The 461,373-nt window shown below is 54.2% G+C and carries 393 protein-coding genes, 14 tRNA genes, 6 rRNA genes, 1 pseudogene and 2 riboswitches (2 of these 416 only partly in view); of the genes and pseudogenes, 157 read left to right on the top strand and 257 right to left on the bottom strand.

Annotated features, from left to right (window positions below):
• Positions 1-326: the 3' portion of a YecA/YgfB family protein gene (locus AC6I8K_RS02850; RefSeq protein ID WP_483816747.1), read on the top strand. The gene continues 352 nt to the left of window position 1, outside the view; the window shows 326 of its 678 coding nt (coding positions 353-678); its start codon lies beyond the left edge, outside the window; it ends in the stop codon at positions 324-326.
• A gap of 91 nt (positions 327-417) precedes the next feature.
• Here the strand turns inward: AC6I8K_RS02850 and AC6I8K_RS02845 are convergent, their stop codons facing one another.
• The gene (locus tag AC6I8K_RS02845) at positions 418-1,467 is read right to left on the bottom strand and encodes a DUF1176 domain-containing protein (RefSeq protein WP_497826203.1); all 1,050 of its coding nucleotides are present in this window, start codon (positions 1,465-1,467) and stop codon (positions 418-420) included.
• Between the two features lie 212 nt (positions 1,468-1,679).
• Between AC6I8K_RS02845 and AC6I8K_RS02840 the strand changes: the two genes are divergently transcribed.
• Positions 1,680-4,922, top strand: coding sequence for a DEAD/DEAH box helicase (locus AC6I8K_RS02840; RefSeq protein WP_497826202.1), 3,243 nt, complete (start codon positions 1,680-1,682; stop codon positions 4,920-4,922).
• On the opposite strand, the gene AC6I8K_RS02835 is transcribed toward AC6I8K_RS02840, so the two are convergent.
• Positions 4,919-5,818 carry a LysR family transcriptional regulator gene (locus tag AC6I8K_RS02835; RefSeq protein WP_497826201.1) on the bottom strand — a complete coding sequence of 300 codons (900 nt, stop codon included), beginning with the start codon at positions 5,816-5,818 and terminating at the stop codon, positions 4,919-4,921. The two genes, AC6I8K_RS02840 and AC6I8K_RS02835, sit on opposite strands and share 4 nt — an antisense overlap.
• Positions 5,819-5,909: 91 nt before the next feature.
• Between AC6I8K_RS02835 and AC6I8K_RS02830 the strand changes: the two genes are divergently transcribed.
• Positions 5,910-6,689: an NAD(P)H-dependent oxidoreductase gene (locus tag AC6I8K_RS02830; protein ID WP_497826200.1), complete on the top strand. Its 780-nt coding sequence runs from the start codon at positions 5,910-5,912 to the stop codon at positions 6,687-6,689.
• 30 nt (positions 6,690-6,719) lie between these two features.
• Here the strand turns inward: AC6I8K_RS02830 and AC6I8K_RS02825 are convergent, their stop codons facing one another.
• Positions 6,720-7,049, bottom strand: a complete 330-nt coding sequence (locus AC6I8K_RS02825) for a DUF1493 family protein (protein ID WP_064737687.1) — start codon at positions 7,047-7,049, stop codon at positions 6,720-6,722.
• Positions 7,050-7,627: 578 nt separating this feature from the next.
• Between AC6I8K_RS02825 and AC6I8K_RS02820 the strand changes: the two genes are divergently transcribed.
• Genes AC6I8K_RS02820 through AC6I8K_RS02810 form a run of 3 tightly spaced genes read left to right on the top strand, consistent with a single transcriptional unit; the run spans position 7,628 to position 10,264 of the window.
• A complete protein-coding gene (locus AC6I8K_RS02820; RefSeq protein WP_497826199.1) occupies positions 7,628-8,305 on the top strand; it encodes a hypothetical protein in 678 nt (225 codons plus the stop codon).
• Between the two features lies 1 nt (position 8,306).
• The gene (locus tag AC6I8K_RS02815) at positions 8,307-9,158 is read left to right on the top strand and encodes an ImmA/IrrE family metallo-endopeptidase (RefSeq protein ID WP_497826198.1); all 852 of its coding nucleotides are present in this window, start codon (positions 8,307-8,309) and stop codon (positions 9,156-9,158) included.
• On the top strand, positions 9,158-10,264 hold the full coding sequence (locus AC6I8K_RS02810) for a beta family protein (protein WP_497826197.1): 1,107 nt from the start codon (positions 9,158-9,160) through the stop codon (positions 10,262-10,264). Before AC6I8K_RS02815 ends, AC6I8K_RS02810 begins: the two co-directional genes overlap by 1 nt.
• On the opposite strand, the gene AC6I8K_RS02805 is transcribed toward AC6I8K_RS02810, so the two are convergent.
• From AC6I8K_RS02805 to sid, 3 genes are all read right to left on the bottom strand, one after another.
• Complete coding sequence (locus AC6I8K_RS02805) at positions 10,241-10,813, bottom strand: sce7726 family protein (RefSeq protein WP_497826196.1); 573 nt, start codon at positions 10,811-10,813, stop codon at positions 10,241-10,243. The two genes, AC6I8K_RS02810 and AC6I8K_RS02805, sit on opposite strands and share 24 nt — an antisense overlap.
• Before the next feature lie 380 nt (positions 10,814-11,193).
• Entirely contained in the window at positions 11,194-11,445 is a 252-nt protein-coding gene (locus AC6I8K_RS02800; protein WP_058781709.1) for an ogr/Delta-like zinc finger family protein, read from the bottom strand.
• Positions 11,442-12,158: a capsid size-determining scaffold Sid gene (sid, locus tag AC6I8K_RS02795; RefSeq protein WP_497826195.1), complete on the bottom strand. Its 717-nt coding sequence runs from the start codon at positions 12,156-12,158 to the stop codon at positions 11,442-11,444. Before sid ends, AC6I8K_RS02800 begins: the two co-directional genes overlap by 4 nt.
• A gap of 520 nt (positions 12,159-12,678) precedes the next feature.
• Here sid and AC6I8K_RS02790 point away from each other — a divergent pair.
• The 6 genes from AC6I8K_RS02790 to AC6I8K_RS02765 are packed head-to-tail and all read left to right on the top strand — an operon-like array spanning position 12,679 to position 16,641.
• Positions 12,679-12,936, top strand: coding sequence for a helix-turn-helix transcriptional regulator (locus AC6I8K_RS02790; protein ID WP_115757892.1), 258 nt, complete (start codon positions 12,679-12,681; stop codon positions 12,934-12,936).
• The gene (locus AC6I8K_RS02785; RefSeq protein WP_497826194.1) at positions 12,933-13,181 is read left to right on the top strand and encodes a hypothetical protein; all 249 of its coding nucleotides are present in this window, start codon (positions 12,933-12,935) and stop codon (positions 13,179-13,181) included. Before AC6I8K_RS02790 ends, AC6I8K_RS02785 begins: the two co-directional genes overlap by 4 nt.
• Positions 13,182-13,194: 13 nt before the next feature.
• Positions 13,195-13,722, top strand: a complete 528-nt coding sequence (locus AC6I8K_RS02780; protein WP_497826193.1) for a host cell division inhibitor Icd-like protein — start codon at positions 13,195-13,197, stop codon at positions 13,720-13,722.
• The gene (locus AC6I8K_RS02775; protein WP_497826192.1) at positions 13,719-13,985 is read left to right on the top strand and encodes a hypothetical protein; all 267 of its coding nucleotides are present in this window, start codon (positions 13,719-13,721) and stop codon (positions 13,983-13,985) included. The genes AC6I8K_RS02780 and AC6I8K_RS02775 overlap by 4 nt, the downstream gene beginning before the upstream one ends.
• On the top strand, positions 13,972-14,313 hold the full coding sequence (locus tag AC6I8K_RS02770) for a DUF5375 family protein (RefSeq protein ID WP_497826191.1): 342 nt from the start codon (positions 13,972-13,974) through the stop codon (positions 14,311-14,313). The genes AC6I8K_RS02775 and AC6I8K_RS02770 overlap by 14 nt, the downstream gene beginning before the upstream one ends.
• A 12-nt stretch (positions 14,314-14,325) precedes the next feature.
• The gene (locus tag AC6I8K_RS02765; protein ID WP_497826190.1) at positions 14,326-16,641 is read left to right on the top strand and encodes a primase-like DNA-binding domain-containing protein; all 2,316 of its coding nucleotides are present in this window, start codon (positions 14,326-14,328) and stop codon (positions 16,639-16,641) included.
• Between the two features lie 173 nt (positions 16,642-16,814).
• On the opposite strand, the gene AC6I8K_RS02760 is transcribed toward AC6I8K_RS02765, so the two are convergent.
• Together AC6I8K_RS02760 and AC6I8K_RS02755 are read right to left on the bottom strand one after the other, a co-directional pair.
• The gene (locus AC6I8K_RS02760) at positions 16,815-18,074 is read right to left on the bottom strand and encodes a tyrosine-type recombinase/integrase (protein WP_425017444.1); all 1,260 of its coding nucleotides are present in this window, start codon (positions 18,072-18,074) and stop codon (positions 16,815-16,817) included.
• Positions 18,075-18,239: 165 nt separating this feature from the next.
• Positions 18,240-18,324, bottom strand: a tRNA-Leu gene (locus AC6I8K_RS02755).
• Between the two features lie 273 nt (positions 18,325-18,597).
• On the opposite strand from AC6I8K_RS02755, the gene AC6I8K_RS02750 reads away from it, so the two are divergent.
• Positions 18,598-19,107, top strand: a complete 510-nt coding sequence (locus tag AC6I8K_RS02750; protein WP_483816742.1) for a YjjA family protein — start codon at positions 18,598-18,600, stop codon at positions 19,105-19,107.
• Positions 19,108-19,152: 45 nt separating this feature from the next.
• Here AC6I8K_RS02750 and pdxR read toward each other — a convergent pair whose 3' ends face one another.
• On the bottom strand, positions 19,153-20,529 hold the full coding sequence (pdxR, locus tag AC6I8K_RS02745; protein WP_497826189.1) for a MocR-like pyridoxine biosynthesis transcription factor PdxR: 1,377 nt from the start codon (positions 20,527-20,529) through the stop codon (positions 19,153-19,155).
• A gap of 112 nt (positions 20,530-20,641) precedes the next feature.
• On the opposite strand from pdxR, the gene AC6I8K_RS02740 reads away from it, so the two are divergent.
• From AC6I8K_RS02740 to AC6I8K_RS02725, 4 genes are all read left to right on the top strand, one after another.
• Positions 20,642-21,250, top strand: a complete 609-nt coding sequence (locus AC6I8K_RS02740; protein WP_483816740.1) for an FMN-dependent NADH-azoreductase — start codon at positions 20,642-20,644, stop codon at positions 21,248-21,250.
• Between the two features lie 13 nt (positions 21,251-21,263).
• A complete protein-coding gene (locus AC6I8K_RS02735; protein WP_064737691.1) occupies positions 21,264-21,743 on the top strand; it encodes a carboxymuconolactone decarboxylase family protein in 480 nt (159 codons plus the stop codon).
• Positions 21,744-21,838: 95 nt separating this feature from the next.
• On the top strand, positions 21,839-22,474 hold the full coding sequence (locus AC6I8K_RS02730; RefSeq protein WP_483816739.1) for a hypothetical protein: 636 nt from the start codon (positions 21,839-21,841) through the stop codon (positions 22,472-22,474).
• 184 nt (positions 22,475-22,658) lie between these two features.
• Positions 22,659-23,336, top strand: coding sequence for a MarC family NAAT transporter (locus AC6I8K_RS02725; protein ID WP_497826188.1), 678 nt, complete (start codon positions 22,659-22,661; stop codon positions 23,334-23,336).
• A gap of 82 nt (positions 23,337-23,418) precedes the next feature.
• Here the strand turns inward: AC6I8K_RS02725 and AC6I8K_RS02720 are convergent, their stop codons facing one another.
• Genes AC6I8K_RS02720 through AC6I8K_RS02710 form a run of 3 tightly spaced genes read right to left on the bottom strand, consistent with a single transcriptional unit; the run spans position 23,419 to position 27,212 of the window.
• Complete coding sequence (locus AC6I8K_RS02720) at positions 23,419-24,669, bottom strand: c-type cytochrome (protein WP_064737694.1); 1,251 nt, start codon at positions 24,667-24,669, stop codon at positions 23,419-23,421.
• Positions 24,670-24,673: 4 nt separating this feature from the next.
• Positions 24,674-26,443: a GMC family oxidoreductase gene (locus tag AC6I8K_RS02715; RefSeq protein ID WP_483816737.1), complete on the bottom strand. Its 1,770-nt coding sequence runs from the start codon at positions 26,441-26,443 to the stop codon at positions 24,674-24,676.
• A 37-nt stretch (positions 26,444-26,480) separates the two neighbouring features.
• Positions 26,481-27,212, bottom strand: coding sequence for a gluconate 2-dehydrogenase subunit 3 family protein (locus tag AC6I8K_RS02710; protein WP_483816736.1), 732 nt, complete (start codon positions 27,210-27,212; stop codon positions 26,481-26,483).
• A gap of 532 nt (positions 27,213-27,744) precedes the next feature.
• On the opposite strand from AC6I8K_RS02710, the gene AC6I8K_RS02705 reads away from it, so the two are divergent.
• The 3 genes from AC6I8K_RS02705 to AC6I8K_RS02695 all read left to right on the top strand — a co-directional run bounded on the left by AC6I8K_RS02705 (position 27,745) and on the right by AC6I8K_RS02695 (position 32,267).
• Positions 27,745-29,313 carry an ABC transporter substrate-binding protein gene (locus tag AC6I8K_RS02705; protein WP_497826187.1) on the top strand — a complete coding sequence of 523 codons (1,569 nt, stop codon included), beginning with the start codon at positions 27,745-27,747 and terminating at the stop codon, positions 29,311-29,313.
• 163 nt (positions 29,314-29,476) lie between these two features.
• On the top strand, positions 29,477-30,979 hold the full coding sequence (locus tag AC6I8K_RS02700; protein ID WP_497826186.1) for a helicase HerA-like C-terminal domain-containing protein: 1,503 nt from the start codon (positions 29,477-29,479) through the stop codon (positions 30,977-30,979).
• 10 nt (positions 30,980-30,989) lie between these two features.
• Positions 30,990-32,267, top strand: a complete 1,278-nt coding sequence (locus AC6I8K_RS02695; RefSeq protein WP_497826185.1) for a DUF445 domain-containing protein — start codon at positions 30,990-30,992, stop codon at positions 32,265-32,267.
• Positions 32,268-32,299: 32 nt separating this feature from the next.
• Here AC6I8K_RS02695 and lptG read toward each other — a convergent pair whose 3' ends face one another.
• Together lptG and lptF are read right to left on the bottom strand one after the other, a co-directional pair.
• Entirely contained in the window at positions 32,300-33,376 is a 1,077-nt protein-coding gene (gene lptG / locus AC6I8K_RS02690; RefSeq protein WP_064737700.1) for an LPS export ABC transporter permease LptG, read from the bottom strand.
• Entirely contained in the window at positions 33,376-34,476 is a 1,101-nt protein-coding gene (gene lptF / locus AC6I8K_RS02685) for an LPS export ABC transporter permease LptF (protein WP_064737701.1), read from the bottom strand. The genes lptG and lptF overlap by 1 nt, the downstream gene beginning before the upstream one ends.
• Before the next feature lie 269 nt (positions 34,477-34,745).
• Here lptF and pepA point away from each other — a divergent pair, with 269 nt between their 5' ends.
• The 4 genes from pepA to AC6I8K_RS02665 all read left to right on the top strand — a co-directional run bounded on the left by pepA (position 34,746) and on the right by AC6I8K_RS02665 (position 40,293).
• Complete coding sequence (gene pepA, locus AC6I8K_RS02680; RefSeq protein ID WP_008104244.1) at positions 34,746-36,257, top strand: leucyl aminopeptidase; 1,512 nt, start codon at positions 34,746-34,748, stop codon at positions 36,255-36,257.
• A gap of 146 nt (positions 36,258-36,403) precedes the next feature.
• Positions 36,404-36,865 carry a DNA polymerase III subunit chi gene (locus AC6I8K_RS02675; RefSeq protein WP_008104246.1) on the top strand — a complete coding sequence of 154 codons (462 nt, stop codon included), beginning with the start codon at positions 36,404-36,406 and terminating at the stop codon, positions 36,863-36,865.
• A 2-nt stretch (positions 36,866-36,867) separates the two neighbouring features.
• Positions 36,868-39,723, top strand: coding sequence for a valine--tRNA ligase (locus tag AC6I8K_RS02670; protein ID WP_497826184.1), 2,856 nt, complete (start codon positions 36,868-36,870; stop codon positions 39,721-39,723).
• Between the two features lie 66 nt (positions 39,724-39,789).
• Positions 39,790-40,293, top strand: coding sequence for a GNAT family N-acetyltransferase (locus AC6I8K_RS02665; protein WP_497827215.1), 504 nt, complete (start codon positions 39,790-39,792; stop codon positions 40,291-40,293).
• A gap of 88 nt (positions 40,294-40,381) precedes the next feature.
• Here AC6I8K_RS02665 and miaE read toward each other — a convergent pair whose 3' ends face one another.
• Positions 40,382-41,143, bottom strand: a complete 762-nt coding sequence (gene miaE / locus AC6I8K_RS02660; RefSeq protein ID WP_497826183.1) for a tRNA isopentenyl-2-thiomethyl-A-37 hydroxylase MiaE — start codon at positions 41,141-41,143, stop codon at positions 40,382-40,384.
• Positions 41,144-41,203: 60 nt separating this feature from the next.
• Positions 41,204-41,626 (bottom strand): ribonuclease E inhibitor RraB, encoded by a 423-nt coding sequence (gene rraB, locus AC6I8K_RS02655; RefSeq protein ID WP_497826182.1) that lies wholly within the window; start codon positions 41,624-41,626, stop codon positions 41,204-41,206.
• Between the two features lie 162 nt (positions 41,627-41,788).
• Here rraB and argF point away from each other — a divergent pair, with 162 nt between their 5' ends.
• The 4 genes from argF (at position 41,789) to ridA (ending at position 44,916) form a co-directional block, all read left to right on the top strand.
• Positions 41,789-42,796, top strand: a complete 1,008-nt coding sequence (argF, locus tag AC6I8K_RS02650) for an ornithine carbamoyltransferase (RefSeq protein ID WP_497826181.1) — start codon at positions 41,789-41,791, stop codon at positions 42,794-42,796.
• Between the two features lie 243 nt (positions 42,797-43,039).
• Complete coding sequence (pyrB, locus tag AC6I8K_RS02645) at positions 43,040-43,975, top strand: aspartate carbamoyltransferase (protein ID WP_483816729.1); 936 nt, start codon at positions 43,040-43,042, stop codon at positions 43,973-43,975.
• Between the two features lie 11 nt (positions 43,976-43,986).
• Positions 43,987-44,451, top strand: a complete 465-nt coding sequence (gene pyrI / locus AC6I8K_RS02640) for an aspartate carbamoyltransferase regulatory subunit (protein WP_064737707.1) — start codon at positions 43,987-43,989, stop codon at positions 44,449-44,451.
• Between the two features lie 78 nt (positions 44,452-44,529).
• Entirely contained in the window at positions 44,530-44,916 is a 387-nt protein-coding gene (gene ridA / locus AC6I8K_RS02635; protein ID WP_061718232.1) for a 2-iminobutanoate/2-iminopropanoate deaminase, read from the top strand.
• Positions 44,917-45,068: 152 nt separating this feature from the next.
• Here the strand turns inward: ridA and AC6I8K_RS02630 are convergent, their stop codons facing one another.
• Positions 45,069-47,453 (bottom strand): beta-N-acetylhexosaminidase, encoded by a 2,385-nt coding sequence (locus AC6I8K_RS02630; RefSeq protein WP_497826180.1) that lies wholly within the window; start codon positions 47,451-47,453, stop codon positions 45,069-45,071.
• A gap of 268 nt (positions 47,454-47,721) precedes the next feature.
• Here AC6I8K_RS02630 and nrdD point away from each other — a divergent pair, with 268 nt between their 5' ends.
• Positions 47,722-49,860: an anaerobic ribonucleoside-triphosphate reductase gene (gene nrdD / locus AC6I8K_RS02625; RefSeq protein ID WP_497826179.1), complete on the top strand. Its 2,139-nt coding sequence runs from the start codon at positions 47,722-47,724 to the stop codon at positions 49,858-49,860.
• Positions 49,857-50,360 (top strand): anaerobic ribonucleoside-triphosphate reductase-activating protein, encoded by a 504-nt coding sequence (gene nrdG / locus AC6I8K_RS02620; protein ID WP_483816726.1) that lies wholly within the window; start codon positions 49,857-49,859, stop codon positions 50,358-50,360. The genes nrdD and nrdG overlap by 4 nt, the downstream gene beginning before the upstream one ends.
• On the opposite strand, the gene AC6I8K_RS02615 is transcribed toward nrdG, so the two are convergent.
• A complete protein-coding gene (locus AC6I8K_RS02615; RefSeq protein ID WP_483816725.1) occupies positions 50,316-51,350 on the bottom strand; it encodes a permease in 1,035 nt (344 codons plus the stop codon). The two genes, nrdG and AC6I8K_RS02615, sit on opposite strands and share 45 nt — an antisense overlap.
• Positions 51,351-51,586: 236 nt before the next feature.
• Here AC6I8K_RS02615 and AC6I8K_RS02610 point away from each other — a divergent pair, with 236 nt between their 5' ends.
• Entirely contained in the window at positions 51,587-52,108 is a 522-nt protein-coding gene (locus AC6I8K_RS02610) for a type 1 glutamine amidotransferase domain-containing protein (RefSeq protein ID WP_064737712.1), read from the top strand.
• A gap of 38 nt (positions 52,109-52,146) precedes the next feature.
• Here AC6I8K_RS02610 and AC6I8K_RS02605 read toward each other — a convergent pair whose 3' ends face one another.
• Positions 52,147-52,572, bottom strand: coding sequence for a YhbP family protein (locus AC6I8K_RS02605; RefSeq protein ID WP_483816724.1), 426 nt, complete (start codon positions 52,570-52,572; stop codon positions 52,147-52,149).
• 80 nt (positions 52,573-52,652) lie between these two features.
• Between AC6I8K_RS02605 and AC6I8K_RS02600 the strand changes: the two genes are divergently transcribed.
• Positions 52,653-52,940, top strand: coding sequence for a GIY-YIG nuclease family protein (locus AC6I8K_RS02600; RefSeq protein WP_483816723.1), 288 nt, complete (start codon positions 52,653-52,655; stop codon positions 52,938-52,940).
• Here AC6I8K_RS02600 and AC6I8K_RS02595 read toward each other — a convergent pair.
• Positions 52,924-53,430 carry a GNAT family N-acetyltransferase gene (locus AC6I8K_RS02595; RefSeq protein WP_483816722.1) on the bottom strand — a complete coding sequence of 169 codons (507 nt, stop codon included), beginning with the start codon at positions 53,428-53,430 and terminating at the stop codon, positions 52,924-52,926. The genes AC6I8K_RS02600 and AC6I8K_RS02595 overlap by 17 nt on opposite strands.
• On the bottom strand, positions 53,424-53,948 hold the full coding sequence (ubiT, locus tag AC6I8K_RS02590; protein ID WP_064737971.1) for a ubiquinone anaerobic biosynthesis accessory factor UbiT: 525 nt from the start codon (positions 53,946-53,948) through the stop codon (positions 53,424-53,426). The genes AC6I8K_RS02595 and ubiT overlap by 7 nt, the downstream gene beginning before the upstream one ends.
• Positions 53,949-54,151: 203 nt before the next feature.
• Between ubiT and ubiU the strand changes: the two genes are divergently transcribed.
• The 3 genes from ubiU (at position 54,152) to AC6I8K_RS02575 (ending at position 57,169) form a co-directional block, all read left to right on the top strand.
• The gene (gene ubiU, locus AC6I8K_RS02585; RefSeq protein WP_483816721.1) at positions 54,152-55,147 is read left to right on the top strand and encodes a ubiquinone anaerobic biosynthesis protein UbiU; all 996 of its coding nucleotides are present in this window, start codon (positions 54,152-54,154) and stop codon (positions 55,145-55,147) included.
• A 9-nt stretch (positions 55,148-55,156) separates the two neighbouring features.
• Positions 55,157-56,041, top strand: a complete 885-nt coding sequence (locus AC6I8K_RS02580) for a U32 family peptidase (RefSeq protein WP_064737716.1) — start codon at positions 55,157-55,159, stop codon at positions 56,039-56,041.
• A gap of 117 nt (positions 56,042-56,158) precedes the next feature.
• Entirely contained in the window at positions 56,159-57,169 is a 1,011-nt protein-coding gene (locus AC6I8K_RS02575; protein ID WP_064737717.1) for a luciferase-like monooxygenase, read from the top strand.
• 3 nt (positions 57,170-57,172) lie between these two features.
• Here AC6I8K_RS02575 and AC6I8K_RS02570 read toward each other — a convergent pair whose 3' ends face one another.
• Complete coding sequence (locus AC6I8K_RS02570; RefSeq protein WP_064737718.1) at positions 57,173-58,090, bottom strand: AraC family transcriptional regulator; 918 nt, start codon at positions 58,088-58,090, stop codon at positions 57,173-57,175.
• Positions 58,091-58,273: 183 nt separating this feature from the next.
• Between AC6I8K_RS02570 and AC6I8K_RS02565 the strand changes: the two genes are divergently transcribed.
• The gene (locus AC6I8K_RS02565) at positions 58,274-59,020 is read left to right on the top strand and encodes an SDR family NAD(P)-dependent oxidoreductase (protein ID WP_497826178.1); all 747 of its coding nucleotides are present in this window, start codon (positions 58,274-58,276) and stop codon (positions 59,018-59,020) included.
• Between the two features lie 67 nt (positions 59,021-59,087).
• Here AC6I8K_RS02565 and AC6I8K_RS02560 read toward each other — a convergent pair whose 3' ends face one another.
• From AC6I8K_RS02560 to rlmE, 17 genes are all read right to left on the bottom strand, one after another.
• Positions 59,088-61,013: a DEAD/DEAH family ATP-dependent RNA helicase gene (locus tag AC6I8K_RS02560; protein WP_064737720.1), complete on the bottom strand. Its 1,926-nt coding sequence runs from the start codon at positions 61,011-61,013 to the stop codon at positions 59,088-59,090.
• Between the two features lie 16 nt (positions 61,014-61,029).
• Positions 61,030-61,086 carry a protein YrbN gene (gene yrbN / locus AC6I8K_RS02555; RefSeq protein WP_098053093.1) on the bottom strand — a complete coding sequence of 19 codons (57 nt, stop codon included), beginning with the start codon at positions 61,084-61,086 and terminating at the stop codon, positions 61,030-61,032.
• Positions 61,087-61,190: 104 nt separating this feature from the next.
• A complete protein-coding gene (gene nlpI, locus AC6I8K_RS02550) occupies positions 61,191-62,075 on the bottom strand; it encodes a lipoprotein NlpI (protein ID WP_064737721.1) in 885 nt (294 codons plus the stop codon).
• 129 nt (positions 62,076-62,204) lie between these two features.
• Positions 62,205-64,343, bottom strand: coding sequence for a polyribonucleotide nucleotidyltransferase (gene pnp, locus AC6I8K_RS02545; protein WP_483816718.1), 2,139 nt, complete (start codon positions 64,341-64,343; stop codon positions 62,205-62,207).
• A 309-nt stretch (positions 64,344-64,652) separates the two neighbouring features.
• On the bottom strand, positions 64,653-64,922 hold the full coding sequence (gene rpsO / locus AC6I8K_RS02540; protein ID WP_036620269.1) for a 30S ribosomal protein S15: 270 nt from the start codon (positions 64,920-64,922) through the stop codon (positions 64,653-64,655).
• A gap of 132 nt (positions 64,923-65,054) precedes the next feature.
• Positions 65,055-65,999: a tRNA pseudouridine(55) synthase TruB gene (gene truB / locus AC6I8K_RS02535; protein WP_483816717.1), complete on the bottom strand. Its 945-nt coding sequence runs from the start codon at positions 65,997-65,999 to the stop codon at positions 65,055-65,057.
• The gene (rbfA, locus tag AC6I8K_RS02530) at positions 65,999-66,406 is read right to left on the bottom strand and encodes a 30S ribosome-binding factor RbfA (protein ID WP_064737724.1); all 408 of its coding nucleotides are present in this window, start codon (positions 66,404-66,406) and stop codon (positions 65,999-66,001) included. Before rbfA ends, truB begins: the two co-directional genes overlap by 1 nt.
• Before the next feature lie 65 nt (positions 66,407-66,471).
• Positions 66,472-69,162 (bottom strand): translation initiation factor IF-2, encoded by a 2,691-nt coding sequence (gene infB / locus AC6I8K_RS02525; protein WP_483816716.1) that lies wholly within the window; start codon positions 69,160-69,162, stop codon positions 66,472-66,474.
• A 17-nt stretch (positions 69,163-69,179) separates the two neighbouring features.
• A complete protein-coding gene (gene nusA / locus AC6I8K_RS02520; RefSeq protein ID WP_064737726.1) occupies positions 69,180-70,667 on the bottom strand; it encodes a transcription termination factor NusA in 1,488 nt (495 codons plus the stop codon).
• A gap of 24 nt (positions 70,668-70,691) precedes the next feature.
• Positions 70,692-71,144 carry a ribosome maturation factor RimP gene (gene rimP / locus AC6I8K_RS02515; RefSeq protein WP_036620302.1) on the bottom strand — a complete coding sequence of 151 codons (453 nt, stop codon included), beginning with the start codon at positions 71,142-71,144 and terminating at the stop codon, positions 70,692-70,694.
• Between the two features lie 212 nt (positions 71,145-71,356).
• A tRNA-Met gene (locus AC6I8K_RS02510) sits at positions 71,357-71,433 on the bottom strand.
• 59 nt (positions 71,434-71,492) lie between these two features.
• Positions 71,493-71,579: transfer RNA gene (locus AC6I8K_RS02505), tRNA-Leu, on the bottom strand.
• A gap of 49 nt (positions 71,580-71,628) precedes the next feature.
• Complete coding sequence (gene secG / locus AC6I8K_RS02500; RefSeq protein ID WP_064737727.1) at positions 71,629-71,964, bottom strand: preprotein translocase subunit SecG; 336 nt, start codon at positions 71,962-71,964, stop codon at positions 71,629-71,631.
• Positions 71,965-72,181: 217 nt separating this feature from the next.
• Positions 72,182-73,516 carry a phosphoglucosamine mutase gene (gene glmM, locus AC6I8K_RS02495; RefSeq protein ID WP_497826177.1) on the bottom strand — a complete coding sequence of 445 codons (1,335 nt, stop codon included), beginning with the start codon at positions 73,514-73,516 and terminating at the stop codon, positions 72,182-72,184.
• Between the two features lie 5 nt (positions 73,517-73,521).
• On the bottom strand, positions 73,522-74,355 hold the full coding sequence (gene folP, locus AC6I8K_RS02490; RefSeq protein ID WP_483816715.1) for a dihydropteroate synthase: 834 nt from the start codon (positions 74,353-74,355) through the stop codon (positions 73,522-73,524).
• Positions 74,356-74,484: 129 nt separating this feature from the next.
• Complete coding sequence (ftsH, locus tag AC6I8K_RS02485) at positions 74,485-76,392, bottom strand: ATP-dependent zinc metalloprotease FtsH (RefSeq protein ID WP_064737730.1); 1,908 nt, start codon at positions 76,390-76,392, stop codon at positions 74,485-74,487.
• Between the two features lie 175 nt (positions 76,393-76,567).
• The gene (gene rlmE, locus AC6I8K_RS02480) at positions 76,568-77,197 is read right to left on the bottom strand and encodes a 23S rRNA (uridine(2552)-2'-O)-methyltransferase RlmE (protein WP_007886684.1); all 630 of its coding nucleotides are present in this window, start codon (positions 77,195-77,197) and stop codon (positions 76,568-76,570) included.
• Between the two features lie 125 nt (positions 77,198-77,322).
• Between rlmE and yhbY the strand changes: the two genes are divergently transcribed.
• Complete coding sequence (yhbY, locus tag AC6I8K_RS02475) at positions 77,323-77,616, top strand: ribosome assembly RNA-binding protein YhbY (protein WP_007886683.1); 294 nt, start codon at positions 77,323-77,325, stop codon at positions 77,614-77,616.
• 126 nt (positions 77,617-77,742) lie between these two features.
• Here the strand turns inward: yhbY and greA are convergent, their stop codons facing one another.
• On the bottom strand, positions 77,743-78,219 hold the full coding sequence (greA, locus tag AC6I8K_RS02470) for a transcription elongation factor GreA (protein ID WP_008104312.1): 477 nt from the start codon (positions 78,217-78,219) through the stop codon (positions 77,743-77,745).
• 246 nt (positions 78,220-78,465) lie between these two features.
• Between greA and dacB the strand changes: the two genes are divergently transcribed.
• The 3 genes from dacB to pmrB are packed head-to-tail and all read left to right on the top strand — an operon-like array spanning position 78,466 to position 81,619.
• Positions 78,466-79,899: a serine-type D-Ala-D-Ala carboxypeptidase gene (gene dacB / locus AC6I8K_RS02465; RefSeq protein WP_176970222.1), complete on the top strand. Its 1,434-nt coding sequence runs from the start codon at positions 78,466-78,468 to the stop codon at positions 79,897-79,899.
• Positions 79,899-80,561 (top strand): two-component system response regulator PmrA, encoded by a 663-nt coding sequence (gene pmrA / locus AC6I8K_RS02460; RefSeq protein WP_497826176.1) that lies wholly within the window; start codon positions 79,899-79,901, stop codon positions 80,559-80,561. The genes dacB and pmrA overlap by 1 nt, the downstream gene beginning before the upstream one ends.
• The gene (gene pmrB, locus AC6I8K_RS02455; protein WP_497826175.1) at positions 80,558-81,619 is read left to right on the top strand and encodes a two-component system sensor histidine kinase PmrB; all 1,062 of its coding nucleotides are present in this window, start codon (positions 80,558-80,560) and stop codon (positions 81,617-81,619) included. The genes pmrA and pmrB overlap by 4 nt, the downstream gene beginning before the upstream one ends.
• Before the next feature lie 6 nt (positions 81,620-81,625).
• Here the strand turns inward: pmrB and AC6I8K_RS02450 are convergent, their stop codons facing one another.
• Positions 81,626-83,896 carry a TonB-dependent siderophore receptor gene (locus tag AC6I8K_RS02450; protein WP_497826174.1) on the bottom strand — a complete coding sequence of 757 codons (2,271 nt, stop codon included), beginning with the start codon at positions 83,894-83,896 and terminating at the stop codon, positions 81,626-81,628.
• Between the two features lie 259 nt (positions 83,897-84,155).
• Between AC6I8K_RS02450 and fes the strand changes: the two genes are divergently transcribed.
• Complete coding sequence (fes, locus tag AC6I8K_RS02445) at positions 84,156-85,385, top strand: enterochelin esterase (RefSeq protein ID WP_497826173.1); 1,230 nt, start codon at positions 84,156-84,158, stop codon at positions 85,383-85,385.
• Positions 85,370-89,281: an enterobactin synthase subunit F gene (locus tag AC6I8K_RS02440; RefSeq protein ID WP_497826172.1), complete on the top strand. Its 3,912-nt coding sequence runs from the start codon at positions 85,370-85,372 to the stop codon at positions 89,279-89,281. The genes fes and AC6I8K_RS02440 overlap by 16 nt, the downstream gene beginning before the upstream one ends.
• 70 nt (positions 89,282-89,351) lie before the next feature.
• On the opposite strand, the gene AC6I8K_RS02435 is transcribed toward AC6I8K_RS02440, so the two are convergent.
• The 3 genes from AC6I8K_RS02435 to fepD are packed head-to-tail and all read right to left on the bottom strand — an operon-like array spanning position 89,352 to position 92,115.
• Positions 89,352-90,149 (bottom strand): ATP-binding cassette domain-containing protein, encoded by a 798-nt coding sequence (locus tag AC6I8K_RS02435; protein WP_064737736.1) that lies wholly within the window; start codon positions 90,147-90,149, stop codon positions 89,352-89,354.
• The gene (gene fepG, locus AC6I8K_RS02430) at positions 90,146-91,129 is read right to left on the bottom strand and encodes an iron-enterobactin ABC transporter permease (RefSeq protein WP_497826171.1); all 984 of its coding nucleotides are present in this window, start codon (positions 91,127-91,129) and stop codon (positions 90,146-90,148) included. The genes AC6I8K_RS02435 and fepG overlap by 4 nt, the downstream gene beginning before the upstream one ends.
• Positions 91,126-92,115 (bottom strand): Fe(3+)-siderophore ABC transporter permease, encoded by a 990-nt coding sequence (fepD, locus tag AC6I8K_RS02425; RefSeq protein ID WP_483816708.1) that lies wholly within the window; start codon positions 92,113-92,115, stop codon positions 91,126-91,128. Before fepD ends, fepG begins: the two co-directional genes overlap by 4 nt.
• A gap of 141 nt (positions 92,116-92,256) precedes the next feature.
• Between fepD and entS the strand changes: the two genes are divergently transcribed.
• Positions 92,257-93,507: an enterobactin transporter EntS gene (gene entS / locus AC6I8K_RS02420; protein WP_483816707.1), complete on the top strand. Its 1,251-nt coding sequence runs from the start codon at positions 92,257-92,259 to the stop codon at positions 93,505-93,507.
• Here entS and fepB read toward each other — a convergent pair.
• Positions 93,502-94,467, bottom strand: a complete 966-nt coding sequence (gene fepB / locus AC6I8K_RS02415; protein ID WP_497826170.1) for a Fe2+-enterobactin ABC transporter substrate-binding protein — start codon at positions 94,465-94,467, stop codon at positions 93,502-93,504. The genes entS and fepB overlap by 6 nt on opposite strands.
• 176 nt (positions 94,468-94,643) lie before the next feature.
• Here fepB and AC6I8K_RS02410 point away from each other — a divergent pair, with 176 nt between their 5' ends.
• The 5 genes from AC6I8K_RS02410 to AC6I8K_RS02390 are packed head-to-tail and all read left to right on the top strand — an operon-like array spanning position 94,644 to position 99,497.
• The gene (locus tag AC6I8K_RS02410) at positions 94,644-95,825 is read left to right on the top strand and encodes an isochorismate synthase (RefSeq protein ID WP_064737741.1); all 1,182 of its coding nucleotides are present in this window, start codon (positions 94,644-94,646) and stop codon (positions 95,823-95,825) included.
• Positions 95,826-95,835: 10 nt separating this feature from the next.
• Positions 95,836-97,452: a (2,3-dihydroxybenzoyl)adenylate synthase gene (locus tag AC6I8K_RS02405; protein WP_064737742.1), complete on the top strand. Its 1,617-nt coding sequence runs from the start codon at positions 95,836-95,838 to the stop codon at positions 97,450-97,452.
• 18 nt (positions 97,453-97,470) lie between these two features.
• On the top strand, positions 97,471-98,325 hold the full coding sequence (locus AC6I8K_RS02400; protein WP_064737743.1) for an isochorismatase family protein: 855 nt from the start codon (positions 97,471-97,473) through the stop codon (positions 98,323-98,325).
• Positions 98,322-99,077, top strand: a complete 756-nt coding sequence (gene dhbA, locus AC6I8K_RS02395) for a 2,3-dihydro-2,3-dihydroxybenzoate dehydrogenase (protein ID WP_497826169.1) — start codon at positions 98,322-98,324, stop codon at positions 99,075-99,077. Before AC6I8K_RS02400 ends, dhbA begins: the two co-directional genes overlap by 4 nt.
• 3 nt (positions 99,078-99,080) lie before the next feature.
• Positions 99,081-99,497 (top strand): hotdog fold thioesterase, encoded by a 417-nt coding sequence (locus tag AC6I8K_RS02390; RefSeq protein ID WP_483816705.1) that lies wholly within the window; start codon positions 99,081-99,083, stop codon positions 99,495-99,497.
• Between the two features lie 42 nt (positions 99,498-99,539).
• On the opposite strand, the gene cgtA is transcribed toward AC6I8K_RS02390, so the two are convergent.
• From cgtA to rplU, 3 genes are all read right to left on the bottom strand, one after another.
• Entirely contained in the window at positions 99,540-100,715 is a 1,176-nt protein-coding gene (gene cgtA, locus AC6I8K_RS02385) for an Obg family GTPase CgtA (protein WP_064737745.1), read from the bottom strand.
• 249 nt (positions 100,716-100,964) lie between these two features.
• A complete protein-coding gene (rpmA, locus tag AC6I8K_RS02380; RefSeq protein WP_007886647.1) occupies positions 100,965-101,222 on the bottom strand; it encodes a 50S ribosomal protein L27 in 258 nt (85 codons plus the stop codon).
• Positions 101,223-101,237: 15 nt separating this feature from the next.
• The gene (rplU, locus tag AC6I8K_RS02375) at positions 101,238-101,549 is read right to left on the bottom strand and encodes a 50S ribosomal protein L21 (protein ID WP_007886644.1); all 312 of its coding nucleotides are present in this window, start codon (positions 101,547-101,549) and stop codon (positions 101,238-101,240) included.
• 252 nt (positions 101,550-101,801) lie between these two features.
• Here rplU and ispB point away from each other — a divergent pair, with 252 nt between their 5' ends.
• Both ispB and AC6I8K_RS02365 read left to right on the top strand, forming a co-directional pair.
• Complete coding sequence (gene ispB, locus AC6I8K_RS02370) at positions 101,802-102,773, top strand: octaprenyl diphosphate synthase (RefSeq protein WP_064737746.1); 972 nt, start codon at positions 101,802-101,804, stop codon at positions 102,771-102,773.
• A gap of 232 nt (positions 102,774-103,005) precedes the next feature.
• Positions 103,006-103,287, top strand: coding sequence for a helix-turn-helix domain-containing protein (locus AC6I8K_RS02365; protein WP_483816704.1), 282 nt, complete (start codon positions 103,006-103,008; stop codon positions 103,285-103,287).
• Positions 103,288-103,354: 67 nt separating this feature from the next.
• Here AC6I8K_RS02365 and murA read toward each other — a convergent pair whose 3' ends face one another.
• From murA to mlaF, 7 genes are all read right to left on the bottom strand, one after another.
• Entirely contained in the window at positions 103,355-104,614 is a 1,260-nt protein-coding gene (murA, locus tag AC6I8K_RS02360; protein WP_064737748.1) for a UDP-N-acetylglucosamine 1-carboxyvinyltransferase, read from the bottom strand.
• 46 nt (positions 104,615-104,660) lie between these two features.
• On the bottom strand, positions 104,661-104,918 hold the full coding sequence (gene ibaG, locus AC6I8K_RS02355) for a BolA family iron metabolism protein IbaG (protein ID WP_008104351.1): 258 nt from the start codon (positions 104,916-104,918) through the stop codon (positions 104,661-104,663).
• Positions 104,919-105,032: 114 nt separating this feature from the next.
• Positions 105,033-105,338 (bottom strand): lipid asymmetry maintenance protein MlaB, encoded by a 306-nt coding sequence (gene mlaB / locus AC6I8K_RS02350; RefSeq protein WP_064737749.1) that lies wholly within the window; start codon positions 105,336-105,338, stop codon positions 105,033-105,035.
• Positions 105,338-105,970, bottom strand: coding sequence for a phospholipid-binding protein MlaC (gene mlaC, locus AC6I8K_RS02345; protein WP_064737750.1), 633 nt, complete (start codon positions 105,968-105,970; stop codon positions 105,338-105,340). The genes mlaB and mlaC overlap by 1 nt, the downstream gene beginning before the upstream one ends.
• A gap of 18 nt (positions 105,971-105,988) precedes the next feature.
• Positions 105,989-106,525 (bottom strand): outer membrane lipid asymmetry maintenance protein MlaD, encoded by a 537-nt coding sequence (mlaD, locus tag AC6I8K_RS02340; RefSeq protein ID WP_064737975.1) that lies wholly within the window; start codon positions 106,523-106,525, stop codon positions 105,989-105,991.
• A gap of 4 nt (positions 106,526-106,529) precedes the next feature.
• A complete protein-coding gene (gene mlaE / locus AC6I8K_RS02335) occupies positions 106,530-107,312 on the bottom strand; it encodes a lipid asymmetry maintenance ABC transporter permease subunit MlaE (RefSeq protein WP_064737751.1) in 783 nt (260 codons plus the stop codon).
• 4 nt (positions 107,313-107,316) lie between these two features.
• Entirely contained in the window at positions 107,317-108,132 is an 816-nt protein-coding gene (mlaF, locus tag AC6I8K_RS02330; protein ID WP_064737752.1) for a phospholipid ABC transporter ATP-binding protein MlaF, read from the bottom strand.
• Between the two features lie 227 nt (positions 108,133-108,359).
• On the opposite strand from mlaF, the gene AC6I8K_RS02325 reads away from it, so the two are divergent.
• The 11 genes from AC6I8K_RS02325 (at position 108,360) to npr (ending at position 116,361) form a co-directional block, all read left to right on the top strand.
• Positions 108,360-109,343 (top strand): calcium/sodium antiporter, encoded by a 984-nt coding sequence (locus AC6I8K_RS02325; RefSeq protein WP_064737753.1) that lies wholly within the window; start codon positions 108,360-108,362, stop codon positions 109,341-109,343.
• Between the two features lie 13 nt (positions 109,344-109,356).
• Positions 109,357-110,337: an arabinose-5-phosphate isomerase KdsD gene (gene kdsD / locus AC6I8K_RS02320; protein WP_064737754.1), complete on the top strand. Its 981-nt coding sequence runs from the start codon at positions 109,357-109,359 to the stop codon at positions 110,335-110,337.
• Positions 110,338-110,350: 13 nt separating this feature from the next.
• Positions 110,351-110,917: a 3-deoxy-manno-octulosonate-8-phosphatase KdsC gene (gene kdsC, locus AC6I8K_RS02315; protein WP_064737755.1), complete on the top strand. Its 567-nt coding sequence runs from the start codon at positions 110,351-110,353 to the stop codon at positions 110,915-110,917.
• Positions 110,914-111,486, top strand: a complete 573-nt coding sequence (lptC, locus tag AC6I8K_RS02310) for an LPS export ABC transporter periplasmic protein LptC (RefSeq protein WP_064737756.1) — start codon at positions 110,914-110,916, stop codon at positions 111,484-111,486. The genes kdsC and lptC overlap by 4 nt, the downstream gene beginning before the upstream one ends.
• Positions 111,461-112,015, top strand: a complete 555-nt coding sequence (gene lptA / locus AC6I8K_RS02305) for a lipopolysaccharide ABC transporter substrate-binding protein LptA (RefSeq protein WP_064737757.1) — start codon at positions 111,461-111,463, stop codon at positions 112,013-112,015. Before lptC ends, lptA begins: the two co-directional genes overlap by 26 nt.
• Before the next feature lie 5 nt (positions 112,016-112,020).
• Positions 112,021-112,746: an LPS export ABC transporter ATP-binding protein gene (gene lptB / locus AC6I8K_RS02300; protein WP_007886624.1), complete on the top strand. Its 726-nt coding sequence runs from the start codon at positions 112,021-112,023 to the stop codon at positions 112,744-112,746.
• A 48-nt stretch (positions 112,747-112,794) separates the two neighbouring features.
• The gene (gene rpoN / locus AC6I8K_RS02295) at positions 112,795-114,234 is read left to right on the top strand and encodes an RNA polymerase factor sigma-54 (RefSeq protein WP_483816702.1); all 1,440 of its coding nucleotides are present in this window, start codon (positions 112,795-112,797) and stop codon (positions 114,232-114,234) included.
• A gap of 21 nt (positions 114,235-114,255) precedes the next feature.
• Positions 114,256-114,543, top strand: coding sequence for a ribosome hibernation promoting factor (gene hpf / locus AC6I8K_RS02290; protein ID WP_064737759.1), 288 nt, complete (start codon positions 114,256-114,258; stop codon positions 114,541-114,543).
• 160 nt (positions 114,544-114,703) lie between these two features.
• Positions 114,704-115,186, top strand: a complete 483-nt coding sequence (gene ptsN / locus AC6I8K_RS02285; RefSeq protein ID WP_175501705.1) for a PTS IIA-like nitrogen regulatory protein PtsN — start codon at positions 114,704-114,706, stop codon at positions 115,184-115,186.
• A 51-nt stretch (positions 115,187-115,237) separates the two neighbouring features.
• Positions 115,238-116,092, top strand: a complete 855-nt coding sequence (gene rapZ, locus AC6I8K_RS02280) for an RNase adapter RapZ (protein ID WP_064737760.1) — start codon at positions 115,238-115,240, stop codon at positions 116,090-116,092.
• Positions 116,089-116,361, top strand: a complete 273-nt coding sequence (gene npr, locus AC6I8K_RS02275; protein ID WP_008104379.1) for a PTS phosphocarrier protein NPr — start codon at positions 116,089-116,091, stop codon at positions 116,359-116,361. Before rapZ ends, npr begins: the two co-directional genes overlap by 4 nt.
• 5 nt (positions 116,362-116,366) lie before the next feature.
• Here the strand turns inward: npr and mtgA are convergent, their stop codons facing one another.
• Together mtgA and arcB are read right to left on the bottom strand one after the other, a co-directional pair.
• On the bottom strand, positions 116,367-117,089 hold the full coding sequence (gene mtgA / locus AC6I8K_RS02270; RefSeq protein WP_483816701.1) for a monofunctional biosynthetic peptidoglycan transglycosylase: 723 nt from the start codon (positions 117,087-117,089) through the stop codon (positions 116,367-116,369).
• Positions 117,090-117,966: 877 nt separating this feature from the next.
• Positions 117,967-120,321, bottom strand: coding sequence for an aerobic respiration two-component sensor histidine kinase ArcB (gene arcB, locus AC6I8K_RS02265; protein ID WP_483816700.1), 2,355 nt, complete (start codon positions 120,319-120,321; stop codon positions 117,967-117,969).
• A gap of 900 nt (positions 120,322-121,221) precedes the next feature.
• Between arcB and AC6I8K_RS02260 the strand changes: the two genes are divergently transcribed.
• Together AC6I8K_RS02260 and AC6I8K_RS02255 are read left to right on the top strand one after the other, a co-directional pair.
• On the top strand, positions 121,222-126,753 hold the full coding sequence (locus AC6I8K_RS02260) for a glutamate synthase-related protein (protein WP_064737763.1): 5,532 nt from the start codon (positions 121,222-121,224) through the stop codon (positions 126,751-126,753).
• Between the two features lie 69 nt (positions 126,754-126,822).
• Entirely contained in the window at positions 126,823-128,571 is a 1,749-nt protein-coding gene (locus AC6I8K_RS02255) for a sulfite reductase subunit alpha (protein ID WP_064737764.1), read from the top strand.
• Between the two features lie 64 nt (positions 128,572-128,635).
• Here the strand turns inward: AC6I8K_RS02255 and sspB are convergent, their stop codons facing one another.
• The 5 genes from sspB to zapE form a co-directional block, all read right to left on the bottom strand.
• Positions 128,636-129,124 (bottom strand): ClpXP protease specificity-enhancing factor, encoded by a 489-nt coding sequence (sspB, locus tag AC6I8K_RS02250; RefSeq protein WP_064737765.1) that lies wholly within the window; start codon positions 129,122-129,124, stop codon positions 128,636-128,638.
• 3 nt (positions 129,125-129,127) lie between these two features.
• On the bottom strand, positions 129,128-129,769 hold the full coding sequence (sspA, locus tag AC6I8K_RS02245; RefSeq protein WP_008104394.1) for a stringent starvation protein SspA: 642 nt from the start codon (positions 129,767-129,769) through the stop codon (positions 129,128-129,130).
• 329 nt (positions 129,770-130,098) lie between these two features.
• A complete protein-coding gene (rpsI, locus tag AC6I8K_RS02240) occupies positions 130,099-130,491 on the bottom strand; it encodes a 30S ribosomal protein S9 (protein WP_007886600.1) in 393 nt (130 codons plus the stop codon).
• A 15-nt stretch (positions 130,492-130,506) separates the two neighbouring features.
• On the bottom strand, positions 130,507-130,935 hold the full coding sequence (gene rplM, locus AC6I8K_RS02235; RefSeq protein WP_007886599.1) for a 50S ribosomal protein L13: 429 nt from the start codon (positions 130,933-130,935) through the stop codon (positions 130,507-130,509).
• 238 nt (positions 130,936-131,173) lie between these two features.
• Positions 131,174-132,301, bottom strand: a complete 1,128-nt coding sequence (gene zapE, locus AC6I8K_RS02230) for a cell division protein ZapE (protein WP_064737766.1) — start codon at positions 132,299-132,301, stop codon at positions 131,174-131,176.
• Positions 132,302-132,491: 190 nt separating this feature from the next.
• Between zapE and zapG the strand changes: the two genes are divergently transcribed.
• The 3 genes from zapG to degS all read left to right on the top strand — a co-directional run bounded on the left by zapG (position 132,492) and on the right by degS (position 135,539).
• The gene (zapG, locus tag AC6I8K_RS02225; RefSeq protein ID WP_064737767.1) at positions 132,492-132,896 is read left to right on the top strand and encodes a Z-ring associated protein ZapG; all 405 of its coding nucleotides are present in this window, start codon (positions 132,492-132,494) and stop codon (positions 132,894-132,896) included.
• Between the two features lie 106 nt (positions 132,897-133,002).
• The gene (degQ, locus tag AC6I8K_RS02220; RefSeq protein ID WP_497826168.1) at positions 133,003-134,373 is read left to right on the top strand and encodes a serine endoprotease DegQ; all 1,371 of its coding nucleotides are present in this window, start codon (positions 133,003-133,005) and stop codon (positions 134,371-134,373) included.
• A gap of 86 nt (positions 134,374-134,459) precedes the next feature.
• The gene (degS, locus tag AC6I8K_RS02215) at positions 134,460-135,539 is read left to right on the top strand and encodes an outer membrane-stress sensor serine endopeptidase DegS (RefSeq protein WP_497826167.1); all 1,080 of its coding nucleotides are present in this window, start codon (positions 134,460-134,462) and stop codon (positions 135,537-135,539) included.
• A 23-nt stretch (positions 135,540-135,562) separates the two neighbouring features.
• Here the strand turns inward: degS and epmA are convergent, their stop codons facing one another.
• The gene (epmA, locus tag AC6I8K_RS02210; protein WP_483816697.1) at positions 135,563-136,540 is read right to left on the bottom strand and encodes an elongation factor P--(R)-beta-lysine ligase; all 978 of its coding nucleotides are present in this window, start codon (positions 136,538-136,540) and stop codon (positions 135,563-135,565) included.
• 136 nt (positions 136,541-136,676) lie between these two features.
• Here epmA and AC6I8K_RS02205 point away from each other — a divergent pair, with 136 nt between their 5' ends.
• Positions 136,677-137,201 carry a lipocalin family protein gene (locus AC6I8K_RS02205; RefSeq protein ID WP_497826166.1) on the top strand — a complete coding sequence of 175 codons (525 nt, stop codon included), beginning with the start codon at positions 136,677-136,679 and terminating at the stop codon, positions 137,199-137,201.
• 39 nt (positions 137,202-137,240) lie between these two features.
• On the opposite strand, the gene AC6I8K_RS02200 is transcribed toward AC6I8K_RS02205, so the two are convergent.
• Both AC6I8K_RS02200 and efp read right to left on the bottom strand, forming a co-directional pair.
• The gene (locus AC6I8K_RS02200) at positions 137,241-137,375 is read right to left on the bottom strand and encodes an entericidin A/B family lipoprotein (RefSeq protein ID WP_007886592.1); all 135 of its coding nucleotides are present in this window, start codon (positions 137,373-137,375) and stop codon (positions 137,241-137,243) included.
• Positions 137,376-137,518: 143 nt separating this feature from the next.
• Complete coding sequence (gene efp, locus AC6I8K_RS02195) at positions 137,519-138,085, bottom strand: elongation factor P (RefSeq protein WP_084934332.1); 567 nt, start codon at positions 138,083-138,085, stop codon at positions 137,519-137,521.
• Between the two features lie 43 nt (positions 138,086-138,128).
• Here efp and epmB point away from each other — a divergent pair, with 43 nt between their 5' ends.
• Positions 138,129-139,157, top strand: coding sequence for an EF-P beta-lysylation protein EpmB (gene epmB, locus AC6I8K_RS02190; protein ID WP_497826165.1), 1,029 nt, complete (start codon positions 138,129-138,131; stop codon positions 139,155-139,157).
• Positions 139,158-139,195: 38 nt separating this feature from the next.
• Here epmB and AC6I8K_RS02185 read toward each other — a convergent pair whose 3' ends face one another.
• The 4 genes from AC6I8K_RS02185 to AC6I8K_RS02170 all read right to left on the bottom strand — a co-directional run bounded on the left by AC6I8K_RS02185 (position 139,196) and on the right by AC6I8K_RS02170 (position 142,379).
• A complete protein-coding gene (locus AC6I8K_RS02185; RefSeq protein WP_097095130.1) occupies positions 139,196-139,543 on the bottom strand; it encodes a DUF4156 domain-containing protein in 348 nt (115 codons plus the stop codon).
• Between the two features lie 197 nt (positions 139,544-139,740).
• Positions 139,741-141,393, bottom strand: a complete 1,653-nt coding sequence (gene groL, locus AC6I8K_RS02180; RefSeq protein WP_064737773.1) for a chaperonin GroEL — start codon at positions 141,391-141,393, stop codon at positions 139,741-139,743.
• A 46-nt stretch (positions 141,394-141,439) separates the two neighbouring features.
• Positions 141,440-141,733: a co-chaperone GroES gene (locus AC6I8K_RS02175; protein ID WP_064737774.1), complete on the bottom strand. Its 294-nt coding sequence runs from the start codon at positions 141,731-141,733 to the stop codon at positions 141,440-141,442.
• A 193-nt stretch (positions 141,734-141,926) separates the two neighbouring features.
• Positions 141,927-142,379 carry an FxsA family protein gene (locus AC6I8K_RS02170; protein ID WP_064737775.1) on the bottom strand — a complete coding sequence of 151 codons (453 nt, stop codon included), beginning with the start codon at positions 142,377-142,379 and terminating at the stop codon, positions 141,927-141,929.
• 375 nt (positions 142,380-142,754) lie between these two features.
• On the opposite strand from AC6I8K_RS02170, the gene AC6I8K_RS02165 reads away from it, so the two are divergent.
• The 6 genes from AC6I8K_RS02165 (at position 142,755) to AC6I8K_RS02140 (ending at position 149,486) form a co-directional block, all read left to right on the top strand.
• Complete coding sequence (locus tag AC6I8K_RS02165; protein WP_483816694.1) at positions 142,755-143,672, top strand: hypothetical protein; 918 nt, start codon at positions 142,755-142,757, stop codon at positions 143,670-143,672.
• 345 nt (positions 143,673-144,017) lie between these two features.
• Positions 144,018-145,454, top strand: a complete 1,437-nt coding sequence (aspA, locus tag AC6I8K_RS02160; protein WP_064737777.1) for an aspartate ammonia-lyase — start codon at positions 144,018-144,020, stop codon at positions 145,452-145,454.
• Positions 145,455-145,571: 117 nt separating this feature from the next.
• Positions 145,572-146,873, top strand: a complete 1,302-nt coding sequence (locus tag AC6I8K_RS02155) for an anaerobic C4-dicarboxylate transporter (protein WP_064737778.1) — start codon at positions 145,572-145,574, stop codon at positions 146,871-146,873.
• A gap of 83 nt (positions 146,874-146,956) precedes the next feature.
• Positions 146,957-148,657: a protein-disulfide reductase DsbD gene (locus AC6I8K_RS02150; protein ID WP_497826164.1), complete on the top strand. Its 1,701-nt coding sequence runs from the start codon at positions 146,957-146,959 to the stop codon at positions 148,655-148,657.
• Between the two features lie 66 nt (positions 148,658-148,723).
• Positions 148,724-149,302 (top strand): division control transcriptional repressor DicD, encoded by a 579-nt coding sequence (dicD, locus tag AC6I8K_RS02145; protein WP_064737780.1) that lies wholly within the window; start codon positions 148,724-148,726, stop codon positions 149,300-149,302.
• A gap of 108 nt (positions 149,303-149,410) precedes the next feature.
• A tRNA-Phe gene (locus tag AC6I8K_RS02140) sits at positions 149,411-149,486 on the top strand.
• 194 nt (positions 149,487-149,680) lie between these two features.
• Here the strand turns inward: AC6I8K_RS02140 and AC6I8K_RS02135 are convergent.
• The 3 genes from AC6I8K_RS02135 to AC6I8K_RS02125 all read right to left on the bottom strand — a co-directional run bounded on the left by AC6I8K_RS02135 (position 149,681) and on the right by AC6I8K_RS02125 (position 153,029).
• Entirely contained in the window at positions 149,681-150,850 is a 1,170-nt protein-coding gene (locus tag AC6I8K_RS02135; protein WP_497826163.1) for a Gfo/Idh/MocA family protein, read from the bottom strand.
• A 10-nt stretch (positions 150,851-150,860) separates the two neighbouring features.
• Entirely contained in the window at positions 150,861-151,784 is a 924-nt protein-coding gene (locus AC6I8K_RS02130) for a TIM barrel protein (protein ID WP_483816691.1), read from the bottom strand.
• A 216-nt stretch (positions 151,785-152,000) separates the two neighbouring features.
• A complete protein-coding gene (locus tag AC6I8K_RS02125) occupies positions 152,001-153,029 on the bottom strand; it encodes a LacI family DNA-binding transcriptional regulator (RefSeq protein ID WP_483816690.1) in 1,029 nt (342 codons plus the stop codon).
• Positions 153,030-153,398: 369 nt separating this feature from the next.
• Here AC6I8K_RS02125 and AC6I8K_RS02120 point away from each other — a divergent pair, with 369 nt between their 5' ends.
• From AC6I8K_RS02120 to AC6I8K_RS02100, 5 genes and pseudogenes are all read left to right on the top strand, one after another.
• The gene (locus AC6I8K_RS02120; protein ID WP_064737836.1) at positions 153,399-154,280 is read left to right on the top strand and encodes a sugar phosphate isomerase/epimerase family protein; all 882 of its coding nucleotides are present in this window, start codon (positions 153,399-153,401) and stop codon (positions 154,278-154,280) included.
• Positions 154,281-154,539: 259 nt separating this feature from the next.
• Positions 154,540-154,689 (top strand): annotated as a pseudogene (locus AC6I8K_RS02115) (transcriptional regulator); the annotation flags it as partial.
• 101 nt (positions 154,690-154,790) lie between these two features.
• The gene (gene yghU, locus AC6I8K_RS02110; RefSeq protein WP_064737838.1) at positions 154,791-155,672 is read left to right on the top strand and encodes a glutathione-dependent disulfide-bond oxidoreductase; all 882 of its coding nucleotides are present in this window, start codon (positions 154,791-154,793) and stop codon (positions 155,670-155,672) included.
• On the top strand, positions 155,672-155,962 hold the full coding sequence (locus AC6I8K_RS02105) for a DUF1330 domain-containing protein (RefSeq protein WP_483816689.1): 291 nt from the start codon (positions 155,672-155,674) through the stop codon (positions 155,960-155,962). The genes yghU and AC6I8K_RS02105 overlap by 1 nt, the downstream gene beginning before the upstream one ends.
• A gap of 273 nt (positions 155,963-156,235) precedes the next feature.
• The gene (locus AC6I8K_RS02100; protein ID WP_483816688.1) at positions 156,236-157,171 is read left to right on the top strand and encodes a glycosyltransferase family 2 protein; all 936 of its coding nucleotides are present in this window, start codon (positions 156,236-156,238) and stop codon (positions 157,169-157,171) included.
• A gap of 56 nt (positions 157,172-157,227) precedes the next feature.
• Here AC6I8K_RS02100 and AC6I8K_RS02095 read toward each other — a convergent pair whose 3' ends face one another.
• The 3 genes from AC6I8K_RS02095 to AC6I8K_RS02085 form a co-directional block, all read right to left on the bottom strand.
• Positions 157,228-158,475, bottom strand: a complete 1,248-nt coding sequence (locus AC6I8K_RS02095) for an O-antigen ligase family protein (protein WP_497826162.1) — start codon at positions 158,473-158,475, stop codon at positions 157,228-157,230.
• Complete coding sequence (locus AC6I8K_RS02090) at positions 158,476-159,444, bottom strand: glycosyltransferase family 8 protein (protein ID WP_497826161.1); 969 nt, start codon at positions 159,442-159,444, stop codon at positions 158,476-158,478. It lies immediately after the preceding gene.
• 201 nt (positions 159,445-159,645) lie between these two features.
• Positions 159,646-160,551, bottom strand: a complete 906-nt coding sequence (locus tag AC6I8K_RS02085) for a LysR family transcriptional regulator (protein ID WP_483816685.1) — start codon at positions 160,549-160,551, stop codon at positions 159,646-159,648.
• 84 nt (positions 160,552-160,635) lie between these two features.
• On the opposite strand from AC6I8K_RS02085, the gene AC6I8K_RS02080 reads away from it, so the two are divergent.
• Positions 160,636-161,706 (top strand): tartrate dehydrogenase, encoded by a 1,071-nt coding sequence (locus AC6I8K_RS02080; RefSeq protein ID WP_497826160.1) that lies wholly within the window; start codon positions 160,636-160,638, stop codon positions 161,704-161,706.
• Between the two features lie 180 nt (positions 161,707-161,886).
• On the opposite strand, the gene AC6I8K_RS02075 is transcribed toward AC6I8K_RS02080, so the two are convergent.
• From AC6I8K_RS02075 to AC6I8K_RS02060, 4 genes are all read right to left on the bottom strand, one after another.
• Positions 161,887-163,215, bottom strand: a complete 1,329-nt coding sequence (locus AC6I8K_RS02075) for a glycoside hydrolase family 28 protein (protein ID WP_497826159.1) — start codon at positions 163,213-163,215, stop codon at positions 161,887-161,889.
• A gap of 164 nt (positions 163,216-163,379) precedes the next feature.
• Positions 163,380-164,195: a carbohydrate ABC transporter permease gene (locus tag AC6I8K_RS02070; protein WP_483816683.1), complete on the bottom strand. Its 816-nt coding sequence runs from the start codon at positions 164,193-164,195 to the stop codon at positions 163,380-163,382.
• Positions 164,195-165,067 carry a carbohydrate ABC transporter permease gene (locus AC6I8K_RS02065; protein ID WP_064737847.1) on the bottom strand — a complete coding sequence of 291 codons (873 nt, stop codon included), beginning with the start codon at positions 165,065-165,067 and terminating at the stop codon, positions 164,195-164,197. Before AC6I8K_RS02065 ends, AC6I8K_RS02070 begins: the two co-directional genes overlap by 1 nt.
• 59 nt (positions 165,068-165,126) lie before the next feature.
• Positions 165,127-166,467, bottom strand: coding sequence for an ABC transporter substrate-binding protein (locus AC6I8K_RS02060; RefSeq protein ID WP_483817947.1), 1,341 nt, complete (start codon positions 166,465-166,467; stop codon positions 165,127-165,129).
• Positions 166,468-166,997: 530 nt separating this feature from the next.
• On the opposite strand from AC6I8K_RS02060, the gene AC6I8K_RS02055 reads away from it, so the two are divergent.
• The gene (locus AC6I8K_RS02055; RefSeq protein ID WP_064737848.1) at positions 166,998-167,597 is read left to right on the top strand and encodes a GNAT family N-acetyltransferase; all 600 of its coding nucleotides are present in this window, start codon (positions 166,998-167,000) and stop codon (positions 167,595-167,597) included.
• A gap of 13 nt (positions 167,598-167,610) precedes the next feature.
• Entirely contained in the window at positions 167,611-168,702 is a 1,092-nt protein-coding gene (locus AC6I8K_RS02050; RefSeq protein WP_497826158.1) for an ABC transporter ATP-binding protein, read from the top strand.
• A gap of 169 nt (positions 168,703-168,871) precedes the next feature.
• On the opposite strand, the gene AC6I8K_RS02045 is transcribed toward AC6I8K_RS02050, so the two are convergent.
• Entirely contained in the window at positions 168,872-169,993 is a 1,122-nt protein-coding gene (locus AC6I8K_RS02045) for an ROK family transcriptional regulator (protein WP_497826157.1), read from the bottom strand.
• A gap of 18 nt (positions 169,994-170,011) precedes the next feature.
• Complete coding sequence (locus tag AC6I8K_RS02040; RefSeq protein ID WP_483816681.1) at positions 170,012-170,890, bottom strand: glucosamine kinase nucleotide-binding domain-containing protein; 879 nt, start codon at positions 170,888-170,890, stop codon at positions 170,012-170,014.
• A 267-nt stretch (positions 170,891-171,157) separates the two neighbouring features.
• Here AC6I8K_RS02040 and AC6I8K_RS02035 point away from each other — a divergent pair, with 267 nt between their 5' ends.
• The gene (locus tag AC6I8K_RS02035) at positions 171,158-172,318 is read left to right on the top strand and encodes a Gfo/Idh/MocA family protein (protein WP_497826156.1); all 1,161 of its coding nucleotides are present in this window, start codon (positions 171,158-171,160) and stop codon (positions 172,316-172,318) included.
• Positions 172,319-172,389: 71 nt separating this feature from the next.
• On the opposite strand, the gene AC6I8K_RS02030 is transcribed toward AC6I8K_RS02035, so the two are convergent.
• A complete protein-coding gene (locus AC6I8K_RS02030; RefSeq protein WP_497826155.1) occupies positions 172,390-173,628 on the bottom strand; it encodes an MFS transporter in 1,239 nt (412 codons plus the stop codon).
• A 421-nt stretch (positions 173,629-174,049) separates the two neighbouring features.
• Between AC6I8K_RS02030 and AC6I8K_RS02025 the strand changes: the two genes are divergently transcribed.
• Together AC6I8K_RS02025 and AC6I8K_RS02020 are read left to right on the top strand one after the other, a co-directional pair.
• Positions 174,050-174,649, top strand: coding sequence for a hypothetical protein (locus AC6I8K_RS02025; RefSeq protein ID WP_483816678.1), 600 nt, complete (start codon positions 174,050-174,052; stop codon positions 174,647-174,649).
• 285 nt (positions 174,650-174,934) lie between these two features.
• Positions 174,935-177,325, top strand: a complete 2,391-nt coding sequence (locus AC6I8K_RS02020; protein WP_483816677.1) for a glucose/quinate/shikimate family membrane-bound PQQ-dependent dehydrogenase — start codon at positions 174,935-174,937, stop codon at positions 177,323-177,325.
• Between the two features lie 170 nt (positions 177,326-177,495).
• Here AC6I8K_RS02020 and AC6I8K_RS02015 read toward each other — a convergent pair whose 3' ends face one another.
• The 3 genes from AC6I8K_RS02015 to AC6I8K_RS02005 all read right to left on the bottom strand — a co-directional run bounded on the left by AC6I8K_RS02015 (position 177,496) and on the right by AC6I8K_RS02005 (position 180,265).
• Positions 177,496-178,707, bottom strand: coding sequence for an MFS transporter (locus tag AC6I8K_RS02015; protein ID WP_497826154.1), 1,212 nt, complete (start codon positions 178,705-178,707; stop codon positions 177,496-177,498).
• A 111-nt stretch (positions 178,708-178,818) separates the two neighbouring features.
• Positions 178,819-179,709, bottom strand: coding sequence for a LysR family transcriptional regulator (locus AC6I8K_RS02010; protein WP_064737856.1), 891 nt, complete (start codon positions 179,707-179,709; stop codon positions 178,819-178,821).
• A gap of 187 nt (positions 179,710-179,896) precedes the next feature.
• Entirely contained in the window at positions 179,897-180,265 is a 369-nt protein-coding gene (locus tag AC6I8K_RS02005; RefSeq protein ID WP_007888509.1) for a helix-turn-helix domain-containing protein, read from the bottom strand.
• 289 nt (positions 180,266-180,554) lie between these two features.
• Between AC6I8K_RS02005 and AC6I8K_RS02000 the strand changes: the two genes are divergently transcribed.
• The 3 genes from AC6I8K_RS02000 (at position 180,555) to AC6I8K_RS01990 (ending at position 183,821) form a co-directional block, all read left to right on the top strand.
• Positions 180,555-181,214 (top strand): response regulator, encoded by a 660-nt coding sequence (locus tag AC6I8K_RS02000; protein WP_007888511.1) that lies wholly within the window; start codon positions 180,555-180,557, stop codon positions 181,212-181,214.
• Positions 181,211-182,569, top strand: a complete 1,359-nt coding sequence (locus AC6I8K_RS01995; RefSeq protein WP_064737857.1) for a sensor histidine kinase — start codon at positions 181,211-181,213, stop codon at positions 182,567-182,569. The genes AC6I8K_RS02000 and AC6I8K_RS01995 overlap by 4 nt, the downstream gene beginning before the upstream one ends.
• Before the next feature lie 385 nt (positions 182,570-182,954).
• Positions 182,955-183,821 carry a nucleoside-specific channel-forming protein Tsx gene (locus AC6I8K_RS01990; RefSeq protein ID WP_064737858.1) on the top strand — a complete coding sequence of 289 codons (867 nt, stop codon included), beginning with the start codon at positions 182,955-182,957 and terminating at the stop codon, positions 183,819-183,821.
• A gap of 217 nt (positions 183,822-184,038) precedes the next feature.
• Here AC6I8K_RS01990 and yjdN read toward each other — a convergent pair whose 3' ends face one another.
• The gene (gene yjdN / locus AC6I8K_RS01985; protein ID WP_497826153.1) at positions 184,039-184,470 is read right to left on the bottom strand and encodes a VOC family metalloprotein YjdN; all 432 of its coding nucleotides are present in this window, start codon (positions 184,468-184,470) and stop codon (positions 184,039-184,041) included.
• A gap of 78 nt (positions 184,471-184,548) precedes the next feature.
• Positions 184,549-185,451 carry a LysR family transcriptional regulator gene (locus tag AC6I8K_RS01980; RefSeq protein WP_497826152.1) on the bottom strand — a complete coding sequence of 301 codons (903 nt, stop codon included), beginning with the start codon at positions 185,449-185,451 and terminating at the stop codon, positions 184,549-184,551.
• A 113-nt stretch (positions 185,452-185,564) separates the two neighbouring features.
• Between AC6I8K_RS01980 and AC6I8K_RS01975 the strand changes: the two genes are divergently transcribed.
• The 4 genes from AC6I8K_RS01975 (at position 185,565) to AC6I8K_RS01960 (ending at position 191,651) form a co-directional block, all read left to right on the top strand.
• Entirely contained in the window at positions 185,565-186,878 is a 1,314-nt protein-coding gene (locus AC6I8K_RS01975) for an amidohydrolase (protein ID WP_064737861.1), read from the top strand.
• Complete coding sequence (locus AC6I8K_RS01970; protein ID WP_497826151.1) at positions 186,875-188,320, top strand: M20 family metallopeptidase; 1,446 nt, start codon at positions 186,875-186,877, stop codon at positions 188,318-188,320. The genes AC6I8K_RS01975 and AC6I8K_RS01970 overlap by 4 nt, the downstream gene beginning before the upstream one ends.
• 192 nt (positions 188,321-188,512) lie before the next feature.
• Entirely contained in the window at positions 188,513-190,033 is a 1,521-nt protein-coding gene (gene abgT, locus AC6I8K_RS01965; RefSeq protein ID WP_064737863.1) for a p-aminobenzoyl-glutamate transporter, read from the top strand.
• Positions 190,034-190,223: 190 nt separating this feature from the next.
• Positions 190,224-191,651: an MFS transporter gene (locus AC6I8K_RS01960; RefSeq protein ID WP_497826150.1), complete on the top strand. Its 1,428-nt coding sequence runs from the start codon at positions 190,224-190,226 to the stop codon at positions 191,649-191,651.
• Between the two features lie 98 nt (positions 191,652-191,749).
• Here AC6I8K_RS01960 and AC6I8K_RS01955 read toward each other — a convergent pair whose 3' ends face one another.
• Genes AC6I8K_RS01955 through AC6I8K_RS01945 form a run of 3 tightly spaced genes read right to left on the bottom strand, consistent with a single transcriptional unit; the run spans position 191,750 to position 195,602 of the window.
• Entirely contained in the window at positions 191,750-193,069 is a 1,320-nt protein-coding gene (locus AC6I8K_RS01955) for a c-type cytochrome (protein WP_064737865.1), read from the bottom strand.
• Positions 193,070-193,080: 11 nt separating this feature from the next.
• Positions 193,081-194,865 carry a GMC family oxidoreductase gene (locus tag AC6I8K_RS01950; protein ID WP_497826149.1) on the bottom strand — a complete coding sequence of 595 codons (1,785 nt, stop codon included), beginning with the start codon at positions 194,863-194,865 and terminating at the stop codon, positions 193,081-193,083.
• Positions 194,866-194,867: 2 nt separating this feature from the next.
• Entirely contained in the window at positions 194,868-195,602 is a 735-nt protein-coding gene (locus AC6I8K_RS01945) for a gluconate 2-dehydrogenase subunit 3 family protein (protein ID WP_497826148.1), read from the bottom strand.
• Between the two features lie 281 nt (positions 195,603-195,883).
• On the opposite strand from AC6I8K_RS01945, the gene sbmA reads away from it, so the two are divergent.
• Positions 195,884-197,119: a peptide antibiotic transporter SbmA gene (gene sbmA, locus AC6I8K_RS01940; RefSeq protein ID WP_483816671.1), complete on the top strand. Its 1,236-nt coding sequence runs from the start codon at positions 195,884-195,886 to the stop codon at positions 197,117-197,119.
• Between the two features lie 166 nt (positions 197,120-197,285).
• Here the strand turns inward: sbmA and AC6I8K_RS01935 are convergent, their stop codons facing one another.
• The 4 genes from AC6I8K_RS01935 to AC6I8K_RS01920 all read right to left on the bottom strand — a co-directional run bounded on the left by AC6I8K_RS01935 (position 197,286) and on the right by AC6I8K_RS01920 (position 202,017).
• Positions 197,286-198,926 (bottom strand): dihydroxyacetone kinase subunit DhaK, encoded by a 1,641-nt coding sequence (locus tag AC6I8K_RS01935; RefSeq protein ID WP_497826147.1) that lies wholly within the window; start codon positions 198,924-198,926, stop codon positions 197,286-197,288.
• Positions 198,927-199,048: 122 nt separating this feature from the next.
• Complete coding sequence (yncE, locus tag AC6I8K_RS01930) at positions 199,049-200,101, bottom strand: 7-bladed beta-propeller protein YncE (protein WP_497826146.1); 1,053 nt, start codon at positions 200,099-200,101, stop codon at positions 199,049-199,051.
• A gap of 214 nt (positions 200,102-200,315) precedes the next feature.
• Positions 200,316-200,525, bottom strand: coding sequence for a YdgH/BhsA/McbA family protein (locus AC6I8K_RS01925; protein ID WP_007888545.1), 210 nt, complete (start codon positions 200,523-200,525; stop codon positions 200,316-200,318).
• 304 nt (positions 200,526-200,829) lie between these two features.
• A complete protein-coding gene (locus tag AC6I8K_RS01920; RefSeq protein WP_483816668.1) occupies positions 200,830-202,017 on the bottom strand; it encodes an MFS transporter in 1,188 nt (395 codons plus the stop codon).
• Positions 202,018-202,120: 103 nt separating this feature from the next.
• On the opposite strand from AC6I8K_RS01920, the gene AC6I8K_RS01915 reads away from it, so the two are divergent.
• The gene (locus AC6I8K_RS01915; protein WP_064737872.1) at positions 202,121-203,071 is read left to right on the top strand and encodes a cupin domain-containing protein; all 951 of its coding nucleotides are present in this window, start codon (positions 202,121-202,123) and stop codon (positions 203,069-203,071) included.
• Between the two features lie 3 nt (positions 203,072-203,074).
• Here AC6I8K_RS01915 and AC6I8K_RS01910 read toward each other — a convergent pair whose 3' ends face one another.
• The 7 genes from AC6I8K_RS01910 to gltP form a co-directional block, all read right to left on the bottom strand.
• Positions 203,075-204,619 (bottom strand): methyl-accepting chemotaxis protein, encoded by a 1,545-nt coding sequence (locus AC6I8K_RS01910; RefSeq protein ID WP_064737873.1) that lies wholly within the window; start codon positions 204,617-204,619, stop codon positions 203,075-203,077.
• Positions 204,620-205,047: 428 nt separating this feature from the next.
• Positions 205,048-211,125: an autotransporter outer membrane beta-barrel domain-containing protein gene (locus AC6I8K_RS01905; protein WP_497826145.1), complete on the bottom strand. Its 6,078-nt coding sequence runs from the start codon at positions 211,123-211,125 to the stop codon at positions 205,048-205,050.
• Between the two features lie 889 nt (positions 211,126-212,014).
• The gene (gene murP / locus AC6I8K_RS01900) at positions 212,015-213,445 is read right to left on the bottom strand and encodes a PTS N-acetylmuramic acid transporter subunit IIBC (protein ID WP_497827214.1); all 1,431 of its coding nucleotides are present in this window, start codon (positions 213,443-213,445) and stop codon (positions 212,015-212,017) included.
• Positions 213,445-214,356: an N-acetylmuramic acid 6-phosphate etherase gene (murQ, locus tag AC6I8K_RS01895; protein WP_497826144.1), complete on the bottom strand. Its 912-nt coding sequence runs from the start codon at positions 214,354-214,356 to the stop codon at positions 213,445-213,447. The genes murP and murQ overlap by 1 nt, the downstream gene beginning before the upstream one ends.
• A gap of 168 nt (positions 214,357-214,524) precedes the next feature.
• Entirely contained in the window at positions 214,525-214,929 is a 405-nt protein-coding gene (locus AC6I8K_RS01890) for a type II toxin-antitoxin system HicB family antitoxin (RefSeq protein WP_483816665.1), read from the bottom strand.
• Between the two features lie 94 nt (positions 214,930-215,023).
• Complete coding sequence (locus AC6I8K_RS01885; protein WP_497826143.1) at positions 215,024-215,221, bottom strand: type II toxin-antitoxin system HicA family toxin; 198 nt, start codon at positions 215,219-215,221, stop codon at positions 215,024-215,026.
• Positions 215,222-215,400: 179 nt separating this feature from the next.
• Positions 215,401-216,702: a glutamate/aspartate:proton symporter GltP gene (gene gltP / locus AC6I8K_RS01880; RefSeq protein ID WP_483816664.1), complete on the bottom strand. Its 1,302-nt coding sequence runs from the start codon at positions 216,700-216,702 to the stop codon at positions 215,401-215,403.
• A gap of 581 nt (positions 216,703-217,283) precedes the next feature.
• Between gltP and acs the strand changes: the two genes are divergently transcribed.
• From acs to actP, 3 genes are all read left to right on the top strand, one after another.
• The gene (gene acs / locus AC6I8K_RS01875) at positions 217,284-219,239 is read left to right on the top strand and encodes an acetate--CoA ligase (protein WP_497826142.1); all 1,956 of its coding nucleotides are present in this window, start codon (positions 217,284-217,286) and stop codon (positions 219,237-219,239) included.
• 298 nt (positions 219,240-219,537) lie between these two features.
• Complete coding sequence (locus AC6I8K_RS01870) at positions 219,538-219,864, top strand: DUF485 domain-containing protein (protein ID WP_064737881.1); 327 nt, start codon at positions 219,538-219,540, stop codon at positions 219,862-219,864.
• Positions 219,861-221,513, top strand: coding sequence for a cation/acetate symporter ActP (gene actP / locus AC6I8K_RS01865; protein WP_497826141.1), 1,653 nt, complete (start codon positions 219,861-219,863; stop codon positions 221,511-221,513). The genes AC6I8K_RS01870 and actP overlap by 4 nt, the downstream gene beginning before the upstream one ends.
• Positions 221,514-221,591: 78 nt before the next feature.
• On the opposite strand, the gene AC6I8K_RS01860 is transcribed toward actP, so the two are convergent.
• From AC6I8K_RS01860 to AC6I8K_RS01845, 4 genes are all read right to left on the bottom strand, one after another.
• Positions 221,592-222,137: a YfaZ family outer membrane protein gene (locus AC6I8K_RS01860; RefSeq protein WP_008109987.1), complete on the bottom strand. Its 546-nt coding sequence runs from the start codon at positions 222,135-222,137 to the stop codon at positions 221,592-221,594.
• A gap of 138 nt (positions 222,138-222,275) precedes the next feature.
• Positions 222,276-222,818 carry a YfaZ family outer membrane protein gene (locus AC6I8K_RS01855; protein WP_064737883.1) on the bottom strand — a complete coding sequence of 181 codons (543 nt, stop codon included), beginning with the start codon at positions 222,816-222,818 and terminating at the stop codon, positions 222,276-222,278.
• An 85-nt stretch (positions 222,819-222,903) separates the two neighbouring features.
• Entirely contained in the window at positions 222,904-223,599 is a 696-nt protein-coding gene (locus AC6I8K_RS01850) for an LrgB family protein (RefSeq protein ID WP_064737884.1), read from the bottom strand.
• Positions 223,592-224,014: a CidA/LrgA family protein gene (locus AC6I8K_RS01845; RefSeq protein ID WP_064737885.1), complete on the bottom strand. Its 423-nt coding sequence runs from the start codon at positions 224,012-224,014 to the stop codon at positions 223,592-223,594. The genes AC6I8K_RS01850 and AC6I8K_RS01845 overlap by 8 nt, the downstream gene beginning before the upstream one ends.
• Before the next feature lie 104 nt (positions 224,015-224,118).
• Between AC6I8K_RS01845 and AC6I8K_RS01840 the strand changes: the two genes are divergently transcribed.
• Complete coding sequence (locus AC6I8K_RS01840) at positions 224,119-225,021, top strand: LysR family transcriptional regulator (RefSeq protein ID WP_497826140.1); 903 nt, start codon at positions 224,119-224,121, stop codon at positions 225,019-225,021.
• Between the two features lie 93 nt (positions 225,022-225,114).
• Here the strand turns inward: AC6I8K_RS01840 and AC6I8K_RS01835 are convergent, their stop codons facing one another.
• The 4 genes from AC6I8K_RS01835 to soxR all read right to left on the bottom strand — a co-directional run bounded on the left by AC6I8K_RS01835 (position 225,115) and on the right by soxR (position 229,963).
• On the bottom strand, positions 225,115-226,764 hold the full coding sequence (locus tag AC6I8K_RS01835) for a Na+/H+ antiporter (RefSeq protein ID WP_064737887.1): 1,650 nt from the start codon (positions 226,762-226,764) through the stop codon (positions 225,115-225,117).
• Positions 226,765-226,902: 138 nt separating this feature from the next.
• Positions 226,903-228,252, bottom strand: a complete 1,350-nt coding sequence (locus AC6I8K_RS01830; protein ID WP_483816659.1) for an NCS2 family permease — start codon at positions 228,250-228,252, stop codon at positions 226,903-226,905.
• Positions 228,253-228,777: 525 nt separating this feature from the next.
• Positions 228,778-229,443 (bottom strand): glutathione S-transferase family protein, encoded by a 666-nt coding sequence (locus tag AC6I8K_RS01825; RefSeq protein ID WP_064737889.1) that lies wholly within the window; start codon positions 229,441-229,443, stop codon positions 228,778-228,780.
• Between the two features lie 43 nt (positions 229,444-229,486).
• Entirely contained in the window at positions 229,487-229,963 is a 477-nt protein-coding gene (gene soxR, locus AC6I8K_RS01820; protein ID WP_064737890.1) for a redox-sensitive transcriptional activator SoxR, read from the bottom strand.
• 99 nt (positions 229,964-230,062) lie between these two features.
• Here soxR and soxS point away from each other — a divergent pair, with 99 nt between their 5' ends.
• Positions 230,063-230,494 carry a superoxide response transcriptional regulator SoxS gene (soxS, locus tag AC6I8K_RS01815; RefSeq protein ID WP_483816658.1) on the top strand — a complete coding sequence of 144 codons (432 nt, stop codon included), beginning with the start codon at positions 230,063-230,065 and terminating at the stop codon, positions 230,492-230,494.
• Between the two features lie 257 nt (positions 230,495-230,751).
• A complete protein-coding gene (locus AC6I8K_RS01810) occupies positions 230,752-231,033 on the top strand; it encodes a YjcB family protein (protein ID WP_008109973.1) in 282 nt (93 codons plus the stop codon).
• A 56-nt stretch (positions 231,034-231,089) separates the two neighbouring features.
• On the opposite strand, the gene AC6I8K_RS01805 is transcribed toward AC6I8K_RS01810, so the two are convergent.
• Both AC6I8K_RS01805 and AC6I8K_RS01800 read right to left on the bottom strand, forming a co-directional pair.
• Complete coding sequence (locus tag AC6I8K_RS01805) at positions 231,090-232,040, bottom strand: ATP-grasp fold amidoligase family protein (protein ID WP_064737892.1); 951 nt, start codon at positions 232,038-232,040, stop codon at positions 231,090-231,092.
• A gap of 8 nt (positions 232,041-232,048) precedes the next feature.
• Entirely contained in the window at positions 232,049-233,305 is a 1,257-nt protein-coding gene (locus AC6I8K_RS01800; RefSeq protein ID WP_064737893.1) for an oligosaccharide flippase family protein, read from the bottom strand.
• 526 nt (positions 233,306-233,831) lie between these two features.
• Here AC6I8K_RS01800 and AC6I8K_RS01795 point away from each other — a divergent pair.
• The gene (locus tag AC6I8K_RS01795) at positions 233,832-234,227 is read left to right on the top strand and encodes an IS3 family transposase (RefSeq protein ID WP_008109970.1); all 396 of its coding nucleotides are present in this window, start codon (positions 233,832-233,834) and stop codon (positions 234,225-234,227) included.
• Positions 234,228-235,159: 932 nt separating this feature from the next.
• On the opposite strand, the gene AC6I8K_RS01790 is transcribed toward AC6I8K_RS01795, so the two are convergent.
• Both AC6I8K_RS01790 and AC6I8K_RS01785 read right to left on the bottom strand, forming a co-directional pair.
• On the bottom strand, positions 235,160-236,113 hold the full coding sequence (locus tag AC6I8K_RS01790; RefSeq protein ID WP_483816657.1) for a DMT family transporter: 954 nt from the start codon (positions 236,111-236,113) through the stop codon (positions 235,160-235,162).
• Between the two features lie 72 nt (positions 236,114-236,185).
• Positions 236,186-237,016, bottom strand: a complete 831-nt coding sequence (locus tag AC6I8K_RS01785) for an AraC family transcriptional regulator (protein WP_497826139.1) — start codon at positions 237,014-237,016, stop codon at positions 236,186-236,188.
• A gap of 122 nt (positions 237,017-237,138) precedes the next feature.
• On the opposite strand from AC6I8K_RS01785, the gene AC6I8K_RS01780 reads away from it, so the two are divergent.
• On the top strand, positions 237,139-237,666 hold the full coding sequence (locus AC6I8K_RS01780; RefSeq protein WP_497826138.1) for an isochorismatase family protein: 528 nt from the start codon (positions 237,139-237,141) through the stop codon (positions 237,664-237,666).
• Positions 237,667-237,754: 88 nt separating this feature from the next.
• Here AC6I8K_RS01780 and ssb1 read toward each other — a convergent pair whose 3' ends face one another.
• Positions 237,755-238,309: a single-stranded DNA-binding protein SSB1 gene (ssb1, locus tag AC6I8K_RS01775; RefSeq protein WP_061718369.1), complete on the bottom strand. Its 555-nt coding sequence runs from the start codon at positions 238,307-238,309 to the stop codon at positions 237,755-237,757.
• A 223-nt stretch (positions 238,310-238,532) separates the two neighbouring features.
• Here ssb1 and uvrA point away from each other — a divergent pair, with 223 nt between their 5' ends.
• On the top strand, positions 238,533-241,361 hold the full coding sequence (gene uvrA, locus AC6I8K_RS01770) for an excinuclease ABC subunit UvrA (RefSeq protein ID WP_064737897.1): 2,829 nt from the start codon (positions 238,533-238,535) through the stop codon (positions 241,359-241,361).
• Between the two features lie 219 nt (positions 241,362-241,580).
• Entirely contained in the window at positions 241,581-242,645 is a 1,065-nt protein-coding gene (locus AC6I8K_RS01765) for an NAD(P)-dependent alcohol dehydrogenase (RefSeq protein ID WP_064737898.1), read from the top strand.
• Positions 242,646-242,651: 6 nt separating this feature from the next.
• Here the strand turns inward: AC6I8K_RS01765 and AC6I8K_RS01760 are convergent, their stop codons facing one another.
• The 7 genes from AC6I8K_RS01760 to dnaB all read right to left on the bottom strand — a co-directional run bounded on the left by AC6I8K_RS01760 (position 242,652) and on the right by dnaB (position 249,361).
• Complete coding sequence (locus tag AC6I8K_RS01760) at positions 242,652-243,002, bottom strand: MmcQ/YjbR family DNA-binding protein (protein ID WP_064737899.1); 351 nt, start codon at positions 243,000-243,002, stop codon at positions 242,652-242,654.
• 3 nt (positions 243,003-243,005) lie between these two features.
• Positions 243,006-243,422, bottom strand: coding sequence for a secondary thiamine-phosphate synthase enzyme YjbQ (locus tag AC6I8K_RS01755; RefSeq protein ID WP_064737900.1), 417 nt, complete (start codon positions 243,420-243,422; stop codon positions 243,006-243,008).
• Positions 243,423-243,530: 108 nt separating this feature from the next.
• Complete coding sequence (locus AC6I8K_RS01750) at positions 243,531-245,066, bottom strand: catalase (protein ID WP_497826137.1); 1,536 nt, start codon at positions 245,064-245,066, stop codon at positions 243,531-243,533.
• 183 nt (positions 245,067-245,249) lie between these two features.
• A complete protein-coding gene (locus AC6I8K_RS01745; protein ID WP_497826136.1) occupies positions 245,250-246,443 on the bottom strand; it encodes an amino acid aminotransferase in 1,194 nt (397 codons plus the stop codon).
• Positions 246,444-246,491: 48 nt separating this feature from the next.
• Positions 246,492-247,106, bottom strand: coding sequence for a YitT family protein (locus AC6I8K_RS01740; RefSeq protein ID WP_008109953.1), 615 nt, complete (start codon positions 247,104-247,106; stop codon positions 246,492-246,494).
• A gap of 228 nt (positions 247,107-247,334) precedes the next feature.
• Positions 247,335-247,826 carry an Lrp/AsnC family transcriptional regulator gene (locus AC6I8K_RS01735; protein WP_097095220.1) on the bottom strand — a complete coding sequence of 164 codons (492 nt, stop codon included), beginning with the start codon at positions 247,824-247,826 and terminating at the stop codon, positions 247,335-247,337.
• Positions 247,827-247,954: 128 nt separating this feature from the next.
• Positions 247,955-249,361, bottom strand: a complete 1,407-nt coding sequence (gene dnaB, locus AC6I8K_RS01730) for a replicative DNA helicase (RefSeq protein ID WP_064737904.1) — start codon at positions 249,359-249,361, stop codon at positions 247,955-247,957.
• Positions 249,362-249,434: 73 nt separating this feature from the next.
• On the opposite strand from dnaB, the gene AC6I8K_RS01725 reads away from it, so the two are divergent.
• On the top strand, positions 249,435-250,418 hold the full coding sequence (locus AC6I8K_RS01725; RefSeq protein ID WP_497826135.1) for a quinone oxidoreductase: 984 nt from the start codon (positions 249,435-249,437) through the stop codon (positions 250,416-250,418).
• 195 nt (positions 250,419-250,613) lie between these two features.
• Here AC6I8K_RS01725 and pspG read toward each other — a convergent pair whose 3' ends face one another.
• The 3 genes from pspG to AC6I8K_RS01710 form a co-directional block, all read right to left on the bottom strand.
• On the bottom strand, positions 250,614-250,880 hold the full coding sequence (gene pspG / locus AC6I8K_RS01720) for an envelope stress response protein PspG (RefSeq protein WP_497826134.1): 267 nt from the start codon (positions 250,878-250,880) through the stop codon (positions 250,614-250,616).
• A 213-nt stretch (positions 250,881-251,093) separates the two neighbouring features.
• Entirely contained in the window at positions 251,094-252,092 is a 999-nt protein-coding gene (gene dusA / locus AC6I8K_RS01715; RefSeq protein ID WP_483816651.1) for a tRNA dihydrouridine(20/20a) synthase DusA, read from the bottom strand.
• A gap of 97 nt (positions 252,093-252,189) precedes the next feature.
• Positions 252,190-253,440, bottom strand: a complete 1,251-nt coding sequence (locus AC6I8K_RS01710) for a conjugal transfer protein TraF (RefSeq protein WP_483816650.1) — start codon at positions 253,438-253,440, stop codon at positions 252,190-252,192.
• Between the two features lie 451 nt (positions 253,441-253,891).
• On the opposite strand from AC6I8K_RS01710, the gene zur reads away from it, so the two are divergent.
• Positions 253,892-254,413, top strand: a complete 522-nt coding sequence (gene zur, locus AC6I8K_RS01705) for a zinc uptake transcriptional repressor Zur (RefSeq protein ID WP_497827213.1) — start codon at positions 253,892-253,894, stop codon at positions 254,411-254,413.
• Positions 254,414-254,486: 73 nt separating this feature from the next.
• Here zur and AC6I8K_RS01700 read toward each other — a convergent pair whose 3' ends face one another.
• The 4 genes from AC6I8K_RS01700 to AC6I8K_RS01685 form a co-directional block, all read right to left on the bottom strand.
• Positions 254,487-254,699, bottom strand: a complete 213-nt coding sequence (locus AC6I8K_RS01700; protein WP_064737910.1) for a CsbD family protein — start codon at positions 254,697-254,699, stop codon at positions 254,487-254,489.
• Positions 254,700-254,863: 164 nt separating this feature from the next.
• A complete protein-coding gene (gene dinF, locus AC6I8K_RS01695) occupies positions 254,864-256,186 on the bottom strand; it encodes an MATE family efflux transporter DinF (RefSeq protein ID WP_483816648.1) in 1,323 nt (440 codons plus the stop codon).
• Between the two features lie 135 nt (positions 256,187-256,321).
• The gene (gene lexA, locus AC6I8K_RS01690) at positions 256,322-256,936 is read right to left on the bottom strand and encodes a transcriptional repressor LexA (RefSeq protein ID WP_497826133.1); all 615 of its coding nucleotides are present in this window, start codon (positions 256,934-256,936) and stop codon (positions 256,322-256,324) included.
• 105 nt (positions 256,937-257,041) lie between these two features.
• Positions 257,042-257,410 carry a diacylglycerol kinase gene (locus AC6I8K_RS01685; protein WP_064737912.1) on the bottom strand — a complete coding sequence of 123 codons (369 nt, stop codon included), beginning with the start codon at positions 257,408-257,410 and terminating at the stop codon, positions 257,042-257,044.
• Between the two features lie 127 nt (positions 257,411-257,537).
• Here AC6I8K_RS01685 and plsB point away from each other — a divergent pair, with 127 nt between their 5' ends.
• Positions 257,538-259,961: a glycerol-3-phosphate 1-O-acyltransferase PlsB gene (gene plsB, locus AC6I8K_RS01680; protein WP_483816647.1), complete on the top strand. Its 2,424-nt coding sequence runs from the start codon at positions 257,538-257,540 to the stop codon at positions 259,959-259,961.
• A gap of 45 nt (positions 259,962-260,006) precedes the next feature.
• Here the strand turns inward: plsB and ubiA are convergent, their stop codons facing one another.
• The 4 genes from ubiA to AC6I8K_RS01660 form a co-directional block, all read right to left on the bottom strand.
• Positions 260,007-260,891, bottom strand: coding sequence for a 4-hydroxybenzoate octaprenyltransferase (ubiA, locus tag AC6I8K_RS01675; RefSeq protein ID WP_483816646.1), 885 nt, complete (start codon positions 260,889-260,891; stop codon positions 260,007-260,009).
• A gap of 7 nt (positions 260,892-260,898) precedes the next feature.
• Positions 260,899-261,417 carry a chorismate lyase gene (gene ubiC / locus AC6I8K_RS01670; RefSeq protein ID WP_064737915.1) on the bottom strand — a complete coding sequence of 173 codons (519 nt, stop codon included), beginning with the start codon at positions 261,415-261,417 and terminating at the stop codon, positions 260,899-260,901.
• Between the two features lie 92 nt (positions 261,418-261,509).
• A complete protein-coding gene (gene psiE, locus AC6I8K_RS01665) occupies positions 261,510-261,920 on the bottom strand; it encodes a phosphate-starvation-inducible protein PsiE (RefSeq protein WP_008109934.1) in 411 nt (136 codons plus the stop codon).
• A 70-nt stretch (positions 261,921-261,990) separates the two neighbouring features.
• Entirely contained in the window at positions 261,991-262,689 is a 699-nt protein-coding gene (locus tag AC6I8K_RS01660; protein ID WP_064737916.1) for a UTRA domain-containing protein, read from the bottom strand.
• A gap of 225 nt (positions 262,690-262,914) precedes the next feature.
• Here AC6I8K_RS01660 and AC6I8K_RS01655 point away from each other — a divergent pair, with 225 nt between their 5' ends.
• The 6 genes from AC6I8K_RS01655 (at position 262,915) to AC6I8K_RS01630 (ending at position 269,288) form a co-directional block, all read left to right on the top strand.
• Complete coding sequence (locus tag AC6I8K_RS01655) at positions 262,915-263,976, top strand: ABC transporter substrate-binding protein (protein WP_483816644.1); 1,062 nt, start codon at positions 262,915-262,917, stop codon at positions 263,974-263,976.
• 130 nt (positions 263,977-264,106) lie between these two features.
• Positions 264,107-264,916, top strand: a complete 810-nt coding sequence (locus AC6I8K_RS01650) for an alkaline phosphatase family protein (protein WP_483816643.1) — start codon at positions 264,107-264,109, stop codon at positions 264,914-264,916.
• A complete protein-coding gene (locus AC6I8K_RS01645) occupies positions 264,916-265,761 on the top strand; it encodes an ABC transporter permease (RefSeq protein ID WP_483816642.1) in 846 nt (281 codons plus the stop codon). Before AC6I8K_RS01650 ends, AC6I8K_RS01645 begins: the two co-directional genes overlap by 1 nt.
• Before the next feature lie 10 nt (positions 265,762-265,771).
• The gene (locus AC6I8K_RS01640; protein WP_009128570.1) at positions 265,772-266,557 is read left to right on the top strand and encodes an ABC transporter permease; all 786 of its coding nucleotides are present in this window, start codon (positions 265,772-265,774) and stop codon (positions 266,555-266,557) included.
• Positions 266,558-266,559: 2 nt separating this feature from the next.
• Complete coding sequence (locus tag AC6I8K_RS01635) at positions 266,560-267,552, top strand: ABC transporter ATP-binding protein (RefSeq protein WP_497826132.1); 993 nt, start codon at positions 266,560-266,562, stop codon at positions 267,550-267,552.
• A 110-nt stretch (positions 267,553-267,662) separates the two neighbouring features.
• The gene (locus tag AC6I8K_RS01630) at positions 267,663-269,288 is read left to right on the top strand and encodes a Na/Pi cotransporter family protein (protein ID WP_483816640.1); all 1,626 of its coding nucleotides are present in this window, start codon (positions 267,663-267,665) and stop codon (positions 269,286-269,288) included.
• A gap of 84 nt (positions 269,289-269,372) precedes the next feature.
• On the opposite strand, the gene gntU is transcribed toward AC6I8K_RS01630, so the two are convergent.
• The 3 genes from gntU to gntR all read right to left on the bottom strand — a co-directional run bounded on the left by gntU (position 269,373) and on the right by gntR (position 272,390).
• A complete protein-coding gene (gene gntU / locus AC6I8K_RS01625; RefSeq protein ID WP_064737922.1) occupies positions 269,373-270,713 on the bottom strand; it encodes a gluconate transporter in 1,341 nt (446 codons plus the stop codon).
• Positions 270,714-270,715: 2 nt separating this feature from the next.
• Entirely contained in the window at positions 270,716-271,252 is a 537-nt protein-coding gene (gene gntK, locus AC6I8K_RS01620) for a gluconokinase (protein WP_483816638.1), read from the bottom strand.
• Between the two features lie 142 nt (positions 271,253-271,394).
• Complete coding sequence (gene gntR / locus AC6I8K_RS01615; protein ID WP_064737923.1) at positions 271,395-272,390, bottom strand: gluconate operon transcriptional repressor GntR; 996 nt, start codon at positions 272,388-272,390, stop codon at positions 271,395-271,397.
• Positions 272,391-272,910: 520 nt separating this feature from the next.
• Between gntR and AC6I8K_RS01610 the strand changes: the two genes are divergently transcribed.
• Entirely contained in the window at positions 272,911-274,482 is a 1,572-nt protein-coding gene (locus AC6I8K_RS01610) for an AbgT family transporter (protein ID WP_497826131.1), read from the top strand.
• Between the two features lie 228 nt (positions 274,483-274,710).
• On the top strand, positions 274,711-275,202 hold the full coding sequence (locus tag AC6I8K_RS01605) for a GNAT family N-acetyltransferase (protein WP_497826130.1): 492 nt from the start codon (positions 274,711-274,713) through the stop codon (positions 275,200-275,202).
• Positions 275,203-275,282: 80 nt separating this feature from the next.
• Here AC6I8K_RS01605 and ggt read toward each other — a convergent pair whose 3' ends face one another.
• On the bottom strand, positions 275,283-277,034 hold the full coding sequence (ggt, locus tag AC6I8K_RS01600) for a gamma-glutamyltransferase (protein ID WP_497826129.1): 1,752 nt from the start codon (positions 277,032-277,034) through the stop codon (positions 275,283-275,285).
• Positions 277,035-277,236: 202 nt separating this feature from the next.
• On the opposite strand from ggt, the gene AC6I8K_RS01595 reads away from it, so the two are divergent.
• A complete protein-coding gene (locus AC6I8K_RS01595; RefSeq protein ID WP_483816635.1) occupies positions 277,237-277,521 on the top strand; it encodes a DUF2756 domain-containing protein in 285 nt (94 codons plus the stop codon).
• Here AC6I8K_RS01595 and ugpQ read toward each other — a convergent pair.
• From ugpQ to AC6I8K_RS01545, 10 genes are all read right to left on the bottom strand, one after another.
• On the bottom strand, positions 277,518-278,261 hold the full coding sequence (gene ugpQ / locus AC6I8K_RS01590) for a glycerophosphodiester phosphodiesterase (protein WP_483816634.1): 744 nt from the start codon (positions 278,259-278,261) through the stop codon (positions 277,518-277,520). The genes AC6I8K_RS01595 and ugpQ overlap by 4 nt on opposite strands.
• Positions 278,258-279,331, bottom strand: coding sequence for a sn-glycerol-3-phosphate import ATP-binding protein UgpC (locus AC6I8K_RS01585; RefSeq protein ID WP_483816633.1), 1,074 nt, complete (start codon positions 279,329-279,331; stop codon positions 278,258-278,260). The genes ugpQ and AC6I8K_RS01585 overlap by 4 nt, the downstream gene beginning before the upstream one ends.
• Positions 279,332-280,177, bottom strand: a complete 846-nt coding sequence (gene ugpE, locus AC6I8K_RS01580) for a sn-glycerol-3-phosphate ABC transporter permease UgpE (RefSeq protein ID WP_064737930.1) — start codon at positions 280,175-280,177, stop codon at positions 279,332-279,334.
• Positions 280,174-281,061 (bottom strand): sn-glycerol-3-phosphate ABC transporter permease UgpA, encoded by an 888-nt coding sequence (ugpA, locus tag AC6I8K_RS01575; RefSeq protein ID WP_483816632.1) that lies wholly within the window; start codon positions 281,059-281,061, stop codon positions 280,174-280,176. The genes ugpE and ugpA overlap by 4 nt, the downstream gene beginning before the upstream one ends.
• Positions 281,062-281,124: 63 nt before the next feature.
• Positions 281,125-282,441 carry a sn-glycerol-3-phosphate ABC transporter substrate-binding protein UgpB gene (ugpB, locus tag AC6I8K_RS01570; protein WP_483816631.1) on the bottom strand — a complete coding sequence of 439 codons (1,317 nt, stop codon included), beginning with the start codon at positions 282,439-282,441 and terminating at the stop codon, positions 281,125-281,127.
• Between the two features lie 308 nt (positions 282,442-282,749).
• Positions 282,750-283,463 carry a high-affinity branched-chain amino acid ABC transporter ATP-binding protein LivF gene (gene livF, locus AC6I8K_RS01565; RefSeq protein WP_483816630.1) on the bottom strand — a complete coding sequence of 238 codons (714 nt, stop codon included), beginning with the start codon at positions 283,461-283,463 and terminating at the stop codon, positions 282,750-282,752.
• A 1-nt stretch (position 283,464) separates the two neighbouring features.
• The gene (gene livG, locus AC6I8K_RS01560) at positions 283,465-284,232 is read right to left on the bottom strand and encodes a high-affinity branched-chain amino acid ABC transporter ATP-binding protein LivG (RefSeq protein ID WP_455846184.1); all 768 of its coding nucleotides are present in this window, start codon (positions 284,230-284,232) and stop codon (positions 283,465-283,467) included.
• Positions 284,229-285,500 carry a high-affinity branched-chain amino acid ABC transporter permease LivM gene (locus AC6I8K_RS01555; RefSeq protein ID WP_497826128.1) on the bottom strand — a complete coding sequence of 424 codons (1,272 nt, stop codon included), beginning with the start codon at positions 285,498-285,500 and terminating at the stop codon, positions 284,229-284,231. Before AC6I8K_RS01555 ends, livG begins: the two co-directional genes overlap by 4 nt.
• Complete coding sequence (gene livH, locus AC6I8K_RS01550) at positions 285,497-286,423, bottom strand: high-affinity branched-chain amino acid ABC transporter permease LivH (protein ID WP_483816628.1); 927 nt, start codon at positions 286,421-286,423, stop codon at positions 285,497-285,499. The genes AC6I8K_RS01555 and livH overlap by 4 nt, the downstream gene beginning before the upstream one ends.
• Positions 286,424-286,489: 66 nt before the next feature.
• The gene (locus tag AC6I8K_RS01545; protein WP_064737935.1) at positions 286,490-287,617 is read right to left on the bottom strand and encodes a branched-chain amino acid ABC transporter substrate-binding protein; all 1,128 of its coding nucleotides are present in this window, start codon (positions 287,615-287,617) and stop codon (positions 286,490-286,492) included.
• Positions 287,618-288,019: 402 nt separating this feature from the next.
• On the opposite strand from AC6I8K_RS01545, the gene panM reads away from it, so the two are divergent.
• Complete coding sequence (gene panM, locus AC6I8K_RS01540; protein ID WP_497826127.1) at positions 288,020-288,406, top strand: aspartate 1-decarboxylase autocleavage activator PanM; 387 nt, start codon at positions 288,020-288,022, stop codon at positions 288,404-288,406.
• Between the two features lie 156 nt (positions 288,407-288,562).
• Here panM and rpoH read toward each other — a convergent pair whose 3' ends face one another.
• The 4 genes from rpoH to ftsY all read right to left on the bottom strand — a co-directional run bounded on the left by rpoH (position 288,563) and on the right by ftsY (position 292,755).
• Positions 288,563-289,420, bottom strand: coding sequence for an RNA polymerase sigma factor RpoH (gene rpoH, locus AC6I8K_RS01535; protein ID WP_064737937.1), 858 nt, complete (start codon positions 289,418-289,420; stop codon positions 288,563-288,565).
• A gap of 239 nt (positions 289,421-289,659) precedes the next feature.
• Positions 289,660-290,643: a permease-like cell division protein FtsX gene (ftsX, locus tag AC6I8K_RS01530; RefSeq protein WP_497826126.1), complete on the bottom strand. Its 984-nt coding sequence runs from the start codon at positions 290,641-290,643 to the stop codon at positions 289,660-289,662.
• The gene (gene ftsE, locus AC6I8K_RS01525; RefSeq protein ID WP_008109888.1) at positions 290,633-291,301 is read right to left on the bottom strand and encodes a cell division ATP-binding protein FtsE; all 669 of its coding nucleotides are present in this window, start codon (positions 291,299-291,301) and stop codon (positions 290,633-290,635) included. Before ftsE ends, ftsX begins: the two co-directional genes overlap by 11 nt.
• A gap of 5 nt (positions 291,302-291,306) precedes the next feature.
• The gene (gene ftsY, locus AC6I8K_RS01520; RefSeq protein WP_497826125.1) at positions 291,307-292,755 is read right to left on the bottom strand and encodes a signal recognition particle-docking protein FtsY; all 1,449 of its coding nucleotides are present in this window, start codon (positions 292,753-292,755) and stop codon (positions 291,307-291,309) included.
• A gap of 232 nt (positions 292,756-292,987) precedes the next feature.
• Here ftsY and rsmD point away from each other — a divergent pair, with 232 nt between their 5' ends.
• Together rsmD and AC6I8K_RS01510 are read left to right on the top strand one after the other, a co-directional pair.
• Positions 292,988-293,587 (top strand): 16S rRNA (guanine(966)-N(2))-methyltransferase, encoded by a 600-nt coding sequence (gene rsmD, locus AC6I8K_RS01515; RefSeq protein ID WP_497826124.1) that lies wholly within the window; start codon positions 292,988-292,990, stop codon positions 293,585-293,587.
• Complete coding sequence (locus AC6I8K_RS01510; protein ID WP_064737941.1) at positions 293,577-293,846, top strand: DUF1145 family protein; 270 nt, start codon at positions 293,577-293,579, stop codon at positions 293,844-293,846. The genes rsmD and AC6I8K_RS01510 overlap by 11 nt, the downstream gene beginning before the upstream one ends.
• A gap of 39 nt (positions 293,847-293,885) precedes the next feature.
• On the opposite strand, the gene AC6I8K_RS01505 is transcribed toward AC6I8K_RS01510, so the two are convergent.
• Positions 293,886-294,242, bottom strand: coding sequence for a DUF2500 domain-containing protein (locus AC6I8K_RS01505; protein ID WP_064737942.1), 357 nt, complete (start codon positions 294,240-294,242; stop codon positions 293,886-293,888).
• Between the two features lie 164 nt (positions 294,243-294,406).
• On the opposite strand from AC6I8K_RS01505, the gene AC6I8K_RS01500 reads away from it, so the two are divergent.
• The gene (locus AC6I8K_RS01500; RefSeq protein ID WP_064737943.1) at positions 294,407-295,036 is read left to right on the top strand and encodes a lysoplasmalogenase; all 630 of its coding nucleotides are present in this window, start codon (positions 294,407-294,409) and stop codon (positions 295,034-295,036) included.
• A gap of 92 nt (positions 295,037-295,128) precedes the next feature.
• Positions 295,129-297,405: a zinc/cadmium/mercury/lead-transporting ATPase gene (locus AC6I8K_RS01495; protein WP_497826123.1), complete on the top strand. Its 2,277-nt coding sequence runs from the start codon at positions 295,129-295,131 to the stop codon at positions 297,403-297,405.
• On the opposite strand, the gene tusA is transcribed toward AC6I8K_RS01495, so the two are convergent.
• Complete coding sequence (gene tusA / locus AC6I8K_RS01490) at positions 297,402-297,647, bottom strand: sulfurtransferase TusA (RefSeq protein ID WP_483816623.1); 246 nt, start codon at positions 297,645-297,647, stop codon at positions 297,402-297,404. The genes AC6I8K_RS01495 and tusA overlap by 4 nt on opposite strands.
• Positions 297,648-297,840: 193 nt before the next feature.
• Between tusA and AC6I8K_RS01485 the strand changes: the two genes are divergently transcribed.
• On the top strand, positions 297,841-298,506 hold the full coding sequence (locus AC6I8K_RS01485) for a 7-cyano-7-deazaguanine/7-aminomethyl-7-deazaguanine transporter (protein WP_483817944.1): 666 nt from the start codon (positions 297,841-297,843) through the stop codon (positions 298,504-298,506).
• A 273-nt stretch (positions 298,507-298,779) separates the two neighbouring features.
• Positions 298,780-299,337 carry a DcrB family lipoprotein gene (locus AC6I8K_RS01480; protein WP_483816622.1) on the top strand — a complete coding sequence of 186 codons (558 nt, stop codon included), beginning with the start codon at positions 298,780-298,782 and terminating at the stop codon, positions 299,335-299,337.
• A 109-nt stretch (positions 299,338-299,446) separates the two neighbouring features.
• Here AC6I8K_RS01480 and glgP read toward each other — a convergent pair whose 3' ends face one another.
• The 6 genes from glgP to asd all read right to left on the bottom strand — a co-directional run bounded on the left by glgP (position 299,447) and on the right by asd (position 310,347).
• Positions 299,447-301,894 carry a glycogen phosphorylase gene (gene glgP, locus AC6I8K_RS01475; RefSeq protein WP_064737947.1) on the bottom strand — a complete coding sequence of 816 codons (2,448 nt, stop codon included), beginning with the start codon at positions 301,892-301,894 and terminating at the stop codon, positions 299,447-299,449.
• Positions 301,895-301,915: 21 nt separating this feature from the next.
• Entirely contained in the window at positions 301,916-303,349 is a 1,434-nt protein-coding gene (glgA, locus tag AC6I8K_RS01470) for a glycogen synthase GlgA (RefSeq protein WP_064737948.1), read from the bottom strand.
• Positions 303,350-303,408: 59 nt separating this feature from the next.
• Positions 303,409-304,704 carry a glucose-1-phosphate adenylyltransferase gene (gene glgC / locus AC6I8K_RS01465; protein WP_064737949.1) on the bottom strand — a complete coding sequence of 432 codons (1,296 nt, stop codon included), beginning with the start codon at positions 304,702-304,704 and terminating at the stop codon, positions 303,409-303,411.
• Positions 304,705-304,714: 10 nt separating this feature from the next.
• Positions 304,715-306,694, bottom strand: coding sequence for a glycogen debranching protein GlgX (glgX, locus tag AC6I8K_RS01460; RefSeq protein ID WP_497826122.1), 1,980 nt, complete (start codon positions 306,692-306,694; stop codon positions 304,715-304,717).
• On the bottom strand, positions 306,694-308,880 hold the full coding sequence (gene glgB / locus AC6I8K_RS01455; RefSeq protein ID WP_483816620.1) for a 1,4-alpha-glucan branching enzyme: 2,187 nt from the start codon (positions 308,878-308,880) through the stop codon (positions 306,694-306,696). The genes glgX and glgB overlap by 1 nt, the downstream gene beginning before the upstream one ends.
• Before the next feature lie 357 nt (positions 308,881-309,237).
• A complete protein-coding gene (gene asd, locus AC6I8K_RS01450; RefSeq protein ID WP_497826121.1) occupies positions 309,238-310,347 on the bottom strand; it encodes an aspartate-semialdehyde dehydrogenase in 1,110 nt (369 codons plus the stop codon).
• A 221-nt stretch (positions 310,348-310,568) separates the two neighbouring features.
• On the opposite strand from asd, the gene AC6I8K_RS01445 reads away from it, so the two are divergent.
• Positions 310,569-311,162, top strand: a complete 594-nt coding sequence (locus AC6I8K_RS01445; protein WP_064737953.1) for a YhgN family NAAT transporter — start codon at positions 310,569-310,571, stop codon at positions 311,160-311,162.
• A 93-nt stretch (positions 311,163-311,255) separates the two neighbouring features.
• Here the strand turns inward: AC6I8K_RS01445 and panS are convergent, their stop codons facing one another.
• The 4 genes from panS to AC6I8K_RS01425 all read right to left on the bottom strand — a co-directional run bounded on the left by panS (position 311,256) and on the right by AC6I8K_RS01425 (position 315,454).
• Positions 311,256-312,179, bottom strand: coding sequence for a ketopantoate/pantoate/pantothenate transporter PanS (gene panS / locus AC6I8K_RS01440; protein ID WP_064737954.1), 924 nt, complete (start codon positions 312,177-312,179; stop codon positions 311,256-311,258).
• 175 nt (positions 312,180-312,354) lie between these two features.
• Positions 312,355-313,047: an aquaporin Z gene (gene aqpZ, locus AC6I8K_RS01435; protein ID WP_064737955.1), complete on the bottom strand. Its 693-nt coding sequence runs from the start codon at positions 313,045-313,047 to the stop codon at positions 312,355-312,357.
• Positions 313,048-313,311: 264 nt separating this feature from the next.
• Complete coding sequence (gene lysC, locus AC6I8K_RS01430) at positions 313,312-314,667, bottom strand: lysine-sensitive aspartokinase 3 (protein ID WP_064737956.1); 1,356 nt, start codon at positions 314,665-314,667, stop codon at positions 313,312-313,314.
• Between the two features lie 111 nt (positions 314,668-314,778).
• Positions 314,779-314,973: riboswitch (Lysine riboswitch) on the bottom strand.
• A gap of 346 nt (positions 314,974-315,319) precedes the next feature.
• The gene (locus AC6I8K_RS01425) at positions 315,320-315,454 is read right to left on the bottom strand and encodes a hypothetical protein (protein WP_483816617.1); all 135 of its coding nucleotides are present in this window, start codon (positions 315,452-315,454) and stop codon (positions 315,320-315,322) included.
• A gap of 90 nt (positions 315,455-315,544) precedes the next feature.
• Here AC6I8K_RS01425 and pgi point away from each other — a divergent pair, with 90 nt between their 5' ends.
• The 5 genes from pgi to AC6I8K_RS01400 all read left to right on the top strand — a co-directional run bounded on the left by pgi (position 315,545) and on the right by AC6I8K_RS01400 (position 321,508).
• Complete coding sequence (gene pgi, locus AC6I8K_RS01420) at positions 315,545-317,191, top strand: glucose-6-phosphate isomerase (protein ID WP_064737957.1); 1,647 nt, start codon at positions 315,545-315,547, stop codon at positions 317,189-317,191.
• A gap of 523 nt (positions 317,192-317,714) precedes the next feature.
• Entirely contained in the window at positions 317,715-317,963 is a 249-nt protein-coding gene (yjbE, locus tag AC6I8K_RS01415) for an exopolysaccharide production protein YjbE (protein ID WP_007891326.1), read from the top strand.
• 73 nt (positions 317,964-318,036) lie between these two features.
• Positions 318,037-318,684 (top strand): YjbF family lipoprotein, encoded by a 648-nt coding sequence (locus tag AC6I8K_RS01410; RefSeq protein ID WP_483816616.1) that lies wholly within the window; start codon positions 318,037-318,039, stop codon positions 318,682-318,684.
• Positions 318,681-319,418, top strand: coding sequence for a capsule biosynthesis GfcC family protein (locus AC6I8K_RS01405; protein ID WP_064737959.1), 738 nt, complete (start codon positions 318,681-318,683; stop codon positions 319,416-319,418). Before AC6I8K_RS01410 ends, AC6I8K_RS01405 begins: the two co-directional genes overlap by 4 nt.
• Complete coding sequence (locus AC6I8K_RS01400) at positions 319,418-321,508, top strand: YjbH domain-containing protein (RefSeq protein WP_483816615.1); 2,091 nt, start codon at positions 319,418-319,420, stop codon at positions 321,506-321,508. The genes AC6I8K_RS01405 and AC6I8K_RS01400 overlap by 1 nt, the downstream gene beginning before the upstream one ends.
• A 97-nt stretch (positions 321,509-321,605) precedes the next feature.
• Here AC6I8K_RS01400 and metH read toward each other — a convergent pair whose 3' ends face one another.
• Positions 321,606-325,289 carry a methionine synthase gene (gene metH, locus AC6I8K_RS01395; RefSeq protein ID WP_497826120.1) on the bottom strand — a complete coding sequence of 1,228 codons (3,684 nt, stop codon included), beginning with the start codon at positions 325,287-325,289 and terminating at the stop codon, positions 321,606-321,608.
• A gap of 197 nt (positions 325,290-325,486) precedes the next feature.
• Here metH and iclR point away from each other — a divergent pair, with 197 nt between their 5' ends.
• Positions 325,487-326,320, top strand: coding sequence for a glyoxylate bypass operon transcriptional repressor IclR (iclR, locus tag AC6I8K_RS01390; RefSeq protein ID WP_064737962.1), 834 nt, complete (start codon positions 325,487-325,489; stop codon positions 326,318-326,320).
• On the opposite strand, the gene aceK is transcribed toward iclR, so the two are convergent.
• From aceK to AC6I8K_RS01350, 8 genes are all read right to left on the bottom strand, one after another.
• Positions 326,317-328,050: a bifunctional isocitrate dehydrogenase kinase/phosphatase gene (gene aceK / locus AC6I8K_RS01385; RefSeq protein ID WP_497826119.1), complete on the bottom strand. Its 1,734-nt coding sequence runs from the start codon at positions 328,048-328,050 to the stop codon at positions 326,317-326,319. The two genes, iclR and aceK, sit on opposite strands and share 4 nt — an antisense overlap.
• Before the next feature lie 136 nt (positions 328,051-328,186).
• The gene (gene aceA, locus AC6I8K_RS01380; protein WP_497826118.1) at positions 328,187-329,488 is read right to left on the bottom strand and encodes an isocitrate lyase; all 1,302 of its coding nucleotides are present in this window, start codon (positions 329,486-329,488) and stop codon (positions 328,187-328,189) included.
• A 16-nt stretch (positions 329,489-329,504) separates the two neighbouring features.
• Complete coding sequence (aceB, locus tag AC6I8K_RS01375) at positions 329,505-331,103, bottom strand: malate synthase A (protein ID WP_497826117.1); 1,599 nt, start codon at positions 331,101-331,103, stop codon at positions 329,505-329,507.
• A 265-nt stretch (positions 331,104-331,368) separates the two neighbouring features.
• Positions 331,369-332,298, bottom strand: a complete 930-nt coding sequence (gene metA, locus AC6I8K_RS01370; protein ID WP_064737966.1) for a homoserine O-acetyltransferase MetA — start codon at positions 332,296-332,298, stop codon at positions 331,369-331,371.
• A gap of 296 nt (positions 332,299-332,594) precedes the next feature.
• Positions 332,595-332,710: ribosomal RNA gene (gene rrf, locus AC6I8K_RS01365) — 5S ribosomal RNA — on the bottom strand.
• Between the two features lie 100 nt (positions 332,711-332,810).
• Positions 332,811-335,719 (bottom strand): 23S ribosomal RNA (locus AC6I8K_RS01360).
• A gap of 214 nt (positions 335,720-335,933) precedes the next feature.
• Positions 335,934-336,008: transfer RNA gene (locus AC6I8K_RS01355), tRNA-Glu, on the bottom strand.
• An 87-nt stretch (positions 336,009-336,095) separates the two neighbouring features.
• Positions 336,096-337,638 (bottom strand): 16S ribosomal RNA (locus AC6I8K_RS01350).
• The 16S, 23S and 5S rRNA genes sit together here with 1 tRNA gene alongside, the layout of an rRNA operon.
• 629 nt (positions 337,639-338,267) lie before the next feature.
• On the opposite strand from AC6I8K_RS01350, the gene purH reads away from it, so the two are divergent.
• Both purH and purD read left to right on the top strand, forming a co-directional pair.
• Positions 338,268-339,857 (top strand): bifunctional phosphoribosylaminoimidazolecarboxamide formyltransferase/IMP cyclohydrolase, encoded by a 1,590-nt coding sequence (gene purH, locus AC6I8K_RS01345; protein ID WP_497826116.1) that lies wholly within the window; start codon positions 338,268-338,270, stop codon positions 339,855-339,857.
• A gap of 18 nt (positions 339,858-339,875) precedes the next feature.
• Positions 339,876-341,156 (top strand): phosphoribosylamine--glycine ligase, encoded by a 1,281-nt coding sequence (gene purD / locus AC6I8K_RS01340; protein WP_064741604.1) that lies wholly within the window; start codon positions 339,876-339,878, stop codon positions 341,154-341,156.
• A gap of 44 nt (positions 341,157-341,200) precedes the next feature.
• Here the strand turns inward: purD and AC6I8K_RS01335 are convergent, their stop codons facing one another.
• The 6 genes from AC6I8K_RS01335 to nudC form a co-directional block, all read right to left on the bottom strand.
• Positions 341,201-341,866 (bottom strand): DUF1481 domain-containing protein, encoded by a 666-nt coding sequence (locus AC6I8K_RS01335; RefSeq protein ID WP_497826115.1) that lies wholly within the window; start codon positions 341,864-341,866, stop codon positions 341,201-341,203.
• A 68-nt stretch (positions 341,867-341,934) separates the two neighbouring features.
• Positions 341,935-342,207: a nucleoid-associated protein HU-alpha gene (gene hupA / locus AC6I8K_RS01330; protein ID WP_007886275.1), complete on the bottom strand. Its 273-nt coding sequence runs from the start codon at positions 342,205-342,207 to the stop codon at positions 341,935-341,937.
• A gap of 188 nt (positions 342,208-342,395) precedes the next feature.
• On the bottom strand, positions 342,396-342,986 hold the full coding sequence (locus tag AC6I8K_RS01325; RefSeq protein ID WP_008108422.1) for a YjaG family protein: 591 nt from the start codon (positions 342,984-342,986) through the stop codon (positions 342,396-342,398).
• Positions 342,987-343,048: 62 nt separating this feature from the next.
• Complete coding sequence (gene nfi, locus AC6I8K_RS01320; protein ID WP_497826114.1) at positions 343,049-343,717, bottom strand: deoxyribonuclease V; 669 nt, start codon at positions 343,715-343,717, stop codon at positions 343,049-343,051.
• Between the two features lie 2 nt (positions 343,718-343,719).
• On the bottom strand, positions 343,720-344,787 hold the full coding sequence (hemE, locus tag AC6I8K_RS01315; protein ID WP_497826113.1) for a uroporphyrinogen decarboxylase: 1,068 nt from the start codon (positions 344,785-344,787) through the stop codon (positions 343,720-343,722).
• A 39-nt stretch (positions 344,788-344,826) separates the two neighbouring features.
• Positions 344,827-345,600 (bottom strand): NAD(+) diphosphatase, encoded by a 774-nt coding sequence (nudC, locus tag AC6I8K_RS01310; RefSeq protein ID WP_064741600.1) that lies wholly within the window; start codon positions 345,598-345,600, stop codon positions 344,827-344,829.
• Positions 345,601-345,688: 88 nt separating this feature from the next.
• Here nudC and AC6I8K_RS01305 point away from each other — a divergent pair, with 88 nt between their 5' ends.
• The 3 genes from AC6I8K_RS01305 (at position 345,689) to thiE (ending at position 349,191) form a co-directional block, all read left to right on the top strand.
• Positions 345,689-346,195, top strand: a complete 507-nt coding sequence (locus tag AC6I8K_RS01305; protein ID WP_064741599.1) for an Rsd/AlgQ family anti-sigma factor — start codon at positions 345,689-345,691, stop codon at positions 346,193-346,195.
• Between the two features lie 235 nt (positions 346,196-346,430).
• A riboswitch (TPP riboswitch) is annotated at positions 346,431-346,531 on the top strand.
• Between the two features lie 90 nt (positions 346,532-346,621).
• Positions 346,622-348,547, top strand: coding sequence for a phosphomethylpyrimidine synthase ThiC (thiC, locus tag AC6I8K_RS01300; RefSeq protein WP_483816607.1), 1,926 nt, complete (start codon positions 346,622-346,624; stop codon positions 348,545-348,547).
• Positions 348,544-349,191: a thiamine phosphate synthase gene (gene thiE, locus AC6I8K_RS01295; RefSeq protein WP_483816606.1), complete on the top strand. Its 648-nt coding sequence runs from the start codon at positions 348,544-348,546 to the stop codon at positions 349,189-349,191. The genes thiC and thiE overlap by 4 nt, the downstream gene beginning before the upstream one ends.
• Before the next feature lie 153 nt (positions 349,192-349,344).
• Here thiE and AC6I8K_RS01290 read toward each other — a convergent pair whose 3' ends face one another.
• Positions 349,345-350,799 carry an aminotransferase-like domain-containing protein gene (locus AC6I8K_RS01290; RefSeq protein WP_064741596.1) on the bottom strand — a complete coding sequence of 485 codons (1,455 nt, stop codon included), beginning with the start codon at positions 350,797-350,799 and terminating at the stop codon, positions 349,345-349,347.
• Between the two features lie 175 nt (positions 350,800-350,974).
• Between AC6I8K_RS01290 and AC6I8K_RS01285 the strand changes: the two genes are divergently transcribed.
• The gene (locus AC6I8K_RS01285) at positions 350,975-351,163 is read left to right on the top strand and encodes a DUF1127 domain-containing protein (RefSeq protein ID WP_483816605.1); all 189 of its coding nucleotides are present in this window, start codon (positions 350,975-350,977) and stop codon (positions 351,161-351,163) included.
• 64 nt (positions 351,164-351,227) lie between these two features.
• Here the strand turns inward: AC6I8K_RS01285 and rpoC are convergent, their stop codons facing one another.
• From rpoC to AC6I8K_RS01220, 13 genes are all read right to left on the bottom strand, one after another.
• A complete protein-coding gene (gene rpoC / locus AC6I8K_RS01280) occupies positions 351,228-355,451 on the bottom strand; it encodes a DNA-directed RNA polymerase subunit beta' (protein ID WP_483816604.1) in 4,224 nt (1,407 codons plus the stop codon).
• 78 nt (positions 355,452-355,529) lie between these two features.
• Positions 355,530-359,558: a DNA-directed RNA polymerase subunit beta gene (rpoB, locus tag AC6I8K_RS01275; protein WP_064741593.1), complete on the bottom strand. Its 4,029-nt coding sequence runs from the start codon at positions 359,556-359,558 to the stop codon at positions 355,530-355,532.
• A gap of 332 nt (positions 359,559-359,890) precedes the next feature.
• Positions 359,891-360,253 (bottom strand): 50S ribosomal protein L7/L12, encoded by a 363-nt coding sequence (gene rplL / locus AC6I8K_RS01270; protein WP_007886292.1) that lies wholly within the window; start codon positions 360,251-360,253, stop codon positions 359,891-359,893.
• A gap of 66 nt (positions 360,254-360,319) precedes the next feature.
• The gene (rplJ, locus tag AC6I8K_RS01265; RefSeq protein WP_007886294.1) at positions 360,320-360,817 is read right to left on the bottom strand and encodes a 50S ribosomal protein L10; all 498 of its coding nucleotides are present in this window, start codon (positions 360,815-360,817) and stop codon (positions 360,320-360,322) included.
• A gap of 348 nt (positions 360,818-361,165) precedes the next feature.
• The gene (gene rplA, locus AC6I8K_RS01260; RefSeq protein WP_007886296.1) at positions 361,166-361,870 is read right to left on the bottom strand and encodes a 50S ribosomal protein L1; all 705 of its coding nucleotides are present in this window, start codon (positions 361,868-361,870) and stop codon (positions 361,166-361,168) included.
• Positions 361,871-361,873: 3 nt separating this feature from the next.
• Positions 361,874-362,302: a 50S ribosomal protein L11 gene (rplK, locus tag AC6I8K_RS01255; protein ID WP_007886298.1), complete on the bottom strand. Its 429-nt coding sequence runs from the start codon at positions 362,300-362,302 to the stop codon at positions 361,874-361,876.
• A gap of 148 nt (positions 362,303-362,450) precedes the next feature.
• Complete coding sequence (nusG, locus tag AC6I8K_RS01250) at positions 362,451-362,996, bottom strand: transcription termination/antitermination protein NusG (protein WP_007886300.1); 546 nt, start codon at positions 362,994-362,996, stop codon at positions 362,451-362,453.
• Position 362,997: 1 nt separating this feature from the next.
• Positions 362,998-363,381 (bottom strand): preprotein translocase subunit SecE, encoded by a 384-nt coding sequence (secE, locus tag AC6I8K_RS01245; protein WP_064741592.1) that lies wholly within the window; start codon positions 363,379-363,381, stop codon positions 362,998-363,000.
• Between the two features lie 227 nt (positions 363,382-363,608).
• Positions 363,609-364,793, bottom strand: a complete 1,185-nt coding sequence (tuf, locus tag AC6I8K_RS01240; RefSeq protein ID WP_180822597.1) for an elongation factor Tu — start codon at positions 364,791-364,793, stop codon at positions 363,609-363,611.
• Between the two features lie 107 nt (positions 364,794-364,900).
• Positions 364,901-364,976 (bottom strand) — tRNA-Thr (locus AC6I8K_RS01235).
• A gap of 5 nt (positions 364,977-364,981) precedes the next feature.
• Positions 364,982-365,056 (bottom strand) — tRNA-Gly (locus AC6I8K_RS01230).
• A gap of 192 nt (positions 365,057-365,248) precedes the next feature.
• Positions 365,249-365,333 (bottom strand) — tRNA-Tyr (locus AC6I8K_RS01225).
• A 7-nt stretch (positions 365,334-365,340) separates the two neighbouring features.
• Positions 365,341-365,416: transfer RNA gene (locus tag AC6I8K_RS01220), tRNA-Thr, on the bottom strand.
• A 330-nt stretch (positions 365,417-365,746) separates the two neighbouring features.
• Between AC6I8K_RS01220 and AC6I8K_RS01215 the strand changes: the two genes are divergently transcribed.
• Positions 365,747-366,304 (top strand): GNAT family N-acetyltransferase, encoded by a 558-nt coding sequence (locus AC6I8K_RS01215; protein WP_483816603.1) that lies wholly within the window; start codon positions 365,747-365,749, stop codon positions 366,302-366,304.
• Between the two features lie 202 nt (positions 366,305-366,506).
• Complete coding sequence (coaA, locus tag AC6I8K_RS01210; protein WP_064740323.1) at positions 366,507-367,457, top strand: type I pantothenate kinase; 951 nt, start codon at positions 366,507-366,509, stop codon at positions 367,455-367,457.
• 61 nt (positions 367,458-367,518) lie between these two features.
• Here coaA and birA read toward each other — a convergent pair whose 3' ends face one another.
• The 10 genes from birA to pepQ form a co-directional block, all read right to left on the bottom strand.
• Positions 367,519-368,481 (bottom strand): bifunctional biotin--[acetyl-CoA-carboxylase] ligase/biotin operon repressor BirA, encoded by a 963-nt coding sequence (birA, locus tag AC6I8K_RS01205; RefSeq protein ID WP_483816602.1) that lies wholly within the window; start codon positions 368,479-368,481, stop codon positions 367,519-367,521.
• Positions 368,478-369,515 carry a UDP-N-acetylmuramate dehydrogenase gene (murB, locus tag AC6I8K_RS01200; RefSeq protein WP_497826112.1) on the bottom strand — a complete coding sequence of 346 codons (1,038 nt, stop codon included), beginning with the start codon at positions 369,513-369,515 and terminating at the stop codon, positions 368,478-368,480. Before murB ends, birA begins: the two co-directional genes overlap by 4 nt.
• A gap of 149 nt (positions 369,516-369,664) precedes the next feature.
• A 5S ribosomal RNA gene (gene rrf, locus AC6I8K_RS01195) occupies positions 369,665-369,780 on the bottom strand.
• A gap of 100 nt (positions 369,781-369,880) precedes the next feature.
• Positions 369,881-372,789, bottom strand: a 23S ribosomal RNA gene (locus AC6I8K_RS01190).
• Positions 372,790-373,002: 213 nt separating this feature from the next.
• Positions 373,003-373,078 (bottom strand) — tRNA-Glu (locus tag AC6I8K_RS01185).
• Positions 373,079-373,167: 89 nt separating this feature from the next.
• Positions 373,168-374,709 (bottom strand): 16S ribosomal RNA (locus AC6I8K_RS01180).
• 408 nt (positions 374,710-375,117) lie between these two features.
• On the bottom strand, positions 375,118-375,654 hold the full coding sequence (gene hemG / locus AC6I8K_RS01175) for a menaquinone-dependent protoporphyrinogen IX dehydrogenase (protein WP_483816600.1): 537 nt from the start codon (positions 375,652-375,654) through the stop codon (positions 375,118-375,120).
• A 17-nt stretch (positions 375,655-375,671) separates the two neighbouring features.
• Entirely contained in the window at positions 375,672-377,123 is a 1,452-nt protein-coding gene (gene trkH, locus AC6I8K_RS01170) for a Trk system potassium transporter TrkH (RefSeq protein ID WP_064738125.1), read from the bottom strand.
• 27 nt (positions 377,124-377,150) lie between these two features.
• Positions 377,151-377,768, bottom strand: a complete 618-nt coding sequence (locus tag AC6I8K_RS01165) for an IMPACT family protein (RefSeq protein WP_497826111.1) — start codon at positions 377,766-377,768, stop codon at positions 377,151-377,153.
• Positions 377,768-379,099, bottom strand: coding sequence for a Xaa-Pro dipeptidase (gene pepQ, locus AC6I8K_RS01160; protein WP_497826110.1), 1,332 nt, complete (start codon positions 379,097-379,099; stop codon positions 377,768-377,770). The genes AC6I8K_RS01165 and pepQ overlap by 1 nt, the downstream gene beginning before the upstream one ends.
• Before the next feature lie 186 nt (positions 379,100-379,285).
• Here pepQ and fadB point away from each other — a divergent pair, with 186 nt between their 5' ends.
• Together fadB and fadA are read left to right on the top strand one after the other, a co-directional pair.
• Positions 379,286-381,469: a fatty acid oxidation complex subunit alpha FadB gene (gene fadB, locus AC6I8K_RS01155; protein WP_497826109.1), complete on the top strand. Its 2,184-nt coding sequence runs from the start codon at positions 379,286-379,288 to the stop codon at positions 381,467-381,469.
• A 10-nt stretch (positions 381,470-381,479) separates the two neighbouring features.
• Positions 381,480-382,643 carry an acetyl-CoA C-acyltransferase FadA gene (gene fadA / locus AC6I8K_RS01150; RefSeq protein WP_483816596.1) on the top strand — a complete coding sequence of 388 codons (1,164 nt, stop codon included), beginning with the start codon at positions 381,480-381,482 and terminating at the stop codon, positions 382,641-382,643.
• A 127-nt stretch (positions 382,644-382,770) separates the two neighbouring features.
• Here fadA and fre read toward each other — a convergent pair whose 3' ends face one another.
• The 3 genes from fre to pepE all read right to left on the bottom strand — a co-directional run bounded on the left by fre (position 382,771) and on the right by pepE (position 385,801).
• On the bottom strand, positions 382,771-383,472 hold the full coding sequence (gene fre, locus AC6I8K_RS01145) for an NAD(P)H-flavin reductase (protein WP_483816595.1): 702 nt from the start codon (positions 383,470-383,472) through the stop codon (positions 382,771-382,773).
• Between the two features lie 39 nt (positions 383,473-383,511).
• A complete protein-coding gene (ubiD, locus tag AC6I8K_RS01140; protein ID WP_064738131.1) occupies positions 383,512-384,996 on the bottom strand; it encodes a 4-hydroxy-3-polyprenylbenzoate decarboxylase in 1,485 nt (494 codons plus the stop codon).
• Positions 384,997-385,069: 73 nt separating this feature from the next.
• Positions 385,070-385,801, bottom strand: a complete 732-nt coding sequence (gene pepE / locus AC6I8K_RS01135; RefSeq protein WP_497826108.1) for a dipeptidase PepE — start codon at positions 385,799-385,801, stop codon at positions 385,070-385,072.
• 209 nt (positions 385,802-386,010) lie between these two features.
• Here pepE and rfaH point away from each other — a divergent pair, with 209 nt between their 5' ends.
• Positions 386,011-386,499: a transcription/translation regulatory transformer protein RfaH gene (rfaH, locus tag AC6I8K_RS01130; protein WP_008105818.1), complete on the top strand. Its 489-nt coding sequence runs from the start codon at positions 386,011-386,013 to the stop codon at positions 386,497-386,499.
• On the opposite strand, the gene tatD is transcribed toward rfaH, so the two are convergent.
• The 10 genes from tatD to udp form a co-directional block, all read right to left on the bottom strand.
• Positions 386,496-387,278 carry a 3'-5' ssDNA/RNA exonuclease TatD gene (gene tatD, locus AC6I8K_RS01125; RefSeq protein ID WP_064738133.1) on the bottom strand — a complete coding sequence of 261 codons (783 nt, stop codon included), beginning with the start codon at positions 387,276-387,278 and terminating at the stop codon, positions 386,496-386,498. The genes rfaH and tatD overlap by 4 nt on opposite strands.
• Positions 387,279-387,362: 84 nt before the next feature.
• Positions 387,363-388,121: a Sec-independent protein translocase subunit TatC gene (gene tatC / locus AC6I8K_RS01120; protein WP_064738134.1), complete on the bottom strand. Its 759-nt coding sequence runs from the start codon at positions 388,119-388,121 to the stop codon at positions 387,363-387,365.
• Positions 388,122-388,123: 2 nt separating this feature from the next.
• A complete protein-coding gene (gene tatB, locus AC6I8K_RS01115; protein ID WP_064738135.1) occupies positions 388,124-388,651 on the bottom strand; it encodes a Sec-independent protein translocase protein TatB in 528 nt (175 codons plus the stop codon).
• A gap of 2 nt (positions 388,652-388,653) precedes the next feature.
• Positions 388,654-388,908, bottom strand: coding sequence for a Sec-independent protein translocase subunit TatA (gene tatA, locus AC6I8K_RS01110; RefSeq protein WP_008105810.1), 255 nt, complete (start codon positions 388,906-388,908; stop codon positions 388,654-388,656).
• 110 nt (positions 388,909-389,018) lie between these two features.
• Entirely contained in the window at positions 389,019-390,656 is a 1,638-nt protein-coding gene (gene ubiB / locus AC6I8K_RS01105; RefSeq protein ID WP_483816594.1) for a ubiquinone biosynthesis regulatory protein kinase UbiB, read from the bottom strand.
• Entirely contained in the window at positions 390,653-391,258 is a 606-nt protein-coding gene (ubiJ, locus tag AC6I8K_RS01100; protein ID WP_483816593.1) for a ubiquinone biosynthesis protein UbiJ, read from the bottom strand. Before ubiJ ends, ubiB begins: the two co-directional genes overlap by 4 nt.
• Before the next feature lie 6 nt (positions 391,259-391,264).
• The gene (gene ubiE, locus AC6I8K_RS01095) at positions 391,265-392,023 is read right to left on the bottom strand and encodes a bifunctional demethylmenaquinone methyltransferase/2-methoxy-6-polyprenyl-1,4-benzoquinol methylase UbiE (protein ID WP_064738138.1); all 759 of its coding nucleotides are present in this window, start codon (positions 392,021-392,023) and stop codon (positions 391,265-391,267) included.
• A gap of 75 nt (positions 392,024-392,098) precedes the next feature.
• Positions 392,099-393,610 carry a DNA recombination protein RmuC gene (gene rmuC / locus AC6I8K_RS01090; RefSeq protein ID WP_497826107.1) on the bottom strand — a complete coding sequence of 504 codons (1,512 nt, stop codon included), beginning with the start codon at positions 393,608-393,610 and terminating at the stop codon, positions 392,099-392,101.
• A gap of 68 nt (positions 393,611-393,678) precedes the next feature.
• Positions 393,679-394,950 (bottom strand): tetratricopeptide repeat protein, encoded by a 1,272-nt coding sequence (locus tag AC6I8K_RS01085; protein WP_497826106.1) that lies wholly within the window; start codon positions 394,948-394,950, stop codon positions 393,679-393,681.
• A 99-nt stretch (positions 394,951-395,049) separates the two neighbouring features.
• Positions 395,050-395,811 carry a uridine phosphorylase gene (udp, locus tag AC6I8K_RS01080; protein ID WP_497826105.1) on the bottom strand — a complete coding sequence of 254 codons (762 nt, stop codon included), beginning with the start codon at positions 395,809-395,811 and terminating at the stop codon, positions 395,050-395,052.
• A gap of 304 nt (positions 395,812-396,115) precedes the next feature.
• On the opposite strand from udp, the gene AC6I8K_RS01075 reads away from it, so the two are divergent.
• On the top strand, positions 396,116-396,952 hold the full coding sequence (locus AC6I8K_RS01075) for a dienelactone hydrolase family protein (protein ID WP_483816589.1): 837 nt from the start codon (positions 396,116-396,118) through the stop codon (positions 396,950-396,952).
• Between the two features lie 41 nt (positions 396,953-396,993).
• Here the strand turns inward: AC6I8K_RS01075 and metE are convergent, their stop codons facing one another.
• Complete coding sequence (gene metE, locus AC6I8K_RS01070) at positions 396,994-399,264, bottom strand: 5-methyltetrahydropteroyltriglutamate--homocysteine S-methyltransferase (RefSeq protein ID WP_497826104.1); 2,271 nt, start codon at positions 399,262-399,264, stop codon at positions 396,994-396,996.
• A gap of 213 nt (positions 399,265-399,477) precedes the next feature.
• On the opposite strand from metE, the gene metR reads away from it, so the two are divergent.
• Positions 399,478-400,410 carry an HTH-type transcriptional regulator MetR gene (gene metR / locus AC6I8K_RS01065; protein ID WP_064738145.1) on the top strand — a complete coding sequence of 311 codons (933 nt, stop codon included), beginning with the start codon at positions 399,478-399,480 and terminating at the stop codon, positions 400,408-400,410.
• Positions 400,411-400,503: 93 nt separating this feature from the next.
• On the top strand, positions 400,504-400,983 hold the full coding sequence (locus tag AC6I8K_RS01060) for a YehS family protein (RefSeq protein WP_064738146.1): 480 nt from the start codon (positions 400,504-400,506) through the stop codon (positions 400,981-400,983).
• Positions 400,984-401,117: 134 nt separating this feature from the next.
• On the opposite strand, the gene AC6I8K_RS01055 is transcribed toward AC6I8K_RS01060, so the two are convergent.
• Complete coding sequence (locus AC6I8K_RS01055) at positions 401,118-401,981, bottom strand: carboxylate/amino acid/amine transporter (RefSeq protein WP_064738328.1); 864 nt, start codon at positions 401,979-401,981, stop codon at positions 401,118-401,120.
• A 337-nt stretch (positions 401,982-402,318) separates the two neighbouring features.
• Here AC6I8K_RS01055 and glpT point away from each other — a divergent pair, with 337 nt between their 5' ends.
• A complete protein-coding gene (glpT, locus tag AC6I8K_RS01050; protein ID WP_064738147.1) occupies positions 402,319-403,659 on the top strand; it encodes a glycerol-3-phosphate transporter in 1,341 nt (446 codons plus the stop codon).
• A 33-nt stretch (positions 403,660-403,692) separates the two neighbouring features.
• Here glpT and yigL read toward each other — a convergent pair whose 3' ends face one another.
• Both yigL and pldB read right to left on the bottom strand, forming a co-directional pair.
• Positions 403,693-404,493 (bottom strand): sugar/pyridoxal phosphate phosphatase YigL, encoded by an 801-nt coding sequence (gene yigL, locus AC6I8K_RS01045; protein WP_064738148.1) that lies wholly within the window; start codon positions 404,491-404,493, stop codon positions 403,693-403,695.
• 37 nt (positions 404,494-404,530) lie between these two features.
• Positions 404,531-405,523, bottom strand: coding sequence for a lysophospholipase L2 (gene pldB / locus AC6I8K_RS01040; RefSeq protein WP_497826103.1), 993 nt, complete (start codon positions 405,521-405,523; stop codon positions 404,531-404,533).
• Between the two features lie 104 nt (positions 405,524-405,627).
• On the opposite strand from pldB, the gene rhtB reads away from it, so the two are divergent.
• On the top strand, positions 405,628-406,251 hold the full coding sequence (gene rhtB, locus AC6I8K_RS01035) for a homoserine/homoserine lactone efflux protein (protein WP_064738150.1): 624 nt from the start codon (positions 405,628-405,630) through the stop codon (positions 406,249-406,251).
• 62 nt (positions 406,252-406,313) lie between these two features.
• Here rhtB and rhtC read toward each other — a convergent pair whose 3' ends face one another.
• Genes rhtC through pldA form a run of 3 tightly spaced genes read right to left on the bottom strand, consistent with a single transcriptional unit; the run spans position 406,314 to position 409,678 of the window.
• Positions 406,314-406,937, bottom strand: a complete 624-nt coding sequence (rhtC, locus tag AC6I8K_RS01030) for a threonine export protein RhtC (RefSeq protein ID WP_064738151.1) — start codon at positions 406,935-406,937, stop codon at positions 406,314-406,316.
• A gap of 12 nt (positions 406,938-406,949) precedes the next feature.
• Positions 406,950-408,776, bottom strand: coding sequence for an ATP-dependent DNA helicase RecQ (recQ, locus tag AC6I8K_RS01025; RefSeq protein ID WP_064738152.1), 1,827 nt, complete (start codon positions 408,774-408,776; stop codon positions 406,950-406,952).
• Between the two features lie 23 nt (positions 408,777-408,799).
• On the bottom strand, positions 408,800-409,678 hold the full coding sequence (gene pldA, locus AC6I8K_RS01020) for a phospholipase A (RefSeq protein WP_064738153.1): 879 nt from the start codon (positions 409,676-409,678) through the stop codon (positions 408,800-408,802).
• A 164-nt stretch (positions 409,679-409,842) separates the two neighbouring features.
• Here pldA and AC6I8K_RS01015 point away from each other — a divergent pair, with 164 nt between their 5' ends.
• On the top strand, positions 409,843-410,313 hold the full coding sequence (locus AC6I8K_RS01015) for a thioesterase family protein (RefSeq protein ID WP_497826102.1): 471 nt from the start codon (positions 409,843-409,845) through the stop codon (positions 410,311-410,313).
• Between the two features lie 22 nt (positions 410,314-410,335).
• Positions 410,336-411,235, top strand: coding sequence for an EamA family transporter RarD (gene rarD, locus AC6I8K_RS01010; protein WP_497826101.1), 900 nt, complete (start codon positions 410,336-410,338; stop codon positions 411,233-411,235).
• On the opposite strand, the gene AC6I8K_RS01005 is transcribed toward rarD, so the two are convergent.
• The 9 genes from AC6I8K_RS01005 to AC6I8K_RS00965 form a co-directional block, all read right to left on the bottom strand.
• The gene (locus tag AC6I8K_RS01005; protein ID WP_064738156.1) at positions 411,206-412,258 is read right to left on the bottom strand and encodes an AbrB family transcriptional regulator; all 1,053 of its coding nucleotides are present in this window, start codon (positions 412,256-412,258) and stop codon (positions 411,206-411,208) included. The two genes, rarD and AC6I8K_RS01005, sit on opposite strands and share 30 nt — an antisense overlap.
• Before the next feature lie 177 nt (positions 412,259-412,435).
• Positions 412,436-413,389 (bottom strand): magnesium/cobalt transporter CorA, encoded by a 954-nt coding sequence (corA, locus tag AC6I8K_RS01000; RefSeq protein WP_483816585.1) that lies wholly within the window; start codon positions 413,387-413,389, stop codon positions 412,436-412,438.
• A 311-nt stretch (positions 413,390-413,700) separates the two neighbouring features.
• The gene (gene uvrD, locus AC6I8K_RS00995) at positions 413,701-415,863 is read right to left on the bottom strand and encodes a DNA helicase II (protein WP_483816584.1); all 2,163 of its coding nucleotides are present in this window, start codon (positions 415,861-415,863) and stop codon (positions 413,701-413,703) included.
• Between the two features lie 178 nt (positions 415,864-416,041).
• Positions 416,042-416,758, bottom strand: coding sequence for a 5-amino-6-(5-phospho-D-ribitylamino)uracil phosphatase YigB (yigB, locus tag AC6I8K_RS00990; protein WP_497826100.1), 717 nt, complete (start codon positions 416,756-416,758; stop codon positions 416,042-416,044).
• Positions 416,758-417,666: a tyrosine recombinase XerC gene (gene xerC / locus AC6I8K_RS00985; RefSeq protein WP_483816582.1), complete on the bottom strand. Its 909-nt coding sequence runs from the start codon at positions 417,664-417,666 to the stop codon at positions 416,758-416,760. Before xerC ends, yigB begins: the two co-directional genes overlap by 1 nt.
• Positions 417,663-418,367, bottom strand: a complete 705-nt coding sequence (locus tag AC6I8K_RS00980; protein WP_064738160.1) for a DUF484 domain-containing protein — start codon at positions 418,365-418,367, stop codon at positions 417,663-417,665. Before AC6I8K_RS00980 ends, xerC begins: the two co-directional genes overlap by 4 nt.
• Positions 418,364-419,188, bottom strand: coding sequence for a diaminopimelate epimerase (gene dapF / locus AC6I8K_RS00975; protein WP_483816581.1), 825 nt, complete (start codon positions 419,186-419,188; stop codon positions 418,364-418,366). Before dapF ends, AC6I8K_RS00980 begins: the two co-directional genes overlap by 4 nt.
• A gap of 29 nt (positions 419,189-419,217) precedes the next feature.
• Positions 419,218-419,421, bottom strand: coding sequence for an LPS translocon maturation chaperone LptM (gene lptM, locus AC6I8K_RS00970; protein ID WP_497826099.1), 204 nt, complete (start codon positions 419,419-419,421; stop codon positions 419,218-419,220).
• Positions 419,422-419,554: 133 nt separating this feature from the next.
• Positions 419,555-422,116: a class I adenylate cyclase gene (locus AC6I8K_RS00965; protein WP_497826098.1), complete on the bottom strand. Its 2,562-nt coding sequence runs from the start codon at positions 422,114-422,116 to the stop codon at positions 419,555-419,557.
• 316 nt (positions 422,117-422,432) lie between these two features.
• Between AC6I8K_RS00965 and hemC the strand changes: the two genes are divergently transcribed.
• The 4 genes from hemC to hemY are packed head-to-tail and all read left to right on the top strand — an operon-like array spanning position 422,433 to position 426,464.
• Positions 422,433-423,374 carry a hydroxymethylbilane synthase gene (gene hemC / locus AC6I8K_RS00960; protein WP_064738331.1) on the top strand — a complete coding sequence of 314 codons (942 nt, stop codon included), beginning with the start codon at positions 422,433-422,435 and terminating at the stop codon, positions 423,372-423,374.
• On the top strand, positions 423,371-424,111 hold the full coding sequence (gene hemD, locus AC6I8K_RS00955; protein ID WP_483816580.1) for a uroporphyrinogen-III synthase: 741 nt from the start codon (positions 423,371-423,373) through the stop codon (positions 424,109-424,111). Before hemC ends, hemD begins: the two co-directional genes overlap by 4 nt.
• A 23-nt stretch (positions 424,112-424,134) precedes the next feature.
• Entirely contained in the window at positions 424,135-425,265 is a 1,131-nt protein-coding gene (hemX, locus tag AC6I8K_RS00950; RefSeq protein ID WP_064738164.1) for a uroporphyrinogen-III C-methyltransferase, read from the top strand.
• A gap of 2 nt (positions 425,266-425,267) precedes the next feature.
• Positions 425,268-426,464 carry a protoheme IX biogenesis protein HemY gene (hemY, locus tag AC6I8K_RS00945; RefSeq protein WP_483816578.1) on the top strand — a complete coding sequence of 399 codons (1,197 nt, stop codon included), beginning with the start codon at positions 425,268-425,270 and terminating at the stop codon, positions 426,462-426,464.
• A gap of 585 nt (positions 426,465-427,049) precedes the next feature.
• Here hemY and AC6I8K_RS00940 read toward each other — a convergent pair.
• From AC6I8K_RS00940 to trxA, 18 genes are all read right to left on the bottom strand, one after another.
• Positions 427,050-427,126: transfer RNA gene (locus tag AC6I8K_RS00940), tRNA-Pro, on the bottom strand.
• A gap of 36 nt (positions 427,127-427,162) precedes the next feature.
• Positions 427,163-427,249 (bottom strand) — tRNA-Leu (locus AC6I8K_RS00935).
• Positions 427,250-427,265: 16 nt separating this feature from the next.
• Positions 427,266-427,341, bottom strand: a tRNA-His gene (locus AC6I8K_RS00930).
• Between the two features lie 92 nt (positions 427,342-427,433).
• A tRNA-Arg gene (locus tag AC6I8K_RS00925) sits at positions 427,434-427,510 on the bottom strand.
• 159 nt (positions 427,511-427,669) lie between these two features.
• Positions 427,670-428,404, bottom strand: a complete 735-nt coding sequence (gene wecG / locus AC6I8K_RS00920; protein WP_064738166.1) for a lipopolysaccharide N-acetylmannosaminouronosyltransferase — start codon at positions 428,402-428,404, stop codon at positions 427,670-427,672.
• A gap of 29 nt (positions 428,405-428,433) precedes the next feature.
• Positions 428,434-429,777 carry an ECA oligosaccharide polymerase gene (gene wzyE / locus AC6I8K_RS00915; protein WP_497826097.1) on the bottom strand — a complete coding sequence of 448 codons (1,344 nt, stop codon included), beginning with the start codon at positions 429,775-429,777 and terminating at the stop codon, positions 428,434-428,436.
• Positions 429,774-430,844: a TDP-N-acetylfucosamine:lipid II N-acetylfucosaminyltransferase gene (gene wecF / locus AC6I8K_RS00910; RefSeq protein WP_497826096.1), complete on the bottom strand. Its 1,071-nt coding sequence runs from the start codon at positions 430,842-430,844 to the stop codon at positions 429,774-429,776. Before wecF ends, wzyE begins: the two co-directional genes overlap by 4 nt.
• A complete protein-coding gene (gene wzxE, locus AC6I8K_RS00905; protein WP_497826095.1) occupies positions 430,841-432,094 on the bottom strand; it encodes a lipid III flippase WzxE in 1,254 nt (417 codons plus the stop codon). The genes wecF and wzxE overlap by 4 nt, the downstream gene beginning before the upstream one ends.
• Positions 432,094-433,224 (bottom strand): dTDP-4-amino-4,6-dideoxygalactose transaminase, encoded by a 1,131-nt coding sequence (gene rffA / locus AC6I8K_RS00900; protein WP_497826094.1) that lies wholly within the window; start codon positions 433,222-433,224, stop codon positions 432,094-432,096. Before rffA ends, wzxE begins: the two co-directional genes overlap by 1 nt.
• Complete coding sequence (gene rffC / locus AC6I8K_RS00895) at positions 433,221-433,919, bottom strand: dTDP-4-amino-4,6-dideoxy-D-galactose acyltransferase (RefSeq protein WP_064738171.1); 699 nt, start codon at positions 433,917-433,919, stop codon at positions 433,221-433,223. Before rffC ends, rffA begins: the two co-directional genes overlap by 4 nt.
• A complete protein-coding gene (gene rfbA / locus AC6I8K_RS00890) occupies positions 433,897-434,778 on the bottom strand; it encodes a glucose-1-phosphate thymidylyltransferase RfbA (RefSeq protein ID WP_064738172.1) in 882 nt (293 codons plus the stop codon). Before rfbA ends, rffC begins: the two co-directional genes overlap by 23 nt.
• A 22-nt stretch (positions 434,779-434,800) precedes the next feature.
• The gene (gene rfbB, locus AC6I8K_RS00885; protein WP_497826093.1) at positions 434,801-435,877 is read right to left on the bottom strand and encodes a dTDP-glucose 4,6-dehydratase; all 1,077 of its coding nucleotides are present in this window, start codon (positions 435,875-435,877) and stop codon (positions 434,801-434,803) included.
• A complete protein-coding gene (gene wecC, locus AC6I8K_RS00880; RefSeq protein WP_483816572.1) occupies positions 435,874-437,133 on the bottom strand; it encodes a UDP-N-acetyl-D-mannosamine dehydrogenase in 1,260 nt (419 codons plus the stop codon). The genes rfbB and wecC overlap by 4 nt, the downstream gene beginning before the upstream one ends.
• A gap of 2 nt (positions 437,134-437,135) precedes the next feature.
• Entirely contained in the window at positions 437,136-438,260 is a 1,125-nt protein-coding gene (gene wecB, locus AC6I8K_RS00875; RefSeq protein ID WP_064738175.1) for a non-hydrolyzing UDP-N-acetylglucosamine 2-epimerase, read from the bottom strand.
• A gap of 10 nt (positions 438,261-438,270) precedes the next feature.
• Entirely contained in the window at positions 438,271-439,320 is a 1,050-nt protein-coding gene (wzzE, locus tag AC6I8K_RS00870) for an ECA polysaccharide chain length modulation protein (protein WP_064738176.1), read from the bottom strand.
• A 34-nt stretch (positions 439,321-439,354) separates the two neighbouring features.
• Entirely contained in the window at positions 439,355-440,428 is a 1,074-nt protein-coding gene (wecA, locus tag AC6I8K_RS00865) for a UDP-N-acetylglucosamine--undecaprenyl-phosphate N-acetylglucosaminephosphotransferase (protein WP_064738177.1), read from the bottom strand.
• Between the two features lie 278 nt (positions 440,429-440,706).
• Positions 440,707-441,966, bottom strand: coding sequence for a transcription termination factor Rho (rho, locus tag AC6I8K_RS00860; protein WP_008105744.1), 1,260 nt, complete (start codon positions 441,964-441,966; stop codon positions 440,707-440,709).
• A gap of 345 nt (positions 441,967-442,311) precedes the next feature.
• Positions 442,312-442,644, bottom strand: a complete 333-nt coding sequence (gene trxA, locus AC6I8K_RS00855; protein ID WP_008105741.1) for a thioredoxin TrxA — start codon at positions 442,642-442,644, stop codon at positions 442,312-442,314.
• A gap of 117 nt (positions 442,645-442,761) precedes the next feature.
• Between trxA and rhlB the strand changes: the two genes are divergently transcribed.
• Positions 442,762-444,057, top strand: coding sequence for an ATP-dependent RNA helicase RhlB (gene rhlB / locus AC6I8K_RS00850; protein WP_483816571.1), 1,296 nt, complete (start codon positions 442,762-442,764; stop codon positions 444,055-444,057).
• Between the two features lie 7 nt (positions 444,058-444,064).
• Entirely contained in the window at positions 444,065-445,549 is a 1,485-nt protein-coding gene (gene ppx, locus AC6I8K_RS00845; protein WP_483816570.1) for an exopolyphosphatase, read from the top strand.
• Positions 445,550-445,618: 69 nt separating this feature from the next.
• Here the strand turns inward: ppx and rep are convergent, their stop codons facing one another.
• Positions 445,619-447,640: a DNA helicase Rep gene (gene rep, locus AC6I8K_RS00840; RefSeq protein ID WP_497826092.1), complete on the bottom strand. Its 2,022-nt coding sequence runs from the start codon at positions 447,638-447,640 to the stop codon at positions 445,619-445,621.
• Positions 447,641-447,712: 72 nt separating this feature from the next.
• Here rep and ppiC point away from each other — a divergent pair, with 72 nt between their 5' ends.
• Complete coding sequence (gene ppiC, locus AC6I8K_RS00835; protein ID WP_008105734.1) at positions 447,713-447,994, top strand: peptidylprolyl isomerase PpiC; 282 nt, start codon at positions 447,713-447,715, stop codon at positions 447,992-447,994.
• Here ppiC and AC6I8K_RS00830 read toward each other — a convergent pair whose 3' ends face one another.
• Together AC6I8K_RS00830 and pdeH are read right to left on the bottom strand one after the other, a co-directional pair.
• Positions 447,995-450,055 (bottom strand): AsmA family protein, encoded by a 2,061-nt coding sequence (locus tag AC6I8K_RS00830; protein ID WP_064738181.1) that lies wholly within the window; start codon positions 450,053-450,055, stop codon positions 447,995-447,997.
• 61 nt (positions 450,056-450,116) lie between these two features.
• The gene (gene pdeH, locus AC6I8K_RS00825) at positions 450,117-450,890 is read right to left on the bottom strand and encodes a cyclic-guanylate-specific phosphodiesterase (RefSeq protein ID WP_064738182.1); all 774 of its coding nucleotides are present in this window, start codon (positions 450,888-450,890) and stop codon (positions 450,117-450,119) included.
• 282 nt (positions 450,891-451,172) lie between these two features.
• Between pdeH and kdgK the strand changes: the two genes are divergently transcribed.
• Complete coding sequence (gene kdgK / locus AC6I8K_RS00820; protein WP_497826091.1) at positions 451,173-452,105, top strand: 2-dehydro-3-deoxygluconokinase; 933 nt, start codon at positions 451,173-451,175, stop codon at positions 452,103-452,105.
• A gap of 397 nt (positions 452,106-452,502) precedes the next feature.
• Positions 452,503-453,375 carry an alpha/beta hydrolase gene (locus AC6I8K_RS00815; RefSeq protein ID WP_064738184.1) on the top strand — a complete coding sequence of 291 codons (873 nt, stop codon included), beginning with the start codon at positions 452,503-452,505 and terminating at the stop codon, positions 453,373-453,375.
• Between the two features lie 188 nt (positions 453,376-453,563).
• Here the strand turns inward: AC6I8K_RS00815 and AC6I8K_RS00810 are convergent, their stop codons facing one another.
• From AC6I8K_RS00810 to bcsE, 6 genes are all read right to left on the bottom strand, one after another.
• Positions 453,564-455,072: a M16 family metallopeptidase gene (locus AC6I8K_RS00810; RefSeq protein WP_064738185.1), complete on the bottom strand. Its 1,509-nt coding sequence runs from the start codon at positions 455,070-455,072 to the stop codon at positions 453,564-453,566.
• Positions 455,073-455,317: 245 nt separating this feature from the next.
• Positions 455,318-456,598 (bottom strand): dicarboxylate/amino acid:cation symporter, encoded by a 1,281-nt coding sequence (locus AC6I8K_RS00805; RefSeq protein WP_064738186.1) that lies wholly within the window; start codon positions 456,596-456,598, stop codon positions 455,318-455,320.
• Between the two features lie 228 nt (positions 456,599-456,826).
• The gene (hmsP, locus tag AC6I8K_RS00800) at positions 456,827-458,839 is read right to left on the bottom strand and encodes a biofilm formation regulator HmsP (protein ID WP_497827212.1); all 2,013 of its coding nucleotides are present in this window, start codon (positions 458,837-458,839) and stop codon (positions 456,827-456,829) included.
• Positions 458,840-459,069: 230 nt separating this feature from the next.
• Positions 459,070-460,701, bottom strand: a complete 1,632-nt coding sequence (bcsG, locus tag AC6I8K_RS00795) for a cellulose biosynthesis protein BcsG (protein WP_497826090.1) — start codon at positions 460,699-460,701, stop codon at positions 459,070-459,072.
• A complete protein-coding gene (gene bcsF / locus AC6I8K_RS00790; RefSeq protein ID WP_064738189.1) occupies positions 460,694-460,882 on the bottom strand; it encodes a cellulose biosynthesis protein BcsF in 189 nt (62 codons plus the stop codon). The genes bcsG and bcsF overlap by 8 nt, the downstream gene beginning before the upstream one ends.
• Positions 460,879-461,373 carry the end of a cellulose biosynthesis protein BcsE gene (gene bcsE, locus AC6I8K_RS00785; protein WP_483816566.1) on the bottom strand. It continues 1,056 nt past the right edge of the window, so 495 of the gene's 1,551 nt are visible here — the last part of the coding sequence; the start codon falls outside the window, past its right edge; it ends in the stop codon at positions 460,879-460,881. Before bcsE ends, bcsF begins: the two co-directional genes overlap by 4 nt.

The raw sequence follows: 461,373 nt of genomic DNA, 5'->3' as shown, positions 1-461,373 counted from the left end.
GCTACGGCTATCTGCGCGGCGTGGCGCTGGATGCGGATTGGTCGTTGTTGCCGACATCCCTGCAGCCGATGATGGAGGCGATTGCCTTGCACGGCAGCGAAGACCAGTTGGCGAAGCGTGAAGCTTTCTCGCCGGAAGAGTTTGAAGCCAGCATCGATGCGATTCGCCCCGCCGCACTGGAGCTGCATGAATACTGGCAGGAGCAGCGCATGGCGCAGCCCGATCCCGAGCCGCAGTTACCGCATTTTGCTGGCGAGAAAACCGGCCGCAACGATCCGTGCCCGTGCGGCAGCGGTAAGAAATACAAGCAGTGCTGCGGTAAATAAAAGTAGCATCTTCGGTAGCGGCGCAATTTATTGCGCGAGTTTCAACTGCACGCGATAAATCGCGCCGCTACGGTGATGTGCCATCAATGATTTAAGGAGCCGGTTTCACTTCGGTCACCCAGGTTGGCAGCTGCCAGGCACCGCCCGCACGAATCGCGCGACACATGCCGGTGGTGGCATCGCTGCTTTGCACAAAGTCTTTGCCATCCCACACCCACGCCGCTGTACTCCAGCAGTCGCCGATACCTCGCCCTTTCTGTGCTTCTGAGATCACGCCTTCACTGTAATCAGAGCCGGAATCCGTCACCAGCTGCGGTGTACCCTGTAACGCTTTGTCGATCAGCCAATAGCCGTAGCCTTCGTTGTACGCGCCGCGCCAGCACAGTGCGGCGATTAGCACGTGCGCATCATCAACTGGCGTTAACGTCAGCGGCTCCGCGCCCTCTTCCGGCTGATCATCTGACGGTGCCAGATTGTCGCAGCTGTCGTCATCGGTGAGCGAGGCAATCAGCTTCGGCTTCAACAGCGCCAGCTCATCAGCCGTCAAAGGACGCGCATCGGCCTTCGCCACTTTCACCTGCTGAATCACCGGCATCACTACCGCTACCGGCACACTGTTTTCCGGCTTGTTGCCTTTGCGCACCAGCGCGCCCGGTGTACTAAGGCGACCTTGCGCATCATCCATCTTTAGCAGCGTGGCAAACGCACCGTTGCTGGAGAGATCGAAGGGCTGCTCGCCGCCGCGAAACTCCACTTTGCCGCTGCCTTTGATAGCGTTAATCAGCGCCTGGGTTTGTTCATCCGTCAACGTCCACTCGTCATTGTCGGCTTTCGCCACATCGCCCAGCATATGGTCATCAATCCATAGCGTCAGGGCATTAACCTGCTTTGAATCATCATCGCCAGTATCGGCCAGCACCACACGACCGTGCGTCACCGTGTTAGGGCCGCCCGCGCGCACCAGCAATACCGAGCCCCCCGCGCCCTCTTCGGCGCTGTAGCCGGCGGCGCGACAGGTCAGCGTGTTATCGCAGGCCAATTCCCAGTCTTTGTGGCTAAAGGAGACGCCGTCTTGATCGGCCAACAGCGGCGCACTTAGGCTGGCAAGTAACGACATCGCCAGCAGCAATCGGGTAATCATGCCATCTCTCCATTATGGTAAGGGTGGCTAGTGTGATGATTTTTGTGACGCGGGAGAAGTGAATTTTTAAGGTCATATGAGGGCGATGAAACCGATATGTGCATGGCTATTAATCTTTAACAATTGCGCGAATGAGCTAATCATTGAACGCCAGGCGTTCAAAGCAGTAGTATAAGAATCAACAGGTAAACATGCATAGGATGTAAATTTTCATGGACGAGCACATTAAAATTTCGCCGACCCAGCAGGCCATACGCATTCTGGATTATTGGCACAAAATAGAGTTTTTCGAATCAACCGATATTAAAGACCTTGAAGACAATGCGGATGGTGTCATTCAGCTGAACATGGAAGATTTGCAGCACATAACATCACTTCCCTGGATTGAACCTCAGCAAGTCAGACGCGCAGGCAATGACTATTCACCTGATAAAAAATACCGTTACGAGCTTTTTTTTGGCATTTTTGACCGTGATGAAATATTCCAGCAAGCCCAGCCTTTTTTAGGTGAAAACAGTGATATTAATAATGATGCACTCGGTAATGAAGGTCGTACCTGTTCGATAAAATGTAAGCTTGACCATAATGGAATTATTGACAGTGAGAGCTTTGAGTTTTCCACCGTAACCTGGGCATTAGGTCAGTTAGCTAAAGGAGGGTTAGATAAACTTAACTTTGATGCCTATGAAGTCGATACAAAAAAATTACAACAGCGATTTAAAGAAATTATTACGGTCGCTGAAAATTTAAAAAAACAACATCAGCTACCGTCTATTTTAACCACTTTCGAAATCATTGCCTTTTTAAAAGCAATGGCGCAATGGACGAGCTTTACCCCTCACCTTCCTGCGCCTGCGCTGTTCATTAAGTTAAGTGAAACCAAACCTGGAAAACTCAATATTTCAGCGCCACCAAATCCGTCCTTACTCGCAGAGATAACTGACGCGGCTGAACAGGCATTTTCAAACGATTCGCATCCCTCTCCGGATTTAGCGTCTTACTCCTCAAGTGAAATCAGCATATTAAATAGCTTCTACTTACGTGATCTTGAAAGAGCAATTGAGGATATTAAGCAGAATAAATTAGATGTGGACTCGCCGATAGGACGCTATCTCACGGGCAGTCGGAAGAGGAAAGCTGATCTACTTCTTCCTGCAGGCCGAGCGATATTGGTAGAAAAATTACGATTATCCCAACTCCCCGTCGGGCGCTGGCTTTCCGATAGCAAACATAATATGAGTTTAATGCAACAGTTTGCCATTAATACTCTTGAACAAGAACTTACTCATCGCGGGTTATATTCAGTTAATGGTCCGCCGGGTACAGGAAAAACCACCTTACTACGTGATATAATTGCGAATAATATCGTTAAGCGTGCTGCCGTCCTTGCAAATTTTGATCATGTTAAAGATGCCTTTTCTGGCTCGATCACCATCAGTGTTAATGGCGATACGCGAAAAATACCCTGTCTTCGCCCTGAACTATGCGGCTTTGAAATGGTGGTGGTTTCAAGCAATAATGCCGCAGTTGAAAATATATCACGCGAATTACCACAGTTAAAAAGCTTGGGCGATGAGTGGCAACATCACGATTATTTAAAATCGGCAGCACGTAAACTTGCGGCGTTTTCCCGCCCCCTAAAAAAAGATGAAAAACAAGAAGGTAAAACCTATCTTATTGATCCCCTCGCGCCAGAAGATGATTGCTGGGGATTAATTGCTGTCGCTTTAGGTAAGAAAAAGAATCGTGATCGATTTAAAGAAAGAGTTTTTACGCAAAATCACACAAAAGCCGTGACTTCACCGCCAGCCGATGAATACAGACATCTTTTTGAATCGCTAAAAAATAAAAACATTCCGAGCTTTTCAGTAGCTAAACAAAATTTCATTGCGGCGCAAAAAAACTATCAAAGCATTATTCAAGAACTTCAGCAGCTTGAAAATCTGAACGATCTTGTCAATAGCTTGCATCAACAGCAGCTTAAACAACAAAAATCACATTTACGGATATTAATGCTTAATAGCCAAATTGAGCGATGTGCGGAACATTTGCCGAACTGGTGGACGTTAAAATTCGTGAAAATTCTTCGGGTGAAAGCCATTATTACAGGATTACAAAGCAGATTACGTTCTGCAACTGCAGCGCTAACATTGACTGAAGAACATTTGCGGCAAACCCAGCGTAAACTGGACGCTAAACAACAAGAATGCTCAGCGTTACAGATTAAGTATCACGATACTATTTTCGCCTCTGATAATATCAATATTGAAGCAGAAGACGTTCAGCGTACCGCATTCGGCCATGGCGCAATGTTGAATGCAGCCCGAAGTCAGCTCTCAGCATGTGCTTTAGATTTACATCATGCATGGCTGAAAGAGGCTTATAAAGAGTGCAACTTACTTAAAGTTATATTCTCAGTCAGCGACGCCATAAACGGTGGAGTAGCAGAAAGCAAAGCATGCCTCGCCTTATGGCAAATTCTCTTTATGATTGTGCCGGTAGTGTCTTCAACATTTGCGTCCGTCTATCGTCAGTTTATGCATTTAGGCGCCGGTGATATTGGATGGTTATTTATTGATGAAGCTGGGCAGGCAACGCCTCAACAAGCAGCTGGAGCATTATGGCGTGCCAAACGTGCTGTAGTGGTGGGAGATCCTTTACAGATTGAGCCCGTTTTCACTATTCCTCCTGCCTTCGTGGAAGCGTTAGCTCAGCGTGCTTTCGCCGATGAGTGGCGCGAATGGTCTCCAACGGCGCAATCAGTACAAAATCTGGCAGACAGAGTGAATCCCTATGGTTCGGCACAAATTTCAAAGGATAAATGGCTCGGTAGTCCTCTGCGCGTCCATCGGCGCTGCGATGAACCCATGTTTAGTATTGCTAACACTATTGCCTACAACAACAAAATGCTACACGGCCGGGACAAACGTTGGCCTACCGACAATCATCTTTGGGGAGAGAGTTGCTGGTTAGATGTTTGCGGTGAAGTAAGAGGTAAACATTACGTTCCCGCACAGGGACAAAAAGTACTCATGATGATTAATGACTGGCTTGCACATCATGATGCGTTGCCTGACGTCTATATTATTTCTCCCTTCAAGCAGGTCAAAAACCAACTTAAATCACTGTTGAGCCTCGAATTGAAAGGCATTAAAGATATCCGCCGCTGGATTGATGATCGGGTCGGCACCGTTCATACCTTTCAGGGAAAAGAAGAGAAAAATGTCATTATTGTGCTCGGTTTGTCGGCTAATCATTGTGGCGGAGAGAAATGGGCATCCTCAAAACCTAACTTACTCAACGTTGCAGTAACCCGGGCGCAGCAACGGGTTTATATCATTGGAAGCAAGGCAATCTGGGCAGGATGTGATTATTTTACTGTCGCTAACGAAATGCTGAGCAATATGGTGCGCCCTGAAGTGCCCGAGCAAATGACTGTTGTTTCATCTGACTAAGTAAGCGAAAGCACCGCCACAATCTGTTGCCGCAGCCACTGCTGGGCTGGATCGCGGTGCAGACGCTCATGCCACAACAGCAAAATATCAAAGCCCGGCACGTCCAGCGGCAAATCGATAACCGCAAGATGCGTCGCGTGGCGCACCAGTCGCTCAGGCAACACCGCCACCAAGTCGCTGTTCGCCAGCGTTTCCTGCATAAACAAGAAGTGTGGCACCGAGAGCACCACGCGGCGTGAGCGTCCCAGCTTTGCCAGCGCCTCATCGGTGGCTGCGCTAAAGCCACCGCCATCCGGCGATACCATGACAAACTCCAGCTGGCAGAATTGATCCAGCGTCGGCGGACTTTGCAGTTGCGGATGATCGCGCCGTCCCGCCAGCACATAGCGCTCGCTGAACAGTTTACGTTGGTGCAGCGTCGGCAGCGCGTTATCCCCGGTATGAAACACCACATCCAGCTCACCTTTTTCCAACTGCTTCGCTAGCTGCGGCGGATTGAGTGCCAACACCGCCATGCGGCTTTGCGGCGCTGCAGCGCGGATCAGGTTGAGTACGGGCAGCACTAACGCCGACGAAGTGTAATCGGTGGCGGCGATACGCCAGGTGTTTCCGGCATTGAGCGGGTTGAAAGTATCGGGCAGTGCCACTGCTCGTTCGACCGCTGCCAGCGCCAGACGCAGCGGCTCACGCAACGCTTCTGCACGCGCCGTTGGCAGCATACCGCGCGGCCCCGGCAACAACAGCGGATCATTAAAATGCTGGCGCAATCGTGCCAACTGAGCGCTGACGGAAGGCTGTGAGAGATGCAGGCGCTGCGCCGCGCGCGTGACGTTGAGTTCGGTTAACAGCACGTTGAGGGTCTGCAACAAATTCAAATCCAGCGAATTGATATTCACTTTGTCTATACCTGAGATATCAGCAATTGATTTCTACTATAGCCAGCATCGACTTAGTCTGCAGTTGTTTTCACCTATTTGGATTAAGCTCATGAATGTACTGATTGTGTATGCCCATCCGGAACCGCGCTCGCTAAGTGGTTCACTCAAAGATTTCGCCGTGCAGCATTTGCAGAATGCCGGACATCAGGTGCAGGTGTCTGATTTATATGCCATGCAGTGGAAAGCGCAGCTCGACGCTGACGACACGCGCGCCCCGCTCGTGGGCGACTATTACGATGCCACCATAGATTCACGCTTCGCCTATGATCATCAGTTGCAGGCCACCGCTATCGCCGCCGAACAGGAGAAATTGCGCTGGGCCGATACGGTGATTTTCCAGTTTCCACTGTGGTGGTTTTCGATGCCCGCCATTATGAAAGGCTGGTTTGATCGCGTTTACGCCAACGGTTTTGCTTACGGCGTGGGCGAGCATAACGAACAGCATTGGGGTGATCGTTACGGCGAAGGCCATCTCAGCGGCAAACGCGCGATGCTGGTGGTGACGACGGGCGGATGGGAATCGCACTACAGCCCGCGCGGCATTAATGGCCCAATTGCCGATCTGCTGTTCCCGATTCATCACGGCTTGCTATTTTATCCCGGCTTTAGCGTGCTGCCGCCGCTGGTTTTCTACCGCGTACAAAAATCGGCAGCAGAACGTTTTGCTGGCTGGTGTGATGCGCTGGCAACGAGGTTGGATACATTGGCAGAAACGACGCCGATTCCTTATCGTCAGCAAAATGGCGGTGATTATGAAATTCCTGCACTGACGTTAAAAACGGAGTTTGTACCGGAAGAGAGCGGTTTTGGCGTGCATGTGAAGCCGTAAAAGGCAGCAGGCTCTGCGTTGAGCCTGCCGTTATTCGTACAACCAGCGCCCTGCTTTCGCTGATTCAATCAACATTCCCAGCGTGAAATCGGGCACTACAGGTACTTCACGCTTGTTGAAAGGATTGAGAATCTGCGCCAGCGATGGCTCAGCGGGATAGTACGTTTCAATGACAAATCCGCCGCGATCGACGCTGAACTCGCCGAAGAACTCATCCATCAGGGCAGCGGCTTCTTCACGCTCGAAGTTAAGATCGCTATCAATATCAATCTGCGGCGTCAGCGTCTTTTGCTTAAACAGGTACACGCCGTCGTAACGTCGCACCAGCTCGTAGATACGCTGCTCAATTTCAACTGTCATCGCTTCTGTACCTCCACTGATTTCACCGGAGCGCCATTCTGCCATGCAATCTCAACAGTTGAATGAAAAAAAATCTCTGCCAGAGAATTTTGAGACAAAGGGAGATATATCGGAACGGAGGGCGTGTTTTCAGCCAATTACTAAATTGGGCGCCTGGGCAGACGTGACAGTCAGAGCAGAAAAAGAATCGAGGAGTAAATCAGGGTGAACGCTTGGTTTAAAATGAAGTAGGCGATGAGACGAAGAGTTTTAAAGAGAATCTTAGGAGCGATGTGATAACGCAGAACAATCGAAAAAGCCGGATTTTAGATACAAAAAAAGCCGCTCGTAAGCGACTTAATTTTGCATCAATCGATGGTGCGAAGGCCGGACACGACAATTCGATATAACAGCATGTATTTAAATGTTTTTTTTATAAAAAAATAAAAAATTGACCTCTTATTTGACCACCATCTAAATTTCTATGCTTTTGCCAAAAAACTAAAATATTTCTAATGAAATTGGTGAAATCATTGACTTGTCAGTAAAACAAGGTAAATATTCTTAAAAACACTTAAACCATGTTTTAAGGAGACTTTATGGATGAGGAATTACAACAACTTATAAAACTAAAGGTTCTTAGTAAGCCGCCAGAAGTTACTGTATCGACAGGTTTTGTACACAATAAATTAACTGGCTGCGATAATCCTTACAAGATTACATTAGGCTGGGATTTAATATCGGCTTATGAATGCGATAGACAATGGACCAGCTTCAGACTTCAAATAGCTGCTTTGTTAGCAAAAATGTCAGAACCAGATCGTCAGAAAGAGTTGCAAATGATTCCTAATGAGGACGGGCATTGGCAATGGTTGGACAAATCAGCCTTACTGAAAACAGATGAGTATAAATGGTTTTTCTTTAAGACGGACGATAGTATTGAAGCAGTCTGTCTGATATATCACCCAAAAAAATCAATAAGTTCGAAAAAAGATGTTTTTTATATTGAATTTATAGCGGTCGCTCCATGGAATAGATATAACCCGTGCAGTGAAAAAAAGCACAAAAATATAGGATCCATTCTTTTAAAAGAAATAATGAAATATTGCACTATTAAGTTAAATTTCGAAGCTGGTATGTGCTTACACTCCCTTCCTCAAGCTAAAAGTTTTTATGAGGAAAAACTTGGAATGGTTCACTTTTCTGATGAAGATAAGGGGCCTTTATATTACTACGAAATGAATGATCATAAGTTCATAGAGTTTATGAGAGCTTAAAATGAAAGATGATTATGAAGAAATTTTTTTAGGAAAATATAGTTCATCCGACTTCGGTAGCTTTTATCGAGAATATGAATCTTGCATTAGAGAGTTGAACAATGCACCCAATGAATTTAAAAAAATACTAAAAAAAGACATAAAAAACAACGTTAACATAGACGATATTTTTCAGAACCGCGATCAATTGGAAAATCATAGGAAGTTTTTCCGTAAGAATAGTAAAGCTAATGATTACGTTACTGATTACTGGTTATCCAAAGTCAACAAAAAATCTACTATTATCAGCTTGTCTAATAACATAGAGTTTAATGAACTTACTATTGAACAAGCATTTGATATCTTATCTGTCAATTTTACTACAGCGTCATTCCTTGAGATGCCATCTTTATTGCTTAAGCATGGAATTATATTGGTTTATGAAAAGTCAATCCCAGGTCTAAATGTAGATGGTGTCGTTTATAAAAACTCAAATGGAAATCCTGTCATTGCTCTTAGCATTAGACATAACAGGCTAGACAATTTCTGGTTCACACTAGCGCATGAGATTTCTCATATAATTTTGCATTACAACCAACTCGACACAATAATTATTGATGACTTTGATAAGTTAGATGAAGAGCATATTGAATATGAAGCAAACAGATTAGCGGCTGACTTATTAATTCCTCGGGCGACATGGAGAAGTAGTCCGGTGAAGTCATCCTCAAAATCATATGATGTTATAACTTATGCTAAAGAAATTAATGTTCACCCTGCTATAATTGCAGGAAGAATCCGACGAGAAACTAAGAACTATAAAATACTTACTGATATTATATTTAAAACGGATTTAAGAAAGGAGTTATTTTAATGGACAACTATATACCTTTTTTGAAATTTAAAGGAAGTGAAATAAGTGCGATTAAGGCATTGGAAAAAAAACACAAGGGCAACGAGTTTGTTCCGTTTTTTGACTTCCCAAGAAAAAAGCCAAAAAAATCAAGAAGATTGGATGCTCCACTTCCAAGCACAAAAGATGAGCTTTTTGCAAAGGACATTATTAGATTAAAAAGAAAATTTGAACTCAATTTATCTTTCCTAAAGAAATTCTATTTAGATAACTTTGACGTGGAAGACACAATTTCTTATAAAGGGCAATATACCTACAGGAGCATCATTCAAACATTTGGACCACTTGGTATGATACCGGTCATTGGTTTAGATCGCCACAATGATCATTTACCGAGTATTCTTGATGGCATACGTAGTGGAAATTTAAAAGCTGATCAAATAGCAATTAGGCTTACAGTAGACGATTTTGAGTCATATAAATTCTCCCACAAAGAATTGCTAAATTTACTTGATGCCGTCTTTCTTGAATTTGAAAACATTGAAATAATATTTGATTGCAGAATATGCCATTCAAACAGTGGGCACAATCTCGCCACAATGATCACTGATTTCATAAATGAATTACAAAAAGAAATTTATGTAATCTCCAAATTTATTGTCAGTGGCTCATCTATACCAGCATCAATTAAAGATTTGATAGAACCAAGATCTGAGAAAGACATCAGTCGTGAAGAGTTGGTTGTTTTTCAAAAAATGCTTTTAAGTACAACTCAAGATCAAACAAGTAAATTATATTTTGGGGATTATACTTGCGTCAGCCCTGACTATTCAGACGTTGAACTTTTTGACGAAGATATGGATAACGTTACTACTGCAAAAATAATATACCCATATAAAAACAACATCATAGTTATACGTGGGGGCAGATTTAAAAGTGACAGAAAACAAATAAAAGACCTCGCAACTAAATTAGTCAACAAGAGCCATATTTATCGCGGTGACATTTATTCAAACGGAGACAAATATATACATAATCAATCTAATGGAATTGGCAGTGCTGCAACTGCAGCATCCATCGTTCCACACTTGATAAACTTACACTTAACTTACATGCTTAATAAATGAACTTTGCCGTAATATAAGCGCAGAGCTGATTTTCTCACTCAGCTCTTTTTTACCCATCTCCTCTGCCAATATAAAACCAATATTTTCTCTCGTCATATCTCTTTTCTTAATAAAAATTTCCATTTCGGATAAAATCCCAAGCATTTCTTCCTTCCATAAAGTCTGCACAGCAGTTTTTTTATCAAAAAATGGGTTACTAAGCGCTTTCCTTAAGTAATTAAGGATTATTTTACCTGCACTTTCCTTTGCAATTATTATCCCCCAAAAACTTGGGGTATGCTTTAGAGCTTTTTTACCATGTTTTTCTGTTGTAACCAATGTTATCTTTCTAAAAGCAGCATTGTAATACTCCCCCTGAGTTTTTAAACGTTCAATTTTATCTCCCTCACCTTTGATTTCAAAACAATGGCTTTCTCTATATATAGCCACCACGTCTGCAATTGCATTTCCATTACTGACGGACAGCTCATGTATGATACGCTGAGGTCGATTTTTTTTATTTATTAATGATCTTACAAGTGCCTCTCGTATCGCCCTATCATTAAGCATTTTAATTTACCTTTTCCTAAGTAGAACCATTATACAATCTATCTCTATAAATTAATATCAAGCTCCACTTGTTTTACTGATCGAGCACCACATAAGTATTATGGTCGCTATACCATATGTAAAGCTATAAGCCATAGCGCGCAATGCTATCCCCGCCACGCCTGCCCGCTTTATGCAACGTTTTTCATGCAGGTGCATGCCACGGGCCGGGCCGCGCCCGGTATGGCCTGAATGGAGATAAACGATAATTGGTTTTGCATGCAGATCCATGCACGCTATGCATGCACGGCTCTTTACAAAGCGGCTCGCCAGAAAAAAGGCTTCAGAAAGACAAAGTACAGGTATAAAAAAGCCGCTGGTCGGGCAGCGGCTGTGCGGGATTAATGGACCTGGCGGAATGCAGAACCATAACGGCCCAGCGTCTGGCGTTCCCTGACCGGTTCCGGTGGTGCTTCCGGTACGTTTTCCGGCTGTGGCGGTGCGGTGATGACCTTTGTGATGCTCTCATTCGTCTTGAAAGTACAGGAGCAGTCGAGGTTAGTGCACTGGTGATAACGCTCTTTTACCTGCTCTGACATATAGCGGCTCGATTTGGTATGTGCCGCGCTTTTGCAGTAGGGACAGTGCATCATTTCTGGCTGCCCTCATGAAGCTTTGCACGCTGCGCCCGGATTGATTCAGCCAGCTTCTGGCGGCGCATAGGATGGCGGTAAAGCTCCATATCAATACCGGTAAGCGGCGGACGATACAGACCAATATTCTCCAGCAGCGGAGCCTCATTTAGTATGCTTTCTGGCAGAGCAGCAGCCGCCCGCGTCAGCGCTTCACCGACCAGATAAGCCACGTCCTTAATACTATCCCGGTCGTCTCCGGCAAACGTCGGGGAAAGCTCTTCGCGACGGAGACGCAGCTTAATGGCCCACAGCAGCGACGGACTTACGTTACGCAGGGCTGACTGCCAGTGCGCATCCGCGAACCCGGTAAAAGCCTCCCGGTGCGATTCAACATACTCTTTACCACTGCCGCAGCATTTCAGCATCGCCTCCTGCTTATCCAGCGCCAGCTCTTTAAGCAGCCCGCCGAACTCATCGGCCAGTTCACGGCTGGCGATGCGCTGAGAATGTTCGGCGCGCAGCTCGTCGGTGAGATTGCCTCGCAGGTTGCGAAAGCTCGTGCGCCAGTTGCTCTCGGCTTCTTTCCCTGCCTCGATGGCTGCCTGCTGTTCTTTTTCACAGCGGGCGATATCGGCGCAGATGCCGTTATAGGCTTTCATCCTTTCGGTATGTTCAGCGTGGGCTTTCTCGAAGCGTTCCAGTGATGCAGGTTTCTGTTCCGGGGTGGTCATGATTGTCTCTCATCGTCTGTAAAGGATGAGGCCATTCTGTCGTGTACCACAGGACAGCGCATTTCATTGCTTTCCGCCTGTCGATGAACAAACAAGGGCAAAACCGGTACGGGATGGCCCCCTAACTGATGATATTTCTTATATAACTGTTCACTGGTATTCACTGAGATAAAAAAGATAATAAATACAGTACTTAAAGTAGTGAACACTTTAAAATTAAGTCTTCACCGAGTATTCACCTGTGTTCACACAGTCTCAGATAACAGCTTTTTTTGGCGAGCCTTTTTCAGATTTTAATCCTATTAATTAAAGATTTTTAATCGCTGAAAGCTCTTAAAAGGCAAACGCTGGCAAACGTTGGCAAACAAAGGCAAACAGGAGGTAAGAGAAGTGCTATTTGCTCATTTTTCAGCAATAAGGGGGTTGTTTACTTCACCAGAAATATAAACAGAATAGGGAGTTACCTGAAGACACCACCGGAACCGGACAGCACCGGCCGGACTCATAATGAGGTAACACCATGCACGCAGTTTCATCCGTACCGGCTCCTGCCATTACCGCAATCCGTGACGCCGTTTTCCCGCGCGACCGCTTCATGCGCCTGCCGGAAGTCATCAGCACCTGCGGCCTCTCACGCTCAACCATTTACGACTTAATCAGCCGGGAGCAGTTTCCATCGCAGATTTCCCTGGGCGGTAAAAACGTCGCCTGGCTGGCGTCAGAGATTGACGGCTGGATGCAGGCCCGCATCGCACAGCGCGCCGGAGGTACAGCATGATTACGCTGAATGTCGGCACAAAAACCTTTCCGCTCACCCGCGAAGAAGCCGCCTTTGTCGCGGAAAGTCTGAAGGCGGCGGTCAGCGGCAAACCCGCCACGACCCCGGCTTTTACCAGCGGGATGCACGGCCATATTTCCGTGCTGAGTAAAAAAGCGAAGCCTGTCACGCAGGGCGCAAAAAAAGATGACGGGAAATTCCGATCAAATCCGCCGCAATCCGATCACGTCCTGACCGGTTGCTGAGGAAAACGCCCCGATGAGTGAAAAAAGGCTTTTCTCTGGCGAGCGGCCGTTATACAGTTTTTGTGCTGCCGCAAAATCGGCAGCCGGGCGTAGGAACCCGAGTTACTCAATGGCGACACCAGACGCGCCATGCGTCTTTTTTTGTGTCTATGCCTCGGTGCACTCATTATCCGGGCAACGGTTCTTTAGCCGTTGCGCCGTCTGCGTAATGGTGGCCCGGGCGGGGCAGCCTTCGGGCTGGCCGGTATCCATTGAGGCCGGTATTCCTACCCCCGTCCGGGCTGCCACCCATGAGCGTAGGAACTCCGGTGGTAGCAGCAACCGCTACTCAATGGAGATTGTCCTCATGACAACGGCCCTTAATGCCGCTCACCCCAAATTCACCTTTATTTTTGCCGCCGTGCGCCGCACCGATGCCGCCGCCCGTCCCTGCATGCTGCGCACTGTAGCAGGCGATGAGCGCAGCGCCCGCGCCAGCCTCACCCGTGATTACGTCCTGTCCTTTGCCGGTCGTCTGCCGGTTAAGGCGGTGGCGGCATGAATACCCTTTCTCAACACCTGAATAACCATGACACCTACCCTATTCCCCACGCTGACTATCTGCGTCTGCTGCACGCGCACACGGTCGGCGTGACCGTGCTCGATATGTTCGAATCGGTGAACTGCCTGAGTGCGCGCGGATGCGTGCCGGACGGCGCGGCGCTGGCCTCGGTCGTCGCCCTGCTCACCGACCAGCTCGGTAAAATCGTTGAAACCTGTGAATCCCGCATGTTAGCCACGGAGGCCCGCCATGATGACCGTTAATCACTCCTGCCTCCCCGTTGAGGTACGCACCGCCGTTTACCGTCGCGCACTGGCGCAGGGCTACCTGAACACCTGCAAAAGCCTCGGCATCACCGTGTCAGCGACGCTCGATGAGCTTCAGATGACCATTGCCCTTGAGCTGGAAGGCTTCTATGTGCGACGCCACGGCCCGGATGCAGGCATGGAGATGGCCTGCACCATGCTGGGCGATATGGTCGAGCCTGATTTGCTGACCGCGCCGCCGCGCCTGACGCAGCTAGGTATCACCATGATGGATGAACTTTTCCCTAGCCAGCTTGCGGCCGCCAGCCGCATCACGCTGCATTGAGGGAGAATGCAGATGAAACATATCGTCTCTGACACCGTAAAGGCGGCCACCGGATTCTGGCCGCAGCTTCTGCCTGCCCTCGGTATCAGCGTGCTCGCCGGGGGGCGACACGGTGCCTGCCCGGCGTGCGGCGGTAAAGACCGCTTCCGTTTTGACAATCAGGACGGGCGCGGAACGTGGCTCTGTAACCAGTGCGGGGCCGGTGACGGCCTTAACCTGGTGGAAAAGGCGCTCAGTATCAGCGCTAAAGAGGCCGCCATGAAGGTGGCCGGAATGCTCGGCACGCTGCCGGAGTCAGCCCCGTTTATGCATTATGAAGCCGCAGACAAAAGCCGCGCGCAGGCAGACGCAGCCGCACGGGCGCAGGCACTTATAGCCGCTGCCGTCAGCCGCACGGACAACGCCTACCTTTCAGCGAAAGGGCTGCACGGCACGCAGGCGCTCACACTTGGGGAGGCGCTGCGCTGTGGTGGTGTCAGCTTTGCCGCCGGGGATGTGCTTATCCCGCTGACCGGCGAAGACGGTACCGCCATTAACGTGCAGCTCATCAGCGCCGCAGGCGATAAGCGCACCCTGCCCGGCGGACAGGTGAAAGGCACGTACTGGCTGGCAGGCGAGCCGGATGGCAAAACGCTGTGGCTCACCGAGGGATACGCTACCGGCCTGACCGTGCACCGGCTGACCGGCCAGGCGGTTTACGTGGCGCTGAGCGCCAACAACCTGCCCTCACTGGCAAAGCGGCTGCGTGAGTCATACCCCGCCGCGCTTATGCTGATTGCCGCCGACCGCGACGACAACGGCACCGGCCAGTTAAAGGCAGAGGAAGCAGCGAAAGCCTGTGGCGGTAAAGCCACCCTGCCGCCGGTTGCGGGTGACTGGAACGACGTTTGGCAGGCGCAGGGCGATTTCGCCACGCAGGCGCAGCTCACCACTTTCACCCAGCCGCAGCCACTCAGTCCTTTTGAATCCGTCAGCGAAGCCGACCTGAAGGCCATGAGCGCCAGCCAGAAAGCCGAGCTGCTGGTCGCCCATTATGGTGAGGCGCTGGCCGTGCCGCCGGTCGGGGAGGAAATCTGCCGCTATGAGAACGGCGCATGGCAGGTGATGGAAGCGAAGACGCTGCGCAGGGAAATCGCCGCGCTGTTTCAGAAGGTGCGCGCACCGTTCTCCGCTGCCGGTATCGGCAGCGTGCTGGACACGCTCAAGCTGATGGTGCCGCAGATGGGTGAACCGTCCCGCCGCCTGATTGGTTTCCGTAACGGCGTGTATGACACCACAACAGGCACCTTCGGCCCGCATCGCCGCGAAAACTGGCTGCGCACGGTCAACAGCGTGGACTACTCCGCACCTCGTCCCGGCGAAAATCTCGCAGACCACGCACCGCACTTTTACCGCTGGTTAACGCGGGCTGCCGGACACAATCACGACAAGCAGGAGCGTATTCTCGCGGCGTTATTTATGGTGCTGGCAAACCGCTATGACTGGCAGATGTTTCTCGAAGTCACCGGCCCCGGCGGCAGCGGTAAAAGTGTCATGGCCTCGATAGCCACTCTGCTGGCTGGAAAAGACAACACCACGTCCGCAACCATCGACACGCTGGAATCTTCCCGCGAGCGCGCCAGCGTGGTGGGCTTCTCGCTGGTTATCCTGCCAGACCAGGAGAAATGGAGCGGCGACGGCGCGGGCATCAAGGCGATAACCGGCGGCGATGCGGTTGCCATCGATCCGAAATACCGCGATGCCTATTCAACGCACATCCCGGCCGTCATTCTGGCGGTGAACAACAATCCGATGCGCTTCAGAGACCGCAGCGGCGGTGTTTCGCGCCGCCGGGTTATCCTGACGTTCCCGGAAGTGATACCGGCAAAAGAGCGTGACCCGCAATTGCTGGACAAAATCAGCACCGAGCTGGCCGTGATTGTTCGTCATCTGATGCAGCGCTTCGCGTCACCCGATGAAGCGCGCGAGTTGTTGCAGGCGCAGCAATCATCCGGCGAAGCGCTGGAAATAAAGCGACAGGCCGATCCACTGGTCGATTTCTGCGGCTACCTGATGCCGCTGAGCACGCCGAACGGACTGTATATCGGTAACGCCAATATTCGCCCGATTAACCCTAAGCGCTATCTCTATCATGCGTATCTGTCATTTATGGAATCGCGCGGCCATCAACATCCGCTCAGCCTGACGGCTTTCGGCCAGGCAGTGCCGCAGACGCTGAAAGAGTATGAGCGCGTATTGCTTAAGCGCAGGACGAATAACGGTATACAGACCAATCTCACGTTACATGAGGATAGCGAGGCGGATTGGCTTCCTGCATGTAGTAAATAATCCCCGCAGCAAACGAACCGGCTCAGGCCGGTTTTTTTACGACCCAACCCGGAATGATCGCTCCACATGAACACCCGTGTACACGCAGCCTACAACCGATCACCACCTAACTAGCTGATTTTAAAAACCTATAATGCAAGGTGAACAGTGTGAACACTTCTCATTAAAACTTTTTATTTTGTAAAGCGCTTTGCGAACTCATATGGGGTCACATGTGATCCACTGTTGCTATCTAGATAATCTGCCCACCATTGCACCATAAGACGACGCTCTTCAAGGTGCTCAGCTTTATGGATATACGCAGCTCGCACACCATTTCTTTCCTGATGGCTCATTTGCCTTTCAACCGCGTCGCGTGACCAAAGCCCCGACTCAACTAAAGCGCTACACGACATGGCCCGGAAACCATGGCCGCATATTTCCGTTTTAGTGTCGTAACCCATTACTCGCAAAGCATTATTAATGGTGTTTTCGCTCATGGGCTTTGTCGGACGGTGATCACCTGGAAAGATAAGGTCTCTATTGCCGCTCAATTCTTTGATTTCTTCCAATAGCGCCAGAGCTTGCCGCGAAAGCGGAACAAGATGGACGGTACGCATCTTAGAGCCTCGATGAGAGTGTTTAACCCCTTCAATAGCTTCACGCTCGGCAGGAATAGTCCAAAGTGCTTTTTTAAAATCAACTTCTCCCCACCGCGCAAACCGAAGTTCACTGGAGCGGATAAATACATACAGGCTGAGTTTCAGGGCCAACCTGGTAAGTAAGCGCCCCCTGCTGGCTTCAACACGCTGAAGAAATTCAGGCAGGCGTTCCAGTGATAAAGCTGGGCGATGAGTCGCTTTTCTGGTTGCGATTGCTCCAGCAAGGTCTTGAGCTGGATTTCTTTCAATCAGACCGCTTTGAACGGCATAACGCATTATGCCTGTAACACGCTGCTGTAGACGCGAGGCTACATCCAACCGACCGCTTTGCTCTACTTCACGCAAGGGGTGCAGTAGATCACGTGTCGTTAAGTCGGCGATGTTCCGCATTCCGATGGCTGGAAGTATGTTGCGCTCCATATCACGCCATACTCTTGCTGCATGGCCATCCGACCAGCGTTTGTTACTCGCATGCCAGTCACGAGCTACCTTCTCAAAAGTGTTAAGCGCAGCCTGCTCTTGTTGTTTAATTTCTTCTTTTTTGGCATTAGGGCTGATGCCATCAGCAAGTAGAAGGCGAATTTCATCGCGTTTTTCGCGCGCTTTAGCCAGCGTGATCAGAGGATATGCGCCGAGTGCAGCTCTGCTCTCTTTGCCTTCAAAGCGATATTTAAGATACCAGCGTTTAGATCCGCTTGGTTTGATAAGAAGGTATAGCCCATGGCCATCCGTGAGCTTGTATTCTTTTTCGCGAGGCTTTGCGGTACGGGCCGCAACGTCAGTTATAGGCATGATTTGGGGGTCAAAAGTTTATCGAAGCGAAGTGACCCCTATCTTGACCCCCAACTATGTTGGATGTCAACGGATGTGCCCGGATGGATTTGGACCAAAAAAAAAGCCTTTCGGCTTTAATTTCAGGGAATTATGGACTATCCCGGACGTTCTCGTATATCTCAATGGTGCCGAAGGTCGGACTCGAACCGACATGTATCTCTACGGTTGATTTTGAATCAACTGCGTCTACCGATTTCGCCACTTCGGCACTGAAGAGGATGCGGAAAACGTTGGGGATTATACCTTTACACGCAGAGTGCGCAACTGGAATCGTTGGGGATGTGCGCTAAGCGCTGAAAAAAACAGCATTTTGCGGCTAACTGCTTGTTATACCGCCAATCCCATCAGCCGCAGCGAGATTAGCGAAAACCAGAACGGTCCCAATTTTCCCCAATCCGACCTGTTAACTGGAACTTTCCGAATCCAAACCTCTCTTAACCAAAACTGACGCAGTCAGAACATAAAAGACAACGAGGTTGAGATGAAATTACAACGTATGATTTGGGGATGGGGCATTGCGGCAGCGATGGTTGCGGGGAGCGCATCAGCAGCAAGCTGGCAGGATCAGTTGAGTAGTGCAGCATCGCAGCTGTCACAGCAGAACAACAGCACCAGCAATACCAACACCACGCAGAATGGCGGCATGTCACTCTCTTCGCTAACCGGCCTGCTGAACGGCGGCGATAAAGCGGTGAGTTCTAACAGCATGACCAACGCCGCAGGCGTGATGTCCTATTGCGTGCAGCACAACGTAGTGGATAACAATGTGACATCGGTTAAGGATCAGGTGCTGAGCAAGTTGGGTTTAAGCAGCCCTGCCGCGCAAGAACAAAAAACGGATTATCAGCAGGGTTTGCAAGGCTTGCTGAATACCGGCAATGGCCAGCAGTTGAATCTGCAAAGCCTGAGCAACTCGCCGATGGGTGAGAAGCTGAAAACCAAAGCCTGCGACGTGGTACTGAAGCAAGGCAAAAAATATATCGGCATGTAAGGACGCGCCGGTATCAAGGCGCGAGCTGTCCCTCGCGCCTTTTCTTTAATCCAACAATGCTTGCGTCTCCTGCACCGTCCCCTGCAACAGCTCCCGCGCCTGCTCCAGCGATCGAATATTGGTATAGCCAATCACCAGGCCATAGCGTTTCTGCGTCTGCATATACCAGCCGGAAAGTGGCAATACGCGTAGCTGATGACGTTGCCAAATCTCCGCCAGCGCCTTGTCCTGGGTGCCGTGTGGCAGGAAGGCAACAATGTGCATACCGCCATCGGTTAGCTCAAAATCAAAGACATCCGGAAAACACGCCTGCAAGGCATCCAGCATCATGCGGCGTCGCTGCTGATAGAGAATGCGCATCTTTTTGATGTGGCGATAGAAATGCCCTTCGCTCAGGAACTGCGCCAGAATCTTTTGTGGCAGCAACGACATGCCGGTTTCAAGGATTTCCCCCAGTTCGCTGAAGCGCGCGAGCGTCTCTTTTGGCATCACCAGATAACCCACGCGCATGGCTGGCATCATGGTTTTGCTGAAAGTGCCGGTGTAAATCACCCGATCGTCTACATCGAGGCTTTTCAGCGCCGGAATCACTTTGCGCGTGTAATGAAATTCGCCGTCATAATCATCTTCAATAATCCAACTCTGGTTCTGCTGCGCCCACTCCAACAGCTGATGCTTACGCGGCAGCGATAAGGTCACCGCCAGCGGGCTGTGATGAGTTGGTGTGACGATGGCGAAACGCGCATCCGCGTGATAACGCAGCAGATAATCGACATTCATGCCATGACGATCGACCGGCACGTAATGCAGATTCGGCGCGATCCGCTTCAGCAACTGTTGCCCGAAGAAGTAGCCGGGATCTTCAAACATCACCTTGTCGCTTGGCTGCGCCAGCACCGCCAGAATCAGTCGCAGATTGGCGCGATAGCCGCTGGTGATAAAGATCTGTTCCGGCTGGCAGTTGAGCCCACGCGAAATGTTCAGGTAGCTGGCGATGGCTTCCCGCAGCGGCTGATAGCCCATAACCGGCGGCAAAATCATCTCATCCGCACGCAGGCTGCGCGCGGCTTTGCCGGAAATCAGCAGCCACTTCTTGTGCGGAAACGCATCCAGCGCCGGAATGCCAAGCCGCAGCTCGCCTTTACTCTCACGCTGGATCAGCGCGCTGGCTGGCGGCGCAGGCAGCGCTTTTTTTTCTGTCGCCGCCGCCAGAATCAGTTCTGGATTGACCCGCGTACCCTTCGCGCCCTGACTAACGAAATAGCCTTCGCCGATAAGGATTTCATAGGCGGCTTCCACTGTTTTTCGCGCCACCTGCAACTCGCTCGCCAGCGTGCGAATCGCCGGTACGCGATCGCCCGGCTTCAGCTGCCCTGCGAGAATTTGCTGGCGATATCGCGCATAAATCTCTTTGTACCCCACGCTATGTCCTACCTTTTTTTACGTTTTTTGTCTCTTTTAACTCAGACATAGAAGTTTAAGATGCACGCATCAACCACGCAATGCATCGCCATCTCGCTTGAGGAAGAAATGAATGAAACTGCTGCACATCAAAGTCAGCCCCGATTTGGCGGGTTCGGCATCGCGCATCGCCTCGGCGCATTTAGTGGAAAAGCTGCGGGTGCAACATACCGATCTTGATGAGACTGTGCTGGACCTGGCGCAACATCCGCTGCCGCACCTTGATGCCTTTACCATTGGCGCTTTCTTTACCCAGCCAGATCAGCGCGATGCAGCGCAGCGGGCCGCCATCCACACCTCGGAGCGTTTGGTCGATCAGCTGTTTGCCTGCGACACGTTGGTGATCTCTTCGCCGATGTGGAACCTCGGCTTGCCGTCGGTGCTGAAAGCCTGGTTCGACCATATCACCCGCGCCGGACGCACCTTCGCCTTCACCCCGGATGGCAGCAAAGTCGGGCTGGTGAACGGTAAAAAAGTGTACAGCGTCGTCGCCAGCGGCAGCATGTTTGCGCACGGCCCGTTCGCGCAGGATGACCAGTTCACGCCTTACATTCGTGTGGCGCTCGAATACATCGGCATTAGCGATGTGGAATTTATCCGCGTTGACGGCACGCACGATCCCGTCAGCCGCGCTACCGCTTTACCCCATGCACTGCAATCCATTGAACGTTTATTTTGCTAAAGAGGACAACACCATGACGTCACGCGTTAACCATTTCAAAAACATTCCCGCGCTGGTGAAAACCTTAGGCGACGCCACCGCTGCGCTGGGGAAATCGTCACTCGATACCACCATTAAGCATCTGGTTGATCTGCGTGCATCGCAACTCAATCAATGCGCGTTTTGCGTAGACATGCATGTAAAGGAAGCCAGGCTGCACGGCGAGCGCGAGTTGCGTCTGCATCATGTGGCAATCTGGCGTGAATCACCGCTTTTCACCGCCAAAGAGAAAGCTGCGCTGGCGCTGACCGAAGCCTTGACGCGTCTGGGCGATCACGGCATCGATGAAGCGCTGTACAACGAAGTGCGCGCCCATTTCTCCGAAGTCGAAACCAGCGAACTGACATTCTGCATCGCGGTGATCAACACATGGAATCGCCTGATGGTGCTTTCGCAGATGACGCCGGGCGCACTGGATAGCGCGTATGGTTTGGATCGTGCTGATTTACGTTAATTTTTACCGCCAGTAGCTCACGCTGCTGGCCGTACCATGTTCATCTGCGCTGCCTGAGGCTATAGTGAGATTTTGCACCACACAGGACAGCGCACATGAAAGGCATCAACATTGCGATTTACTTCGATCCCGACCAGATTCACATCTGCGTTCACCAGCAGGATGACAGCTATCTCAGCCAAACCTTTATTTACGACGACAGCGTAATTGAAGAGATTTATCAGTGGCTGGAGCAGTTCACGCCTAATCGCACCCACATTTGCCTGATTGAGCACGATACCGCCGATATTCTTGCCGATGAGTTGGTGGATAACGGTTTTCACGTCCATCAGGTGACGCAGCACGATCTTTTGACCTGGTTCGCCAACGAACCGCCCGCCGAGCCCGATGGTTCACCGGTGCGCGCGCTGCTGCGTTATCTGGAGAACGAGCAGCCATCCGAATACCAGTCACGCACACCGCAGATTGAAGCGTTGATGGACCTGCTGGATGAGCTGGACGATCTCGAAGGCGTGGATGAAGTCGAAGATGAAGACCATCTGCCGGATGACGTGCTGCGCCTGATGAAGCAGAAGAAAATTAGCGTGCAAGACGCCGCCCAACGCCTGCTGCCGGATGTGAATGAGCGCATTCGCGAGCATTTGATTAACTATCCCGAACTGATGACGCCCGAACTGCTGCAGGATTTCTTCCCCGAGCTGCTCGAAGCGCTGGATACGCCGAAGCATTGATGTTCGGGTAGGTGCGGTGCCCACCACGGTCGCCATAAATGGCGACCGTGGTGGGCCGTAACTGCGCGGTTCGGTTTTTGTAGGGTCGCCATTCATGGCGACCCTTCGGTGGTGTGCCGTATCTGCGCGGTTCGTTTTTTGTAGGGTCGCCATTCATGGCGACCTGGGAATGTAAGGAAATTTCATGCTGGAGTTGTTTAAAGCCATCGGGCTGGGATTAGTGGTGATTTTGCCGCTCGCCAATCCGCTGACTACCGTGGCGCTGTTTCTCGGCCTGGCGGGAGACATGAATTTTCAGGAACGTAATCGTCAGGCGATGCAGGCCTCGATCTACGTATTCCTGATCATGATGGTGGCGTGGTACGCGGGCAGCGCGGTGCTGCACACGTTTGGTATCTCGATCCCCGGCCTGCGCATGGCGGGCGGACTGATTGTCGCGTTTATCGGTTTTCGCATGCTGTTTCCAGCGAAACCGGTTGGGCATTCGGTTGAAGCTAAGCACAAGCTGGATGAGCTTGATGCCAGCGATAACGATCGCGAAACCGTGAATATCGCCTTTGTGCCGCTGGCGATGCCGAGCACCGCTGGACCGGGAACCATCGCGATGATCATCAGCTCCGCCTCCACGGTAAAATCGGGTGTGGATTTCCCGACGTGGGTGGTTGCCGTCGCGCCGGTGCTGACGTTTTTGGTCGTGTCGGTGATTCTGTGGATTTCGCTGCGCAGTTCTGGCGCCATCATGAAGCTGGTGGGTAAAGGCGGGATCGAGGCGATCTCAAGGCTGATGGGCTTTTTGCTGGTGTGTATGGGCGTGCAGTTCATCATCAACGGCGTGTTGGAAGTGATTCACAATTACCATTGAGTCGTCGCATAAAACCAGGTCGCCATGAATGGCGCCCCTACGTTGTAGGGTGCGCATTAATGCGCACCTGGTTTTAATCTTATTACTTCAACGTCTTACGTACTTCCGCCACCTGATCTTTGGTCACCGCCGGGGCATTGTTGCTCCAGCCCTGACGAATGAAGGTCGCCAGTTTAGCCACTTGATCATCATCCAGACGCTTAGCAAAATCTGGCATCGCCAGCGTTGATGGCGCCTTCTCAGTCGATGGCTGCTGCGCACCGGCCAGAATGGTGTGGATCAAACCGCTTGGATCTTTGGCATTGACGATCGTCGCCTGATCCAACTCTGGGAAGATCCCCGGCGCACCTTTACCGGTGACAAAGTGACAGGCGCCGCAGTTGTCGATATACAGACGCTCACCTTCCGACAAGCCTTTCGCGGCAGTCAGTTTCGCTTCGGTTGCCTGTTGCTTCTGTACGTTGTACGCCTGCAGCGGCGGATTACCCCCCAGGAACTTCAGATAGGCGGCGATCGCTTTCAGGTCGGCATCTGTCATGTGCGAACTGGAGTGCTCAATCACCGACTTCATCTCACCGCCCACCGCCGCCTTGTCGTTACGACCGGTTTGCAGGTAATCGACAATCTCTTGCTCGCTCCAGCGTGGCAGACCACGCAGTGACGGCACATCCCAGTTGTTCAGGCTGCCACCGGCGAGGAACTGATCGTCGCCGCTATCCAGCGCTTTCTCATTCATGCCAAGACCGCGCGGCGTATGGCAGCTGCCGCAGTGGCCCAGGCTCTCCACGATGTAAGCGCCGCGGTTCACTTCTTCAGACGCGCCACCAATTGGCTGGAAAGGTTTGTCTGAGGTGAATGCCCAGTTCCAGAAGCGCATGCCCCAGCGCTGGCTGAATGGGAAGCTCAAATCGGTTTCTGGCGGCTGCTCGCTGCTTGGCTTCACGCCCTTCATGAAATAGACATAAAGCGCGTGCATATCAGCATCGGAGATCTTGGCATAATCCGGATACGGCATCGCCGGATAGAGACGCGAACCGTTCGGCAGCACACCTTTGCGCACCGCGTCCGAGAACTGCTGCTCGCTGTAGTTGCCGATGCCGTGCTCTTTGTCCGGCGTGATGTTGGTGGAGTAAATGGTGCCGAGATTCGACTCAATCGCCAAACCACCGGCGTAATCCCCTTTGCCAGAAACGGTATGGCACGCCATACAGTCGCCGAGGCGCGACAGGTATTCACCCTGCTTGATCAATTGAGCTTCATCTTCCGCGTGAGCCTGCATGGCAAAGCTGCCCAGCAGCACGGCGTTGGCGATTAACAATGATTTTAATTTCATGCGCTTATGCCTGTACCAGTGGACCGGGATTTTTCAAATAATGTTCTTTGATTGCTTGTGCTGCCATCAAGGTGATCGCGCCGATGGTATCGGTCGGGTTCGCCTGGAAGTTTTGCGGGAAGGCATTGCCGCCCGGCACAAACACATTGTGAACATCCCAGCTCTGCAGGTACTTGTTCAGTGCAGAGGTTTTCGGGTTATCGCCCATCACCGCGCCGCCCACGTTGTGGGTCGAAACGTATTTGGTCAGGTCAAAGTCCGCGCCCATCGGCAGGAAGCTCATGCTCATGCTGTCCGGGTTGAGTTCTTTGGCGATGTTGCCGACGATCCCTTTCAAGTGCTGTTGCAGCTTGAGTTCGTTCTCTTTCCAGTTGAACGTCATGCGCAACAACGGCTGACCGCGATGGTCGGTATAGTGCGGATCGAGGTCCAGATAGATATCGCGATACGACTGGCAAGTGGTGGTGATGCTGATCTTCATGGAATGGTTGTACCACTCCTCCAGACCTTCCTTGTAGCCCATGCCCCAGCTCGGTGTACCTTTTGGCAACGCTGCCGCCATTGGCGTACCGGTGGCCTGCGAACTGTGGATCTTGGCGCCGCCCAGGAAACCAAGGCCCGGACCGTCGAAGTTGCCTGGTGAGATGTCGTTGAACATCTGGCCGGTAGCGCCTGCGGTGGCGTAAGAGTTGAAGTTTTTGTCTTTGAAGAACAGCGTTGCGCCGCCGTTCGACAAGAACGCGTAGTTACGCCCTACCACACCTTCTTCGGTGATTGGGTTATACGGTTTGCCGATACCGGACAGCAGCATCAAACGCACGTTGTACAGCTGGAAGCTGGAGAGCACCACGATCTTCGCCGGCTGGAACACTTCGTTGCCGTCGACGTCATAGTAAATCACGCCTTTCGCAGTTTTCTGATCGTCGTGCAGTACCACTTTCACCACTTCTGCGTGTACTTCATAAGAGAAGTTAGGCATACGCTTCAGTGAATCCATCACCGCGGTTTGTGGTGAGGCTTTCGAGTAGTTCAGGCACGGATATTTCGAGCAGTAGCCGCAGTAGTTACACGGCGCGATCTGGTTGCCGTACGGGTTTTTCCACGCACGCGATACGCATGCAGAAGGGTTCGGGAACGGGTGATAACCGAGTTTGGTCGCCGCTTCTTTGAACATCACGTTGTTCAGCGTGTCTTCCAGCGCAGGCAACGGATAAGGTTCAGAGCGCGGACCTTCAAACGGATCGCCGCCCGGCAGAATCTGACCGCGCAGGTTGCCGGTGTTGCCGGATTGGCCGCAGATCAGCTCAAACTTGTAGTAATACGGCTCGATCTCTTCCCAGGTGAACGGGAAGTCCATCACGCGCATATCTTCCTGCAGGATGCCCGGCTTGTAGGCCTCATCCACGTAGGTTTTCAGCTTCAGATCGGTTGGGGTTGGACGAATCAGAACCGCCGTCCAGTGCATGCCCGCGCCACCCACGCCGGTACCCGGCGCAAATGCGCCCCACTTGCGGGTCGGCAATGCAGTCTGGTTGCTGTTGTAACGTACGGTGACCGCCACTTCTTTCGGGGTGGCGAATACTTTGTTACGCACGTTGTAAGCGTATTCATCTGCCGGTTTCGGATAAGCGAAATCCGGGTAGTCACGCTCGCCGCCGCGCTCTAATGCGCGCACTTCTAAACCAGCCAGTGCCAGTTCAATACTCATCAACGAGCCGGCCCAGCCGAGGCCGCAAACGACGACGTCGACTTCTTTCTTTGTAATCTGTGCCATGTTAATCCTGTCTCACATACCAAAAACGGGGGTGTGCTTACGCGCTTTCACCCAAGAGGCTGACCGGTCCCAGCGGGTACGGCACGTTGTGCTGCTTCACCCATTCGGTAAAGCTGGCGCGTGCGCCCGGGAAGCCGATGGCAATCCAGGCTTTCATGCCTTTGTTGCCGCCGTACATCGGGTCAGCGAGGTAGCCGTGTTTGGTATCTGAAAGCAGCTGGCTGAAGAACTGCGAGGCTTTCAGGTTCTCTTCGCCAAGTGCCGCGAAGTCGATACCGTCGTTTTTGTTCACTTTGGTCAGAACCGCATCTTTCTCTTCCAGTGACAGCGCATGGAACGGTTTCTGGAAAGTGTTTTGCGTCCACTGATTCACCAGCTTGATACCGGTTTGGTACATCTGCTGTGGTGTGAACGGAATTTGGTAACCCATGGTCGCAGGCGCATGCACGTCAAAGGGACCTTGCATGTAAATCTCTGCACCGAACTCCGGGCTGTGCAATTGCTGATCGATAAAGATCGGCACGTTGGTTTCCAATGCACCTGGCGCTTTACCTTTGCCGCCAGCAGGAATCAGGCGATCGGCCGCAGCCATGATGAATTGCCACTCATCGGCACTGAAAAAGATCGGTTTATAGTCGGCGAGCTCGGGCGCTGCCATCTCCGCAGCTTGTGCTGCAGTTAATCCCTTAAATACCAAGTCACTTAATGGCAAAGCCAGTAGCGACCCAAGTAAAAACTTACGTCTGGTGGTCGGTTTATTTAGAAGCATGGCGCGACGATTCTCACTTGCTAAGAAAGATAATTATTTTTGTTAATAGCTTTATAAATCGGTAAATAACCTGGCAATATTAGGGATATAGGTATTTCAGAATGTAAAAATTCAATTAACAATGTGTTTTGATGAAATTCAGTCATCATGTTGAATTTAGGTTATGGCTTGGTGAAAGGTTTTCGAGGCGAAAAAAGAGGTTTTAACCGTACATTTGATGGGATATTGGCACTAATAAGTGGGCATTTGACCAGGTATTATCGCGCTGAGCAATAATCGCATAAATGAATCAATGAAAAAAAATCATACTTCCATACCAGAGAATTATTCTCATTTATAACATCTTATTTACTTTATTGCCCAGCAGATGAACAATCTATTTCGCGGAAATGACAAGTCGCGCACAAAATAAACGCAATAATACCCAACCGTAATCAATTGTTATTTTCCGGCACAGCTCAGAACAAACCGGCATTTTGCCTGGAGAGCGACAGAGATAGAGTCATTTCATCTCTAATCCAGGAAAATAATAATGCGCTCACTGATTTTGCTCATCGCCTTATGGGGCAGCAGCTTTGCACTGCACGCCGCCACACCGAAAGATACCCTTGTCGTTGCCGTCCCGCTTGACGGCATTATTAGCTTTGACCCTGCTGAAAGTTTCGAAACCGTCAGTAACAGCGTGCAGCGTAATATGTATCAGACGCTGGTCGAGGCGGATCGCAATTCGCCGCAAAAGCTGGCGCCTCTGCTGGCTACCGGTTGGCAACAAGGCAGCACGCCACACAGCCTGGTGTTTAACATTAAGCCTGACGCACACTTCTCCAGCGGCAATCCGGTGACGGCACAGGATGTGATTTTCTCACTGACGCGCGCGGTGCAACTGAATAAAGCGCCCTCTTTCATCCTTGCCGAATTTGGCTGGACCCAGGAAAACATCGCCAGCCAGTTTAAGGTACTGAATGACCATCAGCTGGAGATTCAGTGGCCGGCGCAGATTGGCCAAAACCTGGCGCTGCGTCTGCTGACGGCACCGGTAGCATCGGTGGTGGATAGCAAAACCGTGCAGCAAAATGCCGTCAATAACGACCTCGGCAACGGCTGGCTGCATACCCACTCCGCCGGTAGCGGCGCATTTATCCTCCAGCAATATGTGCCGCAGCAGGCGCTGGTGCTAAGCGCCAACAAAGCAGCTAATCCGCAGCCGAAGCTGAAACGCATTCTGCTTAAAGGCGTGGCGGATGCTGGTGCGCGTCGTCTGTTGATTCAGCAAGGCGATGTCGATGTGGCCTATCAGCTCGGTCCGGATCAGATTGATGCGCTGAAGAGCGATAAAAATCTGCGCATTGAAGCCTTCCCCTCTAGCCTGGTTTACTACCTCGGTTTCAATACCAAGGACAAAGCGCAACCTGCCCTGGGCAACCCTGCGCTGTGGCAAGCCGCGCGCTGGTTGGTGGATTACCACTCCCTCTCGAAGGATTTGCTGAAAGGTCAGTACCGCATTCATCAGAGCTTCCTGCCGCAGGGTTTTGACGGGGCGCTGGAAGATCAGCCGTTCCATTATGATGTGGCGAAAGCCAAAGCGATTTTAGCCAAAGGCGGCATCAAGCCGGGGACGAAGTTTGCGCTGACGGTAATCAACCAGCCGCCCTACATTGACGTAGCGCAGGCCCTACAAGCCAGCTTCGCCAAAGCGGATGTGCAGATTGAGTTGCAGCCGGTGGCGGAATCGGAGCTGTGGAGCAAAATGCGCGGCCGTGATTTCCAGTCGATCTTTATCTATTGGGGCGCGGACTATATCGATCCCAATACCAACGCCAGCGCCTTCGCATATAACGTGCCGGGCGGCTCCAAAACGTTGGCGTGGCGCGTCGGCTGGGATATTCCCGATCTGAGCGCCAAAACTCGCGCTGCAGCCGGTGAAAGCGATGCCGCCAAGCGCCGCGCGCTGTATACCGATTTGCAAAAAACCGTGCAGCAGAACTCACCGTTCGTGGTGACGTTGCAAGGCGCACAGCAAGTTGCGGTACGCAATAACGTGAATCATGTGCAGCAAGGCATCGGCGTGAGTTTGCTGTTTTTTGATACGGTGCAGAAATAATGTAGATCGTGCTGCCATCCCCCCTTCCGGCCTTCCCCCATTTAGGGGGGAAGGCCGGAAGGGGGGACAGTTGGCACAACCTTTTCGGCACAATCCTCCTCCCTCCTCGCGCGCCGCTTGCTATCCTTTCTGGCATAACCTATTGCCTGAGAGCGCAAAAATCATGACCACTCCGTTACTGATTGCCCAAACGCCTGACGTTCAACTGCATCTTCTCCCCAACATGGCGAACCGCCACGGCTTGATCACCGGCGCCACCGGCACCGGCAAAACCGTGACGCTGCAAAAGCTGGCGGAATCATTCTCTGAAAGGGGTGTGCCGGTGTTTATGGCCGACGTAAAAGGCGATCTCACCGGCATTTCCGCTGCGGGTGAAGGCTCGGAGAAGCTACTGGCACGTCTGGCAAAGATTGGCGTCACCGACTGGCAGGCGCAGAAAAATCCGGTGATGGTGTGGGATATTTTTGGTCAGCAAGGTCATCCGGTGCGCGCGACGGTGTCCGATCTCGGTCCGCTGCTGCTGGCGCGTCTGCTGAATCTCAACGAGGTGCAATCCGGCGTACTGCAAATCATCTTCCGCATCGCCGACGATCAGGGGTTATTGCTGCTGGATTTCAAAGATCTGCGCGCCATGACGCAGTATATCGGCGACAATGCCAAAGCCTTCCAGACGCAATACGGCAATATCAATAGCGCGTCAGTGGGGGCGATTCAGCGTGGTTTACTGGCGCTGGAGCAGCAAGGTGCCGAGCACTTCTTCGGCGAGCCGATGCTGGATATCCGCGACTGGATGCGCTGCGACAGCAATGGCAAGGGCTTCATCAATATTCTCTCGGCGGAAAAGCTCTACCAGATGCCGAAACTCTACGCCACCAGCCTGCTGTGGCTGCTGGCCGAACTGTATGAGCAGCTGCCGGAAGCCGGCGATCTCGATAAGCCCAAAATGGTGTTCTTCTTCGATGAAGCGCACCTGTTGTTTAACGATGCACCGCCGGTGCTACTGGAGAAAGTCGAGCAGGTGATTCGCCTGATTCGATCCAAAGGCGTCGGCGTCTATTTCGTCACGCAAAATCCGGCCGATATTCCTGACAACGTGCTGGGCCAACTCGGCAACCGCGTGCAGCACGCGCTGCGCGCCTTCACGCCGAAAGATCAGAAAGCAGTGAAAAGTGCCGCCGAAACCATGCGCGCCAATCCGGCGTTTGATACCGTTGAGGCGATTCAGGCGCTCGGCACCGGCGAAGCGCTGATCTCCTTCCTCGATGAGAAAGGCAGCCCGTCAATGGTGCAGCGTGCGATGGTGATTGCGCCCGGCTCGCGTATGGGGCCAGTCAGCCAGGATGAACGTAACGGCCTGATCAACAACTCGCCGCTGTACGGCAAATACGACAGCGAAGTCGATCGCGAATCGGCATTCGAAATGCTGCAAAAAGGCGTGCAAGTGGCAACGCAGCAAGCCAATGCACCGGAAGCCAAAGGTAACAGCGTTGATGTCGATAACGGCATTCTCGGCGGCCTGAAGAACATTTTGTTCGGCACCACCGGGCCACGCGGCGGCAAGCGTGACGGCGTGGTGCAGAGCGTGGCGAAAAGTGCCGCGCGCCAGGTCACCAATCAGATCATTCGTGGTGTTTTAGGCAGTTTATTAGGCGGACGACGTCGTTAAAAAAGGGATTATGGATAAATATCAACAACTCAAACGCAGTAAACGGCTGGCGCTGTCACTGCTGCTGATTGCCGCCGCGACTTTTGTTGTGACGCTGTTTCTGCCGCCCAACTTTTGGGTTCTCGGACTCAAAGCGATCGCGGAAGCGGCGATGGTCGGGGCGTTAGCCGACTGGTTCGCCGTGGTGGCGCTGTTCCGCCGCGTGCCGGTGCCCTTTATCTCGCGGCATACGGCGATTATTCCGCGTAATAAAGACCGCATCGGCGAGAATCTTGGCCGTTTCGTCCAGGAGAAATTCCTTGATACCGATTCGCTGCTGGCGCTGATTCGCCGTCACGATCCGTCGCAGATGCTGGCGCAGTGGCTCAACACGCCCGGCAACGCCGATCGCATTGGCCGCCATCTGTTGCAGGTGATGCGCGGCTTTCTTGATCTCACCGACGATCAGCGGATTCAGCGCTTTCTGCGCCGCGCGGTGCATCGCGCGTTGGATAAGGTCGATCTCACCCAATCCAGCGCGCTACTGTTGGATAGCCTGACCAAAAATAATCGTCATCAGGAGCTGCTGGATGCGGCGGTGCAACAGCTGCTGCGCTTGCTGCACAAGCCCGGCACACGTGAGTTTATTGCCGCGCAGATTGTACGTTGGTTGAAGCGCGAACATCCGATAAAAGCCAAAATGCTGCCGACCGAATGGCTGGGCGAGCACAGCGCCGATTTGGTGGCCAATGCGGTGGATTCGATTCTCGATCAGGTCGCGCTCGATCAGGGGCATGAATTGCGTCTGGGCTTCGACCGTGCGGTGCAACGGCTGATTGAGCGACTGAAAACCGATCCTGAAATGGCGGAACGTGCAGAGGGAATCAAAAGCTGGTTGAAGGAAGATGAGTCCTTTAATCGCTACATTGGCGAGCTGTGGCAAGATTTACGTGGCTGGCTGAAAGACGACCTGAATAGCGAGGATTCGCGGGTGCAAGAGCGCGTAAGACTGGCCGCGCTGTGGCTGGGTGAAACGCTGGCGGCCGATGACGCGCTGCGCGCCTCCATGAATCAGCATCTGGAAGACGCCGCCCGCAGCGTGGCGCCGGAGTTTGCTGCCTTCCTGACACGCCACATTAGCGATACGGTAAAAAGCTGGGATGCGCGCGACATGTCGCAGCAGATTGAGTTGAATATTGGCCGCGACCTGCAGTTTATCCGCATTAACGGCACGTTGGTTGGCGGCACAATCGGGCTGATTTTGTATGTGCTGTCGCAGGTGCCGAGCTTCATCCAGCAGTTGCACTAAATCGGTCGCCATAAATGGCGACCCTACAACGATTACCGACGTTTCACGAGCATGAACAAGCTGATCGCGAAGAACGCGCCGCTCGGCAGAATCGCACCCAATATTGGCGGTAAACCATATACCAGGCTCAACGGGCCAAAGATCTGGTCCAGCACGTAGAACAGGAAGCCAAAGCTAATCCCCGTCACCACGCGCACGCCCATCGATACGCTACGCAGCGGACCAAAGATAAATGACAGCGCCATCAGCATCATCACCGCTACAGACAGCGGCTGGAAGATTTTGCTCCACATATTCAGCAAGTAGCGTCCTGAAACCTGGCCGCTCTGCTTGAGGTATTTGCTGTAGTTATACAGGCCGCTGATCGACAACGCGTCCGGATCCAGCGCTACTACGCCGAGCTTATCGGGCGTCAGATTGGTTTTCCATTCGCTGCTCAGGCTTTGCGAGCCGGTAATTTGTTTAGCGTCTTGCAGATCTGATTCATCGACCTGCGACAGCGCCCAGAGCTTCTTATCCGCATTCCAGGTGGCGCTGGCTGCGTAACGCACGCTGAGCAAACGGCGCTGATCGCTGAACTTGTAAATGCTGACGCCATCAATCTCGTTATCACCTTTAATGCGCTCGATGTAGATGAAGTCGTTGCCGTCCTTCGCCCACAGGCCATTTTGCGTCGAGACCAGCGAACCGCCGTACAGCTGCTGTGCACGATAGTTACGCGCCATCTGTTCGCCCTTAGGCGCAACAAACTCGCCCACCGCCATGGTTAACAGCACCAGCGGAATCGCGGTTTTCATTACTGCCAGCGCCACCTGCATACGGGTAAAGCCCGATGCCTGCATCACCACCAGTTCGCTACGCTGCGCCAGCGTGCCCAAACCCAGCAATGCACCCAACAGCGCCGCCATCGGGAAGAAGATTTCGATATCTTTCGGCACGCTGAGCAAGGTGTAGTAACCGGCATCCAGCGCGGTATAAGCGCCTTGCCCGGTTTTACGCAACTGATCAACGAACTTGATAATGCCCGACAGCGACACCAGCATGAACAGCGTTAGCATGATGGTGTTGAAGATGGTTTTGCCGATATAACGGTCAAGAACCTTAAACATCAGACCGATCCTCCACGGCTAAAGCGCGCACGGATGCGACGCATCGGCACGGTATCCCACAGGTTCAGCAGCACCGCCAGCGCCAGATAGGAGACGTTCACCACCCACATCCAGATTGCGGGATCGAACCGGCCCTTCGCCGCGTTGGAACGCAGAGAACTCTGTAGCAGGAAGAAGATCAGGTACAGCAGCATGGCAGGCAACATCGACAGCACGCGGCCCTGACGCGGGTTCACCACGCTGAGCGGCACCACCATCAACGCCATAATTAGTACTGCAAAAATCAGCGTTAAGCGCCAGTGCAACTCCGCCTGGAACTGCGGCGTCTTGTTTTGCATCAGCGTGCTGATACTCGCCTGATCGGCATCGTTTGGATCGAGCGTAGCTTCTTTATAGCCCACCAGCGCCTGATAATTCACGAAGTCCGTGATGCGGAAATCGCGAAGCAAGGCAGTGCCTTCAAAACGTGTGCCTTTATCCAGTGTCACCACTTGTGAGCCATCTTTATGTTGCTCCATGTGGCCGCTGTCAGCCAGCACCACCGATGGACGCGCATTGCCTTTCGGACGCAATTGCGCCAGGAACACGTTACCAAAGGTATTGCCTTTCACATTTTCAACAAACAGCACCGCATTGCCGTCGCTGGAGGTCTGGAACTGCCCCGCCGCCAAGGCCGCCGCGCCTGGATTAGCTTTGGCGTTTTGCGTCACTTCTTGCTGATAACGTGATGACCATGGCCCTAACCATATGACGTTGACCGCCGCCACGATCGAGGTGAACAGCATCAGGATCATCGCGGCTTTAATCAGCACACTTTTCCCCAAGCCGCAGGCATGCATCACCGTGATTTCACTTTCGGTGTACAGCCGCCCAAGGGTCATTAAAATCGCCAGAAACAGGCTTAGGGGCAGGATAAGTTGTGCCATTTCAGGCACGCCAAGTCCTAACAATGTCAGAACTAAGTTTGTTGGGATTTCGCCATCCACCGCAGCTCCCAAAATCCGCACTAACTTCTGACAAAAGAAGATCAGTAGCAGGATGAAGAGGATAGCCAGCTGGCTTTTGAGCGTTTCCCGAACCAGATATCTAATGATGATCACGCTTAGTACGCCTGTGATAACTTGTCTTTTTGCAGGAAAATCGCTAGTTTCAACGCTTATCAGCCATTTTTCTTCATCAATGGCCGTCATCGTAGCTAAAATAGTATGACGAACGCGTTAGCGTGGTGAAAAAACAACTTACTTGTCACCACAACTCATTATGACTACCGGCGTTGAATTGTCATGGCGTCGTAACGAATTAATGAGTTACGAGCGCGCTACATTCTAACGACAGCCAAGGCCGTTGTCTTTAAGATTCAGGAGAGTGCATGGAGTTCAGTGTAAAAAGCGGTAGCCCGGAAAAACAGCGTAGCGCCTGCATTGTTGTTGGCGTTTTCGAACCGCGCCGTTTGTCACCCATTGCTGAGCAGCTGGATAAAATCAGCGATGGCTACATCAGCGCCCTGCTGCGCCGCGGTGAACTGGAAGGAAAAGTGGGCCAAACGCTGCTGCTGCACCATGTGCCGAATATCCTGTCAGAGCGCATTCTGCTGATTGGCTGCGGTAAAGAGCGCGAGCTGGATGAGCGTCAGTACAAGCAGGTCATTCAGAAAACCATTAATACCCTGAATGACACCGGTTCAATGGAAGCGGTGTGCTTCCTGACTGAACTGCACGTAAAAGGCCGTAATACCTACTGGAAAGTACGTCAGGCGGTCGAAACCTCTAAAGAAGCGCTCTACAACTTTGATCAGTTGAAAAGCAACAAAGTCGAGCCGCGCCGTCCGCTGCGCAAACTGGTATTCAACGTGCCGACCCGCCGTGAGCTTACCAGCGGCGAGCGCGCGATTCAGCACGGTTTAGCGGTGGCTGCCGGTGTGAAAGCCGCCAAAGACCTCAGCAATATGCCGCCAAATATTTGTAACGCCGCGTATCTGGCGTCACAGGCGCGTCAGTTGGCGGATGCGTACAGCAAAAATGTAACAACCCGCGTCATCGGCGAGCAGCAAATGAAAGAGCTGGGTATGAACGCCTATCTGGCGGTTGGTGCCGGTTCACATAATGAATCGCTAATGTCGGTGATTGAGTACAAAGGCAATAACGATCCGGAAGCGCGCCCTATTGTGCTGGTCGGCAAAGGATTAACCTTCGATTCCGGCGGTATTTCCATTAAACCGGCCGAAGCGATGGATGAGATGAAATACGACATGTGCGGCGCGGCCTCTGTGTATGGCGTGATGCGTATGGTGGCGGAACTGAATCTGCCGCTGAACGTGGTCGGCGTGCTGGTTGGCTGTGAAAACATGCCGGATGGCAAATCCATGCGTCCGGGCGACGTGTTAACCACCATGTCGGGCCAAACCGTTGAAGTGTTAAATACCGATGCCGAAGGCCGTCTGGTGCTGTGCGATGCGCTGACCTACGTTGAACGCTTCGAGCCAGAAGTGGTGATTGACGTGGCCACGCTGACCGGCGCCTGCGTGATTGCGCTGGGCCACCACGTAAGCGGTTTGATGTCGAACCACAACCCGTTGGCACATGAATTGATCAGTGCATCTGAGCAGTCCGGCGACCGCGCCTGGCGTCTGCCGATGGCGGATGAGTATCAGGAGCAGCTGGAATCCAATTTTGCCGATATGGCGAACATTGGCGGCCGTCCTGGCGGAGCGATTACCGCAGCCTGCTTCCTCGCGCGCTTTGCGCGTAAGTTTAACTGGGCGCATCTGGATATCGCTGGTACCGCATGGCGTTCCGGTAAAGCCAAAGGCGCAACCGGTCGTCCGGTGCCGCTGCTGTCGCAGTTCCTGTTAAATCGCGCGGGATTGAACGGCGACGATTAAGTTGTCGCGGTGCGGTCATTGAAACGGTGCGCATGAATGCGCACCCTACGAAGTAGGGTCGCCATTCATGGCGACCGAAAAGCTAGACGCACGAACCCACGGGGCGCACAATGCGCCCCACTGTCATTTATGGAAATGAGTCCGCCATGAAAAACGCCACTTTCTATGTGATGGAGTCGGAGAGCGCCAGCGACGGCTTAACCGCCATCGAAGCATTGGTGTGCTCTCTTGCCGAAACACGCTGGCGTGACGGCAAACGCATCCTGATAGCCTGTGAGAACGAAGAACAAGCCAATCGGCTGGATGAAGCACTTTGGCAGCTTCCGGCCAACGCCTTTGTGCCGCACAACCTGGCCGGTGAAGGCCCGCGCTACGGCGCACCGGTTGAGCTGGCCTGGCCGCAGCGCCGCGGCAGTTCTCCGCGCGATCTGCTGATAAGCCTTTTGCCACAGTTCGCAGATTTTGCTACTGGTTTCCATGAAGTGATAGACTTCGTACCTTATGAAGAATCCCTAAAACAACTGGCGCGCGATCGCTATAAAGCCTATCGCAGCGTTGGTTTCCAATTGAATACGGCGACGCCACCCTCGCCGCAAACGACAGTGTAGAAATGGAAAAGACATATAACCCGCAAGATATCGAGCAGCCGCTCTACGAGCACTGGGAACAGCAGGGCTACTTTAAACCGAATGGCGACACCAGCCAGGAAAGCTTTTGCATCATGATCCCGCCGCCGAACGTCACCGGCAGCTTGCATATGGGTCACGCTTTCCAGCAGACCATCATGGATACCATGATTCGTTATCAGCGCATGCAGGGTAAAAACACCTTGTGGCAGGCCGGTACCGATCACGCCGGTATCGCCACGCAGATGGTGGTAGAACGCAAAATTGCCGCTGAAGAAGCCAAAACGCGCCAGGATTATGGCCGCGATGCGTTCATCGACAAAATCTGGCAGTGGAAAGCGGAATCCGGCGGCACTATCACCCGCCAGATGCGCCGTCTCGGTAACTCAGTTGACTGGGAGCGCGAGCGCTTCACCATGGACGAAGGTCTGTCCAACGCGGTGCGCGAAGTGTTTGTCCGCCTGTACAAAGAGAATCTGATTTACCGCGGCAAGCGCCTGGTGAACTGGGATCCAAAACTGCGTACTGCCATCTCCGATCTGGAAGTAGAAAACCGCGAGAGCAAAGGCTCAATGTGGCACATCCGCTATCCACTGGCGGACGGCGTGAAAACCGCAGAAGGCAAAGATTATCTGGTGGTGGCGACCACCCGTCCGGAAACCCTGCTGGGCGATACCGGTGTAGCGGTTAATCCTGAAGATCCGCGCTACAAAGATCTGATCGGCAAAGAAGTGATCCTGCCGCTGGTGAACCGTCGCATTCCGATCGTTGGCGATGAACACGCTGACATGGAAAAAGGCACCGGCTGCGTGAAGATCACACCAGCGCATGACTTCAACGATTACGAAGTCGGTCGTCGTCATAAGCTGCCGATGATCAACATTCTGACCTTTGATGGCGACATCCGCGAGCGCGCGGAAGTGTTCGACACCAACGGCGAAGTCAGCGACGAGTGCGCAGACGACATTCCAGCCCAGTTCCAGAAAATGGAGCGTTTCGCAGCGCGAAAAGCGATTGTTGCTGCCGTTGGTGAAATCGGCCTGCTGGAAGAGATCAAACCGCACGACCTGACCGTGCCTTACGGCGATCGCGGTGGCGTGGTGATTGAGCCAATGCTGACCGACCAATGGTATGTGCGCACCGCGCCGCTAGCGAAAGTTGCGGTTGAAGCGGTTGAAAACGGCGACATCCAGTTCGTGCCGAAACAGTACGAAAACATGTACTTCTCATGGATGCGTGACATTCAGGATTGGTGTATTTCACGTCAGCTGTGGTGGGGACACCGCATTCCGGCGTGGTATGACAACGACGGCAACGTCTATGTTGGCCGCACCGAAGACGAAGTACGTCAGGAAAACCATCTGGCCGCCGATGTCGCGCTGCGCCAGGACGACGACGTGCTGGATACCTGGTTCTCGTCCGGTCTGTGGACTTTCTCGACGCTGGGCTGGCCAGAAAACACCGAAGCGCTGCGTACCTTCCACCCAACCAGCGTGTTGGTGAGCGGCTTCGACATCATCTTCTTCTGGATTGCGCGCATGATCATGCTGACCATGCACTTCATCAAAGATGAAAACGGCAAGCCGCAAGTGCCGTTCAAAACCGTCTACATGACCGGTTTGATCCGTGATGAAGAAGGCCAGAAGATGTCTAAATCGAAAGGCAACGTCATCGATCCGCTGGATATGATTGACGGCATTTCGCTGGAAGATCTGCTGGAGAAGCGTACCGGCAACATGATGCAGCCGCAGCTGGCGGAGAAGATCCGCAAGCGTACCGAGAAGCAGTTCCCGGACGGCATCGTACCTTCAGGTACCGATGCGCTGCGCTTCACCCTCGCCGCGCTGGCCTCAACCGGTCGTGACATCAACTGGGATATGAAGCGCCTCGAAGGCTACCGCAACTTCTGTAACAAGTTGTGGAACGCCAGCCGTTTCGTGCTGATGAACACCGAAGAGCAGGATTGCGGCCAAAATGGCGGCGAGATGAAGCTGTCGCTGGCGGATCGCTGGATTCTGAGCGAGTTCAACCGCAGCGTGAAAGCCTATCGTGAAGCGCTGGATAACTATCGCTTTGATATCGCTGCCAATATTTTGTACGACTTCACCTGGAACCAGTTCTGTGACTGGTATCTGGAGCTGACCAAGCCGGTGATGACCAGCGGTAGCGAAGCGGAACTGCGCGGCACGCGTAATACGCTGGTTACCGTGCTGGAAGCGCTGCTGCGTCTGGCGCATCCGATCATTCCTTACATCACTGAAACCATCTGGCAGCGTGTGAAAGGCCTGAAAAACATCGACCACGATACCATCATGCTGCAGCCGTTCCCGCAGTATGACGCGGCAAAAGAAGATGCCGAGGCGCAAGCTGATATTGAGTGGATGAAGCAGGCGATCGTCGCGGTACGTAATATCCGTGCTGAGATGAACATTGCACCAAGCAAGCCGCTCGACGTGTTGCTGCGTGACTGCTCTGCCGCCGCCCAGCGTCGTGTAGAAGAGAACCGCACCTTCCTGTCGCGTCTGGCGCGTCTGGAAAGCCTGACCATTCTGCCTGCGGGCGAGAAAGGCCCGGTTTCGGTCACCAAGATTGTTGAAGGCGCGGAGTTGCTAATCCCGATGGCGGATCTGGTCAACAAAGAAGCCGAGCTTGAGCGTCTGGCGAAAGAGCTGGTGAAACTTGATGTCGAAATCGAGAAGATCCAGACCAAGCTGGCGAATGAGGGCTTTGTCTCACGTGCGCCGGAAGCTGTGGTGGCGAAAGAGCGCGAGCGCGTGGCTGAGCTGGAACAATCTAAAGCAAAACTGTTTGAACAGCAGGGCGTGATTGCGGCATTGTAAGCGCTTCAGTCCAACTGCTTAATCGAAGCCGGGCACTGCCCGGCTTTTTTATACCGGAAGATAATGATGACCACCGACGCCCCCATCAATTTACAGGTGCGCCCCATTACCGCCGCTGATAATCCGTGGATTGCAAAAGTGATCCGCGACGTATCAGCTGAATTTGGTCTGACGGCGGATAAAGGCTACACCGTGTCCGATCCCAATTTGGATCGCCTGTTCGAGCTCTATAACGAAGCCAACAGCGCCTACTGGATAGTTGAGTATGATGGCGTGGTGGTGGGCGGCGGTGGTGTCGCACCGTTGGCCTGTAGCGCGCCGGATATCTGTGAACTGCAGAAAATGTATTTTCTGCCGCAGGTGCGCGGTTTAGGGTTGGCGCGCGATCTGGCGTTGCGCGCAATGGCGTTCGCCCGTCAGCAAGGTTTTCAGCGCTGTTATCTGGAAACTACCGGTAGCCTGACGCGTGCGATTAAATTGTATGAGTCATTGGGGTTTGAGTTGATTGACAGCGCGATGGGCTGCACCGGGCATGTGGATTGCGAAGTGCGCATGCTGAAGGTGTTGTGATGAATGAGGTCGCCATAAATGGCGACCCTACGGTGTAACGTAGGGTGCGCATTCATGCGCACCGCGTAACCGGTAAGAAATCAATGTATTAAATCGCCGGCACACCGCTATGGAACCGCAGTTCGCCATCCGGCTCGCTGATTAGGCGCGCTTCCGTTTCACCAAATACGCATACACGCGGCGCGATATCTTTTGGCGAAATCTGCTGCGCCAGCTTCAGGTAATCCTGATAGTGACGTGCTTCCGATCGCAGCAGTGAAATATAGAACTTCTCCAACTGCTCATCCAGATACGGCGCCAGGCTGGCAAAACGCTCGCAGGATCGCGCTTCGATATACGCCCCGCAAATCAACTTATCCACCAGCGCATCAGGCTCATAGGTGGCGATTTCACGGATCAGCCCTTTGGCATAACGGCTGGCGGTGATTTTACGATACGGCAACCCGCGCGACTGCATGATTTCCCATACCTGATAAAAGTGATGCAGCTCCTCTTTAACCAGCAGCACCATCATCTCCACCAGGTCGTCGGCCCAAGGCAACTCGTTGCGCACGATGATGCTTTTGGTCAGATTCTTGTGGGCATTGATGAAGTTACTGTCCTGCTCATCGCGGTAGATGAAGTCTTCATACGGCTTGAGCCACGCCAGAATGGCATCACCACTCGGCTTATCCGCCACGTATTTACGGATGATAAACACCGCGGTTTGCGCGGCCTTCAATTCGCAAACCATGTGATCGGTGAGCAGCAACGTCAGATTTTCCGGCTTGCGCGCTTCATCAATCCACGCTTGTGGCGTGCGGCAATGCAGGAATTGATAGATCGGTTCTAATAGCGGAGCGTAATTCATGGGCAATCTTTTGTCTTACGGGGAGAAGGTTTCAGGGCGACGAGCGCCGCCCATTAATGCTTAGTGACGCACACCGTTGTCTTCTTCGTCGTCGATGGATTCGCCATCGTCGTCTTCATCTTCGGCATCAGGATCTTCAAAGTAGGTGCCCCAACCGTCGTAATCGACGTTGTAGCTGCCCGCCAGATTCACCAGCTGCTCAACCTGCGCATCAATCAATTCAGGCTTCAACGCGCCTTCGCTCAGGATATCCACACACATTACAGTGGTGCCGTCTTCCAGCTCCAGCTCTTCTGGCTCGCTCACTTCGTAGCCCAGCTTGAAGGCATCAACCGCGACCTTTTCCAGCGAGTCGAAATTGTTGCAGGAGAGATGATGCTCGATAGTGTAAAGCGCATCAGGATCGCTGCCGTCTTCCAGCAACTCTTCAATGATCAGTCGCGTCTCTTCACGCTGTTCTTCCAGCAATGCTTCATATGCCATGGGTGTGTCCTCAAAATATTCGGCTGAATACAATTATTTTCCCACACTGCCTCGCGCGCCACTACACAAAACAACAAGTTTCTTAACGCTGGGGTTGAAAATGCATATTCATACGGTTAGATTGAATTTTAATTCATTTAATGTAGGCATCCGGAGTGCTGTATGAGTCAGCTACATCAAAGACATTTCCTGAGATTGCTGGATTTTACCCCAGCCGAAATCGCTTCTCTGCTGAGTCTGGCAGGTGAATTAAAACACGCCAAGAAAAATGCCAGCGAAACGCAGCATCTGAAAGGCAAAAACATCGCGCTCATCTTCGAAAAAGACTCGACTCGTACCCGATGCTCTTTCGAAGTTGCCGCTTACGATCAGGGCGCTAACGTCACTTATCTCGGCCCAAGCGGCAGCCAAATCGGCCATAAAGAGTCGATGAAAGACACGGCGCGCGTGCTGGGACGCATGTATGACGGTATTCAATATCGCGGCTACGGCCAGCAACTGGTGGAAACCTTAGCGGAATTCTCTGGCGTGCCGGTGTGGAACGGCCTCACCACCGAGTTTCACCCTACGCAGCTGCTGGCCGATCTGTTGACCATGCAGGAACATCTGCCCGGCAAATCGCTGAATCAAATGACGCTGGTGTATGTTGGTGATGCGCGCAACAACATGGGCAACAGCATGCTGGAAGCCGCAGCGCTAGTGGGCCTGGATCTGCGTCTGGTGGCACCGAAAGGCTGCTGGCCGGAAGCTGAATTAGTAGAACAATGCCGCGTGGCCGCGCAGCAAACCGGCGGCAAAATCACGCTGACCGAAGATATCGCTGAAGGCGTGCAAGGTGCCGACTTCATCTACACTGATGTATGGGTGTCGATGGGCGAAGCCAAATCGGTGTGGGAAGATCGCATCGCCCTGCTGCGTCCCTATCAGGTTAACAGCGCGATGCTGGCACTGACCGGCAACCCGCAGGTGAAGTTCCTGCACTGCTTGCCCGCGTTCCATGACGACAAAACCACGCTGGGCCGCCAAATGGCTGAACAGTACGGTTTGCAGGATGGCATGGAAGTGAGCAATGAGGTGTTTGAATCCGCGCACAGTATCGTGTTCGATCAAGCAGAGAACCGCATGCACACCATTAAAGCGGTGATGGTAGCAACGCTCGGCAAGCGATAATTTGCTGTGCCGCAAACGTTTACCTCGCACGCGATATTTGCTTGATGCAAATCAGTGAATGCGTATAATGCGGCCCAATTTGCCGGAGGAAACATGCCACAGTGCAGCGCACAATTTGACGCTCAACGACGCCTGAAAGCGGGCGGCGCATCTGTTTCTTTCCGTCATCAATCGATCGTAAAAAAAGCCCCTTAAGCAGGGGCTTTTTTTTGTCCGCAATCCGGCAGCGCAGAGGAGAACGCTATGGCCAACCCGCTATATCGCAAGCACATTATTTCCATCAACGATCTCAACCGCGACGAGTTGGAGCTGGTGCTGCATACCGCCGCCCAGCTGAAAGCCCATCCTCAGCCGGAGCTGCTAAAGCACAACGTTATTGCCAGCTGCTTCTTTGAGGCTTCCACGCGCACGCGCCTGTCATTTGAAACCGCGATGCATCGTCTCGGCGCGTCGGTGGTCGGCTTTGCCGATGGCAGCAACACTTCCCTCGGCAAGAAAGGCGAAACCCTCGCCGATACCATTTCGGTGATTGGCACCTACGTCGATGCCATCGTGATGCGTCATCCGCAGGAAGGCGCGGCGCGTTTGGCGACCGAGTTCTCCGGCGGCATTCCGATTCTCAACGCCGGTGACGGGGCCAACCAGCATCCCACGCAAACGTTGCTCGATCTCTTCACCATCCGCGAAACACAAAATCGCCTCGATAACCTGAATGTGGCGATGGTAGGCGACCTGAAGTATGGCCGCACCGTGCATTCACTGACACAGGCGCTGGCGAAGTTTGACGGCAACCGCTTCTTCTTTATCGCGCCGGATGCGCTGGCGATGCCGTCGTACATTACCGATATGCTGGATGAGCAGAACATTGCCTGGTCGCGCCACGACACCATCGAAGAAGTGATGCCGGAGCTCGACATTCTCTATATGACGCGCGTGCAGAAAGAGCGTCTCGATCCGTCGGAATACGCCAACGTCAAAGCGCAGTTCATCCTGCGCGCTGCCGATTTAGCCGGAGCGCGCGACCACATGAAAGTGCTGCATCCGCTGCCGCGTATCGACGAGATCACCACCGACGTCGATAGCACGCCGCACGCCTGGTATTTCCAACAGGCGGGTAACGGCATCTTCGCGCGCCAGGCACTGCTGGCGCTGGTACTGAATCGCGATCTGGCACTGTAAGGAGCAAAGCGATGACACACGATAATAAACTGCAGGTTGAAGCGATTAAACGCGGCACGGTGATTGACCATATCCCGGCGCAGGTCGGCTTTAAGCTACTGTCGCTGTTCCGCCTGACCGAAACCGAACAGCGCATTACCATTGGTCTTAACTTGCCGTCAGGCGAAATGGGTCGCAAAGATCTGATCAAGATCGAAAACACCTTCCTGACCGACGATCAGATCAATCAGCTCGCGGTGTATGCGCCGCTCGCCACGGTGAACCGCATTGACGAATACGAAGTGGTGGCGAAGATCGCCCCCACCTTGCCGGATCGTATTGACCGCGTGTTAACCTGCCCGAACAGTAACTGCATTAGCCGTAACGAGCCGGTTTTCACCAGCTTTGCGGTAAAAAAGCGCGAAGATGATGTGCACCTGAAGTGCAAATATTGTGAGAAAGAGTTCGCGCGCCACGTGGTGCTCGGTCACTGGTAATCGCCGGCATCGTCCCTATAATGGGACGATTCATTTCGCGGCAGACATCGGTCGGCCGCGCACTTTCAAGGAGAAACAATGTCTCGCGAAATCAGTACTTCAAACGCACCCGCAGCGATTGGCCCTTACGTGCAGGGCGTGGATCTCGGCAGCATGATCATCACTTCTGGCCAGATCCCGGTTGATCCTGCCACTGGCGCCGTGGCCGACGATGTGTCTGCGCAGGCACGTCAGTCACTGGAAAATGTGAAGGCGATTGTTGAAGCCGCCGGCCTGAAAGTGGGCGATATTGTGAAAACTACCGTGTTTGTGAAGGATCTGAATGACTTCGCCACGGTGAACGCAACCTATGAAGCGTTCTTCACCGAACACAACGCCAGTTTCCCCGCGCGTTCATGTGTGGAAGTGGCGCGTCTGCCGAAAGATGTGAAGATTGAGATCGAGGCGATTGCGGTACGTCGTTGATTTCGTTGGTGCTGGCTGTCCCCCTCCTCGCGCCTTCCCCCATTAATGGGGGAGGAAGATGCGGCCCTATGTGAGCGGTCAAGCTGCATGTAGCAGCGTCTCCTTCCCCCGCAAGCGGGGGAAGGCCGAGATGGGGGACAGCGAGCACAATCCTATTTAAACGATCGCAATAACTTCTCCAGCGGTCGTACCAGCGCCAACACCGTTTCATCCTGCACCTGCGCGGCCGCATCCAGTTGCGCATGCATCTGCGCCACCTCTCCCGCGCCGTAAGCCTGATTACGCTCCAACGCGTTGACCAAATCCAGCCCCATACGACTTAGCTGCGCCACCTGCTGCACCTGCTGCTGCAGCGGTTTGAGTTGATAACTGCCCAGAATCAGTGGCATCACCGCGTCGCTATTATTCTGCCAGCGCTGCAATTGCTGACGGATGGCATGTGCCGCCACGTGATCGGTGCGATTAGCGATCAAGCGATCGATTCGCTTATCCAGCAAGCGCACCGCGTTACTCTCGGCAGGCAACACATCCGCTAACCTATTCAGCGGCTCGAAATAGTCGTAATGCCCTGCCTGGAATTTCAGATGCTGCCGCGTGTAATACTGCGCGGGTTCCAGCACTTCGGCCAGCACGCGCAGCGGTGTGATGTCGCTGCTGTTCGCCAGTCGCATCATCTGCACGTCAGCCTGCTGATGCTGCTGCAAGCCCACCGAAATCGTGCCCCAGCGATCCACGGCGCTAAGACGCCGGTACATGTTGTCGCTGTCGGTGACATCCTGCGCCGACCATAACCGCTCAGCCACCACAAAGGCACGCGGCCACAGGCGTGTGTCAATCACCCGACTGTTGACGTTCTCCGCCCATAACGCCGCTTCCCCGCCAATCAGGTTGTTTTGCAGCTGTTCCGGCGTCGGCAGCGTTGGCGCAATGCCGGTTGGCACTTGCGTTAACTTGCTGCCTTCCGCGGGATAACGCACGTTGCCCACCAACATATAACCCGTCAGCTTGTCTTGTGTCAGCGTCACCATTGGCTGGAACGGCCCCATCCAGGTATCGACGCTGAACGTCAACTGCGTTGGCGAGAGCCAGCGAATATCGCTGACCATGCGACGTGCTTTGCCACTGAAATCGATAAAGCCGCGCCAGCCGTTTTTCCCTTCGATCAGAGTAAAGCTGCCTTTTAGCGCGCTACCTTTCAGTCGTGGCATGGTGAATTGCCAGCTCTGCGTCTGCTCCCCCGCTTGCACCTGATCCGCGCCGTTAAGCCCTTGCGGCCAAGGCTCATTGCGATAGTGATAGGCGGCGGTTTGCGGCTGGTCGAGATAGAAGCCGGTGGAAAGAATGCCGCGGAAGTCATTTTTCGCCACGGTACCCAGCGCGTCCTGACCTTGCCACGATTGAATCAGAATGCTTTTTGGCAGATCCGGATGGTAAACCTCATCCCAGCCGATCATCCGGCGCTGATGCGCTTCAAGGATTTTCTCAACGCGCTGGTTAAACCAGGCTTGCAGCGCATGCGTATCCTTCAGGCCGCGATCGCGCATAAATTGCTGAATGCGAGTGGAATCATTCCACTGTGTTGGATCGACCTCATCACCGCCGATATGAATGTAGGGATCGGGGAAGATCGCCGTCACTTCGCCCATCAAAGTGTCGATAAAGCGGAATACCGCTTCATTGCTGGGATCCAGCAGCGGTTTAAACACGCCCCAGCCGCGCTCCATCTGATACGGTCCCGGCGCACTCATTAGCTCCGGCATGGCAACCGCTATCGCCGACGCATGACCTGGCAGATCGATTTCCGGCACCACACGCACACCACGCTGCGTGGCATAGCGCACCACATCACGCATCTGCTGCTGCGTATAGTACAAGCCGTCGCTGGCCTGCTCCTGCAACTGCGGAAAGTGGCTGGAAGCAAAGCGCCAACCTTGATCGTCGGTTAAGTGCCAGTGAAACACGTTCATGCGCGCAGCGGCGATGCCGTCGATTTGCCGTTTAATCGTTTCAATCGGCAGGAAATGGCGTGCCGAATCAATCAGCACGCCGCGCCACGGAAAGCGCGGTTTGTCGTCAATAGTGACGTAGGGAATTTCGCTGCCATTTTCCGCGTTTTCAATCAGCTGCAGCACGGTTTCTATACCGCGCATCGCGCCAAAGCGCGTGTTGGCTTTTAGCAAGACGCCGTTACTGTTCACCACCAGATGATAACTTTCGTCGCTGTCAGGCTGCGGAATCGGATCAACAGCCTGCGCGATTTGCACCTGAATGTTGGGATTATTACTGGGTGTGCTGGTCGGCAGCAGTGGCCAGCCGGTTTGACGTGCAATGCGCGCCCGCCAGCGCGTTTCAGCACCTTCCAGATGATCGCCGGTAATATGCAACGTGAACTGTGGCGTTAACACATACGCCCCGCCGCTGCTCGGCTGCACAACGCTTTGTGGCCACGGCATCAATGGCAAATCTCCCGCGGGCGCGGCGACGGTGGAAAAAGTCAGCGATAAACAACAGGCAAGCAAGGCTCTTTGCAATGGCATCTGGGCATCCTTGTAAATGAAACAGCGGACCAAAACGGCCAAAAGGCTCATTAAACCTGTTTCGCTTTGCAAAGCAAGTGGCGACAAACTGAAATCAAGGCGGGTTAAAACTTTTGTAGTTTAGCCGGATTCACCATTGCGCGGCTTTCAATCTTCGTTGTGGCTTCCTTGCTGTAGGTCAAACCGAAGGCGATTAATTTCAGCGTAAACACCATATATAGCGATTACACTCCTTAAAATTATCTACATATAGTTTCATGGAGAAGAAATGGCAACGGTGGTGATTAAGCGTGACGGCTGTAGAGTACCGTTTGATGCGCAGCGGATCGAGGCGGCAGTAAGTGCGGCCGCACGTGCGGTACAAGTCGATGATGCGTTATGGTGCGCGCAGGTGGCAATGCAAGTGAGCCAACAGCTGGCTGAACAGGCCGAAGTGGACATTCGCGATATTCAGTGTGCGGTAGAAGAGACGCTGATGAGCGGGCGCTGGCCGCAGCTGGCGCGCGCCTACATCGAGTATCGCCACGACCGCGATTTAGCGCGTGAGCAGCGCGGTAAATTACACCACGCCATCCGGGGTTTGGTTGAACAAACCAATGCGGCGCTGCTGAATGAAAATGCCAATAAAGACAGTAAAGTGATCCCCACTCAGCGCGATCTGCTGGCGGGCATCGTCGCCAAACATTATGCCCAACAGCAACTGCTGCCGCGCGATGTGGTGCTGGCGCATGAGCGTGGCGACATCCACTACCACGATCTCGACTATTCCCCGTTCTTCCCGATGTTTAACTGCATGCTGATTGATCTGCACGGCATGCTGACCAACGGTTTCAAGATGGGCAACGCCGAGATTGAGCCGCCCAAATCAATCGCCACCGCCACCGCGGTAACTGCGCAGATCATCGCGCAGGTCGCCAGCCACATTTACGGCGGCACCACCATCAACCGCATTGATGAAGTACTCGCACCGTTCGTCACGCTCAGCCTGGAAAAACACCGCGCGGTGGCGCGGGAGTGGCAGATTCCGGATGCCGAAGCCTATGCACGTGTACGCACCGAGAAAGAGTGCTACGACGCGTTTCAGTCGCTGGAGTATGAAGTCAATACGCTGCACACCGCTAACGGCCAGACGCCATTTGTCACCTTTGGCTTTGGCCTCGGCACCGATTGGGCCGCGCGCCTGATCCAGCAATCCATTCTACGCAACCGCATTGCCGGGCTCGGCAAAAATCATAAAACTGCGGTGTTCCCAAAACTGGTGTTTGCTATTCGCGAAGGCGTGAATCGCCGCCCGGGTGATTTTAATTATGATATCAAGCAGCTGGCGCTGGAGTGCGCCAGCAAGCGCATGTATCCGGATATCCTCAATTACGAAAAAGTGGTTGAAGTGACGGGGTCATTTAAAACGCCGATGGGTTGCCGTAGCTTCCTCGGCGTCTACGAGGAGAACGGCGAGCAAATTCACGAAGGCCGCAACAATATTGGTGTTATCAGTCTTAATCTGCCGCGCATCGCCCTGCAAGCCCAGGGCGAAGAAGCACAGTTTTGGCGCTTGCTGGATGAACGTTTGGCGCTGGCGAAACGTGCTTTGATGACGCGTATCGCCCGGCTGGAAAAAACCAAAGCGCGCGTGGCGCCGATACTCTATATGGAAGGTGCCTGCGGCGTGCGGCTAAAAGCCGATGACGAAGTGGGATCGATTTTCCGCAACGGTCGCGCCTCCATATCCCTTGGCTATATTGGCCTGCACGAAACGCTGAATGCGCTGAGCGGCAATGCAGGGCATCCGTACGATGCCGAATACCTGCGGGATAAAGGCGTGGCAATTGTTACGCATCTGCGCAATGCGGTGGATGCCTGGAAAGCCGAAACCGGCTACGGCTTTAGCTTGTACAGTACGCCGAGCGAAAATCTATGCGACCGCTTCTGCCGCCTCGATGCTGCCGAATTTGGCGTGTTGGCGGGCGTCACCGACAAAGGTTATTACACCAACAGCTTCCATCTTGATGTGGAGAAGAAGGTTAATCCCTACGACAAAATCGACTTTGAAGCGCCCTATCCAGCTATCGCCAATGGCGGTTTCATCTGCTACGGCGAATACCCCAACATTCAGCACAACCTCAAAGCGCTCGAAGATGTCTGGGATTACAGCTATCACCGCGTGCCCTATTACGGCACCAACACACCGATTGATGAGTGCTACGAATGCGGCTTTAGTGGCGAGTTCAGCTGCACCAGCAAAGGGTTTACTTGCCCAAACTGTGGTAATCACGATCCGGCACGCGTATCGGTGACGCGCCGTGTCTGCGGCTATCTCGGCAGCCCGGACGCGCGTCCGTTTAACGCCGGTAAACAGCAAGAGGTACAGCGCCGCGTCAAACATCTGGAGACAGGAAAACTGGGATGATGCGCATCCACGGCTATTATCCGGTTGATATTGTTAACGGACCCGGCACACGCTGCACGCTGTTTGTCGCGGGCTGCGAACATCAATGTCGTGGCTGCTACAACCAGAGCACGTGGCGGCTGGATTCCGGCGTGCCTTTTACGTTAGAGATGGAAGAGCAGCTGATCGCCGATCTCAGCGATCGGCGCATTGCGCGTCAGGGCTTGTCGCTGAGCGGCGGCGATCCGCTGCATCCGCACAACGTGCCGCATATTCGTCGCCTGGTGAAACGCGTGCGTCGTGAATGCCCGGATAAGGATATCTGGCTGTGGACCGGGTATGAGATGGCGGAACTCAGCGCGGCGCAGCGCGAAGTGGTGGATGAAATTGATGTGCTGATTGACGGACGCTTTATCGAAGCGGAGAAAGATGTGCGGCTGCTGTGGCGCGGCAGCCGCAATCAGAAGATTTGGTGGTTACGCCAGCCACAAGGCGAGCACGCCGAGCAGCATACCGCTTAGAGCCACGCCGATCAGTGCGATCCACAAGGCCCGGGCGGGAAATGCGCGATGCAGCATCAATAACGACGGTACGCTGACGGCGGGCAGCGTGACTAACAATGCCAGCGCGGGCGCAACGCCCATGCCCGCCAGCATCATGGTCTGCACAATCGGGATCTCGGCTGCGGTAGGAATCACAAACAAGCAGCCGGCAATCGCCATCAACATCACCCAAAATAGCGTATTGCCCACCGCGCCATCGGCATGCGGGAATAACCAAACGCGCGCGGCGCCGAGCAACAACACTGCGACGATATACAGCGGAATAGTGTTGCAGAACAGTCGCCACATGACCCGCAACCAGCGCGTCAGAAACGGTTGTTCATCGCGGGCCAGGATCGCGGGTGCGGCTACGGCCTGATCCGGCACGCTGCGCTGCACCAGCCACGCGATGCCCAACACCATCATTAAACCGGCCACCAGCCGAATCGCCGCGAAGTGCCAGCCGAGTACAAAGCCCATAAAGATCAGCGTGGCGGGATTCAGCAGCGGATTCGCCAGCCAGAACGCCATCGCCGCGCCGCTGGAAACCTGCGACTGGCGCAAGCCAACGGTCACCGGTGCCGCGCAACAGCTGCACATCATGCCCGGTAAACCCAAGCCGGTGCCGATCAGCGTGGAACCAAAGCGCGAGCTGCCTATCAATCGCAGCAGCCAACTGCGTGGCAGCAGCACCTGCACCAGCGAACCGAGGATGACGCCAAGCACCGCGGCCTTCCACACGGCAAGGAAATAGACCATGGCGTAATCGAGCGCTGCGCGCCACGGTGAGTCAGCCGCGTTGGCCAGAATGGATTTACCGATGGAGTGGGTTTCAGCAGCAGTAAACGCTTTACCGTAATAAGGCTGCCATTTGACATACCACAGGCCGATGACGACCACGGCGAGGAACAGCAGCGGTTTCCACCAGGCGAAGCGCGTCGCCGATGCTGAAGAGGTGAGTTGAGTCATTACCGATTCCGTATTCAACTGAATAACGATCGCCGCACCCTAAGGCCGACGGAAAGACCGCATTGTTATTCAGGTCAATAAAATCTGCTACGCGCAATCGATGCAAACTTGATCCAGCTCGGAAATTACCTTGCTGGCTGCAGCCGTCTGGCTTGCTTTTTGCGACATGGCTACCAGACTTGTTGGGTGAAAAGTGCAACGAACATCACGTTCGTCATCAACAAGGAGGAAAAGAGATGAGCAAGAAAATAGCGGTATTGATTACCGATGATTTTGAAGACTCAGAGTTTACCTCGCCAGCCGAGGCATATGCCAAAGCGGGCCACGAAGTGGTCACCATTGAGTTTAAGGCCGGTAACATCGTTAAAGGTAAGCAGGGAAAAGCAGAGGTCAAAATCGATAAGGATATTGATGATGTCAGCGCGGCCGAATTCGATGCGCTGCTGCTGCCTGGTGGACATTCGCCCGATGCCCTGCGCGGCGACGATCGTTTCGTCAACTTTACCAAAGAGTTTGTCGCTAGCGGTAAACCGATATTTGCCATTTGCCATGGTCCGCAACTGCTGATCAGCGCGAACGGCGTACGCGGCCGCAAGATGACCTGCGTGAAAGCCATTGCCATCGATCTGCGTAATGCCGGGGCAGATTTCTACGATAAAGAAGTGGTAGTGGATGATGACAAGTTAGTCACCAGCCGCACGCCTGAAGATCTGCCGGCGTTTAATCGCGAATCACTGCGCATTTTGAACGCGGCTTAAACTCTTCTTTCGCATTGGGGTCGCGGTAAATGGCGACCCTACGACCTTGTCCATATGATCTTCTTACCAAATCCCAGCGCATTGTCGGTCATCTTCACTTCGTCGAGCGTGATCTCCCAGAGCGGCGCAGTGACTTTCTTCGCCACCGGGAAACGCTTCTGATAAGCGTGACGCGCCAGCGCTTCCCGCTCATCACTCAATAACTGAATAACGCCTCGATACTGTACCCCTTTAATCAACAGCACGCTTTTCGGCTGGCCGTTAACCGTTCCTGCAACCCGAGGATTTGCCAGCATCAATGCACCATGACGCGTATCAGGCTCAGTCATAATCCAGAACGCCATACTTGCGCTATCAAACACGTAGAAGCAGTTGGCGCACCATAGTTCGTCACCGTAGGTTGCAGACAAAGACAGCACATGCTGTTTTTTCAAATAGCGAATCAGATGAGCATGGTCGGACAAAATCGGACTCCGTGCGGCGAATAGCGATGCGGCCTGAAGCGCGCTACACTGCCTGCCAGCTAATTTTCGAGATGAGTGTAATGGAACAAGGCTGGCAGCTTTATCTGCTACAAACCGCCGCAGGCATGCTTTATACCGGCATAACTACCGATGTTAACCGGCGTCTGCAACAGCATCAGCAGGGACGCGGGGCGCGCTCACTGCGCGGTAAAGGTCCACTTACGCTGGTGTTTCATTGCGATGCGGGCGATCGGGCTGCAGCGTCACGCCTGGAATACCAGGTGAAGCAGCTCAGCCGCGTGCAAAAGCTGCGGCTGGTTGCTCAGCAGCCGCCCTGTTTAGTCACGTGGTTTAGTCAAAACGATTAAACGGCAGCGCAAATTCAATTAGCCCTTCGGCACCGACAAATGCATCGTCTGCCAGTTTGTAGACCTGAAAAGCCGCTTCACTGCCTAACCAACGGCAGTGCAAACCATGGCGTGCCGCTGGCTCAAAGCCGAGTGGATTGTAGAACTCAGGATCGCCCAGCACCACCACGGCGCTGTAGCTGAACTCATTAAGTGAATCCAATCCTTCATACACCAGTTGTTTAGCAATCCCCTGTTTACGCACCGATTCATCCACGGCGAGCGGCGCCAACGCAACCCAGTTGCGATCTTCACCTTGCAGGGTTACCGGACTGAAAGCGGCATAACCCAACACCTGACCTTCATCATCCGTGGCAACCACGCCGAGCGTCAGCAAGCCATCTTCGCGCAGTTGCTGTATCAGTTCCGCTTCGGCGGCGGTAGCAAAACTGCGCTTTAACAGGCTATCGATGCCTGCTGCATCGACGCCAATTTCAGTACGAATTAACATGATATCTCCGCGCGCGCCTCAGCGGCCTTCGCGTCCTGTTTCATTCCTGCCTCAATAAAAGCAGCGAGCTGCTGCAATCCCGTGCGTAATGGCGTGGGCATGGCATCCAGTTCAATGGCATCCATTAGGTTTTTCACCTCAAGTCCCAGCTCCGTGTCACCTTCAATCACCAGACGGCGCTGAAAGAACAACATATCGGGATCCGCTTTGCGTGCTGCCACCAGCAACAGATCGTTGGCTTCACCACGAAACCAGACATCAGCCTCGGTGTCGCGCGAAACGGTCAGGCGCCCTGCTTGTAGGGTGGTGATCCAGCGCAGATTCACATCGGCAACCTCGATCCCCAGATAACGCCCTTCCAGAAAGTCTAACTCACCTTCAGACAAAGCATGACGAAATTGCCAGTTTAGGAGTTGTTGCAGAATAGCTTTTTTTAGCAGGAAAGGGGTAATGGAAACGGGTAAAGCAAGGAATTCTGGGCCTTTTTCAACAATCAGACCGCGTAAGCGCGCAAACATCATCTACATTCCCTTCAGAAAATTTCATCTATTTTGCCACATCTGCCTGGCTTCGCCTCCACTGAGATCAAGAAAATCGCCGCCAGGCTGGACGAAAAACCTTCACTCCCGATCATCAATGGCCCTTTCACTGCCTTAAATCAACATTGCTGCCGGGCCAGTTATTTACACTCTTCCGCTTAAGAATCCGGGGAGGAAAATGTATGGAACTGCTGTGTCCGGCGGGGAACTTGCCTGCGCTGAAATCGGCGGTGGAGCATGGTGCTGACGCGGTGTATGTCGGCCTGAAAGACGATACCAATGCCCGCCACTTTGCTGGCCTCAATTTTACCGATAAGAAACTGGCCGAGGCCGCGCGCTATCTGCACCAGCATCGCCGCAAACTGCATGTGGCAATCAACACCTTTGCCCATCCTGATGGCATGAATCGCTGGCAAACCGCGATTGATGTTGCTGCCCAGAACGGTGCGGATGCACTCATTCTGGCTGATATCGCCACGCTGGAATACGCGGCAAAACGCTATCCGCAAGTCGAGCGTCATCTTTCGGTTCAGGCTTCGGCAACTAATCTGCAAGCCATCCATTTTTATCATCGTCATTTTCAACTCAGCCGCGTGGTGCTGCCGCGCGTGCTGTCGATGCATCAGGTCAAACAGCTGGCGCGTGAAACGCCGGTGCCACTTGAAGTCTTCGCCTTCGGTAGCCTGTGCATTATGGCCGAAGGCCGCTGCTATCTCTCTTCATGGCTGACCGGCGAGTCGCCGAACAGCGCGGGTGCTTGCTCTCCGGCGAAATTTGTCCGCTGGCAACAGACGCCAAAGGGTATGGAATCGCGCCTGAATGAGGTGCTGATTGATCGCTACGCGCCCGACGAAAGCGCTGGCTATCCCACGCTGTGTAAAGGCCGTTATGAAGTTGACAACCAGCTGTATCACGTGCTGGAAGAACCCACCAGTTTGAATACGCTGTCGCTACTGCCTGAGCTGCTGCGCGCCAATATCGCCTCGGTGAAAATCGAGGGTCGTCAGCGCAGCCCGGCGTATGTCGCACAAGTCGCGAAAGTGTGGCGCCAGGCAATCGATCGCTGCATGGCTTCACCTGAGCATTATGCCGTGCAGGAACCGTGGATGCAGGCACTGGGTGAGTTATCGGAAGGCAGCCAAACTACGCTGGGCGCCTATCACCGCGACTGGCAATAAGGAGATCGCATGAAATACGCTATCGGTCCGGTGCTGTGGTACTGGCCAACTGAAACGCTGGAAACTTTTTATCAACGTGCCGCTGAAAGCAGTGCCGATATCATCTATCTCGGTGAAGCGGTCTGCAGTAAACGACGTGCCACTTCATTCAATCAATGGATGGACATCGCCCGCATGCTGGCGTTGCAGGGCAAGCAAGTGGTACTCAGTACGCTGGCATTGCTGCAGTCACCCTCGGAAGTCAAAGAACTGCGCCGCTATGTGGAAAATGGCGAGTTCTTGCTCGAAGCCAACGACATGGGGACAGTGAACATGGCGGCGGAACGTAAATTGCCGTTTGTCGCCGGCCCCACGCTCAACGTGTATAACGCGCAGACCCTGCAACTGTTGCTGAAAGAAGGCATGACGCGCTGGTGCATTCCGGTGGAGATGTCTCGCGACTGGCTGATTCAACTCCTGCAGCAGTGCGACGAAGCGGGTGTACGTGAGCAATTTGAAGTGGAAGTGCTCGGCTATGGCCATCTGCCGCTGGCGCTGTCGGCACGCTGCTTTACCGCGCGCGCCGAGAATCGCGGCAAAGACGACTGCCAAACCTGCTGCATCAATTACCCTACCGGCCGCCGCGTGCTCTCACAGGAAGGTCAGCAGGTGTTTGTACTGAACGGCATTCAGACCATGAGCGGTTATTGCTACAACCTTGGCAATGATCTAACCGGCATGCACAACTGGATCGATATTGTGCGTCTGTCGCCACAAGGCGAAAACACGCTCGCCGAAGTGGATCGCTTCCGCGCCAACGAGGCCGGTCAGGCCCCGTTAATGATGGCCCGTGGCAGTGATTGTAATGGTTATTGGCGTCGACTGGCCGGAATGGCACTGGAAGGCGGCGGATAAAGGCACATTCCGGCTATATTCCTATGGTTATTAGCAGTTTTAATATAGGTAACGATGAGTAATACTCACAGGTGCAGGTCCGATTAAACACCTGCGCCATCCCTATTTGGAGTGCCCATGTCTGAGAAAAAAACTGTTCGCCTATCCGTGTTGGATTTGGCTCCTATTCCGCAAGGTTCCACCGCACGCGACGCGTTCCACAATTCGCTGGCGCTGGCCCGTCAATCTGAAGCACTGGGTTTCCACCGTTATTGGCTGGCTGAACACCATAATATGACGGGCATTGCCAGTGCCGCGACGTCAGTGCTGATCGGCTATTTGGCGGCGAATACCGAAACGCTGCGCCTTGGCTCAGGCGGCATCATGTTGCCAAACCATGCGCCGCTGGTGATCGCTGAACAGTTTGGTACCCTCGAATCACTCTATCCGGGCCGCATCGACTTGGGATTGGGCCGCGCGCCCGGTTCGGACCAACGCACCATGCTGGCGTTGCGTCGTCATCTTTCCAGCGCCCAGGCAGATAGCTTCCCGGAAGATGTTTCCGAATTGATTCGCTGGTTTGACGCCGAAGAAGGCGAACATCCGCCAGTACAGCCGGTTCCAGGTTTAGGATTAAAGATTCCCGTGTGGCTGCTGGGTTCCAGCCTCTATAGCGCGCAATTAGCCGCTCAGCTTGGCTTGCCGTTTGCTTTTGCCTCGCATTTCGCGCCCGACCTGCTGTTCCAGGCACTGCATCTCTATCGTGAGAAATTTAAACCTTCTGCGCGTCTGGCGAAGCCCTATGCGATGGTATGTGTCAATGTGGTCGCAGCCGACAGCGAGCGTGATGCACGCGTCCTGTTCACCTCCATGCAGCAGCAGTTTATCAATCTGCGTCGCGGCAAACCGGGTCCGCTACCGGCCCCCGTGGAGAACATGGATAATCTGTGGTCGCCATCTGAGCAATATGGCGTGCAGCAAGCATTGAGCATGTCGATTGTGGGCGATAGCGATAAAGTCCGCAGCGGTCTCGCCGCGCTAATGCGCGAAACCCAGGCGGATGAAATTATGGTCAACGGCCAGATCTACGATTCGCAGGCGCGTCTGCGTTCCTTCGCACTGGCGATGGAAGCCGCGCGTACGCTGTAAACATCATTGCGGTGGGTTTAACCACTCAGGTCCCACCGCAATCGTTCGCGCATCACGCGCCGGTGACTGACCGTGAAAACGGCTGTATTCGCGACTAAACTGCGATGCACTCTGATAACCCACCCGATAGCCTGCCGTTCCTGCATCCAACTTCTCAATCAACATCAAACGCCGCGCTTCGTTAAGCCGCAGCTGCTTTTGATACTGCATCGGCGTCATCGCCGTCACCGCTTTAAAGTGATGATGCAGCGACGAAATACTCATTCCCACGCTGCTCGCCAGATGATCCATTTTCAACGGCTGATGAAAGTTTTCACGCAGCCAACGTGCGGCGCGCGCCACTTTGTTGCCTGGCCGTTCCGTCAGCGCCATGTTGAGAATGCGCGGCCCCTCTGGCCCGGTCAGCAGACGATAGAAAATCTCCTGCTCAATTAACGGTGCCAGCGCAGCAATGTCCTGCGGGTGATCCAGCAACTCGACTAAACGCATCACCGCATCAACCAACGGTGGCGCGACTTTATGCACGGCGATGCCGCGCTCGCTGATCGCCGTAGTGGCGACGTGATGGTGCGGAAAGTGTTCCAGATAACGCATTAGACGCGTTTCATTGATGGTGATGCCGACACCAAGATTGGGCTTCTCTGGCGTCGCCATGACCACGCAGGATTGCACCGGCATATCCAGCGTCACCAGCAACAAATCGCCCGGCCCGTAATGCATCACATCGTCGCCCATGCGCAGCGCTTTTTGCCCTTGTGCGACCAGGGCAAAGCTGGCCCAGGTCGCCACGTGCGTCAAACTGGTGGGCTGAGAACTGCGGCCGAAAGAGAGAAAATCGATCGGGCAGTAGTGACGACCATCCTGCGGCGCGTGGCGGGCGATGATTGCCACCAACTGCTGCCATTGTTCCTGATGAATCATGCGTTCTGTGCTCCGCGAGATGACATTATTGAGGAGATATTCTCGCGTGTGGTTCGCGTGGTGCCTAGTCCTTGAACAGTAGATTTGCAGGATCGTGCAAAAAGCTTGCAGGATTGCGCTACCACCAAATTGGATGGGCAGCGCATGCTTTACCTTCCCCGAAATCTCAGGTGGAGAGACACGATGAAAACACTTGAAGGCAAAATTGCGCTGGTGACGGGCGCTTCGAAAGGCATTGGTGCCGCCATCGCCATGACTTTCGCGGCGGCCGGTGCTCGGGTGGTGGTGAATTATCTTCAGGACGAAGTGGGTGCGGCGGATGTAGTGACCGACATCCAGGCACTGGGTAGCGACGCCATCGCCGTACAGGCTGATATCTCGCGCGAGAGCGATGTGCAGCGGCTGTTCGCTAGCAGCATTGAGCAGTTTGGCGCGCCCGATATTGTAGTGAATAACGCCGGTATTTTTCACCACGGTGCCTTTACTGACCTCAGCATCAGCGAAATGCAGCAGCAGCTGAATGTGAATCTGTTGGGTACCTTGTTGGTGTGTCAGCAGGCGGCTAAACATTTCCCCGTTCGCGGCGGTTCCATCATCAACCTGAGCGCCCTGAATAGCCAACGAAGTACGCCAGGTTCGGTGCTTTGGGCAGCAACCAAAGGTGCAATTGATACGCTGACGCAAGGCCTTGCTCGGGAGTGGGGACCGCGCAATATTCGCGTTAATGCGTTAGCACCCGGCATTATCTTGACCGAGGGTTTGCTGGCAGCGAAGAAGATGCATCCGGAGTTGAAAGCACAGTTGATTGCGGCAACGCCGCTGGGACGTTTTGGTTTGCCGGAAGATGTAGCACAAGTCGCGCTGTTTCTGGCGTCAGAAGAGTCAGCATACGTGACCGGTGAACGCGTGCTGATTGCCGGTGGCGTGTAAAATTAATTTTCCACAGGCATAAAAAAGGGACGCATGAGCGTCCCTTTTTACTTTCAGCGTTTATCGCTTATGCGTCACGACGACGTGGTGCAGCAGCGCCATCTGGACGCGGACCACGACCACCGTCACGGCTGAAGCGTCCGCCTTCACGGCCACCTTCACGACGTTCGGTGAAACGACGTGGAGCGCCTTCGCCACGTGGTGCACCATCACGCGGAGCACCGCTACCACGACGCTCACCGCCGCCAGCAGGACGACGTTCGCTACGCTCGTGTACCGGCGCATCACCCATCAGCTGCATATTCATCGGCTTGTTCAGAATACGCGTACGCGTGAAGTGCTGCAGCACTTCGCCCGGCATGCCTTTCGGCAGCTCGATGGTTGAGTGGGTACCAAACAGCTTGATGTTACCAATGTAACGGCTGCTGATGTCGCCTTCGTTAGCGATCGCGCCAACAATGTGACGAACTTCAACACCATCATCACGGCCCACTTCAATGCGGTACAGCTGCATTTCGCCAACGTCACGACGTTCACGACGTGGACGATCGCCATCGCGGCTCTCACGACTTTCGCGTGGACCGCGAGAATCACGTGAATCGCGGCGCTCACCACGGTCAGGACGATCGCTGAATTCACGACGCGCTGGACGCGGTGCTTCTGGTGGCAGAATCAGTGGACGTTCGCCCTGAGCCATTTTCAGCAGTGCTGCGGCCAGAGTTTCGATATCCAGATCTTCGCCCGGCTGCATTTTGCTCAGCAGTGCGCGATATTGGTCCAGATCGCTGCTTTCCAGCTGCTGCTGTACTTTCGCTGCGAACTTAGCCAGACGACGCTCACCCAGCAGTTCTGCGTTCGGCAGCTCAACTTCTGGAATGGTCAGCTTCATGGTACGTTCGATGTTGCGCAGCAGACGACGCTCGCGGTTCTCAACGAACAGCAACGCACGACCAGCACGACCAGCACGGCCGGTACGACCGATACGGTGAACGTAAGACTCAGCATCCATTGGGATATCAAAGTTTACCACCAGGCTGATACGCTCAACGTCCAGACCACGTGCTGCAACGTCGGTAGCGATCAGGATGTCAAGACGACCATCTTTTAAACGCTCCAGCGTCTGCTCACGCAGTGCCTGGTTCATGTCGCCGTTCAATGCTGCGCTGTTATAACCGCTGCGCTCCAGCGCTTCGGCCACTTCCAGCGTGGCATTTTTGGTGCGCACGAAGATGATGGCTGCATCGAAATCTTCAGCTTCCAGGAAGCGAACCAGCGCGTCAGTTTTACGGCCGTAAGCGGTCCAGTAAGACTGAGAAATGTCTGGGCGCGTAGTCATGCTTGACTGAATGCGCACTTCCTGTGGATCTTTCATGAAACGCTTGGTAATGCGACGAATCGCTTCTGGCATGGTTGCGGAGAACAGCGCGGTCTGATGACCGTCTGGAATCTGCGCCATAATGGTTTCAACGTCTTCGATGAAGCCCATACGCAGCATTTCATCAGCTTCGTCCAGCACCAGACCACGCAGGTTAGACAGATCTAACGTGCCACGCTTCAGGTGATCCAGTAAACGACCTGGCGTACCTACAACAACTTGTGGTCCCTGACGCAGTGCGCGCAGCTGCACGTCATAACGTTGGCCGCCATACAGGGCTACAACGTTAATGCCACGCATGTGTTTAGAGAATTCAGTGACGGCTTCAGCAACCTGTACCGCCAATTCGCGGGTAGGTGCCAGCACCAAAATTTGCGGTGCTTTAACAGTAGGATCAATGTTGTTAAGCAGCGGCAATGAGAATGCCGCGGTTTTACCACTACCGGTCTGCGCCATACCCAACACATCACGGCCAGCCAGCAGGTGAGGAATACACTCAGCCTGGATTGGAGAAGGCTTTACGTAGCCCATACCGTTCAGTGATTCGAGGATGTCGGCGTTCAGGCCAAGGTCAGCAAAAGTGGTTTGAATTTCAGTAGTGGTTTGGATATCAGTCATGTAGTACACGTGCCTCTTAGATTGCGGCGGCCAGTCTACATAACTCGTCGTGAAAACTTTCAGTCATTTTCATCAAAAAGTGTGAACCGGCTCAAATTAGAAGTTTTGACGAACAGAAAAGCCCTCATCTCTGAAGATGATGACTTTACAGATATTCAGGCAATAAAAGTTCGTCAGCTATTGCTGGTCAGATTCTGATAAATCGTCTTGTGTCTGGCCGAGTTGCGCCAGTTCCAACAATGCGTATCGGTGCTCAACAAAGTTATTTACGTTGTTAGCCACCGCCAGTTTGAACAACGCTTTCGCGTCGTCCTTCTCCCCCAGACTTAGGTAGTACTTACCTAAATAGAAGTTGGTTTCACTGAGATGTTCAGCGAGCGAGGTGTTATCCGTTGCGTCCGCCCTGAGACGTTCCATCAATGTTTTTTCACTGATGTCGCCAAGGTAGAACTCGACAATATTCCATCCCCATTGGTCCCGGACCGCTTTGTCATGACGCTGTCTCAGCGTAACTTTTGCCTTGTCGGCATCCATATCGCTTTCAACGAGATAGAGCCAAAGGCTGCGGAAAGGATCGTTAGGATCGTCTTGATAAAACGCCAGCAGATCATCTTGCGCTAACTTGTATCGACCGCCGTAATAGAGGGCGATACCACGGTTTAAATGCGCATAGTTGTAAGTTGGATCAAGCTCAAGTACAGAATCAAACGCTTCATAGGCAGCATCAAAATTGCCTGCCTGCGTTAAGTATATACCAAGATAGTTAAATACCTCTGGCATATCTGGTCTTATAGACAGCGCTTGCGAAAAATCGTTCCGCGCTAATGCCCTCAGACCCAAACTATCATACAACACTCCGCGCTCATATAATAGCTGTGCGCGTTCATCATCGGTCAGGGCACGACTGGCAAGAATTTGTTCCATTCGCGCCAGGATCACCTCTTGCTGCAGTGTGGGCTGCAAAGGTACTGCCAGAACTTCGTTCTTACGCCAATTGGAGTTGCTGCATCCTGCCAGCGTGATAGCTGTCGCAACAAAACACCAGCGCAAAAAAGGCTTCATTTCCCACTCCCGAATACAAACATTGGGACGACCATCCTGTCATCCTCCTGCTGTGCACAAGGATTCCCGCCCTCGCGATGATCTAAACACCACTCCCCGCCAGGCAGGGAGTGGTTAATCGGTAAACGCTTACTCGGCGTCAGATGCATCAGATACAGCGGTAGCAACTTCTTCCGCTGGTTTCTGCTCTGTCGCTTCTTTGATGCTCAGGCGTACACGGCCCTGACGGTCCACTTCCATAACTTTCACTGGAACTTCCTGGCCCATCTGCAGATAGTCGGTCACTTTCTCTACGCGCTTGTCTGCGATCTGAGAGATGTGAACTAAACCTTCTTTACCGCCGCCGATTGCCACGAAGGCACCGAAATCAACGATACGTGTCACTTTACCCGAGTAAACGCGGCCAACTTCGATCTCAGCAGTGATCTCTTCGATACGACGAATGGCTTCTTTAGCTTTCAGGCTATCAGTTGCAGCGATCTTCACGGTGCCGTCATCTTCGATTTCGATGGTGGTGCCGGTTTCTTCAGTCAGTGCACGGATTACCGAGCCGCCTTTACCGATGACATCTTTGATCTTGTCTGAACTGATTTTAATGGTGTAGATACGCGGCGCGAACTCAGAAATTTCCTGACGCGGCGTGCTGATTGCTTGTTCCATCACGCTCAGGATGTGCAGACGCGCACCTTTCGCTTGATTCAGAGCAACCTGCATGATTTCGCGGGTGATGCCTTCGATTTTGATATCCATCTGCAGCGCAGTGATACCGTCGCGGCTACCAGCTACTTTGAAGTCCATATCGCCGAGGTGATCTTCGTCACCGAGGATGTCAGACAGAACCACAAAGTTGTCAGCTTCTTTAACCAGACCCATCGCAATACCGGCAACGGCTGCTTTGATCGGTACGCCAGCGTCCATCAGTGCCAGAGAAGCACCACATACGGAAGCCATTGAAGAAGAACCGTTAGATTCGGTGATTTCTGAAACCACACGAACGGTGTATGGGAAATCAGCTTGCTTAGGCATCACTGCCAGCACGCCACGCTTCGCCAGACGACCATGGCCAATCTCACGACGCTTTGGTGAGCCAACCATACCGGTTTCGCCTACACAGTACGGAGGGAAGTTGTAGTGGAACAGGAAGCTATCAGTACGCTCGCCCATCAACTCATCCAGATTCTGCGCATCACGTGCGGTACCCAGAGTTGCGGTAACCAGCGCCTGCGTCTCACCACGGGTAAACAGTGAAGAACCGTGCGTGCGTGGCAGTACGCCAGTGCGCACGTCCAGGCCACGAATCATATCTTTCTCACGGCCATCGATACGCGGTTCGCCACGGATAATACGGCTACGAACAACGCTCTTCTCAAGGTCATGAACGATGTCAGCGATATCACCAGCATCCAGCGTCTCATCTTCAGCCTGCAGAGCAGCGATGGTCGCGTCTTTTACAGCACCAACCTGAGTGTAACGCTCTTGCTTATCAGTAATGCGATAGGCATCGCTGATGCCCGCTTCTGCCAATGCAGTAACGCGTGCGATCAACGCATCGTTAGTTGGCAGTGGCTGCCAATCCCAACGTGGTTTACCGGCTTCGGCAACCAGCGCATTGATATTTTCGATAACGATCTGCTGCTGGTCGTGGCCATAAACCACGGCGCCCAGCATCTGCTCTTCAGTCAGGATGTCAGCTTCAGATTCCACCATCAGAACCGCGTTCTGGGTACCGGCAACAACCAGGTTCAGACGGGATTCGTTGATTTCATCGGCAGTTGGGTTCAGCACGTACTGATCGTTGATATAACCCACACGCGCAGCGCCGATTGGGCCATTGAACGGCAGACCAGACAGTGCCAGAGCAGCTGAAGCACCAATCATTGCAACGATATCTGGGTTAACCTGTGGGTTAACAGAAACCACGGTCGCAATCACCTGAACTTCGTTAATGAAGCCTTCCGGGAACAGTGGACGAACTGGACGGTCAATCAGACGTGAGATCAGGGTTTCGCCTTCGCTTGGACGGCCTTCACGACGGAAGAAGCTACCCGGGATACGACCAGCAGCGTAAGTACGCTCCTGATAGTTAACCGTCAGCGGGAAGAAATCCTGACCTGGTTTGGTTTTTTTCTGGCCAACAACGGTAACGAATACAGCAGTGTCATCCATGCTTACCATAACTGCAGCAGTAGCCTGGCGCGCCATCATGCCGGTTTCCAGCGTGACGGTATGCTGACCATATTGGAATTTGCGTACGATCGGGTTCAGCAAAATTTAAGTCCTTAAATTCAGGGGCGCAGCCCATTCTGGCGCGCCGGGGATTACCGATCTTTAGTTGCATCCTCGCGACTAATGACAACCTTAACCGCCCATGCGGTAAAGCCTCTCATTAGCCGCGCGAACCTCTGCAAGCAAAGATCACTCTCTGCAACAATACATGAGTTTGGTCCGGATTGCTGCGGATTGCTCGAAAAAAGGGGCCATAAAGGCCCCCTTTTCGCGAAACTCGCACAAATCTGATCGTCAGATGCGTTTTTTTGCATAGTGCATGCGCTACATCCTTGATCAGATTCTTCAGACTTAGCGACGCAGACCCAGGCTTTCGATCAGACCGGTATAGCGAGCAACGTCTTTACGCTTCAGGTAGTCCAGCAGCTTACGACGCTGAGATACCATACGCAGCAGACCGCGACGGCTGTGGTGATCTTTTTTGTGCTCAGAGAAGTGACCCTGCAGGTGGTTAATCTGAGCAGTCAGCAGAGCAACCTGAACTTCAGTTGAACCGCTGTCATTGGTACCACGACCGTATTTAGCAACGATCTCTGCTTTAGCTTCTACGCTTAGAGACATAATAAACTCCAGTAAAAAATGAATGTATGGGTGCCGATCTCTAATTCAGCAGCCCGCTTTAAAGCCGCGCCATTCTACTCTTCGCCTGATAGCAACGCAAATGCGCCGTTAGGTCAAATTCAAGAAGCTTGATTACGCGGGAAATTCTACCACCAGACGACGCGGCGCCACGCGACCATCGTCGGCAATTTCGGCCATACCAATAAATTTGTGCGCATTACCTTCGGTCACGCGCACCAATCCCTGCTCCGGCGCATCCGCAACCTGAACCGGCATCCCCTGTTTGAAATAAGCCGCCACCGCGGGTAGCAAATTCACAATCGGGAACTCTTCTGCCGGGCTATCCATCGGCAACAATAACGCATCGAGCGCACTATAATCCGGTGTTTCCGCCATGTTGACGGTGGCCGCGACTTCCTGCAGCTGCTCCAGCGTCACCATTCTTTCAATTGGATAACGGGCAACCTGCAGACGACGCAGCATAATGACGTGCGCACCACAGCCCAATCGCTCACCGAGATCGTCAATGATAGTTCGGATGTAAGTGCCTTTAGAGACGTGAATCTCCAGCTCCAGCTCATCACCTTCCCAGCGAATAAACTGCAGCTCGAATACTTTAATCGGGCGTGCTTCACGCGGCACGGTAACGCCTTCACGCGCGTACTCATACAGCTTGCGTCCCTGATATTTCAGCGCGGAGAACATGGTCGGCACCTGCAGGGTATCGCCACGAAAATAGTCCAGCGCCGCATCCAGTGCCGCCTGATCGAAAGTAATCGCACGCGTCTCAACAATATTGCCATCGGCATCTGAAGTATCGGTACGTTCGCCTAAGCGAGCAATGACGCGATAACGTTTGTCAGAATCGAGCAGATACTGTGAAAACTTGGTGGCTTCACCGAGGCATACCGGCAGCATGCCGGTCGCCAGAGGATCGAGGGCGCCGGTGTGGCCCGCTTTGTTCGCATTGAACAGACGTTTTACTTTCTGCAGCACATCATTGGAGGATGCGCCTTGATGCTTATCCAGCAGAAACACGCCGTGGACGTCGCGACCGCGACGACGAGGACGACTCATTAGTCCTCCTTGTCATCTTCCGCCGGGCTCTCGCCACGACGCTCAACATCGCTCTTAATGACGTTGCTGACGAGGTTCGACATACGCATACCTTCAATCAGCGAGTTGTCGTAAAAGAAGGTCAGCTCCGGCACGATACGCAAACGCATCGCTTTGCCTACCAGCGTGCGGATATAACCAGACGCTTCTTTCAGTGCCTTCAGGCCGTTTTGCACCGCTTCTTCATCTTTGTCATTCAAAAAGGTCACAAACACCTTGGCATAGGCGAGATCGCGGGACACTTCTACGCCCGAAACTGTCACCATCATACCCAGACGAGGATCTTTGATTTCGCGCTGCAGGATGATCGCAATCTCTTTCTGCAACTCCTGAGAAACGCGCTGTTGGCGGCCAAATTCTTTTGCCATTATTCTTTCTCCCAAATAATTCGGGAGGCCAGAGGCCTCCCAAATTGCAACACATCAAATGATGATCAATCGATGGTGCGTTTAATTTCAATCACTTCGAACACTTCGATCATATCGCCAACGCGAACGTCGTTGTAGTTCTTCACGCCGATACCACATTCCATGCCGTTACGAACTTCGTTGACGTCATCTTTGAAGCGGCGCAGAGATTCCAGCTCGCCTTCATAGATAACCACGTTGTCACGCAGTACACGGATTGGGTTGTGACGCTTGATGATACCTTCGGTGACCATACAACCCGCGATAGCACCAAACTTCGGTGATTTGAACACGTCACGTACCGCAGCAAGACCGATGATCTGCTGCTTGTACTCTGGTGCCAACATGCCGCTCATCGCTGCTTTCACTTCGTCGATCAGATTATAGATGACGGAGTAGTAACGCAGATCAACACTCTCGGCATCAATCACACGGCGAGCAGAAGCATCGGCACGCACGTTGAAGCCTAAGATGATGGCGTTGGATGCTGCAGCCAGCGTTGCGTCGGTTTCGGTGATACCACCTACACCCGAACCGATAATCCGCACCTTCACTTCGTCGGTGGAGAGTTTCAGCAGGGAATCGGAGATCGCTTCCACAGAACCCTGTACGTCAGATTTCAGCACGATATTCAGCTCGGACACTTCGCCTTCAGTCATGTTGGCGAACATATTCTCCAACTTAGACTTCTGCTGACGCGCCAGCTTAACTTCACGGAATTTGCCCTGACGATACAGTGCAACTTCACGCGCTTTCTTCTCGTCACGTACCACAGTCGCTTCATCACCCGCTGCCGGCACACCGGACAAACCGAGGATTTCCACTGGAATGGATGGACCCGCTTCCAGCACTTCACGACCCAGTTCGTCACGCATCGCACGGACACGGCCGTATTCGAAGCCACACAGCACGATATCGCCTTTGTTCAGCGTACCTTCACGAACCAGCACGGTGGCAACCGGACCACGACCTTTGTCGAGGAACGATTCAATCACCACGCCGCTCGCCATACCTTCACGAATAGCGGACAGTTCCAGGACTTCTGCTTGCAGCAGAATCGCATTCAGCAAGTCGTCGATACCCGTACCGGCTTTCGCAGAGACGTTAACGAACATGTTCTCACCGCCCCACTCTTCCGGAAGAATTCCGTATTGGGTCAGTTCGTTCTTAACACGGTCTGGATCAGCATCTGGCTTATCGATTTTGTTGACCGCAACCACCACTGGCACACCTGCTGCTTTCGCATGCTGGATAGCTTCAACGGTCTGAGGCATCACGCCATCATCAGCTGCAACAACAAGGATAACGATATCCGTTGCCTGCGCACCACGTGCACGCATTGCGGTAAACGCGGCGTGGCCCGGGGTATCGAGGAAGGTGATCATACCGTTGTCAGTTTCAACGTGGTAAGCACCGATATGCTGGGTAATACCGCCCGCTTCGCCTGATGCCACTTTCGTTGAACGAATGTAGTCAAGCAGCGAGGTTTTACCGTGGTCAACGTGACCCATGATAGTCACGACTGGCGCACGGCTTTCCTGCGCGGCGTCGGTATCACGATCGTCCATTACCGCTTCTTCCAGCTCATTCTCGCGGCGCAGGATCACTTTATGACCCATTTCTTCCGCGACCATCTGAGCGGTTTCTTGATCGATAACCTGGTTGATGGTCGCCATGGCGCCCATCTTCATCATGGCTTTAACGACCAGAGAACCTTTGATCGCCATTTTGTTGGCCAGTTCAGCAACGGTGATGGTTTCACCGATGACGACATCGCGGTTAACAGCCTGAGCTGGCTTGTTGAAGCCCTGCTGCAGGGTGCTTGGCTTACGATGCTTACCGCCTTTGCCACCACGAACCTGAGCGCGCGCTTCTTCGCGATCGGTTTTGGCTTCAGAATGCTTGTTGCCTTTCTTCACCGGGCGAGCGGCTTTGGTAGTACGAGCACGTGCGCGGCCGGCTTCAACCTGGCGGTCGTTCTCGTCTTCTGCCTGACGGGCGTGAGTTGAGGTGGTGACGTGATAGTCGCCTTTATCCTCTTCTTCAGGTTTTGCCCATTCAGCACCTTTTTCTTCAGCCAGGCGGCGGGCTTCTTCAGCTACGCGGCGCGCATCTTCTTCCAGCTTACGACGTGCTTCTTCTTCTGCTTTACGTTTCAGTTCGGCAGCTTCTGCTTCACGACGGGCTTTATCAGACTGCGCAGCCTTGGCTACTACGTCGGTAGGTTGATTAGTCAATTTCTCTTTTTCCGCTGCTTCACGTTTGGCCTTGTCAGCGGCTTCGCGCTTGGCTTTATCTTCGGCTTCACGTTGCGCTTTCTGTTCAGCTTCGCGACGGGCTTGTTCTTCCGCCTCGCGACGCGCCTGCTCTTCCGCTTCACGCTGCGCCTCGGCTTCCGCTTCTGCCTGAGCTTGCTCAGACTCTGCGTCGCCTTTCACGTATGTGCGCTTTTTGCGGACTTCAATTTGTACCGACTTACTTTTACCCCCGGTGACGGGAATATTCAAGGTGCTGCGCGTCTTGCGCTGCAAAGTCAGCTTGCTTGAACCGGTCTGACCGTGCTCACGATTCAGGTGAGACAGTAAGGTTTCTTTCTCTTGCTGGGACACCGCATCGTTCTCAGACTTACGGATCCCTGCATCAGCAAATTGCTGTACCAGGCGATCGACCGGGGTCTGAATTTCGGCGGCCAGCGATTTTACGGTTACATCTGTCATGCTGTTCCTTCCTGTTATTACGCGTCATCGCCGAACCAGCAGATATTACGTGCAGCCATAATCAGCGCACCGGCTTTCTCGTCATCCAGCCCTTCAATATCTGTCAGGTCGTCAACACCTTGCTCAGCGAGATCTTCCAGCGTGCAAACGCCTTTCGACGCCAGGCGATACGCCAGCGCACGATCCAAGCCCTCAAGATTCAGAAGATCCTCAGCGGGCTCCTGATTACCAAGGCTCTCTTCTTTCGCTAATGCCAGGGTAGTTAACGCATTTTTTGCTCGTTCACGCAGGGCTTCAATGGTCTCTTCATCGAGGCCGTCGATTTCCAGCAGCTCGTTGATTGGCACATAAGCCAATTCTTCCAGCGAAGAGAAGCCCTCTTCCACCAGAATGGTGGCGAACTCTTCGTCGATGTCGAGATGTTTGGTGAACATATCGATTGCTGCATGGGCTTCAGCTTGGTGCTTAGCCTGCAGATCATCGACGGTCATCACGTTCAGTTCCCAACCGCTCAGCTGGGAAGCCAGACGCACGTTTTGGCCGTTACGGCCGATCGCCTGAGCCAGATTACCGGCTTCAACAGCGATATCCATGGTGTGATTGTCTTCATCCACCACAATTGACGCCACATCGGCTGGCGCCATGGCATTGATAACGAACTGCGCCGGGTTGTCGTCCCACAGCACAATATCGATACGCTCGCCACCCAGCTCGCTTGAAACCGCCTGCACGCGCGCACCGCGCATACCGACGCAAGCGCCTACTGGATCAATACGTTTATCGTTGGTTTTCACCGCGATTTTAGCGCGTGAACCTGGATCGCGCGCTGCCGCTTTGATCTCGATAACTTCTTCGCCAATTTCTGGCACCTCAATGCGGAACAACTCAATCAGCATTTCCGGCTTAGAACGGGTGACGAACAGTTGCGCGCCACGCGCTTCAGGGCGAACGGCATACAGCACACCGCGGATACGGTCACCTGGACGGAAGTTTTCACGCGGCAGCATGTCTTCACGCACAATCACCGCTTCAGCATTGCTGCCGAGATCCAGTGAAATATTGTCGCGGTTCACTTTCTTCACCACGCCGGTGATGATTTCGCCTTCATGTTGACGGAACTGATCAACCACCATCGCGCGCTCAGCTTCACGTACTTTTTGTACGATAACCTGCTTAGCAGTTTGGGTGGTGATACGGTCGAAGGTGACAGATTCAATCTGATCTTCGACAAATTCGCCCAGATTGAACGCTTCGTCTTCATAGCGGGCTGCATCCAGCGTGATCTCGCGAGTCGGCTGCGTGACTTCTTCAACAATCTGCCAGCGACGGAAGGTGTCGAAATCGCCGCTGCGACGGTCAATGCTGACACGCACTTCGATCTCTTGCTCATACTTCTTTTTGGTCGCAGTGGCCAAAGCGCTCTCCAGCGCTTCGAAGATTTTCTCACGCGGCAGTGCTTTTTCGTTAGAAACGGCTTCTACTACAGCTAAGATCTCTTTGTTCATCCTGGTTAGCCTCAATCCGGACTTTTAAAAGTGGGGGACCAGGTTCGCTTTCTGAATGTTGCTCAGCGCGAACACTTCGTCGTTACCCTCAACGGTCACCGTGATCATCTCGCCCTCAACAGACTTGATGATACCCTGCCATTTACGGCGGTTTTGTACGGCCATGCGTAATACCAGGCTCACCTCGTCACCGGCAAAACGTGCATAGTGTTCAGCAGTGAAAAGAGGACGTTCGAGACCCGGCGAGGAAACTTCAAGGTTGTAAGCCACGGTAATAGGATCTTCCACATCCATTACTGCGCTGACCTGGTGGCTAACATCGGCGCAATCATCAACATTGATACCCTCTTCACTATCAATATAGATGCGCAGGGTTGATGTGCGACCACGAATAAATTCAATACCGACTAATTCGTAGCCAAGCGCTTCTACTGGAGCAGAGATCAACTCTGTCAATTTTTGCTCTAATGTGGACAAGCCCACCCCCAAGACATAAAAAAAGGGCCTATAGCCCAGTGTTTCGATTTCCTGATAACAAAAAACCCCGAATATTCGGGGCTTTTTGTGACTGGACCCTGTACGCCGCATAGCGGCTTCGGAGCACAATCCAAAAGAATTTTTTTCAAAAACCACTGAGATTGCGTCCGTCGATGCATACAGTATATTTGAAAAAGAACTCTAAGGGAAAGTGGTTGCGGGGGCCGGATTTGAACCGACGACCTTCGGGTTATGAGCCCGACGAGCTACCAGGCTGCTCCACCCCGCGTCCGAAAACGTGGCGAATAATACGCCGACCTTGCAAAAAATGCAAGTTATACTGAGATTTGGTACCGAGGACGGGACTTGAACCCGTAAGCCCTTTCGAGCACTACCACCTCAAGGTAGCGTGTCTACCAATTTCACCACCTCGGTACATCACTAGACTGCGACGCTCATTTGTCGCATTACAGCGTTGACGATCTTACTGCGGGATATCATTGCCCGGCGTTGCCGGTTTAGCTGGCTGAGTCTGCTGTTCAGACTGCGCCGGCGCACTGAGGTTATCCCACTCGCTACCTTTGGCTGTTTTATTACTGTTCAGGTTACCCAGAACCAAGCTGATGATGAAGAACAGCGTAGCCAGTACCGCGGTCATGCGAGTCATGAAGTTACCAGACCCATTTGAACCGAACAACGTACCAGAAGCGCCTGCACCGAATGAGGCTCCCATATCAGCGCCTTTGCCTTGCTGCAGCATGATCAAACCCACGAGGCCAATCGCTACAATAAGGAAAACAACTAACAGAGCTTCGTACATAATCAACCTGTTTCCTTGCGCGTTATCTGCACAGTTAAAGCTTCAACCAATATCGATGGGGAGTCTCGTCATCACCCATCAGAAGCGGGTGTGAATACTAACCAAAGGCACATACCTCTGCAAGTGCAATTTTCACCATCGCTTTCGATTGCGGAAAAAAGCACCACCCCGGTGATTTTACAGGCGGAAAGGGCAAAAACTCGCCGCCTGAAATGAGTTAAACCGCTTTTACTGCATCGGCGATTTTATGCGCCAATGCGCTGACCTGCGCCTCATCGTCACCTTCAACCATCACACGAATAAGTGGTTCAGTGCCAGATTTGCGCAACAACACGCGACCGCGTCCCGCCAGTGTTTTTTCTACTTCCGCGGTCACGGCCTTTACGCTCTCACTTTCCAGCGGATCGTGATCGCCAGTGAAGCGCACATTGACCAAAATCTGCGGTAGCATTTTCATGCCGCTGCACAGGTCGTGCAACGTCATGTGGTTGCGCACAATTGCAGTGAGTACTTGCAAACTTGCTACGATGCCGTCGCCGGTGGTGGTTTTATCCAGCAGAATGACATGCCCGGAGTTTTCTGCCCCTACACGCCAGCCCTTCTCCTGCATTTTTTCCAATACATAGCGATCGCCCACTTTCGCCCGGGTGAAAGGAATACCCAGCTGTTTCAACGCCAGTTCCAGGCCCATATTGCTCATCAACGTGCCCACCACGCCGCCGCGCAGTTGGCCCTGACGCAGCCCTTCGCGCGCAATGATGTAGAGAATCTGATCGCCATCGACTTTTTGGCCCAAATGGTCAACCATCATGATGCGGTCACCGTCGCCATCGTAAGCCAGTCCAAGATCGGCCTTCTCTTCCAGCACACGATGCTGCAGCAGACGCAGATCGGTCGCGCCGCAATCTTTGTTGATGTTCATGCCATCCGGTTGCGCACCGATCGCAATCACGTTTGCACCAAGCTCGCGCAGTACGTTAGGAGCAATGTGATACGTGGCGCCGTTAGCGCAATCAACCACAATTTTCAGCCCGTTCAGGCTCAGCTCACTTGGGAAGGTGCCTTTACAGAATTCGATGTAACGACCCGCTGCATCCACAATACGACTGGCGCGACCCAGTTCAGCCGACTCAACGCAGGTGATGGGTTTTTCCATCTCCAGCTCAATCGCTTCCTCAACCTCGTCCGGCAGCTTAGTGCCTTCAGCAGAGAAGAATTTGATGCCATTGTCGTCAAACGGATTGTGAGAAGCAGAAATAACAATGCCCGCTTCAGCACGGAAAGTGCGTGTCAGATAGGCGATCGCGGGCGTCGGCATCGGGCCAGTGAAGGCCGCCGACAATCCCGCCGCTGCCAGGCCTGCTTCCAGCGCCGATTCCAGCATATAACCAGAAATCCGCGTATCCTTACCAATCAATACTTTACGTGATCCCTGACGCGCCAGTACTTTACCGGCCGCCCAACCCAACTTAAGGACAAAATCCGGGGTAATCGGCGCTTCACCCACTTTGCCGCGGATACCATCTGTACCGAAATATTTACGATTACTCATGTCTTTTATCCTTTTGCTCTCCGTGTCGCTTCGACGACGCGCATCGCTTCGACTGTCTCTTTCACATCATGTACGCGAATAATTTGTGCCCCTTGCATGGCGGCAATCACCGCGCAGCTGAGGCTTCCAGTCAGGCGCTGGGCCGGACCGACATTTAATAGCTGCCCGACCATCGACTTACGCGACATCCCAACCAAAAGCGGTAATCCGTGATGGTGGAAATGGCTCAAATGTGCCAGCAGTTCATAGTTGTGGCTGAGATTCTTACCGAATCCGAAGCCAGGATCGAGTAGCAGATTCTCTTTTTTAATACCTGCGGCTTCACATCGCGCAATCTGCGCGGCGAAGTAAGCGTCCACTTCGCTGACAATATTGTGATATTCCGGGGCCTGTTGCATGGTGCGCGGTTCGCCTTGCATATGCATCAGACATACCGGCAAACCGGTATCTGCCGCCGCTGCCAACGCGCCTGGTTCGGACAGTGAGCGAATATCATTAATGATGTGAGCACCCACTCGCGCCGCTTCGCGGATCACTTCAGGCTTGGAAGTATCTACTGAAATCCACACTTCAAAACGCTGCGCAATCGCTTCCACCACCGGGATGACACGCGCCAGCTCCTCTTCCACGCTGACTTCTTCGGCTCCGGGACGCGTTGATTCTCCGCCAACATCGATGATGGTCGCCCCAGCGTTCACCATCTCATTGGTATGAGTCAACGCATCGACCAGCGTGTTGTGAGTTCCACCATCAGAAAAAGAGTCCGGCGTGACATTTAAAATACCCATCACATGGGGAAACGAGAGATCGAGATGGGAATCACGAGCGAACAACTTCATGGTGAAAATCTCCTTGAGGAAAAACGGAATCGCGAGATGTAAAAAACCCCGGACTTGCCGGGGTTTACATGGGCACAAGCGCTGTAGACTGCGCATCGAGCGGCGGAAAAACCTGCCGCCCGAGTGCCATCACATGATCTTGTCTGAACCCGGTGTTTTCGGGTCATCAACCGGACGTGGAGCCTGCGTTGAGTCGCCGTTACCAACAGCAACTTTCGCCTCTTCCCAGCCCGCAGGTGGTCGCACTTCACGGCGAGCCATCAGATCGCTGATTTGCGGCGCATCAATGGTCTCATACTTCATCAGCGCATCTTTCATCGCGTGAAGGATGTCCATGTTTTCGTTCAGGATACGGCGCGCACGCTGATAGTTAGTATCGATAAGGTGTTTAACTTCCTGATCGATAATGCGCGCCGTTTCATCTGACATGTGTTTTGCTTTCGCAACTGAACGACCGAGGAACACTTCGCCCTCTTCTTCAGCGTAAAGCAACGGACCTAACTTCTCAGAGAAGCCCCACTGCGTAACCATGTTGCGTGCAACGCTGGTCGCCATTTTGATATCAGATGAAGCACCGGTAGAAACATAGTCCGGACCATAGATGATCTCTTCCGCCAGACGTCCACCGTAAGCGACAGAAATACGGCTTTCCAGCTTCTGACGGTTAGCACTAATCTCATCGCCCACTGGCAAGAAGAACGCCACACCTAAAGCACGACCGCGCGGGATGATGGTGACTTTGTGCACCGGATCGTAACCCGGCACCAATGTACCCACAATGGCATGCCCCGCTTCATGGTAGGCAGTTGATTCTTTCTGCTCTTCGGTCATCACCATGGAGCGACGTTCCGCACCCATCATGATTTTGTCTTTGGCTTTTTCAAACTCAACCATCGAAACAACACGCTTATTGCCACGCGCAGCAAACAGCGCAGCTTCGTTGACTAAGTTAGCCAAATCAGCACCGGAGAAGCCTGGCGTACCACGTGCGATAACCGACGGATCCATATCGGTAGACAGCGGCACACGACGCATATGCACTTTCAGAATCTGTTCACGACCACGAACGTCTGGCAGACCTACCACAACCTGACGGTCAAAGCGGCCTGGACGCAGCAGCGCCGGATCCAGTACGTCTGGACGGTTCGTTGCTGCGATAACGATGATGCCTTCATTGCCTTCAAAGCCATCCATCTCAACCAGCATCTGGTTTAGCGTTTGTTCACGTTCATCGTGACCACCGCCTAAACCGGCGCCACGCTGACGGCCAACCGCATCGATTTCATCGATAAAGATGATGCACGGCGCCGCTTTCTTCGCTTGTTCGAACATGTCACGCACACGTGATGCACCGACACCCACAAACATTTCAACGAAGTCAGAACCAGAAATGGTAAAGAATGGCACTTTCGCTTCGCCAGCAATGGCTTTTGCCAGCAGCGTTTTACCGGTACCCGGAGGGCCGACCATCAGGACGCCTTTCGGAATTTTACCGCCCAGTTTCTGGAAACGGCTCGGTTCACGCAGATACTCGACCAGCTCACCGACTTCTTCTTTGGCCTCATCACAACCGGCCACGTCAGCAAAAGTGGTTTTAATCTGATCTTCGGTCAACATGCGGGCTTTGCTTTTGCCGAAGGACATCGCGCCCTTGCCGCCGCCGCCCTGCATCTGCCGCATAAAGAAAATCCACACGCCAATTAGCAGCAGCATCGGGAACCATGAGATGAAGATTGAAGCCAGCAGGCTTGGTTCTTCAGGCGGTTCGCCAACTACTTTGACGTTTTTGGTCAACAGGTTATCAAGTAACTTAGGATCGTTGACGGGGATGTAGGTGGTGTATTTATTGCTGTCTTTTTTGACAACGTTAATCTCACGCCCGTTAATTCGTGCCTCGCGGACCTGATCTTGGTTCACTTCCGATAGGAAAGTTGAATAATCAACCCTACGGCCATTCGACTCGCTGGGCCCAAAGCTCTGGAATACAGACATCAGCACGACCGCGATGACTAACCAGAGAATCAGGTTTTTCGCCATGTCACTCAAGGGATTAACCTCATATTACAACGATGTTAACAGACAGCGTAGGGTACTATAGATCCTTCATACCTGGAATCGCAGTGCGGATGATTTTGCTTGTTTACCCTAAAACTCAGAATTAGACATCAGAGTAAACGCATTGGTCGTCTTGCTTTGATTCCGATAATTCGGGCTAAAGTTTGCGCCCCGTCGCCACAATGTACACTTCACGCGAACGTAATCGCGAAGCGTCCGGCTTACGAATTTTCACTTTCGTAAACAGGGAGCGAATTTCCCGCAGGTATTCATCGAAGCCATCTCCCTGAAACACTTTCACGACAAAACTGCCGCCTGGGGCCAGGATATCCCGACACATTTCCAGCGCCAATTCTACCAAATACATCGAACGTGGAATATCAACCGCAGGTGTACCGCTCATGTTGGGTGCCATATCGGACATCACCACCTGCACCTTTTGGTCGCCTACGCGCTCCAGCAAGGCGTTAAGTACCGCCTCATCACGAAAATCGCCCTGTAAAAAATCAACGCCGACAATGGGATCCATTGGTAACAGATCACAGGCGATGATACGACCACTTGATCCGATAAGCTGTACCACATATTGCGACCAACCGCCGGGTGCTGCACCCAGATCTACAACCGTCATGCCGGGTTTGAAAATCTTGTCACCCTGCTGAATTTCTTCAAGTTTAAACCAGGCACGCGAACGTAACCCTTTTTTCTGTGCCTGCAGCACATATTTATCGCTAAAGTGTTCCTGTAGCCAGCGACTGGAACTGGCCGAACGCTTTTTACCCGTCATAATATTTCCAATTAAATCGTCATCGTAGCGATAAATCAGCACGCAATGGTCGCGTTGATTTGGCGATATACCCGAGATGGCGGTAGAATGAACCGTTTTCAATCCCTGAGTAAGCAAAAAATACGATGAATCTGAGTACCAAACAAAAACAGCACCTAAAAGGCCTTGCCCATCCGCTTAAGCCGGTTGTCATGCTGGGCGGTAATGGCCTGACTGAAGGCGTGCTCGCCGAAATCGAACTGGCGCTTGAGCATCACGAATTGATCAAGGTAAAAATTGCCTCGGAAGATCGTGAAACTAAGCAGCTGATCGTGGACGCTATCGTGCGTGAAACTAAAGCAGGCAACGTACAGGTCATCGGCAACACGCTGGTGCTATATCGCCCTGCCAAAGAGCGTAAAATCACTCTTCCGCGTTAATCATGCCTTTAAAGGTGGCGACGGGCAAAGAAAGTGCCACGCTCCTGCATGTGATAAAAGGCCGCAATGCGGCCTTTTTCCTTTCTTTACAAAATGCAGCGACATATTGCAAAGCGTAGCAATATCTTAAAGGTATTCCACCTTCAGCACTTCATATTCAACGTCCCCACCCGGGGTTTTCACAATCGCCACATCATCTGCTGATTTTCCAACCAATCCACGCGCCATCGGCGAATTCACTGAAATCAGATTCTGTTTGAAGTCAGCTTCATCGTCACCCACGATGCGATAGGTGAACTCTTCATCCGTATCCACATTGAGGATGGTCACAGTCGCGCCAAAAATAACGCGACCTGTTTTCGGCATGGCGGTCACATCAATGACCTGCGCATTGGAGAGTTTGGCTTCGATCTCTTGAATACGCCCCTCGCAAAAACCCTGTTCTTCGCGAGCCGCATGATATTCGGCATTCTCTTTCAAATCGCCGTGCTCACGGGCTGTGGCGATGGAGGCGATAATGCGCGGACGCTTCACGGATTTCAGTTCGTTCAGCTCTTCGCGCAGCTTCTCAGCGCCTTTCAACGTCATCGGAATCTGATTCATTTTGGCTCCTCGTCATCTATCCTGGTTAACGGCGTCATCCTGACCGGTGACAGCAGAAAACAGCTTCTGCGGCGCGTTACCTCTTTTCACAAGCAAAAGAAGCCTGACCCAGAAAGCTTTCCGGGTCAGGTTCGGTTTTGCATTTTGATACGTATTTTACCCCAGAGTTCCCTGTGGGTCATCGTTTACTTTGCACCGTCCGGGGACGTAGTATTGACGCCTTCACCCGTCAGTTACCGCGAGATTATGCGATTTTCACGACTTGTTACCGGATTAACCTGTGCGTTTATGCTGCAGGCACAAGCAGCTCCCGTTGAAGAATACATGCAGTATTTGCCAGACGGCGCAAACCTGGCGCTGATGGTACAAAAAGTGGGCGCATCCACCCCGATAATCGATTATCACGGCAAGCAGATGGCGTTACCGGCCAGCACCATGAAAGTGGTGACAGCGCTGGCGGCCTTGTTAGAGCTCGGGCCCGATTTCCGTTTCCAGACCACCATGGAGACCAAGGGTGCAGTTAACGATGGCACCTTGAATGGCGATTTGGTGGCGCGCTTTGGCGGCGATCCAACGTTGAGCCGTCAGGATCTACGCAATATGGTCGCGGCGCTGAAAAAGCAGGGCATTACCCATATCAAAGGCAATCTGGTGATCGACACCTCGGTATTCGCCAGCCACGATATGGCCCCCGGCTGGCCGTGGAATGACCTGACGCAGTGCTTCAGTGCGCCACCTGCTGCGGCGATTGTTGATAAAAACTGCTTCTCTGTTTCGCTGTATAGCGCCAACACGCCGGGCGAAAATGCCTTCGTGCGCATCGCGTCGTATTATCCCGCCCACATGTTCAGCCAGGTGCGCACCATCGGTCGTAACAGCGGTGACGGGCAATATTGCGAATTGGATGTGGTGCCAGGCGAGCTCAATCGCTACACCTTAACCGGCTGTATGCGTCAGCGTTCCGAACCGCTGCCGCTGGCGTTTGCCGTACAGGATGGTGCTGCGTGGGCCGGTGAGATTCTAAAGGCCGAGCTGCGCGCCGCCGATATTGATTACAGCGGTCATCTGGTCCGCCAGGCGCAAGTCACATCGCCGGGTACCGTATTGGCTTCAACACAATCTGCGCCGCTGCATACGCTGCTGCACACCATGTTGAAGAAATCGGACAACATGATTGCCGATACCGTGTTCCGCACTATTGGCCATCACTACTTCAATGTGCCGGGCACTTTCCGCGCCGGTTCGGATGCGGTACGTCGCATCCTGCGTGAGAAAGCCGGCGTCGATCTCGGTAACAGCATTCAGGTTGATGGCTCCGGGCTTTCGCGTCATGACCTGATCGCGCCAGATACCATGATGCAGGTGCTGCAATACATTGCGAAAAATGATTCGACGCTAAATTACATTTCGATGCTGCCGCTGGCCGGTTATGACGGCACACTGCAATATCGTGGCGGACTGCATGAAGCGGGACTGGATGGCAAAGTGTCGGCGAAAACCGGTTCGCTGCAGGGCGTCTATAATCTGGCAGGATTCATCACCACTTCCAGCGGTGCGCGCGTAGCCTTTGTCCAGTTCCTGTCCGGCTATGCTGTGCCGCCGGAAGATCAGAAAACGCGCCGTATTCCGCTGGTACGTTTTGAGAGCCGCCTCTATACGGATATCAACAAGAACAACTGATGAAACTGCTCATTGTTGAAGATGATGCGCTGTTGCAATCCGGCCTTGCGCAGGCGCTCAGCTCGCAAGGTTACGCTATTGACTGCGCCAGCACTGCCGCGGAGAGCAATGCGTTGCTGCGTAGCGGTCAGTACAGCTTGATCGTGCTCGATCTCGGCTTGCCGGATCGCGATGGCGCTTCATTGCTGCGACAATGGCGGCGCGACGGCATTGCGGTGCCGGTGTTGATCCTCACGGCGCGCGATGCGCTGGAGGATCGCGTCGATGGTCTGGATGCTGGGGCCGATGATTATCTGGTCAAGCCGTTTGCGCTGGTTGAGCTGCAGGCGCGTGTACGGGCGCTGATCCGCCGCTATCAAGGCCACAGCGATAACCTGCTGCAACAGGGCGATCTGACGCTTAATCTCAGTTCACAGCAGGTGCTGCTGGAAAGCATTCCACTGGAGATTACGCCAAAAGAGTTCGCGCTTCTCACCCGCTTGTTAATGCGCGTGGGACAAAACGTGCACCGTGAAACGCTGCAGCAGGATCTTTATAGCTGGAATGACGATCCCGGTTCCAACACCCTCGAAGTTCACATCCACAATTTACGTCGCAAGCTCGGGAAAGATCGCATCAAAACCGTGCGCGGCGTTGGTTACCGCCTGGAAATCCGCGAATGAACAGCATGCGTCAGCGGTTACTGATCATGCTGGCGCTGATTCTCCTCACCTGTCAGGTGATGAGCGCCATCTGGCTGTGGCACGAAAGCCGCGAGCAGATCAGTTTTTTAGTCAACGAAACGCTCTCCGCCCAGGCGCGTAACGATCGTGTCGAGAATGAGATTCGCGAAGCGATTGCCTCGTTGCTGCTACCGTCGTTAGTGATGGTCGCCCTCACCTTACTGCTGTCGTTTTGGGCGATTAACTGGATTATCCGTCCACTGAAATCCCTGCAAGACAGCCTGGCGCACCGTTCAGCGGATAACCTGACGCCGTTGCCGATCTACTCCGAGATGGATGAGATCGTAGCGGTGACGACCTCGATCAACCATCTGTTTTCACGCCTCGATCACACGCTGCAACATGAGCGATTATTCACCGCCGACGCGGCGCACGAGCTGCGCACGCCGCTGGCCGGATTGCGCCTGCATCTTGAGCTGCTGCATCAGCAAAACGTGCCGCAGAGCGAAATGCTGATTGAACGTATCGATCAGCTGATGCACACCGTTGAACAGTTGCTGATGCTGTCGCGCGCGGGGCAAGCGCTGGCGGGCGGTCACTATCAGCAGTTGCTGTGGCAAAAAGACATCATGCAGCCGCTGGAGCCAGAAATGGCGGAGATGTATCTCCAGCGTCAGCAAAAACTGCACTGGCCGCAGAACCACGATGTCCCGCAGCAAGGTGAAGCGGTGCTGCTGCGTCTGATGCTGCGCAATCTGCTGGAAAACGCCTCGCGCTATAGTCCGGAAGGCAGCGAAGTTGCGGTAAAGATGCAGCAGGACAAGCAGCAGGTGATTATCGAAGTGTGGGATCAAGGTCCGGGCATTGAAGCCACCGCAGCCGAAGAGTTGACGCAGGCGTTTCGTCGTCGCGATCAACGTTATGGCGGCAGCGGTTTGGGTTTGAATATTGTGCTGCGCATCGTTCAGATGCATCGCGGCAGGCTGGAGTTGGTGAACCGTGAAGATTGCAGCGGGCTGATTGCCCGCTGCTATTTACCGCATCAACTGATTGGCTAAATGCCGTTAGAAGTGGGTGTTCAGGCTCATAAAGTAGGTACGCCCGGATTCGTTGTAAGTGTTGGCGCCCGCGCCATACAGATACGAGTTGGTGTTGGCGTTACCGGTGGTTTGTGCATTACCTTCGCGATAGTGACGTTTATCGAACAGATTATCGATACCTAAAGTTACGCTGGCGTACTTGTTGATATCGTAAGTGCCGCTCATGCCGATAATTGAGTACGGACTCACTTTGTCGATCGCGCTGCCGGTCGAAGCATTGCCTTTGTAATCATACTTCTTCGGCGTTTGCGTGCCGTACCAGGTCAACGTGGTTTGCAGCGAAAGATCCTGCGTAGCCTGCCAGCTCAGCGTCGAATTCAGCGTGTACTCAGGAATCACCGATAAACGATCGCCGGTCTCTTTGTTCTTGCTCTGCAGCATATAGGTGAAGTTGTTGTTCCACGTCACGCTGTCAGAGAACGGCACGTTGACGGTGCCTTCCAGTCCTTCAACCACCGCTTTCGGTACGTTTTCCCATTGATAAATATCCGTGGTGCCATTGGAGGCTTTGCTCGCAGGCGCGTAACCGGCTTCAATCTTGTTGCGGTAATCGTTGCGGAACCAGGTCAAACCGGCCTGATAACCCTGGTGTTTCCACTCCAGCCCAATCTCTTTGTTAATGCTGTTTTCCGCTTTCAGATCGCTGTTACCCTGCAGATAACAGGCGCCAGTGCTGGCCGCGCAACCTTGACCGTTACTGTATAGCAGATAGTTCGGGTTGGTTTGATACAGGCTCGGCGCTTTATACGCGCGGCCAATGCCCATCTTCAGCGTGAAATCATCCCCCAAACCTTGCGACAGGTTGAGAGACGGGCTCCAGTTATTGCCGACAATCGAGTGATGATCAAAACGCAGGCTTGGCGTCAGCATGGTGCTATCGGTCAGCTCCATATTGTCTTCAGCAAATAGCGAGAAAATCTCCGCCTGCGAATAAGGGCTGCGGCCGGTGTTGTCGATGCCTGGCACCGAACCGTAGCTCGCCGCCTGCGCGGTTGACGATCCATCTTTCATGCGCTGCTGGTTCCATTCGGTACCCAGAGTCGCAGTTTGATTAAATAACAGTTCAAACGGAATACTGACTTCGCTGTGCAGCAGCACGTCATCCAGCTGAATGGTGTTGAAATTGCTGTTGGAGAAGATGCCTTCGGTGCCGCCCGCTAAACCTTCGTTAATGCGTGAGTTACGCGTCTTCTCATAACGCGCGTAGGTATTGGTGCTGACGCCGTTATCCCATGCGCCGGTCCACTTCAATGAGACGTTCTGGCGATATAAGCGGTTGGTTTCATCGCCATACAGACTTTTCACCAGCGCGCTGGTGTTGGTGTTCTGGGTATCACCCGCATACAGATTGCCCTGACGGCTGAAGCCAGCCTGCAGTTCCAGCGTTTGCATTGGCGCAAACGCCCAGCTTAGCAAGGCATTGATGTCTTTATTGACCGAGCCTTCACGCCCCGATGGATAACTGCCCGCATAGGTGCCGGTGCGCGCTGCCGCATGCCCTTCGTTAATGTCGTAAGCATCTGCCTGCGTTTTGGCTAAACCGCCGTACAAACGGAAGTTGAAATCATCGCCCAACGGCCCTTCGAGACTGAAGTTGGTGCGTCTGGTAGCGCCTTCCGCTTTGTGTTCCGGCACGTTGTAATAGGTGTTCCATGAACCGTGCCACTGCTGATCGGTCTGTTTTTTGGTGATGATATTCACTACGCCGCCCGCCGCGCCGTTGCCGTAACGCACCGCTGCGGGTCCGCGAATCACGTCAATGTGATCGATCATCTCCGGCGGCACCCAATTGGTATCGCCGCGCGTATCACGCTCACCACGCCAGCCAAGACGCACTGAGTTGCGGCTAGTGATCGGCATACCATCCACCATGATCAAGGTGTTTTCCGGGCCCATGCCACGAATGTCGATCTGGCGATTATTGCCGCGCTGGCCGCTGGTGGAGTTACCGGTCAGGTTAACGCCCGGCATGGTACGGATAATTTCTGACACATCACGCGCGGGCGGATGTTTTTTGATTTCGTCGGCGGTGATGGTGGAGACGCCCGGCGCTTGCAGGTTCTGCTGCTGCGCGGTGACCATCAAGGTGCCGCCGTCCATGGATTGAGCGTCGGTCGAACTGGCTGAGGTTTTGCTGGAAGAAGTGTCCGCTGCCCAGGCGCCGCCAGAGAGCAGTGAGGCGCTGAGCCCCAGTTCAATTAAAATGGCTACAGATAACCGTGAATACTTTTTCATTTTTTTGCGTTCCTGGATGGCCAGAAAAAGCCGCAACAGGCTTAACTGGCGCGCCGGTGAGAAGATCCCTGTTCCTATCGCGCCTCGTTCCAGACCCTTCAAACCCTCCGTAGCGCAACCTTACCGAACGGTAAGCATCAGGCGGAACGAGCGTGCTCATTTTTGAGCGCAGCCACCCTATTGCAAATGCAAATTATTATCAATAGTATTATTCATCAAGCTTATGTAAATCTCCGCGTAAACACCGACTGGCAGCCCTATGACCTGGCGAAATGATGTAACCGGCAGTGAAGCCTGGTGGCAGGCGCAACAATCCCAAGGCATTCCCCGCATTGAGTTAGCAGATGATGGCCAATGTCAGGTCACCTTCTTCTGGCGTGACCCGCAAGGCGATGAAACACAATCGTCGACCCAGCGCGTGTGGATCAACATTACTGGCGTTACCGATCACCACCAGCGCCGCCCGCCGCAATCATTGATGCGCGTGGCGGGCACCAACGTCTGGTATTGGCAGACCGCGCTGCCCGCCAACTGGCGCGGCAGTTACTGTTTGATGCCCGATGAGCAGGCCACTGACTTCTCCGGTGAAGCCGACATGTCCTCACTGCGCACGTGGTGGCGCGACAAATTCCCTACCGCGCAGGCCGATCCACTGAACACCTTACGTGGCTGGTCCGGTGGCCGCGGCATGGGCGTATCGCCGCTACATCTGCCCCACGCGCCCAATCAACAGGTGTGGCAAGCGATAGATCAAGGCACCGCGCCAGCCATTGAACTGCAACAGCAGCAATGGAATAGCGCAATATTGGGCAACAGCCGCACCGTGTGGACTTACACCACCGGCGAGGCTAATCCTGCACAGCGACCGCTGGCCATCCTACTTGATGGGCAATTCTGGGCGCACAGCATGCCGATTGCCGGGCCGCTACAGCAGCTCACCGAAGCTGGCACCTTACCACCGGCGGTGTATCTGTTTATCGACATCATCGACCGCGAGCACCGCAGCCGCGAGCTGCCGTGCAACCCGCAGTTTTGGCAAGCTATCCAGCAAGAACTGTTACCGCAGATTGCGCTCTCAACGCCTTATCGCCAGCAGGCGGATCGCACCATCGTCGCCGGACAAAGCTTTGGCGGTTTGGCTTCGGTGTATGCGGCGCTGCACTGGCCGGAAACCTTTGGCAATGCGCTCAGCTTATCCGGCTCCTTCTGGTGGCCGGAACGCGGCAATCCGCACGGCTGGCTACTGCAGGCGCTGGATAACGGTCTTGCGCCGCGCCAACCGCTGCGTTTCTGGCTCGAAGCGGGTAAACGCGAAGGCTTGATTCTGCAAGCTAATCAACAACTGCAACAGCAGCTTAACGCCGCCGGTTATCAGGTGAATTACCTGCCGGTGGAAGGCGGCCATGACGCGCTCTGTTGGCGCGGCGGCCTGCTGAGTGGTCTACAAGCGCTGTGGAGCAAAACGGAGCATTCATGTCCGAATCCCTGAAGAATAAGCCTATGACCGACCAACAAACCTTGCCGTTAGTCGCGGCACAGCCCGGCATCTGGATTGCCGATCAGCTGTCACCGCACCACAACGCCTATGCGGTGGCGCATTTTGTCGAACTGCGCGGTGATATTGACAGCGCCCTTTTGGCTCAGTCGATCGTCGCGGGCATGCAGGAAGCCGACACGCTGAACATGGCCTTTGGCGAGATAGAAGGCGAAGCGTTGCAATGGCCGCAGCCACAATCCTTTAGCCTGCCGCAGATTGTCGATTTACGGAATGAGGCCGATGCGCCAGCGACCGCGCGCGCGCTGATGCGCGATGATATGAACGGCGATCTGCGCGTGCTGAGCGGTGCAAAGCTATGGCATCACCGCCTATTCCGCCTCGGCGATCAACACTGGTTCTGGTATCAGCGCTATCACCATTTGGTGGTGGATGGTTTCAGCTTTACCGCACTGACGCGCCGCATCGCTAACCTGTACAGCGCAGCGGTACGCCAGCAAGCGGCAGAGCCGACGCCGTTTATCCCGTTTAGCGACGTCGTGGAAGAGTATCAGCGCTACCGCGAATCCTCCTCTTTCGCGCGTGACAGTCAGTTCTGGCGCGAAAAAGGCGCGGCGCTGCCCTCACCGGCTTCGCTCTCACCGCTGCCGCTCGCCGGACAGCACGCCAGCACCGATCTGCTGCGCCACAGCGTGACGCTGGAGCGCAGCACCTTCCAGACGCTGGTGCAGCAGCATCCGCACGCCAGCGCCGCCGATCTCGCCTTCGCGCTGGTGGCGCTTTGGCTGGCGCGTCTTAGCGGGCAAAACGACTTTGCCGCCGGTTTTATCTTTATGCGTCGCATCGGCTCAGCCGCCTTGTGCGCCACCGGTCCGGTGATCAACGTGTTGCCGATGGCGGTACATTACGATCCGACGCAGCCGCTTAGCGCCCTTGCCGCACAGCTGGCAGGCGAAGTGAAAAAAATGCGCCGTCATCAGCGCTATGACGCCGAACAGGTACAGCGCGATCTGGGCCGCCTTGGTGATGCCGATCCGCTTTACGGCCCAGTGATCAACCTGAAGATGTTTGATTACCAGCTTGATTTCGCCGGGGTAGAAGGCATCACGCATCAACTGGCATCCGGGCCGGTGCGCGATCTCGAAATCGCCATTTATATCAGCGAGCACGGTGAATTGACGCTGGAGCTGCTGGCCAATGCCGAACGCTACAGCAAACAAACTTTGCAGCGTCACGCCAGCCGCTTTGCCCTGTTACTGAATCAGCTGGCCGAACAGCCGCAACGTCCGTGTGGTGAACTCGATCTGCTTACTGTCGATGAGCACGCGCAGATTGCCGCGATCAACCACACCGCCTATCCGCTGCCGGCAGAAACGCTCGCTTCCCTGTTAGCGCAGCAGGCGACACGCACGCCCGATGCACCGGCGCTGGCTGATGCGCAGCATCAGTTGAGCTATCGGGAGATGCAGCAACAGGTGTTTGCGCTGGCAGCCGATCTCAGCGCCGCCGGCGTGCAGCGCGGCGATATCGTTGCGGTGGCGCTGCCGCGCAGCGTACAGCTGTCACTGGCGCTGCAGGCGATTGTTTCGCTCGGCGCGGCGTATCTGCCGCTTGATACCGGTTATCCAGACGAGCGATTGCAGCTGATGCTGGAGGATGCCGCGCCGACAACGCTGATCACCTGCGCAGCGCTCAGCGCACGCTTTAGCGCCATCGCGCCGGTTAATCAGCTGCATTTTGATGCGCTTTATCGCAACCTCGATGCGCCGCCACCGGCCAGCGCGCCGACGCCGCAGGATGCGGCCTACATTATTTACACCTCGGGTTCGACCGGTCGCCCCAAAGGCGTGCTGGTGGGGCATGAAGCCATCGTCAATCGCCTGTTATGGATGCAGGATCGCTACCCGCTGCAAGCCGATGACGTGGTGTTGCAGAAAACCCCGAGCAGCTTCGACGTTTCAGTGTGGGAATTCTTCTGGCCGCTGCTGGTTGGCGCGCAGTTGGTAATGGCACCGCCAGAGGCCCACCGCGATCCCGAGGCGCTGCAGCAGCTGTTTGCCCGCTACAAAGTCACCACCACGCATTTCGTACCCTCGATGCTGGCGGCCTTTGTCGCGGCCCTTAATGATCAACCGGCGATTGCCTGCTGCGCCAGCCTGCGTAACGTGTTCTGCAGCGGTGAAGCGCTGCCGACCGATTTGTCGCGCGAGTGGGAAAAACTGACGCAAGTGCCACTGCACAATCTGTATGGCCCAACTGAGGCCGCGGTGGATGTCAGCTGGTATTCGGCGTTTGGTGCGGCATTGGCCGCCGTCGAAGGTGCCAGCGTGCCGATTGGCTTCCCGGTGTGGAATACCGGCCTGCGCATCCTCGATGCCCGCATGCAACCGGTGCCGCCGGGCGTGGCGGGCGATCTCTACTTAACCGGCGTACAGCTGGCGCAGGGTTATCTGGGGCGTCCTGACCTGACGGCTAGCCGCTTTATCGCCGATCCTTTCAGTTCCGGCGAGCGCATGTATCTTACCGGCGACGTGGCGCGCTGGCTGGATAACGGTGCAGTGGAATATCTCGGCCGCAGCGACGATCAGTTGAAGATTCGCGGTCAGCGCATCGAACTGAATGAAATCGATCATGTACTCAGCGCGCAGCCGGGTATTGAACAAGCGGTCACACACGCGGTAGTGCTTGGCGCTGCAGCGGCGCAAGGTGATGCGCGTCAGCTGGTCGGTTATGTGATTGCTGAGCAGCCGGTTAATGGTGAAGCATTACGTCAGGCGCTGGCGCAGCGCTTGCCGGCGCATATGGTGCCGGTGGCGATTGTGCAACTCGACGCCTTCCCACTCAGCAGCAATGGCAAGCTGGATCGCAAAGCGTTACCGCTACCCGAATCCGCTGGCGTGAGCACAGGCCGCGCGCCGCATGCTGGACTGGAAACTACCCTGGCAAACGCCTTCTGTAAGCTGCTGGCGCGTGAGGCAATCAGCGCGCAGGATGATTTTTTTGCCCTCGGCGGTCATTCGCTGCTGGCGATGCGCCTGGCAGCGCAACTGCGTCGTGAGCTGCAACAGCCGGTCTCGGTGGGGCAGATTATGGTGGCCTCGACGGTAGAGAAGCTGGCCACGCTGCTCAGTAATGCACAATCACATCAGCAGGCTGGCTTCGAAGCGGTGCTGCCGCTGCGTCAGAGCAACGGCCCGACACTGTTCTGCTTCCATCCCGCTTCCGGTTTTGCCTGGCAGTTCAGCATCCTGCAACGTTATCTCGATAAGTCGTGGTCGTTGATGGGCATTCAGTCGCCCGATCCCAACAGCCCGCTGAATCAAAGCGCGCATCTGGATGAAGTCTGCGATGCCCATCTGCAAACCCTGCGCGAGGTGCAACCGCACGGACCTTATTATTTCCTTGGCTATTCGCTGGGCGGCACGCTGGCACAAGGTATTGCGGCGCGGCTGGAAGCGGCGGGTGAAAAAGTGGCGTTCCTCGGCTTACTGGATACCTGGCCACCAGAAACGCAGAACTGGGATGAGAAACGCGGCGAGAACATGCTGGATCCCGCGGTGTTGGAAGAAGTGAACCGTGAGCGCGAGCAGTTTATCGCCGCGCAGCGCCATCAAGCCGGCGAAGAGATGCGCGCGATGTTCGACACCATTGAGGCCAACTACGCCAGTTCGGTGCGTCTGCTGGCAACGGCACGCAGCGCCCGTTTCAACGGTCGTGCCACGCTGTTCCTCGCTGAACAGACGCAGCAGCCAGGCCAGGACGCACGTCGCGCCTGGGCGCCGTATGTGGGCGAACTGCAGGTGTGGCCGATGGATTGCGCCCACGTCGAGATCATTTCACCACAGATGTTTGAGCAGATTGGACCGCTGCTCAGGGATATATTGCAATAAGCGCAATAAATTGCGCCGCTACGGAATAATGAACATATTCGTAGCGGCGCGATTTATCGCGCAATCTTGATTATCCTCCGCGCCCCAACGGCACGATCATCGGCGTATGTGCCACCGGATCTTCCACAATCACGCAGCGCAAGCCATACACCTGCTCGATCAACGCGGGCGTCACGATCTCCGACGGCTTCCCTTCGGCGACAATCTTCCCGTAACGCATCGCGATCAAATGCGTGGCATAGCGACAGGCGTGATTGAGATCGTGCAGCACCACCACCAGCGTGCGCCCATGCTGTTGATTCAGCTCCTGCATCAGCTCCAGCAGCTCAATCTGATGGGTGATGTCCAGCCAGGTGGTGGGTTCATCCAGCAGCAGCAGCGGCGTTTCCTGCGCCAGCACCATGGCAATCCACACGCGCTGACGCTGCCCGCCCGATAAGGTATCCACCGATTGTTGCGCCAAATCGGCCACGCCGGTGGCTCGCATCGCGCTCTGTACCGCCGCTTCATCTTCCGCACGCCAGCGCCCAAATAGCGCCTGATGTGGATAACGTCCGCGCGCCACCAACTCGGTGACGCTAATGCCCGCCGGCGCGTTGGAACTTTGCGGCAGCAGACCCAGACGCCGCGCCACCTCTTTAGTGGGATAGCTGGCAATCGCCGCACCATCCAGCAATACCTCACCTTTCAGCGGCGTATGCAGGCGACTCAGCGTGCGCAGCAGCGTCGATTTTCCGCAGGCGTTAGGACCGATAATCACCGTCAGCTCACCTTGCGGAATCGCCACCGACAGATTTTCTGCCACCACCTTTTTGTCGTAGCCCAGCGTCAGGCCATCGCCGCGCAGACGTGAAGGGATATCAGTCATTGGCGTCGCGCCTCCCGCACCAGTAAAACAATCAGATAAAGTCCACCGAGGCTGACGGTAATCACGCCAACCGGTAATTGATAAGGCAGGAACAGATGCTGTGCGGCGAAGTCTGCGGCAATCAGTAACAGCGCGCCACACAGCGCCGCCAGCGGCAAAGCGCCTTTGACGCCGCCGCCCAGACGGCGGGCAATCTGCGGTGCCAGCAGCGCAACAAACGAAATCGGCCCGACCAGCGCCGTTGACGCTGCCGTGAGCACCACGCCAATCAGCATCAACCACATGCGGCTACGCTCTACCGGCACGCCGAGCGCGCAGGCGGTATCTTCGCCCATCTCCAGCAAGCGCATCCGCCGCGCCAGCAACGCCATCAGCAATAACGCCACCAGCAATACCGCAATGACCGGCGGGGTTTTCGCCCAGGTGATGCCGTTGAGCGATCCGGCGCTCCACAAGCCGGCACTCAGCGCCGACTCCAGCGAGGCGCTGATAATCAGCCATGAATTCAACGCCATCAGCAGCGCACGCACGCTGATGCCGACGATAATCAGACGGAAGGTTTCCACGCCGTTGCGCCAGGCAAACAGATAAACCAACGCCGCCGTGGCGATACCGCCCATCAACGCTGCGCCGGTCATCGCCGTGACGCTTTGATTGAACAGCACCAGCGCGACTAATACGCCGCTGTACGCGCCGGTGTTAAAGCCAAGAATGTCGGGGCTACCCAGCGGGTTACGCAGCAGCGACTGAAAAATCGCGCCACTGATGCCTAACGCCGCACCAATCAGCAGCGCCATCAGTACGCGTGGCAAGCGCCACTCCAGCACGATCAGTTTGACGTTGCTGGCGCCCTGCCCGAGCAGAATTTGCCAGATTTGTTCACCGCTGATCGGCAATGCACCGCGCGTCATCGCTAAATATGCCAGCAAGCCACAAGCGAACAGCAGCCACAAGGTATGTAACCAGGCTCGACGCGTCATAGCGCACCTCGGCCTAATTTACGGCGCACCAGCACAATCAGCATTGGCGCACCAAGCATCGCGGTGACGATGGAAACGCGTAGTTCACCCGCCACCAGCAGGCGTCCAAGAATATCGGCGGCGAGGAGCAGAATCGGAGTGATCAGCGCAGTTGCGGGCAGCATCCAGCGGTGATCGTTGCCCACCAGCCAGCGGGCAAAGTGCGGCGTCATCAAACCGACAAAGGCAATCGGCCCCACTGCCGCCGTGGCTGCCCCGCACAGCAGCGCAATCGCCAGCAGACCCAGCAATTGGGTGCGCGCCACCCGCGTACCGAGCGCGGTCGCCATGTCACCGCCCATACTCAAACTGTTCAGCGCCTGCGACAGCGCGATAGCGACTACACTGCCGATCAGCACCGCCGGGAACAGCGTGCGCAGCGTGGCGAAATTGCGAATATCCAGCGAGCCGCTGTGCCAGAAGCGCAGATGATCGTAGATGTCGGGATTGAGCAGCGACAAACCAGAGGTTAACCCATCCAGCACCGCGCCCAGCGCCACGCCCGCTAAGGTGAGACGCACCGGATTGACGCGCCCACCGCCAATCGCGCCGGTCATCGCCACCAGCAATGAAGACAACAATGCACCGCCAAAGGCGAAACCCAGCCAATCCACCGGAGAGTCAGCGCCGAACAGCGCAATACCCATCACCACCGCGAAACCTGCGCCGGCGTTGACGCCAAGAATGCCGGGATCGGCCAGCGGATTACGCGTCAGGCTCTGCATCAACGCACCGGCCAGCCCCAGCGCCACGCCCGCCAGCAAACCGGCCAAGGTGCGCGGCAGGCGCGCGTCGCGCACAATCACGCACTCCGCGCTATTGCAGCTGGAGGTAAGCGAATGAAATACATCGGGAAGCGGTATTGATTTTGCCCCCAGCATTAAGCTGAGCGCGATGAGGAGCAAGAGCAGAATCCCTGAGCCTGCTAATGCACGAATCTGGCGCATAGCGTTCTAAACCTTCACTGTTCAACGTCGTCGCATGCGCGATGTAACTTGATAATGGTTATCGTTATTACTCGCGTTTAGCTATGTTACCATGACTCGCCTCGCGGACGATGAGGAAAATTGGTGCAATAAGGCGAACACATGAACAAATCTTCCCACTTTATCGATCTCTCGCTGCTGAAAACCCATCCGGCTTTTCGCGCGGTGTTTATCGCGCGTTTTATCTCGATTGTCGCGCTCGGCATGCTTGCCGTGGCGGTGCCGGTGCAGATTCAGCACCTGACCCATTCACCGCTGCTGGTGGGATTGGCGGTGACGCTGGCTGCTGCTGGCATGTTTATCGGCCTGCTGACCGGCGGCGTATTAGCGGATCGCCATGAGCGTAAGAAGCTGATCCTGTTTGCCCGATCCACCTGCGGCTTAGGCTTTATCGCACTGGCGATCAACGCCGCGCTGCCGGAACCTTCATTAATCGCCGTTTATCTGCTCGGCTTCTGGGATGGCTTCTTCGGCGCGATTGGCGTCACCGCGCTGCTGGCAGCGACGCCGGCCCTGGTGGGTCGGGAAAACATTATGCAGGCAGGCGCTATCACCATGTTAACGGTGCGCTTTGGTTCGATTTTATCACCGGCGATTGCCGGTCTGGTGATTGCCCACGGCGGCGTGATGTGGAATTACGCACTTGCCGCATTCGGTACACTGCTCACCGTGCTAACGCTGCTGAAATTGCCCACCTTGCCGCCTCCACCGCAACCGCGTGAACATCCGCTGAAATCCCTCGCGGCTGGCGTGCAATTTCTCTTCGCCAGTCCAATTGTCGGCATGGTGGCGCTGATTGGGGCGCTGGTGACCTTAGCCAGCGCGGTGCGCGTGCTCTATCCCTCTCTCGCACCGCATTGGTCAGTGAGCGCTGACCAGCTTGGCTTAATGTACGCCGCGGTGCCGCTTGGGGCCGCGATCGGCGCGTTCACCAGCGGTAAACTGAAACACGCTGCGCGTCCTGGACAACTGGTGCTTGGTAGCGCTATTGCGGCGTTTATCGCGTTGGGTTTGTTTAGCCTGATGCCGAATCTGCCGCTGGCGTTAGCCTGTCTGGTGGCGTTTGGTTACTTCAGCGCCATCAACAGCCTGGTGCAATACGCGATGATTCAGGCATTAACGCCGGATCATTTGTTAGGCCGCATCAACGGCTTGTGGACCGCGCAGAACGTGACCGGTGATGCGATTGGTGCGGCGGTGATTGGCGCAATGGGTTCATGGCTGCTGCCACCGCAGGCCGCCGCAGTGTTTGGCTTTGCGGCGGCGCTGCTGGGCATTGTGATGTGGTGGGTGATGGGGCGTTTACGTCGTTACCATCCGCCAGCGCCAGCGCTGGCGGAACAGGCATCATGATTTAACGAACAGCTTTTCCAAACGCGCGAGCAAATTGCTGGCGCTGTAGTAATCGAGACGGAACGAATCGATACCCATTTCGTAAACCTGCTTGTTTTGCACCGCGGCGTTTTGCGCGAGGAACGGATTGCTCAGCACCGACGCCGTGGTTTTATCGTCAGCGGCAAACAGCAGGAAGGTTTTACCGGTCAGGCCGCTGGCGACATTTTCGCCCGACAGCTGAATGATGTCTTTACGCTGACCCATGCTGTGCCCCTGCTCAACCGTGGCGGGTGGCGCTGCCAGAGTGAAGCCCAACTGTTCCAGCAACTTGCCCTGTGCCGAGGCGGCGGTCCACAGATTGACGGCGCGTCCGCCGCCGTTCCACACCATGGCGGAGACCGGCTGCGGCGGCAGCGTGATGGCTTTTTTCAGCGCCGCCTCACGGTCGTCGAAAGCGTTAATGCGCTGCGCCGCCTGCGCGTCATGACCGGTCGCCTGACCTAACAGCGTGACGACATCCTGCCAGCTTTTGTCGTCGTAATTGATCACCAGCGTCGGGGCGATGGCGGAAAACTGGTCGGCGAGCTTGAGGGCGGAATCGTTGCCGGTGGCGCTGACAATAATCAGATCCGGTGCTTGCGCAGCAACCGCTTCGGCATTCGGCTCACCGATGTATAAACGTTGAAGATGCTGTTTTTTGGCAACATCGCTCCACTGGCGGAAGAATCCCTGATCGTCAGCCAGGCGACTGTTCGGCGCCGTCGCGCCGGAAGCGATCACCGGCGCATCAATGGCCAGCAGCGATCCGGTCAGCGTAACGCTGGTCGACACAATGCGCTGCGGCGCTTTGTTCAGCGTGATCGATCCGTTAGCGCCCTGCACGGTGCGCGGCCAGCCTTGCTCGGCATGCGCGACGTTGGTGAAAATCTGGAAAACACACATAAGGGCTGCAAGGCCCCAAAAACCGCATTTATTCATAAGTTTTGGTCCACTTTTTAGCATATTGCCCTGCTTAGCGTCAGCGCCTGATTACGTCTAAACGCGCGTGAAATCCCGCGAATGGATTGACACGTTTATCCAATCGACGTAGGTTACTGGCCCATAATAAAAATGATAATCATTCTTAATAATCTTATCATTTATAGGTGAAAATTATGGTGGAATCTTCCACGTTTGAAAATGCCTGGCTGAAGGATTATTCCGCGCTAAGCCGTGGTTTCCTCTTTACCTCGCCGTGGCGTAGTTTGGCAACGCAAGGATGCTATACCACTGTGACTGCACCGGTAGAGGATGCTGCGTCGCTTGATGGTGATTTTCAACTACAGCTGCGGCAGCACTTTGCGGCGGCGAAAAAACAGGGCATCGATAATCCGATTCTGGTCGGGGCGATCCCGTTTGACGTCAGCCAGCCTGCTGCGCTGTTTATTCCTGAATCCTATCAGACGTTTAATCGCGTCGACCTGCAAAACGCGCTGCCGGAAAACGTCAGCGATCTGCCACAGGTGCGTCGTCGCACCGCGGTGCCGGACCACGATGTGTTTACCACGATGGTGGCAGATGCGGTGGCGGCCACGCAGCGCGGCGATCTGGATAAAGTGGTGCTGTCGCGTCTGATGGATATCGTTACCGAACAGCCGGTTGATACCGCAGCACTGATGCAGCGCGTGATTGCGCAGAACCCCAACAGCTACCATTTCCATCTGCCGCTGCCGCAAGGCGGTGCGCTGATTGGCGCCAGTCCGGAACTGATGCTGCGCAAACAGGGGCGCGATTTTAGCTCTTGCCCGCTGGCGGGCTCGGCGCGGCGCAGTCATGACGATGCACAGCAGGATCGCGCCGCTGGCGAAACGCTAATGGATTCCCGCAAAGATCGTCATGAGCATAAGCTAGTGACCGACGCGATGCGCGACACGTTGCAGCCGCGCAGCCGTTTGCTGTCGGTGCCAACCATTCCTTCGCTGATTACCACTGCCACGCTGTGGCATCTGGCCACGCAAATCGATGGCGAAGCGCAGGATGAGCGCGAAAATGCGCTGTCGCTGGCCTGCTTGCTGCATCCCACCCCGGCGCTGAGCGGCTTCCCGCATCAACGCGCGCAGCAGCTCATCCAGCAGCTGGAACCTTTTGATCGTCAATTGTTCGGCGGCATCGTTGGCTGGTGCGATAGCGAGGGCAATGGCGAATGGGTGGTCACCATCCGCTGCGGCACCGTACAGGGCACCCGCGTGCGCCTGTTTGCCGGCGCGGGCATTGTTGCCGATTCACAACCCGAATCAGAGTGGCGCGAAACCGGCGTGAAGCTGGACACCATGTTGCGCGCCTTTGGACTGCAATAAAGGAAAGAGCATGAGCATTCCCTATACTCGCTGGCCGGACGATCTGGCTGCGCGCTACCGTGAAAAAGGCTACTGGCTGGATGTGCCGATGACCGACATTTTGGCGCGCCATCAGCACAACGATGCCATTGCGGTGATTGATGGCGATCGTCAAATTAGCTATCGCGAATTGGATGTACTGAGCAGCAACCTGGCCGCCGCGCTACAGCGTCGTGGCCTGCAAAACGGTGATACTGCGCTGGTGCAACTCGGCAACGTGGCCGATTTTTATGTCACGGTGTTTGCGCTGTTCAAGCTCGGCGTAGCATCAGTCTTCGCGCTGTTCAGTCATCAGCGCACCGAACTGAGCGCCTATGCCGCGCAGATCGAGCCGAAACTGCTGATTGCCGATCGCACCCACGCGCTGTTTGCTGACGACACCTTTATTAGCGCGCTGTGCGCCGCGCAGCCTTCACTACAACAGGTCATTCTGCGTAATGACAATCAGCCGGAAAACACGCTGGAAGCGCTGATGGCGGAAGCCGCAGCGGATTTCGTCGCGTCGCCAACCGCCGCCGATGAAGTGGCGTTTTTCCAGCTCTCCGGTGGTAGCACCGGCACACCGAAGCTGATTCCACGCACGCATAATGACTATTACTACAGCATTCGCGCCAGTGATGAGATCTGCGAGGTGACCGCCGAAACGCGTTATCTTATCGCCCTGCCCGCACCGCACAACTTTGCGATGAGCTCACCCGGATCGTTGGGCGTGTTCTACGCCGGTGGGCAGGTGATTCTGGCCGCCGATCCCAGCGCCACGTTGTGCTTCCCGCTGATTGAGAAGCATCAGGTCACCGATACCGGTTTAGTGCCGCCTGCGGTGAGCTTGTGGTTACAGGCGATTCAGGAATGGGGCAGCAATAAACAGCTGGCCTCGCTGCAGCGCATTCAGGTGGGCGGCGCCAAACTGGGCGAAACGCTGGCTGCACGTATTCAGACCGAAATCGGTTGCCAGTTGCAGCAGGTGTTCGGCATGGCCGAAGGGCTGGTGAATTACACCCGCTTTGGTGACGATGAGGAAACCATTCTCACTACGCAAGGCCGTCCGATTTCTGAAGACGACGAAGTGTGGGTTGCTGATGAGCACGGCAATGCGCTGCCAACCGGCACCGTTGGCCGCCTGATGACGCGTGGCCCCTACACCTTCCGTGGCTACTACAAGAGCCCGGAACACAACGCTGCCAGCTTCGATGCCAACGGATTTTACTGTTCGGGCGATCTGATTGAGATCAACGCGCAAGGCTACATCACCGTGCAAGGGCGCGAAAAGGATCAGATCAATCGTGGTGGCGAGAAGATCGCTGCGGAAGAGATCGAAAACCTGCTACAGCGTCATCCAGATGTGATCCACGCCGCGCTGGTGTCAATGAACGACGAGCTGATGGGCGAAAAGAGCTGCGCCTTTATTGTCGCCAGCCAACCGCTTAAAGCCGTGGCGCTGCGTCGCCATCTGCGTGAGCTGGGCGTGGCCGAGTTCAAATTACCTGACCGTATTACCTGCGTAGATGCCCTGCCGCTGACGCCTGTCGGCAAGGTGGATAAAAAACGTTTACGCCAACAGCTTGCCGATCAACAAGCGCAAGCCTGACCTGTTCCGGAGATTGCAATGGCTATTCCAAAACTGAATTCTTACGCGCTGCCTGCAGCGACTGAACTGCCAACCAACAAAGTGAAGTGGGCAGTGGAACCCCAGCGTGCCGCGCTGCTGATTCACGATATGCAGGCTTACTTCCTCAATTTCTGGGGTGAAGATAGCCCGCTGGTGAACCAGGTCGTCGAGAACATCGCGCGCCTGCGCGCCTACTGTAAAGCGCAGGGCATTCCGGTGTTCTATACCGCCCAACCGAATGAGCAGAGCGACGCCGATCGCGCGCTGCTTAACGACATGTGGGGACCGGGCCTGAATAAGCATCCGGATCAGCAGAAAATCGTTGATGCGCTGGCACCGGATCAGGACGATCAGGTGCTGACCAAATGGCGCTACAGCGCGTTCGTGCGTTCTCCGCTGGAATCGATCCTGCAGGAAATGGGGCGCGATCAGCTGATTATCACCGGCGTCTATGCACACATCGGCTGCCTCACCACCGCCACCGACGCCTTTATGCGTAATATCCAGCCATTTATGGTGGCGGATGCGCTGGCCGACTTCACGCGCGAAGAGCACATGATGGCGCTGACTTATACTGCCGGTCGCAGCGGTAAAGTGGTGATGACCGCCGATCTGATGCCGCTGCCGCTGAGCAAAGACGATCTGCGTGCGCTGATTCTGCCGCTGCTGGAAGATGACGATGTGCCGGAAGATGATGAGAACCTGATCGATTACGGTCTGGATTCAGTGCGTGTGATGGCGCTGGCGGCGCGCTGGCGTCAGGTGCACAGCGATATCGATTTCGTTAGTCTGGCAAAAAATCCGACCATCGATGGCTGGTGGGCGCTGCTGTCACGGGTGCCAGCCAAATGAATACCTTTGATTTCAATGGAAAAATCGTTTGGGTCACCGGCGCGGGCAAAGGCATTGGTTATCATACCGCGTTGAGCTTTCATCAGGCCGGCGCACAGGTGATCGGCTTCGATCTGCGTTTCGATCAGGCTGACTATCCGTTTACCACTCAGGTGCTGGATGTGGCCAATGCCGCCGAGGTGAAAGCCGTGTGCCAGCATTTGCTGGCGGATCAGCCACGTCTGGATGTGCTGGTGAACGGTGCCGGCATCCTGCGCATCGGCAGCACCGACGAACTCTCTTTCGAAGATTGGCAGGCTTGTCTGGCGGTGAATGCCGGTGGCGCGTTCAATATGTTCCAGCAAACTTTGCCGGTGTTTCGCCAGCAGCGTGCGGGCGCAATCGTCACCATCGCATCCAACGCCGCGCATGCGCCGCGTCTCGGTATGTCGGCCTATGGCGCTTCCAAGGCCGCGCTGCGCAGCTTGTGCCTGACCGTTGGTTTAGAGATGGCACCGTTCGGCGTGCGCTGCAATATCGTGTCACCGGGCTCCACCGATACCGATATGCAACGCAGCCTGTGGCATACGCCGGAAGCCGAGCAGGAGATGATTAATGGTTTCCCGGATCAGTACAAATTAGGGATCCCACTGCGTAAGATCGCCAAACCGCAGGAGATCGTCGCTAACGTGATGTTCCTCGCCTCGGATCTTGCCAGCCACGTGGTACTGCAGGATATTGTGGTCGACGGTGGCGCAACGCTGGGATCCTAAGTTATGGCAATCTGGAAACGAACGGTCGATCTTGAAACGCTGAATAAAATGGGTGAGAACTCGCTGGTGGCACACGTCGGTATTGTGTTTACTGTCATTGGCGAAGATTATCTGGAAGCCACCATGCCGGTGGATACGCGCACGCAGCAGCCGTTTGGCCTGCTGCACGGCGGCGCTTCTGTGGTACTGGCGGAGTCGATGGGATCGATTGCCGGTTATCTCAGCATCGAGGAAGGGAAAAGTGTGGTGGGGATTGAGGTCAGCGCTAGCCATCATCGTGCGGTAAGCAGCGGTGAAGTACGCGGAATTTGCCGTCCACTTCACCTGGGTGCGCGCAATCAGAGCTGGCAGATTGAGATCCGCAACGCCCGCGATCAGCTGTGCTGCACCTCGCGATTGACGGTGGCGGTGCTGGGTTAAGGCGTAAAAAAAGCGGCCATCTGGCCGCTTTCTCTTATGCGATTAACGCTGGTAAATGATTTCGACGCCTTCGTCGTCCTCTTCGTCCCAGTCGTCATCCCAATCATCATCTTCTTCAACTTCCTGCGCCGTTTCCATGGCTTCACGGTGATAGTCATCCCACATGAAGGCCACTTTTTCCGGCTGCTTCTCTTCCAGCTCAGCTTCTTTAGGATTGTCGATGATAAAGCTCATTACATCCCAGCACAGGTCAGTCACGCCATCGCGGCTTGCGGCAGAGATCAGGTAATACTTATCTTCCCAACCCAGCGCTTCTGCAATTGCCTTAGCGCGGCTTTCCGCCTCTTCACGGCTCAGCAGGTCAGTCTTGTTAAATACCAACCAGCGCGGCTTCTGGAACAGCTTATCGCTGTATTTTTCCAGCTCGCCAAGAATGATTCGGGCATTTTCGACCGGATCAGATTCGTCGATTGGCGCGATGTCGATGAGATGTAACAGAACGCGACAACGCTCAAGGTGCTTCAGGAAGCGAATACCCAAGCCCGCACCATCCGCTGCGCCTTCAATCAGGCCAGGAATATCAGCGACGACAAAGCTCTTCTCGTTATCCATTCGCACCACACCAAGGCTTGGCACCAGGGTAGTAAACGGATAATCCGCTACTTTTGGCTTAGCGGCTGATACAGAACGAATAAAGGTCGATTTACCGGCATTGGGCAGACCCAGCATTCCAACGTCTGCCAACAGCATCAGTTCCAGCTGCAGGTCACGCTTTTCGCCTGGCGTGCCCATGGTTTTCTGACGTGGGGAGCGGTTAACCGATGATTTGAAGCGGGTATTGCCAAGTCCATGCCAACCGCCCTTCGCCACCATCAGCTTCTGCTCATGACGCGTCATGTCGCCCAGCGTCTCGCCCGTGCCTTGGTCAATCACACGCGTACCGACGGGCACTTTAACGATAATGTCTTTACCACGTTTACCGGTGCAATCACGGCTTTGGCCATTCTGGCCACGTTCGGCACGGAAAGACTTTTCAAAGCGATAATCGATCAGGGTGTTGAGGTTTTCATCCGCCAACAGATACACATCGCCGCCGTCGCCGCCGTCGCCGCCATCCGGGCCGCCTCTTGGAATATATTTTTCACGGCGGAAGCTTACGCAACCGTTGCCGCCATCACCCGCGACCGCAAGGATCGTCGCTTCATCTACAAACTTCATTTTATTTCTCCGTCACGCTGTCGTTCACGGCAGCTTGCAGGCCGCGAACGGGTCCGCCAGGGTCTTCTGCGCTGACCGACGGCGGATAATACAAGATTGGCAAAGCCAAGAGTACATAAATTGTACAGCAACTGTGCTAAAGCGTAACTGTTATCCAGTAAGCTCAGTAGCAGAATGTAAAAAGCCCCGCAAAGCTGCGGGGCCTTTCATTCGTGTATTCAGACGTTAAACGCCTGCAGCACGACAACCTTACTCAGCAACGATGCTGATATATTTACGGTTGTTCGGGCCTTTAATCTCGAATTTTACTTTGCCGTCTGCGGTGGCAAACAGGGTGTGGTCACGACCACAACCTACGTTGCTACCTGCGTGGAATTTGGTGCCACGCTGACGAACGATGATGCTACCTGCCAGAACAGATTCACCACCGAAACGTTTTACACCCAGACGTTTTGCGTTGGAGTCGCGACCGTTACGGGTCGAGCCACCAGCCTTCTTATGTGCCATTTGTCAGATCTCCTCTTACGCGCCGATCACAGTGATTTTCACATCTGTGAACCACTGACGGTGACCAGCTTGCTTACGGTAGTGTTTACGACGACGAAACTTAACGATTTTAATTTTCTCGCCACGACCGTGAGCAACAACTTCTGCCTTGATCACACCGCCTGAAACCAGTGGCGCGCCGATTTTCACGTCTTCGCCATTTGCGATCATCAGAACCTGGTCAAACTCAATGGTTTCACCGGTTGCGATGTCCAGCTTTTCCAGGCGAACGGTCTGACCTTCGCTTACTCGGTGTTGTTTACCACCACTTTGGAAAACCGCGTACATATAAAACTCCGCTTCTGCGCGTGCCTTTCTATTCATCAGGCGGCGCGATAAATATTCACAATAGGGCGCGAATTCTACGCAATACTCCAGCAGAAGACAAGAGCACTTTGCACTCTCTTGCAGAAAAAAAGCGCAAGGCGAATGCAAACGTTTCGCAACCCGATTTTTCAAGTACAATCAGTAACAGATTACCTGAACTCACGCTGTGTAAAGCGCTTACCATGCAAAAAACGAGTAAAGCTGAAAAGACGAATGAACTTAGAACAGATTAATGAATTAACCGCGCAGGACATGGCGGCCGTCAACCAGACCATCCTCGAACAGCTGAATTCAGAAGTCTCACTGATTAACCAGTTGGGCTATTACATCATCAGCGGCGGGGGCAAACGCATCCGTCCGATGATCGCTGTGCTTTCGGCACGCGCATTGAATTATCAGGGTTCGTTGCACATCACCAATGCAGCGCTGATCGAATTTATCCATACGGCGACGCTGCTGCACGATGATGTGGTGGATGAATCCGATATGCGCCGTGGCAAAGCTACCGCTAATGCTGCGTTTGGTAATGCGGCTAGCGTGCTGGTGGGCGATTTTATCTATACACGCTCCTTCCAGATGATGACCAGTATGGGATCCTTAAAGATCCTTGCGCTAATGTCGGAAGCGGTCAACGTGATCGCGGAAGGCGAAGTGCTGCAGTTAATGAACTGCAACGATCCCGATATCACTGAAGAGAGCTACATGCGGGTGATTTACAGCAAAACCGCCCGCCTGTTCGAAGCCGCTTCGCAGGCGTCGGCAATATTAGCCGAGGCTACGCCAGCGCAGGAGAAAGCGCTGCAGGATTATGGTCGCTATCTCGGCACCGCTTTTCAGCTCATTGATGATTTGCTGGATTACAGTGCCGATGGCGAAACGCTGGGTAAAAATACCGGTGATGACCTGAGCGAAGGCAAACCCACGCTGCCATTGCTGCATGCGATGCACAACGGAACGCCTGAGCAGGCGCAGATGATTCGCCAGGCCATTGAAGAAGGCAACGGTCGTCATCTTCTGGAACCGGTGCTGGCGGCGATGCAACAAACTGGCTCGCTAGAGTGGACGCGTAAACGTGCTGAAGAGGAAGCTGATAAAGCGATCGCAGCATTGCAGGCATTGCCTGAAACCCCGTGGCGCAGCGCGCTCGAGGCTCTGGCGCACATGTCCGTGCAGCGCGACTTCTGATTTCAGCGGGGCCTCAATTGGCCCCGTTTCCTTTCTCAACCGCCCTCCTTCCTCTTACATTCCTTACATCGCTTTTGAGAAAAGCGACGCAGTTTCGTGCGCCGAGCAAACAATTACTGGAAATTTATAGGAAACATTTGCTATAAAAATGCGGATTTTTTCCAGAAATCTCTGCAACGGGAAAGATTTTGCAGTAGAGATGAAGTAACAACACGGACACGGAGAAGAAGTTATGTACACAAGGAAAGAGGACTGGCACCCGGCTGACATCATTGCTGCACTGCGCAAGAAAGGCACATCACTGGCAGCATTATCTCGTGACTCAGGGCTGAGTTCCTCGACGCTGGCCAATGCGCTGTCGCGGCCCTGGCCCAAGGGTGAATGGCTGATTGCTAATGCGATCAAAGTACACCCGGCAGAGATCTGGCCAAGCCGCTATTATGACCCCGTTACTGGCCTGCTGCGGGATCGGAAGAAGCGCATACGATCTCTGAAGGATCGTACACAGGTCTGATGGTGAACACGTGAAAAAAAACCAGCCGCGTTACCGTGACTGGTTTTTTTATCTGCGAAGGAAGAGATTACTCGCCGCTTACGCGCTCAATATTGGCACCCATCGCTTTCAACTTATCTTCAATGTGCTCATAACCGCGGTCGATGTGATAGATGCGATCAACCAAGGTAGTGCCTTCTGCAATACAACCCGCCAGCACCAGGCTCGCTGATGCTCGTAAATCGGTTGCCATCACCTGCGCACCCGACAACGTTTCAACACCGTGACAAATCGCCGTGTTGCTTTCGATTTCAGCATGCGCGCCCATACGAATCAGCTCGGGAATATGCATGAAGCGGTTTTCGAAGATAGTTTCGGTAATCACACCGGTTCCTTCTGCCACCAAGTTCAGCAGCGTGAACTGCGCCTGCATGTCAGTTGGGAAGCCCGGATGCGGCGCCGTGCGGATATTCACCGCTTTTGGACGCTTGCCATGCATATCCAGGCTGATCCAATCTTCACCCACTTCAATATCCGCACCGGCATCACGCAGTTTGGCCAATACCGCATCCAGCGTATCTGGTTGAGTTTTATGGCACAGTACTTTGCCGCGTGAAATCGCCGCTGCAACCAGGAAAGTACCGGTTTCGATACGATCTGGAAGTACGCGATAAACACCGCCGCCCAGACGTTCAACCCCTTCGATGGTGATTTTGTCTGTACCTGCGCCCGTGATTTTCGCGCCCAGCGTGTTGAGGAAGTTTGCTGTATCGACAATCTCCGGCTCACGCGCAGCGTTTTCAATGATGGTGATGCCGGTCGCCAGCGTGGCGGCGCTCATGATGGTAACGGTCGCGCCGACAGACACTTTGTCCATCACGATGTGCGCGCCTTTCAGGCGGCCATTCACAGAAGCTTTAACGTAGCCTTCTTCCAGCTTAATTTCCGCACCCAGTTGTTCCAGGCCAGTAATATGCAGATCAACCGGACGCGCACCGATGGCACAACCGCCCGGTAGCGAAACCTGGCCTTGGCCAAAACGCGCCACCAGCGGACCCAGCGCCCAGATCGAAGCACGCATGGTTTTCACCAGATCGTATGGCGCACTGAAGACATTAACTTCGCGAGCATCAACGTGGACCGAACCATTGCGCTCAACGCGCGCACCCAGCAGATTCAGCAGCTTCATGGTGGTATCGATATCACGCAGCTTCGGCACGTTCTGAATTTCTACCGGCTCTTCTGCCAGCAGTGCAGCAAACAGAATCGGCAACGCAGCATTCTTCGCCCCGGAAATGGTCACTTCACCACTTAAACGGGTGGGGCCTTGCACACGAAATTTGTCCATTAACACGGCTCTCAATTATCTATCAAAAAAACAACCGGTGAGGCGCTTAGAAACCGTTGAGTTTACGGTCGCGCGCCCACTCGGCTGGGGTATAAGTTTTGATGGAAACCGCATGAATACGGTTATCCGCAATATATTCCATCAGCGGCGCGTACACAGCCTGCTGCTTCTTCACACGACTCAGTTCGCCGAACATTTCGCCCACCGCGATGACCTGAAAATGGCTGCCATCGTTGCTGAGTACGTGTACTTCTTCTAATGCCAGCGCCTGCATCAGCACGGCCTGAACTTCACTATTTTCCATCGCTCGTTACTTCACTTAATAATAATAAGGCAGACATCTTAGAGGAAAGCGTCTGACTCTTAAATACGCAAAAGCCCCTGAAAAAATCAGGGGCTTAGCATCGACATCCGACAATCAGGCGATTTTTTCCGCAGAAACAATAATCTGCTGCAGGTTATACAGCGTTATCAGTGACTGGAGTTTATCGGAGATCCCGGAGAAAAGCGGTGCGCTGCCTTGGGCACGCGCGATTTCACGCAGATGCACCAGCAGCGCTAAACCTGCCGAATCCACCCTTTCCAGCCCCGCGACATCAATCGTGGTGATATCCGCCATCGCAGTGTCACGTTCCTGCCACAAGGTCAGCAAGGTATCACGATCTAATTTGCCGCTTAAAGCCAGCGTGCTGGCAGTGCGCTGCCAGCGTAACGGTTCACTCATTATTGCTTTTTATCCAGGGTGATCGGCTGTGCGGCGTATTTTTTCAGCTGAGCAGTCAGGCCATCAATGCCTTTGGTACGCAGCAGGTCGCCCCACTCATTCTGTTTCGTGGTAATCATGCTGATGCCTTCTGCCACCATGTCATACGCCTGCCAGTTGCCAGTTTGGCTGTTCTTACGCCACTGGAAATCGAGGCGCACGGGTGGACGACCATTCGGATCGATAATGGTGACACGGATCGCCACGATTTTGGCATCGCCAATCGGCTGCTCCGGCTGAATCTGGTAGGTTTGACCGTTGTAAAGCGCCAGCGCCTGGCCGTAAGCCTGCGCCAGATAATCACCAAACGCGGCAAAGTAGGCATCACGTTGTGCAGGCGTCGCGTCGCGATAATAGCGACCGAGCACCAAGGCACCGGCATATTTTACCTGTACGTAAGGCATCAGTTCCTGACGCACTACTTCTCGCAGATAGTTCGGATCCTGCTTGATTTTTGGCTGTTCGTTTTTCAGGCGCGTAAAGGTCTTATCCGCCGCTTCGTTCATCAGCTTATAAGGATTGCTCTGGTCTGCTGCAGTGGCAGCCAGCGGTACAATTGCCAACAGGGCAATCATCAGTAAACGCTTAAACATCATGTTTTACCTCGTAGGTTATTCCGTTGTAGCAGGTGTTGCTGGTGCGCTCTCGGCACCCTGTGATTTGTCGTCAGGTTTGTTATCGCCGCTCTTATAGAGGAATTGACCGATCAGGTCTTCCAGCACCAAGGCTGACTTGGTGTCACGAATGGTGCCGCCATTTTTCAGCATCGCGGAACCGAGTTCCGGATCGTCAAAACCCAGATTTAACGCCAGGAACTGTTCGCCGAGCAGACCTTGGGTGCGGATTGCCAGCGAACTGGTATCCGGGATTTTGTCAGCGTAGTCTTCGCTAATATCCATGGTCACGCGCGGTGACAATGTTTTCTGATCCAGCGAAATATCCGCCACCCGGCCTATCAGCACACCACCAATTTTAACCGGTGAACTGATTTTTAATCCGCCGATATTATCGAAGGTGGCATACAGCTTCCAGGTCGGCTGGGTGCCAAAGGATTTGAGATCGGCGACGCGCAGGGCGAGGAACAACAGCGCCAACAGCGCAGCCAGCATAAAGACGCCAACCCAGATTTCGTTTTTCTTGCTTTGCATTGCATCAATTCCCAAACATCAGTGCTGTCAGCACAAAATCCAAACCGAGTACCGCCAGTGAAGCATGCACCACGGTACGCGTTGTCGCCCGACTGATCCCTTCCGAGGTCGGGATGGCATCATAGCCATTAAATAGCGCAATCCAGGTTACCGTGACGGCAAAGACTGCGCTCTTGATCATGCAGTTGACGACATCAGTGCGGAAATCTACCGCGTTCTGCATCGCCGACCAGAAGAAGCCGGGATCGATCCCTTTCCAGCTCACGCCAACCAACGCGCCACCGGCAACACCTACCGCAGTGAAGATCAGCGCCAGCAGCGGCATGCTGATAAAGCCGGCCCAGAAACGCGGTGATACTACGCGACGTAGTGGATCAACGGCCATCATCTCCATACTGGAGAGCTGTTCAGTGGCTTTCATCAAACCAATTTCTGCCGTCAAGGCTGAACCTGCTCGGCCCGCAAAAAGTAATGCCGTTACTACCGGTCCGAGTTCACGCAGCAGCGAGAGCGCCACCAGCATGCCAAGGCTGGTTTCAGCATTATAGGTAGTGAGCACCAGATAACCCTGCAGACCCAGCACCATGCCAATAAACAGGCCGGATACCACGATGATCAGCAACGATAACACGCCTACGCTGTACAGCTGTTTTATCAGCAGCGGCGCATGTCGACGAAACGCGGGCTTACCCACCAGCGCATGAAATAGCATGAGGCCTGCGCGGCCAAAAGCGGCACAGGTATTAATTCCCTGACGTCCAAATGACGCTAGCGCCTGTAACAACATCAGTTTACGTTCTCCCTGAGCGGGTCAAGTCGCTGAGATAATCACCCGCAGCAAAACGGAATGGCACCGGGCCATCCGCATGACCCTCAATAAACTGGCGCACACGCGGATCGGGATTTTCCCGCAGTTCCGGCGCGCTGCCCTGAGCAATAATTTTTTGTCCGGCAACAATATAGGCATGATCGGCAATGCTCAAGACCTCAGGCACATCGTGTGAAACCACAATACAGGTCAGACCCAATGCATGATTAAGTTCATCAATTAACTTCACCAGCACGCCCATAGTGATCGGATCCTGGCCCACAAAAGGCTCATCGAACATGATCAGTTCTGGCTCCAGCGCGATCGCACGCGCCAGCGCAGCGCGACGTGCCATGCCGCCAGAGAGCTCTGCGGGCATAAGTTTAGCCGCCCCACGCAAACCTACCGCTTCCAGCTTCATCAATATGGTGCTGTGCAATAATTCTGGAGGGAGCTGCGTATGTTCACGCAATGGCCACGCAACGTTTTCGTAAACGTTGAGGTCGGTAAAAAGTGCACCCGACTGAAAAAGCATGCTCATCTTTTTGCGTGCTTCATACAGTTTGGTGCGGGAAAGCGTCGGGATATTCTGATCGCGAAACCAAATCTCGCCTTTATCAGGCTGCAGCTGCCCGCCGATCAGTCGCAAAAGCGTGGTTTTACCTATACCGGACGGTCCCATAATGGCAGTGACCTTGCCGGCGGGTACTGTTAACGAGATGTCATCGAAGATGGTACGATTGCCGCGCGTGAAACTGACGCCACGAACCTCAACCAGATTCGTTTGCTGCTGAATCATCTTTACCTCTTTATGCGGATCGGGCGTGGTTAAAGCTGTGGATGTTAGCCTGTTAACCTCAAATGCACGATAGTTTTACAGAAACTTACCCACTATGTGTGGCGAAAACGGCCTTAAAATTTACTTTTGCCTCTCACACAGTCAAAATCAGCGCTTATAACCGCGTGCAGCATGTTTTTACTTGTCGGATAAGGTTCGCCGACACCTCCATCCATCAAGGATTATTAATGTTCGTAGCCTCAGCCTTGCTGTTTATCGGATTGATTTTACTGGTCTACGGCGCCGATCGTTTGGTGTTCAGTGCCGCGATCCTCTGTCGATCCTTCGGCATTCCACCGTTGATCATTGGCATGACCGTGGTGAGCATTGGCACTTCCTTACCGGAATTGATTGTTTCCTTTTCGGCTGCACAGCATGGACAGATGGATTTAGCGGTAGGCACCGCGCTGGGTTCAAACATTACCAACATTCTCTTAATTCTTGGCGGCGCGGCGCTGCTGCACCCATTGACAGTACACTCCAATCTGATTCGGCGCGAATTGCCATTGATGCTGTTGGTCACACTGCTCAGCGGCATCATGCTGTTTGATAATCACCTTAGCCGTATCGATGGCATCGCATTGCTGCTGATTGCGCTGGGTTATTTGCTGGTGGTGATCCGCATTGCTCGCCGTGCCGAACGCGACAACAACGACACGCTAACGCGTGAACAGCTGGCCGAACTGCCACGTGATGAAGCTGGCAATACCGTGGCTTTTCTTTGGCTGGCGGTGGCGCTGATTATTTTGCCAATGTCGACGCGCATGGTAATCGACAATGCAACCGTCTTTGCCGATTACTTTGGCGTAAGCGAGTTGGTGATGGGCTTGACGCTAATTGCCGTCGGTACCAGCTTGCCTGAACTGGCCACGGTAGTCGCTGGCGCGCTAAAAGGTGAAGACGATATCGCCATCGGCAACTTAATTGGCGCGAATATTTTTAACCTGGCGATTGTGCTCGGCCTGCCGGCGCTGATTCATCCCGGCAGCATTGATGCCCATGCCTTTGCACGTGATTACTGGGTGATGCTGGCGGTCAGCGTACTGTTCGCCCTGCTCTGCCTGCTGCGCAAACGGCGTATTGGTCGCATCGCAGGCACACTATTATTAGGTGGATTTGTCGCGTGGGTGCTGTGGCTGTGGCTCAGCCCCATGCTTATCACAAGCTATTAAGGACGGACTGACCATGTCACATCAGCAACCGGATTTCGATTTTCAGCATGCGGGTAAAGCGGTGCTGCGCATCGAACGCGAAGGGCTGGAGCAGCTTGATCAATATATCAATGACGATTTCGATCGCGCCTGCGCGATGATTTTTGCCTGCCGCGGCAAAGTGGTGGTAATGGGCATGGGCAAATCCGGGCATATCGGTAAAAAAATGGCGGCGACGTTTGCCAGCACCGGCACACCCGCTTTTTTTGTTCATCCCGGCGAAGCCAGCCACGGCGATCTCGGCATGGTCAGCACCAATGACGTGGTGGTTGCGATTTCCAACAGCGGTGAATCCGGCGAAATCCTCGCCTTAGTTCCCGTATTAAAGCGCCAGAAAGTGCAGCTAATTTGTATTACCGGTCGTCCGGAGAGTGCGATGGCGCGCGCCGCTGATGTGCATCTCTGCGTGAAAGTGCCGCAGGAAGCCTGTCCGCTCGGCCTGGCACCAACCACCAGCACCACCGCCACATTAGTGATGGGCGATGCGCTGGCCGTGGCGTTGTTGGAAGCGCGCGGATTTACTCAGGAAGATTTTGCGCTGTCGCATCCTGGCGGTGCGCTGGGACGCAAACTACTGCTGCACGTCAGCGATATCATGCACAGCGGCGATGAAATCCCACACGTGAGCCGTGATGCGTCGATGCGCGACGCGCTGCTGGAAATTACCCGTAAGAATCTCGGCTTGACGGTAATTGTTGATGACCTAATGAAAATTGAAGGCATCTTCACCGATGGTGACTTACGCCGCGTATTCGATATGGGCATCAATTTCCAGACGGCCAGTATTCAGGATGTTATGACCAGCGGCGGCATTCGCGTGCGGCCCAATATGCTGGCAGTCGACGCCCTTAATTTGATGCAAAACAAAAACATCACCGCCCTGCTGGTGGCCGATGACGATCGCCTGCTCGGTGTGGTACATATGCATGACATGCTGCGCGCTGGCGTGGTCTGAACAGGAATAAATAATGAGTGCTGAAACGGCGATGGTCGAGACTTGCTACGGTCCGGTGAACGCAGAAGTCATGGCGCGAGCTGCGCAGATTCGCCTGCTGATTTGCGACGTTGATGGTGTGATGTCCGATGGCGTGATTTATATGGGTAACAGCGGTGAAGAGCTAAAGGCTTTTAACGTGCGCGATGGTTACGGCGTGCGTTGCCTGCTGACCTCAGGCGTTGAAGTGGCTATTATTACCGGCCGTAAGGCAAAACTGCTGGAAGATCGCTGCAAGACGCTTGGCATTACGCATCTTTACCAGGGACAATCGGATAAGCTTTTGGCCTGGCGTGAACTTCTGGATAAACTGTCATTATCTGCCGAGCAGGTTGCGTATATTGGCGATGATTTGATCGACTGGCCGGTAATGGCGCAGGCGGGTTTAAGTGTTGCCGTTGCCGATGCTCACCCAATTTTGCTGCCGCGCGCGCATTATGTTACCCGCATCGCGGGCGGGCGCGGCGCAGTACGTGAGTTGTGCGATCTGATTTTGATGGCGCAAAACAAGTTTGAGGATGCCAAAGGGCAATCAATATGAGTAAGAGCAGGCGTTGGATGACGCTGATTTTGGCCTTGATCGCCTTAGTGCTGATCGGCTGGAATCTCACCAACCAGGATGACGACAAAACGCCGATGGCGACCAACGATCAAGCCCCGACCTATACCAGCGAGAAATCGAATACGGTGGTGTATAACCCTACGGGTGCGCTGGGCTATAAACTGGTCTCGGATAAAGTGACCTACTTTGCTGCCGATGAGATAAGTTGGTTTGATAATCCGGTGATGACCACGTATGACGAAAATAAAGTGGCAACATGGTCAGTACGCGCTGATAAGGCAAAGCTGACTAAAGATCGTATGCTTTATCTATACGGTAACGTTGTGGTTAATTCGTTGACCCAGGATTCACAGCTTGAGCGCATCCTTACCGATAACGCTCAGGTTAATCTGGTCACCCAGGATGTGACATCTGACGATCAAGTCACCCTTTTTGGCCGCAGTTTTAATTCCACTGGCATGAAAATGCGCGGCAATTTACGGACGAAACATGCTGAGCTGCTTGAAAAGGTCAAAACTTCCTATGAAATTCAAAATGAAAAAAAATAGCCTTAAGTTATTGCTGGTGACTACGCTGCTGGCAACGAGCCTGCCTGCGCTGGCGTTAACCGGCGATTCCGATAAACCGGTGAATATTGACTCGGTCAACCAGGCGCTGGACTTACAGGGCAACGTCGCGACCTTTACCGGCAACGTGATTGTGACTCAGGGTTCCATCAAGATTACCGCCGATAAAGTGGTGGTCACCCGTCCGGGCGGTGACAGTAAAAAAACCATCGTTGATGCTTACGGTACGCCAGCCACCTTCTATCAGATGCAGGACAGCGGCAAGCCAGTGCAAGGGCATGCTAGTAAGCTGCATTACGAATTGGCGAATGATTTTGTTGAGCTGACAGGTAATGCCTTTATTCAGCAGCAGGACAGCAATATCAAAGGCGACCGCATCACTTACCTGGTGAAAGAGCAGAAGATGCAGGCCTTCAGCCAGGGTGAGAGCAAGCGCGTGACCACCGTTCTGGTACCGTCGCAGCTGCAGGACAAAAACGGTTCGTCCGCGAGCCCTAAAAAGAGTAACTGATTGCTATGGCTACACTAATCGCTGAGAACCTGGCGAAAGCCTACAAAGGCCGCCGCGTGGTGGAAGATGTTAGCCTGCAGGTAAAGTCCGGCGAGATTGTCGGCCTGCTGGGTCCAAACGGTGCCGGTAAAACCACCACGTTTTACATGGTGGTCGGTATTGTGCCGCGCGATGCGGGCCGCATTGTGATTGATGATGAAGATATCAGCATTCTGCCTCTGCATGCGCGCGCGCGTCGCGGCATCGGCTATCTGCCGCAGGAAGCCTCGATCTTCCGCCGCCTGAGCGTCTACGACAACCTGATGGCAGTTCTGCAGATTCGTGATGATTTGACGGAAGAGCAGCGTCAGGATCGTGCCAACGAGCTGATGGAGGAGTTCCATATCGCCCATCTGCGAGACAGCATGGGCCAGGCGCTATCGGGTGGTGAACGTCGTCGTGTGGAAATTGCGCGCGCGCTGGCCGCTAATCCTAAATTTATCTTGCTGGATGAGCCATTTGCCGGTGTTGATCCGATCTCGGTTATCGACATCAAGAAAATCATCGAGCATTTGCGTGACAGCGGCCTTGGCGTGCTGATTACTGACCACAACGTGCGTGAAACCCTCGCGGTGTGTGAACGCGCTTATATCGTCAGCCAGGGACATTTGATTGCCCATGGCACGCCTGATGAAATTCTTGTAGATGAGCAGGTTAAGCGTGTTTATTTGGGCGAAGAGTTCAGACTCTGATAAGGTGTTGTAACACCCTACGTTTGCTTAGGAAATTCTTACCGAATTATGAAGCAAGGTTTGCAACTCAGGCTCAGCCAACAGCTGGCGATGACTCCACAGTTGCAGCAAGCAATTCGCTTGCTGCAACTTTCTACGCTTGAACTCCAGCAAGAACTGCAACTGGCGTTGGAAAGCAATCCGCTGCTTGAGCAAACCGATCTGCATGAAGAAGTCGACGCACGCGAATTTCAGGATCAGGAAAGTGATTCTTTAGACACGCGCGAGGCACTTGAACAGAAAGAAATGCCCGATGAGCTTCCTCTCGACGCAACCTGGGACGAAATCTACACCGCTGGAACACCTTCAGGCACGGGCACCGATTACCAGGACGACGAACTGCCCATCTATCAGGGCGAAACCACCCAATCGCTGCAGGATTACCTGATGTGGCAGGTTGAGTTAACACCGTTCACTGATACCGATCGCGCGATTGCCACGTCAATCGTTGATGCTATTGACGACACCGGTTATCTCACCGTCAGCTTACAAGACATTTATGACAGTATTGGCGATGAAGAGCTGGCGCTGGAAGAAGTAGAAGCCGTGCTCAAACGCGTGCAGCGTTTCGATCCGGTCGGCGTGGGTGCACGCGATTTACGTGATTGCCTGCTGGTACAGCTATCGCAATACGACGCCGCAACGCCGATGCTGGCTGAAGCACGTCTGATTGTTAGTGAACACCTCGATCTGCTGGCCAATCATGACTTCCGCAGCCTGATGCGCGTGACGCGTCTCAAGGAAGAAGTGCTTAAGGACGCGATGCTGCTGATTCAGTCGCTCGATCCGCGCCCAGGCCAGTCGATCAATACCAGCGAACCCGAATATGTCATTCCCGATGTGCTGGTTCGTAAAATCAGCAAGCGCTGGACGGTTGAACTCAACTCCGACAGCATGCCGCGCCTGAAAATCAATCAGCAGTATGCTGCGATGGGCGGAGCAGGACGTAATGACAGCGATAATCAGTTTATTCGCAGCAACTTACAGGAAGCCAAGTGGCTGATTAAGAGCCTGGAGAGCCGTAACGATACGCTGCTGAAAGTGACACGCTGTATCGTTGAACAGCAGCAGGCGTTTTTTGAGCAGGGTGAGGAGTATATGCGTCCAATGGTGCTGGCAGACATTGCTCAGGCTGTTGATATGCATGAGTCCACCATTTCCCGCGTCACCACGCAGAAGTATCTACACAGCCCGCGTGGCATCTTTGAACTGAAGTATTTTTTCTCCAGTCACGTCAACACCGAAGGCGGTGGCGAAGCCTCTTCTACGGCGATTCGTGCACTGGTGAAAAAATTAATCTCGGCGGAAAATCCCGCAAAACCCTTGAGCGACAGCAAACTGACCTCCATGTTATCCGAACAGGGCATCATGGTAGCGCGACGTACGGTTGCTAAATATCGCGAGTCTTTATCGATACCGCCATCAAACCAGCGTAAGCAATTGGTTTGACCGAACGAAGAAGGAAGACCTATGCAGCTAAACCTTACCGGACTTAATGTTGAGATAACCGAACCTCTGCGTGAATTTGTAAATAGCAAATTTGCCAAACTGGAACACTATTTTGATCGTATCAATCAGGTTTATATTGTTCTAAAAGTAGAGAAGGTGACGCAGATTGCGGATGCAACACTGCACGTCAACGGCGGGGAGCTGCACGCCACATCGGAAGCGGAAGATATGTACGCGGCCATCGACGGGTTAATCGATAAGCTTTCCCGTCAGCTGACCAAACACAAAGACAAACTGAAAAAACACTAACCTTCACGCTTGCAGAGTGCCGACTGATTCGGCACTTAGAGCAAAAATGGGGCGGATATTACCGCCCCGTTTTGTCATCTGCGCAAGCGCCAACGGGCGAACGGCAATGAAATCAATTGCCTGAACCTCACGGCACAGTGAACTCGCAAGTGAAACGATGATGAACAACGATCTAACACTGGAATTGAGCTCGGTCCTTTCGCTGGACTGTACCCGTAGCGGCGTACACTGCCAGAGCAAAAAACGCGCGCTGGAAATTATCAGCGAGCTGGCAGCGAAGCAGCTCAATCTGCCACACCAGACGCTTTTCGAAGCCATCCTGACCCGCGAACGTATGGGCAGTACCGGTATCGGCAACGGCATCGCCATTCCACATGGCAAGCTGGAAGAGGACACGTTACGTGCTGTAGGCGTGTTTATCAGCCTTGATCAACCCATCGCCTTTGATGCGGTAGATAATCAGCCGGTTGACCTGCTGTTTGCTCTGCTCGTGCCAGCGGACCAGTGTAAGACCCACTTGCACACGCTTTCGCTAGTGGCCAAACGTCTGGCGGATAAAACCGTCTGCCGTCGTTTACGTGCGGCACAAAGCGACGAAGAGCTCTACGCCATTATCACAGAAGCTCAGGAAGCACACTCTTAAGCGACAAACACTTTACCGGCGTATTCGCCGGTTTAAAACGGGAGAAATGTGATGGTGCTGATGATCGTTAGCGGTCGGTCAGGCTCAGGAAAATCAGTTGCGCTGCGTGCCCTTGAAGATATGGGCTTTTACTGTGTCGATAACTTGCCGGTGGTGCTGCTGCCGGAACTGGCAAATACCTTAACCGAACGTAATATCTCTGCGGCGGTGAGCATTGACGTGCGTAATATGCCCGAATCGCCGGAAGTTTTTGAAGCCGCACTCAATAATCTGCCCGATACTTTCTCGCCGCAGTTGCTGTTTCTCGATGCCGATCGCAATACGCTAATCCGACGTTATAGCGATACGCGTCGCCTGCATCCACTCTCTAGCAAAAATCTGTCACTGGAGAGCGCCATCGATGAAGAGAGCGATCTTCTGGAGCCACTGCGCTCGCGCGCTGACCTGATTATCGATACTTCAGAAATGTCGGTTCACGAGCTGGCAGAAATGTTGCGTACGCGCCTGCTGGGCAAACGCGAGCGTGAATTGACGATGGTGTTTGAGTCCTTTGGCTTTAAACACGGCATCCCAATCGACGCCGATTATGTGTTTGATGTGCGCTTCCTGCCTAACCCGCATTGGGATCCCAAGTTGCGTCCGATGACCGGCCTGGATCGCCCGGTTGCCGCTTTCCTCGATCGCCACACCGAAGTGCACAACTTCATCTATCAAACGCGCAGCTATCTGGAACTGTGGCTGCCAATGCTGGAAACCAATAACCGCAGCTATCTTACCGTCGCCATCGGTTGTACCGGCGGGAAGCATCGTTCTGTGTATATTGCTGAACAACTGGCGGACTATTTCCGCTCACGCGGTAAAAATGTGCAGTCTCGTCATCGCACTCTGGAAAAACGTAAATCATGACCGTGAAGCAAACCGTTGAAATTCGGAATAAACTGGGCATGCATGCGCGCCCGGCGATGAAGCTGTTTGAATTGGTTCAGAGTTTCGATGCTGAAGTGTTATTGCGAAACGAATCGGGCACCGAAGCCGAAGCCAGCAGCGTGATTGCACTGCTGATGCTCGATTCAGCAAAAGGCGGCCATATTGAAATCGAAGCCAGCGGCCCGCAGGAAGAGCAGGCGCTGGCGGCAGTCATTGAACTGTTTGAAGCAGGATTTGACGAAGATTAATCCTTTCAGTGCAGCTTATAGCGATTCAGGAAGCCCTCGCCGCCCAATTGTCGCATCTGCCGCATAATCCATTGCTGACGCTGGCGCGTATAGCCCGAGGGTGCATCGGCGCGGAAACGGATCGGATTAGGCAAGACAGCCGCCAGTAACGCCGCTTCAGACATGGTCAGCCGGCTGGCCGGTTTATGGAAGTAGCGCTGCGAAGCCTCTTCGACGCCAAACACGCCATTGCCAAATTCAGCGATATTGAGATAAACCGTGAGGATACGTCGCTTAGTCCAGACGGTTTCAATTCCTACCGTCAACCCCGCTTCCAGCCCTTTACGCATCCAACTGCGGCCATCCCACAGGAACAGGTTTTTTGCTGTCTGCTGAGACAAGGTTGAAGCCCCGCGCATGCGCTCATTGCCATCGTTATCCAGTACAGACTGGATAGCGTCAACATCAAAGCCCCAGTGTTCAGGAAACTTTTGATCTTCCGAGGCGATCACCGCTAACGCCATCCACGGCGAGATCTCATCCATGCCAACCCAATCGGAGTGTGCGACATAATCGAAGCGCCCTGTAAACCAGGCGCCGAGTTGCCGCTCCACCATCACCGCCGAGAACGGCACAGGCAAAAAGGCAAACAGCAAAATACCCGCTAACCAGATGCCTAGCCAAGCCAGCAGCACTTTTGCAATCAGCACTTTTATCTTTTTTCCCAACGTCCCTTTATTCTTACTCATGCAATTTTCTCTTACCTGTTCCCGGCATTAATCAATTACCCAAGTCACAATAGCAAGCACCTACCATTAACCACCAAAATTTATCCTCAGAACGGCAAAACCTTCAGGGGAGATTGTTGCCTGCGCAATCAACGTTGCTCTATTAGAGCCAATCACATCAAGCACTTCCATAAAAAAGGAATCGGTTCCATGATGACTAATACAACAGTAGCTGCCTGTCTAAACCCTTAACTGAATGTGATATCGATCACGCAAAACCTTTCACAATACTTAACTATCATTTTTAGTAGCGTTCGAAGATGCTCATTGATAACCGAGACCATTCTGAAAAAACTGGCAGAATTCACCCTTTATCGCCTTAATTCACCCTCATTGATGGTAAAGCGATTTATCTCTCATTTGGTTTACATTATTCATTAAACTGGAAACTGGAACTTTCTACCGAAGGTTTCCAAAACGTTTTGGATAACCCATCAAAAAAACTCGTTTTACCGATGAATATCAGCACGTTAACCTTACTTAAATCCTATTTTATGTCAGAATCAGATTTTCTATGCTTCTGCCTGGCTTTTCCTGCGAGTAACTGAAGCAAAACCAGGCAAAAAGCAGAACAATTGGTCAAAAAAGATGCAATATGGCAAAGAAATTAATTCCTTGCTTGACTGTGTCAGCAAATTAATGTTTTCTGTATTTAATCGCTGCTCAACATCACACAATTTAATGAATCTTGTCACAAGCGTTGGCGAATTTGTTAAGGTGATTTTATAGCGTTAACCAATACCGAACTGCTGCTTTCTTATTCGATTTCTAATCATAGCAGCAGTACCCATTTCCCTGGTGTTGGCGCAGTATTCGCGCACCCCAGTTTCGACTGGGGTCATTTTTTTCTAACGTCCTGTAATTTTTCCCGCTCCGCTACCCACTCACGTAATACGTTTACGTCTTTCAGCCATTCCTGTTTTAGTTCGTCTATCCACTCCTGCACGTTGTCCCACCACGCTGGTAATTCCGGTGATTGAATCTGTTTCGCCAACTGCTGCAGATGTAGTAAGCCAACCGAGCCTGCTGCGCCTTTAATCTTGTGTCCTTCTTCAGCAATGCCTTTTTGATCGCGCGCCATCATGTTGGAATCCAGCACGTCGAGATAACCCGGCATCATCTGTTCGAACATAGTGAGACTTTGTGTAATCAAGCCTGGGCCAACCAGCTCAATGTATTGCTCAAGCATTGGCACATCTAATAGCGTGCGTGACTGCTCGTCAGCGGCGTCATTAACAATCTCTTCCGCCTCTTGCTGATAATCCCAGAACTTCTTGATCACCGCTGTTAGCGCCGTTACGGCGAGCGGTTTGCTCAACACATCGTCCATGCCGGCATCGAGATACTCTTTTTTGTCTTTCAACACGTTCGCCGTCAATGCTACCAGCGGCGGCAATGATGAACCCGCATAGCGCTGATGGATGGCACGCGACACATCAAGACCCGTCATATCCGGTAACTGAATGTCGAGCAGAACCAGATCAAACTCTTGCGGATCAAACATCGCCAGCGCATCCGTGCCGGTCATCGCGACGTCTACACTGCAGCCCAGCTTTTCCAGTACCGAGCGCGCCACAATGACGTTGAGTTCGATATCTTCCACCAGCAAGACATGCAGCGCCGGTAACGGCATGCTGTCATCCAGATTATCGTCTTCAACTTCCTCAGCGACGCGTGGCGCGTTGATCTCGACGGTAAAGCAAGAACCCTGCCCCGCGATGCTGCTAACGCTGATATCGCCACCCATCGCCTGTGCCAGACGACGCGATACCGCCAAACCAATGCCGGTGCCCGTCGCCGGTTTGCCACCGTGCTGATCTTTCACCTGGTAATACATGGCGAAGATCTTATCCTGCTCCTCCTGTGGAATGCCCATACCGGAATCCTGCACTTCAAAGTGCAACGTTTCATCCTGACGATAGGCCACGCGCACCACTATCTCGCCCTGCTGGGTAAATTTCACGGCGTTGCCAATCAAGTTCCACAGAATCTGACGCAGACGCGTACCATCTGCCGAGATTTTATGCGGCAGCGGCAGTTCCGGTGCCATGACAAACTTCAGTCCTTTTGGCTGCGCCAGCAGGCCGGAGAGATTTTCCAAATCGGCGAGGAAGCCGGTGAAATCCAGCGGCTGATTATCCAGCTGCACCTTGCGGCGCTCAATTTTGTCTACTTCGATGACATCATTGAAGATGTTGCCCAGCGTGATAGCCGAAACATGGATGGTTTTGAGGTACTTCAGCTGCTCCTGATTGAGATCGGTATCCAGCAGGATACGGCTCAGCCCGACGATGCCATTAAGCGGCGTACGCAGCTCGTGGCTGATAGTAGAAATAAAGGTGGTCTTCTCACGGCTGGCGTTCTCCAGCGCGTCCTGATAGCGCTTACGCTCGGTAATATCGCGACCAAAGCCCATCAGACCACTGCGTTTACCCACACGGTCGTAATAGGGCACTTTACGGATTTCGAAACAGGCTTTGCGCCCATCGGGATATTGCAGCCACTGCTCGTACGTCAACGACACATTGTGGCGGAACACCTTCTCATCGGTTTCCAGCACTTTGGTGGCGGCTTCATCATCATAGATATCACGCGGAGTCAGGCCAATCAGCTGCTTTTCACTCATGCCGGTCAGCAGCTCCATGGCGCGGTTACAGCCTGAAAACTGCTTATCAATGTTGCGGTAAAACACCAAATCCGGTGACGCATCAAGAAAAGAGCGCAGGAAAGAGGATTGCTGTTCCAGCTCAATCTGCGCCTGCTCGCGGCGTGCCATCTCTTCGCGCAGCTTATCCATCACCTGCTCACGCGCCTGCTCAGCGTTAATACGATCGTTAATTTCCTGATTAAGCTGGGTGATGGTCTCTTTCATCTGCTGGTTCAGCTCAAGATCGCGCGTGCGCATCTCTTCAAGCTTATCCACCAGTTTCGATAGACGCTGGCGCGACTCTTCCAGCTGATCGACCACCACCGAGAGGAAATAGACCGCCCAGGGCGTAATCAACAGACCGAAGAAGATAGATCGTACAACGTCGATGCTTTCCACATGTCCGCGCAACACCATGGTGACGGCCATCTGCACCACCATCGCCAGCACCACCAGCGCCGAGGCTAACAGCAGCGAAAAGCGTACCAGGCCGAGTTTGACCATCAAATCAACGTAGTACTGCGCTAAAAGACGAATCTGTTTCATTACGAGCTCCCTGAACGAAATCTGGCCCATAATAGCGTAATTATCGCTACGCTGCGCCGCTTCACCCTACAGTATCGCGCGGGTTATGCCCTGTAATGGTGCATCACAGCGTGATTTCGCCGACGTTCCCTTCTATATGCGCAAAGCGCTTGACTAATTCTGCCAACTGAATAATCTGGAGGGCCGCGCTTTTGCGGCCCTTTTCTCAACATCCTGTGCTAATCAGCACCCTGGCAGCCATTTGTCCTGATGGCCGCACACCCTTATTGCATACCCATTCAACTTTAATGATTTTTTAAGCAAGACTCACGTGATTAATTTTACTAATGGCAGCGCCATTTTAATTCAAATATGACGCCATAAGAAAAACAGATACATGCTGTGTATCAACTGCCCCTTACAGAATTAAATGCTGTTATAAGCATGCCTGCCAGCATTGTTTGGATATTAGAGGGCTGGGTCACAGTGAGACGGCTCACACTTCCTGGGGTAATACTCAGCGTGAGATTGACATATATTTACGCGACATTTCCTTACTAATCATTGCATTAACCCACAATAAAGCCGATTACCCTCAACAAAGCTGGCTATTTGACCTGAGTTCGCTTTCCCGATAAGTTGGAATTCCACTGGGAGCTTTCCTGGTGGGCCTGTGTCTCGGCATATCTATGCAGCAAGAAGACTCCCTCTAGATGCAAGCTATCTCCCGAAAGAGACCGGAATTAAGAGCAGCTCATTAAGGACGTGACAACAGTGTCTTAAGAGCCCTTGCTCGGTGTTGCGACGCCCGCTTATTACTGAGCGGCACAAGAATTGATACCGCCGCGCAGCCTGAATCAGTCACGCTGCGGTACACGAAATAATGCAGGTAATGTCAAAAGAAGTTTAAGGAGACTCTCAATGTCCACGCAAAAACCGAATCCCTATGGTTTGTATGACCCATCAGCCGGAAGTGATAGCTGTGGTGTAGGTTTCATTACCCGTAAGGACGGCGAGCAGACTCATGAAATTCTGCGGATGGCCCATAGCGCGCTGTGCACGGTACCGCACCGTGGCGGTATGTCTGCCGAAGGCGTGGGCGATGGCGCGGGTGTGAACGTCGATCTCTCCCTGAACTTCTTCCGCAAAGTCACCGGCTTGGCGCTAGAAGCGGGTCGCTTTGGCGTGGGTAACTTCTTTGTGCCAAAAGACGCGGAGTTGCGTGCTAACGCTGAGCGCCTGGTTGAAGAAACGCTGGCAGCGCACAACTTCCCGGTATTAGTGAAACGCGATATGCCGCTGGACAGCAGCGTGACGCGCCCAGCCGCCCTGCAATTCCAGCTGCCGATTGTGCAGTGGATTTTTGCTGCGCCGCAGGAGGTGACTGAACAACTCGAATTCGAGCGTCAGATCTATCGCGCACTGCTGGATATCGAAGCTCGCGCCTTTACCGAAAGCGAATTCGGCGGTCTTTATCCGCTGTCGCTCTCCTCGCGCACGCAGGTATTTAAAGCACGCCTGAACTCCAATGAAGTGATTCCTTACTTCAAAGATTTGACCGATGCGGACCATCAGGTGCGCGGGCTGTTCTTCCACACCCGCTTCTCTACCAACACCGATCCGCACACCACCATGGCGCAACCGTTCCGCTTAATGGCGCACAACGGCGAGCTGAATACCGATCGTAAAAACCGCATCGCCGAAGCGGCGCTGATGCTGGCGCGCGGTAAAAAAATCGTGCGTCCAAAAGGTCAGTCAGACAGCTCACGTCTCGATCAGAGCATTCACAGCCGTTTGATGGAAGACAACCTCGACCTGATTAACGCTGTCGTCTCCATGATGCCACCGGCCTGGGAGAACGATACCTCGCTCTCTAACGAAGTGCGCGCCATGCTGGAGTACTTCTCTTTATACGAAGAGAAAAACGATGGTCCAGCCGCGCTGATCTTCGGTAACGGTGAAGTGATTGGTGCACGTCTTGACCGCCTCGGCCTGCGTCCACTGCGCTCCGTTGAAACCGCGGAATACATCGGTGCGATGTCTGAAGCGGGCCAGATCGCCTTCCCGCCAGAAAGCGTACTGCGTCGCGGCCGTATCGAAGCGGGCGGCATGCTCTATTACGATCACAAAGAGAAACGCTCTTACACCACGGTAGAAGCGTTGGAAAAACTGGCGGCCGAGAAAGATTACCTTTCGCTGCTGAGCAAAGCGCGCGTCGATCTGGGCGATCTGCCAGAGATTCAGGCCGAACAACTCGGCTCGCCACTGCGTTATCGTGGTGACCTCAAAACCTATCAGCGTTTTGTCGCTTACTACTACAACCAGGAAAGCTTCAAATTCATGATGGATCCGATGCTGCAAACCGGCGCTGAGAAGATCTCGGCGATGGGTTACGGCAACGCCATCAACGGCCTGTCAGACCATGAAGGCGGCATGGCCCACTACTTCTCACAACGCTTTGCGCAGGTCACTAACCCGCCGCTTGATTCAATTCGTGAAGCGGATGGCATGACGCTACGCGTCGCTTTAGGTGCAAAACCGCATCTCGGCCGCAGCAAAGGCCAGCAAATCATTGTTCCAACGCCGATCCTGACGCACCTCGACATGCTGCGCCTGCGCGAGCAAACCGTTGCCCCTTACGCGCGCTTCGAGATGTTGTACGAGCCTGTAGTCGGCAAAGATATCGTCAGCCGTGCAGCCAACGCCAACGCGCTGGAAAAAGCCATTGATGACTTAGCGCAGCAAGTGGTGGATTTCGCACGCCAGCAAGGTGGCATCGCGGTGATCACCGATCGCCACATCTCGTCAACACACGCGGCGATCCCTATGCTGCTGATGGTGTCGGCGATCAACCAACGTCTGGTGCAGGAAGGTCTGCGTCTGGATGTTTCGCTGGTGGTCGAAAGCGGTCAAAGCATCTCTTCACACCATATTGCGGCGACGCTGGGCTTTGGCGCCTCCGCTGTTTACCCACTCGGCGTGCAGATGCGTGCAGAAGAGAAATTCGGTGAAGGCGAGGAAGGCAACAAAGCCTTTAAACGCTATGCCAAGGCAGCCGAAAAAGCGCTGATGAAAACCATGGGCAAAGTTGGCCTGTGTACCGTTGAGAGCTACAGCTGCGGCGAGTTCTTCGAGCCAAACTTCCTGAATACCGACGATCCGGTACTGAAAAAGTACTTCCCGAATATCAAAACCCCGGTTGGCGGCGCGGGCTTCCCGGCAATCGCTCAGATGGCGGTAGATTGGCATCAAAGCTCGCTGAAAATTCAGGGCGAAGCGGAAGTGCCTCTGCTCGGCTTGTTCAAAGAGCGTGCTGAAGGTGCTGGCCACTCGTACGGTACCATCGCGGTGCGTACCTTTATTGATATGACGGAACAACCGATTCGCTTTGCTAACAAAGAGCGCGAAGAGGACAACTTTATTCGTTTGATGACGCTGGCCAAACTGGATAACGCTTTCAACATTAAAGCAGAAGCCTTTAAAGACAGCAGCTTCGAGCGCATTCCGAATGAGGTGATCGATACCTTTGCCATCACGCCAGATTACCGTCAGTTCTCCGGCCTGATGCATGCCGAACGTAAACGTCGTCCTGCGGCGCTGCGCGATATCCTCGCGCTGCCGTGCGATTTGACCCACGTGGATAGCGAAGCCGAATTTGGTCGCAAACTGGGTCGCTATTCATTGGTGAACAACGGCTTCGCCACGCGTGGTCTGAAATGCGAAGCGGTGAACGGCAGCCTGAACCAGTTCGAACTGCGCCTGATCGATGCGATTGCTGGCCTGAAACCAGAGAACGAGCGTCTGGAAGCGCTGTCACGTGCGCTGAAAACCCGTTTCACCGACGATATCGAGAGCAGTAACGTGGCGGATGGCGTGCTGCACATTACCGCTTATGGTAAAGCCGCGGATTATCTGTCGCTGATCTTCACCGCCCTGCCATCGCTGCCGCTGGAAGAGATTCAACCGGCACATGAAATCACGCGCACCTTTGCTTCCGGTGCCATGAGCCACGGTGCGCTGGTTGCACCTGCGCACGAAGCCGTCGCGCACGGAACGAACATGGTTGGCGGCATGAGTAACTGTGGTGAAGGTGGTGAACACTATTCACGTCACGGCACCATCCGTGCCTCACGCATTAAACAGCTGGCATCCGGTCGTTTCGGCGTTTGGGCGGCTTATCTGGCTGACCCAATGCTGGAAGAGCTGGAGATCAAAATCGGTCAGGGCGCAAAACCCGGTGAAGGCGGTCAGCTGCCAGCAGCAAAAGTGACCGTTGAGATTGCCGCAGCACGTGGCGGTACACCGGGTGTTGAGCTGGTTTCACCGCCGCCGCACCACGATACTTACTCAATCGAGGATTTGGCTCAGCTGATCCACGACTGCAAAGCCGCGCGCGTGCGCGTCATTGTTAAACTGGTGTCGTCCGAAGGTATCGGCACCATCGCCGTCGGCGTGGCGAAAGCTGGCGCCGATGTGATTAACGTGGCGGGTAATACCGGCGGCACCGGCGCAGCATCGGTTACCAGCCTGAAATATACCGGCCGCGTCGCGGAAATCGGTATTGCCGAAGTGCATCAGGCGCTGTGTGCCAACGGCCTGCGCGACAAAGTGCAGCTGCGCTGCTCCGGCGCGCAACAGACCGGCAGCGATGTGATCAAATCTGCTCTGCTCGGTGGCGACAGCTTCGAGTTCGGCACCACTGCGCTGATGATGCTGAAATGCGTGATGGCGAAAAACTGTAACGTCAAATGCCCGGCCGGTTTAACCACCAATGCCGAAGCCTTTGATGGCGATCCGCGCCAGCTGGCGCAGTACTTCATCAACGTGGCACAGGAAGTACGTGAATTCCTCGCGCGTCTCGGTCTGCGTTCGCTGCGTGAAGCGCGTGGCCGTTCCGATTTGCTGCACTTGATGGATCACCCGCTGGAAGTTGGCAAACTCGATCTGCGCGCCATGTTGACCGTGGTGCCAGAGCAGAAAATTGCCAAGCCGGTGTATCTGGAAAAAGACTTTGAGCTGGATGATGGCTGGGTCAGCGAGCTGAAAACCCAGCTGGTTGGCGAAGCGAGCCGTGAAATCGCGCTGGGCGCGGGCATCACGCTGAACAACCGTAACAAGAGCGTGGGTGGCCAGTTGGCGATCGATATCGAACGCATGCTGAACCATGAACTCTCGAAAGAGCAGCTGGCAGCATTGCCAGCGGTGTTGAAAGACGATCGCGGTCGTCACTATCTGGCACCCGCCACCGTGCTGATTAACACCAGCGGTTCTGCCGGTCAGTCGTTTGGCGCGTTCTGCAACGACGGCATGCAGATGAAGCATTACGGCACCTGTAACGACGGTGTCGGCAAAGGCCAGTGCGGCGGCGAATTGGTGGTGATGTCACCAGGCGGCGGTGCACAGGATAGTGACGGCAACGTGCTGATCGGTAACTTCGCGCTATTTGGCGCAACCGGCGGTCGTCTGTTCGTGCAGGGCCAGGCGGGTGACCGTTTCGCCGTGCGTAACTCCGGCGCAACCGCCGTGGTTGAAGGTGTTGGCGACTTCTGTTGCGAATACATGACCAACGGCGCCATCCTTAACCTCGGCACTTTTGGTAAAGGCTTCGGCAACGGCATGAGCGGCGGTTTTGCTTATCAGTACGATCCGTACGGATCGCTGGCTGCCCACGCGGCAGGTGACTCAGTGCTGTTTGGCTCTATCGCTGATGAAGACGAAATGGCGCAGGTGCACAAACAAGCGGTGCTGACCATGCTGAACTGGCATCTGGAAGCGACCCAATCGCCACGCGCTGCCTGGTTGCTGGATAACTGGGAAACCGAGTGCCACCACTTTGTTTACGTGATGCCGCGTTCGCTGCTGCTGTATCAGGATGGCACCGAGATCCTGAAAGCCAAATCACGCAAAGACTTGCTGGAAGAGCTGTCGACGTCGCTGGCTGCGCATCAGGTCACGAAATTCAAATCGGCATGGCGTGACGGTAAAACCATTGCCAACGGTGCGGTACCGGCTTACGGCGCGACCGATACGCTGGAAATGTTTGTTCTGCTGAATAATTACACCGTTCTGAGCCTCGCGCAGCAGCTGGCGCTGGGCAAACTGCCGAAAGGCACGGCGGTGGAAGATCCAGCAGTCGAAAAAGCGGTACGTAATCTGCTGATGACCGAAGATTTCACGTTGATAAGCCGGCTGCAACGCCATGCTCGCTCAGCGATTGAGAGCTACAGCGATGACGAGCTGGCCAGCCTGATCGCCGCTAAACGTATGGCGGATTACAAAGCAGCATTAACGCAGCGCAACATTCGCTCCATGGACAGCCTGGCGACTTATGGCTGGATCATTTATCAGGATGCCTGCAACCGTGAAGTTCTCGGCCATCTGCCTGATTTTGAAGAGCTGTTTGCGCGTGCTGCACTGCCAGAAATCGCTGCTGCAGTCGGGAAACTTTCCTGATTACAGCGTTACTGAACATGTGTAATTTAGACTTTATATTTTGATTGAACAGGATTGAGTGTCGTACCGATGAAAATTCCTTACATTCCTGAAGATGCACCGTTTAACGGTGAGCAGAAATACTGGCTGGCGGGCTTTCTCGCCGGTCTCCATTCGCGCCTGCTGGTATTAGAAGATAAGCAGAGCGCGCCGGCTGCCGGTGCCAACACCCAGCTGCATATCCTGTTTGGTTCACAGACTGGTAATGCTGAAGCCCTATCGCAAACAGCTGCTAAAGCCGCACGTGCCAAAGGTTTGGTGCCGGTGGTGCAGGCGCTGGGCGAAGTGGATCTGGATGTGTTTGCCACCATGCGTCACGTGCTGATTGTTACCTCAACGTACGGCGAAGGCGAAATGCCAGACAATGCACAGCTGTTCTGGCAAGCCATTTCGGCCAGCACCGCGCCGCGTCTGGAGCAGATGCACTTTGCGGTACTGGCGATTGGCGATACCGGCTACGACGGTTTCTGCCAGGCAGGTAAATTCATTGATATGCGTCTGGAACAGCTCGGCGCGAAACGCGTCGCCGATCGTATCGACTGCGATATCGATTTCGAAGAGCCTTCCAGTGAATGGATTGGTACGGCCATGCCGCAATTTGCCGCCAGTGCGGGCAGCAGCGGTACCGCTCTTGAGAGCGCGCCAGAAGCGCCGGTCATTCCGGGCAGCAATAAGCAGAACCCTTATGCGGCCGCATTGGCGACCAACAAACGTCTCTCGGCAGAAGAATCGGCGAAAGACATTCGTCACTTTGAGTTCGACCTTACTGACAGCGGTTTGAAATACGAAGCGGGCGATGCGCTGGGTGTCATTCCAGTGAACGACGCGGCATTGGTTTCACTGCTGCTGACTCAGCTGAAAGCGGATTACGAAACGCCCGTACCCAGCTTTGATCGTAACCTCGGCGATCTACTGACCTATCAGTTCGAAATCTCCGAGCCGTCACGCAAACTGATTGAGTGGGTTGGGCAGCACACCACCAACCAGGAACTGCGTCACGTATTGCAGCATGACGATAAAGATACCCTTGCCGTTTGGCTGTGGGGCAAAGACACGTTGGATCTGCTGCAGCTTGAGCTGACGCGCAGCCTGTCGGTACCAGAATTCGTTGCCATGCTGCGTCCGTTGCAGCATCGCGCCTACTCGATCTCGTCGAGCTCGAAAGCCCATCCCAATCAGGTGCATCTGACCATTGCGTCCGTGCGCTATCACAGCGGCGGTCGCGAACGTAAAGGCGTGTGCTCAACCTATCTGGCTGAACGTGTGCGTCGTGGCGAAAAGCCGGCGATCTTCATTTCGCCAAACAAAGCGTTCCGCGTGCCGGCAAATGGCAATGCGCCGCTGATCATGGTTGGCCCAGGCACCGGTATCGCACCGTTCCGCGCCTTCCTGCAGGAACGTCAGGCAACCGGCGCGGAAGGCAAAAACTGGCTGTTCTTCGGCGATCAGCATCAGGCACATGATTACATCTACGAAGATGAGCTGAGTGCGTGGCAGGAGAAAGGTCTGCTCACTAACCTCGATCTGGCTTTCTCTCGCGATCAGGAAGAGAAGATTTACGTGCAGAACCGCATGCTGGAAAAAGGCGCTGAGCTGTATGCCTGGCTGCAGGATGGCGCTTACTTCTACGTGTGTGGCGATGCCTCACGCATGGCAAAAGACGTTGATGCGGCGCTGTATGAAGTGGTTCGTCAGTTCGGTGGCTTATCTAGCGAGCGCGCTGCGGCTTACGTTGATCAGTTGAAGAAAGATAAACGCTACCTGCGCGACGTCTACTAAGACGCGCAGGCATAAAAAAACGGGCCAATCGGCCCGTTTTTTATTGCACATCTTTTTAGACGCTTTACTTCACTACACGCAGTGAAGGTCGTCCGCCACGCGGCGGCGGTTCATCATCTGGTGAGTGATCGTCATCAGTCGCATCATCCGGACGATCGCCATCAATCACAGACATCATCGTCTCTTCCTGACCGCTACCCTCTTGCTCATCCGTCGCCAGCTCATAAGCCGGTTCAGGCTCGAACATGGTGCCAGCGCCGTTTTCACGGGCATAAATCGCCAGCACCGCAGCCATTGGCACAGAAACCTGACGCGGTACGCCACCGAAACGCGCATTGAAACGCACTTCATCATTAGCGAGGTCAAGGTTGCCTACTGCACGCGGCGCGATGTTCAGAACGATCTGTCCGTCACGCGCATATTCCAGCGGCACCTGCACACCAGGCAGATTGATGTCGACCACCAGATGCGGCGTCAACTGGTTATCAAGCAACCAGTCGTAGAATGCCCGCAATAGATAGGGACGACGCGCCGTTAGTTGCGACATTTCCATACATTAGCCCCGAGCTTGCAGGCGCATTTCACGTTCTGCTTCCGTCAGTGACGCAAGGAAAGAGTCACGTTCAAACACGCGCGTCATATAGCCTTTCAGCTCTTTAGAACCCGCGCCAGACAGATCAACACCCATCTGCGGCAGACGCCACAGCAGCGGCGCCAGATAGCAATCCACCAGGCTGAACTCTTCACTCATGAAGAATGGCGTGCGCGCGAACAGTGGCGCAATCGCCAGCAGCTCTTCACGCAGTTGCTTGCGCGCTGCATCAGCTTCGGCACCGTTGGCGGTTTCGATGGTGCGCATCAGGCTGTACCAATCCTGCTCAATGCGGTGCATCATCAGACGGCTTTCACCACGCGCAACCGGATAAACCGGCATCAGCGGAGGATGTGGGAAACGCTCATCGAGGTATTCCATGATGATGCGTGATTCATACAGCGTCAGTTCACGGTCGACCAGCGTAGGTACGGTGCGATACGGGTTGAGGTCAATCAGATCCTGCGGCAGGTTATCCGTTTCAACCTGCTCGATCTCCACGCTGACGCCCTTCTCAGCCAGTACAATACGTACTTGATGGCTGAAAATGTCAGTCGGACCAGAAAACAGCGTCATTACCGAACGTTTGTTGGCAGCGACAGCCATGAAAACCTCCAAGTTTGTTCACAAAAAGATACTGCGAATAGCCAACCACGCGGCGACTCACCGGCTCATCAGATTCGCCTACCGTCAGCGTTAGAAGCATCGACCGGTCTTCCCGACAGGAACGACAAGCACAACGCTGCGTCTCGCAGGCGCAAAGTGACAGTGAGTTTACCAGATTTTAAGCAGCTTGTGGGGCGGGCGTGATGATTTGCGGGCAAAATGCGGGCAAAGCTCGCGTTTTTTGTGGGAAAAAATCATAAATACAGGCAATAAAAAACCCGCCGAAGCGGGTTTTTTGAGCCAACTGCCGCTGCCGAAGCAGCAAACAATTAACGCTTGGAGAACTGTGGACGACGACGTGCTTTACGCAGGCCGACTTTCTTACGTTCAACTTCACGCGCATCACGGGTAACGAAGCCCGCTTTACGCAGTTCAGAACGCAGAGACTCGTCGTACTCCATCAGAGCGCGTGTGATACCGTGACGGATCGCACCAGCCTGACCAGAAATACCACCACCTTTAACAGTGATGTACAGGTCAAATTTACCAACCATATCAACCAGCTCCAGCGGCTGACGCACGACCATGCGTGCAGTCTCGCGACCGAAGTATTGCTCCAAAGAGCGCTGGTTAATTACGATGTTACCGCTACCCGGCTTGATGAAGACGCGAGCGGCAGAGCTTTTGCGGCGACCAGTGCCGTAGTTTTGAGTTTCAGCCATTGCCTATAATCCCGATTAAATGTCAAGAACTTGCGGTTGCTGCGCCGCGTGGTTGTGCTCGTTGCCTGCGTAAACTTTCAGTTTACGGTACATAGCACGACCCAGTGGGCCTTTCGGCAGCATGCCTTTAACCGCGATTTCAATCACACGCTCAGGACGGCGCTCGATCATCTCTGCAAAGGTCGCTTGCTTGATACCACCGATGTGGCCAGTGTGGTGATAGTAAATCTTGTCAGTACGCTTGTTGCCGGTTACAGCAACTTTTTCTGCGTTCAGAACGATGATGTAATCACCGGTATCAACGTGCGGAGTGTATTCCGCTTTGTGCTTACCACGCAGACGGCGCGCCAGTTCAGTCGCCAGGCGACCCAAGGTTTTGCCCGTTGCGTCAACAACATACCAGTCACGCTGTACGGTTTCTGGTTTAGCTGTAAAAGTTTTCATTGAAAAGCTTACCCAAATAAAAAGTTACACGTTGGTGAAATCCCAAACGCTAAGTAAACGATTGAGGCTCACACGACCATTTTGCCCAGCAAGCCACCCCTTCAAGTGAGTTACCGGATCACATCGAGTTCTTGGGAAAGAAAACCGATGCTGTAACGTGGGGTCGCAAGATTATAGAGAAGTCGAACTCAAAGATCGAACCTTTTTGCATCTAATTCCTGCGATTTCTGCCACGTCATCAGGGCAGATGCGGCAGACGCAAATACTCTTCGCTCTGCATCTCCTGCAAACGCGACAAGCAGCGCTGATACTCAAACTTCAAGCGTGTGCCCTGATAAATTTCAAACAGTGATGTTTCTGCCGCGACAACCAGTTTTACGTGGCGTTCGTAGAACTCATCGATCAGCGCAAGGAAGCGACGCGCCTGATCCTCGGTCTTATAAATCATCACCGGCACATCATACAGCAAGACACTGTGAAATCGGCGTGAGAGCTCAATATAGTCGTGTTGACTGCGCCCTTCGCCACAGAGCGTCAGGAAATCAATCGCCAATACGCCTTCATGCACGCCCAGCGTGGGCATCTGGCGATGGTTAATTTCCAGCACCGGCGCGTCTTCACGCGCTTTGCCTGACAGCGCGCGGAACATGCGCTCCATTTCGGTATGCGTGGCATCGTTCAGTGGGAAGTTCCACAAATGCGCCGAGGTTAAGGTGCGCAAGCGGTAATCGATACCCGCGTCCACGTTCATCACTTCACAATGACGTTTGATTTGTTCGATGGCAGGCAGAAAACGCGGACGCTGCAAGCCATTACGATACAGCTCATCCGGCGGAATATTCGAGGTTGCCACCAGCGAGATGCCGCGTGCAAACAGCGCTTCCATCAGCGTGCCCAGTAGCATGGCATCGGTGATATCCGAGACAAAAAACTCATCGAAACAGAGAATGTCGGTTTCCGCTTTAAAGCGATCGGCGACAATCAGCAGCGGATCGCTGTGGCCTTGCAGCTGCGTCAGCTCCTGATGAACGCGCAGCATAAAACGGTGAAAATGTAGGCGCAGCTTGCGATCACCAGGAATTGACTGAAAAAACAGGTCCATTACCCAGGTTTTACCGCGCCCCACACCGCCCCACATATAGAGGCCGCGCACCGGCGCATCGCTGGTGCTTTTCTCTTTACTGATCATCTTAGACAAGCGCCCGAACAGACCTTTTGCAACCGGTTCAATGTGTTGCTGACGGGCAATCAATCCTTGCTGGATGGTATCTAAGCGGGTAATCGCTTCTCGTTGTACGTCATCCGGGCGAAATTCGCCCTGCGACAGCGCCTGCTCGTAGCGTGCAAGCGGAGATGAGGTTTGCATGGTTCTCTCAGAATCCCTGAAAAAGTCCGATTCACGGGTTGGTTGACGAAAATTAGGCCGCTCTACACTAAGCGATGCTGCCTGATAGTTCCACTTCCAATGGATTATTGGGTATAGTGGCTGCTATTGAAGTTGATGTTGCAACAGAAGCAATGCCCTACGAAACAACGGAAATTACACGGGAGTCATTATGACCTGGGAATACGGGCTGATTGGTTTAGTGATTGGCATTATTGTCGGCGCAGTCGTCATGCGTTTTGGCAACAAAAAGCTGCGTGAGCAGCGTAGCATGCAGTATGAATTGGAAAAGTCGAAGGCTGAGCTGGCGGATTACCGCGAGGAGCTCACGAACCACTTCGCACGCAGCGCCGAGCTGCTGGACAATATGGCGCATGATTATCGCCAGCTGTATCAGCACATGGCGAAAGGGTCGAACGACCTGCTGCCCAATCTGCCAGGCGAGAAAAATCCGTTTGCCTACCAACTAACGGAAGCCGAAGCGGATAACGATCAGGCACCGGTACAAATGCCGCGTGATTACTCTGAAGGCGCATCCGGCCTGTTACGTGGCAGCGACCGCGCACCGCGTAATTAATCCTTTTGGGGCACAGCTTGGCTGTGCCCTTTTAGTTTGTCGAACCCTTGCCCCAAACAACTGTCACAGTTTTTTATCTCCTTTTCGCAGCGAGAGCGTTGTCATAATGAAAAAACAAGCACGACTGTTGAGCGCATTAGCCTTGAGCATTGGCATGAGTCTGGCCGCGGCGCCGAGCGCGCTGGCCACGCTACCCGCCCAGATTCAGGGACAAGCATTGCCAAGTCTGGCACCGATGCTGGAAAAAGTTCTGCCTGCAGTGGTCAGTGTGCATGTTGAGGGTACCGATTCCGGCCAGCAGGCACAGGATATCCCCGAGCCACTGAAACGCTTCTTTGGCCAGGCGCCAGGACAATCCCAACCGCAGCCGTTTGAAGGGTTGGGTTCCGGCGTCATCATTGACGCGGCGAAAGGCTACGTCCTCACCAACAATCACGTGGTAAACGGCGCCGACAAAATCAACGTTCAGCTGAGCGACGGCAACGAATATGACGCTAAGCTGATTGGTCACGATGAGCAAACCGACATCGCCCTGATTCAAATCGAGGGCGCGAAAAACCTGACGCAGGTGAAGATCGCCGACTCTGATTCACTGAAAGTGGGTGATTTTGCGGTGGCCATCGGTAATCCCTTTGGTCTCGGCCAAACGGCCACGTCCGGCATTATCTCAGCCCTGGGACGCAGCGGCCTGAATCTGGAAGGGCTGGAGAACTTTATTCAGACCGATGCCGCCATTAACCGCGGTAACTCCGGCGGTGCATTGGTTAACCTGAATGGCGAGTTAATTGGTATCAACACCGCGATTCTGGCATCAAGCGGCGGCAACATCGGCATTGGCTTCGCCATTCCCGCCAACATGGCGATGAACCTCGCGCAGCAACTTATCCAGTTCGGCGAAGTGAAGCGGGGTCAGCTGGGCATTAAAGGCACGGAAATGACCGCCGATATCGCCAAAGCGTTTAACGTTGATGCGCAGCGCGGTGCCTTTGTTTCGGAAGTGCTGCCGAAATCTGCCGCCGAGAAAGCGGGCATCAAAGCCGGCGATATCATTACTTCTATCAATGATAAGCCGATTACCAGCTTTGCTGAGCTGCGTGTCAAAGTCGGCACTACGCCGCCAGGCCAGGACGTGAAAATCGGCCTGCTGCGTGAAGGCAAACCGATAAACGTCACTGTCACGCTGGAACAAAGCGCGCAGACTACCGCCAGCGCGCAGCTGATGTCTCCGGCATTGCAAGGCGCAACGCTGAGCGACGGCGCGACGAAAACCGGTGATAAAGGTGTGAAAGTCGATGCCATCGAAAAAGGCACGCCAGCGGAGCAAGTTGGTTTGCAGAAAGACGATGTGATCATCGGCGTGAACCGCAATCGCGTGGCATCGATTGCCGAAATGCGCAAAGTGCTGGAAGGCAAACCGCCGGTGCTGGCCCTGAACGTCGTACGCGGCGAAGAGAGTATTTACCTGCTTCTGCGATAATCCTCGCATCAGGCGGACAAGCAGGTGTTTGTCCGCCTTTCTCATGCTATTCTGCCCTGCGATCTCACCTGGCTTGAAATAACACCATGTTTCTTAAACTTTTGCGTTCTGTGGTGATGGGCCTGATCGTGGCTGGCTTACTGCTTGTCGCGATCCCTGCGCTGCGTATGGGCAGCAACGTCACCTTTGAACATGACAACAGCGATGATGAAGCACCCGTCAGTTTTAATCAGGGTGTGCGACGTGCCGTGCCTGCGGTAGTTAACGTCTACAACCGAAGCGCCCACGGCAACAATAATCGCGGTATTACCACGCTTGGCTCTGGCGTGATCATGAACGGCAAAGGTTATATCCTCACCAACAAACACGTAATTAATAATGCCGACCAGATCATCGTGGCGCTGCAGGATGGACGTTTCTTCGAAGCCACCTTAGTAGGTTCCGATGCGATGACTGATTTGGCGGTGCTGAAAATCAGCGCCTCAAACTTGCCCGTTATCCCCATCAACGCCAAACGCATCGCGCACATTGGCGACGTGGTAATGGCGATCGGCAACCCGTACAACCTCGGCCAAACCGTGACGCAAGGCATTATCAGTGCCACCGGACGCGTTGGCCTCAGCTCATCTGGCCGGCAAAACTTTCTGCAGACCGATGCCTCCATCAATCAAGGCAACTCGGGCGGCGCGTTGATCAACTCGCTTGGCGAACTGATGGGCATTAACACCCTGACGTTTGATAAAAGTAGCGATGGCGAAACCCCAGAAGGGATTGGTTTTGCTATCCCTACCGCGCTGGCGAGCAAAATCATGGATAAGCTGATTCGTGATGGTCGGGTGATTCGCGGCTATATCGGCATCACCGGACGCGAATTGCCGCCCCTGCACGGTCAGGGCAGTAATCTCGATCGCGTACAGGGCATTATCGTCAGCGATGTAGCGCCTGGCGGCCCCGCGGATAGCGCCGGCATTCAGGCGAATGACGTGCTGCTGGAAGTGAATGGTAAACCGGCGCTCTCGGCGCAGGAAACCATGGATCAGGTGGCAGAAATTCGTCCAGGCTCGGTGATTGACGTGCAGATTTTACGCAATGAAAAGAAAATGACCTTGCCGGTGACGATTCAGGAATTTCCGGAAGTTACCGCTCCCGCCACCACCACACCATAAGGGCGCTTGCGCGCCCTTATGATTTAACTGCGATCGACCGGGAAGGCGATCACTTCGCTCAGCGAGCTGGCTTTCAGCGCCAGCATGATCAAACGATCCACGCCCAACGCCACGCCGGAGCATGCCGGCATACCGTGCGCCAGCGCATCCAGCAAATTCGTATCGATAGGATGTTGCGGCAGGCCACGCGCGGCACGACGACGATTGTCCTGCTCAAAACGTTGGCGCTGCTCACGGCTATCAGTTAACTCACGGAAACCGTTCGCCAGTTCAATACCTTTGTAATAGACCTCAAAGCGCTCGGCGACGCGGTGATCTTCCGTACTGATTTCCGCCAGCGCAGCCTGCGTGGCCGGGAAGTGGTAGACGAAGCACGGCTTGTCGTTGCCAATCTTCGGTTCAACGCCCAACATAAACAGCAGCTGCAGCAGCGTATCGCGGTCTTCTTCGCGATTGGCCAGTTCGCCCTCACCCAGCTTCTCTGCCACTTCACGCAGTTGCGCTTTATCAGCCGACAGCGGATCGATCTCCAGATGACGGATAAACGCCTGCTGATATGACAGGGATTCAGCGCTGTCGCACTCCAGCACCTGTTGCATCAAATCGTCCACCTCATTCATCAGGCGGTACATATCGTAGTGTGGACGATACCATTCCAGCATGGTGAACTCGGGATTGTGGTGACGTCCGGCTTCCTCATTACGGAAGCTGCGACCCATCTGGTAAATCGGGCCACTACCGGCCGCCAGCAGGCGCTTCATGTGATATTCCGGACTGGTCATCAGCCAGAGATCGCGCCCTTCGGCTGCGCCTGGCCCAACAAAACGCGTCTGAAACGGCACCAGATGGATGTCTGTGATGGTCGCCTGGCTCATCGCCGGGGTATCGACCTCCAGCACGCCGCGATCGGCAAAGAAACGACGAATTTCCGCCATAATGGCGGCGCGTTTCAACAAATTGGCAATGGGTGCGCTCGGCTGCCAGCTTGCCGTTTCGCTCATGTTGATGACTCCTCATACAAATAAGGGGTGGAAGTCTACCCGCATTGGCGATGGCAAACAACGTCAGTGGGCGCAGGCAGCAGTTTGGTGTCGGGCAGCTATACTTAACTCGTTAAAATCGTAAAGGAATCACACAATGTCCCCATGGAAAACCCTGCTCGCCAGCCTGAGTGCCTTTCTCTCTGTGGCCTGCTCGACTACGCCGCCCAAAGACGTCAAGGTGGTGGAAGGTTTCGATAGCCAGCGCTATCTCGGTCAATGGTATGAAATTGCCCGCCTCGATCACCGTTTTGAACGCGGCTTACAACAGGTTACCGCCAATTATAGTCCGCGTGACGATGGTGGTTTGAAGGTAATTAACCGCGGCTACAATCAGCAGAAACAACGTTGGCAGGAGAGCGTTGGCAAAGCTTACTTCACCGGTGATAAGCAGCGCGCGTCGCTGAAAGTGTCGTTTTTTGGCCCGTTCTATGGCGGCTACAACGTGATTGCGTTGGATCCAGAATATCGCTATGCGCTGGTGTGCGGACCGAATCGCAGCTACTTGTGGATTTTGTCACGTACGCCGCAGTTGGATGAGAGCGTTAAACAGCGTCTGGTTGAACAGGCAAGAAATGCCGGATTCCCGGTTGATGAATTGATTTGGGTCGAGCAGAAATAGAGAGATCCGGTGCGAAAGCGGCTTTCGCACCGGGATATCTTACTGTGCGCTGCGCTGAATTGCCTTGCCGCCCGCCGAAACGTCTTCGCCAACACCACGCGTGGTGTTACAGGCGGTCAGAACGGACGAGAGCACCAGCACGGAAAATATCGCGACAATACTTTTCTTTAACATAGCCATATCCTTTTTGGTTGCAGTAAAAGTACAGCTCTTAAAGCATAGTCTTGATCTGAAAAACTGCGGATTAGGCGGATGAAAAAAGAGAAGGGACACACAGAGAGAAAAAAGGCGCATCAATGATGCGCCTTTTTTGACGATTATTTTACGCGTGAAACGTATTCGCCAGAACGGGTATCAACTTTTACCACTTCGCCAATCTGCACGAACAGTGGCACTTTGATCACTGCGCCAGTAGACAGCGTCGCTGGCTTGCCACCGGTACCGGCGGTGTCACCTTTCAGGCCCGGGTCAGTTTCGGTCACTTCAGCTTCGATGAAGTTTGGCGGCTGAACAGCGATGGCTTTATCGTTCCACAGGGTAACGATACAATCTGCATTGTCCTGCAGCCACTTCTGTACTTCATCCAGTACTTTAGATTCGATCTGATACTGCTCGAAAGATTCCGGGTGCATGAAGTAGAAGAAGTCGCCATCGTTGTAAGAATACTGCAGCGTCATATCACGAACGTCTGCGCCTTCGGCAGAGTCAGTAGATTTGAAGGTTTTCTCAACGCGAGAACCGGTCAACAGACGACGCATCTTCACACGCGCGAATGCCTGGCCTTTGCCTGGTTTAACGAACTCACTGGATTCGATGGCATAAGGCTCGCCTTCGAACATGATTTTAAGACCGGGACGGAAATCGTTGCTAGAATAAGTCGCCATGAAGGCCCTCTACGAAAATTGATACTGGTACTAAGCCAAAAAAATGGCAAACATTGTAACCCTAAAAACCCCTTCCAGAGAAGATTGGTTGCAGCAACTAGCTGATGTTGTGACCGAACCTGCTGAATTACTGCAACTTTTAGCTCTTGATCAGCACGCAGATCTGGCTGAAGGTGCGGATGCGCGCAAGCTTTTCGCTTTGCGCGTTCCTCGCGCCTTCATCTCTCGCATGAAAAAAGGTGATGCGACAGACCCCTTGCTGCTGCAAGTACTGACCAGCCGTCAGGAATTTATAGATGCGCCAGGTTATAGCACCGATCCGCTGGATGAACAAAGCAGTGTCGTGCCGGGTTTACTGCATAAGTATAGAAACCGTGCGCTGCTACTGGTAAAAGGCGGTTGTGCCGTCAATTGCCGCTACTGTTTCCGCCGCCATTTCCCGTATCAGGATAACCCGGGCAATAAGCGTAACTGGCAAGCTGCCATCGATTATATCGCCGCGCATCCGGAGCTGGATGAGATCATCTTCTCCGGCGGCGACCCGCTGATGGCGAAAGATCATGAATTGGCGTGGCTGGTGGCCTCGCTGGAAAAAATCCCCCATCTGAAACGCTTGCGCATCCACAGCCGCTTGCCGGTGGTGATCCCGGCGCGTATCACAGAAAGCTTGTGTCAGATTCTGGCAGACACACGTCTTCAGGTTCTGATGGTGAGCCATATTAATCACGCGCAAGAGATTGATGACGAGCTGCGTTATGGCATGCAGATGCTGAAGCGGGCGGGCGTTACGCTGCTCAATCAGAGCGTGCTGCTGCGCGGGGTGAATGATGATGCGCAGGCGCTGGCGAATCTCAGCAATGCGTTATTCGATGCGGGCATTTTGCCCTACTACCTGCATGTGCTGGATAAAGTGCAAGGCGCGGCGCACTTCTTTGTCTCGGATGAGGAAGCTCGCGGATTAGTGCGTCAGCTATTGGCGATGGTTTCAGGTTATATGGTACCGAAACTGGCGCGGGAAATCGGCGGAGAGCCAAGCAAGACGCCGCTGGATTTGCAGCTGCGTCAGGAATAAAAAAAGCCGCATAAGCGGCTTTTTTTTACGGCTGCGCCTTAAGGGCACTTATACACCTGGCCACTCATTTTGCTGTCGAGCGGCGCGAAAGCTGACAGCAGATTTTGCGTTGGGCTGGTGGCGCCATAAATCACGTTGCCGCCCATTTCTGCCGCGCGGTTGCGCAGGTCGTTAGCCGCGCCACGCAATGAACTGCCTTCACCGCCTGAACCGCTCAGCCAGTTGCTCTGTGAGCCAGTAAGCGTTCCCAGAAGCTGACATTGACTCGCGGGTTGTTGGTCGACGAAGGTCACACGTTCGCCGCCAGCACTCAATTGATTGGAGCTGCTACAGCCCGCCAGCAGTAACGTTCCGACTGCAAGACCGAGCAAGAGGTTAATCCGCATTGTAATCCCCATTTATTATCATCAGTGTCGGGCGGCAGCGTAGCAGAAAAGCGCACTTTTTTTCTGAACATTCATTGCCCTAAACCCGTAAAGCCGAAGTATTGCGCCCTTACTTATACCTTGTTCCCCAGCAAAAGAAAAACCCCCGACCGTTTCCGATCGGGGGTTTTCCAGATGACTTAAGCAGTCAGGGGCAATTACATCATGCCGCCCATTCCGCCCATGCCACCCATACCGCCAGCGCCGCCTAAATCAGGTGCGTCGCTTTTCGGCAGGTCAGTCACCATCGCTTCGGTGGTGATCATCAGGCCCGCAACAGATGAAGCGTACTGCAGCGCAGAACGGGTCACTTTGGTTGGGTCCAGGATACCGAAGTCGATCATGTTGCCGTACTCTTCGGTCTGCGCGTTGTAACCGTAGTTACCGTCGCCTGCTTTCACGTTGTTAGCAACAACGGAAGGCTCTTCACCGGCGTTAGAAACGATCTGACGCAGTGGAGCTTCCATTGCGCGCAGCGCAACTTTGATACCCACGTTCTGATCTTCGTTATCGCCTTTCAGGCCAGAAGCGGCGATTTTCGCGGCAACGCGAACCAGCGCCACACCACCACCAGCAACAACGCCTTCTTCTACCGCAGCGCGGGTTGCGTGCAGAGCATCTTCAACACGTGCTTTCTTCTCTTTCATTTCAACTTCAGTTGCTGCGCCCACTTTCAGAACGGCAACGCCGCCTGCCAGTTTCGCAACGCGCTCCTGCAGTTTCTCTTTGTCGTAATCAGAAGTCGCTTCTTCGATCTGCTGACGAATCTGCGTTACGCGGCCAGAGATGGCGCCTTGATCGCCCACGCCATCGATGATGGTGGTGGTGTCTTTGTTGATCACAACGCGTTTAGCCTGACCCAGATCTTCCAGGGTAGCTTTCTCCAGCTCCATACCGATCTCTTCAGAGATGACGGTACCGCCGGTCAGGATAGCGATATCCTGCAGCATGGCTTTACGACGGTCACCGAAGCCCGGTGCTTTAACCGCAGCGACTTTCACGATACCGCGCATGGTGTTCACCACCAGCGTTGCCAGCGCTTCACCTTCAACATCTTCTGCAATGATCAGCAGTGGCTTACCGGCTTTCGCAACGGCTTCCAGCACTGGCAGCATTTCGCGGATGTTAGAGATTTTCTTGTCAGCTAACAGGATGAACGGGGTTTCCAGCTCAACTGCACCTGTTTCTGGCTTGTTGATGAAGTACGGAGACAGGTAGCCACGGTCAAACTGCATACCTTCAACCACGTCCAGCTCGTCTTGCAGGCCGGTGCCTTCTTCAACGGTGATAACGCCTTCTTTGCCCACTTTATCCATCGCGTCGGCAATCAGGGTGCCCACGGTTTCATCGGAGTTAGCAGAGATGGTACCAACCTGTGCAATCGCGCGTGAATCCTGGCAAGGCACAGACAGGGTTTTCAGTTCTTCAACCGCAGCGATAACGGCTTTATCGATACCGCGCTTCAGATCCATCGGGTTCATGCCCGCAGCCACGGCTTTCAGGCCTTCAGTGATGATCGCCTGAGCCAGAACGGTTGCGGTGGTGGTGCCGTCGCCTGCTGCGTCGTTCGCTTTAGAGGCCACTTCTTTCACCATCTGCGCGCCCATGTTTTCGAACTTATCTTCCAGCTCGATTTCACGTGCTACAGAAACACCATCTTTAGTGATGGTCGGTGCACCAAAAGATTTATCCAGAACCACGTTACGGCCTTTCGGGCCCAGGGTAACTTTTACTGCATCTGCCAGTACGTTTACGCCACGCAGCATTTTTACGCGTGCGTCATTACCGAATTTTACGTCTTTAGCTGCCATTTCAAATATCCCTTAAATTCGTTTCGTTCAGTGAATTACGCGTAAATTACGCTTCAACAACTGCAAGGATGTCGCTTTCGGAGATGATCAGAACTTCTTCGTTGTCGATTTTCTCGGTTTTAGCACCGTAGCCTTCGCTGAAAATCACCAGATCACCTACTTGCACGTCCAATGGCTTAACTTCACCGTTTTCCAGGATGCGGCCTTTGCCGACAGCCAGGACTTCACCGCGGGTAGATTTACCGGCAGCTGAACCGGTCAGCACGATGCCGCCCGCTGATTTAGCTTCAACTTCTTTACGCTTGACGATGACGCGATCGTGCAATGGACGAATTTTCATTTGATAGCTCTCCTTTGAGAAGTCCAATCATTCATTTTTTGGGTTAGAACCGGACTGCTTGGCTTCCGGCCTCGTGCTGGAAGAGATAGGGGCAATAAGTGGGGTTTCAAGGGCAAAAAATATAAATATTTTCGTTTCTGCAACAGATGGTGAAAAATGCAGCAAAAAGGCGGCTTGCGCCGCCTTCTGAAGTTTATAGGTCTTTATCGTGACCAATCTTGTCCTGATCTTTCCGCTCGTATTCACCATCGACGGTGAAACCCGCGTCGGGACCTGCCCCCGGTCCGCGCCACACGCGCAGATGAGGCATCAGCTTCAACGTCAGGTGCTTCTGCACCGGCGGTAACAGCAGCAGTAAACCGAGGAAGTCAGTGAAGAAACCGGGCAACAGCAGCAGGAAGCCGGAGATGATCAGCGAAACGCTCTTCGTCATCTCTGCCGCTGGGCTTTCATTGCGCGCCAGCTTCTCCTGCATCAGCCGGAAGTTCTTCATGCCCTGATTCTTCACCAGCGACACCCCAATAGCCGAGGTGAAAATCACCAGCAACATGGTGAGCAGCACGCCCAGCGCATGCGCGACCTGAATGAAGATTGAAATCTCAATCCAGGCTAAAACAAAAAAAACCAGTAACGGTATCCAGCGCACAATGTGCTCCTCATTACGCCTTTCGCTATTAAGCAAAAAGGAAAAAATCTTTTAACAGAAATAAAAAGGTTGGGGCTCTTCTCGCAATTTCAACATCTGTCATTAAACAAACTGTTTATAAAAAACTGGCGATGGTGATTTCGAGACTATTCGCCTATGTACGATTACCGGATCAACTAAAAATAAAAACGCAACAAAAAACCTTAAAAAACAATTCATTAACAAAATGCGAGATAGCACATGATTTTAAGCAATGATGATTAATCTTTTAACTTCGTAACCGTAATTGATTGGGATTTTGCTTTCGATAGCCGCCGCCCGAGTAACAGTGCAGGCACTACCCATCTCGGTGATAATGCTTTCGAGGTTCAAGCGTTGTTAGCGGAAAACGACCAGCAACAAACGCCAACACTAACCTCGTTTGCTGCATCGCGCATTCAGCCTGCGATCGATTACTTCTATGACAATGTAGGCTCTTCACAAGGCCAGCGTGGAAAAGGTGAGGTTTCTGATGACAAACAGCCAGTATTGCAGGGTACCGCCGAGCCCGGAGCCCACTTAACCATCATGTATTTTGATGACAATAGCAACCTGGCTTATGGTAAAGCGGTTGCGGATGCAAATGGTCACTGGCAGTTAGAAACACGTATGCTGCTGGAAGGAACCTGGCATGCGCGTGTTGCATATGCAGAAACGCCAACGACCTGGTCTAACGATTTCCACTTTGGCTATTCACCGGTTGATCCACAGCCAGAGAAAACCACCACCATCGAAAGTTTTTCTGATGATTTCGGCAAAATTAAAGGCGATTTTCAAAGTGGTGCAGCCACTGACGATCGTTACTCTGTGCTGCATGGCACCACCACACCAGGCAGCAATGTCTATATCCAGCTATCCCTGAATTCAGCTGATCATTTTGAATTTGCTGGTTCCGTGAAGGCCGACGCCAATGGCAACTGGGAGTTTGATGCTTTTGGCTTCTATGGCTATACCGCCTATTACCGCGCCAGCACTAACAACGATGGCAACTGGAGTGATGTATTCTCAATCGCTTATAAGCAGAATGCCGATCAATTGAATAAAACCTCTGCCATTAATACCCTAGCCTTTGATGATCAAGGCGAAGCATCATTAGGAATCGATGCGCTGTTGGCCCGTGAAACGGGAGATCTGTTTAGTTCATCGGCTGAAAATATCAGCGAAAACGAAGCGAAACTGGATTTTGATGATATTGCAGAAGCGCTTTATCAGGAGCTGCCGGTTGGAAAAGGTGTTGAGATTGATTCTGGCTAAATTAACAATGAGTTAGAATTTATTTTTTCACATGACACACAGTGGCTAGCCGCTTAAAAAACCCCTGACATCAGCTGCCTTGTGCAGCTGATGTTTCTACATTAATTTCTTTGCATACTTGCCATTCGCCGTGCCGCGATTTACTTTTGTAACAAAATTCACATTTTTTCAACATGCAACTGCCGAAAATCCTGCTTAACGCGATCTGCATTCGTGCTTTTTTGCGGAATCAGAATAGGATCGTGCTCGCGCGATCAAAGACAGATAAAATGTCGGTTCTGATGCTCTACGACAAAATAAAACACATCATTCCTGATGGTTAGCGGCCACAACAAGAAGGTTATCATGGCGAACAACATTCGTATCGAAGAAGACCTGTTAGGTATGCGCGAAGTACCGGCGGATGCCTATTACGGCGTTCACACTCTGCGTGCGATAGAAAATTTTTACATTAGCAACAGCAAAATCAGTGACATACCGGAATTCGTCCGCGGTATGGTGATGGTGAAGAAAGCAGCCGCGCTCGCCAATAAAGAGCTGCAAACAATCCCGCGTAATATCGCAAACACCATTATTCAGGCTTGTGATGAAGTGCTGAATAACGGCAAATGCATGGATCAGTTCCCGGTTGACGTCTATCAGGGCGGCGCGGGCACCTCGGTCAACATGAACACCAACGAAGTGCTGGCTAACATCGGTCTGGAGCTGATGGGCCACCAGAAGGGCGAATATCAGTACCTCAATCCCAACGATCATGTGAATAAGTGTCAGTCGACCAACGACGCTTATCCCACCGGTTTCCGCATCGCGGTTTATGCCTCAATCCTGAAACTGCTCGATGGCATTAGCCAGCTGAGCGAAGGTTTCCAGCGTAAAGCGGTCGAGTTCGAAAATATCCTGAAAATGGGCCGTACCCAGCTGCAGGATGCGGTGCCAATGACCCTCGGTCAGGAGTTCCACGCCTTTAATGTATTGCTGAATGAAGAGACCCGCAGCATTCTGCGTACCGCCGAACTGCTGCTGGAAGTGAACCTGGGCGCCACCGCCATTGGTACGCGTCTCAACACGCCGGATGGCTATCAGCAGTTGGCGGTACAGCGCCTGGCAGAAGTGAGTAATCTGCCGGTGGTGCCCGCAGAAGATCTGATTGAAGCCACCTCCGACTGCGGCGCGTACGTGATGGTGCACTCGGCGCTGAAACGTCTGGCGGTAAAACTGTCGAAGATCTGTAACGACCTGCGCCTGCTCTCCTCCGGTCCCCGCGCGGGCCTGAATGAAATTAACCTGCCAGAACTGCAAGCCGGTTCATCCATCATGCCCGCTAAAGTGAATCCGGTCGTACCGGAAGTGGTGAATCAGGTGTGTTTCAAAGTGATCGGTAATGACATCACCGTCACCATGGCGTCAGAAGCGGGTCAGCTGCAGCTCAACGTGATGGAGCCCGTGATTGGCCAGGCGCTGTTCGAGTCAATTAGCATTCTGACTAACGCGTGCTTCAACCTGCTGGAAAAATGCGTTAATGGCATCACCGCCAATAAAGCGGTGTGCGAAGCGTACGTATTCAACTCAATTGGTATCGTCACTTACCTCAACCCCTACATCGGCCATCACAACGGCGATATCGTCGGGAAAATTTGTGCCGAAACCGGTAAGAGCGTGCGTGAAGTGGTGCTGGAGCGCGGCTTGCTGACGGAAACTGAACTGGACGATATCTTCTCCATCCAGAACCTGATGCATCCAACCTACAAAGCCAAACGCTACACCGACGAAAACGAACAGTAATCCGCTCCAGATCACGTTGCCAAAAGCACGCCCGTTTACAATGCGGCGTGCTTTTTTCATTTTGGCGGCGACAACGTTAAGGGTCGGGATTTCTCCGCGGCTCAGGGAGTGGAACGAATGGTAGTAGTAGAACTGATTATTGTGCTGCTGGCGATCTGGCTCGGTGCGCGTCTTGGCGGCATCGGCATTGGTTTCGCGGGCGGTTTAGGTGTGCTGGCGCTGACGCTGATTTGCGGCTTAAAGCCCGGTGCGATTCCCTTCGACGTGATCGAAATTATCATGGCGGTGATTGCCGCGATTGCCGCGATGCAGATCGCTGGCGGTCTGGATTATCTGGTGGGATTAGCGGAACGCCTGCTGCGCCGCCATCCGCGCTACGTCACCTTCCTCGCGCCGCTGGTCACTTATATGATGACGCTGCTGGCCGGTACCGGTCACACCGCGTTCTCCACCTTGCCGGTGATTGCCGAAGTCGCAAAAGAGCAAGGCGTGCGCCCTTCGCGTCCGCTCTCGATTGCGGTAGTGGCGTCGCAGATTGCTATCACAGCCTCGCCGCTCTCGGCGGCGGTGGTGTTCTTCGCCTCCATCCTTGAACCGCGCGGCGTGAGCTATTTGGCGCTGCTGGGCGTGGCGATTCCTTCCACCATGGCGGCGATCTTCTGCGCCGCCATCATCACCAGCTTCCTGGGTAAAGAGTTAAAAGATGATGAGGTCTATCAGGCACGTCTGGCCAAAGGAGAAGTGAAACTGCGCGGTGAGCAGGTTTACGACATTAAACCGGGTGCGAAGCGTGCCGTATTGCTGTTCCTGATCGGCATCGCCGCCGTGGTGCTTTACGCCACCGCCATCAGCGACAGCGTTGGCCTCATCAGTAACCCGGTGCTGCCACGCAACGAGGCCATCGTGGTGTTTATGCTGACCGTTGCCACACTGATTTGCCTGACCTGCAAAGTCGATACCGGAGAAATTCTCAGTGCCAGTACCTTTAAATCTGGCATGAGCGCCTGTATCTGCGTGATGGGCGTGGCATGGCTCGGCGATACCTTCGTCAAAGCGCACCTCAACGATATCCAGGCGCTAGCCGGTGACATGCTGCAAGGTTATCCGTGGATGCTGGCGCTGGTGCTGTTCTTCGCCGCCACGCTGCTCTATTCGCAGGCCGCAACCACTAAAGCCTTGATGCCTGCCGCGCTGATGCTCGGCGTCTCGCCGCTGGCGGCAGTGGCTTCATTTGCGGCGGTTTCCGCCCTGTTTGTGCTGCCGACCTATCCTACGCTGTTGGCCGCGGTGGAGATGGATGACACCGGTTCAACCCGTATCGGCAAGTTTGTCTTTAACCACTCCTTTATTATTCCCGGCGTGTTGGCAATTGCCTTCTCAGTGGCGTTTGGCTTCCTGTTTGGTAGCCTGATCCTGTAGCGCCGTTACATCCTGAAAACCTTGTGGCGAAGCGGTCGTGCTATTATCGCGACCTATTCGCCACCGGAGCTCATTCATTCGCTATGGCTGCACGACTCTTTCGCCTTGCCGGCTTTTGCCTGGCGCTGGTTTTCTGCCTTTCGGCACAAGCCTCTCTCTTCTCTCCGAACAACAACAGCCGCTTTGTGCCGGTTGATCAGGCATTTAGCTTTGATTTCGCTCAGCAGGGGAATCGGCTGACGCTGAGTTGGAAAGTGAAGGATGGCTACTATCTCTATCGCCAGCAAATTCACGTCACGCCACACAAAGCGCAAATTGCCCCGCTCACGTTGCCGCCGGGCCAGCCGCATGAAGATGAATTCTACGGTAAAAGCGAAATCTACCCGCAGGATCTGCAGTTGCCGATTACGCTGCGTCAGGCTGATGCCGGCGCCACCGTCACCGTCACCTATCAAGGCTGCGCTGCCGCCGGATTCTGCTATCCGCCCGAAACCCGCAGTGTGCCGCTCAGCGCAGTTGCCGCCAATCAGGATGTAGCCGCGACCAGCGCGCAGCCAACGAATCACAGCACGCCGCTGCCGTTTTCCCCGCTTTGGGCGCTGCTGATTGGTATTGGCGTCGCTTTCACGCCGTGCGTATTGCCGATGTATCCGCTGATCTCCAGCATCATCTTAGGTGGCCCGCGCCGCTATTCGATGGGACGGCTGTTCGCGCTGGCGATGGTGTATGTGCAGGGCATGGCGCTGACGTATACCGTGCTTGGTATGGTCGTTGCGGCGGCCGGATTACGCTTCCAGGCGGCGCTGCAGCATCCTTACGTGTTAATGGGATTGTCGACGCTGTTTATCGTGCTGGCGCTCTCGATGTTTGGCCTGTTCCCGCTGCAATTGCCTTCCGCCTTGCAAACGCGGCTCGCGTTGTGGAGCAACCGCCAGCAAGGTGGATCGCTGCCTGGCGTATTTATGATGGGCGCACTGGCGGGTTTGATCTGTTCGCCCTGCACCACCGCACCGCTCAGCGCCATTCTGCTGTACATCGCCCAGAGCGGTAATCTGTGGGCCGGGGCCGGCACGCTGTGGCTGTATGCCTTCGGTATGGGGCTACCGCTGATTGCTGTAACGATGTTTGGTAACAAGCTGCTGCCGAAAAGCGGGCCATGGATGCAAACCGTTAAAGAAGGTTTTGGTTTTGTGATTCTGGCGCTACCGGTATTCCTGCTGGAACGGGTGATGGGCGATCTCTGGGGCCTGCGCCTGTGGAGCCTGCTCGGCGTGGCATTTTTTGCCTGGGCGTTCAGCCTCAGCCTGCGCGCCAGCGGTAAATGGCGCGTGCTGCAGATCATCATGCTCGCCGCCGCGCTGGTCAGTGCTCGCCCGTTACAGGATTGGGCGTTTGGTAGCAGCAACAGCGCGCACGCTGTGGCGCATTTGCCGTTCCAGACCATCGCCAGCAGCGAGCAGCTTGATAGCGCACTGCAGCAGGCGCAAGGCCGCATCACCATGGTCGATTTATACGCCGATTGGTGCGTAGCCTGCAAAGAGTTCGAGAAATACACCTTTAGCGATGCGGGCGTGCGTAACGCATTAAGTCAGGTACAACTGCTGCAAGCCAATGTCACCGCCAATAACGCACAGGACAACGCACTGTTGCAGCATCTGCAGGTTTTAGGCTTGCCGACCATTTTGTTCTTCGATGCGCAAGGCAAAGAGATTCCCGATTCGCGTGTCACCGGCTTTCTCAACGCCGCCGATTTCCGCGCGCATTTGCACAATGTGTCGCGTTAAACGACACTGTCTGCAGGACACTGCCCGTTCGTCCGCGAGCGGGCCCGCATTCCAGAGGAGAGTCACTTGCAACGTGAACAAATACTCGAGCATGCGCTGAATGTGCTCGAACAAAGCGGCCTGGCCGCCACCACCTCTTTAACCCAGCTTGCTGGCGAAACCGGACTTGAAGCCGAGCAGTTGACGCGTTTCTGGCCCGATCGTGATGCCTTGCTGTATGACGCGCTGCGCTATCATGGCCAGCAAATTGACAGCTGGCGCCGCCAGGTTCAGCTCGATGAACATCTTAGTGCCGAACAAAAGCTGCTGGCGCGCTATCAGGTGCTGAGCGAATACGTCAGCAAAGGCCGCTTCCCTGGCTGTTTGTTTATTGCCGCCTGCAGTTTCTATCCGCAATCCGATCATCCGGTACATCAGTTAGCCGAACAGCAAAAGCGCAGCTCCTGGCAGTTTACCCACGAAATCCTGGTCGATTTGGCATTAGATAATCCCACCATGGTGGCCGATCAGATGGAGCTGATTCTGGAAGGTTGTCTGAGCAAACTGCTGGTGAAACGCAACGTTCAGGATGTCGCCACCGCGCGGCGTCTGGCGGAAGATGTGCTCGGCATTGCACTGTGTCGCCAGAACGGTGCGCTGGCGTAGCCTTTTCGCTCACCTTGTCTGAAAAGCAAGCAATCAATCACGATTGCTACGCTTTTTTGACGAAAGCCGTTGACGGCTGTGAGCCATTAGGGTTTAATGCGCCCCGTTGCCCGGATAGCTCAGTCGGTAGAGCAGGGGATTGAAAATCCCCGTGTCCGTGGTTCGATTCCGCGTCCGGGCACCAACATTTAGAAAACCCAGCTTATGGCTGGGTTTTTGCTTTTCTGCGTTCAGAAAATGATGCCGGTTTCTCACGGGCATCTTTATCCACATCAGATCTGAAATAGCCGCCCTTCGCCGGTGGGAAGTTCGATGTTCAGACTCAGCTCATCGCCTCTTTCAATAAAGTAACAACCATATCGAGGAGTGATGTCTAACTCAGCACTCCACCCATACCGCGCCGGCATCGGCGGATTTCACGCACTGCTCTACCCATCGCACCCCCATCAAGCCAGCATGCGCGCCGGGATACCAGAACTCCTGCAGGAAAGCATGATCGCCGCGATCGGTGGCATCCATCGCCAGCGCGAAACGGCGATAGAGATTCGACCAGGCTTCAAACAACCCTTCCGGATGACCGCCGCCAATACGGTCATCTGCCAGCGCACTCTGATGCAGATAACCCATGCCGCGCTCGAGAATCTTTACCGGCTCGCCCTGCACTTCATAGCGCAGCTGATTGGGCTGCTCGTCCCACCACTCAAGACTGGCTTTCTCACCAATCACGCGCACTTTCTGACCGTGCATCGAACCGCAGTTCACCGCAGAAGCCCACATTGTGCCGACCGCGCCATTGTCGTACTCCATCATCACGAAGGCGTTATCCTCCAGCGGTGCGCGGGTTTTGACAAAGCTCTGGCGGCTGCACAGCAAGCGTTTTACCTGCAGATGCGGCGCCATAGTTTCAGCGATAAACAGCGGATGCGTCGCCAGGTCGCCCAGCACATAGCTGGGCCCAACGAAGCGCGGATCGACACGCCATTTGGTGCTTTCATTCTGCAGCTCAACCGCTTCGTTATGGAAGCCGTGCGCGAACTGCATATTGATGATGCGGATCTCGCCCAGCAAGCCTGCGGCGATCATCTCGCGCGCCTGATGAATCAGCTGATGTCCGGCGTAGCCGTAGGTGACGCCGATAATTTTCTTCTTCTCGGCGCACAGCTGTTCCAGCTCATCGGCTTCTGCCGCGGTGAAGCACAGCGGCTTCTCGCACACTACATGCAAGTCGGCATTCAGCGCGGCACGGCAAATGGTGAAGTGCGTATTGTTTGGCGTAGCAATCGACACCGCTTCAATGCCATCCGCGCGCGCCGCTTCCGCCGCAAACATCGTTTCGTAATCTGCATAGCAGCGTTCGGCGTCGATACCCAGCGAGGTGCCAAAGGCACGACCACGCTCGGCGTTGAGATCGAAGGCGCCCGCCAGCAAGGTGAAATTATTGTCACGCGTTGCCGCCGAACGGTGAATATAACCAATCTGGCTGGTGCCGCCGCCGCCGACCATGCCCCAGCGCAGTGAACGATCCAGTGCTTTAATACCGTTAATCATGCTGCGCTCCTCAGAATCCGACCGATTGTAAATAGTGCAGGCTGGCGGTGACGTCACGCAGGCTGGTGTCTGCATTGCGCGGATCGCGCTCCTGTTCCACGGTGATCCAGCCTTGATAATGGCGCTCCGCCAGGAAGGCGCGCACCGCCGGATAATCAATCGCCCCTTTACCAATCGGGCACATCACGCCTTCCGCGCAGGCGGCAAAGAAATCCACGCCGCGCGCAATCACGTCGCGCCACACCGCGTGGTCAACGTCTTTGAAGTGCAGGTAATCGATGCGATCCCAATAGCGGCGGAGGTAAGGAATCGGATCCATGCCGGCGTAGTACAGATGGCCGGTGTCGAGGCACAAACCGGCCACCTCATGCGGAATGTCTTCCACCAGCCGTTGCAGCTCATCGGCAAATTCAATGCAACCGCCGGCATGCGGATGGATAACCGCGCGCACGCCATATTCGTTCCAGGCAATCTGACTCAGCGTAGTGATGTGCTGCATCATGCGCTGCCACTCTACATCTGACAGGCGCGGTGCCTTGTCAGATTGGCCGGCGTATTTGGCGCGTTCTGGGTTACCAAAATCGATAATCACCAGATAGGGCGCGGGTTTGTTGTCCGCGTGGGTTTTGGTGGCGGTCGGCACTAATGACAGATTGCGGCAGATGTTGTGTGTCAGTTCTACCATCGCCGGGAAATTGGCTTCACTCACCAAATCATCAAAAATAGTGCCCGCCACCAGCGACAGTTGGTGCGCTTCCAGCTGCTGACGCAGCTCGGCAGGATCGACCGGCAGGTAGCTCCACGGGCCCAGCTCAATACTTTGGTAACCGGCCTGCGATGCTTCACTCAGCACTTTCTGCCACGGCGGCAGGAAAGGGTTTTTTGGATCATCGACGCCCCAGCTACAGGGCGCGTTAGCAATATAAATGGTCATGATCGTTCCTTGCGGTAATGGATGGCGCAAGTATCAAATAAATATTTCATCACAAACAACCATGAAATATTCATTTTTTGATAGCGATCATGTTATTTCACATCAGTAAAATGATAGAAACTTATCAAACCAAGCCAGGGTGCGGCTTGGTGCGCATAAAGGCGCAACCAACAAATTCGCGCTTTTGTCGGGTCGCCATTCATGGCGACCCGCCCGCTACAGATTCTCCCGCGTCACGATATCGAACGGCAGGATGATTTGCGTGAAATGATCGCCCGGTTCAGCTTGGTGCTGCTGCACCATCTGCGCCAGCCGCATGGCCATCTCGTCGATGCGATTGCGGATCATCACCGTAATGGTGCCATCAATCAGCGCCAGTTCGCCCTCTTTCACCGGACCATGACAAATCAACGCCACCTTGCGCTGCGGCTGCTGGCGCAAGGCGTGAATCACGCCCTCGATACCGCCGCACGGCGCAAAGATCAACGCCAAATCGGCATGTTCATCCAGTAACTGACGCGTCGAACGATAGCCGCCATCAATTGATTCATGGGTCTTCAGCGGTTCCAGTACCCGCCGCGCGCTGTCCTGTTCACGCAGATAAGAGCGGAAACTGATCTCATTACTTTCCTGGCAGATAAAGCGATGGTCGCCTACCAACACGCCCACCGCGCCGGGTTGGTGCAACAAATGCGTCGCAATCCAGGCGGCAGTGCGCCCGGCTTTCTGGTTATCCAGACCGACATAGCCGGCGTGACCGCACGGTGAAAAGTTGGAGAACAGCGCATAAACCCGCACGCCCTGACGTGATATGTGTTCAATCGCGTGGCGAATCAGCGGGTGATCCAGCGCGACTAAACCGATGGCATCGACTTGCTCGGCCAGCGCATACAGCGAGGTCACCACCGCCGCAACATCGTCAATATCGTGCCAGGTAAACAGCGGTTCGCTGCCTGCCGGATGAAAGGGTTGCGTATGCTGGCGCAGCGCATCGCTGAGGGAATGATAGAGCGAGTAGGATTTTGATAGCAGGATAAAGCCCATGCGCAGCGTCACGTGCGAGGCCGGCGCGATGTTGCTTGATAACGATGTTGCTCCCATGCGATAACCGAGTCGGTTTGCGGCTTCCAGTACCTTCTGCTCGGTGGCGGCACGCACCGGCGCGCGGCGGTTTAACACGCGATCCACCGTTGCCACACCGACACCCGCGGCGGCGGCAATGGCGTTCAGGGTGATTTTACTCATGCTCACATTCCCAGATTAAAATGATAATAAATTATCAAAAATAATGCCTTAACTGACCCTAAAGCGCCAATGTAACCACTCATGAATCATTATTAAATCGCTATTTTTGATAGATAATCTCTCAGTATTTTGATCGCACTCGCAAAAATGAAATGTTTAATTTCATTCCAGTGCCATTCAGAATAAATGTTTGATATTTATTTGTCTGATTACGGCGCTTTGGTTGAGGGATTGCCATCAGAAAAACAGTAGAGGCTGCGGCTGGCTCTTCCTACAGTTAACGCGATCTGCCCTAAAAAAGGTCGTAAAAAACGTAAGCACAAGCCTTTACCGATAAATGGGAAATCCCCTAACGCTCAGGAGAAAACAATGAAAATCGCTTTTGATGTTGATGTCATCAGGGATCTTGGTATTACGCGCATGGTGCATCAGGTGGCGGAATGGGGTTACAAGTACATCGAACAGTCGCCGCATCCGCAGATCAACCCGTTCTATAAACACCCGAAGGCCAGCCGCGAAATCATGCGCGAATACAAAAACGCGCTAAGTGCCACCGGGCTGGAAATCTCTTCGTTCATTACGGTTTATCGCTGGTCTGGCCCAGATGAACTGCGTCGTCAGGCGGCGGTGAAAAACTGGAAACGCATGATCGAGATTGCCGTCGAAATGGGCGTGCAGGTGATCAATACCGAGCTGTCGGGTAATCCCAATGAACCGGAAATCTGTGAAGAGATGTTCTATCGCTCGATGGAAGAGCTGCTGCCAATCATCGAACGTGAAGGCATCCGCGTCGAAATTCAGGCACATCCATGGGATTTCTGCGAGCAGAGCAACGAAACCGCTGACATTGTGAAATCTTTTCGCAGCGAAAATGTGAAGTACATCTACAGCGCACCCCACACCTTCTATTACGACAAAGGCGTGGGCGATGTGAAGAACATGCTGCATTACGCCGGTGACGATCTGTCGCATATGCTGATTGCCGATACCATGAACCACACTAAGCATTGCCGCTACATCGTCAACCCGCCGGGCGTGGATGCCACCATCCACCAGCACGTCGCGGTGGGTGAAGGCGAAGTCAATTTCGATGCGCTGTTTGAAGCACTGCGCGAGATGAATTTTGCTAACCGCAGGTTTAAAGTCGGCGGCGAGTCGATTATCTCGGCGGCGCTGTTTGGTTATCCGGAAAAGATGAAATATCAGGCGGTTGAAACGCGCGAACTGATTGAGCGTGAATTGTTGGGGTAATGATTAGCGCGATCGGTCGCTTCTCGCGCTGGTGGGATAAAGGACCGAGCTAAGGAAATGCACACAACATGAACGCGGTGACGTGCGCTGATCGTCTTCGCCCATGAAATCCGCTGTTTTATGATGCACTCACCGCATATCAAGCGCGCGGCGTTCCGGTTATCACGTTGGTCGCCGATCTGCCGGATGCTGCGCGACGGTGCCACCTCGGCATCGATCCATACAAAGCCGGGCGCGCCGGCTACTGAAGGATCGCGTACTGACGTTAACCCTCGATCAAAACACTCTGCGTCATGCCCAACTCGCCTTAACACTGATGTTGCGTCACCTGGAAGAGGGCGACATCCCCGACACTTATCAACCCGGCAAAGTCGACTTTATGCTGTATACGCAAGAGAACTTTACATAATCCGACTTTGTAACTCACCGCCAGCGCGGTTAAATCGCCTGTATCACGCACTGCTACACTCAATAGCAGCAAAAATACAAACACAACAAGGCGAAATCACTATGTCGGAACATCAGTATCAGCCCGCGAAAGTCTGGACCTGGGACCCGGAAGCCAAAGGTAACGGCGCGAAAACCAACCGTCCAACCGCCGGGCCGACGCACGAGAAAACTCTGCCGGTCGGCAAACATCCGCTGCAGCTTTATTCGCTCGGGACGCCCAACGGCCAGAAAATTACCATCCTGCTTGAAGAGTTGCTGGCGGTTGGCGCCAAAGACGCCGAGTACGATGCCTGGCTGATCCGCATCGGCGACGGCGATCAGTTCTCTAGCGGCTTTGTCGATATAAACCCGAACTCGAAAATCCCGGCCCTGAGCGACCATTCGGTAACGCCGCCGCAGCGCGTATTTGAATCCGGCAACATCCTGCTGTATCTGGCTGAGAAGTTCGGTCATTTCCTGCCAACGTCACTGGCGGGCCGCACCGAAACCCTGAACTGGCTATTCTGGCTGCAAGGCTCAGCACCTTATCTCGGCGGCGGCTTTGGTCATTTTTATCACTACGCGCCAGAAAAAATTGAATACGCCATCAACCGTTTCACGCTGGAAGCCAAACGTCAGCTCGACGTGCTGGATCGTCAACTGGCGGATAATCGCTTCCTTGCCGGTGACGAATACACCATCGCCGATATCGCGACCTGGCCGTGGTACGGCAATCTGGTGCTGAACAATCAGTATGGCGGCAGCGAATTCCTCGATGCGCAGTCGTACAAAAACGTGGTGCGTTGGGCGAAAGAGATTGCCGAGCGTCCGGCGGTGATTCGTGGTCGTAAAGTGAATCGCGCCTTTGGCGCCGAGCCGCAAGATCAGCTGCTGGAACGTCATGATGCGTCAGATTTTGATAACAACACCGAAGACAAACGTCAGGCGCGAGGAGAAAAGTAATGGCTGCATATGTGGTGTTTATTAAGGACGAAACCGTAGACAAAGACGAGCTGGCCACCTACGCCGAAAAAGCGGGACAGGCGCGGGGTGACCATCCGATCACGCCACTGGCGTTTTATGGCGCGCTGGAAACACTGGAAGGCCCGGAAGCCGAAGGTGTGGTGGTGCTGGAGTTCCCCGATGCTGAAGCGGCGAAAGGCTGGTATTACAGCCCGGCGTATCAGGAAGCCAAAGCGCATCGCCTGAAAGGCGCGAAGTACCGCGTGTTGCTGGTGAACGGCGTAGAGTAAATCGCAACTGTGCATTTCTCAACCGGGTCGGCCTCAGTGCCGACCTTGTCCTCCCCTGCACAATAACATCGCCTGCATCAGCGCATGAGCGTGCTGCTGCACGCACGCAGTAGGTAAAATCGCGGTGGAGCAAGGGAGTTTAGATTGCGTTAATTAACAACGTTTAGAGCTGTGAGTATGATTAGCTAAGACCTGCAACACAATTTCATTCCCTTCAGCGCAGAAAGCGATAGACTTGTTAGCAATGAATGCTCTCTGAACCTTAACGGATAGATGCTAATTATGGATTCACCCTGCTCTCTCAGCGTCCTGGTTACGGCTCACAATTGCGAAAAGTATATTACTGAGACGTTAAGCAGTCTAAAAAAAGCCTGCTCTGGCGTTGAGGAGGTGGTCGAGATTGTTTTGGTGAATGACTCATCATCGGATAATACCCGCGAGTTGATGCACACCTTTGCCGCTTCATTCAACCATGTGAAAATTTTTGACGTGACGCTGCGCAACATCGGCAAAGTCAGAAATTTTGGCGTCAGCAAATGCAGCGGACAGTATGTCACGATGCTGGATGGTGACGATCAGCTACTGCAGAACTCTTTTGCTGACATCGTGCGGTTTTTACAGCTAGAACAACCCGATATTCTGCTGACGCCGCTGAATGAAATTTATGAAAAGAAGACCAAACCACTGCAGTGGAAAGGTTTGCAGGTCACCGCCCTGTCGCAGCATCAGGTCATTGAAAAATTCCTCATCCATCGTGATATTCAGGCGCATTTTATTGGTCAGTTTATTAAACGCTCGCTTTTAACAGAAAACCACTTTCCTGACTTCACCTGCTACGAGGATGCGTATTTATTCCCCTCGATTCTGAAAGGCAGTCAGAAAATATTTTTGACGAAATTAGGGCCTTATCTCTATTTCAAACGCGAGAAAAGCCTCTCCAGCGCGCTCGATGCCGATAAAATATCGATGCTGATAAAAGCGACACAACAGATGGATGCGGTGCTCGACGAAACATACGGCAACTTGCTCTCTTGCCATTGGATCAATCTTGCGCATAAGTATTACCCGCTGATTAGCGATGAACATGAGAAACGTGTGGTGAAGCAAGCGATAGATAATGTCTCTTCCGCATCATTCCTGATGGACAGTAAAGTCAGATTTAGCCTCAAGAAAAAATATCTGAGGATGAAGCTGAGAGGAATGGATTAAGCAGATAAGAATGCTATAAGGTGCGCATTAATGCGCACCCAATACCATCCTGACGATTACCTGTTATTTATGGATTTAAGCTGCAGCAGCGCATAGCTAATTATAATCGACGCCATCAGAATAAACACCGAACTGCTTTGAATCCATACCGTATCTGTCAAACCAAATAAAATCAGGGAAGCAGGAAGCAGTAGGATATCCCATGCCCGACGATGTATTGCTGTCAAAATCAAACCCAGATAAAAAATAATCAGAGAAACTGCACCCGCGATACCTTGTAGTGAAAGGGTTTCCAGGAAGTCATCATGCAAGTGATACATCACATTTTTATACGCTTCGGGGTTAGCGCGTTCATTCGCTTTAATATAAGCGCGGGCTTTGTCCGTTCTATCATCAGGACTTTGCCCCAGTAAACGCCATGAAACACTGTGATAACCACTTTTCCAGATCGAGAAACGCGCGCCAATAGAGGTATCATTATTTTTTTGATAACTGTCTATCTCGTTCTGAATATTGTCCAATCGATGCATAATCGAGCTTGGCATGAAGTACAAACCACCGGCAATAAGCAGCACTAACATCACCAGCGAATATTTCCCCGCCCAACGATGAACAACATAAAAACATAACAGGTATAACACGGGCAGCACTAACACAGCCGCACGAGACTCAGTGAGGAACATCAACACCATATTCACCACAAAAATAGCCGTGAACAGCAATATTTGATTGATACGGCCAACTATCACCTTATTCACAATTAACAGTGCGGTTAACGCCAATGCCGTCATGAGGTATGAAACCGTACCGGCTGAATCTGTGAGTAATCTAATGCGTTGCTGAGTCTGAGCATGCTCGTAAAAGCCTGCAGCAAGCGTCAGCAGCAGCCCAAAAATTATCAAACAAACACTTATCCGCATGACTTTAGCTGAAAGACAGTGGCGCCACGCAATGAAAAAATAGCTGACAAAAGCAGAGATAATGAACAGCTTTCCGCCCTGAAAATAGTTGTCAACGACGTCACTGAAATAAGCATCGGCATAAATACGCGACCAAATGACCCTGACCAAACCCAACAGTAAAATGGGAATGGCGACTAGCAGAGCACACTTATCCAGGATGATTTTTCTTTTTACGCCCTGAGCAAGCAGAAAAAACAGGGTTAAATAACCCACCAAATAGAATGTTTTCTTAGGATACGCGGGGACAACTAATGAGGTCGCAAACGCCATTGTTAGCAACAGAAAACAAAGCTGATAAACGTTACTTTCGTTTAGCAGGGGCTTAATACGTAAAGTCCGCACTCAAAAATACCTCATTTTAAAATACTTAATGCGCCAATAGAGTGCCCGAACCCGTTGATGGCTACGGAACAGAAATTTGTACATTCTCTTCGCTTGCTGAGCATTTTTAGGGGTTTCAAAAGGAATATCGGCTAACGGAGAAATCTGATAAAGATCGCGATAGTAATGGCCAACGTATTGTTGATTCCATTGTTGCCAGGGTTTATCGGCACCCGCGTAATGTAATAAGCAGGTATCTTTTGGCACATCCTGCGTATAACCTTCATCATCGTGTGAGAGCATGTTGATAGTATTGAAGCGCGCTTCAGTAAATATCACACGATCCTCAAGCAAGGTGTTTAATGCATCCTGATCAAGATACTGGAAATGTTTTCCCTTTTCGCTGAGCAAACAGAAAGCACGTTCACTTACCTGCTCTCGGTTCCATTTTTGAACATCCATGAACATCATGCCAGCATTAAAATAGCGTTTTCCACGCAGCCCAATATTTTCAGCCAACTGAGGTTGCAGTGCTCCAATTTCACCAACCACCAGCGCAATCACCTCAGGTGACATAGTAATCTGCCATAATTCGTCAATAGGATTCAGACAAACCATATCTGCATCGAGATAGAGAAGTGTATCAGCATGATGCAATATTAGCGGCGCGAGAAAACGATAATAGGTCGCGCGGGTGAACAACTCTGTGGTAGGAAAGGCGCTAAACAGACTATCCTGAATATGATGCAGCGTTAATCCATGTGGCGATCCGGCAAATATTTTTTCCAGATGCGCAATATTAATCGCAGATAATTCTGAAGAGATAAGATGAAAGTGATAACGGCCATCACCGGCATGCTTAATTAACGACATGATGGTAATTAGCGAATGTGCAATGAATTTTCCGTCAACACCAAAAATAATATGCCGGTCGCTTTGAGCGGGAAAAAGGTGCTGAGAATTTATGGTATTAAGAATGTCTTTATCCATCCTGCACTTTTCTCCGGTAGAACGCATGCGTTCTGTCAATGCATCTAGCCTGAACAATGATTAACCAGGGATGATTCTGGTTGCTGCCGGAGTTTATCAGTCAGAGTTTGGCAAATAAAGCGAAGCGGCCAGGGAACAATTCTGCTTTTAAGTGTAAATCTCTCCAGCTAACCGAGCAAAAGTGAGGAGAAACGATCGCGATTACAACGCCATCTGCAAAAAATTCACAAACGCACTAATTCGCGCCGGCAGCTGACGCTGAGACTGCCAGACGGCAAAAATATCGCCGTCGGGTGCCGTCCACTCTGGCAGTACATGGAGCAATTCACCACGCTTGATGCTGTGCTGTGCATCCCACCATGAACGCAGCAGAATGCCATGCCCATCCAACGCCATTTGCATCGCCACTTCACCATCGTTGGTGATGAAACTGCCGCGTACCTTTTGCGTAAGCTGCTGCGTGCCATCGCCTAAACGCCACAGCGCAAAGTCACCGTCAAATTGTCTTAACAGAATACAGTTGTGCTGCGCCAGCGCCGCGATATTGTCCGGCAAGCCGTGGCGCGTGGCGTAATCCGGCGAGCAGCACAGCACGCGCGGATTAGTCCGCAGCTTGCGTGCAATGAGCCGCGCATCCGGCGGTTCACCGATACGGATATCAATGTCCACGCGCGCATCAAGAAAATTGAGCGGCTGACTGCTGAGCTGCAAACTGATGGCCAATTCGGGATGCAGCGTGGCAAAGCGCGACACGCACGGTGCGACATGACGCCGACCAAAGCCGAAAGAGGCGTTGATGTTAAGCGAGCCGCGCAGCACCGACGTTTGGCTGCTAACCGCTTCTTCCAGCTCCGCCAGCTGGTCGAGCAACGGACGCGCGCCATCGAGATAACGTTTGCCCTCCGCCGTCAGCTCTAGCCGCCGCGTGGTGCGCTTCAGCAGCTGCACGCCCAACCGCTGCTCCAGCTGGCTCAGGCGCTTACTCACCGCCGGCAACGATAAGCCGAGTTCGCGTGCGGCGGCGGTTAAGCTGTCCAGCGCCGCCACGCGCACGAAGAAGGCCAGATCGTCGGATGAGGTGCGCGATTCTCTACTTTTATTCAACATTGGCTTATCGCTCAGGCTAATTATTTCCTACAGATGCATGGTTATACTGCTTCCAGAACATCAACAGCAACCTGCGAGAACCCTATGAGCGGCAAAACCTATAAAATCGCCGTCATCCCTGGCGATGGCATTGGCAAAGAAGTGATGCCGGAAGGCATCCGTGTGATGGATGCAGCGGCAAAGAAATTTGATATTGCACTGGAGTGGCAATGGTTTGATTTCGCCAGCGCCGAATACTGGCAGCAGCACGGCAAAATGCTGCCCGACGACTGGTTCGCAACGTTAAGCCAGTTTGATGCGATCTACTTTGGCGCGGTGGGATGGCCGGATGTGGTGCCGGATCATGTGTCGCTCTGGGGATCGCTGCTGCAGTTCCGTCGCGAGTTTGATCAGTACGTCAACCTGCGCCCGGTACGTCTGATACCAGGCGTGAAAGCGCCGCTGGCGAATCGTCAGCCAGGCGATATCGATTTCTACGTGGTACGTGAAAATACCGAAGGCGAATATTCGTCGGTGGGCGGCACCATGTTCCCCGGCACCGATCGTGAAGTGGTGATTCAGGAAACGGTCATGACGCGAGTCGGCGTTGATCGCATTCTGAAATTTGCCTACGAACTGGCGCAGAAGCGGCCGAAGAAACACCTTACTTCCGCCACCAAATCCAACGGCATCGCCATTACCATGCCGTATTGGGACAGTCGCGTGGAAGCCATGGCGCCAGGCTATCCCGAAGTGAAAGTCGATAAATATCATATCGATATTCTTACCGCCAACTTCGTGCTGCATCCGGACTGGTTCGATGTGGTGGTCGCCAGCAACCTGTTTGGCGACATTCTGTCGGATCTCGGTCCGGCGTGTACCGGCACCATCGGTATCGCGCCATCGGCCAACATTAACCCGGAAGGCAAATTCCCCAGCCTGTTCGAGCCGGTGCACGGTTCGGCACCCGATATCGCCGGCAAAGGCGTGGCTAATCCGATCGGCCAGATTTGGTGTGGCGCGATGATGCTGGAGCATCTGGGTTATGCCGAAGCCGGTGCAGCGGTGCTGGACGCCATCGAGCGCACGCTGGCGGCGGGCAACAGCTTGACGCGCGACCTCGGCGGCAGCGCTTCAACCGAAGAGCTGGGCGCGGCGATCGCGGCGGCATTGTAGCGTCGCCATTTATAACGACCGATATTCCCAGGTGCGCATGAATGCGCACCCTACAAAAGCCCTACCGTTGCGCGTAGGGTCGCCATTCATGGCGACCTGGATTTTCTCACGCACTCTACAAAAGCCCTACCGTTGTGCGTAGGGTCACCATTCATGGCGACCTGGATTTTCTCGCGCAGCCTACAAAATCTGCACCGTTTCCGCATGCCAGCCGTGCGGTAGCGGTTGCGGACGGGCGATCACCACGTTGTGCAGCTGAAGATTCTCCACCCCGCGAGCAAATACGCCCGGCAAGCCATGCGGATACGCGGCAACGCCATAGGCTAAGCCGGATGCGCTATCCAGTTTATACGCATTGTCCAATCCCATACCGGTCGGTGATTCCGGATTACACGGCGGACGCACATCGTAATGCCCCTGCTCTGCCTCTTCCGCAACCACCTGGCGCAACTGCACATTTGCCAGCATCACATCACGAATCTGTCCTGGCTGCTCAGCATGCAGGTTAATTGCCCCTTCCATCACACCGCTAACGTTGCTGAACTGCAGCTGTTCAATGCGACCTGGCGATATCGCCGGATCGCGCGCCCGCACCGAGACAAACAGCGCATCGGCTTTGCCCCAATGGCAGGGCGGCGCGTGGCGACAGGCCAGCGTAATATTGCTAAACAGCAAACGGCGGAACTGGCCGCCATCACGTGATAGCAAGCCAATCGCACGGTTGGAATCAAAGATGGTACAGCCGGAAACGGTGACATCTTCTATATCATCAAAGGTTTCGGTACCCATTTTGAACGCGCAGCTATAAGAACGCAGCAGGCAGTTGCTGATCATGATTTGTCGTGCGGCACGCCGCAGATGCGCGGGTTTATTGGTGGTTTTGATGCAGATGGCGTCATCGGCAGCGCTGAGATAGCTGTTACTCACGAACACCGCCTCGCAGCTATCGATATCCAGCGCATCGGTGTTCGGCATGCTCATGCTGTTATCAATGGTGAGATGATCGACATGCACATGGCGGCAACTCACCAGATGCACCGTCCACATCGGTGCCTGAATAATGGTGAAATCTTCAAGCGTCACCTGCTCGCAATCCTCAAACACCACGATGCGCGGACGCAGAGGACGCGGCAAGCGATAACCTTGCTCATCCTTTTCAGCGGCAAACCAGGCCTCGCCGTTACCATCAATTACCCCTTTACCACTGATGCGAATATTGCGCTGACCACAGGCATAGAGCAGCACATGTTGCGACAGCTCAGCCTGGCTCTGCGCCAGCTGCTGCTGATAATCCTCAACGCGCGAGCTAGCGAGCAGCGTGGCCCCCGCTTCAAGATGCAAATGGATGTTGGAACCCAGCGTGAGCGTGCCGAGATGATAGCGACCAGGCGGTACTGATAAGGTGCCGCCGCCGCGCGACGCCAGATGATCTAAAGCGCGCTGGAAGCAGTAAGTATCGAGCGTTTCGCCATCGGCGATGGGATAGAAATCAGCCAGTGAAATGTGCATGCAGTTCTCCTGAATAGCGGCGATGCGCTATTGCAGCACGCGCCGCACGACCAAACCTTTTGCTGATGGACAATCCATGGCGTAATGCAGATCAGTTACGACATGAAGATCGACACCACAGAACGCACGTGCCGTAGCGGTTGATCAGCATCATGGGCGACCAACTACTTAACCGCGCCTTCGGTGACACCGCTGATAAATTTGCGCTGGAACACCAGGAACACCGCCACCAGCGGCAAGATGACAATCATCGCCCCCGCCATCAGCACCGGAATATCGATGGTGTTTTTGTTCTGGAAAAACATCATGCCGATTGGCAAGGTGCGCAACTCATCTTTATTCACCAAAATCAGCGGGATCAGGAACTCGTTCCACGTCCAGATAAACAGCAACAGCGCCAGTGTTGATAACGTCGGCCAAATCGCCGGCACCAGCAAGCCCCAAAGAATTTTACGGCGCGATGCACCATCCATCACCGCCGCTTCCACCAGCTCGCGCGGCACCTGCTGCAGCGCGGTGGCGATCATCAGCGTGGTGAACGGCAGCGATAAGGCGATTTGCGGCAGAATCAGCGCCAGATAGGTGTTGGTGAGCCCCATCCAGCGCAGCTCGTGATAGAGCGGAATAATAAAGGCTTCACTCGGCAGCACCATGCCAAGACCCAGCAGCGCGGCAACGATCGTTTTGCCGGGGATCTTCAGCCAGGCAAAACCGAATCCCGCCAGAATGCCGAGCAGGACGCTGCAGATCACCACCGGAATCACCACCAGCACCGAGTTCATGAAGTAGACGTTGAAATGTCCCTGCTGCCACGCGGTGACGTAGTTTTTAAAATTAAGCGAAGAGGGCAAAGTGAACACGCCCTGAAACAGCTCCATCTGGGTTTTGAACGACGTCATTAGCGCCATTAAAAATGGCAGAATGGTCATCAGCGCCACAATCCAGATCAGCGCGCGTGGGGCAAAAGGCGTGCCGCGCATCAGTGACGCTCCCGTAAGCATAAATGAATTAATCCATTGATTATCAACACAATCATCATACTGAACACCGCCACGGCGGAAGCATAGCCGAAGTAGTGCAGGTCAAAGCCCTGCTTATACATAAAGATGTTGGTCACCATGGTGGAAGTGCCCGGTCCGCCTTGCGTCATTACGTAGACTAAATCGAAGGCTTTCAGGCTGGCGATCACCGTCAGTAGCAGCGCGATACGCAGTTCGGGACGCAGCGATGGCAGCGTGATGCGCATAAACTTCTGGCGGCGTGATGACCCATCTAAATCGGCCGCTTCCAGCAGCGAGGGATCCATGCGCTGCAAGCCCGCCATAAACAGCACTAAGCAGAAACCGAAGAAGTACCACGTGGCGACAAAGCCGACGGCAGGTAGCGCCCAGGTAAAATCACCCAGCCATGACAGCGCCAGCTGCGGCAAACCGACGGCACGCAGGAACTGATCGATCGGACCAAATGCCGGGTTATACAGCCAGCGCCATACCACGCCGAGCACCGCCATCGGCATGATGTACGGCAGAAAGAAGAGGATACGCAGCACGCTGCGCTCTTTGTTATTGCGCGTCTCATACAGGAAACTGCACAGCAGCAGCCCAACGCCAATCGGAAACAGCGTGTAGAACAGCATTAGCAGGGCATTATTACCGAGCGCCACCCAGAATATCGGATCCTGGAACATGCGCAGATAGTTGCCAATGCCGATGAAAATCGGCCATGAGGTACCATCCCATTCGGTAAAGCTGATCCCTAACGAGGCCAACAGCGGCAGCAGCAAAAACACCGCATACACCAGCACTGCGGGCAGAAGATAAAGCGCATTGCGCCAGGCAGATTTATTCAGCATAACCGTACTCGCTTGCGGGCCAGTTCGCGGCCCGGCTACTTACACCGGGCCGAACGTCATCAGTGCTTGAGGGTTTTCTGGTAACGTTGATAGTTGTTATCGAAGTTTGCCACCATCTGATCGGCAGTTTGACGTCCCGCCAATAACAGCTGCACGTTCTGGTTCAGTTCGGCATTCATGGTTGGCGTGGCCCAGTCGAGATAATGGCCGAGACCATCGTTCTCATTGAGCGCGACCCACACCTGATACGCTTCCGCTAATAGCGGATTGTCAGCGGGAATCTGTGCATTTTTGCTGGTGCCGGCAGGCAGAAAGCCAACTTTCAGCCAACGGTTGGCCATCTCATCTGAGACGATGTAATCAATAAATTTCGCTGCTGCATCTTGCTGCGCTTTGTCTTTAGCCGTGCTGGTAATCGAGAACGCCAGATCGGTGCCGCCCACCATCAGCGGATGCTGCACACCCTCGCCTGCTGGCATCGCGGCGAAATGCAGATCTTTGTTGTCTTTAAACTGGCCGAGATACCAGGTTCCGCTCACGAGGAATGCGGCCTGACCATTCTGGAATAAGGTAGCGGCATCGTCGTGACCAATGCCCTGGAAGCCCGGGAACAGGTAGCCTTTATCGTTCCAGCCTTTCATCAGGTTGGCGGCTTTTACCAGCTTGTCGTCTTTGAACGTGCCGCCCACGTCATAAATCAGATCGTCGAGTTTTTTACGGTCGCTGCTCTCAATCTGCGCTTCCCACAAGGTGCTCAGCAGCTGCTGGCCCATGTTGCCGTCAAGCAGGCCCAACATCATGGGCGGCGTACCGGCAGCTTTGAGTTTTTCCATCGCCTGTTCCAGCTCCGGCAAAGTCTTGGGTACCGCGACACCGGCTTTATCCAGCAGCGCTTTGTTGTAGTACAACCCCACCATCTCACCGAGGCTGGCCACGCCGTACAGTTTGCCGCTGCCAAAATCTTGTTTATCTGACCAGCGGTTACGTTTCAGGATCGAATCCGGGAAGCGCGTGGTCCAGCCGTAGGTTTTGGCGTAATCATCCAGCGGCCACAACAGCTTGTCTTTCACCAGCGAACCCATATCGCCGCCACCCTGATTCACCTGGGCAATCTGCGGGCCATCACCGGCAGTCAACGCCAGTTTAAGTGGAATGCGTGTGTCTTCGAAGGAGTGCACCGAACGCTGAATCACAATACCGGGATTCTTTTGCTGGAAAGCTTTTACCGCTTCATCCACGGCTTCGGTCTGCTGCGGATAGTTGTAAATGTCCCATTCATTCAGGGTAACGGCCTGCGCGGCTGCCATGGTCGCACCGAGCAACATCCCGGCGGAGACCAGACGCGACACAGTGCGCAGTGAGCTTTGCAAACGGGAAGAACGATTGGTTGAATCACACATCATGCTCGGTTTCTCCAACAGATGACTGGCATCCCTTCATCTCAACACCTGCGATTCCTGGCAGGTTGATTCAGCGGCAACAACGCACATAATTCATACTTACTTTATGCACAAAAGAAAGTCAAACATCGTCACTGCGGAATTTTTGCTCTGTGATACAGTGCAAAGAGTAAGAAGAAAAGCCTCCTGAGTAGTAGAGGATGCTGTGAACAGCGCCGCAAACCAGATAGCCCCGGGATTAAAGCGCGACCTTCAGTATAAATCACCCAGGCGAATAAAGTGCTTTAACTTGCTGATAGAGCATATGAAAATCCTATAGCTCAGCGAATAGCATCAGGACATTGGCGGTGCTCGACGGTCAACAGCCCTTAGCAGCGGGCATTCTGCGCGGGTTGATGAGGCGCTCAGTCATGCTTTGTGGTGATAGTTCACATCAGCTTTGTGCGCCAGCGCAATTATTACACCTTGAAAACTAAGTCGGCTTTCTTTACCGTAAAATCTGTTCATCTCCTGACCACAGAGGCTCCACCATGACGGCTGAAGGTGTTATTCGTCGCGCCAGCGAGGCAGATTTCCCTGCCTTATCGCGCATCTGTTTAGAGACCGCCAATGCCGGGACCGATGCCAGCGCGCTCTACTCTGATCCCGCGCTGCCCGGCCTGCGCTTTGTCATTCCCTACGCGCGCTTTGCGCCCGAGTTTGCTTATGTGCTGGAGCAGCACGGCGACGTCGTCGGCTATGCGGTCGCGGCGCCGGATACGCGCGCCTTTGAAGCGCAGCTGAATACCGATTGGTGGCCACAGCTGCAGCAGCAATATCGCGATTACGCGCCGCGGGCTGCGCTCGACAGCAAAGTGCTGGAGGCCATTCATCAACCCGATGCGGCCGCCGAACAGCTGGTGACACAGTGGCCTGCACATCTGCATATCAATCTGCTGCCCACCGCACAGCAAGGTGGCTGGGGCCGCAAGCTGATCGCACAGTTGCTGCACGATCTGCGTGCGGCCGGCGTGCCGGGCGTTTACCTCGGCGTCAGCCTGCAAAACGAGCAGGTATGCGGTTTCTATCAGCGCCTCGGCTTCACGCCGATTATGCGTAGCAACGCCATTTATATGGGCCAACTTCTCTGATTCGAGGCACCGCATGACCAGCCTGCATCTGCAAAACGTTAAGAAGTCCTACGAGAATGTAAACGTCATTCACGGCATCGATCTCACCATTAACAGCGGCGAATTCGTGGTGTTTGTGGGGCCATCCGGCTGCGGGAAATCCACGCTGTTGCGTATGATTGCCGGACTGGAGGAGATCAGTGACGGTAAGTTGCTGATTGAAGGCGCCGACATGACCGATCAGCACGCCACCGAGCGCGGCATCGCCATGGTGTTTCAGTCGTATGCGCTCTACCCGAATATGACGGTGCGCGGCAATCTGGCCTATCCGCTGGAAGTGATGAAGCGCCCCAAGGCCGAGATTGAACAGGCGATAAAACAGACGGCCGCGCGCCTGCATCTGACTGAATTCCTTGACCGCTTACCGCGCGCACTGTCAGGCGGGCAGCGTCAGCGCGTAGCCATTGGCCGCGCGATTATCCGCCATCCGCGCATCTTCCTGTTTGATGAGCCACTGTCGAACCTCGATGCCGAGCTGCGTTTGCAGATGCGCATTGAAATTGCCCGCCTGCATGCCTCGCTGGGCAACACCATGATCTACGTGACGCACGATCAACTGGAGGCGATGACGCTGGCGGACCGCATCGTGGTGCTGCGTCAGGGCCGCATTGAGCAAGTTGGCGCGCCGATGGCGCTGTATCGCGATCCCGATAACCTGTTTGTCGCCGGATTTATTGGCTCGCCGAAGATGAATTTCCTCAACGCCGAAGTGGCCGCAATCACGCCGGTTGCGGTGCAGCTGCGTGTGCCGGCGCTGGGCATCCATCAGCTCACGCTGCCGATCGCCGCGCCGTGCCGCGAAGGGCAAAAAATCACGCTGGGCGTGCGCCCGGAGCATTTCCAGCCGGTGAGCAGCAACGATGATGCACTGAGTTTCAGCGGCGAGTTGTCGTTTAGTGAGATGCTAGGGCACACCAACTATCTCTATCTCGACATCGGTGAAGAGAAACTGCTGGTGATTGAGGAACGTAACGTGGCGGAGCATGCGATTGGCGAGAGGTTGAATTACCAGCTGCGTGCTGAGAACTGCTTGTTGTTTGATGAGCAGGGTTTGCGGCTGCGGTGATGGCTGCGGTGCGTTCATTTTTACGGTCGCCATAAATGGCGACCCTACGTTTACAGAGCTGGGCTTTCGTAGGGTGCGCATTCATGCGCACCTGCTTAACAAGGCAATTATTTGCTTAAGTGTGCGGCATTACGCCATAAATGGTGACCTTCCCAATACGCGCACAAGATTACAACGCAATATCTTCATCCGCCTTAGCTGCCAACAAATCCAGCAACTTATTCACCGCAAACCCAGCCGCGCCCTGCGCCCACATGCGGTTCGACTCGGTGAGAAATTGCAGCGGCGTCATGTGCGGCGTCAGCTTCAAACGGTAGGTCTGGAAACTCTGGGTGATGTGATCGAGCAGAATGCGCGAGGCCATTTGTGGCTCCATCGCCAGATACACCACGTCCGGATCGTAAGCCACCGACAGATTCGCCAGCGACATGCCCAAATGCTGCCCGGCCTCGGCCAGTGCGCTCAGCACGTCCGGCGTGGGACGCACATCCAAATCGCGCAGCGTTTGCGGCACCTCATCTTTTGTGGTGGCCGCCACGCGTTGCAGAATCGCCTGTGACGACGCTACATCTTCGAGCAAACGCTCTGAACCATCGCCCAGCAGCGAAACGCCGATCTCACCGGCTTTACCGTGACGACCGCGATAGAGTTGGCGATCCAGCAGAATTCCCGCGCCGATGCCTTTACCAAACGTAGCGATCACCGCCGACTGCGCGTGACCGAGCTGACCAAATACCAGCGCCGCCATTGCCAACGCGTTAGCATCATTTTCGATAAATACCGGCAGCGAGAAACGATCCTCCAGCAGACGGGCAATCGGTACGTTATCCCAGCCCAGCGCGCGCGACAGCACGCAAACGCCGTTGCTGGCATCCACTAAACCGGATAGCGCCAGGCCAATGGCTCCCACCTTTTTGCCCTCAACGCCGCGCAGGAACTTTGCCAGCGCATCACCGAGCTGTTTGGGCGTCATCGCGCCGGAAGGAATCTGTTGCTCACCGATAATATTGCCGCTGAGATCGGTCAGCACCATCAAATTGCGCTCGGCGTTGAGCTGAATACCCACCACGCTGGCGTGATCCGGATTGAGGCCGAGCAGCGTCTTGGGCCGCCCCATCGATACGCGACGCAGACCCAATTCCTGCACGATGCCGCCGGTCAGCAGACGATTGGTGGCTTGCGACACCGTCGACATGCTTAGGGCGCTGCGCACTTTGAGATCGGATTGACTAATAGGCGCATTTTCGACAATCAGCCGCAGAATGCGCGCGGTTACGTTGGGAGCGCTCATGAGCCTCTTTATTTGAAGTTATGCGGGAAGTGTCAGGCTGAATTGCGTGGCCAGGCGAATCGCACCGCTTAGCGCATCGCCCTGCGGCGGCACCAGCAGCGCAGCGATATCCGCCGGCAACCACGCCTGAATGGGCTCAGCTAATCCGCCCATCAAGGCCAGTTTGCCGTGACTGCGTGCCAGCAGCGGCTGCACCATCTGCACGATATCCGCTGCAGATTGTTGTACCAGCGCGATGCCGTGTGCATCGCCTTGCTGTGCAGCTGCAAAGACCTCAGGCACCACGCGGCCCCAATCGGCAGGCGTCGCTTGCTTCGACCAGATCAGCAGCTGTTCCGGGCTGTGTTGATAGTTTGCCATGATGCGTTGCGTTAGCGCCGAGGCAGGCACAATGTCTTCGTGCGCTAGCAGCGCCAGCCGCAGCGCGCGTTGGCCGAGAATCGCACCCGAACCGGCATCTGACAGGGCAAAGCCCCAGCCGCCGAGCAGTGTGAAGTGTGCGCCATCCCACGCCGCGCCCTGGCTGCCGGTGCCGATAATAAAGACCGCACCCGGCGCACCCGCGTGCGCACCGGCACAGGCGATTTCGACATCGGTAAACAGAAAGCGCGCCTGACAGCGTGGCTGCCAGCGGGCGAGACGGGTTTGCACCGAGGCGACGTTCGCGCCCGCCAGACCGGCGACAATCACGGTGCGATTGCGCGCTTCAGCGGGTAAATTCGCTTGCCTAAACAGATCGTCGATGACTTGCTCGATGGCCACGATGGCGGCATCAAACTGCGACCAAACGTTGGCAGGACCGCCTTTGGCTTCCGCCAGCAAGTGTCCGGCGCTGTCGGTCAGGCGTCCACGACAGTGCGTACCACCGCCATCAATACCCAGCATTAGTGATTGCACGCGCTTCCTCCTGCCAGCCCGAAACGGTATGACGCCTATAGATGTGCGAAAGATAGGGGAAAAAAACTTAAATCGCAATAACAAATAAATAGGCAATCCGTATAGTTAATTAAATTAGATAAAAATCAAATGAATAACAATTTTTCACCAATTGAGATCCGCCACACGGATTGACATTAGTTTTTCTGTCGTAATAAGTTAGCGGTCAGATTATCAGCAGCCTGACAGGTCGGGCGGCTAACAGGCAACGGGCTTCAGGGGTACAACATGAAAGTGGGCATTATTGGTCTGGGCTTTCGTCTTTCCCACGTGGTGAAAGAGTTCAACAAAGCCGACACAGATTTTTCCGTGGTGGGTTATGTCGATCCGGCTCCGGCGGGGTTACCCAATCTGCACAGCTTTGGCATCGATGCGGGCACCGCGTTTGACAGCGTGGATGCGCTGCTACAGCACGGCGGCTTTGACCTGCTGCTGGTGGGTTCGCCGAACTTTATGCACCTTGAGCACATTCGTCAGGGTTTAGCCGCAGGCTACACCGTGTTCACCGAGAAGCCGGTGGTGATCAACGAAGAACAGACCATGGCGATGGCACGCCTGGTGCAGCAATATGGTCACGAGCGCATTTTGGTCGGTCTGGTGCTGCGTTACTCGCCGCTCTATCGCGATCTGCTTACCGCGCGCGATGAAAACCGCCTCGGCGAAATCACCTCGATTGAAGCCACCGAACACATCAAGCCTTATCACGGTGCGTTCTTCCAGCGCGACTGGCGTCGTCTGGAGAAGTACGCCGGCCCGTATATATTGGAAAAGTGCTGTCACGATATCGACCTCTATCAAGGTCTGGTGGGCCAGCGTCCAGTGCGGGTTGCCAGCTTCGGCGGACGCAAAAATTTTACGCCGCAGCACGCGCCTAAAGGTGCGGTAACGCCGCAGTCTGAGGTGTATCACGTTAAACCGAGCGGCTGGTCAAGTACCGATGCGGTGTTTGATGGCGATGCGGATATCGTCGATTACCAAACCGCGCTGATTGAGTATGCCGGTGGCGCCACCCTCGCCTTCCACGCCAACCTTAACGTGCCGGACGAGTTTCGCCGCTTCTGCGTAATGGGCACCGATGGCATGGCCGAAGGTGACTTTGTGCGGAACTACTTCCGCGTACACAACGCCCGCACCGGTGATCGCGAAGTGGATACCGCCTATGACGGCAACGCCTACGACGGCCATTACGGTGCCGATGCGTTGATGGCTGAAGAGATTGTAAAACACATTAAACAGGGAACGCCGCTGAAGGTTTCAGTGGTGGATGCACTGGAAGCAGGACTCACCGCGATTAAAATCGATGAAGCGCGAAAATCGAGAACCGTGGTGGATATGACCGATAGCTGGAAAAACTTTGACGCCAGCCTGGGGAAAAGAGCGACAGTCTGACAAACGCGCAATAAATTGCGCCGCTACGGCCCCCTGCACAATCCGTAGCGGCGCGATTTATCGCGCAATTTTTACCCCACCGTTTCGTTTTCCAGCTTCTGCCGTTTGCGCAGGTGCGGGAAAATCGTCATCCATACGCCAACCACCACCAATGTGCCAATACCACCAATCACCGCCGCAGGCACAGCGCCCATCCACGCCGCCAGCAAACCTGACTCAAACTCGCCGAGCTGATTCGAAGTATTAATGAAGATGGCGTTGACCGCATTAACGCGGCCGCGCATGTCATCCGGCGTATCCAACTGCACCAGCGCACCACGAATCACCATGCTCACCATATCGAAGCCACCCAGCGCAGCCAGCGCCACCACCGATAGCCACAGCTGCGTGGAGAGCGCGAATACCAGCGTCGCCACGCCAAAACCCGCCACCGAACCAAACATGATCATGCCAACATGCTTTTCCAGCTTGTGACGGCTGAGCCACACGCCAACCAGTAATGCACCGACTGATGGCGCACCGCGCAGAATGCCCAATCCCCACGGTCCGGTATGCAGAATATCTTGTGCGAAGATCGGCAACAGCGCGGTCGCACCGCCGAGCAGCACTGCAAACAGATCGAGTGAAATCACGCCAAGCACATCTTTGCGGTCACGGATAAAGCGTACGCCAGCAAACAGGTTAGGCAGATTCATCGGCAAGCGCGCCTGCGGCGGACGCTCATAGCGCAGTCGGCTCACCAGCACGATTGAGAACAGATAAAACAGCGCCGAGACGCCATACACCACATGCGGACCGGCGACATACAGGAAGCCGCCAAGCGTAGGGCCGATAATGACTGCCGCCTGTCCGCCCACCGAACTGGCGGCCATGGCGCGCGCCAGAATCGGTGGCGGCACCAGTGCTGGCAACATGGAGGTAATCGCTGGCCACTCGAGCGCCTTCGCCACGGAGATCAGGAATACCAATCCCCAAATCTCAATCTTGCCCGCCCAGTTCATCAGCGTGAGCGCAACGAGCCCAAGCAGCGCCAGCCACTCAATGAATTGTCCGAGTAACACGATGCGGCGCCGGTCGAGTTGATCCGCCAGATGCCCGGCGGGTAGCGCGAGCAATACAGAAGGAAGAAATTGCATGAGACCGATCATGCCCAGCGCCAATGCACTGTGGGTCAAAGCATAGATTTGCCAGCTGACCGCGACCGAGAACATTTGAAAACCAAACGATGAACAAGTGCGTGCCAGCCAAAAGGCGACAAACGACCTGTGCCGCAGCAACGAATCCTCAGCTGCGGATACTGGTGAACCCATAGTTTATCCCATCCTAAAATAATGACTTCAGTTGGCGTCGTTGCACCAACCTGGTGAAAAGCCATCTAATGGCTTCCGCTTTATTTTTTACAGGCCACAGAGTGCGACATCTTGATGAGCCAGACAATGGCTAGCAGTGCTGTTTAAAAACAGAAGCTTATCTAAATTTTAGCTAAGTATAGCGCTCTTAATATTAGCAGGCTGATGGTTTTCAACTGCAAATATCCAAATAACTCCTAATGTTCCAGTAAAATCTAAATTAACAATATTTAAACGCCTAATATTTATCTAGCAGACAGAGTTAAAAAAGGTGAAATCCCTAAGCAAATCTGTTTATATTGGCTGCGTCAAGATTTCATTAATCTCGCCGTCCTTATAATAGTTAAGACGTTCCAGCCAATTAATTTATTCACAGAGATAAATGGAAAACAGTTCTTATAATCCTTATGTTACTGAGCGCATCCGACGTTTCGACGGCGCGCTAACCGGTGTGTGTTATTCAGCGCCCTTTATGCATGTTGAACAGGACAACAAGGCATTACTTAATGAACGCAACATAATTTCGCTGCATAATCAGTTGCCGAATTCACCTGAATTAATAATCATCCCGTTTACAGGAAATAATCTGCAGCGCTTTTTACAGGCACCGGAAAATTATTCCAGCTTGCAAAATGATAATGTGCATCTGGCGATCAATTATGCCGATTTAGTTCAGGAAGATAGTGCGTTACGCCAGGCGGCTGAGCATTTCTCTTTCTGGCTTTATGATTTGGCACCGCCCGGCACCTGTTGGAAGAATATCGCGGCTTTTCCTTTAAAAGGATTAGTGCTGACCGAGGAATTTTTTAACGATAATTACCTCAAGTTCAGCTTCCCATTTCTACTCGAGTCCTGTCGGGAAAGAGAAGCAGAAGTAATATTACGCACGCCGCAGTTAACACTGCCCGCTGCTCACTATGCGGAACTTAATTTAAGCGGCTGGCAAGAACAACGTACCCACAGCTCACTGCTTGAAGGGTAAACGTTTACACAAAGTATTGTTCTAAGGTGTTATGGCCCGATGTAACCGGACATAACGCCTTTATTCCCTCATAAAATGTCGCACTACTTCCCCTCAACGAGTGCAAAGCACTAAAAATATCAAACCCTTTAACGTTTTTAAGATAAAATTTAACGCAAAGGGATCAACTCGCCGCACGGAAAGCGTCGTTCGAACCGTTTTCGTTATTTCGTACTCTATGTCGGGAAGCAACCCAACGCGTTGTTTCCTTTTTAGTTTTTAATGGCAAAGAAAGAGGTCAATATTATGGGGAAAGCTTCCTCATCTTTTGGCGTAATCCGTTTTCTCACAGTGCTTTTTGCACTGCTGACGGGCGCGTTTATGCTGGTTGGTGGCGTTTGGTTAGCCGCCATTGGTGGTTCCTGGTATTACGTTATTGGCGGTGTGGTCATGTTGATCACCGCTATTCTGCTGTGGCGCCGTAGCGGCTCAGCGTTACTGCTGTATGCATTGCTGCTGTTGGCAACGCTGGTGTGGGGCGTGTGGGAAGTCGGCTTCGACTTCTGGGCGCTGGCACCGCGTACCGATGTGCTGGTGATCTTCGGCGTCTGGCTGATTCTGCCGTTTGTCTATCGCGGTCTGAATAATGCCAGCAAAGGCGCGCTTGGCCTGCTGGCGGTGGCGCTGGTTGCCAGTGCGCTGGTGCTGGCATGGGCAGTGTTCAACGATCCACAAGAGCTGAACGGTGAAATTCCAGCGGCAGCATCCAATGCTCCGCAGGCGCAGCCGCTCAGCAACATCGATGATGCTGACTGGCCCGCGTATGCGCGTGATCAGCAAGGCACCCGCTTCTCGCCGCTGAAACAGATCAACACCGGTAACGTTAAAGAGCTGCAGGTTGCCTGGCAGTTCCAGACCGGCGATATGAAGACACCGAACGATCCGGGTGAAATCACGGATGAAGTGACGCCAATCAAAATCCGCGACACCCTTTATCTCTGCTCACCGCACCAGATTCTGTTTGCGCTGGATGCAAAAACCGGTAAGCAGAAGTGGAAATTTGATCCGGGTCTGAAGCCGAACCCAACCTTCCAGCACGTCACCTGCCGTGGTGTTTCTTACCACGAAGTGCCAGCTGCTGCCGATGCGGCAAATACCCAACCTGCGCTGTGCTCACGCCGTATTTACCTGCCGGTAAATGATGGCCGCATGTTCGCGCTAGATGCAGAAACCGGTGAACGTTGTGCCGCCTTTGGCAATAACGGTGAACTGGATCTGCAGCACAAGCAGCCTGTATTAACTCCAGGTCAGTACGAGCCGACATCGCCGCCGGTTATCACCGATACCACCATCGTGGTAGCGGGTGCGGTCACCGATAACTACTCAACCCGTGAACCGTCTGGCGCCATCCGTGGCTTCGATGTGAACACCGGTAAACTGCTGTGGGTATTCGATCCGGGCGCTAAAGATCCTAACGCGATTCCGGCCGATGAACACACCTTCACCATGAACTCACCGAACTCGTGGGCGCCGGCGGTATACGATCCGAAACTGGATATCGTTTATCTGCCAATGGGTGTCTCGACGCCGGATATCTGGGGCGGCAACCGCACGCCAGAGCAAGAGCGTTATGCGAGTAGTGTGCTGGCTCTGAACGCCACCACCGGTAAGCTGGTGTGGTCATATCAGACCGTGCATCACGACCTGTGGGATATGGACTTGCCGTCGCAGCCGACGCTGGCCGATATCACTGACAAAGAGGGTAAAACCGTACCGGTGATTTATGCACCGGCGAAAACCGGTAACATCTTTGTGCTGGATCGTCGTACCGGCGAGCCGGTTGTCCCTGCGCCTGAAACCCAGGTGCCACAGGGTGCTGCTAAAGGTGACCACGTTTCACCTACTCAGCCGTACTCTGAACTGACCTTCCGTCCGAAAAATAATTTGTCGGACAAGGACATGTGGGGCGCGACGATGTATGACCAACTGGTGTGCCGCGTGATCTTCAAGCGTCTGCGCTATGAAGGTCCGTTCACGCCACCGTCTGAGCAAGGCACGCTGGTGTTCCCAGGCAACCTCGGCATGTTCGAATGGGGCGGTATCGCGGTGGATCCACATCGTCAAATTGCGATTGCTAACCCAATGGCGCTGCCGTTTGTCTCTAAGCTGATTCCGCGCGGTCCGGGCAACCCGATCGAGCCACCGGCTGATGACAAAGGCGGTTCAGGTACCGAAACCGGCATCCAACCGCAGTACGGCGTACCGTACGGCGTGGAGCTGAATCCGTTCCTGTCACCGTTTGGTCTGCCATGTAAACAACCGGCGTGGGGCTATGTCTCAGCGGTTGATCTGAAGACCAACGAAACCGTGTGGAAAAAACGCATTGGTACGGTGCGTGATAGCGCACCAGTGCCACTGCCGTTCAAAATGGGTATGCCAATGCTGGGCGGCCCAATCACCACCGCGGGTAACGTGTTCTTCATTGGTGCTACCGCAGATAACTATCTGCGTGCATTCGACACCAACACCGGTGAAATGCTGTGGCAGGCACGTCTGCCAGCAGGCGGCCAGGCAACGCCGATGACCTATGAAGTGGATGGCAAGCAGTATGTTGTTATCGCGGCAGGCGGTCACGGTTCGTTTGGTACCAAGCTGGGTGATTATGTGATTGCTTATGCACTGCCAGACGCGAAGTAAGTTTTCGCGTTGATGTAATGAGAAAGGCGGACTGTGAAGTCCGCCTTTTTTTTGTAGGGTCGCCATTTATGGTGACCTGTGCAAAAACCGCACAAACTTGCGGTGTGCCCATCATAACGCTCGCCATGAAGGGCGATCCCACGGGCCCGAGTGGTCATCATGTCGTACGGTTAACGCTTTCGCAGTACCCGCGCGTTTAACAGCGCGCACAGCGCCATAATCACGCAAGTCGCCAGAAACACCGGACGCATGCCAAATGCGCCGCCAATAAAACCGCCGAACAGCGGACCCGAAACCTGGCCAACATACTGCGCCGAGGTGGAATAACCGAGCATTTTACCCACCTGCGATTGCGGCACGCTGTGACGAATCAGCGCCGTCACGCACGGCATCAGGCCACCCAGCGCCATTCCCATCAAAAAGCGTAATACCACCAATTGCCATGCTTCGCTAATAAACGCCTGCGGGATCAGCAGCAGCGAGCAGACAATCAGTCCATACACCAGCACGCGGCCATGCCCGACGCGGTCGGCCAGCCGTCCTAAACGCGGTGCGGAGATAATGCTGCCAAGCGCAGCGGCTGCCATCACCAATCCGGCAGTGACCGTCACCGCGTGATCACCACTGACAAACTGGCCGATATACAGCGTGATAATCGGTTCAATCGACATGTTGGCGAAAATCAGCAGCATGCCCGACAGCCACATCAGGCGCACTACCGGCAAATTCATCGACTGCGCATCATCTGCGGCGCTTTGCTGGGTTTTCCTGCCGGAGGGACGCGGCACCTCTTTCAGCAAAAAGGTGGTCGCCAGAAACGCGAGAAAAATCACCGCGCCGGTCAGCCAGAACGTATGACGAATGCCAATCAGCGGTGGCAACACGCCGCCCAGCAGCGGCCCCACCACGTTGCCCGCCATAATGCCGGACGACAGCACACCCAGCGCCCAGCCGGTTTGCTCTTTTGGCGTTTGCGCCGCCACCAGAATGGTTGATCCCGACGCGTAACCGCCAAGTAAACCCGCCAGCAAGCGCAGCGCCACCAGTTGCCACGGCGCGGTGGCCATACCAATCAGCGACATCGCAATCGCCATGCCGAGGCTGGCGCGGATCAACATCAGTTTGCGGCCATAACGATCGGCCAGCTTACCCCACAGCGGCGCGGTCAGGGCGGCGCTAAGGAAGGTGGCGCCGTAGGCCGCGCCTGACCAGCGCGCAATCGCCGCCGGTTCCTGCACGCCAAGCTGCTGCACGTAGAGCGGCAGAAACGGCAACAGTAGCGTCATCGCCACAATGGTGCTGAACGATCCCAGCACGCAAACAAATAAATTTCGCTTCCAGTGTTGCTGTTCGGGCGCTAACGCGATGGAGGGTTGCTGCATGGTGAAATCCCTGTTTTTGCTTTTTTAGCAGGCTAACAGTGACTCTTTGGAGAAAACAGCCTTGCGCGGATAATTGTCAGGCGGCGCATTATTGTTGCCAGATAACAACAATCACGTCGTGCTGAGCGCGTTGATCAGCGCATCACACAGCAAGGTCACCGGCGATGAGGGCTGTGGCTGCTCTTTTAGCAACAGATAGCTGTGCAGACGGTCCATTTGCCATTCCGGCAACACCTGCTGGATTTCGCCGCGCGCTAAGGCGTCTTGCGTCATATAAGCGGGCAGATACGCGATGCCGGTACCGGCCAGCGCGGCATTCAGCAGCGCCATGCTGTTGTTAGCGCGGAAGCGGCTGTGCACATCCAGCGCCAGCCGCTGTTTATCACGACGAAACGGCAGCGCCGCCGTGTGCGCCGGACCGTGAAACAGCAACAAATCGTGGCGCGTCAGACGGTTAGGGTGATCAATCGGCGCATGTGCCGTCAGATAATCGGGCGTGGCGTACAAGCCCCAATCAATGCTGGCGAGTTCACGATAATTGGCCGCATCAGGCGCACGCGCACGGATGACAATCGCCACATCGGCGCTGGGTTGCGGGTCATCGCGGGTGGTGAGTTCGAGATCGACGTTGATGTGAATATGGCGGCGGATAAAGTCATTGAGCGTTGGCACCACGCACTGACAGCCGTAGGTGATGGGTGCCTGCAAGCGCACATTACCGGCCGGAAGCTGATGCACCTGCTGTACGAAGGCATCGGCGCGATGCATCTCTTCCAGCATACGCACACAGAAGGGATAGTAAGCCTGGCCGAGCTCGGTCAACACCACTTTGCGCGTGGTGCGTTGCAGCAGCTTGATGCCGAGTCGCACTTCTAGCCGGGCCACTTCACGGCTGACGTGCGATTTGGAGACGCCCAGGGTGCGTGCGGCTTCGCTAAAGCTTTGCCGTTCCACCACGCGTGCAAACAGCATCATGGCGGAGAGATTGTCGCGGTTGTCCATGTTCTCTGACGGGCTGGATGAGTGAGAACCGTAGATTAAAAGCTAAGCCTGCAATAATCCATCATCGCACATTCCGTAGCGGCGCGATTTATCGCGCGTATCAATGGCGGCAGCTTGCCCATCCAGATATTGCGCCATAAATTGCGCCGCTACGAAACGCACCCAAGGGAATATCGGTGCCCCTATCTCAACTCGCCATCGCCAGCGGGAATAGCAGACGATCCGGTTCAACGCGACGCTGGCGGCGCAATTGGCCTGGCGTGACGAGAAAATAGTTTTTAAACGTGCGGGTATAAGCCTGCTGGGTATCAAAGCCGTAGCTCATCGCCACCTGCAGAATCGCTTCATCGCTGTTGATCAGCGTCAGCGCGGATTCCGTCAACCGACGCTGGCGAATGTACTCAGCCAGTGAGAAACCGGTGTGCTGACGAAACAGACGTTGCAGATGCCAGCGGGAGTATCCCGAGCGGCGTGCTACTTCATCCAGATGCAGATCGTGTCCTAAGTTGTTCTCTATCCAGTCCAGCAAACTACGGATAAACTCGCGCTGATTCATGGGATTCTCCTGCTTAAACGATTTGTCCAGTGCAGCTACTGTAGCGCGTTAAATTTATCCCTTAATTAGCGGAAAATTAGCGCAGAATTAGCAAGGCGAGAAATCCGGCCCTCCTAAATACTTGAAGATGCGGAAAGGCGGCAAGTGTGAGAATCCCCAAGAGCTTACAAAAGTAAGTGACTGGGGTGAACACACGCAGCCAACGCATCTGCAGCTTGAAGTATGACGGAGGGTAATTCTGCGCTAAGAAAACAACGATAAACTTCGTTCAGTTAAGTTGGAGGGCATCATGCGTGTGCTGCTGGTAGAAGATGACGAAATGATTGGCGCGAACCTGCAGCAAGCGTTGGAAGCGGCGGGTTGGTCGGTGGATTGGGTACGTGATGGCGTGTTTGCCAGTAATGCCTGGGCGGAAGGCGGTTATACTTGCGTGTTGCTGGATCTCGGCTTGCCGCGTGAAGATGGCCTGCAGGTGCTGCGTCGCGCACGCACGCGCGGCGACATGACGCCGGTGCTGGTGCTCACCGCCCGCGATACCGTGCAGCAACGTATTCAGGGATTGGACAGCGGCGCGGATGACTATTTGCTGAAACCCTTTGATCTGCAAGAGGTACTGGCACGCATGCGAGCTATAACCCGACGTCGCCACGGTGCGGCGGATTCCCTGTTGGGCAGCGGCGATGTGCAGATCGACATCATGACGCGTGAAGTCTTGTACAAAGGCCAACGCGAACAGCTTACCGCACGCGAATATGCCCTGCTCTACGCCTTGCTGGAGCGACCGGGCGCCATTCTTTCACGTGAACAGTTAGAAAACCGCATTTACGGCTGGGGCGAAGAAGTCAGCAGCAACGCGGTTGATGTGCTGATTCACGGTATGCGCCGTAAACTGGATAACGAAGTGATTCGCAACGTACGCGGGCTCGGCTGGCGGGTTCCGGCAATATGAAACCTTTCACCTTTATGCGCTCACTGCGTAACAAACTGCTCACCACGCTGGTGATTCTGCATCTGGCCATGATTGGCGGTGTGACCTGGTATTTCTATCATTGCTACGGCGATATGATGGGCACCATGAAGGACGATCAGCTCGCTAAGATTGCCGATGCGTGGGCCACTAGCCAGCGTATGCCCGCCCTGATGCCGATGGTGATGCATGCCGAAAAATTAAAAAGCACCTACATTGTCCAGTTATGGGATACCAATAATAAACTGCGCGCCAGCTCGTGGCCTGATTTACACGCGCCGCTGCAAATGAAAAAAGGCTGGCACGATCTCAAGGTCGGTGACTGCGGAGATGACTGCGAATGGCGCGTATACACGCGTCCCGGCGAGCTGGGCAGTGAGATCGGGAATATTCAGGTCCTGCACAACATCGGCTACATGAAAAGCCTGATGCTAAAACGGGCGCTGTCGGCCATCATTCCGTTGATGCTCATGATGCCGCTCTCACTGCTGGTCATATGGCTGGTGGTGCGTGCCATTACGCGCGATTTACGCGTGGCTTCACGTCATATCGCTGCGCAGGAAACGCTGCATCCGCATACGGTTTCTCCCGATGGCTTGCCGGATGAAGTGCTGCCGCTGGTGGCGGCTTACAACGCTTTGCTGGATAAACTGCGCGCGGCCTGGTCATCACAGCGTCAGTTCCTTGAGGATGCGGCGCACGAACTGCGCACACCGGTCACCGCAGTAACCTTGCAGCTGGAGAACCTGCGGCAACATATTCAACCCGGTGAAGCCAGCCGCCAGTTCGATCAGCTGGAAGCGGGCGTTACGCGTACGCGCCATCTGGTGACGCAGCTACTGAATATCTCACGTCAGGAAGATCAATCGGTGGTCGCCACGGTGGAAAGCATCGAGCTGGACGATCTGCTGAAAGAGAGCATTGAGCAGCTGATGGTGGTGGCGGATAAGCGCGGTATTGATATCGGTTTCAACGGCACGACGCACTATCGTCTGCACGCCAGCCGCTCCGATCTGCGCAGCCTGTTCGATAACCTGATCGGCAATGCGATGCTGCATACACCGGAAGGCAGTCTGGTGGATGTGCTGCTGCATCGCGTCGGCAATCATACCGTGGTGGATATCGTGGATAACGGGCCCGGCATGGCAGAATCCTTTATCGAGCGCGCCTTCGACCGCTTTACTCGTTCGCCGGATGTTCAGGCGCAAGGCAGCGGTTTAGGGTTGTCGATAGTGCGCAGCGTGGCGCAGAAACATCAGATGCAGGTTGCGCTGTCGAACCGCCATGATCCACAAGGTCAGATTGCTGGCCTGCAGGTGCGCGTGACCTTGCCATAACTCACACCGTGCCGTTGCGGCGCAATTTATTGCGCCTTATTGCAGCGAAACGGTGCTCATCAAAAGGGCGCGCGATAAATCGCGCCGCTACATCCTTTTCCCACATCTAACACGTTTCCAGCTGTACGCGACACGTAAACGGTTGCGGGGTTCCGTTCGCCACACGGCATTTATGTGATAACGATCACATTTCCAGTGAATCAAACTGCAACACTTTTTGACAAACGTGACCAAAATCTATTTTCTATGCCTCTGTTACAGGCACATTACGCAAACTTGAAAATCTGGCGCTGCAGACCGGATACGACAACACACTGCCCATCCCTGGGATCGATTTCACCCGATCGCGGCGTCAGCCCGGCGATCACAAGCATGTGGTAAAATAATGAAATATAAATCGTTGATAGCAGGCGCTTTATTGGCCAGTGGCTTAACTGGTACAGCACAAGCGGCAGAAAGCGATCCGCAATACGTTTCTGATTGGTGGCATCAGAGCGTTAACGTGGTGGGCAGTTACCACACCCGTTTTGGACCTCAGTTCAATAACGACGTGTACCTCGAATATGAAGCCTTTGCCAAAAAGGATTGGTTCGATTTCTACGGCTACCTCGATCTCACCAACTTCTTCGGCGTGGGCAACAGCAACGCTAACGGCGTGTTCGACCACGGTTCGCCGATGTTCATGGAAATTGAGCCACGTTTCTCTATCGATAAGCTGACCGGCACCGATCTCTCTTTTGGTCCGTTTAAAGAGTGGTATTTCGCCAACAACTACATCTATGACATGGGTCGCAACAGCGATAACCGTCAGAACACCTGGTACATGGGTCTTGGCACCGACATCGATACGCACAGCGATATCGGCCTGTCGCTGAACGTTTACGCTAAATACCAGTGGGAAAACTACGGTGCGGCGAACGAGAACAGCTGGGATGGTTATCGCTTCAAGGTGAAATACTTTGTACCGATTACCGACCTGTGGGGCGGCAAGCTGAGCTACATCGGCTTCACCAACTTCGACTGGGGTTCGGATCTGCGTGACAAGTCAGATCGTTCACGCACCAGCAACTCGATTGCGTCCAGCCACATACTGTCGCTGAACTATGATCACTGGCATGTTTCCACCGTGGCGCGTTACTTCCACAACGGCGGCCAATGGGCTGACGGCCAGGAGCTGAACTTCGGCAAAGGTCCATTTGAAGTGAAATCAACCGGCTGGGGTTACTACCTGGTGGTGGGTTACAACTTCTAATCGAGTAAAACGGTCGCTATTAGAGGATGCGGTTGGTTAAACGGTCGCCATGAGAGTGTGCGATTGGTTAAACGGTCGCCATTAGAGGGTGCGGTTGGTTAAACGGTCGCCATTAATGGCGACCCTACAATGTAGGGTGCGCATTTATGCGCACCGTTTTAAGGTCGGTGAAGAAAGCCAATGCATTTACGCGCACCTTGTCGCAAATCGTACCCTCTTAACTCTGCGGTTTATACGCATTCACCATCCACGGCACGCCGAACTTATCGGTTTGCATGCCAAAGCCATTGGCCCAGAACGTGGGTGCCCAGCTTTTTGTCACTTCACCGCCCGCCGACAACGCATCAAACCAACGCTTCCCTTGCGCTTCATCCGGCGTCGATAAACTCACAGCAAAACCGCCATACGCCGCCTGTGGCGCGCCGTCACTTAGCATAATTTCGCCCTGCCCGATGCGCAGATGGGCATGCATGATCTGCTCCGGCGAAAAGTGCACACCCGAGAGGCAACCTTCATCTTCCACCGGCGTCTCATCCGGCATGTCGCCATAGGTCATCTTAAACAGTAGCTCGCCGTCGGTGGCAGCAAGATAGAAAGCAATCGCCTCTTCACAGCGGCCGCTGTAGAACACATACGGGGTAACTTGCATGGTCTGTACTCCAAAAAGGGAACGCCAGTTGCAAGTGTAGTGTGCATTATTTATACCGTTGCGAGCCGGGCCGCACTCTTACCTTTGCTGACAATAGCGACGGAACAGTTGCGCCATATAGGCGCTCATCGGCGTCAGCGCGGTGTCTTTGCGTTGAATTAAATAGAACGTGGCTTTCGGCAGCGGTTCATCAAGTTCGAGAGAAATTAGCTGGCCGCCGTGCGTGGGGTCTTCAATCACGTCGCGCGAAATAATGCTGACAAAATCGCTCCGCGCTACCAGGCTGGTGCAAGCCATAAAGGTCTCGCAGGTAACGATGATGTTAGGCGCCATACCTCGCTCGCCGAACAGATCGTGCAGCAGCCGATAATAGCTCCCCTGCGGTGTCGGCATCGTCCAGTCGCAATGCTGCAGCTCGGCCAGCGTGCGGGCATGCGCCAGTGGATGCCCTTTGCGCATCACCACCTGATAATCGCGTTCCATCAGCCGTTCAAAAACTAACTCCTGATCGAGATGATTTTTATCGTAGGTATTGATAGTGAAATCCAGCTCGCCCTGGCGCAGCTCATGCACCATCGAAACCAGCTGACCTTCAACAATCCGCACCTTCACCAGCGGATACTCGCGGTGAAACTGATTGATCACCTGCGGCATGACGGTGCGTGCAATGCTGCCGCCCACGCCGATATTAACGCGCCCACCGGCTAATCCCAGCCGCTGCTGAATATCTTCCTGCGCCACCCGCAACTCTTCCAGCACCAGGTTGGCATGCTGAAAAAAGTTATCACCGATATCGGTCAGCGTAACGCCCTGCTGACGCCGCTCAAATAGGCGTGCGCCCAGCGCCAGCTCCAGTTCCTGAATTGCTTTGGTCAGCGCAGGCTGTGAAAGCCCGGACAAACGGCTGGCGGCGCGAATGCTGCCCTGACGCGCCACGTCAACAAACGCGCGCAGCTGATGAAGTTTGAGGTTCGCAGACATAGTTTGGTGATAACCGTTGTTTATCAGTAGCAAGATATTCGCATCTTATGCGCGCTAAAACCAATGTGTAGATTCGGATGAATGCATAAAAAACCAACACAAAGGAAATGCCGATGAAAACCCTGTCTGACCTCGTCAACGCGCGCATCCCGCAGATGCAAACCTGGCGTCGCGATCTGCATCATTTTGCCGAATCGGGCTGGCTGGAGTTCCGTACCGCCACGCTGGTGGCAGAAGAGCTGCATCGTCTTGGTTATCAACTCAAGCTGGGCCGCGAGGTCATCGATGCTGAATCGCGCATGGGGTTGCCCTCTGCTGAGGTGCTGGCGCAGCAGGAAGCGCGCGCGCTGGAGCAAGGCGCATTGCCGCAGTGGATTAAACACTTCTCAGGCGGATTTTGTGGCGTGGTCGCCACGCTAGAGACCGGTCGTCCGGGGCCGGTGATGGGTTTCCGCGTTGATATGGATGCGCTCGATCAAAACGAAAGCCGCGCCGCCGATCATCTGCCAACGCGGGAAGGCTTTGCCTCCTGCAATCCCGGCATGATGCACGCCTGCGGCCACGATGGACACACCACCATCGGCCTGGCGCTGGCGGGTGTGTTGATGGAGATGAAAGCGCAGCTGAGCGGCACCCTCAAAATCATCTTCCAGCCAGCTGAAGAAGGCGTACGCGGCGCCAAAGCCATGGTGGCGGCGGGCGTGGTGGATGATGTCGATCTGTTTACCGCCATCCATCTCGGCACTGGCGTGCCAGCCGGAGAAATCGTCTGCGGCAGCGACAGCTTCCTCGCCACGACCAAGCTGGATGTGAATTTCACCGGCGTTGGCGCACACGCGGGCGGCAAACCGGAAGAGGGCCGCAATGCCCTGCTGGCGGCGGCGCAGGCCACGCTGGCGCTGCACAATCTGCCACAACACAGCGGTGGCGTGGCGCGCGTCAACGTGGGCGTATTACAAGCGGGCACTGGACGCAATGTGGTGCCCGACTGCGCGCTGATGAAGGTGGAAACGCGCGGCGTCAGCAATCAGGTTAACGACGATATCTATCAGCAGGCGCTGCGTGTGATTGCCGGTGCGGCGGCGATGTACGGCGTGGAGTATGACGTCAAGCTGATGGGCGGCGCGCGCAGCTGTACGCCGAGCCAGCCATGGGTTGAGTTCATCCACCAGCAGGCCGAAACGCTGGGCATTTTCACCTCGGTGGTCGATACGAAAAAACAGGCGGCGGGTTCCGAAGATGCCACTTACATGCTAGAGCGCGTGCAGCAGCGCGGCGGCCAATCCTCCTATGTGATTTTCGGCTGCGCACTGGCGGCGGGCCATCACAACGCGAAGTTTGATTTCGACGAAGCGATCATGGCGACCGCGGTTTACACGCTGGCGACGCTGGCACTCAATCAAGCACAGTTTGGAGGCCAGCGATGAGCCACAGCGAATTTATCGATCGCTACATCAATCAAAACCAGCCGCGTTTTACCGCCCTGAGCGATGCCATCTGGGACGTGCCGGAAACCCGCTTTGAAGAGACCCAATCCTCCGCACTGCTGGCCGATGCGCTGGAGCAGGAGGGCTTTACCGTTGAGCGCGGCATCGGCAACATCGACACCGCCTTTGTCGCCAGCATTGGCAGCGGTAAACCGGTGATCGCCCTTCTTGGCGAGTTCGATGCGCTGGCCGGTTTGAGCCAGCAATCGGGTTGCGCCACGCCGCAGCCGCTGGTGGAGAACGGCAACGGTCACGGCTGCGGCCACAATCTGCTCGGCACCGCCGGTTTGGCTGCCGCCTTCGCCATCAAAGCCTGGTGGGCAGAGCATGGCCAGCGCGGCACGCTGCGCTTTTATGGCTGTCCGGGCGAAGAAGGCGGCTCCGGCAAAACCTTTATGGTGCGCGAAGGCCTGTTTGACGATGTGGACGCGGCAGTCACCTGGCATCCCGAAGGCTTCAGCGGCATGTTTAACCTCAGCACGCTGGCCAATATCCAGGCCGCCTTCCGCTTCAAAGGTGTGGCGGCGCACGCGGCCAACTCGCCGCATTTAGGACGCAGTGCGCTGGATGCGGTGACGTTGATGAACACCGGTGCCAACTTCCTGCGCGAGCACATCGTGCAGGAAGCACGGCTGCACTATGCGGTGACCAACGCGGGCGGCGTCTCCCCCAATGTGGTGCAAGCCGATGCCGAAGTGCTGTACCTGATTCGCGCGCCACAGCTCGATCAGGCGCAGGACATTTATCAGCGCGTCATCAACATCGCCAAGGGCGCGGCCCTGATGACCGACACGCAGATGACGGTGCGCTTCGATAAAGCCTGCTCCAATTACGTCCCGAATCGCGCGCTGGAGAGCGTGATGGAGCGCTATTTGCATCAGTTTGGTTTGCCTGACTACAGTGAAGCGGAACAGGCATTTGCCAGCGAGATTCGATCCACGCTCAGCAAAGACGATCTGCGCAACGCGCGCCTCAATGCGGCGCGCACCGGCGGTGAAGCGGGCATCGCCTGGACCGAGGCGCTGGGCGATAAGGTGTTAATGGATGAAGTGGCGCCTTATGCAGTGACACGCGAGATCCTTTATGGCTCAACCGATGTGGGCGATGTGAGTTGGGTGACGCCAACCGCGCAGTGTTTTGCGCCCTGCTTCGCCTTTGGTACGCCGCTGCACACCTGGCAACTGGTGGCGCAGGGCCGCACGTCTATCGCGCACAAAGGCATGTGTCTGGCCGCCAAAGTGATGGCCGCCACCGCGCTGACCTTGCTGCAGGATGACGAGGCGCTGGCGCGTTGCCGTGATGAGTTCCAGCGCGTGCGCCGCGAGCAGGCATACGTTTGTCCGATTCCTGCTGACGTAACACCGTCGAAATTAGCGTCCTAAGCAGTAATAAGCACCATCCGTAGCGGCGCGATTCATCGCGCATTTGAATGGCGACTCCGTGCCCATCCAGATATTGCGCAATAAATTGCGCCGCTACGATATGTACGAGCAGTAAAAACGACCTTAAAACAAAAAAATATAGCCCCCAAGCGGGCATGCAAACATCACAAGACGACTAACGAGGATTGACCTATGGAAGCCACCACGGAGAACCGCAGCCCCGGAAAGCTGTTTAGCTGGATTGAACGCGTTGGCAATAAAGTGCCAAACCCATTTTTACTGTTCGTCTATTTGATTGTGGTGCTGATGGTCGCGACTGCCCTTCTCAGCAGCCTCGATGTGGCGGTGAAAAACCCAGCCAACGGCGAAATGGTGCGGGTGAACAACCTGCTGAGCACGACCGGGATCCAGTGGATCCTGCCCAACATCATCAAAAACTTCAGCGGTTTCACGCCGTTGGGATCGATTCTGGCGCTGGTGATTGGTGCCGGTCTGGCGGAAAAAGTTGGCCTGCTGCAGTCGTTGATGGTGAAAATGGCCTCACGCGTGAGCCGTCGTTACGCCAGCTACATGGTGCTGTTTATTGCTTTCTTCAGCCACATCTCTTCCGATGCCGCGCTGGTGGTGATGCCGCCACTCGGCGCGCTGATCTTCCTCGCAGTGGGACGTCATCCGGTGGCGGGTTTAATGGCGGCGATTGCCGGTGTGGCGTCCGGTTTTACCGCCAACCTGCTGATTGTTACCACCGATGTGCTGCTGTCGGGCATTAGCACCGAAGCCGCCAAAGCGGTGAGCGACACCGTGCACGTTAGTGTTATCGACAACTGGTTCTTTATGGCCAGCTCGGTGATTGTGCTAACCATCGCCGGGGCGCTGCTGACCGATAAGTTTGTCGAGCCGCGCCTGCCCGCGTGGAACGGCGGCAACAACGATCGTCTGCCGCCGCTCACCGCGCTGGAGAATCGCGGCCTGAAAGCCGCCGGTATCGCCGCGCTGGTATTTATCGCGTTGCTGGCGCTGCTGGTGGTGCCAGAACACGCGCCACTGCGCAATCCAAAAACCGGCGGCATCATTCCCTCGCCGTTTATTCAGGGCATTGTGCCGATCATCATCCTGTTCTTCTTTGTGGTGGCGATTGCCTATGGCGCGGTAACGAAGCAGATTCGCCGCGCGGATGATATCCCGCAGCTGCTGGTAGATCCGATGAAGAGCATGGCGGGCTTTATTGTGATGGTGTTTCCGCTGTCGCAGTTTGTTGCCTTCTTCAACTGGAGCAACATGGGCAAATTTATGGCCATCGGCCTGACCGATGTGCTGGAGAGCGCGGGCATTAGCGGTGCACCGGCGTTTATGGGCTTGATGTTCCTGTCGGCGTTCCTGTGCATGTTTATCGCCAGCGGATCGGCCATCTGGTCGATTCTCGCGCCGGTGTTTGTGCCGATGTTTATGCTGCTTGGCTTCCATCCGGCGTTTGCGCAGATGATCTTCCGCATCGCCGATTCTGCGGTATTGCCGCTGGCACCAATGTCGCCCTTCCTGCCGCTGTTCCTCGGCTTCCTGCAGCGCTATCAAAAAGATGCACAACTGGGCACTTATTACGTGCTGATCTTCCCCTATCCCTTAGTGTTCTTTAGCACCTGGATTGTGCTGTTGCTGGCATGGTATGCGCTCGGGTTACCGATCGGTCCGGGCGTCTATCCCAGCCTGCACTAACCCTGCGCCACGGATGGCGATCACTTTTCTGTGAACTGCAACGTATGTTGCCAAAATGTCACCGTCCTGCCTCTCGGCAACCCGTACTGAATTTATTATCCTGCTATTCCTTCGCTTGCTAACGGTTAATTATTTTTAAAACCACTCTCAGCCGTCAGCGAGTTTTGCAAACACCGAGGTTTACATAACAATGACAACCATCACGTCGACAGGGATGGCGAACGATCACATGAGCGCGGATCGCCGCACCTTAGCCGGGCGCATAGATGCGCTGCCCTCATCCGCCGGCTTATGGCGTTTTATCACGCTATTGGCGCTGGGCGGCTTCTTTGAGCTCTACGACCTGTTTGAAACCGGCTACATCAGCTCCGGCCTGGTTGCGGCGGGCGTGTTTCATACCGGTTCTGCGGGTGTGTTCGGCATCGCCGATCAGGCCGCATTTGCCTCCGCCACTTTCCTCGGTCTGTTTGTCGGCGCCAGCCTGCTGGCACCTTACGCCGACCGCTTTGGCCGCCGCCTCACCTTTATGTGCGCGCTGGCATGGTACGGCGCATTTTCGCTGCTAATGGCGTTCCAGCAGAGCGCGGAGATGATCATCCTGTTCCGCTTCCTGGTGGGGATTGGCCTTGGCGTCGAGCTGGTAACTATCGACACCTATCTTTCCGAATGGGTGCCGGCGCATCTGCGCAGCCGCGCGTTCGCCTACTCGTTCTTTATCCAGTTCCTGTCGGTACCGACGGTGGCACTGATGTCGTGGTGGCTGGTACCGCAAACCATCCTCAGCCTTGAAGGCTGGCGCTGGGTAGTGATTGCCGGTGCGGTCTGCTCGCTGGTGATCTGGCTGATTCGTAAAAACCTGCCGGAATCGGCGCGCTGGCTAGCGCAGCAAGGGCGCCATCAGGAAGCGCATCAGGTGCTGAGTGCGATGGAAAAACGCTGTGGTATCTCTTCTCCTCTTCCCCCACTGGTGGGGGAAAGCCGGGATGGGGGACAGCAGGCAGCGAGCCAACCTAAACATGGCCGCTTCAGTGAGATTTGGGCTCCGGCGTATCGCAAGCGCACGCTGATGCTGGTGGTGATGAACTTCTTCCAGGCAATTGGCTTCTTTGGCTTCGGCAACTGGCTGCCGGCGCTGCTGTCGGGCAAAGGCGCTACCGTTACGCACAGCCTGCTGTATGCGTTTTTCATTACGCTGGCCTACCCGCTCGGCTCGCTGATTTGCAGCCGCTACGCCGATAAACTCGAGAACAAATGGCAAATCGTATTTTCATCGCTGATGACGGTAGTGTTCGGCACGCTGTTTGCGTTTATGACGAATCCGGTGCTGATGATCATCTGCGGTTTCCTGATCACCTACAGCAATGCATGGCTAACCTTCAGCTATCACGCTTATCAGACCGAGATTTTCCCAACGCACATTCGCGCCCGCGCGGTGGGCTTCTGCTACTCGTTCAGCCGCCTGTCGACGGTGTTCAGCAGTATTTTGATTGGCATTATTTTGCAGTATGCCGGCAGCCAGGGCGTGATCGCCTTTATCGTGCTGAGCATGTTGATTGTGATGCTGTCGGTGGGAATTTACGGGCCGAAAACCCGGGGGATGGATTTGGAGAATATTTGAGGATCCAGGTGCGCATGAATGCGCACCCTACATGTGCGGTGCGGTTTTGTAGGGTCGGCATTCATGCCGACCGGTTCACAAACCGCACCAACTCACATTTACTGCCCCTCTAACACCTTAATATCCGCACTGCCCTGTTTCGACTGCACGGTTTCGTCTTTACGTAATTCCGCCACATCCTTAGCAGATACGCTCGACTTCACACCATTGCCCCAGCTGCCACGGATAAAGTTCACTACATCCGCCACCTGCTGATCGTTCATGCGCCAGCCGAATGCCGGCATGGTGATCGCCGTTGGTGCGCCTTGCACGCCTGGCAAGGTGCCGCCGACCAACACAATATGAATCAGCGAGGTCGGATCATCTGCCATCACCACCGGATTGCCGCGCAGCGCTGGATAGAAGCGCTGATAACCGCTGCCGTCGGTTTTGTGGCACGCCGCACAGCTATCGACGTAAGTCGATGCGCCTGGCTGGCTGTCGTCACCTTTCCACAACGCTTTCGCGACCGCATCATCCTGCTTAAACACCGCCTGATTTGGATCTTTCGCACCGAGTGATTTCAGATACTTAGCAATCGCGCTGATATCCTCATCGTTCAGATATTGCAGGCTGTGCTGCACCACATCGGTCATGCCACCAAACACGGCGGTGTGATCGTTGCGGCCAAAGCGCAGGAACTGCTTGAGATCGTCTTCACTCCAGCGGCCTAAACCATCGCGGTTGTCGCCACGCAGATTGCTGGCGGTCCAGCCATCAATTGGCGCGCTGCTGCCGGCGAGATAGTTATTGCCCTCGTCGTTGTTAAGCGCTTTTTCCTGCATGGTGATGCTGCGCGGCGTGTGGCAGGCGCCACAGTGACCGAGGCCTTCCACCAGATAGCGACCGCGTGCCAGTTGCGGATCTTCCTGTGCTGCTGGCTGGAACGCTTTTACGTCCGGCGCAAAGATGCCGCGCCAGATCGAAAGCGGCCAACGCATCGACAGCGGCCACGGAATGTCGCTCTCTTTATTGGCCTGCGCCACCGGCTGCACGCCGTGCATGAAGTAGGCATACAGCGCCTTCATGTCGTCATCGCTGACCACCGCGTACGACGGATAGGGCATCGCCGGATAGAGCGTGTCGCCATTTTTCGCTACGCCGTGACGTACCGCTTTCTGGAAGTCATCGTAGCTGTAGTCACCAATACCGGTCGCTTTGTCCGGCGTGATGTTGGTGGAATAAATGGTGCCGATCGGCGTTGCCATTGGCAGTCCACCGGCAAACGGCTGGCCGCCTTGCGCGCTGTGACACGCCACGCAGTCACCTGCACGCGCCAGATACTCACCGCGCTTCACCAACGCGTCCGAACCTGCTTCGTCCGCCACTGCGGCGAACGTCATCGTGCCCAGAAACAGGGCTAAAATGCTTTTGATCATCGCCGTGTTCCTTATGCCTGTACCAGCGGGCCGGGGTTTTTCAGATACTGTTCACGAATCGCTTTGGCTGACCAATAGGTCAACGCGGCGACCATGCCGGTCGGGTTGTAGCCGAGTCCCTGCGGGAACGCCGAAGCGCCTGGCACAAACACGTTAGACACATCCCAGCTCTGCAGATAACGGTTCACTGCGCTGGTTTTCGGGTCTTCACCCATGATCGCCCCGCCGCTCATGTGCGTGGTTTGATACACGGTAGTATCGAAGTGCGTGCCCGGCCCTTTCGCGCCGCCGATGATCATTTTCGGGTTCATCGCTTCGGTGATTTTGCGCATCTTGCCGATCATGAACTGCGCCATCTTGATGTCGTTATCCTGCCAGTCAAAGGTCATACGCAGCAGCGGCTGGCCGTAGGCATCTTTGTAGTTCGGATCGAGATCGAGATAGTTGGCGCGATAAGACTGATGCGCGCCGTGCGCATCCATCGAGATGTGATGGTTGTAGGTATCCGCTACTGCGGCTTTCCACTGGCTGCCCCAGTTTGGCGTGCCTTTCGGCGTCGGCAAACCGGAGATCGGCTTAGTACCGGCCTGATTCACCCAGAATGGCGAACCGCCGACGAAACCGTGCGGGCCGTGATCGAAGTTATCGGCGTTGAAATCATCCACCGCCACACCTGCACCACCAGCACCGATAAACGGGTTGGTGGTGGTGTTTTTATCGAACAGCGCTTTCAACGTCGAGATGTTCTGGTAGGCAAAGTTACGGCCCACCACACCTTCGTTGGAAATCGGGTTATACGGCTTGCCGATGCCGGACAGCAGCATCAAATGCACGTTGTGGAACTGGAACGCCGACAGGATCACCAGATCCGCCGGCTGCACCACTTCACGGCCCTGACCATCAAGATAGGTCACGCCGGTGGCGCGCTTTTTATCGTCAGTCAGATTAACGCGCAGCACGTAAGCGTTGTTGCGCAGCTCGAACTTCGGCTCCTGACGCAGCGCCGGCAGGATGTTGACGTTCGGCGACGCTTTGGAATACATGTAGCAGGCGTAACCGCTGCAGAAACCGCAGAAGTTGCACGGGCCCATCTGTGCGCCGTAGGTGTTGGTGTACGGGCCAGAGGTGTTGGCAGATGGCATATCATAAGGATGATATCCCACCGATTCCGCCGCCTGCGCGAACAGCTGCGCCGAGTAGGTGCGCTTTTGTGCCGGCAACGGGAAGTCGCTGGAACGGTCTGGCGCGTAGGGGTTGCCGCCCTTCTCTTTGCCCAGCAGCTTGCCTTTGATTGACCAGGCGCTGCCCGAAGTGCCGAACACTTTCTCGGCCTGATCGAAGAACGGTTCCAGTTCGTCATAATTGACGCCGAAATCCTGAATCGTCATGCCTTCCGGGATGAAGTTTTTACCGTAACGCTGCTCGTAGTGGCTGCGCAGGTTGAGTTCTACCGGGTCAACGCGGAAATGCACGCCTGACCAGTGCAGCCCTGCGCCGCCGGTGCCGGTGCCCGGCAGGAATGCCGCCAGCTGACGATACGGCACAGCGGTCTGCGACGCATCGTGACGGATGGTCACGGTGCTTTTCGACAGATCCTGGAACAGCTTTTTGCGGATGTTATAGGTCAGTTCATCAATCGATTGCGGATACGATCCATCCGGATAGGTATCGCGATGCGGACCGCGCTCCAGCGCGACCACATTCAGGCCCGCTTCGGTCAGCTCTTTCGCCATGATGGCGCCCGCCCAGCCGAAACCGACGACTACCGCATCTACTTTTTTCAATTCATTTGCCACGCTTACGTCCTCTCCCCGCGAATATCCACTGACGGGAACGGATAACGTTCACCGCGTTCCACCCAATCCATAAAGTCAGCACGTGCGCCAGGGAAGCCAATTAGCTTCCAGCCCACCATGCCTTGATTGCCGCCGTGGATTGGATCGCTGAAGTAACCTTCACGGGTATTCTGCAGCAGGAAAGAGAAGAAGGTTTTTGCCGGCAGCTGCGGGAACTCAGCGCTACCGCTTTCAAAAGCCGTGAGCAGCGCGTCCTGCTGTTCGCCTGTCAATTCAGCGAACACTTTGCCGTGCTGTTTTTTGCTCCAGCCATCGGCATCGGCAAGGCCGAGACGGTAGATCTGTTGCGGCACCAGCGGCAGCTGATAACCCAACTCTTTAGGCAGATCGGGATTGAACGGGCCTTGCATATACCAGTTGTAACCGGTGGCATACGGCGTGTTCATTTGGCGATCGATAAACTCCGGCACGCCGGCTTCAAGTGCGCCAGGACCGCGTTCATCGCTGGGGATCAGGCGCGCCACGGCCGCAGTGATAAAGGCAAACTCTTCGGCGGTGAACCAGTTTGGCTGGTAGCTGCGCGCCTGTTGTGATGACGAATCTTGCTCTGCTGCCCCGGCGGCCATCGGTGCCACCAGTGCGCCCATCGCCGTACTGCCCACCGCCATTGCCGGCGCCAGGGTGATGGTTCTCAGCAGAAAGTCTCTGCGAGTGTGACCATTTTTTTGTTCTGACATGACATTGCCTCTATCCGCACAAGGCGCGGAATAAACGTTAACTACAAGCCTGGTAATGATTTTTTTGCTGTTACGGGGCAGAAATGTGACTGTTACCGGTAACAATGCGCGTTAGTTTAACACTTCAACATCTAAAGATTTAGCTCACAGATACAAATAAGCACAAATTCATTAACATCATCTTCTGGTACTGATTCGCCTTGTTACTGCAAGAAACGTCTCAAAACAGACAAAGAATGATAAAAGCGTTATAAAATCATTTACTCAACAGCGGAGTGCCTATGTTTAAGTCCTTTTTTCCGCGGCCAACGCTGTTTTTCAGCTCAGCTGCGATTTGGAGTTTGTTAGCAATATTTGCGTGGTTTGGCTATTTCAGTGACTTCCCAGCACGCTGGCCTGCGTTGCAGGCGGCCATGCAGCAGCCCTTACCGACTAATGCCAGCCGTTTCATTCACGCCAGCCAACTGTGGTTTTATGCTTATTACTGGATTGTTGCCGGTATCTTTGGCCTTGCGTGGCGGGTGATCGATAACCATCCGTGGCAGCGCTGGTCGGTATGGGGAGCCGCATTAATCATCTTTATTACGTGGTTCAGCGTCCAGGTGAGCGTGGCGATTAACGCCTGGTATAATCCGTTTGGCGACATGATTCAGAAAGCGCTGAGCAAAGCGAATGCCGTGACCATTGACGATTTTTACCATCAGCTCACCGCTTTCCTCGGCATTGCGCTGATTGCGGTGGTGATTGGCGTGATGAGTTCGTTCTTTATCAGCCACTGGATATTCCGCTGGCGAACGGCCATGAACAACTACTATATGCACAACTGGCAGCGATTGCGTCACATTGAAGGTGCGGCGCAGCGTGTGCAGGAAGACACCATGCGTTTTGCCAGCACGCTTGAAGATTGGGGCGTTAATTTTATCCAGGCAATTATGACGCTGGTGGCTTTCTTGCCGGTGCTGGTTGCGCTATCGCCCCACGTAAAAGAGGTGCCGATTCTGGGCAACCTGCCTTATGCATTGGTGATTGCTGCGCTGCTGTGGTCGATATTTGGCACCGGTTTGCTGGCGCTGGTAGGCATCAAATTACCGGGGCTGGAGTTCCGTAATCAACGGGTTGAAGCGGCATACCGTAAAGAGCTGGTGTACGGTGAAGATAATGCCGATCGTGCGGCACCACCAACGGTAGCCGAGTTGTTCAGCCGCGTACGCTATAACTATTTCCGCCTCTATTTTCATTACCTGTACTTCAACATCACCCGCATTCTCTATTTGCAGGTCGATAACCTGTTTGGCCTGTTTTTACTATTACCTTCGATCGTTACCGCATCGATTACGTTAGGTTTGATGAACCAGATCAATAACGTGTTTGACCAGGTGCGTTCGTCATTCCAGTATCTCATCACCTCGTGGTCGACACTGGTGGAACTAATGTCGATCTACAAACGTCTGCGCAGTTTCGAGCAGATTCTGAATGATATCCCGCACGACGAGATGATGCGCGAAGCGGCGGAATAAGGTGCGGATGTTGAAACGGTGCGCATGAATGCGTTAACCCATTCTGCGTCCATTGAAACGGTGCGCATGAATGCGTTAACCCATTCTGCGTCCATTGGAACGGTGCGCATGAATGCGCACCCTACATCGTAGGGTCGCCATTAATGGCGACCTGGCTACAGCTTCATCAACGCGCCAACACCGCAAACACCGTCTCAATCGCATACGCGCCGGGATCTTTCACCCCATCCAGACTTTGCTGATTCAGATAGGCCGAGCGTCCCGCTTTGGCGCTCTGCATCTGCGCAGTCGCATCCGCGCCTTGTTGAGCCGCGTCTGCCGCCGCCACCAGCGACTCACCCGCCACTAGCGCTTCCAGCGCCGGTTGCAGTGCATCCACCAACGTACGATGGCCCGGCTGAGCGCCGCCATAATGCTTCATGCGTTCCAGCCCGTGCATCAGCGCCTGCGGCAGCGCGCGGCCCTCTTCCAACTGCTGACCGGCGCTGGTGAACAGAATCGACATCAACACGCCACTCGATCCGCCCATCACCGTGGCCAGTTGCTCGCCAATCAGCGCCAGTAAGGTGGGCAGCTCATTCAGCGGCAGCTGTTTATCACGCAGGCCGCGCTGAATCTTCTTCGCCCCGGCGGCAAAGGTTGAACCGGTATCGCCGTCGCCCACTTTGGCATCCAACGCGTTCAGCTCACTTTCCAGATCGATCAGCGTCTGCGTGACGTTCTCGATAATCGTTGCCACATCGGCATTTTCTGACGCATCAAAATCCAGCACGCTACCGATTTTCTCGGCACGTTGCAGGCTGATCGGCGCAAAGTCATACACCGGCACCCAACCCAGCACCTGAACCGGTGCGTTTAAGGCGGCCAGAAACGGCTCTTCCAGTGCCAGCAGCGAGAGCGAGAAACCTTTCATATCCAGCGCGCTGACCAGCGTCGCCGGGCCAATCAGATGCGTGATGCGCGCCGCCAGCGGCGACTGCAAGACTTCGCGCGTTAACAGCGCCAGCTCCAGCTGCGAGAAGCCGCCCAGATTGTTGATCAACAACAGCGCCTGCTTGCCGTCGGGCAGCGCCTGCGCCAGTTTGTCGGACATGATGCTGGTGATTTGGCGGCTGTTTTGCGTATCAAGCGTCACCACGCCCGGTTCGCCATGAATGCCCATGCCAAGTTCGCTGTGCCCCGGCTCGACGCGTTCATCACGTTTTTCGCCTGGCACATGACAGGTGCCAAAAGCCAAACCGATTGACGATGTGGCATCAATCGCGCGCTGCGCCAGCGCTTTCACTTCATCCAGCGATTGTCCCTGCTCTGCCGCAAAGCCAGCGATTTTGTGTACCAGCACGGTTCCGGCAATGCCGCGCGGCTGCGGGTTTTCTGGCAGCGCGATATCATCCTGCACCATCACCAACTCAACCTTGTAGCCCAGGTTTTTGGCTTTCTCGGCCGCCAGACCAAAGTTGAGGCGGTCGCCGGTGTAGTTTTTCACAATCAGCAGGCAACCGGCGTCGCCGGTGACGTTCACAATGGCATTCAGCACCGCATCGACACTTGGCGAAGCAAAAATATCGCCGCACACTGCGGCCGTCAGCATGCCCTTCCCGACAAATCCGGCATGGGCCGGTTCATGACCGGAACCGCCACCCGAGATCAGCGCCACTTTGCTCTTATCCCAGTCCGAACGCACCACCACCCGAATCTCATCACCGAGATCGAGGCGACTGAGGTTATGCCACGGCGTACTGAGTAAAATCCCTTCGATGGCCTGGTTCACCAGATCGTTTTTTTCGTGCATAAAAAACTGGCTCATAGCGTCCTCTCTTATGGTGTTGTTGCTCTACAAGGTAGCGTATGTGCGGGGAAAATTGGCTGTGTGAAGTGCGGAAATGCAGAGGGCGGCACAAGCCGCCCACTAATTCAGACTATTACCGCTTATAAGGCGATACGAAGAACGCTATCCGGATTCTTCGGCGGTTCTTTGCGTGAACCCGGCTGTTTGATGCTGACATACAGGGTTTTGCCATCAGCAGACAGCGCCAGGCTGTTTGGCAGGCCTGGTGCTTTCACTGTGCGTTTCACTTTGTAGCTACTGGCGTCGATGATGCTGATTTCGCCGGCTTTACGGTGGGTGACATACAGCTCATCACGATCGGCATTGAACAATACCGCTAGCGATTCCGGTACATCGATCTTGTGGATCACCTGCTGCGTGCGGGTATCCAACACCAGCACCTGTGCTTGTTTAGAGTCGCTGAGGAACGCGCGATGGCCTTGAGTATCCAGCGAGATATTGAGGAAGAAGTGCTCTTTATCGCCCTCAATTTTTTGGCGCTTTTCAATCGCGTTCAGGCGCGTATTGATGGTTACCAGCTCGTTATCCGCATTGGTGACGTAGAGTTTCTGCGCGGCAGAATCGATCGCCAAACCGGTGCCCATTTTGCCGGTGTTCGGCACGGTGCTGATCAGTTTCAGGGTTTTGCCATCCACCACCCACACCACGCTCTGCTCACCAAGCCCAGTGATATAAACGCGATCGGTGGCCGGATCGACGGCCAGCTGGCGCGGCTGCAGCGGACGCACGCTTTCGCTCCGCTTGCGGCCATCCAGCACCAGCGTGTTGATCACTTTGCCGCTGGTCGCATCCACTGCGGTCAGTGCAGCATCGCGCGTGTTGCCGAGATAGAGAATATGGGTTTTCTGATTAATCGCCGCGCCAAAAGTCGGCAGATCGGTGTTGATGGTTTGCTTCACCGCCAGATCCTGCGGATCGAGGCGATAAACGGTGCCGCCTTTTTTGTCGGTTGTGCTCTGTGCGGTCGCGAGGAACAGCGCGTTATCGCTGTTGCTGAACGCCAGCTCGTAAGCACCTTTTGAGATCACCTGGTTCAACGGCTGAGACTCCGCCGCCATGACCGCAGAGGTTGAGAACAGCGCCGTTGCCAGCAGCAGTGGACGCAGCGCCCACGATTTTTTATTCGCCTTCATAACTTCTCCATAGCAAAAACACCGCCTGATGGCAGTGAAGTGAAAGCTCGACATTACAACCAATGGTAAAAAGACAGCTCAAGGCGAGCCGACAAAGGGTTTTATTGTTTGAGAATAGTAATCATTTCGGAGGAGGAGTGACAGGATTTTATCCGCTGACAAACGCCGCCAGGGCGCCCAAAGGCACCCTGTCAGCACAGAACGTTAACGCAACTTATTTGGTCAGTTCAGCAGTCATGTGCACGCCGTTGTTGAAGTTGGCTTCGGTCACTTTATAGGAAGCACCAGCTTCGTGCGCCTGAGCAGCGATTTGCGCTTCTGCACCATCCAGCGTTGAAGCTGTTGCAGTGATGCTTTGTGCAAAGCTAGCGAATGGCAGAACGGTAAGAGCAACAACAGCAGCAAAAGTTTTGATAGATTTCATGGTCAATTCCTTAATGTACGTTTGATTGAGTAAGGCGTCATCGCCTTGTTGAGAGATATAATAGGCGCAGAATTGATCAGTAAAAAGCGGAGAGATTTGCCGTAGTTGTTCGATTATTTTGAACGTAAATAGCACGTTTGGATTAACCTTTATACAAACGGTTAAAAAACTGACATTTAGTTACAAGGCAGGATAAATGGCTGTGATAGGTGTTTATAAAAATTCATGCGGCTATCAATCAGGTCGCCATAAATGGCGACCTGACGGTGTGGTAGGAACGCCATTTATGGCGACCTGGCCGTTATTAACCGTGATGACGTACGCGGGTGAAGATGGTGATGGCAGCGAGCAGCATCAGCACACCGCTAGCGAGGAATACGCCGCCTGCACCTTGCAGATCAAACATCCAGCCACCGGCGGCGGCACCGGCGGTGATTGCCAACTGAATGGTGGCGACCAGTAAACCGCCGCCCGATTCCGCATCGTCCGGCACCGCGCGGGAAATCCACGTTGACCAACCGGTAGGCATCGAACCAAACGCCAGGCCCCACAGCGCGACACCCGCCGCCACCAGCCACGACACATCGCCAAAACTCACCAGCAGCAGCGCCGTCACGCTCATTACCAGCGCCATCGCCGTTAGCGTCAACGATACGCTGCGCGTTACCAGATAACCGGCCAGCGACGTACCGAAGAAATTCGCCACGCCAAACGCCAGTAGCACCAGCGACAGCTGATTAACGTTGAGCTGCGCTGTGCCTTCGAGGAACGGACGCAGGTAAGTAAAGAAGGCGAAGTGGCCGGTAAACATCATGATCACCGCCAACATGCCCCAACGCATCACGCTTTTACGTAGCAGATCCAACACGCCACCGCTGCGCGCTTTATTGACCGGCGGCATCGCGGGCAGCGTGAAGAACTGCCACAACAGTGCCAGCACGCCGAGCGCGGCCGTCAGTATGAAGATGTTACGCCAGCCGATAATGCCACCCAGATAGCTTCCGAGCGGTGCAGCAATAATGGTCGCCAACGAAATACCGCTAAACACGATAGAGAGCGCACGCGGCACCTGATCGCTCGGCACCAGACGCATGGTAATCGCCGTGGAAAGCGTCCAGAAGCCACCAATCGCAATGCCCAGCAGCACACGGGCCAGCAGAATCATCGGCAAATTCTCGGCAAAGGCCACCAGCAGCGCAGAAGCAATCAGCAATAAGGTAAACGCCAGCATCACTAAGCGGCGATCGAGCTGACGCGTCACATTGCCGATCACCAAACTGGTCAGCAGCGCCACCAGCGCGGTGACGGTAACGGTTTGTCCCGCCTGCCCTTCGCTAATATGCAGCGTGTCGGCAATCGGCGTCAGCAAGCTTACCGGCAGAAATTCTGCGGTAATCAGGCCGAACACGCCAAACGCCATGGCAAATACGGCGCCCCACGCCGGTTTGTCCACTTCTAAGGGTGTTTCGACTATTTCAGTATCCAGGCTCATCTGTGATCCCCATCACAAAATATTTAGCGTTAAGCATAGTGACTGATCATAAGACGATCTATGATGCAGAAACTTTGTTTTTTGATTATTCGTCTGGATTGATATGAGCCGCTATGAAGATCTGACCAGTGAATTGCTAATGGGCATGCGCCTTTATGGCGTCAAATATCAGCGCATTGCACTGCATGCGCCTTTTGGCCTGCAATATGACGATGCGCCAGGCCGTGCGCAACTGCATTTTGTTGGGCGCGGATCGTTACTGATCCGCTCAGCGTCAGGCGTGATCTATCCGCTCCAGGCCGGCGATGCGTTGCTGATCCCCCACGGCAAGCCACACGCGCTGATCTCCAGCGAAGAGGCGATGTGCGAACCCATCTCGACCTTTAATAGTCGGCCGATTTGCGCCAGCGTCTGCGCCATCGACGACAGCACAGAGCTCTGCCCGGATAATAGCGATGTGATTCTGTTCAGCGCTTGCATGGCATTTGAATTGGGCGGCATGCAGCCGCTGGTGCATACCATGCCAGATGTCATGTTGGTCAGCACACTTCTGGCGCAGTACCCGGAGATTCAGCCCATTCTCGATGCGATGGAGCGCGAAACGCGCCAGCGCAAAGCCGGTTTCGCCGGGATTTTGTCACGGCTGGCAGATGTGGTGGCGGCACAGATTGTGCGTGGCTGGGTGGAGAATGGCTGCGGTAAAGGCAGTGGATTGGTGCAGGCGCTGCGCGATCCGCGTCTCAGCCTGGCGATGGCAGCGATGCATCGCGCACCGGGTGAAAACTGGACGGTGGAACGGCTGGCGCGTGAATCCGGCAGCTCACGTTCGGTGTTTGCCGCGCGCTTCCAGACGGCAACCGGCATGACGCCGCTGCGCTATCTGACCGAACTGCGCATGCGGCTGGCGGTGGAACGTATCGTCAATGAGGGCGAAGCGGTGGAAAGCGTTGCCTTCCACCTCGGTTACGGATCACTGGCAGCGTTTAGCCGCGCGTTTAAACGTATTGTCGGCACGCCACCCGGCGCACTGCGCGCCGAGCGGGAAATTCGATAAGTATCAACGAAATACGCTAATCGCTTCTACCAGGCGATTAGCCTGATGCGTCATGCGGCCCGACGCCTCGGCACTTTCGGCCACACGGGCAGCATTTTGATGGGTGATATCGTCCAGGTCCTCAACCGCCGTGCTGACCTGCGTCAGCGCGATGGCCTGTTCAGCAGTGGCACCGCTGATTTGCGCGATCAAGGCAGTGACATTCTGCACCTGGTCGACAATCTCCTGCATGGTTTGCCCGGCCGCATCGGCGTGATCGCTACCCGACTGCACGCGATTAGCGCTGGTTTCCACCAGATGTTTGATTTCACTGGCGGCTTTGGCGCTACGCTGCGCCAGGCTGCGTACTTCACCGGCCACCACCGCGAATCCTTTGCCTTGCTCGCCGGCACGCGCCGCTTCTACCGCCGCGTTCAGCGCCAGAATATTGGTCTGGAAGGCGATGCCGTCAATTACGCTGGTAATGTTGGCGATGCGCTTCGAGCTATCGGCGATTTCGGCCATCATGCCCATCATCTCCTTCATCACCTCGCCGCCTTTAATTGCCGCAAAGCTGGTGTTTTCCGATAGACCATTCACCTCTTTGGCCGTTTCGGTGTTGCTCTTCACCGTCGCCGTCATTTCGTTCATGGTTGCGGCCGTTTGCTGCACATTGGCAGCGGCCTGTTCGGTACGGCGGCTCAGTTCGTCGTTGCTGCGCGCAATGGCATCGCTGGCGCCAAGAACGTTAATGGCCTGGCCGCTAACATCATCCACCAGCCAGCGAAACATCAGACCCAGCTGGCCGATGGCGCGCAGCGTGACGCCAATCTCATCGACGCGATCAATCTGTTCCACTTTATGGCTAGCACCGGTCGCCACGCTTAACGCCTGGCGGCACATGCGTTCCATTGGACGCGAAATTTGCTGTTCGAGCCACAGGCTCGCCAACAGCAAAATAGCCGCCATGCCGCCGGCAAAGCAGCCCATCGCCAGCGGTGCCATGCCCAACGACCAAACGCCCAGCACCGAGAGCGGCAGCAGCGTGAGCAAGGTTGAGCGAATACGCCAGCGCAGCGGCAGGGTTTTTAGCATCGATCCCATGCGACGCCAGCCGGTACCGACAATCAATCCTTTATGAAAGCGACGCCCTTTCGCGCGGCCTTCGCGGAAATCGCGGTAGAGCGCTTCAGTTTGTCGTACTTCCTCGGCTGACGGCTTGGTGCGCACCGACATAAAGCCCTGAACGTTGCCCTCGCGCACCACCGGAATGGCGTTGGCCCGCACCCAGTAGTGATCGCCATTTTTACGACGGTTTTTCACCAGCGCCGTCCACGGCTCGCCCTGCTTGAGGGTCGACCACATATCGGCAAAGGCTTCAGGTGGCATATCGGGATGGCGCACCATGTTATGCGGTTGGCCATTCACCTCTTCCGGGCTAAAGCCGCTGACTTCAATAAAGGCGTCGTTCGCGTAAGTGATGTGGCTGCTAAGATCGGTGGTCGACATCAGTGTGGCGTCATCGGCAAAGGCGAATTCGCGCTGAGTGACGGGCTGGTTGTTACGCATGTGTGTGTCCTTGCCAGAAGCAGGCTAAAAGAAAAAAATTGATAACGGTTTTTTACCTTTTCGGCACTGCGATGGCCTGGCTTTAGCGTCCATTTCAAATTAACCACAATAAAAAAGCCGCTATGCAGCGGCTTTCACATTTTTTAAGCATTCAAGAATTAATTAACGCGGTTTTAGATTAAAACAGATCCATCTTTTAATTTAAGCGCTCTACACGAGATTTCCCAAAGCCATTCACGTTGCAGCAAGGCGGCAAGCCGACTCAGCCCCGGGAGCATAGTTTACTATGTGACCGGGGTGAGGAGGTGCAGCCAACGCAGCTGCAGCGCGAATGGCACCGGGAAATCAGCCCCGGGAGCATAGTTTACTATGTAACCGGGGTGAGGAGGTGCAGCCAACGCCGCTGCAGCGTGAAGGGCGCCGGCAAATCAGAACTGCCAGCGAACGCCCACGTTATAACGCCATCCTCTGGCGCCGTTGCCGTCAATCTCTTTGCGATAATCAGCTTCAGCATACAACGACACGTCCTTTTGCAAGGTGGCGGTGCCACCCGCGCCCACTTCCCACATTTGACCAAAGTGACCGCTCTCGAAGCTCGCATTAAATGCCGGATTATCCACCGATGACACCGAGGTCTTCGCTGTGCCACCCCAACCTTTGTAATAGTTGGCGCGCAGATATGGCGTGTATTGACGATTGCTTTCGTCGGTCCAGGTGCGATCCAGTCTCGCGCCTAAACGACCGATCGTTTGGTTGTAGTTGCTATAGCGCACCTGATTACCATCTTCATCAACCAAGTCGTTCATGTTGAGCTTCATGTACATTAACTGCGCCTGCGGCTCCAGCTTATAACCCTCGCCCAACTCAAACGGATAACCGCTCTCCAGCGAGGCCGTCCAGCCGTGACCTTTCAGCTTTGCCACCTCTTGCTTACGCGCAATGTCAGTTTCACCACGATGCCAGTCGAATGACAATACGCCATCCAGATAGAAGCCGTTCTGGCGCTGCCAGGTGCCGTAAAATGCCAGACTGTCGCTGTCGAAGGTGGTGCTGCTGTAGCCATCGGCAGCGTGTGGGCGCAGACGGGTATTGCCACGCGTATAGGCCAGACCGCCACGCAGACTGTCTTTCTCGCCGTCGAGTTTTAACAGGTTACCGCCGATCTGCACCGCGCTGTAATCGAGGTCAAAGTCATAACCATAATCCCGGAACGTGCGATCACTTTTGTACTTAAGATTCGAGCCGATGTAGCGCACAAACATTTCACCCCCCTTGCCTTCCGGACGGGTTTGTTCATGGCGCAGTTCACCCAAGCGTTTATGCAAGTCATCAATGATCGCCGCCGTGTAGTACGCCAGGCCAACCGGTGCAGACACGTAAGATGGCACCTGCGGTACCACGGCCGGACGCGCATTGTTGTTTACCCGTGGAGCAGAACTAAACGGCGTGGTGACCAATGGTGAACAGCTGGTTTCACCCTGACACACGTAGGTGTTCGCCAGTCGATAGTCCCAGTAATTGTTGCCTGTACCGCTGACTAAACGCTGGCCAGGATCGCTGGCACCCGGCGCGAAGCTGTAAAGCTGATACTGCCACGGCCCCGCCGCCAGATATCCGCCCTGCAAGCCGAAGCTGCTACCGCTGCCGCTGCCAGCCACCTGCGCCAGAGAAATACCTTCGTACGCATCGATAGCGCCGGAGCGGTTAACATCGGTCAGTGCACCGGTGCTGGCAGCATCCAGCTTCACATTCAGTAAAGTCGTGCCGCTGGCATCGCCTTCTACATTGATGTGGTCGGTGAACTGATTACTCAGCGCGCCGCCCTGATTCAGGTTAGTGGCTATATTCGCCTCACCCCCTTGTGACGCGAGCGAGCCGTCGATATTCAGCGTATTACCTGGCGAACCGCTGCCATTGGTTAGATCGATGATCCCGGCGTTATTCACCACCAGCGAGTTGTCAGAGCCGCCCGCCAACGTTGGATTGACATTGTTACCGGCATACAGCGTTGAACCGCTGCCGATGTTGATATCGCTGTGCGCAAGCTTGAGGTTGTCGGTCAAGGTCCACTGTGAATTGTTGAAGTTGATGGTGCTCCAGCCGCTGCCGAGATTCACCCCTTTGCTAAGATCGTCGGTACTGAACGAGCCACCGCGTGATGCAATGTTATTGAAGCTTAAGGTGTTGCCGGTGCTGGTACCGCTGGTGAGGTGGTAGGTGGTGCCGAGATCGACGTTGCTCACCTCTGCCAGGTTGTTGTTGTCGTTGCCCATGGTCAGGCTGCCGTTGAGCGTGCCGCCGGTCCAGCGGAACACATCCGATCCGCCGCCTGGATTGATATCGCCCTGCACCGCCCCTTCGGTCAGCAAGATTTCGTCATCGGCGTTGCTACCCGCCACCGCCACGGTTTGTGGACTGGCGGTGGTGATGGTGCCGAGGTTCTCGAAGATGGTTTTACCGCCGCGTAAATCGACCACCGGCGATGTCAGGCTGTTGGAGGTGAAGTTGCCGGTATTGACGATGGTGCCGGCGGTGCTGGAAATCAGCGCCGATCCACCTGCTGCATTATCAATATTGACGTTGGCGGCAGTGGTGACATTGCCGGTGGTATTAGCACGGATGCCAGTGCCGCCTGCGCCAGTAACATTAAACTGGTAACCGGAGCCCAGGGTTAAATCGCCGTTAGTGGTGGAGCCATCGGCATTAACGATATTCAGGCCGGTGCCACTGCCGGACACATTGGTGGTCACCGTGGAGGCAGGGTCGAACGGTACCGCGGTGCGAATACCGTTACCGTTGCCGACGTTAATGGTGAGATTACTCAGGCCTACGTTGCTAAGCTCAGCGCGGTTCTCAATACCATTTCCGCTGCCGAGCACATTTACCGTAGCGTCACTGGCGCTCAGCGCTGTCGCCCCGCTATCCAGCAAGATGCCGTGCGCGTCGCCGCGCGTGGTGATCACCGTGTCGCTGCCGGTCAGCGCCAGTTGCGCGCCATCACTGATGCGCACGCCCGCGATGCCGTTATCAACGTTAATGGTACCGCCTTTCGCCAGCGTGCTGCCGCTGCCTGACACATCCAGCCCGGTGCCGTTTGCCACATTCACCACGCCGTTGTTGGTCAGCGTGCTGCCCGCGCGTGAGCGAATGCCGATGTTGTTACTGCCAGTAAGATTTACATTGCCAGTGTTGACCAGTTGAGCACCGTTGGTGACATCAAAACCTATCGCCCCGTTCCCTGCACCGCTCACGTTGCCATTGCTTGTCACAGTGGTGGCCGCTGCACTGCCATCCAGCGCGTTGCTCAGGTCGGTGCGCAGATTGTTGACCAGTACGCCAACCGCGTTGCTGCCGCTTAGATTAATGCTGCTGCCGCTATCCAGCGTGGCGTTAGCCCCGCCTTCCGCGCGGATCGCCGTGCTGCCCTGACCGCTGGCGGTGAAGTTGGCGTTGCTGCTATTCAGGCTGCTGCCGCTGCCCGAAATAATCGCGCCGGTCGTACCGCTGGCGCGGGTAGAGATAGTTGTGGGATTGGTAAAACTCAGCGTCGCCCCATCATCAATGCGATAGCCGGTTGAGCCGCTGCTGTTGATATCTAAAGCGTTGGTGGCTGAGCTGATGCGTGATCCGCTGCCCGCTGCGTGATAGGCAATTTGATCGGTGTTATTGAATATCGGCGCTGAACCGGCGGCGATATTCACCGCTGCGCCATTCAGCGCTTCCGCCCCGATCGCGCCCGTACCGTTGAGATTCAGCGTGCCGCCATTCAGGTTCGCTACCGCACGATTACCGCTGGCGCTGACGCCACGGCTGCGGCTGGTGGTGCTGCCGCCGTTGACGTTAATCGTGCCCGTATTATTAGCGGTGGTGGCTGAGGTGCTACCGCTGCTGTTCACCGCGATGCCGGTGCCGCCATCGTTGATGTTGATATTGCCGCTATTGGTGCCGGTTGCGCCGCTCTCCACGCGAATGCCAGTGGAATTGGCCCCGATGAAGGTAATATCGCCGGTGTTGGTCAACTGCGCGCGATTACGTGCCAGATAACCGGTTAATCCGCTCTGCGCTGCATTGAGTGATGCGGCGGAGTTCAGGCTGGTGCTGGCCACCGGCGAGCCGCTGTTTTTGCCAAAGATATCGTGTTTTTGCCCATCAACAATCGCGCCAATCGCGTTGCTACCGGTGAGATTCATGGTGGTGGCGGCATCAATGACGCCTTTTGCTCCGCCTTCAACGGTGATGCCATTAGCGCCGGTGCCGCTGACGTTAATTACCGCCGCATCCGTATTCACATCTGTGCCTGCGCCACTGCCAAGTACCGCTGTCGAACCGGCACCCGAGGCGATCAATGACAAGGCGTTACCGTTAAAGTCCGCGCCCTGCTCAACGCGGAACAGCGTGGAGTTCTGCGTCGTCACATCAAACGGATTATTTCCCAGTACATTAATCAGCGCATTTGGGCCGTAAGCGAAGAACGCGATTTGATTGGTGCCGCTGGAGAAGGTCGGCACCGCCGCTGGATCAACCGTCACCGTGGAGTTACCCCGTGCATGCACGCCAATCGCGCCATTGCCGCTGAGATTGATTGGGCCATCGACTGTGGCCTGTGCGCTACCCGTCGCGCCTTGCCCCTCAACCCACACGCCATAGTTACGCGTGCCGCTGGCTGGATCGGCCCCTCCCGCCACGTTGATGGTGCCGGTTGAGGTGGCGCTGGCGCTATTGCCGTTGGTCGCCAGCACTTTCAAGCCGGTGCCGTTGACGCCATTCAGATTAATGGTGCCGGCGTTATCAATGTTCCCGCCGCTGTTGGTCACCAGCATCCCGACGTTTTCACGCGGTATTGTGGCTGCGGCACCATTCACATTGATCACACCGCGGTTGATCAGGGTGGCGTTATTCGCGCCGGTCGCCGACATCCCCGCTGCGTTTTGCGTTTTTGTCCCGATGGTGATGTTGCCGTCGTTCACGGCGTTGCCGTTGGCGACCAAGGCGATACCGCTGGTGAGGCCACTCTGGTTCATTGCCGTGTCCGCAACCGCATCGCTCACGCTGTTTTGCGGCCCACGCCCAATGTAAATATTGCCGCTGGCGTTATTGGTAAAACTGGCAGTGGCATCGGTAAGCAGTACGCCAGAGGTGGTGCCGCGTGCGCTGGAACCGTTCACACCCACATTAATATTGCCGCTGTTATTCGCCGTCGCGCTGGCACCGAGATTGATTCCCGCGACGCCATATTGCGAATTACTGCCGGTGGTCGCGAGATTAAGAATGCCGTTGTTGTTAAAAGTACTGCCCGTTTGCACGGAGACGCCGTTGGCGCCGTAGCCGGTTGAACCAATGCCGGTGCCATCCTGACGATTAAGAAAACCGCCGTTGATCACGCCGTTATTGGTGCCGGTACTGTTATCGGTTAATACCAGCGCGGTGCCGTTATTGGTGACGCTGCCACGGCTGGCCAGTTTGCCATCAATCACCGCTTCTGCGCCGTTTGCGGCTCTGATCGCACCGCCGGTCGCGCCCACCACTTCCAGCGTTTTGCCTGCGGCCAGGTTCACTTTCGCGCCGCTGCCATTGGCCTCAATCACAATGCGATTGCCGATGGATTCGGTGACTTCATCCGGTGGCGTGGCGCTGACGTTGTAAACGATGTTGGCATTGGTGAAAGTGACGGCTTTGTTAAATTCGGTGAGATAGCGGGTTTTATCGAGATTGCCCGACTGCAATTGGCTTATCAGCCAGTTGTTGTAGCTTTGCAGTTGGCTGGCGTTGGTAACAGTGAAGCTGGTGCTTTTGCCATCCAGCGTTTGCACATTGAAGGCACCGTTGTAGGTGGCAAGGTTTTGTACCTGATAGCTGCTGGTCGCCGATCCCGTGCCGTCTGGCGTGGCGGTTGAGCCAAAAAAGCTGATGCGATTATTGCTGTTCCAGTTCACCGTACTGTTCGCGCCGACCGTAAACAGTTCGGTCTGTTTGGCAGCCATCGTCCAACTGTTAGTGGCGGCGCTGCTGGCTGCATTGGTCTGGCCGATATTCACATCCAGCGTGCCGCCGCCCGTGACATCTGCCACGCGGGCATCAATGTATTGTCCATCATTGACGTTCTGCACATCCGGCACGCTGGTCTCGCTGCTAACGGGCGCCAGAGCAACCAAACTGGCCGAGTTATAAACCTGGAAGGTACTGTTGGTGCCGGTGGCGGGATCGGGTGTAGTGATGGCGAAGTTTTGCGGACCGGGATCGAGACGATCCTGATTAAGATATTGCGCGCCTGAGGTAATCGCCACTTGTCCGAGCGTGGTGGTCACCGCGCCATCGCTACCGGCCGTGAACGCCTGGTTACCGGTCAGGGTTTGGCTGCCTCCATTGACAATAAGACTGCCGGTTTGATTGTCATTATCTTGCGGTGTGTAAGTCCCCAATGTAACAGCCTGACTTTGCATTGCTGGAATGAACAGCAACTGCGCCGCCAACATCCCTAAAGCGATAGGATTTAATTGAAACCTCATACTTCCTCCAGTGGGCGTGCAGCGTCCACGCTGTTATTGCAACAGCGTTAAATTCATCGCGAGGGGATAAAACGGCAGGTTAATACCAATCCCGGTTAGCAATCTCATTCGAGAACAACTGTGTGAAGAAATACGGTGCAGCGAAAAAAGGAGATCGAGAGTCGTTATAGATTTATTGGCTGTAGGTATAGACTTTTTTATCCAGTGATGCAAAAAGGAATTAAGGATAACTTATTGTGATAATGGATAAATATTTGCGAGGTTGGTTAAATAATATAAATAAATTAATACCATTTTAAAGTTAAGTGCTCATCTGCTATCCCCTTAATAAATCCTTTATTTATTCCTGATGCTTTACTTACAAATGGTCCGTACCCCGTAAAACTGTCAGTGCCGGGGTAAGCGATACGATGGAGTGCAAAAATGTGATTAGCATCACATTTAATTTGGTCGCAATGTATGGCGCTCAGGTCAGCGCGATTGTGCGTGCATCGAAAAAGTCGTCATTAATGACGCCCCTACAAAACAGGCAGCCATTATGCGGTTTGAAAATGCACTGCAGCAGCAGCGCGGGTGTTGAGGCGACATCCTAACCCGCTGAGCGAGTGAAAGATTCAAGGGCGAGCCGCATGGATGCGGTGAGAGGCGGCGCTGAGCAGGAGCGAATCGCCGCCGGTCCGTCAGGAATCGTGAACGAGTGAAGGCACCGCGTAGCGGCGGGTTGGGCTGGCGCAGGGCCCGGAGTGAAGAGGGCGTGGCCAGACGCCCTCTTCTCGGTCGCCGCACGGCTGCACTGAAACTGCCCCAGCCTGTGGCGAACGAAAGTCGCTCAGTGCTTAACTGGTCGGCATTACGCCATGAATGGCGACCCTACGGGATCGGGTGGAGTTTAACTTAAATCGACATTGCGGGTGCCCGCCCACCAGGTAATGGCGAATCCGCCAACCCACGCCACTATCAGCCCGGCAAGATAAACCGCCATACCGGCAAAAATGCCCTGTGATGAAGTCATTAGCGGCAATGTCACTAAGCCAGACGGCCCAAACACGGTATTCATGCCCACCGGCAATCCCAGCCAGGCCACCAGCCCAATAAAGAAGCCGCCCAGCGCGCCGCCAAAACAGGCGGTAATAAACGGCTTAAGTCGCGGCAGCGTAACGCCATAAATCAGCGGTTCGCCAACGCCAAGCAAACCCGGCACTATCGCGCCTTTGATCTGCTTTCGCAGCAGTGAGTTTTTATCTGCTTTGCACCATAGCGCCAACGCTGCGCCGACCTGGCCCGCCCCGGCCATCGCCAATATGGGAAATAGCGAATTAAAACCCTGGGTTTCCATCAGCGCAAAATAGACCGGAATAAAGCCCTGATGAATACCGAACATCACCGCGATTAAAAACAGTCCGGCGAGAATGGCACAGCCGAACGGATTGTTATTCAGATGAATGAATAACCACGACATGCCTTTAAATAATTCGCCGCCAATCGGCATAATCACCAGGAAGGTGGCGGCACCAGTAATTAATAATGTCAGCAACGATGTCAGAATCATATCGAGATTGTCAGGAATGATTTTGCGCAGCTGTTTTTCAACCCAGGCACCCAATATGGCCGCCAGCAGCACGCCAATAATATTGCCGCGCGGATCGATCACCATGCCGAAGAAATCTTGCATCCCACTGTAATAGCCAACCTTCGCATCAGGCACATAACCCAGCACAAACAACGAGGCAATAATGGCCCCGTTTACGCCGGTTCCGCCAAAGGCTTTCTGCGCATTGTAACCGATCAAAATACTCAGGAAGGTGAACAGCCCTTTACCGAAGACTTTCATATACGCCACGCTATCAAGCAGCCAGCGCGCATGTTCGCCGGGCTGATTGAGGTGGAAAATTTGCTCAATCAGCGTGGCAAAACCCAGCAGTAAACCCGCGCCGATAAATCCGGGGATCAGCGGCGTAAAGATGGTGGCGAAACAGGCGAGAAAGCGGTGCAGTGCGCTGGTCTGCTTCGCCTTCATCTGCTGCTTTTGCGCGCTGGCAATGCTGTGCAGATCGCCGGGGGACGCGGTATTGAGCAGCAGCTGCATCTTCTCGGCGGCGGTTTGTGCTTTGCCGGGACCCAGTACGATTTGCAACTGCGCGTCGCTATCAATCACACCCAGCACGCCCGGCAGCATTTTGAGCTTCGCGCTATCCACCCGCGCGGCATCGGCCAGCGTCAAACGCAGGCGCGTCATGCAGTTGCCGCACTGCACAACGTTGTTGGCACCGCCCACCGCATGCAGAATGTCGCGTACCACACCTTCAGTGATGGCGGCCATCATTGTGCTCCTGCGTCACGTAATGCGTTGCGAATAAAGCCCTGATTTTGATTCAGCAGTGATTTCGCGTCATCGGCATTTAATCCTGCCAACACCATCACTATCGCGGTTTTACAATGCCCCTGACATGCTGCCAGCGCCTGCTGCGCGGTAACATCATCACAGTCGGTGGCTTGTTTGACGATATTCACCTGGCGCTGCACCAGCTTCTGATTAGTCGCTTCAACGTCCACCATCAAATTGCCATACACTTTGCCGCGGCGAATCATCGCGCCGGTGGTGAGCATATTCAGTACCAGCTTCTGGGCGGTACCGGCTTTCATACGTGATGAACCGGTAACCACTTCCGGGCCGACTACCGGCGTGAGCGCCACATCAGCGGCCTGCGACATCGGGCTATTCGGATTACAGGTTAAGGCCGCCGTAAACGCGCCCTGCTGACGTGCATACGCCAATGTGCCCAGCACGTATGGCGTGCGGCCGCTGGCAGCAATGCCCACCAGCACATCGTTCGCATTAAACTGGATATCCCGCAGATCCTGCGCGCCCTGCTCCACATTGTCTTCAGCGTTTTCCACCGCTTGCAAAATCGCGGTGTGGCCACCGGCAATCAGCCCGACAACCTGCGTGCGCGGCGTGCCAAAAGTCGGTGGACATTCGCTGGCATCCAGGATCCCCAAACGACCCGATGTACCCGCGCCACAATAGATTAGACGGCCACCTTTACTGAATGCCTCGGCAATCGCATCCACCACCTGCGCAATCTGCGGCACGATGGCTTCTACCGCCAGCGCCACTTTTTTATCTTCATCATTGATCACGCGCAGCATGGCTTCTGTCGTCAGCTCATCAATGTTTTGGCTGGCGGGGTTACGCCCTTCGGTAATCATCTGGCTGAGATCGATCTGCATGGAATGCTCCTGTGAGAGAATAATTTATTCTATAAACTATATATCAAAAAGAATTGTTAATTCCTCCGGCATCTGAGATTTTTTGTTCATAGGTCTGGATGCCATGTGCCAACAAAAAAGCCTGCATAAGCAGGCTGAATTGATGATGCGAAGTTGCGGATAATGTGTTTATGTCTTGGCCAACTCTCTGCGCGCTAACTCCGCTAAGAATCCACTTCTTGAACCATACTCCCGATGTTCCTCAACGTAACGATCGATACGCGCCAACAAGTTTTGTGCAATGGTGATGTTTAACTTAATTGCCTTGCCATCATATTTGCTTAAATCGACATCCACATAAGCCCAGGCACCGCCCTGACAATCTTCATTATCAAGATGTGCATCAAAGGTTTTCGCCTCAGGAATTGAACCACCGTCATCGACAGTGAACTCTACGTGCGCGTCTATCGCTTCCGCTGCATCTTGTATTGTGTTCTCGAAGGTATCACCTGCGAAATAGCATCCGGTCACATCGGGTACAAACCCTGAGTAAGTGCCACTTTCTGTCTTGTGGATGTAAATTGGATATCTCATTTGCAACCCCCACCAGCTTTGGCTGGCTTGCTATAACGTGCAAAGCACTGGAATAATTTATTGCCGAAATTTGGCGCGCAAAGCGCGCCTGTTTTCACATCTGTTTAAGTATGGTGTTCAACGTGCCCGTTGAAATATCTTTTGTCGGGTGAGGGACCGCAATTGCATACCTCACTCCGTCCTTTTTGAAAATGTGATGACTTCCTTTCACCCTTTTTTGCACCCACCCATTTCGCTCTAATAGCTTTATTAATTCGCCACTGGTCAATCCAACCTCCCTGAACCCTGGCATGCAGTTATTATACCCACCATAACCACGTTCAACAATATTTATGGTTATAGTGGGTATTGATTTTAAACAGGTGCATGTTTAGAGGTTATGAGACATGTCTGCAGCGGGCATAAAAAAACCCGCCGATGGCGGGTTTTGATGCATAGCGGTCGCCATGAATGGCGACCCTACGGCTTACATTAACTGGCGCTTTGCGTGCGCAGCTGCTGTTCGTAGGCGGCAGCCTTTTTGGTGTCGAACTGGTCTTCCCAGCGCGCAATCACCAATACCGCCAGTGCGTTACCGATCACGTTCAGCGCGGTACGCGCCATGTCCATGATGCGATCCACACCGGCAATAAACGCCAGGCCTTCCAGCGGAATGCCCACGCTGCCCAGTGTCGCCAGCAGTACCACAAAGGAGACGCCCGGCACGCCGGCGATACCTTTGGAGGTCACCATCAGCGTCAGCACCAGAATGATCTCGTCAGTCAGCGACAGATCAATCCCATACAGCTGGGCGATAAAGATCGCCGCGATGCTCTGGTACAGCGTTGAACCATCAAGGTTGAACGAGTAACCGGTCGGCACCACGAAGCTGGTGATGGCTTTCGGCGCACCGTAGGCTTCCATCTTCTGCATAATGCGCGGCAGCACGGTTTCTGAACTCGAGGTGGAATAAGCAAGAATCAGCTCGTCTTTCAGAATGCGCATCAGCGTCGTAATGCGCAACTTACAGAAGCGCGCCACCGTGCCGAGCACCACGAAAGCAAAGAACAGAATCGCCACGTACACCAGCAGCACCAGCTTGGCCAGCGGATAGAGCGAGGCAAAACCGAAGTTGGCAATGGTGACGGCAATCAGCGCAAATACGCCGACCGGCGCATAACGCATGATCATGTGCGTCACTTTAAACATGGTTTCGGAAATAGAACGGAATACCGTGACCAGCGGATCGCGATGTTCCGATGGCAGCGCCGACAGCCCCATACCAAACAGCACCGAGAAGAAGATAATCGGCAGCATGTCGCCCTTCACCAGCGAGGCGAAGATGTTCTGCGGGATCAGCGACAGAATGGTGGTCACCAGACCGTGTGGAGCGCCCTGCACAGCTTCCGTTGTGGCTTCGTATTTAGAGATGTCCACCGTTGCCAGCGTTGACATATCAATGCCGCTGCCGGGTTGGAATACGTTGGCCAGCGTGATGCCGACCACAATGGCAAGGGTGGTGATCACTTCAAAATAGACGATGGTTTTGACACCAATACGTCCGAGCTTTTTCGCATCGCCGACGCCAGCAATGCCGACAATCAGAGAGGAGATAACAATCGGTACCACGATCATCTTGATCAGATGAATAAAGATGTCACCCGCTGGCGTCAGAATGTTAGTGATTAACCATTCACGATCGTCGGGCTGATTATGCAGCACGGTTCCCACAATCACGCCCAGAATCAGCGCAACTAAAATCTGCCATGCAAGGGTGAACTTAAAACCTTTCATAACGCGTTATTTCCTCAGTAAAAAACCCCTTTGCTCTGCTGCGAAGGTGCAGGAGAAATGTCACACAGGGAAGTGAGCAAAAGCCCGATAAAATAGAGGGTTATTTATGACTGCGTCGGTTACAGCTGTGCAGGCATTTTACGCCTACGTAGTGATGCAGTCTGAGTTGATACCTGCTGAACAGGGCCGAGATAAGTACCATTTTCACTACGGTAAATGCAACCCCCGGCGCGATAGCGCAAATCTTATTCAGGTTAGTAGCATAAAATGCTGACAAAGGTGAGCGGCCATAACTCGCTGTTATGAAAAGTGTTAATTCGATAATTTTCAGCATAGCTATGCAAGATTGCGCAAAAAGCGGCCCGGCTCGTTTGCTGATTATTTGCACAATAGAGGCAGCGATCTCTTAGGCTTAAAGCAGCAGATCGCGCTGCTCGCGCGACGTTTTTACCAGGCAATGACGGGGAATTTGGCGGTGCTAAAAGGTCGTGATCCAGACTACAAAACAGAAACAAAGCCCTGTCGTGGTCTTCAATTAACCATTGATTGACATATGATTAACATCTTCAAGGAGGTCAGCCATGAGCCAAATACATAAGCATCCCGTACCCGCTGCCATTGCAGCGAATGCTCTTATTAATGCCGATCAGTATGCGGCGCTGTATCAACAATCGGTTGACGATCCCGACACCTTCTGGGGTGAGCAAGGCAAAATTCTTGACTGGATTAAGCCTTACAGCAAAGTGAAAAACACCTCCTTTGCCCCCGGCAATATTTCGATTCGCTGGTATGAAGATGGCGCGCTGAATCTTGCCGCTAACTGTCTCGACCGTCATCTGGCCACCCGTGGCGATCATCCCGCTATTATCTGGGAAGGTGACGACGCCAGCGAAAGCAAAACCATCACCTTCCGCGAGCTGCATGCGGACGTCTGTCGCTTTGCCAATGTGCTTGTAAGCCTTGGCGTGAAGAAAGGCGATGTGGTCGCAATTTATATGCCGATGGTGCCCGAAGCTGCCGTCGCCATGCTGGCCTGCGCGCGCATTGGCGCGGTGCATTCGGTGATTTTCGGTGGCTTCTCACCGGAAGCGGTGGCCGGACGCGTAGTCGATTCCAACGCGAAACTGATCATCACCGCCGATGAAGGGGTGCGTGCCGGTCGCAGCATTCCGCTGAAGAAAAATGTTGATGATGCCCTGAACAATCCGAACGTCACCACGGTGAAAAATGTGGTGGTGTTTAAGCGCACCGGTAAAGATTCCGGCTGGCGTGAAGGCCGCGATTTGTGGTGGCACGATCTGGTGGCAAAGGCCAGCGATCAGCACGAACCGGTCGCCGTTGATGCCGAACATCCGTTATTTATTCTGTATACCTCCGGTTCCACCGGCAAGCCGAAAGGTGTGCTGCACACCACCGGCGGTTATCTGGTGTATGCCGCCAGTACCTTTAAGTATGTGTTTGATTACCATCCTGATGATGTTTACTGGTGTACCGCTGATGTCGGCTGGATCACCGGTCACAGCTATCTGATTTACGGTCCGCTGGCGTGCGGTGCTACCACGCTGATGTTTGAAGGCGTACCGAACTGGCCGAAACCAAGCCGCATGGCGGAAGTGGTGGATAAACATAAGGTGACGCTGCTGTATACCGCGCCAACCGCGATTCGCGCCCTGATGGCCGAAGGCGATAAAGCGATTGAAGGTACCGATCGCAGCAGCCTGCGCATCATGGGTTCGGTGGGCGAACCGATCAACCCGGAAGCCTGGGAGTGGTATTACAAAAAGATTGGCGACAGCCGTTGCCCGATTGTTGATACCTGGTGGCAAACCGAAACCGGCGGCTTCATGATCACCCCGTTGCCGGGCGCGACCGAGCTTAAAGCCGGTTCCGCCACCAAACCGTTCTTCGGCGTACAGCCCGCGCTGGTGGATAACGAAGGGAACGCGCTGGAGGGCGCAACCGAGGGTAACCTGGTGATCGTTGATTCCTGGCCAGGCCAGGCGCGTACGCTGTATGGCGATCACGATCGTTTCGAACAAACCTACTTCTCCACCTTCAAAAATCGCTATTTCAGCGGTGACGGCGCGCGCCGTGATGAAGATGGTTATTACTGGATCACCGGTCGCGTCGATGACGTGCTCAACATTTCCGGCCATCGCCTCGGCACCGCCGAGATTGAATCGGCGCTTGTGTCGCATCCGAAGATTGCCGAAGCCGCGGTGGTAGGCATTCCGCACAGCATCAAAGGCCAGGCAATCTACGCCTATATCACGCTGAATCACGGCGAAGAACCATCGCCTGAGCTGTATACCGAAGTGCGTAACTGGGTGCGTAAAGAGATCGGCCCGATTGCCACACCGGATGTACTGCACTGGACCGACTCGCTGCCAAAAACCCGCTCCGGCAAGATTATGCGCCGTATTCTGCGCAAAATTGCCGCCGGCGATACCAGCAATCTCGGCGATACCTCTACGCTGGCCGACCCGGGCGTGGTAGAGAAATTGCTGGAGGAGAAACAGTCCATCACCATGCCGTAGTCGGCAGCGACCCGACGGAGAGTGTCAGCTTGTCCACGACAGGTTCCTCTCCGTCACCTTTACCTTACGCCGTATGCTTTTCAACATCGCACAACCCATACCCAAAATAATTCGAGCTGCAGGAAGGCGGCAAGGATGAGAATTCCAGGAGCTTACTGAAGTAAGTGACTGGGATGAGTCATACGCAGCCAACGCACCTGTAGCTTGAAGTATGAAGGGTATATATAACTAGAATATTCAGCCAGTTAAATCACTTTACCGTGAGATTTCCGTCTGCCTTGCCTCTGGAGAAAATGTGATGAACGAAACCCCTGAACAGGAAGCAATCTGGCAACAAGTTGAGCGTAATCCGCGCTTTAATGAACTGGTGCACAAGCGCCAGGCGTTTGCGCTGCTGCTGAGCGTGATCATGCTGGTGCTCTACATCGGCTTTATTCTGCTGATCGCCTTCGCACCCGGCTGGCTCGGCACGCCGCTGCACGCGGGCACGAACGTCACGCGCGGCATACCGATTGGCGTCGGTTTGATCGTGATGTCGTTTGTACTGACCGGCGTCTACGTGTGGCGCGCTAATGGCGAATTTGATCGTCTGACCAAACAGATCCTGAGCGAGATAAAATCATGAAGCGCTTACTCTCGATGTTTTTGGCCATCGTGCCCGCCAGCGTATTTGCCGCCGATGCCATTACCGGCGCGGTGCAACGCCAGGCCACCAACTATGAAGCCATTATTATGTTCGTGGTGTTTGTCGCGGCGACGCTGGGTATCACCTATTGGGCCTCGAAACGTACCCGCTCGCGCAGCGATTACTACACCGCGGGCGGCAATATCACCGGTTTCCAGAATGGACTGGCCATTGCCGGCGACTTTATGTCTGCCGCCTCCTTCCTCGGTATTTCTGCCCTGGTTTACACCTCCGGCTACGACGGGCTGATTTATTCGCTTGGCTTCCTCGTCGGCTGGCCGATGATTCTGTTTTTGATTGCCGAACGCCTGCGTAACCTCGGACGCTATACCTTTGCCGATGTCGCGTCTTATCGCCTGGCGCAGAAACCGATCCGTACGCTGTCAGCCTGCGGTTCGCTGGTGGTGGTGGCGCTGTACCTGATCGCGCAGATGGTGGGTGCCGGTAAACTCATACAGCTGCTGTTTGGCCTCGATTATCATATCGCGGTGGTGATGGTCGGTATTTTGATGGTGCTGTACGTGCTGTTCGGCGGCATGCTGGCCACCACTTGGGTGCAGATCATCAAAGCGGTACTGCTGCTGTTTGGCGCCAGCTTTATGGCGATTATGGTGATGAAAGCCACCGGCTTCAGCTTCAACACGCTGTTCACCGAAGCGATGGCGGTGCATCCGAAAGGCGCGGCGATTATGCAGCCTGGCGGCCTGGTCAAAGATCCGATATCGGCGCTGTCACTTGGCCTGGGCTTGATGTTCGGTACCGCCGGTTTGCCGCATATTCTGATGCGCTTCTTCACCGTCGCCGATGCGCGTGAAGCACGTAAGAGTGTGTTCTGGGCCACCGGTTTTATGGGCTACTTCTACTTCCTGACCTTTATCATCGGCTTCGGTGCAATTTTGCTGGTGGGATCTAACCCGGCCTTTAAAGATGCCAGCGGCGCGCTGCTCGGCGGCACCAACATGGCGGCGGTGCATCTGGCCAACGCGGTCGGCGGCAGCCTGTTCCTCGGCTTTATCTCGGCTGTGGCTTTCGCCACCATTCTGGCGGTGGTGGCAGGTTTGACCCTGGCGGGAGCTTCCGCGGTGTCACACGATCTCTATGCCAGCGTGATCCGCGAAGGTAAGGCGACGGAACGCGATGAGTTGCGTATCTCGAAGATTACCGTTTTGGTATTGGGCGTCGTGGCCATTGCGCTGGGGATCCTGTTTGAGAAGCAGAACATCGCCTTTATGGTCGGACTGGCATTCTCAATTGCCGCCAGCTGTAATTTCCCGATCATCTTGCTATCGATGTACTGGTCGAAACTCACCACGCGCGGCGCGATGATCGGCGGCTGGCTGGGGTTAGTGACGGCGGTACTGCTGATGATTCTCGGCCCGACGATTTGGGTGCAGGTTTTGGGGCACGAGAAGCCGATCTATCCGTATGAATACCCGGCACTGTTCTCCATGCTGGCGGCGTTTATCAGTATCTGGCTGTTCTCGATTACCGACCACTCAGCACGCGGTGCGCAGGAACGTGCCCGCTTCCGCGGACAGTTTATTCGCTCGCAGACGGGAATTGGGATTTCGCAGGGTAAATCGCATTAGATGCGGTGATTGACCAGGTCGCCATGAATGGCGACCCTACTGTGTAGGGTGCGCATTAATGCGCACCTGGTTAAATCATTAGAAACGCAGTGATGCGCCGACGTAAGGGCCATCGACCAGGACGTTATCTTTGCGGCTGCCTTTGTTGTTCAGCTCGATGTACTGGTAACCCACACGCAGGTTCAGCAGAGAAATCGGCGTGAAGCTCAGGCCGCCTGACGCTTCCTGGTAGCTATCCAGACGATCGGAGAAGGCTTCTGGCGCATAGTAATATTCGCCGTACAGGCCCCACATGCTGTTGAAGCTGTATTGCGCGGCGCCACCCACTGCCACGGTGAAGCCATCACGGCCATCTTCCGGATGAGTGAACAGCGCTTTCGCGGTAGGTGCAATGCGGAAATCGCCCACATCGATGTTGTAGCCCAGACCCGCACCATAGGTGCTGCCATCGTGATCGCTGCGCAACCAGTTGCCTTTCAGGAACAGGCCTGGTGAAGTGGTGCCAAGGCCAAGGTTCAGGTTGGTGCTATGCTCACCCACGTCAACACTGCCCTCAATTGCCTGCGCGCCGCTGCTCAGCAGTGCCAGACCCAATACGCTTCCAGTAACAAGTTGCTTTAACATGTGATTCCACTCCATGAAGGACAATTAATTCGGCGGCAAGGGTACCAGCCTGGCGACGAGAGACAACATTATTTGGAAAGCTTTACGTAAAAATGGATTACAGCGGGGAAAAGTGGCCGCAAAAGGCCACTGGTCAGATTAGAAACGCCAGGCTGCGCCGATAAACAATCCATCGATTGAACGCTGGGTGTGGTACTCATGCAGGCCACTGCCGAGATAACGATAGCCGGAGCTCAGCGTTAACCAGTGTGCGGGTTGGTAATAGATACCCGCTTCAAACTGATGCAGGTGATCCAGCTTGTAGGTGCTGAAATTTGGCGCCAGGCTAAAATCGAGGTAGAGCCAGGTATGGCGAGCTTGTGGCAGCGGTGCCATCGCCCGTATACCGGCATTGACGCCATAGCTGGATGTTTTATCGTGGTTCAACTCAGCCCAGAACAACCCAACGCGTGGCACGACGCGCAGTGCCCCCAGCGCTACGCCGTAACCCACATTAGCGTCCAGCAATTCTGACTGATGTTTTGCATTCACATATTCCACACCGTATTGCAGACCTGGCGCGGTTTTTTGGCTGTTGATGGCGGCAGCAAAGAAATCACTCCCTCCCTTTACACCGATTTCCTGAGCGTTTACCCCAGCGGAGGCCAACAGGAGCCCCATTGCAAAATAATTACCTTTCATTTTTTCGCTTCCTTATTGTTTGAGCGAGCAAACAATAAGCAAAGCGAAGAGGTGGCTGTATGAGCCTTGACTCAAAACAAGCGCATTACGCCGCCCACAATAAGTGGCTTAACAGCGGCGCGAGAATGACGGTGACCACGCCAGACAGCATCATCACCAGGCTAGACACCACGCCTTCCTGCTGGCCAAGTTGGTAAGCACGCGCGGTACCTGCGCCGTGTGATGCTGCACCGAATCCCGCACCTTTGGCGACGCCCTGTTTGATGGCAATACGCAGAAACAGCACATCCCCCACCGCCATGCCGAACACGCCGGTGATCACCACAAACAGCGCCACCAGATCCGGCTGGCCACCAATGGGCTGCGCAGCCGCCAGCGCAAACGGTGTGGTAATTGAGCGCACCGCCAGGCTGCGCTGGATGGTTTCCGGCAGCGTCAGCCAGCGCGCCAGCCACACCGAACTGCATACCGCCACCAGCGTTGCTGTGAGCACGCCGACGCTGAGCGACAGCCAGTGGCGCTTGATGATCTCGAGGTTCTCGTACACCGGCACGGCAAACGCCAGCGTTGCCGGGCCGAGCAACCAAATCAGCCAGTGGCTTTCGGCGATGTAATTTTTCCAGCTCACGTGGGTGAGCAGCAGCAGCGCCACCAACACCAGCGGGGTCAATACCAGCGGCATCAGCAGCAGCGTACGCCAGCGACGGTAGAGCATTTTATTGATGTAATAGACCAGCAGTGTGAACGCCAGACACAGCAGGCTAATCAACAGATCATTCATGAAGTGCCTGCTTGCGCGCAGCGCGCGCCAGTTCGAAGCGATATAAACGATCGACTACTAATGACGTAGACGCCAGCACCAGCAAAGTACTGACGCCAATCACCACGCAGATGCGCCAGCCTTCGCTGCGCAGTAAATCACTGTAATTCACCACCGCCACTACCGCCGGAATAAAGAACAGCAGCATTTCCGCCAGCAGCCAGTTGGCACCGGCCTTCACCCAGCGCAGCGGCACAATGCGGGTCATAATCAAGATCAGCAGCAACACCATGCCGACCACATTGGCGGGCAGCGGCAGATGCAGCCAGCTCACCAGCTTGTCGCTGAAAATAAATAAACCAACGTACAGCATCAGCTGCAGCGGAATAAAAGTACGTTGCAGGAGATCCGTTCTGCGCGGACTTAACGCCATCATTGCCTTTCACCCTGTTGAAGAATTGAGGCGTTCAGTATAAATCCGCCGCAAACTGTGAAAGAAATGAATTAAAATCATTCAAACTATGCCAAAAAGGAATGCTTATGGACGTGCGCGCTCTGCGCTACTTCACGGAAGTGGTGCGCCAGCAAAGCTTCACTCGCGCAGCTGAGAAGCTCTACGTGACGCAGCCCACCATCAGCAAAATGCTGCGCCAGCTGGAAGAGGAGCTCGGCTGTACCTTGCTGCTGCGCGAAGGCCGCAAGCTGCATCTCACCGACAGCGGTCAGGCGGTTTATCAGCGCGGATTGGCGATTCTGCAGGAGTTTCATCAGCTGGAGGCGCAGTTAGCTGACATTAACCAGCTGAAAACCGGCGAGCTGCGGCTCGGTATTCCGCCGATGGTCGGCATGCAGATTGCGGGCTCGATCTCTGCCTTTCGCCGTCGCTATCCGGGCGTACAGCTGAAAATATCCGAGTTCGGCGGATTGACGGCACAACAAGCGGTGCTGAGTGGCGCGCTGGATATTGCGCTTACCGCGCTGCCGATTGAATCAGACCAGCCGCTGAATACGCTGGAGCTGATGCACCATCCGCTTTGCGTACTGCTGCCGCGCAATGAACGCTGGCTTAATCACACGAAAGTCGGTTTGAAAGAGCTCGCCGAGCACCCGCTACTTATCCTCAATGAAGAGTTCGCACTCAATCGTCAGATCCGCAAAGCGTTTCAACGCCAGAACCTAACGCCGAATATTGCGCTGCGCAGCGCGCAGTGGGATTTTCTCGCGGCGATGGTGCAAGCAGGCATGGGATTGGCGATTCTGCCGCAGCCGATTTGTCAGCGGCTGGATAAACAATCGCTGCTGTGGCTGCCGCTGGAATCAGAGCTGCAGTGGAGCTTAGGGTTGATTTGGCGGGAAGGCAGTTACCTGTCGCGCAGCGCCGAGGCGTGGATCGAATGTTGCCGTCAACACTGGCCGGATAGTGCGCCGCGGCTATCGGTGTAAATTCTGCATCGGTCGCCATGAATGGCGACCCTACGTTATTTAGCTGCGTCATCCGGGTGCGCATTCATGCGCACCCGGATGACGCAGCGACTGCTATTCCTCTTTCTCAATCAGCAGCGCTTCCAGCAGATCAAGATCGTGCAGCAGTTTCTGCATCGTCTCGTTAGAGATCTCCTGAGTGGCACGCAGATGATAAACTTCGGCGCGCTCCGCACGCAGCGCATTGAGGCGGAAACGACGTTCAAGGTTTTCGGCAAATTGCGCCTGTTCAATATCGTTTTTGCCCTCAGCGCGACGTCGCAGATTACCAATGACGCGCAAACTGACTTCTTTCAACAGTTCAGGATCGATGTTCTCTTGCGCGTCGTTCTCCAGACGCTGCTCCATTTTATGCAGGCTCTCAATCGCTACGCCCGCCATGGCAGCACGCGCAAACTGAATTTCACGACGATGGCCGACCTTATCAATGCTTTCCACGTCGCGCAGCAGAATCGGCAGCAGCACCACACCAACCAGCAGCGAAACCAGAATCACGCCGGTGGCGATGAACACCAATTCATAGCGCGCCGGGAATGGATCACCGTTGCTGAGGAACAGCGGAATCGACAACACACCCGCCAACGTGATGGCACCGCGTACGCCGGCAAAGGAGGCAATCAGCAGTTCGCGCAGCGAGTAGTTGGTAAACTCCAGCGGCTTTTTCTTCAGCAGGCGCATGCTGGTGCGCTTCATGATCCACAACCAACCAAAACGCACCACCATCAGCGCAGCGTAAACTAACAGAACGTCAGTAAACAACATCCACAGTTCCACGTTGGGATCGGCGTTAGCCTGCGCAATCGAGGTGGAGAGGATATCGGGCAGCTGCAGGCCAAGCATCAGGAACACCATGCCGTTGAAGACGAACTCCAGCATCTGCCACACGCTGTTCGCACGCAGACGCATCGCCAGCGGTGCCTGGCGGATAATGCCGGAACGCGTGATGGTCATACCGGCGGCCACGGCGGCAAGGATGCCTGACACGCCAAGGTGTTCGGCGATCAGGTAGGAGGCGAACGGTAACAGCAGCAGCAGCACGGTTTGTGTTGCCGGGTCATCCCCACTCCAGCGGCTCAGCAGACGCAGCGAGCGGCCATACAGCCAGCATATCGCCACACCAGCGACCAACCCGCCGACGGCTACTTTGAGAAACTCGACGCTGGCACCGCCCCACGTAAACACCATGGTGCCCATCGCCACAGCGACAGCAAACTTCAGCGATACCAGACCGGATGCGTCGTTCATCAGGGCTTCGCCCTGCACAATCGACATGATTTTTTTGGGGATGCGTCCTTCACCCACAATGCCAGATAGCGCCACGGCATCGGTTGGTGAAAGCACCGCCGCCAGCGCAAAGGCGGGAATCAGCGGAATCCCCGGCACCAGCCAGTAAATCAGGTAACCAATCCCGACCACAGTGATCAGCACCAGAACCAGCGCCAGCCCCATGATTTCGCGACCGTGATGCAGAAACTCATTAATCGGCGTTTTCCAGCCATCGGCAAACAGCAGCGGCGGAATGAACAGCACGAGGAACAGTTCCGGGTCAAAATCGACATGCAGGCCGAAGACGGGAAACGCGAGTAATGCACCGGCGGCAATTTGCACCAGCGGCAGGGGAATTTGAAACGGCAGAATTCGTGCCGCCACGCTGGAGAGTGAAACCACCAGCGTCATGATGAGAATAGTAAAGAAGATTTCCATGCTGTCCTTAGGCGAATCAATTTCATTAAAGCGATGTTGTTGCGGGGGAAAGTGTAAAACAAAACGCCGCACAGCGGGCAACCCGATGTGCGGCGTGGAGCAGAAAGCGAATAATCCTGGAATTATTCAGCTTTAAAGTCAGATGGCCCAGCCACCGGCATAGAACGCCACCAGCGCGACAGCAATCACCACGGTGCCAACATTCAGCTTGCGCCACTCACCGGCAAACAAGCGACCAATCACTAGCGAAGCGAAGCCCAGCATGATGCCGGTTACGATATTGCAGGTCAGCACGATGAACACCGCCGTCAGCAAACCAGACATCGCATCAACAAAATCGTTGAAGTCAATTTTTGCCACATTGCTCAACATCAGCAGGCCAACGTACATCAGCGCCGGCGCTGTCGCGTAAGCGGGAACCAGATAGGCCAGCGGCGACATAAACAGAATCAGCAGGAACAGCAAACCGACCACAATCGCCGTCAGGCCGGTTTTACCACCGGCCGCGGTGCCAGCCGCCGATTCGATATAGACCGCAGCAGGCGACGCACCCACCAAACCCGCAAACACGCTACTGATAGAGTCCGTGGTCAGCGCACGGCCGCCGTTGATGATCTGCCCCTCTTTATCCAGCAGATTTGCCTGCCCCGCTACCGCACGGATGGTGCCGGTGGCATCAAATACCGCTGTCATCACCAGCGCCAGCACACTTGGCAGCACCACAGGTTGCAGCGCGCCCATGATATCGAGGCTAAACATGGCCGATTGACCGTTGGCATCCTTCAGGCTTGGCATGGCAAACAGGCCTTGATAAGTCACCGCCGGATCGAAGATCAAACCCATCATCGAAATGGCGATGATAGTCAGCAAAATGCCACCTGGCACGCGGCGTTTTTCCAGGCCGAAAATGGCCGCCAGACCCACCAGCGCCATGATCACCGGGAACGAGACAAAGTGGCCCAATGCCACCGGCAAGCCCGGCGCCGGATTTTTTACCACTAAACCAATACCGTCGGCAGCGATCAGCAACAGGAACAAGCCGATCCCGACGCCGGTTCCATGCGCCACGCCCATCGGTAAGTTACGCAGAATCCACGCACGAATACCGGTTACCGAAATCAGCGTGAACAATAATCCCATCAGGAACACCGCGCCGAGCGCCACCGGCACGCTAATGTGCTGGCCGAGCACCAGGCTAAAGGCAGTGAACGCTGTCAGCGAGATGGCGCAACCAATTGCCATCGGCAGATTGGCCCATAAGCCCATGATGATCGAACCGACACTTGCCACCAGACAGGTCGCAACGAACACCGCCGTTGGCGAGAAGCCCGCTTTACCCAACATGCTGGGTACCACGATGACGGAATACACCATCGCCAGAAACGTCGTCAGACCCGCCAATACTTCCTGACGCACGCTACTGCCGCGTGCAGAAATGTTGAACCAGGCGTCCAGTTTTCCACTGGCCGGGCGCGATTCGCCAGACATAATTCTTCCTCAATATTTTTGTGATGTGCGTCGCCGCACGGCGCACGCTTGCCGTCCTCTGGTGAAAATTTTCATAATGAAAATCCAGGCAAACGTTTACGTCGCCGCGTATTCCAGGCCATAGAAGGGGACGCGGAAAAAGGCAAACGATTATCTGGCGTTTGGCATGGGGTTTTCAACCACTAATCGCGGGTATTACAGGATAAATCCAGGCCATCGGTTGTTCAGGTCGCCATAAATGGCGTAATGCCGATCCACAGAGCGACTTTCGTTCGCCATTGGCTGTGGCAGTTGCAGTTAAACCGTGCGGCGACCAAGAAGAGGGCGTCTGGCCACGCCCTCTTCACTCCCTGGCCCTGCGCCAGCCCAACCCGCCGCTACGCGGTGCCTATTTAACCGCGTAATTGCTGCCAGAATTGTAAGGTCGTCATTAATGACGACCGTTTCGAGGGCCGCACAATGGTAATGTCCTTGTCGCCATAAATGGCGACCCTACGATCATGGGTGATGGCGACCTGGCCGTAATCAACTTTGCAGCTGAATCGGGCCGCCCTGCTCTAATGCGCGTTGCCAGGCGGCGCGCTGCTGCATGGTTTCCAGCCAGCGGGCGGTGGCTGGCGTATCACGCAGCGAACCCCGCATCTGCAGCGCCAGCAGCGGAAAGCTCATCTGCACATCGGCGATGCTAAAACGTGCGCCGGCAAAAAAGGGATGCTGCGTGAGATGTTGTTCGATCACGCTGCCGTGTAAAGCCAGCTGTTTGTTCAGCCAGGCTTTCTGGATGCCTTTGCTCAATACATTACCCACCGGACGCAGCAGCCAGGGCACCGGTTTCTTACCCAATTGCGCAAATACCAGCTTCATGACCAGCAGTGGCATCAGCGATCCTTCGGCATAGTGCAGCCAGTAACGGGACTGAATCTGCTCCTCTTCGTTGACTAACGTGAGCTGATGTTCGCTGTCGTACTTCAGTTGCAGATATTCAAGAATGGCGCCCGATTCAGCAATAACGCGATTGCCATCGGTGATCACCGGTGATTTACCCAGTGGATGCACTTTTTTTAACGAATCAGGGGCCAGCAAGCTGTTTTCACGCTGATAGCGTTTGATTTGGTAAGGCACCGCGAGCTCTTCCAGCAGCCATAACACGCGATGCGAGCGGGAATTTTCCAGATGGTGAACGGTGATCATACGGTTTCCTTGCCGGTAAAAGAGTCCCGACAAGTATAGTCGATCAGCGTTTTTGCTCGTCCTGTTCGGGATCGAGTAACACCGCACCCGAACCTTGCTCGGCCAATCGGTCTCCGGGATTGCGCAGCGGGCAATCACGCATTGATAAACAGCCGCAGCCAATGCAGCCATCAAGATCGTTACGCAAGCGCGTCAGGGTTTCGATGCGTTTATCCAATTCCTCGCGCCAGTGTTGCGTTAACGCGTCCCACTCCTGCGTCGACATACGCTTGTTGGCGGGTACGTGCGTCAGGCTGTCGCTCACCGTGGCCAGCGGAATGCCGATGCGTTGCGCGATTTTAATGATGGCGACGCGGCGCAACACGTCACGGCTATAACGGCGTTGGTTGCCGCCGTTGCGCGAGCTAAAAATCAATCCTTTGGTCTCATAGAAGTGCAACGCCGAGACCGCCACGCCGCTGCGTTTCGCCACTTCGCCCGGCGTCAAAACCGGCTTCGGGTAATTGCGTTCTTTTTTCATTTAGGGCCTTTACCTCAAGTTAACTTGAGGAATTATACTCGCACCCCAGCAAAACTTCGAATTTCTCACCAGCTAAAAAAACATCAGAAGGATGAGGCTATGATGCAACAGGAAATCATTCATTCGCTGTCCAACTGGATCGATCAGAATCTGGATAAAGCGCTGTCTATTGATGAAGTCGCCGCAAAATCAGGTTACTCAAAATGGCACCTGCAGCGTATGTTCCGTGCCGTCACGAAACAAACGCTGGGTGGCTATATTCGCGAGCGTCGCCTGACGCTGGCTGCAGAAGCGCTGCGCCAAACTCAACGTCCGGTATTCGATATCGCCATGCAATACGGTTACGATTCGCAGCAGACCTTTTCACGCGTATTCCGCCGTCAGTTTTCGCAAACGCCAACTGCTTATCGTCACACCATGCGTCGTCAGGCGATGATTCAGCGTCCGCGCGTGCTCAATTTTGACTGCGCTGACAACACCATGACCAGTTTTGCCCAGCGTACCACCGGCGAGTGCTGCCCGGTCAGCTAAGCTTTTCTGCGCGCCCCTCGCGGGCGCACCTCCCTTTCCCCGCCCGCTTTTCCCCCGCCAGTTCGATAAAAATCTTTCTACCATACAAGGTATAAATTTTGTTCAAAATTTAAAATCGAGTGATATAATGTGAGCAAAGTCACACTTTTCCATATGCAGCAAGACGGCCAGAAGGGCCTCCCTGACCCCTCTTCTTAGCCGCCAGTGATGTCGATCGAATGTCGGGGATATCACTGATTCTAAGAGGTTTTTTGCAGATGGCTACGTTAACCACCAGTTTGATTGTAATGCGCTGGGAACTCCTGAGTGCGGTAATGATGTTCTTCGCTAGCACCATGAAAATTCGACTGCGTCAGAACAGTCATCACGTGATGGCGCTGCTGTGCGGCGGCATTGGTGTTGGCATGTCCTGCTGGTTTGTTACCGGCCTGCTTGGCATCACGTTGAGCATGGAGAATCTGCATAACTTTATGGAAATCTCTAAAAACGCCTTTATTGAAGTGATGAGCCAAACGCCAACCGATTGGCCGATGCCTTAATCGCCGCCAATAAAAAACCCCGCATAAGCGGGGTTTTTTATTTTGCTGTGTGATTCTTAAATTTTCTTCAATACGGCCGGAATGGTAACTTCCGCAACCGAGATGCCCGGTATCTTCGTACCGCGACGATCCTGAATCCACATATCACCCATCATTTGGTTAAGACCACGATCCAGACCGGTCACTAAACCCGCGCCCGGCGTGAACGTTAACTCGCCGAAGAAGATCTGATCGTTATCGATGTACCAATCCACGCGCACATAATCGAAATCGCTCGCCAGCTTTTTACTCAACGCTAACGCGTGCTGCAGCGAGGCCATTTGTGGCGTAACGTCCAGGCCGGTATCACGAATTTTGTGATACGCCTCGTTGAGGTTGTTAACGTAGAAGTTCATCGACAACAGCGGATTACAGCGGTTGTAGATCACCTGCAGCACATACTCAAAAGTGCCGTCGCGCTTGTTGAACATGTGGAATTTGTAATCAATCGGCGCCGTTTTACCATCACCAATATACTGCTCCACCAGAATGCGTGGCTTGATGTAGCGATAGTGAATTTCACGCGCTTCATTGGCGAAATCGGTCTTCAACCAGCGATGACAGTCACTGATAATCTGCTGCTTCTTCAACGCGTCCGGCTCTTCCAGCAGGATCTCTACCATGTTGGAGGCGTGATTCGGCTTGATAACGGTATTTTTCCAGCTCGGCAGCGTATGCAGCGAGCTCGGATCGCTGGTTTCGTACACCAGCGGGATCAGGTATTCGCTACCCACTTTTTCGGCGATGTATTCGCGCACCGAATATTTGTCCGACAGACGACCATAGATCTGATAATCGCCATGCACGAATTTGCGGTACAGCACTTTCTCGTTAAATACCTTCGGTTCACGCAGATTAGGCAATCTGCGGAATTTATGAAAGTAGTAGATACGATCCTGGGTAGCCCAGGGCATCTTCTTAATGAAGTACTGCACGCTTCTTCTGAGTTCATCTTTCAACTTGAGCATATCTGACCTCATTTGTAGGTTTTGTAGTTGAGTGAGGAAACCTGGATTTTTTGAATGACGCCGTTTCTGAAGAAGTAATTCATTACGGTAAGAGACAGCAATTCTGAGAGGAAAACGCTCCAGGCGGCACCCATGATGCCGTAGCTCTGGATCAGCCACCATGACAGCGGCAAGCTGATAACCATCAGGCAAACGATTTTCTTCAACAGATAATTAAACCCGCCTTCTTTGACCATGTAGCGATACGCTACGGTCCCCATCGCCGAAAAGCAGGTTGCTAACGACAACAACGTAATGAGACTTCCTGACTGTGTGTACTCGTGACCATACAAAGCGATGATGATTTTCTCGCCGTACATCGCGATCACCGCTAACAACAACAATGAAACACCCATGACATAGCCATTAAGCCGGGCTGTCAGCTTGATAGCGGCTTCTCCACGCTCGCGGAAGATTTCCGAAAAGCAGGAAGTGATGATGGCGACCGGGATAAAAATCCAGGAAGCCGAAATGGTATTGGCGGCAGCGAACAACCCAAGATCGCGCGCCGACGCGATGCCTGCCAGGAACATCTGTGCTGCTTTCACCTGTACCGAGATAAAGATGCTGGAGATCGCCAACGGCAACCCGGCGTACAGCAAGTAGCGCAGATAGGTGTTGCGCTTCTCCTGCGGCGGCGCCACATCCTGATTTTCGCGGTAAAAGTTAAAACGCTTGATGACATACGGCACCAGCGTGACGGCGACAATCGAAACGGTTAGCCACAGCGGATTGAGATGCAGCCAGGCAATAGCGAAGCTCAATGTGAAGCCCAGCAGCAAACCGACAGAGTTCGCGAGGGTATTCAGCCGTGAAGCTAAACGCGCATTGTTGTAAACACTGAAAGTGTCCTGTGTCACGAAAACCGACGAGATAAACGAGGCCAGTGCAAAAGCGAGGAAATTTTCCTGCATGTTGTACCAGACCCAAATCAACACCGGCAGCGATGTGAGCAACAGCAAAACCATGCGCATGTTGCGTGCTACGGCCATCAACCGCAGCCCTTTCGGCGCACTCTTACTGATGCGTTTAAACAGAATGGTTTCCGTACCGAAAATCGCCACGGTCTGCACCATGGAAAAAAGTGAGGTCGAAAACGCCATTTGGCCAAAGATGGTTGGGCCAAAGGATTTTGCCACGTAGGAGGTCACAAATATGACGCCGAACACGGAGACGATCTTTTCAGACATCATCCAGGCGGCATTAGACATTACGCTCAATTTCATTGACTGATCCTTAGTATTACGAACTACAACAACTTTCGGTACAACGTCCTTGAAATGAATTAACAAGCGCTCAGTGGGCCTGACTTAATTTATTAACTTCAAACCAAACTGGTCCGAAAAATGAGACTCGCGTCAGCAAATAGAAATTATATTCAGGAAAATTCCGATTATATCCGGTGCGAAACTCAGTGGATGTAAACGATTTCAGCCTAAATTCTAAGCAAACGTTTACTGGCATACCCGGACATTTCTGCAAGTGGTTTATGCCGATTTTCCAATGAATGTAGTATTTTTCTGCATTTGGGATGGAGAGAATTTATATCAAAAACCTAAAGCCAGGAAGGCGTTCAATGCCATTCGGAATAAAATAAGATTTATCCCATGATGATATTTCTTCTAAATATCTTAATTTAACCCTCGCAATTCAAATCGCGCACTTTAATACTGCATTAATAGTGTTTTTGCAGTGCCAGATATTAATACAGTAATTCTCATCCACTAATTGATAAGAAAGGTAATAGCATTTATGAGAAAGTCACGATATAGCGAAGAGCAAATCACAAATGCCATTAAAGCTTCTGAAACAGGAGTGAAAGTCAGGGAAATTTGTGAGGAGCTTGGCATTTCCGAGGCCACTTTCTATAGCTGGAAGAAGAAGTTTTCTGGGCTCTCTTCCGAAGAAGGCCGCAAAATCAAGGAGCTAGAAGATCAGCTACTTAACCTCACGCGTGAGCTGCAATCTCTGAGTTCCGATAAAGAGATGCTGCAAAGCGTACTGAAAAATTTCTTCACCACCAATGAAAAGCGTCAAGCGGTTAACTTTCTACAAACTACATTCGACATAGGTACCCGTCGCAGCTGTCGTTTGTTGGATATTAGCCGTAGCGTTTATCATTATCCTGCAGGAACAGATAATCGCTAACACCATTAAGGCCGATGTTATTTGACTTAATGCTGAGATTTGTTCTTACCAGAAGATATGAAGATCATTTAATTCGGCGTTCACAACATAACAATTCGAACCAATTTTTCCTGATGAATACCATCGCGGAATTGCTTCCTTTTTTGCGGTAAAATAGATTCACATCAGCAAAAGTCTCTCTATTCAAGCCATTCAAACGAAGTCCAATCTCATTTCGGTGAGATTGGCGCTTCGATTATTACTTTACCAACATTAATCATCAGTCCTGAATGCAGACATTTCTGTTAAGCATTAATGAACAACGCTGTGTAACCGCTCACACACTACCTCTTCTTTAAGGTGGATCTGTTATGAGATTCACTCATCATAAATTTGACGTGCGTAGCCCATAAACCCTCAATAAGCAGCCAGGAATAATCCTAATAAGAAACGTTATTTACCCTAAACAATAACGACAAAAAAGCAGGGTAAAAGTTAAATTCCTGCACCTAATTCATCGCCACGCTTAATGGTTTTTTTCATCCGTTTGATCGCATGTGTCTTAACTTCAGCCTATTCCCTTAAGCAAAAAGTGGCTTTCTAGCGCCAATCTTCAGTGCCAAAGGCCAATAAACGGTAGGTTAGATGCATGTTTTTCTGCCTTATCACGCCCGGTTTTTCACCATTAGGGCCTGCTATAGCCAGGAAGATCGCAGATTAATTAAGGTTTAAGGTGCCTGAATCACCTTAATCACACGTCCATCGGGCAGCGCAGCATGATTGTTTATGACAAATCAGGGCTAAAAACGCAGCTGCAATGAGCAGAAAGGGTATATCGACGGCGAGGTTAAAGCCCGAAAGGGTGATTAGGCGCGTGAAAGGGGTTGGTCAAATTCTTAAAAACAGCCTCATGCGCTGCCGAATAGATTTTTCAGCAGCGTGATTTTGGTGACTTAGACAGCAGTGATGTGCGGCTGCGGTTTAATGCGCATCGCGTAGATGACGCCGATAATCAGACAACCAATACCGACCGCGGTTAACAGCGGCGGCCAGCTTTGTCGCCAAAGGAACGTCCACAGCAAACCGGCTAAGATTTCGAACACAATCAGCGGCCCCATGATCACGGTGGGCACGCGTTGACTGGCGGCATTCCAGCAGAGCGTACCCAACCATGAGCAAATCAGTCCGATACCTAACATTAATAATAGAAAGCGTTGCGGCTGCGGCCCGAATGGCAGCGCAAACTCAGGTTGCTGCCAGTGGAGCTGCACGCAGACTAATAGATAGAACACCAACGCCAGCGGCAATGTCACCAAACCCTGTGCCGTTGCCCAGCTGGAAGGCTTGTGCTGGGGGTGCGCGCGTAACCATAAACCATTACGCAGCGGATACCATGTCCAGCATGCTACTGCCATCACCGCTAACACCAAGCCAGTGAGATAGCGTGACCAATCAACATTGGGACCTTGTGTTTTGAGTTCGGCGGCATTCACGCAAACCAGTCCCGCGGCAATGATCAGCAGCGCTGGCATCAGCTTACGCCACGACAAACGCCCTTCCAGATGGCCATAACAGATATTTGCCGTCACGGTAATTACCACCGGTAAGGTGCCGATAATCATGGTAGAGATGGGCGCGCCGGTGCGTTGTATTGCGCTGGCGAGAAACGCGTAATAGAGCAAATTACCAATCAGCGACAACTTTAGCGCTTCGATCCAATCCTTGCGCGCCAGCTGACGCAAACGGCGGCGATCCAGCCAGGCGAGCGGCAACACCACTAAACCAAAGGCGACATAGCGCCCGGCAGATTGTAGGGTGCCCGGATAATCCGGTATCAGCAGCGGCCCAACAAAGATCAATCCCCACATCAGCCCCGCTGCCAGCGCAAACAGTATTCCAGCAAACATAAACTCTTCCTTTATAAGCATTCCGCTGCAGTGTGACGCAGGCTGATGCTAAAGGCTTGTAGCAGATTGCGGTTAGCGTAAGGGGTAAACTTGTTTTTGGTAGCGGCCGGGTGTGATGCCGTAGCGATGTGCGAAGGCACGGGTGAGATGCGCCTGATCGGTAAGCCCAACGGATGCCGCGACGATTGCTGCACTGTCACCGCGCGCCAGCTGCTGTTTTGCCGCAAACAAACGGAAAGCCATCAGCATTTGATGCGGCGTGACATGGAAATGCTGCTTGAAACTACGCAGGAAATGCCACGGCGATAGCGATGCCAACGCAGCAAGCTCGTCGAGTCGCACCGGTTCGGCGAGATTTTCGCGTAAATACTCTCTCACTGCATCAAAGCGATGTGCGCCTTCGACAGGCCGCTGCTGCCCCTGACGCGCCAGCGGACGCATCAATTCCAGCAGCTCGAGTAGAATGCTTTCGCGCTCCAGCGTGCTTTCCGCACGCCACATCTGCGCCAGCAGTTGAGAAAACGGCTGTGCCAGACGCGCATCGGTGCGCAACGCATCAGTGAACCACCAATGACGATCGCCGGTGAGACGATCCATTTCCTGTGGGTCGATATAGATCATGCGATAGCGCCAGCCTTCGTCGCAGGCAGATTCACCGGTGTGCAGTTCGTCGGGATTCATCATCACTAACGAATGCTGGGGCGCGGTGTAATTGGCGCCGCGATAGCGAAAGCGCTGGGCGCCGGACTCGATGGTACCGATGCCAAATGCTTCATGGGTATGCGGCTCAAAGGCGTAGCGGGTGATGTGTGCCTGATAAAGCTCAACGCCCGGCAGCTCAGCGAAATGCTGAAACTGCGCACGATCTTGCTCACAGGGAAAGATTTCAGGAACCACCTTCACGACACACCTCCAGATTAAAAGTGTTTATAAGCATGCGCGGCAGGGGCGATAAATGCAAAGCGGAATTGCTTTACCTCTTTGCACGTTCACCGGACACTGGCATGACTTAACAGGAGATAAATATGGCTAATCGCGTGGTTGTGGTAGTGGATATGCAAAATGGCGTGCTGGCAACGCCGCGTTTTGATCGGGCCGGACGCTGCGAGCGCATCAATCAGTTAACCGCCGCGGCCGATCAGGTGTTCTTCATCCAGCACGTTGGACCTGGTTTAGACGTAAATACTGAAGGCTGGGCAGTCGTGCCCGAATTGCAGCAGCCGGCCAACGCCATTTTTGTCAATAAAACCGCCTGCGACAGCTTCTGGCAAACCGATCTCGCCGCCCACCTCAACCAGCTCGACATAACAAGCTTTGTGATTTGCGGCTGCGCAACCGATTACTGTGTCGATACCACCATCAAAGTCGGTGCCAGCCTCGGCTATCACATTACTGTCGCCGCCGATGCACATACCACCGCCGACCGTACTTATGTTTCCGCACAACAACAGATCAATCAGCACAACGAAGTGTGGGCGGATTTGATTATGCCGGGCAATCCGGTGCTGGTACGTGAGACGGAAGCGCTATTGAGGGAATGGCGCCCGCATTAACCCACGCGCCAGACAAAAAAAATGCCACTCCTCGCAGAGTGGCATTTTTGTATTCGATAACGTTCTGCCTGATTGCTCAAGCAGATAATCAGAACGGAATATCGTCGTCAAAATCCATTGGCGGTTCGTTGTTGGCTGGTGCGCTCTGCTGCTGTGGACGCTGTTGCGCACCACCGCTGAACTGGTTACCACCGCCCTGCGGCTGCTGTTGTGGCTGCTGTGGCTGGCCCCAACCGTTGTTATTGCCGCCGCCCTGACCGCCCGCCGGTGCGCCACCTGCGTTCGCGCCCTGCTGACGTCCACCCAGCATCTGCATGGTGCCGCCGACGTTGACCACCACTTCAGTGGTGTATTTTTCCTGACCGGCCTGATCGGTCCATTTGCGGGTACGCAGCTGGCCTTCGATGTAAACCTGAGAACCTTTACGCAGGTATTCGCCAGCCACTTCCGCCAGCTTGCCGAACAGCACCACACGGTGCCATTCTGTGATCTCTTTGTTTTCACCGGTTGTCTTATCGCGCCAGCTTTCTGACGTGGCCAGCGTAATGTTGGCTACCGCGCCACCATTTGGCATGTAGCGCACTTCCGGATCCTGACCCAGATTCCCGACTAGAATCACTTTGTTTACGCCACGACTGGCCATGTTGCTGTCTCCCGATGAGTTGATGCTAAAAGTCTAAGCGAAAAATTGTATCACGTCACATTGTCGTGTGCTCACTTTAGAGCGGGATTCCAAATTTCAACAGCGGACAGAATAGCAAAAAACACTGGATATTTATTCAGGTTATTTTTTGTGCCATAATGGAGCGTTTCTGCTGGTCGTGCTGGCAAGGCATGGCGAGTGTTGTTCAATCCGGGAAAGGTGAATGGATAAGATCGAAGTCCGCGGTGCTCGCACCCATAATTTGAAGAACATCAACCTGATCATCCCTCGCGATAAGCTCATTGTGGTCACCGGTCTGTCAGGTTCCGGTAAGTCTTCGCTGGCGTTTGATACGCTGTATGCTGAAGGCCAGCGTCGCTATGTCGAGTCGCTGTCGGCCTATGCGCGCCAGTTTCTTTCATTAATGGAGAAACCGGACGTTGACCATATTGAAGGTCTTTCGCCCGCCATCTCCATTGAGCAGAAATCGACTTCGCATAACCCGCGTTCTACCGTCGGCACCATTACCGAAATTCATGACTATCTGCGCCTGCTGTTTGCACGCGTGGGGGAACCGCGCTGTCCGGATCATGATGTCCCGCTGGCCGCACAAACCGTGAGCCAAATGGTTGATCAGGTGCTGTCGCAGGAAGAAGGCCGTCGTCTGATGCTGCTGGCACCGGTGGTGAAAGATCGCAAAGGCGAACACACCAAAACGCTGGAAAACCTCGCCGCGCAGGGCTATATCCGTGCGCGTATTGATGGCGAAGTGTGTGACCTGTCAGACCCGCCGAAGCTGGAATTACAAAAGAAACACACCATTGAAGTGGTGATTGACCGCTTCCGCGTGCGCGACGATCTGGCCACGCGTCTGGCTGAATCCTTCGAGACCACGCTGGAACTCAGCGGGGGCACGGCAATCGTCGCTGATATGGATGATACCAGCGCCGAAGAGATGCTCTTTTCTGCCAACTTTGCTTGCCCGATTTGTGGCTACAGCATGCGTGAACTCGAACCGCGCCTGTTCTCCTTCAATAACCCAGCCGGCGCTTGCCCGACCTGCGATGGCTTGGGCGTGCAGCAATACTTTGATCCCGATCGTGTGGTGCAAAACCCCGAGCTGTCACTGGCGGGCGGCGCTATTCGCGGCTGGGATCGTCGTAACTTCTATTACTTCCAGATGCTGCGCTCGCTGGCAGAGCATCTGCAATTCGATGTCGAAGCACCGTTCAACAGCCTGAGCGATAAAGCGCGCGAAGTGATTCTGTACGGCTCCGGCAAAGAGAATATTGAATTCAAATACATCAACGATCGCGGTGACACCTCCGTGCGTCGCCATCCGTTTGAAGGCGTGCTGCACAACATGGAGCGCCGTTATAAAGAGACGGAATCCAACGCGGTGCGCGAAGAGCTGGCGAAATTTATCAGCAACCGCGCCTGTGCCAGCTGTGAAGGCACGCGTCTGCGTCGTGAAGCGCGTCATGTCTTTGTGGAAGATACCAACCTGCCAACCATCTCCGAGATGAGCATCGGGCATGCGATGGACTTCTTCGCCAATATGAAGCTGAGCGGTCAGCGTGCGCAGATCGCAGAAAAAATTCTTAAGGAAATTGGCGATCGCCTGAGCTTCCTGGTTAACGTCGGCTTGAATTACCTGTCGATGTCACGCTCGGCGGAAACGTTGTCTGGTGGTGAAGCGCAGCGTATTCGTCTGGCCAGCCAGATTGGTGCTGGCCTGGTCGGCGTTATGTACGTGCTGGATGAACCGTCCATCGGCTTGCATCAGCGCGACAACGAACGTCTGCTCGGCACGCTGATTCACCTGCGCGATCTCGGCAATACGGTGATTGTGGTGGAGCACGATGAGGATGCGATTCGAGCCGCTGATCATGTGATCGATATCGGTCCGGGCGCCGGCGTGCACGGTGGTCAGGTGGTTGCCGAAGGCGATGTGCATGCCATCATGGCGAATGAAAATTCCCTGACCGGCCAGTTCCTCAGCGGCAAACGTGAGATCGCCATTCCAAAAGAGCGCGTCAAAGGCGATCCCGCGAAAGTGTTGAAACTGACGGGTGCGCGCGGTAACAACCTTAAAGATGTCACGCTGACGATTCCGGTCGGCTTATTTACCTGTATCACCGGCGTGTCCGGCTCCGGTAAATCGACGCTGATCAACGATACGCTGTTCCCGATTGCGCAGCGCCAGCTCAACGGCGCGACCACCATCGAAGCCGCGCCTTATCGTGAGATCGCCGGCCTGGAACATTTCGACAAAGTGATCGATATCGATCAGAGCCCGATTGGTCGCACACCGCGTTCGAATCCCGCCACTTATACCGGCATTTTCACGCCGGTGCGCGAACTGTTCGCCGGTGTGCCGGAAGCGCGTTCACGCGGTTACAATCCGGGACGCTTCAGCTTCAACGTGCGCGGCGGACGCTGCGAAGCCTGTCAGGGCGACGGCGTGATCAAGGTAGAAATGCACTTTTTACCGGACATTTACGTGCCGTGCGACCAGTGCAAAGGCAAACGCTATAACCGCGAAACGCTGGAGATTAAATACAAAGGCAAGAGCATCCACGAAGTGCTGGAGATGACCATCGAAGAAGCCCGCGAGTTCTTTGATGCCGTTCCGGCGCTGGCGCGTAAGTTGCAAACGCTGATCGATGTTGGCCTGTCGTATATCCGTCTTGGTCAGTCCGCTACCACGCTCTCGGGTGGTGAAGCGCAGCGCGTCAAACTGGCCCGTGAGCTGTCAAAACGTGGCACCGGTCAAACGCTCTACATTCTTGATGAGCCGACCACCGGTCTGCACTTTGCGGATATTCAACAATTGCTTGAAGTGCTGCATCAGTTGCGCGATCAGGGCAATACTATCGTGGTGATTGAGCATAACCTCGACGTGGTAAAAACTGCTGACTGGATTGTCGATCTCGGCCCAGAAGGCGGCAGCGGTGGCGGTGAAATCCTGGTTTCCGGCACCCCCGAAACGGTGGCCGAGTGTGAAAAATCACACACGGCGCGTTTCCTTAAGCCAATGTTGAAGAAGTAATTTTCTCTCAGGCCCGCGATTGCGGGCCTGATTTTTTTCTGTCGAATTCCGCAACGAAATGCAGGAACAGGCAAGAATCAGACAACTTCAGGCATATACGCATTCCCGTCTGCTGACTATCCTTACAACGTTCCTTTTGGCGTCCTTACGCCCTTTATCCCTTCAGTGCGCTGAACGGGATCCCGCATAAAACTCACGACACATCCTACTGGAGACACCATGAATATTACGCATGCCTATGCCGCACAGGACGCGAAAGCAAAACTCGCTCCGTTCGACTTCAAGCCACGCGAACTGCGCGCTCATGATGTGCAGATTGAAGTGTTGTACTGTGGCGTCTGCCACTCTGACTTGCACACCGCGCGCAACGAATGGCGTAACACCGTTTTCCCGGTGGTGCCGGGTCATGAAATTGTGGGTCGCGTGACGGCCGTGGGCGCTCACACGCACAACTACAAAGTGGGTGATTTGGTCGGTGTTGGCTGTATGGTTGATTCCTGCCGCAGCTGTCCTAGCTGTCAGGAAGGACTGGAGCAGTATTGCGAAAATGGCTTCGTTGGGACCTATAACGGCGAAGATCGCGAAACCGGCGCCATCACCTACGGCGGTTATTCCACCAATATGGTGGTAGATGAAAGCTTCGTGCTGCGCGTACCCGAAAATCTCGATCTGGCGGGCGTTGCGCCACTGCTGTGTGCCGGTATCACCACGTACTCGCCGCTGCGCCACTGGAATGTCGGTCCCGGCAAAAAAGTGGGCATCGTCGGTTTAGGCGGCCTCGGTCACATGGGTGTGAAACTGGCTCATGCCATGGGCGCACATGTGGTGCTCTTCACCACTTCACCGTCAAAAATTGAAGATGGCAAGCGCCTTGGCGCAGACGAAGTGGTGATCTCGAAAGATGCCGATCAAATGGCTGAGCACACCAACAGCTTTGACTTCATCCTGAACACCGTCGCGGCGCAGCACGATCTCAACCCGTTCATTGCCCTGTTGAAGCGTGATGGCAATATGACGCTGGTCGGCGCGCCGGAACACGATCATCCGGCACCACAGGTATTTAACCTGATCTTCAAACGCCGCAGCATCGCCGGTTCACTGATTGGCGGCATCGCGGAAACCCAGGAAATGCTGGATTTCTGCGGCAAGCACGGCATCACTTCTGATATCGAACTGATCGCGATGAATCAAATCAACGAAGCCTACGAACGTATGCTGAAGAGCGACGTGAAATATCGCTTCGTGATTGATATCAATACTCTGCGTGAGGAATCTGCGGCCTAATTCGCCTCAGTGTTCATCATGGTTGACGCCCGCTGCACGCGTGGCGTCAGCCTGTTGCCATGAAGCATCCACCAAATAGTAAATCTGCGAATCTTTCAGCGATCCATCCAGCCACAGCGTGCTCCAGTGCGATTTGTTTAAATGCTCACTGGGAAACACATCGCTATGTTCCTCACGGAGTAAATCTGCCAGCGCAGGTGACGCTTTCAGTGACAATGCGGGACGACCTTTTACCTCATAAAGCATGGCAAATAACACACCTTCACTTTTGATTTGCGTCGCCTGCCAGGCATCTTTGTAGCTCTGCTCCGCGCCCGGCTTGCCCATGCAGTAAGTCAGTAAATCCGAAGTATTCATGTTTTATTCCCCTTGTAAGGTCGCCACGATACGCCGCGCACCGCCGTTTATACGATGTTCACCCAACCAGATTCCCTGCCATGTGCCTAACATCAGACGACCGCGATTAACCGGAATCAGGAGCGAAACACCGAGTAACGACGATTTGATATGTGCGGGCATATCGTCAGCCCCTTCGTAGTCATGCTGATAAGGCGCACTTTCTGGAACATGGCGTAAGAAATGCTGCTCCATATCGCTGCGCACCGTAGGATCGCAATTCTCATTGAGCGTCAGTGATGCCGACGTGTGTTGCAGCAGAAGATGCAGCTGGCCGACGCGCACATCGGATAAGCCGTGAAGCTGGCTGACAATCTCGTCGGTAATCAGATGAAAGCCGCGCGCTTTGGCGCCCAGCGTAAAAGTTTGTTGATGCCACATGCCAGAATCCCAAAATTGAACACACCGTTTAAGTGTGCAGCATGTCGGCGAAAGGTAAACCCTGAAGAGAGGAAAAAGCGGCAGAGCGTGAAGTCTGCCGCCTGAAAGTTAGTCGCTCAGCTTAGCGGCCATAGTTTTGATGCTACCCACATCGTCTTTGGTGATAGCAGCCAGACGCTCGCCATACTCTTTATCGGCTTTGTAGAAGTACGACAGCATCATGGCGCGACTCTGTACATCCACACCTTTCAGCGCGCCGCCAAGAGAATTGATCAGATCGGTTTTCTCTTTGTCATTAAAGGAACGATACAGCTCGCCCGCCTGCTTAAAGTTCTGCGTTTTAGCAATTATCGCCTGCTGCGTGGTACCGCTCAGTGGGCTGTGGCTGTAACGCGCACTTTGCAGTTCTTCTCGTGGATAGATACGGCTTGGTTGATAGTTCACACCATGATCGTCAGCTTTACCGCTGTTCATCGCACCATCCTGATTACCGTTGCTTACCGGCACGCGCGGCGCATTGACCGGCAAACTCAAACCATTGGTGCCAACACGATACATCTGCGTATCGGCATAGGAGAACAAACGCCCCTGCAGCAGACGATCTTCTGAAGCTTCAATGCCCGGCACCAGATTCGAAGGCGCCATTGCCACCTGCTCGGTTTCCTGGAAGAAGTTATCGACGTTACGGTTCAGCTCCATCTGGCCGACCTTCACTTCTGCAATGCCCGGCCAGATTTTGGTGGCATCCAGAGGATTGAAGTCGAACTTATCGATATCGCTGGCTTTGATGGTTTGGATATAGAGATCCCATTTCGGGAAGGCTTTTTGGTTAATCGCCGCGACTAAGTCTTCCGTCATATGGCTGTAGGACGCGCTTTGAATCGCCGCAACTTCATTAGGATCGAGGTTTTTCTCTCCCTGCAGCGTTTTCCAGTGGAATTTCACATAGTGAACTTCACCTTTGGCATTGACGAATTTATAGGCGTGTACGCTGTTGCCATCCATTTGGCGATAGTTTGCTGGCGTGCCCATGTTGGAAAACAACATGGTCAGACCGTGCGTGGCTTCCGGTACATGAGAGAAGAAATCGAAAGTGCGTGCGTCATTATCGAGATTGGTGCGTGGATCGGGCTTAAAGGCATGCACCATGTCCGGGAATTTAATCGCATCACGAATGAAGAACACCGGCAGGTTGTTACCGACTAAATCCCAGTTGCCCTGGCTGGTGTAGAACTTGGTGGCGAAACCACGCGGATCGCGCAGCGTTTCCGGTGAATGTTTGCTGTGCACCACCGAGGAGAAACGCACGAAGACCGGCGTTACGCTGCCAGGCTTGAACACTTCGGCAATGGTTAAATCGCTGATGTCTTTGCTGGCACGAAATTCGCCGTGTACCCCTGTGCCACGCGCATGTACCACACGCTCGGGAATACGTTCACGGTCAAAGCGTTGCAGTTTTTGAATCAGCTGCACATCCTGCAATAACACCGCACCGTGCTCGCCCGCCGTTTGTGAGTTCTGGTTATCACCCACCGGGGCGCCATTATCACGCGTCAGTTCGGTACTGTAAGCCGGGTTAGAGAGGGTTAACGCCAGAGCAATCGCCAATGGATTGAGTAGAAATGAACTGCCTGTCCGGATCATAAGCCTGCTTCCTTGTGAAGAGTAAAGATCGCGATGAGTTATCGCGTAGGGCCGTTTTCGGCCCGAGGATCTTTACATTCAACGAGTTAAACACCGGCAAGACTGGTCTGGTTTAAACTTAATAAAAACGTTATAAAAAAAACCGCCAGCCTGGGCTGACGGTTTTCATCGTCGAAGAGGATGTTACATCACCGCAGCAAAGGCTTCAGCCACCTGGTTGACGTTGCGGCTGTTCAGGCCCGCCACGCACATGCGGCCGCTGGCAATCAGGTACACGCCGAACTCATCGCGCAGGCGATCAACCTGCTGTGCGCTCAAGCCGGTGTAGCTAAACATCCCGCGTTGCTTCAACAGGTAATCAAAGTTTTGACCCGGCAACTTGGTGCTCAATACCTTCACCAATGCCTGACGCATTTCGATAATGCGCAGACGCATCGCTTCCACTTCGGCCAGCCAGTTGTTCAGCAGCGCTTCATCGTTCAGCACGCAGGAAACCACCTGTGCACCAAAGTTTGGTGGGCTAGAGTAGTTACGGCGCACGGTGGCTTTCAGCTGGCCGAGCACGCGCGAAGATTCTTCGGCGCTGTCGCAGACAATCGACAAGCCGCCAACGCGCTCACCGTACAGTGAGAAGATCTTGGAGAACGAGTTACTCACCAGCGCAGGCAGACCGGCAGCCGCAATCGCGCGAATCGCATAAGCATCCGCTTCCATGCCTGCACCAAAGCCTTGATACGCGATATCGAGGAACGGAATCAGCTCTTGCGCCTTCAGAACTTCAGTCGTTTCATCCCACTGCGCGTTGGTCAGATCGGCACCGGTTGGGTTATGGCAGCATGGATGCAACAGCACAATGGCCTGCTTCGGCAAGGTTTTCAGCTTGGCAATGAACGCATCAAACTTCACGCCGTTGGTTTCCGCGTCGTACCACGGGTAAGTATCCACGTCGAAACCGGCACCATTAAAGATTGCGATATGGTTTTCCCACGTTGGATCGCTTACCCACACGTTGGAGTTGGGGAAGTAACGCTTGAGGAAATCAGCACCGACTTTCAATGCGCCTGAACCACCCAACGTCTGGATGGACGCCACGCGACCCGCTTGCAGCATCGGATGATCTTTACCAAACAGCAGCGGTGCAATGGCATTACGGTAAGCGTTCAGACCTTCCATCGGTAGGTAAAGCGATGCCTGATGCGGCTGCGCCTGCAGGCGCTCTTCTGCTGCGGCAACCGCCTGCAGCTGAGGAATGATGCCCGCTTCGTTGTAATAAAGACCAATGCTCAGGTTTACTTTGTTATCGCGCGGATCTTGTTTGAAGGTTTCCATCAACGACAGAATCGGGTCGCCGGCATAGGCATCAACGTTTTGAAACACGGTGCAGATCTCCATGATTGGTCATAGTTAAGAGGTAAAAATGCGTCATCAAACCATGTAACGGCCGGGACGATGATTCATTGCAATGATGAGATTGAGGATCACCGCACCCGCGATTGAAGCAAATAGCATGGGTAACGACACCACAAACAGTGACGCTAATACCACACAGGTATCCACCGCCATTTGCAATTTCCCCGCGCGCAAACCGATACGATCCTGTAACCACAGCGCCAAAATATTGATGCCGCCAAGGCTGGCTTTGTGACGGAACAACACTATAAACCCAATGCCCATCACCACGTTACCGAACAGTGTCGCATAAAACGGATTTAGCGCAGAAAAATGTACAAACAGCGGATGTAGGTGGGTAAACAGCGAGACCAGGCCCACAGCACAGAAGGTTTTCAGTGTGAATTCCCAGCCCATGCGGCGCACCGCCAGCCAATAAAATGGCAGGTTAATCAGGAAAAATGCGCTGCCGAAGGAGAGCGGCGACAAATAGCTAATCAAGAAGGCAATCCCCGCCGAACTGCCGGTCAGCGCGCCGGCCTGCTTCAGCATAATTACGCCGAAAGAGACCATTAGCGTGCCGAGAACGATCGCCAGCGCATCTTCAATCAGCGAATGGGGAACTTTGGTGGGTTGAACAACGTTATCCATGGGTTAATCTCATTGCAAATGATGCGGTTCAAATGCAAAAAACGCACCACATCGGCGACGTAGGTTCGCCGCCGATGGGTGCCAGTGATTATCCAATTGATAACTAAGGCGCTTTATTGCAGGTTTTTGTACATCAACTGAGAATCAAACCATCAACTCATGCACAAATCTGTTTTCTGGTGCGCGTTTTTTGCATTAATAAGGCAATAATTGCACCAGATTAGCACGTCACGCACTTTTTTGGCGCGTTTTGTGCTGAGGGATGATCATCAGACCGTTCTCTTTTAAACGGCTTAATACCACTGACGTTTTCACATGCGCCACACTTTGATGGCCCGCCACTAACTGGCTAATCAGCGCGCTCAGCGACGCTAAATCGGCCACCGCCACTTTCAGCAGATAATCGGCATCGCCGGTAGTTTTGAACGCATCAACGATGGCGGCTTCTTCTTCCACCATACGATGGAAACTCTCTTCATAATCCGGCGTATGATTTTTCAATCGAACTTCAATCAATCCCACCATACCGAGGCCAACTGCGTCGGGTGATAGACGTGCGTGATAGCCAAGAATGAGATTTGCCTGCTCAAGATTGATGCGGCGGCGTGAACATTGCGACGCCGACAGTCCGACTAAATCACTCAGTTCCTGGTTAGTGAGGCGTCCGTTAGATTGCAGTAATGTCAATATCTTAAGGTCGTGATCGTCTACCTGAGTCATTCTGTTTCCACAGCGTAATGGGGGGCGCTTTGCTACAGATAACCTGATTAAAGCCGGGGTTGTCCAACACTATTTTCTGATGACGTGAAATGCATGCACAAATCGTGCATGCATCGGTATTGAAAGGATTATTCGTCGTCGTATTGCGGGCCGGCGTAGTTATCAAAACGCGACCATTGACCGTTAAAGGTCAAACGTACGGTACCGATTGGGCCGTTACGCTGCTTACCAAGAATGATCTCGGCGATGCCTTTCAGATCGCTGTTTTCGTGATAGACCTCGTCGCGATAGATGAACATGATCAAGTCGGCATCTTGTTCGATCGAACCTGATTCACGCAGATCCGAGTTCACCGGGCGTTTATCGGCGCGCTGCTCCAGCGAGCGGTTCAGCTGCGACAGCGCCACCACCGGTACATTCAGTTCTTTCGCCAGCGCTTTAAGCGAGCGCGAGATCTCAGCGATCTCCAGCGTGCGGTTATCCGACAGCGCAGGCACGCGCATCAGCTGCAAGTAGTCGATCATGATCATGCTCAACCCGCCGTTTTCACGGTAGATACGGCGCGCGCGCGAGCGCACTTCGGTTGGCGTCAGGCCAGAAGAGTCATCAATAAACATGTTCTTCTTCTCGAGCAAAATCCCCATGGTGGCAGAAATGCGCGCCCAATCTTCATCTTCCAGCTGGCCGGTACGAATTCGCGTCTGATCCACGCGTGACAGCGATGCCAGCATACGCATCATCAGCTGCTCGCTGGGCATCTCCAGACTGAAAATCAGCACCGGCTTCTCCTGCAACATGGCCGCGTTTTCGCACAAATTCATGGCGAAGGTGGTTTTACCCATCGAAGGACGCGCTGCAACGATAATCAGGTCCGAGCCCTGCAATCCGGCAGTTTTTTTGTTCAAATCCTGATAACCGGTATCGACGCCGGTGACGCCATCGTGCGGTGTTGAGACCAGCGCCTCAATGCGTGATACCGTCGCTTCGAGGATCTGCTCGATATTCTGCGGACCCTGATCTTTATTAGCGCGCTGCTCCGCAATTTTGAAAACGTTGGATTCGGCGAAATCGAGTAAATCTTCGCTGCTGCGGCCTTGCGGATCGTAACCGGCATCGGCAATTTGATTCGCTACCGAGATCATTTCACGCACCACTGCACGTTCGCGGACGATATCAGCATAAGCGCCAATATTTGCCGCACTTGGCGTGTTTTTTGCCAACTCAGCCAAATAGGCAAAGCCGCCCGCCATCTCTAATTCGCCCAACGTTTCCAGCGATTCAGACAGCGTAATCAAATCGATCGGCTGGCCAGCTTCCAGCAAGCGCTGCATTTCCGTGAAGATCATGCGGTGCGAGCGGTTAAAGAAATCGTTGGCAACGACGCGCTCAGAGACGTTATCCCAGCGCTGGTTATCCAGCATCAACCCACCGAGCACCGACTGCTCCGCTTCTATGGAATGCGGCGGCATTTTTACGCCTTCCAGCTGCCGATCGCGGGGTTCGTTCGATTTGTTGGTGGGTTTATTTCCTGCCATAGTGAATGCATTACCGATCGTGAAAGGGACGCGCAAGTATAACGTCCCAGGATGAACAATCACAGGAGTCAGAATGGCAAAGCGTATTCAATTCAACCAACACGGGGCGCCTTCCGTACTGCAATGGGTCGATTTCGAATTAGCCGATCCCGCCGAGCATGAAGTGCAGGTGGAAAATAAGGCGATTGGCATTAACTACATCGATACCTACGTGCGCAGCGGCTTATATCCGCAAAGCACCTTCCCTTCCGGTTTGGGCACTGAAGCGGCAGGCGTGGTGAAGCGGGTCGGATCGGCAGTGAGGCGTTTCAAGGCTGGCGACCGCGTGGTCTATTGCCAGTCTGCACTCGGCGCCTACAGCGAAGCGCATAACGTGGCGGAAGATCGTCTGGTCGTTTTGCCGGACAGCATCAGCTTCGAGCAAGGTGCGGCCTCTTTCCTCAAGGGCTTAACCGTTCAATATCTGCTGCGTCAAACCTACAAAGTGAAGGCCGATGAAATCTTCCTGTTCCATGCTGCTGCCGGCGGCGTGGGTTTGATTGCCTGCCAGTGGGCAAAAGCGCTGGGCGCACATTTGATTGGAACAGTGGGATCGGCTGAGAAAGCGCAGATTGCCAAAGATGCCGGTGCATGGGCGACGATCAACTACCGCGAAGAGGATATCGCCAGGCGCGTCAGCGAGCTGACCAACGGTGAGAAAGTGGCAGTGGTGTACGACTCAGTAGGTAAAGATACCTGGGAACCTTCGCTGGATAGCCTGCGTCGCCACGGATTGATGGTGAGTTTTGGCAATGCATCGGGCCCAGTAACCGGTATCGATCTCGGTATCCTGAATAAGAAGGGGTCGCTGTTTGTCACCCGACCTTCGCTGTTTGGTTACATCACCAACCGTGAAGAACTGGATGCTGCCAGCAACGAACTGTTCTCACTGATCGCCAGTCGGGCCATTCAGCTTAACGTCCCCGACCAGCAGAAATTTGCCTTGAGCGACGCAGTGCGCGCGCATCAGGTACTGGAGAGCCGTGCGACTCAAGGTTCAAGCCTGTTGATTCCCTGAACGCTAAAAGCAAAAGGGGCTTCCCGTAGGAAGCCCCTTTTTTCTTTCTTTTTTATAGTTCGCGCTGGTGTAGGGACAGCGGCGATGAATTGGTTTTAAACAACGCCAATCATCCTGACAGAAAACATAAGTAAAAAATATGTTTAATTGCGAAATAGGTCTAAGCAATTTCTGAGTCTGTGATCGTTACCGCAATTAGCGCCAACCTTTTCGCTCTAAGTCACTGATTTTTCTTTTCAGCCTGCGCAATTTAGCCTCGCCTGATGGCGTGGTAAATGCCCGGTACAGCCAGACAGCGATAACCGCCAGCACCAGCCAAGGCAACACTTTAATAACAATCGCCAGCAATCCACCGAAGAACATTAAAGCGGTGGCCACTACCAATGCCGCAATAACGCCCAGCAGCGAAACACCGGTGAACAGCAGCATCAGAAAAAAGCCAAGAACAAATAGAATTTCCATAAAGGCTCTCCTGTGTAAATAACATCAGGAACATTACAAGATGCGTGCCAACCTTTAAAAATAGCTAACTCTTTGAAAGTATTATGTAGAGGAAAAATGCGAGGTTTCAAGAGTGATGAAAATTACTAACTATTGGCGTAAAAAAAACCAGAACAAAAACCAGAACACCCACTTTTGTAGGGTCGCCATTCATGGCGACCTCTACATCAATGCTTAAAGCGCTTCCTGAGGGATTTTATCCGCAACCAAAGCCAACGCCGCTTCCAGTACACGCACATCCGCGCCAGGTTTATGGGCATTTTCACTCAAATAGCGACGCCATTGACGAGCACCCGGAATCCCCTGGAACAGGCCGAGCATATGACGCGTAACATGGCCGAGATACATCCCTTTGGACAATTCAGCTTCAATATAAGGATACATTGAGCGCACCACCGCGACCGGATCCACGCTCGGCGTATCGCGGCCAAACAGTTCGCGGTCGACCTGCGCCAAAATGCCTGGGTTCTGATAGGCTTCGCGCCCCATCATCACGCCATCCATATACTGCAAGTGAAGTTTTGCTTCTTCCAGCGTCTTAATGCCGCCATTAATGGCCATGGTCAGCCCCGGGAAGTCACGCTTAAGCTGATAAACGCGTGGATAATCCAGCGGCGGTATCTCGCGATTCTCTTTTGGACTTAAACCCGACAGCCACGCCTTTCGCGCATGGATAATAAAGGTATCGCAGCCGCCCTGTTGCGCCACGGTGCCAATAAAATCACACAGGAATTCATAGCTGTCCTGCTCATCAATCCCGATACGGGTTTTTACCGTTACCGGAATGCTCACCACATCGCGCATCGCTTTAATACAGTCGGCCACCAGCGCCGCATCGCCCATCAGGCAGGCGCCAAAACGGCCGTTCTGCACACGATCGGACGGACAACCCACGTTCAGGTTGATCTCATCGTAGCCACGCGCTTCTGCCAGCTTAGCGCACTGCGCCAGCGCAGCCGGATCGCTGCCACCCAATTGCAGCGCCAGCGGGTGCTCTTCCTCGCTGTAGGCCAGATAGTCGCCTTTGCCGTGAATGATCGCGCCGGTCGTCACCATTTCGGTGTACAGCAGCGTGTCACCACTCAGCTGACGGTGGAAATAACGACAGTGACGATCGGTCCAGTCGAGCATGGGGGCGATGGAGAAACGTTGCGAGGAGAAAGTATCGGTCATGAAACGCAGTAAATCCGCAGTAAGTTAAGTGATGAGAAACTGCGCAATCATATCACAGCAAAACGGGCGACACAGCCGCCCGTTATCAGTCAGGCGATTAGAAGTTAAATCCGAGCTGCAACATCGCACCCACGGTATTGTCCTTACCTACCGACCCGGCCAGGTCGAGATGGACGGTATTGTTGAACGGTGAAACGCCCAAGCCGGCGGTGAACACATCGGTATCGGTTGACTTCAGATCGGCACGATAACCGGCACGCAGCGCCAGCCAATCCAGCACACGGTATTCCGCACCCACGCCGGCATACTGGCTGGTATCTTCCGATTTGAAGCGCTTGGTTTCAGTCAGATCAACATCACCCGCCAGCGTGAATGGCCCGTTATTCCAGGAAAGTCCGGTAGTGACCAGCGGGCGAATTTGGTAAGTATCGCGGTAGCCGTTCACCTCTTTGGTGTCGATATCACGCGAAATCAGGTTCTGGCCCGTAACACCCAAGGTCCAGTTATCGCCGAAATCGGTGGCAATACCGGCATCCATGTTAAAACCGGTATCGCTGCTACGATAGCGGCTGCTGTTGATGTCACTCTTGTCGTAGTTGTAGATACTGGCGGTGTAGTTATACAGCCAGGTTTTCTGCAGCTTTGGTGTTACGCCAATCGAGACTGGATGGCCTGCAACCGAGAACTCATGCGCGACTGACACACCATAATCGGTGACTAGCGCAGCCAGGCCGTTAGCGCTGGAACGCAAGTTATCCTCATCGCCCGGAACAGGAATTCGCGTGCCGTTGGCAACAGCCCGCAGGTAGGCAATATCACTGTCTGCGACGTTGGCGCGTACGATCGCACTGCCGTAGGCTTTAGTAATAAAAGCAAAAGGTAACGTTTCATTCGGGACGGTGACGGCCAGCGCCACACCTGCATTTGCATGGGCTTTATTGCCGCGCAGATCGCTGAGCTGATTGGCCATATCGCCTGCGGCGGCCTTCAGTTGCGGATAACCATTGAGGTAATCAGCAAAGGTCAGTTTATCGATTACATCCTGATAACGATCGACGGTATCGGTAATGTCATCGACCCGATCAATTAATTTGTCTTTATCGGTAACCTGCGCGCCCGCTGAAGGAAAGATGATGCTGACGTTATCTTCAGGCTGCGCTTTGGTCATCAATGCGGGGTTAGCCAGCACTGCTGAACTCCAGGTAGAAGAAGCTACGCCCGTACCGCCCATTGCGTCGTTACGTGCGTCATACCATGTACCTGCTGCCAGCGCTGAGGAAGAAAGAAATACTGCATTCAAACCAACAAGATAAGCTACTTTTTTGTGCCTGAATAATGTCTTCACCATGAGCCTGCCATCACCTTTAAAATGTCGCTGAATCACTCACCGACTGAAAGTTTAGTTAGCCGCTATTCTGAACGCTGGCTAACGCTTCATTGCTGTGAATTGAAAGGAAATAGCACTGCTATTCGCAGAATTGGATGCGTAAGCACCACTCCGCTGTTTTTATATGCAGAAAAATTACTAGTGGGTAGTTTGATACCAGAAATTACTTAAGGCCTTTTGAACCATAGCCGCTAACCAGGTGAGTTGCAACGCAAAAGCCTGCTACCGTTACGCTGTCTGGCGGGACGCTTTTTTACAGGTTAAATCGTTGAGGCAACATTAGCGGGCAAAATAGGCTGATAATTTATTGATTGATGAGAATTTTCTTGCAGATTTTAAGGATAATAAGCAATCACAGCAGGGCAAAAATTTGTGTGATAAAATAACATCACCTGCTACCCGGAGAATGCTTATGTCTAACCTCACGCCCGAACAACTTCTTACTCAGGCAGAATCACTGTGTCTTGACCGCGGCGTGCGCCTCACCCCTCAACGCGCCGAAGTGTTGCGTTTGATGGCAGAGCAGAATGGTTCGATAAGTGCTTACGATTTGCTGGATCAATTACGCGTCAGTGAGCCCCAAGCTAAGCCCCCCACCATTTACCGCGCGCTTGATTTCCTGTTGGAACAGGGGTTCATTCATCGTGTTGAGTCGAATAACAGTTATGTGGTTTGCCATCATTTTGATGAGCCGGCACATACTTCGGTAATGCTGGTGTGCGACGGTTGCGCGGCGGTGAGCGAAAAACATGCTCATGGCGTAGAAAAAACCATAGCGGCGCTGGCAGATCAGGCGGGATTTTCACTGCGTCATACGGTGATTGAAGCTCATGGCTTGTGTGAGAATTGTGCAGAGGTTGCGGCTTGTACGCATCATGAAAGTTGCGAACACAACCATCAGGTTGAAGGTAAAAAACGGGTGAGAAAGGCGTAATGGGCACTTCCATGTGCCGACCCGATCATAACGACCGGTGGGTAGGAGCATCATCCGTAATAGGGGAAATCGACTACCAGCGGTAATCTTTGTTGTGGGTTTCCCATTCTTTCACTTCGGTCTCTGCTTGGTCTTTCGCATACCCGTAGCGTTCCTGGATTTTACCGACAAGCTGCTCGCGTTTACCTTCGATTACGGTCATATCATCATCCGTAAGCTTGCCCCACTTTTCCTTCATTTTACCTTTGAACTGCTTCCAGTTTCCGCTCGCTTCGTCTTTGTTCATAATAATCCTCCACTTCATCCTGAGTGAGATAGATATATTGCCTGCCTATCAGGCGATATACCCACACAACGCGCTACTCATTTGCGCCGTATAAGGTAATTGTAGTAGCCGTTTCGTAGTTTGCAGAGAATTACAGATTAATCTGTAGTTTACGCTTCGCTTATTTAGGCATTGAACCAGCTATTACGTTGCCAGTGCCCACGCCAGATTACCCACAGCGAGAGCCCACGTAACGCGAGAAATACCGTCACCGCCAGCCATAAACCGTGGTTGCCCAGCCACGGCAGCGTCAATAGTGACAAGCCATAGCCGATTGCCGCTATCACCATGCTGTTACGCATTTCACGGCCACGCGTTGCGCCAATAAACATGCCATCCAGCAGATAGCACCAAACACCAACCAGCGGCAGAATCACTTGCCAGATAAGGTAGCGATCGGCCATTTCGCGCAGCGCTTCCAGTGAAGTCAGCATCGCCACTATCTGCGGACCCGTAAAGGCATAAATCAGCGCAAATATCACCGCAACAAAACAGGCCTGACGGCAGGCCGCATGCCAGATAAGCAATAATCGACTGCGATCTTTGGCCCCAACGGCCTCACCGGAGCAGGCTTCAACTGCGTAGGCAAAACCATCCAGCGCGTAAGCAGTAAAAGTGAGGAACATCAGCAGTACAGCATTGACCGCTACCACATCCGGTCCAATACGCGCACCAAGAATCGTGAGCGAGGCAAAACAGATTTGCAGCATTAAGGAGCGCAGCATAATGTCGCGATTAAGGCGGAACAGCCGTGCCGCATCGCCGCGCCAGCTGCTTTTTAGCAGAGTAAAGTGGATACCGCGCATTTTCAGCACACGCGCCACCATCCACAGCCCCACGCCCAGCGTGACATATTCTGCCAGTGCGGTTGCCGCCGCCGCCCCGGCCACGCCCCAATGCAGTTTGAGGACAAACAGCAGATCAAGCAGGATGTTGACCAGATTGCCAATGATCAGCAGCACCATCGGCGCACGTGCATACTGCACGCCCAGCAGCCAGCCGAGAATCACCAGATTGGCTAAGGTCGCAGGCGCACTTAGCCAGCGAATCTCAATGAATATTTTCGCCTGGTGTTGCACTTCCGGGCTGCCACCCATCAAGGCTGCAGCCAAACTGCTTACCGGCGTCCGCAGCACCATAAACAGCACACCAAAAACCAGCGCAATCAGCAGCGGTTGCGTTAAGGCGCGCGCCAGCGCGGTTTTATCATTAGCACCAAATGCCTGAGCGGTGAGTCCGGTCGTGCTCATGCGCAGGAACAATAGGAGCATAAAGATGAAGCTGGTTGCCGTCGTGCCAACCGCGACACCGCCCAAATAGATAGGGCTATCGAGATGACCAATAACGGCAGTATCCACCACGCCCAATAACGGGACGGTGATGTTTGAAAGGATCATCGGCAGCGCCAGCCGCCAGAGCGTTTTATCTGAAGAGGAAAACAGCTGCATTCGCCCATTCCGTTGTTTGCGGTAATCAGCGTAATGGCGCCAGAGTGAGCCGCAGAAAGAGTCACAGAGAAGTAAAACAGCAGACTGCGGTTAGCGCATGATACGCCACCGCAGTGGGTGAGGCTCAGAAACTGATTAGAGCCACTCGCCGTTGCGCACAATCCCGACAGCCAAACCTTCAACGGTTAGCGACTGCTCACGGGTATCAACGACAATCGGCTGAAAATCGGTATTTTCTGGCAGCAGATGAACAATCGCACCCTGCTTTTTCCAGCGTTTCACGGTGACTTCATCATCAATGCGCGCCACTACAACCTGGCCGTTACGCACTTCCTGAGTTTTATGCACCGCCAACAGATCGCCATCCATAATGCCAATGTCTTTCATCGACATACCGCTCACGCGCAACAGAAAATCAGCGCTCGGTTTGAACAGGTTAGCATCCACCTGGTAGTGGGCTTCGATGTGTTCCTGTGCCAGCAAGGGCTCACCGGCAGCGACGCGGCCAATCAGCGGCAGACCTTCGCTCGATTCTTCTTCCATCAACAGGCGAATCCCGCGCGATGCGCCGGAAACAATTTCAATTACGCCTTTACGCGCCAGCGCTTTCAGATGCTCTTCAGCAGCATTGGGCGAGCGAAAACCCAGTTGCGCAGCAATTTCCGCACGCGTTGGCGGCATGCCCGTCTGGTTAATATGGTCGCGAATCAGGTCATAGACCTGTTGCTGCCGTGCAGTTAACGCTTTCATCCCGCCCCCTGGTTGTTTATACAGTCGCTGTGAGTATATACAGGTATTGGCGAAATGAAAACCGTAACAGAGGGAAAAATCAGCGGTTTGATGAATCTGGAATCCCTATCTCAAATGCGTCCAGAGCAGCGCGATCCAGACGAACAGAGCCAGTAAGATAGTCAGTAATACGGCAGCCGATCCCATGTCTTTGGCACGGCCCGCGAGCGGATGTTGCTCTTGACCAATGCGGTCCACCACCGCTTCGATAGCGCTATTAAGGATCTCAACGATGATAACCAGCACCACCGAGCCAATCATTAAGATGCGGGCGATGGTATCTACATCCAGCCAGCAGGCCACAAGAATAGCCACCAGCGCGGCAACGGCTTCCTGCCGAAATGCGGCTTCGTGCTGCCATGCGGCGCGTAACCCCTGCCAGGAATAACCGGCGGCTTTCACTATTCTTACTAAACCGGTGACGTTATTTGCCATGTCTATGGAACCCTTGAACTATTTTGACGTCAATGTGAGGGCAGTTTGAGGCGGCAGAGCCACAGACCTTCGCTGCGCTTTCTGGTATGCTTGCCGCGCTTTGCTAACAAGAGGCTTAAAGTTGTCTATGTCAGGTTGGCGTAAACTCTATTACAAATTATTGAATTTACCACTCTCTATTTTGGTAAAAAGTAAGGTCATTCCGACCGATCCCGTCTCTGAGCACGGGATCGATCCGACACGTCCTGTGATGTATGTTTTGCCTTATGATTCAAAGGCTGACCTACTCACGCTGCGTGCTCAATGCCTGAAACATGATCTGCCCGATCCGCTGGCTCCGCTGGAGATCGATGGCACCCTGCTGCCGCGTCACGTGTTTATTCACGATGGCCCACGCGTCATTCCCTATTTCGTGGCAAATCCCGAATCGGTAAAGCTGTTCCACGATTATCTGGATTTGCACCGCAGCAACCCGCATCTTGATGTGCAAATGCTGCCGGTTGCGGTGATGTTTGGTCGCGCGCCGGGACGTGAAACATCCGGTGAGTCCACGCCACATCTGCGTATTCTCAATGGTGTTCAGAAGTTCTTCGCTATTTTGTGGCACGGCCGCGACAGCTTTGTGCGCTTTTCGCAAACCGTTTCGCTGCGCCAAATGGCGACCGAACACGGCACCGATAAGTCGATTGCGCAGAAGCTGGCTCGCGTGGCGCGTATTCACTTTGCCCGCCAACGTCTGGCCGCAGTCGGTCCGCGTCTGCCTGCGCGTCAGGATCTCTTCAATAAACTTTTGCAGTCCAAAGCGATTGAAAAAGCGGTAGAAGATGAAGCGCGCAGTAAAAAGATTTCCCATGAGAAAGCCCAGCAGAATGCCATTGAAATGATGGAAGAAGTGGCGGCGAACTTCTCTTATGAAGCCATTAAAGTCACTGACCGCGTGATGGGATGGCTGTGGAGCCGCCTGTATCAGGGCATCAACGTTCATGGCGGTGAGCGCGTGCGTCAGCTGGCGCAGGATGGTCATGAGATTGTCTATGTGCCGTGCCACCGCAGCCACATGGATTATCTGCTGCTCTCCTACGTGCTTTATCATCAAGGACTTGTACCGCCGCATATCGCGGCGGGGATCAACCTGAACTTCTGGCCGGCCGGCCCGATTTTCCGGCGTTTAGGCGCGTTCTTTATTCGTCGTACCTTTAAGGGCAACAAACTCTATTCCACCGTGTTCCGTGAGTACCTCGGCGAGCTGTTTAGCCGTGGTTACTCGGTTGAATACTTCGTGGAAGGCGGACGTTCGCGTACCGGCCGTTTGCTGGACCCGAAAACCGGTACCTTATCAATGACGCTGCAGGCGATGCTGCGCGGCGGCAGCCGTCCGATCACCTTCGTGCCGATTTACATTGGCTACGAGCACGTGATGGAGGTGGGGACTTACGCTAAAGAGCTGCGTGGCGCTGCCAAAGAGAAAGAGAGCTTCCTGCAGATGGTTCGGGGCTTGCGTAAACTGCGTAACCTCGGTCAGGGTTACGTCAATTTTGGCGAACCGCTGCCCTTGATGAACTACCTGAACAAAAACGTGCCAGAGTGGCGTGATGCGATCGATCCTATCGAACAACAACGTCCAGCCTGGATGACGCCCGCCGTAAATGATATTGCGGCGAAGCTGATGGTGCGCATCAACGAAGCTGGAGCGGCCAACGCCATGAACCTGTGCGTTACCGCGCTGCTGGCATCACGTCAGCGTTCACTGACCCGTGAACAGTTGATTGAGCAATTAGAGTGCTACACCCAGCTACTGCGCAACGTGCCGTATTCGCCAGAAGCTACCGTGCCCGATATGAGTGCGGAAGCGCTGCTTGACCACGCCATGGGCATGAACAAGTTCGAGACCGAGCAAGATAATATTGGCGACATCATCATTCTGCCGCGTGAGCAAGCGGTGCTGATGACCTACTATCGCAATAACATCCATCATATGCTGGTGATGCCGTCGCTGATAGCCGCTATCGTGCAGCAGCATCGTGAAATCAGCGAAGCAGAACTACTGCGCCAGGTTAGCCTGGTGTACCCGATGTTGAAGAGTGAGCTGTTCCTGCGTTGGGACAAAGCGGAACTGCCTGCGCTGCTTAACGCACTCTGTACAGAGATGGCGCGTCAGGGGCTGATCACGCTGCAAGACGGCATGCTGAAAATGACGCCGGCACGTCACCGTTCGCTGCAACTGCTGGCGGCGGGTATTCGTGAGACGCTACAGCGCTTCGCGATTACCTTCGCCATTCTCAGCGCGAAACCTGCCATCAACCGCGGCACGCTGGAGAAAGAGAGCCGCACGCTGGCTCAGCGCTTGTCTGTGCTGCACGGCATCAACGCACCCGAGTTCTTTGATAAAGCGGTGTTCACTGCGCTGGTACTCACGCTACGTGATGAAGGCTACATCAGTGATAAAGGCGATGCCGATGCTGAGCGTAGTCATATGATGTGGCAGATGCTGGCGGAGTTAGTGACCAGCGACGTGCGTCTGACAATTGAAAGTGCCGTCGCCCACGATTAACGCGGCGACAGGCAAATAAGGCGCACTTCGGTGCGCCTTATTTGTTTACAGCAAATCCGCAAACGGCACGGTGCTGAGCAGAATGCCAAGAAACAGCACCATGCCAACATAGTTGTTATTCAGGAATGCCTGGAAACAGGGATCGCGCTCTCGCTGGGCAATCAGCTTCTGCTGATGCACAAACAAGCCTGCAGCCAGCAGCAGCGACCAATAAAACGCGCCGTTCAGATTGAGCATCATGCCCACTAGCGCCATCAGACCAAGCGTAGCCAGCTGCAGCAAGCCAATAATCAGTTTGTCGTAACGACCAAACAGAATCGCCGTCGACTTCACGCCAATCTTTAAATCGTCATCGCGGTCAACCATCGCATATTGCGTGTCGTAGGCCACCGTCCAGCAAATATTGGCCAGAAACACCAACCAGCAAACTAAAGGTAAGGACTCACTAACTGCCGCCCACCCCATTGGAATAGCCCAACCGAATGCTGCGCCCAACACCACTTGCGGCAAATGCGTATAGCGCTTCATAAACGGATACACCCACGCTAGCGCCAGTCCGCCAAATGACAGCAAAATGGTCATGGTGTTCATGGTCAACACCAGCATAAACGCCAACAAGCCGAGGCCGGCAAACAGCAGTTTGGCTTCTTTCTCCGTTACCAGGCCACTGGCCAGCGGACGCGATGCGGTACGCTTGACGTGACCATCGATTTTGCGGTCAGCGTAATCGTTGATCACGCAACCCGCAGCACGCATCACAATCACACCGAGCACAAATACCAGCAGCACCGGCAGCGGCGGAATCGCCATGCCCGAAAGCCACAGCGCCCACAAGGTAGGCCACAGCAATAGGACCGTGCCGATCGGTTTATCGATACGCATCAGACGGCAGTATGCCTGCCATTTGGTCATGGGTAAGGTATTTTGCACAGTGGTTTTATCCTTGATCCAGCGCGCGATAAAGCGGCGACGCGGGTAAAAACAGTTCAGTTAACAGCAGCGGTTTGCCCGACAAACGCAGGCGGGAACGGCGTCCCCACAAATCGCCAACCTGACCCGGATCGATAAAATCGCGGCTCAAGGTCGATGAAGAAAACAGATAGCGCCCAAGCGGTCTTGTGCCGAGCTGTTGCAGCATCTGCTCAGGGCCGTTCAAGGTGCTTTCCGGCACCACGGTGCGGCCGATCAGCCAGGGTTCACCATCGCCGCACAGCACAATTTCGCGTAGCCAAAACCGTTGGTCAGCGGGCAGGAATTCAGCTTCATCCATTACCTCATTGGCACCAATGAACGCCTCGCGGATGAGTTCTACCGTTACGTGCTGGCAATGCTGCTCAAAGCGACGCGTCATGGAATCTTCTTCCATTAACCAATCAAGTAGCGGGGCTGAAAGCTGCGGGGAAGAGGCTGGCAGCCAGTGCAGTGCGCGTAACTGGCGCAGCGCGTCATGCGACATCAGGACATCTCCGGAAAAAAAGTTGCCCTAGTCTAACGCAGAGGAGAATGCGTGGCACTGCTCGTTGTGCCACGTCATCAAAAGAAGGGTAATTACTCGCGCTTCAAGCGATTACTGTTCGCCAGCCACAGTGTCACCACCAAAATCAAAATCGCCGCAGAGTAATAGAGCGTATCAAACGGATTTTTATGGTCGACGATGATCAGGCGAATAATGGCGGTGATGCCAATGTAGATAAAATAGCGCAGTGGGAAGTGATAGCCCGACTGAAAGTACTTCACAATCAGGGCGATAAATTCGAAATAAAGGAAATAGATGACGATGCCTTCAATCAGCAGATATGAAGAGGTCTGCTCGCCGGTGCTGAACAGCACATTGGCCAGATGAATGGTTTCTTTACCCAGGAACACCACCAGAATAATGGCCAGGATGATCAGCCCAATGTTAAGCACCCACTGCAGTGCTAATGAAATATATTGCCCAACCCCTGTTTTTATTGTCATTTTTTTGCGCCTTAGCCTCTCAAGAACTCTCTGGCGCTATCATGCTGCAGTGTGATCAAAATCACAATATTTATACTTCGACATCCACGCACAGTGCATCGTAGCGCCAGAACTCGCAGTCGCAGTCAATGACCCGCTTATGCTGATCGCGGTTGATGCGCGTGATCAGCAAACCCGGCGTACCGCTCGCCACATTCAGTGCGGGCGCAGCACGCACCGGCAGCGGCCCCGGCAAAATAGTAAAGCGCGCCCCACCGTAACGAATGCCGTAACGCTGGTCATAGAGATCGGTCAGTGAGCGCGTGAGATCTTCATCCAGCAATCCCGGAAAATAAAGGGGATTAAGGTAGTGTTCAACATACAACACGGCACGACCGTCAATGCGACGCAAGCGGCGAATACGGTAAACCTTGTCGCCTTCGAATAGTTGCAGATGACGCGCAATCGCTAGCTGCGCCGGCACTTCACGCGCCTCCAATACTTCAGTGCTGGCAATGCGTCCTTGCTCGGCGGCCATGGCGTGAAAATGGCTGTGATGCGAAGGGTTATATACCAGCCTCGGCGGTGCAAGGAACCAACCACGACGCAATTCACGGTAGATAACGCCTTGCGCTTCCAGCAAACCCAGCGCCTCGCGCAGCGTGATGCGCGTGGTGGAGTATTGTTCGCTTAAGCTGCGTTCAGCTGGCAAGCGACCGCTGGCAAATTCACCGTTTTCAATACGTTCACGCAGACCTGCCGCAATCACATCCGCCGTTTTCGATAACATTTTTTCAGCCTCATTTTGGGGCAAATCTGCACTATGACAGTTCGATGACTACAATGTGACAAGAGTCATCCCACGCATTAGCGCGCTGTAACCGCATGTGGATTGTCACGCCACACCCCATTTCACCACCATGGTCATAAAACCTTCATCTACACGGGCTACATTGGCTCGGTTCTTGCTGGACTAGACCAAGAAGTCCCACAACATATACCGGGAGCAATCGAGATGAAAGCGTTTATCGCCTCTGTAGTAGCCAGTGCCGTACTGCTTGCGCTGCCTGCCGCGCAAGCCGCAGATAATGACCTCGCCGCGTTAGAGAAGGCTGCGCGCGCCGAAGGTCAGGTTAATAGCGTCGGCATGCCCGACAGTTGGGCTAACTGGAAAGATACCTGGAGTGACCTCAACAGCAAATATGGCCTGAAGCACAGCGACACCGACATGTCCTCCGCCCAGGAACTGGCAAAATTTGCTGCAGAGAAAGAGAACGCCAGCGCCGATATTGGTGATGTGGGCGCGGCTTTCGGTCCGATTGCCGTCGCTAAAGGCGTGGCGCAACCGTATAAACCCACGCATTGGGATCAAATCCCGAGCTGGGCGAAAGACCCGGATGGTAACTGGATGCTGGCCTATACCGGCACCATCGCATTCCTGGTGGATAAGCAGCAGGTTAAAGATGTGCCGCATAGCTGGGCCGATCTGAAAAAAGGTAAGTATGTGGTCACTATCGGTGATGTCGGCACCGCTGCTCAGGCGGCTAACGGTGTATTAGCGGCCAGCTATGCATTGGGCGGTGACGAGAAGAATGTGAAACCGGCGCTGAGTTTCTTCGGCGATCTGGCAAAAGAAGGTCGTCTTGGCGTGACCGATCCCGTGATCGCTAACATCGAGAAAGGCGAGATCCAGGTTGCTGTGGTGTGGGACTTCAACGGTCTCAACTACCGCGATCAGATCGATAAAAATCGCTACGAAGTGGTTATCCCGTCAGATGGCTCTGTCACTTCTGGCTACACCACCATTATCAACAAATACGCCAAACATCCGAACGCGGCCAAGCTAGCGCGGGAATACATCTTGTCTGACGAAGGTCAGATCAACCTGGCAAAAGGCTATGCGCGTCCGATTCGTGCCGAGCATTTAACCCTGCCAGCGGACGTGCAGGCCAAACTGCTGCCGCAATCTGAGTATAAAAATGCGCGTCCAATTAAAGACCAGGCCGCATGGGATAAAACCTCCAAAATGCTGCCGCGCCTGTGGCAAGAGAACGTCATCATCAATATGAAGCAGTAACCGGTGGTCGCCATGAATGGCGACCCTACGACGGCTTTGTCGGGTGCGCATTTATGCGCGCAGGCACGCGGTTTCGTAGGGTGCGCATTTATGCGCACCTAAATGATTGATTGCCAAAGGGGAGCAAGGGATGAAAACAATCCTGGTGGTATTGGATGGGCTGAGTAATCAGGTGGCGCAGCATGCAATGGGCTATTTGTTTGCCGAATGCGCGCAGGGCAACGGCCAATATTACACGCTGACCTGCGAGCTGCCTTCGCTGTCGCGACCGCTGTACGAATGCATTCTCACCGGCATTCCACCGGTGCGCAGCGGCATTATTCACAACGGCGTCAATCGCTTGAGTAATCAGCGCAGCATCTTCCATTACGCGCGTGCTGCCGGTCTCATCACCGCAGCGGCCGCCTATCACTGGGTGAGTGAACTCTACAATCAATCCCCATTCAACGCGGCGCGTGACCGGCATACGGTCGCGCCCGAGCTGCCAATTCAATTTGGGCATTTTTACTGGGATGACGGTTACCCGGATTCCCACCTGTTTGAGGACGCAGAAAGCCTGCGCTTGCGGCACGATCCCGACTTCCTGCTGATTCACCCGATGAACATTGATGATGCCGGGCACAAGCACAGCCTGTCATCGCCGCAATATCGTAACCGCGCGCGCATGGCCGATGGTTATCTGTCGCAGTGGATGCCGGGCTGGCTGGCGGCGGGTTATCAGGTAATTGTCACCGCCGATCACGGCATGAATGATGACCGCTCACACGGCGGCATATTGCCGGAAGAGACGCAGGTGCCGCTGTTTGTGTTTGGCCAGGGCTTCTCACTGCAACCGAATCTTCAGCCGCAACAAACCGAACTGTGCGGCATCGTTTGCACCTTGCTCGGCGTTGAACATGACAAGCCGGTATGTCACGCGTTACTGGCGGAGCCGCAGTAATGAAGGGCAAAACGCTCGCGTCCCTGCTGCTGCTGCCTTTTGCCCTGTTTTGGGTGGCATTCCAGCTCGCGCCGCTGCTGTGGATTGCCATTAACAGTTTCTGGAGCGACATCAACGCGCGTTGGGGTATTGATAACTATAGCGATATTCTCACCTCGCCGTTCTATTTGCAGGCGTTTCGTCTGTCGCTGGATATCTCCATCTGGTCGAGCATTTACGGCCTGCTGATTTCACTGGTGGCCGGCTATTCGCTGCATCAGCTCGGCAGCGGACGTTTTCAGCGCTTTTTGATGTCATTTACCAATATGACCAGCAACTTTGCCGGCGTGCCATTGGCGTTTGCCTTTGTCATCCTGCTCGGTTTGAACGGTTGTCTGACACTGCTGCTGCGCCATTACGGCGTGCTGGAAGGCTTCAAGCTGTTCTCGCGGGATGGCATGGTGCTGGTTTATACCTGGTTCCAAATCCCACTCGGCATTTTGCTGCTCTATCCGGCATTTGATGGCTTGCGGCAGGATTGGCAAGAATCCGCCGCGCTGCTGGGGGCGGGCCGTTGGCGCTATTGGTGGCACATCGGTTTGCCGATTCTGTTCCCAGCGCTGCTCGGTACTTTCGTGATTTTGCTGGCTAATGCGCTCGGCGCGTATGCCACCATTTATGCGCTCACCACCGGTAACTTTAACGTGGTGCCGGTGCGCATTGCCGCGCTGGTATCGGGCGACATCTCGCTTGATCCCAACACCGGCGGCGCGCTGGCGATGCTGCTGGTGCTAATCATGGCGCTGATTACCGTGGTGCAGCAGTATCTGGTGCGCCGCAGCTATCTCAACGCCAAACCTTCCTGAGGAGCCACTCTTGTCGCGCGCGGAAAAATTTTACCATCGCCTGATTGTCTGGCTGCTGCTGTGCATCTTAGCCGCACCGCTGCTGGCGACGCTGCTGTACGGCATTTCCACCAGCTGGAGCGACACCATCCTGCCGCAGGGCTTTACGCTGAAGTGGCTCACTGCGCTGTGGAGCGATCCGCGTTTCCTGACTGCGCTCGGTCATTCGCTGCTGGTTTGTTTTGGTGCGCTGCTGTTCTCGCTGGTGCTGGTGCTGCCTGCCATGTTTGTGATTGCTTACTACTATCCAAAACTGGATGCGGTGATGAACGTGCTGATCCTGATGCCGTTCGCCGTGCCGCCGGTCGTTTCATCGGTCGGCCTGCTGCAGCTTTATTCGTCTTCGCCGCTGATGCTGACTGGCACGCCGTGGATTTTGATCGGCTGCTACTTCACCATCGCCTTACCGTTTATCTATCGCGCCATCTCCAACAATATGCAGGCGATCAACCTGAAAGAGCTGATTGATGCCGCGCAGTTGCTCGGTGCCAGCACGTGGCAAGCGGCGCTGTTTGTGGTACTGCCAAACCTGCGCAAAGGCGTGTTTATTGCTGTGTTGCTCTCCTTCTCCTTCCTGATTGGTGAGTTTGTCTTCGCCAATATGCTGGTCGGTACTCGCTATGAAACCTTGCAGGTTTACCTGTTTAACATGCGCAACGGCAGCGGCCACTTTACCAGCGCGCTGGTGATCTCCTATTTTGCTGTCGTCCTGCTGGTCACCTGGCTGGCGAATGCCCTCAATCCTGAACGAGGCTGATCATGAGTTACCTGAACGTCACTCAGTTGAATAAAAGCTACGGCCCGACCGCCATTTTTGAAAACATCGATTTCAGTGCTGAGGAAGGCGAGTTTGTCACACTGCTCGGCCCCAGCGGCTGCGGTAAATCGACGTTGCTACGCTGCATCGCCGGATTGACCGAGGTTGATAGCGGCAAAGTGCTGCTGCAAGGCCAGGATATCGTGCCGCTGCCGCCGCAGAAGCGCACCATCGGTATGGTGTTTCAGAGCTACGCGCTGTTCCCGAATATGACGGTGGAGAAAAACGTCGCATTTGGCCTGAAGATGCAGAAACTGCCGGGCGGCGATATTCAAAAACGCGTGATGGAGGTGCTGGCGCTGGTGGAACTCACCGACTTTGCGCGGCGTTATCCGCATCAGCTCTCCGGCGGACAGTGTCAGCGCGTGGCGCTGGCGCGTTCGCTGGTGACGCGTCCACGCTTGCTGCTGCTGGATGAACCGCTGTCGGCGCTGGATGCGCGTATTCGTCGCCACCTGCGCGAGCAAATCCGCAATATTCAAAAAGAGCTAAAACTCACCACCCTGTTCGTCACCCACGATCAGGAGGAGGCGTTGACGATGTCCGATCGCATCGTGTTGATGAACCGTGGCAAGATCGTGCAGAACGGCAACGCTGAAATGCTTTATACCCAACCGGCCGATTTGTTTGCCGCCGGTTTTATTGGCAACTACAACCTGCTGAGTGCGGAACAGGCGACGCAGCTTACCGGTCAGACGTTTAGCGGCCAGGTGGCCATTCGCCCCGAGTCGATCCAACTGTGCGCACCGCAGGCTGGTATTCCCGCCACCATTCTCAGTCACAGCTTGCTCGGCAACGTGATCCGCTATCGTGTAAAAGCGCAAAACGTCGAGCTCTCCATCGATGTGCTAAACCGCAGCGTGGCAGATTTGCACCCCGCTGGCATGCAGATTGGGCTACAGTTAGAGATGTCGACGTTGCGCCAGGTCGCTTAATTTTAACGAAAAAATGGGCAACGCAACGCGGCGAAGGTTTTACCGGTTGTGCTCACCGTCAGGCTGGCAATCGGTATTGTTTGAGCCTGACGGATGAGGAGCCTTTATACGTGTTAACTCTGCTAAATCTACTCTCTGCCGTTGCGCTGTTGGTGTGGGGCACGCACATTGTGCGTACCGGCATCATGCGCGTTTACGGCGCCGATCTGCGTCGCGTACTGAGTCGCAGCGTTGAAAAAAAACCGATGGCGTTTCTTGCCGGTATTGGCGTCACAGCGCTGGTGCAAAGCAGTAACGCCACCACGCTATTAGTCACTTCGTTTGTCGCGCAGAATCTGGTGAGCCTGACGCCCGCGCTGGTGGTAGTGCTCGGTGCCGATGTCGGGACCGCGATCATGGCGCGTATCCTGACCTTCGATTTGTCGTGGCTTTCACCGCTGTTTATCTTCTTTGGCGTGGTGTTCTTTCTCAGCCGCAAGCAAACGCGCGTGGGGCAGCTGGGCCGCGCCAGTATAGGCCTTGGCTTGATTTTGTTGGCACTGCAACTGATTGTGGCGGCCGCCAAACCGATCACTCAGGCGGCAGGCGTGCAGGTCCTGTTCTCCACGCTGACCGGCGACGTGATGCTGGATGCGCTGATTGGCGCGGTGTTTGCCATCATCAGTTACTCCAGCCTCGCCGCGGTGCTGATTACCGCTACGCTGACGGCAACCGGCGTCATCTCCTTCAAAGTGGCGCTCTGCCTGGTGATTGGTGCCAACCTTGGCAGCGGCTTGTTGGCGATGATCAACGCCAGCGGCTCCAATGCAGCGGGCAAACGCGTCGCGCTCGGCAGCCTGCTGTTCAAGCTGATTGGCAGCATCGCTATTTTGCCGTTCGTCAATTTTGTCGCTGACGTGCTGGATAAGTTGCCGGTCAATGATGAAGAGTTGGTGATCTTTTTCCACGTGTTCTACAACCTGATTCGCTGCGTAATTATGGTGCCGTTCGCCGATCCGATGGCGCGTCTTTGCCGCCGCATGATTGACGACGATGCGGAAAATGAGCTGCACCTTAAGCCTAAACACCTCGACAGCAGCGCATTAGATACACCCGCGTTAGCACTCGCTAATGCCTCACGCGAAACGCTGCGCATCGGCGATGTCGTTGAACAGATGATTGAGTCATTTAATAAAGTGGTGCACGGCGACCTGCGCGAAGAACGCGCGGTACGGCGGCTGGATGATGATGTTGATGTGCTCTACACCGCAATCAAACTCTATCTGGCGCGCATGCCAAGAGAAGATTTGCCGGAGGATGATTCACGCCGCTGGGCGGAGATCATTGAGATGGCGCTCAATCTTGAGCAGGCCGGAGATATTATCGAACGTATGTGCGCCGACGTGGCGGATAAATCGCTGACCGCGCGCCGGGCCTTCTCGGCGGAAGGACTGGAAGAGCTGCAAACCTTGCAGGAACAAGTGCTGTATAACCTGCGTCTGAGTTTGTCGGTGTTTCTGTCGCACGATGTCACCAGCGCCAAACGCCTGCGCCGCTCCAAGCATCGCTTCCGTATTCTGATTCGCCGTTTCTCCCATGCGCACGTTGAGCGTTTGCATCTGCAGAATGTGCAAAGTATCGAAACCAGCTCGCTGCATTTAGGTTTGCTGGGCGATATGAAGCGGTTGAATTCGTTGTTCTGCGCCGTGGCATACACGGTGTTAGATCAGCCGGATGATGAGCGGGATGAGGATTAAGAAGGTTAACGTCGCGCGATAAATCGCGCCGCTACAAACATCTGCATTGTTCCGTAGCGGCGCAATTTATTGCGCAGGTTTACATCACGACAGCAAACTAAACGCAATCATGCCGACAATCGCGCCGGTGGTGCCGAGGATGGTTTCCATCAGCGTCCAGGTCTTCAGCGTCTCCGCTTCGGAAGCGCCGGTAAAGCGACCAAACAGCCAGAAACCGGCATCATTCACGTGACTGATAATGATTGAGCCGCCGCCGATACAGATCGACAGCGCGGCCAGTTGCGCGCCGCTGTAGTGCAGCGGTTCAATCACCGGCATCACTAAACCAACGGTGGTTAAACACGCCACGGTGGCCGATCCCTGAATCACACGAATCGCGCCAGAAAGGATGAAGCACGCCAGCGCAATCGGCATGCCTGCGCCGGTTAACGCATGTCCCAGCACCGGGCCAACGCCCGAATCCACCAGCACTTGCTTAAACACGCCGCCCGCACCAATCACCAGCAGAATAATGCCCGCCGGTTGCAGCGCGCTGCCGCACACTTGCATCACCTTCTCTTTATCCATGCCCTGCCGATAAGCCAGGCCATAAATCGCCACCAGGCAGGCCAGCAGAATCGCGGTGAACGGATGGCCGATAAACTCCAGCCACTCATACAGATGAGAACCCGGCGTGGTAAAGCGTGCGCCGATGGTTTTCAGGCCGACCAGCAGCAGCGGGAACAGAATCAGCGCCAGGCTAAAGCCAAACGACGGCAGTTTGCCCTCTTCCACTTCCGGCTGATGATCTTCCGGCGGTGCGCTAAAGCTGACATGACGCGCGATAAAGTTACCAAACAGCGGACCGGCAATCAGCATGCCCGGAATCGCTGCGCACAGGCCCAGCAGGATCATCCAGCCAAAATCAGCGTGCATCTGCGAAGCCAGCAGCATCGGCGCGGGACCCGGCAGCAGAAACGCGGCGGAAGCGGCAACGCCGGCAAAAAGCGGGATGACCAGCTTAACTAAATTGCCTTTGGTGCGGCGCGCCACGGCGAACGCAATGCTGATCAGCAAGACCACCGCCACTTCGAAGAACAGCGGCAACGCGCAGATCAATCCCGCGACGCCCATCGCATAGTGCGCGCGACTTTCACCAAAGGTTTTCAACATGCGGATGGCGATCTGATCAACAGCCCCGGTTTCATGCAGGATCTTGCCGAACATCGCGCCCAACGCCACCACAATGGCGAGAAAGCCGAGCGTTCCGCCCATGCCTTTTTCCATGGTTTCAGCGATTTTATCGAGCGGCATGCCGGAGAAGAGACCGGCACCAATGGAGACTAACATCAGGGCAACAAAGGCGTGCATACGCGCTTTCATCACCAAAAACAGCAGCAGCAGGACAGAGCCTGCTGCGGTTAACACTAGCGTTGCGGTACTCATGACTAACCCTTGTTGGTTGCACCCTCAATGGTCGCAACCGTGGCCGCAACTACCTCATCCAGTGAATGATTGATATCAACCACCAGTACATCGGGCTCATCCGCGCCGGGTTCCTGCAGCGTGGCGAACTGCGTCACCAGCATCTGCGGTTTGAAAAAGTGACCTTTACGCGCTTTCAGGCGGGATTCGATGGTTTCGAAATCGCCCTGCAGGTAGATAAATTTCAGGTTCTCATTGCCCTGACGCAGGATGTCGCGATAGGACTTTTTCAGCGCGGAACAGACGATGATGGAGATTTCCTGCGTGCGCTGCATGGCAAACGCTGCATCATTGAGTGCCTGCAGCCACGGCTGACGATCGTTGTCGTCCAGCGGATGACCGTCGGCCATTTTCATGATGTTGCTGCGTGGATGGAGGAAATCTCCATCAAGGAATGCCGTGTTTAACGCATGTGAGACCTGATTGGCGACGGCAGATTTTCCGCTGCCGGAAACGCCCATCAGGATAAAGACGTGGTGCGATGGAGATGGCGTTGTCATTTTTTTGCGCTCCGGCAGTGAATTCTGCCCAATGTTACCGATAACAAATTCAGTCATCATTGTCGGAGCCGATTCGAAAGCTGACAACCCTTCTCAGGCGGAAAAGCACGAAAGTGTGAGCTGACTCATAAATTCATCAAAATCAGATGCTGTCACCTTCGGCAATTTCGAAGCCGACATCCAACGGTTTGCTAACCGTGCGATCGCCGCCAATCCGCGCCAGCAGCATCGCGGCGGATTCCCGTCCCATACGCTCGCGCGGTGTTAACACCGTAGCGAGGCGTGGATTCACCACTTGCGTAATGTCGTGGCCGTGGAAACCGGCAATCGCCATCTGCTGCGGCACCTGCAATCCCTGACGCTGACACTCAAACATCGCGCCCACCGCCAGGTCATCGTTGGTACAGAACAGACTATCGGTTTCAGGATAACGCTTTTGTGCTTCGCACAGCAGTTGTGCGCCGGCGCTGAAAGAGGAGGCATCTTCCATCATCACGCTGTGTGGCGTGAGCCCCGCTTCGCGCATCGCTTTTTCGTAGCCCTGCTGCTTCTGCAAAGTACGTTCATCAAGACGCGCGCCGAGATAAACCGTGTGGCGATGGCCTTTTTTCAGAATAGCACGCGTCATCTGCCGCGCGGCTTCGACGTTATCAAAGCCCACCGCCATATCGAGGCACGGCGTCACTGAGTCCATCATTTCAATCACCGGAATGCCCGCCACTTCCAGCATGCGTAGCGTGCCCGGCGTGTGGGTGCGTTCAGTGAGGATCACGCCGTCGATATTCCAACCGAGCAGCGAGCGCAACTGTAGCTCCTCTTTCTGCGCGTTATAACCGAAGTGCGCCACCAGCGTTTGATACCCCGCTTCATCCGTAACCGCTTCGATGCCGCGTAGTACGTCGGCAAAAACCTGGTTCGTCAGCGAAGGCAGCAAGACGCCAATGGCGCGGCTGGTGGCGTTAGAAAGCATATCGGGAGCGCGATTAGGAATATAGCCGAGCTCGTCCAGCGCCACGGCGATTTTGTCACGTAGGGCCGCAGAGACCTGATCGGGGTTGCGCAGGTAACGGCTAACGGTCATTTTTGTGATGCCGACGCGATCGGCAACGTCCTGTAATACCGGTCTTTTCTTCTTCATCGTATGCGCCTGAGATCAGAGATAACCCAAGTTTATCATTTTTTTGTTAGGTTCAGGTTTTGCGGGAAATCGGTCGCCATTAATAGCGCAATGCTCGTCAGTTAAGCAGCGCATTGGCTCGGTAACCTGGTCGCCATGAATGGCGACCCTACAGCCGTTACAGCGACATTGATTAATAAATAGGCATTGATGCTCCAGCGTGGGTGTTGAGGCGACATCCCAGCCCGCTGAGCGAGTGAAGGATTCCAGGGCGCGGCCAGGCGTCCTCTGCTCGGTCGCCGCACGGCATAGCTGAAACTGCCCCAGCCGATGGCGAACGAAAGTGGCTGGGTGCTTAACTGATCGGCATTACGCCATTAATAGCGACCCTAAGGTTATTGGCGGGGGGTTTTATAGGGTGTGCATTCATGCGCACCTGGCTTCTCATCACTTACGAGAATGGTCTTGTAGCTAACCAGAGAGAGAACAAAGAGCATCGGCAGTCCTGCACCGTAGATTAAATGACAAAACAAGGACCATTATGACGGACCATTCTTCTACACCAGCCAAGCGCCCGATTGAGCGTTTTCTCAATACCGTTGAGTGGCTAGGTAACTTGTTGCCCCATCCCATTACCTTATTTGCGCTGTTTTCACTGTTCATCATCATCGCGTCAGCCCTTGCCGCAGCGTTTGGTGTCAACGTCATGGATCCGCGCCCCGCTGGCGCTGCGGGCCGCGCGCCAGATGGCGTGATTCATGTCGTTAGCCTGATGAGTGCCGAAGGTCTGCAACGTATCGTCAGTAATCTGGTCACCAACTTTACCGGCTTCGCCCCGCTCGGCACCGTGCTGGTCGCTCTGCTCGGCGTGGGTATCGCCGAACATTCCGGTCTGCTCTCGGCGGCAATGCGTGCGCTGGTATTTAACGCACCGAAAAAGCTCATCACGTTTACCATTGTCTTCGCCGGCATTATCTCCAACACGGCTTCCGAACTGGGCTATGTAGTGCTGATTCCACTGGCCGCGATGATTTTCCACTCGCTGGGCCGTCATCCGCTGGCGGGACTGGCAGCGGCGTTTGCCGGCGTTTCCGGTGGCTACAGCGCCAATTTGCTACTTGGCACCATCGATCCGCTGCTGTCGGGCATTACCCAAAGCGCCGCGCAGATTATTGACCCGAATTACCACGTTGGCCCGGAAGTGAACTGGTACTTCATGTTTGTCAGCACCTTCGTGATTTCCGTTCTGGGAACATGGATTACCAATAGCATTGTCGAACCTAAGCTGGGCGTGTATCAGGATAGCGAGGGCGACGCGGTGCGTGGCGATATGGGTGCGCTGACAGCGTTGGAACGGCGTGCGCTGAAAGGGGCTGGCTGGGCGGTTCTCGGCGTCACGCTGCTGCTGATACTGACCGTCATTCCGGGTTATGGCGTATTGCTTAACCCGAAAACCGGAACACTGGCAGGCTCGCCGTTCCTGAAAGGTATTGTGGTGTTTATCTTTGTCTTCTTCGCCATTCCAGGCATGGTCTACGGCCGCATGATTGGCAATATGCGCAACGATCGCGACGTGATCAACGCGATGTCTGCCAGCATGAGCAGCATGGGAATGTACATTGTATTGGTGTTCTTTGCCGCGCAATTCGTTGCGTTCTTTAACTGGAGCAATTTTGGCACCGTCGTCGCGATAAAAGGTGCCAATCTGCTGGCATCGCTGGATATGGGCGCACCGCTGCTGTTCGTTTTCTTCATCATGATTTGTGGCTTTATCAATCTGATGATTGGTTCCGCCTCGGCACAATGGGCCGTTACGGCACCGATCTTTGTGCCGATGTTGATGCTGGTAGGCTTTGCGCCCGAAGTGATTCAGGCGGCTTATCGCATCGGCGATTCGGTAACCAACGTGATTACGCCGATGATGAGTTACTTTGGGCTGATTATGGCGGTGGCGTCGCGCTATCGTCGCGACATGGGCATCGGTACGCTGGTTGCCATGATGCTGCCCTATTCGGTGGTGTTTATGATTGGCTGGACGCTACTGTTTGTCCTGTGGGTGTTTGTGTTTAATCTGCCGGTTGGGCCCGGTGCCGCCACCTGGTACACAATGTAAAAGCAAAAAAAAAGCCAGCACCCGAGCTGGCTAAATAATACTTGGAAGCAATGTGAGCAATGTCGTGCTTACCCGGGAGTCAGGAGACGTTTCCGAGCTCGCATGACAATAATAATCATTATCATTCTCGTCTGTAAAGCCCTTTTGCGAAATATTTTGCATTGACGAAGCGCGAGAATTCCTTGATGTTAAAGGGGATTTTATCCATTTTGCACAAGGAGTCGCGCTATGAGTCAGATCGTCATTCGCCATGCTGTTCCCGAAGATGCCGCCGCGTTAACGCGCATGTACTGCCAGCCTGAACCGCAGGCCAGCACGCTGCATCTACCGTTTCAATCGCCGACGCTGTGGCAGGAACGCCTCAGCAATCTGCGTCCGGGTGTGCATATGCTAGTGGCGTGTATTGACGATCAGATCGCCGGACAACTGACTCTGGAAGTGCTGTCGGTGGCGCGCCGTCGCCATACGGCGACCTTTGGGATGGGCGTCGATGCTGCCTATCAGCGGCGCGGCGTCGGTAAAGCACTGATGTCAGCGATGATAGATTTGTGTGACAACTGGCTGCAGGTGACGCGTATTGAACTGACGGTGTTCGCCGATAACCACAAAGCGCTTGGCTTATATCAGCAGTTTGGCTTTGAGATTGAAGGCACCGCGCGGCGACATGCTATGCGCAACGGCGAAATGGTGGATACGCATTATATGGCGCGCTTGAAATAACCCTGAAAACTGCGCGATAAATCGCCCCGCTACACATGCGTGCATATACCGTAGCGGCGCAATTTATTGCGCATTATTAATTAGTATCCTGCGCTCAAATCATCCACCGAACGGGGATCCGATGCACCATAGCGCATGCCATCTGGCCCAATCATAATGCTCTGCGTGCTACCCATTGCGGGCATCACTTTCACATGTTGGCCTTTGGTTTCAAGCAGACGCAGTGTATCCGGGCTAAAGCCTTTCTCGACGCGCAACTGATCCGGGAGCCACTGATGATGGAAACGTGGCGCATTGGTCGCTTCCGCTACGTTCATACCGAAATCGATGCTGTTTACCACCATTTGCAGCACGGTGGTGATGATACGGCTGCCGCCTGGGCTGCCGGTGACCAGCCAGGTTTTACCGTCTTTCGCCACGATGGTTGGCGACATGGATGACAGCGGGCGCTTAGCCGGTTGCACTGCATTCGCCTCGCCGCCGACTAAGCCGTAAACGTTTGGCGTGCCCGGTTTAGCCGAGAAATCATCCATTTCATTGTTCATCAGGATGCCGCTTTGTCCGGCGACAATGCCGCTGCCGAAATAGGTATTCAGCGTGTAAGTTACCGCGACCGCGTTGCCATCTTTATCCACCACCGAGAAATGGGTGGTTTGATTGCTTTCATACGGGGCCAGTTTGCCCGGCTTGATCTCGCTGGATGGACGCGCTTTGTTGACGTCAATCTGCTGCGCCAGGGTTTTGGCGTAGGCTTTGCTGGTCAGCGCCTGCTGCGGCACCTTGACGAAATCAGGATCGCCAAGGTATTCCGAACGGTCGGCATAGGCATATTTTTCCGCTTCCGCCATCACCTGCATCGCATCGGCGCTGCCAAAGCCCGCTTTCGCCAAATCGAAGTTTTCCAGAATATTGAGGATCTGCACGATGTGAATTCCGCCGGACGATGGCGGTGGCATGGAGAACACTTCATAGCCGCGATAGGTGCCGCTGACCGGTTTACGCTCCACCGCGCGATAGGCCGCCAGATCCGGTTTACCAATCAGTCCGCCGTGCTGCGCCATTTCTGCGGCAATTTCATCGGCGATTTTGCCTTTGTAGAACGCATCCGGGCCTTGCTGGGCAATCAGCTGCAAACTGCGTGCGAGGTTTTTCTGCACCAGACGTTCGCCCTTCTGATACGGCTTACCGTCCGCTTTGTAGAAAATCGCGCGGCTGTTGTCGTGGTTGATCAGCGTCTCTTTACCGTAAGTGGCGAGATCGTCAGCTAAAGCATCGTTCACTACGATGCCGTCACGTGCCAGTTTGATGGCAGGCGCCAGTAATTTGCTCAGCGGTAAGGTGCCGTATTTCTGTGCCGCTAGCGCAAAGCCGGCTACAGTGCCCGGCGTGCCCGATGCTAAATGAGAAGTAAGTGACAACTTACTGTCAGCGTTGCCCTGCTTATCAAGGAACATATCGCGTGACGCGCGCGCCGGTGCCATTTCGCGGAAGTCGATGGCGGTGGTGCGACCGGATGCGGTGCGTAACAACATGAAGCCGCCGCCGCCAAGGTTACCGGCTTGCGGATGCGTTACCGCCAGCGCAAAGCCCACTGCAACCGCTGCATCCACGGCATTACCGCCCTGCTTAAGAATGTCGACACCGACGTCCGTCGCCATCGCATCCACCGATGCCACCATGCCATGTTTGGCTTTTACCGGGTGAAAAGTATCGCTATCCACACCATAAGAGACCGGTGGCGCACTGGCGGGCGCGGCTTGTCCCCCCTGCACCACGGTGAAACTCATCAGCAATGCCCAGCCTAACTGACGTACGTTGCCCTGTATCCTCATCCTGTTACCACCCTTTTAACGTTATTTACATTTGTTATTAATTGATGCAAGTGTTTGCAAATACAGTAAAAAGCGTAGCAGTAAAGTTAAATTAGGTGCACTCCTGGATGAGGGGTTTGAGATATAGCATAAACTTATGTGAGTAGCCGTTGCGGCCTGAGGGCGGCAACACACAGCAGGCTGCATTGATGGAGGAAACACCATGAACAAAAATAAATGGTTAATTATGATCGCAGCGTTGCTGCCGTTAAGCAGCATGGCAAATATGTTGAACAGCACCAACGACCCAAACAAACCTGGCTATAACCCGAGCCAGCAACGGATGCAGTCGCAAATGCAAAATCAGCAGCAACAGCAGAAGCTCAAGTTGCAGCAGAATCAGCAGCAGCAAAGTCAGGATGTACAGCGCAAGGTGCAGGAACAACGGAATAGTGCCCAGCAGCAAGTGATTCAGTCGCAGCCGGGCCAAAAACAGCAGCAGAACTAGCGGAAATCGGGGCCGATAATATCGATGCGATCGGTGCAGATCGCGTCGACGCCCCAACTTAATAGCTCGCGCGCCCGCGCGGGCTGATTCACGGTATACACCAGAATGTGCAGACCGGCCGCTTTCAGCAGCGCAGTGCGTTCGGCGTCGAGTAATTTATGATTCAGATGGATCGATACACATGCCAGACGTTCAGTCAGCGCCTGCCAGTCATCGTGCCACTCATCCAGCAGCAAACCGCGCGGCAGTTCCGGTGCCGCCTGCATGGCGGCTTCCAACGCGGTGTATGAGAAGGACGAGAGCAGCGGCGCGGTTTGACCTTGCCACAGCTCGCGCGCGGCCAGTGCCACGTTGCGCCCGGTTTCCACATCCTGTCCGGTGGTCGGTTTGATCTCGATGTTCGCCATCATCTGATGCTGGCGACAACGTTCAGCCACTTCGCTGAGCAACGCCAGCGGCTCGCCTTCGTAATCGCGGCTAAACCAACCGCCGGCATCCAGCTGTGACAACTTATGCCACGACAGCGCGCCCGCCACGCCCCAGCCGTTGCTGGTGCGATCGAGCGTGTCATCGTGCAGCAGGAAAATCTGCTTATCTTCCGACAGCTTGGCGTCAAATTCGATCATGGTATGACCAAGCTGCGCACCGACATCAATCGCCGCGAGGGTATTTTCCGGGGCCAGTTTGCCGCCGCCGCGATGCGCGACAATGTGCGGATAAGGCCAGTTGTGTTGACTCATTCCAGACGCTTTCCATAAGTTGAATCGAAGAAGTGTAACGCATCTGACGGCAGATGCAGCCACAAGGTGCTGCCCGCCTGCGGACGTTCGCTATGCGGTAAACGTACCACCATGCGCGCGTTACCGATGCGCCCGTGCGCCAGATTATCCGCGCCGAGCATCTCCAGCGTCTCTACCACCAGCGGAATGCCGCCGGCGTCGCGGCTGCTGAGTGTAATGTGCTCGGGACGAATGCCCAGCGTCAGCGGACGATTGGCCCATTTCGCTTTGCTTTCGCCCAGCAGCAAGCCGTTGAGCGCATCCAGCGTAAAGTGCGTACCATCGCTGCTGATTTGTCCCGTTAGCAGGTTCATGGCGGGTGCGCCGATAAATGAGGCGACAAACTGGCTGGCCGGACGCTCGTACACCTCTACCGGCGTGCCCACCTGCTCCACCACGCCTTTGTTCATCACCATCACGCGCTGCGCCAGCGTCATCGCTTCAACTTGGTCGTGGGTCACGTAAATGCTGGTGGTTTTCAGGCGGCGATGCAGCTGTTGCAGCTCAAGACGCATCTGCACGCGCAAGCGCGCATCGAGATTCGAGAGCGGCTCATCAAACAGAAATACCGCCGGTTCACGCACGATGGCGCGGCCCATGGCGACACGCTGACGCTGTCCGCCCGACAGCTCGCGCGGACGGCGATGCAGCAGATGATCCAGCTCCAGACTGCGCGCAGCGTCCATGACGCGCTGCTCGATCTGTACTTTGCCCATGCCGCGAATTTTCAGGCCATACGCCATATTTTCGCCCACCGTCATGTGTGGATAAAGCGCGTAGTTCTGGAACACCATGGCGATGCCGCGATCTTTCGGCTCCATGTTGGTGACACGTTTATCATCAATGTAAATATCACCGGACGATACGCGCTCAAGCCCCGCCACCATGCGCAGCAGCGTCGATTTACCGCAGCCGGAAGGGCCGACCATCACCATAAACTCGCCATCGTTGATGGTGATATTCAGTGGCTGAATGATCTGATTTTTGCCGTCATACGATTTGGTAACGGTCTGAAGGGTTACGCCTGCCATTTATTTATCACTCTCCACCAGGCCACGCACAAACGCACGTTGCATCACGAGTACCACCACCACCGGTGGAATCAGGGTTAATAACATTGCCGCCATCACTTCATTCCACTGCGTAGGCCCGCCGCTGCTGTTAATCATGCTTTTCACCCCGGCTACTGCGGTACTGAGGCTGGCATCGTTGATGATCAGCAGCGGCCACAAATATTGGTTCCAGCCGTAGATGAAGGTGATCACGAAGAGCGCGGCGAGGTTGGTTTTGGATAGCGGTAACACGATGTCCCAGAAGAAGCGCATTGGGCTGGCACCGTCGATACGCGCCGCTTCAATCAGCTCGTCCGGTAGCGACATAAAGAACTGACGAAACAGAAAAGTGGCGGTAGCTGATGCCATCAGCGGCAGCGTTAAGCCGCTGTAGCTGTCGAGCATATTCAGCGTCGAAATCACGTCCACGGTTGGGAAAATACGGACTTCAACCGGCAACATCAGGGTGATGAATATCAGCCAGAAAAACAGCGCGCGCAGCGGGAAGCGGAACCACACCAGCGCAAAGGCGGAGAGCATCGACACCGTGATTTTGCCGACGGTGATGCCGAGCGCCATTAGCAGGCTATTGAGCATCATCATGCCAAATGCCGGGCCGTTGCCATTCACACCGTGCGTCCAGATGCGCGAGATGTTTTCCCACAAATGCGTGCCCGGCAATAGCGTCATCGGCACCTGATACACCGCCTCGTTATCCAGCGTCGCCGCCACAAAAGCGATGTAGAGCGGGAACAGAATGGTCAGCACGCCCAGCACCAGCAAGGTATGGCTGAAGATATCCAGCCCGCGTCGATTCTCAATCATTGGTATTGCACCTTACGCTCGACAAAGCGGAATTGCAGAATGGTCAGGCCAATCACCAGCAGCATCAGCACCACCGATTGCGCGGCGGACGAAGAGAGATCCAGGCCGGTAAAACCTTCGCGATAGATTTTGTAGATAAGCGTAGTGGTGGCCTGCACCGGACCGCCGCCGGTGGCGGCATCGATCACCGGGAAGGTATCGAAGAAGGCATACACCAGATTCACCACCAGCAGGAAGAAGCTCACCGGCGTAATCAGCGGCAGCGACAAATTGAAGAAGCGACGCACCGGACCGGCGCCATCGATCGCCGCCGCTTCCACCAGCGATTTGGGAATCGACTGCAGCGCGGCGAAGAAAAACAGAAAGTTGTAGCTCATTTGCTGCCAGATCGACGCCAATACAATCAGGAACATCGCCTGACCGCTATTTTGCGCGTAGTTCCAGTTGTAGCCCATTTGGTTCAGCAGGTGGCTAAACAAACCGAGGCCCGGATTGAACAGGAACATCCACAGCACCGCAGCCACCACCGGCGCGACCGCGTACGGCAACAGCAGCAAGGTTTGGTAGAGGCTGCGCAGGCGAATCACGTAATCCACTAGCGCCGCCAGCAGCAGGGAAAAAGTCATGCCGCAAATCGTGACCAGCGCACTGAACTCAATGGTGGTCCAGAAGGACGCCAGATAATAGTCGTCGCTGAACAGGCGTTTGAAGTTCGCCAGCCCAACGAAGGTGCTGGAGATGCCAAAAGGATCAATGCTTTGCAGCGAATACCACAAGGCTTCACCGGCAGGCCACAGGAAGAAAATGGCCGTAATCACCAACTGCGGCAGCAGCAGCAAATAGGGCAGAAAACGGGAGCGAAATACGGGGCGCGATGAGGACATAGCAGGCTCAATCTGAGAGAAAAATCGGGGCGAACGCCAGGCGCCGGCCCCGAGATAACAGCATTACTTCACTTGCTGCTCAAAACGGCGCAGCAGCTCGTTACCGCGTTTCACAGCGTTATCCAGCGCAGCCTGCGGCGCCTGTTTGCCGGTCCACACGCCTTCCAGCTCCTCGTCCACAATAGTACGAATCTGCGGCATATTGCCCAGACGCATGCCTTTGGTGAACGGCAGCGGATCTTTGTTCAGCATCTGGCGCGTGGCGATGTCTGCGCCTGGGTTCTTGTCGTAGAAGCCCTGCTGCTTAGTCAGCTCATACGCTGCGGTGGTAATTGGCAGGTAACCGGTTTTCTGGTGCCATTCGGCAGCGATTTCCGGCTGAGCGAGGAACTTCATGAACTCCGCCGCGCCTTTGTAGGTGTTGGCATCTTTGCCTTTCATCACCCACAGGCTCGCGCCGCCAATGATGGCGTTCTGCGGTGCGTTCGGTACGGTTTCATCGTAGGGCATCATGCCAACGCCGAAGTTAAATTTGGCGTAGTGTTTGATGTCGGCCAGTGAACCGGAAGAGGCAGTGGTGATGCCGCAATCGCCGTTGTAGAACTTGGCGGTAGATTCATCTTTACGACCGAAGTAGGTGAAATCCCCCTTCTTATTCATCGCTTCCAACATTTCGATGTGGCGCACCTGCACCGGCTTATTGAATTCCAGCACCGCATCGGTACCGTCAAAGCCGTTGTTTTTGGTGGCGACCGGCAACGCATGCCAGGCGCTGAAGTTTTCAATCTGAATCCAGCCCTGCCAGCCACTGGCGTAACCGCAGGTCAGGCCCGCTTTACGCAGCGCTTCGGCATCTTTCGCCAGCGCCTGCCAGGTTTTTGGTGGCTGATCCGGGTTCAGACCGGCTTTTTTGAAAGCATCTTTGTTGTAGTACAGTACCGGCGTTGAGCTGTTGAACGGCTGAGAGATCAGCTGGCCTTTACTGTCGCTGTAGTAACCCGCAACGGCGGGCACGAACTGTTGCGGATCCATCGGCACGCCAGCGTCTTTGAACACTTGATTGACTGGTACAATCGCTTTTGACGCCATCATCGTCGCCGTACCGACTTCATACACCTGCAGCAGCGCAGGCGCTTTACCGGCGCGCACCGCCGCGATACCCGCCGCTAAGCTCTGCTCGTAGTTGCCTTTGTATGTCGGAACGATCTTGTAATCGGGGTGAGCCTGGTTAAAACGTTGTGCCAGAGAATCAACTTCTTTGCCTAACTCGCCTTCCATTGAGTGCCAGAAAGGGATCTCAGTTGCAGCCAGCGCATTACCGCTGAGCGCCAGACCGAGTACGACACTCATCAGGCGGGGACGAAGCGTAAAAGCGGACATAAAGTTTTCCTGTGCTGTTAGCGACGCGCGAATTCGCGCATTTTGTAGTTCGCGACGTAACATGACACGGGAAAATGACGGATTAATAACAGGTTGATTACGGGGATGTGACAGCGGGATGGGATAGGTTTATATATTCGTCCGTGCTGGCTGTCCCCCATCCCGGCCTTCCCCCGCTAGCGGGGGAAGGAAACGCTGCCACTTGCTGCTTCAGCACTCACATATGGCAGCATCTTCCTCCCCCATTTATGGGGGAGGACCGAGGAGGGGGACAGCGAGCCCCTATCCAGGGGGACAGCGAGCACCAATTACGCGCCTAAATACGCGCTTCTCACCGCTTCATTTGATAGCAGCGCTTCGCCGCTATCCTCCAGCACCACGTGGCCGTTCTCCAGCACATAACCGCGATCTGCCAGCTTTAGCGCCTGGTTGGCGTTCTGCTCGACGAGGAAAATGGTCATGCCCTCTTTGCGCAGTTGCTCAATGGTATCGAAGATCTGCTGGATGATAATTGGCGCCAATCCCAGCGACGGTTCATCCAGCAGCAGCAAACGCGGCTGGCTCATCAGCGCACGGCCAATCGCCAGCATCTGCTGCTCACCGCCGGACATGGTGCCCGCACGCTGTGCTTTACGTTCTGCCAGGCGTGAAAACAGCTGATAGACGCGATCAATACGCTCCAGATACTGCTGTCGCGTAGCGAAGAAGCCGCCCATCGCCAGATTCTCTTCCACCGTCATACGCGAAAACACCCGCCGACCTTCCGGCACGATGGCAATCGCTTCGCGCATGATTTTCGCCGTTTGCCAGTCGGTGATCGCTTTACCATCAAAAGTGATGCTGCCGCTGGTGGCGCGCGGTTCGCCGCACAAGGTGCCGAGCAGCGTGGTTTTACCCGCGCCGTTGGCACCAATCAGGGTAACGATTTCGCCCTGATTGATGTGCAGATTAATGTTGTGCAGCGCCTGAATCGGACCGTAATGGGCGCTGACACCCTGCAAGGTTAAAATCGGGTTTGCCATGTTACGCCTCACCTAAATAAGCACGGATCACATCCGGATTGTTACGCACCTGTTCCGGCGTGCCGTTGGCCAGCGGCGTTCCCTGATTGACCACGTAAATGCGGTCAGAAATGCCCATCACCAGCTTCATATCGTGTTCAATCAGCAGCACGGAAACCTTGTGCTCACCGCGAAGTTCGGCGATCAGCTCATCCAGTTCGTGGGTTTCGCGCGGGTTAAGCCCGGCGGCCGGTTCATCCAGCATCAGAATTTCCGGACGCGTCACCATGCAGCGCGCAATCTCCAGACGACGCTGCTGACCGTACGCAAGATTGCCCGCCTGACGGTTAGCCAAATCCAGCAAGCCAATACGATCCAGCCAGGTGGCGGCGCGATCCAGCGCTTCACTCTCGCCACGACGAAACGCCGGGGTTTTGAACAGGCCGGAGAATACGCCGCTTTTCAGGTGCTGATGCTGCGCCACTAACAGGTTTTCAATCACCGTCATTTCGCGGAACAGACGCACGTGCTGGAAGGTACGCACAATGCCCATGCGCGCAATCTTCTGGCCCGGCAAACCTTGCAGCTGCTGATCGCGCAGTTTGATGGTGCCCCCGGAAGGTTTGTAGAAACCAGTCAGGCAGTTGAATACCGTGGTTTTACCGGCACCGTTTGGGCCGATCAGCGAAACAATTTCCTGCGGATGCAGCTCCAGCGCCACGTTGTTAACGGCTAACAGGCCGCCGAAGCGCATCATCAGGCCTTCAACGGCTAATAAAGGCTGACTCATGCCTGCTCTCCTTGATTACTGCTCTTCAACTTCAGATGCGGACGCTTCATTGGCAGCAGACCTTGCGGACGCCAAATCATCATCAGCACCATCAAACCACCGAGCACCAGCATGCTGTACTCGTTCAAATCACGCATCAGCTCGCGCGAGACCACCAGCAGAATCGCTGCAAGGATCACCGCCAACTGCGAACCCATGCCGCCCAGCACCACAATCGCCAGCACAAAGGCCGATTCAACGAAGGTGAAGGATTCCGGGCTGACGAAGCCCTGACGCGCCGCGAACAGCGTCCCCGCAAAGCCCGCGAACACGGCGCTGATGGTGAAAGCGGTCAGCTTGATGCGTGTGGGGCTCAGGCCGAGTGAGCGGCAGGCGATCTCATCTTCACGCAGCGCTTCCCACGCACGGCCCAGCGGCATACGCAGCAAGCGGTTGATGACAAACAGCGTCAGCACTACCAGCAGCAATGCCACCAGATAGAGGAAAATCACGCGGTCGCTGGGATCGTATTTCAGGCCGAAGAAGTCATGGAACGTGCTCCAGCCCCCTTCACTGACGCGACGACCAAACTCCAGACCAAACAGACTTGGCTTGGGAATTTGCGCGATACCGTTCGGACCGCCGGTGATCGCGGTGTTATTCAGCAGCAGAATACGCACGATTTCGCCGAAGCCGAGCGTCACAATCGCCAGATAGTCCCCGCGCAGGCGCAGCACCGGGAAGCCGAGCAGCAAGCCAAAAGCCCCCGCGACTAAACCAGCCAGCGGCAGGCTTTCCCAGAAACCAAAGCCGTAATAGTGATTAAGCAGCGCGAAGGTGTAAGCGCCGATAGCGTAGAAACCGCCATAGCCGAGCACCAGCAACCCCGACAAACCCACCACCACGTTCAGCCCGAGGCCGAGCATCACGTAGATCAGCGTCAGCGTGGCGATATCCACGCTGCCGCGCGACACCAGAAACGGCCAGATTACGGCGGCGGCAATCACTAGCGCCATCAATAACTTCTGCTTTGGCGTCGAACCATCAAAACCCGGCAGGACAAAACCTTTGCCGCTGCGTTTGAATTTGCCCTGCACCAGCGGACGTAGCAGCTGGAAGACAAACACCACCGCACAGCCAATAAAGATCCAGTTCCAACGTACCGCACCTGCGTTGGCGACCACCAGTTTGGTGCCATCCAAATCGAGGCGGACGCCCATAAAGAAGGTGGCGAGTATCAGCAACATCACCGTGGAGATCACGGCGTTGACCAAACCGAGGCGTTTCATACTTTCTCCACCTCCGGACGGCCAAGAATCCCGGTTGGCAACACCAGCAGCACCACAATCAGCAGCGCGAAGGAGACCACATCTTTATATTCGGTCGACAGATACGCCGAGGTCAGCGCTTCCGCAATGCCCAGCACCAAGCCGCCAATCATCGCGCCGGGAATGCTGCCAATGCCGCCCAATACCGCGGCGGTGAAGGCTTTCATTCCGGCCATAAAGCCGATGAACGGGTTGATGGAGCCGTAGAATTGCCCGAGTAATACGCCCGCAACCGCCGCCATCGCCGCACCGATGATAAAGGTGAGAGAGATAACGCGGTCGGTATTGATGCCCAGCAGGCTGGCCATTTTCAAATCTTCTGCGCAGGCGCGGCAGGCGCGTCCCATGCGCGAATAACGGATAAACAGCGTCAGCGCCAGCATCGACAGGAAGGTCACCACCCAGATCACCAGTTGCATGGTGGAGAGTGTGGCGGCAAAACCGTTGCTCTCGCCCAGCGTCCATTGGCCGGTGATCAAACTGGGCAGTGCGAGATCGCGCGAGCCTTGTGTCAGGCTGACGTAGTTCTGCAGGAAGATCGACATCCCGATCGCCGAGATCAGCGCGATCAGGCGCTTCGACGATCGCACCGGCTTATACGCCACGCGTTCGATGCTCCAGCCATAGGCGCTAGAGATGATCACCGCCATCACGAAACCGGCGGCGATCATCAGCCACGAAGTATCGATGCCCATCATCATCAGGGCGGCAATCACGATAAAGGAGACATAGCTACCGATCATGTACACCTCGCCATGGGCGAAGTTGATCATGCCGATAATGCCGTAGACCATGGTGTAACCAATGGCGATCAGCGCGTAAGTGCTCCCGAGGGTAACCCCGTTGAACATTTGCTGAATGAAATAGAGAAACTGCTCGGACATAGTGAGGACCTGCTCTGGAGCTGAATAATTCCCTCTCCCGTGTGCAGAAGAGGGAATTTTTTAGGATTACTTAACTGCAGTAGAAGAACCGTCTTTGTGCCATGTGAAGACACCAAATTCGAAGCCCTTCAGATCGCCTTTCTCATCCCAGTTCAGGTTACCCATCACGGTTGGAACGGCTGCGCCCTCTTTCAGGTTCTTCGCAATCGCATCAGGCTCATCGCTCTTGCTACGTTCGATACCTGCCACCAGCGACTGAATCGCGGCGTAGGTGGTCCAAACGAACGGACCGGTTGGATCTTTACGGTTAGACGCGGTGTTGGCTTTGATCGCATCAACAATCGCCTTGTTCTCTGGCAGTTGGTCATAACGCTTCGGCAAGGTGACAAACAGGCCTTCAGACGCATCGCCGGCAATGTTAGACAGTGAAGCATTGCCCACGCCTTCTGGGCCCATGAAGCCGGCTTTCAGACCCGCGGATTTTGCCTGACGCAGGATCTGGCCCAACTCCGGGTAGTAACCACCGTAATAAACGAAATCGACGTTCTCTTTCTTCAGACGCGCAATCAGCGTGGAGAAGTCTTTATCACCGGCGGTGATCCCTTCAAACAACACCACGTTGCCGCCTTTGGCTTTCAGGGTTTTCTGCACGGATTCCGCCAGACCCTGGCCGTATTGCTGCTTGTCATGCACCACAGCGATACGTTTTGGTTTGATGTGGTCAAGGATGTACGTCGCTGCAGTTGGACCCTGATCGGAATCCAGACCGGTAGTACGCAGCACGTCAGCATAACCACGCGCAGTCAGCTCCGGCGCGGTAGCGGCTGGCGTGATCATCAGCACGCCTTCATCGTTATAGATGTCTGAAGCGGGCTGCGTAGATGAGGAGCACAAATGGCCGATAACGTATTTAATGCCGTCGTTAACCACTTTGTTGGCCACCGCAACCGCTTGTTTCGGGTCACAGGCATCGTCATATTCCACGCCAACCAGTTTGTCACCGTTAACACCGCCTTTAGCGTTGATGTCCTTAATCGCTTGCGCGGCACCGGTAAACTGCATGTCACCGTACTGCGCGACCGGACCGGTTGATGCGCCGACAATGGCAATTTTGATGTCTTTTGCCAACGCCGCGTGACTCATTGCCAGGGCGATGCAGCCCGCCAGTAATGCGCGTCCTTTACTCATATTCATGCGAACTTCCCCATCTGTTGTGTCGTGTCTGTTGTGATTGTTTATTTTCTGCCAGTCAAAGAGGAAAACTCATTCTGCAATAATGGGTTAGCACACTTTTCTGGCATTTATAGGTAATAAGGCTTTATTTTTCAGGTTATTAAACAGGAACTTTCTTCTGTAAAGCAACTGACATATTCAGAATTGACTGAGTGGATCAGCAGAATCGTCTGGTTGTTATGGCCGTTTTTTCAGCAGGATACCAGCGCGTTATGCTGGCTTTTTCAGCGTTCGTTGATGACTTACTCCACAATCCTGGCAAACTGGCTGGCATTTGACCTATTTTCATCAGAAAAAAGTGACAGCGCTCTGACTGTCTAAATTCGCTACACTATCGCCTTTGCACTAGTACAGGTATTAGGTATGAAGCTGACAATCCAGCGCTTAGCATCGTTAACCGCTCAGGACCGTATCGATTTAGCTAAAGTCTGGACCGAAATCGATATTGTGCAACTTGAAGCACAACTCAGCGAAACGCAGCGTCTGTATGTGGCGCGTTTTAACGATAGGGTACTGGCAGCGCTACAGCTGACGATCAGCGGCACGCTGGGGAAAATCACCCGCCTCAACGTACGCGAAGTCACGCGACGTCGTGGCGTGGGACAATACTTGCTGGAAGAGACTATCGCGCAGAATGGCGCGTTAGCGGATTGGTGGATAGCCGATGACGGCGACGCCGATCAGGGCGTGCGCGCGGCCTTTATGCAGGCCTGCGGTTTTCGGGCGCAGGTTGATGGTTGGGTGCGTTGAAGGATTTCGTGCGGTTGGTGAAACGGTGCGCATAAATGCGCACCCTACGAACCCGCGCACCATGCGTAGTTTGTAGGGGCGCCATTTATGGCGACCGATTTGCAGGCAATAAAAAGGGCGACTATCAAGTCGCCCCGTTTTTCCACCTGATGTCTATCAGGCTTCAATCGCCACACGCAGTTTCTTCATGGCGTTCTTTTCTAACTGACGTACGCGCTCCGCAGAGACGCCGTATTTATCGGCCAGCTCCTGCAGCGTAGTTTTGTTGTCATCATCCAGCCAACGGGCACGAATGATGTCCTGGCTACGCTCGTCGAGGCTCAGCATCGCATCGCTCAGCTTGTCCGCAGCGTGTGCATCCCAGTTATCCTCTTCAATGCCATCGGCGAAGTCAGAGGTTTTATCCTGCAGATACAGCACGGGGGCCATCGCTTTGCCTTCGCCCGCTTCATCATCAGACGACATATCGAAGGTCATATCCTGCGCGGCCATGCGCGATTCCATTTCCAGCACGTCTTTGCTGCTCACGCCAAGCTCGCGTGCAACCATTTCTACTTCGTCCTGGTTGAACCAACCGAGACGCTGTTTGCTTTTACGCAGATTAAAGAACAGCTTACGCTGTGCTTTGGTGGTTGCGACTTTCACGATACGCCAGTTACGCAGCACGTATTCGTGAATCTCTGCTTTAATCCAGTGCACGGCAAATGACACCAGACGGACACCGACTTCAGGATTGAAGCGACGCACCGCCTTCATCAGGCCGATGTTACCTTCCTGAATCAGGTCCGCCTGCGGCAAGCCGTAACCGGAGTAGTTACGAGCAATATGAACAACAAAGCGCAGGTGAGACAGGATCAGCGTCTTAGCTGCATCCAAGTCACCCTGGTAATGCAGCCGCTCAGCCAATGCTTTTTCCTCTTCTGCCGTCAGCACCGGCCAGTTGTTAGCAGCCCGGACGTAAGATTCCAGGTTACCCAGAGGAGCAATCGCTAAAGTTTGCATTTCTTTGGTCATTCAAACCCTCACAAATTCAATGGACTTGCTGCACAGTTCCTTGCGCAGACGTTACATTATGTCAACGTCGCGAGAAAACCAGAAGCAATCTGTGCTACTTGGACGACAAAGTTATCCACAAGTTCAATTATAGCAGTGAATATTTTACACACAGATGACGGCGGGGGATATAGGAGAATTCCTCTGCTCCCAGGTCGTCGGCAGCAGAGGAAGAGTATATCAAAAAACGTTGCTTTTGGTTACTGCGGCGTAAATCGGCGTAAATGTTGCACCGTTGCCAGCCAGGCGGCAATCCAGCCGATGATGGCGGCAATCAGCAGTAACAACAGCCCTTCATCCCACGAAAAACCTTCCAGCACAAAGGTGGTACCGAATACGGTGGCAACTTGCGCGACCACCGATTGCAGGCGCAACACCAGCACCTCGGAAAGAATCAGCGACAACACCGCGCCACCAAAACCGAGCAGCGCACCGCCATACAGGAAGGGGCGCAGGACAAAGCCATCGGTAGCCCCAATCAGCTTCTGCACGTTAATGGTATCGCGGCGCGCAAAGATACTCAGTCGCACGCTGTTGCCGATTACCAGGAACACCGCCACGACCATTAACAGGCCAATCATCGACGCAATCTGTCCGACCAAGCCGGTCAGCGCCGCTAAACGCGCGAACCAACTGTCATCCATGCGGACTTCATCCACGCCCTGCACTTTCGCCACGCTATCGCGCAGATTCGCCATGGTGTCCGAATTCTGGAAATTAAGCTTTGGGGTGATGATGGCGACGGCCGGCAACGGATTCTGCTCCAGCATGTCCATCGAGCCGCCAAAGCCAGACCAGTTGCGGAACTCATTCAGCGCTTCTTCACGCGTCAGATAGTTAACGTTATCCACGCCATCAATCTGTTTGAGCTGGGCGGTGACGTTTTCCGCCGCGGTATCATCCAGCGCTTTATCCAGATAAACCGTTAACTGCGGCGCGGGATACCACTGCGTCGCTGCCTGGCTAACGTTCTTCCACACCATGTAGCACACGCTTGGCAGTGTCAGCGAGATGGCAATCACCATCACCGTTAGCAACGTCGCCAGCGGCTGACGCCACATATCCGACAGCGTGCCACGCAGCGCATAGCGCCACTGCTCCTGCCAACCGCCTTTCAGCGCCTTGCTTTTAGAAGGCTGCTTCGCTTTCGGCGCAGGCGCGCGCTTGTTGCGTTTATTGACCATCGTGGCCTCCGTGCAGACGTCCCTGATTGAGCGTCATCACGCGGTAATTCCGCCGTGCGATCAGCCCGACATCGTGCGTTGCCATCAACACCGTGACGCCAACGCGATTAAACTCTTCAAACAGGCGCAGAATGTCTTCGGACAGCGCATTGTCGAGGTTACCGGTTGGTTCATCCGCCAGCAGCACCGCAGGCTTGTTCACCACCGCGCGGGCAATGCCGACGCGCTGCTGTTCACCGCCAGAGAGCTGAATCGGATAGCTTTTCGCTTTGTCGAGCAGGCCGACTTTATCCAGCGCTGCCGACACGCGACGACGAATATCTTCGCCGCTGGCACCGGAAATAATCAGCGGGATCGCCACGTTGTCGTAAACCGAACGATCCATTAACAAGTGGTGATCCTGGAAAATCATACCAATCTGACGCCGCAGGAAAGGCACTTCGCTGTGACGCAGACGCGAAATGTCGTGACCGCTAAACCAGATCTGCCCGGCACTCGGGCGCTCAATGCCACAAATCAGCTTCAGTAAGGTACTTTTCCCCGCACCGGAATGGCCGGTCAGGAACGCCATTTCGCCGGGACGCAGATGGAAATCCACTCCCTGCAGCGCCTGACGTCCTCCCAGGTAAGCTTTACTGACCTCTTCAAAGCGAATCATCCCAATCATTCCTCTCGGGCAAACAGTGCCTCAATAAAGTCTGCGGCCTTAAACGGCCGTAAATCCTCGATGCCTTCCCCAACACCGATATAACGAATCGGAATACCGAACTGATCGGCAACCGAGAAGATCACACCACCTTTGGCGGTGCCATCCAGTTTCGTCAGGGTGATGCCGGTCAGGCCCACCGCTTCATGGAACAGTTTGGCCTGGCTGATGGCGTTTTGCCCGGTGCTGGCGTCGAGCGTCAGCATCACTTCATGCGGCGCATCTTCATCCAGCTTCTTCATCACGCGGGTAATTTTCTTCAGCTCTTCCATCAGGTGCGATTTGTTCTGCAGACGACCGGCGGTATCGGCAATCAGTACATCCACGTTGCGCGACTTAGCGGCCTGAATGGCATCAAAAATTACCGAGGCTGAATCCGCGCCGGTATGCTGCGCCACCACCGGAATGTTGTTGCGCTGGCCCCAAACCTGCAGCTGTTCGACGGCTGCAGCACGGAAGGTATCGCCCGCGGCCAGCATGACTGATTTGCCCTGTGCCTGATACTGACGCGCCAGCTTTCCGATGGTGGTGGTTTTACCCACGCCATTCACGCCAACCATCAGGATGACGAATGGCATTTTGCCACCCACTTCCAGCGGCTGATCCACTTTTTCCAGAATGCCGGACATTTCAGCTTTCAGCAGACCATACAGCGCTTCGGCATCGCGCAGCTGCTTACGGTTAGCCTGTTGCGTTAAATTAGTGATAATACGGCGCGTGGTTTCGACGCCAACGTCAGCGATCAGCAGCTGCTCTTCCAGCTCTTCAAACAGCTCGTCATCAATTTTCTTACCGCGGAACAGGCCGATAAAACCCGAACCGAGGTTTTCGCGGGTTTTAACCAGGCTGCGTTTCAGACGGGCGAAGAAGCCCTCTTTGGTAGGACGCTCCTGCTCCTGCGCAATGATCGGCGCAGCGGCCAGCGGCAGGTCGCTAACGGTATCCTGAGTTTCTTCGGCGAGTTCAGCATCTTCCGCATAGGTTTCCGCTAACGCCAACGCTTCCAGTTCTTCGTCACTTAATGGCGCGTCTTCATCACGTTCTGGCTCATCAATCGCCAGCTCTTCCAGCTGCGGCTCTTCTTCGATCGGCGCCACATCCGGCGGTGTTATCTCTTCCGGCAGTACTTCTTCTTCGATAGCGGTAACCAACTCAGGTTCCTGCTGCTCGACGACCGGCTCTGCAATCAGTTGCGGTTCAACCTGCTGCTGTTCCGCCACCTGTTCGGTAACGGCGACGGTTTCGACAGCCTGCGCTTCGGCGCGATCGAGCGCACTCTCTTCAACGGCAGGCTCAGCGACCACCACCTCGGCAGTTTGCTGCTGTTCTTCAGCGGGTTGTTGCGTCTCTTCTTCTTTGCCAAAGCCTAACCAGGAAAAAAAGCCGCGTTTTTTCTCTTTTGCCATTGTGTGACCCTACTCCTCGATGGCTTATTCCCGGTAGCACGCTTGTTCCCAGGGGATAAAATATTCAATTTTAAGCGGGTGAGCGGCGTAAAAATCAGGTAATTACGCGCGCTATACCAACTCAGTAGTCTAACACTTTCCAGCCAGCGCACCACAGCACCCTTTTTTAACGTTTCTTCTGCCCGCTACGCCCGTTAAACTACGCAACAAATTATGACGAGTTGTGAGCGAAATGAGTAAATCCCCCCGCAGCAGCGGCGCTGCTGGTCAGATCCGCATCATCGGCGGTCAGTGGCGTGGCCGTAAATTACCGGTGCCGGATAGCGCAGGTTTGCGCCCGACCACCGATCGCGTACGTGAAACCCTGTTCAACTGGCTGGCGCCGGATATCCAGCAAGCGCGCTGCCTCGATTGCTTCGCCGGCAGCGGCGCATTAGGGCTGGAAGCGCTGTCCCGTTATGCGGCTTCGGCTACGCTGCTGGAGCTGGAGCGTTCGGTGGCGCAACAGCTGTCACAGAACCTGCAAACGCTGCGCGCCACGCAGGCGAAAGTGGTGCAGACCAACACGCTGCAGTGGTTGAGCCAGCCGGGTGAACCGTTTGACGTGGTGTTTGTCGATCCACCGTTCCGTAAAGGACTGTTACAGGAAACTTTAACGCTGCTGGAGCAAAATGGCTGGTTAGCGGTTGAAGCGCTGATTTATGTAGAAAGCGAAGTGGAAAACGGCACACCTGTCGCCCCATCGAATTGGGATTTGTACCGCGAGAAAATTGCCGGTCAGGTGGCTTATCGCTTATATCAACGCCAACAGGAGACGCACGATGTGGCTTAATTTGGGACGTTTATTGATGATTTGCGTCTGGGCATTTTTGCTGCTCAATCTGGTGCAGCCTTTCCCGACGCCGCTGCGCTATTTCGTGCACGTTGCGCTGTTCTTTATGGTGATTATGCACGGCTTGCAGCTGGTGTTGCTGCGTGCGACGCAGCCGAAAGACGCCCCGAAACTGAGCGGCACAACCCAAGCGAAGATCTTCTTTTTTGGCGTATTTGAGCTGCTGGCATGGCAGAAGAAGCATTATCCGAAGATGTAAAAAGTGCGGTTTATGACCAGGTCGCCATGAATGGCGACCCTACGGAGCCGGGGTAAAACTGACAAAGCGCGTCCCTTTCATTTTCAACTCGCCCTTCGCACCCTTATCGATCTGGTGATAATCATCGGCTTTCACCGTCACTTTAATATCGCTCGCGCCATTCAGCGGATGGAACCAGGCTTCGTACTTCATATCCTCAGCCACAATCTCCTCGCGCTGGCGTGAACGGCGATTGGGCGACGGAAATTCGCGTTTGGTTTTCACTTCCACACTGAGCGAGCGCACCGGCGAGGCATCGTTCACCGCGGTTTCGCGTCGCTGTTTGATAAACTGACGGGTGGCCAAAACGGCAATAATGGCCAGTACGATGAAAAAGATTAGCGGTGGTTTGCTCATGATTTATCTCGTGCTTTGCGTTAATTCGGAACGGGTAAAGACGACAAAGCATACAACCAGAGTCGGCTGATTGTCACATTCTGCGCCGGTAACTTACACTGAAAGGGTGATTTTGGGAAAATTCATCAAATTGGCGGACATTTCGTCCAAAAAAGGGAGAAAACATGCTTTGGTCTTTCCTTGCCGTACTTTTTTCAGGCTGGCTCTACGTCGATGCTTCATACCGCGGTCCGCAATGGCAGCGCTGGCTATTTAAACCTGTCACCTTACTGTTGCTTGTTGCCTGGGCATGGCAAGCGCCAACCTTTAACACCACTGATTATTTGATTGTGGCCGGCCTTGTTGCCACGTTGGTGGGTGACGCGTTGATGCTTTTACCGCGTCAGCAAATGCTCTATGCGCTGGGTGCGTTCTTTCTGTCGCATCTGTTGTATACCATCAGTTTTGCCGCGCACATGACCATGAGTTTCTTCTGGCCGATTCCTCTCACCTTCCTGATTATTGGGGTGATCGTCATCGGTATCCTGTGGAGCAAGCTGGAAGATCTGCGTTGGCCCATCTGCACCCTGATTGGCATGACGCTAGTGATGAACTGGATGGCGGCGGAGAATTACTTCTTCCGTCCAACTGACTTCAGCTTCTCACTGCTTGTGGGTGCCGCGTTGCTGCTGTTGGCCAACATTGTCTGGTTTATCTCACATTACCGCCGCCGTTTCAGCGCCGATAGCGCCATCGTCGCCGCATGTTACTTTGCCGGTCACTTTATGATTGCGCGTTCACTGTGGCTGTACTGAAGATAATGTAACCTTACGCTTGACTCTGGAGTGGACTCCAGAGTGTAGCATCAGGGCGCGGGCATTAGCCCGCCCCTGATTCCGGAGGTTATATGCATCAACATGCCCACTCTTGCGGCTGTGGAAAATCCCACAGTAAGCCGCAGCCGCTATGCTCCATTCGCAGCGTAAAACCCTCAGCATTGAAAATCTCAGCCGTGCAGCCGGTCACACCCGACAGCGAGTGCGGCTGCTGTGACAGCGATAGCGGATCGCCCGGCGGCGAAACTGACGGCGAAAGCGACAGGCCGTCGCTCACCTCGCACCAATTCCGCTGGCAGATTGCCGGTATGGATTGCCCCAGCTGTGCACGAAAAATTGAAACCGCTGTACAACGCGTACCGCAGGTGCAGCAAGCGCGGGTGATTTTCGCCAGTGAAAAACTGGTAGTTGATGCCGAAAAAGATATCCGCGCCGCGATTGAACAAGCCGTGAAAAATGCCGGCTTCACGCTGACCTCTAACGATTCCGCCTCGCCAACACCGGTTGAAAGCCGCTGGCGGGAGAATGCCGGATTGCTGCTGCTTGGCGTATTGATGGCCGCCAGCTGGCTGCTGAGCCAGGTTTCTCCCGTTTGGGGCGATCGCCTGTTTATCGCCACCACGCTGGTGGGTCTGGCGCCGATCGCCCGCAGCGCATGGCAGCTGCTGCGCAACGGCTCGCCGTTCAGTATTGAAATGCTAATGACTATCGCCGCTGCCGGTGCGCTGGTCATCGGCGCGCACGCCGAAGCCGCGATGGTACTGCTGCTGTTCCAGCTGGGTGAACGTCTGGAAGCCTATGCCGCCGCACGCGCACGTCGCGGCGTCACCGCGCTGATGGCGTTACGTCCCGATACCGCCACGCGCATTACGGGCACGCAGCGGGAAAATGTCCGCTTAGAAGCGTTGCAACCTGGCGATGTGATTGAAGTGGCGGCCGGCGGTCGTTTACCGGCGGATGGTGAACTGCTGCACGCCGGCGCCAGCTTTGATGAAAGCGCCCTCACCGGCGAATCGTTGCCGGTAGCGCGTGAGCCTGGCGAACAGATCATGGCCGGCGCCACCAGCCTTGATCGCCTGGTGATGCTGAAAGTGGTTTCCCAGCCAGGCCAAAGTGCCATTGACCGTATTCTGCAGTTGATTGAGGAAGCCGAAACCCATCGTGCGCCGGTTGAGCGGTTTATTGATCGCTTTAGTCGCATTTATACGCCCGCCATTATGCTGCTGGCGCTGCTGGTGATGGTATTGCCGCCGCTGCTGGGCTTTGGCGATTGGTTGCCGTGGATTTATAAAGGGCTAACGCTGCTGCTGATTGGTTGTCCATGCGCGCTGGTAATCTCCACACCTGCCGCCATTACCTCCGGCCTGGCCGCTGCGGCGCGTCAGGGCGCACTCATTAAGGGCGGCGCGGCGCTAGAACGTCTCAGTCGCGTTAGCATGATGGCGTTCGACAAAACCGGCACGCTGACGGCCGGTAAGCCGCAGCTTACCCACATCCAGCCATTTAGCGCGATAGCAGAAAACGCGTTGCTGAGCATCGCTGCTGCCGTTGAGCAGGGTTCCACCCATCCGCTGGCGCAGGCGATTGTTAACGAAGCCGAGCGCCGTCAGCTCACGATTCCGTCAGCCTCGCAGCAGCAAACGCTGGCGGGCAGCGGCATTCGTGCCGAGATCGATAGCGTGACGTATCAATTGCTGACGCCGCGCGAAGCCCGCAATCTCGACGCCGCGCAGCAGCAGCACATCGCTGATCTCGAAGCACAAGGCCAAACTGTGGTGCTGCTGTTGCAGGCGCAGCAGGTGCTCGGCGCGCTGGCGTTGCGGGATCAGCTGCGTACCGAAGCCGCTGGCGCGCTGGCTGAGTTGCAGAAGCTCGGGGTGAAGAGCGTGATGCTAACCGGCGATAACCCACGCGCGGCCGCCGCCATTGCGGCTGAACTCAACATTGATTATCGCGCCGGTTTGCTGCCTGCCGATAAAGTTGAGGCGGTAAGGAAATTGGGTGAGCAGCAATCATTGGCGATGGTCGGCGACGGCATCAACGATGCGCCCGCCATGAAAGCGGCGACGATTGGTATTGCGATGGGTAGCGGCACCGATGTGGCGCTGGAAGCCGCGGATGTAGCATTAACGCAAAACCAGCTGGCGATTCTACCACGCACTATTGTGCTGGCACGGCGCACGCGCGCCATCATTCGTCAGAACGTGGCGCTGGCGTTGGGATTAAAAGTGATTTTTCTGGTCACCACGCTACTCGGCTTCACTGGTTTGTGGTTGGCAGTATTAGCAGACTCCGGTGCCACCGCGCTGGTGACGGCCAACGCCCTGCGATTGCTGCGCCAGCGTTAAGCGCCTTTCTTAATCAAAAACTGGTACGGCAGGCTTTCGGTCTGCTGTGCCAGAAGCTGATGCTCCATGAAGCGGCAGAAACCGGGGATATCGCGCGTGGTGGCTGGATCGTCGGCGATGATCAGCAAGGTTTCACCGGTCTGCATGCTGCGCACGGTTTTACGCACCATCATTACCGGCTCCGGGCAGCGCAAGCCAAGGGCATCAAGCTGATGGTCAGGCGCAGAAAAGGGATCGCTCATGATTCTCTGTCAATAGTTGATGATGGGCGCTCATTCTAGCGCGCGAATTAGGCAACGCAAGGCGATAACGATTGCGTTAAAATTAACCATTGCATAAATTGCGCAACGCGTTAAGATGCCGCCGATTTTTTATTTACCATCGTGTTAACACACGAACTTGGGTTCCCTCACCCCATCACTAAAAAGGCTTATGATGATTGCTTTCTCTGCACGTCAGCGCATGCATGCGCTGTTTTGGCTATCGCTTTTCCATCTGCTGGTGATCACCTCCAGTAACTATCTGGTGCAGCTGCCGATTTCGATCTTCGGCTTTCACACCACATGGGGCGCGTTTAGCTTTCCGTTTATTTTCCTCGCCACCGATCTGACCGTGCGCATTTTTGGCGCGCCGCTCGCCCGTCGCATTATTCTGGCGGTGATGATTCCAGCGCTGGTGATCTCCTACATTGTTTCGTGCGTGTTTTATCAGGGCGCATGGCAAGGGTGGGCTTCTCTGGAAGAGGTGAATCTGTTTGTTGCGCGTATCGCCTGCGCCAGCTTTATGGCTTATGCGCTGGGTCAGATTCTCGACGTGCACGTTTTTAACCGTTTGCGCCGTTTATCACAGTGGTGGATTGCCCCGGCAGCAGCGATGTTCCTCGGCAATATCAGCGATACACTGGCCTTCTTCTTCATCGCCTTTTACAAGAGTCCAGACCCGTTTATGGCGGCGCATTGGGTCGAGATCGCTTTGGTGGATTACAGCTTCAAAGTGCTGATCTGCATGATCTTCTTCCTGCCAGCTTACGGCGTGTTACTGAATGCCATGCTGAAGCGATTAGCTGAGCGTTCCGCGCAGCAGCAGATCAATTTCGGCTAATTACACACATACCCTAAATAATTCAAGTTGCAGGAAGGCGGCAAGCGCTGGCCCGTAGGGAGAGAATCAGTAATGAGCCTCATAATCCCCAGGAGCTTACATAAGTAAGTGACTGGGGTGAATACACGCAGCCAACGCACTTGCAGCTTGAAGTATGACGGGTATACACGAAACGCTACGGCACGCTAAGATTTCCTGACACTCCGGCAGTTGCTTTTGACTGCCGATTCCGTTTTGATAACGCCTGACTGGAATCATGTAAAAGGGAAAAGAATGCGTAACGTAGTGAAATATGTGGGTATTGGCCTGTTGGTTATCGGTCTGGCGGCATGTGACCAGAAGAAAGATGATGCGGCAGCGAACAGCAACGGTGCGAGCGCCAGCCAGTCGGCCCAGACGGTCAATCTGATGGACGGCAAACTGAGCTTCTCACTGCCTGCTGGCATGTCTGACAAAAGCGGAAAACTCGGCTCTGAATCCACCAATATGCACGTTTACGCCGACGAAACCGGTCAGCGTGCGATTATTGTGATTGCGGGTGATCCCACTAATGAAGCGCTTGATGCGCTGGCACAGCGTCTGGAACAGCAGCAGCGCGGTCGCGATCCACAGCTGCAAGTGGTTTCAAACAAAGCGGTCACGTTGAAAGACCAGCCAGCACAGCAGCTGGACACGGTGATTTCTGCTAATAATCAGACGTCATGGTCTTCGGTGATTCTGGCGAAAGTGGACGGTAAGTTGCTGACGCTGCAAATTACCTTACCAGCGGATAACCAACAGCAAGCGCAGAGCGATGCTGATGGGATTATCAAAAGCATCACCCTGAAATAATCCTTAAAATCTGAACGTTTATCGGTCGCCATGAATGGCGACCCTACAAGGGTTCAGTGCAGTTTGGTAGGGTCGCCATTCATGGCGACCTGGTTCTGTAAGCCCCGCCTTACAACCTCACTGGCGAAATGTGCCAGATCTCATCCGCATATTCCTGAATGGTTCGATCCGACGAGAAATAGCCCATGTTGGCGATATTCAGCGCCGCGCTGCGCTGCCACTTATCCGGTTGACGATAAAGCTTGTCCACCTTGTCCTGCGTATCCACATAGCTGCGATAATCCGCCAGTAGTTGGTAGTGATCGCCGAAGTTGACCAAGGCATCAAACAGATTGCGATAGCGCCCGGGCTCCTGCGGACTGAATAGCCCGCTGGCGATTTGCGTCAGCGCCTGATGCAGCTCAGGATCGTCCTCGTAATACTTACGTGGGTTGTAGCCATCGGTGCGCAGTTTCTCCACCTGCGGCGTGGTGTTACCAAAGATAAAGATATTCTCCTTGCCGACGTGCTCCAGCATCTCCACATTGGCGCCATCTAGCGTGCCGATGGTTAACGCGCCATTCAGTGCAAACTTCATGTTACTGGTGCCCGATGCCTCAGTGCCGGCGGTAGAGATCTGCTCAGAGAGATCCGCCGCCGGAATAATGATCTGCGCCAGACTCACGCCATAGTTGGGAATGAACACCACCTTGAGCTTGTTTTTCACCTGCGGATCGTTATTGATCACATTGGCAACATCGTTGATCAAATGAATGATGTGCTTCGCCACGTAATACGCCGATGCGGCCTTGCCGGCGAAAATATTGACACGCGGCACCCATTCAGCGGTGGGATCGGCCTTAATGCGGTTGTAGCGCGTAATCACGTGCAGCACGTTCAGCAGCTGACGTTTGTATTCGTGGATGCGTTTGATCTGCACGTCAAACAGCGCATGCGGATCGAGCACGATATCCAAATTCTTCGCTACCCAATCCGCCAGACGTTTTTTGTTGGCAAACTTGGCATCGGCGATCTGTTCAATAAATGCCGGATAATCGACTTGCGCCGTCAACTCATTGAGCTGACCGAGATCGGTGCGCCAATTGCGACCAATCGCTTCATCCAACACCTCGGACAGCGCCGGGTTGGCCAGCGCCAGCCAGCGACGTGGCGTCACGCCGTTGGTTTTATTACAGAAACGGCCAGGGAATAGGCGCGCGAAGTCAGCGAACAGCGATTGCACCATCAAATTGGAGTGCAGCTCCGACACGCCATTAACTTTGTGGCTCACCACCACCGCCAGCCACGCCATGCGAATGCGGCGGCCATCGTTCTCGTCGATGATCGAGATACGCGACATCAGATCCCAATCATCCGGATAGTATTCCTGAATGGTTTTCAGGAAATAATCGTTGATTTCAAAGATGATGCTGAGATGACGCGGCAGGATCTTACCGATCATGTCCACCGGCCAGCTTTCCAGCGCTTCGGTCATCAGCGTGTGGTTCGTATAGGAGAACACCTGACAGGTCACTTCAAACGCATCGTCCCAGCTGAATTTTTGCTCGTCGATCAGCAAACGCATCAGTTCAGGGATGGCCAGCACCGGATGGGTATCGTTAAGGTGAATGGCGATTTTGTCGGGCAGATTGTCCCAGGTTTCATGCATCTGCCAGTGGCGATTGAGAATATCCTGCACCGTTGAGGAGACGAGGAAATACTCCTGACGCAGACGCAGTTCGCGGCCCGAATAGGTTGAATCATCGGGATAGAGCACGCGCGAGACGTTTTCCGAGTGGTTTTTATCTTCTACTGCAGCGAAGTAATCGCCCTGATTAAACTTACCGAGATTAATTTCGTTACTGGCCTGCGCGCCCCACAGGCGCAGCGTATTGGTGGCGTCGGTATCGAAACCGGGAATGATTTGATCGTAAGCCATCGCCACGATCTCCTCGGTTTCCACCCAGCGCACCCGCGCGCCTTCATGCTGTAAACGGCCGCCGAAACGGACTTTGTAGCGCGTGTTAAAGCGCTGGAATTCCCACGGATTACCGTATTCCAGCCAGTAATCCGGTGATTCGCGTTGCTGGCCGTCGACGATATTCTGCTTAAACATGCCGTAATCGTAACGAATGCCATAGCCGCGCCCGGGTAAACCGAGCGTGGCGAGTGAATCGAGGAAGCAGGCGGCTAAACGTCCCAAACCGCCGTTGCCGAGGCCAGGATCGTTCTCCTCTTCCATCAGTTCGCTGAGATCGAGGCCCATCTCGTCCAGTGCCTGATTGAGATCGTCGTAAATGCCCATCGCCAGCAAGGCATTACCCAGCGTGCGGCCCATCAGGAATTCCATCGACAGATAGTAAACCTGCCGCACATCCTGTGAGAGCTGTGCGCGGCTGGAGCGCAGCCAGCGTTCCACCATACGATCTCGCACCGCCAACAGCGCGGCATTGAGCCACTCATGCTTATTTGCGATCGAGGGATCTTTACCAATAGTAAACATCAGCTTATAGGCGATTGAGTGCTTTAGCGCATCAACCGTCAGCGTGGGTGAGGCATAGGTGAAAGGTGCATTCATATCAAGTATCCCAATCTCTCATTACAGCAAACGTTGATAAAGATCGCGGTAGGCTTGTGCCGCCACCTGCCAACTAAAATCCATCCCCATCGCCTGGCGCTGGACGTAACGCCAGAGTGCAGGACGAGACCACAGAACAAATGCACGCCGAATCGCCCGCAGCAGCGACCAGGCATTACTGTCTTCAAAGGTAAAGCCGCTGGCGACGCCGTCTGCCAGGTTCTCCAGCGAACTGTCTTGCACCGTATCCGCCAGCCCACCGGTGCGACGTACCAGCGGCAACGTGCCATATTTCAAACCGTATAGCTGCGTTAAGCCACACGGCTCAAAGCGGCTCGGCACCATAATGACATCCGCACCGCCAACAATACGGTGCGAGAAAGCTTCGTGATAACCAATCTGCACGCCAACGCGGCCCGGATGTTCTGCCGCCGCGGCGAGGAAACCTTGCTGCAGCTCTGCGTCTCCCTGACCAAGCAGCACCAGTTGGCCGCCTTGGGCCAGCAAGCCCGGCAGCGCTTCCAGCACTAAATCCAGCCCTTTCTGTTTAGTCAAACGGCTGATGACACAGAACACTGGCGCTTTGTCATCTACCTTCAGACCCATAGCAATCTGTAGCTGGCGCTTGTTCTCGGCTTTGCTCTCCAGCGTTTCACTGTCGTAGCGCGCGGTGAGCAACAAGTCATGCGCCGGATCCCAAATCCCCGGGTCGACGCCATTCAGAATGCCGCTCAGCCGCCCTTCACGCAGCCGCTGTTCAAGCAGGGATTCCATGCCGTAACCAAATTCTGGTCGGGTAATTTCCAGCGCGTAAGTGGGGCTGACCGCCGTAATATGATCGGCATAAAATAGCCCCGCCTTGAGGTAGGAAATCTGCCCGAAGAACTCCAGGCCATGCATATCAAAGTAGGCGCGAGGAATCTGAATCTCATCCAGATGGCGTGCAGAAAACAGCCCCTGGTACGCCAGATTGTGCACCGTAAACACCGTTTTCGCCGGGCCTCCGCGCGCGGCGATATAGGCGCAGGTTAAGCCGGCGTGCCAGTCATGCGCGTGCACGATATCGGGCTGCCAGTTCATATCCAATCCGCTGGCAATCTCCGCGCCCATCCAGCCGAGCAGCGCAAAGCGCAGGTAATTATCGACATAAGCAAATTGCGATGTGTCGTGATAAGGACTGCCGGGACGTTCATACAATCCCGGCGCATCAATTAAATAAATACCAACGCCGTTGAATTGTCCAAAAAGTAAACGAACCGGCCCGGCAAAAGTTTGTAGCTCCGCCACAATTTCAGTATCAGGAATCCCTTTACGCAGATCCGGATAGGCGGGAATCAGCACCCGCGCATCCGCACCTTCGGCTATTTGCGCCTGTGGTAATGCACCGACCACATCAGCCAATCCGCCCGTTTTTAACAGCGGGAAAAGCTCTGAACAGACATGTAAAACCAGCATCCTGAACCCCTATTGTTATCGCATGCGTTCCACGCGGCAATTTTCTCTATGCTCTTTCGTTACTTACTGACCGCTCCGGCCAATTTGGCCAACATGGCGCGCGTCACCAGTACGATGCCCTCTTCTGAACGGTAAAAACGTCGGCTGTCTTCATCAGGGTTTTCGCCAATGACCATGCCTTCTGGCAATTCGCAGGCGCGATCGATCACGCAGCGACGCAGACGACAAGATCGGCCAACCACTACGTCGGGCAGCAGCACTGCAGAATCAATATTGCAAAACGAGTTAATGCGGATACGTGGGAATAGCACCGAATTCACCACCACCGAGCCCGAGATGATGCAGCCGCCAGAAACCAGCGAATTCATCGTCATGCCGTGGCTGCCGGAACGATCCTGCACAAATTTCGCCGGTGGTAATGGCTCCATATGGGTGCGAATCGGCCAGCTGTGGTCGTACATATCCAGTTCGGGCGTTACCGAGGCTAAATCGAGATTGGCGCGCCAGTAAGCCTCCAGCGTCCCGACGTCGCGCCAGTATGGCTCAGCGTTCTCGTCGATCTGCACGCAGGATAACGTGAAGGAGTGCGCGTACGCCTCGCCGCTAGCGACGATTTTTGGCAGCAAATCTTTACCGAAATCGTGACTTGAATCAGCCACTTGCAGATCTTCTTCCAGCAGTTGATAAAGATAATCGGCGTTAAACACATAAATGCCCATGCTGGCCAGCGCTCGGCTGTCGTCACCCGGCATTGACGGCGGTTTCGGCGGCTTTTCGACAAAATCGATCACGTTGTTTTCGGCATCAACCGCCATTACACCAAATGCGGTGGCTTCGGCTAACGGCACCGGCAAGCAGGCGATGGTACATTTGGCACCGCGATCGACGTGGTCGAGCAGCATGCGCGAGTAGTCCATTTTGTAGATATGATCCCCGGCGAGAATCACGATGTACTGCGCGTTGTAGCGGCGAATGATGTCGAGGTTTTGCGTCACCGCATCGGCGGTACCGCGATACCAATGTTCGGTGGCGGCGCGCTGCTGCGCCGGCAGCAGATCGACAAATTCGTTCATCTCCTCGTTGAACAGCGACCAGCCACGCTGAATGTGCTGCACCAGCGTATGTGACTGATATTGGGTGATCACCCCGATGCGCCGTATGCCCGAGTTGATGCAGTTGGACAGCGCAAAGTCGATGATGCGGAACTTGCCACCGAAATGCACGGCAGGTTTGGCGCGTTTCGCGGTGAGATCTTTCAGACGCGTACCGCGCCCGCCAGCAAGGATCAAGGCAACCGTTTGTGTAGGGAGCTGGCGCGCCAGCATCAGATGATCTGTTCTATCTAATTTAACCATGTCTGACTCCTTATGATTGCTTTAGGAACACGCACACACCGTGTGCGGGACCGTGCCAGACAGTTGTATGAATGGGGTTATCTTCCCCGGCGAAAGGAGGAATGGCATGCCACTCTCCGTCTGGTAAGGCGATATCACTCACCGATTCCGTGGCGTTTATTGTTATTAACCAGCGGCCGGAGAGCAGGATCTGCATTCTGTGCGTCCCCTGTTCCCACTGATCTTTCTCCAGTGGTTTGCCGCTGGCATTGAACCACTGCACATTGCCGTCGCCTTCCTGCCACCAGCCATCCAGCGTCAACGCAGGAATGCGCTGGCGCAGGTGGATTAATGCGGCAGTGAAGTCGACCAGCCCAAAATCATCTTGTTGCCAGTCGAGCCAGGTGAGCGGATTGTCCTGGCAATAAGCGTTGTTATTACCGTGCTGACTGTGACCCCGCTCGTCACCTGCCAGCAGCATCGGCGTGCCTTGCGCCAACAGCAGCGTAGTGAGCAAGCCATGCACGCTGCGCCGCCGCCGTTCGACAATATCGAAATGGACCTGCAGCCCTTCTTTGCCGTGGTTATGGCTGAAGTTGTTGCTGCTGCCATCACGATTGTCTTCGCCGTTGGCCTGATTGTGTTTGTTGTTGAAGCTCACCACATCACGCAGCGTGAAGCCATCGTGAGCAGTGATCAGATTAATGCTGGCGTGCGGCAGACGCGCCTCACGCTGAAATACGTCGCTGGATGCAGCAAAACGACGGGCAAAATCGCCGTTATTCAGCTGGCCATGGAGCCAGTAACGACGCGCCGCATCGCGAAAATGGTCGTTCCACTCGGCGAAGTCGGACGGGAAATTGCCAACCTGATAACCGCCAGGCCCGATATCCCACGGCTCCGCAATCAACTTCACCTGTGAGAGCAGCGGACAGGCTTTGATGGCGGCAAACAGCGGCGCATCCTGTTGAAATTCCGGCGTGCGGCCTAATACGCTGGCAAGATCGAAACGGAAGCCATCAATGTGGCACGCACGAACCCAATAGCGCAGCGCCTCCAGTACCCATTCCATCACCTGAGGATGGCTGAGATTTAGCGTGTTGCCGCAGCCGGTCCAGTTTTGATAATCGCCGTTGCCATCGAGCCAGTAATAACTGGCGTTATCCACGCCGCGCTGTGAAATCGTCGGCCCTATCTCTTCCAGTTCGGCGGTGTGGTTGAACACCACATCCAGAATCACTTCAATGCCCGCCGCATGCAGCACTTTTACCGCCTGCTGAAACTCCTGCAGCGGCGATAAACCGTTTTCACCCGACGCGTAACGAGCATCGACCGCCCACAGGGCAAACGGGTTGTAGCCCCAGTAATTACTCAACCCCAGACGGCGTAAACGCGGTTCGCTGGTGAACTGGGCAATCGGCAACAGCTCCAGCGCGGTGATGCCAAGATGGCGCAGATACTTCACCATAGCAGGATGACCCAGCGCCGCATAAGTGCCACGCAGCCTTTCCGGAATTTCCGGATGCTGCATCGTTAATCCGCGCACGTGCGCTTCATAAATCACCGTGTTGCCCCACGGCGTACGCGGCGCCTGATCGTCTTCCCAGGCGAAATCTTCAGCAATCACCAGCGATTTCGGCGCGATGGCGGCGTTATCCCGCGCATCGGGTTCACGGTCGCCGCCGTGAAAACGCGCGTCATCCGTTACCTCACCCGCAACTGCTTTGGCGCAGGGATCGACCAGCAACTTGGCAGAATTGAACCGATGTCCCTGCTGCGGTGCCCACGGGCCATGCACGCGATAGCCGTAGCGCTGGCCGGGCTTCAGTGCGGGAAAATAGCCATGCCAGATATCACCGCTGCGCGCGGGCAGCGCAAAACGGCGCTCCGCACCGTGCGCATCAAACAGGCACAGTTCAACACGCTCGGCGTGCTGGGAAAACAGCGTGAAATTGACGCCGTGCCCATCGTAATGCGCACCTAACGGTTTCGGCTGTCCCTGCTCCAGCATCAGTCGCTCTCCCGCACCAGCCAAAGCGTTGCCAGCGGCGGCAAGGTCAAGCTCAGCGACTGCGACCGACCGTGACTTTCAATTTCATCGGTATGCACCACGCCGTGATTACGCGTATCGCTGCCGTGATAATCGTGTTGGTCGGTATTCATTATCTCGCGCCAGCCGCCACGCTGATTTACCCCAAAGCGATAGTTGTGACGCGCCACCGGCGTAAAGTTACTGACCACGATGATTTCATTGCCGTCGCGATCGCGGCGCACAAAGACAAACACCGAGTTCTCATGATCATCGACCACCAACCACTCAAAACCTTGCCCATCAAAATCGAGCTGATGCAGCGGCGCATAGTGGCGATAGGTGTGGTTAAGATCGCGTACCAGACGCTGCACGCCGTTGTGCCAGTTATCCTCACCTTCCAGCAGATGCCAGTCGAGGCTGCTGTCGTGATTCCACTCGCGCCCTTGCGCAAACTCGTTGCCCATAAACTGCAGCTTCTTGCCGGGGAAACCCCACATCCAGCCGTAATAGGCACGCAGGTTAGCGAACTTCTGCCAGGCATCGCCCGGCATGCGATCGAGGATCGAGCGCTTGCCGTGCACCACTTCGTCATGCGACAGCGGCAGCACAAAGTTTTCGGTGTAGTTGTAGAGCATGCCGAAGGTCATCAGCTGGTGATGGTAGCGGCGATGCACCGGATCGAGCTTCATGTAATCCAGCGTGTCGTGCATCCAGCCGAGGTTCCATTTGAACCAAAAGCCGAGGCCGCCATCCTCTGAGGGACGCGTCACGCCAGGATAATCGGTGGATTCTTCCGCCACCGTGACGCTGCCCGGCGCGGCGTGGCCCAATACGCGGTTGGTATGGCGCAGGAATGAAATCGCTTCGAGATTTTCTCGCCCACCAAATTGATTGGGTACCCATTCGCCTTCGGCGCGACTGTAGTCGCGGTAGATCATCGAGGCCACCGCATCCACACGTAATCCATCAATGCCGAAGCGCTCCATCCAATATAAGGCATTGCCGGAAAGGTAATTGCTCACCTCGCGGCGACCAAAGTTGTAGATCAGCGTGTTCCAGTCCTGATGAAAACCTTCGCGTGGATCGCTGTGTTCATACAGCTCGGTACCGTCAAACTTCGCCAGGCCAAAGTCATCGCTGGGGAAGTGGCCCGGCACCCAATCAAGTAGCACGTTGATGCCGGCGTCATGCGCAGCCGCAACAAAATGGCGAAACTCATCGCGCGTACCGAAACGGCGCGTGGGCGCATACATGCCAAGCGGCTGATAGCCCCAGCTGCCGTCGAACGGATGTTCGTTAATCGGCATCAGTTCGATGTGGGTGAAGCCCATCTCTTTGACGTAAGGGATGAGCTGTTCGGCCAGCTCCTTGTAACTTAACCAGAAGTTGTCATCGGTATGACGGCGCCATGAACCCAGATGGACTTCGTAAATAGAAATTGGCTGGTCAAAGCCATTGGCGGCTTTGCGCTGCGGCTGCATTTCGGTTTTCGGCGGTAGACCACAGATCATCGACGCCGTTTGCGGCCGCATCTGCGCTTCGAAGGCAAAAGGATCGGCTTTGATGCGCATCTGACCGCTATTATCAACGATTTCAAATTTGTACAGCTGGCCATTCACCGCGCCCGGAACAAACAGTTCCCAGACACCGAGTTCGCGCCGGAAGCGCATCGGATGGCGGCGGCCATCCCAGAAATTGAACTCGCCCACCACCGATACGCGCCGCGCATTCGGTGCCCAAACGGCAAAGCGCGTGCCATGCACGCCATCAATGGTGGTGCCGTGCGCGCCAAGGGTTTCGTAAGGACGCAGGTGCGTACCTTCGCCCAGCAGCCAGGCATCCATCTCTGCCAGCAGCGGGCCAAAGCGATAGGCATCATCAATCAGGTTTTGCTGGCCGTGCCAATTTACCGCCAGCTGATAGCCGAACAGGTTTTTACGGCGTGGGATCACGCCACAAAAAAATCCGCGCGAGTCGAGACACGTAAGCTGGGCGCATTTGCGTCCAGTGTTGGTTTCAATCACCCATACATCGGAGGCATCGGGCAGCAGCGCGCGAACTTCAAGGCCTGCGGCCGTTTGGTGCATCCCCAGTAATGAAAAGGGATCGGCGTAATTCCCGGCAAAAAGGGCATTGATCGCCTGGCGATCGGGAAGCTCTGACATGACTTTCTTCCTATGATTTTGCGCAGGCGACCAGAGTCGGCAGGATTATCGCCTCGGGTGCGCTGCTTTTCATTGAGCCATAGGTACACCGCGAGGACACAACCGTCCGTGGGAAAGATCTTCACCGTGTACAACAACCATTCAGTTCGAAAAAACGAAAACAGTTAACAACCGGCACATCTCTGTTAAATCATAGCTTGGGGATGGCAGAAGCCATGGAGGATCGTGAAATATTGTTGTCGGGCGAGCAAAAAAGGGAAGCGGATCACTTGTCAGGCGCAATTTGCATAATTTTTTGCAGCCTGGATAACTAAAAAAAGGCCGGGAAACCCCGGCCTGTCTGGTTTACCGCTGCGCTTAGTCGATCAACAAACGCAGCATGCGACGCAGCGGTTCAGCGGCACCCCACAATAACTGATCGCCCACGGTGAAGGCAGAAAGGTATTCCGGCCCCATGTTCAGTTTGCGCAGGCGACCCACTGGCGTAGTCAGCGTGCCAGTGACGGCGGCTGGCGTCAGTTCACGCATGGTGATTTCACGGTCGTTTGGCACCACTTTCACCCACTCGTTGTGGGAAGCCAGCAGCTGTTCGATTTCGCTCAGCGGCAGGTCTTTTTTCAGCTTGAGGGTGAAGGCCTGGCTGTGGCAGCGCAGGGCGCCAACACGCACACACAAGCCATCAACCGGAATCACATTGCGGGTACGCAGAATCTTGTTGGTTTCCGCCTGGCCCTTCCACTCTTCGCGGCTCTGGCCGTTATCCAGCTGTTTGTCGATCCACGGAATCAGGCTGCCCGCCAGGGGTACGCCGAAGTTGTCGGTTGGCAAGGTGCCAGAGCGGGTGAAATCGGTGACGCTGCGTTCGATATCCAGAATGGCGGAAGCCGGATTCTGCAGCGAGCTGGCCACGTGGTCATGCAGCATGCCCATCTGCGTCAGCAATTCACGCATATGGCGCGCACCGCCGCCCGATGCCGCCTGATAAGTGGCAACCGACGCCCACTCAACCAGATCGTTGGCAAACAGGCCACCCAGTGACATCAACATCAGACTCACGGTGCAGTTGCCGCCGACGAAGGTTTTGATGCCGTTGTTGAGGCCCTGACGAATCACATGATGGTTAACCGGATCGAGAATGATGATCGCATCATCTTTCATGCGCAGCGTGGAAGCCGCATCAATCCAGTAACCCTGCCAGCCGCTTTCGCGCAGCTTCGGATAGACTTCACTGGTGTAATCGCCGCCCTGACAGGTGATAATAATATCCAGCGCCTTCAGCGCCTCGATATCAAAAGCATCCTGCAGCGCACCGGTCGACTTACCGCCGAACGTCGGCGCCGCCTGACCAAGCTGTGACGTGGAGAAAAAGACCGGATTGATGACATCAAAATCGCGTTCTTCGCTCATACGTGACATCAGCACTGAGCCGACCATGCCACGCCAACCAATAAAACCTACATTCTTCATTTTCTGTCCGTCTCGGGTGTTCTCGAAGGAAGCCCTAAGTGGTGCGAGGAAAAGACGGGCCGGATAATCCTGCCCGTCTGCGTAATAATCAGGTTTACCTATGACCGTCAACTCTACAAAATGCAGCACTTCTGGCAAGTGAATTAATTCGATTGCGCTAACTTTTTCAGCAGTACAACTAATAATGGCCTTGGCCAAATGGATAGGATGGTTTACCTGACATGACTGAAATGATATCCGCGACCATATTGCTGCTGTTAATTATGGACCCGCTGGGCAACCTGCCGATCTTTATGTCGGTATTGAAGCATCTGGAGCCCAAGCGCCGCCGCGTGGTGCTGATGCGCGAAATGCTGATCGCGCTGATTCTGATGCTGCTGTTTCTCTTCGCCGGTGAACGTATTCTGACGTTTCTGAATCTGCGCACCGAAACCGTGTCGATCTCCGGCGGCATCATTCTGTTCCTGATTGCCATTCGCATGATTTTCCCCTCCGAGGAGAGCAGCAGCAGCGGACTTCCGGCTGGTGAAGAGCCATTTCTGGTGCCGTTGGCGATTCCGCTGGTTGCCGGCCCTTCGCTGCTGGCGACGCTGATGCTGTTATCACATCAATATCCCAATCAAATGACGCACCTGGTGGGGGCGCTGCTGATTGCCTGGGGTGTAACAGTAGGAATTTTGCTGATGTCGGGACTGTTTTTACGTCTGCTGGGTGACAAAGGCGTTAACGCGCTGGAACGTCTGATGGGGTTGATTTTGATTATGCTGGCAACGCAGATGTTTCTGGATGGGATACGCACTTATCTGAAGCTGTAGTGCAAAACGGTGCGCATAAATGCGCACCCTACGATAAACCGGTGCGTTCGTAGGGTCGCCATTCATGGCGACCACTGTTCATGGCGACCGCGATTATTTCTGCTTTTTATCGATCGGTTTACCTGACCAATAGCCGGCCAGCAGCGAACCTGACAAGTTATGCCATACCGAGAACAGTGCGCCCGGCAGTGCTGCCAACGGCGAGAAGTAGAGTTTGCCCAGCGTGGCCGCCAGTCCCGAGTTCTGCATGCCCACTTCCAGCGCCAGCGTGCGGCAGGTGGATTCATCGAAGCCAAACAGCTTGCCACCCCAGTACCCGCCCAACAGACCAATGGCGTTATGCAGTATGACCGCCACAATCACCATCAAGCCGACAGAACCGATAAAACCCTGGCTGCCGGCTACCACGGCGCTGATGATCAGCAGAATACACACCATCGAAAACGCCGGCAGATAAGGCTCAACGCGGCGCACCACACTGTTCATTGAGTGGTGGATGATCAGGCCGAGGCTGATCGGAACCACCACGATTTTCACGATGCTGAGCAGCATGCCGACCACATCCACCTGAATGTGCGTATCAACGTAGAAACGCGTTAGCAGCGGCGTGGCAAAAACCCCCACCAGCGCCGATACGGATGAGATGGTCACTGACAGCGCCACATCGCCTTTCGCCAGATAGATCATCACGTTAGACGCAGTGCCGCTGGCCACACTGCCGACCAGGATCATGCCTGCTGCGAGGTCCGGTGGCATCTGGAATAGCTTCGCCAAACCCCATGCGGCCAGCGGCATCACCAGATAGTGCAGGAAAGTACCGGCAATCACCGGCGCCGGACGTACCAGCACGCGTTTGAAATCGTCAATATTTAGCGTCACGCCCATGGCGAACATAATCAGCATCAGCAGATACGTTACCCACGGACCAATGCCGAGAAAGGTGGTGGGAGAATAATAAGCAGCGACCGAGAGCAGTACGGCCCAGAGCGGGAACAAGCGGGTAAGTGTGCCGAGCATAACCAGACTTCCTTAGGGATTTTTTTAATATTGCCACAGATGAAATGTCGCGCAGGGAACGACCACAGCGACGGACGCGGGATCATAACATTTCATTATCTTGACGTAAGGCGGGAAGTCGCTTGCGGGGGAAAATGCGGATCGGCTGCTGCCGATCCGCTGAAATACGGCGAAGTTACTCTGCTTTTTCCAGTACAAAGCGGTAGATCGCACCACCAATCGCAGCACCGATGATCGGTAACAACCAGAACATCCACAGCTGCTCCACTGCCCAGCCGCCCTGGAAGATGGCCACACCCGTACTGCGCGCCGGGTTAACTGAGGTATTGGTCACAGGAATGCTCACCAGGTGGATCAGCGTCAATGCCAGACCGATAGCCATCGGCGCAAAACCGGCCGGAGCACGTTTATCGGTCGAACCCATGATCACAATCAGGAACACCGCGGTCAGCACCAGTTCGGCGATCATACCTGCCTGCAAGCTAAAGCCGCCCGGGGAATGTACACCGTAACCGTTCGACGCGAAGCCGCTCGCCGCTGCATCGAAACCGGCTTTACCGCTGGCAATCAGATACAGCACGCCTGCCGCCGCAATCGCACCAACCAGTTGCGCGATGATGTAAGGTACGACCTGCGCCGCCGGGAAACGTCCGCCAACCGTCAGACCGATGGTGACCGCCGGGTTAAAATGGCCGCCTGAGATATGGCCAACGGCAAATGCCATCACCAACACTGTCAGACCAAATGCCAGCGCGACGCCGGCAAAACCGATACCCAATTCTGGAAACGCCGCGGCCAACACCGCACTACCACAACCGCCCAACACCAGCACAAAGGTGCCAAGTGTTTCAGCCACTAATCTTTTCACCGCTATTCCCTCAGATAATTTAATGTTTTCGCGGCGGGATTATCGTTTTTGGCGATTGAAGCGCAACCACTCAATGAGAGATCAGTGTGTTTTTTAGGCGATTCCAGCGAAAACAAGACATGTCTCGCGAGTGATAATGGGGATCATCAGAAACGTCTGGATAGAATGACTGACTTCCGCTGCGCTTGAATTATTATTTAATAAAATTAACCAATAAAAAAGCCGGACCAGGTCCGGCTTGATGCAGCATGCTAACAATTTGACTTAGGAACCAAATAGATTCTTGTGCAGCGCGCGTACCACTTCTTCCGCATCCGGCGTTGGCACCAGGAAGCAAAGGTTATAGCTGCTGGCACCGTAGCAAATCATGCGCAGATTAAACGGTTCCAGTGCGCCGAACACTTCTTTACCGACGCCGCAGGCTTTCGACAGGTTGTTGCCGATGATCGCCACCAGCGCCAGGTTCTCTTCCACTTCCACACGGCACAGCGAAGAGAGCTCGGTCAGCAGCGCCTGCGTCAGCAAACTGTCACCCGTGGTGGTCGAACCGGTGCTATCCAACGTTAGCGCCACGCTCACTTCAGAAGTGGTCACCAGATCAACGGAGATGCTGTGGCGCGCCAGAATGTTAAACACCTCGGCGAGGAAGCCGTGTGCATGTAGCATATTCAGGCTGTGCAACGTGACCAATGTCTGCTTGCGACGCAGTGCCAGCGCGCGGAACAGCGGTGGATTTTTGGTTTCATTGCACACGCGCGTACCGCCCGCGGCCGGATCTTTACTCGAGCCGACAAACACCGGGATATCGCTGCGTACAGCCGGCAGCAAGGTGGCCGGATGCAGCACTTTAGCACCAAAGATCGCCATTTCCGCCGCTTCTTCGAAGGTAATCTCTTCGATGCGTTTAGCCGTGGAAACCACGCGTGGATCGGTGGTGTAGATACCGGCAACATCGGTCCAGATATCGATACGCGCGGCCTGCAGCGCTTCGCCCAGCAGCGCAGCGGTGTAGTCACTGCCGCCACGGCCGAGCGTGGTGGTGCGGCCTTTAATTTCGCTACCGATAAAGCCCTGAGTCACCACCAGCGCTTGTGCAATACGCGGCTGCAGTTGGGTCGCTGCCAGCGCTTTCACCGTAGCCACTTCCGGCTCCGCACGACCAAAACGATCGCTGGTGCGCATCACTTTACGCACGTCAAACCATTCGCTGTTCACCTGACGCTCGCGCAGAATCTCTACGAACAGCAGCGTCGACATCAGCTCACCGTGGCTCACCAACTCATCGGTCAGCGCGTGCGACGTCGCCAGCGAGGTGGCCTCAGATAACATGGTGATGTTTTCCAGCATGCGATCAATTTCGTCGCGGATGACATCCGGCGACTGCAAACGATCGATGATGGCGTATTGAATTCGGCGGATTTCATCCAGCAGGTAAGCGCGCTGCGCTTGTTCCTGGCCTTCAGCAAGGGCAACCAGCAAATTGGTTACGCCAGCGGAAGCAGAGAGCACCACTAAGCGGGTATTGGCATCCGACAGCACAACATCTGCGCTGCGATTCATAGCATCAAAATCGGCAACGCTGGTGCCGCCAAATTTAGCCACGATAAGATTTTGAGACATGTTACGAACCCCGTGTCAGGTTATCTTTCTTCCGTTTTTGGGGCGGAAGACATAGTAGCAGCCTAGGCACAAGAGAAGAGCAGAATTGGGCAGACAAGATCAGGAGACAAGTCACCCAGAAGCGCTTCACCTTGCGAAGCGTCCGACTGTGGACGATTCTGGTGACAACCCAGAGGATTCAGCCCCTGCAGCCGACAGTGCAACACCCCGCGTGTTGCCCCACCTCGGCGTCACACCCCCTGATGTGTTATCTGCGGATACGGATCCTCAAACACACTGCCTGGGCGACGCGCCTCTTCTGGCTTACACCCGGAGGTGTAAGTAGCGCGCATAAAGTACTGATTATTTTCCCCCCTGTCCATACCCTTCATACTTCAAGTTTCAGGTGCGTTGGCTGCGGGTATTCACCTCAGTCCCTTACTTCAGTAAGCTCCTGAGGATTATGAGGCTCATAATGAGCCTCACCCTTCGGGCCAGCGCTAGCGCTGTTCAAATCGGCCAAGCCGATTTGTCATACACTTGCCGCCTTCCTGAACCTCGAATAATTTTGGGTAGACTTGCTTAAGGTCGAGGATTTGCTCACTTTTACACTTCGGTAAACGCATCGTTGAACAAACGCGGTGTCCCACGTCGACCTAAAGTAGAGTCCGAATCAGACAAATGCGGCTTTTTGCTGATGCGGCACAGGGAATTTTCCTGGCGCTACGCTGACAATCGCCGCCGGATTTACCTGAAACACTGCGGCCACGGTCACAAATTTTTTCCCTTCGCTTGTAACTGTGGTCATACTCATTCCCGTCGCAAGAATGCTATGGATGCCGGGCGAGCAGGATGCCCCGGATGGAATGACGGTTCTTATATCAACTAGAGTGTTGCCATGAAAAATATCAATCCGACACAAACCGCAGCCTGGAAAGCGCTGCAGCAGCATTTTGAGCAGATGAAATCGGTGCAAATCGCCGACCTGTTTGCGCAAGATGCCGATCGTTTTGCGAAATTCTCTGCCACTTTCGATGACCAGATGCTGGTGGATTTCTCAAAAAACCGCATCACCGAGGAAACCCTCGAAAAATTACAGTCGCTGGCTAAAGAAACCGATCTGGCCGGCGCCATCAAATCGATGTTCTCTGGCGAGAAGATTAACCGCACCGAAGAGCGTGCGGTACTGCACGTTGCCTTGCGTAACCGCAGCAACACGCCAATTGTGGTGGACGGCAAAGATGTGATGCCGGAAGTCAACGCGGTGCTGGCGAAGATGAAAGGCTTCTCCGAGCGCATCATCAGCGGCGACTGGAAAGGCTATACCGGTAAAGCCATTACTGATGTGGTGAACATCGGTATTGGTGGTTCAGACCTCGGCCCCTTCATGGTGACCGAAGCGCTGCGTCCGTACAAAAATCACCTCAACATGCACTTTGTGTCTAACGTTGATGGCACGCACATCGCCGAAACGCTGAAAGATCTCAGCCCGGAAACCACGCTGTTCCTCGTGGCATCAAAAACCTTCACCACCCAGGAAACCATGACCAACGCCCATAGCGCGCGTGACTGGTTCCTGAAAACCGCGGGCGATCAGCAGCATGTGGCGAAGCACTTCGCTGCGCTGTCGACCAACGGTAAAGCGGTGGGTGAATTCGGTATTGATACCGATAATATGTTCGAGTTCTGGGATTGGGTTGGCGGTCGCTATTCACTGTGGTCAGCAATCGGCTTGTCGATCATTCTGTCTATCGGCTTCGAGAACTTCGAGCAGCTGCTGAGTGGCGCGCATGCGATGGATAAGCACTTCGCTAACACGCCTGCCGAGCAGAACTTGCCGGTGCTGTTGGCGCTGATTGGTATCTGGTACAACAACTTCTTTGGTGCCGAAACCGAAGCCATTCTGCCGTATGACCAATACATGCATCGCTTTGCTGCTTACTTCCAGCAGGGCAACATGGAATCCAACGGTAAATATGTCGATCGCGAAGGCAATCCGGTGGATTACCAGACTGGCCCAATCATCTGGGGCGAGCCAGGCACCAACGGTCAGCACGCGTTCTACCAGCTGATTCATCAGGGCACCAAACTGATTCCGTGCGACTTTATCGCACCGGCGCTGAGCCACAACGTGCTGACCGATCACCATCCGAAGCTGCTGTCGAACTTCTTCGCACAGACCGAAGCGCTGGCGTTTGGTAAGTCACGCGATGTGGTAGAGAAAGAGTTCACCGATGCCGGCAAATCTGCCGAATCGGTCGCGCACATCGTGCCGTTCAAAGTATTCGAAGGTAACCGCCCAACCAACTCAATCCTGCTGCGTGAAATTACCCCGTTCAGCCTGGGTTCACTGATTGCGCTGTATGAGCACAAGATCTTCACCCAAGGCGCGATTCTCAACATCTTCACCTTTGACCAATGGGGTGTTGAGTTGGGTAAACAGCTGGCAAACCGCATTCTGCCAGAGCTGGAAAATGAAGCGGAAATTAGCAGCCACGATAGCTCCACCAATGGCTTAATTAATCGCTACAAATCCTGGCGTTAATTTCTCGGCCAATATGAATAAGGCGGCGTGATTGCCGCCTTTTTTCTGCCAGCCAGTCGACAATCCGCGCAATATTGCTATTTCTTCCCGCTTTGCCGCTTAGAAAATTCTTAAAATAGGCTAAGGAAAATCGGAACTTTATTTGATTGACGCCTACTCTATTAATTAAAAAATGGTCCTATTTCGTTATTAACCATCGGCTATCCGTATGATTGATTTATCATTTTTATTTAAGCTACTTCAGGAAAATCTGATTATTCCTATTCCGTACCAATAGTTAATGAAAAAGTGAAAAATCCTGCCTTGATAAGCCCAACCACGTAATTATTCCACCCTGAGAAAAAACTGCATTTAAAAAAAGCAGCTAACGCCAATTCGCCGCATTTATCACCAGACACGCCTGTACTTTCCGCCCTCTTTTTCTGTTGCTGAACTCTGGTAATTTGTTGCCCTATACTGAACGCGCCCGAAATCTGGGTAAATCCTACATTCATTGATTCATATAAATGCAGGAAACGTTGTTATGAAAAAACTGATGGTTGCTGGTGCAGCCTTACTTTACGTTGCCGTTTCTTCCGCTGCGATTGCCGCGCCGGAAGAAGCTGGTGCTGCAGCAGGCGCGCAGGCGGGAGCAATCTCTGCCGGTGCGTCTACCGCTGTGGGTATCGGCGCGCTCGGTGCGTTAGTGGGTCTCGGCATTGCTGCTTCTGGCGGCGGTGACGGTGCAAATACCGGTACAACAACAACCACCACAACGAGCACCACTCGTTGATGTAGCACCTTTAAGCATAACCACACATCCGTGTGGTTATTTTTTGCTTGGCTTATTTAGACAGGGATACACAGTGCGCCGACTCTCTTTGCTACTTCTTTGCCTGTTGTTGCAGGCCTGCACACAAACGCAAAAAGGCCTCGAACAAACCGTGATGCTGGCCGTGAACGGTCCGGATGATGTCACGGTCACCGACGAACAGGTTGCTAACCTGCCCTACGCCAGCCTCTATGCCCGCATCAATGAAGGTCCGCGCATCTTCGTGGTGCTCGGTTACAACGAAAACGACCAACAGAAGTGGATCACCCAGGATAAAGCGATGCTGGTGATGCAGCATGGCCGTCTGGTCAAAACGCTGGGTTTACCGAGCAATCTCGCTGACGTCAGTAACCTGGCGCAGGATCCGCTCGCCGATGGCTTGCATCTGCAAAACGGTGCCAGTTGGACGCGCGTGGTGCAGTGGCGCGAGCAAGATAAAGTACGTGCCGCCACGGCCGTTTCCCATTTCGAACGCGGTGACGATACGGTGCTGGATATCGCCGGTGAACGTGTACCGTGTCGCGTCTGGCATGAAACCGTGCGCATGGAGAGCGTAGGCGCGGAGTGGCAGAACACCTTCTGGATCGATAACCGCGATGGCACGGTGCTGCAGGCCAACCAGATGCTGGCCGCCGATGCCTTCCCAGTTGAAATCACTATTCTGAAGCCGGCGAAATCATGAAAAAAACAACTCCAATGCTGGCAGCGTTGACGCTGCTCACGGCTGGCCACGCGCTGGCCGCGGCTCAAGTGACCGTGCACGACGTGCAGGGCAAAAACACACTGCAAATCAACGATGCGCAGAATCTCAGTCAGTTACTTACCAACCCAGCACTGCGCAGCTGGTGGCCGGGCACGGTGATTGCCGAACGTGGCGCAACTGCGGTAGCACAGCAACAGCAGAAACAGCTGCTGGCAGATCTGCGCGCCTGGCAAGCCGACAGCGGCGAGTCGCTGGCCGCGACCATCGGCTCCGTTATCCACCAGCTTGGCACGGTGCAGGTGACGGGCCGCCAGTTCACCTCGCTTGATCCCGACGAGGTGCGCCTGCGTCAACAAGATAACCGCACGCTGCAAGGCAGCTACGACCTCTACACGCTGACGCAACCCACGCAGGTGCTGGTGCTGGGTGCATTAAGCAATCCGGGTAAAGAGAGCTGGCAGCCGGGCCGCGAAGTGCGTGATTACCTCGACGGCCACGATCGTCTGTCCGGCGCGGAACGCAGCTATGCCACGGTGATTGCACCGTCTGGCAGCACGCAGCAAGTTCCGGTCGCTTACTGGAATCATCGCCACATCGAAGTGGAGCCCGGCAGCATTATCTGGCTCGGTTTCACTTCATGGAGCCTGCCTTGGGGCCAAAGCGATTTGAATGCGCGCATGCTTTCCGTTCTGACTCACCGGATACCAGAGTGATGAAAAAACAATTACTTATCAGCCTGTTGGCTGCTTCTGTTTCCGCCGCTTGCCAGGTGCATGCGGAAACCTGGCCTGAACCGGTCGGCCCTTCTCAATCGGATTTCGGCGGCGTTGGTCTGATGCAGACGCCTACCGCGCGTATGGCGAAAGAGGGTGAATTTAGCGTTAACTTCCGTGATAACGATCAATATCGCTACTATTCTGCTTCACTGCAGCTGTTCCCGTGGCTGGAAACCACCGTGCGCTATACCGACGTACGTACCCGCAGATACAGCGCGGTCGAAGGTTTCAGCGGCAACCAAAGCTATAAAGATAAAGCCTTCGATGTGAAGCTGCGTTTGTGGCAGGAGAGCTATTGGCTGCCGGAAGTGGCGGTGGGTTCACGCGATTTAGGCGGCACCGGCCTGTTCGACAGTGAATATTTGGTGGCGAGCAAGGCATGGGGCCCGTTCGATTTCACCTTAGGTCTGGGCTGGGGCTACCTCGGCAACAGCGGCACCATCAAGAATCCGTTCTGCTCCTACAGCGACAGTTTCTGTAGCCGTACCGGCGGTGGCGAAGCGGGTTCGATTAACGGCTCGCAGATGTTCCACGGTCCTTCAGCACTGTTTGGCGGCGTGGAGTATCAAACGCCGTGGCAGCCGCTGCGCCTGAAGGTTGAATACGAAGGTAACGATTATCAGGATGATTTTGCTGGTCGTCTGGATCAACGCAGCAAGGTCAACGTCGGCGCGATTTATCGCATCACCGACTGGGCGGACATTAACGCCAGCTACGAGCGCGGTAACACCTTTATGTTCGGCTTTACCCTGCGCACCAACTTCAACGATCTGCATCAGTCGCATATCGATAGCGAGAAACCAGCGTATAACCCTCAGCCGCAGGGCGATCTGTTGCAGCCAACGGTAGTAGCAAACCAGCTAACGGATTTGAAGTACAACGCGGGTTTGAATGGCCCGCATATTCAGACCAAAGGCAGCACGCTCTATGTGTCTGGCGAGCAGACCAAATATCGCGACACGCGCGAAGGTGTCGATCGCGCCAATCGCATTATCATGAACAATCTTCCCGCTGGCATCGATACCATCGATGTCACCGAGTCACGCTTCAATATGCCGCAGGTGAGCACACGTACCAATGTGGCCAGCCTGCACAATGAACTGGCCGGTTATCCGCTGGGACATGAAAAGCCGCTGCAGCAGACGCGTGAAAATCCGCGCGATCCTGGTACCACCGAGCAAGGTTTCTTTATCCGCAAAGACCGTCTGAACTACAGCTTGTCGCCGGTGCTGAATCAGTCGGTGGGCGGACCGGAAAGCTTCTACATGTATCAGGTTGGCGTGATGGCTAACGCTGATTATTGGCTTACCGATCACCTGTTAGTCGGCGGCAGCCTGTTCGGTAATATTGCCAATAACTATGACAGGTTCAATTACAATGGCGCGCCAGCGGATTCCACACTGCCGCGCGTGCGTACCCATATTCGTGATTACGTTGAGAACAACGTTTACGTTAACGATCTGCAAGCCAACTACATGCAGTCGCTCGGCAACGGTTTCTATGGCCAGGTTTACGGCGGTTATCTGGAAACCATGTACGGCGGCGTCGGCGGCGAAGTGCTGTATCGTCCGATTGATAGCAACTGGGCTTTCGGCGTTGATGCCAACTACGTGAAACAGCGTGATTGGGACAACATGATGCAGTTCACCGATTACAAAGCGCCGACCGGGCATTTCACCGCGTACTGGCGTCCGTGGTTTATGCAGGACGTGTTGGTCAAAGCCAGCGTCGGTGAATATCTGGCGAAGGATAAAGGCGTAACGGTTGATGTATCGAAGCGCTTTGACAGCGGCGTGATGGTTGGCTTCTACGCCACCAAAACCAACGTGTCGGCGGAAGCGTATGGTGAAGGCGACTTCACCAAAGGCTTCTATATTTCGGTGCCGATGGATCTGTTCACCGTGACGCCAACGCGTGGTCGTGCGCAGGTGAACTGGGTGCCGTTAACGCGTGATGGCGGCCAGATGCTGGGTCGCAAATATCAGCTGTATGACCTGACGTCAGATCGCGATGCGCGGTTTAATTAATATCCGCGCGGGTGGTTTTAAACCCGCGCGATGAATCGCTCCGCTACGGATAAATACACATACCGTAGCGGCGCAATTTATTGCGCATTACTGCATATTAATCCGCGTCATAACCCAGGTTCGGTGCCAGCCAGCGCTCGACGTCGGTGACGCTCATGCCTTTACGCGCCGCGTAATCTTCAACCTGATCGCGCTGAATCTGTGCCACGGCGAAGTACTTGCTCTCGGGATGGCTAAAATACCAGCCGGAAACCGCGGCGCCGGGCCACATGGCGAAAGATTCGGTCAGCTTCATGCCGGTATGTTTTTCCACATCCAGCAACTGCCAGATCGGCGCTTTCTCAGTATGTTCCGGACAAGCCGGATAACCTGGCGCCGGGCGAATGCCCTGATAATTCTCGCGAATCAGCTCTTCGTTGCTCAGGTTTTCATTAGCAGCGAAGCCCCAAATCACTTTACGCACCCGCTCATGCAGATATTCGGCAAACGCTTCTGCCAGACGATCTGACACCGCTTTAACCATGATTTTGTTGTAATCATCGTGCTGCTTGTCATACGCCTCAGCCAACGCATCCTCTTCTACCCCGGCAGTGACGGCAAACGCGCCGAGATAATCGGCTTTTCCGCTCGATTTCGGTGCCACGAAATCCGCTAAACAGTAGTTGGCGAAGTCGGTTTTCTCGGTCTGCTGACGCAAGTGATGGCTCACGCACAGCACCTCGTTGCGGTTCTCGTTGCTGTAAATTTCAATGTCATCGCCGACACGGTTGGCCGGGAAAATCCCCACCACACCGCGCGGTTTAAGCGTGCCGGTGCTGCTCAACATATCGAGCATCGCGTTAGCATCGGCAAACAAGCGTTGGGCCTCTTCGCCCACCACGTCATCTTCCAGAATGCGCGGATATTTGCCGGCCAGCGACCAGGTCATAAAGAATGGCGTCCAGTCGATGTAATTGCGCAGCGTTTCAATGCTGGCTTCAACGGAACTCACACCGAGGCGATGCGCCACCGGCGGCGTGTAACGTTCCCAGTCAATGGAATAATCATTATCACGCGCGGTCTGCAGACTCACCGGCGGTGTACGCGGCTTCTTACGCGCATGCTGAATGCGCACCGTGTCGTACTCTTTGCGGGTGCGCGCCACGAAATCCTCTTTCAGCGTATCGGAGAGCAGCGAAGACACCACGCCAACGGTGCGCGAGGCGTTCTGCACGTAAACGGTGGGGCCGCTGTAGTTCTGCTCGATCTTCACTGCGGTATGCGCTTTCGAAGTGGTGGCGCCGCCAATCAACAGCGGGATGGTGAATCCCTGACGCTCCATCTCTTTCGCTACGTTGACCATTTCATCCAGCGACGGCGTGATCAGCCCGGAAAGCCCGATAATATCGGCATTCTCGGCAATCGCGGTTTTGAGAATTTTATCGCTCGGCACCATTACGCCGAGGTCGATAATTTCGTAGTTGTTACATTGCAGCACCACACCGACGATGTTTTTGCCGATGTCATGCACATCACCTTTTACCGTCGCCAGCACGATTTTGCCGTTGCTGCGCCCGGCCTCTTTGCTGGCCTGAATGTAAGGTTCAAGATAGGCCACCGCTTGCTTCATCACGCGCGCTGATTTCACCACCTGCGGCAGGAACATCTTGCCCTCGCCGAACAGATCGCCCACCACGTTCATGCCGGACATCAGCGGCCCTTCAATCACCTGAATCGGGCGTTCTGCTGCCTGACGTGCTTCTTCAGTGTCTAACTCAATAAACTCGGTGATGCCTTTCACCAGCGAGTATTCCAGACGTTTTACCACGTCCCAGCTGCGCCATTCGGCCTGCTGTTTCTCCTGCTCGCCGTCGCTTTTGCTGCCGCGATACTTCTCCGCCAGTTCCAGCAAGCGCTCAGTACCATCGTCGCGGCGGTTAAGGACCACATCTTCTACTGCATCGCGCAGCTCGGCAGGCAGATCGTCGTAAATCGCCAGCTGACCGGCGTTCACGATGCCCATATCCATACCGTTGCGGATGGCGTAATAGAGGAACACGGCGTGAATCGCTTCGCGTACCGGTTCATTGCCACGGAACGAGAAAGAGACGTTGGACACGCCGCCAGAGATCATTGCGTGCGGCAGCTCGCGTTTGATGTCTTCACAGGCACCGATAAAGTCCATCGCGTAGTTGTTATGCTCTTCGATGCCGGTGGCAACGGCGAAAATATTGGGGTCGAAAATGATGTCTTCTGGCGGGAAACCGACCTCTTCCGTCAGGATCTTGTAGGCACGACGACAGATTTCTATTTTGCGTGCACGCGTATCTGCCTGACCGACTTCATCAAACGCCATCACGACCATGGCCGCGCCGTAGCGACGCACTTTACGCGCGTGCTCGATAAAAGGTTCAACGCCCTCTTTCATCGAGATGGAGTTAACAATGCCTTTGCCCTGAATGCACTGCAGGCCTTTCTCGATCACCTCCCATTTGGAGGAGTCGATCATGATCGGCACGCGTGCGATATCGGGTTCGCCGGCAATCAGATTGAGGAAGCGCACCATCGCCGCTTCCGCATCCAGCATGCCTTCATCCATGTTGATATCGATGATTTGCGCACCGCTCTCTACCTGCTGGCGTGCCACATCCAGCGCTTCGTTGTATTTTTCTTCTTTGATCAGGCGCTTGAACCTGGCCGAACCGGTGACGTTGGTACGCTCGCCAACGTTGACGAACAATGAATCAGCCTGAATATTCAGCGGCTCAAGCCCGGCGAGGCGGCAGGCCACTGGAATCTCGGGCAACTGGCGCGGTGCAACACCGTCCACCGCCGCCGCCATTGCCGCGATGTGTTCCGGCGTGGTGCCGCAGCAACCGCCGATAATATTGAGGAAACCAGCTCGCGCCCACTCACCAATTTGCTCGGCCATAATCGCGGCATCGAGATCGTATTCACCAAACGCGTTGGGCAAACCGGCATTCGGGTGCGCAGTCACGTAGCCTTCGGCAATGCGCGACAGCTCCGCCACATATTGACGCAGTTCATCCGGACCGAGCGCACAGTTCAGTCCGAACGACAGCGGTTCGGCGTGGCGTAGCGAGTTATAGAAACCTTCGGTGGTTTGGCCGGAGAGCGTACGACCAGAAGCATCGGTGATGGTGCCCGAGATCATTAGCGGCAGCTTAACGCCCATCGCTTCCATCTCGGTCTGCACCGCATAAATCGCCGCTTTGGCATTCAGCGTATCGAACACCGTTTCGATCATGATCAGGTCGGAACCACCCGCAATCAGCGCATGGGTGGATTCACGATAGGCTTCCACCAGCTGATTGAAGGTGACGTTACGGTAGGCAGGATCGTTGACGTCCGGCGAGATGGAACAGGTACGGTTGGTGGGGCCCAACACGCCCGCCACGTAGCGCGGACGATGTGGCGTTTTCGCCGTCCATTCATCTGCGCTGGCACGCGCCAGTTTAGCCGCTTCGAAATTGATCTCCGTCGACAACGCTTCCATCGCGTAATCTGCCATCGCAATGGGGGTGGAGTTGAAGGTGTTGGTCTCCAGAATATCCGCGCCGGCAGCGAGATAGGCATCGTGGATTTCGCGAATCACATCCGGCCTGGTCAGCACCAACAGATCGTTGTTGCCCTTCAAATCGGACGGCCAGTCGGCAAAGCGGCTGCCACGAAAATCCTGCTCGCTCAGTTTATAACTCTGGATCATGGTGCCCATACCACCGTCCAGAATCATGATGCGTTGCGCCAGCTGCTGCTGCAGCATTGCTGTTTTGTTGCTCACTCTTGCCCCGTCCACGTCATTGCGTTGGCTAAATACCAGCCAGACATACTGGCATAACTTTCAGGTCAGCAAAAGTCAGGTCAGATGAGACATTTTCAGGAATAATAGCCAACAGATCCGACCAGAAAGTGAACGTTTGCATTCATACCATTAAAAACGAAAATGGTTTCCAGCATTAATGCGATTGTGGAGAAGTTATGGCAACCCCTGTGCCCGTGAAACGCGGCAAGAAACCTCGTGCTACAACCACCACCACCAGCGCGCCCGTCGGCGGGCAAGTTCAATCTCTTACGCGCGGCTTGCGCCTGCTGGAGCTGATTGCCGAATCGCATGGCAGTGTGGCGCTTACTGAACTGGCGCAACAGGCCGGTTTACCCAACTCCACCACGCATCGTCTGCTCTCCACCATGCAGCAACAGGGCTTTGTGCATCAGGTCGGTGATTTAGGCTTATGGACTATTGGTTCGCATGCTTTTGTGGTGGGCAGCAGCTTTCTGCAAAGTCGCAATCTGCTGGCGATTGTGCATCCGCTGCTGCGCAAGCTGATGGAGGATGCGGGCGAAACGGTGAATCTGGCGGTGTTGGATCTCAGCGATTATCAGGCGGTAATTATCGACCAGGTACAGTGTACCCAGTTGATGCGCATGTCCGCGCCGATTGGCGGCAAGCTGCCGATGCATGCGTCCGGCGCGGGTAAAGCGTTCCTGGCACATCTTAGCGATGAGCAAGTGACCGCGCTGCTGCATCAAAAAGGGCTGCACCATTACACGCCGAAAACGCTGATCTCCCCGCACAGCCTCAAGGAAAATCTGGCGCTGATTCGTAAGATGGGTTTTTCACATGATGATGAAGAACACGCGCTCGGCCTGCGTTGCGTGGCGGCACCGATTTATGACGAGCACGGCGAACCCTTCGCCGCTATTTCCATTTCTGGCCCGATTGCACGCATGACCGACGACCGCATCACTGAATTGGGGGCGCTGGTGATCCGCGCCGCCAAACAGGTGACGCAAACCTATTCTGGCCGCTAAGCGGCCACCGAGGCATAGCGCGCGCTGAAACGCTGGCTGGCGCGCCAGGCAATCACCTCTTCAATATGCCCTTCGCGGATGCGCGTTTGTAGCGCGCGCCACCAGTTGGGATCAAACAGCTGCGAATGCAAAGCCTGCAGCAGTTTGCCGGTCGCCGGTTCGCTGCATAGCGCATAGCGAAAGGTCTCCGGGAACACATCATCCGGCCCCACGCTGTACCACGGCTCGGCCTGCAGCTCATCTTCTTCGTAGCGCGCCTGCGGTACATCGCGGAACACCAGCTCGCTCATCGGACGGATTTCATCGTAATCGTAAAACACCACGCGGCCGTGACGCGTCATGCCAAAGTTTTTATACAGCATGTCGCCGGGGAAAATATTCGCTGCCGCCAGCTGGCGAATCGCATCGCCATATTCGCCAATTGCGTGCTGCCGTTGTTCCGGCGAAGCCTGAGCCAGCCACAGATTGAGCGGCTCCATGCGGCGCTCCAGCCACAAATGGCGGATGATCACCACATCGTCGCGCACCTCCAGCTTCTCAGGTATGTCGCGTTCAAACTCCGCCATCAGCTCGGCGGGAATACGCGCGCGCGGTAACGCAAAGTGTTCGAACTCCTGCGTATCCGCCATGCGACCGACGCGGTCATGCTCTTTGACCATGCGATAGCAATCGCGCACCTGCGCATCGGTAACCTCTTTTTGCGGTGCGAAGCGGTCTTTAATCACCTTAAATACGCGATCAAAACCTGGCAGCGTGAACACCATCATCACCATGCCGCGGATGCCGGGTGCAATGGTGAAATCTTCCTCGCTATGCGCCAGATAGTGCAGATATTCACGATAACATTCGGTTTTACCGTGCTTCTGGCAGCCAATCGCCATGTAGCGCTCAGCCACGGTTTTCCCCGGCAGAATCGGGTGCAGCCACGCCACCAGCGCAGCCGGTACCGGCGCATAAACCATGAAATAGGCGCGGGCGAAGCCAAACACGATGCTGGCATCATCACTATCAGTAAGACACGTATCGATCCATAAACGACCGGCATCATCGCGCTGAATCGGCAGTAAACAGGGCACCATGCCGTCGCTGAGCTGCAGCCGTGCAACAATCCACGCGGTTTTGTTGCGGTAAAACAGCTCGCTGGCGACATCCAGCGTCGCCGTCGCTAATTGTGCAGCCCCAAACTGCTCGTGCAGATGACGCACAATCCAGCCGATGTCGCGCGTTTGATCCTGCCACGTCAGGCGCAGCGGCATGTCATTCAGCACCTGACGCAGCATCTCCTGCCAATTCTGCTGTGGGCGATAGAGTCGCGACAACGGGCGCTGCGCAACGGGTGCCGCCGCATAAGGCTGTGACGGAAAGATAAACAAGCGTTCGGGCGACAGATGGCTGTGGCCCTGTAAGCGGCAATAGACCGAATTGAAGAAGCTTTCGGCGATTTCATGGCGCGGATAACCGGGCAGCAAGGTTTCATAATGGCTTTTCACCCGCAGCCAGAACGCTTCGTCCCAGTGCGACGTATCGTTGAGCACGCGCAGTTGATGAGTGACCAGGCCAACGTGGTGATCGTAAAGACGGATGCGCGCCTTCATTGCCTGCTGCACCGCGTGCCAGTCAGCCTGCTCGAAGCGCTGTTGCGCGCCGGCGGTGATATCCAGAAAGCGACCATACTGGGCGTCAAAACCTTGCAGAATGGTGTGGGCGATCAGCGATTCTCTCGGTGTCATCGGCAACGCTCCGGCAGATAATGCCCATCCGTGGACCAGTGAGTGGGTCGAAACACTGCGTTCAATCCCCGCACATTCCGTAGCGGCGCGATTTATCGCGCAATGAATTGCGCCGCTACGATGTCTGCACTCAGTACTAGAACTGAGCGGCTTCGGTGGAGCCGGTTAACGCGGTGACTGAAGATGCTCCGCCCTGAATCACGTTGGTTACGCGATCGAAATAGCCAGTGCCGACTTCCTGCTGATGCGATGAGAAGGTGTAGCCCTTATCGCGCGCCGCAAACTCCGGTTGCTGCACTTTTTCCACGTAATGCCGCATGCCTTCGCCCTGCGCATACGCGTGTGCCAGATCGAACATGTTGAACCACATGCTGTGAATACCGGCCAAGGTGATGAACTGGAAGCGATAGCCCATTTCGCTCAGCGCCTGCTGGAAACGCGCGATGGTGCGATCGTCGAGGTTCTTCTTCCAGTTAAATGATGGCGAACAGTTATAGGCCAGCAGCTTGCCGGGATACTGCGCATGAATCGCGTCGGCAAAGCGCTGCGCCATGTCGAGATCCGGCGTTGAAGTTTCACACCACAGCACGTCGGCATAGGGCGCATACGACAGCCCGCGACTGATCGCCTGCTCAATCCCGGCGTGCGTGCGGAAGAAGCCTTCCGAGGTGCGCTCGCCGGTAATGAACGCCGCATCGCGCGGGTCGCAGTCTGAGGTGATCAGATCGGCGGCATCGGCATCGGTGCGCGCCAGCAATACTGTCGGCACGTTCATTACATCTGCGGCCAAACGTGCCGCCACCAGTTTCTGAATCGCTTCCTGCGTTGGCACTAATACTTTGCCGCCCATGTGGCCGCACTTCTTCACCGCCGCCAGTTGGTCTTCAAAATGCACCGCGCCCGCACCGGCCTGAATCATCGCTTTCATCAACTCAAAGGCGTTGAGTACGCCGCCAAAGCCCGCTTCCGCATCGGCGACAATCGGCAGGAAGTAATCGATGAAGGCTTCATCGTCTGGCGATATGCCGCTGGCCCACTGAATCTGATCGGCACGTTGGAAGCTCTGGTTTATGCGCTCCACCACATTCGGCACTGAATTCACCGGATACAACGATTGATCGGGATACATCTGCCCGGCCAGGTTAGCATCCGCTGCCACCTGCCAGCCGGAGAGATAAATCGCTTCTATGCCAGCTTTCGCCTGCTGCACCGCTTGTCCGCCGGTTAACGCACCGAGGCTGTTGATATAGCCTTTGCTCGATTCACCATTGAGCAACGACCAGAGTTTGGTAGCGCCGCGCTCCGCCAGCGTGCAGACGGGATTGACCGAACCGCGCAGGTTGATAACGTCTTCCGCACTGTACGGACGGGTAATGCCTTCCCAGCGTGTATCTGTCCAGCTCGATTCCAGTTGTTTGATCTGTTGCGTACGATTCATCGTCATATCTCCAGGTTCAAGGCAGCAGGCGGTAGCCCGGCAGAGTGAGGAAGGAAACCAGCTGGTTATCGGTGGTAATTTGCGTCATCAGCGCGGCGGCATCGTCGAAGCGTCCATTTTGAAAACGTTCCGCGCCAACGGTGTGCTGCAACGCGGCCAGCTCTTCCTCCAGCAGCCGTTCAAACAGCGCTACCGTGACCGGTTGGCCATCGCTGAGAATTTGTTTGTGATGAATCCATTGCCAGATAGAGGTGCGGGCAATTTCAGCGGTGGCGGCATCTTCCATCAGACCATCAATCGGTACGCAGCCGTTGCCGCTGATCCAGGCTTCCAGATAGTGCAGCGCCACGCGAATGTTGGCACGCATGCCCGCTTCGGTGCGCTTGCCGCGACACGGTGCCAGCAGACGTTCGGCGGTGATGGGTGCATCCTGCTCGCGCGTGACCTGCAGTTGATTGGGCTTATCGCCCAGCCGACGGTCAAACTCCTCCATCGCGATGTCTGCCAGGCCGGGATGCGCCACCCAGGTTCCGTCGTGACCGTTGCCCGCTTCACGCGCTTTATCTTCCTGCACCTTCTGCGTCACCCATAAATTGCGCTCTGCATCTTTGCTCGGAATCAACGCCGACATGCCGCCCATCGCCAGTGCGCCACGACGATGGCAGGTTCGGATCAGCAGGCGCGAATAGGCATCGAGGAATGGCTGATCCATGCTGATTTGCTGGCGATCCGGCAGGATACGATCAGGATGCTGGCCCAGCGTTTTGATGTAGCTGAAGATGTAATCCCAGCGGCCACAGTTCAGGCCAACCACGTGATCGCGCAATTCCCACAGGATCTCATCCATCTGGAATACCGCCGGCAGCGTTTCGATCAACACCGTGGCTTTGATGGTGCCGCGTGGCAGATCGAAGCGATCTTCACTAAAGCGGAAGATCTCACGCCACCATGCGACTTCAGCGGCATATTCAGTTTTCGGCAAGTAGAACCACGGTGCGTGACCTTTCTCCAGCAGCGCGTCAACGTTGTGGAAAAAGTAGAGCGCGAAGTCGAACAATCCGCCGGGAATGGCCCGATCGCGCCACTCAACATGCTTTTCATTCAGATGCAGACCACGTACCCGACACATCAGCAGCGCGGGATTGGCGCGCAGCTGGTAGATCTTGCCGGTTTCGCTGGTAAAACTCAGCGTGCCATTGACCGCATCGCGCAGGGTTAATTGCCCATCAACCAGCTTCTGCCACGTTGGCGCCAGTGAATCTTCAAAGTCCGCCATGAAGACGTTGACGTTCGCATTGAGTGCGTTGATCACCATTTTGCGATCCGGCGGGCCGGTGATCTCCACGCGGCGATCTTGTAACAGCGAGGGAATCGGACGAACCTGCCATGCACTTTCACGAATGGAAGTGGTTTCCGAATCAAATCCAGGCAGATCACCTTGATCGTAACGCTGCTGGCGTTGCTGGCGTGCTTTCAGTAGACGCTCACGCTCGGGTGCAAAGCGCACCACTAATGCGTGGACGAAGTCGATTGCTTCTGGGGTAAGCAGCTGCTTTTCCGCGTGGGTAAAGGGCTGGCTGAAGGTTAGCGTATTGCTGATAACCGAGTCTGTCATGCGGGCTGCCTCCTGGGTTGATCTGTCGTGTAACGACTGGATCCGGATGTAGGGTGTTTTTTAACCTGCAGGATCAGAGCATAATGGTTTTTATTTTATTTTCAAAAACTATTTCCATTTTAATTCTTATAGCAATTTATACGATTGATAAATATGTAATTTAAACTCTCGAATTAAAGGCAATAGATTCCACTCAAGAACAGAAGATAAAAAAAAGCCGCGCTAGCTTTTGGCTATCGCGGCAGGTTCGAACGAGGTATTGGGTTTATTCGAGTGTTGGATTCATACGGCGCAGATCGAACGGCGTGATCTGATAAACGTAGTAGTTCAGCCAATTGGAGAACAGCAGGTTACCATGGCTGCGCCAGGTGGCACGCGGCGGCAGTTCTGGATTGTCCTGCGGGAAGTAGTTGAAGGGCACTTCCGGTAACAGGCCAGCATCGTAATCGCGGTGATATTCGCCTGAGAGCGTCAAGGCATCGTACTCAGGATGGCCGGTGACAAACGCCAGACGCTTGTCTTTGCTTGCCATAAGGTACGCGCCGGTGGATTCCGATTCGGCAAATAGCTCAAGATCAGTGTAATCGCGGATCAGTTGGCTTGGGAAATCGGCATAGCGTGAATGGGGCGCCAGGAAGTTGTCGTCAAAACCACGCGTCAGCAAGGCGTGAGGATGCAGAATTTGATGTTCATAGACGCCGGACAATTTGTTCTGTCGTGTTTGTTTAGGAATGCCATACAGAATGTTCAGTGCTGCCTGAACCGCCCAACAGACAAAGAGCGTGGAGGTAACGTGTTCATTCGCCCAATGCAGCACGCGCTGAATCTGCGGCCAATAAGCGACATCATTGAAATCGACCAATCCCAGCGGCGCGCCGGTCACAATCAGTCCATCAAAGTTATCGTTTTGGATGTCTTCAAAGTTGCAGTAGAAATTGTTCAAATGCTCCGTCGGCGTGTTGCGCGACTCGCGGCTATCGATGCGCAGTAGCTGTACATCAATCTGCAACGGTGAGTTAGAGAGCAGACGCAGGAACTGGTTTTCCGTTTCAATCTTCTTTGGCATCAGGTTAAGAATCAGCACTTTTAGCGGACGGATCTCCTGAACACTGGCGCGCGACGACGTCATGACAAAGACGTTTTCATCACGCAAAAAATTCACTGCCGGTAATTCGTCGGGAATCCTGATTGGCATAACCTGCTCACCTCTTACTTATAACCATATAAACGTTTAGACATCCAGATGCCCGACATTAGCCTGGTATGCTGCGAATGTCGAGTCTTCATGCAGTTTATGAAAATGTTTCAGCTTTAAGTTTTTTTGGGATGAAGCGCTAAGAGTTTATAAAAATTTGAGGCGTATAGGGGCTGGTTTTTTAGCTATTTACGTTAATTTTATGCAGATAATTGCGCCAAAATCCTGCAATCTTGCCGATCTGCAGACGTAAAAAAGCCCCGAACTTCCGTTCGGGGCTTCTTCACCTGATTGATGCCTGGCAGTTCCCTACTCTCGCATGGGGAGACCCCACACTACCATCGGCGCTACGGCGTTTCACTTCTGAGTTCGGCATGGGGTCAGGTGGGACCACCGCGCTAAAGCCGCCAGGCAAATTCTTTTGCTCACGCCGCCCTCGCGGGCCGCGCAAATCTATCCGGTAAAACAAGCTGAAAATCAGGTCTCTCAGACCAAAACGCCTCTGGCGTTGTAAGGTTAAGCCTCACGGGTCATTAGTACCGGTTAGCTCAACGCATCGCTGCGCTTACACATCCGGCCTATCAACGTCGTAGTCTTCAACGTCCCTTCAGGACTCTCAAGGAGTCAGGGAGAACTCATCTCGGGGCAAGTTTCGTGCTTAGATGCTTTCAGCACTTATCTTTTCCGCACTTAGCTACCGGGCAATGCCATTGGCATGACAACCCGAACACCAGTGGTGCGTTCACTCCGGTCCTCTCGTACTAGGAGCAACCCCCCTCAATTCTCCAGCGCCCACGGCAGATAGGGACCGAACTGTCTCACGACGTTCTAAACCCAGCTCGCGTACCACTTTAAACGGCGAACAGCCGTACCCTTGGGACCTACTTCAGCCCCAGGATGTGATGAGCCGACATCGAGGTGCCAAACACCGCCGTCGATATGAACTCTTGGGCGGTATCAGCCTGTTATCCCCGGAGTACCTTTTATCCGTTGAGCGATGGCCCTTCCATTCAGAACCACCGGATCACTATGACCTGCTTTCGCACCTGCTCGAGCCGTCACTCTCGCAGTCAAGCTGGCTTATGCCATTGCACTAACCTCCTGATGTCCGACCAGGATTAGCCAACCTTCGTGCTCCTCCGTTACTCTTTGGGAGGAGACCGCCCCAGTCAAACTACCCACCAGACACTGTCCGCAGCCCGGATTACGGGCCTACGTTAGAACATCAAACATTAAAGGGTGGTATTTCAAGGTTGGCTCCACGCAGACTGGCGTCCACGCTTCAAAGCCTCCCACCTATCCTACACATCAAGGCTCAATGTTCAGTGTCAAGCTATAGTAAAGGTTCACGGGGTCTTTCCGTCTTGCCGCGGGTACACTGCATCTTCACAGCGATTTCAATTTCACTGAGTCTCGGGTGGAGACAGCCTGGCCATCATTACGCCATTCGTGCAGGTCGGAACTTACCCGACAAGGAATTTCGCTACCTTAGGACCGTTATAGTTACGGCCGCCGTTTACCGGGGCTTCGATCAAGAGCTTCTCCTTGCGGATAACCCCATCAATTAACCTTCCGGCACCGGGCAGGCGTCACACCGTATACGTCCACTTTCGTGTTTGCACAGTGCTGTGTTTTTAATAAACAGTTGCAGCCAGCTGGTATCTTCGACTGGCTTCGGCTCGGGGAGCAAGTCCCTCTACCTACGCGCCAGCGTGCCTTCTCCCGAAGTTACGGCACCATTTTGCCTAGTTCCTTCACCCGAGTTCTCTCAAGCGCCTTGGTATTCTCTACCTGACCACCTGTGTCGGTTTGGGGTACGATTTCGTGTTACCTGGAGCTTAGAGGCTTTTCCTGGAAGCAGGGCATCAGTTACTTCACCACCGTGGTGGCTCGTCGTCACGCCTCAGCCTTAAGACACCCCGGATTTACCAAAGGTGTCAGCCTACACGCTTAAACCGGGACAACCGTCGCCCGGATAACCTAGCCTTCTCCGTCCCCCCTTCGCAGTAACACCAAGTGCAGGAATATTAACCTGCTTCCCATCGACTACGCTTTTCAGCCTCGCCTTAGGGGTCGACTCACCCTGCTCCGATTAACGTTGAACAGGAACCCTTGGTCTTCCGGCGAGCGGGCTTTTCACCCGCTTTATCGTTACTTATGTCAGCATTCGCACTTCTGATACCTCCAGCATGCCTCACAGCACACCTTCAACGGCTTACAGAACGCTCCCCTACCCAACAACGCATACGCGTCGCTGCCGCAGCTTCGGTGCATGGTTTAGCCCCGTTACATCTTCCGCGCAGGCCGACTCGACCAGTGAGCTATTACGCTTTCTTTAAATGATGGCTGCTTCTAAGCCAACATCCTGGCTGTCTGTGCCTTCCCACATCGTTTCCCACTTAACCATGACTTTGGGACCTTAGCTGGCGGTCTGGGTTGTTTCCCTCTTCACGACGGACGTTAGCACCCGCCGTGTGTCTCCCGTGATAACATTCTTCGGTATTCGCAGTTTGCATCGGGTTGGTAAGCCGGGATGGCCCCCTAGCCGAAACAGTGCTCTACCCCCGAAGATGAGTTCACGAGGCGCTACCTAAATAGCTTTCGGGGAGAACCAGCTATCTCCCGGTTTGATTGGCCTTTCACCCCCAGCCACAAGTCATCCGCTAATTTTTCAACATTAGTCGGTTCGGTCCTCCAGTTAGTGTTACCCAACCTTCAACCTGCCCATGGCTAGATCACCGGGTTTCGGGTCTATACCCTGCAACTTAACGCCCAGTTAAGACTCGGTTTCCCTGCGGCTCCCCTATACGGTTAACCTTGCTACAGAATATAAGTCGCTGACCCATTATACAAAAGGTACGCAGTCACCCCCATAAATGGAGGCTCCCACTGCTTGTACGTACACGGTTTCAGGTTCTGTTTCACTCCCCTCGCCGGGGTTCTTTTCGCCTTTCCCTCACGGTACTGGTTCACTATCGGTCAGTCAGGAGTATTTAGCCTTGGAGGATGGTCCCCCCATATTCAGACAGGATACCACGTGTCCCGCCCTACTCTTCGAACTCACAGAATGTGCACTTTCGTGTACGGGGCTATCACCCGGTATCGCGCGACTTTCCAGACGCTTCCACTAACGCACAAACTGATTCAGGTTCTGGGCTGTTCCCCGTTCGCTCGCCGCTACTGGGGGAATCTCGGTTGATTTCTTTTCCTCTGGGTACTTAGATGTTTCAGTTCCCCAGGTTCGCCTCGCAACACTATGTATTCATGTTGCGATGATGCACTGAGTGCACCGGGTTTCCCCATTCGGACATCGTCGGCTGTAGCGGTTCATATCACCTTACCGACGCTTTACGCAGATTAGCACGTCCTTCATCGCCTCTGACTGCCAGGGCATCCACCGTGTACGCTTAGTCGCTTAACCTCACAACCCACAGGCGTTTTTCAACGCTGCAGACTGCAAGCATTTGAGAGACTCGAACATGTCGTTATTCATTTCCTATTACGGAGAAATGAGCCAACACGTCGTTTCAATTTTCAGCTTGTTCCGGATTGTTAAAGAGCAATATCTCAAACATGACGGTTACGTCAGTTTTGAGATATTTCGTGGAGACACCTTTCACCTGTCACCAAGCAAGTGGCGTCCCCTAGGGGATTCGAACCCCTGTTGCCGCCGTGAAAGGGCGGAGTCCTAACCGCTAGACGAAGGGGACACGATGTGTCACGACTTCGCAGCCGTCTTGCTCATTACTTTCTATCAGACAATCTGTGTGAGCACTACGCGGGAAGGTATCTTCAGGTAAGGAGGTGATCCAACCGCAGGTTCCCCTACGGTTACCTTGTTACGACTTCACCCCAGTCATGAATCACAAAGTGGTAAGCGCCCTCCCGAAGGTTAAGCTACCTACTTCTTTTGCAACCCACTCCCATGGTGTGACGGGCGGTGTGTACAAGGCCCGGGAACGTATTCACCGTAGCATTCTGATCTACGATTACTAGCGATTCCGACTTCACGGAGTCGAGTTGCAGACTCCGATCCGGACTACGACGCACTTTATGAGGTCCGCTTGCTCTCGCGAGGTCGCTTCTCTTTGTATGCGCCATTGTAGCACGTGTGTAGCCCTACTCGTAAGGGCCATGATGACTTGACGTCATCCCCACCTTCCTCCAGTTTATCACTGGCAGTCTCCTTTGAGTTCCCGGCATTACCCGCTGGCAACAAAGGATAAGGGTTGCGCTCGTTGCGGGACTTAACCCAACATTTCACAACACGAGCTGACGACAGCCATGCAGCACCTGTCTCAGAGTTCCCGAAGGCACCAAAGCATCTCTGCTAAGTTCTCTGGATGTCAAGAGTAGGTAAGGTTCTTCGCGTTGCATCGAATTAAACCACATGCTCCACCGCTTGTGCGGGCCCCCGTCAATTCATTTGAGTTTTAACCTTGCGGCCGTACTCCCCAGGCGGTCGACTTAACGCGTTAGCTCCGGAAGCCACTCCTCAAGGGAACAACCTCCAAGTCGACATCGTTTACGGCGTGGACTACCAGGGTATCTAATCCTGTTTGCTCCCCACGCTTTCGCACCTGAGCGTCAGTCTTTGTCCAGGGGGCCGCCTTCGCCACCGGTATTCCTCCAGATCTCTACGCATTTCACCGCTACACCTGGAATTCTACCCCCCTCTACAAGACTCTAGCCTGCCAGTTTCGAATGCAGTTCCCAGGTTAAGCCCGGGGATTTCACATCCGACTTGACAGACCGCCTGCGTGCGCTTTACGCCCAGTAATTCCGATTAACGCTTGCACCCTCCGTATTACCGCGGCTGCTGGCACGGAGTTAGCCGGTGCTTCTTCTGCGGGTAACGTCAATCGGTAAGGTTATTAACCTTACCGCCTTCCTCCCCGCTGAAAGTACTTTACAACCCGAAGGCCTTCTTCATACACGCGGCATGGCTGCATCAGGCTTGCGCCCATTGTGCAATATTCCCCACTGCTGCCTCCCGTAGGAGTCTGGACCGTGTCTCAGTTCCAGTGTGGCTGGTCATCCTCTCAGACCAGCTAGGGATCGTCGCCTAGGTGAGCCATTACCCCACCTACTAGCTAATCCCATCTGGGCACATCCGATGGTGTGAGGCCCGAAGGTCCCCCACTTTGGTCTTGCGACGTTATGCGGTATTAGCTACCGTTTCCAGTAGTTATCCCCCTCCATCGGGCAGTTTCCCAGACATTACTCACCCGTCCGCCACTCGTCACCCAAGGAGCAAGCTCCTCTGTGCTACCGTTCGACTTGCATGTGTTAGGCCTGCCGCCAGCGTTCAATCTGAGCCATGATCAAACTCTTCAATTTAAGTTTGATTTGCTGCAACGAGTGCAGCGATGCTCATCTGTAAAACGTCATAATGAATTTCATTATGTGTTCACTCGTGAGACTTGATATTTTTTGCGTCCGGAGACGCTGATATCAATCCTGCGAGTGCCCACACAGATTGTCTGATAAATTGTTAAAGAGCGTTGCGAGCAGCGGGTTAACCGTCTGTCGCGAGGTGGCGTATATTACGCTTTCCTCCTTCGGAGTCAAACACTTTTTTTTCAGCGTTTTCATCCGGCGGAAGTTCTTTCGAAACTTCCTCATCAACACCACATTTCGTAAACCGTTGTGCCGTGTTGATGGATGCGCATTATAGGGAGTTGTTCTCAGGGCGCAACCGCTAAATTCAATAAAAACAACCGTTCGCTGCATTCCACAGCAAAACCCCGCCTTATACGCAGTTACACACATAGTTATCCACACTCTGCTGCACAAATGAATTTAGGCGAGCATCACGCAAACGTTTTCGCTACAATGCCCGGCGACGTCAAGGATGCCCCTTTTGGGGCGTTACATGAGGCAAGTGATTCCTTCTATATAGAAGAGAAGCACTAAGCTTGATGTAACGCTCTTTTTTACGCGAAACAAAGCCAAGGGATAAAACCACCATGCAACAACGTCGTCCTGTACGCCGCGCTCTGCTCAGTGTCTCTGATAAAGCCGGTATCCTCGAATTTGCTCAGGCACTCTCCAGTCGTGGTGTTGAGCTGCTCTCCACAGGCGGTACTGCACGTCTGCTGGCAGATGCGGGCCTGCCCGTCACCGAAGTTTCTGACTACACCGGTTTCCCGGAAATGATGGATGGACGCGTCAAAACGCTGCACCCAAAAGTGCATGGCGGCATTTTGGGGCGTCGTGGTCAGGATGATGCGATTATGGCTGAACACGCCATTAATCCTATCGATATGGTGGTAGTGAACCTTTATCCCTTTGCCCAAACCGTTGCCAAACCCGATTGCTCATTAGCGGATGCGGTCGAGAACATCGACATTGGTGGCCCAACGATGGTTCGCTCCGCGGCGAAGAACCACAAAGACGTGGCGATTGTGGTGAAGAGCAGCGATTACAAGGCGATTATTGCTGAGCTGGATGCCAACGAAAACTCGCTCACGCTAGAAACACGTTTTGATCTGGCCATTAAAGCCTTCGAACATACCGCCGCTTACGACAGCATGATTGCCAACTACTTCGGTAGCCTGGTACCAGCCTATCATGGCGACAGCAAAGAACCTGCTGGCCGCTTCCCGCGCACGCTCAACCTTAACTTCATTAAGAAGCAGGATATGCGTTACGGCGAGAACAGCCATCAGGATGCAGCCTTCTATATAGAAGAGAATGTGGCTGAAGCGTCTATTGCCACCGCGCAGCAGGTTCAGGGCAAAGCACTCTCCTACAACAATATCGCCGATACCGATGCCGCACTCGAATGTGTGAAAGAGTTCGACGAAGCCGCTTGCGTGATCGTCAAACATGCTAACCCTTGCGGTGTGGCGGTTGGCGGTTCGATTCTCGACGCTTACGAGCGAGCCTACAAGACTGACCCGACTTCTGCTTTTGGCGGCATCATCGCCTTCAACCGCGAGCTGGACGAAGCCACCGCGCAGGCGATCATCAGCCGTCAGTTTGTTGAAGTGATCATCGCCCCATCCGCCAGCGAAGCTGCATTGAAAGTCACCGCCGCCAAGCAGAACGTACGCGTTCTGGTGTGTGGTCAGTGGCAAGGCCGTGTCGCTGCGCTGGATTTCAAACGTGTAAACGGCGGCGTGCTGGTCCAGGATCGCGATCTGGGCATGGTTGATGCCAGCCAGCTGCGCGTTGTTAGCAAGCGTCAGCCAACTGAACAGGAACTGCGTGACGCGTTGTTCTGCTGGAAAGTGGCGAAGTTCGTTAAATCCAATGCCATCGTTTATGCGCGTGACAATATGACCATCGGCATTGGCGCCGGTCAGATGAGCCGCGTTTACTCGGCCAAAATTGCCGGCATTAAAGCGGGTGACGAAGGTTTGGAAGTGAAAGGTTCAGCGATGGCTTCTGACGCCTTCTTCCCATTCCGAGACGGTATCGATGCCGCAGCAGCGGTCGGCATCAGCTGCGTGATTCAACCGGGTGGTTCAATCCGTGATGATGAAGTGATTGCCGCCGCTGATGAGCACGGCATCGCGATGATCTTTACCGACATGCGTCATTTCCGCCATTAATTGTTGGGAGCAGTACTGATGAAAATTTTAGTGATTGGTAATGGCGGACGTGAACACGCACTGGCGTGGAAAGCAGCACAGTCGCCACTGGCGGAAACGGTGTTTGTCGCGCCAGGCAATGCGGGCACCGCGCTGGAACCGGCTCTGCAAAACGTGGCAATCAGCGCTACCGACGTTCCCGCGCTGCTGGCTTTTGCGCAGCAGGAAAAAATCGATCTGACCATCGTGGGACCGGAAGCGCCACTGGTGATTGGCGTAGTTGATGCGTTCCGTGCTGCAGGTCTGAAGATCTTTGGCCCAACGCAAGCCGCTGCCCAGTTAGAAGGCTCAAAAGCCTTCACCAAAGATTTCCTCGCGCGTCAGCAGATTCCCACTGCCGAATACCAAAACTTCACCGAAGTGGAGCCTGCGCTGGCATATCTGCGTGAGAAAGGCGCACCGATCGTCATCAAAGCGGACGGCCTTGCGGCAGGTAAAGGCGTGATCGTGGCGATGGAGCTGGCTGAAGCAGAAGCAGCAGTACAAGACATGCTGGCTGGCAATGCGTTCGGCGATGCCGGTCACCGCATCGTGATCGAAGAGTTCCTGGATGGCGAAGAAGCCAGCTTCATCGTGATGGTTGATGGCAACAATGTGCTGCCGATGGCCACCAGCCAGGATCACAAGCGCGTTGGCGATGGTGATACCGGTCCGAATACCGGCGGCATGGGCGCTTACTCTCCGGCACCCGTGGTGACCGATGAGATCCACCAGCGCGTGATGGATCAAATCATCTGGCCAACCGTTAACGGCATGAAAGCAGAAGGCAACATCTACACCGGTTTCCTGTATGCCGGTTTGATGATCGATAAAGCTGGTCAGCCAAAAGTGATCGAGTTCAACTGCCGTTTTGGCGATCCCGAAACTCAGCCCATCATGCTGCGTCTGCAGTCGGATCTGGTTGCGCTGTGTCTGGCTGCTACAGATGGCAAACTGGATCAGCAGACCTCGCAATGGGATCCGCGTCCATCATTAGGCGTGGTATTAGCGGCAGGTGGTTATCCGGGCGATTACACCACTGGCGATCAGATTCACGGTCTGCCGCTGGAAGAAGTGCCGGACGGGAAAGTCTTCCACGCCGGTACTACCATGAAAGACGATTTGGTGGTAACCAACGGTGGCCGCGTGTTGTGCGTAACTGCGCTGGGTGACGACGTTGCCGCGGCGCAGAAAAACGCTTATGCGCTGGCGCAACATATCTCATGGGATGGCAGCTTCTGCCGTCGCGATATCGGCTACCGCGCGATTAACCGCAAATAAGTATGCAAAGGGGCACAGCACGTGCCCCTTCTCTTATTCACACGTCAGAAATCGCTCTCTTTTGGCTGCCAGCTGCATTCGTCATCTGGCGTAGCACGTAGCAGCTGCACGCCTTCCGGCGCTTCCAGCCACGACACCATCAATGGCGCAGACTGCATCTTTTGCTGGCGAGCTAGCGCATAAATCGTGTCGCGATCAAAGGCCGCATTCACCACCTTGTCGTCGCACGCTCGTACCTGATTGCCGCCCAACCAGTGCCCCTGCCGCAGCAGTACACGACCTTCCAGCAACGCATTACTTTGATCCAACATGCGCTGCGCATCGAAACGGTATAACTCAACACTATCAGCGCTAACCGCCTCACGTCGTCCCGCCAACTGGCGCTGCATGAAATTAAGATTGCCCTGGTGATCGAAGCGTAAGGTGACATCGTCTGGCTGTGCGCCAGCAATGCGCCGTTCAACGCTAATCAGCTTCTGCTGCTGCCAGTTGTAATCGGTTGTCTCCATCGCATCGCCATTGAACGGTGTGAAAACAGTGCGCAGATGCACAGCTTGATGATCGTTATTTTTGCGCCAAATGCGCACGGTGCCGCGGTCGGCCAGATAGCCGCTCGCCGTAAAGGCAGGAAGATCAGAAGTGGAGCTACAGCCCGTGAGCAGCGCACCGAACAACAGGGCGCAAATGCGCTGTGAAAATGGATTCAGCATGGCAGGTCCCGGCAACAAAAAGGGGCGCTAACGCCCCCTCTTTTCAAGCTAAACCGCAATGCGGAAACTTACTTAACAGCGTCTTTCAGAGCTTTGCCTGAAACGAATGCTGGCACGTTAGCCGCAGCAATTTTGATCTCTTTGCCAGTCTGCGGGTTGCGACCGGTACGCTCAGCGCGGTGGTTCACTTTAAAAGTACCAAAACCAACCAGTTGTACAGCATCACCTTCTTTCAGAGACTCAGTGATCGCAGCCAGGGTAGATTCCAGCGCAGTCTTAGCCTGGGTTTTAGACAGGTCAGCTTTCTCTGCGATCACATCAATCAGTTGAGTCTTGTTCATAAGTTATCCTTAAAGTGTATTTATCGCTTGCTAAGCAACGAGTGCGAGGGAAAAGCCCTTCTCAGGCCTTGTTCAGCCAGCACGCACCGATAGCCACAATTTTCAGCCCCCCAAATGTAGACCAGACAGGGGGCCGATGTGAAGCCTCCAGGCGCGGTAATTCGGGCCTGAAGTCACGTTTTATTGCCTTATTGCTGAAAAAGTATACCGATGTTACTGATTCCCGCTTCGCGCAGGTCTGCACGCAGGCCTTTAATCAATTCCAGGTCGCGCTCCTCGCACTCGGACAGCAGGCGGAAAATCTCCCACTGCAGGTCCCATTCATCGATGACGGCCTGATTTTCACGCAGCTCTTCGTCGGTCATTTCGCGGCCAGCCTGGGTCATTTCCAGAATCGCTACGGTAGTGATCGAGGTGCGGCTAACTTCAACCGCGTGCTCCAGCGTTTCACCGCTGAGTTGAGCATGCAGTAATTCACTCAATGCCACGCAGGCATCGATCGCTGGATGCACACCGTAAACCTCGAAATCGTCACCGTCAGGAATAGCCGCTTCAAATTTCTCCAGCTGACCGTCGAAATTGATTTTGGCATCTTTGACCGTCAGGCTTTCCCAAATGAGATCGAGGATACGACGATAGAGTTGCGGATCGGCGAATTCGGTCTGCTGACAGAAAGCCCAATAGTTAGGGAACATACGCTCGCAGAGACAGGCCATAAAAGTCATATGCTGCCAGCTTTCAAGCTTCGCCAGACGCAAATGGACGGGATTCTGTAACATCAAACTTACTCTCAATAGGTTAGCTGGCGGCAGTGTACCGCAAAAGCCGGGCGCAAACAGCGTTAAGGCGTATTTTGCCAACGCAGAAAGGCCGGGCGTCCAGAGGCTACGGCATCCGCCCAGCGCGTCGGTTCCGGCAAACGGTAACCCGCCGTACAGGTTTCAACCCAATGCAATGCACTATCCAGGCTGACGCGATGGCCTGTTGAGATAAACAGCGGATTACAGCGTGCTTTACTGCGCCACACCCAGCCAATCTGTTCACCCTTGTCCACCAGCGGCTGGCGGCTGCCAGGCTCAGCGTCCAGTTCCGCAAAGCGCCCACACAAACGCTTCTTCGCCACTCCAATGGTCGGCACATCCACCAGCGAACCAAAATGCGCGGCCACGCCAAGCCGACGGGGATGGGAAATACCATGGCCATCAACAAACAGCAGATCGGGCAGTTGGGAGAGCTGCTGCCACGCTTCCAGCAGCGCCGGCATTTCACGGAAGGATAAGAAGCCTGGAATATACGGCATGGTGGTGGCCACGCGCGCAATGCGATGCTCTACCAGCGTTAAAGAAGGGTATTCGAGGATAACCAGGGCAGCACGAGTGATCTCCCCGCCCTGCTCAAAACCGACATCGGCACCACCAATAAAGCGCGGCGGCAGCACGTCGAAATCATCCTGCCGCACCACATCAGCAGCGCGTTGTAACTGTTCCTGGCGGAGTGCGGCTAAATCCACGATCAGGCCTGATGATAAGGACGTGACAGGCGGTGCACCGCTTCCACAAACGTACCAGCATGTTCCGGTGGTACGTCGGGATGGATGCCGTGACCAAGGTTAAATACGTGACCTTCGCCGGCGCCAAAACCTTCAAGAATACCCGCCACTTCCTGCTCAATGCGCGCTGGCGGAGCATACAGCATGGAGGGATCCATGTTGCCCTGCAGCGCCACTTTGTCTCCTACACGACGACGCGCATCCGCTATATCGGTAGTCCAGTCCAGTCCCAGCGCATCACAGCCAGTCGCGGCGATCGCTTCCAGCCATTGGCCGCCACCTTTGGTGAACAGCGTAATCGGTACACGACGGCCTTCGTTCTCGTGCAGCACGCTATCAACGATTTTGTGCATATAATACAGCGAGAATTCGCGATAGTCGCGTCCGGTCAGCACGCCGCCCCAGGTATCGAACACCATGATTGACTGCGCACCGGCTTTGATCTGCGCATTCAGATAGAGAATCACGCTGTCCGCCAGCTTATCCAGCAGCTTGTGCAGGGTTTGCGGCTCGGCATACATCATCTTTTTAATTTTGGTGAAGGCTTTGCTACTGCCGCCTTCAACCATGTAGGTCGCCAGCGTCCACGGACTGCCGGAGAAGCCGATCAGCGGCACTTCGCCTTTCAGGTTGTGACGAATGGTACGCACCGCGTTCATCACATAACCCAGTTCTTGCTCGGGGTCCGGCACTGGCAGCTTGTCGACATCCGCACGGCAGGTGATCGGATTGGAGAAGCGCGGGCCTTCGCCGGTCTCAAAGTAGAGCCCAAGGCCCATCGCATCTGGAATAGTAAGAATGTCGCTGAAGAGGATCGCCGCATCCAGCGCATAGCGACGCAGCGGTTGCAGCGTGACTTCACACGCTAGCTCAGCATTCTTACACAGCGACATAAAATCACCGGCCTCAGCGCGCGTGGCTTTGTACTCCGGCAAATAACGCCCGGCTTGTCGCATCATCCATACCGGCGTGACATCTACCGGCTGACGTAACAGGGCGCGCAGATAACGATCGTTCTTCAGTTCACTCATAATGGGCTCTCTCATGCTAAGGCCGGCAGTGTAGCATTTTCACGTCGCGCTGGCGCGACACAGGGCAACGGTATCTTCAATCAGACGACGTGCAACGGTGCCGGGCGGCGGCAGCAGCGGCAAATCGTCATAACGATACCAACCGGCATCCAGCAGCTCTTTGCCATCGTGTTGCAGATCGCCGCCGTCATATTCAGCCATGTATGCCACCATTAATGACTGCGGAAACGGCCAGGGCTGCGAGGTTACGTAACGCACATTTTTGACCCGGACGTTGCTCTCCTCCATGACTTCCCGCGCCACCGCTTGTTCTAATGTTTCGCCCACTTCGACGAAACCCGCCAGCACGGTATAGATGTTGTTACGATGACGCGCATGATTAGCGAGTAGGATCTCATCGCCACGGCGGATGGCGACGATGATGCACGGTGCAATTTGCGGGTAATAGCGTTCGCGACAGTGATTGCACAAACAGGCAAATTCGCGCTTACTGATGTGCATCTCATGGCCACAATAGCCGCACCAGCGATGCGATCGGTAAAACTCCGCCAACTGCACGCCACGCCCGGCAATTTGGAACAGGCCCACATCCTCATCAATCAGTTGGCGCACTGAGCCCATGCTGTCCGGACGCGATTCGCGTACCAGCCAGACATTCTCGCCCTGCCATTCGCCAATTAACATACCGCTGCTACCACTGAGTCCAAACTCAATGGATAAGCCATACGGCAACTCGCCTTGCGGCAACCAAAGTTTTTGCTCATGGCTGACAATCCACCATCCAGCGTCTAAGCTTGAGATCTCACGTTGCATCTTAATCGTTGTCCTTAGCGTCAAACCGCACGCTGAAACCCTAATATTAAGTGTGTAATAAACAACTATAACCTACCTGGAGCCCCATATGCTTAACCAGTTAGATGACCTGACACAGCGTGTAGGCGGCGGAAATGAATTGGTTGATTCATGGTTGCGTGCCCGCAGACAGTTGCTCGTCACGTACTATGAGCTTGTTGGCATGAAGCCGCAAAAAGATGCGTTAACCACGCTGGATGAACAGGCGCTTGATGCCTTCTGCCACAATCTGGTGGACTACCTTTCAACCGGTCATTTCAGCGTGTATGAACACATCATCAGCGAGATGCAGGGAGATAACCCACTGATGGTTGCTGCGCAGATCTATCCGGCACTCGAGGCGAATACAGACCACATGATGCAGCTCTATGACAGCCACCTGCAGCAAGCTATCAACGACGATAATTGCGTAGATTTTCAAACGGCGCTCTCTGAAGTCGGTGAAGTGCTGGAGTCGCGCTTCACGCTTGAAGATAAACTGGTGCAACTCGCATGGGATAATCAGCTCGCAAGACTGCCGGTTGCCAACGACAGCATCATTGCCCGCCCGGCCTGAATGCCTTCAGTTGTAAAAAACTTGTTATTCCAGAAAAGCCCTCTTATGCTGAAAGGGCTTTTTTAATGTCTTCTTTAACGACAATAAAGAGTCAAATTTTGCGATATAAGCGTAGCGTGCGCAGCGAGTTCACGCTCGGACAGCGCGCAGGGACCGGAGCGTACACGTAGTACGTGACGGTCACGAGCACTGCCCAGGCGTGAAATAGCAAGCAAAGTAGCTTATATCGTAAAACATCAACTTGTCGGAGTGCCCAATGGGGCTGAGACCGTTAATTCGGGATCCGCGGAACCTGATCAGGTTAGTACCTGCGAAGGGAACAAGAGTAGACATCATCAGCACGATGTACGTTGGCGCCCAGCATCGTTTCTGTTACTCCTTCCGAACTCTGGACAAGCAACTTCCAACTTTCACAGGAAAATTGCTATGTCTGCTGTTAAAACCTCTCGTCGTGAACAACGTGCCCAGGCACAAGAATTTATCGATTCCCTGCAGGGAACCGCTTTCCCTAACTCGAAACGCATCTGGATCACCGGCAGCCGCGCGGATATTCGTGTACCGATGCGCGAGATACAGCTGAGCCCGACGCACATCGGCGGCAGCAAAGATAATCCACAGTACGAACAGAATGAAGCGGTACCGGTCTATGACACTGCCGGTGCTTACGGCGATCCTGAAGCGGCGATCAATGTACATCAGGGACTCGCCAGGCTGCGCGCCGACTGGATCGAAGAACGCGGCGACAGCGAAACCATCCACCAGCTGAGTTCACGCTACACCCAACAACGTCTGGCCGATGAAGGGCTCGATCACCTGCGCTTTGAGCATCTGCCACAACCGCGCCGTGCCAAAGCGGGTCGCTGCGTTACTCAACTGCACTATGCACGTCAGGGCATCATCACGCCGGAGATGGAGTTTATTGCGCTGCGTGAAAACATGGGCCGCGAGCGTATTCGTGGTGAAGTGCTGCTACAGCAGCATGCCGGTTACAGCTTTGGCGCCAATCTGCCGGACAATATCACCGCGGAATTTGTCCGTCAGGAAGTGGCCAGCGGCCGTGCCATCATCCCGAGCAACATTAACCATCCGGAAACCGAACCGATGATCATCGGTCGTAACTTTCTGGTAAAAGTGAATGCCAACATCGGTAACTCGGCGGTAAGTTCGTCAATTGAAGAAGAAGTGGAGAAGCTGGTGTGGTCAACGCGCTGGGGTGCAGATACCGTGATGGATCTCTCCACCGGCCGCTATATCCATGAAACGCGTGAATGGATTTTGCGTAACAGCCCGGTGCCGATCGGTACGGTACCGATTTATCAGGCGCTGGAAAAAGTAAATGGAATTGCGGAAGACCTCACCTGGGAGATTTTCCGCGACACGCTGCTGGAACAGGCGGAACAAGGTGTCGACTACTTCACCATCCACGCTGGCGTGCTGCTGCGCTACGTGCCGATGACGGCCAAACGTCTGACCGGTATTGTGTCGCGCGGCGGCTCGATTATGGCGAAATGGTGTTTGTCACATCACACCGAAAGCTTCCTCTATCTGCACTTCCGCGAGATTTGTGAAATTTGCGCCGCCTACGATGTGGCCCTGTCGCTTGGCGATGGCCTGCGTCCCGGTTCGATTCAGGATGCCAACGATGAGGCGCAATTTGCCGAACTGCATACGCTGGGTGAACTGACCAAAATCGCCTGGGAATATGATGTGCAGGTGATGATTGAAGGTCCTGGACACGTGCCGATGCAGATGATCCGTCGCAATATGACTGAACAACTCGAGCACTGCCACGCAGCACCGTTTTACACACTTGGCCCGCTCACCACGGATATCGCCCCCGGTTATGACCATTTCACTTCCGGTATCGGTGCCGCCATGATTGGCTGGTTTGGCTGTGCGATGTTGTGCTACGTGACGCCGAAAGAGCACCTCGGTTTACCGAATAAAGAAGATGTGAAGCAAGGCCTAATTACCTACAAGATAGCCGCACACGCGGCAGATCTGGCGAAAGGTCATCCGGGTGCGCAGATCCGCGACAATGCGATGTCGAAAGCGCGTTTTGAATTCCGCTGGGAAGATCAGTTCAATCTGGCGCTCGATCCGCACACCGCACGCGCCTATCACGATGAAACTCTGCCGCAGGAATCGGGAAAAGTGGCACACTTCTGCTCGATGTGCGGCCCGAAATTCTGCTCGATGAAAATTACTCAGGAAGTGCGTGAGTTTGCCGCCCGCCAACAGGCTGAAGCTCAGCCGATTGAAATGGGTATGGCGCAAATGTCGGATGCCTTCCGCCATCGTGGCGGCGAGCTCTATCACGCTGCCGATACCCTTAAAGAGGACAATGTATGACCGACGCCTTTCCTGCCACAGCGCCAAAATTGGGGCTGTATCCCGTTGTTGATAGCGTGGATTGGATCGCGCGCTTGCTGGAAGCCGGTGTGCGCACCATTCAGCTGCGCATTAAAGATTGCGAGGATCATGAGGTAGAAGATGCCGTACGCGAGGCGATTGCGCTCGGCAAACAGTATCGCGCCCGCTTGTTTATCAATGATTACTGGCGCTTAGCCATCAAATACCACGCTTATGGCGTACACCTCGGTCAAGAGGATCTTGATGTGGCCGATTTGGCGGCTATTCGTGAGGCGGGATTGCGTCTGGGTTTATCGACGCACGATGATGCCGAGCTGGATCGGGCTCTGGCGCTGCGCCCATCTTACATTGCACTTGGCCACATCTATCCGACGCAAACCAAAGACATGCCCTCTGCGCCACAGGGCGTGATGGAGTTGAAGCGTCATTTGGCGCGTTTGCAGGATGTGCCAACCGTGGCAATTGGCGGTATTTCACTGGCGCGCGTGCCTGAAGTACTGGCTACAGGCGTTGGCAGCATTGCGGTGGTGAGCGCGATTACCCAGGCCGGAGACTGGCGTGAGGCAACGCAGCAGTTGCTGGCATTAGTGGAAAATGGAATCGAACCTGCAGAAGCAATGTAATGCGTGGTAAGTGAGGAGAAAACGCTGGAATCTGTCGCGCAGCAGCGTGATGTAACGGCTAGCGTCATTTCCTGATAAGGCTAAAGTGTCCCTGCCCGCTGTCGCTTGCAGCGGGCCAGGGCTGGTCTTAACCTCTCCCAGCCCTGCCTTTCTTTACAATGCTAAGGAGGAGGTATGCACGGTTTCCACACTACAGGCCAGCATGGCCCGTTCTACAGCGGCTCCGAGTTGGGCTATCGCCTGCTCGGTATGCTCATTCATTGGCAAGCCGTAATTCAGGCGCAAGCAGTTGCGATATTTACCCGAAGCCGAAAACAGCGAACCTACCGCAACCTGCATATTCAGCTCACGCAATTCGGTATTGAGCCTTACCGCGTCAAACGCCTCTGGCAATTCAATCCACATCAGGAAACTACCCTGCGGGCGAGACACACAAATACCGCACGGAAAATAATGCCGCACCCAGCAACTGAACGTTTCATAGTTGCGTTGATACACCTGACGCATGCGCCGCAAATGCGGCAGATAATGACCAAGTCGAATAAATTCAGCGACCGCATGCTGAGGCTGTGTTGCCGTCGAACCGGTGCTGATGTATTTCATATGCAGCACGCGATCGCGATAGCGCCCCGGCGCCACCCAACCCACGCGCAATCCCGGTGCCAGCGTCTTGGAGAACGAACTGCACAGCAACACGCGGCCATCCTGGTCCAGCGACTTGATGGTAACGGGACGAGGATATTCCCACGCCAGTTCCCCATACACATCGTCTTCAATAATCGCGGCATCGAAACGCTGCGCCAGCGTTACCAACGCACGTTTACGGGATTCGGGCATGATGAATCCTAGCGGATTATTGCAGTTTGGTACTACCACCACCGCTTTAATCGGCCACTGCTCGAAGGCAAGTTCCAGCGCTTCAAGGCTAATGCCCGTCACCGAATCGGTGGGAATCTCAATGGCGCGAATGCCGAAGCCGCGCAAGGTCTGCATGGTGCCGTGGAAAGTGGGGGATTCGACAGCAATGATGTCCCCCGCCTGGCATATTGCACGAATAGAAATCGACAATGCTTCATGGCAGCCGGTGGTGATTACAATATCTTCTGAAGTCAGCTGACAACCGCTGTCGATCGTCAGTCGCGCGACCTGTTCACGCAATGCTGCAACGCCCAACAAGCTGTCATAGTTGAGCTGATCAACATCCTGTTTCTGCGCCATGCGGCTTTGAATTTTCCACAGTGGTTTCAATGTGGGTTGAGTCAAATCGGGCATACCGCTTCCGAGTTGCAACACATCGCTATTAGTACGGCTGCTGAGCAATTCCAGCACCGACTCCCACTGGGTAATCTCCACTGGACGCTGTGCGGGTCGGGTTATACCGGGCATGGGCGGTGTGGCTTTTCGTGTCGCAACGAAATATCCAGAACGTGGCTGCGGCACGATCAGTTGTTTCTCTTCCAGCAGATGATATGCCTGCTGCACGGTGCTGATACTTACGCCATGCTCCAGACTGAGCGTACGCACTGACGGCAACCGCTCGCCGCTGCGATACAATCCTTGCTCAATACGATCCGAAAGCAAACATGCCAAATGTTGGTAGCGCGTCATAGTATGCTTCACCCAGTCATTAATGACAGAAAACCAGTACAGTTAGGATCTATTATTACCATTCAGATCCCTAAGATTGCAATCTGTATGTTAAAGATATGTGTTTTGTGCATCTGTATTGTAATGACGTGAAATTGGACAATGCTTCTCAGGCAACCTAATGAGGGCAAGGATTATGGAATTTGATCAAAACCGCGCAGCAAGACCTTTCGATGTGACTTTACTGGATATCTTTCGCGGCGTGGTGCGCATGGTTAAAAACTGGCAAGCGCGGCGTGAAACCCGCCGTATCCTGTCACATTTAACGGATAGCCAGCTGCGCGACATCGGGCTGACGCGTGCAGATGTCTGCCGCAAGTTTTGACAGAATTAGATAAAAAAAACCCTGCCGAGGCAGGGTTTTTTGTAGGTCAGCTTTAGCAGACGAATTACTCGTCGTCTCTTCCGCCCAGACCTGCGTTCAGCAGTTCTGCCAGGCTAGCAGAGGCTTCATCCGCAGTAACCTGCGGTGCAACCGGAGCTTCACCTACAGAGCGGCGACGCATACGATCCTGGTGATAAGCATAACCGGTACCGGCTGGGATCAGACGACCCACGATAACGTTCTCTTTCAGGCCGCGCAGTTCGTCGCGCTTGCCTGCTACTGCGGCTTCGGTCAGGACACGCGTGGTTTCCTGGAACGATGCTGCAGAGATGAACGATTCGGTTGCCAGTGACGCTTTGGTGATACCCAGCAGATCGCGCATGAATGTTGCGCCGATTTTGCCATTCGCTTCAAGTTCACGGTTAGAGATCTTGATGCGCGAGTATTCAGCCTGCTCACCTTCCAGGAAGTCGGTGCTGCCCACGCTCGAGATGGTTGCTTTACGCAGCATCTGACGAACGATGACTTCGATGTGTTTATCGTTAATCTTAACGCCTTGCAGACGGTAAACTTCCTGCACTTCGTTAGTGATGTAACGGGTCACAGCATGGACGCCACGCAAACGCAGGATGTCGTGTGGAGATTCTGGGCCGTCAGATACGACGTCACCACGTTCCACGCGCTCACCTTCGAATACGTTAAGCTGACGCCATTTTGGAATCATCTCTTCGTACGGCTCGCTACCATCAACCGGCGTAATCACCAGACGACGCTTACCTTTGGTCTCTTTACCGAAGGAGATGATACCGCTGATCTCCGCCAGGATTGCTGGCTCTTTCGGACGACGCGCTTCGAACAAGTCAGCAACGCGTGGCAGACCACCGGTAATATCCTTGGTACCGCCAGATTCCTGCGGCACACGCGACAGCGTGTCACCGGCACTGATCTTAACGCCATCTTCCAGCTGAACAATCGCTTTGCCCGGCAGGAAGTACTGAGCTGGCATATCGGTACCTGGAATCAGAACATCATTTCCGTTGGCATCGATAATTTTCAGCGCAGGACGCAGATCTTTACCACCCGCAGTACGTTCTGCAGAATCCAGAACCACCAGCGATGACAGACCGGTTAAGTCGTCAGTCTGACGGGTAATGGTCTGACCGTCGATCATGTCAGTGAAGCGAATGAAACCGCCCACTTCAGTGATGACCGGCATGGTATGTGGATCCCAGTTTGCTACGGTCTCGCCCGCTGCAACCTGCTCACCATCGCCTTTAGCCATGACCGCACCGTAAGGCACTTTATAGCTCTCTTTAGTACGACCGAACTCGTCGATCATCTTCAGCTCAACGTTACGCGAAACGATAACCAGTTTCCCTGAGGAGTTGGTTACAGACTTCGCGTTGGTCAGCTTGATAGTACCTTTGTTCTTCACCTGGATGCTGGATTCAGCAGCCGCACGAGATGCCGCACCACCGATGTGGAACGTACGCATCGTCAGCTGAGTACCCGGCTCACCGATGGACTGTGCTGCGATAACGCCGATGGCCTCACCTTTGTTGATGATGTGACCACGTGCCAGATCGCGACCGTAGCAGTGTGCACACACACCGAAGTCGGTTTCACAGCCAACAACCGAGCGCACTTTGATCGCATCGACTGAATTCAGTTCGATCACATCACACCAGTGCTCATCGATCAGGGTGTTACGCGGAATCAGAATGTCCGCAGTACCTGGTTTCAGAACGTCTTCGGCCGTTACACGACCCAGTACACGCTCACGCAGTGGCTCTTTAACGTCGCCACCTTCGATAACCGGAGTCATCATGATGCCTTCGAACGTGCCGCAGTCATCTTCGGTAACAACCAGGTCCTGCGCTACGTCTACCAGACGACGCGTCAGATAACCGGAGTTAGCGGTTTTCAGGGCGGTATCCGCAAGACCTTTACGCGCACCGTGCGTGGAGATGAAGTACTGGAGTACGTTCAGACCTTCACGGAAGTTCGCGGTGATCGGCGTTTCGATGATTGAGCCATCAGGCTTAGCCATCAGACCACGCATACCGGCCAGCTGACGAATCTGTGCAGCAGAACCACGCGCACCGGAGTCGGCCATCATGTAGATGCTGTTGAACGATACCTGCTGCTCTTCTTCGCCGTGACGGTTAATCACCGTTTCAGTTTGCAGGTTGTCCATCATCGCTTTGGAAACGCGTTCGTTAGCAGCGGCCCAAATATCGATAACTTTGTTATAACGTTCGCCAGCAGTTACCAGACCAGACTGGAACTGTTCCTGAATCTCAGCAACTTCCGCTTCCGCTTCCGCTACGATTTCCGCTTTCTTCGCTGGGATCACCATGTCGTCGATACCTACAGAGGCACCTGAACGGGCTGCGTAAGCAAAGCCGGTGTACATGGTTTGGTCAGCAAAGATAACGGTCGGCTTCAGGCCAAGGATGCGGTAACAAGTATTCAGCATCTTGGAAATCGCTTTCTTACCCAGCGCCTGGTTGACGATGGAGTAAGGCAGGCCGTTCGGTACGATCATCCACAGAATCGCACGACCAATGGTGGTGTCGATAATGCTGGTTTTCGCAACCAACTCTTCCTGCTCGTTCTTTGCGTATTCAGTAATACGCACTTTGACGCGTGCATGCAGCTCGGCCAAACCAGCGCGATAAACACGCTCAGCTTCTTTCGGGCCAGTCAGCACCATGCCTTCGCCTTTGGCGTTCACTTTGTCGCGGGTCATGTAGTACAGACCCAGAACAACGTCCTGTGAAGGAACGATGATTGGCTCGCCGTTCGCAGGTGACAGAATGTTGTTGGTCGACATCATCAGCGCACGCGCTTCCAGCTGGGCTTCCAGCGTCAGCGGTACGTGAACAGCCATCTGGTCACCATCGAAGTCGGCGTTATAGGCCGCACAAACCAGCGGGTGCAGCTGGATCGCTTTACCTTCGATCAGAACCGGTTCAAACGCCTGGATACCCAAACGGTGCAGAGTTGGTGCACGGTTCAGCAGTACCGGGTGTTCGCGGATCACTTCGTCCAGGATATCCCAAACGACAGCTTCTTCGCGCTCAACCATTTTCTTAGCGGCTTTGATGGTGGTGGCCAGGCCACGCAGTTCCAGCTTGCCGTAGATGAACGGTTTGAACAGCTCAAGCGCCATTTTCTTCGGCAGACCGCACTGATGCAGACGCAGGTATGGACCAACGGTGATAACTGAACGACCAGAGTAGTCAACACGTTTACCCAACAGGTTCTGACGGAAACGACCCTGCTTACCTTTGATCATGTCTGCCAGAGATTTCAGCGGACGCTTGTTCGAGCCAGTGATGGCGCGACCGCGACGGCCGTTATCCAGCAGTGCATCAACCGCTTCCTGCAACATACGTTTTTCGTTACGTACGATGATATCTGGCGCAGCCAGATCCAGCAGGCGTTTCAGACGGTTGTTACGGTTGATCACGCGACGATACAGATCGTTCAGATCTGACGTTGCGAAACGACCACCATCCAGCGGTACCAGCGGACGCAGATCTGGCGGCAGAACCGGCAGAACGGTCAGGATCATCCACTCTGGCTTGTTGCCAGACTGAACGAACGCTTCCAGCAGCTTGATACGCTTGGTCAGCTTTTTGCGTTTGGTCTCGGAGTTAGTTTCGTTCAGCTCTTCGCGCAGCTGCTCGCACTCTTGCTCCAGATCCATATTTTTCAGCAGCGCCTGGATAGCTTCCGCACCCATCTTCGCGTCGAATTCGTCACCGAACTCTTCCAGCGCGTCAAGGTACTGCTCTTCCGTCAGAATCTGACGTTTTTCCAGGTTGGTCATGCCGCCTTCGATCACCACATAAGATTCGAAGTACAGCACGCGCTCGATATCACGCAGTGGCATATCCAGCAGTAAGCCGATACGCGAAGGCAGTGATTTCAGGAACCAGATGTGCGCAGTTGGTGAAGCCAGCTCAATGTGGCCCATGCGCTCACGACGTACTTTGGTCTGTGTAACTTCAACGCCACACTTCTCACAGATCACGCCGCGATGTTTTAAACGCTTGTACTTACCGCACAGGCATTCGTAGTCTTTTACCGGTCCAAAAATACGGGCACAGAAAAGACCGTCACGCTCAGGCTTAAAGGTACGGTAGTTAATGGTTTCCGGCTTTTTAACTTCACCAAAAGACCATGAACGGATCATGTCTGGCGAGGCCAGAGCAATTTTGATCGCATCAAACTCTTCGGTCTTAGTTTGCGCTTTCAGAAACTTAAGTAAGTCTTTCACGGATTAGCTCCCGTCGGAGTGGAACTCTCAGGGACGCGCACCCGAAGTGCACGTCCCGTAACCAGTACTTGCGAGTACTTACTCGTCTTCCAGCTCGATGTTGATACCCAGCGAGCGAATCTCTTTCAACAGTACGTTGAAGGATTCCGGCATGCCCGGTTCCATCTGATGGTTACCGTCGACGATGTTTTTATACATCTTCGTACGGCCGTTAACGTCATCAGATTTAACAGTAAGCATTTCCTGCAGGGTATACGCGGCACCGTATGCTTCCAGTGCCCACACTTCCATCTCACCGAAGCGCTGTCCACCGAACTGCGCTTTACCACCCAGCGGCTGCTGAGTAACCAAGCTATAAGAACCGGTAGAACGTGCGTGCATCTTGTCGTCGACCAAGTGGTTCAGTTTCAGCATGTACATGTAACCTACGGTTACCTGACGCTCAAACTGCTCACCAGTACGGCCGTCGAACAGGGTGATCTGACCGGAAGAAGGCAGACCGCCGAGCTGAAGCAGCTCTTTGATTTCGCTCTCTTTCGCACCGTCAAACACCGGAGTCGCGATTGGCATACCCTTCTTCAGGTTTTCTGCCAGACGCAGTACTTCGTCGTCTGTGAAGGTGTTCAGGTCAACTTTCTGACGCACATCAGTGCCCAGATCGTAAGCACGCTGGATAAACTCACGCAGTTTGGAGACTTCTTCCTGCTTCTTCAGCATCGCATTGATTTTTTCACCAATGCCTTTCGCCGCCATACCGAGGTGAGTTTCCAGGATCTGACCGATGTTCATACGCGATGGTACGCCCAGCGGGTTCAGTACGATGTCGACCGGCGTACCGTGCTCATCGTAAGGCATGTCTTCGATAGGGTTGATCTTAGAGATAACACCCTTGTTACCGTGACGACCTGCCATTTTGTCACCAGGCTGGATCTGACGTTTCACAGCCAGATACACCTTAACGATTTTCAGCACGCCAGGGGCCAGATCATCGCCTTGGGTGATCTTGCGACGCTTAGCTTCAAGTTTCTTCTCAAACTCGTGCTTCAGCTCGTCGTACTGCTCAGCCAGCTGCTCCAGAGAATTTTGTTTCTCTTCATCAGTCAGGCCCAGCTCCAACCAGCGCTCACGTGGCAGTTTGTCCAGCTTGTCAGCTTCAACGCCACCTGAGATCAGTACTGCCTGGATACGGCCAAACAGGCCAGCTTCGAAAATCTGCAGTTCTTCAGACAGGTCTTTCTTAACCTGCTTCAGCTGCATCTCTTCGATTTCCAGCGCGCGCTTGTCTTTTTCCACGCCATCACGGGTGAAGACCTGCACGTCGATGACAGTACCGGATACGCCGTTCGGAACGCGCAGTGACGAATCTTTTACGTCAGAGGCTTTTTCACCGAAGATCGCACGCAGCAGTTTTTCTTCTGGCGTCAGTTGGGTTTCACCTTTCGGCGTTACCTTACCAACCAGAATGTCGCCACCGGTCACTTCCGCACCGATATACACGATGCCGGATTCATCCAGTTTAGAGAGCGCTGCTTCACCCACGTTCGGGATATCAGCGGTGATCTCTTCTGGTCCCAGCTTGGTGTCGCGCGACACGCATGCCAGTTCCTGGATGTGAATAGTGGTGAAACGGTCTTCCTGAACCACACGCTCGGATACGAGGATGGAGTCTTCGAAGTTGTAACCGTTCCATGGCATGAACGCCACGCGCATATTCTGACCCAGCGCCAGTTCACCGAGGTCGGTAGACGGGCCATCTGCCAGCACGTCGCCACGCTCAATCGGCTCACCCAGATTCACACAAGGCATCTGGTTGATGCAGGTGTTCTGGTTAGAACGGGTGTACTTAGTCAGGTTGTAGATGTCGATACCCGCTTCGCCCGGATACATCTCTTCTTCGTTAACTTTGATAACGATACGAGAAGCATCAACGTACTGAACGGTACCACCACGTTTCGCGACGGCAGTTACACCGGAGTCAACCGCAACTGCACGCTCCATACCGGTACCAACCAGCGGCTTATCAGCACGCAGAGTTGGAACCGCCTGACGTTGCATGTTCGCACCCATCAAGGCGCGGTTAGCATCATCGTGCTCCAGGAACGGGATCAGTGACGCACCGACAGAAACCACCTGTTGGGTGGAAACGTCCATGTAGTCAACCTGATCGCGGCTGAACAGGCTTGACTCACCTTTGCTACGGCAGGTGACGAGATCGTCAACAAAGCTGCCATCTTCTGCAAGGTTGGTGTTCGCCTGAGCGATAACGTAGTTACCCTCTTCAATAGCAGAGAGGTAATGGATTTCGTCACTCACTTTACCGTCAACAACGCGACGATATGGGGTTTCAAGGAAACCGTATTCGTTAGTCTGCGCGTAAACAGAGAGTGAGTTGATCAGACCGATGTTCGGGCCTTCCGGAGTTTCGATAGGACATACACGACCGTAGTGGGTTGGGTGTACGTCACGTACTTCGAAGCCGGCGCGCTCACGGGTCAGACCGCCTGGGCCCAGAGCAGAGATACGACGTTTGTGCGTAATCTCAGACAATGGGTTGTTCTGATCCATAAACTGAGAGAGCTGGCTTGAACCGAAGAACTCTTTCACCGCCGCCGAAATCGGCTTGGCGTTGATCATATCCTGCGGCATCAGTGTATCGAGGTCGCCCAGAGACAGACGCTCTTTAACTGCACGCTCAACACGCACCAGACCTACACGGAACTGGTTTTCTGCCATTTCGCCAACGGAACGAATACGACGGTTACCGAGGTGATCGATATCATCCACTTCACCGATACCGTTACGGATACCGATAAGTTTTTTCATCACTTCGATGATGTCGTCTTTGCTCAGAATACCTGAACCTTCGATCTCATCACGCAGCAGAGAACGGTTGAACTTCATGCGGCCAACCGCAGAAAGATCGTAACGATCTTCAGAGAAGAACAGGTTCTCGAACAGGTTTTCAGCCGCTTCACGCGTTGGTGGCTCACCAGGACGCATCATGCGGTAGATCTCAACCAGCGCGCTTAAGCGATCGTTGGTTGGGTCAACACGCAGAGTCTCGGAGATGTACGCACCATGATCCAGGTCGTTGGTGAACAGCGTTTCAATGCGCTTGTGGCCTGACTGGCTCAGTTTCGCCAGCAGATCCAATGACAGTTCCATGTTTGCAGGAACGATCAGCTCGCCGGTGTTCAGATCGACATAGTCTTTAGCAACGACTTTGCCAGCAATATATTCAACCGGCACTTCGATGTGCTGAATGTTGTCTTTTTCTAGCTGACGGATGTGACGCGCAGTGATGCGACGACCTTTTTCAACGTAGACCGTGCCGTTTGCTTCGATATCGAAGGAGGCGGTTTCACCACGCAGGCGCTCAGGCACCAGTTCCATCTGCAGTTTATTGTCGCGAATTTCATAAACGACTTTATCAAAGAACAGATCGAGGATTTGTTCTGAAGTAAAGCTTAACGCGCGCAGAATGATACTGGCCGGCAGCTTACGACGACGGTCAATACGGACGAAGAGGTTGTCTTTCGGGTCAAACTCGAAGTCGAGCCATGAACCGCGGTAAGGGATAATACGTGCGTTATAAAGCACTTTACCGGAAGAGTGCGTTTTACCCTTATCGCTGTCAAAGAACACGCCTGGAGAACGATGCAGCTGAGAAACGATAACACGCTCAGTACCATTGATAACAAAGGTACCGTTGTCAGTCATGAGTGGAATCTCACCCATGTAGACTTCTTGTTCTTTAATGTCTTTTACGGTGCCTTCCGGCGCTTCGCGCTCGTAGATCACCAGACGCAGTTTAACGCGCAGCGGTGCCGAATAGGTCACGCCACGGATCTGACATTCAGTTACGTCAAAGACAGGCTCACCCAAACGGTAGCTTACATACTGCAACTCAGAGTTGCCGCTGTAGCTAGAGATCGGGAATACGGAGCGGAAGGCTGCTTCCAGACCGTACTGGCCTTCTGGATCTTGCTCGATAAACTTCTGGAACGAGTCAAGCTGGATAGAAAGGAGATAAGGTATGTCCAAAACTTGTGGACGTTTACCAAAATCCTTACGAATACGTTTTTTCTCGGTATAGGAGTAAACCATGGGGTTCCTCAGCTAGCTGACATGTCGAACCACGCTGTCCGTCCTGAAAAGGACAGTTCATGCAACACTATTTTTTGTTTTTCATGCGATGCTTCGCACCCCATGCAATACATCTTTCTATCACTCTTAAATCATTTCATCGCCGTTGTTCAGGCAGGGAACCTTTGCAGGAGAGCGATATATTAAGGCGTCGATAGAAAAAGATATTGAAGAGGAATGACGGACAAACAGTGCGAAACGCCATCATTCCCCTGTAGCGCAAAAAGGCTGGTGACCTAAACAGTCACCAGCCATCAGCCTAATGTTACTCAGGCTGCAACCCGAAGGTTGTCTTACTTAACTTCAACTTCAGCGCCAGCTTCTTTCAGAGCAGCTTCAAGAGCGGCTGCGTCATCTTTGCTGATGCCTTCTTTGATAGTACCAGTCGCTTCAACCAGGTCTTTAGCTTCTTTCAAGCCCAGGCCAGTTGCAGTACGTACTGCTTTGATTACTGCGACTTTGTTAGCGCCAACAGCTTTCAGAACTACGTCGAATTCAGTTTTCTCTTCAACAGCTTCAGCTGGGCCAGCAGCAACAGCTACAGCGGCAGCAGCAGAAACGCCGAATTTTTCTTCCATAGCAGAAACCAGCTCAACTACTTCCATTACGGACATAGCGGCAACAGCTTCCAGAATTTGGTCTTTAGTGATAGACATATCGATTGTTCCTAAAAATCAGAAAAAGATTATACGTTAGCAAGCACGAAGGAAAAGAATTTGGCCTTAAGCCGCTTCTTTTGCATCGCGCACAGCAGCCAGAGTACGGACCAGTTTGCCAGCAGCGGCTTCTTTCATGGTCGACATCAGACGTGCCAGTGCTTCTTCGTAAGTCGGCAGAGTTGCCAGACGGTCAATATTGGCCGCCGTGATCAGCTCACCTTCAAAGGCTGCAGCTTTGACCTCAAATTTTGCATTCGCTTTAGCGAAATCTTTGAACAGACGAGCAGCAGCGCCCGGGTGTTCTAAAGAGTATGCAATCAGGGTCGGACCAACAAACGTGTCTTTCAGGCACTCGAAAGGAGTACCTTCAACGACGCGGCGCAGCAGGGTGTTACGAACAACACGCATGTAAACGCCAGCTTCACGACCTGCTTTACGCAGTTCGGTCATTTTATCAACGGTCACGCCACGGGAATCCGCAACAACCGCTGAAAGCGCACCTTTGGCTACTTCGCTAACTTCAGCAACAATCGCTTGTTTGCCTTGAAGATTTAATGCCATTAGCTTTGCTCCTGGATTGACCGGGAAAGATTTCCCGGAACTCACTTCACTTATTTACCCGAAGGCGATAAGCGCTATTACACGGTGAGCAGAATCCAGTGAAGAAAAAATTCTTTTTGGTTCTGTCACCGTCTACGCAGGGTATTAAGCAAAATATCCGAAAATATTCCGCTCCTGCGGTCTTGGACGGAGGCCAGGATAAGGCCTGGCTCCAACCTAAGTGATTGAACAGCTAAGCGTTTAGACCTGGCAATTCCATCACTTTGAATCTGGGTCCTGGCTTGATTACTCAACCAGAACAACGGGCGTAAGATTCTAGATGAATTTTTCGCCCGTTACAAGCAGCAATTAGTTTGCTGATGCGCTCAGGCCAGCCTGGTCAACGGCAACGCCGGCGCCCATGGTGGTAGAGATGCTGACTTTCTTGATGTACACGCCTTTAGCCTGTGAAGGTTTCGCTTTTTTCAGCGCAACCAGCAGAGATTCCAGGTTTTCTTTCAATTTGTCAGTGTCAAAATCCACTTTACCGATGGTGGTGTGGATGATGCCGTTTTTGTCGTTACGATAACGAACCTGACCAGCTTTAGCATTTTTAACTGCTTCAGCAACGTTAGGAGTTACAGTACCAACTTTCGGGTTTGGCATCAGACCGCGTGGGCCCAGAACCTGGCCCAACTGGCCAACAACGCGCATTGCATCTGGAGATGCAATAACAACGTCAAAGTTCATTTCGCCTTTTTTGATCTGCTCAGCCAGGTCTTCCATACCAACCAGCTCTGCGCCAGCTGCTTTAGCAGCTTCAGCATTTGCACCTTGGGTGAAGACGGCAACACGTACTGAACGACCAGTACCGTGTGGCAGAACGGTCGCGCCGCGCACGTTCTGATCAGATTTACGTGCATCGATGCCGAGGTTAACAGCAACATCAACGCTTTCTACGAACTTGGCAGTAGCCAGTTCTTTCAGCAGAGCAACAGCTTCGTTGATGTCGTACTGCTTAGTAGCATCAACTTTGTCACGGATTACGCTCATGCGCTTGGTCAGCTTAGCCATTTCTTAATCCTCTACTACCAGGCCCATGGAACGAGCAGTACCTTCGATAGAGCGAGTCATCGCTTCTACGTCAGAACCAGTCATGTCCGCAGCTTTAGTTTCTGCGATTTCACGTACCTGAGCACGGGAAACTTTACCGACTTTGTCTTTGTTCGGCTTACCAGAACCAGACTTGATGCCCGCTGCTTTTTTCAGCAGTACGGCAGCCGGAGGCGTTTTGGTAACGAAGGTGAAAGAACGGTCACTGTATACGGTGATAACAACAGGAGTAGGCAGGCCTTTCTCCAGGGATTCAGTCTTAGCGTTGAACGCTTTGCAGAATTCCATGATGTTAACACCCTGCTGACCCAGAGCTGGACCAACAGGTGGACTTGGGTTAGCCATACCAGCTGCAACTTGCAACTTAACGTAGGCTTGTACTTTCTTGGCCATGATAATTCCTCAATTGGGTTATAACGCCTGAAAAACAGGCTCCCCGTGATAACGATTTATACGCCGTTACCGGCACATAAAAACAAAAGGCGCGAAATTATAGGTAAATTTCGCGCCTTCCGCAAGAGCTAAAAAGTGAACAAAAGGGTTAACCTTTCTCCACCTGAGCGAAGTCGAGTTCCACTGGCGTTGCGCGGCCAAAGATGGAAACAGACACTTTCAAGCGACTCTTCTCGTAGTCCACTTCTTCGACCACACCGTTGAAGTCGGCAAACGGGCCGTCGCTGACGCGTACCATCTCGCCTGGCTCGAACAGCGTTTTTGGACGCGGCTTATCACCTACCTGCTGCAGGCGGTTCATAATCGCATCAACTTCTTTATCACTGATTGGCGCAGGACGGTCGGAAGTACCACCGATAAAGCCCATTACACGCGGTACACTGCGTACTAAATGCCAGCTGGCGTCATTCATTACCATCTGAACCAGTACGTAGCCAGGGAAGAATTTACGTTCGCTTTTGCGACGCTGGCCACCACGGATTTCGACGACTTCTTCAGTCGGCACCATGACTTCGCCAAAAAGCTCTTCCATGTTGTGCAGTTTGATATGCTCATGCAGCGACTTAGCTACGCGGGCTTCAAAACCGGAGAACGCCTGAACGACGTACCAGCGTTTTTTTGGAGCTTCAGACATCTCAGAACCTCAGGCCAGTGATAAACGATACCAGACGGACCAGAATACCATCCAGCCCCCACAAAATCAGTGACATCACGGCAGTTACCGCGGCAACGATTAACGTGGTGTGCAATGTTTCCTGGCGAGTCGGCCAAATGACCTTACGCATTTCGGTTTTAGCTTCACGAGCAAATGCCACGGTCGCTTTGCCTTTAATTGTCAGCAATGCAATGCCGCCCGCTGCAGCGATCAGCACTACCACAGCCAGTGCGCGCAGAGGCAGTGTAACATCGCGATAAATATAGTTGCCGACGATTGCTACCAGGAGCAATGCGATCACAACTACCCATTTCATCGCTTCAAGGCCGCGCCCGCTTCCTTGAGCTTCGGTATTCGCACTCATAAACCAACCTGCCACAATAATTCAGAAACTATTCTGCCCCGCAGAGCGAGGCATCCAAACCGAATGAGCTGTTGAGCGTAACTCGGTATCCAACGCCGTGAAACAGAGCCTGTCTCAACAATGATTATGATTGAAAATCACTGATGAGCCAGGTTCTATGTAACAGCGTGCAAAAAGGGCATCAAATGATGCCCTTTCCTTGTGCATTGCGTCAAATGTTATCGTAATTAAGCGATAATTGTAGCAACAACACCCGCACCAACAGTACGGCCGCCTTCACGGATAGCGAAGCGCAAGCCTTCATCCATCGCGATTGGGTGGATCAGCTCAACGGTCATCTGAACGTTGTCGCCTGGCATTACCATCTCAACGCCTTCTGGCAGCTCAACGTTGCCGGTCACGTCAGTGGTACGGAAGTAGAACTGTGGACGATAGCCTTTGAAGAACGGAGTATGACGGCCGCCTTCATCTTTAGACAGAACGTACACTTCTGAAGTGAACTTGGTATGCGGCTTGATTGAAGCCGGCTTAGCCAGAACCTGGCCACGCTGGATATCTTCACGCTTAATACCACGCAGCAGAACGCCGCAGTTCTCGCCTGCCTGACCCTGGTCCAGCAGTTTGCGGAACATTTCAACGCCGGTACAGGTAGACTTAACAGTCGCCTTGATACCAACGATTTCAACTTCGTCGCCCACTTTAACGATACCGCGCTCAACACGACCGGTAACAACAGTACCACGGCCTGAGATTGAGAATACGTCTTCGATTGGCAGCAGGAACGGCAGGTCGATTGCACGTACTGGCTCTGGGATGTAGGTATCCAGATGCTCAGCCAGTTCAATGATCTTAGCTTCCCACTCTGCTTCGCCTTCCAGCGCTTTCAGAGCAGAACCACGAACGATTGGCGTGTCGTCGCCTGGGAAGTCATATGCTGACAGCAGGTCACGTACTTCCATCTCAACCAGTTCCAGCAGCTCTTCATCATCAACCATGTCGCACTTGTTCAGGAACACGATGATGTAAGGAACGCCAACCTGACGACCCAGCAGGATGTGCTCACGGGTCTGAGGCATAGGGCCATCAGTCGCAGCAACAACCAGGATCGCGCCGTCCATCTGCGCAGCACCGGTGATCATGTTTTTCACATAGTCGGCGTGGCCTGGGCAGTCAACGTGCGCATAGTGGCGAGTCGGGGTTTCATATTCAACGTGAGAAGTGTTGATGGTGATACCACGTGCTTTCTCTTCTGGCGCCTTATCGATCTCGTCGAATTTGCTTGCCTTACCACCGTAGGTTTTAGCCAGAACGGTAGTGATTGCTGCAGTCAGGGTGGTTTTACCGTGGTCGACGTGACCGATGGTGCCCACGTTTACGTGCAGTTTGTTACGCTGAAATTGCTCTTTAGCCATCGCTAGTCCCTCTAAGACACGGATATATCGAAGATATCGTCATATCAACCAGGCAAAGCCTGACTGTTTGGTTTACAGAGAGAGAATCAGGAGAGAGATAAAGGAAGTGGTGCTGATACCCAGAGTCGAACTGGGGACCTCACCCTTACCAAGGGTGCGCTCTACCAACTGAGCCATATCAGCACATCTGGAGCGGGCAGCGGGAATCGAACCCGCATCATCAGCTTGGAAGGCTGAGGTAATAGCCATTATACGATGCCCGCATCCTGGAACTCGGCTACCTGTTCTTTCTGTAGCTTATGAATAATAAAAGAAGACCTTCTATTATTCGAGCCGGTCAGAGTTTCTGACCAACTTTGATTACGCTAATGCGCAATCTGAAATTCGAAGGTGAGAGATGAAGAACTCACCCATCAGATAAAGACTTTATCTGACGCCCAACCAGGAGGTTGAGATGGTGGTGGGAGAAGGATTCGAACCTTCGAAGTCTGTGACGGCAGATTTACAGTCTGCTCCCTTTGGCCGCTCGGGAATCCCACCTACTTGATGGTGCCGGCTACCGGAATCGAACTGGTGACCTACTGATTACAAGTCAGTTGCTCTACCAACTGAGCTAAGCCGGCATCAAGTGGAGCGCATTCTAGGAAGACCCGAAGAAGGATGCAACAAAAAAATCGTCAAATTTGTTCTATCGCTTACTATTTGTGCAAATCCTCGCAAATTAGTCATCACCTGCAGAAAAATCACCCAAAATACGTGCACTTTTACTTCACCTGAAGGGGTAAGCTTCTGTGTGCCACCCTCATTTCCAATGCACATTTTGGAAGCATGCTGCCTTTCTGCTGTGCAAATCGTAGAAATTTTTTTGCGAAAATATCCTAACACCCTGTGTTTTTTTTGCTGGCCCGCTTCTTGCTTATCTATTTAATGTGACCAAACATTGAGGATGCCGCATGAATATTGTTCAGCTAACATCAGAAACATTACCTCTTTACCGCCAGGCTTTGGCTGCACTGATGATAGACGCGGTAAAAAACAATATGACATCGGCATTTCAACCTTCACAAGGGATGCAACAGTATCAGGACGCTGAACGCTATTTTCATAGCTTGCGCAACCAAATGGCACGCCATGAGTTGCTATTATGGATCGCCATCATCGACTCTGTTGTGGTGGGAAGTGTGCAGCTCAATATTTGTCAGCGCCCAGATGGACAGAATCGCGCGGAAGTTTTACAGCTGCTCGTACACTCTAGCGCTCAGCGTGAAGGGATTGGGCGAAGATTAATACAAACGCTTGAGCATAAGGCTGATAGCTATCAGCGAGGACTGCTTTATTTGGACGTCATTGCTGGTTCGGCCGCAGAAAATTTTTACCGATCGCATGGCTACCACTACTTAGGAGAATTGCCTGATTACGCGTTATGCGCTAATGGGCATCCTCATCCCGGCGCGATTTATTATAAACGTCTGCGCACCAGCCCAGCAGAAAATGTAGCGACAAGCTACTGACCGACAAGAAAAATGCGGGCACGCTTGCGAAAGCGTGCTGCTGTTTATCATTTTACTTCTTTTTAAAGTCACACTGGTGTTACCCTCCAGCCCATTGTTCTCGTTAATTACCCCTGTGAAGTGCAATTGAGTTTGATACATCGTTGTATGCCTAATGCAGCAAGGTGTTGATGAGTCCTAATTTGCACTCAGATGCATGCTTATGAGTAAAAAAACGATACCTCTTACTACGCCCTATTTGCAGTTTAATCGTCAACAATGGGCAGCACTGCGCGATTCAGTACCAATGACGCTGGCTGAAAGTGAAATTGAACGTCTGCGTGGTATCAATGAAGACCTTTCATTAGAAGAAGTGGCCGAGATTTATCTGCCGCTATCGCGACTGCTTAATTTTTACATCAGTTCTAATCTGCGTCGTCAGGCAGTGCTCGAGCAATTTCTTGGCACCAACGGGCAGAAAATCCCCTACATCATAAGTATTGCAGGCAGCGTTGCGGTAGGTAAAAGCACCACCGCTCGTGTGCTTCAGGCGCTCCTTAGTCGCTGGCCTGAACATCGTAAAGTAGAACTGATCACTACTGATGGTTTTTTACATCCGAATGCAGTGCTCAAAGAACGCGGCTTGATGAAGAAAAAAGGGTTCCCGCAATCTTACGATATGCATCGCTTGGTTAACTTCGTTTCCGATCTTAAATCGGGTGCCAGTCAGGTTACAGCGCCGGTTTATTCTCATCTGATTTACGATGTTATTCCGGATGGCGATAAGGTAGTACAACAACCCGATATTCTTATTTTGGAAGGATTGAATGTGCTGCAAAGCGGCATGGACTATCCTCACGATCCTCATCATGTGTTTGTGTCAGATTTCGTGGATTTTTCAATTTACGTTGATGCGCCAGAGTCATTACTCGAAAGCTGGTATGTAAGTCGATTTTTAAAATTCCGCGAGGGCGCATTTAGCGATCCAGATTCTTATTTCCATCACTACTCGCAGTTGCCAGAAGAGGATGCACTCAATATTGCGCGCGGGCTATGGAAAGAGATTAACTGGCTTAATTTAAAGGAAAATATTCTTCCTACGCGTGAACGAGCCAGTCTTATAATGACCAAGTCGGCAGATCATGCAGTGCAAAGCTTACGATTGAGAAAATAGTTTTTTAATAAAAATGCCCATACGATATTTTGGGCATTTTATTCTTTTGAGACTACCTGTATCAGGTGTCTGGACGCAGTGAAATCTCGCCGCCGACCCATGATTTAATGGCTCCATCCTGCTCCAGTAATAAACCTCCCTGCTTATCAATACCACGAGCAATACCATATACCTCACGATCCCCAATAAGTAGTTTTACTGGACGATTAATGAAGTTATCAAGGGCTTCCCATCGAGAAATAAAAGGGGTTAAACCATCTTGCTCAAAAATAGGTAGAGCCTGACGCAGGCTATTAATCAATTTCGCAGCCAACTCGTTGCGATCAATATCAACGCCCGCTTCCTGGAGATTAATCCAACCTTGATTAATCTCTGTCGCGCCTTCAGAGCGCATCAGCAAATTGACGCCAGCACCAATGACAATCTGAGCGGCATCGCCCGTTTTACCTGTCAACTCAACCAATATACCCGCGAGTTTACGATCTTTGAGATAGAGATCGTTTGGCCATTTAACACGTACATCAGCTGCACCTAACGACTGGATCACTTCTGCCATAATGATACCAATGACCAGACTCAGGCCCATCGCCGCTGCTGGTCCCTGCTCCAGGCGCCAATACATTGACATATATAGGTTGGAGCCAAATGGAGAAAACCACTTGCGTCCACGACGTCCACGGCCAGCTTGTTGATATTCCGCAATACATGCGTAGCCAGAAGGCAATTGATCCATCCGATCCAACAAATACTGGTTGGTGGAATCAATAACTGGTATAACCGCCAGATTAGGCTGATGCAGGTGAGACAGAATGACTTCTTCATCCAGTAACTGAATTGGCCCCGGTAAGCTATAGCCTTTACCCGTCACCGTATATACATCCAGACCCCAACTTTTTAAAGTCTGTATATGTTTATTGATGGCCGCACGACTCATGCCAAGTGCTTCACCTAGTTGCTCACCAGAGTGAAATTCACCATCTGACATCAATGCCACTAATTTTAATGGCACGCCATTATCTTTCATGAAATCACCTCAATGGCGTTACGCTCGCCTTGAGCGCCAATAAAGCGCACTTCTGGCTCGAGCCAAACATCAAATTTTTGACCGACTCTATTTCTAACCTGATGCGCCAAATCAACAATATCCTGTGGAGTGGCATGATCTTCATTAATCAGCACTAAAGCCTGTTGACGATGAACTGCGGCACCGCCCACACGAAAGCCTTTAAGACCACATTGGTCGATCAACCAACCAGCTGCTAATTTCACTTCACCACTGGCCTGTGAATAATGAGGAATTGATGGCCACTGCTTAATTAGCGCGAATGCATGCTCAGCCGTGATGAGCGGATTTTTGAAGAAGCTCCCCACATTGCCTGTAATTTTGGGATCGGGCAGTTTGCTTTGGCGCATATGGCAAATAGCATTGAATACATCCCAGGCACAGACTGTAGCCGGGTTTAATTTAGTCAGATCGCCATACGTCAGAACAGGTTTCCACTGTTTTTCCAGACGTAATCCCACTGCAACGATGACATAGTCATTCTTCATTGCATGCTTGAAAATACTATCGCGGTAGCCAAACTGGCACTCTTCACGGTGCAAACGAATAATGTTTTGCGTTGGAAGATGTATAGCTTCAACGTAGTGACAGATATCTTTAAATTCCACACCATATGCACCGATATTTTGAATCGGTGCTGAGCCAGCCATACCAGGAATCAGCGCCAGGTTTTCCAACCCTGTAATACCCTTCTTTAAGGTCTGCTCAACTAAAGCATGCCAATTCTCGCCGGCACCAACATGCAAGTGCCATGCTTCATCATGCTCTTCAATAGCGATACCTTTGATCGCATTTACGACTACCGTGCCGCTAAAATCCTCCAGAAAGAGCACGTTGCTCCCTTCACCCAATACAATAAAGGGAAGATTTGTTTGCTGAGTATCTTTCCAGGCAACACTAATAGCGTCAGGACTTTCTGCGATGATCAATTTATGTGCATCGATCCTAAGACCGAGGGTGTTGAAAGTTTTTAAGGATGTTTGGGGGCTGGACATGTCACGGCCTTAACTAATTAATCTGGCCGTAGTTTACCTGATCGGCAGGTTGCTAGTTTGATGTTTTCATATTTCTTGTTGGGATATTGCCGATCTGCAGACGTAAAAAAGCCCCGAACTTACGTCCGGGGCTTCTTCACCTGATTGATGCCTGGCAGTTCCCTACTCTCGCATGGGGAGACCCCACACTACCATCGGCGCTACGGCGTTTCACTTCTGAGTTCGGCATGGGGTCAGGTGGGACCACCGCGCTAAAGCCGCCAGGCAAATTCTTTTGCTCACGCCGCCCTCGCGGGCCGCGCAAATCTATCCGGTAAAACAAGCTGAAAATCAGGTCTCTCAGACCAAAACGCCTCTGGCGTTGTAAGGTTAAGCCTCACGGGTCATTAGTACCGGTTAGCTCAACGCATCGCTGCGCTTACACATCCGGCCTATCAACGTCGTAGTCTTCAACGTCCCTTCAGGACCCTCAAGGGGTCAGGGAGAACTCATCTCGGGGCAAGTTTCGTGCTTAGATGCTTTCAGCACTTATCTTTTCCGCACTTAGCTACCGGGCAATGCCATTGGCATGACAACCCGAACACCAGTGGTGCGTTCACTCCGGTCCTCTCGTACTAGGAGCAACCCCCCTCAATTCTCCAGCGCCCACGGCAGATAGGGACCGAACTGTCTCACGACGTTCTAAACCCAGCTCGCGTACCACTTTAAACGGCGAACAGCCGTACCCTTGGGACCTACTTCAGCCCCAGGATGTGATGAGCCGACATCGAGGTGCCAAACACCGCCGTCGATATGAACTCTTGGGCGGTATCAGCCTGTTATCCCCGGAGTACCTTTTATCCGTTGAGCGATGGCCCTTCCATTCAGAACCACCGGATCACTATGACCTGCTTTCGCACCTGCTCGAGCCGTCACTCTCGCAGTCAAGCTGGCTTATGCCATTGCACTAACCTCCTGATGTCCGACCAGGATTAGCCAACCTTCGTGCTCCTCCGTTACTCTTTGGGAGGAGACCGCCCCAGTCAAACTACCCACCAGACACTGTCCGCAGCCCGGATTACGGGCCTACGTTAGAACATCAAACATTAAAGGGTGGTATTTCAAGGTTGGCTCCACGCAGACTGGCGTCCACGCTTCAAAGCCTCCCACCTATCCTACACATCAAGGCTCAATGTTCAGTGTCAAGCTATAGTAAAGGTTCACGGGGTCTTTCCGTCTTGCCGCGGGTACACTGCATCTTCACAGCGATTTCAATTTCACTGAGTCTCGGGTGGAGACAGCCTGGCCATCATTACGCCATTCGTGCAGGTCGGAACTTACCCGACAAGGAATTTCGCTACCTTAGGACCGTTATAGTTACGGCCGCCGTTTACCGGGGCTTCGATCAAGAGCTTCTCCTTGCGGATAACCCCATCAATTAACCTTCCGGCACCGGGCAGGCGTCACACCGTATACGTCCACTTTCGTGTTTGCACAGTGCTGTGTTTTTAATAAACAGTTGCAGCCAGCTGGTATCTTCGACTGGCTTCGGCTCGGGGAGCAAGTCCCTCCACCTACGCGCCAGCGTGCCTTCTCCCGAAGTTACGGCACCATTTTGCCTAGTTCCTTCACCCGAGTTCTCTCAAGCGCCTTGGTATTCTCTACCTGACCACCTGTGTCGGTTTGGGGTACGATTTCGTGTTACCTGGAGCTTAGAGGCTTTTCCTGGAAGCAGGGCATCAGTTACTTCACCACCGTGGTGGCTCGTCGTCACGCCTCAGCCTTAAGACACCCCGGATTTGCCAAAGATGTCAGCCTACACGCTTAAACCGGGACAACCGTCGCCCGGATAACCTAGCCTTCTCCGTCCCCCCTTCGCAGTAACACCAAGTGCAGGAATATTAACCTGCTTCCCATCGACTACGCTTTTCAGCCTCGCCTTAGGGGTCGACTCACCCTGCTCCGATTAACGTTGAACAGGAACCCTTGGTCTTCCGGCGAGCGGGCTTTTCACCCGCTTTATCGTTACTTATGTCAGCATTCGCACTTCTGATACCTCCAGCATGCCTCACAGCACACCTTCAACGGCTTACAGAACGCTCCCCTACCCAACAACGCATACGCGTCGCTGCCGCAGCTTCGGTGCATGGTTTAGCCCCGTTACATCTTCCGCGCAGGCCGACTCGACCAGTGAGCTATTACGCTTTCTTTAAATGATGGCTGCTTCTAAGCCAACATCCTGGCTGTCTGTGCCTTCCCACATCGTTTCCCACTTAACCATGACTTTGGGACCTTAGCTGGCGGTCTGGGTTGTTTCCCTCTTCACGACGGACGTTAGCACCCGCCGTGTGTCTCCCGTGATAACATTCTTCGGTATTCGCAGTTTGCATCGGGTTGGTAAGCCGGGATGGCCCCCTAGCCGAAACAGTGCTCTACCCCCGAAGATGAGTTCACGAGGCGCTACCTAAATAGCTTTCGGGGAGAACCAGCTATCTCCCGGTTTGATTGGCCTTTCACCCCCAGCCACAAGTCATCCGCTAATTTTTCAACATTAGTCGGTTCGGTCCTCCAGTTAGTGTTACCCAACCTTCAACCTGCCCATGGCTAGATCACCGGGTTTCGGGTCTATACCCTGCAACTTAACGCCCAGTTAAGACTCGGTTTCCCTGCGGCTCCCCTATACGGTTAACCTTGCTACAGAATATAAGTCGCTGACCCATTATACAAAAGGTACGCAGTCACCCCCATAAATGGAGGCTCCCACTGCTTGTACGTACACGGTTTCAGGTTCTGTTTCACTCCCCTCGCCGGGGTTCTTTTCGCCTTTCCCTCACGGTACTGGTTCACTATCGGTCAGTCAGGAGTATTTAGCCTTGGAGGATGGTCCCCCCATATTCAGACAGGATACCACGTGTCCCGCCCTACTCTTCGAACTCACAGAATGTGCACTTTCGTGTACGGGGCTATCACCCGGTATCGCGCGACTTTCCAGACGCTTCCACTAACGCACAAACTGATTCAGGTTCTGGGCTGTTCCCCGTTCGCTCGCCGCTACTGGGGGAATCTCGGTTGATTTCTTTTCCTCTGGGTACTTAGATGTTTCAGTTCCCCAGGTTCGCCTCGCAACACTATGTATTCATGTTGCGATGATGCACTGAGTGCACCGGGTTTCCCCATTCGGACATCGTCGGCTGTAGCGGTTCATATCACCTTACCGACGCTTTACGCAGATTAGCACGTCCTTCATCGCCTCTGACTGCCAGGGCATCCACCGTGTACGCTTAGTCGCTTAACCTCACAACCCACAGGCGTTTTGCAACGCTGCAGACTGCAGGCATTGAGAGACTCGAACATGTCGTTATTCATTTCCTATTACGGAGAAATGAACCAACACGTCGTTTCAATTTTCAGCTTGTTCCGGATTGTTAAAGAGCAATATCTCAAACATGACGGTTACGTCAGTTTTGAGATACTTCGTGGAGACACCTTTCACCTGTCACCAAGCAAGTGGCGTCCCCTAGGGGATTCGAACCCCTGTTACCGCCGTGAAAGGGCGGTGTCCTAGGCCTCTAGACGAAGGGGACACGATTCGTGTCACGACTTCGCAGCCGTCTTGCTCATTACTTTCTATCAGACAATCTGTGTGAGCACTACGCGGGAAGGTATCTTCAGGTAAGGAGGTGATCCAACCGCAGGTTCCCCTACGGTTACCTTGTTACGACTTCACCCCAGTCATGAATCACAAAGTGGTAAGCGCCCTCCCGAAGGTTAAGCTACCTACTTCTTTTGCAACCCACTCCCATGGTGTGACGGGCGGTGTGTACAAGGCCCGGGAACGTATTCACCGTAGCATTCTGATCTACGATTACTAGCGATTCCGACTTCACGGAGTCGAGTTGCAGACTCCGATCCGGACTACGACGCACTTTATGAGGTCCGCTTGCTCTCGCGAGGTCGCTTCTCTTTGTATGCGCCATTGTAGCACGTGTGTAGCCCTACTCGTAAGGGCCATGATGACTTGACGTCATCCCCACCTTCCTCCAGTTTATCACTGGCAGTCTCCTTTGAGTTCCCGGCCGAACCGCTGGCAACAAAGGATAAGGGTTGCGCTCGTTGCGGGACTTAACCCAACATTTCACAACACGAGCTGACGACAGCCATGCAGCACCTGTCTCAGAGTTCCCGAAGGCACCAAAGCATCTCTGCTAAGTTCTCTGGATGTCAAGAGTAGGTAAGGTTCTTCGCGTTGCATCGAATTAAACCACATGCTCCACCGCTTGTGCGGGCCCCCGTCAATTCATTTGAGTTTTAACCTTGCGGCCGTACTCCCCAGGCGGTCGACTTAACGCGTTAGCTCCGGAAGCCACTCCTCAAGGGAACAACCTCCAAGTCGACATCGTTTACGGCGTGGACTACCAGGGTATCTAATCCTGTTTGCTCCCCACGCTTTCGCACCTGAGCGTCAGTCTTTGTCCAGGGGGCCGCCTTCGCCACCGGTATTCCTCCAGATCTCTACGCATTTCACCGCTACACCTGGAATTCTACCCCCCTCTACAAGACTCTAGCCTGCCAGTTTCGAATGCAGTTCCCAGGTTAAGCCCGGGGATTTCACATCCGACTTGACAGACCGCCTGCGTGCGCTTTACGCCCAGTAATTCCGATTAACGCTTGCACCCTCCGTATTACCGCGGCTGCTGGCACGGAGTTAGCCGGTGCTTCTTCTGCGGGTAACGTCAATCGGTAAGGTTATTAACCTCACCGCCTTCCTCCCCGCTGAAAGTACTTTACAACCCGAAGGCCTTCTTCATACACGCGGCATGGCTGCATCAGGCTTGCGCCCATTGTGCAATATTCCCCACTGCTGCCTCCCGTAGGAGTCTGGACCGTGTCTCAGTTCCAGTGTGGCTGGTCATCCTCTCAGACCAGCTAGGGATCGTCGCCTAGGTGAGCCATTACCCCACCTACTAGCTAATCCCATCTGGGCACATCCGATGGTGTGAGGCCCGAAGGTCCCCCACTTTGGTCTTGCGACGTTATGCGGTATTAGCTACCGTTTCCAGTAGTTATCCCCCTCCATCGGGCAGTTTCCCAGACATTACTCACCCGTCCGCCACTCGTCACCCAAGGAGCAAGCTCCTCTGTGCTACCGTTCGACTTGCATGTGTTAGGCCTGCCGCCAGCGTTCAATCTGAGCCATGATCAAACTCTTCAATTTAAGTTTGATTTGCTTAAACAAGTTAAGCGATGCTCATCTGTAAAACGTCATAATGAATTTCATTATGTGTTCACTCGTGAGACTTGATATTTTTTTGCGTCCGGAGACGCTGATATCAATCCTGCGAGTGCCCACACAGATTGTCTGATAAATTGTTAAAGAGCGTTGCGAGCAGCGGGTTAACCGTCTGTCGCGAGGTGGCGTATATTACGCTTTCCTCCTTCGGAGTCAAACACTTTTTTCAGCGTTTTCATCCGGCGGGGTGAATTTCTTCACTCCCTGCTGAGCCGTCTGCGTTGCCGCTTTGCCGTCTCAGTGGTGGCGCATTATAGGGAGTTATTCGGAGCTGACAAGGGTTTATTGCAAATAAATAATCGTTCGGCCTAAATTTCACCACAACGCTGTATTTCACAACGATTTGCCTGGTAACTGCGCAAAATCCTGAGCAAAAAGCACCACTTTATTCCAGTCAGTGTATTCCACTTCTTTCGATGTATCGGTTTCGCCGCCAGTCATTCGCATAATGAACTGAATCATGACGCGATCGAACCAGCGATAACGAGGATAACGCAGTGCACCGGCGAAAACCGCACAGCAATCTGGTTGCCAGGGTGATTGCTCCAGAAACTTGCGTGTATATGCATTGGTTTCTGGTGTGCACTTATCCGCTTTACGCGCCGTCAGGTTAACACTAAAGAAACCACTTACGCGCTGTTGCAGCGGCGCCTTGTGCTGCGTTACGAACTTCAGCAATGCTGGATGAAAATGACCGTAGCGAATTGATGCCCCAATCAGCACGCGATCATACTGCAACCAATCAACTTTTTGCGCCTCAAGCAAATCGATCACGTCGCACAGCTGATGCGGCACTAACGTCTGCGCAATGCGCGCGGCAATGTCACGGGTTTGCCCATCGCGGCTGGAATACAGAATCAACGCTTTCATTATTCAATCCTATTTTATTATTCGCGCCAGAAGGTCGGCGTAAACAGCACCAGCAGCGTGAACACTTCAAGGCGTCCAAACAGCATGGTCAAAATCAAAATCCACTTCGCCACATCATTCATTGAAGTGAAGTTATCGGCTACCACACCCAATCCGGGCCCGAGGTTATTCAGGGTCGCGGCCACGGCAGCAAAAGCAGAGAAATCATCGACGCCAGTCGCGATGATGGCCAGCATACTGAGCAGGAACACCAGCGCATAAGCTGAGAAGAACCCCCACACCGCTTCAAGGATACGTTCCGGTAGCGCGCGGTTACCTAGTTTGATGGTGTAGACAGCATTCGGGTGCACCAAACGTTTCAGTTCACGCGAGCCCTGCTTAAACAGCAACAGAATACGGATCACCTTCAAACCACCGCCAGTTGAGCCGGCCATCCCGCCGATAAAGGCCGAGCAGAGCAGCAACACCGGCAGAAACAGTGGCCAACGCGCAATGCTGTCTGTAGTGAAACCCGCCGTGGTTGCCATCGATACCACCTGGAAAAACGCCTGATTTAACGTTTGCCAGCCGCTGGCGTACACGTTGTGAAACCACAACACGATGGTACAGATCAGCACCAACGTCAGTTGTACACCAATAAACATACGGAATTCGGGATCGCGCCAATACACTTTCAGGTTGCGACCACTCAATAAAGAGAAGTGCAGGCCGTAGTTACAACCCGAAATCAGTAGAAATACCGCAATGATGGTATTGATGGTTGGACTATTAAAGTAGCCAATGCTGGCATCATGGGTTGAGAACCCGCCAATCGCGATGGTTGAAAAGCTATGACCGATAGCATCGAACATCGGCATGCCCGCCAACCACAGCGCCACGGCGCACGCCACAGTGAGCAAGACATAGATCAGCCACAGCGTTTTCGCTGTCTCCGCGATGCGCGGGCGCATCTTATTATCTTTCAATGGCCCCGGCATTTCGGCGCGATAGAGCTGCATACCCCCGACGCCAAGAATCGGCAGAATCGCCACCGCCAACACAATGATCCCCATCCCGCCAAGCCACTGCAGCATCTGACGATAGAATAGAATCGCTTTTGGCAACGTATCCAGCCCCACCAGCGTGGTGGCGCCAGTGGTTGTAAGACCGGAGAAGGATTCAAAGAACGCATCGGTAATTGAAAGATGTGGCTGCTCAGCAAAGATAAACGGCATCGCACCCACGCTGCCCAGCACGGTCCAGAACAGCACCACAATCAAGAAACCTTCACGCGGTTTGAGTTCACTTTTCTGCTTGCGGTTAGGCCACCACAGCAGTGAACCGATGACGATCGCCATCATAAAGGTCTGACTGAACGCGCGCCCGGCACCATCCCGGTAAATTAAGGCGACGAGGCCCGGTAAGATCATGGTCACCGAGAACAGAATCACCAGCAGGCCCACGATGCGGGTAATGGCGCGAAAATGCATTCAGCCGTTTCCTTTAAACAGAAGCTTTTAGTTTGTCAGCGGGATGAGCGTCAGCGCGCCCCGGCTGTAATCAGAGAGGTTTTGGCGAAAGCCATCAATCCGCGCATGTGGCAATGCTAAACGCAGCGCAATGCGATCCTGATAATGGCTCTCTTCTATAATGCCGTCAAAACGTTGCAGCAGGCGCTCGATATCGCTGAGTTGGGCGTAATCACAGTGCAGGGTAAAAGATTCCATCGGCACTTTACGTTGACGCGCCAGTTGCTTCAGCCCTTGTTGTACACCGCCACCATAAGCTTTTACCAATCCGCCGGTGCCAAGCATGATGCCGCCATAATAACGCACCACCACCGCGGTAATCTCACCGACGCCGCTGCCCATCAGCTGGGCCAGCATCGGTTTACCCGCGGTGCCAGAAGGTTCGCCATCATCGGAGAAACCCAACTGCTGCGAATCATCCGGCGCACCCGCCACCCACGCCCAGCAGTGATGGCGCGCAGTGGGATGTTCTTGCTTCATCTGCTGCACAAACGCGCGCGCCGCTTCCACGCCCGCCGTGTGCGCCAGCAAAGTAATGAAGCGGCTTTTCTTGATGGTTTCCTCGCTGAGACTCACGGCCTCAGCGGGAATGTCGTAAGCATCCATCAGGCAAGGTGCAGATCGCGCGTCATGTTTTCAATACGATTAGCGTGGATCACTACGTTATCCTCGATACGAATGCCGCCGTACGGTTTTAATGCATCGATTGCCGCCCAGTCAAAGTATTGGCTGAACTTGCCGCCGCGCAGCTTCGCCAGCAGCGAATCGATAATATAGAAGCCCGGTTCGATAGTCAGCACCATGCCAGGTTCCAGCACGCGAGTACAACGCAAGTACGGATACTGCGACGGTGCAGCGAGATGTGTGCCGTTGTCGTCTTGCATAAAGCCCGCTACGTCGTGCACCTGCAAGCCGAGCGGATGTCCCAGGCCGTGCGGCATAAACGGGCCGGTTAAATCTTCCGCCACCAGCGCCTCTTCAGTCAGCCCTTTAACCAGCTCGAATTTCAGCAGCAGGCGCGCAATGCGCTGATGCATCTGCAGATGATAATCGGTATAGCGCACGCCGGCTTTCAAGGTGGCGATCAGCGCCAGCTCTTCCTTGTTCATCGCTGCAACCATTTCGGCATAGCGCGATTTGCTCTGCGCTGCATAGCTGCGCGTCAGGTCAGCAGCATAACCCAGATATTCCGCCCCGGCGTCAATCAGGAAGCTGTGGCGTTTAGCCGGTGGTTGATGATCCAACCTGGTGTAGTGCAGCACCGCAGCATGCTCATTGAGCGCGATGATATTGCCGTAAGGCACATCGGTATCGCGATGACCGGTTGCGGTGAGATACGCAATATTAATATCGAACTCGCTCATGCCAGAGAAGAACGCCTCTTTGGCAGCGCGATGCCCCGCCACCGCCAGCTTCTGCGCTTCACGCATACACGCCAGTTCGTACTCGGTTTTGATACTGCGATGATAATGCAGGAAATCGATCACGCCTTGCGGGTTCACCTGCTCGCTGTTAATACCGAGCTGGGCAGCGCGTGACGGCACCGGACCGATATAGGCCACGTTTTCGCGCTGTGCAGGCAGCAACTGCACGATCTCATCGGCACTCTTCAGGCCAATCACGTCGACATCGTTGGTCCAAAAACTATTGGGTAGCGGCTCAACGTTGTGCCAGTAATCCACTGGCGAATAGAACCACAGCTTGGGTTTATTCACGCCATCGATCCATAACCAGCAGTTTGGCACCTGCGTCACCGGTACCCACGATTTAAACTGGGGATTCACCTTAAACGGATAGTCGTGATCGTCGAGAAAAACGGTCAGCAACTCGCCGGAATGAATCAGCATGGCATCAAGCTTAAAGCGAGCCAGCACCTGCTGCGCTCGCTGCTGCAGCGTATTGATGTGCGCGTGATACAGGGTTTTCAGTGAATCCATGGACTTGTCTCCAATGTCGCGAAAGTGGCCGCAGTGTAGCACAGCCGTGTTAGCGATGCCGTGCTGCGCGCGCTGTGATCGCCGTATCAAATAAGCAAACTCTCGTTTGCAAAAAATTAACATCACACTCACACTCCAAACCATCTGGTATGACCAGATCAACTTTCGCGGTTTCAGGAGATGAACATGCTCTACCAAGGCGATACCCTTTCAGTTCACTGGCTTGACGATGGCATCGCGGAGCTCATATTCGATGCGCCCGGCTCGGTGAACAAACTTGATACCAAAACCGTTGCTTCGTTAGGCGAAGCGTTGAGCGTGCTGGAACAACAACCGGCTCTGCGCGGTTTGCTGCTCTCGTCGGCCAAACCGGCATTTATTGTCGGTGCCGATATCACCGAATTCCTGTCGCTGTTTGATGCGCCAGAAGAGAAGTTGAGCCAGTGGCTGGCGTTTGCCAACAGCATCTTCAATCGTTTAGAAGATTTGCCGGTGCCAACCGTGGCCGCCATCGATGGCTATGCGTTAGGAGGCGGCTGCGAATGCGTGCTCGCCACCGATTTCCGCATTGCCACGCCAACCGCGCGCATCGGCCTGCCGGAAACCAAATTAGGCATCATGCCGGGCTTTGGCGGCAGCGTACGTTTGCCGCGTCTGCTTGGGGCCGATAGCGCGATGGAGATTATCGCGGCGGGCAAAGATGTGGATGGCAATAGCGCGCTGAAACTCGGTTTAGTCGATGCCGTTGTCAGCAGCGACAAATTACGCGCAGCGGCGCTAAGCGTCTTGCAGGACGCCATCGTGCAGGGCAACTGGCAGGCGCGTCGTGCGCCGAAGCTGGCGCCGCTGAAACTCAGCCCGATTGAAGCCGCCATGAGCTTCACCATCGCCAAAAGCATGGTGCTGCAAACTGCGGGCAAACACTATCCGGCACCCATTACCGCTGTGAAAACCATTGAAGCCGCCGCCAGCCTCGGACGTGATGATGCGCTGAAGCTGGAAACCGCCGCGTTTGTGCCGTTGGCCCAAAGTGATGTGGCGCGCGCGCTGGTCGGTATCTTCCTGAACGATCAATACGTCAAAGGCCTGGCGAAGAAGCACAGCAGCGCAACCGGTGCACCGCAGCAAGCCGCCGTATTGGGCGCAGGCATTATGGGCGGCGGCATTGCCTATCAATCGGCATGGAAAGGCGTGCCGGTGATGATGAAAGATATTACTCCACAGGCGTTAACGCTGGGCATGACCGAAGCCAGTAAGCTGCTGAACAAACAGCTTGAGCGCGGCAAAATTGACGGCGCGAAGCTGGCCAGCGTCCTCACCACCATTCAGCCGACGCTGGATTACGCCGGATTCGACCGCCCCGATGTGGTGGTTGAAGCGGTGGTGGAGAATCCACAGATCAAAGCCAAAGTGCTGGCCGAAACCGAGCAGCATCTGCGCGAGGACGCCATTCTCGCCTCTAACACCTCAACTATTCCGATCAGCCAGCTGGCGAAAGCCTTAAAGCGCCCAGAAAACTTCTGCGGCATGCATTTCTTCAATCCGGTACCAAGAATGCCGCTGGTCGAGGTGATTCGCGGTGAACAAACCTCGGAATCCACCATAAGTAAAGTGGTGGCCTGGGCAAGCAAAATGGGCAAAACGCCGATTGTGGTGAATGACTGCCCCGGCTTCTTAGTCAATCGCGTGCTGTTCCCCTACTTCGCCGCATTTAGTTTGCTATTGCGCGACGGCGCGGACTTCCGCCAGGTCGATAAAGTGATGGAAAAACAGTTCGGCTGGCCGATGGGTCCTGCCTGGCTGCTGGATGTGGTGGGCATTGATACCGCGCATCACGCCCAACAGGTGATGGCGCACGGCTTTCCATCGCGCATGCAGAAAGATTATCGCGACGCTATCGACGTGCTGTTCGAAGCCAAACGTTATGGTCAGAAAAACGGCCAGGGCTTTTACCGCTGGGAACAGGACAAAAAAGGCAAAGCGCAGAAGAAAGCCGATGCGGCTGTCGATGCCTTGCTGGAGCCTATTTGCCAGCCGAAGCGCGTATTCAGCGATGAAGAGATCGCCAACCGCATGATGCTGCCGATGCTCAACGAAGTGGTGCGCTGCCTCGAAGAGAAGATCATTGCTTCACCGGCCGAAGCTGATATGGCGCTGGTGTACGGTTTAGGCTTCCCGCCGTTCCGCGGCGGCGCGTTCCGCTACATGGATACGCTGGGCAATAGCAACGTGGTCGATCAGGCCAAACGTTATACCGCGCTGGGCCCGCTGTATGCGCTGCCGGCGCTGCTGTTGCAAAAAGCTCATCAGCATCAGAGCTGGTATCCCGCGGTGCAACCGATTGACGAAGCGGCGCTGCAAAGTGCCTGAGGTAATGAAAATGGAAAAAGTAGTCATTGTTGATGCGGTACGCACGCCAATGGGCCGCTCCAAAGGCGGCGCGTTTCGTCAGGTTCGCGCGGAAGATCTGTCGGCGCATTTGATGCGCGAATTGCTGAGCCGCAACCCGATGGTCGATCCCGCCACACTGGATGACATTATCTGGGGCTGCGTGCAGCAGACGCTGGAGCAAGGCTTCAACATTGCACGTAACGCCGCGCTGCTGGCGGAGATTCCGCATCGCGTGCCTGCCAGCACCGTCAACCGTCTGTGCGGTTCCTCGATGCAGGCGCTGCACGATGCGGCGCGCGCCATTATGGTTGGCGACGCGCATAGCTGTCTAATCGGCGGCGTAGAACATATGGGCCACGTGCCGATGAGTCACGGCGTGGATTTCCATCCTGGCCTGGGCCGCACGGTGGCGAAAGCGGCGGGCATGATGGGCTTAACCGCTGAGATGTTGGCCCGCATGCATCACATTACACGTGAGCAGCAGGATGCTTTTGCGCTGCGTTCACACCAGCGCGCCTGGGCGGCCACCCAACGCGGTGACTTCAAGCGTGAGATTGTGGCGACCTATGGCCACGACGCCGATGGCGTGTTGAAACGTTTTGATAGCGATGAAGTGATTCGCGAAGAGACCAGCCTCGAAGGATTGGCCGCGCTGCGCCCGGCATTCGATCCGGTTAACGGCACCGTGACCGCAGGCAGTTCCTCCGCGCTCTCCGATGGCGCGGCCGCGATGCTGATCATGAGCGAAAGTCGCGCGCGTGAGCTCGGCCTGACGCCGCGCGCGCGCATTCGCAGTATGGCGGTGGTGGGCTGCGATCCGTCCATCATGGGTTATGGCCCGGTTCCTGCCAGCAAACTGGCGCTAAAACGCGCCGGACTCAGCGTACAGGATATCGATTTGTTCGAATTCAACGAGGCTTTTGCCGCCCAGGCGCTGCCATGCATTAAGGACATGGGTTTGCTGGCGCAGCTGGATGAGAAAGTGAATTTGCATGGCGGCGCGATTGCGCTCGGTCATCCGCTGGGATGTTCCGGCGCGCGTATCAGTACCACGCTACTGAATCTGATGGAGCGTCGCGATGCGCAATTTGGTCTGGCAACCATGTGTATTGGCTTAGGCCAGGGCATCGCCACGGTGTTCGAACGGGTTTAATACGTTAATGTTGCACGTGTTCCCGCCCTAAAGGGCGGGCTTTTTTGCGCAATACATCGGTCGCCATGAATGGCGACCCTACATTTATTGAACGGGATATGCGCGAATTATCGCGTTCTGTTGATCATCAAATAAACGCAAACGCATCGCCGTACATCTGCGCTTCCAGCGCACCACGCTCGGCACAGAAGCGCTCACGCGCAATCTTCGCCATCTCAAAACGACCGGCAATGTAGATATCGTGCTCGCTCAGTGACGCGAAATCCTGCATCACCGCCGTCAGCACTGTGCCGCTGCGTCCGGTCCAGTCATCCGCCGGCTGTTCCACCACCGGAATCACTTTCAGGTTTGGATGCTTCACGGCCAGCGCATTCAACTCGTCCAGATCGTACAGATGCATCAATTCACGGCCGCCCCAGTAAATTGCAATCTCGCGATCGGGTTTCTGTGCCAGCGCGGTTAGCAAAATAGAACGCGCATAGGAGAATCCGGTGCCGCCCGCAATCAGAATGATAGGACGATCGCTCTCTTCGCGCAGCCAGGCATCACCATGCGGCATATCAACCGTAATCTGGCGGTCGTTCTTGATGCGATCCATCACGGCCATTGCATAGAGATTGAGATCCGATGCGCCGATGTGCAGTTCAATGATGTCCTTTTCCATCGGCGTGGACGCCAGTGAGAAGGGACGCTTGTCGCGTTCATCCATCACCACCATCAAATACTGTCCTGCGCGGAAGTTAAAATCCGCAGCCGGAATTAAACGGACGCGATAAACCGTATCCGTAATCGCTTCAACCGAAGTCACTTTGCAGCTTAACGTTGTCATGCGTTCCCTTTTTCTTCGGGTCTAATTGGTCTGCCGCCTTTAGCGCTGCGGCGGCTCGGCAAAGATAGCTAACTCATCCCAAATGGCGTCAATGCGCGCAGTCACCGCCGGATCTTTAACAATCGGCGTGCCCCACTCGCGCGTGGTTTCGCCTGGCCACTTATTAGTGGCATCAAGTCCCATCTTCGAACCTAAGCCAGAAACCGGCGAGGCGAAGTCGAGATAATCGATTGGCGTGTTCTCAACCAGCACCGTATCGCGCGCCGGATCCATGCGTGTGGTAATCGCCCAAATCACATCATTCCAGTCGCGCGCGTTGACGTCGTCATCGCACACAATCACAAACTTGGTGTACATGAACTGGCGCAGGAATGACCACACGCCGAACATCACGCGCTTGGCATGGCCGGCATACTGTTTCTTGATCGTGACGACCGCCAGGCGATAGGAGCAGCCTTCGGGCGGCAGATAGAAATCGACAATCTCCGGGAACTGCTTGATCAAAATCGGCACCAGCACTTCATTCAGCGCTACGCCCAACACCGCCGGTTCATCCGGTGGACGTCCGGTGTAGGTTGAATGATAAATCGGATTGCGACGTTGCGTTACGTGCGTCACGGTAAACACCGGGAAGCTGTCTACTTCATTGTAGTAGCCTGTGTGGTCGCCGTACGGACCTTCCGGCGCCAAATCACCTGGCTCAATGTAACCTTCCAGCACGATTTCCGCGCTGGCGGGTACTTCGAGTTCATTCGAAACGCACTTCACTACTTCAGTTTTGTTGCCGCGTAGCAAACCGGCAAAGGCGTATTCGGACAGCGTATCTGGCACCGGCGTCACCGCGCCGAGAATGGTGGCAGGATCGGCACCGAGCGCCACCGATACCGGGAAACGTTCGCCCGGATGTGCCTTGCACCACTCCTGGAAATCAAGTGCGCCGCCGCGATGCGACAGCCAACGCATAATCACGCGGTTTTTGCCGATCACCTGCTGGCGATAGATCCCAAGGTTTTGCCGCTCTTTATGCGGGCCGCGTGTGACGGTTAATCCCCACGTAATCAGCGGCGCAGCATCGCCCGGCCAGCATTTCATCACCGGGATGCGAGACAGGTCGACCTCATCACCGCTGAAAATCTCTTCCTGGCATGGCGCATTGCGCAGACGCTTGGTGGGCATGTTCAGCACTTGCTTGAACTGCGGCATTTTATCGAACAGATCGCGGAAGCCTTTCGGCGGTTCTGGCTCTTTCAGGAACGCCAGCAACTTACCGACTTCACGCAGCGCACTGACCTCTTCCTGGCCCATGCCCATCGCCACGCGCTTCGGTGTGCCAAACAGATTACACAGCACCGGCATGTCGTACCCTTTCGGGTTTTCGAACAGTAGCGCTGGGCCGCCGGCACGCAGCGTGCGATCGGCAATTTCCGTCATTTCTAACTCAGGATCAATCTCCTGAGTGATGCGCTTTAACTCGCCACGCTGTTCCAGCAACGCGAGGAAGTCTCGTAAATCCTGATATTTCATGCGGCTTTAGCTTTCCGGCCAGAGTGAAGCGCTATTATAGGGGCGTTTTACGCTGACATGTTGAGGTTTTGCGTCAGGCTGGCTGACATGAAAATGGCACCAGCGACTGAATCGCCAGTACATCGTGATAAGCAGCAATCGGCTCGCCGTGGCGGAACACTTTGAAGTCTTCGCCGCGCGCGCTGTGATAGCGCAGGCGATTCTCGCTCACGTGCAGGAAGCTGGCTTCGCGCAGTGCAATCACCGACTCATGAGGATTAACAGCACAGAACTCGGCCAGACGTTCATCGCGCGTTTCGCCCATATGGCCGCTGACGTGCGCATCAAGATAGTGCGGGTTGATCTGCACCGGGAACAAGCCAAGCGCAGGCAACACCACGCTGCTGCGTACCGGCATGTCATTGGTGGTGCGGATTGAAGGCGTTGCCACATTGCAACCGGCGCTCCAGCCAACATACGGCACATCACGCTCGCGTACCGCGCGTTGGATGGCGACGATCAGGCCGTGCTCATGCAGCATTTGATTGAGGAACCAGGTATTTCCGCCGCTCACCAAAATCAGTTCGGCTTGATCAATCGCCGCAACGGGCGATGCGAACTCGTGCACGGTGCGCACTTCAATGCCTAGTGACGCGGATAAATCCTGCGCACGCTGCGCATGATCGCCACGAATAATCGCATAGGGCACCAGCACAGCCGAGGTGATGCCGCGCTGAGCGATCATCGCGTGCAGCTGCGGGTGGGCGTAACTTAATAGCGGCGCATCGTCAGCCACTTTGCCGTTACTCAACAGGAACAGTTCCATCAGCCACTCCTTTTCAATCGAAAGATGGGGATGGAGTCTGATACAGATAGTCGTCAGCCGTCAATTTTCTTGCAAGAAAGCGTTAAGAAGCCGCATCAATCGGAAAAATCGTAGTGAAATTGTTTTCAACACCCTGTTTCCCATCGCCGATGCGCTATAACTCTGACAACTGATTTGATATTCTTAGCGTCCATTATTTGGGAGCGGTTATGGAATCCTGGTACTTACTCTATTGCAAACGTGGACAACTATTGCGCGCGAAGGAGCATCTTGAGCGGCAAGAGGTGAATTGCCTCAGCCCAATGATCGCTTTGGAGAAGATTGTGCGCGGTAAACGCACCACCGTGAGTGAGCCGCTGTTCCCTAATTATCTGTTTATCGAGTTCGATCCCGAAGCGATTCACACCACCACCATCAGCAGCACGCGCGGCGTCAGCCACTTCGTGCGCTTTGGCACTATGCCGGCCACCGTTTCGCATGATGTGATCGAAGCCCTGCAAACCGACGCGCCGCAAATCGTTCTCGATCCGGAAACCCCGCAGAGCGGTGATGAAGTGATCATCACCGATGGCACCTTCGAAGGGCTCCGCGCGATTTTTGCCGAGCCAGATGGTGAAACGCGCTCCGTTCTGCTGCTCAACATGCTGAACAAACAGGTGATGCGTAGCGTCGATAACAAGCAGTTCCGTAAACTCTAAGCCAGTTTAAACAGCTGACGCGCATTAAGATTGACCTGCGCACCCAGCGCTTCTGCCTCTTCACCACGCCAGTTCGCCACTTGCTGCACAATATGCGGCAGGAAGCACGGCTCATTGCGGCGCGAAGTGGGACGCGGGTGCATATCGCGCGGCAGTAAATATGGCGCATCGGTTTCCAGTAACAGGCGCTCAGCGGGAATCAGCGGCAGCAATTCACGCAGTTCCATACCGCGACGTTCGTCGCACACCCAACCGGTAATCCCCACCGATAATCCCAGCGCCAGACACGCTTGCAACTCCTCACGCGTACCGGTAAAGCAATGCACCACCGCACCAACAAGTTTTGGCAGCCACGGCTTCAGTACTGCCACAAAACGATCGTGCGCTTCACGACAATGCAGAAATACCGGCAGTTGCAACTCTGCGGCCAACGCGAGCTGCGCATCAAAAGCATATTCCTGCTGATCGTGGGCAGAGAGATTGCGATTGAAATCCAGGCCGCATTCGCCAATCGCCACCACTTGCTCGCTTTCCGCCAGACGGCGTAAGGTATTCGCCGTTTCCGCCGACCATTCACTGGCATGGTGCGGATGGACGCCCGCCGTCGACCAGCAAAAGCCGGCATGTAATGCCGCCAGCTGACGCGCCTGCTGGCTTTCCAGCGCGTTGGTGCCGGTAATTAACAGGCCGGTGACGCCTGCTTCGCGCGCACGTTTCACAACCTGCTCGCGATCTTTTGCGAATTGCGTGCTGGTCAGGTTTACACCGATATCAAACATGTTTTCTCCCCAATAAAAAACCGCCCAACGGGGCGGTTTAGATTCATCTTCCCGCGCGCTGCGGGATGCCCTGCATTAAGGACATCAGGATTCGGTGTTCTGTTCCTCATCCGAAGACTGACGTCCTTTACCCACATAGTAGCGGGAGAAGAATACGCCGACTTCAAACAGGCAGTACATCGGAATAGCGAGCAAAGTTTGCGAGAAAACATCCGGCGGTGTGAGCAACATCCCAACTACGAACGCGCCAACCAGCATATAAGGCCGTTTCTTGCGCAGATCTTCCGGCGAGGTGATGCCCGTCCAGCACAGCAGCACAATCGCAATCGGCACCTCAAACGCCACACCAAATGCCATGAAAATCGTCATGACGAAGTCAAGATAGTTGGTGATATCGGTGGCGATGGTCACGCCCTGCGGCGCAGTTTTAGCGAAGAAGCCAAACGCCAGCGGGAACACGATAAAGTAAGCAAAGGCCACGCCGACATAAAACAGCAACGTACTGGAAAACAATAACGGCATCACCAGTTTACGCTCGTGGCGATACAACGCTGGCGCGACAAACGCCCACACCTGATACAAAATCACCGGCACGGCAAGAAATACCGAAACAATAATGGTGAGCTTGATAGGCGTGAAGAAGGGAGATGCAACGTCGGTGGCGATCATGCTCGCCCCGGCCGGCATCTGGCTGATCAACGGTGATGCAACCAAATGGTAAATATCATTCGCGAAGTAGACCAGACACAGAAAGATGACTAAAACAGCGATGATGCAATGCAACAAACGCTTGCGCAGCTCAATCAAATGGCTAATGAGCGGTTGGGTATCTTCAACGGCCATGTTTATCGTTCATCTTTTACGAGAGAAATCTTCGCGGTGCTTTGTGGAGCACTGGCGACAGGAGAATGTTCAGCGGCAGAAATTTCGTCAGTCGGCTGCGGAGTCTGTGCAGGCGCACTGGTTTGATGTTCTGCTGTAGCCGGTGTGACCGCTGGTGAAGTCACGGGCTGCACTGCTGCTGGCGGAGTCTGATGAATGGTGTTGGCTTCATCTTCCTCTTTTTCGATATCGATGCTCTGCTGAACCGAACGCTTCATAGAGTCGGCGGTTTTACGCAGTTCTTCCATCGACTCTTTCAGCTCAGGTGACAGCGTGCCACGGCCCGCTTCTTCCACCTTTTTCAGGCTGTCCTGCAGTTCTTGCAGTTTCAGTTCCTGCGCCAGTTCGTTTTGTACATTCGCGGCCAGCGAGCGAATGGCTCTAATCCAGCCGACGACGGTTTTCACCGCAACCGGTAATCGCTGCGGGCCAAGTACAATCAGCCCGATCACGAACACCAATACCAGTTCACTAAAACCAATGTCGAACACAGTTATACCTGCTTGTCGTTCCGGGCGTCGTCTTTAGTCGCCGTGGTTTGCTGTTTGTCTGCCAGAGTTTTGGCGTTGAAGTCAGCGTCCTGCTCTTTCGGTTGATCCTTTTTATCGTCTTCATCGCCCATGGCTTTTTTGAAGCCGCGGATGGAAGATCCTAAATCCGAACCCAGATTACGAAGTTTGTTGGTACCGAACAGAAGAACAACAATGACGGCAATGATTAACAATTGCCAAATACTGATACCGCCCATGAGATATGCCTCTAATATTCTGTGAAAAACTGTTGACTGTAACGCACAGAAAGCCCGTATGATTTCGGGCTTTAGCTTGCGACATTACGCGATTTGTACCAGGCAGACAATCAGTTTGTCTTGCGCCAGCCAATAAGCCAGGTGACGATGCCAGCGGCCATTAATAGCGCCGGGAAGAAATCCCAATCCGGTCGACTTAACAGCACGGCGGTGCCACTTAATAACAGTGTAGCGCCTACACCAAAGAGATAGCGCGCCTGATGATTGCGTGTTCGCTGTACATTTAAATCGGTGACGAGTTTATCGACACTGTGCTTCAATAATTTGTGCTGGCGCATGCTGTCGTAAAATAGCTCTGGCAACTCCGGCAGTTTTTCCGCCCAGTACGGTGCTTTCTCTTTCACCGCCCGCATGATCGCCGGGATACCAATCTGATCTTTGATCCAATCTTCGAGGAACGGCTTGGCGGTTTTCCACAGATCGAGCTGTGGATAAAGCTGGCGGCCAATCCCTTCGACATACAGCAGCGTCTTCTGCAGCAGCACCAACTGCGGCTGCACTTCCATATTAAAGCGGCGCGCGGTATTGAACAGGTTAAGCAGCACGTGACCAAACGAGATCTCGGCCAACGGCTTTTCGAAAATCGGTTCACACACGGTACGAATAGCAAACTCAAAATCTTCGACGTTCGTATCCAGCGGCACCCAACCTGAATCCACATGTAGCTCGGCCACTTTGCGATAATCGCGGTTGAAGAAGGCGATGAAGTTTTCTGCCAGATAGCGCTTATCTTCTTTGTTCAGCGAGCCGACGATACCGCAGTCAATGCCAATATATTGCGGATCTTCCGGATGATCATAGCTGACGAAAATATTGCCGGGATGCATGTCGGCATGGAAGAAGCTATCGCGGAACACCTGGGTAAAGAACACCTGCACACCGCGCTCTGCCAACAGTTTCATATTGACGCCGTGCTGCTCAAGCGTAGCGATATCCGAGATTGGAATGCCGTAAATGCGCTCCATCACCATCATCGTTTCACTGCAATAATCGGAGAACACTTCCGGCACATACAGCATGCGGCTTTGGTCGAAGTTACGGCGCAGCTGGATGGCATTCGCCGCTTCACGCAGCAAATTCAGCTCATCTATCAAAGTCTTTTCGTAATCACGCACGACTTCGAGCGGACGCAAGCGCCGTCCATCCGGCAGTAAACGCGGCACCCAACGCGCCAGACGATAAATCAGCCGCATGTCGGCTCTGATCACCGGCAGGATGTCGGGACGAATCACTTTGATCACCACCGCGCGGCCGTTGGACTTCAGCGTCGCGGTATGAACTTGCGCGATAGAGGCGGATGCCAGCGGTTTGATATCGAAATCTTCAAACCAGGTTTCCACCGGGCCGCCAATCGACTGTTCAATCTGCTGCTTAGCTTTGAAGCCATCAAACGGCGCAACGCGGTCCTGCAGCACGGCCAGTTCATCGGCAATCGCGGGCGGGAATAAATCGCGGCGTGTGGAAAGCATTTGGCCAAATTTGATCCACACCGGCCCCAGCTGCTCCATGGCTAAACGGATGCGCACGCCGGCGGAAGCCTCTTTGTGCTGATTAGGGATCCAGAAGATGCAGCGCCGCCACAAGCGTAAAAGCAGCGTGAAGCGCATGCGGGGAATCAGTTCATCAAGACCGTAGGTCAGAAAGATCTTGATGATAAAGTATAAGCGCCGAATTTCTCCCAGCGTCATTTCGCCTCCAGCTGTGCTAAACGCGTGTCAAACGCATTGAGCGAACGTTCTATCGCTTCCACTTCCTCGCAGAACCATGCCAGTTCCAGTGCGCCCGGCGCGACACGCCACTCTTCCGTCAGCACCTGCCCCAGATAATCCTGACGGCGAGTGAACTGCTGCTGCACGAATTGCAGCGCCTGCTGTGCGGCCTGGCTCACGCCTTGCGCGGCGATATCGCCAATCCACGGCGCCAGATATTCCGCCGGATCCAGCTCAGCGAGATCCATCAGCGCAGAGAATTGCTGTACCACCTGCAAATCGCCGTCTACCTCCAGTTCACCGCTACGAATCAAGCTGGTGAGCTGCTGGCGATCGCGCAATTTCGGCAACGTACTAACACGCAAGCTCACCGTACAGTCGCTGCTGTCTTGCCAATCACTCAACACATCAAGCTGGGATTCGCTAAACACCAGTACCAAAGGAAAATCGAGCTCTTGCAGACGCAGCATCAATACCTTGCCCGCCAGACGCTGGCGCGCGGCTTTCAGGCTGCGATCGCGATAGAGAACACGGTTCAGGGCGGTCTCAAGACCGCCGGTGATGAGAGGAGTTAAAGTCATGATGGATTAGAATTTAAATCCGCGGTGCAGCGCGACAATACCGCCAGTCATGTTGAAGTAGGTGGTATTTTCAAAACCTGCATCGTTCATCATCGCTTTCAGGGTTTCCTGATCGGGATGCATACGAATCGACTCCGCCAGATAGCGATAGCTTTCGGCATCTTGCGCCACCAGCTGACCAATACGCGGCAGAATGTGGAATGAATAGGTATCGTAAGCTTTGCTCAGCGGCTCCAGCAACGGCTTCGAGAACTCGAGCACCAGCAGACGTCCGCCCGGCTTAAGCACGCGGTACATTGATGCCAGCGCTTTCTCTTTTTCGGTCACGTTACGCAAGCCGAACGAAATAGTGATGCAATCGAAATAGTTATCCGGGAAAGGCAGCGCTTCGGCATTAGCCTGAACGTAGCTAACATTCCCTGACACGCCAAGATTACGCAGCTTTTCACGGCCCATCTTCAGCATGGAGCTGTTGATGTCTGCCAGCACAACCTGGCCGGTTTCGCCCACCAGACGTGAGAATTTTGCCGTCAGATCGCCGGTACCACCCGCCAGATCCAACACGCGCTGACCGCGGCGCACGCCGCTGCTGTCAATGGTAAAACGCTTCCAGACACGATGGATGCCAAACGACATCAAATCGTTCATCAGGTCATATTTTGCCGCGACGGAGTGAAACACGTCCGCGACTTTATCGGCCTTTTCGCTTTTCGCGACGGTCTGGAAGCCAAAATGGGTAGTTTCCTGCTGTGATTCATCTGCCATCGGTTTTACCTGTTCCACAAACAATTCTTGCCGAAGTGTATCAGAGTCGCGCTACACGAGCACGCGACCACCGTGCTATTCGTTGATGCGGCGCAGCGAGTCCGTTGTTGGATCTGCAACGTTTTCATCCTCAGTGCGATCGTCTGCCCACTCTTCATCCGCCTCTTCCGGCTGCGCCTGTTCGACCAATTGCGGATTGATCGTGCGTTTGATCTCTACGCCAAGTGAACGGAAGGCCTCACTTTGCGCAATCAGGTTGCCGCGCCCTTCAGACAATTTTTTCATCGCCTGATGATAACTTTGCTGCGCTTTGTCGAGATTGTGCCCAATGCCGCTCATGTCATCGACAAACAGCCGCATTTTGTCGTACAGCCGCGTTGCCCGGTCGGCGATGCGCTGCGCGTTGCGGCTTTGATGCTCATAACGCCAGAGATTGTTGATAGTACGCAGCGCCACCAGCAGCGTGGTGGGACTCACCAGCATGATGTTCTGCTGCAATGCCTCGCTGATCAGCTCAGGCTGACGATCAATCGCCAGCAGAAACGCCGGTTCCACCGGGATAAACATCAACACATAATCCAGCGATCGTAAACCGGGCAATTGTTGGTAATCTTTTCGGCTCAGCAAGCGGATGTGTCCGCGCATCGCGTTAACGTGCTCCTGAATTGCCTGCTCACGCGTGGCTTCATCATCGGCATTGAAATAGCGTTCGTAGGCAACCAGGGTCATTTTGGCGTCAATTACCACATCTTTGCCCTGCGGCAAGCGGACGATCACATCCGGCTGCATTCGACCCTGTTGCTCCAGCTGCACGCTAACCTGCGTTTGGTATTCGTAGCCTTCACGCAAACCAGAAGCTTCCAGCACACGTGCCAACACCACTTCGCCCCAGTTGCCCTGAATTTTATTGTCGCCCTTGAGCGCCTTGGTGAGATTAACCGCTTCCTGCGCCATCTGCGCGTTGAGTTGCTGCAACTGGCGAATTTCATGGGTCAGCGTATGCCGTTCACGTGCTTCCACGCCAAAACTATCGGTAACCTGACGGCGAAAACCGTCCAGTTGTTCCCGCAGCGGACCAATCAGGCTGTTCAGACTTTGACGATTTTGCTCATCAACACGCCGCCCGCTGTTTTCGAAGATACGGTTCGCCAGATTTTCAAACTGCGCGCTGAGACGCTGTTCGCTGTTGGTGAGCAGGCGCTGCTTCTCTTCAGCGCCGTAGCGCGTCTCTTCGAGGCGGATGGTCACTTCGCGCAATTCGGCTTCCTGCGCACTGTTCACTTCCAGCTGATTACGCAGCTCACGGCTGAGCTGTTCACTTTCTCCGCGCCAATAATCAAGCTGCTGCAAGCGTTCCTGCGCGCCGCTGAGCGCGCCGTGCAGTTGGCGCAGCTCCTGTTCGCGTTGCTGGATTTGCTGCTGTAGATGTTCGAGCTGCTGCTGCTGGCGCTGTTGCGCCTCTTCTAACAGGCGACGCTCGGTGGTGAAGCTGGCGTGCTGATGGCCGGCACGCAGTTGGGCTATGATCCAGCCAATGCCTAAACCGGCCAGCGCCAGCGCGCCGCTAATGATAAGTTGCTGATCCATAATCCCCCCGCGGATCGACTCGCTGAGGGAAAAGGTAGAGGTGTACTGTATGAATGTCCAGACTTAATTTACAGGGCTTTGACGGTCAGATCGCCAGCTTTCCATGCATCAATCAGGAAGAATGGCATTGGCAGCACCCATTCGGTTTCATTGTGGATTTTCGCGGGATAGGTCCAGCTTTTGCCGTCGTAGGTGATCTCAACCTGCTGCCAACCGTTTTCCACGTTCTCCACTTTACCGGCCATGCTGGCGAACCCCGCGTTGCTGCCAACATGGAAGCTGTCGGTTTTCCAACGAATCGGCTGATGTGTCGGCCACGGCTGTGCCTGATGGAAACGAAAAATATCGTCATGGCTCAATAGGCTTTCACGCACCGTCGGCCACAGCGCCACCTTAAGGAAGTACTGATCGGTGAAGCGTTCGCTGCCTTGATATTGCGCGATAAAGTCACGCATCTGCTGTTCAACATTGTGGAACACGCCGTGACAGCCGCCCCACATGCCTGCCAACAACAATTCGGTGTGCGAGAAGTAATCGCGCATATGATGGAACCAGTAGGGTGAATTCAGCCAGGCCTCTACCGCGACCACTTCGCGTTCAGACAGCAATGAATCCGCGTCACGTACGATATAACGTTTGACGCTGGCGTCGTCCATCACCAGAAAGCGCCATAGCGTTGGGAAGATGGTTTTCTCCTGCGACATATCCACCAGCTGCGTGTTGGGCTGCCGCAAGCGCTGCCAGACGTGCTGCGGCACGCTGTCGTCGAGATAGATGCGGCAGATCCAGTCAGGATAGAGTTCGCGCGCCACTTCGATGTTTTTAATCAGCGTTTCACAATAGCGTGGCTGACCGCCGTACAGGCTGAAAGAGATGATGTTTTCCGCGGGATTGCTGCGATTGATCGGTGAAGGTGCATCGGCCGGAAAGGCCACTTTCGTCCCTTTACTGAAAGTCACATCGGATTTCTGTAGCGACTCAAGACCATAACGCGCCACTTCATCCTCTTTATTCAACCAGCCGCAGACTTCGGTCAATCCATCCAGCCAGGTTTCCGACGCCTGCGCACGCAGGGCGGCCGGAGCCTGGTAGATCTTCTGGTAAATTTTATACGATTTTTTGTATTCGCCGACGCGCATTAGGGTTAACGCGTAGTCGCTAAGCACTTGCATATGATTGGGCAAGACGCGCAGCACTTCTTCGCAGCACTGACGCGCAAGAGGATAGTTATTGGCCGCCATCGCCTGGCGAAATCTCGCTGCTGCGCCCTCAACACGAGATTGCGAAGCAGCGGGATTGTTCATGAAGTTAGGACGTGAGACAGAAACCATTTTGCGCATAAGAAATTTCTCAGTAGCTGCTGAAATTGCGCGCATTCTAATCAGGAAATAGCGGAGTTCCTTATAAGTCTGGTCTCGAATTCATCCCTGACTGGCGCATTAAATTAAGCGACGCGCGGCTTCAACCACAATTTTCACCGCATCACTTTCGGTCTGCTTCATGGTCACGGCATCTGGGATCTCTTTTTGTGTACGGTTCACGATGACGCCAGCCACCATGCCGGCACGCAGTCCCTGACTGGCGCACATGGTTAATAGTGTAGCGGATTCCATCTCGTAGTTAAGAACGCCCATTTGCTGCCATTCATTCATTGAACCCTGGAAACGATTAACGACACGACCTGAGAAGGTGTCGTAGCGTTCCTGGCCTGGATAGAAAGTGTCAGAGGAGGCGGTAACACCAATGTGGGTTTTCGCACCGCAGGCTTCTGCTGCTGCCACCAGCGCGGTGGTGCAGGTGAAATCAGCCACGGCCGGGAATTCCATCGGCGCAAAATGCAGGCTGGCGCCATCAAGGCGTACCGATGCGGTGGTGACCAGCACATCGCCGACATTAATATGCGGCTGGATAGCGCCGGTGGTACCGACGCGCAGAAAAGTGCGTACACCAAGCTGCGCAAGCTCTTCAACCGCAATCGAGGTTGAAGGTCCGCCAATACCGGTAGAACAGACAACAACCGGTTTGCCATCAACTTCGGCAAGGTAAGTGGTGAATTCACGATGCGAAGCCAGATGCTGAGGATTGTCCATCAGCGCGGCGATTTTCTTCACACGCTCAGGATCGCCCGGCACGATGGCCAGGGTGGCTCCTTTCAAATCAGCTTTGGTGATACCAAGGTGGAAAACGTCAGACTGGGCCATAACAGACTCCTGATAGAGTGGGGATGTGCGCGCCACTCTACGTGAGCAGGCGGCATAAATATGTGACTCAATTCACCATCAATAATGAAACTTACATTATCAGAAAAATATTATGTGATTTACATCACACATTAGCGCTGTGCAATTCTGAATTGCTACAAGCGGTGCTGTGTAAGTGTTGGTGGCAATGTTAATAGAGAAGCTGCACACGTGAAAAAAAATCCCTCTGCACCCTACGTCAGCCTTGCTTTACTTCGCCAGGCTATAGTTACGTGATTGCGCATTTGCTAGCACGGAGAGAACCATGAAAACCGAAGACAATATGGCACAAAAAACGGCACCCGGCGGCTTTGCGCCTGCTGTTCAGCCCACCGCAAGCAGTACCATTATTACCGCCAGCGAGGCGATTCATGCTGGCGAGACTTCAGTTCCGAGCCAGGGCGAAAATCTGCCCGCCTATTATGCCCGTCCAAAAGAGTATCAAGGTACGTTGCCGGTGGTGTTAGTGGTGCAGGAAATTTTTGGGGTGCACGAACATATCCGCGATGTTTGCCGGCGTTTGGCACTGGAAGGTTATCTGGCGATCGCCCCTGAGCTCTATTTCCGCGAAGGCGATCCCAACGATTACCACGACATTCCCACGCTGTTCAAAGAGTTGGTGAGCAAGGTTCCGGATACGCAGGTACTGTCCGATCTTGATCATGTGGCTAACTGGGCGGCAAGTCATGGTGGCGATGCGCGTCGTCTGGCAATTACCGGTTTCTGCTGGGGCGGACGCATTAGCTGGCTGTTTGCCGCGCACAATCCGCAGGTGCGAGCCGCAGTGGCATGGTATGGCCGCTTAGACGGTGAGAAAACACTGAAGCAGCAGAAGCACCCGATTGATGTTGCGGTGGATCTGAATGCGCCGGTGCTGGGTCTTTACGGTGGGCAGGATGAGAGCATTCCACTGGAAAGTATCGATAAGATGCGTCAGGCGCTGCACGCCGCCAACGCCAAAGCGGAGATCGTGGTGTATCCGGATGCGGGACATGCTTTCAACGCGGATTATCGTGCAAGTTATCACGCCGATTCCGCCAAAGATGGCTGGCAACGCATGCTGGCGTGGTTCGCGCAATCTGGTGTAGCACCGAACGCGTAATAAAAAGGGGCGCATAGGCGCCCCAATCTCATGGGCGGCGACTAAGCCGTTTCACCCCGCAGGTTCTGCGCTGCTTTTACCATGTTTGCCAATGCCTGACGGGTTTCCGTCCAGCCACGGGTTTTCAGGCCACAATCCGGGTTAACCCACAGACGCTCCTCCGGAATGCTCTGCGCCGCTTTACGCAGCAACTCTTCCATCCACTCCACGCTCGGCACGTTCGGTGAGTGAATGTCATACACGCCCGGACCAATTTCATTGGGGTAATCGAACGCCTTAAAGGTATCCAGCAGATCCATATCGGAACGTGACGTTTCGATGGTGATGACGTCCGCATCCAGTGCGGCAATTGAATCCATGATGTCGTTGAACTCGCAGTAACACATGTGGGTGTGAATCTGCGTGTCATCCTGCGCCACTGCGGCATTGAGACGGAACGCATCCACCGCCCAGGTCAGATACGCGGCCCAATCGGACTGATGCAGTGGCAGGCCTTCACGCAGTGCCGGCTCATCAATCTGAATGATGCCGATACCGGCTTTTTCCAGATCCTCCACTTCGTCACGTAGTGCCAGCGCAATCTGTTTGGCGATGGTTTCACGGCTCACATCTTCACGCGGGAACGACCAGCAGAGAATGGTCACCGGACCGGTCAGCATGCCTTTAACCGGTTTATCGGTCAGCGACTGCGCGTACTTCGCCCACTCAACGGTGATCGCCCGTGGACGGCTTACGTCGCCAATGATAACCGGCGGTTTGACGCAGCGTGAACCATAGCTCTGCACCCAGCCGTTTTGGGTGAACACGAAGCCGTCGAGGTTTTCGCCGAAGTATTCAACCATGTCGTTACGTTCTGCTTCTCCGTGCACTAACACGTCGAGTCCTAAACGTTCCTGCTCAAAAATCGCCTGTTTGATGTGTTCAGCGATGCCGGTGCGGTAATTACCGCCATCAATGTTGCCTTTCTTAAAGTCGAGCCGCAGCCCACGAATTTCAGTGGTCTGCGGGAATGAACCGATGGTGGTGGTCGGCCATGCTGGCAGGTTGAAGCGCTGACGCTGCGCGTTCGCACGCTCGGTGTAGCTGCTGGCGCGTTCAGTGTCTTTGGTCTGGATTTTCGCCAGACGCTCGCCGACTGCAGCATTGTGAACGCGTGTTGAGTGGGCACGCGCACGAATCGGCGCACTCCACGCAACCAGCGAAGCCGCATCATTGTTGTTCAGCGCGTTGCTCAGCAGCGACAGCTCAGCACACTTCTGCAGGGCAAAAGCGAACCAGCTTTTCACTTCTTCATCAAGGCGGGTTTCCACGCTGAGATCGATTGGGCTATGAAGGAGTGAGCAAGAGGAGCCGATCCAAAGCTGTTTGCGCTGGCTGAGCAGCGGCTGCAAACGCTCAAACCAGCTGCTGAGATCCGCACGCCAGACGTTACGGCCGTTGATCACCCCAACAGACAGCAGCCAATCCGCGGGAATCTGCTGGTTCAACTGTTGGATGTCGTCTTTGCCATGAACCAGGTCAACGTGCAGACCTTGCACCGGCAGCGCTTTAATGACGTCAATGTTCTGGCCGATGCTGTCGAAATAGGCGGTGAGCAGCAGTTTAGTTTCGCCCTGCAGCGCGTCGTAAGCCGGTTTGTATGCAGCGCGCCACGCTTGTGGCAGCTCCAGCGCCAGTGCTGGCTCATCGATCTGCACCCATTCGATATCACGTTTTTTCAGTTCGGCCAGCACCTGTTGGTAAACCGGCAGAATGTCTTTGAGCAGTGACAGACGATCGAATGGCTCGCCTTTGACTTTACCCAGCCACAGATAGGTGAGCGGGCCGAGAAGCACCGGTTTAACCTTGTGGCCGAGCGCCAGCGCTTCGTCAACTTCATCCAGCAATTGGGGCCAGGTCAGTTTGAACTGCTGCCCTTGAGTGAATTCCGGCACCATGTAGTGATAATTGGTGTTAAACCATTTGGTCATTTCCGCCGCCGCCGCAGGTTCCCCGCTTGGTGCGCGGCCACGGCCGAGGCGGAATAGCGTATCGAGATCGACGGATCCATCTTTGTTCTGATGGCGTGCGGGCACGTTACCCAGCAGCAGGCTGGTGGTGAGAACGTGATCGTACCAGGCGAAGTCGCCAACCGGCAGCAGATCGATGCCCGCCTCTTTCTGCTGTTGCCAGTGACGGGCACGCAACTCGCGCCCCACCGCCAGCAGCGCTTCCTGTGAGCTGTTACCTGCCCAATAGCTTTCCTGTGCTTTCTTCAGTTCACGACGCAGACCGACGCGAGGGAAACCGAGTGTATGGTTCAGAATGGTCATTTTCTGTTCTCCAGATATTCTTGAGGTACAACCGATTTACGTTCATCCAGCGAGTCACGATTCCCTTCGCTGAGCAATGTGGCTGGACAAACGTAAAGTGGCCGCGACGTTTGCCCGGGATGTTTAGCCGTCCAGATGTTTACACCGCCATAATCTGCGGGTACTGTATGTTCCTCAAGCGCAATTTGTTCAATCTCGATGTGAAGGATTCTCATGATCGAACTCAAACACCTGCGGACGCTGCAGGCGTTACGGAATACCGGCTCATTAGCCGCCGCCGCCTCACAGCTTCATCAGACGCAATCCGCGTTGTCCCACCAGTTCAGCGATCTGGAACAGCGGCTGGGCTTTCGTCTGTTTGTGCGTAAAAGCCAGCCGCTGCGTTTTACGCCGCAGGGAGAGATTTTATTGCAGCTGGCTGAGCAGGTTTTGCCACAGATTCAGCAGGCTTTGCAGGCATGCCATGAGCCGCATCAGACCACCTTGCGTATCGCTATTGAGTGTCATAGCTGCATTCAATGGCTCACGCCCGCGCTGAATAATTTCCGCCAGAGCTGGCCGCAGGTGGTGATGGATTTCAAATCCGGCGTGACCTTTGATCCACAGCCCGCGTTGCAGCAGGGCGAGTTGGATGTGGTGTTGACCTCCGATATATTGCCGCGCAGCGGGTTGTTCTATTCACCGATGTTCGATTTTGAAGTGCGTTTGGTGATGGCGCCGGATCATCCTTTGGCGCAGCTTGAACATATTGCCCCAGAAGATATGGCCGATGAGGTGCTGATGATCTATCCGGTGCAGCGTCAGCGTTTAGATGTGTGGCGCCATTTCCTGCAACCTGCGGGCGTGAGTCCGGCCTTGAAGAGCGTGGATAACACGTTATTGCTGATTCAAATGGTGTCGGCGCGCATGGGCATCGCCGCGCTGCCGCATTGGGTGGTAGAGAATTTTGAGCAGCAGGGTTTGGTGGTGACGAAGACGTTGGGCGATGGCTTGTGGAGCCGCTTGTATGCCGCCGTACGCGAAGGCGAGCAACGTCAGCCGGTGATGGAAGCCTTTGTGCGGTTTGCCCGTCAGCATGCCTGTGAACATCTGCCTTTCGTGCGCGATGCCGCGCGTCCGGGCTCACTGCAAACCACCTCATCCTGATGATGTTGGGCGACGAAGGTCGCCCACGCTGTTATCCCTGCCCCGCCTGCTCTATAATGCGCCGCCTCAACCCGCGACCAAGAGAGTTTCACCATGATGAGTAACGATGTTCTGCGCAGCGTGCGCTATATGCTTGATTTGAGCGATAGCAAAGTGGTGGAGATTTTTGCCTTGGCGGGCAGTGAAGTGCCGCTGGAAGATGTGCAGGCGTGGATGAAGAAGGATGACGATGCCGCGTTTCGCAAGCTGCCGGATGTGTTGATGGGTTATTTCCTTAACGGTCTGATTTTTTACCGTCGCGGTAAGAGTGAAGATGCGCCCGCGCCTTCGATTGAGCGTCGCATGAATAACAATATTTTCATGAAGAAATTGCGTATCGCCTTTGCGCTGAAGACCACTGACATTCCGGATGTGTTGCTGAAAGCGAACTTTAAGATTTCGCAGGCTGAGGTGGGTGCGATTTTCCGCAACCCGGAACACAAGAACTTCCGCGAGTGCGGCGACCAGATTCTGCGTAATTTCCTGAAAGGTTTGACGATGATCCATCGTCCGGGGCCGGTTAAGAAGACTTAATCGCTTCTTTATTCGCGCCAGGTCAGGGATAGCGCGGCAGATCGCAAAGGGAAACCACTTCCTTGTGGATCAGCCTCGCCATCCATGGCTCGGATGCTTTGCTCCTCTGCCGCGCTATCCCTTCCCTATTGGCTTTATGCGATGCTTTTCTTACCTAGCACCCAGCGTTTATGCACATAAAGTGATGCGAAGATTACGGCGGCACCGGCGATAAAACTCGGCCAGTGCGGTTTTTCCTGCCAGATCGCCAGGTTCACCAGTAAGCCCGCCGGCACATGCATATTGTTCATAATCCCCAAGGTGCCGGCATCCACCTGCGTAGCGCCGTAGTTCCACATGAAGTAGCCCAAACCTGAAGCTGCCACGCCCAGCCACACCAAAATGCCCCACTGCAGCGATGTCGTTGGCAGTTTATTGGGATTGCCCCACAGGCTCCAGGCAATCACCGCGATGATCACCGCGCCCAGATAGAACCACGAAAACGCGGTGTGCTGTGGCATGGGACGGGTTTCCTGCAGGCGTTTGTAACCCACCATGCCGATGGCGAAGCAGATATTGGCCGCCTGCACCAGCAACAAGCCGAACCAGAAATGGTCGCTGACTTTGTCATAACGAATAATCGCCGCACCGATGACCGCCAGCAATGCACTGAAGGCATAGCCAATGCGCAGTGGACGTCGGCTCAGCAAATCGTAGATCAGCGTGACATACAGCGGCGTCATCACGGTAAACAGCAGGAACTCGGTCACGCTCAGGTACAGATAGGCTTCAAAGCTCAGCAAATACATGATGCCAAGCTGCAGCATGCCCACCAGCATATACAGCAAAAGGGTTGAAGCACGATAACCGCGCCAGCGCAGAAACGGTAAGAAGACGATGGCGGCGAGCGCCAGACGCATTAATACGGAGAACCAGGAATCCACCTGACCTGCAAGGTATTCCCCGATTAAACTGAAGGAAAAGGCCCACAGAATGGTGGTAACGATCAGTAACGGCACGGTAACGATCTCAAAATAAACAGTGCGGCTAGTGTAAACAAACTGTCGCAATCGGGCTGAACTATCTGATTTACAACTGTACGAAATGACGCCAAATAATTCTCATCGCCTCCCTTTCAGCTCGGCTAAAAATGCGCGAAATCCAACATTTCCTGGTTTTTATCGCACTTCATTGTCATAAAACTGTAACAGTTGTGTCACATGTCACAGTAACAGAACGTGACCATCACTATCCTTTGCGCGAAATGGAAACATCGCTTTTCCGTTTAAACATTCGCCGTATTTGCCCCAACCTGCTGGGAATTTATAACAATATCGCGCCCTGGAGGGCCAACTCATGTTGAGTATCTTCAAACCTGCACCGCATCGGCCCCAGGTGGCAGATGATCGTGTTGATCCACTGTATCGTCGCCTGCGCTGGCAAATTTTCCTGGGAATATTTTTCGGCTATGCCGCCTACTATTTAGTGCGTAAGAACTTTGCGCTGGCGATGCCTTATCTGGTTGAACAAGGTTTCTCGCGCGGCGATCTCGGGTTTGCGCTGTCGGGAATTTCCATCGCTTACGGCTTCTCGAAATTCATTATGGGTTCGGTGTCGGACCGCTCGAATCCGCGCGTGTTTTTACCCGCCGGGTTGATCCTGGCTGCGGCGGTGATGTTGTTTATGGGCTTCGTGCCATGGGCGACATCGAGCATCATGGTGATGTTCGTGCTGCTGTTCCTGTGCGGCTGGTTCCAGGGCATGGGCTGGCCGCCGTGTGGGCGTACCATGGTGCATTGGTGGTCGCAGAAGGAGCGCGGCGGCATTGTATCAGTGTGGAACTGCGCGCATAACGTCGGCGGCGGCATTCCACCGCTGCTGTTCCTGCTCGGTATGGCGTGGTTTAACGACTGGAAAGCCGCACTGTATATGCCAGCGTTTGGTGCCATTCTCATCGCGATTATCGCTTTCGCCCTGATGCGCGATACGCCACAGTCCTGCGGTTTACCGCCGATTGAAGCGTGGAAGAATGATTACCCGCCGGATTACAACGAAGATCACGAGCAGGAGCTGACGGCGAAACAGATTTTCATGCAGTACATTCTGCCCAACAAACTGCTGTGGTACATCGCACTGGCGAACGTGTTTGTTTACCTGCTGCGTTACGGCATTCTCGATTGGTCGCCGACCTACCTGAAAGAGGTGAAGCATTTCACGCTGGATAAATCATCGTGGGCCTACTTCCTCTACGAATATGCCGGTATTCCCGGCACGCTGTTGTGCGGTTGGATGTCGGACAAAGTATTTAGAGGAAATCGTGGCGCGACCGGCGTGTTCTTTATGACGCTGGTGACCATCGCCACCGTGGTCTATTGGCTGAATCCGCCGGGCAATCCAGGCATCGACATGCTGTGCATGATTGTGATCGGCTTCCTGATTTACGGTCCGGTGATGTTGATTGGCTTACACGCGCTGGAGCTGGCACCGAAAAAAGCGGCGGGAACGGCGGCGGGCTTTACCGGGCTATTTGGCTATCTTGGTGGGTCGGTGGCGGCCAGCGCGATTGTTGGTTACACCGTCGATTACTTCGGCTGGGACGGCGGGTTCATCGTGATGATTGGCGGCTCAGTGCTGGCGGTGATCCTGCTGCTGCTCACCATGGTGAGCGAACATAAGCACAAGAAACAGTTGGTATAACCAGAGCGGGCCGGTCATCGCCGGCCCGTTTTTTTAGGCGAGGAACAGCTTACGCAAGGTGTGAGGCACCGCATCATCCGCGTTGCTGCCAATCACTTCCAGCGTTGGCAAGGTGTCTTTCAAACGTTGCTGCCCATTACGCATGATGCAGCCTTTGCCTGACATGCTCAGCATCTCCACATCATTCATGCCGTCGCCGAAGGCGATGCACTCTTTCAGCGAGTGGCCGAGTTGTTTCGAGACCGCTTCCAGCGCGTGGCCTTTAGAAACGCCGCCCGCCATCACTTCCAGACAGGTCGGCAGCGAGAAGCTGACATTCACGCGATCGCCCCAACGCGCTTCAATCGCTTGTTCCATTGGAATCAAACGCTCTGGATCTTCGCAGGTAAAAAATACTTTGCTGATGCCGTCGGTCGGCAGCATGCCCGGCTGGTAAACCTGATAGTTAAAGACGGATTCGCGGAAATAGTCCTGCTCGTCCGGGCGATGGCGGCTCATGAACCATTCATCGTCGCGATAGACATGCGTCAGGATGTGCTCGTCATGATATTGCAGGCCGTACAGATCGCTGGCGATGTCGGCATCCAGGTTGTGGCTGAACACCAATTCGCCTTCGGCGTTGTGCACGCGCGCACCGTTCGAAGTGATCATGTAAGCCGGAATGGCGAGTTTATCGCGCATCTGCCCGACGTCGATGTAGTGACGGCCGGTGGCAAAAACAAAGTGAATGTCACGCGCCACCAGCTCCTGCAGCGTAGAACGAGCGAACGATGTAAGACGGTGGTCCGGAGAGAGCAGCGTGCCATCCAGGTCGGATGCGACGATGTGATACATGTAAACCTCGGGTGTTGATATCGGAAAGTAAAATGAATTAAGCGTGATGCTCGAAGAAATCGATCACCGCGTTCAGCGCTTCGGCGCGCATCGCGTCTGTTTCGAACAAGATCTCATGACGCGCTCCTTTGATTACATAAGGCGCATTACCGGCGCAGGGATGTCCTGCTTCGGCCATCGCCGTACAAAATAGATTTTGTGAGCGGTTATCCACCACATCATCTTCACTGGCCTGCAGCAGCAAGGTCGGCGTAGTAATTTTTGCCACCTGGTTGAAGATGTCTCGACCGGCCTGTACGCCTTCGCGCACCCAGTGATACGTCGGTCCACCGACGCGAATCGCCGGATCGTCGGCGTAAAAACGCAGGTTGCGGCGATAGCGTTCGCGGCTATGCGTCAGGCGATTAATGCCAAATGGATTAGCGCGCCAACGCCCGGTGCCCAGCGCGTAGCCTTCGCGCAGCGCGGGCAGTTTTTCTGTCCAGTCGAGAATGCGGTGCGCCATCCAGTCGGGCAGCGGCAGCACAATGCCAAACATTGGCGCGGAAAACACCGCGGCATGAAACGCCTGCGGCTGACGCGCCAGAAACAGCGCTAAAATCGCGCCGCCCATCGAATGGGCCAGCACGTAGCGCTGCTGGTAATGTGGGCTGACGATCGCTTTCAGATACAGCGTTTCCAGATCGTCAACGTAGTCGCCAAATTCCACCACATGGCCGCGATGCGAATCTTCCAGCAGACGTTCAGATCGCCCCTGACCACGATGGTCGAGAATCACCACATCGTAGCCGCACATGAACAGGTCGTAGGCCAGTTCGGGATACTTGATATAGCTCTCAATGCGGCCGGGCACGACCAGAATGACACGACGATGTTGCGGTGAGGTGAAACGGACGTAGCGAATCTTCAGGTTACCCACGCCGGTGAATTCACACTCTTCACGGCGACGCCAGAAGTCGAGCAGCGGACCGGTAGCAAAGGCCGAAAAGCCTCGCTCACGTCCGAGCCAACTCTGTTTATGATGCTGCATTCGTCCCCCTGAAAAAAACGTGATTTGCGCGTCTGCACTGCGTAGCGTGCGGCGATTTTCTGTCGTATTGTGTCACACTTCGCTAACTTCAGGGAATGTCACACATGACCATTGAATGGTGGTTAACCTACCTGCTGACCACAACCATCCTCAGCCTTTCACCCGGTTCCGGCGCAATTAACACCATGAGCACCGGCATCAGCCACGGCTATCGCGGGGCGGCGGCATCGATTACTGGCTTGCAGCTTGGCCTGGCCATTCATATCGTGCTGGTCGGCGCCGGTTTAGGTGCGTTGTTTTCCCAATCACTTCTGGCCTTTGAAGTCCTGAAGTGGGCGGGTGCGGCCTATCTGGTGTGGTTGGGCATTCAGCAGTGGCGCTCCGCTGGCGGCATCGATCTCGACGCCGTTACTAAAGCGATGCCGCGTCGTCGCCTGTTCAAGCGCGCAGTGCTGGTGAATCTCACCAACCCGAAAAGCATCGTGTTTCTTGCCGCACTGTTTCCGCAGTTTATTCAGCCGCACCAGCCGCAGTTAATGCAATATCTGGTACTGGGCGTCACCACCATCGTGGTCGACATCATCGTGATGATTGGTTACGCCACGCTGGCGACGCGCATCGCCGGTTGGATTAAAGGCCCGAAGCAGATGAAGCTGCTCAATCGCACCTTTGGTGGATTGTTTATGGCGGTAGGTGCGCTGCTGGCCAGCGCTCGTAAAATGGCGTGATTTTCGACCAGGTGCGCATAAATGCGCACCCTACGTAGGGTCGCCATTCATGGTGACCTGGTTTATCGCGAAATGATTAAATGAATACCAAACCCGGCAAATAACACGCCCGCCATGCCATCCACCCACTTCGCCATACGCTGATACTTATCACGCATCCACGGCATGGCGAATATCGCCGCCACCAGCGTAAACCACGCGAACGTCTCACCGATAATCAGCAGGAACAAACCCCAGCGCTCCATCGCGCCCACGTCGTTACCCACAAACAGCGAGAATACGCTACCGAAGTAGATGATCGCTTTCGGGTTCGACAAGTTCGTCAGAAAACCTTTCAGGAAGCTCATGCCTCTTTTCGGCAGTTCAACCACTGGCGCATCTGTCTGCGGCTGCTTATGACGTTGACGCGCTGAGCGCATTAGCTGCCAGCCCATCCACAGCAGATACAATCCACCGCCGACCATAATAATTTCATGCAGCCAGGCCATTTTTTCCAGGATCAGGTGCAGGCCCATCAACGCCACGCCGGCCCAAATCACAATGCCTAACGTGATGCCCAGAACACCCATCATCGCCTCTTTGCGGGACCGACTTGCCGCCGTTTGCGACACAAAGAAGAAGTCTGGGCCGGGACTCATCAGCGCAACCAAATGCACTAGCGCGACGGTAGCGAATAACATCAGCATGAAATTTTTCCTTTAGCCTTCATCAACATGTTCTTTGATCATCACCAGGAACGGCTTACCAAAACGTTCCAGTTTGCGATGACCGACGCCGTTCACGCTGAGCATTTCTGACGCGCTTATCGGCATTTGTTCTGCCATTTCAATCAGCGTGGCATCGTTAAATACCACGTACGGCGGAATATTCTCTTCATCCGCAATCGCTTTGCGCAGCTTACGCAGCTTGGCAAATAATTGGCGATCGTAATTGCCGCTGTGCACTTTCGGCGAACTGCTGCCGCGCGCTTTCACCGTTACGATACGCGGCACCGCTAGCATCAGCGGCACTTCGGCACGTAAAACCGGACGCGCCGCTTCGGTAAGTTGCAGCGCCGAATGCATCGCGATGTTTTGCGTCACCATTCCGAGGTGAATCAGTTGGCGCAGCACGCTGATCCAGTGTTCATGGCTGTGTTCGCGGCCTAAACCGTACACCGGCAGTTTGTCATGGCCGTTGTCGCGGATACGCTGATTACTGGCTCCGCGCAAAACTTCCACGATATAGCCCATACCAAAGCGCTGGCCGGTGCGATAGATGCTCGACAGCGCCTTTTGCGCTTCCAGCAAGCCGTCGTAGCGACGCGGCGGATCGAGGCAGATATCGCAGTTATCGCACTGCTGCTGACGCCCTTCGCCGAAATAGTTCAGCAGCACCAGACGACGACAGGTTTGTGCTTCCGCAAACGCCCCCATCGCGTTGAGCTTGTGGCGTTCTATATCCTGCAACGGTCCGGGCACTTTTTCTTCCAGACATTTACGCAACCACGCCATATCGGCGGGATCGTACAGCATCATCGCTTCGGCAGGCAGGCCATCTCGTCCGGCGCGCCCGGTTTCCTGATAATAGGATTCAATGTTACGCGGGATATCGAAGTGCACCACAAAGCGCACGTTGGGTTTGTTGATGCCCATGCCAAACGCCACGGTAGCGACCACAATTTGCAGATCGTCACGCTGGAAGGCTTCCTGCACGCTGGCTCGCTGCGCGCTATCAATGCCGGCGTGATAAGCGCCAACACTCAAGCCCCGGCTTTGCAGGCGCGCGGCAGTGTCTTCCACTTTGGCGCGGCTGTTACAGTAAATAATGCCGCTTTTGCCGCGCTGATCCTGCACGTAACGCAGTAACTGCTCGGTGGGTTTGAATTTCTCCACCAGCGTGTAGCGAATATTCGGGCGGTCAAAGCTGCTGATTTGAATCAGCGGATCGTCCATCTGCAGCAAATGAGCGATGTCGTTGCGCGTGGTTTCATCGGCGGTGGCGGTTAGCGCCATCACCGGCAGATCAGGGAAATGCTGACGCAGCTGACCGATCGAGCCATATTCCGGACGGAAATCGTGGCCCCATTGCGAAATACAGTGGGCTTCATCCACCGCCAGCATCACCGGATTCCACTGGTGCAGGCTGTCGAGGAAGTTGTCCATCATCAGGCGTTCAGGCGCGATATACAGCAGCTTGAGCTTGCCAGTGCGGCAATCCGCAAAAACCTGCTGCTGCTGTTCGCGCGTCTGCGTCGAGTTGAGGCACGCCGCGGCGACGCCGTTAGCCAGCAGCTGATCGACCTGATCTTTCATCAGTGAAATCAGCGGTGAAACCACCAGCGTCAGTCCTTCGCGCACCAGCGCCGGGATTTGATAGCATAGCGATTTGCCGCCGCCGGTCGGCATCACCACCAAACAATCGCGTCCTGACAGGGCGGTTTCGATGATGTTCTGCTGACCTGGGCGGAACTGCTGATAGCCGAAGGTATCTTGTAATACCTGCTGCGCCAGCATTTCCTGATTAAGCACTGCCGATGTTGCCACGGTAATCCTGTATTTTTTGCGGGTTAGAACAGATCGTTGAGCGTCACGCCCACGCCGAAGCGTGTCTGGCGATGGTTATAGTCGATCAACGACTCACCATAACCGCTGAAGACCTGCGTGTAAAAACGCACGTGCTCAGAGATCGGATAGCTCCAGGCGAAAGTTGCACCACCGAAGCCGCTGTTCCAGTTGTAGTTGCCTTCCACGCTGAAAATGCTATCGCCCATCATGTAGCCGAGCTTGGCGCGGTAGTAACCCATGTATTTGGTGATGTCCGGATTATCGTCATTGCTTTCACTTTCCGGCAGACGATACCAGGGTTTGATCTCTGCGAGCAGATTGCCATTCTCTGCCATCAAGCGGGCATAAACGCGGTTCCAGCTGCGCGAGGTCGGTTCACTACGACCATTCGACTGGTGTACTAAGCCGGTTTCCACGTCACGCAAGGTCCAGCCCGCGAAGGTGTAATCGGTGGCCCAGCCGAGGAAAATCTGCGGCTCATAATCGGTTTCACGAAACGGTGATGAAGCGCCACGGTTTGAGAGCTGCCACCACGACCGCTGAGTATAAGACGCGGCCAGCACCGAGTTATCGCCTAAAATGCCGCGCCACAAGGGAAACGCCAGGCTGAGCTGGAATTTTACTTCATCATTTTTTGCTTTGTCTGCCCAGTTGTACGAAGAGATCGCCTCTTTGTTCATGTCTGTGGTGTAAGTGTAAAGCAGATAGTTGTTTTCGTAAGGATAAAGCACGAACGGGTTATCGTGTTTCTCCAGCAGGTTAGCGATAATGCTGCCCTTCACTGCCGGTGCATCATGAACCTCTTTTATCGTGGCTTCGTCGGCCTGCGCCAGGCCAGGAAGGATCAGTGCCGCGGCCAGCAAGGCGTAATGCTTACGCATAGAATTCTCCAGAGAACTGCGTGTCGTAATCGTCAAGGACGGTTCAAAAAGCAGGCCATTCTACACGCAAAACCTGCGGTTGATCAGCGCCGATTTTCGAAACTGGAAAGCGGCTCGAACGCGGCATAATATACACAACTCGTTAACATTTTAAGGCAGGCATTATGTCATCCCCGTTGCTGACGCCGCAGGACGCGCGCCGTCTGATTGGTGAAATCTTTGTTTATCACATGCCCTTTAATCAGGCGCTCGGATTAGAGTTGGATCGACTGGAAGCGGATTACGCCGAGCTCAGCTTCGCCAATAAAACCATGTTGGTCGGCAACGCGGCGCAGCAGATTTTGCACGGCGGCGTGATTGCTTCAGTGCTGGATGTCGCCGCCGGTCTGGTGTGTGTCAGCTATGCGTTGACGCGCCAGGAGAGCATTACCGAGGAAGAGCTTCGTCAGCGCCTGTCACGTATGGGCACCATTGATATGCGCGTTGATTACCTGCGTCCCGGGCGCGGTGAACGCTTTGTCGCCACGAGCAGCCTGCTACGCGGTGGCAACAAAGTCGCCGTGGCGCGCGTAGAGTTACATAACCAGCAAGGCGATTATATCGCCACCGCTACCGCGACTTATATGATTGGCTGATCGCCACCTTTTCGGATGTAAAATGGATACGCAACAAACTCGCCAGGGTATTGGCTACGCGCTCGGCGCTTACTTTATTTGGGGCATCGCACCGGCCTACTTCAAGCTGGTGAAAGAGGTACCCGCCCCCGAAATCATGACGCATCGCGTGATTTGGTCAGCACTTTTTATGCTGCTACTGATCACGTTAACCCGCAGCTGGCCACAGGTGCGCAGCGTGCTGGCTCAGCCCAAAAAAATGATGTTGCTGGCACTGACCGCCGTTACCATTGGCGGCAACTGGCTACTGTTTATCTGGGCGGTGAATAATCAGCATATGCTGGAAGCCAGCCTCGGCTACTTTATTAACCCGCTGATTAACGTGGTGTTTGGCATGCTGTTTCTGCGCGAGCGCTTCCGCCGCTTACAGTGGCTGGCGGTGTTACTGGCGACCACCGGCGTGCTGGTACAGCTGTGGCAATTTGGATCGCTACCGATTATCGGCCTTGGCCTGGCGTTGAGTTTTTCTCTGTATGGTCTGGTGCGTAAAAAGATTCAGGTGGATGCGCAGAGCGGCATGTTAATCGAGACAATGTGGCTGTTTCCGCTGGCGGCGATTTACCTGTTTGGCTTCGCCGATAGCGCCACCAGCCATCTCAGCGCTAATGCGATGAGCCTGAATCTGAAACTGGTCGCGGCGGGTATTCTCACCACCATTCCACTGATGCTGTTTGCTGCAGCCTGTGCACGTCTGCGCTTATCGACCGTCGGCTTCTTCCAGTATCTCGGCCCGACATTGATGTTCCTGCTGGCGGTGATCTTCTACGGCGAGAGCCTGACACCAGATAAAATGGTGACCTTCGGCTTTATCTGGCTGGCACTCGCCGTATTCATTATTGATGCAGTGACGTTTTCAGCGCGTTCGCGCGTGCGCGTAGCGTGAGATAAACCGCGCCAGCGCCGGGCCGGTCAGCAGGATGGTAAACAGACGCAGCGTCTGCAGTGCCATCACAAATGCCATATCGACGCGTGTGCCGGCCGCAATAATCGCCACGGTATCCAGCCCGCCCGGGCTGGTTGCCAGATAGGCCGTCATCAGATCGACGTGCAGAACGCGCGTCAGCATCCAGGCTAAGCCGCCGCACAGCAGCATCAAGCCAAAAATCGACACCAGCATTTGCGGCAGCGTACGCAGCGCTAACAGAAAGATCGGCCGGGTAAAGCGCAATCCCACGCTCCAGCCAATCAATGAATAGGCCAGCGCCAGCAGCCATTCCGGTACCTGCAAGGTCGCCACATCGGTACCGTGCAGCACCGCGCCAATCAGCGCGGGCAGCAGCAATGCGCCCGACGGAATGCGTAATCGTTGCCCGAGCCAGGCACCGGCGACCATCACCACCAGGGTTAGCAGAAAGCTGCTTTGCAGCGCGGGAAACCATACCAGCTCAGCGGCACCGCCGTTGGTGCCCAAACCAATGCGCGCCACCACGGCGGCCGCCGTTGCGACGAATAACACGCGCAGATACTGCATGAACGCCACCAGCCGCACATCCGCACCGAAATCACCGGCCATCGCCACCATCGCCGACGCGCCGCCGGGCGACGATCCCCACGCGCCGGTCGGCCCTGGCAAATGACTGAAGCGCACCAGGAGAAAACCGGACAAACCGCTGGCCGCGAGCGTCAGCACCAGCACCGCCAGCACCACCGGCCAATCCTGGATCAGCGGGGTGAGAATGCCGGGCGATAAGCTCTGGCCGATCATGCAGCCGAGCACCGCCTGTGCCAGCACAAAGAAACGTTTATCGATGCGAACGGTTGCGCCGGACAAGCCCATAAAGGTGCCGACGATCATCGGACCCAGTAGCAAGGCCGCAGGCAGGTGGAACAGCTGAAGGATAATCCCCAGCACTAACGATGCAATCAGCAGAAGTGTCCACTGAAGTCGCAATGAGAAGCGCGCCATAAGGTGGAATCAGAAAGAAAACAGAACCAACAGGTTACGCAGAAATGAGGAACAGCGCTAGTTTATGAGCTAATGCTAATCGCTTAAGCGCTTTCCGGTCGCCATAAATGGCGACCCTACGTTTTCAGGAGCGATTTTGTAGGGTCGTCATTCATGACGACCGGGATACTCGGCAGGTTACAACCAGTTTTTACGCTTGAAATAGAGGTACGGCGCCAGCCCGGCGAGGATCATCAGGCTAATCGCGCCCGGATAACCAAAGCTCCATTTGAGCTCTGGCATAAACTCGAAGTTCATACCGTAACTGGATGCCACCAGCGTTGGCGGCAGGAATACCACGGAAACCACCGAGAAGATCTTGATGATGCGGTTCTGCTCGATGTTGATGAAACCCATCGCCGCCTGCATCAGGAAGTTCACTTTCTGGAACAGCGATTCGTTATGCGGCAACAGCGATTCGATATCGCGCAGGATTTCACGCGCCTGCTCCAGCTGATTGCCCGGCAGACGCGCCTTGCGTACCAGGAAGTTGAGTGCGCGCTGGGTATCCATCAAACACAAACGCACTTTCCAGCCGATATCTTCCAGCTCGGCTAAGCGTGACAGTGCCTGGTCATACTCTTCGCCCTGCTGGCCTTCCATAATCACGCGGCTGAGTTTCTCCAGCGCGCTATAGATGTTCTCGATCTCATCCGCCAGCTGCTCGATTTTGGTCTCAAACAGATCCAGCAACAGCTCATAGGCGTTGCCATCGGTCAGTGTCTGATTACGCGCACGCATGCGATACAGGCGGAACGCCGGCAGTTCGCGTTCGCGCAGCGTATACAGACGATCTTCACGAATGGTAAAGGCCACGGTGGAGTTGCCCGCATGGTCTTCAGCATCTTCAAAGAAGAAGAAGGAGTGAATGTGCAGACCGTCTTCGTCTTCGAAGAAACGCGCCGAGGCTTCGATGTCTTCCAGTTCCGGACGCGTTGCCAGGCTCTGGCCGAGCTCACACTGCACGCGATCGCGTTCGCTGTCGTCGGGTTCGATCAGATCGACCCACACCGAAGTGTTGAGTTTGTCGTTGTCTTCTTCCAGCTCGATGCGCGTCAGGCGATTACGATCGAGTTTAAATGCGCTCAGCATAGCAATAACTCCCCATTGCAGACGTAATGGGACATAGCAGTGACCACTTTAGATTACGGGCACGGCGAAGCCTGAACACGGAAACTTTCGCTTCAAGGGTAAATCAGTGCTAACTCATGCGACGAGAGTAAAAAAGGGAGGTCGCTGATAACCGCTAAGGCTACCAGCTCAAAGAGGTAACCTTAGGAGTTCCTGTTAAACAGGTGATTGAGCCAGCATCGACTGGGCGCGTCCAAGGCATTGTCCTCTCATGATAATAGTGCGCGCATGTTACGCTGAGACGAAAAAGTCGTCAAGGTAGCGCAACCGCGCTACACCGTTTCCAGACGGGCGTAAGCCGCCACCAACCACTTGATTCCCTGGCCCTGAAACGCCACTTGTAAACGACTGTGTTCGCCGCTGCCTTCGAGGTTGATGATGGTGCCTTCGCCGAACTTAGCATGACGCACGCGCTGGCCGAGTGAGAAGCCGCTGTCGTTATGCGCGATCGGCGTGCCCATGCGTTGATGACTCACCGGACGACTGACGCTGGCGCGCAAACGCACCTCTTCCACGCACTCTTCCGGTAGCTCGCCGATGAAGCGCGATGGGCGGTGATAGACTTCCTTACCATAAAGACGGCGGGTTTCGGCGTAGGTCAGCGTGAGTTTCACCATCGCGCGCGTCACACCGACGTAAGCCAGACGGCGTTCTTCTTCCAGTCGACCGCCTTCATCCAGCGACATCTGGCTCGGGAACATCCCCTCTTCCATGCCGACGATAAACACCTGGCTGAACTCAAGCCCTTTCGCCGAGTGCATGGTCATCAACTGCACTGCATCCTGCCATTTGTCGGCCTGGCCTTCGCCCGCTTCCAGCGCCGCATGCGATAAGAACGCCTGCAACGGCATCAAATCTTCGTCTTCATCCTGATAACTGAACTGGCGCGTGGCCGTCACCAATTCCTCAAGGTTTTCAATTCGCGCCTGACCTTTTTCGCCCTTCTCCTGTTCGTACATGATCCACAAACCGGAGTCTTTGATTACCCGATCGGTCTGGACATGCAGCGGCATTTCGGCGGTTTCCGTGGCCAGTGAATCCACCAGTTCGCAGAAGCGTTGCAATGCCGACGCGGCGCGTCCCGCTAAGGCTTTATTCTGTAACAGCTCGCGCGTTGCCTGCCACATCGTTAGCTGCTGCTCGCGCGCGGTTTGACGTACTACGTCAAGGGTGCGATCGCCTACGCCGCGCACCGGCGTGTTGACCACACGTTCAAAGGCCGCATCGTCATTGCGATTGGCCATCAAACGCAGATAGGCCAGCGCATCTTTAATTTCCTGACGTTCGAAGAAGCGCATACCGCCATAAATGCGATACGGCATGCTGCCTTGCAGCAGCGCCTCTTCCAGCACACGCGATTGGGCGTTGCTGCGGTAGAGAATGGCGCAATCCTGCAGCGCATTGCCGTTCTCATGCCAGCTTTTGATACGGTTCACCACAAAGCGCGCTTCGTCCAGCTCGTTGAACGCGCAGTAGAGTGAGATCTTTTCGCCGTCGCTGCCGTCGGTCCATAATTCTTTGCCGAGGCGGCCATTGTTATTGGCGATCAGTGTATTAGCGGCTTTCAGAATATTGTTGGTCGAGCGATAGTTCTGCTCCAGACGGATGGTTTCTGCACCGGGAAAATCCTGCAGGAAGCGCTGGATGTTTTCTACCTGCGCACCGCGCCAGCCGTAAATCGACTGGTCGTCATCGCCGACGATGATCACGCGGCCCGTATCGCCCGCCAGCATGCGAATCCACGCGTACTGAATGTTGTTAGTATCCTGGAATTCATCGACCAGCACGTTGCTAAAACGCTCGCGGTAATGGTTCAGGATGTGCGGCTTGTTGAGCCACAGTTCATGGGCGCGCAGCAGCAGCTCGGCAAAATCTACCAAGCCAGCGCGATCGCAGGCTTCCTGATACGCCTGATAGATGCGTAGCCAGGTTTGCTCCACCGGATTGCCGTAGCTTTCGATGTGTTTTGGACGCAGGCCTTCATCTTTTTTGCCGTTGATGTACCACATGCCCTGACGTGCAGGCCACTGCTTCTCATCAAGGTTCATGGCTTTGATCAGGCGCTTCAGCAGACGCAGCTGATCGTCGCTGTCGAGAATCTGGAAATCCTGCGGCAAGCCGGCATCGAGATGATGCGCACGCAATAAACGGTGTGCCAGGCCGTGGAAGGTACCAATCCACATACCGCCCTGGCTGGTGCCGATCAGCTGGTCGATACGGTGACGCATCTCCGCCGCCGCTTTGTTGGTAAAGGTCACCGCCATAATCGAATACGGCGAGCAGTTCTCGACCGACAGCAGCCAGGCGATGCGATGCACCAGCACACGGGTTTTGCCACTGCCTGCTCCGGCCAGCACCAGCAGATTGCTACGCGGTGCGGCGACCGCCTCGCGCTGTTTGTCATTCAAGCCGTCAAGCAGTTCAGAAACGTCCATAAGCACCGTTCTCGAGAGGAATTTGACGGTATCCAAAATCATTCGATTTGCAGCAAAGCGGCCAGTGCGAGGATCCCCGGGCGCTTACATGAGTAAGTGGCCGGGGTGAACGCGCGCAGCCAACGCTACGGCAAATCGAAGAGCGAGGGATACCGCTGTATATATTTACATGTGTGGATTATAGCAGCGAGGTTAAAGATGCCAACCGATCAATTTCCACGTGCGGCAGCACACGCGCATCATCAATCTTCATCAGATTGCCTGCGCGCAGGTTGATCCAGCAGGCTTGCATGCCCGCGCGCAGCGAACCGGCGACATCGGTGGTGAGATCGTCTCCAACATGCAGAATGTTTTGCGGCGCGATGTTTAACCGCTCTGCGGCCAGATGATACATATCCTGCCACGGCTTAGCGCGACCGTGCGGACCAGCACGCAATGCAAACTGGAAGTAGTGGTTGATACCGAGTTTTTCCGGGCAGGCATTGCCGTTGGTGATCGCCACCAGCGGCACGCGCTCGCCCAGCCACGTCAGTGTTTGATGCGTCTCTTCCGGCATCGTCACTTCGCTGCGCCACTGATGGAACACGCTCATTACGTCGCTGGCACCGGCAGTCGCTTCCGCTGCCGATAAGCCAACATTGAGCAGTGCCAGCTCCACCGAACGGCGGCGCCATTCAGACACGTCGTGATAAATTTCCGGCTCGCGCGCCAGCAATTCATTACGCAGCGCCTGATAATCCGCTGGGGTAAACTCACGCAGCGCCGGATGATACGCCTGCAATGCAGCATGCGATTCGGCGGTGGTTTTACGGATCACGGGATGGTTGTCATACAGCGTGTCGTCGAGATCAAAGGTGATCGCTTTGATCGGGCCGAGTGGACGATAAAACTTCATTAAGACTTTCCTCGTTTGGCACGCGGATGGGCCGCATCATAAACCGTAGCCAGATGCTGGAAATCCAGATGGGTGTAAATTTGCGTGGTCGCCAGATTGGCGTGACCGAGCAGTTCCTGCACCGCGCGCAGATCGCCGCTCGATTCCAGCAAATGCGTGGCAAATGAGTGGCGCAATTTATGCGGATGAATATGGCTGGCAACGCCTTGCTTAATGCCCCATTCGGCAAAACGCTTCTGCACATTGCGCGTTGAAATACGGCTGCCGCGGCTGGAGACAAACACCGCATCATCCTGCGGCGCAAAGCTATCGCGCAACGGTAACCAATGCTGGATCCACGTCACCGCGGTGCCACCAATCGGCACGCGGCGCTCTTTGCTGCCTTTACCCAGCACCCGTACTTCGCCAGCGTCTAAGTCCATGTGACGACAATCCATATTCACCAGCTCGGACAGACGCAATCCGCCGCCGTACATGGTTTCCAGCATGGCGCGATCGCGCACCGCCAGCGGATCGTTGAGGTCGATCTCCAGCAATTGGTTAACTTCATCGACATCCATGTTTTTCGGCAGATGGCGCGCGTTACGCGGCGTGGAAATCCCTTTGGCGGGATTGGCGCTCAACATGCCTTGATGGACTTGCCAGTCGAGAAAACTACGCAGCGCCGACATACGCAGCGCCAGGCTGCTGGCGCCCAAGCCGCCACGGCGACTGCGTGCCGCCAGGCTGCGCACCTGCGCGGGTTCAAGTTGCGCCCAGCTCGTCAGCTTCATCTCATCAGCCATTGCCATAATCGCCTGCAATTGCCGTTGGTAATTCTTTTGCGTCAGCGGACTGAGCTGGCGTTCAACCTTCAGATAACGCAGAAAGTCATCCACGGCCGGCAGCAGCGGACTGGCGTTACTCATGCGCGTTCAATCCAGCGTGACAGCAAATCCGGCAGCATTTGTGCCAGATGCTGCAGCAGCAGCGTGCCCATGCCCGCCTGATAATGCTGATTATCGCGACTGGTAAACATCAATACGCCCAATTCACCGCGCTCACCCATCAGCGACATCGCTACCGAGCCAATCGCTTTGGCCTGCGGCAACAGCAGCAGCAATTCCGGGCCGTTCAGGCTACCAAGATAGTGATGTTCATTACCGAAGCGCTGAATACGCAGCGGTTCAAATGCCTGACGTGACAAACCGAGTTGGGTAAAATCCGATGGCGCGCCAATGTGCCATTTATCATTGAATACCCGCACATGCGCACCCGCCAGACCCAGTTCGCGCGCCCAGCGATGCAGACGCGTAAGCATCTCTTGCAAGCTGTCTGCGGCGGCGAGGTAGCCCTGCAGCGCCAGCAGGCGATCAAACAGCTGATGGTTAGCCGTGGCTTGCTCCATCAACAGCGTGATCTCCTCTTCCAACTGCTGAATGTGGTTGCGCTGACGCGCCATATGCCACTCCACCAGCGAAACGCTGCCGCGCACCGGATGCGGCACCATCATCTGCTCAACCTGGCGCGCATTGCGAATAAAGAAATCGGGGTGTTGACGCAGAAATGCGCTTACCGATTGATCGTCCAGCAAAACCTCATTTTCGGTTTGCTCTTCGACATTTTTCATAGATGAATAAACCCATCGTAGACGTGTGTGGCAGGACCGGTCATATACAGCGGTTGCCCTTCCCCTTTCCAGGCAATATGCAGCGTGCCGCCTGGCAAATCGACGCGGACATTCTCCGCCAAAATACCTTGCTGAACGCCACACGCCACCGCCGCGCATGCGCCGCTGCCGCAGGCTTGGGTTTCGCCTGCACCGCGTTCGTACACCCGCAGACGGATATGTTCACGATTGACTACTTCCATAAAGCCAACATTGACGCGCTCCGGGAAACGTTCGTGGCTTTCCAGCTCCGGACCGAGCGTTTCCACCGGCGCGGTTTTCACGCTTTCCACCTGAATCACGCAGTGCGGATTGCCCATCGATACCGCACCAAACATCACGGTTTGCTCGGCAACACGCTGCAAATAAAGGTTCTCTGCTTTATTCGCACGTAGCGGCACACTTTGCGGTTCGAAGTTGGGCAGGCCCATATTGACGCGCACCAGCTCGTCATTGGTGACGCTGAGCACCATGCGGCCGGTCTGGGTACTGACGCGGATGTCGTTTTTGTTGGTTAACCCTTTCAGACGCACAAAGCGGGCGAAGCAGCGTGCGCCATTACCGCACTGCGCGACTTCGCTGCCATCGGCATTGAAAATGCGATAATGAAAATCGAGATCCGGATCGTAGGGCGGTTCGACGATCAGGAGCTGATCAAAACCGATCCCCAGATTTCTGTCCGCCAGGCGGCGAATCAGTTCCGGCGAAAAAAAGACGTTTTGCGTCACAGCATCCACGACCATAAAGTCGTTGCCGAGACCGTGCATTTTTGAGAACTGCATTTTCTGCTCCGCCGGATTACTCATAGAGTTTAGTTTGCCTGCGAACCAGGCTTGCTGGTGACCAAACCACCGACATCAGCATCCTGAGCGGCTTTTTGCTGCTGCTCGGTGACCTGCTGTTTCGGCTTATTTGGCTGATCTTTCGGCGGGAAATATAGCGGTCCTTTCAGGCCACAGCCTACCAGGCTGACCAGTGCCAGCGCTACACCCAGCTGACTTATCACTCGTATCATTCTTCTGCTCTTCTGTCCTTAAGCCATGGTTGCTTATCATCGCAGTTGACGTTGTAAAAGCAACAGGAAATAGCCGCATTTCCTGCGGCAGGTCAGAGTAACAGCGCATCCCGCCGCGCGAACGCGAGCGGGATCAATACATTTGGTAGCGCGGCTGGAAGTCGCCGTTGTCGTTGTCAGGCTGCGTGGCGCAGAGCTGCGTCAGCGTTTGGCTGCGGAAAGGAATCACCTGGAAACGTTCGCCAGTATTCACAATCTGGTAGAACTGCGGCAGGTTGAAATTGATAAAGCTGGAGCCGTAAGTAAAACGGTCATGTGACGACGAATAGAATCGACTCACGTCGCGCACCAACTCTTCCTTGCTGCCTTCGCAATGATGGTAAACCTCAACACGATTGGTTTCGTCGAGGATGTAAATGTTGAAACCGCGATCGTCATTGGTGTCTTCGAAGAAGAACTGAATAATGCCTTCGCTGGCGTAACCGTTCACCACCGGCGGCAGCGGCGTCTGGTTCGATTCCACTTTGATCGACAAGCCGTGCAGCTTGTTATTAGAAATCGCGCCATAGAATTCAACGGCGTTTTCCAGCTTCTGCACTGACACGCTCATGCGCTCGAAGAATAAGCCCCACGTTTGGCCCGCCATTCGCAACGCTTTAAAGCGACCAGGTTCCTGACGCGTGCTCGACAAGCGCAGCTCAATGCATTCAGAAACCAACTGTTGCACGCGGGTACGAATCAAGCCACGCAGATGCTGGCTGTAGCAGAATACTTCTACCGTGTCTGGCGGTGCCGCATCCTGATGCATTTTGCCGAGAATGGTCTTCAGCGCTTCAATCATCGCCTGCTCGCCGTTGAAGTGCAGCGTACGCACTTCGTTCCATGAGTTGCGATACAGCAGATCGATGCTGCCAATCAGGCATTGCTGTTGCTGACCGAAGCTGAACACATCCAGCTTACGGAAATCAAAATGCACCACCTGATTGCGGAACGCCGAAGTGGGATCGTGCTCGAGGTTAACGATAATGGCTAAGTGACGAATTTCGCACGGGCTGTAGAGCGCTTTCGGCGTCGGAGCCGGCACGCGCAGCGGGAAGTGGCTCGACACATCATTAACCAGTTCCTGCAGCCGCGGCAGATCGCACAGATCGTTGCCTTTCATATGCAGACGCGTTTTGCTAGTCAGCAAACCGTTAAACCACGCCCATGCCACCAATTTGTTCAGATAGCGGTTATATTCCAGCGGCTGATGGCTGATGATCGAACTCATGTCCGGCGATTGGTTATACAGATACCAACCGGCGCGATTAGCGCGGCCCGCCGGAACGTGAATAAAGGTGAGATTCTCTTCTGACAGATCGGGTGAAATCTGCGGGTTCACTAAGGTGACTTTACCCGGCAGCGCCTCAAAAGCGGCATACAGTTTACGCGTCAGCACGCCGATATCCTGCGGGCTGGCACTGACGCTTAAATTGTTACGACGTGCAAAGCGAATCAGGTTGCGATAGCTCTGCATCATCGCATCCAGCAGCTCATTGTGCGCTTCACGTACCCGTTCGATTTTCCACTGCGCACGGTTATCCAATACCGCTAACTTCTCTTCATCCCAGCCCCACTCTTTCACCAGCTGCGAAAGAATCTCGCGACGCCAGCCCGTGCGCTGATGATGGTGATCTTCGCTGGAGAGCTTTTCACACACTTTTAAGTAGAAACATCGACGCACTAAATCGAGGCGCGCCATGTCATCCACGCTGGTGAGGTAGCGGGTCACGCGCTCCAGCATCATGCAGTAGGGATCGAGGCCGAAGCAGACAATTTCGCCATCGTGCAGGCGCTGTTTGATGTCCATCGACAGCAACTGAGTATTGGGATATTCCCAGCTATAGGCTTCCAGCAGCAGGGTTTTCAGCACCGCTTTGTACGGCGAATCGATGCTTTTATAGAGTTGCCACAAGCTGGCACCGAAGTACTCTTCCGCCGACAGCGTGCCAAGGCCGCCGAGATCCAGCCACTCATTTGGCGTCAGCACACCTTGTGAATAGAGCGACATGACGTAATCGTCGTAATGATGCTCTTCTTCGCCAGGCACCATGTTCCACAGGATGCGTTTACCCGCCATGCGCACGGCGGTACGGTAAAACTCATCCAGCAGCAAAATATGTTGGGTAGAACCGCAGTCCTCGCCGCCGAGGCTGCCGCTTTCGTTATGGCGGAAACGGTTCTCATCGATCAGGAAGAAGCTGACTTCCACACCCATCGACACACACCATTTTTGCAACAGCGTACACTTACGCTGCAGATTGAGGCGCTCTTCATTATCCAGCCAGGACTGATGGCACACCCAGATGTCGAGATCGGAGATGCTGTTTTGCCCAACGGACGACGTACTGCCCATTGAGTAAATACCGGTAATCGGACGTTCGCCGGCTGCGGCAGTGTTGAGTTCGAGTGATTGACCGCCCGCTAAGTTCTGCAACAGTTGAAATTGATTTTCATCGGGCGTGTAGAGGCAGACGCCGTGTGGAACGCTACCTTCGAGGTAGCCCGGCATCAGCGGATGATGGTAGTGCAATAATGTTGGCAGCAGACTGTAGACTTGCTGGAAAGCAGGTCCCATGGCAGCCAGTGCGCGATCAACGCGCAGCTGGTTAATAGCATCCAGTCTCTGTTTCAGTGTCTCAATGTAGAGGTACAAGACGTTTCGCCTGATTGTCCCAGTGTTAAGCACCCTGTTTCCGAATTCTGCCGCTTAATAATAAAGATATTGGGCAAATAATTGCTGGAAACGTGATCAATCTAACACCCGGAGGATTGACCGTAAAGAAAGTTGCGCTACTTAACAGTTTAGCATGTTCCGACCGTAGCCCTGCTTTTTTCAGACTTCGACTCTAAACTGCGACCCTCAAAATCCAGAAGCAGTCTGACATCGCGGCCTTTTCAATCCGTTGAAACTGACAGCATTCCCCTATCAATGATAGGATATTCGATGAACGATCAAAATGGTTAACAGCATGTTAAACAAAATTTTCAGAATTGCTACCAGACAAAGCCCCCTTGCTCTGTGGCAGGCACAATATGTCCAACAGCGTCTGATGGCGGCTCATCCGGGTCTGCAAGTTGAGCTGCTGCCGATGGTCACTAAAGGTGATGTCATCCTTGATACGCCACTGGCAAAGGTTGGCGGCAAAGGGCTGTTCGTTAAAGAGCTTGAACTGGCAATGCTGGAAGGCCGCGCCGATCTTGCCGTGCACTCAATGAAAGATGTGCCGATCGATTTTCCAGAAGGCCTTGGTCTGGTGACTATTTGCGAGCGTGAAGATCCGCGCGATGCTTTCGTCTCCAATCGTTACAACAGTGTTGATGAGCTGCCGCAAGGCGCGGTTGTCGGGACTTCCAGCCTGCGTCGCCAGTGTCAGCTCAGCGCCCGTCGTCCGGATTTAGTGATTCGCTCACTGCGCGGCAATGTCGGCACGCGTCTCGGTAAACTTGATGCGGGTGAATACGACGCCATCATTCTTGCCGCAGCGGGATTAAAGCGTTTAGGTCTGGAAGAGCGCATTCGTCAGGCAATGCCTGCGGAGATTTCCCTGCCAGCCGTGGGCCAGGGTGCTGTTGGCATTGAATGCCGTGTCGATGATGAACAATTAATTACGCTGCTACAGGCGTTGAATCACGACGATACCGCCGTGTGCGTGCGTGCAGAACGCGCAATGAACACGCGGCTGGAAGGCGGTTGCCAGGTGCCCATCGGCAGCTTCGCCGTGCTGGAAGACGATCAACTGTGGCTACGCGGTTTGGTCGGCTCACCGGACGGCAATCAAATGGTGGTGGGCGAGCGTCGTGGCCCCCGCGATCACGCCGAAAAAATGGGCATTTCGCTGGCTGAAGAGCTGCTTGATGGCGGCGCACGCGACATCCTGCGTGAAGTCTATCAAGGTCAACCGCCAGCATGACCATCCTCGTGACCCGTCCGGAACCGGCTGCCACAGACCTGGTCTCGCGTTTGCGAAACCTGGGCAAGCTGGCATGGAGCCTTCCACTGATAGAATTCACGCCGGGTCGCGATCTTGTTCATCTGCCAAACCAACTTGCCGCGCTACAACCGGGCGATCTGGTGTTTTTGCTGTCGCAGCAGGTCGTCACTTTCGCCCAACCCGCTTTACAACACAGCGCGACTGCGTGGCCTGAAGGCCTCAACTATTATGCTATTGGCCGCAGCACCGCTTTAGCCCTGCATACCGTCAGTAATCTAAAAGTAGACTATCCTCATGCGCGTGAGACCAGTGAAGAACTGGTGCGTCTGAATCGCCTGCAGCAAGTGAACGGCAAACGCGCGCTGATTCTGCGCGGCAGCCCGGGACGCGAATTACTGGCGGAAACGCTGATTGAACGCGGCGCGGAGGTACAGTATTGCGAATGTTATCAGCGCTGCGAAAAGTACTACAACGGCGCGACTGAAGGCCGCCGCTGGCGTGACCGGGGTATTACAACGCTGGTAGTTACCAGCGGTGAAATGTTACAACAACTCTTTTCTCTGTTTTCGCCGATTGATCGACGGGAATGGTTACTGCACTGTCGGCTTGTGGTCGTCAGTGAACGTTTGGCTACACAAGCCGCTGAACTAGGCTGGCAGGACATTGATGTAGCCGATGGTGCCGATAACGATGCGCTGCTGCGCGCGTTACGCTGAACTTAACAATGGGATGAGCCATAATGACGGAACAAAAAGCCTCCTCCGCCATGGTTGAAGAAACCACCCCAGCGGACAATTCTCCCTCTCCAGCCACTAAGCCACCTCGCGATAAAAAGAGCGATGGCAAAGTGTTGAGTGCAGTGGCGATTGTAATTGCGCTGGCGATTGGGGCGGGACTTTACCTTAATGGGAAACACCAGGCCGATTTACAGGCTCAAACAAACCAGAATCTAAGTGAGCAGCTGAGCGCCTTGCAGCAGCAACTGGGTAGCGATAAACAGCAACTGACGCAGCAATTGGATAGCGCCAACAGCGCTTTGCAGGAAACCCGTACGCAGCAGGATAACAGCGCCAAAGAGCTGGAAACCTTGCGTGATAAAGTCGCGACCATTTCCGGTAACGATACGCGTACCTGGCTGCTGGCTCAGGCGGATTACCTCGTCAAACTGGCGGGCCGTAAACTGTGGAGCGATCAGGATGTCACCACTGCGGCAGCGTTACTGAAAAGTGCCGATACCAGCCTGGCAGACATGAACGATCCGAGCGTGATGAACGTGCGTCGCGCATTGACGCAGGATATCAGTTCGCTCTCCGCCGTCAGCCAGATTGATTATGACGGCACCATCCTCAAGCTGAATCAATTATCAAACGGCGTTGATAATCTGCGCCTGGCCGATAACGACAGCGATGATTCACCCATGGACGCCGATGGCGGTGAGCTCTCCAGTTCACTGCACGAGTGGCGCCAAAACCTTGTGAAAAGCTGGCACAACTTTATGGATGATTTCATCACCATCCGCCGTCGCGATAACACCGCACAGCCGCTGCTGGCGCCGAATCAAGACGTTTACCTGCGTGAAAACATTCGTTCGCGCCTGCTGATTGCGGCTCAAGCCGTACCACGTCATCAGGATGAGATTTACAAACAGTCTATCGATGCGGTATCAACCTGGGTGCGCGCCTGGTACGACACTAACGATGCCGCGACTAAAGCCTTCCTGACTCAGTTGGATGAGCTGAGCCAGCAAAGCATATCGATGGATGTACCCGATACGCTGGAAAGCCAGCCGCTGCTGGAAAAACTGATGCAAACCCGCGTGCGTAATTTGCTGGCCCAGCCATCGGTTGCTGCTGATCAACAGGGAGGCTAACCATGCTGAAAGTATTGGTGCTTTTCCTGCTGCTGATTGCGGGCATTGTGGTTGGACCGATGGTGGCAGGTCATCAAGGTTATGTGCTGATCCAAACCGACAACTGGAACATTGAAACCAGCGTTACTGGCCTGGCGATCATTTTGATTCTTAGTTTGCTGGTGATTCTGTTGGTGGAATGGATTCTGCGTCGCTTATTCCGCACCGGCGCACGCACGCGCGGTTGGTTCACGGGCCGCAAGCGTCGTAGCGCGCAGCGCCATACGCAAAGCGCGCTGATGAAGCTGGCGGAAGGCGATTTCAAACAGGCAGAAAAACTGCTGTCGAAAAATGCCGATCACGCCGATCAGCCGGTGGCAAACTACTTGCTGGCTGCCGAAGCGGCGCAACAACGCGGTGACGAAATCCGTGCTAATCAGCATCTGGAGCGTGCTGCTGAGCTGTCGGTTAACGACACCATTCCGGTTGAAATCACTCGTGTACGTCTGCAACTGGCACGTAACGAAGATCATGCTGCACGTCACGGCGTTGATCGCCTGCTGGAAGTCGCGCCGCGCCATCCGGAAGTGTTGCGTCTGGCAGAACAAGCCTACATTCGTACTGGCGCGTGGGGCGCACTGCTCGATATCTTGCCTTCAATGCAAAAAGTGCAAATTAACGATGAAGTACAACGCGAAGCCCTGCAACAGCAAGCCTGGCTGGGCCTGATGAATCAGGCTATGGCTGACCAGGGCAGCGACGGTTTAAAAAAATGGTGGCAGAGTCAGAGCCGCAAAACGCGTCAGGAAACCGCGCTGCAAGTGGCGATGGCGGAACATCTGATTGAGTGTGACGACCCGGATACAGCGCAGAGTATCGTGTTGGACGGGCTGAAACGTCAGTATGACGATCGTCTGGTGCTATTGATGCCGCGTATTAAGAGTGGCGATCCGCAATCTCTGGAGAAAGCGCTGCGTCAGCAAATTAAACAGCACGGCGCCACGCCGCTGTTGCATAGCACGCTTGGACAGATGCTGATGCGTCATGGTGAATGGCAGCAGGCAGCAGAAGCGTTCCAGCAAGCGCTGGCTCAGCGCCCTGATGCGTTTGATTATGCCTGGCTGGCCGATGTCTACGACCGCCTGCATCGCCCGGAAGACGCCGCCAAAATGCGTCGCGAAGGCCTGTTACTTACGCTGAAGACTAATCCCAGCGCCTGATTTTACGATTGTTACTTTTGTGCACGCCGGGCTCGTCCCGGCTTTTTTTTGCCTGTCATAACCTGCAGACAAAAAAACACCTGCCATAAGCAGGTGTAAGATCAGGTCGTTAAGACAACTGATGGCATCCGACTCAACGTAATGTCCTTCTTACTGCAGTAAAGCGTGCGCAAATACTGCCAGCTGGACAACGGATGCCGTAAGGGGCTCTGCATCATTCCCAGGTTTATGTAGCATCAGCAAACATAAGAGGTGGAATGAGCATCTACAGATAGATTATTGCACAAGCCGTGCCAAAACTGCAGATCGCGCAATAATTTATTTTATATCAACAAGATATAATATCCCCCGCGATCCGAGTGTTAGCCACTGTCGGTAAATCGCGACGAATGCCTGAGAAGCTGTCTCCACAGAGCGACAAGCTATGCAAGGAATTTTCATTCCTATATTAATCAGTGAGTTATATGTATCTGAATAGCGACAACCTGCAGAATTAAGCGCAAAGGAGATATGAGGGAGAACTAACAATGCGAAGGTGGGGTACAAACGAAAAAAGCCTGCTTTTTCAAGCAGGCTTTTCGAATATGGTCGGCGAGAGAGGATTCGAACCTCCGACCCACTGGTCCCAAACCAGTTGCGCTACCAAGCTGCGCTACTCGCCGATTTTTTACTTCTTAACGCTACTGCGTAATTTTGCCTGGTGCGAAGGGAGGGACTTGAACCCTCACGTCCGTAAGAACACTAACACCTGAAGCTAGCGCGTCTACCAATTCCGCCACCATCGCGTGACCGAGCAAAATCTGGGGTGGCTAATGGGACTCGAACCCACGACAACTGGAATCACAATCCAGGGCTCTACCAACTGAGCTATAGCCACCATAATTCTGGTGCGTAAGCGTGTCACGCTTACTTAAATTCACTGCATAACGCGGTTAAACCAACCACCGAAGCTCTTGCGCACAAATTAAATGGCGCGCCCGACAGGATTCGAACCTGAGACCTCTGCCTCCGGAGGGCAGCGCTCTATCCAGCTGAGCTACGGGCGCGTAGCGCCGTTGCGGATGGGCATACTACGGGCTTGACCTCATACTGTCCAGCCCTTTTTTATAAAAAAAACGCGTTTGATTACGCTTTGTGCATTCTATCGATAATGACTGCAGTTTGAGGCGCTTACCCGATCCTTTTTGCTGGAAAAACCAGCAATTTCACAGATCGCCTCGCCAGTGATAGCGTAGATATTTGAGCAACTTTAATTGGCGACGCAAACGCGAAGGCTGACGGATTAAACGATACAGCCATTCCAGCCCGGATTTTTGCCACCAAATCGGCGCGCGCTTAACGTGCCCGGTAAAAACATCATACGTGCCGCCCACGCCCATATAGAGCGCATGTGGCCAATGGGCGCGACAATCACGCATCAGCAGCTCCTGACGTGGCGAGCCCTGCGCCACCGTAACAATCTGCGCACCGCTGGCCGCAATGCGCGCAAACAGCGCATCGCGATCCTCAGGCGCAAAGTAACCATTCTGGCTGCCAACAATATTCACACTCCACTGACGACGCAGTTTTTCGCAAGTTTCATCCAGCACAGCCTGACGCCCACCAATCAGAAACACCGGAATGCCGTTGCGCCCAGCACACTCCATCAACGCTTCCCAAAGATCCGCACCGGCGATGCGATTAACCTGCAGTTGGGGATACTTCTTACGCAATGAGCGAACAATACTGATGCCATCCGGATATTTGAACTCCGCCTCAGCAATGAGCGCGCGTACCTGCGCGTCTTCTTCCAGCGTCAGCATTTTCTCGGCATTCATTGCCACCAGCGTGCCGCAGCGCGGCTTGCCCTCCGGCAGCAAAAAACGCAAAAAACTCGCCATATCGTTGAAGGCGTGAAGATCGACTCCGCGCAGGCTATAGCGCGGCTTCTCGGTTTGCATGGTATGAATTTTCCCGTTGTGCCCAGACGTCAAGAAGGGCTATGTAAAGCCGGCTCGCTGCGCGGGCGAATCAGCCCCGCGCGCGCCAACAGCCAGTAAAGCAATTTAGCCACCCACATGCAGGCAGCAAAAATCAGACAAAAGAACACCACGCGCGAGCCAAAAGCATCCAGCCCTTCACGCGCCAGCACGATCATATTAAACACCGCGCCGAAGCAGAAACTCTGCAAAATCGCACCGCTGTAACGGTTGCTGGTATCGCGGCCGTACAGATAAAGGTTATCGAAGCCTTTCATCAACAGGCCCACGGCAACCCCACCGATGGGGATAAACCACACGCCGCCCATCACCAGCAGCGAGCCGAGCAGCGTGGGAGAAATGGCTAGGCCGGAATGGTTATTTAACACTTCCCAGGTAAAGTAGTTGGCGCTGTTGAGAATGGCTGATGGACGTCCCGGCCACATCCAACTGGGGATGAACACGTAGAAGTCACGCCAAATCGGTGCCAGGCCCTGAAAATCGATCTTGTCGTAGTTTTGCAGTAACAGCGCCAGATTTTCCCACGGCGAGAAGGTATCGCGCGTTAGATAAAGGAAGGTGTAAAACGCCTCATCGCCGACCACGTCGAGGTTATAGCGGCGCAGCGCCAGCCAGAACATGCCACCAATTGCCATCACACCGGCGCCGACCAGCATCCACAGCGTGATCCAGCCGCGCGTAATGCCAATAAACAGGAACAACGCGAAAGCGATAATGATATTGGCGCGCGTACCGCCCACCAGCGCATAGGTCAGCAAGCCAAACGCCACCGACACCAGCAAAAACCACAACCATTGACGCTGGGTTGGCTTGAGGAAGTAGCGAATCAGCATCGCCGGAATAAAGAAATAGAAGAAGCGTTTAAGCGCCACGCCGGACACTTCACTGGAAAAAATCTGGTTGTACGCCGATAGACGGAACAGCAGCAGGCCGTTGTGCATAAAAAACACCGTCACGGTGCCAATCGCTACCAGCGCCAGCAGCAGACAGGTCAGATGGGTTTCAACCCGGTTCATTTGCAGCCAGGGTTTACGCGGAGGCGCATTGGCCGGCCGCAGCCGCACCTTGTAGCTAACGTAATAAATGGCATAAAAGCTGGTAGCCGCCAACAGCGCCTGCAGCAAATATTCGGGCGGTACCACCGCCACATTAAAGCGGAACACCAGAATGCTGGTCAGAGGGAAACCGAAATAGAAGGTCAGTAAAAAGAGGATGGTGAAAAACAGGTGGAAGTTGAAGCGCACCCGTTTAAATTCTCGCCAGGTTAGGGTCAGAATGAAACCCAGCGAAAACAGATAAACCACCAGCAGACCACTAAACTGCATCAGGCTCATGTTCTCTCCCTTTCACTCAGGGTTAGCGCGTCGCGCCAGCCTGCCAAAAAGCCTGGGGCAAAAAAGGCAATCGATGATTGATCACATTGCACTAATTGCCGCTGTGCTTCAGCAACGCTGGCAGCATCTAGCGCATCTTCACTAAACAGCACCGGCAAGCCTTGCTCACTGAGATCGCGCCAGAACGGATTTTTGCGGTTGAGCACGAATGGAATGTCGGCCTGAATCAGCAGGCAAAGGGTACCAATGCCTTGCTGCCGTTCGAACATAAAATAGCCGAGCTGGCAGTGGCTGAGCAATGTCAGATAGGCATCAAAGTCAATCTTGTCACGCAGCAACGTCACCTGGCCTGCTGGGAATAGCCGCTGTGCGGCGGCAGCAATCTCATCGATGTAAACGTTATTGTTCTGCGGATAACCGAGCGGCACGACGATTTTCACCTGTTCGCCAAACTGGGCGCGAATCGCCTCTAAACCGGCAATATGACGATTACTGCGATCGCCAGAGTTACCAAGCAGGATAGTGAAATCGGCGCTTTTCACCGGCGCGCGCACCGCCACATCTGGCATGCGCGTCGGAAAATAGAGCAGTGAAGCCGGTACGCGCGGATGGCGTTGTTGGAAATGGTGTAAATCACCGCGAGTTGCAAATACGTGCGCCACGCGCCCCTGCGCCAGCCGGCGCAGCAGATAAAACAGCTGATACTTGAGGCCGCGCCCTTCTTCATAGAGATCAGCGCCCCACACATGCCAGAACGCCTGCTGACGACGCAGTTTGCCACTCAGTAAAGCTAACCAAATCTGGGGGTTAAACTGGCCGTGAAAGAAGAAACGCTGCGATCGATTGGCGGCACGCGCAATCACCGCCAGCGCCAGCGCACGCTTGCTGGCAAAGGTTTCAATCTGCAATGAGGAATACGCTTGCAGCGTTTCCGGCGCGCGGGAAACCACCATAAATTGACGTGGCGCATCGCCAGGCATGTCGGCGCTCATCACGTCATTAAAAAAGCGCAGCACCGTATGATTGTGATGCGGGATATCCGATCCCAACACGTGAAAAGTCGTCATTTTTTCCGGTAATAAATCATGAAGACGCCACAACAAAGGGCGAAATAGAGAACGTAGGTTGCCATGTAAGCCTGCGCGGCGCCGGCTGTCCCGTGTAGCGGAATCAGCCAATGGGAAAAACCGGTTAACAGCGCAAACTGGCTGATTTCAGTCAGAATATAGAAGCGCAGTGATGCTTTGGCGATCACCAGATATCCGAAAACATAGGCGCCGACTTTAAACACATCACCGCACAACTGCCAGACGAAGAGATCACGCATCGCGCTAAACTGCGGTGAAAACAGTAGCCAGATAGCGACATCGCGCAGCAACCATACACAGAAACTGGCCGCTGCGACGATAGGTAACACAAAGCGCAGCGCACGACCAATCTCCCGGGCGATGTGCGCCTTCTGCTCCAGCCGCGCCAGCGTGGGCAGCAGCCACACGCTGAAAGTTGCCGTGATAAATTGCAAATACGCATCGGAAATGCTGGTCACGCCCTGCCATAAACCGACCTGTGCCCAACCTTGTTGCTCAGCCAGCAGATTTCGCATCATCACCCACGCTACCGGCAAGGTGAACGAGGTAATCAGCGCCATCAGCGTATATTTCGCCAGATTGCGTGCCAGGTCGGGATGCCATATTGGCGTGAGCCAACTCAACGGCAGCCGATCGCGATGGCGGCGCAGCATCAGCAATGCCGGAAACGCCAGCAGCGCCGGCACCAGCGCCAAACCCACTAACGCACCGGCATAACCGCCCAGCCACCAACACACTACATAGCCGAGCACGCCAATCAAACTGCCGGCAATCAGCGCCAGCGCATTGCCGCGTGCATCGCGAAACCCTTTCAGCAATGCCAGCGTCAGGTTGGCCCAGGCAATACCAAGCTGCAGAAAGGCAACAATACGCACCACGTTTGCGTATGCCGCATGACCAAACAACGCCTTACTGATGGGCGTTGCCGCCAGCAAAAATACCAATGCCAACAGCGTTGAAAAGCCCAGCACCATCGCCGATGCCGTGCCGGTTACCGCACGTAACTGTTGCGGCTGTTGCTGATGCTGGGCAACTAAGGTGGTGACGCCGTTAAATATGCCCGCGCCCGCCAATACGCCGAGTACAGTAATTAACTGGCGGAAGTTACCCGCTTGCCCAATCCCTTCCGGCCCAAAGCTCACCGCCAATAATTTCACCACCAGCAAACCGGCAACGATTTTTACCAACGTAGAAGAAGCGGTCCAGACTGACGCTTTTGCTAATGACATCAGGCAAAGAAACTCAGCAGCGAACTGATCACCGTGCGCTGGTTGTTATCCGACAAATTGAAGAACAGCGGCAGGCGCAGCAGACGCTCACTTTCACGCGTGGTAAACACATCATCACCGTGTAAGCGCCCAAAGCGTTCACCCGCTGGCGAGGAATGCAGCGGAATGTAGTGGAACACCGTGAGGATCTCCGCCTCTTTCATCCAGTTGATCAGCGCCTGACGATCGTTGCTGTCGCGCAGTTTGATGTAGAACATATGCGCATTGTGGCGACAATTTTTTGGCACCACTGGCAGTTCAATACGACCGGCAGCAGCCAGCGGCTGCAGCGCATCGTAATAGCGCTGCCACAAACGCAGACGTTGCTGATTAATCTGCTCTGCCGCTTCCAGCTGCGCCCATAAAAAGGCCGCTTGCAGATCCGCCATCAAATAGCTGGAGCCAATATCGCGCCAGGTATATTTATCAACCTGACCACGGAAAAACTGACTGCGGTTAGTGCCCTTTTCACGAATGATTTCGGCCCGCTCCACCAGTTTCGCATCATTAATCAGCGTTGCGCCGCCTTCGCCGCCGGCGGTGTAATTTTTGGTTTCGTGGAAGCTAAAGCAGCCAATATGACCCATGGTGCCGAGCGCACGCCCTTTGTACTGGGACATCACGCCCTGCGCGGCATCTTCGATCACATACAGCTTATGCTTCGCCGCCAGTGCCATGATGCTGTCCATTTCACAGGCCACGCCCGCGTAATGCACCGGTACGATGGCGCGGGTTTTTGCTGTGATCGCCGCTTCAATCAGCGTTTCATCGATATTCAGCGTATCGGGACGCACATCGACAAACACAATGGTCGCGCCGCGCAGCACAAAAGCGTTGGCGGTAGAGACAAAGGTATAGCTCGGCATGATCACTTCATCGCCAGGCTGCAAATCAATCAGTAGCGCGGCCATCTCCAATGATGCGGTGCATGATGGCGTTAGCAGCACTTTTTTGCTGCCGAAATGCTGCTCCATCCACTGCTGGCAGCGACGGGTAAAACCGCCATCGCCGCACAGCTTGCCGCTGGCCATCGCCGACTGCATATACTCAACTTCACTGCCGACAATCGGCGGCGCATTAAATGGGATCATGGGGCTTTCCTGTAGAACCAGTAAGCGGTGCTTTCCAGCCGCGCACCGCTGCGTAAATAGAGGCGCATCGCCGTGAGATTGCTGAGCTGAGTGGCCACGCGCAGATGTGCGAGCTGACGCACGCGGCCCCAGTCAGCGGCAGCGAGCAGTAAACGCTGGCCAACGCCACAACCTTGCGCGGTGGGCAACACCGCCAGCAGACCAATACGCATATCACCGTCCACTTCGCGCATCGAGACGAAACCTTGCAGCGCGCCCTGCTCATCGCAGGCCACCAGACATTGATTATCGAAGGTGCCGCGCACCGCATTTTCAATCCACTGTGCGTAAAAACGTCCGCTGTCTGCCGCATCAAACCACGGCGCCCGGAAGCGACTTTGGCTAAACGCCTGGGCAGCAGCATCACGTAATGCCGGGATTTGGGCTTCCCGCGCGATACGTACGCCAGGTTGCCGCGCGGTATCTTTGATGCTGAGGGTGAGATCGGCTTCGCCTTCGACCAGCTGAAAACCGTGCTGGCTCAGCGCATCGATCACATCAACCCGCTCGGCAGGCACTTTGGTTTGCCACAATGAATAAGGGTGTTTCAGCGCTTCAGCCAGCGGCAGATCGCCATCCAGCATTAAGCGAGCGCTGTGCTGACCAAAGAAGTCATTTTCCCACGTGAGGGGATCAATATTGACGCGGACGGGCATTGTGGACATCCAGCAGATACTGGCCGTAGCCGGTTTTGGTTAGCGCCTGTGCTGCGGCTAACAGCTGAGCATCGCTCAGCCAGCCGTTGCGCCACGCAATCTCTTCAAGACAGGCAATTTTAAAGCCCTGACGTTTTTCCACCGTTTGCACAAACATACTCGCCTCAATCAGGCTGTCATGCGTGCCGGTATCCAGCCAGGCAAACCCGCGCCCCAGCAACTCAACCGAAAGCTCGCCCTGATCGAGATACATCTGGTTGATGGCGGTGATTTCCAGCTCACCTCGCTCGGAAGGTTTAACCTGTTTGGCAAACTCGACCACGCGATTGTCGTAAAAATAGAGCCCTGTCACCGCCCAGCGCGATTTCGGCTGCTGCGGCTTTTCCTCAATTGAAAGCGCGTTGAAGTCATCATCAAACTCCACCACGCCAAAACGTTCCGGATCCATTACCTGATAGGCAAATACGGTTGCACCGCTACTGCGTGCCGCCACTTTCTTCAATTTGGGGCTGAAGCCCTGACCGAAATAAAGATTATCGCCCAGTACCAGACAACAGTGATCATCACCGATAAAGGATTCACCAATAATAAACGCCTGCGCCAATCCATCCGGACTGGGCTGCTCGGCATAGGCCAGCTGCACCCCAAATTCGCTGCCATCGCCCAACAGGCGTTCGAAGTGGGCACGATCTTCCGGCGTAGTGATGATCAGAATTTCACGAATCCCTGCCAGCATTAGCACCGATAACGGATAGTAAATCATCGGCTTGTCATACACCGGCAACAGCTGTTTCGAGATGGCGCGGGTAATCGGATGCAAACGCGTGCCCGAACCTCCGGCTAAAATGATGCCTTTCATCGCTGCTCCTTCTGCATGGGTTTCAGCGCGGCGTGGCTAAGCCTAAGCGCTCGCCACGATAACTGCCGTTAAGAATCGACTGCCACCATTGCGGGTTCGCCAGATACCACTGCACCGTTTTGCGGATACCGCTCTCAAAGGTTTCCTGTGGTGTCCAGCCCAGCTCGCGGGCGATTTTACTGGCGTCGATGGCGTAGCGCTGGTCGTGGCCGGGACGGTCGGTGACAAAGGTAATCAAGTCACGATAGCGAGCCAGATGCGGCGCACGCTGCTGCGGCGCCAGTTCATCCAGCAGATCGCATAATGTCTCTACAACGTCAAGATTACGTCGTTCGTTATGGCCGCCAATGTTGTAGGTTTCACCCACTGTACCGCTGCTCACCACGCTGTAGAGCGCACGTGCGTGATCCTCCACATACAGCCAGTCGCGAATCTGGCTGCCGTTGCCATACACCGGCAGCGGTTTGCCCGCCAGCGCATTGATGATGGTGAGCGGGATCAACTTCTCCGGGAAATGATACGGACCGTAATTATTGGAGCAGTTGGTGATGATCACCGGCAAACCATAGGTGCGTAGCCAGGCGCGCACCAAGTGATCGCTGCTGGCTTTGGTCGCTGAATACGGGCTGCTCGGCGCATACGGCGTGTTTTCAGTAAAGTAATCGTCGCTACCGTGCAGATCACCAAACACTTCATCGGTGGAGATATGATGCAGAATGAACGCTTTTTTGCGCTCATCAGCCATGCCATTCCAGTAATGGCGCGCCGCTTCCAGCAGTTGATAGGTGCCGACAATATTGGTTTCGATGAAGGCAATGGGACCATCAATCGAACGATCAACATGGCTTTCCGCCGCCAGATGCATAATGCAATCTGGCTGATATTGCATCATTACGCGGTCCAATTCAGCGCGATGGCAAATATCCACCTGCTCAAAGGCGAAACGCGCATTCTGTTGCACCGATGCCAGCGAGGCCAAATTACCGGCATAGCTCAGCTTATCGACCACCACCACGCGATGATCGGTATTTTCAAGCAGAAAACGCACCAGCGCCGAACCGATAAATCCAGCGCCCCCGGTGACCAGAAACTGTTTCATCGCCAGACGCCTTTGGTATCGACAATCCACGGTTGGGCAATTTGGGCCGCATCAATTGCGCGGAACTGGGCGTGATCGACCAACATCACTAGAATATCGGCCTGTTGCAGCGCCTTTTCGGTGGCAACCAGCGTGGCCTCATGGGCCAGACGCGGCGGGATATCAGCCACATGCGGTTCAACCACCCAGGTTTCGCCGCTGTGCCACTCGGCAATTCGGTGGGCAACACTCATCGCCGGGCTTTCGCGCAGATCATCGATATTCGGTTTAAATGCCAGACCAAAGCAGGCAATGGTGACGTCACTGGCACGTTTGCCGCTGGCGGTAAGGCATTCTGCTAACGCCTGTTTTACCTGATCCAGTACCCAGCCGGGTTTAGCGTCATTCACCTCACGCGCGGTGCGAATCAGTCGCGCCTGCTCGGGGTTTTGCGCCACGATAAACCACGGATCTACGGCGATACAGTGCCCGCCAACGCCAGGCCCAGGCTGCAGGATATTGACGCGTGGATGGCGATTTGCCAGCGCTATCAGCTCCCACACATTAATGCCCTGCGCCGCGCAAATCAGCGACAGCTCATTCGCAAAGGCAATATTCACATCGCGGAAGCTGTTTTCCGTGAGTTTGCACATCTCGGCAGTGCGCGCATTGGTTTCCACGCACTCGCCGCGCAGGAAAATACGGTATAGCTCGCTGGCGCGTGCAGAGCAGGCTGGCGTCATACCGCCAATCACACGATCGTTTTCCAGCAGTTCGACCATCACTTTGCCGGGCAATACGCGCTCTGGACAGTAAGCGATAAACACATCACACGCATCACCGTGCTGCGGAAAACGCAGATCGGGACGCGCTGCCGCCAGCCATTCCGCCATTTGCTCGGTGGCACCCACTGGCGAGGTCGATTCGAGGATCACCAGGTCGCCCGCTTTTAACACTGGCGCAATCGACAGCGCCGCGGCCTGCACATAGCTAAGATCCGGCTGATGATCGCCGATAAATGGCGTTGGCACGGCAATCAGAAAAGCATCGGCGGCTTCGGCTTGCGTAGTCGCGCGCAGATGACCGGCACGCACCGCTTCGCGCACCACATCACCCAACTCGGGTTCAACGATGTGGATATCGCCGCGATTAATGGTTTCGACGGCGCGGACATTAATATCCACACCAACAACTTTTTTTCCCCGTGAGGCAAAAACGGCTGCCGTTGGCAGCCCAATGTAGCCCAGTCCGATGACGGAAATGGTTTCAAAACGCATGGTTATACTCTGTGTTGTTTTAGGGCCTGCAAGATGCGCGCGCAGGCATGGCCGTCGCCATAGGGATTGTGCGCGCGGCTCATTGCCTGCCAGGCGTCATCGTCCTGCAACAGCAGGCTGACTTCAGCGACAATTTTACTGATATCGGTGCCGACCAGTTTCACCGTACCGGCGTCGACCGCTTCTGGTCGCTCGGTGGTATCACGCATCACCAGCACAGGCTTGCCCAGCGATGGCGCCTCTTCCTGAATGCCGCCGGAATCGGTAAGAATCAGCCATGAGCGATTCATCAGCCAGACAAACGGCAGATACTCCTGCGGTTCAATCAGGATGATGTTTTCGATACCGCTAAGAATGCGATTAACCGGCTCGCTGACGTTGGGGTTGAGGTGCACAGGATAGACAATTTGCACCTGCGGATGCTGGCGCGCAATCTGCGCCAGCGCACTGCAAATGCGTTCGAAGCCGTCGCCAAAGCTTTCGCGGCGATGACCCGTGACCAGAATCAGCTTTTTATCAGCATCGAGGAAGGGATAGCGCGCCGCGAGACGAGCATTGAGATCGGCATCATCCAGCACGCGATCACGCACCCACAGCAGTGCATCAATCACCGTGTTGCCAGTAACAAAAATGCGCGCATCCGGCAGGTTCTCACGCAGCAAATTCTGCCGCGAATTTTGCGTGGGCGTGAAGTGATAGCTGGCCAGATGGCCGGTGAGCGTGCGATTAGCCTCTTCAGGCCACGGCGACATCAGGTTGCCGGTGCGCAGACCCGCTTCCACGTGCCCAACCGGAATCTGGTGATAAAACGCCGCCAGGCTAGCCGCCAATGTGGTTGTGGTATCGCCGTGCACCAACACTACATCCGGCTGGAAGTCGGCCAAAACGGTTTTCATGCCCTGCAGAATGCGGCTGGTGATCTCCGTCAGCCCTTGTTCCGGGCGCATGATATTCAGATCATAATCAGGCTGCAGTTGGAATAAACGCAGCACCTGATCAAGCATTTCACGATGTTGTGCGGTGACGCATAAGCGCGACTCGAACGCAGCATCCTGCGCCAGCGCCTGCACCAGCGGAGCCATTTTGATCGCTTCAGGACGCGTGCCAAATACGGTCAGAACTTTCACGTGGCTTCTCTTAATGGCTCGTTGCTAACGTTGAACGCGGACGACGCACCAGCGCCACTCCCGCACCGACCAGCGCGCCAATCACGCCCCACATGATCATCATAAACAGGCGGCGTGGACTATCGCGCGACACCGGCTCTTCCGGAGTGCGCAAGTAGCGGTAAGTCTGGAATTGTTTATCCAGACGCGGCCCGGCCTGCAGCGTACTCAGCATCGCTCTGTTTTGATCATAGCTTAAATCATAAGCAGGTCCGCTGGCTTGTAAGGTGTCGAGCTGCGCCTGGAGCATTTGCTGTCCCAGCAGGAAACGATCGCTGTCTGGCAGCGCCTCGCCGGTTGCTGGTGCGCGGTTCTCTTTGATGCCCTGCTCACTCGCCACTTTCAATGCCTGTTCAATGCGCTGGCGTTGACGTTCAAACACCGCCTGAGCCACTTCCTGCTGACGATTGACCTGTGATTGCAGCTGCACACTACGCGCCTGCCAGGCCCCGTTGAGTTCCGCATTGAGGTGACGCGCCGCTCGCTCGCTGGCGTAAGCAATATATTGACGCAGCAAATTGTTAGCATCGCCAGCGGTTTCAGCAACCAGCTTGATGTTATCCATGATGTTGCGTGCCGGATCGGCTGCCGTGAACTGGATGTTGGTGATCAAATCGTCGAGCAGCGCCGCATCGTTGTGTGCGTTGCCGCTTTTGCGACTTTTGAAGTATTCAGTCTGCTGCCAGAAATCACGACGTGTATCCCAGGATGCCAGCTGCATGGTGAACTCCTGATAGACCTCATCCATCACGGTGGGCTTCGGCGAGCTGAGATTGAGCGTGTTAGTGCGTACATCCAGGTTATTGAGGAATTGTTGCTGCACAAAGAAATCACTCAACATATTGACGGTTGGTCGATCGGTAACCGCCGTCGTGCTCCACGCTTGCTTCATCAGCATCGACGCCAGCCAGGCAATCAACGCAAACAGCAGCGCCAGCCCGACAATCCAGCGTTTACCACGCCAGAGCGTGCAGCCAAGGCCACGCATATCCAGCTCGTTCTCCACATCGACAGAGGTCATAACAAAATCCTTATCAGGGTACTTTCTGGGCAATTTATTTTTTATCTTCACTGCTTTGCCAGCGACGTTTGATGCGACGGATTTTGCGCGCCACGCGCCAGGCGTGTTTCAGGCAGTAGCCGTAAAGGAGGAACGCCATCATGAACAGCACCAGCATCACCCATTCCGGGATAAATGCCAGATATTCACCGAGCACACCAATCCCCGCCAAAATCGCCGCGGCCACGGTAATCAGTAGAAATGCCTGACGTGAAGTGAAGCCAGCGCGCATGATCAAATGGTGAATGTGCTGACGGTCAGCGGAAAACGGGCTCATGCCTTTACGTAAACGGCGATACATAATAGCCACCATGTCCATCAGCGGAATAGCGATCAGCCATAGCGCGGTGACAGGTGTGATCGGATGGCTCAGGCCTTGGGTCGTTTCCAGCAGAATCCAGATGATGGTGAAACCGATCATGGTACTGCCGGCATCGCCCATAAACACTTTGTAGCGACGGCCAATCAAGCCGAGATTGAGCAAGATATAAGGAATGGTGGCGGCGATCATCGCAAAGCACCACATGGCGAGGCTGGTTTGGCCATCGAAATAGAGAATGATGCCGATGGCGGCAAAGGTGACGCTGGAGAGGCCGCCAAGCAGGCCATCAATCCCATCCACCATGTTGAAGGCGTTGATCGCTGCCCACACGGCAAAAAGCGTCAATACATAACCAAAGGGACCGACGATCAGCTCTACCGGCCCAATAATAAAGCCCAGACTGAGTAAATAGAGTTTGGCGCCGATCATCATAACAAGGGCAACAACTGCCTGCACCAGCGCGCGGATTTTGACGCTGATATCAAAGCGATCATCCAATGCGCCAACCAGCACCAATACGCCCGCGCAGCTCAGATAAAGCATCGCATGCGGCAAATAATAGTTTGAGATAGCAAAAGCGAAGCAGATTCCCGCATACACGGAAATACCGCCCACTAACGGAATGGCGCCATGATGCCGTTTTCTGGAGTTTGGTGTGTCCACTAGCCCAATTTTTTTAGCTGCTTTACGAGCAAAAAATAGGAACACTAAAGTAAAAAGAAAAACTAAACCAAGCTCAGTACTCATAGTGAGTAAATTCACGTTAATGCTCTCAGCTAAAATCGTGGACAACAATATGCAAAACACCCGCCATTGCCGTATATCCCTATTCCGAATTCTGCTGCAGAAAAGTCTGAATGCTGAAAAAACAAACGAATCTCTGCCACAGTCATTATAAAAGCTTCCTGACTGCGCTAATCCTAATGCCCATAAATAAAAAACGCCACGTTAAGACGTGGCGTTAGCAATATTTCCTGGCAAATTGTGCGAATCACCGCTTGGCTTAGCGACTCGCCTTTCGCAACTTAGGAACGCTTCATCATATCGAAGAATTCGTCGTTAGTTTTAGTCATTGCCAGTTTATTGATGAGGAACTCCATCGCGTCAATTTCACCCATTGGATGGATGATTTTGCGCAGGATCCACATCTTCTGCAGCTCTTCCTGAGTGGTGAGCAGCTCTTCTTTACGCGTACCGGAACGATTGTAATCAATCGCAGGGAATACACGCTTCTCGGCGATTTTACGCGAGAGGTGCAATTCCATGTTACCTGTACCTTTAAACTCTTCGTAAATCACTTCGTCCATCTTCGAACCGGTATCAACCAGCGCGGTCGCGATGATGGTCAGGCTGCCGCCCTCTTCCACGTTACGTGCCGCACCGAAGAAACGCTTCGGACGATGCAGGGCGTTAGCATCCACACCACCGGTCAGGACTTTACCTGATGCTGGAACCACGGTGTTGTAGGCACGCGCCAGACGCGTAATGGAGTCAAGCAAGATGATCACGTCTTTCTTGTGCTCAACCAGGCGCTTAGCCTTCTCGATCACCATTTCAGCAACCTGCACGTGACGTGACGCTGGCTCATCAAAGGTCGAAGCGATCACTTCACCTTTAACCAGACGTTGCATCTCGGTGACTTCTTCCGGACGTTCGTCGATCAGCAGCACCATCAGCAGGCAATCTGGATAGTTGTAAGCGATGCTCTGCGCGATGTTCTGCAGCAGCATGGTTTTACCCGCTTTCGGCGGCGCTACAATCAGACCACGTTGACCACGACCAATCGGTGAAGCCAAATCCAGTACGCGTGCAGTAAGGTCTTCAGTCGAGCCATTACCGCGCTCCATACGCATACGCTTGCTGGCGTGCAGCGGCGTAAGGTTTTCAAACAGAATTTTGTTACGTGCGTTTTCCGGCTTGTCATAGTTAACTTCGTTAACTTTCAACAGCGCAAAGTAGCGTTCACCTTCTTTTGGCGGGCGAATCTTGCCAGAAATGGTGTCACCCGTGCGGAGGTTGAAACGGCGGATTTGGCTAGGAGAGACGTAGATATCATCGGGACCGGCGAGGTAGGAGCTATCTCCAGAACGGAGGAAACCAAATCCGTCCTGCAATATCTCTAGCACACCATCACCAAAGATGTCTTCGCCGCTTTTTGCGTGCTGTTTCAGGATAGAGAAAATAATATCCTGCTTGCGCATACGCGCCTGGTTTTCCAGCCCCATATTTTCGCCGAGGGTAATCAGCTCAGAAACCGGCGTATTCTTTAATTCGGTAAGATTCATAGTGATGGGTTCTTAAACTCGGGGTAATTCTCGAAATGATTGTCGTGAGTGGTATGGCAAAAATTCCATGCCTGTTAATGGCTCTTTTTCAACTCAACTCGACGATTATCGTCAGATGTGGCGATAGGAAACGAGGAGACGGTCGAAAGATGATGCCGAATGTGCTAGTCATCAGATTGCCAAACCACGATAACGTTCATTGCGAGTAGGGTCTGACAAGGGAAAACTTAGATGCAAACTACAAGGTAAGAGCGTAATGCAGTGAACTCAACTTAACACGCTTAAAGTGAGACGTCCAGCAGTGGAGAAAAAATTCACCACTGCTGAACAAACACCGCGCCGGGCTTAGGCCAGGTTGGCGTTCAGGAACTCTTTCAGCTGCCCTTTTGACAGTGCGCCAACCTTGGTTGCTGCCACTTCGCCGTTCTTGAACAGCAGCAGAGTTGGGATACCGCGGATGCCATATTTTGGCGCAGTACCCGGGTTGTCATCAATATTCAACTTAGCGATGGTAAGTTTACCTTCGTACTCTTCTGCGACTTCGTCGAGAATTGGGGCGATCATTTTGCAAGGACCACACCATTCAGCCCAGAAATCAACCAGAGTGACACCGTCTGCTTTCAGTACGTCTGTGTCGAAACTGTCATCGGTCAAGTGAACGATCTTATCGCTGCTCATGTTTAACTCCAAAAGATTGCGCCTGGCGAATTGGCGGAAATGATACCAACGTGGGTTGACTTTATTTCATCGGATACGCTTTCGTAAAGCGCTAGTAAGCTGATATTCTACCACACTATGAGCAAAACACACTTAACTGAACAGAAGTTTTCCGACTTCGCCCTGCACCCTCAGGTGATAGAAGCCCTTGATACTAAAGGCTTTAGCCACTGCACGCCTATACAGGCGCTCGCGTTGCCTCTTACGCTTACAGGGCGTGATGTTGCGGGTCAGGCGCAAACCGGTACCGGCAAAACGATGGCGTTCCTTACGTCAACGTTTCATTATCTTCTTTCTCATCCTGCCGCAGAAGGCCGCCAGATCAATCAGCCCCGTGCGCTGATCATGGCCCCAACGCGTGAGCTCGCCGTACAAATTCATGCCGATGCTGAACCGTTAGCGAAGGTCACTGGCTTAAAGCTGGGCCTTGCATATGGTGGCGACGGCTACGATAAACAGCTGAAAGTGCTGGCTGATGGCGTCGATATTCTGGTGGGCACCACCGGCCGTTTAATCGACTATGCCAAGCAGAACCACGTCAATCTGGGCGCGATTCAGGTTGTTGTGCTGGATGAAGCCGATCGCATGTTCGATCTCGGTTTTATTAAAGATATTCGTTGGCTGTTCCGCCGCATGCCGCCGGCCACCCAACGCCTGAGTATGCTGTTTTCTGCTACCTTGTCTTACCGCGTGCGTGAACTGGCGTTTGAGCACATGAACAACGCCGAATACGTGGAAGTGGAACCCGAGCAGAAAACCGGTCATCGCATTAAAGAAGAGCTTTTCTACCCTTCCAACGAAGAGAAAATGCGTTTGCTACAAACGCTGATTGAAGAAGAGTGGCCGGATCGCGCCATCATCTTTGCCAATACTAAACACCGCTGTGAAGACATTTGGGGCCATCTGGCTGCCGATGGTCATCGCGTTGGCCTACTGACCGGCGATGTGGCACAGAAAAAACGTCTGCGTATCCTCGATGATTTCACCAAAGGTGATGTGGATATCCTGGTTGCCACCGACGTTGCGGCACGTGGACTGCACATTCCTGCGGTAACGCATGTGTTCAACTACGATTTGCCTGACGATCGCGAAGACTACGTTCACCGCATTGGCCGTACGGGCCGCGCGGGTGCCAGCGGACATTCAATCAGCCTGGCATGCGAAGAGTACGCGCTGAACCTGCCGGCGATCGAAGAGTATATCGGTCACGGTATTCCAGTCAGCAAGTACAATAGCGATGCGTTGATGAGCGAACTGCCACCGCCGAAACGTCTGCAACGCAGTCGTTCAGGAAACGGCCCACGCCGTGGCGGGAACAACAGTAACCGTCGGAGCGGCGCGCCGCGCAATAGCAACCGTAAACGTTCGGGTTAAGCACACCATGCTAAGCGCATCGTCACTTTATGCAGCGATTGATTTAGGTTCTAACAGCTTTCATATGTTGGTGGTGCGCGAGGTATCTGGCAGTATTCAGACCGTCGCGCGGATTAAACGCAAAGTGCGTCTGGCTGCGGGCCTCGACAAAGCCAATCATCTCTCTGCAGAGGCGATGCAACGTGGCTGGCAATGCCTGAAGTTGTTCTCTGAACAGCTACAGGATATTCCTCCCGAACAAATCCGCGTGGTGGCAACCGCCACGCTGCGCATTGCGAACAATGCGCAGGATTTCCTCACGACGGCTGAACAAATTCTTGGCTGCGCGGTAAATGTTATCAGCGGCGAAGAAGAAGCACGTCTGATTTATCAGGGTGTTGCGCACACAACCGGCGGTTCCGATCAGCGTTTAGTGGTCGATATCGGCGGTGGCAGCACCGAACTGGTGACTGGCGAAGGTTCGCACGCGACCACGCTGTTTAGCTTGTCGATGGGCTGCGTAACCTGGCTTGAACGCTATTTTAGCGATCGTCATTTGGCAAAAGAGAATTTCGAGCAGGCTGAACAGGCCGCGCGCGCGATGATCCGTCCGGTAGCTGCTGCGCTGCGTGAAAAAGGCTGGCAGATCTGCGTGGGTGCTTCAGGCACCGTGCAAGCGTTGCAGGAAATTATGATGGCGCAGGGTATGGATGAACGCATCACCCTGAGCAAGCTGCAACAGCTGAAACAGCGCGCGATTCAATGCGGCAAGCTGGAAGAGTTGGAAATTGAAGGATTGACGCTGGAGCGCGCATTAGTTTTCCCCAGCGGATTATCGATCCTCATCGCCATCTTCGAGGAACTGAGCATTGAAGGCATGACGCTGGCCGGTGGCGCACTGCGCGAAGGTTTAGTGTATGGCATGCTGCATCTGCCGGTTGATCGTGATATCCGCAGCCGCACGCTGCAAAATGTACAACGCCGTTTTGCCATTGATATTGATCAGGCCAGTCGCGTACGTCAGCTGGCGGAGAGTTTCTTCCGTCAGGTCAGCAGCAGCTGGAAGCTGGATAACCGATGTCGCGATCTGCTACTGAGCGCCTGCTCTATTCACGAAATTGGCCTGAGCGTCGATTTCCGCCAAGCCCCGCAGCACGCCGCTTATCTGATTCGTCATCTTGATCTTCCTGGCTTTACTCCCGCACAGAAAAAAATGCTGGCCTGCCTGTTGCAGAACCAAAGTGGCAGCATTGATCTCGCATTGCTGACACAGCAAAACGCGGTGCCGCCGCGCATGGCGGAACGTTTGAGTCGTTTGCTGCGCTTAGCGATTATTTTCTCGAGCCGACGTCGTGATGACACCTTACCCGCTGTGCGTTTACAGGCAGATGATGATGCGCTGCATTTGACGCTGCCTGCCGGTTGGCGCGAAGCGCATCCGCTGCGTTCTGAGCTGCTGGAGCAGGAGAGTCATTATCAGTCGTATGTGCACTGGTTATTGACGATTTCCTGATGGTCAGGCGGCATAAATGCCGCCCCTACACTCAACGTAGGGTCGCCATTCATGGCGACCACCACAACCTCAACCCTTCTTCGCGTTCTCAAGCATCGCTCTTAACCCGGCAATGCGCGTCTGTCCGGTCTTCACACGCTCTTCTGCACTCACCACTTTTTTCTCACGCTCCCACACCACATCGTCCTGCGGCAGTTCCAACAGGAAGCGACTCGGTTCCGGGCGCATCAGCTCGCCATACTGGCGGCGTTCGCGACACAGCGTAAAGGTCAGCTCTTTCTGCGCACGCGTAATGCCCACATAGGCCAGACGACGCTCTTCTTCGATATTGTTCTCATCGATGCTGCTCTGATGCGGCAGCAAACCCTCTTCCATGCCGACCAGATAGACATACGGGAACTCCAGCCCTTTCGATGCGTGCAACGTCATCAGCTGCACCTGATCAAGCTCCTCGTCGCTCTCACCGCGCTCCATCATGTCGCGCAGCGTAAAGCGCGTCACCACCTGCGCCAGCGTCATCGGTTCGTTCAGCTCATCCCCTTCCAGCATCTCGGTCATCCACTGGAACAGCAGGTTGACGTTTTTCATGCGCATCTCGGCCGCTTTCGGGCTGGGCGAAGTTTCAAACAGCCAGCTTTCGTAATCGATGCCACGAATCAGATCGCGCACCGCATTAACCGGCTCACGCTCGGTCAGTTGAACGATATCATTCAGCCAGTGCGTGAAGCGCTGCAGATGCTCCAGCCCGCGCCCGCTTAGCGTTTGCTCCAGCCCCATATCAAAGCTGGCGTGATACAGACTTTTATTGCGCAGGTTGGCCCATTCGCCCAGTTTTTGCAGCGTGGCCGGTCCAATCTCACGGCGCGGCGTATTCACGATACGCAGAAACGCACTGTCATCTTCCTGATTGGTCAGCACGCGCAGGTAAGCCAGTAAATCTTTGATTTCCGGACGCGAGAAGAACGACGTGCCGCCAGAGATGCGATAGGGAATACGGTTCTGCATCAACTGCTTTTCAAACACGCGCGACTGATGATTGCCGCGATAGAGAATAGCGTAATCTTTGTAGGCGGTTTTATTGATGAAGTGATGCGCGATCAGTTCGCCCGCCACGCGTTCCGCTTCGTGGTCTTCGTTGTTAGCGCTCAGTACTTTCAGCTCGCTACCCTGCCCCAGTTCAGAGAACAGGCGCTTCTCAAACACGTGCGGATTGTTAGCGATAAGGATATTGGCGGATTTCAGGATGCGCTGCGTCGAGCGGTAATTTTGCTCCAGCTTCACCACTTCCAGCGCCGGGAAATCCTGTTGCAACAGCACCAGGTTTTGCGGACGCGCACCTCGCCATGAGTAAATTGACTGATCATCGTCGCCGACCACGGTAAAGCGCGCCCGCGCACCCACCAGCAGCTTCACCAGCTCATATTGGCTGGTGTTGGTGTCCTGATACTCATCCACCAGCAAATAGCGAATGCGCTGCTGCCAGCGTTCACGTACTTCCTGATTGCGCTGCAGCAACAGCGTTGGCAACGCAATTAAATCGTCGAAATCCAGCACGTTGCAGGATTTCAGGTGTTGGTCATACAGCTGATAACAGTGCGCAAAAATCTGGTCGCGCTGCGATTGCGCCAGGCCTGCCGCGCCCTGTGGATCGACCAGATCGTTCTTCCAGTTGGAGATGGTGGAAATCAGCTGCTGCAACAGCGTTTTGTCCTCTTCCAGCCACTGTTTGGTCAGGTCTTTTAATAGCGCAAGCTGGTCCTGATCGTCGAACAGCGAAAAACTGGCTTTCATTCCCAGCGCTTTGTACTCGCGCTTGATGATCTCAAGCCCCAGCGTGTGGAAGGTTGAAATCATCAGGCCGCGCGCCTCTTTACGTCCCAGCGTTTGTGCCACACGCTCTTTCATCTCGCGCGAGGCTTTATTAGTAAAGGTCACGGCGGCGATATGGCGCGCCTGATAGCCGCATTCGCGGATCAGGTGGGCGATCTTATTGGTAATCACGCGGGTTTTACCTGAACCAGCACCGGCCAGCACCAGGCAAGGACCGGTGACAAATTCGACAGCGCGTTGTTGGCCGGGGTTTAAACGCATAACGGAATTCGCTCAGTTGAATCAAATGAAAGGAGGGTATAATGGGCGGATTATACACATTAGGACGATATCATGGCGAAAACCGCGGCGGCTTTACATATCCTCGTGAAAGAGGAAGCGCAGGCCAAATCCCTGCTAGCGCAGCTTGAGAAAGGCGCGAACTTCCAGCAGCTCGCAAAGAAACATTCCACTTGCCCATCCGGGCGCAACGGCGGTGATTTGGGGGAGTTCCGTAAAGGACAAATGGTGCCGGCATTTGATAAGGCGGTCTTCTCCTGTCCGCTATTACAGCCTTATGGACCGGTGAAAACCGCCTTTGGTTACCACATCATAAAAGTGTTGTGGCGTAACTGATTACTTCTGATTCTTCATCTGCTGCAGTACCTTACTGCATTGATTTTCGTCAGTGTCGCTTGGCGAAATCAGTGCGACCAGGGCAGCGGCAGGTGCAACGACGGCACCCAGCGCGATCGCTGCGGCTCCGCGCGCAATCAGCGGCCCCGCTTTCACACCGGCATCCGGATTTTTAAAGGTGCCGCGCACATAAAGCGGCGAACGCAGCGTGATAATGCGAATCCCTTTACTCTCCGGATTGATCGACAAGTCCAGTCGTTCATTAGCGAAGTTGACATTGCCGTCCACATTAATCACCGCATTCTCGGTATCCAGCAGGAACAGCTTCGGCGTCGCTAAGCCCTGACGGATATTCAGATCGGTGGCCGCGCAGTTGATTTTCACCTCATCATCGCCGAACAGTTTACCCACCACATAGTTGCCGACATTCAGTCCGGCAATTTCCATCAGGCTGCGGCTGATCAGGCCATCATTCATCAGTAACTTCAGCTCACCATTGCTGGTGCCCAGCAGATCTGCCACCGAATTGCCGGTGCCGCTCAGCGTGGCATCGCCGTTAAGCTGGCCCAAACTGTTTTGCATCGCGGTGACATCCGGGAACAACTGACGCAGGCGCAGCTTACGCGCATGCAAATCGGCGCGTCCGCGCATTGGGCTGCGATCGCCTTCCAGATGAATAGTGGAATTGATGCTGCCGCCCGCCATACCGAAGCGCAACGGATCGAGCAGTAAGTCACCCTTTTTCAATTGCAGATGCGTGTAGAGATCGCTTAACGGCAGCTTGCTACTGTGCTCAATGCGTTTACCGCTGAACTTCACATCCGCATCCATCACGTCCCAACTTTTGGTATCGAACTTGTCATGCGGCAATACGCGATCGGCTGGCTGCGATGCTGCGTCACCGCGCTGCGCTTTGGCCTGCTGCGTTTTCTCGCTGCCTTTGCCCGAATCGACGCCAATTAGCGGCCCCAAATCTTCCATACGCAGCTGATTCGAGGTGAGTTCTCCAGTTAACGTTGGACGCGGTTTGCCCTGACGATAGCTAAGCGAACCGTGAATATCGCTATCGCCAATGTGGCCGTTAAACTTCTCGTAACGGAATAGCGGCCCTTTCTCCTCGTTGAAACGCGCAATCAAATGACCGTCGGTTTCATACGGCGGCGTATCGGGCAACAGCACGCCAGTCAGGCCATACAGATTGGCCAACGTGTCACCGGCGAAGCGCAGACGCACATCCAGCCCACCAAGATTAAGCGGATCCTGCAAGGTGCCATCAATGCGCACGCGCGTGGTGCCATTGCGTACATCCACCTGCAGCGGGAACGGCGTGTTTTTACTGCGCAGCGATAACATGCCGCCAATTTTACCCTCGCCATCCAGCTTCTGATTGTTGTAAGTACCGTTCGCCTGCCAGCCAAAGACAAAATCACCTGCGCCTTTTTGCTGATCGTCACCACCCGCAACCTGTGCGTACGGCACCGGTTTGCCCAGCGGATTAATCGTTACCGTGACATCGGCTTTGTTGATCGCGTCGCGATAGCGCACTTGTCCTTGATCGAACAGGATGTTGTCGAGGCGGAAGGACCAGGCAGAAGGCGCAGCATTGGCATCACTGCTATCGCTGCTGGCTAAATCGAAGGTCCAGTTGTTCTTTTTGTCAGCGGTTTGCACCAGCCGCGCATCCGGCTTTTGCATTTTGATCCATGGCAGGTAAATCTGCTTGTGCAGCAGCGCCAGCGGCGCAATCGTCGCTTCGACCCGCTGCAAATGCACCATGGTGACGTCAGCAAGGGTTGGCGGATTACCAAGCATCACATCGTCGGCATGCACCTGCGGCCACGGCACCCAACTGCGCCAGCCGGGCTCTTCGCGATTGCGTACCCAAGCCACGCCGAGATCGCCGCGAATGGCAAAAGGTCGGTTCAGCTCGGCTGAAACTTTTTGATTAATCGTTGGTTTCAGGCGGTTCCAGTCAAAGGTGGCGATGATCACCACAATCACTACAACCAATAACAAAAAAATCCCGAACACCCAGCTCAGGATCTTTCGAGTACGTGACATATTGCTTCCTCCTTGCCCTTCCACGTCTGACTAAGGATAGTCGAGACGCCGCGGAACGGGATCAGGGAAGCTCAAGTGCCATGCGTTCCAGCTCGCTAAACGGCACCGGACGCGAGAAGAAATAGCCCTGCGCCGCCATGGCGGGCGAGCTGCGCACCTGTTGCCACTCCTCTTCAGTTTCTACGCCTTCCACGATAACGCCGTTACAGTAACGGTTGATTAACGCCAGCAGCATTGAAAACATCGAGCGACCTTCATCACTGGCGCGCAGCAGCATAAACAGCTCGCGGGACAGTTTGATGTAGTCGTAACGCAGTTCGGTCAGCGCGGAGAAGTTCGCCATGCCGGAGCCAAAATCATCCAGCCACAGCGGGCCGAGTTCTGGCATCTTCGCCACCATCTCTTCCTGCGGCAGCGCATGATGTTCCGTCAGTTCGAAGCGCACCCACGGCAGCTGGGCGATCAGAGAGCGAATCGACTCATGCTGCTCAATCTCCATCAGCGTTGGACCGTCAATATTTACCGATGCCACCAGCTGATGCTGATTGAAAAATTGTGACCATTTTATCAGCAGCTGCAGTTGTTCCTCGACGACACCGAGCCGCTGCGCGATATTCAGTGCTTCAAAATAGTCTTCGGGCGACAGCCTTTTTTCTGGTGCCGAGGGATGGGTCACCGCTGTCAATAATTCAATGGCCAGCAAGCGGCCTGAGACCTGGTAAATCGGCTGGAAAGTATAGAATCGTTGGCACTGCTGCCAGAAGAGACGCGTTTCCTGTTGTTGCTCCAGTTCATTTAAAACAGGCAGCCGATGACTCAAATTCTTCATCACCATGGTTTTTTCCTGGTTGGTGTTGAGTGCCTGCAAATAGCATCTCAGCGGCAAGTATCGGCGATCGCAGGGATAACTTTATCGATCTCGTTAGTCCCATGAATAGTTGAGTGTAACAGCCTGCTTCACGCTTAATCGGCAAAACAAACCGCGCTTTGGCCGTTAAATCACCGTAGTGTGGCGCGTTTACAGCCTTAAGTTAAATCAAAACATCGTTTTAAAAATCATTGACGACTGCCATACCAGACGCGAGACTAAGGCAGAATTCACTATAGGCCGAAGACCATGACGCAGAAGAAAATCGCTATTATTGGCGAATGCATGATTGAGCTGTCCGAGAAAGGTGAGAATATCAAACGCGGTTTTGGCGGCGATACGCTAAACACGGCGGTTTATCTGGCGCGTCAGTCAGATAGTCAGCAACTGCGTGTCGATTATGTCACCGCACTCGGCACCGACAGTTTCAGCGATCAGATGATCGCAGCCTGGCAGCAGGAACAAGTACAAACCGCGCTGATTCAGCGCCTCGACAATAAAATGCCGGGTTTGTATTTCATCGAAACCGACCAACATGGCGAGCGTACCTTCTGGTACTGGCGCAACGACGCCGCCGCCCGTTTCTGGCTGGATAGTGCGCAAGCGGATGAGATCTGCCAGCAGCTGGCGCACTACGATTATCTCTATTTGAGCGGTATCAGCCTGGCGATTCTGCCGGCGACCAGCCGCGACAAATTAATGGCACTGCTTCGCGCCTGTCGTCAAAACGGCGGCAAGGTGATTTTCGACAACAACTATCGTCCGCGTCTGTGGGCCGATAAACCCAGCGCTCAGCAAGCCTATGCCGAGATGCTGCGCCATACCGACATGGCGTTCCTGACGCTCGACGACGAAGATCTGCTGTGGGGCGAACAGCCGCTGGACGCGGTGATTGCTCGCACACGCGCAGCCGGCGTGCAGGAGATTGCCATCAAACGCGGCGCTGATTCCTGTCTGGTGGCGGTCGGTGATGAACCGCTGCGAGAAGTGGCTGCCATCAAACTGGCGAAAGAGAAAGTGATCGATACCACGGCGGCAGGCGACTCATTCAGTGCTGGGTATCTGGCGGTGCGTTTGGCCGGCGGCAGCGCCGAGGATGCCGCCGCACGCGGTCATCTCACCGCCAGCACGGTGATCCAGCATCGCGGCGCGATTATCCCGCTGAGCGCGATGCCGAAATAAAATAACAAACTCCACCAACCGTAGCGGCGCAATTTATTGCGCGATGAATCGCGCCGCTACAATCCCTGTACTATTCATTACCTAAGCTAACAAACCCACCCCCAAAGTTTGGCTTAACGCAGCATTTTTTCCTGCCAATTTCTGCTAATCGCTCAGCTCATCCACTTCTGTAACATCACCCGCCAAATGGCTTTAACCTGGCTTAACATAGCGATTTAAATTCAACGTGTTATGGGCCGAAAAGGGGCCGCCAGGCATAGTCCGAAACTGGCGGAATCAGCGGTTTTCGGCTGGACGTCAGCGTCAAAAAAGACCATGTTTTAATCAATAACAGCAGGATGCTGTTTCTCCGGCCGCGAAAAGAATAACGACAACATGACTCGCTCAGGACTGACTTATGCACACAGAAATTATCAATATCTGGCCCCACGGTGATGCGCCAGGCGCGAGCGATTCGCGCGCTCAGCCGCAGATCGTCGATCTCGCCAAAGAGTACGAACCTTACGATCGCGCAGCCACCGGCGTGCGCTGCCCGGAGATTGCCATCTGGCATCCAGAAACCTCGAACGGTATTACGCTGCTGGTGGCGCCGGGCGGCGGTTATCAACGCGTGTTAATCGATCGTGAAGGCAGCGCGCTCGCTACCTTTTTCACCTCCATGGGCTACACGCTGGCGGTGATGACCTATCGCCTGCCGTATGACGGACACCATGAAGGCCCAGACGCCCCACTGGCCGATGCGCAGCGTGCGGTGCGTGTGCTGCGTGAACGCGCACAACGGGGTATGAACGGCAAATATATCGTGATGATGGGCTTCTCGGCGGGCGGACACGTTGCCGCCAGCCTTGGCACGCGCTTTGGTGACAAACTCTATCCGGTTCAGGATCAGGCCGACAGCTTCTCGCCGCGCCCGGATGCGATGGTATTACTCTATCCGGTGATCAGCATGCGCGAAGGTCTGGCACATGAAGGCGCACGCACCCGCTTGCTCGGCGCGTGGCCGGATCAAAAAATGATTGAGGCGTATTCACTAGAGACGCGCGTGCATGCGCAAACGCCACCGACGCTGCTGATTCACGCCTCCGATGATGAATCGGTGTCGGTGAATAACAGCATGGTGTTCTTCAGCGCGCTGCGCGAGCACAAGGTGCCGGTAGAGATTCATTTCTATCAGAAAGGCGGCCACGGATTTGGTATTCGTGGCGTGGCAGATTTACCGCTCGCCAGCTGGCCGATGCTCGTCACCGAATGGCTTAGAGCCAAAACGTAATCCCCACCAAAATTCGAGTCATGCTCATCAGTTAAGGGATGAAAACCAACATTGCAGCGCGCATAAATCGTAGCGGCGCAATTCATTGCGCGATAAATCGCGCCGCTACAGAATGTGCGATGTGACTAACCGATGGGCATTACGCAATAATTCGAGCCGCAACTGCGACTCGAATTATTTAGGGGATATCACGAAGAAGGTTGGGCTTGTTCCGCCGCGCCTGCACTGTTATCCGGTTTTACTTCATCCGGAGCGGCAGGCGCAGCAGGTGCATCAGGAAGCTTCATCACTTTATCCCAGCCTTCCTGCAGCATTCTCACGTTAGTCTCGGCTTCACCTTGCGGCTGAATCAGCACCATGGTCAGCTCCTGCGACAATTGCTGGCGCAGTTCCTGATTGAGCTGATCACGCGTCATCTCGCTGAGGAAGGTCTGACGCAGCTTCTGATACTGCTCAGGCGCAATGTCTACAACCGAGTTTTGTTGCGAGCGCAGACGCTGCCCCATCAGAATATCGGTGTCGGTACGGGCGTAAGTGGCAAACAGCTTATTGAGTTCCAGCAGCTTCTGCGCCATCAGCGCATCAAATTCTTCCTGCGGTAACCCTTTGTCACGCACGGCCGCCAGCTCTTTCGCCACCTGATTCATATTCTGCGGCAACGAGGCATTTGGGCTGTCCATGTTGATCGAACACTGCGCGCGCTGATAAAGCACACGGCAATCGAAGCCAACCTGCACGCTTTGCGCTTTACTATCAGCCAGTGTGCGCTGCACGTGCCAGAACAGCGCTTCACGCGCTAAATCGCTCTGCCAGTAACGCTGCAGATTCTGTGAATCACGAATCGGCTGCCACGCGGTGTCCCACACCAGCGACAGACGATCCTGACTCATGCCACCATTCACCAGATTAACCGGCTGATGCGGCAGCGGTGACAGCGTCGGTAACACGGCTGGCGCTACACGTTTGCCTTGTAGCGGCGAGAAGGCTTTATTGATCTGTTCCGCCATGCTGCGGCTATCGACATTCCCCACCACATACAGCGTCATGCCATCGGGCGTGTACCACTGCTGATAGAAGCTGTTGAGCTGGGCGATATCAACTGGCGCGCGCGGTTGCTCGCCCGGATCGTGCGCCAGCATCGCCGAACCTTTCAGGCGATAGCGCCACCAGACATCCTGCGTATTGGCGGGCCAGGTCGCAATCGGATCGGTGGCCGTTAACGCTGTAGAAACAATCTGCTCATTAATCGTCATTTTACCGGCGGTCGCCGCCAGCCAGCTGAGTGCTTCTTTTAACAGATCGGGGCGGTTGTTCGGCAAGCTCAGGTTGTATTGGGTGTAATCGTATGACGAGATGGCGGGCGGCAGCGGACGTTGCGGATCCATGGCTTGTTGCCACAGCGCACGTTGCTGATTGGTGTCCAGCGTGGCGTTATGCACCATCGCTAAACGCGGTAAAAGATGGCTATAGCCGGTTTGTTGCGCACTCTCCACCAGCGAACCGGTGTTAACAATCAGGCGCAGCTCAATACGATCGCTTGGACGTTGTGGCGTGGTCAGCAGCTGCCAGCTAAAACCATTGTCCAGTTTGCCTTCTTGCCAGGCGGGATCGGGTTGGAGCGTCTCGGCGTGCACGCCAAAACCGGACGCTGCCAGAAGCAATCCGCCAACCAAAAGCCGAATTCTGGTGCCCTGCATGTGAACCCCTACTCAAACAGATCAACGCTCGTTAGCGCGGCATGTTCGGCCACATCTGGGGTGACCGGTGCGGCATTTTGCCGCCACGTTTATTTAATAACAGACTCTTTGACCACGAGAAGGTCAGGATGTCGCGCAACGAGGTAAAAAATCGGGAAAAAAATCAATGGGGTTTATTATGCAAATGCCCGCTGTCAGGGCAAGCGACAGCGGGCATTTCTCGGCAAATTAACGCAAATAGCAGGTTATGCGGCGGTTTCTGGTGCGTTATTCACCTTTTTCGATGAAGAAAGCGTCGCATTCATCTGTTTCTCATCCAGCTGACCGACCCACTTCGCCACCACGATCGTCGCCACGCCATTACCCACCAGATTCGTCAGCGCACGCGCTTCGGACATAAAGCGGTCAATCCCGAGAATCAGCGCCAACCCAGCGACCGGCAGATGTCCCACCGCCGACAAGGTTGCCGCCAGCACGATAAAGCCACTGCCGGTCACGCCCGCTGCGCCTTTTGAGGAGAGCAGCAGCACCACTAACAGCGTGATTTGGTGGAACACATCCATATGCGCGTTGGTCGCCTGCGCAATAAACACCGCCGCCATGGTGAGGTAAATCGAGGTGCCATCAAGATTGAACGAATAGCCGGTTGGAATCACCAATCCCACTACCGATTTCTTACAGCCGACCTTCTCCATCTTATCCAGCATGCGCGGCAGCGCAGACTCGGATGACGATGTGCCCAGTACAATCAGCAGCTCTTCTTTGATGTAAGCAATGAACTTAAAGATGTTGAAGCCAGCAAAACGGGCGATCAGACCCAATACCACCACCACAAACAGCACGCAGGTGAGATAGAAGCAGATGATCAACTGACCGAGTTGCACCAGCGATCCGACGCCATATTTCCCGATGGTAAAGGCCATGGCACCGAACGCACCGATGGGCGCCAGACGCATGATCATGTTGATCACGCCAAAAATCACTTTCGAGAAGCTCTCAATAACGTTGAACATCACCGTGCCCGCACTGCCAAGACGATGCAATGCAAAGCCGAACAGGATGGCGAACAGCAGCACTTGCAGAATGTTACCGCTGGCGAAAGCCCCGATCACACTATTCGGGATGACATCCAGTAAGAAGGCGACAATCCCCTGCTGCTCTGCCTGCTGGGCGTAAACCGCGACCGCTTTGGCGTCCAGCGTGGCCGGATCGATATTCATGCCCGCGCCTGGCTGCACCACATTGACGACCACCAAACCGATAATCAGCGCGATGGTGCTGACCACTTCAAAGTACAGCAGCGCCACTGCGCCGGTACGTCCAACGGCTTTCATGCTCTCCATGCCGGCAATACCGGTCACCACCGTACAGAAAATTACGGGGGCGATGATCATCTTGATCAGCTTAACGAAACCATCGCCGAGCGGCTTCATTTGCGCGCCTAACTCAGGATAGAAATGGCCCAACAGGACGCCGATGCCAATGGCAACCAGTACCTGAAAATAGAGGCTTTTTAAGATTTTCATAACAGGTGTCCAGTGAGACGGTTTACACCGCCATTGTTGTGGAGAACGCATGCGGCAAGCCGCCAGAAGCGTAAAACCTTACCGATGGCGAGGAAAATAACACCCTGTTAACAAGATTAATATCCCCTAACATTCCTTACAAAAGTTACAAAACTCTAACTATGAACTGAAACGCTTCAGCTTAGCGCTTCGCTACAATTTTGTAAGGAAAATCAATAACCAAGGTGATTATTCAGGGAGTTGCGAGCGTTTGAGCCAGCGTTGATTGAAGACGTTAAGTGGCAGCGCTTCAGCGTATAAGTAGCCTTGCCCTATAGTAATTCCGCGCGCCAGCAGCCAATCGCGCTGCTCGGCGGTTTCAACGCCCTCAGCAATCACGTCGAGGTGAATGATGTCGGCAATGGCCGCCACAATGCGCACCATGGTGTCATCATCCGGCAGCGCGGCAACAAAGCTGCGATCCATTTTCAGCTTATTCACTGGCAGCGCTTTGAACTGATGCAGATAGTTGAGGTTGGAGTAGCCCATGCCGAAGTCGTCGAGTGCAACGGCCACGCCGGTTTGCTGCAGCGAACGCAGCAGCGCAATCGCCTGCTCGGCATCGCCAATCTGTGCGGTTTCGGTGATTTCCAGCACGAAATTGCCCGGCGCAATGCGATGGCGCTCAAGCAAGCCCTGCAAATGGCTAACCATGCTGGCATCACGCAGCTGCACCGCCGAGATGTTAACGCTGAGTGGAATGTTAATTCCCTGCTTCTGCCAGCCAGCCAGAATGCGGCAGGCCTCTTCAAACACCCAGCGACCAATCGCCGAAATCACGCCAATCTCTTCAGCGCTGGCGATAAACTCTTCCGATAAACCGTAGCTGCCATCCGGCATGCGCATGCGCAGTAGCGCTTCGGCACCGGCCAGTTCGCCGGTTTCCATGTTGATTTGCGGCTGCAGATAAAGGGCAAACTGCTCGTCCTGCAAGCCTTGCAAGATGTCGTGCTCCTGCGTTAAACGCTTTTGCGCACGCTCGGTCAGCGCCGGATCGAAGAACAGAATCTGATTTTTGCCCTGATGGCGCGCCGACATCATCGCCGAGGTCGCACGATCGAGCTGTACGCTGGCCGAGATGCTGTTCTCTTCGTGCAACGCCAGGCCGATACTGGCATTCGGACGCAGCTGCAACTGTTGCAGGTTAACGGGCTGATTGATACGAATCATCAGATTGCGCGCCAGGCGCATGGCACGGAATGGATTGTGCGCGCGCTTCATCAACAAGGCAAAATCGCTGGGACCGGTTTGTGCCAGCAGCGAGTGGTCGTCTACGGTACTGCGAATCTTCTCAACCAGCGTCAACATCAGCGTATCGCGCTGTTCATCGCTCAGTACGCCGTTGGCTTCCTGCAGCGTCTCAATGCGAATCACCATCAAGCCCCACGCCTGACGATTATGGCGATGGCTCATATGCTGTTCGAGGAGTGCCAGGAACAGCGCGCGGTTGGGCAGATCCGTGACGGCGAAATGGGTCGTCATGCGGCTCATTTCGTCATGAATTGACTCCAGCACCTGCTGATTGCGATTGTAGCTGCGAATCAGCATACCGATTTCATCATCGCGATGGTTATTCGGCAGCGTCATTTTGTGGGTCAGAATCGCCTGCGGCGGCAGCTCCTGTAAATCACGCGAGATATCGCGCAGCGGATGCACAATCAAACGATTGATACACCAACTAATGGCGATTGAGAGAATCAGCGCCAGCAGCAAATAGGTGGTGATCATGGTCGACAACGTACTGAGCAGGAACTGATAGACGCGCGAAGAGTCAGCCTGCAGCACCAGATAGGCAATCGGCTTCGGCAAGCCCGATCGCTCCACCGAATAGAGCGGCAGCGTGATTTGTACCGGCAGCTCAAACAGGCGCGCTACCCAGCGCGGCACCGGTTTTTCTGGCGCGAAATCGGCGTGCAATGCCTGGAACGCGTTCGGTAGCACCACATCGGCGCGCGATAAAATACCGGCCGGTTTCAGGGTATTGAGGATGCGCTCGGCTTGCGGAATATCGGCTTTCAATACCGCATCGGAGAGCGGCTGACGCACGGTGTGCGCCACATTTTCCATTTGTTGGGCGTAGTCAATCCTGCGCTGCTGCACAAAGTGAAAGAGCTGGATGACAATAAAGATGCAGATGGTCACCATCGCCACGGCGGACACCGTCGCCATCTGCTTTATCGTTAGAGAACGACTGACGCGCAACAAAACTTCTCCAGGCCATTAAAGGCGTGTAATGAGATGAAATTCGCAGCGAGTATATCCCAGTTCACGCGTTTTTTTCGCCGGGATAAAGGCGAAAAATAGGCAAGTTTGGTTATTTGCGCAGCGATTCGGAATTATGCAGGTGATAAAAGTGCAGGGATGTGTAGCGGCGCGATTTATCGCGCAATAAATTGCGCCGCTACGACAGACGAAAAATTTGAAATCGATACTTACTGCGGATACGCCACCCAATCGCCGCCGTTCAGGCGGATCCACGGCTTGCCCTGATACATAATCACCACCGCGTTATCGTTCTCCGACACCACCGGCGACTGCGGCAGATTATCGGTTAGCACCGACATATTGACGTTCGGCGCGTTAAACACCTGGCCATCCACCACGCGCGACACGATTTCTGAGATTGCCAGCAGGCTGGTTGGCGTCTCGACGCTGAGCGGCTGACCCTGGTGCGGCGCTTTCATGCCAACAAACTTGATGCCGACCGGCACATGGGTGATATCCGGGCTGGGGATGTCACGCAAACCCGACATCTGCATCTTGTCGCCCTGCAGCGCCGCACCGTGTTCCGGCACCACCAACACCATCACGCGGCGGCCCGATTTCTCCAGATTGGTCAGGAAAGCATCGAGCTGATCAAACAGCACTTTGGCGCGCGGCTGCCAGTCCGCGCTGCGCGTGCTGCCCAGCTCGCGCGTCCCGTCATGCAGCGGAATCAGATTATAGAAGGTCGCGGAGCGCGCATCGCTGCTCTTGCTACGATCGTCGAGCCAGCGCTGCATCAGTTGCGCATCATTAAATACCGGCGAGCCATCAAACGACGTCACTTCCGGCGCAATGCCGGCCTGTGACATCAGCGGTGCTTGCAGATTGCCCTCTTCGCGCAGCTCTTTGAGATAGTTACCAAACACGCCGGTGTGATCCATCATCAGTTGCTGCCTGAAGCCAAGCCTGGCCAGATTATCAAACAGATAGCAGCGCTGATCGGTGGCTTTATACAAATCGCTGTGCGAACGCTGGCCGCAGCTGGCGCGCAACAGACGAATCCCCGCCGGACCGCTGTACCCGGTAGCGGAGTTGTAGTTGTTGAGCAGAATATCGAAGTGCTGCCACAGCGGATGATTACGCAACTGCGCAACATTCAAATCTGACCATGATAGCGAACAGATGTTGATCACCAGAATATCGAACGGCTGCGAATCGGCTGGCAATGCGTCTGGGAAGTGCGTAGATCGCTGACGCTCGGCGTCGTAAAAACGGTTGAGCCAGGCGGTCAGATTGGCGCTGGTGGGCGGCGCGGATTGGTCGAGGCCATCTGGCGCTTTCGCCGCCGGCGTAGCATTGAGCTTCACCGTCGGCGTTGCCGCGCTGCTCGGCAGTAAATTCATCGCTGGTCCGGCGATCGTTAGCACATTGAGCCAGATCAGCATCAGCGACACCAACACGGTGACGCGAATCCACTGCGCGACAAACAGATACAGCACCAGCAGCACAAAGCCCGCGCCAATCATCTCCCAGTTGATAAAGCGATTCGCAAGATCGAGCAGATAGCTGGGCGAGAAGCCCGCCAGCTGGCTGCCCTGGCTCATGATCGAATTGAGGCCCGGCAACCAGGTATCGTGCCAGAACAGCGCAAAGCCCATCGGCAGCGAAATCCACTGGCGCAGGCGATGCAGCCGCGCGCCCGGCAACGGGATCAGCAGCCACGCCAGAAACACCAGATTACTCAGCGCGTGAAAATTGAGGTAGCCGTACCACAGCAGCGCAAACTTGATCAGAAAATAAAAGTTCCAACCACCAAGGCCGCGCCACCAGGCACCGTGCATCGTGAATCTGTTATCCATGTTTATCCGTTTTTTTCACTTTACGTTGCCACAGCCCTTCGGATTTCAAAGCGCGGGTCGGCAATAAACGCAGCAGCGGATGGGTGCTGCTGCGCGTGAGCCCGCGTCCAAACAGTGACTTCAGCAGCAGCAAAATCAATAACAGCAAGATCGCCACCTGTACCCAATCCATCAACGTCATGAGTGTCCTACTCCATCAAGGTTGAGGGTAATCGGCTGCGGCGTTTGTGCGCCGCGAGCCGGTGCGGCTGCATTCTCGCTGGCAGGTGCGGCGACAAGGGGATCAGCTTGCACATCACGCTGTACCACCGGCGTGAGTTGGCGAATGTTGTCCGCCTCCGACACGATCTGATTGTCTTCAAACCAGACAATGCGGTTGCTAAACAGCTCATCGTGCGGCAGAGAGAAGATCGATTTCAGCGCGATATCCAAATCATTAAATCGGCACGAAGAGAGGAACAGATAGAGGCGGTCGTTCACCAGCGTCACCAAATCGCCAAAACGTCGTGGTTTGCACAACGTCAGAATCTGTTCGGGTTTCAGTTGCGGTACCGGACGCAGCGCCACCATTAACCCTTTGTCATTTTCCGGCAGCAGCGTGTTGCTCATTAGCTGCTGCACCGCCGCACAAAACGGTTCCAGCGGCAAATAACCTCTCTGCTGCAGTGGCTG

It is taken from the genome of Pantoea sp. X-Soil-ISGK-421, from assembly GCF_059730785.1.
Note: the sequence above shows the minus strand (reverse complement) of the source record. Positions and strands in the feature narration are given on the sequence as shown.

Bases quoted from the DNA above. Each gene is read 5' to 3' on its own strand.
- AC6I8K_RS02845 (WP_497826203.1), bottom strand. From the start codon at position 1,467: ATGATTACCCGATTGCTGCTGGCGATGTCGTTACTTGCCAGCCTAAGT.
- AC6I8K_RS02840 (WP_497826202.1), top strand. From the start codon at position 1,680: ATGGACGAGCACATTAAAATTTCGCCGACCCAGCAGGCCATACGCATT.
- AC6I8K_RS02830 (WP_497826200.1), top strand. From the start codon at position 5,910: ATGAATGTACTGATTGTGTATGCCCATCCGGAACCGCGCTCGCTAAGT.
- AC6I8K_RS02825 (WP_064737687.1), bottom strand. From the start codon at position 7,049: ATGACAGTTGAAATTGAGCAGCGTATCTACGAGCTGGTGCGACGTTAC.
- AC6I8K_RS02820 (WP_497826199.1), top strand. From the start codon at position 7,628: ATGGATGAGGAATTACAACAACTTATAAAACTAAAGGTTCTTAGTAAG.
- AC6I8K_RS02815 (WP_497826198.1), top strand. From the start codon at position 8,307: ATGAAAGATGATTATGAAGAAATTTTTTTAGGAAAATATAGTTCATCC.
- AC6I8K_RS02810 (WP_497826197.1), top strand. From the start codon at position 9,158: ATGGACAACTATATACCTTTTTTGAAATTTAAAGGAAGTGAAATAAGT.
- AC6I8K_RS02805 (WP_497826196.1), bottom strand. From the start codon at position 10,813: ATGCTTAATGATAGGGCGATACGAGAGGCACTTGTAAGATCATTAATA.
- AC6I8K_RS02800 (WP_058781709.1), bottom strand. From the start codon at position 11,445: ATGATGCACTGTCCCTACTGCAAAAGCGCGGCACATACCAAATCGAGC.
- sid (WP_497826195.1), bottom strand. From the start codon at position 12,158: ATGACCACCCCGGAACAGAAACCTGCATCACTGGAACGCTTCGAGAAA.
- AC6I8K_RS02790 (WP_115757892.1), top strand. From the start codon at position 12,679: ATGCACGCAGTTTCATCCGTACCGGCTCCTGCCATTACCGCAATCCGT.
- AC6I8K_RS02785 (WP_497826194.1), top strand. From the start codon at position 12,933: ATGATTACGCTGAATGTCGGCACAAAAACCTTTCCGCTCACCCGCGAA.
- AC6I8K_RS02780 (WP_497826193.1), top strand. From the start codon at position 13,195: ATGAGTGAAAAAAGGCTTTTCTCTGGCGAGCGGCCGTTATACAGTTTT.
- AC6I8K_RS02775 (WP_497826192.1), top strand. From the start codon at position 13,719: ATGAATACCCTTTCTCAACACCTGAATAACCATGACACCTACCCTATT.
- AC6I8K_RS02770 (WP_497826191.1), top strand. From the start codon at position 13,972: ATGATGACCGTTAATCACTCCTGCCTCCCCGTTGAGGTACGCACCGCC.
- AC6I8K_RS02765 (WP_497826190.1), top strand. From the start codon at position 14,326: ATGAAACATATCGTCTCTGACACCGTAAAGGCGGCCACCGGATTCTGG.
- AC6I8K_RS02760 (WP_425017444.1), bottom strand. From the start codon at position 18,074: ATGCCTATAACTGACGTTGCGGCCCGTACCGCAAAGCCTCGCGAAAAA.
- AC6I8K_RS02750 (WP_483816742.1), top strand. From the start codon at position 18,598: ATGAAATTACAACGTATGATTTGGGGATGGGGCATTGCGGCAGCGATG.
- AC6I8K_RS02740 (WP_483816740.1), top strand. From the start codon at position 20,642: ATGAAACTGCTGCACATCAAAGTCAGCCCCGATTTGGCGGGTTCGGCA.
- AC6I8K_RS02735 (WP_064737691.1), top strand. From the start codon at position 21,264: ATGACGTCACGCGTTAACCATTTCAAAAACATTCCCGCGCTGGTGAAA.
- AC6I8K_RS02730 (WP_483816739.1), top strand. From the start codon at position 21,839: ATGAAAGGCATCAACATTGCGATTTACTTCGATCCCGACCAGATTCAC.
- AC6I8K_RS02725 (WP_497826188.1), top strand. From the start codon at position 22,659: ATGCTGGAGTTGTTTAAAGCCATCGGGCTGGGATTAGTGGTGATTTTG.
- AC6I8K_RS02720 (WP_064737694.1), bottom strand. From the start codon at position 24,669: ATGAAATTAAAATCATTGTTAATCGCCAACGCCGTGCTGCTGGGCAGC.
- AC6I8K_RS02715 (WP_483816737.1), bottom strand. From the start codon at position 26,443: ATGGCACAGATTACAAAGAAAGAAGTCGACGTCGTCGTTTGCGGCCTC.
- AC6I8K_RS02710 (WP_483816736.1), bottom strand. From the start codon at position 27,212: ATGCTTCTAAATAAACCGACCACCAGACGTAAGTTTTTACTTGGGTCG.
- AC6I8K_RS02705 (WP_497826187.1), top strand. From the start codon at position 27,745: ATGCGCTCACTGATTTTGCTCATCGCCTTATGGGGCAGCAGCTTTGCA.
- AC6I8K_RS02700 (WP_497826186.1), top strand. From the start codon at position 29,477: ATGACCACTCCGTTACTGATTGCCCAAACGCCTGACGTTCAACTGCAT.
- AC6I8K_RS02695 (WP_497826185.1), top strand. From the start codon at position 30,990: ATGGATAAATATCAACAACTCAAACGCAGTAAACGGCTGGCGCTGTCA.
- lptG (WP_064737700.1), bottom strand. From the start codon at position 33,376: ATGTTTAAGGTTCTTGACCGTTATATCGGCAAAACCATCTTCAACACC.
- pepA (WP_008104244.1), top strand. From the start codon at position 34,746: ATGGAGTTCAGTGTAAAAAGCGGTAGCCCGGAAAAACAGCGTAGCGCC.
- AC6I8K_RS02675 (WP_008104246.1), top strand. From the start codon at position 36,404: ATGAAAAACGCCACTTTCTATGTGATGGAGTCGGAGAGCGCCAGCGAC.
- AC6I8K_RS02670 (WP_497826184.1), top strand. From the start codon at position 36,868: ATGGAAAAGACATATAACCCGCAAGATATCGAGCAGCCGCTCTACGAG.
- AC6I8K_RS02665 (WP_497827215.1), top strand. From the start codon at position 39,790: ATGACCACCGACGCCCCCATCAATTTACAGGTGCGCCCCATTACCGCC.
- miaE (WP_497826183.1), bottom strand. From the start codon at position 41,143: ATGAATTACGCTCCGCTATTAGAACCGATCTATCAATTCCTGCATTGC.
- rraB (WP_497826182.1), bottom strand. From the start codon at position 41,626: ATGGCATATGAAGCATTGCTGGAAGAACAGCGTGAAGAGACGCGACTG.
- argF (WP_497826181.1), top strand. From the start codon at position 41,789: ATGAGTCAGCTACATCAAAGACATTTCCTGAGATTGCTGGATTTTACC.
- pyrB (WP_483816729.1), top strand. From the start codon at position 43,040: ATGGCCAACCCGCTATATCGCAAGCACATTATTTCCATCAACGATCTC.
- pyrI (WP_064737707.1), top strand. From the start codon at position 43,987: ATGACACACGATAATAAACTGCAGGTTGAAGCGATTAAACGCGGCACG.
- ridA (WP_061718232.1), top strand. From the start codon at position 44,530: ATGTCTCGCGAAATCAGTACTTCAAACGCACCCGCAGCGATTGGCCCT.
- AC6I8K_RS02630 (WP_497826180.1), bottom strand. From the start codon at position 47,453: ATGCCATTGCAAAGAGCCTTGCTTGCCTGTTGTTTATCGCTGACTTTT.
- nrdD (WP_497826179.1), top strand. From the start codon at position 47,722: ATGGCAACGGTGGTGATTAAGCGTGACGGCTGTAGAGTACCGTTTGAT.
- nrdG (WP_483816726.1), top strand. From the start codon at position 49,857: ATGATGCGCATCCACGGCTATTATCCGGTTGATATTGTTAACGGACCC.
- AC6I8K_RS02615 (WP_483816725.1), bottom strand. From the start codon at position 51,350: ATGACTCAACTCACCTCTTCAGCATCGGCGACGCGCTTCGCCTGGTGG.
- AC6I8K_RS02610 (WP_064737712.1), top strand. From the start codon at position 51,587: ATGAGCAAGAAAATAGCGGTATTGATTACCGATGATTTTGAAGACTCA.
- AC6I8K_RS02600 (WP_483816723.1), top strand. From the start codon at position 52,653: ATGGAACAAGGCTGGCAGCTTTATCTGCTACAAACCGCCGCAGGCATG.
- AC6I8K_RS02595 (WP_483816722.1), bottom strand. From the start codon at position 53,430: ATGTTAATTCGTACTGAAATTGGCGTCGATGCAGCAGGCATCGATAGC.
- ubiT (WP_064737971.1), bottom strand. From the start codon at position 53,948: ATGTTTGCGCGCTTACGCGGTCTGATTGTTGAAAAAGGCCCAGAATTC.
- ubiU (WP_483816721.1), top strand. From the start codon at position 54,152: ATGGAACTGCTGTGTCCGGCGGGGAACTTGCCTGCGCTGAAATCGGCG.
- AC6I8K_RS02580 (WP_064737716.1), top strand. From the start codon at position 55,157: ATGAAATACGCTATCGGTCCGGTGCTGTGGTACTGGCCAACTGAAACG.
- AC6I8K_RS02575 (WP_064737717.1), top strand. From the start codon at position 56,159: ATGTCTGAGAAAAAAACTGTTCGCCTATCCGTGTTGGATTTGGCTCCT.
- AC6I8K_RS02570 (WP_064737718.1), bottom strand. From the start codon at position 58,090: ATGATTCATCAGGAACAATGGCAGCAGTTGGTGGCAATCATCGCCCGC.
- AC6I8K_RS02565 (WP_497826178.1), top strand. From the start codon at position 58,274: ATGAAAACACTTGAAGGCAAAATTGCGCTGGTGACGGGCGCTTCGAAA.
- AC6I8K_RS02560 (WP_064737720.1), bottom strand. From the start codon at position 61,013: ATGACTGATATCCAAACCACTACTGAAATTCAAACCACTTTTGCTGAC.
- nlpI (WP_064737721.1), bottom strand. From the start codon at position 62,075: ATGAAGCCTTTTTTGCGCTGGTGTTTTGTTGCGACAGCTATCACGCTG.
- rpsO (WP_036620269.1), bottom strand. From the start codon at position 64,922: ATGTCTCTAAGCGTAGAAGCTAAAGCAGAGATCGTTGCTAAATACGGT.
- truB (WP_483816717.1), bottom strand. From the start codon at position 65,999: ATGAGTCGTCCTCGTCGTCGCGGTCGCGACGTCCACGGCGTGTTTCTG.
- rbfA (WP_064737724.1), bottom strand. From the start codon at position 66,406: ATGGCAAAAGAATTTGGCCGCCAACAGCGCGTTTCTCAGGAGTTGCAG.
- infB (WP_483816716.1), bottom strand. From the start codon at position 69,162: ATGACAGATGTAACCGTAAAATCGCTGGCCGCCGAAATTCAGACCCCG.
- nusA (WP_064737726.1), bottom strand. From the start codon at position 70,667: ATGAACAAAGAGATCTTAGCTGTAGTAGAAGCCGTTTCTAACGAAAAA.
- secG (WP_064737727.1), bottom strand. From the start codon at position 71,964: ATGTACGAAGCTCTGTTAGTTGTTTTCCTTATTGTAGCGATTGGCCTC.
- glmM (WP_497826177.1), bottom strand. From the start codon at position 73,516: ATGAGTAATCGTAAATATTTCGGTACAGATGGTATCCGCGGCAAAGTG.
- folP (WP_483816715.1), bottom strand. From the start codon at position 74,355: ATGAAGTTGTTCGCTCGTGATTCCCATCTCGATCTCTCGTTTCCCCAT.
- ftsH (WP_064737730.1), bottom strand. From the start codon at position 76,392: ATGGCGAAAAACCTGATTCTCTGGTTAGTCATCGCGGTCGTGCTGATG.
- rlmE (WP_007886684.1), bottom strand. From the start codon at position 77,197: ATGACGGGTAAAAAGCGTTCGGCCAGTTCCAGTCGCTGGCTACAGGAA.
- yhbY (WP_007886683.1), top strand. From the start codon at position 77,323: ATGAATCTGAGTACCAAACAAAAACAGCACCTAAAAGGCCTTGCCCAT.
- greA (WP_008104312.1), bottom strand. From the start codon at position 78,219: ATGAATCAGATTCCGATGACGTTGAAAGGCGCTGAGAAGCTGCGCGAA.
- dacB (WP_176970222.1), top strand. From the start codon at position 78,466: ATGCGATTTTCACGACTTGTTACCGGATTAACCTGTGCGTTTATGCTG.
- pmrA (WP_497826176.1), top strand. From the start codon at position 79,899: ATGAAACTGCTCATTGTTGAAGATGATGCGCTGTTGCAATCCGGCCTT.
- pmrB (WP_497826175.1), top strand. From the start codon at position 80,558: ATGAACAGCATGCGTCAGCGGTTACTGATCATGCTGGCGCTGATTCTC.
- AC6I8K_RS02450 (WP_497826174.1), bottom strand. From the start codon at position 83,896: ATGAAAAAGTATTCACGGTTATCTGTAGCCATTTTAATTGAACTGGGG.
- fes (WP_497826173.1), top strand. From the start codon at position 84,156: ATGACCTGGCGAAATGATGTAACCGGCAGTGAAGCCTGGTGGCAGGCG.
- AC6I8K_RS02440 (WP_497826172.1), top strand. From the start codon at position 85,370: ATGTCCGAATCCCTGAAGAATAAGCCTATGACCGACCAACAAACCTTG.
- AC6I8K_RS02435 (WP_064737736.1), bottom strand. From the start codon at position 90,149: ATGACTGATATCCCTTCACGTCTGCGCGGCGATGGCCTGACGCTGGGC.
- fepG (WP_497826171.1), bottom strand. From the start codon at position 91,129: ATGACGCGTCGAGCCTGGTTACATACCTTGTGGCTGCTGTTCGCTTGT.
- fepD (WP_483816708.1), bottom strand. From the start codon at position 92,115: ATGCGCCAGATTCGTGCATTAGCAGGCTCAGGGATTCTGCTCTTGCTC.
- entS (WP_483816707.1), top strand. From the start codon at position 92,257: ATGAACAAATCTTCCCACTTTATCGATCTCTCGCTGCTGAAAACCCAT.
- fepB (WP_497826170.1), bottom strand. From the start codon at position 94,467: ATGAATAAATGCGGTTTTTGGGGCCTTGCAGCCCTTATGTGTGTTTTC.
- AC6I8K_RS02410 (WP_064737741.1), top strand. From the start codon at position 94,644: ATGGTGGAATCTTCCACGTTTGAAAATGCCTGGCTGAAGGATTATTCC.
- AC6I8K_RS02405 (WP_064737742.1), top strand. From the start codon at position 95,836: ATGAGCATTCCCTATACTCGCTGGCCGGACGATCTGGCTGCGCGCTAC.
- AC6I8K_RS02400 (WP_064737743.1), top strand. From the start codon at position 97,471: ATGGCTATTCCAAAACTGAATTCTTACGCGCTGCCTGCAGCGACTGAA.
- dhbA (WP_497826169.1), top strand. From the start codon at position 98,322: ATGAATACCTTTGATTTCAATGGAAAAATCGTTTGGGTCACCGGCGCG.
- AC6I8K_RS02390 (WP_483816705.1), top strand. From the start codon at position 99,081: ATGGCAATCTGGAAACGAACGGTCGATCTTGAAACGCTGAATAAAATG.
- cgtA (WP_064737745.1), bottom strand. From the start codon at position 100,715: ATGAAGTTTGTAGATGAAGCGACGATCCTTGCGGTCGCGGGTGATGGC.
- rpmA (WP_007886647.1), bottom strand. From the start codon at position 101,222: ATGGCACATAAGAAGGCTGGTGGCTCGACCCGTAACGGTCGCGACTCC.
- rplU (WP_007886644.1), bottom strand. From the start codon at position 101,549: ATGTACGCGGTTTTCCAAAGTGGTGGTAAACAACACCGAGTAAGCGAA.
- ispB (WP_064737746.1), top strand. From the start codon at position 101,802: ATGAACTTAGAACAGATTAATGAATTAACCGCGCAGGACATGGCGGCC.
- AC6I8K_RS02365 (WP_483816704.1), top strand. From the start codon at position 103,006: ATGTACACAAGGAAAGAGGACTGGCACCCGGCTGACATCATTGCTGCA.
- murA (WP_064737748.1), bottom strand. From the start codon at position 104,614: ATGGACAAATTTCGTGTGCAAGGCCCCACCCGTTTAAGTGGTGAAGTG.
- ibaG (WP_008104351.1), bottom strand. From the start codon at position 104,918: ATGGAAAATAGTGAAGTTCAGGCCGTGCTGATGCAGGCGCTGGCATTA.
- mlaB (WP_064737749.1), bottom strand. From the start codon at position 105,338: ATGAGTGAACCGTTACGCTGGCAGCGCACTGCCAGCACGCTGGCTTTA.
- mlaC (WP_064737750.1), bottom strand. From the start codon at position 105,970: ATGTTTAAGCGTTTACTGATGATTGCCCTGTTGGCAATTGTACCGCTG.
- mlaD (WP_064737975.1), bottom strand. From the start codon at position 106,525: ATGCAAAGCAAGAAAAACGAAATCTGGGTTGGCGTCTTTATGCTGGCT.
- mlaE (WP_064737751.1), bottom strand. From the start codon at position 107,312: ATGTTGTTACAGGCGCTAGCGTCATTTGGACGTCAGGGAATTAATACC.
- mlaF (WP_064737752.1), bottom strand. From the start codon at position 108,132: ATGATTCAGCAGCAAACGAATCTGGTTGAGGTTCGTGGCGTCAGTTTC.
- AC6I8K_RS02325 (WP_064737753.1), top strand. From the start codon at position 108,360: ATGTTCGTAGCCTCAGCCTTGCTGTTTATCGGATTGATTTTACTGGTC.
- kdsD (WP_064737754.1), top strand. From the start codon at position 109,357: ATGTCACATCAGCAACCGGATTTCGATTTTCAGCATGCGGGTAAAGCG.
- kdsC (WP_064737755.1), top strand. From the start codon at position 110,351: ATGAGTGCTGAAACGGCGATGGTCGAGACTTGCTACGGTCCGGTGAAC.
- lptC (WP_064737756.1), top strand. From the start codon at position 110,914: ATGAGTAAGAGCAGGCGTTGGATGACGCTGATTTTGGCCTTGATCGCC.
- lptA (WP_064737757.1), top strand. From the start codon at position 111,461: ATGAAATTCAAAATGAAAAAAAATAGCCTTAAGTTATTGCTGGTGACT.
- lptB (WP_007886624.1), top strand. From the start codon at position 112,021: ATGGCTACACTAATCGCTGAGAACCTGGCGAAAGCCTACAAAGGCCGC.
- rpoN (WP_483816702.1), top strand. From the start codon at position 112,795: ATGAAGCAAGGTTTGCAACTCAGGCTCAGCCAACAGCTGGCGATGACT.
- hpf (WP_064737759.1), top strand. From the start codon at position 114,256: ATGCAGCTAAACCTTACCGGACTTAATGTTGAGATAACCGAACCTCTG.
- ptsN (WP_175501705.1), top strand. From the start codon at position 114,704: ATGAACAACGATCTAACACTGGAATTGAGCTCGGTCCTTTCGCTGGAC.
- rapZ (WP_064737760.1), top strand. From the start codon at position 115,238: ATGGTGCTGATGATCGTTAGCGGTCGGTCAGGCTCAGGAAAATCAGTT.
- npr (WP_008104379.1), top strand. From the start codon at position 116,089: ATGACCGTGAAGCAAACCGTTGAAATTCGGAATAAACTGGGCATGCAT.
- mtgA (WP_483816701.1), bottom strand. From the start codon at position 117,089: ATGAGTAAGAATAAAGGGACGTTGGGAAAAAAGATAAAAGTGCTGATT.
- arcB (WP_483816700.1), bottom strand. From the start codon at position 120,321: ATGAAACAGATTCGTCTTTTAGCGCAGTACTACGTTGATTTGATGGTC.
- AC6I8K_RS02260 (WP_064737763.1), top strand. From the start codon at position 121,222: ATGTCCACGCAAAAACCGAATCCCTATGGTTTGTATGACCCATCAGCC.
- AC6I8K_RS02255 (WP_064737764.1), top strand. From the start codon at position 126,823: ATGAAAATTCCTTACATTCCTGAAGATGCACCGTTTAACGGTGAGCAG.
- sspB (WP_064737765.1), bottom strand. From the start codon at position 129,124: ATGGAAATGTCGCAACTAACGGCGCGTCGTCCCTATCTATTGCGGGCA.
- sspA (WP_008104394.1), bottom strand. From the start codon at position 129,769: ATGGCTGTCGCTGCCAACAAACGTTCGGTAATGACGCTGTTTTCTGGT.
- rpsI (WP_007886600.1), bottom strand. From the start codon at position 130,491: ATGGCTGAAACTCAAAACTACGGCACTGGTCGCCGCAAAAGCTCTGCC.
- rplM (WP_007886599.1), bottom strand. From the start codon at position 130,935: ATGAAAACTTTTACAGCTAAACCAGAAACCGTACAGCGTGACTGGTAT.
- zapE (WP_064737766.1), bottom strand. From the start codon at position 132,301: ATGCAAACCTCATCTCCGCTTGCACGCTACGAGCAGGCGCTGTCGCAG.
- zapG (WP_064737767.1), top strand. From the start codon at position 132,492: ATGACCTGGGAATACGGGCTGATTGGTTTAGTGATTGGCATTATTGTC.
- degQ (WP_497826168.1), top strand. From the start codon at position 133,003: ATGAAAAAACAAGCACGACTGTTGAGCGCATTAGCCTTGAGCATTGGC.
- degS (WP_497826167.1), top strand. From the start codon at position 134,460: ATGTTTCTTAAACTTTTGCGTTCTGTGGTGATGGGCCTGATCGTGGCT.
- epmA (WP_483816697.1), bottom strand. From the start codon at position 136,540: ATGAGCGAAACGGCAAGCTGGCAGCCGAGCGCACCCATTGCCAATTTG.
- AC6I8K_RS02205 (WP_497826166.1), top strand. From the start codon at position 136,677: ATGTCCCCATGGAAAACCCTGCTCGCCAGCCTGAGTGCCTTTCTCTCT.
- AC6I8K_RS02200 (WP_007886592.1), bottom strand. From the start codon at position 137,375: ATGTTAAAGAAAAGTATTGTCGCGATATTTTCCGTGCTGGTGCTCTCG.
- efp (WP_084934332.1), bottom strand. From the start codon at position 138,085: ATGGCGACTTATTCTAGCAACGATTTCCGTCCCGGTCTTAAAATCATG.
- epmB (WP_497826165.1), top strand. From the start codon at position 138,129: ATGGCAAACATTGTAACCCTAAAAACCCCTTCCAGAGAAGATTGGTTG.
- AC6I8K_RS02185 (WP_097095130.1), bottom strand. From the start codon at position 139,543: ATGCGGATTAACCTCTTGCTCGGTCTTGCAGTCGGAACGTTACTGCTG.
- groL (WP_064737773.1), bottom strand. From the start codon at position 141,393: ATGGCAGCTAAAGACGTAAAATTCGGTAATGACGCACGCGTAAAAATG.
- AC6I8K_RS02175 (WP_064737774.1), bottom strand. From the start codon at position 141,733: ATGAAAATTCGTCCATTGCACGATCGCGTCATCGTCAAGCGTAAAGAA.
- aspA (WP_064737777.1), top strand. From the start codon at position 144,018: ATGGCGAACAACATTCGTATCGAAGAAGACCTGTTAGGTATGCGCGAA.
- AC6I8K_RS02155 (WP_064737778.1), top strand. From the start codon at position 145,572: ATGGTAGTAGTAGAACTGATTATTGTGCTGCTGGCGATCTGGCTCGGT.
- AC6I8K_RS02150 (WP_497826164.1), top strand. From the start codon at position 146,957: ATGGCTGCACGACTCTTTCGCCTTGCCGGCTTTTGCCTGGCGCTGGTT.
- AC6I8K_RS02135 (WP_497826163.1), bottom strand. From the start codon at position 150,850: ATGATTAACGGTATTAAAGCACTGGATCGTTCACTGCGCTGGGGCATG.
- AC6I8K_RS02130 (WP_483816691.1), bottom strand. From the start codon at position 151,784: ATGACCATTTATATTGCTAACGCGCCCTGTAGCTGGGGCGTCGATGAT.
- AC6I8K_RS02125 (WP_483816690.1), bottom strand. From the start codon at position 153,029: ATGAGTAAAATCACCCTGAACGCCATTGCCGCCGCCGCGGGTGTCGGT.
- AC6I8K_RS02120 (WP_064737836.1), top strand. From the start codon at position 153,399: ATGAAAATCGCTTTTGATGTTGATGTCATCAGGGATCTTGGTATTACG.
- yghU (WP_064737838.1), top strand. From the start codon at position 154,791: ATGTCGGAACATCAGTATCAGCCCGCGAAAGTCTGGACCTGGGACCCG.
- AC6I8K_RS02105 (WP_483816689.1), top strand. From the start codon at position 155,672: ATGGCTGCATATGTGGTGTTTATTAAGGACGAAACCGTAGACAAAGAC.
- AC6I8K_RS02100 (WP_483816688.1), top strand. From the start codon at position 156,236: ATGCTAATTATGGATTCACCCTGCTCTCTCAGCGTCCTGGTTACGGCT.
- AC6I8K_RS02090 (WP_497826161.1), bottom strand. From the start codon at position 159,444: ATGGATAAAGACATTCTTAATACCATAAATTCTCAGCACCTTTTTCCC.
- AC6I8K_RS02085 (WP_483816685.1), bottom strand. From the start codon at position 160,551: ATGTTGAATAAAAGTAGAGAATCGCGCACCTCATCCGACGATCTGGCC.
- AC6I8K_RS02080 (WP_497826160.1), top strand. From the start codon at position 160,636: ATGAGCGGCAAAACCTATAAAATCGCCGTCATCCCTGGCGATGGCATT.
- AC6I8K_RS02075 (WP_497826159.1), bottom strand. From the start codon at position 163,215: ATGCACATTTCACTGGCTGATTTCTATCCCATCGCCGATGGCGAAACG.
- AC6I8K_RS02070 (WP_483816683.1), bottom strand. From the start codon at position 164,195: ATGCGCGGCACGCCTTTTGCCCCACGCGCGCTGATCTGGATTGTGGCG.
- AC6I8K_RS02065 (WP_064737847.1), bottom strand. From the start codon at position 165,067: ATGCTGAATAAATCTGCCTGGCGCAATGCGCTTTATCTTCTGCCCGCA.
- AC6I8K_RS02060 (WP_483817947.1), bottom strand. From the start codon at position 166,467: ATGTGTGATTCAACCAATCGTTCTTCCCGTTTGCAAAGCTCACTGCGC.
- AC6I8K_RS02055 (WP_064737848.1), top strand. From the start codon at position 166,998: ATGACGGCTGAAGGTGTTATTCGTCGCGCCAGCGAGGCAGATTTCCCT.
- AC6I8K_RS02050 (WP_497826158.1), top strand. From the start codon at position 167,611: ATGACCAGCCTGCATCTGCAAAACGTTAAGAAGTCCTACGAGAATGTA.
- AC6I8K_RS02045 (WP_497826157.1), bottom strand. From the start codon at position 169,993: ATGAGCGCTCCCAACGTAACCGCGCGCATTCTGCGGCTGATTGTCGAA.
- AC6I8K_RS02035 (WP_497826156.1), top strand. From the start codon at position 171,158: ATGAAAGTGGGCATTATTGGTCTGGGCTTTCGTCTTTCCCACGTGGTG.
- AC6I8K_RS02030 (WP_497826155.1), bottom strand. From the start codon at position 173,628: ATGGGTTCACCAGTATCCGCAGCTGAGGATTCGTTGCTGCGGCACAGG.
- AC6I8K_RS02025 (WP_483816678.1), top strand. From the start codon at position 174,050: ATGGAAAACAGTTCTTATAATCCTTATGTTACTGAGCGCATCCGACGT.
- AC6I8K_RS02020 (WP_483816677.1), top strand. From the start codon at position 174,935: ATGGGGAAAGCTTCCTCATCTTTTGGCGTAATCCGTTTTCTCACAGTG.
- AC6I8K_RS02015 (WP_497826154.1), bottom strand. From the start codon at position 178,707: ATGCAGCAACCCTCCATCGCGTTAGCGCCCGAACAGCAACACTGGAAG.
- AC6I8K_RS02010 (WP_064737856.1), bottom strand. From the start codon at position 179,709: ATGGACAACCGCGACAATCTCTCCGCCATGATGCTGTTTGCACGCGTG.
- AC6I8K_RS02005 (WP_007888509.1), bottom strand. From the start codon at position 180,265: ATGAATCAGCGCGAGTTTATCCGTAGTTTGCTGGACTGGATAGAGAAC.
- AC6I8K_RS02000 (WP_007888511.1), top strand. From the start codon at position 180,555: ATGCGTGTGCTGCTGGTAGAAGATGACGAAATGATTGGCGCGAACCTG.
- AC6I8K_RS01995 (WP_064737857.1), top strand. From the start codon at position 181,211: ATGAAACCTTTCACCTTTATGCGCTCACTGCGTAACAAACTGCTCACC.
- AC6I8K_RS01990 (WP_064737858.1), top strand. From the start codon at position 182,955: ATGAAATATAAATCGTTGATAGCAGGCGCTTTATTGGCCAGTGGCTTA.
- yjdN (WP_497826153.1), bottom strand. From the start codon at position 184,470: ATGCAAGTTACCCCGTATGTGTTCTACAGCGGCCGCTGTGAAGAGGCG.
- AC6I8K_RS01980 (WP_497826152.1), bottom strand. From the start codon at position 185,451: ATGTCTGCGAACCTCAAACTTCATCAGCTGCGCGCGTTTGTTGACGTG.
- AC6I8K_RS01975 (WP_064737861.1), top strand. From the start codon at position 185,565: ATGAAAACCCTGTCTGACCTCGTCAACGCGCGCATCCCGCAGATGCAA.
- AC6I8K_RS01970 (WP_497826151.1), top strand. From the start codon at position 186,875: ATGAGCCACAGCGAATTTATCGATCGCTACATCAATCAAAACCAGCCG.
- abgT (WP_064737863.1), top strand. From the start codon at position 188,513: ATGGAAGCCACCACGGAGAACCGCAGCCCCGGAAAGCTGTTTAGCTGG.
- AC6I8K_RS01960 (WP_497826150.1), top strand. From the start codon at position 190,224: ATGACAACCATCACGTCGACAGGGATGGCGAACGATCACATGAGCGCG.
- AC6I8K_RS01955 (WP_064737865.1), bottom strand. From the start codon at position 193,069: ATGATCAAAAGCATTTTAGCCCTGTTTCTGGGCACGATGACGTTCGCC.
- AC6I8K_RS01945 (WP_497826148.1), bottom strand. From the start codon at position 195,602: ATGTCAGAACAAAAAAATGGTCACACTCGCAGAGACTTTCTGCTGAGA.
- sbmA (WP_483816671.1), top strand. From the start codon at position 195,884: ATGTTTAAGTCCTTTTTTCCGCGGCCAACGCTGTTTTTCAGCTCAGCT.
- AC6I8K_RS01935 (WP_497826147.1), bottom strand. From the start codon at position 198,926: ATGAGCCAGTTTTTTATGCACGAAAAAAACGATCTGGTGAACCAGGCC.
- yncE (WP_497826146.1), bottom strand. From the start codon at position 200,101: ATGAAGGCGAATAAAAAATCGTGGGCGCTGCGTCCACTGCTGCTGGCA.
- AC6I8K_RS01925 (WP_007888545.1), bottom strand. From the start codon at position 200,525: ATGAAATCTATCAAAACTTTTGCTGCTGTTGTTGCTCTTACCGTTCTG.
- AC6I8K_RS01920 (WP_483816668.1), bottom strand. From the start codon at position 202,017: ATGAGCCTGGATACTGAAATAGTCGAAACACCCTTAGAAGTGGACAAA.
- AC6I8K_RS01915 (WP_064737872.1), top strand. From the start codon at position 202,121: ATGAGCCGCTATGAAGATCTGACCAGTGAATTGCTAATGGGCATGCGC.
- AC6I8K_RS01910 (WP_064737873.1), bottom strand. From the start codon at position 204,619: ATGCGTAACAACCAGCCCGTCACTCAGCGCGAATTCGCCTTTGCCGAT.
- AC6I8K_RS01905 (WP_497826145.1), bottom strand. From the start codon at position 211,125: ATGAGGTTTCAATTAAATCCTATCGCTTTAGGGATGTTGGCGGCGCAG.
- murP (WP_497827214.1), bottom strand. From the start codon at position 213,445: ATGGCCGCCATCACTGAAGGTGTGGTACGCGACATTCTGCATGCGGTG.
- murQ (WP_497826144.1), bottom strand. From the start codon at position 214,356: ATGCAGATCGATCTCAGCCAGATGATTACCGAAGGGCGTAACCCCGCC.
- AC6I8K_RS01890 (WP_483816665.1), bottom strand. From the start codon at position 214,929: ATGAGATATCCAATTTACATCCACAAGACAGAAAGTGGCACTTACTCA.
- AC6I8K_RS01885 (WP_497826143.1), bottom strand. From the start codon at position 215,221: ATGCCAGGGTTCAGGGAGGTTGGATTGACCAGTGGCGAATTAATAAAG.
- gltP (WP_483816664.1), bottom strand. From the start codon at position 216,702: ATGAAAGGTTTTAAGTTCACCCTTGCATGGCAGATTTTAGTTGCGCTG.
- acs (WP_497826142.1), top strand. From the start codon at position 217,284: ATGAGCCAAATACATAAGCATCCCGTACCCGCTGCCATTGCAGCGAAT.
- AC6I8K_RS01870 (WP_064737881.1), top strand. From the start codon at position 219,538: ATGAACGAAACCCCTGAACAGGAAGCAATCTGGCAACAAGTTGAGCGT.
- actP (WP_497826141.1), top strand. From the start codon at position 219,861: ATGAAGCGCTTACTCTCGATGTTTTTGGCCATCGTGCCCGCCAGCGTA.
- AC6I8K_RS01860 (WP_008109987.1), bottom strand. From the start codon at position 222,137: ATGTTAAAGCAACTTGTTACTGGAAGCGTATTGGGTCTGGCACTGCTG.
- AC6I8K_RS01855 (WP_064737883.1), bottom strand. From the start codon at position 222,818: ATGAAAGGTAATTATTTTGCAATGGGGCTCCTGTTGGCCTCCGCTGGG.
- AC6I8K_RS01850 (WP_064737884.1), bottom strand. From the start codon at position 223,599: ATGAATGATCTGTTGATTAGCCTGCTGTGTCTGGCGTTCACACTGCTG.
- AC6I8K_RS01845 (WP_064737885.1), bottom strand. From the start codon at position 224,014: ATGATGGCGTTAAGTCCGCGCAGAACGGATCTCCTGCAACGTACTTTT.
- AC6I8K_RS01840 (WP_497826140.1), top strand. From the start codon at position 224,119: ATGGACGTGCGCGCTCTGCGCTACTTCACGGAAGTGGTGCGCCAGCAA.
- AC6I8K_RS01835 (WP_064737887.1), bottom strand. From the start codon at position 226,764: ATGGAAATCTTCTTTACTATTCTCATCATGACGCTGGTGGTTTCACTC.
- AC6I8K_RS01830 (WP_483816659.1), bottom strand. From the start codon at position 228,252: ATGTCTGGCGAATCGCGCCCGGCCAGTGGAAAACTGGACGCCTGGTTC.
- AC6I8K_RS01825 (WP_064737889.1), bottom strand. From the start codon at position 229,443: ATGATCACCGTTCACCATCTGGAAAATTCCCGCTCGCATCGCGTGTTA.
- soxR (WP_064737890.1), bottom strand. From the start codon at position 229,963: ATGAAAAAAGAACGCAATTACCCGAAGCCGGTTTTGACGCCGGGCGAA.
- soxS (WP_483816658.1), top strand. From the start codon at position 230,063: ATGATGCAACAGGAAATCATTCATTCGCTGTCCAACTGGATCGATCAG.
- AC6I8K_RS01810 (WP_008109973.1), top strand. From the start codon at position 230,752: ATGGCTACGTTAACCACCAGTTTGATTGTAATGCGCTGGGAACTCCTG.
- AC6I8K_RS01805 (WP_064737892.1), bottom strand. From the start codon at position 232,040: ATGCTCAAGTTGAAAGATGAACTCAGAAGAAGCGTGCAGTACTTCATT.
- AC6I8K_RS01800 (WP_064737893.1), bottom strand. From the start codon at position 233,305: ATGAAATTGAGCGTAATGTCTAATGCCGCCTGGATGATGTCTGAAAAG.
- AC6I8K_RS01795 (WP_008109970.1), top strand. From the start codon at position 233,832: ATGAGAAAGTCACGATATAGCGAAGAGCAAATCACAAATGCCATTAAA.
- AC6I8K_RS01790 (WP_483816657.1), bottom strand. From the start codon at position 236,113: ATGTTTGCTGGAATACTGTTTGCGCTGGCAGCGGGGCTGATGTGGGGA.
- AC6I8K_RS01780 (WP_497826138.1), top strand. From the start codon at position 237,139: ATGGCTAATCGCGTGGTTGTGGTAGTGGATATGCAAAATGGCGTGCTG.
- ssb1 (WP_061718369.1), bottom strand. From the start codon at position 238,309: ATGGCCAGTCGTGGCGTAAACAAAGTGATTCTAGTCGGGAATCTGGGT.
- uvrA (WP_064737897.1), top strand. From the start codon at position 238,533: ATGGATAAGATCGAAGTCCGCGGTGCTCGCACCCATAATTTGAAGAAC.
- AC6I8K_RS01765 (WP_064737898.1), top strand. From the start codon at position 241,581: ATGAATATTACGCATGCCTATGCCGCACAGGACGCGAAAGCAAAACTC.
- AC6I8K_RS01760 (WP_064737899.1), bottom strand. From the start codon at position 243,002: ATGAATACTTCGGATTTACTGACTTACTGCATGGGCAAGCCGGGCGCG.
- AC6I8K_RS01755 (WP_064737900.1), bottom strand. From the start codon at position 243,422: ATGTGGCATCAACAAACTTTTACGCTGGGCGCCAAAGCGCGCGGCTTT.
- AC6I8K_RS01750 (WP_497826137.1), bottom strand. From the start codon at position 245,066: ATGATCCGGACAGGCAGTTCATTTCTACTCAATCCATTGGCGATTGCT.
- AC6I8K_RS01740 (WP_008109953.1), bottom strand. From the start codon at position 247,106: ATGGATAACGTTGTTCAACCCACCAAAGTTCCCCATTCGCTGATTGAA.
- AC6I8K_RS01735 (WP_097095220.1), bottom strand. From the start codon at position 247,826: ATGACTCAGGTAGACGATCACGACCTTAAGATATTGACATTACTGCAA.
- dnaB (WP_064737904.1), bottom strand. From the start codon at position 249,361: ATGGCAGGAAATAAACCCACCAACAAATCGAACGAACCCCGCGATCGG.
- AC6I8K_RS01725 (WP_497826135.1), top strand. From the start codon at position 249,435: ATGGCAAAGCGTATTCAATTCAACCAACACGGGGCGCCTTCCGTACTG.
- pspG (WP_497826134.1), bottom strand. From the start codon at position 250,880: ATGGAAATTCTATTTGTTCTTGGCTTTTTTCTGATGCTGCTGTTCACC.
- dusA (WP_483816651.1), bottom strand. From the start codon at position 252,092: ATGACCGATACTTTCTCCTCGCAACGTTTCTCCATCGCCCCCATGCTC.
- AC6I8K_RS01710 (WP_483816650.1), bottom strand. From the start codon at position 253,440: ATGGTGAAGACATTATTCAGGCACAAAAAAGTAGCTTATCTTGTTGGT.
- zur (WP_497827213.1), top strand. From the start codon at position 253,892: ATGTCTAACCTCACGCCCGAACAACTTCTTACTCAGGCAGAATCACTG.
- AC6I8K_RS01700 (WP_064737910.1), bottom strand. From the start codon at position 254,699: ATGAACAAAGACGAAGCGAGCGGAAACTGGAAGCAGTTCAAAGGTAAA.
- dinF (WP_483816648.1), bottom strand. From the start codon at position 256,186: ATGCAGCTGTTTTCCTCTTCAGATAAAACGCTCTGGCGGCTGGCGCTG.
- lexA (WP_497826133.1), bottom strand. From the start codon at position 256,936: ATGAAAGCGTTAACTGCACGGCAGCAACAGGTCTATGACCTGATTCGC.
- AC6I8K_RS01685 (WP_064737912.1), bottom strand. From the start codon at position 257,410: ATGGCAAATAACGTCACCGGTTTAGTAAGAATAGTGAAAGCCGCCGGT.
- plsB (WP_483816647.1), top strand. From the start codon at position 257,538: ATGTCAGGTTGGCGTAAACTCTATTACAAATTATTGAATTTACCACTC.
- ubiC (WP_064737915.1), bottom strand. From the start codon at position 261,417: ATGTCGCATGACGCGCTGCGCCAGTTACGCGCACTGCACTGGCTGCCA.
- psiE (WP_008109934.1), bottom strand. From the start codon at position 261,920: ATGACAATAAAAACAGGGGTTGGGCAATATATTTCATTAGCACTGCAG.
- AC6I8K_RS01660 (WP_064737916.1), bottom strand. From the start codon at position 262,689: ATGTTATCGAAAACGGCGGATGTGATTGCGGCAGGTCTGCGTGAACGT.
- AC6I8K_RS01655 (WP_483816644.1), top strand. From the start codon at position 262,915: ATGAAAGCGTTTATCGCCTCTGTAGTAGCCAGTGCCGTACTGCTTGCG.
- AC6I8K_RS01650 (WP_483816643.1), top strand. From the start codon at position 264,107: ATGAAAACAATCCTGGTGGTATTGGATGGGCTGAGTAATCAGGTGGCG.
- AC6I8K_RS01645 (WP_483816642.1), top strand. From the start codon at position 264,916: ATGAAGGGCAAAACGCTCGCGTCCCTGCTGCTGCTGCCTTTTGCCCTG.
- AC6I8K_RS01635 (WP_497826132.1), top strand. From the start codon at position 266,560: ATGAGTTACCTGAACGTCACTCAGTTGAATAAAAGCTACGGCCCGACC.
- gntU (WP_064737922.1), bottom strand. From the start codon at position 270,713: ATGAGTACCGCAACGCTAGTGTTAACCGCAGCAGGCTCTGTCCTGCTG.
- gntK (WP_483816638.1), bottom strand. From the start codon at position 271,252: ATGACAACGCCATCTCCATCGCACCACGTCTTTATCCTGATGGGCGTT.
- gntR (WP_064737923.1), bottom strand. From the start codon at position 272,390: ATGAAGAAGAAAAGACCGGTATTACAGGACGTTGCCGATCGCGTCGGC.
- AC6I8K_RS01610 (WP_497826131.1), top strand. From the start codon at position 272,911: ATGACGGACCATTCTTCTACACCAGCCAAGCGCCCGATTGAGCGTTTT.
- AC6I8K_RS01605 (WP_497826130.1), top strand. From the start codon at position 274,711: ATGAGTCAGATCGTCATTCGCCATGCTGTTCCCGAAGATGCCGCCGCG.
- ggt (WP_497826129.1), bottom strand. From the start codon at position 277,034: ATGAGGATACAGGGCAACGTACGTCAGTTAGGCTGGGCATTGCTGATG.
- AC6I8K_RS01595 (WP_483816635.1), top strand. From the start codon at position 277,237: ATGAACAAAAATAAATGGTTAATTATGATCGCAGCGTTGCTGCCGTTA.
- ugpQ (WP_483816634.1), bottom strand. From the start codon at position 278,261: ATGAGTCAACACAACTGGCCTTATCCGCACATTGTCGCGCATCGCGGC.
- AC6I8K_RS01585 (WP_483816633.1), bottom strand. From the start codon at position 279,331: ATGGCAGGCGTAACCCTTCAGACCGTTACCAAATCGTATGACGGCAAA.
- ugpE (WP_064737930.1), bottom strand. From the start codon at position 280,177: ATGATTGAGAATCGACGCGGGCTGGATATCTTCAGCCATACCTTGCTG.
- ugpA (WP_483816632.1), bottom strand. From the start codon at position 281,061: ATGTCCTCATCGCGCCCCGTATTTCGCTCCCGTTTTCTGCCCTATTTG.
- ugpB (WP_483816631.1), bottom strand. From the start codon at position 282,441: ATGTCCGCTTTTACGCTTCGTCCCCGCCTGATGAGTGTCGTACTCGGT.
- livF (WP_483816630.1), bottom strand. From the start codon at position 283,463: ATGGCAAACCCGATTTTAACCTTGCAGGGTGTCAGCGCCCATTACGGT.
- livG (WP_455846184.1), bottom strand. From the start codon at position 284,232: ATGAGTCAGCCTTTATTAGCCGTTGAAGGCCTGATGATGCGCTTCGGC.
- AC6I8K_RS01555 (WP_497826128.1), bottom strand. From the start codon at position 285,500: ATGAAACGCCTCGGTTTGGTCAACGCCGTGATCTCCACGGTGATGTTG.
- livH (WP_483816628.1), bottom strand. From the start codon at position 286,423: ATGTCCGAGCAGTTTCTCTATTTCATTCAGCAAATGTTCAACGGGGTT.
- AC6I8K_RS01545 (WP_064737935.1), bottom strand. From the start codon at position 287,617: ATGAATATGAGTAAAGGACGCGCATTACTGGCGGGCTGCATCGCCCTG.
- panM (WP_497826127.1), top strand. From the start codon at position 288,020: ATGAAGCTGACAATCCAGCGCTTAGCATCGTTAACCGCTCAGGACCGT.
- rpoH (WP_064737937.1), bottom strand. From the start codon at position 289,420: ATGACCAAAGAAATGCAAACTTTAGCGATTGCTCCTCTGGGTAACCTG.
- ftsX (WP_497826126.1), bottom strand. From the start codon at position 290,643: ATGGTCAATAAACGCAACAAGCGCGCGCCTGCGCCGAAAGCGAAGCAG.
- ftsE (WP_008109888.1), bottom strand. From the start codon at position 291,301: ATGATTCGCTTTGAAGAGGTCAGTAAAGCTTACCTGGGAGGACGTCAG.
- ftsY (WP_497826125.1), bottom strand. From the start codon at position 292,755: ATGGCAAAAGAGAAAAAACGCGGCTTTTTTTCCTGGTTAGGCTTTGGC.
- rsmD (WP_497826124.1), top strand. From the start codon at position 292,988: ATGAGTAAATCCCCCCGCAGCAGCGGCGCTGCTGGTCAGATCCGCATC.
- AC6I8K_RS01510 (WP_064737941.1), top strand. From the start codon at position 293,577: ATGTGGCTTAATTTGGGACGTTTATTGATGATTTGCGTCTGGGCATTT.
- AC6I8K_RS01505 (WP_064737942.1), bottom strand. From the start codon at position 294,242: ATGAGCAAACCACCGCTAATCTTTTTCATCGTACTGGCCATTATTGCC.
- AC6I8K_RS01500 (WP_064737943.1), top strand. From the start codon at position 294,407: ATGCTTTGGTCTTTCCTTGCCGTACTTTTTTCAGGCTGGCTCTACGTC.
- AC6I8K_RS01495 (WP_497826123.1), top strand. From the start codon at position 295,129: ATGCATCAACATGCCCACTCTTGCGGCTGTGGAAAATCCCACAGTAAG.
- tusA (WP_483816623.1), bottom strand. From the start codon at position 297,647: ATGAGCGATCCCTTTTCTGCGCCTGACCATCAGCTTGATGCCCTTGGC.
- AC6I8K_RS01485 (WP_483817944.1), top strand. From the start codon at position 297,841: ATGATTGCTTTCTCTGCACGTCAGCGCATGCATGCGCTGTTTTGGCTA.
- AC6I8K_RS01480 (WP_483816622.1), top strand. From the start codon at position 298,780: ATGCGTAACGTAGTGAAATATGTGGGTATTGGCCTGTTGGTTATCGGT.
- glgP (WP_064737947.1), bottom strand. From the start codon at position 301,894: ATGAATGCACCTTTCACCTATGCCTCACCCACGCTGACGGTTGATGCG.
- glgA (WP_064737948.1), bottom strand. From the start codon at position 303,349: ATGCTGGTTTTACATGTCTGTTCAGAGCTTTTCCCGCTGTTAAAAACG.
- glgC (WP_064737949.1), bottom strand. From the start codon at position 304,704: ATGGTTAAATTAGATAGAACAGATCATCTGATGCTGGCGCGCCAGCTC.
- glgX (WP_497826122.1), bottom strand. From the start codon at position 306,694: ATGCTGGAGCAGGGACAGCCGAAACCGTTAGGTGCGCATTACGATGGG.
- glgB (WP_483816620.1), bottom strand. From the start codon at position 308,880: ATGTCAGAGCTTCCCGATCGCCAGGCGATCAATGCCCTTTTTGCCGGG.
- asd (WP_497826121.1), bottom strand. From the start codon at position 310,347: ATGAAGAATGTAGGTTTTATTGGTTGGCGTGGCATGGTCGGCTCAGTG.
- AC6I8K_RS01445 (WP_064737953.1), top strand. From the start codon at position 310,569: ATGACTGAAATGATATCCGCGACCATATTGCTGCTGTTAATTATGGAC.
- panS (WP_064737954.1), bottom strand. From the start codon at position 312,179: ATGCTCGGCACACTTACCCGCTTGTTCCCGCTCTGGGCCGTACTGCTC.
- lysC (WP_064737956.1), bottom strand. From the start codon at position 314,667: ATGTCTCAAAATCTTATCGTGGCTAAATTTGGCGGCACCAGCGTTGCC.
- AC6I8K_RS01425 (WP_483816617.1), bottom strand. From the start codon at position 315,454: ATGACCACAGTTACAAGCGAAGGGAAAAAATTTGTGACCGTGGCCGCA.
- pgi (WP_064737957.1), top strand. From the start codon at position 315,545: ATGAAAAATATCAATCCGACACAAACCGCAGCCTGGAAAGCGCTGCAG.
- yjbE (WP_007891326.1), top strand. From the start codon at position 317,715: ATGAAAAAACTGATGGTTGCTGGTGCAGCCTTACTTTACGTTGCCGTT.
- AC6I8K_RS01405 (WP_064737959.1), top strand. From the start codon at position 318,681: ATGAAAAAAACAACTCCAATGCTGGCAGCGTTGACGCTGCTCACGGCT.
- AC6I8K_RS01400 (WP_483816615.1), top strand. From the start codon at position 319,418: ATGAAAAAACAATTACTTATCAGCCTGTTGGCTGCTTCTGTTTCCGCC.
- iclR (WP_064737962.1), top strand. From the start codon at position 325,487: ATGGCAACCCCTGTGCCCGTGAAACGCGGCAAGAAACCTCGTGCTACA.
- aceK (WP_497826119.1), bottom strand. From the start codon at position 328,050: ATGACACCGAGAGAATCGCTGATCGCCCACACCATTCTGCAAGGTTTT.
- aceA (WP_497826118.1), bottom strand. From the start codon at position 329,488: ATGAATCGTACGCAACAGATCAAACAACTGGAATCGAGCTGGACAGAT.
- aceB (WP_497826117.1), bottom strand. From the start codon at position 331,103: ATGACAGACTCGGTTATCAGCAATACGCTAACCTTCAGCCAGCCCTTT.
- metA (WP_064737966.1), bottom strand. From the start codon at position 332,298: ATGCCAATCAGGATTCCCGACGAATTACCGGCAGTGAATTTTTTGCGT.
- purH (WP_497826116.1), top strand. From the start codon at position 338,268: ATGCAACAACGTCGTCCTGTACGCCGCGCTCTGCTCAGTGTCTCTGAT.
- purD (WP_064741604.1), top strand. From the start codon at position 339,876: ATGAAAATTTTAGTGATTGGTAATGGCGGACGTGAACACGCACTGGCG.
- AC6I8K_RS01335 (WP_497826115.1), bottom strand. From the start codon at position 341,866: ATGCTGAATCCATTTTCACAGCGCATTTGCGCCCTGTTGTTCGGTGCG.
- hupA (WP_007886275.1), bottom strand. From the start codon at position 342,207: ATGAACAAGACTCAACTGATTGATGTGATCGCAGAGAAAGCTGACCTG.
- AC6I8K_RS01325 (WP_008108422.1), bottom strand. From the start codon at position 342,986: ATGTTACAGAATCCCGTCCATTTGCGTCTGGCGAAGCTTGAAAGCTGG.
- hemE (WP_497826113.1), bottom strand. From the start codon at position 344,787: ATGAGTGAACTGAAGAACGATCGTTATCTGCGCGCCCTGTTACGTCAG.
- nudC (WP_064741600.1), bottom strand. From the start codon at position 345,600: ATGCAACGTGAGATCTCAAGCTTAGACGCTGGATGGTGGATTGTCAGC.
- AC6I8K_RS01305 (WP_064741599.1), top strand. From the start codon at position 345,689: ATGCTTAACCAGTTAGATGACCTGACACAGCGTGTAGGCGGCGGAAAT.
- thiC (WP_483816607.1), top strand. From the start codon at position 346,622: ATGTCTGCTGTTAAAACCTCTCGTCGTGAACAACGTGCCCAGGCACAA.
- thiE (WP_483816606.1), top strand. From the start codon at position 348,544: ATGACCGACGCCTTTCCTGCCACAGCGCCAAAATTGGGGCTGTATCCC.
- AC6I8K_RS01290 (WP_064741596.1), bottom strand. From the start codon at position 350,799: ATGACGCGCTACCAACATTTGGCATGTTTGCTTTCGGATCGTATTGAG.
- AC6I8K_RS01285 (WP_483816605.1), top strand. From the start codon at position 350,975: ATGGAATTTGATCAAAACCGCGCAGCAAGACCTTTCGATGTGACTTTA.
- rpoB (WP_064741593.1), bottom strand. From the start codon at position 359,558: ATGGTTTACTCCTATACCGAGAAAAAACGTATTCGTAAGGATTTTGGT.
- rplL (WP_007886292.1), bottom strand. From the start codon at position 360,253: ATGTCTATCACTAAAGACCAAATTCTGGAAGCTGTTGCCGCTATGTCC.
- rplJ (WP_007886294.1), bottom strand. From the start codon at position 360,817: ATGGCATTAAATCTTCAAGGCAAACAAGCGATTGTTGCTGAAGTTAGC.
- rplA (WP_007886296.1), bottom strand. From the start codon at position 361,870: ATGGCTAAGCTGACCAAGCGCATGAGCGTAATCCGTGACAAAGTTGAT.
- rplK (WP_007886298.1), bottom strand. From the start codon at position 362,302: ATGGCCAAGAAAGTACAAGCCTACGTTAAGTTGCAAGTTGCAGCTGGT.
- nusG (WP_007886300.1), bottom strand. From the start codon at position 362,996: ATGTCTGAAGCTCCAAAAAAACGCTGGTACGTCGTTCAGGCGTTCTCC.
- secE (WP_064741592.1), bottom strand. From the start codon at position 363,381: ATGAGTGCGAATACCGAAGCTCAAGGAAGCGGGCGCGGCCTTGAAGCG.
- tuf (WP_180822597.1), bottom strand. From the start codon at position 364,793: ATGGCTAAAGAGCAATTTCAGCGTAACAAACTGCACGTAAACGTGGGC.
- AC6I8K_RS01215 (WP_483816603.1), top strand. From the start codon at position 365,747: ATGAATATTGTTCAGCTAACATCAGAAACATTACCTCTTTACCGCCAG.
- coaA (WP_064740323.1), top strand. From the start codon at position 366,507: ATGAGTAAAAAAACGATACCTCTTACTACGCCCTATTTGCAGTTTAAT.
- birA (WP_483816602.1), bottom strand. From the start codon at position 368,481: ATGAAAGATAATGGCGTGCCATTAAAATTAGTGGCATTGATGTCAGAT.
- murB (WP_497826112.1), bottom strand. From the start codon at position 369,515: ATGTCCAGCCCCCAAACATCCTTAAAAACTTTCAACACCCTCGGTCTT.
- hemG (WP_483816600.1), bottom strand. From the start codon at position 375,654: ATGAAAGCGTTGATTCTGTATTCCAGCCGCGATGGGCAAACCCGTGAC.
- trkH (WP_064738125.1), bottom strand. From the start codon at position 377,123: ATGCATTTTCGCGCCATTACCCGCATCGTGGGCCTGCTGGTGATTCTG.
- AC6I8K_RS01165 (WP_497826111.1), bottom strand. From the start codon at position 377,768: ATGGATGCTTACGACATTCCCGCTGAGGCCGTGAGTCTCAGCGAGGAA.
- pepQ (WP_497826110.1), bottom strand. From the start codon at position 379,099: ATGGATTCACTGAAAACCCTGTATCACGCGCACATCAATACGCTGCAG.
- fadB (WP_497826109.1), top strand. From the start codon at position 379,286: ATGCTCTACCAAGGCGATACCCTTTCAGTTCACTGGCTTGACGATGGC.
- fadA (WP_483816596.1), top strand. From the start codon at position 381,480: ATGGAAAAAGTAGTCATTGTTGATGCGGTACGCACGCCAATGGGCCGC.
- fre (WP_483816595.1), bottom strand. From the start codon at position 383,472: ATGACAACGTTAAGCTGCAAAGTGACTTCGGTTGAAGCGATTACGGAT.
- ubiD (WP_064738131.1), bottom strand. From the start codon at position 384,996: ATGAAATATCAGGATTTACGAGACTTCCTCGCGTTGCTGGAACAGCGT.
- pepE (WP_497826108.1), bottom strand. From the start codon at position 385,801: ATGGAACTGTTCCTGTTGAGTAACGGCAAAGTGGCTGACGATGCGCCG.
- rfaH (WP_008105818.1), top strand. From the start codon at position 386,011: ATGGAATCCTGGTACTTACTCTATTGCAAACGTGGACAACTATTGCGC.
- tatD (WP_064738133.1), bottom strand. From the start codon at position 387,278: ATGTTTGATATCGGTGTAAACCTGACCAGCACGCAATTCGCAAAAGAT.
- tatC (WP_064738134.1), bottom strand. From the start codon at position 388,121: ATGGCCGTTGAAGATACCCAACCGCTCATTAGCCATTTGATTGAGCTG.
- tatA (WP_008105810.1), bottom strand. From the start codon at position 388,908: ATGGGCGGTATCAGTATTTGGCAATTGTTAATCATTGCCGTCATTGTT.
- ubiB (WP_483816594.1), bottom strand. From the start codon at position 390,656: ATGACGCTGGGAGAAATTCGGCGCTTATACTTTATCATCAAGATCTTT.
- ubiJ (WP_483816593.1), bottom strand. From the start codon at position 391,258: ATGACTTTAACTCCTCTCATCACCGGCGGTCTTGAGACCGCCCTGAAC.
- ubiE (WP_064738138.1), bottom strand. From the start codon at position 392,023: ATGGCAGATGAATCACAGCAGGAAACTACCCATTTTGGCTTCCAGACC.
- rmuC (WP_497826107.1), bottom strand. From the start codon at position 393,610: ATGGATCAGCAACTTATCATTAGCGGCGCGCTGGCGCTGGCCGGTTTA.
- AC6I8K_RS01085 (WP_497826106.1), bottom strand. From the start codon at position 394,950: ATGCGCAAAATGGTTTCTGTCTCACGTCCTAACTTCATGAACAATCCC.
- udp (WP_497826105.1), bottom strand. From the start codon at position 395,811: ATGGCCCAGTCTGACGTTTTCCACCTTGGTATCACCAAAGCTGATTTG.
- AC6I8K_RS01075 (WP_483816589.1), top strand. From the start codon at position 396,116: ATGAAAACCGAAGACAATATGGCACAAAAAACGGCACCCGGCGGCTTT.
- metE (WP_497826104.1), bottom strand. From the start codon at position 399,264: ATGACCATTCTGAACCATACACTCGGTTTCCCTCGCGTCGGTCTGCGT.
- metR (WP_064738145.1), top strand. From the start codon at position 399,478: ATGATCGAACTCAAACACCTGCGGACGCTGCAGGCGTTACGGAATACC.
- AC6I8K_RS01060 (WP_064738146.1), top strand. From the start codon at position 400,504: ATGATGAGTAACGATGTTCTGCGCAGCGTGCGCTATATGCTTGATTTG.
- glpT (WP_064738147.1), top strand. From the start codon at position 402,319: ATGTTGAGTATCTTCAAACCTGCACCGCATCGGCCCCAGGTGGCAGAT.
- yigL (WP_064738148.1), bottom strand. From the start codon at position 404,493: ATGTATCACATCGTCGCATCCGACCTGGATGGCACGCTGCTCTCTCCG.
- pldB (WP_497826103.1), bottom strand. From the start codon at position 405,523: ATGCAGCATCATAAACAGAGTTGGCTCGGACGTGAGCGAGGCTTTTCG.
- rhtB (WP_064738150.1), top strand. From the start codon at position 405,628: ATGACCATTGAATGGTGGTTAACCTACCTGCTGACCACAACCATCCTC.
- rhtC (WP_064738151.1), bottom strand. From the start codon at position 406,937: ATGCTGATGTTATTCGCTACCGTCGCGCTAGTGCATTTGGTTGCGCTG.
- pldA (WP_064738153.1), bottom strand. From the start codon at position 409,678: ATGCGTAAGCATTACGCCTTGCTGGCCGCGGCACTGATCCTTCCTGGC.
- AC6I8K_RS01015 (WP_497826102.1), top strand. From the start codon at position 409,843: ATGTCATCCCCGTTGCTGACGCCGCAGGACGCGCGCCGTCTGATTGGT.
- rarD (WP_497826101.1), top strand. From the start codon at position 410,336: ATGGATACGCAACAAACTCGCCAGGGTATTGGCTACGCGCTCGGCGCT.
- AC6I8K_RS01005 (WP_064738156.1), bottom strand. From the start codon at position 412,258: ATGGCGCGCTTCTCATTGCGACTTCAGTGGACACTTCTGCTGATTGCA.
- corA (WP_483816585.1), bottom strand. From the start codon at position 413,389: ATGCTGAGCGCATTTAAACTCGATCGTAATCGCCTGACGCGCATCGAG.
- uvrD (WP_483816584.1), bottom strand. From the start codon at position 415,863: ATGGACGTTTCTGAACTGCTTGACGGCTTGAATGACAAACAGCGCGAG.
- yigB (WP_497826100.1), bottom strand. From the start codon at position 416,758: ATGAAGTTTTATCGTCCACTCGGCCCGATCAAAGCGATCACCTTTGAT.
- xerC (WP_483816582.1), bottom strand. From the start codon at position 417,666: ATGAGTAACGCCAGTCCGCTGCTGCCGGCCGTGGATGACTTTCTGCGT.
- AC6I8K_RS00980 (WP_064738160.1), bottom strand. From the start codon at position 418,367: ATGAAAAATGTCGAAGAGCAAACCGAAAATGAGGTTTTGCTGGACGAT.
- dapF (WP_483816581.1), bottom strand. From the start codon at position 419,188: ATGCAGTTCTCAAAAATGCACGGTCTCGGCAACGACTTTATGGTCGTG.
- lptM (WP_497826099.1), bottom strand. From the start codon at position 419,421: ATGATACGAGTGATAAGTCAGCTGGGTGTAGCGCTGGCACTGGTCAGC.
- hemC (WP_064738331.1), top strand. From the start codon at position 422,433: ATGTTAAACAAAATTTTCAGAATTGCTACCAGACAAAGCCCCCTTGCT.
- hemD (WP_483816580.1), top strand. From the start codon at position 423,371: ATGACCATCCTCGTGACCCGTCCGGAACCGGCTGCCACAGACCTGGTC.
- hemX (WP_064738164.1), top strand. From the start codon at position 424,135: ATGACGGAACAAAAAGCCTCCTCCGCCATGGTTGAAGAAACCACCCCA.
- hemY (WP_483816578.1), top strand. From the start codon at position 425,268: ATGCTGAAAGTATTGGTGCTTTTCCTGCTGCTGATTGCGGGCATTGTG.
- wecG (WP_064738166.1), bottom strand. From the start codon at position 428,404: ATGCAAACCGAGAAGCCGCGCTATAGCCTGCGCGGAGTCGATCTTCAC.
- wzyE (WP_497826097.1), bottom strand. From the start codon at position 429,777: ATGAGCCTGATGCAGTTTAGTGGTCTGCTGGTGGTTTATCTGTTTTCG.
- wecF (WP_497826096.1), bottom strand. From the start codon at position 430,844: ATGACGACTTTTCACGTGTTGGGATCGGATATCCCGCATCACAATCAT.
- wzxE (WP_497826095.1), bottom strand. From the start codon at position 432,094: ATGTCATTAGCAAAAGCGTCAGTCTGGACCGCTTCTTCTACGTTGGTA.
- rffA (WP_497826094.1), bottom strand. From the start codon at position 433,224: ATGATCCCATTTAATGCGCCGCCGATTGTCGGCAGTGAAGTTGAGTAT.
- rffC (WP_064738171.1), bottom strand. From the start codon at position 433,919: ATGCCCGTCCGCGTCAATATTGATCCCCTCACGTGGGAAAATGACTTC.
- rfbA (WP_064738172.1), bottom strand. From the start codon at position 434,778: ATGAAAGGCATCATTTTAGCCGGAGGTTCGGGCACGCGTTTGCATCCG.
- rfbB (WP_497826093.1), bottom strand. From the start codon at position 435,877: ATGAAACAGTTTCTGGTCACCGGGGGCGCTGGATTTATCGGTTCGGCG.
- wecC (WP_483816572.1), bottom strand. From the start codon at position 437,133: ATGCGTTTTGAAACCATTTCCGTCATCGGACTGGGCTACATTGGGCTG.
- wzzE (WP_064738176.1), bottom strand. From the start codon at position 439,320: ATGACCTCTGTCGATGTGGAGAACGAGCTGGATATGCGTGGCCTTGGC.
- wecA (WP_064738177.1), bottom strand. From the start codon at position 440,428: ATGAGTACTGAGCTTGGTTTAGTTTTTCTTTTTACTTTAGTGTTCCTA.
- rho (WP_008105744.1), bottom strand. From the start codon at position 441,966: ATGAATCTTACCGAATTAAAGAATACGCCGGTTTCTGAGCTGATTACC.
- trxA (WP_008105741.1), bottom strand. From the start codon at position 442,644: ATGAGCAGCGATAAGATCGTTCACTTGACCGATGACAGTTTCGACACA.
- rhlB (WP_483816571.1), top strand. From the start codon at position 442,762: ATGAGCAAAACACACTTAACTGAACAGAAGTTTTCCGACTTCGCCCTG.
- ppx (WP_483816570.1), top strand. From the start codon at position 444,065: ATGCTAAGCGCATCGTCACTTTATGCAGCGATTGATTTAGGTTCTAAC.
- rep (WP_497826092.1), bottom strand. From the start codon at position 447,640: ATGCGTTTAAACCCCGGCCAACAACGCGCTGTCGAATTTGTCACCGGT.
- ppiC (WP_008105734.1), top strand. From the start codon at position 447,713: ATGGCGAAAACCGCGGCGGCTTTACATATCCTCGTGAAAGAGGAAGCG.
- AC6I8K_RS00830 (WP_064738181.1), bottom strand. From the start codon at position 450,055: ATGTCACGTACTCGAAAGATCCTGAGCTGGGTGTTCGGGATTTTTTTG.
- pdeH (WP_064738182.1), bottom strand. From the start codon at position 450,890: ATGGTGATGAAGAATTTGAGTCATCGGCTGCCTGTTTTAAATGAACTG.
- kdgK (WP_497826091.1), top strand. From the start codon at position 451,173: ATGACGCAGAAGAAAATCGCTATTATTGGCGAATGCATGATTGAGCTG.
- AC6I8K_RS00815 (WP_064738184.1), top strand. From the start codon at position 452,503: ATGCACACAGAAATTATCAATATCTGGCCCCACGGTGATGCGCCAGGC.
- AC6I8K_RS00810 (WP_064738185.1), bottom strand. From the start codon at position 455,072: ATGCAGGGCACCAGAATTCGGCTTTTGGTTGGCGGATTGCTTCTGGCA.
- AC6I8K_RS00805 (WP_064738186.1), bottom strand. From the start codon at position 456,598: ATGAAAATCTTAAAAAGCCTCTATTTTCAGGTACTGGTTGCCATTGGC.
- bcsG (WP_497826090.1), bottom strand. From the start codon at position 460,701: ATGGATAACAGATTCACGATGCACGGTGCCTGGTGGCGCGGCCTTGGT.
- bcsF (WP_064738189.1), bottom strand. From the start codon at position 460,882: ATGACGTTGATGGATTGGGTACAGGTGGCGATCTTGCTGTTATTGATT.